This window comes from Alcaligenes sp. YSL9 (assembly GCF_030515105.1).
GTDB lineage: Bacteria > Pseudomonadota > Gammaproteobacteria > Burkholderiales > Burkholderiaceae_B > Alcaligenes > Alcaligenes phenolicus.
On record NZ_JALXJU010000001.1, the window covers coordinates 1,082,880 to 1,544,252 of the forward strand.

At 56.4% G+C, this 461,373-nt stretch carries 427 protein-coding genes, 5 tRNA genes, 1 other RNA gene and 2 riboswitches (2 of these 435 running past the window's edge); of the genes, 170 read left to right on the forward strand and 263 right to left on the reverse strand.

Annotation, left to right across the window (positions count from 1 at the left end; translation table 11 throughout):
* Window positions 1-8: the 3' portion of a hypothetical protein gene (locus M2Q46_RS05025; RefSeq protein WP_009461759.1), read on the forward strand. Its footprint begins 529 nt before the window's first position; only the last 8 of its 537 coding nucleotides appear in the window; its start codon lies beyond the left edge, outside the window; it ends in the stop codon at window positions 6-8.
* A gap of 14 nt (window positions 9-22) precedes the next feature.
* Here the strand turns inward: M2Q46_RS05025 and M2Q46_RS05030 are convergent, their stop codons facing one another.
* Together M2Q46_RS05030 and hemN are read right to left on the reverse strand one after the other, a co-directional pair.
* Window positions 23-1,171: a nitronate monooxygenase family protein gene (locus M2Q46_RS05030; RefSeq protein WP_021446508.1), complete on the reverse strand. Its 1,149-nt coding sequence runs from the start codon at window positions 1,169-1,171 to the stop codon at window positions 23-25.
* 122 nt (window positions 1,172-1,293) lie between these two features.
* Window positions 1,294-2,715, reverse strand: coding sequence for an oxygen-independent coproporphyrinogen III oxidase (gene hemN / locus M2Q46_RS05035; protein WP_021446507.1), 1,422 nt, complete (start codon window positions 2,713-2,715; stop codon window positions 1,294-1,296).
* 196 nt (window positions 2,716-2,911) lie between these two features.
* Between hemN and M2Q46_RS05040 the strand changes: the two genes are divergently transcribed.
* The 7 genes from M2Q46_RS05040 to M2Q46_RS05070 all read left to right on the forward strand — a co-directional run bounded on the left by M2Q46_RS05040 (window position 2,912) and on the right by M2Q46_RS05070 (window position 9,562).
* Complete coding sequence (locus M2Q46_RS05040; RefSeq protein ID WP_035272857.1) at window positions 2,912-5,839, forward strand: monovalent cation/H+ antiporter subunit A; 2,928 nt, start codon at window positions 2,912-2,914, stop codon at window positions 5,837-5,839.
* Complete coding sequence (locus M2Q46_RS05045; protein WP_035272858.1) at window positions 5,839-6,180, forward strand: Na+/H+ antiporter subunit C; 342 nt, start codon at window positions 5,839-5,841, stop codon at window positions 6,178-6,180. The genes M2Q46_RS05040 and M2Q46_RS05045 overlap by 1 nt, the downstream gene beginning before the upstream one ends.
* Window positions 6,181-6,224: 44 nt before the next feature.
* Window positions 6,225-7,805 carry a monovalent cation/H+ antiporter subunit D gene (locus tag M2Q46_RS05050; protein WP_235332520.1) on the forward strand — a complete coding sequence of 527 codons (1,581 nt, stop codon included), beginning with the start codon at window positions 6,225-6,227 and terminating at the stop codon, window positions 7,803-7,805.
* 5 nt (window positions 7,806-7,810) lie between these two features.
* Window positions 7,811-8,296, forward strand: a complete 486-nt coding sequence (locus M2Q46_RS05055) for a Na+/H+ antiporter subunit E (protein WP_052159474.1) — start codon at window positions 7,811-7,813, stop codon at window positions 8,294-8,296.
* Window positions 8,293-8,574 (forward strand): K+/H+ antiporter subunit F, encoded by a 282-nt coding sequence (locus tag M2Q46_RS05060; RefSeq protein ID WP_009461751.1) that lies wholly within the window; start codon window positions 8,293-8,295, stop codon window positions 8,572-8,574. Before M2Q46_RS05055 ends, M2Q46_RS05060 begins: the two co-directional genes overlap by 4 nt.
* The gene (mnhG, locus tag M2Q46_RS05065) at window positions 8,571-8,987 is read left to right on the forward strand and encodes a monovalent cation/H(+) antiporter subunit G (protein ID WP_088450232.1); all 417 of its coding nucleotides are present in this window, start codon (window positions 8,571-8,573) and stop codon (window positions 8,985-8,987) included. The genes M2Q46_RS05060 and mnhG overlap by 4 nt, the downstream gene beginning before the upstream one ends.
* A gap of 197 nt (window positions 8,988-9,184) precedes the next feature.
* Window positions 9,185-9,562 carry a hypothetical protein gene (locus tag M2Q46_RS05070; RefSeq protein WP_035272861.1) on the forward strand — a complete coding sequence of 126 codons (378 nt, stop codon included), beginning with the start codon at window positions 9,185-9,187 and terminating at the stop codon, window positions 9,560-9,562.
* Window positions 9,563-9,679: 117 nt separating this feature from the next.
* Here M2Q46_RS05070 and M2Q46_RS05075 read toward each other — a convergent pair whose 3' ends face one another.
* From M2Q46_RS05075 to M2Q46_RS05155, 17 genes are all read right to left on the reverse strand, one after another.
* Window positions 9,680-11,515 carry a potassium transporter Kup gene (locus tag M2Q46_RS05075; RefSeq protein WP_226348405.1) on the reverse strand — a complete coding sequence of 612 codons (1,836 nt, stop codon included), beginning with the start codon at window positions 11,513-11,515 and terminating at the stop codon, window positions 9,680-9,682.
* Between the two features lie 54 nt (window positions 11,516-11,569).
* Window positions 11,570-12,709: a HAMP domain-containing sensor histidine kinase gene (locus M2Q46_RS05080; RefSeq protein ID WP_035272863.1), complete on the reverse strand. Its 1,140-nt coding sequence runs from the start codon at window positions 12,707-12,709 to the stop codon at window positions 11,570-11,572.
* 39 nt (window positions 12,710-12,748) lie between these two features.
* Window positions 12,749-13,429 carry a response regulator transcription factor gene (locus tag M2Q46_RS05085; RefSeq protein WP_009461744.1) on the reverse strand — a complete coding sequence of 227 codons (681 nt, stop codon included), beginning with the start codon at window positions 13,427-13,429 and terminating at the stop codon, window positions 12,749-12,751.
* An 87-nt stretch (window positions 13,430-13,516) separates the two neighbouring features.
* Window positions 13,517-14,017, reverse strand: a complete 501-nt coding sequence (locus M2Q46_RS05090) for a biopolymer transporter ExbD (RefSeq protein ID WP_035272865.1) — start codon at window positions 14,015-14,017, stop codon at window positions 13,517-13,519.
* A gap of 2 nt (window positions 14,018-14,019) precedes the next feature.
* The gene (locus M2Q46_RS05095) at window positions 14,020-14,877 is read right to left on the reverse strand and encodes a MotA/TolQ/ExbB proton channel family protein (protein ID WP_009461741.1); all 858 of its coding nucleotides are present in this window, start codon (window positions 14,875-14,877) and stop codon (window positions 14,020-14,022) included.
* 9 nt (window positions 14,878-14,886) lie between these two features.
* Window positions 14,887-15,699 (reverse strand): energy transducer TonB, encoded by an 813-nt coding sequence (locus M2Q46_RS05100; RefSeq protein WP_021446500.1) that lies wholly within the window; start codon window positions 15,697-15,699, stop codon window positions 14,887-14,889.
* 212 nt (window positions 15,700-15,911) lie between these two features.
* Window positions 15,912-17,009: a sulfate/molybdate ABC transporter ATP-binding protein gene (locus M2Q46_RS05105; protein WP_026483423.1), complete on the reverse strand. Its 1,098-nt coding sequence runs from the start codon at window positions 17,007-17,009 to the stop codon at window positions 15,912-15,914.
* An 18-nt stretch (window positions 17,010-17,027) separates the two neighbouring features.
* Window positions 17,028-17,915 (reverse strand): sulfate ABC transporter permease subunit CysW, encoded by an 888-nt coding sequence (gene cysW, locus M2Q46_RS05110; RefSeq protein ID WP_254001942.1) that lies wholly within the window; start codon window positions 17,913-17,915, stop codon window positions 17,028-17,030.
* Window positions 17,912-18,826: a sulfate ABC transporter permease subunit CysT gene (cysT, locus tag M2Q46_RS05115; protein ID WP_302356865.1), complete on the reverse strand. Its 915-nt coding sequence runs from the start codon at window positions 18,824-18,826 to the stop codon at window positions 17,912-17,914. Before cysT ends, cysW begins: the two co-directional genes overlap by 4 nt.
* A gap of 25 nt (window positions 18,827-18,851) precedes the next feature.
* On the reverse strand, window positions 18,852-19,871 hold the full coding sequence (locus tag M2Q46_RS05120) for a sulfate ABC transporter substrate-binding protein (protein WP_060185199.1): 1,020 nt from the start codon (window positions 19,869-19,871) through the stop codon (window positions 18,852-18,854).
* Window positions 19,872-20,022: 151 nt separating this feature from the next.
* Window positions 20,023-20,610: a class I SAM-dependent methyltransferase gene (locus tag M2Q46_RS05125; protein WP_247966717.1), complete on the reverse strand. Its 588-nt coding sequence runs from the start codon at window positions 20,608-20,610 to the stop codon at window positions 20,023-20,025.
* A gap of 31 nt (window positions 20,611-20,641) precedes the next feature.
* Window positions 20,642-20,914 carry a hypothetical protein gene (locus tag M2Q46_RS05130; protein ID WP_083053408.1) on the reverse strand — a complete coding sequence of 91 codons (273 nt, stop codon included), beginning with the start codon at window positions 20,912-20,914 and terminating at the stop codon, window positions 20,642-20,644.
* Window positions 20,915-21,128: 214 nt separating this feature from the next.
* Window positions 21,129-21,743, reverse strand: coding sequence for an MBL fold metallo-hydrolase (locus tag M2Q46_RS05135; RefSeq protein ID WP_302356866.1), 615 nt, complete (start codon window positions 21,741-21,743; stop codon window positions 21,129-21,131).
* Window positions 21,744-21,770: 27 nt separating this feature from the next.
* Window positions 21,771-22,040, reverse strand: coding sequence for an MBL fold metallo-hydrolase (locus M2Q46_RS05140; RefSeq protein ID WP_203145755.1), 270 nt, complete (start codon window positions 22,038-22,040; stop codon window positions 21,771-21,773).
* Window positions 22,041-22,351: 311 nt separating this feature from the next.
* Window positions 22,352-22,561, reverse strand: a complete 210-nt coding sequence (locus M2Q46_RS05145; RefSeq protein WP_009461560.1) for a cold-shock protein — start codon at window positions 22,559-22,561, stop codon at window positions 22,352-22,354.
* Window positions 22,562-22,957: 396 nt separating this feature from the next.
* Window positions 22,958-23,033 (reverse strand) — tRNA-Val (locus tag M2Q46_RS05150).
* A 91-nt stretch (window positions 23,034-23,124) separates the two neighbouring features.
* Window positions 23,125-23,397 (reverse strand): HU family DNA-binding protein, encoded by a 273-nt coding sequence (locus M2Q46_RS05155; RefSeq protein ID WP_003799450.1) that lies wholly within the window; start codon window positions 23,395-23,397, stop codon window positions 23,125-23,127.
* A gap of 574 nt (window positions 23,398-23,971) precedes the next feature.
* Here M2Q46_RS05155 and cobA point away from each other — a divergent pair.
* From cobA to nirJ, 7 genes are read left to right on the forward strand one after another with little or no spacing between them, the layout of a single operon-like run.
* Window positions 23,972-24,754, forward strand: a complete 783-nt coding sequence (gene cobA / locus M2Q46_RS05160) for a uroporphyrinogen-III C-methyltransferase (protein ID WP_115633809.1) — start codon at window positions 23,972-23,974, stop codon at window positions 24,752-24,754.
* A 50-nt stretch (window positions 24,755-24,804) separates the two neighbouring features.
* Window positions 24,805-25,128 carry a c-type cytochrome gene (locus tag M2Q46_RS05165; protein WP_238441784.1) on the forward strand — a complete coding sequence of 108 codons (324 nt, stop codon included), beginning with the start codon at window positions 24,805-24,807 and terminating at the stop codon, window positions 25,126-25,128.
* On the forward strand, window positions 25,125-26,285 hold the full coding sequence (locus tag M2Q46_RS05170; protein WP_203145705.1) for a cytochrome D1 domain-containing protein: 1,161 nt from the start codon (window positions 25,125-25,127) through the stop codon (window positions 26,283-26,285). The genes M2Q46_RS05165 and M2Q46_RS05170 overlap by 4 nt, the downstream gene beginning before the upstream one ends.
* Window positions 26,286-26,337: 52 nt before the next feature.
* Window positions 26,338-27,261: an Lrp/AsnC family transcriptional regulator gene (locus tag M2Q46_RS05175; RefSeq protein WP_302356867.1), complete on the forward strand. Its 924-nt coding sequence runs from the start codon at window positions 26,338-26,340 to the stop codon at window positions 27,259-27,261.
* Complete coding sequence (locus M2Q46_RS05180) at window positions 27,254-27,739, forward strand: Lrp/AsnC family transcriptional regulator (protein WP_137430252.1); 486 nt, start codon at window positions 27,254-27,256, stop codon at window positions 27,737-27,739. The genes M2Q46_RS05175 and M2Q46_RS05180 overlap by 8 nt, the downstream gene beginning before the upstream one ends.
* A gap of 1 nt (window position 27,740) precedes the next feature.
* Window positions 27,741-28,238 (forward strand): Lrp/AsnC family transcriptional regulator, encoded by a 498-nt coding sequence (locus M2Q46_RS05185; protein WP_137430251.1) that lies wholly within the window; start codon window positions 27,741-27,743, stop codon window positions 28,236-28,238.
* 2 nt (window positions 28,239-28,240) lie between these two features.
* Entirely contained in the window at window positions 28,241-29,374 is a 1,134-nt protein-coding gene (gene nirJ / locus M2Q46_RS05190) for a heme d1 biosynthesis radical SAM protein NirJ (RefSeq protein WP_302356868.1), read from the forward strand.
* A gap of 351 nt (window positions 29,375-29,725) precedes the next feature.
* Here nirJ and M2Q46_RS05195 read toward each other — a convergent pair whose 3' ends face one another.
* From M2Q46_RS05195 to M2Q46_RS05205, 3 genes are read right to left on the reverse strand one after another with little or no spacing between them, the layout of a single operon-like run.
* Window positions 29,726-30,706 carry a bifunctional precorrin-2 dehydrogenase/sirohydrochlorin ferrochelatase gene (locus M2Q46_RS05195; RefSeq protein WP_060185209.1) on the reverse strand — a complete coding sequence of 327 codons (981 nt, stop codon included), beginning with the start codon at window positions 30,704-30,706 and terminating at the stop codon, window positions 29,726-29,728.
* Between the two features lie 48 nt (window positions 30,707-30,754).
* The gene (locus tag M2Q46_RS05200; RefSeq protein WP_026483439.1) at window positions 30,755-31,099 is read right to left on the reverse strand and encodes a cytochrome c; all 345 of its coding nucleotides are present in this window, start codon (window positions 31,097-31,099) and stop codon (window positions 30,755-30,757) included.
* A gap of 13 nt (window positions 31,100-31,112) precedes the next feature.
* Window positions 31,113-32,672: a nitrite reductase gene (locus M2Q46_RS05205; RefSeq protein WP_235332508.1), complete on the reverse strand. Its 1,560-nt coding sequence runs from the start codon at window positions 32,670-32,672 to the stop codon at window positions 31,113-31,115.
* A 319-nt stretch (window positions 32,673-32,991) separates the two neighbouring features.
* Here M2Q46_RS05205 and M2Q46_RS05210 point away from each other — a divergent pair, with 319 nt between their 5' ends.
* Entirely contained in the window at window positions 32,992-34,464 is a 1,473-nt protein-coding gene (locus M2Q46_RS05210; RefSeq protein WP_250755832.1) for a PLP-dependent aminotransferase family protein, read from the forward strand.
* A gap of 13 nt (window positions 34,465-34,477) precedes the next feature.
* Here the strand turns inward: M2Q46_RS05210 and M2Q46_RS05215 are convergent, their stop codons facing one another.
* The 3 genes from M2Q46_RS05215 to rnr form a co-directional block, all read right to left on the reverse strand.
* Window positions 34,478-35,713 (reverse strand): cystathionine gamma-synthase family protein, encoded by a 1,236-nt coding sequence (locus tag M2Q46_RS05215; RefSeq protein ID WP_115633817.1) that lies wholly within the window; start codon window positions 35,711-35,713, stop codon window positions 34,478-34,480.
* Window positions 35,714-35,871: 158 nt separating this feature from the next.
* Entirely contained in the window at window positions 35,872-36,618 is a 747-nt protein-coding gene (gene rlmB, locus M2Q46_RS05220; RefSeq protein WP_035272375.1) for a 23S rRNA (guanosine(2251)-2'-O)-methyltransferase RlmB, read from the reverse strand.
* 69 nt (window positions 36,619-36,687) lie between these two features.
* Window positions 36,688-39,165 carry a ribonuclease R gene (rnr, locus tag M2Q46_RS05225; protein ID WP_009458934.1) on the reverse strand — a complete coding sequence of 826 codons (2,478 nt, stop codon included), beginning with the start codon at window positions 39,163-39,165 and terminating at the stop codon, window positions 36,688-36,690.
* 108 nt (window positions 39,166-39,273) lie between these two features.
* Between rnr and M2Q46_RS05230 the strand changes: the two genes are divergently transcribed.
* A tRNA-Leu gene (locus tag M2Q46_RS05230) sits at window positions 39,274-39,358 on the forward strand.
* Between the two features lie 341 nt (window positions 39,359-39,699).
* Here the strand turns inward: M2Q46_RS05230 and M2Q46_RS05235 are convergent.
* The 3 genes from M2Q46_RS05235 to M2Q46_RS05245 form a co-directional block, all read right to left on the reverse strand.
* A complete protein-coding gene (locus tag M2Q46_RS05235; protein ID WP_226348354.1) occupies window positions 39,700-39,954 on the reverse strand; it encodes a heavy-metal-associated domain-containing protein in 255 nt (84 codons plus the stop codon).
* Between the two features lie 241 nt (window positions 39,955-40,195).
* The gene (locus M2Q46_RS05240) at window positions 40,196-41,473 is read right to left on the reverse strand and encodes an MFS transporter (protein WP_268380014.1); all 1,278 of its coding nucleotides are present in this window, start codon (window positions 41,471-41,473) and stop codon (window positions 40,196-40,198) included.
* 71 nt (window positions 41,474-41,544) lie between these two features.
* Complete coding sequence (locus tag M2Q46_RS05245; RefSeq protein ID WP_302356869.1) at window positions 41,545-42,927, reverse strand: M20 family metallopeptidase; 1,383 nt, start codon at window positions 42,925-42,927, stop codon at window positions 41,545-41,547.
* A gap of 141 nt (window positions 42,928-43,068) precedes the next feature.
* Here M2Q46_RS05245 and M2Q46_RS05250 point away from each other — a divergent pair, with 141 nt between their 5' ends.
* Entirely contained in the window at window positions 43,069-43,947 is an 879-nt protein-coding gene (locus M2Q46_RS05250) for a LysR family transcriptional regulator (protein WP_035272370.1), read from the forward strand.
* 2 nt (window positions 43,948-43,949) lie between these two features.
* On the opposite strand, the gene M2Q46_RS05255 is transcribed toward M2Q46_RS05250, so the two are convergent.
* Window positions 43,950-44,990 carry a LacI family DNA-binding transcriptional regulator gene (locus tag M2Q46_RS05255; protein ID WP_302356870.1) on the reverse strand — a complete coding sequence of 347 codons (1,041 nt, stop codon included), beginning with the start codon at window positions 44,988-44,990 and terminating at the stop codon, window positions 43,950-43,952.
* A 187-nt stretch (window positions 44,991-45,177) separates the two neighbouring features.
* On the opposite strand from M2Q46_RS05255, the gene M2Q46_RS05260 reads away from it, so the two are divergent.
* The 7 genes from M2Q46_RS05260 (at window position 45,178) to M2Q46_RS05290 (ending at window position 51,428) form a co-directional block, all read left to right on the forward strand.
* Window positions 45,178-45,861 carry an amino acid ABC transporter permease gene (locus M2Q46_RS05260; RefSeq protein WP_302356871.1) on the forward strand — a complete coding sequence of 228 codons (684 nt, stop codon included), beginning with the start codon at window positions 45,178-45,180 and terminating at the stop codon, window positions 45,859-45,861.
* 3 nt (window positions 45,862-45,864) lie between these two features.
* On the forward strand, window positions 45,865-46,533 hold the full coding sequence (locus M2Q46_RS05265) for an amino acid ABC transporter permease (protein ID WP_251196161.1): 669 nt from the start codon (window positions 45,865-45,867) through the stop codon (window positions 46,531-46,533).
* 23 nt (window positions 46,534-46,556) lie between these two features.
* Window positions 46,557-47,285, forward strand: a complete 729-nt coding sequence (locus tag M2Q46_RS05270; protein ID WP_035272361.1) for an amino acid ABC transporter ATP-binding protein — start codon at window positions 46,557-46,559, stop codon at window positions 47,283-47,285.
* Window positions 47,286-47,331: 46 nt separating this feature from the next.
* Window positions 47,332-48,132 (forward strand): transporter substrate-binding domain-containing protein, encoded by an 801-nt coding sequence (locus M2Q46_RS05275; protein WP_137430244.1) that lies wholly within the window; start codon window positions 47,332-47,334, stop codon window positions 48,130-48,132.
* A 124-nt stretch (window positions 48,133-48,256) separates the two neighbouring features.
* Window positions 48,257-48,796 (forward strand): VOC family protein, encoded by a 540-nt coding sequence (locus tag M2Q46_RS05280; RefSeq protein WP_268380020.1) that lies wholly within the window; start codon window positions 48,257-48,259, stop codon window positions 48,794-48,796.
* Between the two features lie 12 nt (window positions 48,797-48,808).
* Window positions 48,809-50,083 carry a RuBisCO large subunit C-terminal-like domain-containing protein gene (locus M2Q46_RS05285; RefSeq protein WP_268380022.1) on the forward strand — a complete coding sequence of 425 codons (1,275 nt, stop codon included), beginning with the start codon at window positions 48,809-48,811 and terminating at the stop codon, window positions 50,081-50,083.
* Window positions 50,084-50,096: 13 nt separating this feature from the next.
* Window positions 50,097-51,428 carry a four-carbon acid sugar kinase family protein gene (locus M2Q46_RS05290; protein WP_226348360.1) on the forward strand — a complete coding sequence of 444 codons (1,332 nt, stop codon included), beginning with the start codon at window positions 50,097-50,099 and terminating at the stop codon, window positions 51,426-51,428.
* Between the two features lie 145 nt (window positions 51,429-51,573).
* Here M2Q46_RS05290 and M2Q46_RS05295 read toward each other — a convergent pair.
* Window positions 51,574-51,658: transfer RNA gene (locus tag M2Q46_RS05295), tRNA-Leu, on the reverse strand.
* 153 nt (window positions 51,659-51,811) lie between these two features.
* A riboswitch (SAM-I-IV-variant riboswitch) is annotated at window positions 51,812-51,905 on the forward strand.
* A 117-nt stretch (window positions 51,906-52,022) separates the two neighbouring features.
* Here M2Q46_RS05295 and M2Q46_RS05300 point away from each other — a divergent pair.
* On the forward strand, window positions 52,023-52,367 hold the full coding sequence (locus M2Q46_RS05300) for a hypothetical protein (protein WP_035272353.1): 345 nt from the start codon (window positions 52,023-52,025) through the stop codon (window positions 52,365-52,367).
* Here the strand turns inward: M2Q46_RS05300 and M2Q46_RS05305 are convergent.
* Together M2Q46_RS05305 and M2Q46_RS05310 are read right to left on the reverse strand one after the other, a co-directional pair.
* The gene (locus M2Q46_RS05305; protein WP_060185223.1) at window positions 52,364-53,164 is read right to left on the reverse strand and encodes a siderophore-interacting protein; all 801 of its coding nucleotides are present in this window, start codon (window positions 53,162-53,164) and stop codon (window positions 52,364-52,366) included. The two genes, M2Q46_RS05300 and M2Q46_RS05305, sit on opposite strands and share 4 nt — an antisense overlap.
* Window positions 53,165-53,166: 2 nt before the next feature.
* On the reverse strand, window positions 53,167-53,739 hold the full coding sequence (locus tag M2Q46_RS05310) for a PadR family transcriptional regulator (protein ID WP_022983141.1): 573 nt from the start codon (window positions 53,737-53,739) through the stop codon (window positions 53,167-53,169).
* Between the two features lie 162 nt (window positions 53,740-53,901).
* Here M2Q46_RS05310 and M2Q46_RS05315 point away from each other — a divergent pair.
* Window positions 53,902-53,986, forward strand: a tRNA-Leu gene (locus tag M2Q46_RS05315).
* Window positions 53,987-54,317: 331 nt separating this feature from the next.
* Here the strand turns inward: M2Q46_RS05315 and M2Q46_RS05320 are convergent.
* Both M2Q46_RS05320 and M2Q46_RS05325 read right to left on the reverse strand, forming a co-directional pair.
* A complete protein-coding gene (locus M2Q46_RS05320) occupies window positions 54,318-55,391 on the reverse strand; it encodes an NAD(P)/FAD-dependent oxidoreductase (RefSeq protein WP_302356872.1) in 1,074 nt (357 codons plus the stop codon).
* 211 nt (window positions 55,392-55,602) lie between these two features.
* Window positions 55,603-56,283, reverse strand: a complete 681-nt coding sequence (locus tag M2Q46_RS05325) for an A24 family peptidase (RefSeq protein WP_321387000.1) — start codon at window positions 56,281-56,283, stop codon at window positions 55,603-55,605.
* Window positions 56,284-56,507: 224 nt separating this feature from the next.
* On the opposite strand from M2Q46_RS05325, the gene M2Q46_RS05330 reads away from it, so the two are divergent.
* Window positions 56,508-58,541, forward strand: a complete 2,034-nt coding sequence (locus M2Q46_RS05330; RefSeq protein ID WP_302356873.1) for a DUF4139 domain-containing protein — start codon at window positions 56,508-56,510, stop codon at window positions 58,539-58,541.
* An 8-nt stretch (window positions 58,542-58,549) separates the two neighbouring features.
* Here the strand turns inward: M2Q46_RS05330 and M2Q46_RS05335 are convergent, their stop codons facing one another.
* A complete protein-coding gene (locus M2Q46_RS05335; protein ID WP_083053390.1) occupies window positions 58,550-59,425 on the reverse strand; it encodes a LysR substrate-binding domain-containing protein in 876 nt (291 codons plus the stop codon).
* A gap of 140 nt (window positions 59,426-59,565) precedes the next feature.
* Here M2Q46_RS05335 and M2Q46_RS05340 point away from each other — a divergent pair, with 140 nt between their 5' ends.
* The 6 genes from M2Q46_RS05340 (at window position 59,566) to M2Q46_RS05365 (ending at window position 66,369) form a co-directional block, all read left to right on the forward strand.
* Window positions 59,566-60,642, forward strand: a complete 1,077-nt coding sequence (locus M2Q46_RS05340) for a putative 2-aminoethylphosphonate ABC transporter ATP-binding protein (RefSeq protein ID WP_035272334.1) — start codon at window positions 59,566-59,568, stop codon at window positions 60,640-60,642.
* On the forward strand, window positions 60,629-62,437 hold the full coding sequence (locus tag M2Q46_RS05345; protein ID WP_137430238.1) for a putative 2-aminoethylphosphonate ABC transporter permease subunit: 1,809 nt from the start codon (window positions 60,629-60,631) through the stop codon (window positions 62,435-62,437). Before M2Q46_RS05340 ends, M2Q46_RS05345 begins: the two co-directional genes overlap by 14 nt.
* 46 nt (window positions 62,438-62,483) lie before the next feature.
* On the forward strand, window positions 62,484-63,314 hold the full coding sequence (phnX, locus tag M2Q46_RS05350) for a phosphonoacetaldehyde hydrolase (protein WP_302356874.1): 831 nt from the start codon (window positions 62,484-62,486) through the stop codon (window positions 63,312-63,314).
* 37 nt (window positions 63,315-63,351) lie between these two features.
* The gene (locus M2Q46_RS05355; protein ID WP_035272329.1) at window positions 63,352-64,371 is read left to right on the forward strand and encodes a putative 2-aminoethylphosphonate ABC transporter substrate-binding protein; all 1,020 of its coding nucleotides are present in this window, start codon (window positions 63,352-63,354) and stop codon (window positions 64,369-64,371) included.
* On the forward strand, window positions 64,371-65,501 hold the full coding sequence (locus M2Q46_RS05360; protein ID WP_302356875.1) for a TIGR03364 family FAD-dependent oxidoreductase: 1,131 nt from the start codon (window positions 64,371-64,373) through the stop codon (window positions 65,499-65,501). Before M2Q46_RS05355 ends, M2Q46_RS05360 begins: the two co-directional genes overlap by 1 nt.
* 325 nt (window positions 65,502-65,826) lie before the next feature.
* On the forward strand, window positions 65,827-66,369 hold the full coding sequence (locus M2Q46_RS05365; protein WP_060185230.1) for a GNAT family N-acetyltransferase: 543 nt from the start codon (window positions 65,827-65,829) through the stop codon (window positions 66,367-66,369).
* Window positions 66,370-66,469: 100 nt separating this feature from the next.
* Here the strand turns inward: M2Q46_RS05365 and M2Q46_RS05370 are convergent, their stop codons facing one another.
* A complete protein-coding gene (locus M2Q46_RS05370) occupies window positions 66,470-66,712 on the reverse strand; it encodes a hypothetical protein (RefSeq protein ID WP_223254053.1) in 243 nt (80 codons plus the stop codon).
* A gap of 146 nt (window positions 66,713-66,858) precedes the next feature.
* Between M2Q46_RS05370 and M2Q46_RS05375 the strand changes: the two genes are divergently transcribed.
* The 4 genes from M2Q46_RS05375 (at window position 66,859) to M2Q46_RS05390 (ending at window position 69,367) form a co-directional block, all read left to right on the forward strand.
* Window positions 66,859-67,521, forward strand: coding sequence for a dienelactone hydrolase family protein (locus tag M2Q46_RS05375; protein WP_115633826.1), 663 nt, complete (start codon window positions 66,859-66,861; stop codon window positions 67,519-67,521).
* A gap of 6 nt (window positions 67,522-67,527) precedes the next feature.
* Window positions 67,528-67,752 carry a DUF3820 family protein gene (locus M2Q46_RS05380; RefSeq protein WP_003799391.1) on the forward strand — a complete coding sequence of 75 codons (225 nt, stop codon included), beginning with the start codon at window positions 67,528-67,530 and terminating at the stop codon, window positions 67,750-67,752.
* A 99-nt stretch (window positions 67,753-67,851) separates the two neighbouring features.
* Window positions 67,852-68,559, forward strand: a complete 708-nt coding sequence (locus M2Q46_RS05385; protein ID WP_009458889.1) for a glutathione binding-like protein — start codon at window positions 67,852-67,854, stop codon at window positions 68,557-68,559.
* A gap of 316 nt (window positions 68,560-68,875) precedes the next feature.
* Entirely contained in the window at window positions 68,876-69,367 is a 492-nt protein-coding gene (locus M2Q46_RS05390) for an OsmC family protein (RefSeq protein ID WP_115633827.1), read from the forward strand.
* Between the two features lie 6 nt (window positions 69,368-69,373).
* On the opposite strand, the gene M2Q46_RS05395 is transcribed toward M2Q46_RS05390, so the two are convergent.
* Window positions 69,374-70,240 carry a pirin family protein gene (locus tag M2Q46_RS05395; protein WP_115633828.1) on the reverse strand — a complete coding sequence of 289 codons (867 nt, stop codon included), beginning with the start codon at window positions 70,238-70,240 and terminating at the stop codon, window positions 69,374-69,376.
* Window positions 70,241-70,319: 79 nt separating this feature from the next.
* Here M2Q46_RS05395 and alkB point away from each other — a divergent pair, with 79 nt between their 5' ends.
* On the forward strand, window positions 70,320-70,967 hold the full coding sequence (gene alkB, locus M2Q46_RS05400) for a DNA oxidative demethylase AlkB (RefSeq protein WP_239054424.1): 648 nt from the start codon (window positions 70,320-70,322) through the stop codon (window positions 70,965-70,967).
* 11 nt (window positions 70,968-70,978) lie between these two features.
* On the opposite strand, the gene M2Q46_RS05405 is transcribed toward alkB, so the two are convergent.
* The gene (locus M2Q46_RS05405; protein ID WP_026483468.1) at window positions 70,979-71,767 is read right to left on the reverse strand and encodes a deaminated glutathione amidase; all 789 of its coding nucleotides are present in this window, start codon (window positions 71,765-71,767) and stop codon (window positions 70,979-70,981) included.
* Between the two features lie 1,188 nt (window positions 71,768-72,955).
* Between M2Q46_RS05405 and M2Q46_RS05410 the strand changes: the two genes are divergently transcribed.
* On the forward strand, window positions 72,956-74,128 hold the full coding sequence (locus M2Q46_RS05410) for an MFS transporter (RefSeq protein WP_009458878.1): 1,173 nt from the start codon (window positions 72,956-72,958) through the stop codon (window positions 74,126-74,128).
* 211 nt (window positions 74,129-74,339) lie between these two features.
* Here the strand turns inward: M2Q46_RS05410 and M2Q46_RS05415 are convergent, their stop codons facing one another.
* On the reverse strand, window positions 74,340-75,536 hold the full coding sequence (locus M2Q46_RS05415; protein ID WP_302356876.1) for an MFS transporter: 1,197 nt from the start codon (window positions 75,534-75,536) through the stop codon (window positions 74,340-74,342).
* A 96-nt stretch (window positions 75,537-75,632) separates the two neighbouring features.
* Here M2Q46_RS05415 and M2Q46_RS05420 point away from each other — a divergent pair, with 96 nt between their 5' ends.
* The 3 genes from M2Q46_RS05420 (at window position 75,633) to M2Q46_RS05430 (ending at window position 77,937) form a co-directional block, all read left to right on the forward strand.
* Window positions 75,633-76,397 carry a helix-turn-helix transcriptional regulator gene (locus M2Q46_RS05420; protein ID WP_009458871.1) on the forward strand — a complete coding sequence of 255 codons (765 nt, stop codon included), beginning with the start codon at window positions 75,633-75,635 and terminating at the stop codon, window positions 76,395-76,397.
* A gap of 28 nt (window positions 76,398-76,425) precedes the next feature.
* Window positions 76,426-77,628: a benzoate/H(+) symporter BenE family transporter gene (locus M2Q46_RS05425; protein ID WP_052159431.1), complete on the forward strand. Its 1,203-nt coding sequence runs from the start codon at window positions 76,426-76,428 to the stop codon at window positions 77,626-77,628.
* 120 nt (window positions 77,629-77,748) lie between these two features.
* Complete coding sequence (locus M2Q46_RS05430; protein ID WP_009458869.1) at window positions 77,749-77,937, forward strand: DUF3008 family protein; 189 nt, start codon at window positions 77,749-77,751, stop codon at window positions 77,935-77,937.
* Here the strand turns inward: M2Q46_RS05430 and M2Q46_RS05435 are convergent, their stop codons facing one another.
* Window positions 77,938-78,696, reverse strand: a complete 759-nt coding sequence (locus tag M2Q46_RS05435) for a LamB/YcsF family protein (protein ID WP_060185234.1) — start codon at window positions 78,694-78,696, stop codon at window positions 77,938-77,940. It lies immediately after the preceding gene.
* Window positions 78,693-79,634 carry a LysR family transcriptional regulator gene (locus M2Q46_RS05440; RefSeq protein ID WP_021446486.1) on the reverse strand — a complete coding sequence of 314 codons (942 nt, stop codon included), beginning with the start codon at window positions 79,632-79,634 and terminating at the stop codon, window positions 78,693-78,695. Before M2Q46_RS05440 ends, M2Q46_RS05435 begins: the two co-directional genes overlap by 4 nt.
* A gap of 143 nt (window positions 79,635-79,777) precedes the next feature.
* Here M2Q46_RS05440 and xdhA point away from each other — a divergent pair, with 143 nt between their 5' ends.
* The 7 genes from xdhA to M2Q46_RS05475 all read left to right on the forward strand — a co-directional run bounded on the left by xdhA (window position 79,778) and on the right by M2Q46_RS05475 (window position 89,449).
* Window positions 79,778-81,271 (forward strand): xanthine dehydrogenase small subunit, encoded by a 1,494-nt coding sequence (xdhA, locus tag M2Q46_RS05445; RefSeq protein WP_239054426.1) that lies wholly within the window; start codon window positions 79,778-79,780, stop codon window positions 81,269-81,271.
* The gene (gene xdhB / locus M2Q46_RS05450) at window positions 81,271-83,598 is read left to right on the forward strand and encodes a xanthine dehydrogenase molybdopterin binding subunit (protein WP_115633831.1); all 2,328 of its coding nucleotides are present in this window, start codon (window positions 81,271-81,273) and stop codon (window positions 83,596-83,598) included. Before xdhA ends, xdhB begins: the two co-directional genes overlap by 1 nt.
* Window positions 83,595-84,563, forward strand: a complete 969-nt coding sequence (gene xdhC / locus M2Q46_RS05455; protein ID WP_021446484.1) for a xanthine dehydrogenase accessory protein XdhC — start codon at window positions 83,595-83,597, stop codon at window positions 84,561-84,563. Before xdhB ends, xdhC begins: the two co-directional genes overlap by 4 nt.
* A 24-nt stretch (window positions 84,564-84,587) precedes the next feature.
* A complete protein-coding gene (gene guaD / locus M2Q46_RS05460; protein ID WP_009455850.1) occupies window positions 84,588-85,913 on the forward strand; it encodes a guanine deaminase in 1,326 nt (441 codons plus the stop codon).
* Window positions 85,914-86,105: 192 nt separating this feature from the next.
* Complete coding sequence (locus tag M2Q46_RS05465) at window positions 86,106-87,407, forward strand: isoprenylcysteine carboxylmethyltransferase family protein (RefSeq protein WP_115633832.1); 1,302 nt, start codon at window positions 86,106-86,108, stop codon at window positions 87,405-87,407.
* A gap of 59 nt (window positions 87,408-87,466) precedes the next feature.
* Window positions 87,467-88,141 carry a response regulator transcription factor gene (locus M2Q46_RS05470; protein ID WP_026483479.1) on the forward strand — a complete coding sequence of 225 codons (675 nt, stop codon included), beginning with the start codon at window positions 87,467-87,469 and terminating at the stop codon, window positions 88,139-88,141.
* A gap of 33 nt (window positions 88,142-88,174) precedes the next feature.
* Complete coding sequence (locus M2Q46_RS05475) at window positions 88,175-89,449, forward strand: HAMP domain-containing sensor histidine kinase (protein WP_196784027.1); 1,275 nt, start codon at window positions 88,175-88,177, stop codon at window positions 89,447-89,449.
* 214 nt (window positions 89,450-89,663) lie between these two features.
* Here M2Q46_RS05475 and rpoD read toward each other — a convergent pair whose 3' ends face one another.
* From rpoD to ndk, 19 genes are all read right to left on the reverse strand, one after another.
* Window positions 89,664-91,886, reverse strand: coding sequence for an RNA polymerase sigma factor RpoD (rpoD, locus tag M2Q46_RS05480; RefSeq protein WP_021446482.1), 2,223 nt, complete (start codon window positions 91,884-91,886; stop codon window positions 89,664-89,666).
* Window positions 91,887-92,145: 259 nt separating this feature from the next.
* Window positions 92,146-94,152 carry a DNA primase gene (gene dnaG, locus M2Q46_RS05485; RefSeq protein WP_035272287.1) on the reverse strand — a complete coding sequence of 669 codons (2,007 nt, stop codon included), beginning with the start codon at window positions 94,150-94,152 and terminating at the stop codon, window positions 92,146-92,148.
* Window positions 94,149-94,361 (reverse strand): 30S ribosomal protein S21, encoded by a 213-nt coding sequence (gene rpsU / locus M2Q46_RS05490; RefSeq protein ID WP_003799344.1) that lies wholly within the window; start codon window positions 94,359-94,361, stop codon window positions 94,149-94,151. Before rpsU ends, dnaG begins: the two co-directional genes overlap by 4 nt.
* Window positions 94,362-94,483: 122 nt before the next feature.
* Window positions 94,484-95,029, reverse strand: coding sequence for a phosphoribosyltransferase (locus M2Q46_RS05495; RefSeq protein ID WP_021446480.1), 546 nt, complete (start codon window positions 95,027-95,029; stop codon window positions 94,484-94,486).
* Window positions 95,030-95,183: 154 nt separating this feature from the next.
* On the reverse strand, window positions 95,184-96,479 hold the full coding sequence (locus M2Q46_RS05500; protein ID WP_009455867.1) for an adenylosuccinate synthase: 1,296 nt from the start codon (window positions 96,477-96,479) through the stop codon (window positions 95,184-95,186).
* A 74-nt stretch (window positions 96,480-96,553) separates the two neighbouring features.
* Window positions 96,554-97,711, reverse strand: a complete 1,158-nt coding sequence (locus M2Q46_RS05505) for an ATP phosphoribosyltransferase regulatory subunit (RefSeq protein WP_009455869.1) — start codon at window positions 97,709-97,711, stop codon at window positions 96,554-96,556.
* A gap of 170 nt (window positions 97,712-97,881) precedes the next feature.
* Entirely contained in the window at window positions 97,882-98,769 is an 888-nt protein-coding gene (gene hflC, locus M2Q46_RS05510) for a protease modulator HflC (protein WP_021446479.1), read from the reverse strand.
* Between the two features lie 9 nt (window positions 98,770-98,778).
* The gene (hflK, locus tag M2Q46_RS05515; protein ID WP_060185241.1) at window positions 98,779-100,095 is read right to left on the reverse strand and encodes an FtsH protease activity modulator HflK; all 1,317 of its coding nucleotides are present in this window, start codon (window positions 100,093-100,095) and stop codon (window positions 98,779-98,781) included.
* Entirely contained in the window at window positions 100,079-101,167 is a 1,089-nt protein-coding gene (gene hflX / locus M2Q46_RS05520) for a GTPase HflX (protein WP_009455872.1), read from the reverse strand. Before hflX ends, hflK begins: the two co-directional genes overlap by 17 nt.
* A gap of 78 nt (window positions 101,168-101,245) precedes the next feature.
* Complete coding sequence (hfq, locus tag M2Q46_RS05525) at window positions 101,246-101,482, reverse strand: RNA chaperone Hfq (RefSeq protein WP_003799329.1); 237 nt, start codon at window positions 101,480-101,482, stop codon at window positions 101,246-101,248.
* A gap of 116 nt (window positions 101,483-101,598) precedes the next feature.
* Window positions 101,599-102,681: a histidinol-phosphate transaminase gene (gene hisC / locus M2Q46_RS05530; protein WP_302356877.1), complete on the reverse strand. Its 1,083-nt coding sequence runs from the start codon at window positions 102,679-102,681 to the stop codon at window positions 101,599-101,601.
* Window positions 102,681-104,039, reverse strand: coding sequence for a ribosome biogenesis GTPase Der (gene der, locus M2Q46_RS05535; protein WP_009455876.1), 1,359 nt, complete (start codon window positions 104,037-104,039; stop codon window positions 102,681-102,683). Before der ends, hisC begins: the two co-directional genes overlap by 1 nt.
* Window positions 104,036-105,175, reverse strand: a complete 1,140-nt coding sequence (gene bamB, locus M2Q46_RS05540) for an outer membrane protein assembly factor BamB (RefSeq protein ID WP_266108050.1) — start codon at window positions 105,173-105,175, stop codon at window positions 104,036-104,038. Before bamB ends, der begins: the two co-directional genes overlap by 4 nt.
* A 42-nt stretch (window positions 105,176-105,217) precedes the next feature.
* Window positions 105,218-105,853, reverse strand: a complete 636-nt coding sequence (locus M2Q46_RS05545; protein ID WP_009455880.1) for a tetratricopeptide repeat protein — start codon at window positions 105,851-105,853, stop codon at window positions 105,218-105,220.
* A gap of 2 nt (window positions 105,854-105,855) precedes the next feature.
* On the reverse strand, window positions 105,856-107,139 hold the full coding sequence (hisS, locus tag M2Q46_RS05550; protein WP_302356878.1) for a histidine--tRNA ligase: 1,284 nt from the start codon (window positions 107,137-107,139) through the stop codon (window positions 105,856-105,858).
* Window positions 107,140-107,181: 42 nt separating this feature from the next.
* Complete coding sequence (gene ispG, locus M2Q46_RS05555) at window positions 107,182-108,468, reverse strand: flavodoxin-dependent (E)-4-hydroxy-3-methylbut-2-enyl-diphosphate synthase (protein WP_302356879.1); 1,287 nt, start codon at window positions 108,466-108,468, stop codon at window positions 107,182-107,184.
* Complete coding sequence (locus M2Q46_RS05560) at window positions 108,465-108,959, reverse strand: RodZ family helix-turn-helix domain-containing protein (RefSeq protein WP_302356880.1); 495 nt, start codon at window positions 108,957-108,959, stop codon at window positions 108,465-108,467. The genes ispG and M2Q46_RS05560 overlap by 4 nt, the downstream gene beginning before the upstream one ends.
* Complete coding sequence (rlmN, locus tag M2Q46_RS05565; protein WP_251196176.1) at window positions 108,956-110,104, reverse strand: 23S rRNA (adenine(2503)-C(2))-methyltransferase RlmN; 1,149 nt, start codon at window positions 110,102-110,104, stop codon at window positions 108,956-108,958. The genes M2Q46_RS05560 and rlmN overlap by 4 nt, the downstream gene beginning before the upstream one ends.
* Before the next feature lie 148 nt (window positions 110,105-110,252).
* A complete protein-coding gene (gene ndk / locus M2Q46_RS05570; RefSeq protein WP_009455885.1) occupies window positions 110,253-110,678 on the reverse strand; it encodes a nucleoside-diphosphate kinase in 426 nt (141 codons plus the stop codon).
* A 253-nt stretch (window positions 110,679-110,931) separates the two neighbouring features.
* Here ndk and M2Q46_RS05575 point away from each other — a divergent pair, with 253 nt between their 5' ends.
* Complete coding sequence (locus M2Q46_RS05575; RefSeq protein ID WP_302356881.1) at window positions 110,932-113,784, forward strand: valine--tRNA ligase; 2,853 nt, start codon at window positions 110,932-110,934, stop codon at window positions 113,782-113,784.
* Between the two features lie 227 nt (window positions 113,785-114,011).
* Here M2Q46_RS05575 and M2Q46_RS05580 read toward each other — a convergent pair whose 3' ends face one another.
* On the reverse strand, window positions 114,012-114,884 hold the full coding sequence (locus M2Q46_RS05580; RefSeq protein WP_203145686.1) for a LysR family transcriptional regulator: 873 nt from the start codon (window positions 114,882-114,884) through the stop codon (window positions 114,012-114,014).
* A gap of 76 nt (window positions 114,885-114,960) precedes the next feature.
* On the opposite strand from M2Q46_RS05580, the gene M2Q46_RS05585 reads away from it, so the two are divergent.
* Window positions 114,961-115,929, forward strand: a complete 969-nt coding sequence (locus M2Q46_RS05585) for a DMT family transporter (protein WP_266107899.1) — start codon at window positions 114,961-114,963, stop codon at window positions 115,927-115,929.
* Window positions 115,930-116,001: 72 nt separating this feature from the next.
* On the opposite strand, the gene trmD is transcribed toward M2Q46_RS05585, so the two are convergent.
* The 7 genes from trmD to M2Q46_RS05620 all read right to left on the reverse strand — a co-directional run bounded on the left by trmD (window position 116,002) and on the right by M2Q46_RS05620 (window position 122,666).
* On the reverse strand, window positions 116,002-116,760 hold the full coding sequence (gene trmD / locus M2Q46_RS05590) for a tRNA (guanosine(37)-N1)-methyltransferase TrmD (RefSeq protein WP_035272257.1): 759 nt from the start codon (window positions 116,758-116,760) through the stop codon (window positions 116,002-116,004).
* An 88-nt stretch (window positions 116,761-116,848) separates the two neighbouring features.
* Window positions 116,849-117,448 (reverse strand): ribosome maturation factor RimM, encoded by a 600-nt coding sequence (gene rimM, locus M2Q46_RS05595; protein ID WP_060185248.1) that lies wholly within the window; start codon window positions 117,446-117,448, stop codon window positions 116,849-116,851.
* Between the two features lie 33 nt (window positions 117,449-117,481).
* Window positions 117,482-117,742 (reverse strand): 30S ribosomal protein S16, encoded by a 261-nt coding sequence (gene rpsP, locus M2Q46_RS05600; RefSeq protein ID WP_009455906.1) that lies wholly within the window; start codon window positions 117,740-117,742, stop codon window positions 117,482-117,484.
* A 136-nt stretch (window positions 117,743-117,878) separates the two neighbouring features.
* Window positions 117,879-118,133: a sulfurtransferase TusA family protein gene (locus M2Q46_RS05605; RefSeq protein ID WP_009455909.1), complete on the reverse strand. Its 255-nt coding sequence runs from the start codon at window positions 118,131-118,133 to the stop codon at window positions 117,879-117,881.
* Window positions 118,133-120,760 (reverse strand): alanine--tRNA ligase, encoded by a 2,628-nt coding sequence (alaS, locus tag M2Q46_RS05610; protein WP_035272252.1) that lies wholly within the window; start codon window positions 120,758-120,760, stop codon window positions 118,133-118,135. Before alaS ends, M2Q46_RS05605 begins: the two co-directional genes overlap by 1 nt.
* 284 nt (window positions 120,761-121,044) lie before the next feature.
* Window positions 121,045-121,977, reverse strand: a complete 933-nt coding sequence (gene puuE / locus M2Q46_RS05615; RefSeq protein ID WP_302356884.1) for an allantoinase PuuE — start codon at window positions 121,975-121,977, stop codon at window positions 121,045-121,047.
* A gap of 11 nt (window positions 121,978-121,988) precedes the next feature.
* Window positions 121,989-122,666 (reverse strand): GntR family transcriptional regulator, encoded by a 678-nt coding sequence (locus tag M2Q46_RS05620; RefSeq protein WP_238441771.1) that lies wholly within the window; start codon window positions 122,664-122,666, stop codon window positions 121,989-121,991.
* Between the two features lie 283 nt (window positions 122,667-122,949).
* On the opposite strand from M2Q46_RS05620, the gene uraH reads away from it, so the two are divergent.
* Complete coding sequence (gene uraH / locus M2Q46_RS05625; RefSeq protein WP_115633837.1) at window positions 122,950-123,303, forward strand: hydroxyisourate hydrolase; 354 nt, start codon at window positions 122,950-122,952, stop codon at window positions 123,301-123,303.
* 58 nt (window positions 123,304-123,361) lie between these two features.
* The gene (locus M2Q46_RS05630) at window positions 123,362-124,594 is read left to right on the forward strand and encodes a urate hydroxylase PuuD (protein WP_009455921.1); all 1,233 of its coding nucleotides are present in this window, start codon (window positions 123,362-123,364) and stop codon (window positions 124,592-124,594) included.
* 219 nt (window positions 124,595-124,813) lie between these two features.
* Here the strand turns inward: M2Q46_RS05630 and M2Q46_RS05635 are convergent, their stop codons facing one another.
* Both M2Q46_RS05635 and M2Q46_RS05640 read right to left on the reverse strand, forming a co-directional pair.
* Window positions 124,814-125,353 (reverse strand): hypothetical protein, encoded by a 540-nt coding sequence (locus M2Q46_RS05635; RefSeq protein WP_302356885.1) that lies wholly within the window; start codon window positions 125,351-125,353, stop codon window positions 124,814-124,816.
* The gene (locus M2Q46_RS05640) at window positions 125,319-126,350 is read right to left on the reverse strand and encodes a hypothetical protein (protein WP_302356887.1); all 1,032 of its coding nucleotides are present in this window, start codon (window positions 126,348-126,350) and stop codon (window positions 125,319-125,321) included. Before M2Q46_RS05640 ends, M2Q46_RS05635 begins: the two co-directional genes overlap by 35 nt.
* A 182-nt stretch (window positions 126,351-126,532) precedes the next feature.
* Here M2Q46_RS05640 and M2Q46_RS05645 point away from each other — a divergent pair, with 182 nt between their 5' ends.
* Window positions 126,533-126,865: a hypothetical protein gene (locus M2Q46_RS05645; protein ID WP_302356889.1), complete on the forward strand. Its 333-nt coding sequence runs from the start codon at window positions 126,533-126,535 to the stop codon at window positions 126,863-126,865.
* Here the strand turns inward: M2Q46_RS05645 and M2Q46_RS05650 are convergent.
* The 7 genes from M2Q46_RS05650 to M2Q46_RS05680 form a co-directional block, all read right to left on the reverse strand.
* Window positions 126,842-127,435: a hypothetical protein gene (locus M2Q46_RS05650; RefSeq protein WP_302356890.1), complete on the reverse strand. Its 594-nt coding sequence runs from the start codon at window positions 127,433-127,435 to the stop codon at window positions 126,842-126,844. The genes M2Q46_RS05645 and M2Q46_RS05650 overlap by 24 nt on opposite strands.
* Complete coding sequence (locus M2Q46_RS05655) at window positions 127,432-128,421, reverse strand: TcpQ domain-containing protein (RefSeq protein WP_302356891.1); 990 nt, start codon at window positions 128,419-128,421, stop codon at window positions 127,432-127,434. The genes M2Q46_RS05650 and M2Q46_RS05655 overlap by 4 nt, the downstream gene beginning before the upstream one ends.
* 103 nt (window positions 128,422-128,524) lie before the next feature.
* Window positions 128,525-129,814 carry an extracellular solute-binding protein gene (locus M2Q46_RS05660; protein ID WP_230940551.1) on the reverse strand — a complete coding sequence of 430 codons (1,290 nt, stop codon included), beginning with the start codon at window positions 129,812-129,814 and terminating at the stop codon, window positions 128,525-128,527.
* A gap of 31 nt (window positions 129,815-129,845) precedes the next feature.
* Entirely contained in the window at window positions 129,846-131,099 is a 1,254-nt protein-coding gene (locus M2Q46_RS05665; RefSeq protein WP_226348393.1) for a D-amino acid dehydrogenase, read from the reverse strand.
* A 37-nt stretch (window positions 131,100-131,136) separates the two neighbouring features.
* Window positions 131,137-132,171 carry a CDP-6-deoxy-delta-3,4-glucoseen reductase gene (locus M2Q46_RS05670; RefSeq protein WP_009455928.1) on the reverse strand — a complete coding sequence of 345 codons (1,035 nt, stop codon included), beginning with the start codon at window positions 132,169-132,171 and terminating at the stop codon, window positions 131,137-131,139.
* A 61-nt stretch (window positions 132,172-132,232) separates the two neighbouring features.
* Entirely contained in the window at window positions 132,233-134,542 is a 2,310-nt protein-coding gene (parC, locus tag M2Q46_RS05675; RefSeq protein ID WP_137430220.1) for a DNA topoisomerase IV subunit A, read from the reverse strand.
* Window positions 134,543-134,562: 20 nt separating this feature from the next.
* Window positions 134,563-136,524: a DNA topoisomerase IV subunit B gene (locus tag M2Q46_RS05680; protein ID WP_031231877.1), complete on the reverse strand. Its 1,962-nt coding sequence runs from the start codon at window positions 136,522-136,524 to the stop codon at window positions 134,563-134,565.
* A 233-nt stretch (window positions 136,525-136,757) separates the two neighbouring features.
* Between M2Q46_RS05680 and trxA the strand changes: the two genes are divergently transcribed.
* From trxA to gdhA, 3 genes are all read left to right on the forward strand, one after another.
* Complete coding sequence (gene trxA / locus M2Q46_RS05685) at window positions 136,758-137,084, forward strand: thioredoxin TrxA (RefSeq protein ID WP_009455930.1); 327 nt, start codon at window positions 136,758-136,760, stop codon at window positions 137,082-137,084.
* 69 nt (window positions 137,085-137,153) lie between these two features.
* Window positions 137,154-138,410 (forward strand): transcription termination factor Rho, encoded by a 1,257-nt coding sequence (gene rho, locus M2Q46_RS05690; protein WP_009455931.1) that lies wholly within the window; start codon window positions 137,154-137,156, stop codon window positions 138,408-138,410.
* Between the two features lie 141 nt (window positions 138,411-138,551).
* The gene (gene gdhA / locus M2Q46_RS05695; protein ID WP_009455932.1) at window positions 138,552-139,892 is read left to right on the forward strand and encodes an NADP-specific glutamate dehydrogenase; all 1,341 of its coding nucleotides are present in this window, start codon (window positions 138,552-138,554) and stop codon (window positions 139,890-139,892) included.
* A 217-nt stretch (window positions 139,893-140,109) separates the two neighbouring features.
* Here the strand turns inward: gdhA and M2Q46_RS05700 are convergent, their stop codons facing one another.
* From M2Q46_RS05700 to M2Q46_RS05730, 7 genes are all read right to left on the reverse strand, one after another.
* Entirely contained in the window at window positions 140,110-140,730 is a 621-nt protein-coding gene (locus M2Q46_RS05700; RefSeq protein WP_302356892.1) for a flavin reductase family protein, read from the reverse strand.
* A gap of 7 nt (window positions 140,731-140,737) precedes the next feature.
* Entirely contained in the window at window positions 140,738-141,355 is a 618-nt protein-coding gene (locus tag M2Q46_RS05705; RefSeq protein ID WP_302356893.1) for an aromatic-ring-hydroxylating dioxygenase subunit beta, read from the reverse strand.
* Window positions 141,352-142,665, reverse strand: coding sequence for an aromatic ring-hydroxylating dioxygenase subunit alpha (locus M2Q46_RS05710; RefSeq protein ID WP_063690659.1), 1,314 nt, complete (start codon window positions 142,663-142,665; stop codon window positions 141,352-141,354). The genes M2Q46_RS05705 and M2Q46_RS05710 overlap by 4 nt, the downstream gene beginning before the upstream one ends.
* 32 nt (window positions 142,666-142,697) lie before the next feature.
* Window positions 142,698-144,584, reverse strand: coding sequence for an ABC transporter ATP-binding protein (locus M2Q46_RS05715; protein ID WP_302356895.1), 1,887 nt, complete (start codon window positions 144,582-144,584; stop codon window positions 142,698-142,700).
* Window positions 144,584-145,468, reverse strand: a complete 885-nt coding sequence (locus tag M2Q46_RS05720; protein WP_035272226.1) for an ABC transporter permease — start codon at window positions 145,466-145,468, stop codon at window positions 144,584-144,586. Before M2Q46_RS05720 ends, M2Q46_RS05715 begins: the two co-directional genes overlap by 1 nt.
* A complete protein-coding gene (locus M2Q46_RS05725; RefSeq protein WP_302356896.1) occupies window positions 145,465-146,478 on the reverse strand; it encodes an ABC transporter permease in 1,014 nt (337 codons plus the stop codon). Before M2Q46_RS05725 ends, M2Q46_RS05720 begins: the two co-directional genes overlap by 4 nt.
* An 82-nt stretch (window positions 146,479-146,560) precedes the next feature.
* Window positions 146,561-148,081, reverse strand: coding sequence for an ABC transporter substrate-binding protein (locus M2Q46_RS05730; RefSeq protein ID WP_226348409.1), 1,521 nt, complete (start codon window positions 148,079-148,081; stop codon window positions 146,561-146,563).
* Between the two features lie 163 nt (window positions 148,082-148,244).
* Between M2Q46_RS05730 and M2Q46_RS05735 the strand changes: the two genes are divergently transcribed.
* Entirely contained in the window at window positions 148,245-148,754 is a 510-nt protein-coding gene (locus tag M2Q46_RS05735; protein ID WP_060185262.1) for a V4R domain-containing protein, read from the forward strand.
* A complete protein-coding gene (locus M2Q46_RS05740; RefSeq protein WP_088450324.1) occupies window positions 148,747-149,427 on the forward strand; it encodes a GntR family transcriptional regulator in 681 nt (226 codons plus the stop codon). Before M2Q46_RS05735 ends, M2Q46_RS05740 begins: the two co-directional genes overlap by 8 nt.
* Before the next feature lie 32 nt (window positions 149,428-149,459).
* On the opposite strand, the gene bla is transcribed toward M2Q46_RS05740, so the two are convergent.
* Both bla and M2Q46_RS05750 read right to left on the reverse strand, forming a co-directional pair.
* The gene (gene bla, locus M2Q46_RS05745) at window positions 149,460-150,335 is read right to left on the reverse strand and encodes a class A beta-lactamase (protein ID WP_203145674.1); all 876 of its coding nucleotides are present in this window, start codon (window positions 150,333-150,335) and stop codon (window positions 149,460-149,462) included.
* Window positions 150,336-150,429: 94 nt separating this feature from the next.
* Window positions 150,430-154,017: a YhdP family protein gene (locus M2Q46_RS05750; protein ID WP_238441770.1), complete on the reverse strand. Its 3,588-nt coding sequence runs from the start codon at window positions 154,015-154,017 to the stop codon at window positions 150,430-150,432.
* Between the two features lie 117 nt (window positions 154,018-154,134).
* Here M2Q46_RS05750 and glnE point away from each other — a divergent pair, with 117 nt between their 5' ends.
* Together glnE and M2Q46_RS05760 are read left to right on the forward strand one after the other, a co-directional pair.
* Window positions 154,135-156,891 (forward strand): bifunctional [glutamate--ammonia ligase]-adenylyl-L-tyrosine phosphorylase/[glutamate--ammonia-ligase] adenylyltransferase, encoded by a 2,757-nt coding sequence (glnE, locus tag M2Q46_RS05755; RefSeq protein ID WP_203145672.1) that lies wholly within the window; start codon window positions 154,135-154,137, stop codon window positions 156,889-156,891.
* 102 nt (window positions 156,892-156,993) lie between these two features.
* Window positions 156,994-157,692: an epoxyqueuosine reductase QueH gene (locus M2Q46_RS05760; protein WP_026483517.1), complete on the forward strand. Its 699-nt coding sequence runs from the start codon at window positions 156,994-156,996 to the stop codon at window positions 157,690-157,692.
* Window positions 157,693-158,013: 321 nt separating this feature from the next.
* On the opposite strand, the gene clpB is transcribed toward M2Q46_RS05760, so the two are convergent.
* The gene (clpB, locus tag M2Q46_RS05765) at window positions 158,014-160,605 is read right to left on the reverse strand and encodes an ATP-dependent chaperone ClpB (protein ID WP_009455937.1); all 2,592 of its coding nucleotides are present in this window, start codon (window positions 160,603-160,605) and stop codon (window positions 158,014-158,016) included.
* A gap of 324 nt (window positions 160,606-160,929) precedes the next feature.
* Between clpB and M2Q46_RS05770 the strand changes: the two genes are divergently transcribed.
* A complete protein-coding gene (locus M2Q46_RS05770) occupies window positions 160,930-161,658 on the forward strand; it encodes a helix-turn-helix domain-containing protein (protein ID WP_009455938.1) in 729 nt (242 codons plus the stop codon).
* A gap of 161 nt (window positions 161,659-161,819) precedes the next feature.
* On the opposite strand, the gene M2Q46_RS05775 is transcribed toward M2Q46_RS05770, so the two are convergent.
* From M2Q46_RS05775 to aceA, 10 genes are all read right to left on the reverse strand, one after another.
* A complete protein-coding gene (locus tag M2Q46_RS05775; RefSeq protein ID WP_022983138.1) occupies window positions 161,820-162,074 on the reverse strand; it encodes a hypothetical protein in 255 nt (84 codons plus the stop codon).
* A gap of 66 nt (window positions 162,075-162,140) precedes the next feature.
* Window positions 162,141-162,344, reverse strand: a complete 204-nt coding sequence (locus M2Q46_RS05780) for a FixH family protein (RefSeq protein WP_009455940.1) — start codon at window positions 162,342-162,344, stop codon at window positions 162,141-162,143.
* A gap of 18 nt (window positions 162,345-162,362) precedes the next feature.
* Window positions 162,363-163,862, reverse strand: a complete 1,500-nt coding sequence (gene ccoG / locus M2Q46_RS05785) for a cytochrome c oxidase accessory protein CcoG (protein WP_026482942.1) — start codon at window positions 163,860-163,862, stop codon at window positions 162,363-162,365.
* Between the two features lie 37 nt (window positions 163,863-163,899).
* The gene (ccoP, locus tag M2Q46_RS05790) at window positions 163,900-164,817 is read right to left on the reverse strand and encodes a cytochrome-c oxidase, cbb3-type subunit III (protein ID WP_026482943.1); all 918 of its coding nucleotides are present in this window, start codon (window positions 164,815-164,817) and stop codon (window positions 163,900-163,902) included.
* Window positions 164,814-164,987, reverse strand: coding sequence for a CcoQ/FixQ family Cbb3-type cytochrome c oxidase assembly chaperone (locus M2Q46_RS05795; RefSeq protein ID WP_026482944.1), 174 nt, complete (start codon window positions 164,985-164,987; stop codon window positions 164,814-164,816). The genes ccoP and M2Q46_RS05795 overlap by 4 nt, the downstream gene beginning before the upstream one ends.
* Complete coding sequence (ccoO, locus tag M2Q46_RS05800) at window positions 164,988-165,647, reverse strand: cytochrome-c oxidase, cbb3-type subunit II (protein ID WP_009455946.1); 660 nt, start codon at window positions 165,645-165,647, stop codon at window positions 164,988-164,990. It abuts the gene before it with no gap.
* A 10-nt stretch (window positions 165,648-165,657) separates the two neighbouring features.
* Window positions 165,658-167,145, reverse strand: coding sequence for a cytochrome-c oxidase, cbb3-type subunit I (gene ccoN / locus M2Q46_RS05805; RefSeq protein ID WP_021446465.1), 1,488 nt, complete (start codon window positions 167,143-167,145; stop codon window positions 165,658-165,660).
* A gap of 186 nt (window positions 167,146-167,331) precedes the next feature.
* Entirely contained in the window at window positions 167,332-167,517 is a 186-nt protein-coding gene (gene ccoS, locus M2Q46_RS05810; protein ID WP_009455947.1) for a cbb3-type cytochrome oxidase assembly protein CcoS, read from the reverse strand.
* Window position 167,518: 1 nt separating this feature from the next.
* Window positions 167,519-168,487, reverse strand: a complete 969-nt coding sequence (locus tag M2Q46_RS05815; protein ID WP_051359093.1) for a hypothetical protein — start codon at window positions 168,485-168,487, stop codon at window positions 167,519-167,521.
* 584 nt (window positions 168,488-169,071) lie between these two features.
* Window positions 169,072-170,379: an isocitrate lyase gene (gene aceA / locus M2Q46_RS05820; RefSeq protein ID WP_009455950.1), complete on the reverse strand. Its 1,308-nt coding sequence runs from the start codon at window positions 170,377-170,379 to the stop codon at window positions 169,072-169,074.
* 308 nt (window positions 170,380-170,687) lie between these two features.
* Here aceA and queF point away from each other — a divergent pair, with 308 nt between their 5' ends.
* Window positions 170,688-171,515, forward strand: a complete 828-nt coding sequence (gene queF / locus M2Q46_RS05825) for an NADPH-dependent 7-cyano-7-deazaguanine reductase QueF (protein ID WP_115633853.1) — start codon at window positions 170,688-170,690, stop codon at window positions 171,513-171,515.
* Between the two features lie 175 nt (window positions 171,516-171,690).
* On the opposite strand, the gene M2Q46_RS05830 is transcribed toward queF, so the two are convergent.
* The 15 genes from M2Q46_RS05830 to orn all read right to left on the reverse strand — a co-directional run bounded on the left by M2Q46_RS05830 (window position 171,691) and on the right by orn (window position 185,959).
* Window positions 171,691-172,941: an MFS transporter gene (locus M2Q46_RS05830; RefSeq protein ID WP_052159458.1), complete on the reverse strand. Its 1,251-nt coding sequence runs from the start codon at window positions 172,939-172,941 to the stop codon at window positions 171,691-171,693.
* Window positions 172,942-172,946: 5 nt separating this feature from the next.
* On the reverse strand, window positions 172,947-173,519 hold the full coding sequence (pgsA, locus tag M2Q46_RS05835) for a CDP-diacylglycerol--glycerol-3-phosphate 3-phosphatidyltransferase (RefSeq protein WP_026482947.1): 573 nt from the start codon (window positions 173,517-173,519) through the stop codon (window positions 172,947-172,949).
* 39 nt (window positions 173,520-173,558) lie between these two features.
* Entirely contained in the window at window positions 173,559-175,382 is a 1,824-nt protein-coding gene (gene uvrC / locus M2Q46_RS05840) for an excinuclease ABC subunit UvrC (protein WP_035272716.1), read from the reverse strand.
* Window positions 175,345-176,400 (reverse strand): beta-N-acetylhexosaminidase, encoded by a 1,056-nt coding sequence (gene nagZ / locus M2Q46_RS05845; protein ID WP_009455966.1) that lies wholly within the window; start codon window positions 176,398-176,400, stop codon window positions 175,345-175,347. The genes uvrC and nagZ overlap by 38 nt, the downstream gene beginning before the upstream one ends.
* Entirely contained in the window at window positions 176,397-176,855 is a 459-nt protein-coding gene (gene acpS / locus M2Q46_RS05850) for a holo-ACP synthase (protein ID WP_060185274.1), read from the reverse strand. The genes nagZ and acpS overlap by 4 nt, the downstream gene beginning before the upstream one ends.
* 131 nt (window positions 176,856-176,986) lie before the next feature.
* Window positions 176,987-178,300: a phenylacetate--CoA ligase PaaK gene (gene paaK / locus M2Q46_RS05855; RefSeq protein ID WP_009455971.1), complete on the reverse strand. Its 1,314-nt coding sequence runs from the start codon at window positions 178,298-178,300 to the stop codon at window positions 176,987-176,989.
* Between the two features lie 74 nt (window positions 178,301-178,374).
* Window positions 178,375-178,836: a hydroxyphenylacetyl-CoA thioesterase PaaI gene (gene paaI / locus M2Q46_RS05860; protein ID WP_009455979.1), complete on the reverse strand. Its 462-nt coding sequence runs from the start codon at window positions 178,834-178,836 to the stop codon at window positions 178,375-178,377.
* A complete protein-coding gene (gene paaG / locus M2Q46_RS05865; RefSeq protein ID WP_009455980.1) occupies window positions 178,836-179,627 on the reverse strand; it encodes a 2-(1,2-epoxy-1,2-dihydrophenyl)acetyl-CoA isomerase PaaG in 792 nt (263 codons plus the stop codon). The genes paaI and paaG overlap by 1 nt, the downstream gene beginning before the upstream one ends.
* Before the next feature lie 14 nt (window positions 179,628-179,641).
* Window positions 179,642-181,306 (reverse strand): phenylacetic acid degradation protein PaaN, encoded by a 1,665-nt coding sequence (gene paaN / locus M2Q46_RS05870; protein WP_022983271.1) that lies wholly within the window; start codon window positions 181,304-181,306, stop codon window positions 179,642-179,644.
* An 83-nt stretch (window positions 181,307-181,389) separates the two neighbouring features.
* A complete protein-coding gene (gene paaE / locus M2Q46_RS05875) occupies window positions 181,390-182,472 on the reverse strand; it encodes a 1,2-phenylacetyl-CoA epoxidase subunit PaaE (protein WP_009455981.1) in 1,083 nt (360 codons plus the stop codon).
* Window positions 182,473-182,476: 4 nt separating this feature from the next.
* Window positions 182,477-182,977 (reverse strand): 1,2-phenylacetyl-CoA epoxidase subunit PaaD, encoded by a 501-nt coding sequence (gene paaD / locus M2Q46_RS05880; protein WP_009455982.1) that lies wholly within the window; start codon window positions 182,975-182,977, stop codon window positions 182,477-182,479.
* Between the two features lie 5 nt (window positions 182,978-182,982).
* On the reverse strand, window positions 182,983-183,747 hold the full coding sequence (gene paaC, locus M2Q46_RS05885) for a 1,2-phenylacetyl-CoA epoxidase subunit PaaC (protein ID WP_035272706.1): 765 nt from the start codon (window positions 183,745-183,747) through the stop codon (window positions 182,983-182,985).
* Between the two features lie 8 nt (window positions 183,748-183,755).
* Window positions 183,756-184,040, reverse strand: coding sequence for a 1,2-phenylacetyl-CoA epoxidase subunit PaaB (paaB, locus tag M2Q46_RS05890; protein ID WP_003799192.1), 285 nt, complete (start codon window positions 184,038-184,040; stop codon window positions 183,756-183,758).
* A 94-nt stretch (window positions 184,041-184,134) separates the two neighbouring features.
* On the reverse strand, window positions 184,135-185,127 hold the full coding sequence (paaA, locus tag M2Q46_RS05895; protein ID WP_009455984.1) for a 1,2-phenylacetyl-CoA epoxidase subunit PaaA: 993 nt from the start codon (window positions 185,125-185,127) through the stop codon (window positions 184,135-184,137).
* A gap of 286 nt (window positions 185,128-185,413) precedes the next feature.
* Complete coding sequence (gene orn / locus M2Q46_RS05900) at window positions 185,414-185,959, reverse strand: oligoribonuclease (protein ID WP_009455985.1); 546 nt, start codon at window positions 185,957-185,959, stop codon at window positions 185,414-185,416.
* Window positions 185,960-186,002: 43 nt separating this feature from the next.
* Here orn and M2Q46_RS05905 point away from each other — a divergent pair, with 43 nt between their 5' ends.
* Window positions 186,003-187,250, forward strand: coding sequence for a M48 family metallopeptidase (locus M2Q46_RS05905; protein WP_115633856.1), 1,248 nt, complete (start codon window positions 186,003-186,005; stop codon window positions 187,248-187,250).
* Entirely contained in the window at window positions 187,247-188,146 is a 900-nt protein-coding gene (rsgA, locus tag M2Q46_RS05910) for a ribosome small subunit-dependent GTPase A (RefSeq protein WP_115633857.1), read from the forward strand. The genes M2Q46_RS05905 and rsgA overlap by 4 nt, the downstream gene beginning before the upstream one ends.
* 78 nt (window positions 188,147-188,224) lie before the next feature.
* On the opposite strand, the gene M2Q46_RS05915 is transcribed toward rsgA, so the two are convergent.
* Window positions 188,225-188,896 carry a CoA pyrophosphatase gene (locus M2Q46_RS05915; protein ID WP_052159464.1) on the reverse strand — a complete coding sequence of 224 codons (672 nt, stop codon included), beginning with the start codon at window positions 188,894-188,896 and terminating at the stop codon, window positions 188,225-188,227.
* A 153-nt stretch (window positions 188,897-189,049) separates the two neighbouring features.
* Window positions 189,050-189,424 (reverse strand): 50S ribosomal protein L19, encoded by a 375-nt coding sequence (rplS, locus tag M2Q46_RS05920; protein ID WP_003799181.1) that lies wholly within the window; start codon window positions 189,422-189,424, stop codon window positions 189,050-189,052.
* 272 nt (window positions 189,425-189,696) lie between these two features.
* Here rplS and M2Q46_RS05925 point away from each other — a divergent pair, with 272 nt between their 5' ends.
* Complete coding sequence (locus M2Q46_RS05925; protein WP_035272700.1) at window positions 189,697-189,972, forward strand: lipoate protein ligase C-terminal domain-containing protein; 276 nt, start codon at window positions 189,697-189,699, stop codon at window positions 189,970-189,972.
* Window positions 189,969-190,739: a biotin/lipoate A/B protein ligase family protein gene (locus M2Q46_RS05930; protein ID WP_302356899.1), complete on the forward strand. Its 771-nt coding sequence runs from the start codon at window positions 189,969-189,971 to the stop codon at window positions 190,737-190,739. The genes M2Q46_RS05925 and M2Q46_RS05930 overlap by 4 nt, the downstream gene beginning before the upstream one ends.
* Before the next feature lie 31 nt (window positions 190,740-190,770).
* Here M2Q46_RS05930 and M2Q46_RS05935 read toward each other — a convergent pair whose 3' ends face one another.
* From M2Q46_RS05935 to M2Q46_RS05960, 6 genes are all read right to left on the reverse strand, one after another.
* On the reverse strand, window positions 190,771-190,965 hold the full coding sequence (locus M2Q46_RS05935) for a hypothetical protein (RefSeq protein WP_026482961.1): 195 nt from the start codon (window positions 190,963-190,965) through the stop codon (window positions 190,771-190,773).
* Between the two features lie 207 nt (window positions 190,966-191,172).
* Window positions 191,173-191,814, reverse strand: a complete 642-nt coding sequence (locus tag M2Q46_RS05940) for a peroxiredoxin (RefSeq protein ID WP_009455994.1) — start codon at window positions 191,812-191,814, stop codon at window positions 191,173-191,175.
* 186 nt (window positions 191,815-192,000) lie between these two features.
* Window positions 192,001-193,818 (reverse strand): acyl-CoA dehydrogenase, encoded by a 1,818-nt coding sequence (locus M2Q46_RS05945; RefSeq protein WP_239054442.1) that lies wholly within the window; start codon window positions 193,816-193,818, stop codon window positions 192,001-192,003.
* A gap of 108 nt (window positions 193,819-193,926) precedes the next feature.
* Window positions 193,927-194,856, reverse strand: coding sequence for an electron transfer flavoprotein subunit alpha/FixB family protein (locus M2Q46_RS05950; RefSeq protein ID WP_026482963.1), 930 nt, complete (start codon window positions 194,854-194,856; stop codon window positions 193,927-193,929).
* On the reverse strand, window positions 194,857-195,606 hold the full coding sequence (locus M2Q46_RS05955) for an electron transfer flavoprotein subunit beta/FixA family protein (RefSeq protein ID WP_009456000.1): 750 nt from the start codon (window positions 195,604-195,606) through the stop codon (window positions 194,857-194,859).
* A gap of 85 nt (window positions 195,607-195,691) precedes the next feature.
* A complete protein-coding gene (locus tag M2Q46_RS05960) occupies window positions 195,692-196,615 on the reverse strand; it encodes a histone deacetylase family protein (RefSeq protein ID WP_198317621.1) in 924 nt (307 codons plus the stop codon).
* Window positions 196,616-196,626: 11 nt separating this feature from the next.
* Between M2Q46_RS05960 and mltB the strand changes: the two genes are divergently transcribed.
* A complete protein-coding gene (gene mltB / locus M2Q46_RS05965) occupies window positions 196,627-197,820 on the forward strand; it encodes a lytic murein transglycosylase B (RefSeq protein WP_137430205.1) in 1,194 nt (397 codons plus the stop codon).
* On the opposite strand, the gene cysM is transcribed toward mltB, so the two are convergent.
* From cysM to gyrA, 14 genes are all read right to left on the reverse strand, one after another.
* Window positions 197,817-198,722: a cysteine synthase CysM gene (cysM, locus tag M2Q46_RS05970; RefSeq protein ID WP_009456005.1), complete on the reverse strand. Its 906-nt coding sequence runs from the start codon at window positions 198,720-198,722 to the stop codon at window positions 197,817-197,819. The genes mltB and cysM overlap by 4 nt on opposite strands.
* A gap of 99 nt (window positions 198,723-198,821) precedes the next feature.
* Window positions 198,822-199,208, reverse strand: a complete 387-nt coding sequence (locus tag M2Q46_RS05975) for a DUF655 domain-containing protein (RefSeq protein WP_302356900.1) — start codon at window positions 199,206-199,208, stop codon at window positions 198,822-198,824.
* A 116-nt stretch (window positions 199,209-199,324) separates the two neighbouring features.
* The gene (gene rfaD, locus M2Q46_RS05980) at window positions 199,325-200,323 is read right to left on the reverse strand and encodes an ADP-glyceromanno-heptose 6-epimerase (RefSeq protein ID WP_088450358.1); all 999 of its coding nucleotides are present in this window, start codon (window positions 200,321-200,323) and stop codon (window positions 199,325-199,327) included.
* The gene (gene rfaE1 / locus M2Q46_RS05985; RefSeq protein WP_052159456.1) at window positions 200,320-201,249 is read right to left on the reverse strand and encodes a D-glycero-beta-D-manno-heptose-7-phosphate kinase; all 930 of its coding nucleotides are present in this window, start codon (window positions 201,247-201,249) and stop codon (window positions 200,320-200,322) included. The genes rfaD and rfaE1 overlap by 4 nt, the downstream gene beginning before the upstream one ends.
* Window positions 201,246-202,493 carry a lipopolysaccharide assembly protein LapB gene (gene lapB, locus M2Q46_RS05990; RefSeq protein WP_009456011.1) on the reverse strand — a complete coding sequence of 416 codons (1,248 nt, stop codon included), beginning with the start codon at window positions 202,491-202,493 and terminating at the stop codon, window positions 201,246-201,248. Before lapB ends, rfaE1 begins: the two co-directional genes overlap by 4 nt.
* A 16-nt stretch (window positions 202,494-202,509) precedes the next feature.
* Window positions 202,510-202,842 (reverse strand): lipopolysaccharide assembly protein LapA domain-containing protein, encoded by a 333-nt coding sequence (locus M2Q46_RS05995; protein WP_009456012.1) that lies wholly within the window; start codon window positions 202,840-202,842, stop codon window positions 202,510-202,512.
* 114 nt (window positions 202,843-202,956) lie between these two features.
* Window positions 202,957-203,316 carry an integration host factor subunit beta gene (locus M2Q46_RS06000; protein WP_026482971.1) on the reverse strand — a complete coding sequence of 120 codons (360 nt, stop codon included), beginning with the start codon at window positions 203,314-203,316 and terminating at the stop codon, window positions 202,957-202,959.
* Between the two features lie 5 nt (window positions 203,317-203,321).
* On the reverse strand, window positions 203,322-205,040 hold the full coding sequence (rpsA, locus tag M2Q46_RS06005; protein WP_022983279.1) for a 30S ribosomal protein S1: 1,719 nt from the start codon (window positions 205,038-205,040) through the stop codon (window positions 203,322-203,324).
* Between the two features lie 84 nt (window positions 205,041-205,124).
* Window positions 205,125-205,802 (reverse strand): (d)CMP kinase, encoded by a 678-nt coding sequence (cmk, locus tag M2Q46_RS06010; RefSeq protein WP_226349388.1) that lies wholly within the window; start codon window positions 205,800-205,802, stop codon window positions 205,125-205,127.
* The gene (gene aroA, locus M2Q46_RS06015; protein WP_266107919.1) at window positions 205,799-207,121 is read right to left on the reverse strand and encodes a 3-phosphoshikimate 1-carboxyvinyltransferase; all 1,323 of its coding nucleotides are present in this window, start codon (window positions 207,119-207,121) and stop codon (window positions 205,799-205,801) included. Before aroA ends, cmk begins: the two co-directional genes overlap by 4 nt.
* Complete coding sequence (locus tag M2Q46_RS06020) at window positions 207,118-208,002, reverse strand: prephenate dehydrogenase/arogenate dehydrogenase family protein (protein WP_035272684.1); 885 nt, start codon at window positions 208,000-208,002, stop codon at window positions 207,118-207,120. The genes aroA and M2Q46_RS06020 overlap by 4 nt, the downstream gene beginning before the upstream one ends.
* 356 nt (window positions 208,003-208,358) lie before the next feature.
* Entirely contained in the window at window positions 208,359-209,450 is a 1,092-nt protein-coding gene (pheA, locus tag M2Q46_RS06025; protein WP_009463912.1) for a prephenate dehydratase, read from the reverse strand.
* On the reverse strand, window positions 209,443-210,552 hold the full coding sequence (gene serC, locus M2Q46_RS06030) for a 3-phosphoserine/phosphohydroxythreonine transaminase (protein WP_009463913.1): 1,110 nt from the start codon (window positions 210,550-210,552) through the stop codon (window positions 209,443-209,445). Before serC ends, pheA begins: the two co-directional genes overlap by 8 nt.
* A complete protein-coding gene (gene gyrA / locus M2Q46_RS06035; protein WP_035272681.1) occupies window positions 210,552-213,236 on the reverse strand; it encodes a DNA gyrase subunit A in 2,685 nt (894 codons plus the stop codon). Before gyrA ends, serC begins: the two co-directional genes overlap by 1 nt.
* Before the next feature lie 440 nt (window positions 213,237-213,676).
* Here gyrA and ompA point away from each other — a divergent pair, with 440 nt between their 5' ends.
* From ompA to gph, 3 genes are all read left to right on the forward strand, one after another.
* Window positions 213,677-214,273 carry an outer membrane protein OmpA gene (ompA, locus tag M2Q46_RS06040; RefSeq protein ID WP_009464175.1) on the forward strand — a complete coding sequence of 199 codons (597 nt, stop codon included), beginning with the start codon at window positions 213,677-213,679 and terminating at the stop codon, window positions 214,271-214,273.
* Between the two features lie 83 nt (window positions 214,274-214,356).
* Complete coding sequence (gene ubiG, locus M2Q46_RS06045) at window positions 214,357-215,079, forward strand: bifunctional 2-polyprenyl-6-hydroxyphenol methylase/3-demethylubiquinol 3-O-methyltransferase UbiG (protein ID WP_009464176.1); 723 nt, start codon at window positions 214,357-214,359, stop codon at window positions 215,077-215,079.
* Window positions 215,080-215,085: 6 nt separating this feature from the next.
* Window positions 215,086-215,781 (forward strand): phosphoglycolate phosphatase, encoded by a 696-nt coding sequence (gene gph / locus M2Q46_RS06050; protein WP_302356901.1) that lies wholly within the window; start codon window positions 215,086-215,088, stop codon window positions 215,779-215,781.
* A gap of 6 nt (window positions 215,782-215,787) precedes the next feature.
* Here the strand turns inward: gph and M2Q46_RS06055 are convergent, their stop codons facing one another.
* On the reverse strand, window positions 215,788-216,654 hold the full coding sequence (locus M2Q46_RS06055) for a LysR family transcriptional regulator (RefSeq protein WP_035272676.1): 867 nt from the start codon (window positions 216,652-216,654) through the stop codon (window positions 215,788-215,790).
* Window positions 216,655-216,738: 84 nt separating this feature from the next.
* On the opposite strand from M2Q46_RS06055, the gene M2Q46_RS06060 reads away from it, so the two are divergent.
* Window positions 216,739-218,274, forward strand: a complete 1,536-nt coding sequence (locus M2Q46_RS06060) for an MFS transporter (RefSeq protein WP_115633867.1) — start codon at window positions 216,739-216,741, stop codon at window positions 218,272-218,274.
* On the opposite strand, the gene fdxA (M2Q46_RS06065) is transcribed toward M2Q46_RS06060, so the two are convergent.
* Together fdxA (M2Q46_RS06065) and M2Q46_RS06070 are read right to left on the reverse strand one after the other, a co-directional pair.
* On the reverse strand, window positions 218,271-218,603 hold the full coding sequence (fdxA, locus tag M2Q46_RS06065; protein WP_009464181.1) for a ferredoxin FdxA: 333 nt from the start codon (window positions 218,601-218,603) through the stop codon (window positions 218,271-218,273). The genes M2Q46_RS06060 and fdxA (M2Q46_RS06065) overlap by 4 nt on opposite strands.
* 138 nt (window positions 218,604-218,741) lie before the next feature.
* Window positions 218,742-219,815, reverse strand: a complete 1,074-nt coding sequence (locus M2Q46_RS06070; RefSeq protein ID WP_137430199.1) for a linear amide C-N hydrolase — start codon at window positions 219,813-219,815, stop codon at window positions 218,742-218,744.
* A 235-nt stretch (window positions 219,816-220,050) separates the two neighbouring features.
* On the opposite strand from M2Q46_RS06070, the gene M2Q46_RS06075 reads away from it, so the two are divergent.
* Entirely contained in the window at window positions 220,051-222,066 is a 2,016-nt protein-coding gene (locus tag M2Q46_RS06075; protein ID WP_203145666.1) for a ligand-gated channel protein, read from the forward strand.
* 73 nt (window positions 222,067-222,139) lie between these two features.
* On the opposite strand, the gene M2Q46_RS06080 is transcribed toward M2Q46_RS06075, so the two are convergent.
* Complete coding sequence (locus M2Q46_RS06080; RefSeq protein WP_302356902.1) at window positions 222,140-222,469, reverse strand: hypothetical protein; 330 nt, start codon at window positions 222,467-222,469, stop codon at window positions 222,140-222,142.
* Window positions 222,470-222,575: 106 nt separating this feature from the next.
* Here M2Q46_RS06080 and M2Q46_RS06085 point away from each other — a divergent pair, with 106 nt between their 5' ends.
* A complete protein-coding gene (locus tag M2Q46_RS06085; RefSeq protein ID WP_226349396.1) occupies window positions 222,576-223,379 on the forward strand; it encodes a hypothetical protein in 804 nt (267 codons plus the stop codon).
* A 43-nt stretch (window positions 223,380-223,422) separates the two neighbouring features.
* Here the strand turns inward: M2Q46_RS06085 and M2Q46_RS06090 are convergent, their stop codons facing one another.
* Window positions 223,423-225,498: a catalase gene (locus M2Q46_RS06090; protein WP_115633869.1), complete on the reverse strand. Its 2,076-nt coding sequence runs from the start codon at window positions 225,496-225,498 to the stop codon at window positions 223,423-223,425.
* 248 nt (window positions 225,499-225,746) lie between these two features.
* On the opposite strand from M2Q46_RS06090, the gene M2Q46_RS06095 reads away from it, so the two are divergent.
* The gene (locus tag M2Q46_RS06095) at window positions 225,747-226,871 is read left to right on the forward strand and encodes a metallophosphoesterase (protein ID WP_302356903.1); all 1,125 of its coding nucleotides are present in this window, start codon (window positions 225,747-225,749) and stop codon (window positions 226,869-226,871) included.
* A gap of 22 nt (window positions 226,872-226,893) precedes the next feature.
* Here the strand turns inward: M2Q46_RS06095 and M2Q46_RS06100 are convergent, their stop codons facing one another.
* Both M2Q46_RS06100 and M2Q46_RS06105 read right to left on the reverse strand, forming a co-directional pair.
* Window positions 226,894-227,670, reverse strand: a complete 777-nt coding sequence (locus M2Q46_RS06100; protein ID WP_302356904.1) for a DNA alkylation repair protein — start codon at window positions 227,668-227,670, stop codon at window positions 226,894-226,896.
* Window positions 227,667-228,155, reverse strand: a complete 489-nt coding sequence (locus M2Q46_RS06105) for a MarR family winged helix-turn-helix transcriptional regulator (protein WP_022983289.1) — start codon at window positions 228,153-228,155, stop codon at window positions 227,667-227,669. The genes M2Q46_RS06100 and M2Q46_RS06105 overlap by 4 nt, the downstream gene beginning before the upstream one ends.
* 290 nt (window positions 228,156-228,445) lie before the next feature.
* Here M2Q46_RS06105 and M2Q46_RS06110 point away from each other — a divergent pair, with 290 nt between their 5' ends.
* Window positions 228,446-229,729: a pyridoxal phosphate-dependent aminotransferase gene (locus M2Q46_RS06110; RefSeq protein WP_009456304.1), complete on the forward strand. Its 1,284-nt coding sequence runs from the start codon at window positions 228,446-228,448 to the stop codon at window positions 229,727-229,729.
* A 58-nt stretch (window positions 229,730-229,787) separates the two neighbouring features.
* Here the strand turns inward: M2Q46_RS06110 and M2Q46_RS06115 are convergent, their stop codons facing one another.
* Window positions 229,788-230,690, reverse strand: coding sequence for a LysR family transcriptional regulator (locus M2Q46_RS06115; RefSeq protein ID WP_266107925.1), 903 nt, complete (start codon window positions 230,688-230,690; stop codon window positions 229,788-229,790).
* A 142-nt stretch (window positions 230,691-230,832) separates the two neighbouring features.
* On the opposite strand from M2Q46_RS06115, the gene M2Q46_RS06120 reads away from it, so the two are divergent.
* Entirely contained in the window at window positions 230,833-231,234 is a 402-nt protein-coding gene (locus tag M2Q46_RS06120) for a RidA family protein (protein ID WP_022983255.1), read from the forward strand.
* A 40-nt stretch (window positions 231,235-231,274) separates the two neighbouring features.
* Here the strand turns inward: M2Q46_RS06120 and M2Q46_RS06125 are convergent, their stop codons facing one another.
* Both M2Q46_RS06125 and M2Q46_RS06130 read right to left on the reverse strand, forming a co-directional pair.
* Window positions 231,275-231,862, reverse strand: coding sequence for a TetR/AcrR family transcriptional regulator (locus M2Q46_RS06125; RefSeq protein WP_022983256.1), 588 nt, complete (start codon window positions 231,860-231,862; stop codon window positions 231,275-231,277).
* A complete protein-coding gene (locus tag M2Q46_RS06130; protein ID WP_302356905.1) occupies window positions 231,863-232,318 on the reverse strand; it encodes a MaoC family dehydratase in 456 nt (151 codons plus the stop codon).
* A 730-nt stretch (window positions 232,319-233,048) separates the two neighbouring features.
* Between M2Q46_RS06130 and M2Q46_RS06135 the strand changes: the two genes are divergently transcribed.
* Window positions 233,049-234,791: an ABC-F family ATP-binding cassette domain-containing protein gene (locus M2Q46_RS06135; RefSeq protein ID WP_302356906.1), complete on the forward strand. Its 1,743-nt coding sequence runs from the start codon at window positions 233,049-233,051 to the stop codon at window positions 234,789-234,791.
* A gap of 99 nt (window positions 234,792-234,890) precedes the next feature.
* Here the strand turns inward: M2Q46_RS06135 and M2Q46_RS06140 are convergent, their stop codons facing one another.
* The 3 genes from M2Q46_RS06140 to M2Q46_RS06150 form a co-directional block, all read right to left on the reverse strand.
* On the reverse strand, window positions 234,891-235,394 hold the full coding sequence (locus M2Q46_RS06140; RefSeq protein ID WP_009456292.1) for an N-acetyltransferase: 504 nt from the start codon (window positions 235,392-235,394) through the stop codon (window positions 234,891-234,893).
* Between the two features lie 33 nt (window positions 235,395-235,427).
* Window positions 235,428-235,919 carry a RidA family protein gene (locus tag M2Q46_RS06145; RefSeq protein WP_009456291.1) on the reverse strand — a complete coding sequence of 164 codons (492 nt, stop codon included), beginning with the start codon at window positions 235,917-235,919 and terminating at the stop codon, window positions 235,428-235,430.
* 202 nt (window positions 235,920-236,121) lie between these two features.
* Complete coding sequence (locus tag M2Q46_RS06150) at window positions 236,122-236,739, reverse strand: LysE/ArgO family amino acid transporter (RefSeq protein WP_302356908.1); 618 nt, start codon at window positions 236,737-236,739, stop codon at window positions 236,122-236,124.
* A 110-nt stretch (window positions 236,740-236,849) separates the two neighbouring features.
* Here M2Q46_RS06150 and M2Q46_RS06155 point away from each other — a divergent pair, with 110 nt between their 5' ends.
* The gene (locus tag M2Q46_RS06155; protein ID WP_302356909.1) at window positions 236,850-237,749 is read left to right on the forward strand and encodes a LysR family transcriptional regulator ArgP; all 900 of its coding nucleotides are present in this window, start codon (window positions 236,850-236,852) and stop codon (window positions 237,747-237,749) included.
* A 112-nt stretch (window positions 237,750-237,861) separates the two neighbouring features.
* On the opposite strand, the gene M2Q46_RS06160 is transcribed toward M2Q46_RS06155, so the two are convergent.
* Window positions 237,862-239,370, reverse strand: coding sequence for a PLP-dependent aminotransferase family protein (locus M2Q46_RS06160; protein ID WP_302356910.1), 1,509 nt, complete (start codon window positions 239,368-239,370; stop codon window positions 237,862-237,864).
* A 105-nt stretch (window positions 239,371-239,475) separates the two neighbouring features.
* Here M2Q46_RS06160 and M2Q46_RS06165 point away from each other — a divergent pair, with 105 nt between their 5' ends.
* Together M2Q46_RS06165 and M2Q46_RS06170 are read left to right on the forward strand one after the other, a co-directional pair.
* A complete protein-coding gene (locus M2Q46_RS06165) occupies window positions 239,476-240,129 on the forward strand; it encodes an FMN-binding negative transcriptional regulator (protein WP_302356911.1) in 654 nt (217 codons plus the stop codon).
* A gap of 132 nt (window positions 240,130-240,261) precedes the next feature.
* Window positions 240,262-240,723, forward strand: coding sequence for an Rrf2 family transcriptional regulator (locus M2Q46_RS06170; RefSeq protein WP_060185299.1), 462 nt, complete (start codon window positions 240,262-240,264; stop codon window positions 240,721-240,723).
* A gap of 56 nt (window positions 240,724-240,779) precedes the next feature.
* On the opposite strand, the gene M2Q46_RS06175 is transcribed toward M2Q46_RS06170, so the two are convergent.
* From M2Q46_RS06175 to ssrA, 4 genes are all read right to left on the reverse strand, one after another.
* Window positions 240,780-241,475, reverse strand: a complete 696-nt coding sequence (locus M2Q46_RS06175; protein ID WP_060185300.1) for a class I SAM-dependent methyltransferase — start codon at window positions 241,473-241,475, stop codon at window positions 240,780-240,782.
* Window positions 241,476-241,568: 93 nt separating this feature from the next.
* Window positions 241,569-242,504: an NAD(P)/FAD-dependent oxidoreductase gene (locus M2Q46_RS06180; protein ID WP_302356912.1), complete on the reverse strand. Its 936-nt coding sequence runs from the start codon at window positions 242,502-242,504 to the stop codon at window positions 241,569-241,571.
* A gap of 155 nt (window positions 242,505-242,659) precedes the next feature.
* The gene (locus M2Q46_RS06185) at window positions 242,660-243,283 is read right to left on the reverse strand and encodes a glutathione S-transferase family protein (protein WP_035272643.1); all 624 of its coding nucleotides are present in this window, start codon (window positions 243,281-243,283) and stop codon (window positions 242,660-242,662) included.
* Between the two features lie 116 nt (window positions 243,284-243,399).
* Window positions 243,400-243,761, reverse strand: a transfer-messenger RNA (tmRNA) gene (ssrA, locus tag M2Q46_RS06190).
* Window positions 243,762-243,905: 144 nt separating this feature from the next.
* Between ssrA and sstT the strand changes: the two genes are divergently transcribed.
* The 7 genes from sstT to M2Q46_RS06225 all read left to right on the forward strand — a co-directional run bounded on the left by sstT (window position 243,906) and on the right by M2Q46_RS06225 (window position 250,855).
* On the forward strand, window positions 243,906-245,132 hold the full coding sequence (gene sstT / locus M2Q46_RS06195) for a serine/threonine transporter SstT (protein ID WP_060186886.1): 1,227 nt from the start codon (window positions 243,906-243,908) through the stop codon (window positions 245,130-245,132).
* 158 nt (window positions 245,133-245,290) lie between these two features.
* Complete coding sequence (locus tag M2Q46_RS06200) at window positions 245,291-245,923, forward strand: LysE family translocator (protein WP_302356913.1); 633 nt, start codon at window positions 245,291-245,293, stop codon at window positions 245,921-245,923.
* 333 nt (window positions 245,924-246,256) lie between these two features.
* On the forward strand, window positions 246,257-246,760 hold the full coding sequence (locus tag M2Q46_RS06205; protein ID WP_009456284.1) for a nucleoside 2-deoxyribosyltransferase: 504 nt from the start codon (window positions 246,257-246,259) through the stop codon (window positions 246,758-246,760).
* Window positions 246,761-246,954: 194 nt separating this feature from the next.
* Window positions 246,955-247,803 (forward strand): MurR/RpiR family transcriptional regulator, encoded by an 849-nt coding sequence (locus tag M2Q46_RS06210; RefSeq protein ID WP_052159451.1) that lies wholly within the window; start codon window positions 246,955-246,957, stop codon window positions 247,801-247,803.
* 286 nt (window positions 247,804-248,089) lie between these two features.
* Entirely contained in the window at window positions 248,090-248,401 is a 312-nt protein-coding gene (locus M2Q46_RS06215) for a DUF485 domain-containing protein (protein ID WP_009456280.1), read from the forward strand.
* Window positions 248,398-250,062 (forward strand): cation acetate symporter, encoded by a 1,665-nt coding sequence (locus M2Q46_RS06220; RefSeq protein ID WP_035272637.1) that lies wholly within the window; start codon window positions 248,398-248,400, stop codon window positions 250,060-250,062. Before M2Q46_RS06215 ends, M2Q46_RS06220 begins: the two co-directional genes overlap by 4 nt.
* A 130-nt stretch (window positions 250,063-250,192) precedes the next feature.
* Window positions 250,193-250,855, forward strand: a complete 663-nt coding sequence (locus M2Q46_RS06225) for a response regulator transcription factor (protein ID WP_035272636.1) — start codon at window positions 250,193-250,195, stop codon at window positions 250,853-250,855.
* Here M2Q46_RS06225 and M2Q46_RS06230 read toward each other — a convergent pair.
* Window positions 250,842-254,285 carry a PAS domain-containing hybrid sensor histidine kinase/response regulator gene (locus M2Q46_RS06230; RefSeq protein WP_302356914.1) on the reverse strand — a complete coding sequence of 1,148 codons (3,444 nt, stop codon included), beginning with the start codon at window positions 254,283-254,285 and terminating at the stop codon, window positions 250,842-250,844. The genes M2Q46_RS06225 and M2Q46_RS06230 overlap by 14 nt on opposite strands.
* A 164-nt stretch (window positions 254,286-254,449) precedes the next feature.
* Between M2Q46_RS06230 and M2Q46_RS06235 the strand changes: the two genes are divergently transcribed.
* A complete protein-coding gene (locus M2Q46_RS06235; RefSeq protein WP_302356915.1) occupies window positions 254,450-254,749 on the forward strand; it encodes a hypothetical protein in 300 nt (99 codons plus the stop codon).
* Window positions 254,746-256,455, forward strand: coding sequence for a sulfate adenylyltransferase (locus M2Q46_RS06240; RefSeq protein WP_083053316.1), 1,710 nt, complete (start codon window positions 254,746-254,748; stop codon window positions 256,453-256,455). Before M2Q46_RS06235 ends, M2Q46_RS06240 begins: the two co-directional genes overlap by 4 nt.
* Before the next feature lie 111 nt (window positions 256,456-256,566).
* Here M2Q46_RS06240 and speE read toward each other — a convergent pair whose 3' ends face one another.
* Both speE and M2Q46_RS06250 read right to left on the reverse strand, forming a co-directional pair.
* On the reverse strand, window positions 256,567-257,844 hold the full coding sequence (speE, locus tag M2Q46_RS06245; protein WP_302356917.1) for a polyamine aminopropyltransferase: 1,278 nt from the start codon (window positions 257,842-257,844) through the stop codon (window positions 256,567-256,569).
* A gap of 174 nt (window positions 257,845-258,018) precedes the next feature.
* Window positions 258,019-259,104 carry an ATP-binding protein gene (locus M2Q46_RS06250; protein WP_230940667.1) on the reverse strand — a complete coding sequence of 362 codons (1,086 nt, stop codon included), beginning with the start codon at window positions 259,102-259,104 and terminating at the stop codon, window positions 258,019-258,021.
* An 852-nt stretch (window positions 259,105-259,956) separates the two neighbouring features.
* Here M2Q46_RS06250 and M2Q46_RS06255 point away from each other — a divergent pair.
* Window positions 259,957-260,580, forward strand: a complete 624-nt coding sequence (locus tag M2Q46_RS06255) for a helix-turn-helix domain-containing protein (RefSeq protein WP_026483008.1) — start codon at window positions 259,957-259,959, stop codon at window positions 260,578-260,580.
* Between the two features lie 202 nt (window positions 260,581-260,782).
* The gene (locus M2Q46_RS06260) at window positions 260,783-262,489 is read left to right on the forward strand and encodes a methyl-accepting chemotaxis protein (RefSeq protein WP_226349410.1); all 1,707 of its coding nucleotides are present in this window, start codon (window positions 260,783-260,785) and stop codon (window positions 262,487-262,489) included.
* Window positions 262,490-262,494: 5 nt separating this feature from the next.
* On the opposite strand, the gene M2Q46_RS06265 is transcribed toward M2Q46_RS06260, so the two are convergent.
* Window positions 262,495-263,070 carry a TMEM165/GDT1 family protein gene (locus tag M2Q46_RS06265; protein WP_009456260.1) on the reverse strand — a complete coding sequence of 192 codons (576 nt, stop codon included), beginning with the start codon at window positions 263,068-263,070 and terminating at the stop codon, window positions 262,495-262,497.
* A gap of 1 nt (window position 263,071) precedes the next feature.
* A riboswitch (yybP-ykoY riboswitch) is annotated at window positions 263,072-263,248 on the reverse strand.
* A gap of 90 nt (window positions 263,249-263,338) precedes the next feature.
* On the opposite strand from M2Q46_RS06265, the gene M2Q46_RS06270 reads away from it, so the two are divergent.
* Window positions 263,339-264,901 carry a glycosyltransferase family 39 protein gene (locus M2Q46_RS06270; RefSeq protein WP_302356918.1) on the forward strand — a complete coding sequence of 521 codons (1,563 nt, stop codon included), beginning with the start codon at window positions 263,339-263,341 and terminating at the stop codon, window positions 264,899-264,901.
* A 5-nt stretch (window positions 264,902-264,906) separates the two neighbouring features.
* On the opposite strand, the gene M2Q46_RS06275 is transcribed toward M2Q46_RS06270, so the two are convergent.
* Window positions 264,907-265,815, reverse strand: coding sequence for a LysR substrate-binding domain-containing protein (locus M2Q46_RS06275; protein WP_009456252.1), 909 nt, complete (start codon window positions 265,813-265,815; stop codon window positions 264,907-264,909).
* A gap of 125 nt (window positions 265,816-265,940) precedes the next feature.
* Between M2Q46_RS06275 and M2Q46_RS06280 the strand changes: the two genes are divergently transcribed.
* Window positions 265,941-266,567: an FMN-dependent NADH-azoreductase gene (locus M2Q46_RS06280; RefSeq protein ID WP_026483011.1), complete on the forward strand. Its 627-nt coding sequence runs from the start codon at window positions 265,941-265,943 to the stop codon at window positions 266,565-266,567.
* Between the two features lie 295 nt (window positions 266,568-266,862).
* Here M2Q46_RS06280 and ribA read toward each other — a convergent pair whose 3' ends face one another.
* Window positions 266,863-267,534, reverse strand: coding sequence for a GTP cyclohydrolase II (ribA, locus tag M2Q46_RS06285; RefSeq protein ID WP_009456248.1), 672 nt, complete (start codon window positions 267,532-267,534; stop codon window positions 266,863-266,865).
* A gap of 310 nt (window positions 267,535-267,844) precedes the next feature.
* Between ribA and M2Q46_RS06290 the strand changes: the two genes are divergently transcribed.
* Window positions 267,845-268,357: a hypothetical protein gene (locus tag M2Q46_RS06290; RefSeq protein ID WP_083053310.1), complete on the forward strand. Its 513-nt coding sequence runs from the start codon at window positions 267,845-267,847 to the stop codon at window positions 268,355-268,357.
* 81 nt (window positions 268,358-268,438) lie between these two features.
* Entirely contained in the window at window positions 268,439-269,137 is a 699-nt protein-coding gene (locus M2Q46_RS06295) for a cytochrome b/b6 domain-containing protein (RefSeq protein ID WP_035272624.1), read from the forward strand.
* A 153-nt stretch (window positions 269,138-269,290) separates the two neighbouring features.
* Here the strand turns inward: M2Q46_RS06295 and M2Q46_RS06300 are convergent, their stop codons facing one another.
* Window positions 269,291-270,937: an AarF/ABC1/UbiB kinase family protein gene (locus M2Q46_RS06300; RefSeq protein ID WP_035272623.1), complete on the reverse strand. Its 1,647-nt coding sequence runs from the start codon at window positions 270,935-270,937 to the stop codon at window positions 269,291-269,293.
* Between the two features lie 265 nt (window positions 270,938-271,202).
* Here M2Q46_RS06300 and M2Q46_RS06305 point away from each other — a divergent pair, with 265 nt between their 5' ends.
* Together M2Q46_RS06305 and M2Q46_RS06310 are read left to right on the forward strand one after the other, a co-directional pair.
* Window positions 271,203-272,054 (forward strand): neutral zinc metallopeptidase, encoded by an 852-nt coding sequence (locus M2Q46_RS06305; protein WP_060186892.1) that lies wholly within the window; start codon window positions 271,203-271,205, stop codon window positions 272,052-272,054.
* 75 nt (window positions 272,055-272,129) lie between these two features.
* Window positions 272,130-272,205, forward strand: a tRNA-Lys gene (locus tag M2Q46_RS06310).
* A gap of 316 nt (window positions 272,206-272,521) precedes the next feature.
* On the opposite strand, the gene M2Q46_RS06315 is transcribed toward M2Q46_RS06310, so the two are convergent.
* The 3 genes from M2Q46_RS06315 to M2Q46_RS06325 all read right to left on the reverse strand — a co-directional run bounded on the left by M2Q46_RS06315 (window position 272,522) and on the right by M2Q46_RS06325 (window position 275,306).
* Entirely contained in the window at window positions 272,522-273,826 is a 1,305-nt protein-coding gene (locus tag M2Q46_RS06315) for an MFS transporter (RefSeq protein ID WP_302356919.1), read from the reverse strand.
* Between the two features lie 36 nt (window positions 273,827-273,862).
* Entirely contained in the window at window positions 273,863-274,741 is an 879-nt protein-coding gene (locus M2Q46_RS06320; protein WP_060186895.1) for a TauD/TfdA family dioxygenase, read from the reverse strand.
* A gap of 88 nt (window positions 274,742-274,829) precedes the next feature.
* Window positions 274,830-275,306, reverse strand: a complete 477-nt coding sequence (locus tag M2Q46_RS06325) for a MarR family winged helix-turn-helix transcriptional regulator (RefSeq protein WP_009456231.1) — start codon at window positions 275,304-275,306, stop codon at window positions 274,830-274,832.
* A 1,464-nt stretch (window positions 275,307-276,770) separates the two neighbouring features.
* On the opposite strand from M2Q46_RS06325, the gene glnK reads away from it, so the two are divergent.
* Both glnK and M2Q46_RS06335 read left to right on the forward strand, forming a co-directional pair.
* A complete protein-coding gene (gene glnK, locus M2Q46_RS06330; RefSeq protein WP_009456229.1) occupies window positions 276,771-277,109 on the forward strand; it encodes a P-II family nitrogen regulator in 339 nt (112 codons plus the stop codon).
* Window positions 277,110-277,123: 14 nt separating this feature from the next.
* On the forward strand, window positions 277,124-278,365 hold the full coding sequence (locus M2Q46_RS06335) for an ammonium transporter (RefSeq protein WP_083053308.1): 1,242 nt from the start codon (window positions 277,124-277,126) through the stop codon (window positions 278,363-278,365).
* Window positions 278,366-278,484: 119 nt separating this feature from the next.
* On the opposite strand, the gene M2Q46_RS06340 is transcribed toward M2Q46_RS06335, so the two are convergent.
* On the reverse strand, window positions 278,485-278,937 hold the full coding sequence (locus tag M2Q46_RS06340) for a cytochrome c (protein ID WP_083053307.1): 453 nt from the start codon (window positions 278,935-278,937) through the stop codon (window positions 278,485-278,487).
* Between the two features lie 98 nt (window positions 278,938-279,035).
* Window positions 279,036-280,412 carry an adenylosuccinate lyase gene (gene purB / locus M2Q46_RS06345; RefSeq protein ID WP_009456227.1) on the reverse strand — a complete coding sequence of 459 codons (1,377 nt, stop codon included), beginning with the start codon at window positions 280,410-280,412 and terminating at the stop codon, window positions 279,036-279,038.
* A 235-nt stretch (window positions 280,413-280,647) separates the two neighbouring features.
* On the opposite strand from purB, the gene M2Q46_RS06350 reads away from it, so the two are divergent.
* A complete protein-coding gene (locus M2Q46_RS06350) occupies window positions 280,648-281,259 on the forward strand; it encodes a glutathione S-transferase family protein (RefSeq protein ID WP_009456225.1) in 612 nt (203 codons plus the stop codon).
* Window positions 281,260-281,318: 59 nt separating this feature from the next.
* Here M2Q46_RS06350 and M2Q46_RS06355 read toward each other — a convergent pair whose 3' ends face one another.
* The gene (locus M2Q46_RS06355) at window positions 281,319-282,164 is read right to left on the reverse strand and encodes an AraC family transcriptional regulator (protein WP_239054467.1); all 846 of its coding nucleotides are present in this window, start codon (window positions 282,162-282,164) and stop codon (window positions 281,319-281,321) included.
* 83 nt (window positions 282,165-282,247) lie between these two features.
* On the opposite strand from M2Q46_RS06355, the gene M2Q46_RS06360 reads away from it, so the two are divergent.
* A complete protein-coding gene (locus M2Q46_RS06360; protein ID WP_239054468.1) occupies window positions 282,248-283,342 on the forward strand; it encodes an alpha/beta hydrolase in 1,095 nt (364 codons plus the stop codon).
* Here the strand turns inward: M2Q46_RS06360 and M2Q46_RS06365 are convergent.
* The 6 genes from M2Q46_RS06365 to M2Q46_RS06390 form a co-directional block, all read right to left on the reverse strand.
* Window positions 283,329-284,141 carry a sulfite exporter TauE/SafE family protein gene (locus M2Q46_RS06365; RefSeq protein WP_009456212.1) on the reverse strand — a complete coding sequence of 271 codons (813 nt, stop codon included), beginning with the start codon at window positions 284,139-284,141 and terminating at the stop codon, window positions 283,329-283,331. The genes M2Q46_RS06360 and M2Q46_RS06365 overlap by 14 nt on opposite strands.
* A gap of 9 nt (window positions 284,142-284,150) precedes the next feature.
* The gene (mnmA, locus tag M2Q46_RS06370; protein ID WP_302356920.1) at window positions 284,151-285,266 is read right to left on the reverse strand and encodes a tRNA 2-thiouridine(34) synthase MnmA; all 1,116 of its coding nucleotides are present in this window, start codon (window positions 285,264-285,266) and stop codon (window positions 284,151-284,153) included.
* Window positions 285,267-285,482: 216 nt separating this feature from the next.
* Window positions 285,483-286,904 carry an FAD-binding oxidoreductase gene (locus M2Q46_RS06375; protein WP_302356922.1) on the reverse strand — a complete coding sequence of 474 codons (1,422 nt, stop codon included), beginning with the start codon at window positions 286,902-286,904 and terminating at the stop codon, window positions 285,483-285,485.
* Window positions 286,905-286,930: 26 nt separating this feature from the next.
* Window positions 286,931-288,025 carry a 3-deoxy-7-phosphoheptulonate synthase AroG gene (aroG, locus tag M2Q46_RS06380; RefSeq protein ID WP_269465265.1) on the reverse strand — a complete coding sequence of 365 codons (1,095 nt, stop codon included), beginning with the start codon at window positions 288,023-288,025 and terminating at the stop codon, window positions 286,931-286,933.
* 485 nt (window positions 288,026-288,510) lie between these two features.
* Window positions 288,511-288,741 (reverse strand): YbdD/YjiX family protein, encoded by a 231-nt coding sequence (locus M2Q46_RS06385; RefSeq protein ID WP_009456207.1) that lies wholly within the window; start codon window positions 288,739-288,741, stop codon window positions 288,511-288,513.
* 1 nt (window position 288,742) lies between these two features.
* A complete protein-coding gene (locus M2Q46_RS06390) occupies window positions 288,743-290,830 on the reverse strand; it encodes a carbon starvation CstA family protein (protein WP_302356924.1) in 2,088 nt (695 codons plus the stop codon).
* Between the two features lie 520 nt (window positions 290,831-291,350).
* Between M2Q46_RS06390 and ehuB the strand changes: the two genes are divergently transcribed.
* The 4 genes from ehuB to ehuA all read left to right on the forward strand — a co-directional run bounded on the left by ehuB (window position 291,351) and on the right by ehuA (window position 294,468).
* Window positions 291,351-292,217, forward strand: coding sequence for an ectoine/hydroxyectoine ABC transporter substrate-binding protein EhuB (gene ehuB, locus M2Q46_RS06395; RefSeq protein ID WP_035272602.1), 867 nt, complete (start codon window positions 291,351-291,353; stop codon window positions 292,215-292,217).
* Between the two features lie 102 nt (window positions 292,218-292,319).
* Window positions 292,320-292,991: an ectoine/hydroxyectoine ABC transporter permease subunit EhuC gene (gene ehuC, locus M2Q46_RS06400; protein ID WP_009456199.1), complete on the forward strand. Its 672-nt coding sequence runs from the start codon at window positions 292,320-292,322 to the stop codon at window positions 292,989-292,991.
* A 2-nt stretch (window positions 292,992-292,993) separates the two neighbouring features.
* On the forward strand, window positions 292,994-293,686 hold the full coding sequence (gene ehuD / locus M2Q46_RS06405) for an ectoine/hydroxyectoine ABC transporter permease subunit EhuD (protein WP_083053302.1): 693 nt from the start codon (window positions 292,994-292,996) through the stop codon (window positions 293,684-293,686).
* Entirely contained in the window at window positions 293,683-294,468 is a 786-nt protein-coding gene (gene ehuA, locus M2Q46_RS06410) for an ectoine/hydroxyectoine ABC transporter ATP-binding protein EhuA (RefSeq protein WP_009456195.1), read from the forward strand. The genes ehuD and ehuA overlap by 4 nt, the downstream gene beginning before the upstream one ends.
* A gap of 48 nt (window positions 294,469-294,516) precedes the next feature.
* Here the strand turns inward: ehuA and M2Q46_RS06415 are convergent, their stop codons facing one another.
* The 7 genes from M2Q46_RS06415 to M2Q46_RS06445 all read right to left on the reverse strand — a co-directional run bounded on the left by M2Q46_RS06415 (window position 294,517) and on the right by M2Q46_RS06445 (window position 299,795).
* Complete coding sequence (locus tag M2Q46_RS06415) at window positions 294,517-294,972, reverse strand: hypothetical protein (protein WP_060186905.1); 456 nt, start codon at window positions 294,970-294,972, stop codon at window positions 294,517-294,519.
* 21 nt (window positions 294,973-294,993) lie between these two features.
* A complete protein-coding gene (locus tag M2Q46_RS06420; protein WP_302356926.1) occupies window positions 294,994-295,602 on the reverse strand; it encodes a DUF2239 family protein in 609 nt (202 codons plus the stop codon).
* 372 nt (window positions 295,603-295,974) lie between these two features.
* Window positions 295,975-296,898: an ectoine hydroxylase gene (gene thpD / locus M2Q46_RS06425; RefSeq protein WP_035272589.1), complete on the reverse strand. Its 924-nt coding sequence runs from the start codon at window positions 296,896-296,898 to the stop codon at window positions 295,975-295,977.
* An 18-nt stretch (window positions 296,899-296,916) separates the two neighbouring features.
* Window positions 296,917-297,309: an ectoine synthase gene (locus M2Q46_RS06430; RefSeq protein WP_009456191.1), complete on the reverse strand. Its 393-nt coding sequence runs from the start codon at window positions 297,307-297,309 to the stop codon at window positions 296,917-296,919.
* Window positions 297,309-298,616: a diaminobutyrate--2-oxoglutarate transaminase gene (gene ectB, locus M2Q46_RS06435; protein ID WP_009456189.1), complete on the reverse strand. Its 1,308-nt coding sequence runs from the start codon at window positions 298,614-298,616 to the stop codon at window positions 297,309-297,311. The genes M2Q46_RS06430 and ectB overlap by 1 nt, the downstream gene beginning before the upstream one ends.
* A gap of 97 nt (window positions 298,617-298,713) precedes the next feature.
* The gene (ectA, locus tag M2Q46_RS06440; RefSeq protein ID WP_302356927.1) at window positions 298,714-299,271 is read right to left on the reverse strand and encodes a diaminobutyrate acetyltransferase; all 558 of its coding nucleotides are present in this window, start codon (window positions 299,269-299,271) and stop codon (window positions 298,714-298,716) included.
* On the reverse strand, window positions 299,268-299,795 hold the full coding sequence (locus M2Q46_RS06445) for a MarR family winged helix-turn-helix transcriptional regulator (RefSeq protein WP_009456186.1): 528 nt from the start codon (window positions 299,793-299,795) through the stop codon (window positions 299,268-299,270). Before M2Q46_RS06445 ends, ectA begins: the two co-directional genes overlap by 4 nt.
* Before the next feature lie 426 nt (window positions 299,796-300,221).
* On the opposite strand from M2Q46_RS06445, the gene yddG reads away from it, so the two are divergent.
* Window positions 300,222-301,133, forward strand: a complete 912-nt coding sequence (gene yddG / locus M2Q46_RS06450) for an aromatic amino acid DMT transporter YddG (protein WP_302356928.1) — start codon at window positions 300,222-300,224, stop codon at window positions 301,131-301,133.
* 162 nt (window positions 301,134-301,295) lie between these two features.
* On the opposite strand, the gene tldD is transcribed toward yddG, so the two are convergent.
* Window positions 301,296-302,756 carry a metalloprotease TldD gene (gene tldD / locus M2Q46_RS06455; protein ID WP_009456184.1) on the reverse strand — a complete coding sequence of 487 codons (1,461 nt, stop codon included), beginning with the start codon at window positions 302,754-302,756 and terminating at the stop codon, window positions 301,296-301,298.
* Window positions 302,757-303,284: 528 nt separating this feature from the next.
* Here tldD and M2Q46_RS06460 point away from each other — a divergent pair.
* Complete coding sequence (locus M2Q46_RS06460) at window positions 303,285-303,632, forward strand: H-NS histone family protein (protein WP_302356929.1); 348 nt, start codon at window positions 303,285-303,287, stop codon at window positions 303,630-303,632.
* Window positions 303,633-303,727: 95 nt separating this feature from the next.
* On the opposite strand, the gene M2Q46_RS06465 is transcribed toward M2Q46_RS06460, so the two are convergent.
* Window positions 303,728-304,375: a DUF4136 domain-containing protein gene (locus M2Q46_RS06465; protein ID WP_026483038.1), complete on the reverse strand. Its 648-nt coding sequence runs from the start codon at window positions 304,373-304,375 to the stop codon at window positions 303,728-303,730.
* Between the two features lie 163 nt (window positions 304,376-304,538).
* Between M2Q46_RS06465 and pepN the strand changes: the two genes are divergently transcribed.
* Together pepN and M2Q46_RS06475 are read left to right on the forward strand one after the other, a co-directional pair.
* Window positions 304,539-307,217, forward strand: a complete 2,679-nt coding sequence (pepN, locus tag M2Q46_RS06470; RefSeq protein ID WP_035272584.1) for an aminopeptidase N — start codon at window positions 304,539-304,541, stop codon at window positions 307,215-307,217.
* Window positions 307,214-308,239 (forward strand): class 1 fructose-bisphosphatase, encoded by a 1,026-nt coding sequence (locus M2Q46_RS06475; protein ID WP_009456167.1) that lies wholly within the window; start codon window positions 307,214-307,216, stop codon window positions 308,237-308,239. Before pepN ends, M2Q46_RS06475 begins: the two co-directional genes overlap by 4 nt.
* 266 nt (window positions 308,240-308,505) lie before the next feature.
* Here M2Q46_RS06475 and M2Q46_RS06480 read toward each other — a convergent pair whose 3' ends face one another.
* Complete coding sequence (locus tag M2Q46_RS06480; protein ID WP_060186911.1) at window positions 308,506-309,492, reverse strand: quinone oxidoreductase; 987 nt, start codon at window positions 309,490-309,492, stop codon at window positions 308,506-308,508.
* 148 nt (window positions 309,493-309,640) lie between these two features.
* Between M2Q46_RS06480 and M2Q46_RS06485 the strand changes: the two genes are divergently transcribed.
* Window positions 309,641-310,501, forward strand: a complete 861-nt coding sequence (locus M2Q46_RS06485) for a DMT family transporter (protein ID WP_302356930.1) — start codon at window positions 309,641-309,643, stop codon at window positions 310,499-310,501.
* Between the two features lie 4 nt (window positions 310,502-310,505).
* On the opposite strand, the gene M2Q46_RS06490 is transcribed toward M2Q46_RS06485, so the two are convergent.
* The 3 genes from M2Q46_RS06490 to M2Q46_RS06500 form a co-directional block, all read right to left on the reverse strand.
* The gene (locus M2Q46_RS06490) at window positions 310,506-311,576 is read right to left on the reverse strand and encodes a tartrate dehydrogenase (protein WP_009456162.1); all 1,071 of its coding nucleotides are present in this window, start codon (window positions 311,574-311,576) and stop codon (window positions 310,506-310,508) included.
* 128 nt (window positions 311,577-311,704) lie between these two features.
* Complete coding sequence (locus M2Q46_RS06495; protein ID WP_083053296.1) at window positions 311,705-312,643, reverse strand: glyoxylate/hydroxypyruvate reductase A; 939 nt, start codon at window positions 312,641-312,643, stop codon at window positions 311,705-311,707.
* Window positions 312,643-314,145, reverse strand: coding sequence for a helicase HerA-like domain-containing protein (locus M2Q46_RS06500; protein WP_115633899.1), 1,503 nt, complete (start codon window positions 314,143-314,145; stop codon window positions 312,643-312,645). The genes M2Q46_RS06495 and M2Q46_RS06500 overlap by 1 nt, the downstream gene beginning before the upstream one ends.
* Window positions 314,146-314,284: 139 nt before the next feature.
* On the opposite strand from M2Q46_RS06500, the gene M2Q46_RS06505 reads away from it, so the two are divergent.
* From M2Q46_RS06505 to M2Q46_RS06550, 10 genes are all read left to right on the forward strand, one after another.
* Entirely contained in the window at window positions 314,285-315,016 is a 732-nt protein-coding gene (locus M2Q46_RS06505) for a YebC/PmpR family DNA-binding transcriptional regulator (RefSeq protein ID WP_026483044.1), read from the forward strand.
* 47 nt (window positions 315,017-315,063) lie between these two features.
* Window positions 315,064-316,353, forward strand: coding sequence for a phosphoribosylamine--glycine ligase (gene purD / locus M2Q46_RS06510; RefSeq protein ID WP_022983309.1), 1,290 nt, complete (start codon window positions 315,064-315,066; stop codon window positions 316,351-316,353).
* Window positions 316,354-316,374: 21 nt separating this feature from the next.
* On the forward strand, window positions 316,375-317,280 hold the full coding sequence (gene hemF / locus M2Q46_RS06515) for an oxygen-dependent coproporphyrinogen oxidase (protein ID WP_060186928.1): 906 nt from the start codon (window positions 316,375-316,377) through the stop codon (window positions 317,278-317,280).
* Window positions 317,271-317,888 (forward strand): nicotinate (nicotinamide) nucleotide adenylyltransferase, encoded by a 618-nt coding sequence (gene nadD / locus M2Q46_RS06520; protein ID WP_009456143.1) that lies wholly within the window; start codon window positions 317,271-317,273, stop codon window positions 317,886-317,888. The genes hemF and nadD overlap by 10 nt, the downstream gene beginning before the upstream one ends.
* Window positions 317,889-317,896: 8 nt before the next feature.
* Window positions 317,897-318,301, forward strand: coding sequence for a ribosome silencing factor (rsfS, locus tag M2Q46_RS06525; RefSeq protein ID WP_009456142.1), 405 nt, complete (start codon window positions 317,897-317,899; stop codon window positions 318,299-318,301).
* A gap of 73 nt (window positions 318,302-318,374) precedes the next feature.
* Window positions 318,375-318,845 carry a 23S rRNA (pseudouridine(1915)-N(3))-methyltransferase RlmH gene (gene rlmH, locus M2Q46_RS06530; protein WP_009456141.1) on the forward strand — a complete coding sequence of 157 codons (471 nt, stop codon included), beginning with the start codon at window positions 318,375-318,377 and terminating at the stop codon, window positions 318,843-318,845.
* 24 nt (window positions 318,846-318,869) lie between these two features.
* The gene (locus M2Q46_RS06535) at window positions 318,870-319,481 is read left to right on the forward strand and encodes a nucleoside triphosphate pyrophosphatase (RefSeq protein ID WP_026483047.1); all 612 of its coding nucleotides are present in this window, start codon (window positions 318,870-318,872) and stop codon (window positions 319,479-319,481) included.
* A gap of 150 nt (window positions 319,482-319,631) precedes the next feature.
* Window positions 319,632-320,405, forward strand: coding sequence for a thiol:disulfide interchange protein DsbG (dsbG, locus tag M2Q46_RS06540; protein WP_035272568.1), 774 nt, complete (start codon window positions 319,632-319,634; stop codon window positions 320,403-320,405).
* Window positions 320,406-320,426: 21 nt separating this feature from the next.
* Window positions 320,427-320,729 (forward strand): hypothetical protein, encoded by a 303-nt coding sequence (locus tag M2Q46_RS06545; protein ID WP_115633900.1) that lies wholly within the window; start codon window positions 320,427-320,429, stop codon window positions 320,727-320,729.
* A gap of 131 nt (window positions 320,730-320,860) precedes the next feature.
* Entirely contained in the window at window positions 320,861-321,631 is a 771-nt protein-coding gene (locus M2Q46_RS06550; protein WP_009456452.1) for a MipA/OmpV family protein, read from the forward strand.
* 7 nt (window positions 321,632-321,638) lie between these two features.
* On the opposite strand, the gene M2Q46_RS06555 is transcribed toward M2Q46_RS06550, so the two are convergent.
* The 6 genes from M2Q46_RS06555 to M2Q46_RS06580 form a co-directional block, all read right to left on the reverse strand.
* Entirely contained in the window at window positions 321,639-322,016 is a 378-nt protein-coding gene (locus M2Q46_RS06555; protein ID WP_009456454.1) for a hypothetical protein, read from the reverse strand.
* Window positions 322,017-322,158: 142 nt separating this feature from the next.
* A complete protein-coding gene (locus tag M2Q46_RS06560; protein WP_035272563.1) occupies window positions 322,159-323,613 on the reverse strand; it encodes a YdgA family protein in 1,455 nt (484 codons plus the stop codon).
* A gap of 78 nt (window positions 323,614-323,691) precedes the next feature.
* Window positions 323,692-324,567 (reverse strand): NAD(P)-dependent oxidoreductase, encoded by an 876-nt coding sequence (locus M2Q46_RS06565; protein WP_302356931.1) that lies wholly within the window; start codon window positions 324,565-324,567, stop codon window positions 323,692-323,694.
* 117 nt (window positions 324,568-324,684) lie between these two features.
* A complete protein-coding gene (gene maiA / locus M2Q46_RS06570) occupies window positions 324,685-325,332 on the reverse strand; it encodes a maleylacetoacetate isomerase (protein WP_035272560.1) in 648 nt (215 codons plus the stop codon).
* A 33-nt stretch (window positions 325,333-325,365) separates the two neighbouring features.
* Window positions 325,366-326,337 (reverse strand): 4-hydroxy-3-methylbut-2-enyl diphosphate reductase, encoded by a 972-nt coding sequence (ispH, locus tag M2Q46_RS06575; RefSeq protein ID WP_009456459.1) that lies wholly within the window; start codon window positions 326,335-326,337, stop codon window positions 325,366-325,368.
* Window positions 326,337-326,813 carry a peptidylprolyl isomerase gene (locus tag M2Q46_RS06580; protein WP_223254057.1) on the reverse strand — a complete coding sequence of 159 codons (477 nt, stop codon included), beginning with the start codon at window positions 326,811-326,813 and terminating at the stop codon, window positions 326,337-326,339. Before M2Q46_RS06580 ends, ispH begins: the two co-directional genes overlap by 1 nt.
* Window positions 326,814-326,862: 49 nt before the next feature.
* Here M2Q46_RS06580 and radC point away from each other — a divergent pair, with 49 nt between their 5' ends.
* The 8 genes from radC (at window position 326,863) to M2Q46_RS06620 (ending at window position 336,173) form a co-directional block, all read left to right on the forward strand.
* Complete coding sequence (gene radC, locus M2Q46_RS06585; RefSeq protein ID WP_302356932.1) at window positions 326,863-327,534, forward strand: DNA repair protein RadC; 672 nt, start codon at window positions 326,863-326,865, stop codon at window positions 327,532-327,534.
* Window positions 327,535-327,627: 93 nt separating this feature from the next.
* Complete coding sequence (locus tag M2Q46_RS06590; RefSeq protein WP_009456462.1) at window positions 327,628-328,470, forward strand: MurR/RpiR family transcriptional regulator; 843 nt, start codon at window positions 327,628-327,630, stop codon at window positions 328,468-328,470.
* A 271-nt stretch (window positions 328,471-328,741) separates the two neighbouring features.
* Window positions 328,742-330,160: an MFS transporter gene (locus M2Q46_RS06595; RefSeq protein ID WP_035272556.1), complete on the forward strand. Its 1,419-nt coding sequence runs from the start codon at window positions 328,742-328,744 to the stop codon at window positions 330,158-330,160.
* 38 nt (window positions 330,161-330,198) lie between these two features.
* The gene (locus tag M2Q46_RS06600) at window positions 330,199-330,876 is read left to right on the forward strand and encodes an aspartate/glutamate racemase family protein (protein ID WP_060186922.1); all 678 of its coding nucleotides are present in this window, start codon (window positions 330,199-330,201) and stop codon (window positions 330,874-330,876) included.
* A 28-nt stretch (window positions 330,877-330,904) separates the two neighbouring features.
* Complete coding sequence (locus tag M2Q46_RS06605; protein ID WP_302356933.1) at window positions 330,905-332,230, forward strand: MFS transporter; 1,326 nt, start codon at window positions 330,905-330,907, stop codon at window positions 332,228-332,230.
* A gap of 352 nt (window positions 332,231-332,582) precedes the next feature.
* Window positions 332,583-332,849 carry a type B 50S ribosomal protein L31 gene (locus M2Q46_RS06610; protein WP_009456467.1) on the forward strand — a complete coding sequence of 89 codons (267 nt, stop codon included), beginning with the start codon at window positions 332,583-332,585 and terminating at the stop codon, window positions 332,847-332,849.
* A 135-nt stretch (window positions 332,850-332,984) separates the two neighbouring features.
* Complete coding sequence (locus M2Q46_RS06615; RefSeq protein WP_257112115.1) at window positions 332,985-334,745, forward strand: glycosyltransferase family 39 protein; 1,761 nt, start codon at window positions 332,985-332,987, stop codon at window positions 334,743-334,745.
* Between the two features lie 9 nt (window positions 334,746-334,754).
* Window positions 334,755-336,173: an MATE family efflux transporter gene (locus M2Q46_RS06620; RefSeq protein ID WP_302356934.1), complete on the forward strand. Its 1,419-nt coding sequence runs from the start codon at window positions 334,755-334,757 to the stop codon at window positions 336,171-336,173.
* Window positions 336,174-336,412: 239 nt separating this feature from the next.
* Here the strand turns inward: M2Q46_RS06620 and M2Q46_RS06625 are convergent, their stop codons facing one another.
* The 4 genes from M2Q46_RS06625 to M2Q46_RS06640 all read right to left on the reverse strand — a co-directional run bounded on the left by M2Q46_RS06625 (window position 336,413) and on the right by M2Q46_RS06640 (window position 341,548).
* Window positions 336,413-337,690 carry a glycine betaine/L-proline ABC transporter ATP-binding protein gene (locus M2Q46_RS06625; RefSeq protein WP_009456471.1) on the reverse strand — a complete coding sequence of 426 codons (1,278 nt, stop codon included), beginning with the start codon at window positions 337,688-337,690 and terminating at the stop codon, window positions 336,413-336,415.
* Window positions 337,687-338,544, reverse strand: coding sequence for a proline/glycine betaine ABC transporter permease (locus tag M2Q46_RS06630; RefSeq protein WP_009456478.1), 858 nt, complete (start codon window positions 338,542-338,544; stop codon window positions 337,687-337,689). Before M2Q46_RS06630 ends, M2Q46_RS06625 begins: the two co-directional genes overlap by 4 nt.
* Window positions 338,545-338,708: 164 nt before the next feature.
* Complete coding sequence (locus M2Q46_RS06635) at window positions 338,709-339,752, reverse strand: ABC transporter substrate-binding protein (RefSeq protein ID WP_009456480.1); 1,044 nt, start codon at window positions 339,750-339,752, stop codon at window positions 338,709-338,711.
* Between the two features lie 539 nt (window positions 339,753-340,291).
* Window positions 340,292-341,548 (reverse strand): class I SAM-dependent methyltransferase, encoded by a 1,257-nt coding sequence (locus M2Q46_RS06640; protein WP_026483065.1) that lies wholly within the window; start codon window positions 341,546-341,548, stop codon window positions 340,292-340,294.
* Between the two features lie 332 nt (window positions 341,549-341,880).
* On the opposite strand from M2Q46_RS06640, the gene M2Q46_RS06645 reads away from it, so the two are divergent.
* From M2Q46_RS06645 to M2Q46_RS06700, 12 genes are all read left to right on the forward strand, one after another.
* Entirely contained in the window at window positions 341,881-343,029 is a 1,149-nt protein-coding gene (locus tag M2Q46_RS06645) for a Bcr/CflA family multidrug efflux MFS transporter (protein ID WP_035272768.1), read from the forward strand.
* A 140-nt stretch (window positions 343,030-343,169) separates the two neighbouring features.
* Window positions 343,170-343,406, forward strand: a complete 237-nt coding sequence (rpmB, locus tag M2Q46_RS06650) for a 50S ribosomal protein L28 (protein WP_003802782.1) — start codon at window positions 343,170-343,172, stop codon at window positions 343,404-343,406.
* Window positions 343,407-343,441: 35 nt separating this feature from the next.
* Window positions 343,442-343,609 (forward strand): 50S ribosomal protein L33, encoded by a 168-nt coding sequence (gene rpmG, locus M2Q46_RS06655; RefSeq protein WP_003802781.1) that lies wholly within the window; start codon window positions 343,442-343,444, stop codon window positions 343,607-343,609.
* Between the two features lie 212 nt (window positions 343,610-343,821).
* Window positions 343,822-346,482, forward strand: coding sequence for a leucine--tRNA ligase (gene leuS / locus M2Q46_RS06660; RefSeq protein ID WP_035272544.1), 2,661 nt, complete (start codon window positions 343,822-343,824; stop codon window positions 346,480-346,482).
* Window positions 346,483-346,484: 2 nt separating this feature from the next.
* A complete protein-coding gene (gene lptE / locus M2Q46_RS06665; RefSeq protein WP_026483068.1) occupies window positions 346,485-347,117 on the forward strand; it encodes an LPS assembly lipoprotein LptE in 633 nt (210 codons plus the stop codon).
* A gap of 2 nt (window positions 347,118-347,119) precedes the next feature.
* Window positions 347,120-348,181, forward strand: coding sequence for a DNA polymerase III subunit delta (gene holA, locus M2Q46_RS06670; RefSeq protein ID WP_060186927.1), 1,062 nt, complete (start codon window positions 347,120-347,122; stop codon window positions 348,179-348,181).
* 122 nt (window positions 348,182-348,303) lie between these two features.
* Entirely contained in the window at window positions 348,304-349,545 is a 1,242-nt protein-coding gene (locus M2Q46_RS06675; protein ID WP_302357048.1) for a glutamate-5-semialdehyde dehydrogenase, read from the forward strand.
* A 3-nt stretch (window positions 349,546-349,548) separates the two neighbouring features.
* Entirely contained in the window at window positions 349,549-349,965 is a 417-nt protein-coding gene (locus tag M2Q46_RS06680) for a CopD family protein (RefSeq protein ID WP_035272539.1), read from the forward strand.
* 10 nt (window positions 349,966-349,975) lie between these two features.
* On the forward strand, window positions 349,976-352,822 hold the full coding sequence (locus M2Q46_RS06685; protein WP_302356935.1) for a THUMP domain-containing protein: 2,847 nt from the start codon (window positions 349,976-349,978) through the stop codon (window positions 352,820-352,822).
* A 214-nt stretch (window positions 352,823-353,036) separates the two neighbouring features.
* Complete coding sequence (locus M2Q46_RS06690; RefSeq protein WP_026483072.1) at window positions 353,037-353,555, forward strand: RDD family protein; 519 nt, start codon at window positions 353,037-353,039, stop codon at window positions 353,553-353,555.
* A gap of 43 nt (window positions 353,556-353,598) precedes the next feature.
* Window positions 353,599-354,510: an Hsp33 family molecular chaperone HslO gene (gene hslO, locus M2Q46_RS06695; RefSeq protein WP_009456504.1), complete on the forward strand. Its 912-nt coding sequence runs from the start codon at window positions 353,599-353,601 to the stop codon at window positions 354,508-354,510.
* Window positions 354,511-354,589: 79 nt separating this feature from the next.
* A complete protein-coding gene (locus tag M2Q46_RS06700; RefSeq protein WP_239054487.1) occupies window positions 354,590-355,417 on the forward strand; it encodes a hypothetical protein in 828 nt (275 codons plus the stop codon).
* Window positions 355,418-355,662: 245 nt separating this feature from the next.
* Here M2Q46_RS06700 and ftsB read toward each other — a convergent pair whose 3' ends face one another.
* The 4 genes from ftsB to M2Q46_RS06720 all read right to left on the reverse strand — a co-directional run bounded on the left by ftsB (window position 355,663) and on the right by M2Q46_RS06720 (window position 359,678).
* Entirely contained in the window at window positions 355,663-355,968 is a 306-nt protein-coding gene (gene ftsB, locus M2Q46_RS06705) for a cell division protein FtsB (protein ID WP_203145623.1), read from the reverse strand.
* 45 nt (window positions 355,969-356,013) lie between these two features.
* Window positions 356,014-357,300 carry a phosphopyruvate hydratase gene (eno, locus tag M2Q46_RS06710; RefSeq protein WP_009456510.1) on the reverse strand — a complete coding sequence of 429 codons (1,287 nt, stop codon included), beginning with the start codon at window positions 357,298-357,300 and terminating at the stop codon, window positions 356,014-356,016.
* A gap of 354 nt (window positions 357,301-357,654) precedes the next feature.
* On the reverse strand, window positions 357,655-358,101 hold the full coding sequence (locus M2Q46_RS06715; RefSeq protein WP_052159446.1) for a MarR family winged helix-turn-helix transcriptional regulator: 447 nt from the start codon (window positions 358,099-358,101) through the stop codon (window positions 357,655-357,657).
* A gap of 2 nt (window positions 358,102-358,103) precedes the next feature.
* Window positions 358,104-359,678, reverse strand: a complete 1,575-nt coding sequence (locus tag M2Q46_RS06720; RefSeq protein WP_152602627.1) for an MFS transporter — start codon at window positions 359,676-359,678, stop codon at window positions 358,104-358,106.
* A gap of 157 nt (window positions 359,679-359,835) precedes the next feature.
* Here M2Q46_RS06720 and M2Q46_RS06725 point away from each other — a divergent pair, with 157 nt between their 5' ends.
* Window positions 359,836-360,561 (forward strand): SDR family oxidoreductase, encoded by a 726-nt coding sequence (locus M2Q46_RS06725; RefSeq protein ID WP_035272535.1) that lies wholly within the window; start codon window positions 359,836-359,838, stop codon window positions 360,559-360,561.
* Window positions 360,562-360,686: 125 nt separating this feature from the next.
* Here the strand turns inward: M2Q46_RS06725 and M2Q46_RS06730 are convergent, their stop codons facing one another.
* The 8 genes from M2Q46_RS06730 to M2Q46_RS06765 form a co-directional block, all read right to left on the reverse strand.
* Window positions 360,687-360,971 carry a DUF1330 domain-containing protein gene (locus tag M2Q46_RS06730; protein ID WP_009456520.1) on the reverse strand — a complete coding sequence of 95 codons (285 nt, stop codon included), beginning with the start codon at window positions 360,969-360,971 and terminating at the stop codon, window positions 360,687-360,689.
* Window positions 360,972-360,989: 18 nt separating this feature from the next.
* Entirely contained in the window at window positions 360,990-361,841 is an 852-nt protein-coding gene (gene kdsA, locus M2Q46_RS06735) for a 3-deoxy-8-phosphooctulonate synthase (protein WP_009456521.1), read from the reverse strand.
* Between the two features lie 76 nt (window positions 361,842-361,917).
* Window positions 361,918-362,298 (reverse strand): VOC family protein, encoded by a 381-nt coding sequence (locus M2Q46_RS06740; protein ID WP_009456523.1) that lies wholly within the window; start codon window positions 362,296-362,298, stop codon window positions 361,918-361,920.
* Window positions 362,299-362,386: 88 nt separating this feature from the next.
* Window positions 362,387-364,033: a CTP synthase gene (locus M2Q46_RS06745; RefSeq protein WP_009456525.1), complete on the reverse strand. Its 1,647-nt coding sequence runs from the start codon at window positions 364,031-364,033 to the stop codon at window positions 362,387-362,389.
* A gap of 148 nt (window positions 364,034-364,181) precedes the next feature.
* Complete coding sequence (locus tag M2Q46_RS06750) at window positions 364,182-365,960, reverse strand: aminopeptidase P family protein (protein ID WP_302356936.1); 1,779 nt, start codon at window positions 365,958-365,960, stop codon at window positions 364,182-364,184.
* 93 nt (window positions 365,961-366,053) lie between these two features.
* Window positions 366,054-366,707, reverse strand: coding sequence for a CoA transferase subunit B (locus M2Q46_RS06755; protein WP_203145621.1), 654 nt, complete (start codon window positions 366,705-366,707; stop codon window positions 366,054-366,056).
* A 19-nt stretch (window positions 366,708-366,726) separates the two neighbouring features.
* Entirely contained in the window at window positions 366,727-367,425 is a 699-nt protein-coding gene (locus M2Q46_RS06760) for a CoA transferase subunit A (protein WP_009456533.1), read from the reverse strand.
* 122 nt (window positions 367,426-367,547) lie between these two features.
* Window positions 367,548-367,970 carry a thioesterase family protein gene (locus tag M2Q46_RS06765; protein ID WP_009456536.1) on the reverse strand — a complete coding sequence of 141 codons (423 nt, stop codon included), beginning with the start codon at window positions 367,968-367,970 and terminating at the stop codon, window positions 367,548-367,550.
* A gap of 182 nt (window positions 367,971-368,152) precedes the next feature.
* Between M2Q46_RS06765 and M2Q46_RS06770 the strand changes: the two genes are divergently transcribed.
* Window positions 368,153-369,799: an electron transfer flavoprotein-ubiquinone oxidoreductase gene (locus M2Q46_RS06770; protein WP_035272529.1), complete on the forward strand. Its 1,647-nt coding sequence runs from the start codon at window positions 368,153-368,155 to the stop codon at window positions 369,797-369,799.
* Window positions 369,800-369,883: 84 nt separating this feature from the next.
* Here M2Q46_RS06770 and M2Q46_RS06775 read toward each other — a convergent pair whose 3' ends face one another.
* The 3 genes from M2Q46_RS06775 to M2Q46_RS06785 form a co-directional block, all read right to left on the reverse strand.
* Window positions 369,884-370,771 (reverse strand): DMT family transporter, encoded by an 888-nt coding sequence (locus M2Q46_RS06775; protein ID WP_031232600.1) that lies wholly within the window; start codon window positions 370,769-370,771, stop codon window positions 369,884-369,886.
* Window positions 370,772-370,935: 164 nt separating this feature from the next.
* Window positions 370,936-372,921, reverse strand: a complete 1,986-nt coding sequence (gene acs / locus M2Q46_RS06780; RefSeq protein WP_026483085.1) for an acetate--CoA ligase — start codon at window positions 372,919-372,921, stop codon at window positions 370,936-370,938.
* A gap of 97 nt (window positions 372,922-373,018) precedes the next feature.
* Window positions 373,019-374,323 carry an MFS transporter gene (locus M2Q46_RS06785; RefSeq protein WP_026483086.1) on the reverse strand — a complete coding sequence of 435 codons (1,305 nt, stop codon included), beginning with the start codon at window positions 374,321-374,323 and terminating at the stop codon, window positions 373,019-373,021.
* Between the two features lie 346 nt (window positions 374,324-374,669).
* On the opposite strand from M2Q46_RS06785, the gene M2Q46_RS06790 reads away from it, so the two are divergent.
* The gene (locus M2Q46_RS06790; RefSeq protein WP_026483087.1) at window positions 374,670-375,389 is read left to right on the forward strand and encodes a C40 family peptidase; all 720 of its coding nucleotides are present in this window, start codon (window positions 374,670-374,672) and stop codon (window positions 375,387-375,389) included.
* 112 nt (window positions 375,390-375,501) lie between these two features.
* Here M2Q46_RS06790 and M2Q46_RS06795 read toward each other — a convergent pair whose 3' ends face one another.
* The 3 genes from M2Q46_RS06795 to M2Q46_RS06805 all read right to left on the reverse strand — a co-directional run bounded on the left by M2Q46_RS06795 (window position 375,502) and on the right by M2Q46_RS06805 (window position 378,574).
* Window positions 375,502-375,837, reverse strand: a complete 336-nt coding sequence (locus M2Q46_RS06795; protein WP_009456553.1) for a DUF2325 domain-containing protein — start codon at window positions 375,835-375,837, stop codon at window positions 375,502-375,504.
* Window positions 375,838-376,043: 206 nt separating this feature from the next.
* Complete coding sequence (locus tag M2Q46_RS06800; protein ID WP_009456554.1) at window positions 376,044-376,994, reverse strand: CysB family HTH-type transcriptional regulator; 951 nt, start codon at window positions 376,992-376,994, stop codon at window positions 376,044-376,046.
* 86 nt (window positions 376,995-377,080) lie between these two features.
* Window positions 377,081-378,574 carry a CoA-acylating methylmalonate-semialdehyde dehydrogenase gene (locus M2Q46_RS06805; protein ID WP_009456555.1) on the reverse strand — a complete coding sequence of 498 codons (1,494 nt, stop codon included), beginning with the start codon at window positions 378,572-378,574 and terminating at the stop codon, window positions 377,081-377,083.
* 165 nt (window positions 378,575-378,739) lie between these two features.
* On the opposite strand from M2Q46_RS06805, the gene M2Q46_RS06810 reads away from it, so the two are divergent.
* On the forward strand, window positions 378,740-379,633 hold the full coding sequence (locus tag M2Q46_RS06810) for a LysR family transcriptional regulator (RefSeq protein ID WP_035272524.1): 894 nt from the start codon (window positions 378,740-378,742) through the stop codon (window positions 379,631-379,633).
* Window positions 379,634-379,694: 61 nt separating this feature from the next.
* On the opposite strand, the gene lptF is transcribed toward M2Q46_RS06810, so the two are convergent.
* Entirely contained in the window at window positions 379,695-380,804 is a 1,110-nt protein-coding gene (lptF, locus tag M2Q46_RS06815) for an LPS export ABC transporter permease LptF (RefSeq protein ID WP_239054491.1), read from the reverse strand.
* Between the two features lie 56 nt (window positions 380,805-380,860).
* Here lptF and M2Q46_RS06820 point away from each other — a divergent pair, with 56 nt between their 5' ends.
* The 4 genes from M2Q46_RS06820 to epsC all read left to right on the forward strand — a co-directional run bounded on the left by M2Q46_RS06820 (window position 380,861) and on the right by epsC (window position 384,767).
* Window positions 380,861-382,354 carry a leucyl aminopeptidase gene (locus tag M2Q46_RS06820; protein ID WP_239054492.1) on the forward strand — a complete coding sequence of 498 codons (1,494 nt, stop codon included), beginning with the start codon at window positions 380,861-380,863 and terminating at the stop codon, window positions 382,352-382,354.
* A gap of 2 nt (window positions 382,355-382,356) precedes the next feature.
* A complete protein-coding gene (locus tag M2Q46_RS06825; protein WP_226349221.1) occupies window positions 382,357-382,779 on the forward strand; it encodes a DNA polymerase III subunit chi in 423 nt (140 codons plus the stop codon).
* Window positions 382,780-382,860: 81 nt separating this feature from the next.
* Window positions 382,861-383,571: a Bax inhibitor-1/YccA family protein gene (locus M2Q46_RS06830; RefSeq protein WP_009456559.1), complete on the forward strand. Its 711-nt coding sequence runs from the start codon at window positions 382,861-382,863 to the stop codon at window positions 383,569-383,571.
* 266 nt (window positions 383,572-383,837) lie between these two features.
* Window positions 383,838-384,767: a serine O-acetyltransferase EpsC gene (epsC, locus tag M2Q46_RS06835; protein ID WP_035272518.1), complete on the forward strand. Its 930-nt coding sequence runs from the start codon at window positions 383,838-383,840 to the stop codon at window positions 384,765-384,767.
* A 245-nt stretch (window positions 384,768-385,012) separates the two neighbouring features.
* Here the strand turns inward: epsC and rarD are convergent, their stop codons facing one another.
* The 20 genes from rarD to M2Q46_RS06935 all read right to left on the reverse strand — a co-directional run bounded on the left by rarD (window position 385,013) and on the right by M2Q46_RS06935 (window position 402,294).
* The gene (gene rarD / locus M2Q46_RS06840) at window positions 385,013-385,918 is read right to left on the reverse strand and encodes an EamA family transporter RarD (protein WP_035272513.1); all 906 of its coding nucleotides are present in this window, start codon (window positions 385,916-385,918) and stop codon (window positions 385,013-385,015) included.
* Window positions 385,915-386,520 carry a PIN domain-containing protein gene (locus M2Q46_RS06845; protein WP_035272512.1) on the reverse strand — a complete coding sequence of 202 codons (606 nt, stop codon included), beginning with the start codon at window positions 386,518-386,520 and terminating at the stop codon, window positions 385,915-385,917. The genes rarD and M2Q46_RS06845 overlap by 4 nt, the downstream gene beginning before the upstream one ends.
* Before the next feature lies 1 nt (window position 386,521).
* Entirely contained in the window at window positions 386,522-387,112 is a 591-nt protein-coding gene (recO, locus tag M2Q46_RS06850) for a DNA repair protein RecO (RefSeq protein ID WP_026483095.1), read from the reverse strand.
* Window positions 387,105-387,995: a GTPase Era gene (gene era, locus M2Q46_RS06855; RefSeq protein ID WP_026483096.1), complete on the reverse strand. Its 891-nt coding sequence runs from the start codon at window positions 387,993-387,995 to the stop codon at window positions 387,105-387,107. Before era ends, recO begins: the two co-directional genes overlap by 8 nt.
* Window positions 387,992-388,750 carry a ribonuclease III gene (rnc, locus tag M2Q46_RS06860; protein WP_009456563.1) on the reverse strand — a complete coding sequence of 253 codons (759 nt, stop codon included), beginning with the start codon at window positions 388,748-388,750 and terminating at the stop codon, window positions 387,992-387,994. The genes era and rnc overlap by 4 nt, the downstream gene beginning before the upstream one ends.
* Window positions 388,750-389,634 (reverse strand): signal peptidase I, encoded by an 885-nt coding sequence (lepB, locus tag M2Q46_RS06865; protein WP_009456564.1) that lies wholly within the window; start codon window positions 389,632-389,634, stop codon window positions 388,750-388,752. Before lepB ends, rnc begins: the two co-directional genes overlap by 1 nt.
* A gap of 64 nt (window positions 389,635-389,698) precedes the next feature.
* Window positions 389,699-391,492, reverse strand: a complete 1,794-nt coding sequence (lepA, locus tag M2Q46_RS06870) for a translation elongation factor 4 (protein WP_026483097.1) — start codon at window positions 391,490-391,492, stop codon at window positions 389,699-389,701.
* 243 nt (window positions 391,493-391,735) lie between these two features.
* Window positions 391,736-393,244 (reverse strand): DegQ family serine endoprotease, encoded by a 1,509-nt coding sequence (locus tag M2Q46_RS06875; protein WP_035272508.1) that lies wholly within the window; start codon window positions 393,242-393,244, stop codon window positions 391,736-391,738.
* A 24-nt stretch (window positions 393,245-393,268) separates the two neighbouring features.
* Window positions 393,269-394,294, reverse strand: coding sequence for a MucB/RseB C-terminal domain-containing protein (locus tag M2Q46_RS06880; RefSeq protein WP_247966612.1), 1,026 nt, complete (start codon window positions 394,292-394,294; stop codon window positions 393,269-393,271).
* Window positions 394,291-394,788 (reverse strand): sigma-E factor negative regulatory protein, encoded by a 498-nt coding sequence (locus tag M2Q46_RS06885; RefSeq protein ID WP_009456577.1) that lies wholly within the window; start codon window positions 394,786-394,788, stop codon window positions 394,291-394,293. Before M2Q46_RS06885 ends, M2Q46_RS06880 begins: the two co-directional genes overlap by 4 nt.
* A 6-nt stretch (window positions 394,789-394,794) precedes the next feature.
* Window positions 394,795-395,397 (reverse strand): RNA polymerase sigma factor RpoE, encoded by a 603-nt coding sequence (rpoE, locus tag M2Q46_RS06890; protein WP_009456579.1) that lies wholly within the window; start codon window positions 395,395-395,397, stop codon window positions 394,795-394,797.
* A complete protein-coding gene (locus M2Q46_RS06895; protein ID WP_302356937.1) occupies window positions 395,397-395,744 on the reverse strand; it encodes a hypothetical protein in 348 nt (115 codons plus the stop codon). The genes rpoE and M2Q46_RS06895 overlap by 1 nt, the downstream gene beginning before the upstream one ends.
* A gap of 112 nt (window positions 395,745-395,856) precedes the next feature.
* Window positions 395,857-397,089, reverse strand: coding sequence for a beta-ketoacyl-ACP synthase II (gene fabF / locus M2Q46_RS06900; protein WP_021446869.1), 1,233 nt, complete (start codon window positions 397,087-397,089; stop codon window positions 395,857-395,859).
* Window positions 397,090-397,229: 140 nt separating this feature from the next.
* Window positions 397,230-397,469 carry an acyl carrier protein gene (acpP, locus tag M2Q46_RS06905; RefSeq protein WP_003800961.1) on the reverse strand — a complete coding sequence of 80 codons (240 nt, stop codon included), beginning with the start codon at window positions 397,467-397,469 and terminating at the stop codon, window positions 397,230-397,232.
* Between the two features lie 184 nt (window positions 397,470-397,653).
* The gene (gene fabG, locus M2Q46_RS06910) at window positions 397,654-398,397 is read right to left on the reverse strand and encodes a 3-oxoacyl-ACP reductase FabG (protein WP_021446870.1); all 744 of its coding nucleotides are present in this window, start codon (window positions 398,395-398,397) and stop codon (window positions 397,654-397,656) included.
* Window positions 398,398-399,336: an ACP S-malonyltransferase gene (fabD, locus tag M2Q46_RS06915; RefSeq protein ID WP_021446871.1), complete on the reverse strand. Its 939-nt coding sequence runs from the start codon at window positions 399,334-399,336 to the stop codon at window positions 398,398-398,400.
* 46 nt (window positions 399,337-399,382) lie between these two features.
* Entirely contained in the window at window positions 399,383-400,360 is a 978-nt protein-coding gene (locus tag M2Q46_RS06920; protein WP_009456588.1) for a beta-ketoacyl-ACP synthase III, read from the reverse strand.
* Window positions 400,361-400,385: 25 nt separating this feature from the next.
* Window positions 400,386-401,474: a phosphate acyltransferase PlsX gene (plsX, locus tag M2Q46_RS06925; protein WP_009456590.1), complete on the reverse strand. Its 1,089-nt coding sequence runs from the start codon at window positions 401,472-401,474 to the stop codon at window positions 400,386-400,388.
* A gap of 41 nt (window positions 401,475-401,515) precedes the next feature.
* Window positions 401,516-401,698 (reverse strand): 50S ribosomal protein L32, encoded by a 183-nt coding sequence (gene rpmF, locus M2Q46_RS06930; RefSeq protein WP_003800968.1) that lies wholly within the window; start codon window positions 401,696-401,698, stop codon window positions 401,516-401,518.
* 74 nt (window positions 401,699-401,772) lie between these two features.
* Window positions 401,773-402,294: a DUF177 domain-containing protein gene (locus M2Q46_RS06935; protein ID WP_009456592.1), complete on the reverse strand. Its 522-nt coding sequence runs from the start codon at window positions 402,292-402,294 to the stop codon at window positions 401,773-401,775.
* A 339-nt stretch (window positions 402,295-402,633) separates the two neighbouring features.
* On the opposite strand from M2Q46_RS06935, the gene M2Q46_RS06940 reads away from it, so the two are divergent.
* From M2Q46_RS06940 to M2Q46_RS06950, 3 genes are read left to right on the forward strand one after another with little or no spacing between them, the layout of a single operon-like run.
* A complete protein-coding gene (locus M2Q46_RS06940; protein WP_021446872.1) occupies window positions 402,634-403,188 on the forward strand; it encodes a Maf family protein in 555 nt (184 codons plus the stop codon).
* A 12-nt stretch (window positions 403,189-403,200) separates the two neighbouring features.
* Window positions 403,201-403,923 (forward strand): SAM-dependent methyltransferase, encoded by a 723-nt coding sequence (locus M2Q46_RS06945; protein ID WP_137431422.1) that lies wholly within the window; start codon window positions 403,201-403,203, stop codon window positions 403,921-403,923.
* A 1-nt stretch (window position 403,924) separates the two neighbouring features.
* Complete coding sequence (locus tag M2Q46_RS06950; protein WP_009456601.1) at window positions 403,925-404,734, forward strand: N-acetylmuramoyl-L-alanine amidase; 810 nt, start codon at window positions 403,925-403,927, stop codon at window positions 404,732-404,734.
* 42 nt (window positions 404,735-404,776) lie between these two features.
* Here M2Q46_RS06950 and M2Q46_RS06955 read toward each other — a convergent pair whose 3' ends face one another.
* From M2Q46_RS06955 to M2Q46_RS06970, 4 genes are read right to left on the reverse strand one after another with little or no spacing between them, the layout of a single operon-like run.
* Window positions 404,777-405,385, reverse strand: coding sequence for a sulfite oxidase heme-binding subunit YedZ (locus tag M2Q46_RS06955; RefSeq protein WP_257112133.1), 609 nt, complete (start codon window positions 405,383-405,385; stop codon window positions 404,777-404,779).
* Window positions 405,385-406,338, reverse strand: a complete 954-nt coding sequence (gene msrP / locus M2Q46_RS06960) for a protein-methionine-sulfoxide reductase catalytic subunit MsrP (RefSeq protein WP_026483107.1) — start codon at window positions 406,336-406,338, stop codon at window positions 405,385-405,387. Before msrP ends, M2Q46_RS06955 begins: the two co-directional genes overlap by 1 nt.
* 54 nt (window positions 406,339-406,392) lie before the next feature.
* Window positions 406,393-407,046, reverse strand: a complete 654-nt coding sequence (locus tag M2Q46_RS06965) for an HAD family hydrolase (RefSeq protein ID WP_009456607.1) — start codon at window positions 407,044-407,046, stop codon at window positions 406,393-406,395.
* 2 nt (window positions 407,047-407,048) lie between these two features.
* The gene (locus tag M2Q46_RS06970) at window positions 407,049-407,951 is read right to left on the reverse strand and encodes an RluA family pseudouridine synthase (RefSeq protein WP_026483109.1); all 903 of its coding nucleotides are present in this window, start codon (window positions 407,949-407,951) and stop codon (window positions 407,049-407,051) included.
* Between the two features lie 548 nt (window positions 407,952-408,499).
* Between M2Q46_RS06970 and M2Q46_RS06975 the strand changes: the two genes are divergently transcribed.
* Window positions 408,500-411,826, forward strand: a complete 3,327-nt coding sequence (locus M2Q46_RS06975) for an Rne/Rng family ribonuclease (RefSeq protein WP_302356938.1) — start codon at window positions 408,500-408,502, stop codon at window positions 411,824-411,826.
* A 488-nt stretch (window positions 411,827-412,314) separates the two neighbouring features.
* Here M2Q46_RS06975 and accD read toward each other — a convergent pair whose 3' ends face one another.
* From accD to M2Q46_RS06995, 4 genes are all read right to left on the reverse strand, one after another.
* Window positions 412,315-413,193, reverse strand: coding sequence for an acetyl-CoA carboxylase, carboxyltransferase subunit beta (gene accD / locus M2Q46_RS06980; RefSeq protein ID WP_035272491.1), 879 nt, complete (start codon window positions 413,191-413,193; stop codon window positions 412,315-412,317).
* A gap of 117 nt (window positions 413,194-413,310) precedes the next feature.
* Window positions 413,311-414,144 carry a tryptophan synthase subunit alpha gene (trpA, locus tag M2Q46_RS06985; RefSeq protein ID WP_060186487.1) on the reverse strand — a complete coding sequence of 278 codons (834 nt, stop codon included), beginning with the start codon at window positions 414,142-414,144 and terminating at the stop codon, window positions 413,311-413,313.
* A 16-nt stretch (window positions 414,145-414,160) separates the two neighbouring features.
* Entirely contained in the window at window positions 414,161-415,360 is a 1,200-nt protein-coding gene (gene trpB, locus M2Q46_RS06990; RefSeq protein ID WP_009456612.1) for a tryptophan synthase subunit beta, read from the reverse strand.
* A 75-nt stretch (window positions 415,361-415,435) separates the two neighbouring features.
* Complete coding sequence (locus M2Q46_RS06995; protein ID WP_302356939.1) at window positions 415,436-417,730, reverse strand: bifunctional (p)ppGpp synthetase/guanosine-3',5'-bis(diphosphate) 3'-pyrophosphohydrolase; 2,295 nt, start codon at window positions 417,728-417,730, stop codon at window positions 415,436-415,438.
* A gap of 83 nt (window positions 417,731-417,813) precedes the next feature.
* Here M2Q46_RS06995 and M2Q46_RS07000 point away from each other — a divergent pair, with 83 nt between their 5' ends.
* A complete protein-coding gene (locus M2Q46_RS07000; protein ID WP_021446876.1) occupies window positions 417,814-418,332 on the forward strand; it encodes a flavodoxin family protein in 519 nt (172 codons plus the stop codon).
* A 181-nt stretch (window positions 418,333-418,513) separates the two neighbouring features.
* Here the strand turns inward: M2Q46_RS07000 and pncB are convergent, their stop codons facing one another.
* A complete protein-coding gene (pncB, locus tag M2Q46_RS07005) occupies window positions 418,514-419,689 on the reverse strand; it encodes a nicotinate phosphoribosyltransferase (protein WP_035272486.1) in 1,176 nt (391 codons plus the stop codon).
* Between the two features lie 240 nt (window positions 419,690-419,929).
* Here pncB and fdxA (M2Q46_RS07010) point away from each other — a divergent pair, with 240 nt between their 5' ends.
* The 6 genes from fdxA (M2Q46_RS07010) (at window position 419,930) to M2Q46_RS07035 (ending at window position 424,946) form a co-directional block, all read left to right on the forward strand.
* Window positions 419,930-420,253 carry a ferredoxin FdxA gene (gene fdxA, locus M2Q46_RS07010; RefSeq protein WP_009456619.1) on the forward strand — a complete coding sequence of 108 codons (324 nt, stop codon included), beginning with the start codon at window positions 419,930-419,932 and terminating at the stop codon, window positions 420,251-420,253.
* Between the two features lie 212 nt (window positions 420,254-420,465).
* Window positions 420,466-421,689 carry a polyhydroxyalkanoate depolymerase gene (locus tag M2Q46_RS07015; RefSeq protein ID WP_009456621.1) on the forward strand — a complete coding sequence of 408 codons (1,224 nt, stop codon included), beginning with the start codon at window positions 420,466-420,468 and terminating at the stop codon, window positions 421,687-421,689.
* A gap of 52 nt (window positions 421,690-421,741) precedes the next feature.
* Complete coding sequence (locus tag M2Q46_RS07020; RefSeq protein ID WP_302356941.1) at window positions 421,742-422,383, forward strand: RnfABCDGE type electron transport complex subunit B; 642 nt, start codon at window positions 421,742-421,744, stop codon at window positions 422,381-422,383.
* Window positions 422,380-423,018: an endonuclease III gene (nth, locus tag M2Q46_RS07025; protein ID WP_026483118.1), complete on the forward strand. Its 639-nt coding sequence runs from the start codon at window positions 422,380-422,382 to the stop codon at window positions 423,016-423,018. Before M2Q46_RS07020 ends, nth begins: the two co-directional genes overlap by 4 nt.
* A 244-nt stretch (window positions 423,019-423,262) precedes the next feature.
* The gene (locus M2Q46_RS07030) at window positions 423,263-423,976 is read left to right on the forward strand and encodes an ATP-binding cassette domain-containing protein (protein WP_035272484.1); all 714 of its coding nucleotides are present in this window, start codon (window positions 423,263-423,265) and stop codon (window positions 423,974-423,976) included.
* 328 nt (window positions 423,977-424,304) lie between these two features.
* Complete coding sequence (locus M2Q46_RS07035) at window positions 424,305-424,946, forward strand: OmpW family protein (RefSeq protein ID WP_009456629.1); 642 nt, start codon at window positions 424,305-424,307, stop codon at window positions 424,944-424,946.
* On the opposite strand, the gene M2Q46_RS07040 is transcribed toward M2Q46_RS07035, so the two are convergent.
* The 4 genes from M2Q46_RS07040 to M2Q46_RS07055 all read right to left on the reverse strand — a co-directional run bounded on the left by M2Q46_RS07040 (window position 424,943) and on the right by M2Q46_RS07055 (window position 429,905).
* Window positions 424,943-425,725: an ABC transporter ATP-binding protein gene (locus tag M2Q46_RS07040; RefSeq protein ID WP_250755921.1), complete on the reverse strand. Its 783-nt coding sequence runs from the start codon at window positions 425,723-425,725 to the stop codon at window positions 424,943-424,945. The genes M2Q46_RS07035 and M2Q46_RS07040 overlap by 4 nt on opposite strands.
* Window positions 425,722-427,554 carry an ATP-binding cassette domain-containing protein gene (locus tag M2Q46_RS07045; protein WP_021446877.1) on the reverse strand — a complete coding sequence of 611 codons (1,833 nt, stop codon included), beginning with the start codon at window positions 427,552-427,554 and terminating at the stop codon, window positions 425,722-425,724. Before M2Q46_RS07045 ends, M2Q46_RS07040 begins: the two co-directional genes overlap by 4 nt.
* A gap of 5 nt (window positions 427,555-427,559) precedes the next feature.
* Window positions 427,560-428,597: a branched-chain amino acid ABC transporter permease gene (locus M2Q46_RS07050; protein WP_035272757.1), complete on the reverse strand. Its 1,038-nt coding sequence runs from the start codon at window positions 428,595-428,597 to the stop codon at window positions 427,560-427,562.
* Window positions 428,598-428,735: 138 nt separating this feature from the next.
* Complete coding sequence (locus tag M2Q46_RS07055) at window positions 428,736-429,905, reverse strand: ABC transporter substrate-binding protein (RefSeq protein ID WP_009456635.1); 1,170 nt, start codon at window positions 429,903-429,905, stop codon at window positions 428,736-428,738.
* A 339-nt stretch (window positions 429,906-430,244) separates the two neighbouring features.
* Here M2Q46_RS07055 and msrB point away from each other — a divergent pair, with 339 nt between their 5' ends.
* The 4 genes from msrB to M2Q46_RS07075 are packed head-to-tail and all read left to right on the forward strand — an operon-like array spanning window position 430,245 to window position 432,259.
* Window positions 430,245-430,640, forward strand: coding sequence for a peptide-methionine (R)-S-oxide reductase MsrB (gene msrB, locus M2Q46_RS07060; protein ID WP_009456637.1), 396 nt, complete (start codon window positions 430,245-430,247; stop codon window positions 430,638-430,640).
* Window positions 430,637-431,203 (forward strand): septation protein A, encoded by a 567-nt coding sequence (locus tag M2Q46_RS07065; protein WP_009456639.1) that lies wholly within the window; start codon window positions 430,637-430,639, stop codon window positions 431,201-431,203. The genes msrB and M2Q46_RS07065 overlap by 4 nt, the downstream gene beginning before the upstream one ends.
* 7 nt (window positions 431,204-431,210) lie before the next feature.
* The gene (locus M2Q46_RS07070) at window positions 431,211-431,474 is read left to right on the forward strand and encodes a BolA family transcriptional regulator (RefSeq protein ID WP_088450531.1); all 264 of its coding nucleotides are present in this window, start codon (window positions 431,211-431,213) and stop codon (window positions 431,472-431,474) included.
* Between the two features lie 8 nt (window positions 431,475-431,482).
* Window positions 431,483-432,259 carry a peptidylprolyl isomerase gene (locus M2Q46_RS07075; RefSeq protein ID WP_026483124.1) on the forward strand — a complete coding sequence of 259 codons (777 nt, stop codon included), beginning with the start codon at window positions 431,483-431,485 and terminating at the stop codon, window positions 432,257-432,259.
* A 301-nt stretch (window positions 432,260-432,560) separates the two neighbouring features.
* Here M2Q46_RS07075 and ligA read toward each other — a convergent pair whose 3' ends face one another.
* From ligA to smc, 3 genes are read right to left on the reverse strand one after another with little or no spacing between them, the layout of a single operon-like run.
* Window positions 432,561-434,648 carry an NAD-dependent DNA ligase LigA gene (gene ligA / locus M2Q46_RS07080; RefSeq protein WP_302356942.1) on the reverse strand — a complete coding sequence of 696 codons (2,088 nt, stop codon included), beginning with the start codon at window positions 434,646-434,648 and terminating at the stop codon, window positions 432,561-432,563.
* Window positions 434,645-435,667: a cell division protein ZipA C-terminal FtsZ-binding domain-containing protein gene (locus tag M2Q46_RS07085; protein ID WP_035272478.1), complete on the reverse strand. Its 1,023-nt coding sequence runs from the start codon at window positions 435,665-435,667 to the stop codon at window positions 434,645-434,647. The genes ligA and M2Q46_RS07085 overlap by 4 nt, the downstream gene beginning before the upstream one ends.
* Window positions 435,668-435,712: 45 nt before the next feature.
* Window positions 435,713-439,237, reverse strand: a complete 3,525-nt coding sequence (smc, locus tag M2Q46_RS07090; protein WP_302356943.1) for a chromosome segregation protein SMC — start codon at window positions 439,235-439,237, stop codon at window positions 435,713-435,715.
* 500 nt (window positions 439,238-439,737) lie between these two features.
* On the opposite strand from smc, the gene lplT reads away from it, so the two are divergent.
* Window positions 439,738-441,048 carry a lysophospholipid transporter LplT gene (lplT, locus tag M2Q46_RS07095; RefSeq protein ID WP_060186478.1) on the forward strand — a complete coding sequence of 437 codons (1,311 nt, stop codon included), beginning with the start codon at window positions 439,738-439,740 and terminating at the stop codon, window positions 441,046-441,048.
* 123 nt (window positions 441,049-441,171) lie between these two features.
* Here the strand turns inward: lplT and M2Q46_RS07100 are convergent, their stop codons facing one another.
* Window positions 441,172-442,095, reverse strand: coding sequence for a uracil-DNA glycosylase (locus tag M2Q46_RS07100; RefSeq protein WP_060186477.1), 924 nt, complete (start codon window positions 442,093-442,095; stop codon window positions 441,172-441,174).
* Window positions 442,092-443,324 (reverse strand): tRNA (adenosine(37)-N6)-threonylcarbamoyltransferase complex dimerization subunit type 1 TsaB, encoded by a 1,233-nt coding sequence (gene tsaB / locus M2Q46_RS07105; protein ID WP_302356944.1) that lies wholly within the window; start codon window positions 443,322-443,324, stop codon window positions 442,092-442,094. The genes M2Q46_RS07100 and tsaB overlap by 4 nt, the downstream gene beginning before the upstream one ends.
* A gap of 277 nt (window positions 443,325-443,601) precedes the next feature.
* On the opposite strand from tsaB, the gene ompR reads away from it, so the two are divergent.
* Together ompR and M2Q46_RS07115 are read left to right on the forward strand one after the other, a co-directional pair.
* Entirely contained in the window at window positions 443,602-444,336 is a 735-nt protein-coding gene (gene ompR / locus M2Q46_RS07110) for a two-component system response regulator OmpR (protein WP_003801024.1), read from the forward strand.
* Window positions 444,337-444,371: 35 nt separating this feature from the next.
* Window positions 444,372-445,781 carry an ATP-binding protein gene (locus M2Q46_RS07115; protein WP_302357050.1) on the forward strand — a complete coding sequence of 470 codons (1,410 nt, stop codon included), beginning with the start codon at window positions 444,372-444,374 and terminating at the stop codon, window positions 445,779-445,781.
* A gap of 64 nt (window positions 445,782-445,845) precedes the next feature.
* Here the strand turns inward: M2Q46_RS07115 and ispF are convergent, their stop codons facing one another.
* Together ispF and ispD are read right to left on the reverse strand one after the other, a co-directional pair.
* Window positions 445,846-446,331, reverse strand: a complete 486-nt coding sequence (gene ispF, locus M2Q46_RS07120) for a 2-C-methyl-D-erythritol 2,4-cyclodiphosphate synthase (RefSeq protein WP_021446886.1) — start codon at window positions 446,329-446,331, stop codon at window positions 445,846-445,848.
* Entirely contained in the window at window positions 446,328-447,029 is a 702-nt protein-coding gene (ispD, locus tag M2Q46_RS07125; protein ID WP_302356946.1) for a 2-C-methyl-D-erythritol 4-phosphate cytidylyltransferase, read from the reverse strand. The genes ispF and ispD overlap by 4 nt, the downstream gene beginning before the upstream one ends.
* 17 nt (window positions 447,030-447,046) lie before the next feature.
* Here ispD and mfd point away from each other — a divergent pair, with 17 nt between their 5' ends.
* Complete coding sequence (gene mfd / locus M2Q46_RS07130; protein WP_266107985.1) at window positions 447,047-450,538, forward strand: transcription-repair coupling factor; 3,492 nt, start codon at window positions 447,047-447,049, stop codon at window positions 450,536-450,538.
* Between the two features lie 199 nt (window positions 450,539-450,737).
* Here mfd and serB read toward each other — a convergent pair whose 3' ends face one another.
* The gene (serB, locus tag M2Q46_RS07135; protein ID WP_009456669.1) at window positions 450,738-451,589 is read right to left on the reverse strand and encodes a phosphoserine phosphatase SerB; all 852 of its coding nucleotides are present in this window, start codon (window positions 451,587-451,589) and stop codon (window positions 450,738-450,740) included.
* Window positions 451,590-451,760: 171 nt separating this feature from the next.
* Between serB and M2Q46_RS07140 the strand changes: the two genes are divergently transcribed.
* On the forward strand, window positions 451,761-452,876 hold the full coding sequence (locus M2Q46_RS07140) for a nitronate monooxygenase family protein (protein ID WP_254002112.1): 1,116 nt from the start codon (window positions 451,761-451,763) through the stop codon (window positions 452,874-452,876).
* A gap of 132 nt (window positions 452,877-453,008) precedes the next feature.
* On the opposite strand, the gene M2Q46_RS07145 is transcribed toward M2Q46_RS07140, so the two are convergent.
* The 9 genes in view from M2Q46_RS07145 to nuoG are tightly spaced (at most 18 nt apart) and all read right to left on the reverse strand, a layout consistent with a single transcriptional unit that may run on beyond the window.
* Window positions 453,009-453,542 carry a DUF2818 family protein gene (locus M2Q46_RS07145; protein ID WP_009456672.1) on the reverse strand — a complete coding sequence of 178 codons (534 nt, stop codon included), beginning with the start codon at window positions 453,540-453,542 and terminating at the stop codon, window positions 453,009-453,011.
* A gap of 12 nt (window positions 453,543-453,554) precedes the next feature.
* Window positions 453,555-455,033: an NADH-quinone oxidoreductase subunit NuoN gene (nuoN, locus tag M2Q46_RS07150; protein ID WP_083053262.1), complete on the reverse strand. Its 1,479-nt coding sequence runs from the start codon at window positions 455,031-455,033 to the stop codon at window positions 453,555-453,557.
* Window positions 455,034-455,044: 11 nt separating this feature from the next.
* Complete coding sequence (locus M2Q46_RS07155) at window positions 455,045-456,532, reverse strand: NADH-quinone oxidoreductase subunit M (protein ID WP_302356947.1); 1,488 nt, start codon at window positions 456,530-456,532, stop codon at window positions 455,045-455,047.
* 12 nt (window positions 456,533-456,544) lie between these two features.
* The gene (gene nuoL / locus M2Q46_RS07160; RefSeq protein ID WP_060186471.1) at window positions 456,545-458,548 is read right to left on the reverse strand and encodes an NADH-quinone oxidoreductase subunit L; all 2,004 of its coding nucleotides are present in this window, start codon (window positions 458,546-458,548) and stop codon (window positions 456,545-456,547) included.
* Between the two features lie 15 nt (window positions 458,549-458,563).
* Window positions 458,564-458,872: an NADH-quinone oxidoreductase subunit NuoK gene (gene nuoK, locus M2Q46_RS07165; protein ID WP_026483136.1), complete on the reverse strand. Its 309-nt coding sequence runs from the start codon at window positions 458,870-458,872 to the stop codon at window positions 458,564-458,566.
* Window positions 458,873-458,874: 2 nt separating this feature from the next.
* On the reverse strand, window positions 458,875-459,516 hold the full coding sequence (locus M2Q46_RS07170; protein WP_009456678.1) for an NADH-quinone oxidoreductase subunit J: 642 nt from the start codon (window positions 459,514-459,516) through the stop codon (window positions 458,875-458,877).
* 18 nt (window positions 459,517-459,534) lie between these two features.
* Entirely contained in the window at window positions 459,535-460,023 is a 489-nt protein-coding gene (gene nuoI / locus M2Q46_RS07175; protein ID WP_003801051.1) for an NADH-quinone oxidoreductase subunit NuoI, read from the reverse strand.
* A 17-nt stretch (window positions 460,024-460,040) separates the two neighbouring features.
* Complete coding sequence (nuoH, locus tag M2Q46_RS07180) at window positions 460,041-461,114, reverse strand: NADH-quinone oxidoreductase subunit NuoH (RefSeq protein WP_060186470.1); 1,074 nt, start codon at window positions 461,112-461,114, stop codon at window positions 460,041-460,043.
* Between the two features lies 1 nt (window position 461,115).
* A protein-coding gene (gene nuoG / locus M2Q46_RS07185; RefSeq protein WP_083053261.1) for an NADH-quinone oxidoreductase subunit NuoG crosses the window boundary here: on the reverse strand, window positions 461,116-461,373 show its final stretch. The gene runs 2,073 nt beyond the window's last position; the window shows 258 of its 2,331 coding nt (coding positions 2,074-2,331); the start codon falls outside the window, past its right edge; it ends in the stop codon at window positions 461,116-461,118.

A 461,373-nucleotide genomic window follows, 5' to 3' on the forward strand; every position in this document is an offset into this window, starting at 1 on the left:
AGGGCTAAGCCCTTGATCCCGTTTAGGCCGCAGGAACCACGCCCGGCGTTTTGCTGCGGCCATTCAACATATAGTCCATCAGCTCGCGCACCGATTTCATGGCTTTGCCAAAAGGCAAGGCTTCGGAACTACGGAAGAACAGACCGCGCTGTACATCACCTTTCAGGGCATAGGCCAGCTGACGGTCAATGCAAAACTGACCATGGCGTTGCACGCCATCGCGCAAGCCGCAATGCGCCAGGCAGTCAAAACCTTCCGTGCAAGCACGCTCGCGTGCCACCGATTGCAGCTTTTGCTCTTTATGCAGGTAAGCATCCAGCCAGGGCGTACGCACGGCACGGGCAGGCAGTCCGGCCACGCTCATAAAGGTCACGATGTCCTTGGGCTCGGCATCCAGCAACACGCGCTTGAAGTTCTCATGCGCATCACCTTCTTCAGTGACGGCAAAGGCAGTGCCCATTTGCACACCATCTGCACCCCAATCCATTAATTGACGCAGTTGTTCAGGACGGTGAATCCCGCCTGCAGCGATCAAGGGAATACGCTCGGCCTCCAGGCCCAACTCGCGAAACAAGGCACGGCAGCCTTCCAGAACGCGTTGGAAAGCATATTCAGGTTTGTTCAAGGATTGGTCGTCGGCGGCCCCCAGGTGGCCTGCGGCAAAACGGGGATTTTCCAGAACGACTGCATCCGGCAAACGCTTGCGGCGCAGCCATTTCTTCACCAGTAAAGTGACGCCGCGCACATCCGACAAGATTGGAATCAAGGCAACTTTCGGATGATCCTGAACCAGCTCAGGCAAATCCAGCGGCAGGCCAGCGCCCACCACCACGGCATCTGCCCCGCTTTCGCAAGATTGACGCACATACTCGGGATACTGCGAGACAGCCTTCATGATATTGACGGCGATGCCACCGTTGCCACCAGAACGCTCTCGGGCACGATTGATCTCGCGGTCCAGGGCCTGCAAATTGGCTGCATCGACCACGCCTTTTTCGACATCACCCTGGGTGCTGTCCATCAGGTCTTCGTGATGACGCCGTAAATCCACGCTGGAGATCGTCCCCAGCCCGCCCAATGCGGCCACAGTACCGGCCAGCCGGGACGCCGAAATACCGACTCCCATGCCGCCTTGAACAATAGGCAAAAGCAGTTTTCCCTTCAGGGACATGAGACGTAAATCCGTCTTTAGCACGATGTTGATACCTTAGGTTGATGCAAGAACCTGCCGGCCACGTCGGGACCAGAAACAGGGCAATAGAATCGTGGCCGTCTGCAAGGACGGCCACTGTGTTAAATCAGACGGGAATAGCGCGCACCGCTTTCCTGGCTCAAGTACTTGTCGAACACCATGCTGTAGGCGCGCACAAACAAACGACCTTTGGGCAGAACCTGGATGGATTGGGCATCGACTGTCAGCAAGCCAGCGTCGGCATAGCTGTTGAGCTCTTGCAGCTCGGCAGAGAAGTAGCTGGCAAAATCAATGCCGTAACGCGCTTCCAGACGCAAGATAGGCACTGGCATGCTGCACATCAAATGCATGATGACTTCCGCCCGCAGGCGATCATCCTGCTGCATCACAATACCCCGCTCGATAGGCAAACGCCCCCGGTCTATATCGGCGTAGTAATTGCGCAGGCTGCGGGCATTTTGCACATGCATGGTGCCCACCTGACCAATGGACGACACGCCAAAAGAGACCAGATCACAGGCTGCGCGGGTGGTGTAGCCCTGGAAGTTGCGGTGCAGACTGCCGTCCAGACGGGCCAGATTCAGCTCGTCGGTCGGCAAGGCAAAATGGTCCAGACCGATATAGACATAGCCTGCATCCAGCAGACGCTGCGAAGACATCAAGAACAGTTGCAGACGCTGATCGGCATCGGGCAGCTCTTCTTCATTGATTAAACGCTGAGCCTTGAAGCGTGTTGGCAAGTGCGCGTAGTTATACAGAGCGATGCGATCTGGTCGCAGTTGCACCAAGGAGTCAATGGTGATGGCAAAGCTTTCCAGGGTCTGCAAAGGCAGACCGTAGATCAGGTCCGTGTTAATGGACTGGAAACCGGCAGCCCGGCTTTCTTCAATGGCGCGTTTGACCATTTCGAAGGGCTGAATACGGTTGATCGCTTTTTGCACATTGGGGTCAAAATCCTGCACCCCGAAGCTGGTACGGTTAAAACCCAGAGCCGCCAAGTTCTGGAGCGTGCCTTCCGCCAAGGTACGCGGGTCGATCTCGATGCCCAGTTCGGCATCGTCCGTGAACGCGAACTGCTCCTTGAGCTTGGCCATCAAGCGGGCCAACTGTTCATTGTCCAGGAAAGTGGGCGAGCCGCCGCCCAAATGCAGTTGTTCGGTGCGCCGGTCTTCACCCATATATTGGGTGACCATATCAATTTCGCGCAGCAGGTAATCCAGGTACTGCTCGCTCTTGCTACGATCCTGAGTGATGATCTTGTTGCAGGCACAGAAGTAGCAAAGCGACTGACAAAACGGAATATGCAGGTAAACCGACAGAGGCGGATTACTGCTGCTCAAGGCGCGCCGCGATAATTCGTGAATATAAGGCTGAGCAGGAAAGTCCTGAAAAAAACGATCTGCAGTGGGATAGGAGGTATAGCGAGGCCCGGAACGATCAAAACGCCGGATCAGGGCTTCAGAGATTTCGATATCCGGCGCGGTGGGAGCGCTGGCATCCGATGCTTCCAGTGTTTGCGGCATAAAGGGTCCTCCTGCACGAGACCTGTTTCTTCTAGTCAAGCATTCATTGTGAGAGAAAACCTCAAGCATGCGCTTGACCTGCATCAAGGCCGCAATAACTAAAAAAACGCTTTTTTTATCGCTGTTGGGCTGAATTTAGCTTCATATATCGTATTATTAAGCGCTAGCCGCCTAAATTACCGCCTGTTGGAGTCAGATGTATTTGCTCGTGATCCTAGCTCTGCCGTTTATCGGTAGCTTGCTATCTTCCCTGATGCCCGCGAACTCTCGCAAACTCCAGGCATCTCTTGCAGGCGCTGTCGCCGTTACGTGCGCCTTACTCACTCTCTACGCCTATCCGGACATTGCTCGCGGAGAGGTGCTGGAGTCGTCACGCTCCTGGATACCCGCCCATGGCTTGACCTTCAAGCTGCGCATGGACGGCTATGCCTGGCTTTTCAGTATCATCATTACCGCCATGGGGGCCTTGATCGCCCTTTATGCGCACTATTACCTGTCCGCTCAGGATCCGGTCCGACGTTTTTTCTCCTTTCTGCAAGCCTTTATGGGCTCGATGCTGGGGGTGGTGCTGTCGGGCAATCTGATCCAGCTGGTCGTGTTCTGGGAGCTGACCAGTCTGTCCTCCTTCATGCTGATTGCCTACTGGTATCACCGCATGGATGCGCGACGGGGTGCGCGTATGTCGCTGATCATTACGGGAACCGGCGGTTTCTGCTTGCTGGCGGGTGTACTCATGCTGGGTCAGGCTGCCGGCAGTTACGACCTGAGTGTGGTACTGGAGTCGGGCGAGCAGATTCGCAATCACCCCTGGTATACCGGGATGCTGATCCTGATTGCCTTGGGTGCACTCACTAAAAGCGCGCAGTTTCCCTTCCATATCTGGCTGCCTCACGCCATGGCTGCCCCCACACCTGTGTCCGCCTATTTACACTCGGCCACCATGGTCAAGGCCGGGGTATTCCTGCTGGCGCGCCTGTGGCCTGCCCTGTCGGGCACCACGGAATGGGCTGTCATTATTGGCGGCGCTGGTCTGTGTTCCCTGACGCTGGGGGCTTATGTGGCCATGTTCCAGCGCGACATGAAGGGCGTACTGGCCTATTCCACCATCAGCCACCTGGGTCTGATTACCTTGCTGTTGGGCCTGAACAGCCCACTGGCTCTGGTCGCGGCGCTGTTTCACATGATGAATCACGCGACGTTCAAGGCCTCCCTGTTCATGGCTGCCGGTATCGTGGACCACGAGACCGGTACCCGTAACCTGAACCGGCTTTCCGGTTTGCGCCACGCCATGCCCTTGACTGCCACCTTGGCTACCGTTGCGGCGGCTGCCATGGCCGGTGTGCCCCTATTGAATGGCTTCATCTCCAAAGAAATGTTCTTTGCCGAGACCATTCTGGCCAGCAATGGCAACACCTGGGAATATGCTCTGCCCGTGGTGGCCGTAATTGCGGGCTCCTTCAGCGTGGCCTACTCCTTGCGCTTTATTGCACAGGTGTTTTTTGGCCCTGTCGCCAAGGACTTGCCCCGCGAGCCACACGAGCCGCCTCGCCGCATGTTGATCCCCAGCGCGATTCTGGTACTGACCTGTCTCTTGGTCGGCATTATTCCCAGCCTGACTTTTGGCCCCTTCTTGCATACTGCAGCTAGCGCCATCTTGGGTGCAGAAATGCCCCAGTACGACCTGGCCGTCTGGCATGGTTTCAACCTGCCCCTGATCATGAGTCTGGTCGCCACGGGCATGGGTGTGATCTTCGTTCTGATCATCAACCGCTTCTACAGGAACCGCCAAGGCCGTACGCCTTTGCTGACCCGTGCTGATGGCCGACGCTTCTTTGAGCTGGCCATGGAGTATCTGGAAGTCGCAGCCAACTGGGCCGTGGGCAAGCTTTACTCGCCACGCCTGCAGCGTCAGACCTTGCTGATTATTGTGGCCACAATCTGTGTTGCTGCCCTGCCTCTGGTTCGCGGCAACTGGTTCAAGTCCACTATTTCCACCCCCATCGACCCCTTCTTTGCCCTGATGTGGGCCGTCGGAATTGCCTGCGCGATTGGTGCGGCTCGTCAAGCCAAGTTCCACCGCCCGGCCTCCTTGCTGCTATCTGGTGGCGCTGGACTGGTTACCAGCCTGACCTTTGCCTGGCTTTCCGCCCCTGACCTGGCGCTGACCCAGTTGGCGGTGGAAGTGGTCACCGTTGTGCTGATTTTGCTGGGCCTGCGCTGGTTGCCGCAACGCGTCAGTGATATGCCTGGCGGCCAGGACAATAGTGGTCGCGCCCTTTTCCGCCGTAGCCGCGACTTGATTATTGCCATTCTGGCCGGTTGCGGTATTGCCGCTCTGGCCTACGCCATGATGACACGCCCTCACCCCAGCGGCATCTCGCCCTTCTTTGTCGAAAAGGCCCTGCCCCTGGGCGGTGGCGCGAACGTGGTGAACGTGATTCTGGTGGACTTCCGCGGCTTCGATACCTTTGGTGAAATCGTGGTGTTGGGCATTGTGGCCCTGACGGTCTTTGCGCTGCTGCGACGCTTCCGTCCACCCATCGAAGCCATCGCCCAGCCTCTGGCCCGTCGCCAGAACGTCAAGGACAGCCGCGAAGCCGTCTTTGTGGAGCCGGACCCCAAGACACCGTTGCCAGAAGGCATCATGCAAATTCCAGCTGTCTTGCTGCGGCTGTTGCTGCCTATCTCCACGCTGATCGCCCTGTACTTCTTGCTGCGTGGGCACAACCTGCCCGGTGGCGGTTTTGTGGGCGGCCTGATCATGGCAACCGGCATTATCCTGCAATACATGGTTAGCGGCGTGGTGTGGATGGAGTCCCGCCCTCTGATTCAGCCTCAAACCTGGATTGGCTTGGGTCTGCTGACAGCCGGAGTGGCTGCCATGCTGGTCTGGGCCTTCAACAAGCCCTTCCTGTCTGCCCAAAGCTGGGATCTGCACCTGCCCCTGGTGGGCGACGTGCATACTTCCAGCGCACTGATCTTTGACATTGGTGTATTCATGCTGGTGATTGGTTCCACCATCCTGATTCTGGTCGCGCTGGCCCACCAGTCCCTACGTTTTTATCGCAAACTGCCGTCGCTGCAATCCGCCTCGAACGCTGCATCCGGGATGGAGAATAAATAATGGAAATCGTGCTTTCAATTGCGATTGGTGTGCTGGCGGGCTCGGGCGTCTGGCTCCTGCTGCGCCCGCGTACCTTTCAGGTCATCATGGGACTGGCCCTGGTCTCCTATGCCGTGAACCTGTTCATCTTTAGTATGGGGCGACTCAAAATCAGTGCTGCACCCGTGATCAATAGCAGCGAGCTGGGCGCCAGCTACGCCGATCCTTTGCCACAAGCACTGGTACTGACCGCAATTGTGATTGGTTTTGCCACTACCGCCTTGTTTCTGGTCGTCATTCTGGCCAACCGCGGCCTGAGCGGCACCGACCACGTTGATGGCCGCGAGGAAGACGATCTGTGAGTCTACTCAACCAACACTTGCCCGTATTGCCCGTTGCCATCCCCATGATGGCCGCGGCCCTGATGGTGATGCTGCGCGACAAGCGCCGTCACTACAAGCTGCTGATCGCTTTCAGCTCCTTATTGGCTCAACTGTTCTGCGCGGTCTACCTGCTGTTGCTGGCCGATGGCACACTGGATCCGATCTGGCCGCAGTCCGTCGGTGTGTACCTGCTCGGTGACTGGCCCGCTCCCTTCGGGATTGTGCTGGTCGTGGACCGGCTGGCCGCCTTCTTGCTGGTGCTGACCAATGTGCTGGCCTTTTGCTGCTGGTTCTATTCGCTAGCACGCTGGGATCGCGTGGGGGTGCATTTCCACTCCTTGTTCCAGCTGCTCTTGATGGGCCTGAACGGCGCCTTCCTGACCGGTGACCTGTTCAACCTGTTTGTGTTCTTCGAGGTTCTGCTGGCCGCGTCCTATGGTCTGATGCTGCACGGTTCGGGCGCGGCCCGCGTCAGTGCCGGCCTGCATTACATTGCCGTCAACCTGATCTCTTCCTTCTTGCTGCTGATTGCCATCGCCTTGGTCTACGGTGTCACCGGCACCCTGAACATGGCTGATCTGGCTCTGCGTGCTGGCTCCATGCCGGATTCGGATCGTCTGGTATTTGAATCGGCCATGGCCATTCTGGGGATTGCCTTTCTGATCAAGGCCGCCGCCTGGCCCTTGAACTTGTGGCTACCCAATGCCTATGGCAATGCCAGTGCACCGGTCGCTGCCATGTTTGCGATCATGACCAAAGTGGGTATTTACGCACTGCTGCGTATCGGCTCCTTGCTACTGCCTACGGGGGCACCTGCCGCCTTTGGCGTGGCCTGGATGTTCCCCGCCGGGATCGCCACGCTGGCCTTCGGCGCTATTGGTGTCATGGCCGCACAGCAACCCGAACGACTGGCCAGTTATTGCATCATCGTGTCTTCCGGCACCTTGCTGGCCGCCTTGGGCATGCCCGGCGTCATCCTGACCGGCCCTGCCCTGTACTACATGCTCAGCAGCGTTCTGGCCTTGGGTGCTTTCTTCCTGCTGCTGGAACTGGTTAGCCGTACCAAACCTTTTGGTGCCGACCTGCTGGCCGTCAGTCAGGAGGTCTTTGATCTGGACGACCCGGAGTCCGAAGACAATAGCGATGACGTGGTAGGTGTGGCTATCCCTGGCGTGATGGTGTTCCTGGGCATGTCCTTTATTGCCTGCGCCTTGCTGATTGTGGGCCTGCCACCGCTGTCCGGTTTTGTGGCCAAGCTGTCCTTGCTGACAGCCGCGCTGAAAGCCTCGGGCCAATCGCCAGAACCTCTAAACGCCTGGATTCTGACCGCTGCCGTGCTGATTTCCGGCGTAGCCGGTTTGATCGCCATGGTACGTGTGGGCATTCGTCTGTTCTGGAGCAATAGCTCCCTGACGATTCCCCGCCTGAAGCTGATCGAAGCTGCTCCCATTGCCAGCATTATTGTGGCTTGCGGGATCTTGAGCTGGTATGCCGGCCCGATCACCACCTACCTGGAACAAACAGCCCAGCAACTGGACGAACCCCGTATTTATATTGGGTCCGTCCTGCGGCAGAACCCGCTACGTTCTGTTCAAGCGGAGTGATTCTGATGCGACGCTATACCAAACATCTTTTTCTGCCCTTGCTGCTGCTTGGCCTGTGGCTGCTGCTGAACGACTCGCTCTCGGCCGGTTACGTGGTGCTGGGCCTGTTCCTGGCTATCGCCCTGAGCTTGGCAGCCATTCCATTTCGTCCGGTTAAGGCCAGCATCCGCCACCCCTTTCTGGCCTTGAAACTGATTTGCCAAGTGGCCTGGGACATTGTGCTGTCCAATATTGCCGTTGGCCATCTGGTTCTGAAAGGCAGCAAAGCACCTCGTCCGGGCTTTCTGGCCATTCCGTTGCAACTGACTGACCCACATGGTCTGGCAGCCTTGGCGTGCATCATTACCTACACCCCAGGTACTGTCTGGTCCGGCTTCGATTACGAGACCCGCGTCCTGACTTTGCACATTCTGGATCTGCAAGACGAACAGGTCTGGTTAGACACTATTCAGAAGCGCTACCAAGGACCGCTACTGGAGATTTTCCAATGATAGACATTGTTTACTGGGCCTGTCAGTTTGCCCTGGGCTGCTTTGTCCTGGGCATGGGCTGCGCCGTCATCCGCCTGCTTAAAGGCCCCTCTGCCGCCGACCGCGTGCTGGCGCTGGACACCATGTACATCAACGGTATGCTGGCCTTGCTGGCCCTGGGCATCCGTTTTGACTCTACCCTGTACTTTGATATCGCCTTGCTGATTGCCCTGTTTGGTTTTGTAGGCTCGGCAGCCATGGCGAAATTCCTGCTGCGTGCCGAGGTGATCGAGCCATGAATACGCCTTTACTACCTTGGTGGCTGGCTGTCCCGGTTGCCCTTTTGCTTGTTCTTAGCGGCATCGTGGCCCTGGTGGGTTCGGCTGGCTTGCTGCGCTTCAAACACTTTTATTCACGCATCCATGCCCCCACCATGGGGAACACGCTGGGTACGTTTTTCATGGTGCTGGCCGTCGCCATCAGCGCCAGCCACTTGATGAGCCGTCCCATTCTGCATCCGCTCATCCTGAGTGTGCTCTTGATCATTACCTCGCCGGTCACCGCCATCTTTCTGATGCGCGCTGCCATCAAACGCGAGCATCGCCAACGTCTGGCCGAATATGGCCCAGACGAGCCAGGCTATCTGGACATGCCACATAAAGCGCCTCTGCCCAAAGATTTGGCTCAACCACCAGCCGGCGACAAGACCTAAGTCAAGCCGTGAGGGTTTAGACAAGTTTTATTACCCTCACTTGCAACTGCTCCACTTATACTAGTAAGTGTTTACTGCGTATCGGGAATTGCCCCATACGCAGTCGCTTTTGGGGCTTTGCGGCCTGCTACTCATACCTGCTCGTAACAGTGCTCGCCAAGCCGGTGATTCCCTTAGCAAGTAAAGGAGTGAGATCGATGAGTCTACTTACACGCCCATCCCGAATTCTGAGTGCCGGCCTGCTCAGCCTGGGTTTGCTGTCCTCTGCTGCCTGGGCTCAAACCCCGTCCCAAGACTACCGACACGACATCCAGCGCTGTGAGCAATTCAAAGGAGACCAGCGCACCACTTGCCGTCGCGAAGCCGGTGCCGCGCTGCAAGCCGAGCGCCATCACAAGCTGGACAAACGCGATCACAATCTGGATGCCAACCGGCAAGCGCGCTGCCATCGCTTACCCGCTGATCGCCAGCAAGACTGCCTGAAATCCATGACCGGCCAGGACACAACGGTACGCGGTAGCGTGGAAGGCGGCGGTATCCTTCGCGAAACCACGACTGTGGTGCCTGCTCAGTAAACGCAGAAAACACGGCTATTCCTAATAGGTAGCCAGATAAAAAGAATGGGCCTTGAAAAGGCCCATTCTTTGTTTCTACTGGCTGCAATAGCTAGCTGCAGCTGCAAATGTCTCCACCTACAGCTCCACCTGTATCCCCATCTCCACCACGCGATTAGGCGGGATCTTGAAAAAGCGCGTGCTACGGCTGGCATTACGCGCCATGAATGCAAACAAGCGGCGACGCCAGCCCAAGTACCAGGGCTGACGGGATTGAATCATCACCGTCTGGCGCGATAGGAAGTAGGATGTCTGCATAGGCTCCAGATTCAGCTCCGGGTGCTCCAGCGCGATCTGCTCCAGCAATTGCGGCACATTGGGCTCTTGCTTGAAGCCCCAGGAAGCCACCGCCTGCCAGCTGCCTCGGCTCAGACGTTGCAGGCTATAGCGCTCCCCAAAAGGAACGTAAGGCACACCGGCACTGGTTACGGTCAAGAACAGGACCTGTTCATGCAGGACTTTATTGTGTTTCAGGTTATGCAATAAGGCCGGAGGGACCGAGTCGGGAATGGTGCTCATGAACACCGCCGTCCCTGGTACACGGGTGGGAGCGTACTCTTCCAGGCTCAGCAAAAACTCTTTTAGCGGCTGCTTGTTTTCCAGCAGACGTTCGTGCAAAGCGGCTCGTCCCTGGCGCCAGGTCAGCATCAAGCCCAACAGCACAGCCCCCACCAGCAATGGCAGCCAGCCGCCTTCCAGAATCTTGAGCGCATTGGCCGAGAACAACAATATGTCCAGAATCAGGAAAACACCCAGGAGCCCCAGCCAGGCCCAGCGCTTGATTCCGCTAGCGCGGCGCGGCAGCAGTACCAGAGCCAGCAAACTGGTCATCAACATGGTACCCGTGACTGCAAAGCCATAAGCATGGGCCAGGCGATCCGAGGAGCCAAAGCTCAGGACCAGAATCATCACCGCCACGCATAGCAGCAAGTTCACACGCGGCAAGTAGATCTGTCCTTCTTCTTTAGCCGAAGTATGTTGGATCACCATACGCGGCCAGAAGCCAAGCTGCACCGCCTGGCGAGTTACAGAAAACGCCCCGGATATCACGGACTGGGAGGCAATCACCGTTGCAACCGTTGCCAACATCACCATGGGCACCAAGGCCCAGTTGGGAGCCAGGAAGAAGAACGGATTACGAATGGCGGCCGGATCGGAAATCAACAATGCCCCTTGGCCGAAATAACACAGGACCAGGCAGGGCATGACAATCATGAACCAGGCTTTGCGAATTAAAGGACGGCCAAAATGGCCCATATCGGCGTACAAGGCCTCGGCCCCCGTCAAGGCCAGGACCAAGGCCCCCAAAAGCAAAAAGGTTTGCCAGGGAGCGTCAGCAATAAAAGCCACGGCCCACCGTGGGTCCAGCGCCATCAAAACTTGGGGATGCTCAATAACACGCCATAGACCCAAGCCACCCAGCACCAGAAACCAGGTCAACATAATGGGGCCGAACAACTTACCCATGGTACCCGTGCCATGGGACTGGATCAGAAACAAGGCCAGCAAGACGCCCAGGGCCAAAGGTACGACCCAAGGGTCCAGCACGTGAGACACCATCCCTATGCCTTCCAACGCCGACATCACGGAGATGGCCGGGGTAATGATGCTGTCCCCATAAAACAAGGCAGCACCAATCAGCCCCAGCACCACAATAATCTGCCGACGTGGTCCCTGAATGCCGCGTGCCGCCAATTCCATCAGGGCCAGCGTGCCTCCCTCACCTTTATTGTCCAGACGCAACACCACTGTGACGTACTTGATGGAGACCACCAGAGTCAGCAGCCAGAACAGCAAGGACAGCACACCATAGACCTGTTCAGCACCAGGCTGTCCGTAGGCGCTCAAGGCCACTTTCATGGTGTAGAGCGGGCTGGTTCCAATATCGCCATACACCACGCCTAAAGCGCCCATTAGCAAGGCGGCCTGAGCCGCTTTTTTGGGGTTTTCTGTTGCTGTGTTCAAGGCTTAGTTTCCAATCAAAGTGTCGTGCCGGGTCAGACGCGCACCAATACGCGGACCGGGAAAAACAATGGTGATGCGAGTGCCTGGAAAATCAGGACGGCTCATCAAGCTCCACCAGGCGCCATGCGCACGGGCAATTTCCTGCACAATGGCCAAACCCAAGCCGGAGCCTCCTGCTTGTGTGCCGGGGGAGCGATAAAACGCTTCAAATACCCGCTGCTGCTCGCTGGATTCAATGCCCGGCCCGTGATCTTCCACCGATAAGGAGGGTGGATTACTGGCCACCCGCAAGACGATGCGATCTGTTCCTTGCCCGTAGCGCAAGGCGTTATCCATCAGATTGGACAATAACTCCCGTAGGAGCACGGGGGCAGCATCAATCCAGACCGGCTTTTCAGGTGCCAGCAAATGGATTTCCACACCATGCTGACGCGCCTGCAAGAACCAGTCACCGCCCTCCTCGCGCGCCCATTCACACAAGTCCAGACGCACAAAGCTGTCTTTAATATTGGTGTCCGCATCAGTACGTGCCAGCACCAACAACTGCTGGCCCAGACGAATCATGCGGTCCGAGACACTTTTGATGCGCTCGGCCCGTTGGCGGATATCTTCTGGCAAAGGCCTTGCCAGCATCAGCTCGGACTCCAACTGCAAGCCCGTCAAGGGTGTGCGCAACTGATGCGCAGCGTGACCAATAAAACGCTTTTGCGCCTGCAGCGTATCACGCTGACGTTCCAGCAATTCGTTAAAGTGCTCCACCAGCGGCACTATTTCAGCAGGCAAGGCGCTGGCATCCAGGCGCTCGAAGTCGTCATCGGAGCGGTTGCGGATTTGTTGTGACAAATCATCAATGGACGCCAGCTGCGAGCGAATCCCCGACAGCAGCACCCAGGCAATCAGACTGACCAGCAAGACCTGACTGAGCGCCATGGTCCAGAAAATATCGCGCAGCAGCCAGTCTTCCAGGCTCATGCGGCGCGTCAGTATCCAGGTAACGCTCAAGTCGAGCACCACCAGAATGGAAATCGGGGGAAACAGACGGCCCATCAGTTTGCGGGCCAAAGAACCGGGAGCAAGAAAGCGCTCCAGCCAGCCTCGCAACAAGGAGGTTTTTACCGCTGGAGAAAGATGCTGATCGGGCATGGTTGACCTAAGGTTTCAGGCAGCGGGCACGGGCTGCCGTTATGCTCCGGCCACGCTCTCCACATCGAGCAAATAGCCAAAGCCGCGCACAGTCTGTATGACAGCCCCGGTGCCTTCCAGGCGCTTGCGCAAACGATACACGTAGACTTCGACCGCATTGTCGCTGAAATCGGCATCCCAGGCAGACAAGGAGTTGATAATTTGCTGCTTGGTGACCACACGGCCCGCGCGCATCATCAGCATTTCCAGTACGGACAGCTCGCGCACCGACAAGGTCACACGTTGACCGGCACAGCGCAGCTCGCGGCCAATGGTATCAAAGCTCAAGGGGCCCACATCAATAATGGGCTGTACCTGACCACTGCGGCGGCGGCCAAAAACACGCACGCGGGCGGCCAGCTCGGACAGGTCAAAAGGTTTGATCAGGTAGTCGTCAGCACCGGCATCCAGGCCGCCGACGCGATCATCCACACCATCACGCGCAGTCAGAATCAGAACGGGAATGGCGTTGCCCTGCTGGCGCAATTGGCGCAGCACATCCAGGCCACTGATGCCGGGCAAGTTCAAGTCCAGGAGCAGAAGATCGTAGACCTGGGCGGCCAACTCCTTCAAGGCACTTTCGCCTTCCTGGAGCCAGTCAACAGCGTAGCCCTGATCGTTGAGAAATTCCTGCAGTGCGGCGCCCAGTATGGCGTCGTCTTCGATAACTAGTACACGCATTCGGGGGATTTTATTACGAAACTGGCCCCTCGCGTTGCAGATGCAAAGCGAGGGGCCAGAAAAAACAACACGAAGAAGAACCTGGAATTACAGAGCAGGTTTAGGCTCGACGGCCTTCTGGTCGGCGACGGCGCCTTCCTTGGCTTCGCCCTCGTCACCCGCTGCCTTGGTCGTTGGACCTGGGCGGGTGATGAACCCCAGACGGGTCAGGCCGGAAGCCTTGGAGCGGCTCATGACCTGGGCCAGGGTTTCGTAGCGAGTATCGGTATCGGCACGGATACGCAATTCAGGCTGAGGCTGATCCTTGGAATAAGGGGCCAGCGTGGCGGTCAGGTCTTCCAGCGCCACCGGCTGCTCGTTCACGAAGATCTGCCCTTCTGCGTCAATCGCCAGATCAATCGTCTTGGGATCTTGCTGGACTGGTTCAGACGTCGCCTGGGGCAGCTGAATCTTGATGGAGTGCGACAGCAGCGGAGCAGTGATCAGAAAGATCACCAGCAACACCAGCATGACGTCGATCAGCGGCACCATATTGATTTCGGACAGCGCGGAGCCCGAGTTGCGATTATCAAAGCTGCCAAAAGCCATGATTAGTGCTCCCGCTTGGCAGCCGCTGCCGAGCTCGATGCTGCACCACCGCCCGAGCTAGGGACACGACGCAGAACAGGTTGGTTATCTTGCACAGGCTGGCCTGTGGTCAGGAAAGTAAACAGGTCGTGAGCAAACGCGTCCAGCTGGGACAGGTAAACGCGGTTGGTGCGCACAAACGCGTTGTAAGCCAACACGGCAGGAATAGCCACGGCCAGACCCAGACCGGTCATCACCAGGGCTTCACCCACAGGACCGGCGATCTTGTTCAGGGTCACGCCATCGGACAGACCGATATTGATCAGGGCGTGGTACACACCCCAAACCGTACCGAACAGCCCCACAAACGGAGCGGTAGAACCCACCGAAGCCAGCAGCGTCAGGCCGTTTTCCAGCTTGGCCGTTTCTTCGTCCATGACTTTACGCATGATGCGCGAGACAAAGGCATCGGTAGAGCCTTTCTCTTCCAGACGCATGGCGCCGTATTTCACATGGTGTTTTTGAGCGTGGATAGCGTGGCTGGCCAAGTGACTGAAGGGATCGCGGGCACCGTGGGTGGCGATTTCGTTTTCAACTTGCTCCAGAGAACTGGCGGACCAGAATTCACGCATGAAACCTTGCGAGCGGCGCTTCAGGCGGAAGGACAGCACGCCCTTGACGATGATCAGGTACCAGCTGGCAACCGACATCAAGGCCAGAATGACGAACAAGGTCTTGCCGACCACATCACTTTGCTGGATAAAGTGCAGCACCCCGGTCGCTTCCTCAGCGGCAGCAACACTGGCGGCAGCCTGATCTGCAACAGGCCCTGCAACTTGTGCCAGGCTTACCCATACGCTTTGAAATAGTTCCTGCATCATTGATATATCCTAGTAAACAAAGTCGAAAGGAATATCGGCCATGGCACGATAGGCCACACCATTTTCCGTATACGGTTTAAAACGCGCTGTGCGTACTGCTTTCAGTGCCGACTCATCCAGACGTTCATAGCCTGAGGAGCTTTGCACTTTGGCTTCCAGCACGGTTCCTTGGGTTGAAATCACTACACGAACCACCACGCGGCCCTGCTCACGACGGCGCTCGGAAGCCCGGGGGTACACCGGCACAGGACGACGTCCCAAATAATCCACACGACCAATCAGCTTGGGCCGATCACCATCCGTAGAACGGGCGGCAGTTTGGGAGGACGTATTGTCCGTAGCTGGACCTGCTTGAGCGGCAGGAGCGGCTGGTTGAGCAGGCTGCGGTGTTTCTGCCGGTGGAACCTCGGGCTTGGGCTGTGGCTTGGGCTTAGGTTTCGGCTTGGGTTTTGGTTTGGGCTTGGGCGGCTCGGGAATCGGAGGTTTTTCCACGATAGGCTCTGGCTCGGGTTCCGGCTCAACAACCGGTTCTGGCTCGGGCTCGGGGTCCGGTTCCACCTCGGGTTCGGGCTCAGGTTCCGGCTCGGCCACCACCTCTTCAGGAGGGGCACTGACCTGCTCTTGCTGAACCGGGGACTCCGACACTTCCACCAAAGTCACCCCAACAACATCCATGGGGGCGGGTTCACCCACAATCTTGGGGGTTTCCGTCCACAAGATGGTAGCCACGACACCCACGTGCAATCCCAGTGCCAATGCCAAACCAGTTGCCTTCAAGGCCAGCATCGAGCGATTATTCTTTTGAGAAGCAATTCCGGTCATAATCCGTTCTACACATTCTGCAACCCGCATGGACCATGACGGGACCGGACAGGATGCCCAGTGAAGTATCGAATCTTAACAGAAACAGGAATGATTCTCAATACTAAATTCCTGTAATATTTCCTGCTCCAATCCGCCCTGCAAAAAACCTCCAGATACTAACGCAGACAGGCTGACCTAGGGTCAGCCTGTTGCGAATAATTTGCAAAAAATCAGGACAATCGCGCTTCGGTTTGAGACTCGATAGGGAAAGCGCTGAACTTGCGTGGCAAGGCCAAAGCCCGCTCACCCGGCCGCAAGCCCAGCTGCGACCAACGCTGATGATCGAACTCGGCTTCCCAGGCACGCTCGCCCTCGTTCAAGGCCAGTTCAACCCGTACTGTCGCCCCCAAAGGAATAATGCGCTGCACGGCCACGACGATGCCCTGGCCATCCAATTGGCGCTGTAAATCCAGGTCATGCGGGCGCACATAGCCTACTGCTTGCCCCTGACCCGCATCCTGAGCATTCAAGGCCTGATTGGACTCGAATTGTCCCAACTGAGGATCAGCCACAAAGCGTCCGTGCTGGAACTGACCCGGCAAGCGATTCGCCGCCCCCAGGAACTCATACACAAAAGGACTGGCAGGGTGGTTATAGACATCCTGCGGGGCGCCTTCCTGCTCAACCCGGCCTTTATTGAGCACCACAATACGATCAGCCACTTCAATGGCCTCTTCCTGGTCGTGCGTCACAAACAAGGTACTGATATGGAGGTCATCATGCAGACGACGCAGCCAGGAACGCAGTTCCTTGCGCACCTTGGCATCCAGCGCACCAAACGGCTCGTCCAACAGCAAGACACCCGGTTCCACCGCCAAGGCACGTGCCAGAGCAATACGCTGCCGCTGGCCACCCGACAAGGCCGCCGGGTAGCGATCGGCCAGCCAATCCAGCTGCACCAGCTCCAACAGCTCGTGCACACGCTGACGAATCTGGGCTTCGGGCAAGCGCTGCTTGCGTGGCTTGATGCGCAGACCAAAGGCGACGTTTTCAAACACCGTCATGTGGCGGAACAAGGCATAGTGCTGGAACACAAAACCCACCTGGCGATCACGCGTGCCCACAGCAGCCACATCCTTGCCGTTGATCAGCACCTGACCCGCATCCGCATGTTCCAGGCCAGCCACGATACGCAGCAAGGTCGTCTTGCCGCAGCCCGACGGCCCCAGCAAAGCCACCAGCTCGCCCGCTGGGAAATCCAATGTCACATCACCCAGTGCCGTAAACGCACCAAACTGTTTAGATAGATGACGAACTTCGATACTCATAATGAACTCCGAATGCGATCATCCACGATGACCGTCTTGAACCATTTTGCGCTCGGCCCACAATTTAAGCGCCAACGTCAGTAAAGCCAAGACCGCCAGCACCGAAGCCGCCGCAAAAGCGCCCACCGTGTGATAGTCGTTGTACTCAATCTCTACATGCAAGGGCAGCGTGTTGGTCTGGCCCCGTATATGGCCCGAGAGCACCGACACCGCCCCAAACTCGCCCATGGCACGGGCATTGCACAGAATCACGCCATACAGCAGGCCCCACTTGATCTTGGGCAGAGTCACCCGCCAGAACATCTGCCTGCCATTGGCCCCCAGCACTCGCGCAGCCTGCTCTTCCTCGCTGCCCTGCATTTGCATCAGCGGAATCAACTCACGCGCCACAAAGGGGAAAGTGACAAACAAAGTCGCCAAAACCAAACCGGGCAAGGCAAATACGATACGAATGTTATTAGCGTCCAGCCAATCCCAAAATGGGCCTTGGCGACCAAAAATCAGTAAAAACATCAAACCGGCAATGACAGGTGATACCGAGAACGGCAGGTCGATCAGCGTCGTCAGAATGCTTTTGCCACGGAACTCAAAACGCGCAATCGCCCAGGAGGCGGCCAGACCAAACGCGATATTCAAAGGCACGGCAATCACGGCAACCAGAACTGTCAGGCTGGCGGCATGCAAGGTATCGCTCTCGCTCAAGGCGGACAGATACGGCATGATGCCCCGGCTAAAAGCCGTCATGAAGACCAGGATCAAAGGCAGGAGCAAGAACAGCACAAAGAACAGCAAGGCAATGCCAATCAATAAGGCTTTGACGGCCGGACCTTCTTCCTGCGCCGCCCGCAAGCGCGCCGTATGTACCGGCACCGCCTGCACAGAGGAATCCATCGTCAGGCTGCTCATCGTGCGCCCTCCAAAGTCAAAGGCGCTGCCACCTTGGCTGCCTTGCCACTAGCCTGGCCCGAATGACGCGACTGCAAGTACCACTGCAAGCGATTGATCGCCAGCAAGATAATGAAGGACAGCACCATCATCAAAACGGCCAGCGCCGAGGCTCCGGCATAGTCAAACTGCTCCAGCTTGATCACGATCAGCAAGGGTGTAATTTCCGAAACCATAGGGACATTACCGGCAATGAAAATCACGGAACCGTACTCACCCACCGCACGGGCAAAAGCCAGCGCTACGCCCGTCAAGCAGGCGGGCAAGATAGCGGGGAGAATCACCTTGGTGACCGTCTGGAAGCGATCGGCCCCCAGGCAAGCACTGACCTCCTCCTGCTCCTGTTCCAGCTCTTCCAGAACCGGCTGCACGGTACGCACAACAAAGGGCAGTCCAATAAAAACCAGGGCGATCAGCACACCCCAAGGGGTAAAGGCAATCTGCCCAACATAAGGTTCAGCCCAGGAACCGATCCAGCCCGTGGGCGCATAAATCGCCGCCAAGGAAATGCCGGCCACCGACGTTGGCAAGGCAAAGGGCAGATCAATCAAGGCATCCACAATGCGACGACCGGGAAAGCGGTAACGCACCAAAACCCAGGCCAGAATCAAGCCAAATACACCATTGATCAACGCCGCCAAAGCGGCCATCCCAAAGGTCAGTTTCAAGGAAGCCAAGACGCGCACAGCACTGACGGTTTCCCAAAAGGCCGACCAACCCATGGAGGTGGTCTTGAGCAAAACAGCAGACAAGGGGATCAGAACAATCAGGCTCAAATAGCTGATGGACAAACCCATGGTCAAGCCAAAGCCTGGCAAAGCCCGCTGCTTGCGAGCAGCGGGCAGAAATCCCCAAAGACGAGCCTGTGACATCGAACGGTCCTCGGTGATAGTGGGGTTACTTGCTCAAGTAGATGCTGTCGAACACGCCACCATCCGCAAAGTGCTTGGCCTGAACCTGAGTCCAACCGCCCAGCTCATCGTCAACCTTGTACAGTTTCAACGCCGGGAACTGATCGCGGTACTTGGCGGCCACCGACTCCAGGCGAGGACGGTAAAAATGACGGGCGGCGATTTCCTGGCCTTCCGGGCTATACAGATATTCCAGATAGGCCTGAGCCACTTTTTCCGTGCCATGCTTGGCGGCATTGGCATCTACCAGCGCCACGGGCGGCTCGGCCAGAATGCTGCTGGAAGGCACCACAATATCGAAGCGATCGGGCCCCAGATCCTTGACGGACAAGAGCGCTTCGTTCTCCCAGGCAATCAATACATCGCCAATGCCCCGCTCCACAAAGGTTGTGGTCGATCCACGCGCACCGGAATCCAGCACGCTGACGTTGCGATACAGCTTGGCCACAAAGTCACGGGCCTGCGCTTCATCCCCATTGCCTTGCTTCAAGGCGTACAACCAGGCCGCCAGATAGTTCCAACGTGCCCCCGCCGAAGTTTTAGGATTGGGCGTAACCACCTTTACATCAGAGCGAATCAAGTCGTTCCAGTCGTGAATCCCCTTGGGATTACCCTTGCGCACCAGCAAGACAATCGTGGAGGTGTAAGGCGTACTGTTGTCCGGCAGGCGAGCCTGCCAGCCCTTGTCCAGCAAACCGGACTGAGCGATCTGATCAATATCGGAAGAAATACCCAGCGTCACCACATCAGCGGGCACGCCATCAATCACGGTACGGGCCTGCTTGCTGGAACCACCGTGGGAACTACGGATGACTACACTGTCACCCGTTTGCTCTTTGTAATGCGCCTGGAAAGCCTTGTTGAATTCAGCGTACAGTTCACGCGTTGGGTCATACGAAACATTCAGAATGCTGACCTCGGCTGCAACAGCCGTTGCCGCCGCCAGCACCAACGCCAGCAAAGCCCCTGCCCGAACGCCCTTCCACTTCTGTTGAATCCGCTTCATTTCCCATCCCCTAGAAACCATTTCCAAGCAATGAGAACGAGTCTAGCAAGGGTGTTACACCCGGCTAAATACCGATTCTTTGGTTAGATATAGCGGGGAGATGGAGGGGACCGAAACGGCTGCCAGATCCAGGATGCTCAGAGTACGGGAATCAGCCTGGCAACTGCCCTTTTTCCAACACCAGCTCCCACATCGCTTTTTGCTTTATATATTTGTGCGATGTCATGTGCTGGACAGAAATCCGGCGCCATTCGGCCCCAAATAACTGCTCTACGCTGGCCTGATCAAAGAAACGCTTGCAATTGCCTTGGTCGCGATAGAAGTTGGCTTCAATCAGCTCGCCCTGCCCGGCACCGAAATTCACATCCTCAGTGGAGTTCAGACGACATAAAAACAAAGCACCAGGCCGCAAGCTATTCCAGATTCTGCGCACAATGACCTGGGTTTCATCCCATGGAAAATAATGCAGGGACAAGCTGGCCAGGACCAGCTCAAGATTATTCGCCGCCTCCGGCCAGGGACCTCGCGTATCCCTGCACTCAATCAAAGCCTCGGGAGCGCGCTGCTGCGCGATTGCCACACATTCGGGTGAGAGGTCAAAAGCCATCACCTTCAATCCTGCCTGGGTCAAGGTCAACGTATCGTCACCAAAACCACAGCCTATCTCTAGTACCGGCGAAGAAATTTCACGTTGAGCGATCAAGGGTAACCAGCGATCAAGCCAAGGGTCCGAATACATAAACACGTTTCTCGTACAACAAGGGGAAAAATCAGGTCGCTGGGACGTCAAGGTCACGGACCAGTAAAGTCAGGACAATCGCCGCCAACAGGCACTCGCCTACATTGAACCAAAGGTGCCAAGGCTTGGACTTGTCACTATTGCCCAATGCGTAACGTATCCCTCTGTAATTGATCCAGCCCAGGCACACGACCAGCACAGGCCACAAGATCCATAGCGGCGGGAAAAACAAAAGAAACATAAAGGCCAGCCATGCCAGAATCAAGGTGGCAAGAGGAGACAGGCAAGAGAGTAGTTTGCTCATGAAGACCCGAGGACCGCATATCGACAAGGTGTAGTGTTACCTGAATAGCCGCTACGCTCAAGACCGGGCCGCTGTTGCTATTATCGCTGCCTTGCCTGTGCTTTGCCTTTGCCTGGCAGCAGTTCAAACGGGAGAGGCATGACAAATTGCAGGAATAAGCCTGTGTCGCCACTCCCCGTATTTCAGCTTCTCACGCGGAACGCTCGAATCAAGATCATCGGCGTGGCACCTGCATCAGTTCCTTGCCCGCCTCGTCATAGACAAGGACCGCCTTATCTTCAACCGTAAACTCCATCAAGTCACGACCAGCCACAACCGGACCTTGATAGGTAGTGCGTGTACGCTCCAGCAAGACTTGCTCGGGAATATTGGCGCCACCCTCAGGCGAATAAAACACGATGTGCGTATAGACTCCCAGCCTTGGCTTGCTCTCTGAAAAGACCTGCCCAACCTGCTCCGGCGTCGCAAAATGCTTGAGCGTTTCATTCAAGATGGGACGGACTTTCAAAAAGGCTGGATCAATCAAAGCCACGGAATGCACAAACACATCTGCATTGGCGGCAGCAGCAATCAAGCGCTTGTCATACATCGCATCCCCGGAGATCGCTACCTTCTTGTCGTCGTACTCCACAATAAAGCCGAAAGCGGGAATTAGCTCACCACCGTGATCAACCTCCACCGCCGTCACGGTCACCCCATTCTTGCTGTAGACCACCCCGCCCTTTTCAAACTCTTGGGTCACAAAGGTCACACCCTCCACCGGCAGACCCTGATCCTGCACACGGATACGAATATCCTCGTCATAGGCTTTGGGCAGGTAATCCGTCATGGTCTTGCTTCCCTTGGGGCCATAGATCTACAAAGGCAATGTCCGGCCTGGCCAGGGTCGGCCAAACCAGCCCGTCAGCCATAAGTCCGGCAAACCTACGGTGTGATCCGAGTGCAAGTGCGTGAAGAAATGTGCAGTAATGGAATTGGGCGCAACGCCTTTCTGAAACAGCCGCGTCGCCACCCCGCGACCCGTATCAAACAATAGGGTTTCTTCGCCCGCCTGCACCAACGTTGCCGGGCCTGCTCGATCTGCATAGGGCGCAGGTGTACCCGTTCCCAATAGAGTCACCTTCATACTGCCAGCCTGACTTACCGACGCGGCCCCCAGCAAAAGACCGACGCACAACGTCTTTATCAGCATTCTCATTTCCCCTCTCCTTATTATTGAAGCCTAAACTACTTAGGCATTCATATGTTATTACATGCAATTTCCTATGCAGCTAGGTATTTCCCTAGGGCACCTTCATACCATACATGCGAGCAGTGGACAGAAGCACAATATGTCCACCTGGAGGGGATACATAAATGAAAAAGCCGAACCCAATATTTCAAAGGGTTCGGCTTTATCGACCGACGCTACACTTGCCTAGACAGGCAAGCAGGGGGTCAAACGATTTGGATCTGGGTAGCGCAAGGGCCTTTTTGACCAACGCCAGCAACGAAGGAAACGCGTTGGTTCTCCTCCAGAGATTTAAACCCAGAACCCTGAATTTCACTGTGGTGCGCGAAGAGGTCTTTACCGCCACTCTCCGGCATGATGAAGCCGAAGCCTTTTTCGTTATTGAACCACTTCACAATACCAATTTCTGTTTTCAATGTATGTCCTAATTAATCAGGGGAAAAATGTCCCTGGACACACTATGGACGCTATCCGCATATATAGATAGCACCGTTACAAACTAAGCTGCTGCTCACTGACATTCATGCAGCAACCGCCTCTGCACCTTAAGGTCAACACGCCAAGTTCCACGCTGGTTCGCCTGCCTTATCTGATGAACGCTTGCAGCGCCTTACGAGCAGGGATTACGTGGCTACGCCGTTCCGACAAGCGACTTACCAATGTTTACATGGTTTCAGTATGCTTATATCGCAGCACAAGGGCCCGAACCTGATAGAGCAGCGTTAGTATGGATTGACCTGAAACACAAACCAAACAGACACAAAAAAAGCACTTAGTTTTACCTAAGTGCTTGATTCGACTAGCAAAAGAAATGGTGGGTGCTGAGGGGTTCGAACCCCCGACCTACGCCTTGTAAGGGCGCCGCTCTACCAGCTGAGCTAAGCACCCATTTCTGTGATGCCGTTCTTCTTGTGAAGAAAAAGAATTATAGGATCAAAGAATTCTTTTTGCAAGTCTTTTGCGTAAATTAATTTAAAAATTAATTCACAGCGTCTTTCAGAGCCTTACCGGGACGGAACTTGGGCACGTTTGCGCCTTCGATCTCGATGGTTTCACCGGTACGTGGGTTACGACCCGAACGGGCAGCGCGTTCCGACACAGCGAAGGTGCCAAAACCAACCAGAGTAACCGTATCTTTTTCTTTCAGCGTGGTGGTCACGGCATCGATAAACGCATCCAGTGCACGACCAGCGTCAGCTTTGGACAGATCGGCTTTGGTGGAAATGAATTCGATAAGCTCGGTTTTATTCATTGAGAAAATACCCCTGAAAATTATTTTACGGGCCCCCAGCGGGAACCAGTTTGTGGCGGTCAGACTTAATAGTGACAAACGACAGGGCAAGCAAGCACTACCGTCTGTCATCGCTACCGGGCGCACAAGTGCCCCGGTTGGCTACCGCGTATTAAGCCTTCGTTTAATACCCGTGTCAAGCAAAAAAACCCCTGTAACCCGCATCATTGCTCACTGTTGATACAAGTTGCAGGACTTTCCCTATTTTGCATCGAGAAACTTAACAGGCTGCCTCAAATATGTTATTTGGGCTTTGAAACCCCAAAAAATTAGCTGGCTGATACTGCGTTTTTGAACATTTTTTCAAGCACTTGCGCTCGTCCATCAGCAACTCTGCGGGCCGTCGCTCGCATAAATTTCCTTATATGCCTCGCACTTAGCCCCACCCTACCTTCTTGTCTGAGAGCCAGAAGCTTCCTTTCTGCACCCCTCTCCTGAACACCAACCATGCCCATATCGAAGCGGCCTGCCCTCCTACAATTTTCTGCATTGTTTGACTGTCTTTCGGTACTTGCTACCGTCAAGGAGCGCAGCGATGCACGGCAAGGTTTATTTGGTTGGGGCGGGACCTGGCGACCCTGAACTTCTCACACTACGGGCTTTATACCTGCTGCAACATGCAGATGCGGTGGTCTATGACCGCCTGGTCAGCCGCGCCATCATGAGCTGTATCAACCCGGAGGCCACCTTGCATGACGTCGGTAAAGTGGCCGCCTGCAAGCCCAGCATGCAGGACGATATCAACGACACGCTCTTGTCGCTGAGCCGAACCCATCAACACGTTGTCCGCTTGAAAGGCGGTGATCCCTTTATTTTTGGCCGTGGGGGCGAAGAGCAGCTGTATCTGCAACAACATGGAGTCCAGGTTGAAGTCGTGCCCGGGATTACAGCGGCTACAGGCTGTGCAGCTTCTCTAGGCATTCCCTTGACCCATCGCGGGCTGGCCAGCAGTGTGCGCTTTATCACCGGGCACCTGCGCGACAACCAAGGACTGGAATTGAACTGGGCCTCCTTGTCTGATCCCACCTGTACGCTGGTGTTCTACATGGCCATGGCCAATTGCAGCCATATTGCCCAGGCTTTGATTCAACATGGGCGCAGCCCGCATACGCCTATCGCCTTGGCACAAGATGCCACGCTTAAAAGCCAGCGCTGGGGCTTGGGTACTTTGCAAACACTTCCACAGCTTGCGCAAACCTTCAGTCCCCCAGCCTTGTTGATTATCGGCCAGGTGGTGCAGTTGCATCCGGACTACCCGCAACCCGCCTCAAACACGCAAAATGCCCTGGCCTGCGAACCCTCCTGGGCCGTGATGTGAAAGGTTTGCACTTCCCTTTGAAGCCCAGCGGCAGGCAGTTTCTGGCCAACATGTGGCTAGCCGTGCTGCTCTCCCTTCTTTGGCCACAACAAGCCGCTGCTGATGAAACCGCTTTGACACCGGAGCGGCAAGCCTCTTTACGAACGCTGCTTCATCAAGAATGCGGCTCATGTCATGGCTTGCTCCTGAAAGGAGGCCTGGGGCCTGCTTTAACAGCTAACGCCTTGCGAGACCAAAGCGCACAGCAGATCGCCCTGACGATCATGCAGGGGCGTCCCGGAACAGCCATGCCTGCCTGGAACCGCTTCTTGCAGCCAGCGGAAAGTCTCTGGCTGGCTCATTTTCTTCTCCATGAATCGGATGCAGCACCATGAAAGCACTGATAACTTTAGGCCTGCTTGTCGCTTTAAGCGGCTGTGCCAACCCACTACGCGGCACGAATGACCTGGGGCTGGTTGTAGAGCGTGCGACAGGCAGTGTGGCTGTCGTTGAAACCAGTCATCGTAGCCGCTTGGCGCGAATTGAAGGTTTGGGTGATCTGTCCCACGCCCATATCACCTACTCACGTGACGGGCGTTATGGCTATGTCTTTGGGCGGGACGGTGGCCTGAGCAAAGTGGACCTGCTTCAACAAGTTCTAGTCCATCGCATCATTCAGTCCGGCAATGCCATAGGTGGCGCCATCTCCCAGGATGGCAAGCTGATTGTGGTGCAAAACTACGAACCGGGTGGCATTAAGGTTTTTGATGCGGACACCCTGGCCCTGATAAGTGAAGTTCCGTCTTACTACGCCCCCAACAAACGCGCCAAAGTGGTTGGTCTGGCTGACTTACCCAATCAGCAATTCGCCTACTCCTTGTTCGAGGCAGGTGAAATCTGGCTGACCGATTTATCCGACCCCTCACGCCCCACAACACGGCGTTTTGCAGCGGGTCGTCAGCCCTACGATGCCATGGTCACCCCGGATGGGAGGTACTACATTGCCGGACTGTTTGGCGAGGATGCCCTGGCCATGCTGGATTTGTGGAATCCTGAAAATGGAGTCCAAAAAATCTTGCAAGGCTATGGCCGGGGAGAGACCGCCCTGCCCGTCTACAAAATGCCGCATCTACGGGGCTGGTCCTTGGCTGGCCAGGACTTGTTTTTACCGGCCATTGGACGCCATGAGGTTCTGGTCGCCAGCACCGTGAACTGGCAAGAGAAAACTCGCATTCCGGTTCATGGACAACCCGTTTTTGTCATGGCTCAGCCCGATGGCCGTCAGGTCTGGGTGAACTTCGCTTTTCCAGACAACGACAAGGTACAGGTAATTGATGTCGCCACCCTGGAAGTGGTTCAAACCTTGGACGTAGGCAAAGCCGTTCTCCACATGGAATTCACCCCTAGGGGTGAAGCTGTCTGGATTTCAGCGCGAGACGACAACAAGGTCAGTGTGTACGACACCCACAATTTCAAGCGTCTGGACAGCCTGGATATTCAGCACCCGAGTGGAGTGTTTTTTACGCATCGGAGTGGTCGCATTGGTTTCTGATCTTTCCCCTTCTGCCTTTCAACTATTGAACGCCTGGCAACATGGCTTCCCCTTGGAACCCCGACCGTTCCGCAAGCTGGGACTGCTTTTGGGGCTTAGCGAACAAGCCGTGATGGACTACCTGCAACGCTGGCAAGACCAAGGCATCATCAGCCGTATCGGGCCAGTACTGAACCCTGCCTGTATGAGCAGCACTTTGGTGGGCATGCATGTGCCCACCAAGGATCTGAACACGGTTGCAGACTGGATCAGTGCCCTGCCCGCCGCGAACCACAACTACGAGCGCGAACACACCATTAATCTCTGGTTTGTGCTGACCTGTGCGAATGAACAAGAACGGCAGGCGGCCTTGGAGCACATCGCTGAACATACTGGCTTGTTGCCCTTGTCCTTGCCCATGATCCGGGCCTATCACATTGACCTCGGGTTTAGCCTTGTCCCACATACCAAGAGCACCAGCCCCTTGTCGCCCAGCAAGGGGCTGCCCGCATTAGGCAGTACTGAACGCAAACTGCTGGAGTGTTCTTTGCAAGGTTTGAAGATTCAAGCCGACCCCTTCAAGCCTTGGGCAGAGCAAGTACAGATCAGCGAGAAACAAGTGCTGCAACAGCTACGCGGCTTTCTGGAACAAGGCATATTCCGGCGATTTGGCGTGGTCCTGCGCCATCGAAAACTGGGCTACCAAGCCAATGCCATGTGTGTCTGGACGGTAGACAAGCATCGCATTGATGCCCTAGGCGAGGAGCTGGCCAGGCAAGACGGCATCACGCTGTGCTATCAGCGGCAGCCCTGCCCGCCACATTGGAATCACAATCTGTTTTGCATGATTCATGGCAAAAACCGTCAGGACGTACTGACACACCATGCGGAGTTGAATAATCGTTTTGACTTGGGTCAGCTCCCGCAGGAAGTGTTGTTCTCCACTCGCTGCTTCAAACAACGAGGCGCACTACTTAGCCCGTCTCATCATGACTGATCATCACACCCCACCATTGCATGCGCCGGTTGAACTGGACAACACCGATCGCCACATTCTGAATCGCCTGCAAGATGGTTTCCCCATCTGCTCCCGCCCCTTTGCACAGTTGGCACCTGATTTTGCCTTGAGCGAGTCTGCCTTGATTGCTCGTGTCCAGCACTTGCGCCAATCCGGGATATTGACCCGCTTTGGGCCCCTCTTTCAGATCGAGGCTTTAGGCGGTGCTTATTGCCTGGTCGCTATGGCCGTACCGGAAAAACGCTGGGACAGTACCGTCATAGCCGTCAACCGCCATCCTGAAGTCGCTCACAACTACCGGCGCGCCCATGCCTTGAATATGTGGTTTGTACTGGCTACGGCGACACCGCAAGACATCGAATCCTGCCTGAAGACAATCGAAGCTGAAACCGGCCTACCCGTCTTTGCTTTTCCCAAAGAGCAGGAATACGCCCTAAGCCTGAAACTGGAGCTTTGATATGGTGCATTTGAATCCCGCCTATACCGCACTGATCCATGCCTCGCAGCGGGGTTTGGCGATAGAGCCACAGCCCTACCTAAAACTGGCGCAAGAGTTGGGCGTATCCGAAGCTTATGTCATGAAGCAGTTTCAAACCATGCTGGACCAAGGCTTGATACGGCGCATTGCAGCCATCCCCAATCACTATGCTCTGGGCTACGTAGCCAATGGCATGTGCGTCTGGAATATCACGGACGACAAGCTGGACCTAGTCGGTACATGGCTAGGCTCGCAAGCCGGAGTCAGCCACTGCTATCGTCGTCCGCGTTGTCTACCCCAGTGGCCGTACAACCTGTTCGCCATGCTGCATGGCAAGGACCATGACACGGTACGTGCCCAGGCACAGAGCATCAGCCTGCAAATATCGCAGCGCTTTCCTGGCGTCCTGCACGATCACGATATTTTGTTTTCCACGGCCATTCTTAAAAAGACCGGCCTGCGTCTACGGAGGCCTTGAGCATGTTCCGGATATCCCGTTTTGTTGCTGCCCTGCACTCTCCTGTTGCGCCGACACGCGTCAGCAAGGCCCCTGTGGTGATCTGGAATCTGATACGTCGTTGCAATCTGCATTGCAGCCACTGCTACTCTGCCTCTACCAACAAGGACTTCCCTGGCGAGCTGAGCTACGAACAAGTCTGCACTGTCATGGATGACCTGCATCAATTCGGTGTACGCGCCCTGATCCTGTCCGGCGGCGAACCCTTGCTGCGCCCAGATATTTACGACTTGGGCCGACGTGCGAAAACACTGGGCATGTACGTAGGACTATCGTCCAACGGCACCTTGATAACTGAGCAAAATATTGATCAGATTGTCGACTGCGGCTTTGACTACGTAGGCATCTCCCTGGACGGTTTGCAGGCCCGCCATGACCGAATTCGTGGAGAGGACGGAGCCTACGCGGCCTCCTTGCACGGCTTGAGACTATGCCGTGAAAAACAGTTGAAAGTAGGCCTGCGCTTTACCCTGACTCAAGAAAATGCAGTTGATCTAAATGGCCTGCTGGCTGTGATGGAGCAGGAACAAATCGACCGCTTTTATCTCTCTCATTTGAACTATGCAGGTCGGGGTTTGGGCAACCGCGCCCTGTCCAGTCACCACGCCGTCACCCGGCAGGCTATGGAGCAGCTTTTCACAACCTGCATGACCTATCAAAAAGCCGGCAAACCCAAAGAGTTCACCTCGGGCAACAACGATGCTGACGGTGTTTTCTTTCTGCACTGGGTGCGACGGCATTACCCCGAGCAAGCTCCCAAAATTCTGACTATGTTACGCCAATGGGGAGGCAATTCCTCCGGCCAAGGAATTGCGAACATCGATAACCGTGGCAATGTTCATCCCGACACCATGTGGTGGCATTACAGCCTTGGAAACGTGTTGCAACGGCCTTTCTCGGAGATTTGGTCCAACCATCAAGATCCCTTGCTGACAGGGCTGCGGCAACGACCCAGGCCTGTACAGGGACGCTGTGCTAGCTGTGCCTACCTGGATATCTGCAATGGCAATACGCGCACTCGGGCAGAAAAAAGCACAGGCAATGTGTGGGCAGAAGATCCGGGATGCTATCTCAACGATCAGGAAATCACTGTCTGAAGACTTTCCAAACGATTAGCTAGAGCTTTTTTACTCAGCCACAGTTCTGGAACTACGGCTCCCCCCCCCTGCCTTCTAAAGCCTCAACACAACACTCAGCGCCCCAATAGAATCAGGTGAACTGCTGTGGGGAAACACGTACAGAATCAAGACACCACAGGCGGCAAGCACCAGACTAAACAGACCTGAATCGAAAGGCCAAAAAAAGTGAGGCAAGCGATCTTGCCTCACTCAACAACAACAACAACAACAACAACAACAACAACAACAACAACAACAACAACAACAACAACAACAACACTTCACTTAGTTCTTCATCACACAGTTCACCTAAGCAAGCTGATAGCGCACCTAGGCCAGCTCACAGATCAAGCCTTGCTGCTGCAACAGCTCAACCAAAGGCTGTACATCCCACGATGACTTCCAGGCAATCACGATGCGCTCGCCTGGCACCCAGGACTGGCACAGGGGTGCCCAGAAATCACGATTCAACAAGGTGTCTTGCAAGACCACCCCCGCCTGATCCAAGGCCATCAAACGGGTATCACGACGTGCCTTATCCAAAATCGCAGGCAAAATCAGTGGCAGGTACAAGACCCAATCTGCCTGGTTCAATTTGCGCAAGGCGCGCAGCGTCAGCAAGTCCACTGCCTCCAAGTCGGCGATAGGCAAAATGGTGACCTGAATATGCTGCTGAGGGGTTTCTGTCCTCAAGGCAGCATCAAAGGCTGCCAGCGCTTCCGTAGCCTTGCCTTGCGCCAGGAGGTCGGGGATAGGACTATCTAGTACGTAATCAAAGAAATGACGACGGGTATGTACCTCTGGGAAAGCCTGTTTGATATCGGCTCGGCGGCGAGCCAGCAAACCGGCCAAGTCCCCTACTGACTCAGGCAGCTCGCTTTCTATCCACTCCCGAACACGCCGCGCCAGTACAGGAGCTGAACCTGCAGAGGAGACCGCAATCATCAAGGGCGAACGGTCGACCATGGCAGGGACTTGTACGGTAGACAAATGCCCATCGTCGACCACATTACAGGGCAGACGCAAGGCGTCGGCTGCCTGAGCCACGATGCGATTTATCTCGCGCCGTCCAGTTGCTGCAACAACCAGCCAGGCCTCGTGGATATGCTCGGCAACAAAGGAGGTAAACAAGCTGCTTAAAGCACCCGCCTGAGCACTGGCCCTCAACCAGGAGGTTTGCTCCGGTGCGACGACGGTGACTCGCGCGCCAGCACGCAGCAAGAGCCGAACTTTACGCTCCGCAACCGTCCCGCCACCTACGACGACAACCGCCTTACCGGTCAGATTGAAGAACAAGGGAAACACATTCATTGCACGACATCCTTAAGGCGCCAGCAGACACTGGCGCCCGGTTCACACTTACTTCAGGCTGGAAAAGTAGGCAGCCAGTTCATTCACCATTTCCGGGCTGAGAGGCTCGGCCATGGGGCTCATGATGGGATCGTTGCGCTCTCGCGATTTGAACTGCTGTAGCTGCTTGACCAGATACTCCACCTTCTGCCCTGCCAGGTTGGGATACATACCTTCCGTGCTGACACCTTCCAGCCCATGGCAGGACGCGCACAAAGGCAGCATGGACGATGCCTGGGCCGATAGTTGCGACTGCCCATGCGAGCCTTGTAAACCCACTGGTTTGTCCGCTGCCAAAGCGACACTGGAACCCAAGAGGCCCACAAGAGCCATACCCATAAAAAGCTTTTTCATGACGTTCCTTTGCTTAGAATTTTTGGGTTTCAGGCTGACCAATGGTGAGCCAACGAGTACGGGCACGCGAGAAAATGCCCGATGGGCTTTCCATCTTGTGTTCAGCTACCAGCTCCAGACTGCGGCTGTCGTAAATCTTCAAGCGATCCCCCCAGTAACCCGAACTGACGTAGAGGTAATCGCCCGTGCGGTTGTAGTTAGGGAAGAAGGCATGACCACCCACGTCCAAAGTCTTCACCACGGACAAGGTGTTTTTATCGATCAGCTGAATCCAGGAAGCGCGCTTGTCCTTGTCGATAATGTCCACCGCCACATACGGGGCATTAGGATGGGCGGCGGGGGATTCAGTGGCTCCGGCAACGGGAATCTGCTTCACCACAGAGAAATCTTTGACATCCCAGGCAGTAACCACGGAGCCTAACTTGCAGGTGCCCATATTGGTGCCGAAGGCCAGCATGCGGCCGTTCACTTCCGTGACAGCACCCGAGCCTGCGTGGGGCTGACAGCCAGCCGGAATGTCACGTACCACCTTGTCGTCCTTCAGGTCGATGGCCACGTACTTGTTGTCGTCGTAAGAAGCCACCATGGAATAGCGACCATCCGGCGTCAGGAAGGTGTCGTGCAACATGCGGCCGACCTTGGCCAGTTTGGTGACCGGCATATCCGGCTTGTCTGGATCAATAATCCAGATCTGCCCGGCTTGGCGCAGTGTCAATGCAAACTTGTTATTGATACGACTACCAATAATCGGCCCACCGGCGGATTTGATGAAATTGCCGTCCGGGTCCTCGCCCTCCAGAGCGATATATTTCACTGGTTCCAGGGTGTCGGCCTTCAGGATAACCATGCTGTTGGGTACGAAGGAACTCAGTGCCAGCCACTTGCCATCTTTGGATAAGGCAATACCCGTACCAGTCAGCCCCACCTTGGCCTGACGAACAATCTGCAAGGTGTACAAGTCGATTTTGTAGACGTGGCCATCATCACTTTTCAGGTATCCCCAGCGCTCGTGGCTGGGGCTGAATTCCATGATGTGTGGCGCGCCAACCGTGGCAATTTCACCCACCTTCTGGTTGTTCTTGCCATTGATGAAAACAGCACGAGCCTGATTGGAACCATCGCCCCGCCCATAACGCCCGCGGGCCATGATGACCATCAAGTCGTAGACGGAATCGATCTCGTAATTGGGTTTGCCGGGCAAGGTGGATTCGTCTACCAGCACTTTCACGCTGGCACGTATCTGATCCATATCCCAAGTGCGTTCCACCACGGGCTCGTTCTTGATCATCTTGGCCAACGCGCGAATGTCCTCGTCGGGCAAGCGTCCGACAAAAGGTGGCATCAAGGTATCCGGAATCCCGGTCATGATGGTGCCGCGCAAGGCAATCTCACTTTGAACCAGGCGATCACTGTGCAGGCCCGGAGCGATATACCCTCCCCGGTCGGCTGCGTGACACACCGCACAGTTTTGCTGAAACAAGTTGTCTACCCGAACTTGCTCTTCCGTCGGGGCCGCCAAAGCCGCGCTGACGGTGGTAGACAGGAAGGCCAGGGTCATCATTTTTCTATACATTCCATTACCTCCAACAATTGCCTTGCTAAAGGGCAAGACCAAACAAACTATAACGATTGTTATTTTTTACTGAGAAGGTATGGATACGGATTAAATAATGGGGATGGTTTTTTTATATCGTAATTACGAGATATTAAATACTCTTACCTAGATAAAAACATCCATGACAAGGAGCCAGTTGGCAGATCAAGAAGCCGGATAAATTTATCACGAACGAATATTCATTTTGACCTAACTCAAGTTAAAACTAGAGGCTGCTGCCTATAGTGGCCCGGCCTGGCTCGCCCTTGATGGTTTTGATTATTTTTCCGGTCCCGCCATGTTTTCTTTACCGATTACGCTTTCCCATACTCATAGCCCACCGTATAAACGACAGATTGCACGTCAAATCGAAACCCTGATCTGTTCGGGACGTTTGCAAGAAGGCAATCGCCTGCCTTCAATCAACCGAATGGCGTCTCTGCTGCAGGTTTCCAAAAATACGATCATGGGTGCCTATGATTTGCTGATCGACTCCAATCTGATTCATAGCGAACCTAGCCGGGGATTCTTTGTGGCTACACCTACCCGCAATGGTCGCAGTCGCCTGGCACCGGATTTTGTGCTGGAGACGGCCCACTGTTCACGCAGCCCACGTACCAGCACGGCACAGGCCAGCGGTGTGCATGTGCCTGCTGCCAGCGTGCCCGTTCGTTTTGATTTCAAGATTGGACGCCCCTCGGTCCATGCTTTTCCGCTGCGACAGTTCATTTATTTGTCCAACCAGTTGCTGCGTTACGCAGGCTCTGCCATGGCAGACTATCCACCGCCTGAAGGTCTATGGGGCTTGCGGCTGCAAATTGCGGATTATCTGGCGGCCAGCAAGGGCATATTGGCTGACCCGGAGCACATCATCATCACTGCAGGAACACAGGAGTCCTTGAGTCTGATCGCAGCTCATTTCCTGGACGAAAAAAGCTGTGCGGTGCATGAGTCGCCCGGCTACAACGGCTTCAGACATTTGCTGGCGCGACACCGTGCACAAAGTATTCCCGTGCCTGTGGACCAGCACGGCTTGCGCACAGACAAACTGCCCGACAAGGCTGTTCAGTTGGCTTTCGTCACGCCCTCCCATCAGTACCCTTTGGGGCACACCTTGACGGTAAGTCGCAGACAGGAGCTACTGGCTTGGGCCAGTACCAGTGGCGCTTTGATTATTGAGGACGATTACGACGGGGACTTCTGTTATGGCCCGGCCTTGCCCGCGCCACTCAAGGCCATGAGCCCCGGACAGGTGATTTACCTTGGTTCGTTTTCCAAAACCTTGGGCCCTGGTTTGCGCTTGGGCTATATGGTCTGTCCTCCCCACCTGAGCCAGGATTTTATTGCTCGCAAGGCCTTGCTCAACAACGGGTCACCCTGGCTAACACAAGCCGTGTTGGCACGTTTTTTTGATGAGTATGACTATCCACGGCACCTGCAATACTTGCGCCGCCGTTATCTGGAGCAACGCAATACGCTGCTGCAGGGACTGAAAAAAGTGTGGGGAAATACGGGCGTGGTCAGCGGACACAATGCTGGCATGCATCTGGCTTTTCGCCTGCCACAACAAAGCCCAAATGCCCACCACGTTGCCGCTGCGGCACTGCGCCATGGCATACGGCTCTACCCTTTGGCACAGGCCGCCAGCCAGGAAACAGACAGCACGAATCCACGCCATCTGCTGTTTGGCTATGCGAATCTGGAATGCAGGGAATTGCAGCAAGCAATGCAGCATCTAGCCCTGATACAGCCCAGGCTGAACCATGGCTAGATGTGCGAAGAGCTTAGGACTGGGCCAGCGCCTGATCAAAGTCCGAGGTCAGATCGATAATCTCTTCAATACCTACGGAGATACGCAACTGATTGTCGGCAATGCCCATCAGAGCGCGCTGCTCAGCGCCCATCTCGTAGTAGATGGTGTGGGCCACGGGCAGCACCAGACTGCGGTTGTCACCCAAGTGCGTAGCCAGTACAAAGACTTTCAGGCGATTCAGGAAGTCGAAGATTTCAATGCCCTCTTCCAGCACTACGCTCATCAGGCCACCGAAGCGATTGCCGAACAATTGAGCCGTACGCTCGTGCTGCGGGTGATCTTCCAGGCCGGGATACTGCACGTGCTTGACCTTGGGATGCGCCTTCAAATGGCGCGCCAAGGCCAGGGCGTTGGAACAGATACGCTCCATACGCAAAGGCAAGGTTTCCGAACCGACAGCCAGGCGGTGAGCCACGTCAGACGACAAGGTGCCGCCCATATCGCGCAAGCCCTTTTTCCGAATCTGTACCAAACCCCAATTCTGCGTATTGCCCGTGCGGTAGACCTCGGCAATATTGGGGTAGGTCGTCCAGTCAAACAGGCCGGTATCCGTCACCATGCCACCCAAGGCATTACCGTGACCACCAATGTGTTTGGACAGGGAATTGACCACCAGAGAGGCCTTGAACTCACGGCCGGGCGACAGGTAAGGCGAGGACAAGGTGGCATCGACCACATACAACAGCCCCTCGTCCTGACACCATTGCCCCACCCCTTGCAGATCAGCTACCTGTGTACCGGGATTGGCAATGGTCTCAACAAAGACCATGCGGGTATTGGGCTGCCGTGCGGCTTGCACTTGGGCCAGATCGGTTGCATCCACCAGCGTGGTTTGTACACCCAGGTCGCGCAAAGTCCCCAGCAAGCTATTGGTATTACCGAACAGGAATTTGCTGGCAATCAGATGATCGCCCTGGCGCAGCAAGGTAAACAAGGTTGCTGTCAGCGCCGCCATACCTGTGGCAAAACTGACGCTGCCTATGCCTTTTTCCATGCGTGTAATCTTGGCTTCCAACGCCGCCGTGGTGGGCGTGCCTTGACGGGAATAGGTAAAGCCGGACTTGCCCTGAAAGACCGCAGCCAGCTCACGCGCATCCTGAAAACCGAACTCGGTCGATGGGTGCAATGGCTGATGGATAGCGCCATGTTGCGTGCCCAAGCGACGGTCAGAGTGCAAGGTAGAGGTAATAAAGCCGTTTTCTTCCATGATCGTTTCCAAGCCCATAATGCGTGTACACACCGTCAGCGCCGATTGGGTTTTGCCCGGCTGACGGCCAATTACCTATTATCTGGTGAAGCGGCGGATGAAACCCGCCGTTTTTTATACAAATAAGTAATTAAGCAAGTAACAAGACTTAAAAGAAATTAAGACTGGCTACGTTGGCGCAAGGTTTCGTACAAGCAAACCGCACTGGCGACGCTAACATTCAGGCTTTCTACTGCGCCCATCATGGGGATGGAAACCAGCTCGTCGCAGGTTTCACGAGTCAGACGGCGCATGCCCTCGCCCTCGGCACCCATTACCCAGGCCATGGGGCGGCGGGCATCGACCTGGTGGAAGGTATGCGTGGCCTGGTCGCTGGTGCCAACCAACCAGACATCACGCTCGCGCAGCATACGCATGGTACGGGCCAGGTTCGTTACCGTAATGTAAGGCGTAGACTCTGCACCGCCGCAAGCCACGCGTGATACGGTGGCATTCAGACCCACAGCGCGGTCACGAGGCGCAATTACGGCGTGGGCACCTGCCGCATTGGCGCTACGCAAGCAGGCCCCCAGATTGTGGGGGTCTGTCACTCCATCCAGAATCAACAGAAAAGGAACCTGACCGGCCTCTTCCAGATCGTCCAGCAATTCATTGACATCGACAGCCAGTTCTTGCTCCAGAGCCAATGCCACCACGCCCTGATGGCGCGTGCCTTTGGCCAGACCATCCAGACGTTCGACCGGCACAGCCATGACTTTCAAGCCAGCCTGTTCTACCTGTTCGATAAAAGCCAGCATCCGTTTATCGCGCCGGGTCTGATCCACATAGACCTCGCGCACCGAAGCGGCGCTAAAACGAACTCGGGCAATAACGGCATGGAAACCGGCCAAAACCTGCTGAGGCATAACAATCCTTGGGGGAAATAAGAGCAAATAAAGAAAGCCGGGCAAAAAGCCCGGCTTGGCATTGTACGCCTATCGACGGCGTCCTCTAGGGCTACGCGTGGATTTCGCAGACTTGGCTGCCTTCTCCGCACTGCGCTTTTCATCCCGCTCAGCCTGTTTTTGCGAAGCACGTCGTTGGGATGCCGTGGTGCCCTTCAAGGCCAGCGGTTTGGTTGGAGCCGCTTTCTTGATGGGACGCTCGGATGGATCAACCCCTTCAGCCGCCGCCTTCACCGCCTTGTAGCCCACGCCTTTAACCAGACGGAACTCAATACGGCGCGCTTCCAGATCAACACGAGCAACCTGGACTTGCACCGCGTCGGTCAGGCGATAACGCAGACCGGTGCGCTCACCACGCAGCTCGTTCGAAGTTTCGTTGTACTGGAAGTAATCCGCACCCAGCTCGGAGACATGGACCAGACCTTCCACATACAAGGTATCCAGCGTCACAAACAGACCGAAGCTGGTCACGCCGCTGATCTTGCCGGAGTACTCCTCGCCCACGTGCTCTTTAACAAACCAGCACTTGAGCCAGGCTTCCACATCTTTGGAAGCCTCATCAGCACGACGCTCGCGCGCTGACAACAAGGCACCCAATTTTTCCCAACGTGCAAAGTCACGCTTGCTGGCTGGCAAGGCGGCATCGCCCGGATCCTCGTCGATAGCCGGAATGTAGCGCTCGCCCTTCAAAATACCCTTGATGACACGGTGCACCAGCAAATCCGGGTAACGTCTAATCGGCGAGGTGAAGTGCGCGTATTGCGAATAGGCCAGACCGAAGTGCCCCGTTTTTTCCGGGCTATAAATAGCCTGCTGCATGGACCGCAAACACATGGTCTGAATGACGGCAAAGTCAGAACGGCCACGAGCCGCAGCCACGACTTTGGCGTAATCCGCAGAAGTAGGCTCGTCGCCTCCTTCCAGCGTCAAACCTAAACTGCGCAAATACTCACGCAAGGCTTCCAGCTTGGGCGGCGTTGGGCCTTCGTGTACACGGTACAAACCGTTGCGACGGCTGCGGGCAATAAAGTCGGCAGCACAGGTATTGGCTGCCAACATGCACTCTTCAATCAGCTTGTGCGCGTCGTTACGGACCAAGGGCTCAATACGTTCGATACGACCCAAGGGGTTGCAGACAATCTTGGTTTCAACCGTATCGAAATCAATCGCACCACGGGCGGTACGGCGCTCGGCCAGCAGGCGGTACAGAGAGTACAGGTTCTGCACAGGCTCCAGCACATGCTGAATCTGGGTGGCCGCCGGGCCAGTGGGCTGCTGCAAGGCGCTCCAGATATCGGAATACGTCGTGCGCGCATGTGAATGAATGACCGCTTCATAAAACTGGTAGGCCGACACAGTGCCGGATTTGGCACCATCGGCCAACACGACCATATCGCACACCATGACCAGACGGTCTACCGACGGGTTCAGAGAACAAATCCCGTTGGACAGGCTTTCTGGCAGCATGGGGATCACGCGGCGCGGGAAATACACACTGGTGCCACGCTCCAGAGCGTCTTCATCCAGGGCATCGCCAGAGCGCACGTAATGGCTGACGTCGGCAATCGCAACCAGCAAACGCCATGCCCAGCGCGAGCGCTTGCCCGTGCCAATATCAACGCGTTCGCAGTACACCGCGTCATCAAAGTCTCGTGCGTCTTCACCGTCAATCGTGATGAAAGGCACATCGCGCAAATCTACGCGGCCTTTGTATTCCGATGGTTTGACCTTGGCGGGAATGCGCGCAGCCTGCTTGAGCGCCTTCTCGGAAAAATCGACCGGCACTTCAAACTTGCGCACGGCAATCTCGATTTCCATGCCGGGATCGTCAATTTCCCCCAGCACTTCAATCACACGCCCCAAAGGCTGACGATGGCGCTCGGGCTGCTGAGTAATCTCTACCGTCACAACCTGACCGGGCTCGGCCTCGCCCTGGTCTCCGTTGGGAATCAGGATGTCGTGCTTGATACGTTGATCTTCGGGCACCACGATGAACGTGCCACGTTCCCGCAGGAAACGGCCCACCAGCTTGCTGGTGTGGCGCGCAGTAACTTCGACGATCGAGGCATCTGGCTTGCCGCGGTATTCACCGACGATACGCACCATAACGTGGTCGCCGTGCAACACTTTGGCCATTTCTCGAGGCGACAAGAACAGATCGGGCTGCCCATCGTCGCGCTGCAAGAAACCAAAGCCGTCGCGATGGCCCAACACTTTGCCGGCGATAAAACCAGTTTGGTTATTTTTGCGAATTTTGCCTTCGGGGGAGATCAGCAGCTGACCATCGCGCTCCATTGCGCGCACACGCCGCTCGAAACCCACCGTAATTTCTTTGCCCAGGCCCAGCTTTTTCGCCAGAGCCTGCATGGTCAGGCCGTCTGCATCTTCGCGCAGCCCCGCCAGGATCACTTCCCGCGTCGGGGTATCCGGGTCGAAGTCAGGCGGCAACTCATAACGGCCCGTTGATTGAATACGGTCCTCAGTACTGTCTTGATGTTTTTTATTCAAAAGGACACTTCCATTATTAATAAAGTATGCCTATAATCCTTTTTCTTTGCTGCTCACGCAGTAAAGTCGTTAAAGGCTTTTGGCACAGCCATAAGCATACAACGATATGCCCAGGTGGCGGAATTGGTAGACGCGCATGGTTCAGGTCCATGTGCCTTCGGGTGTGGAGGTTCGAGTCCTCTTCTGGGCACCAAAATTCCGAAAGGCCGATCATTTCTCAATGGTCGGCCTTTTTTATTTTGTTGCTCCATAAATTTATTATCCTTCAGCATCAATCCGATAACGTCTGACTGTGGCAGAAAACGAGCAGCAATACGACCCCCTTCTTTTTTAAACACAGCCATTTCCACATAAAGAATCACTACCGCATGATCGGCTGCTTTCTTTACAGGCCTGTGAATACCCCTTGAAGCAAGCACCTGGGGAGCCAAGGCAACACACTCAAAGCAAAACACCGCCTGCCCTGCTTTGTACAACCATAAAAAAACCGACTGTGTTTCTACAGTCGGTTTTCAGTCTCAGGATGCAGTAGGTTTAACCGCCGCAGCCACCGCAACATGCACCATCTTCACCATGCGCAGGTTTGGCGATTTGATAGCCGGCCCGCTCGACCGCAGCATGCAGATCTTCCAGCGAGACCTGGTTTTCATCAAAACGAACCGACGCCTTTGCGTTTTCGAACGAGGCATCTGCCGCTTGTACGCCTTCAATAGCCGCCAAGGCAATAGCCACTTTATCGGCGCATTCAGGGTGTCGCAAACCCGCCAGTTTCAGCATTCCAACTTGCATTTTTTATCCCTTTAACATGAGGTGAGGCAGTTGATGAAATCGCCACCGCCCATAAAGATATATATTAAATACATCTTATAGATACGGCAAGGTGCCAGGACAAGAACGATGCGCCAGCCTGGAGGCAGACACAAAAAAACCGGCTTGCCCGCTGACCACAGGCAAACCGGTCTGAAAACTGTTTTCTGAACACGCTCCTTTGCTTGTTAGCAGTGCCCGCCCTCCCTTGAACGACCCTGACTTACCTCATACCCAGCTTGCGACTGGCTGCCAGCAAGGCCACGATACTCAACGCCGCGGCCAGAATCAGGTAGTAACTGGGCGCCACCGGAGAGCCGGTCAGTGAAATCAGACCCGTGGCAATCACAGGTGCAAAACCACCAAAGACAGTGACGCCGATGTTGTAGCTCAAGGACATGCCTGTAACACGGGTACGCACTGGAAAGACATCAGCCATCAATCCGGCCAAGGGGGCGAAGTACACGGCTTTGAGCAAAGCCATCAAACCTACAACCAGAATCAGCGCCGTTTGGGTCGCCTCGCGGTTCAACCACATGAAGGACGGGAAGATCGCAATCGCATACAGCACGGCAGCGGTGAGCATGATCTTGATCCGACCAACTTTACCCGCGACATAACCTACCAACGGCGTAGCAATAGTCAGAATCAAGCCTGCGGTGAGTGTTGCCAAAAATCCGGCCGATTGCGGAACACGCAGGGTCGTCGCTGCATACGATGGCATATAAGTAATCAGGTAGTTGGAGGCGGTAGACAAAATCAAGGTGCCCAAAGCAATCAACAGCAAAGCCTTTTGTGAACTCAGCACCTCTCGCACTGGCTGACCGCCCGGCTCACTTTCTTTGAAATCCGGAGACTCATCCACCGTTTTGCGGATCCAGTATCCTACCGGCCCCAGCAACAAGCCGAAGAAAAAGGGAACACGCCACCCCCAATCCAGCATCTGCTGTTCGCTTAAGGTAGAAGTCAACACATAACCGAACAAAGAAGCCAGCACGACACCAAAGCCCTGACTGGCAAACTGCAGACTGGCCACAAATGCGCGAGAGCGTTCTGGAGCATGCTCCATCATGAAAGCAGTAGAACTGCCAAATTCGCCCCCCGCCGAAAAGCCCTGAATAAAACGCGCAATCAAAATACCGATAGGCGCAATAAGCCCGAGCGTTTCATAACCAGGCATGACCGCAATCATGAACGTGCCCAATAACATCAAGAGGATGGACAGGGACAAGGCTTTCTTGCGTCCGTGTCTGTCCGCATAGGAGCCAATAACAGCGGCTCCAATGGGCCGAATCAGAAATGAAATCCCGAATGTGGCAAAAGCCAGAACCAAAGAGACGGTAGGGTCTGAGCTCGGAAAAAAAACACGACCAATGGTCAGTGCAAAGTAGGCATATACAGCAAGATCAAACCACTCCAAGGTATTCCCCACCACGGACGCGGCGACCGGCTTCCAAAACGAACGCGGTAAAGGCCCCACCGCTTTTTTGGTCTGCTCCATCTTTTATCTCCTCCTGCCCCCGGTGTTTCCGAAGGCAATGCGCCGTTACTTCTGAACGGCGTCTGTTTTTTTTAAGTGTTCTTGTTCAATTCGCCCAGTTCCCAGAAAACGCTGGTCATGATGTCCAGTCCCTCTTGGATAATGGGAGTCAGCATGTGCTCATTGGGAGCGTGCTGAGAGCAGCCGGGGTAGGAGTGTGGCACCCAGATCGTGGGCAGACCCAGTACATCGGCAAAAATATCGTTGGGTACAGTTCCTGCCAAATTCGGGATCACGGCAATTTTCTGATCCGTCACTTTGCTGCTCGCATCCTTGATCAAGGCGATCCACTTATTGCCCAGATCCAGCCTGGTGGCAGGCATGATCTGGCCCATATGAATACGCACCTGCTCGAAGCCATGCGCATCAAGGTGCTGGCGCAAGGTGCTTTCCAAGTCCTCTGTCTGCGTTCCCAGCACAAAACGCAAATTGCAAAAAGCCTGAGCACGAGGCGGGATAGCATTGATTGGTTTTTGCGGATTCCCGGCATCCAGTGCCAGCACTTCCAAAGTGTTCCAGCCGAACAGACGTTCGCCGTAGCTAAGGCCCGGTTCGCCCCAATGCTCATTTAAGGCCAGCCCCAAGGTATGCTGACCAATCTCCAAATCTGCAATGGCAGTCAGCACGTCCTCCGGTATGGGGCCTGGCGTCAGTTCGCGACACAGCAGTTGTCCTTGAGGCCCCACCAGACAGGCCAGAGCATTGGCCAGCACCACCGCGGGGTTTTCCATCACCCCGCCCCAATTGCCCGAGTGCAGCCCCCCTTCACGCGAAATCACCTCCAGCGAGAACAGCACAGTGCCACGCGAGCCCAAGAACAAGGTCGGCTGATTGGCGTTCAAGCGCGGGCCGTCCGAGGCCAGAAACAGATCAGCCGACAAGCTCTGTGCATGTTGCTCGCAAAACTCGCGCAAACCGATCGAGCCTCGCTCTTCACCCGTCTCAAAGATGGCTTTGAGGTTGAAACCCAAACGCCCATCGCGAGCTTGAATGACCTGTTCCAGCGCGGCCAGATTAATGCTGTGTTGGCCTTTATTGTCCGCCGTCCCCCGGCCGTACCAACGTTCCCCTTCGATCTTCAATTCCCAAGGCGCCAGGCCTTCACGCCATTGATGGTCATGTCCGGGCACCACGTCGCCATGCCCATAGGTCAGAATCGTGGGTAGTTCATCGGATTCATGTCGGTGAGCCAGAAGGATGGGGCCTGCCCCTTTGGGATTGGCCAGGATACGGACCTCAAACCCCAGTTTCACCAAGGAAGGGCCCAGCTCCTGATCCAGGTAGAGCTGCAATTGATCCGCTTTCTCCGCAGTCTGGCTGTCACTTTGAATCGCCACACGACGGCGCAAGTCCTGCTCGAAACCGCCCTCCTCAAAATAGGCGCGCACCCTGGACAAGGCTTTACTTTTTCCCATTTTTGTCTCGTTGTCTTATTGATAGGAAAGAGGACTATAGAATCCGTCTTACCTTCTGTATATTTCTATCTTTAGAATAGAATGAACTAATTTTTAGAACTCAAAACACAAAGCCCAGACCCGAGACAAACAAGCAAAGCCATGGATTACAAATACTTTCTGGCCGTGATGAAAACAGGCTCACTGGCGGCAGCCAGCGCAAGGCTGCATATTGCCCCTAGTGCAATCAGCCGCCAAATCAGCTTGCTGGAGGAATCCATTGGGGTGGCGTTGTTTGAGCGCAGGCGACGAGGAATGGTACTGACTGCAGCAGGTCAGGCCCTGGCCGAACACGCCTTGCGCGTGCGGCTGGAAGAAGAAGCCATCGTGCAAAGTCTGCGTCAAAACGACTATGCCCAGGCCCATTTAATTCGGGTGGCAGCCACCGAGGGGTTAGCCCGCTACTTTTTACCCATGGTCATGGCAGAGTTTTCCAACCGAACGCCATTGGCACGGTTTGTATTGAAAGTGAGCTCGCCCAATGATTGTGTGGATATGGTTCGAAACGGAGAGGTTGATATAGGGGCTATTTTCAGCACCGCCCCGGTACCCGATGTGGAAGTGAACTACTCCTGCCGCTCACCCATTTTTGCCGTCATGCAAGCACAACACCCTTTAGCCACGGCAAGCAAGCTGTCCTTGAACGAACTACAACCCTATCCCATCGTGATGCCCGGCGAGGAGCTTACCCAAAAGCAACTCTTTAACCACGTTTGCCAGATGGAAAAGCTGGTCTTTAACGAAGTCTTTACCTGCAATTACTCGGGGGTGTTACACGAGTTCGTCAGACGCACCAATGCCATTGCCTTGGGCGCATCGATCAGCCATCGCAGCAGCCTGGACCATGGGTTGAAAATTGTTCCCGTACTCGATTCCCGCCTGGATAGAGACCTGCAGATTTTAAGCATGGCCAAGCGGGTCTTGCCACAAAGCGTCAGTGACTTTTTAAAGGCCTTGATTCAGGATCTGAAGGCCGCTTGAAATCAAGGCAAATTCTCCCTGAACACCACAATGCTGTTCATGGGCTTGAGCTTCAAGCCCGACTCTCCCCCCTCCGCCATGTGCCGGGCTGCCCTCAACATGCGCACACAGTTCAGGATCGACTGCTGCGGGTCCTGCATGATGATGGCATCCAAGGTGCCATCGATCAGCAAGGCACGCACATCAGAGGTCAGCCCATGGCCGACAAAGATAATTTTCTTGTCTCGTCGTGCCTCTTTCAACGCCCGCGCCACTCCTTCAGGGGCGCCGCCAATATTGTAGATACCCAGCAAATCCGCATGCTGCTCGAGCAACAGCCGCGTCTGCCGGTAATTGCTTTCTGCATCGTCATGCCCTTCGCGCAAGCCAATCACCCGATCTGCCCAGCCTTTTTCCTGCATTAGCTGCAAGAAACCGGACTCACGATCACAGTGGGCGCGGTAGCACAGACTGCCTGCAATCAAGGCGAAGCTGCCCGACTGCCCGCCCCCAAGACGGCTAAGTAGATAGGCTGCCAGACGGCCGGTTGCCACATTGTCCAAGCCTACGTAGCCAAAGCGCGTCGAGGCCGACAAATCGGAAATCAAAGTCACTACCGGAATACCATCGTGAACCAAGGTATCGACCGCTTCGCGCACCACCGGATGCTCCAGCGCCATAAATACCACGCCATCGGTGCGGCCGCGCAAGCCCAGCAGCGCCTGGGCCAGGGACTCGTGATCAAAGCCGTTAAAGACTTCGGTATGGCAATCCACATTGAAAGGCTGCAACTGCGTCTGTGAGTAGTCGATGGCATCCCCAAACATATGGATCACGCGATTGCTGCCGGCAGGCAATAAAAACGTGATGCGCATGGGCTTGAGGCAACGGTCTGCGCTGAACTCGGCATCGCTGATGTAGTTCAGTTTGCGGGCCGCTTTAAGCACATGCTGGACCGTGCCGGGACGCACGCCGGGACGCCGGTTCAAGACCCGGTCCACCGTCGCGGTAGAGACGCCCGCCAAACGGGCAATATCGCTGATTTTAGGGATTTTATTAGTCAATCAAAAACCATCATTGGATTGGCTGGACAGGCTTTAAGTGGCTTCTATACCATACAAAAAGGCTAGTGCAACAGCACAGCAAAAAACATCATAAAAACATGTAAACCATAGGGAGACAAGGCCTGCACCATTCGGGAGTCAGCACGCTCTGATTCTGTTTGATGACGTAGGTTCCACCCGTCCAGCCATGACTTATACCTTTGACTTTTCCAGCGTGCTGCTTCAGTGGCCGCAACTGCTGCAAGGGGCCTGGATGACAATCAAATTGTCCGTTCCGGCTACCGTGCTCGGTTTTATCGCCGGCACTCTTCTGGCCATTGGTCGTCGCAGTTCATCCCGCCTGATTGCCCGCCTTTGCGGTTTCTACGTGGAGATCATTCGCAATACGCCGCTGCTGGTACAGATCTTCCTGGTCTTTTTCGGTTTGGCCACCCTGGGCTGGAAAGTCAGTGCCTTTGGCGCAGCTCTGGCCGCTTTGGTCATCAATGTGGCGGCATATACCTGCGAGATCATGCGCGCCGGCATGGACTCCATTCACAAAGGACAGCTGGAAGCCGCCGAATGCCTGGGTCTGACTCGTGCCCAAACCTATTGGCATGTCATTTTGCTGCCTGCGCTGGAGCGTGTGTACCCGTCCTTGTGCAGCCAGTATGTGTTGCTGATGCTGGCATCCTCGGTGACCTCGCAGATTTCAGTGGAGGAGCTGACGGCCATGGCCAACCATATTCAGGCCGAGACCTTCCGCCCTTTCGAGGCCTACATTCTGGTTGCCGTCCTGTACCTGGCCCTGTCCTTGCTGATGCGACTGGTCCTGTGGCTAAGCGGACAGCTGGTTTTTTCTCGTCAGCGTGCGCTGCGCGGCCGGAGTTAAGCCATGTTCACAAGCGGATTCAATGCCAATCACCTGAACTTCCTGTTGGAAGGCGCTTTGTGGACGGTCTTACTGTCGCTGATTTCCTTTATTGGAGGTGGGTTAGGCGGTGCCCTGGTAGCCCTGGCCCGTATCAGCACATGGCGCCCCCTGCGCTATCTGGCCATTGCTTACATTCAGATCATTCAAGGCACTCCCTTGCTGGTGATTCTGTTCCTGTCTTATTTCGGACTCAGCATCATGGGACTGACCCTGCCGCCACTGGTAGCAGCTGGGCTGTCCATGACGATTTACGTCAGTGCCTACCTGGGTGAAATCTGGCGCGGGAGCATCCAGTCCGTGGCCCGAACCCAATGGGAAGCCGCTGAATGTCTGGCCCTATCCCGCTGGCAACGACTGTATCTGGTGATTCTGCCCCAGGCTGTGCGCATTGCCACACCGCCCACCGTGGGGTTCATGGTGCAAATTATCAAGAACACCTCGCTGGCGTCCATTGTGGGATTTGTGGAACTGGTGCGAGCCGGCCAGTTGATCAATAACTCGATCTTCCAGCCCTTCCTGATCTACGTGCTGATTGCAGCCCTGTATTTCGCCCTGTGCTATCCCTTGTCGGCCTGGAGCCGCCGCCTGGAGATGCGCCTGCATTTTGCCCATCGTCCGGTGCAGAAATAAGTTCGGATCGCCAAGGAGTTTTTATGTCTATCGTTGTTGAACTCAAAGACGTCTACAAAAGTTTTGGCAGCAATGCCGTCCTGAATGGCGTGTCCTTTGCCATTCCCAAAGGTCAGGTAACCGCCATTATCGGACGCAGCGGGTCAGGCAAAAGTACCGCCCTGCGCTGCATAGACCGGCTGGAGATCATTGATCGCGGCCAGATCGAAGTGTGCGGCCATCAAGTCCACGACCCGGATGTCTGCCTGCGCTCGCTGCGGACCGATGTTGGCATCGTCTTCCAGAGCTACAACCTGTTCCCGCATTTAACAGTAGAACGCAACATCATGCTGGCTCCGCAAGTCGTTCGTGGCCGCAGCCGTGAAGAGGCTCGCGCCATTTGCCGACGCACCCTGGAGCAAGTGGGGCTGTCCGACAAGGCCCAGGCCTATCCGGAACAGTTATCAGGTGGTCAGCAACAGCGCGTTGCCATCGCCCGCTCCCTGGCCATGGAACCCAAAGTCATGCTGTTTGACGAGGTGACCTCTGCGCTGGACCCGCAACTGACCGGCGAAGTTTTGCGTGTCATTGAAAGCCTGGCGGCCGATGGCATGACCATGGTCCTGGTCACACACGAAATGGAGTTTGCTGCCCGCGTAGCCGATGTGGTGATTTTCATGCACCAGGGGCGTGTCTGGGAAACCGGCCCCGGCGACATGCTGCGCAATCCCCAAACCCCGGAGCTGCAAGCCTTTCTGGCTCACGGTCTGTAAAGATTCTTCCCTAGCACCATAACAATATCCTGACGGAGACTGCACCATGACACTCTCGACCCTCCTGCGTGCCACCATCCTGGCCCTGGGCCTGACTGGCTTGTCCGCCGCTGCCAGCGCCAATGCGCTGGACGACATCAAGGCCGCCAAAAAGATCCGCGTCGGTATCGACCTGGGCGCACCCTTTTATGGCTATATCGACGACAAAATGCAGGCTGTAGGCTCGGATGTGGAAGCCGCCCGCTTGCTGGCCCAGGATCTGGGCGTAGAACTGGAAATCGTGCAGACCACCAACTCCGCCCGCATTCCCAATCTGCTGTCCAACAAGGCCGATTTGATTATCTCTTCACTGTCGATTACGCCTGAACGTGCCAAGGCCGTGGACTTTTCCATTCCCTACGGTGCTATTCAAGCAGCCGTTGGCGCTCCCAAAGATGTGGACATCAAGGGCATGGAAGATCTGGTAGGCAAGCGTGTCGCCGTAACCCGTGGCGGCCCTCAGGACAAGCTCATCAGTGAGCGGGCACCACAAGCCAATCTGGTGCGCTTTGATGATGAGGCTGCCTCGATTACCGCCGCTGCCAGCGGTCAGACCGACATTGTGGCGATCACGCCACCCATTATCAAAGCCATTGCCGACCGCAATCCCTCGCGCCCCTTCGAGGTCAAGTTCGTGATCGAGTCCTACAAGCTGGGCATTGCCATGCGCCAGAACGAGCCTGAACTGAAAGGCTGGGTGGACGAATGGATCAAGACCAATCTGCAGAACGGTAAGCTCAATGAAATCCATCTGAAATATGCCGGTGTGCCTATCCCCGACGAAATCGTCCAGGGCGCTGGCCAGTAATTCTTAGCCGGGCCACAAGCCCGGCCTCTCTCCCTATTGATAACCCTCCGACGGCAGCGCTCCAAGTCTGCCGCGGGACTGGCTGCGCCTTCGCTCAGCTGATTTACCCCTTCAGGAATTATGTATGAGTACCTTATTTGGTGAAATCCGCCAGCTTGGCTATGTGGTGCGGGATATCGAAGCCGCCATGGACTACTGGAGTCGCCAACTGGGTGTAGGCCCCTGGTACTACAACCCCAAAGTCGGCATCAAGAATTACCAGTACCGAGGCGAATCCTACGAGCCGCATAACTCGGTCGCCCTGGCCAATTCCGGTTTTGTGCAAGTAGAACTGATTCAATGCCGCAACGATGTTCCTTCGATGTACCGGGACTTTCTGCAAGCCGGCCAGCTGGGTTTGCAACACGTCGCCTACTGGACAGAAAACTACGATGCGGACCTGCAACGCGCGCTGGACCATGGCTTGAACGTTGTCATGAGCGGCGAGGTTGGCGAGCGCGGCCGTTTTTGCTATTTCGATACCCAGTTTCATCCCGGTGCCGTCATTGAGCTATCCGAGGTGGCGGGCCCCAAAGGCAAGATGTTCTCCATGATCCGTGCCGCCTCCGAGCACTGGGACGGCCAGGACCCCGTACGTCCCTTCCCTGATCTGAGCACGCTATAGGTCGTACACAGCATGAGCACTGACACTTTTCTGGCCCGTTACCTGATCGAAACTCCCCTGCCGTCCGAGCAGGTTGCCGAGGTAATCGCTGGCGAACAGTCCTGCGGCACATTTACCCGTGTTGCAGGGGAAACCGAAGAGCTGCGCAAGCGTGCACGAGCGACAGTCGAACGCGTGCAACGGCTGGAGAGCGTCGCGCAGCCCAGCTTATCCAATGCCTTGCTGGAACGAAGGGGCATCTCTGGACCCTATCAGCGAGCCTTGGTCGATATACGGTTTCCTATCGCCAACATCGGCGCCAATCTACCCACACTGGCTGCATGCGTTACAGGCAACCTGTTTGATCTGGGCGAGGTAACGGGCCTGCGGTTGGAAGCGCTGGAGTTGCCCGCTTCCTATCGCCGCCAGTTCGAGATGCCTGCTGTTGGTATCGACGGCACCCGCTCCCGTACCGGCGTTGTCCGCAACGCCATGGTTGGCACCATCATCAAACCCAGCGTGGGCTTGCGTACTGACGACGTGGTACAGCTGGTGCGAACCTTGTGCAATGCCGGAGTAGATTTCATCAAGGACGATGAAGTCTGCGCTGACCCGACCCACTCGCCTTTGCATGAGCGCATTCCCGCTGTCATGGAAGTGATCCGCGCTCATGAAGAGCGCAGCGGCAAGCATGTAATGTTTGCTTTCAACATTACCGACGAAACCGATGCCATGAAACGCCACGCCGATCTGGTCGAGCGCGAAGGCGGCAGTTGCGTCATGGTCAGCCAGAACTGGGTAGGCTATTCCGCGCTGCAAACTCTGCGCCGTCATACCGGCCTGGCCTTGCATGCACATCGCAATGGCTACGGAGCCTTGTCGCGTCACCCTTTGCTGGGAATTTCTGTCAGTGCCTATCAAACCCTGTGGCGTCTGGCCGGAGCAGACCATATTCACGTACACGGACTGCAGGGGAAATTTGCACAAGCCGATCAGGAAGTGCGTGAAGCCATTGGGCAGTGTCTGCATCGTCTGGACGACCAGCACGATGATCGCGTCCTTCCCGTGGTGTCTTCCGGACAATGGGCGGGAACCGTGGAAGCAACTTGGCAGGCCGCAAACAGTACTGATGTGCTGTTCATGGCAGGTGGCGGCATTCTGGCTCACCCGGCCGGAGCGCATGCAGGAGTGCTGAGTCTGCAACAGGCCTGGCAAGCAGCAGATCAGGGAATCAGCGTGCAAGAACAGGCCAGAACCTGCAATGAGCTGGCCCAGGCGCTGGAGTTTTTTGGCCCGAAAATGGCCTGACCGGAAATACCTCATGACTGTATTACGCCCCGAATATGTCTGGTATGGCGACGACTTCACCGGAGCCAGCGATACCTTGGCGACCTTAAGCCAGAGCGGAGTACGTGCCATCCTGCTCTTGCAAGCCCCCAGCCCCCATCACCTGAAAAGGCTGCAAGGACTGGAAGCCATAGGGCTGGCGGGGGCGACCCGCTCGCTGGATTGCGAGCAAATCCGCAACAGCTTGAAGGGCGTCACCCCTTTTCTGGCCTCCATGCAGCCCAAGCTATTGCATTACAAGATTTGCTCAACCTTCGATAGCAGCCCTGAAATCGGCAATATTGCGATCGCTTTGGAGTGCTTGCGCCCGCTGGCTCAGGTCGCTGTCAGCCCTGTACTGGGGGGACAAATCAATCTGGGACGCTACTGCGTTTTTGCCACCCTGTTCGCGCAGGCTGGACAAGACGGACAGGTCTACCGGATTGATCGACACCCTACGATGGGATCACACCCTGTCACGCCCATGCACGAAGCAGATTTACTGCTTCATCTGCAAGCACAGGGGTTAAAAAACGTGTTCTCTCTGCCGTGGACCGAATATCAGAAGACGGACTACGAAGTGAACAAGCAAAGCAAACAATGGCAAGAGCAAGCTGCAGAACACGGGCATCAGCATCCTCTGCTGGACATTGCTTGTGAGGCCGATATTGCACAGGCTGGTGCGCTGCTTAAAGTGCTCAGCCAAAACGGAACCGTGTTAACTGCCGGCTCCAGCAGCGTGGCACAAGCTTATTTAAGCCAACGGCCTGATACTTTCGCCCAACCCGTTACGGGACTACACGCCAGTACACAGCCGGTGCTGATTCTGGTGGGAAGTCAGTCGCCCATCACTGCACAGCAGGTCGCCCGTTGCCAGCAAGCAGACATCTTTGAGCTTGACCCGTACGAACTGCATCACAGCCCAAGCTATGTCACCAAGCTGCACGCAACGGTCATTAACAATGTGCGCAAAGGACGTCATACCTTGCTGCAAACAAAGCCTGCAAACCAGGGCCCAAGCCGCCCCACCCTGCCTACACAACTCGTGGCAGAAGACAGCGCGCAGTTTTTACGTCATCTGGTCAAACAGTTGCGGTTAGAGCACCGTTTGTCACGCCTCTGTATCGCGGGCGGCGACACGTCCAGCTTGAGCACCCAGGCATTGGGTATTTGGGGCCTGAGTTATCTGGACTTAGTCAGCCCAGGCGTAGCCGCCTGCATCTGCCATGGGGACGATGAGATTGATGGGCTGGAGCTGGTGCTTAAAGGTGGGCAAATGGGGCCAGCGGATTTCTTCGATCGGGTGATTGAAGGCACATCGTACTGAGACGGATCGCAACAGCGTATACAGCCCCCGTCAGATCGGTATACCCGACCTTTCTCATCCTCAAAAAGGCGGCTCCCCCCAGTTTTTTGGACACACAAAACAAAAAGCCGATCATCTTGCGATGATCGGCTTTTTGAGGAATTTGTGGTGCCCAGGAGAGGACTCGAACCTCCACACCCGAAGGCACATGGACCTGAACCATGCGCGTCTACCAATTCCGCCACCTGGGCTCTGACTGCTGGATTTGTTTTTCAACTCGTCTCTGCAAGACAGAAGAGAACTATAACATGATTTTGAAAGAGTGCAAACTATTTCTGCTTTTTTTCATGCCTGACAGAAATAAGCGCAGCCCTTGCACTTCATAAGAATCGCTTTTATGCTTATTGCTATATCAAGAGTTGGGGCAACCCATGCCAACCTGTGTACCCGCACAAGGTGGATTCAAGATATGGCCATCTGGCAATCAATGGGATCATCAAGACACGAACCCGCTGCCAGCGGGTTTTTTTATGCTTGGTTGTTTCCAGGCAAAGGGTCCTTTAATCCAACTTGCTCACCCGGAAGTCCCTTCCAAGAGCTAAACAGGAGTGTTTCATGTCTGCACCGTTTTGCTATCACCTGACTTTAGAGCAGCACCACTACCGCATTGTCCTGCACCCCGGTTGTTCCCGGCTGGCCGTCGTGTGCGAAGTGCATGCTGACAAGGTCGGAGATTACGAGCCACGCTGGCTGGGTTCCAGTTGTCGCGGTGGCTATTGGGCCCGCTTCCAGCACGATATTGACAGCACCTTGTTGCTGAACATGGATGCCATTGCCCGCCTGATTGACGAACACCGTCTGGCTCATCCCAATACGGTGCTGGATACAGATTTACAGCCCGTGTTGAACGTGGGCGGACGCTTGCGCGCCCAGCCCTACCCTCAGCAAAAAGCCGCTTAGTCCAAGCGTGGGGCGTCGTCGCCCTGATCGCCTTGACGCCAGTAGCTGCTGGCCCGAATCGCGCCTTTATCCAGGCCGCGTTCTTGCACCCAGTACTCACGCAGGCTTTGAGCGATGGAATATTCTGCGGCGACCCACACATAGCCGGTGCCGCTCAACTCGGGTGCGGCACGCAATGCGTCCAGAATGCCATTCAAACCGGCCAGCGAAGGAATCCAGTTCACCGTGACATGGTCCGGTGCCTCCATCGCACCGACTGTCAGCAGATTACGTGCCAATACGTAAACCTGCACCTTCACATTGGAAGGCAGTTCTTTCACTCGTCGCGCCATGGCAGGCACAGCGGTTTCGTCGCCAATCAGAACTTGCCAATCCAGGTCCTTGCTGACCAGGAAGGAGCCACGCGGGCCGGCCACACCCAGCTTGTCGCCCTCTTTAGCTTGCATGGCCCATTGGCATGCAGGGCCTTCACCGTGGACCACAAAATCAATATCCATCTCCTTTTCCTGCTCGCGGAACTCGCGAGGAGTGTAGTCGCGGATAGGTGGCTTTTCCTGACCGGCGGCAAAGACCATGCCACGCTCGCCCATTTGAGGCAGTCGCAATTCTTTAGTGACAGGGTCCGGGAAAATCAGTTTGACGTGGTCATCAAAACCAGGGGTATAAAAACCTTCCAGATCCGAGCCTTCCAGGGTGATGCGCACCATATCAGGCCCCAGTTCGCGCCGCTTTTTTACGGTCAGCAAACGCAACTTCAAGGTATGAGCAACTTTCTGCGTTAATTGTTCAGACTGCATTCTTAAGACTCCTTGGGCAAGTTCCGTATGTCAGCAATGGCTTTTTCCAAAATGGCCACCACCTCTGCCTGTCGTTCCAGACTGGCTGTCGATTGTTCAAACATGGCCTGCTTCAGGCTGTGGCGTACCTGGACAAACTCCGGCAACCAACCTGTTTGTTCCTGCGCGGCCTTCAAATCCTCGTCGCTATTGTGTTCGGCCAGCATCTGCCGTATCCACACCAGCTTGCGCCCGCGATAGGTCAGGGACTGCATCAGGTAATCGCACTTTTCTTTTTGCTCTTCCAGATACGTGTGCCCTTCCTTGGTCAGGCTGTACATCTTGCGACGGCCTTCTTCTTCAATCAGCACCCAGCCTTGCGTGGCGCAATACGCCAGGGCGGGATAGACCGCACCAGCGCTGGGTACATAGCTGTTCTGGCTAAGCTGCGCGAAACGGCGTATCAACTGATAACCGTGAGTACTGCCCTCTTTGAGCAGGGCCATCAGCATGAGCTGCATGGCCCGAGCAGAGTATTTTCGGCCTTGGCCCATATCCAGCAGCATCCGCTCGACATCCATCGTGTTGAATTTCATGTCCATACTCTTATGCTATATCACATGACACACTATAATGATAATGAGAATGCCAATCAACTAGAAATTGAAATTAAATTTATTGAGTGAAAAATGCTTGCTTTCCCAAGGAAACTCACTCTATAATTGAATGCTTGAGACGGGCAGCAGCCTTGATCAAAAGCCCAGGTGGCGGAATTGGTAGACGCGCATGGTTCAGGTCCATGTGCCTTCGGGTGTGGAGGTTCGAGTCCTCTCCTGGGCACCACAAATTCCTCAAAAAGCCGATCATCACAAGATGATCGGCTTTTTGTTTTTTCCGTCTGAAAGCAAGCAGCTTGAACCCCTGTTTGAAGACGAGGAAGTCAGATACGTAGATCCAATCAGTGTTGATATGACCGGGGCTCTCTTCCAGCGGTACGACCTTCCGAAAAATCAAACTCCTTTTGGACTGAAGGCAGACGTATTCAAAACACCTCCCTGACTTACCGAAGAACAATCAGCCATAAAAAAAGCCGAAACAGCATGAGCACTGTTTCGGCTTTTTTGATTCTGGCGGTCTTACAGCAAGCTATTTCGTTGTCCCGCCCTCTTTACCATCACTCCAAGGCGCGATGACGACGCTGCCAGAAAGGCTGCGCCGCGTAGCGTTGCTCCATGCCATACAGAGCATGTTGCGAATTCAGGTGACGCACCAAACCCAACAAATAGTCCTTTTCGTAAGCACGCGCCGGCTCGGGATTGCCTTTTGTCAGAGCTACAGCAGCCTGTGCCGATTGTGATCCGCTCCACAAGGCCGTTGCCAGGCCATTGGCGGCCAGGGGGTCCATGGCCGCGCCTGCATCTCCAGCACGCAAGATACGACCTTCAAGGAAGTAAGACACCGTGCAGCTGGCAGCAGCGCTGACTTTAGGAGTGTGAGAAGCCATCTGACTATCCAAGCCCAGGCTTTCCATACGCACTCGTGCCGCATCGGCACAGCCCAGCAAACCGGCCCAGACCGAACCATCTCGACTCAAACCATCGGGCAAAAGATCCGAGTCCGAAAACAAGGCCACCATCAAGCGATGACCCGGCATGGGGGACAAGTACCACCACCCCAACTCGACGGCTTCTACCAGGGAAGCAGCCAAGGGTTCTGCCCCTTCAGGCAGGTCAAAGACGTGCCAGGCAGCGACCAGTCTATCCAGACGATGACGCTGGGCGGCCGCTCCGGCGGACAAGGCTGCACGACCAGTACAGTCGATTAAAGCAGCAGCTTCCAGGCTGGTACCGTCTGCCAGCCTGGCAACCACACCTTCAGGCTGGTGCTCCAGGCCCAGAACTCGTGTCTGGCGAATACTGACCTTCGCTTCTTTTTGCACGCGCTCAAACAACGCCTGCTCCAGACGGGCCTTGTCCAGCAGGTAGCCCTGCCCGTCTTCATCCTGCACGGTGCGCAATCCTGCGCTACCCCATACCGAAAAACGCCCTTGTGAACGCAAGGCCACCGTCTCATCCAGACAGCCTGCCCAGCCCAGGCTGGTCAAGACCACGGCCCCGCGTTCGGACAAGGTCTCACCAAACGAGGGCTGGGGCTCCTGAGGAGCCACCAGCGTTACTTCCTGACCTTGCATACTCAGGCGACGCGCCGCCGCTAAGCCCGCCACACCGGCGCCAACAACAATAATCATGCCTTCATCCTCAGGTTCCCGTCTGCTTTGTCAGCGGGACAATGTCCATGGAACCGCGTTGTACTTCCACATACAGCTCGGGCGGAACTCCCGCCAGCCCGACTGGCCCCGGACGTTTTACCACGACTCCCATACGAGTCCAAACTTTTGCTGTGGCAGCGCGGACAAGGCCTGCACAGCCTGTTTAATTGTGGAAAAAACGAATCATGTTTTACAAAATGCGCGGCAAGGAAAACAGCATGACCCAGCCTCCCAGGACCAGATACGGACCAAAGTGAATGGCCTGCCCGGCTTGCAAACGCCCACCAAGGCGCAAGACCAGAGCCGCCAGCAAGCCCAATACCGATGCCGCCAGAAGAATTCCCGGCAAGGCGGTGGCCCCCAGCCACGCTCCCAACGCGGCCAGCAATTTGAAGTCGCCATAGCCCATGCCTGCACGCCCGGTCAGCAACAAGAACACATGGTTTAACAGCCACAGCAAGCTGTAGCCCAATGCCGCGCCAATCACCGCCAAGGGCAAGCTGCTAAAGGTGTGATCCAGATTGACCAGCAAGCCCAGCCACAGCAAGGGCAAGGTGAGACGATCAGGTAGATAGCCGGTTTCCGCGTCAATCCAGGCCAAGAGAGCAGTACCGGCGATAAACACACAGGCCGCCACTGCTGCAGGCGTCAACTGCCAGCGCCAACCGGCCCATAACATCAGGACCAGGGCCAGACTCTGGCATACCCATCCCCATTGACGATGAGCACGCGGCGAACGCCCGTCCAACTCAGGCTCCAGCTCTACAGGCAGGCTCCAGGACAGGTGTCGGGCTGGCCAGAAAAAACAGACCGCCAAGATCAGAGCAACTCCCATCCCCGCCCAGGCATTGCCCCACGACGTCCACATCATATTGATCCTTCACCAGATTGATAAACGCGCGCTGGCACAAGCCACGCTGCCCAAATCCTAGCAGAGCCTTGCATGCTTTTGATGACGTAAGTATTTTTTGCTCCAGGTAGAGAAAGCCGGACGGTGGCATTTTTTTGTTACCCGAATGACAGACAGAGCCCCACAAGGCTAGGCATAATGCGCTTCAACCCTTTGTTTCGCTTACGGATGAATAAGGAAGCGCTATGAACCACTTTGTGCCCCACGCTGCGCGTACGCCTCGCCTGCGCTTTTTGACCGGCGCCTTGCTCCTGGTCTGGATGGGCTCGGCAGCCAGCACCGCCTGGGCCCAGCAGATCGAGTCCATTACCTTATCCAGTGCCGGTATGGCCGAGATCGAGCGACAAATCCCCGTCTCTGACACCGGTACCGCTCAGTTGCGTGTGCCCCTGACCCAGGTCGATGACATTCTGAAAACCCTGATGGCCGTCGATGGCAAGAACCGCATCGACTCCCTGACCTTGTCGGGTCTGGCCCCACTGAAAGAAAGCTTTGACAGCCTGCCCTTCTCGGCCAAAGACCTGCGCTCGCCCGCCACCCTGGCACAAGCGTTGCGCGGCCAGCAAGTCAGCGCCAGCTCGCAAGGCCGCCTGGTACGGGGTGCCGTCCTGGGGGTGCAAGCTACTGCGGCCACCAAGGAACATCCCGCCCAGGCCATCTTGAGCGTGCTGACAGAACAGGGCCAGATCCAGACCCTGGAATTGGGCCCGGACACCAGCCTGGAAGTACTGGACAAGACCTTGCAACAGCAATTGCAGCAGGCCACCGAAGTGCTGGCCGGTCAAAGCAATCAGCAGTCGCGTGATATTCAACTGGTCTTGAACAAGACCGACACCAAGACAGCCCGCCTGTCCTACCTGATTCCTGCACCGGTATGGAAAAGCTCCTATCGCCTGATGATGCAGGACGGCAAAGCCCGCCTGCAGGCCTGGGCCATTTTTGAGAACACCAGCGGTGAGGACTGGAAAGATGTGAAGGTCACGCTAAGCTCGGGCTCGCCTGTGATGCTGCGCCAGCGTCTGCTGGAGCGTTACTGGAACGAGCGCCCTGAACTGCCGGTGGCGGTAGGCAGCTCCATCGCGCCGCAAGCTGACACCCAGGCTACTGTCAGCGCAAATCACGCCCGCAAAGCAGCAGGTGAGGCCATGCGTGCTCGCATGGCTCCAGCCGCACCCGCTCCCATCATGATGGAAAGCGCCGCCTATGCGGCCGATGGCAACATGGCCAAACAGTGGGCTTCGGGCGGCGCTGGCGCCAGCACCCAGGCACAGGAAGGTCAGACTCAAGTGCGCTTTAGCCTGCCACAAACGCTAAGCGTACCCACCGGCCAGACGGTTTCGGTGCCCTTTATCGACACATCGCTGCAGGCCGAGTCCCTCTCGGTTTACCGCAGCGGCCAAGCTGGCGACTATCCCACAGCCGCCATTTGGGTGAAGAACGAACAGGCCAATAGCCTGCCGCCCGGCATTATTACCGTCTTTAATGAACAGGACGGTCACGTGGGTGATGCAGAGCTGGCCGGTCTGCCTGCTGGCGAGCAGCGTTTGATCTACTTTGCCCAAGACAGCAAAGTTCAAATCCGCGAAGAGCAAACGGATGAATACCGCCTGAGCAAAACCCGTGTGACTGATGGCGTTGCCCGTTCGGAATGGACGCGCTTGCAGAACTTCCGCTACGAGATCAAGGCTCCGGCCGATGAAGATCGCACGGTGCTGATCCAGTTGCCTCGTCAGGATGGCTGGTCCTTCAAGTCCGACGCCCATGACAGCGATACCGCCCAGGAGCACCGCCTGAAAGTGAAAGTTGCCAAGGGCAAGACGGTCACCGTCACGGCCCAGCTGAGCCTGCAAGACCATATGGAATTGCGCCTGGAAGAAATCGACGAGAACATGCTGCTGCAGTGGCGTGGAAACGGCCAGGACAGCGCGCAACAAGCCAGGATGGACAAGCTGATCGAGCTGCGTCGTCAGCTGAGTCAGGCCCAGCAAGCGCAGAATCAGGCCGTTGAGACCCTGAACGAAACCGTGGCTGAACAGGAGCGCATCCGCGCCAACCTGGCTGCCGTCAGTGCACAAAGCACCTTGGGTCAGCGTTTCAGCGAGCAACTGGCCCAGCAGGAAGACCTGATTGCCAGCCAGCGCAAAGCCGTTCAGGAACAGCGCGACGCTGTCCAGAAGGCCCGTCAGGCTTTTGAGAAAGGTCTGGCCGAACTGGCTTGATCCTGGCCTTATGCCGGTGCAGGCAGCTCGGCCTGCACCTGCTCCAGAAACGCGCGTATGGCATGGCCCTGCGCGCGTTCTTTCAAGCAATACACAAACTCGCTCAAATGAGCCGAGACATCACTGAGTGGCACACTGATAATGTCCGGATGCGCAGGCACTTCACGCAAGGGCAGCAAACTGGCCCCCATGCCGCACACCACTCCCCACCCTATCGCCTCCCGGCTCCCTATCTCCAGCAACTGCGTCGGCTCCTGCCCCGCCTGCCGGAACACTTGATAGCATAGCTCCCGTGTCATGGACCCGGGCTCACGCATCAGAATGGGATGGCGGCACAGGTCCACAATACGCACACGCTGCCGGTTAGCCAAAGGATGATCCACTCGCAGCACGGCCACCAAGGGATCAGAAGCCAGCAGCAGACGCACCAGACGCGGATCATCAACCAGCGCCGAGGACGCAATCACATCAAGTTGATAGTCATGCAAGGCACTCAAGACCCGTTGCGAATTATCAATGCTCAAACGCATCTTCACGCCGGGATAAGCCTGATGGAAATTCCGTAATACAGCCATGATGTAATACGGCCCGGTCGCGCCCACTCGCAACATGCCACTTTTCAGATCGCGCAGATCACGCAAACTGAAATCGATCTGGGCAGCTTGCTGCATCAGTTGCTCGACTTGGGGCAAGAGGCGTTCCCCTTGCTGGCTTAAGTACACCCCCTTGCCTTGCCTATAGAACAGCTCCACGCCATAGCGGGTTTCCAGCTGTCGCAGATGCGAGGTCACGGTGGGCTGGCTGATCCCCAATTGCTGGGCAGCCTTGGTAATGGAGCCACAATGAGCCGTGGCGTGAAAGGACTTCAGTTCCAGAGCCAGCATGCTGCCGCTCTCCTCGGGGAAGAATCAAAGCCCAAATTATCCGATGCTCGTATTACAGAAATTAGTTGTACTGTCATAGTGCCGCCATATCCGACTCCCATACTGACGTTCATGACATTCATGACAAGTCGGAACCCAGGATGAGCGCCAAGCCCGCATTTTTAACCATACAAGGACTGCACAAGCAGTTCGGCTCCTTTACCGCCCTGGACCAGGTCAGCCTGGATATACAAGCCGGTGAACTGGTGTGTTTGCTGGGCCCCTCGGGCTGTGGCAAAACCACCTTGCTGCGATGCATTGCCGGGCTGCAACAAGCCGATCAAGGCATCATAGTGATGGCGGGCCGTGACATTACTCACCTGCCCCCTCAACAGCGTGATTACGGCATCCTGTTTCAGTCCTACGCCCTGTTCCCCAACCTGACCGTGGCCCAGAATATTGCCTACGGCCTGTCGCCCCGCAAGAACCTGGCCACCCAAGTGCGTCAACGCGTCTCCGAGATGCTGGATCTGGTCGGCCTGTCCGGTTCGGAAAACAAGTACCCGGCACAACTGTCGGGCGGTCAGCAGCAGCGTGTGGCCCTGGCTCGTGCACTGGCCCCCTCACCCTCCTTGCTCTTGCTGGACGAACCCATGTCGGCGCTGGATGCCCAGGTGCGCGAGCGGCTGCGTATCGAGCTGCGTGCGCTGCAAAAGCAACTGTCCATCACCACCTTGATGGTGACGCACGATCAGGAAGAAGCCATGGTCATGGCGGACCGTATCGCCGTGATGGAAAAAGGCCGACTGGTGCAATTTGATCGCCCCCAGGCTTTGTACCGAGCCCCCTCTGATCCCTTTGTGGCGGGCTTTATCGGTGAAGCCAACTGGCTGCCCTTTACGCCCTTGCACGATTGCTCGGTGCTGGTCGAGCGCGTTCGTCTGGACTTGGGTCAGGAAGCGCCTACTGCAGCAGGACGTCTTTTCATCCGCCCTGAAAACATTCGGGTACTGGATAACAGCAGCCCGGCCACCACGACCAATACCTTTTTGGCCGACATCGTGGACGGCGTGTTTTTGGGCCGTCACTACAAGCTGATTCTGCGCCCCGAAGGCATGGACGGGCTCACTGTCCAGGCCATCGTCAACCCCGAACAAGGGGATCGCTTGCTTGACCCCTTGGCCGCACGTCGCTGCCGCATTCAGCTTCCCAGCGAGGCGCTGCATGCCCACCATTGATTCCACACCACAGCCTGGCGCGGCGTCCCTGCGCTCCACCAGCCTGTATGGCCTGCCCGTTGCTGAAACTAGCGTGAAGAACCATCCCCTGACCCGTCCCGTTTTGCCTGTCTGGATAGGCTCGGCGGCACGACGCGCCTTATTGATTGCCCTGTTTGCCCTGCTGGTCCTGTTCCTGGCCCTGCCCATGCTGTTCATCTTGCTGCGCGCCATTCAGGACGGCGACGGGCAACTGGTGGGTTTGGGTCAGTTCTGGTCGGTGATCAGCGCCCCGGGCTTCATGCCCATGGTGGGCCGCAGCATTCTGGTGGGCGTGACCACCTTGCTGATCGTGATCCCCGTTGCCTACGCGTTCGCCTTTGCCCTGCAACGCTGCTGCATACGCGGTGCCGGACTATTTCGTGCGCTGGGCCTTTTGCCCTTGCTGGCCCCATCGCTGATGCCAGGCCTGTCCCTGATCTACCTGTTTGGCAACCAAGGTTTGCTGCGTCACTGGTTGGGCGGTGAAACGATTTATGGTTTCTGGGGCATTGTGCTGGGCGAAGCCTTCTACACCTTCCCCCACGCCCTGATGATTCTCAGTACCGGTCTTGCCCTGGCCGATGCTCGTCTGTATGACGCTGCCCGCGCCATGGGTGCCAACTCCTGGCGTCGCTTCCTGACGGTAACCCTGCCCGCCAGCCGCTATGCCGTTTTTTCCGCCGCATGCCTGGTCTTTACTCTGACCGTCACCGACTTTGGTGTGCCCAAAGTGGTGGGCGGTTCCTACAACGTGCTGGCCATGGAAGCCTATAAAGCCGTTGTCGGTCAGTTGCAGTTTTCCAAAGGCGCGGCCATTGGCGTGCTGCTGCTGATTCCCGCTGTGCTGACCTTCTTTCTGGACCGTCATCTGCGTGCTCGTGCCAGCGGTCAGGCTCAAGGCTCGCTCAGTGCCTACTCGCCTCTGCCACACCGTCAGCGCGACCGTTACTTCACTCTCGTTCTGGTACTGGTATCCCTGGCCATTCTGAGCATTGTGGGCATGGCGGTCTGGGCGTCCCTGATCAAGTTCTGGCCTTACAACCTGAGCCTGTCCCTGAAGTCCTACGACTTCAACAATATGGACGGTGGCGGCTGGCTGGCCTGGCGCAACAGCCTGACCATGGCCTTGTTTACCGCCATTCTGGGTTCGGCCCTGATCTTTCTGGGCGCCTGGGTGCTGGAGAAACTGCCTGCCCGTGGTCAGTCCGAAAAAGGCTTGTACGGCGTGCTGCAAATGCTGGCGCTGGCCCCCATGGCCATTCCTGGTCTGGTGCTGGGTCTGGGCTACATCTTCTTTTTCAACCACCCCAACAATCCCTTGTCCGGCCTGTACGGCTCCATGAGCTTGCTGGTCCTGTGTACGGTAATTCACCTGTACACCAGTGCCCATCTGAACTTTGTGACGGCCCTGAAAGCCATTCCTGGCGAGCTGGAAGCCGCTGCCGCCTCCCTGAAGGCTCCGCGTCTGTCCACCTTGATGGGTGTCACCGTGCCGCTGTGCCTGCCTGCCTTGCTGTCGGTGGCGCGCTACCTGTTCGTCTCGGCCATGACCACCGTGTCTGCCGTCGTGTTTCTGTACAGCCCGCAAACCGTGCTGGCCTCGGTAGCGGTCATGAATATGGACGACGCCGGCTTTATCGGCCCGGCCGCCGCCATGTGCACGGTCATCATGCTCAGCTCCGGCTTTGTCTGCGTCCTGGTTCATGCTCTGAGCCGCGCTTCCTTGCGCCGCAGCCAGGCCTGGCGCTCCCCTTCTTCTCTTTCTCCAACCTGACAGGACCGCAATGTCATCCCCAACTTGCGCGAATACATCGCTTGATATGCCAAATCACCAGACTCCACGCCTTGAAGCCCTGATTTTTGACTGGGCCGGCACACTGGTGGATTTTGGATCCTTTGCTCCCACCCAGATTCTGGTTGAAGCCTTCAAGTGCTTTGATCTGAATCTGAACCTGGACCAGGCCCGCAGCGCGATGGGCATCGGTAAATGGGATCACATCAAGGCCATGCTGGAGTTGCCTGAAGTGCACGCCCAGTTTGTGGCCCTGCATGAGCGCGAACCCGATGACAGCGATGTAGACCGTATCTACAACACCTTCCTGCCCATGCAGAACGAACGCGTGGGCGAGTTCTCCGCCGCCATTCCCGGTGCCCGCGAAACCTTGTCCTGGGCGCGCCGCCAAGGCCTGAAAATCGGCTCCTGCTCCGGCTACCCGCGTCTGGTTCTGGACAACCTGCTGCAACACGCTCACCGCCAACAAGTACTGGTGGACTACCACGTCGCCTTTGACGAAGTCCCGCAAGCACGCCCCTGGCCTGCCATGGCCCTGGAAAACGTCATTCGTCTGGAAATCAGGAATGTCGGTGCCTGCGTGAAGATTGACGACACCCCGGTCGGCATTGAAGAAGGCCGCAATGCCGGTATGTGGACGGTAGGTTTGCTGCTGTCAGGCAATGCCGCCGGACTGACCGAACTGGAATTTCTGGCTCTGGACGAAGAAAGCCGCCAAACCCTGCGTGATCGCGCCGCAGCCACCTTCGCCGACGCCCAACCGCATTACCTGATCGACACCGTTGCCCAACTGCCTGCCGTGGTTGAACAAATCACCGAGCGGATGGCCCAGGGCGAATGCCCTGGCGACTCTCTCTAACCCCACCCCCCTTTTGCTGTCACAAGGACACTTCTCCATGAAAACCATTGTTCTGAGCTCCTTGGCTGCCGCTTTGATGGGCGCCGCTTCCCTGGCTCAAGCCGCTACGACCCTGACCGTCTACACCGCGCTGGAAGCCGATCAGCTCAAGGCTTACCAGGCTGCTTTCGAGAAAAAGAACCCCGATATCAAGATCCAGTGGGTACGTGACTCCACGGGCATCATTACCGCCAAACTGCTGGCTGAAAAGAACAACCCCAAGGCTGACGCTGTCTGGGGTCTGGCCGGCTCCTCGCTGGGCTTGATGGCCAGCCAGAACATGCTGCAGCCTTACGCCCCGCAGGGTCTGGACAAGATCGACGCCAAAATGCGCGATCAAAACAACCCACCCAGCTGGGTTGGCATGGACGGTTTTGCCGCCGCCCTGTGCGTGAACACCGTTGAGCTGGAAAAGAACAAGCTGCCCATGCCCACATCCTGGGAAGATCTGACCAAGCCCGAGTACGCTGGCAAGATCGTCATGCCGAATCCCGCTTCTTCGGGCACCGGCTTTCTGGACGTAAGCGCCTGGCTGCAACTGTTTGGTGAAGAAAAAGGCTGGACCTTCATGGACGGTCTGCACAAGAACATTGGTGCCTACACCCACTCCGGCTCCAAGCCTTGCAATATGGCTGCCGCTGGCGAATACACGATTGGCGTGTCCTTTGACTACCGTGGCGCTCGCCTGAAAGAAGAAGGCGCTCCGCTGGAACTGGTGTTCCCCAAAGAAGGCCTGGGCTGGGAAATTGAAGCCGCTGCCATCATGAAAGGCACCAAGAACCTGGAAGCCGCGCAGAAACTGGCTGACTTCTCCGCCAGCGAAGAAGCCAACCACTTGTACAAGACCAACTTTGCCGTGCTGGCCATCCCTTCTATCGCCACGGCCAACCCGCACCTGCCAGCAGACCTGAACCAGCGTCTGATTGACAACAACTTCGTCTGGGCCGCTGAAAACCGCGAGCGCATCATCGAAGAGTGGACCAAACGTTACGACGGTAAATCGGAAGCCAAGAAGTAATGAGCACACAACACTACGATGTCATCGTGGTGGGGGGCGGCATCCTGGGCATGGCACATGCCTGGGCGGCTGCCAGCCGCAAGCTTAGCGTGGCTGTGCTCGAGCGCAGCCACCAGGCCCAAGGCGCCACCATACGTAATTTTGGTCAGGTACTGGTGACCGGTCAGGCGCCGGGCATCATGATGGAACTGGCACGCCAAAGCCGAGGTCTGTGGCTGGATCTGGCGGCACAAGCGGGCTTTCATGTGCGCAGCAATGGCTCGCTGGTCCTGGCACGCAATCACCTGGAACTGGAACTGCTGGAAGACTTTGCCCAAGGCCGTGCCAAGGACGAAGGCGTGGCCTGCCAGATGCTCAGCGGCAAGGAACTGGCGACACTCTTTGAAGGCCGTCTGGGGCATCACCACGGCGCGCTGCAAGGTCTGGATGATTTGCAGATCTACTCGCGCGACGCCCTGCCCGCCATTACCAGCAGCCTGCAAGCCATGGGCGTGGATGTGTATACCCAAGCGCATGTGCACTATGCTCAAGAGGGGCAGGTACACAGCAGCGTGGGCAACTTCACCGCCAACAGCATTTTTGTGTGCCCTGGTCACGACTACAGCAGCCTGCATCGCGAACTGCTCGATACCGTCAAGCCGTCGGTGACACGTCTGCAAATGCTGAAAGTGCGTGCACAGGACGCAGGCTGGGCATTGGACCGACCTTTGCTGACAGGTTTGTCCTGCCTGCACTATGGTGCCTTTAGCGATCTGCCGTTGGCAGACACACTGCGCGAGCAAGTACAGCAACGTCATGGCGTCCTGCTGGATCAAGGCATTCATTTGCTGATTAGCCCCACCCCGGACGGGGATCTGATTATTGGTGACTCGCACGACTACGGCCAGCAAGCCAGCCCCTTCAACCAGGAAGAAACAGACCAGTACTTGCTGGCTCTGGCAGAAACCGTGCTGGGTTGCCCGGTGCAGGTGCTGCAACGCTGGCAAGGGGTATACGGTGCAAAGGGCCCGGCTCCATTTTCTGTCTTGCAGGCCGATGGCAGTACGCAAGTGACGGTTATGCACACGGGCTTGGGGATGACCACGGGTCTGGCCATTGGTGAACGCAATATCGCCGCTCGCTACGATTGATTGCTGGACATGGGTGCGTAGGCAAGCAGATCAGCCTTGACCTAGGCAGCAAGAGTGCAAAAAACGCGCAGCCTGGGCTGCGCGTTTTTCTTTTCCTGAGGCGTAGGTCTGGATGCCAGAATCCATGGCCTCAAACCAGGGGGAATCACGACATTTTCTTAATGGGAATTTCCCATGAGAAACCCAATAGAGTGGAATAAAATACGCCACACGATAGGCCAGAGCGAGCGCTCTTGAGCTGTAGCCATCCATACACCCGGACCGCCAAGTACCTCGTCGCGATTGGCGACGAAGCCCTGGTCTTCCCCCTGACAGGAAAGGATCAATGAAAGACAGCGAAAGCGGCTTGCGTTTTATAGACTGCAATGAAGAGCAGCATGCAGCCGCTATTTTGGCGATTCTGAACGACGCCATCGTGAACTCCACCGCGCTATACGACTATGTGCCACGCCCGCCCGAAGCCATGGTGAGCTGGTTTGCCACCAAACGCGCCAACGGCTTTCCCGTGGTCGGCGTCATTGACGATGCAGGAACGTTGATGGGCTTTGCCAGCTGGGGCACCTTCCGCGCCTTTCCCGCCTACAAATACACCATGGAACACAGTGTCTATGTGCACCCGGAGCACCGCGGCAAAGGGCTGGGCAAGATTCTGATGCAAGAGCTGATCACGCGTGCCCGTCTGGCCAATGTGCATACCCTGGTAGGCTGTATTGATGCCAGCAATGCGGGCAGTATCCATCTGCATCAAAGCCTGGGCTTCACCCATGCGGGCACCTTCAAGGAAGTGGGGTTCAAATTTGGCCGCTGGCTGGATGTCGCCTTCTACTTGCTGACGCTGGATACGCCTGCCGAGCCAGTCGACGGCTGAAGCCCCCCTCCACGCTACGCCTTGGGGCGGCCCGGCGACAAAAAAAACCATCGCAGGCAGCACGCCGCGATGGTTTTTCATCAAACCGTTTGCTCCTGACTCAGGCGCTGGCTTTCGGCTTTTCGTAGCACACGGCAAAGGCGATCAGGCCCAGCACGATGCTGAAAATGCCCACACCGACTGCCACCCCAGCCACCAGACCCAAACCTACTGCAATAAACACGCCGGGAAAGGCGTAGTTTCGCAACCAGGAAGGTTTCTTGGGAACAAGAAATAGCCCTAAAAACAAGAACCAGGGCATCACAATCGTCCAGAACAGACTGTCCATTAGCACGTCACGCATCATTATTCCATTGAAGTAGGAGGGGCTTGGGCGAGAGCCAGACACCCCTGCCGTTCTGGGTGGATTGTAAACGTCCTGAGGCTGGCCTCCCAGTATGGGCGACTGTTATAAGAGAGAATTATTGTTTTACAGCTAAAGGACACGCCATGAGTACGCTTAGCTTGACCAGCGCAGACCAGCACCGTTTCAAAGCCTATGTCGCAGGCGATGAACAGGCCGAACGCGGCTTGATCGTGTTGCAGGAAATTTTTGGTGTCAATCAACACATACGCAACACCTGCGAACGCTTTGCCGAGCAAGGCTACCGTGTCCTGTCTCCCGCCCTGTTCGACCGGCAAGAGAAAAATGTAGAGCTGGGCTATACCGCCGAGGACGTGCAAGCAGGTCTGGCACTGCGCAACGGCATTGCGCTTGATAAGACCCTGCTGGATATTCAGGCCTGCGTGGACGCCTTGGGTTCGCGCAAGATTGGTATTGTCGGCTATTGCTGGGGTGGCTCCTTGAGCTGGCTGGCCGCCTGCCGCTTGCAAGGCCTGAAAGCCGCCAGTTGCTGGTATGGTTCGCAAATTGCCCAGAACGCCCAGGAACAGCCCAGGATTCCAGTTCAAATGCATTTTGGTGCCCAGGATCACTCCATCCCTGCCAGCGCCATTCAGACCATTAAAGACGCGCAAAAGGATGTGGCCATTTACGTGTACGAACCTGCCGGGCATGGTTTTGGCTGCGATCATCGCCCCGATTTTCACGAAGCGTCCTACAAACTGGCTCAGGAACGTACACTAGCTTTCTTTGCCGACCATCTACGTTAAGCCCCCATGCTTGAATCCAGCGACGACCTGCTTGCCCTGTTAAATACCACCATGCCTTACGGCAAATACAAAGGTCGCTTGCTGGCCGACCTGCCGGGACATTATCTGAACTGGTTTGCCCGTGAAGGCTTTCCTTCCGGGCGGCTAGGGCAGCTACTGGCCCTGATGCACGAGCTGGATCACAATGGCCTGAAATCCTTGCTGGACCCCTTGCGCCCGCGCAGCCGCTAAGCGGAACAAATACCTTACTGGGGAGCGGGCTGCGACGGTATGTCACCGTACAGCTTGCTACTATCAAGACTTCCTCTACACCCCATTGTGAAGGACGTCATGACAATCGATCTCTCCGCATTCCCCATCACCGGCAAATGGCCGGCTCAGCACCCCGAACGCCTGCAACTGTATTCCTTGCCCACTCCAAATGGGGTCAAGGTATCCATCATGCTGGAAGAAATTGGCCTGCCTTACGAGCCGCATCTGGTCAGCTTTGAGCGCAACGATCAGCTCAGCCCGGAATTTATTTCGCTCAGCAGCAACAACAAGATCCCGGCAATTCTGGACCCCAATGGCCCCGGCAATAAACCGCTGGCCTTGTTCGAGTCCGGTGCCATCCTGATCTACCTGGCAGAAAAAACCGGCCAGTTGCTCTCTGCAGACCCGGCCCAACGCTATGAAACCCTGCAATGGCTGATGTTCCAGATGGGTGGCGTAGGCCCCATGTTTGGTCAGTTGGGTTTCTTCCACAAATTTGCTGGCAAGGACTTTGAAGACAAGCGCCCCCGCGACCGCTATGTCAACGAATCCAAGCGCTTGCTGGGTGTGATCGACAAGCATCTGGATGGCAAGGACTGGATGGTGGGCAACAGCTACTCCATCGCCGATATTGCCCTGTTCCCCTGGATTGCCAACCTGATCGGTTTTTACGGCGCAGGCGAGCTTGTGGAGTACGAGCAGTTCAAGAATGTGGCCCGTGTTCTGGCCCAGTTTCAGGCCCGCCCGGCAGTACAACGCGGCTTGAACATTCCTGCCCGTGATTGATGGATAAGCAGCGCCAATCAATGCTTATAAGCCAATTTGCAATAGCCCTGCTATCAAACTGGTCTTTTTTGTTTCGCTTGACGCCAGTCCGTACAATTGGCCTCCTAAACAAGCTGCGCAAGCGGTACTATTCCGTTTGCCCGGCTTGCTCGTCAATCAAAAAACCAGTCTGCTCATAGAGCGGATACAGGCAAATCCACCAGCCTGATGAGCAAGCCTTCAAAGCCCTGGATTCTTTCCAGGGCTTTTTTTTGTATGTACGATAGCCCCCCGCTGCTACTCTTTTTGCTCCTTGTCACTTTGCCTGAGCAGAGCTATGAAAACGCACCACTATGAACTGTTGATCAGTTGGACCGGCAACACCGGGAGCGGCACCCGCACCCTTCGCTCCTACTCACGTAACCACGACGTGATGGCAGTTGGCCTGGAGACCATTGCTGCCTCCTCAGACCCTGCCTTTCGAGGCGACCCAGCCCGCTGGAACCCAGAGCAGCTTTTCCTGGCATCGATTGCTCAGTGTCATATGCTTTGGTACCTGGGAATAGCGGCAGAAGCCGGCATTGTGGTCACGGCCTATGAAGACCACCCTACCGGCATCATGATTGAAGAGGCTAACGGGGCTGGGCAATTCAAGAGTGTTACATTGCGCCCCTTCGTCACGATCACACCGGACAGTGACCTTGCCTTGTCCAAATCGCTTCACGATCGCGTAGGTGAATACTGCTTTATTGCCCGCTCCATCAACACTCCGATTCACCATGAGGTCACGGTCCACGTACAAGGTCAAACACCTCCACCATCGACGTAAAGAGCATTACACCGCAGGTAAAGGGATGAACTGCTCATCGTCCAGTGGTGGCAGACTGATGCGACCATTGAGCCAATCGTCCTTGGCCTGCTCGATACGGTCCTTGCGCGAGGACACAAAGTTCCACCAGATATGGCGTGGTCCCAGGGGCTCGCCGCCCAGCAGCATCAAATGGCTGTTTTGCTCGGCCAGGATGCGAGGGCTGTCGCCTTTGGCAAAGACCAGCATCTGACCAGCTCGATAGCGTTGAGCGCCTACCTCCAGCGCGCCCGTACAGATATAAATGGCGCGCTCTTCATGGCCGGTTGGCAAGGGGACAGACTGGCCCGCTTGTACGCGTAGTTCCATATAGAACAAGGGTGAGGCCACACTGGCAGGGCTGCACAGACCCAGCGCCGATCCGGCTATCAGGCGACCTTCCAGGCCCGTGTCCTGAATCAAAGGCAGTTGTTCGGCCTCGTAATGCACAAAATCGGGGTTTTGCTCTTCTTTATGTTCCGGCAAAGCCACCCAGGCCTGAATGCCATCCATACGGCCACCTTGGGTACGCATGGGCTCAAAGCGCTCGGAATGGCTGATGCCTGAACCAGCGGTCATCCAGTTCAAGGCGCCGGGCGTAATCTCTTGTTCCACGCCCAGGCTGTCGCGGTGTGTCATGGCACCTTCAAATAAATAGGTGACGGTAGACAGGCCAATATGCGGGTGTGGCAGCACATCGTTTTCTGTCCCTACAGGTGCCGTCAGCTCTTGTGGCCCCATACGATCAAAGAAGATAAAAGGCCCCACCATACGCCGTTGGCGAAAGGGCAGAACGCGCCCCACTTCAAATGCACCAATGCTGTGTTGACGTTGTGGAATCAGCAGCTCGACCATAGACACCTCTACTGGGAAGTCGCAAAAATACAATCCCGATTACTATACTCTGGTCACTGCTTTATTCGCCCTATCGCGCATGTCCACGCTCTCCCTGTTTGATCCCGTTCCCGGCAACGTCCTGACTCTGGATACCGGCCTGATCGCCCTTCCGGGGCTGGCCCTGCCCTATGCCGCCAGCTTGGCACAGGCGGTTCAAGAACTGGTGCACAGTGCTCCTTGGCGGCATATGCAGGTTCCCTCAGGGCATCGTATGTCGGCCGCACAAAGCAGTTGTGGCGACCTGGGATGGATATCGGACGAACACGGCTACCGTTACAGCCCCACGGACCCGCAAAGCGGTTTGGCCTGGCCCGCCATGCCTGCCATATTCAAGGAACTATTAACGCGCATTGCCCAGGAGTCGGGCCAGGGCCCTTTTCAACCCGATACCTGTCTGATCAATTACTACGACGAGCAGGCGCATATGTCCTTGCATCAGGATAGAAACGAGCGCAACTTGCAGCACCCGATTGTCTCGGTCTCCCTGGGACGTGAGGCCTTGTTTTTATGGGGCGGCGCAAAACGCAGCGACCCGGTGCGTACCCTGCGACTGCGCGATGGTGATGTGCTGGTCTGGTGGGGGCCGTCCAGATTGAATTTCCATGGGGTACGCAGACTGGAGGGCCCGGCCCATCCGGTATGGGGCACAGGCCGGGTCAATCTGACATTCAGAAAAGCAGGCTGAACCCCGCTAGTTCAGCCCAGTTCGGGCGGAGCAAAGCGACGGTTTTCCAGTACGGGCAAAATGCGACGGGCATAAGCCAAACGCTCCCGATCCAGATCAACCAAAAGCAATGTGGGAGTTTCTGCCGCCTGGGCCACGATCACACCCAAGGGATCCACCACCAGACTTTGGCCAATATTGCGTTCACCACACTCACCGACGGCCACCATATAGGCCGTATTTTCCAAAGCGCGAGCCGTCGTCAGCACACGCCAGTGGTGTTCCTTCAAGGGACCTTTCAGCCAGGCCGACGGCGCCAGCAAGACTTGCGCCCCGTCCACGCACAAGCGTCGGGCCAGCTCAGGAAAGCGCAGGTCGTAGCAAGTCATCAAACCTACTTTGAAACCGGCCACATCAATCAAGGCGGGGATTTCTGTACCTGGCTGTACATAGCGTGATTCTTGTACCGAGAAGGCATCGTACAAATGAAGCTTGTTGTAATGCGCCAGAACCTGGCCATCGCGCAGCACCACCAAGGTGTTCCAAACCTTGCCTTCTCCGGCCGGGGTATGAATGCAGAACACCACGGTTAAATCAGTATCACGGGTGGCAGCGCTCAGTCGGCTGACAAACTCCCCATCCAGGGCTTGTGCGGATTTCAGGACCACTTCAGGGTCGGCCACATTTCTGGCCAGCACACCTTCAGGCAGAACCAGTAACTGCGCGCCGGAGCGCAAGGCTTGTTCGATCAAACCCAGGCAAGCGCTCAGGTTTTCCTGCGAATCTTTGGATACGGCCATCTGGCCCAATGCAACTTTCATGACCACCTCCTTTGCGGTGCTGCCTAAGTGATTCTAACGCAGCCGCCCGCCCAGACCAGCCAGCGAACAAGGGAGAAAAACTGAACACCAAATGGTCAAATGTCAAACCATCCCCGTCGTTCAGCCCCAACAGATCAGCGTCATATTTCTCCACTTCCCATCATGTAAAAATTCGGACACAAACTGCAATTAAAAATAAATTTTAATCGGGTCAATACCCTGAGCGCGTTTAACCACACTAAACATTCTAGTCATATCAAAGAATATTTCTACTCAGCTAGCAGGTCAATTAAGCGATCAGGCTCTGAAACAAAGTGCCGTGCGCATAGCGACAAACCCAAACAACAACACGATCAATTTGAACGCTCTATTTCGTCCGTACAGTTCAATTCCATTTATCTTCATAAGCGTGAAACTCTATTGAGCTCAGTTCTCAAGCTCGGCTTTAATCAGCAGATATATGATAATGAGATATAAAAAACTCTTATATTTGCGATACCATAAACATTATGCAAATCGGCAAAATTGATTCTTTTATTAAGCCGGACAAAATCTCATAGACGGCACAAAAAGACGTTCTTAACTCTGGCAAGCATCTCTGCACCCATCCAGAATTTTCGAGGGCAAATCTCCAACCCAAATATGACCGGACATAATTAGAATCGATAAAACGCGATTAAATAAAATGAATCAAATCCGGATAAAATCGAGCTAAAAATAATGGGCCAAGTGCAAACCAGCACTGGCCCATTCATGAATTATCCTTGCGACGCCACTTCGTCCGACATGCCCGCCTGTCAAGCTGACCAGCCGCTTTGGCATTGGACTTTCAATGCACTAATGATTGAAATCCAAAATAATCAGAATAAAAAAAACCCCCGATTTCTTGCAAAATCAGGGGAAAGCTACCACAGGAAAATGATTGGATACAAAACACCCAATACCGTGATTCTATATAAAAAACTAAAAAAAATCTGCATACGTTGTTTAGGGCTGACGCTATAGCTTGATAAATTAATTTGTGCTAGGACGTAATAAGAATTAAAAACTTAAAAAGATCTTCAATTCCCTACAGTTACATGACCCTATTCCGTCCTTAGAAATCTTGAGCCTTGCCCCATGACTGCGCGACAATAAGGCCTCTTACGGGTGGGACACACTACCCTTCTTGATTCTCAGGCGTTTATCTTGTCTTCTTCGCACTCTTCCTTATCCCCCCGCCAGGTTTTACTGGCCATTCTGGCCTTGGCTGTGGGTGGTTTTTCCATCGGCACCGGCGAATTTGTCATCATGGGTTTGCTACCCGATGTGGCCCAGGATCTGGGTATCGATATTCCCACCGCGGGCCACTTGATCAGCGCTTACGCTTTAGGCGTGGTGATCGGCGCTCCGGTACTGGCCGTACTGGGCGCACGCTGGCCCTGGCGCCGTCTGTTAATAGCCTTGATGGGCGCTTATGCCGTGGGCAATTTCCTGACCGTGATCGCCCCCAGCTATGAAACCGTGTTGATCACCCGCTTTCTGGCCGGCTTTCCGCATGGCACCTACTTTGGTGTTGCCGCCCTGGTAGCCGCTCGCCTGGTGCCGCCGCATCGCCGCGCACAGGCCGTGGCCTACGTCATGCTGGGTCTGACAGTCGCTACCTTATTGGGTGTGCCCATTGCCACCACCTTGGGACAATGGCTGAGCTGGCAGGCGGCCTTTACCTTCGTCAGCCTGATCGCCTTGCTGACCATGGGGCTGGTACTGCGCTTTGTGCCTTTCATTCCCGCCAACACCCTGGCCAGCCCTTTGCGCGAACTGGGGGCCCTGAAGCGCAAGCAAGTCTGGTTGACGCTGGGCATAGGCGCAATTGGTTTTGGTGGCATGTTCTCGGTGTTCAGCTACGTAAAATCCACCTTGATGGAACTGGCGGGCCTGTCGGTCAGCGCCATCCCTGTCGTGCTGGCCTTGTTTGGCGTTGGCATGGTGCTGGGCAATTTACTGGGCGCCCGCTATGCGGACCGCTACCTGGATCGCAGCATTCGCCTGGTTCTGATCTGGGCTACCGGCGTGCTCTTGCTGTTCATGATCACGGCCCACCATCCAATCCTTGGCCCCTTGAACATCATGCTGATTGGCACCCTGGTGGCCTTGGGCCCCGCTTTGCAGATTCGCCTGATGGACGTGGCAGGTGATGCCCAAACACTGGCGGCTGCGCTGAATCACTCGGCTTTCAATATGGCCAATGCGCTAGGTGCATGGTTGGGTGGTTTGACGATTGCCGCTGGCTGGGGCTGGACTTCGACCGCCTGGGTAGGTGCCTTGCTGGCCTTGGGTGGCCTGGCCTTGCACACCATTTCGCTGCGCATTAAAGAATAGTCAGACCTCAGAGCGGGTGACTCGGAGCAGGCAATTTTGTCGTAGGCGACAGAAGCTGAACACAGGAATAGCCTTTGCAAAACTGAACTCTGCCAGTAACCCAAAAACAAAACGGCCTGTAATTGGATGCCCCTAAGGGTATTTCAATTACAGGCCGCTTTTGTTTGGCCCTCTCTCGGGGGTCCGACTACCTGGCTTTCAGCAATTCAGCTCAGGCTTTGCTTGCAGCTGCGGGGCGAGCCGCCAACCAACCGGCGTAGCCCATTCCAAAGCTGACCAGAATGCACAAGCCCAAGGCCCAGCCCCAGCTATTGAACAGGTCATGCAAACCGCCCATGGCGGGAGGCCCAAACGCGGCCAGCAAATAACCCATGCACTGCGCCATACCCGACAGGGACGCCGCCTGCGAAGTAGACGTAGAACGTACCCCAATCAAGGCCAAGGCAATCAGGAATACGCTGCCACTACCAAAGCCAAACAGCACCGCCCACAGCAAGGACCAGGACGGCAAGACCAGAAAGCCCACAAAGGTCAGGGTCTGCAGCAAGGCACCCGCCAAGGCCACCCCACGCTGGTCGTGCACACGGCTCAACACGGGCATCAGCAGCAAGGCCGGTACGGCGGTAGCCAACTGCATCAAGCCATGAATCTGGCCCGCATGATCCGGCTCAAAGCCATAGTTCACCAGCATCACAGGCAACCAGCTGGCAATCATGTAGTAAGCCACCGAGTTCAAACCCATGTACAGGGTGATATGCCAGGCCAGGGGCAAACGCCACACCGAAGAACTGGTTGCCGCGCCAGCGGGCGTATTTTGTGCCGCACGTCGATCCGCGCCCAACTGGGTAGCCCAGACAACTACGCTAGCCAATGCCATCACACCGACCACCATCAGGGACGACCAGCGCCAGCTTTGGCCTGTCCACTCCGCCATAGGGACCGCCATCGCGGAGTTGAACGCCGCGACCAGACCCATGAACAAAACGTACAGCGACGTCACAAAACTGATGCGCATGGGGAAATGACGTTTCACCAGAGAAGGCAACAGCACATTACCCAAGGCAATCCCGATAGCCAGCAAACCGATACCGGCAAACAACTCTATCGTGCCGCCCAGGATACGTACCACCACACCTACCGCAATCAGTACGGAAGCAATAAACAAGGAACGGGACAAGCCCACCACCCGCGCCATGGAGGCGGCCAGCAAGGAGACCACCGCAAAGATGAACAAGGGCATGGCGGTCAGCAGACCGGCCTGCGTGGACGACAGGGAGAGGTCTGCCTGGATCAGCTCCAGCAAGGGGGCGATACCCGTGATCGGGGCTCGCAGATTGCCGGCAATCAGCAAGACGCCAATCAACACCAGCAAGGGGTGGGAGAGCCAGGAGAGTCGAGAGAGGGACATGAAATGTAGCCAGTAGGTGAAAACCCTACTCTATCCTGTTTCGATGCCGACGCAAACAGGATATTATGACAACTTATACCTCAAACCAGACAAAGCATGAGTTTTAGCTCCAATCCGCAAGGCGGGCCTATTTTCAGCATCAAGATGGCGATGGGCAGCAATACTGAAAATCCATTGCATACCCATCCCAATGGACAGCTGATCATGACGCAATATGGCTCCGTCACCCTGCAAACCGACCAGGGCTACTGGATGGTGCCGCCGCTGTGCGCCGTCTGGGTGCCGGTGGGTATCCGTCACCGTGCCCGCGCCGACGATCAGGCCCTGATTCATTTCCTGTACATACAGCCCGGTCTGGATGAACTGCCCGATCACTGCAGCACCCTGGACCTGAGCCCCATGGTGCGCGAGATGATCATTCATTTAAGTGATCTGAATCCCCATTACGAGCCGGGCAGCCAGACGCACCGTCTGGCACTGGTGCTGCTGGAAACCTTGAATCAAATGCCTACCCGGCAGCTGCATGTACCGGTGCCCGAGGACAAAGTTTTGCAGACGATTGCGCAACATATGCTGCAACAGCCCGACTCGCGCCCTACGATGGCCGACTGGGCAAAAGAACTGGCCATGAGTGAGCGCACCCTGGCCCGACATATGCTAAAACACACAGGGATGAGCTTCGGGCGCTGGCGGCAACAATTCATGATTATGCTGGCCCTGCAAAAACTGGGTTCGGGAATGTCCGTAAAGAGCACGGCCAGGGAATTGGGTTACACCTCTATCAGTGCCTTTATTACCGTTTTCAAATCTATTTTGGGCGAAACCCCCAGCCGTTACTTGAGCCAAACCCATTCTTCTTAAGTCCCTACTACCCTCACCACACGCATCCATGTCTTCCACACACCTGTCCCGCCCCGGATATCTGCAGCGCTTATTGAGTTGGTTCCAGATTTCTCACATGTCGGCGGGGCTGATTGCCGTGCTGGTGGGCTACACAAGTTCTGCTGCCATTGTTTTTCAGGCCGCTCAAGCGGCCGGTGCCAACACCGCCGAGCTGGGCTCCTGGATGTGGTCTTTGGGTATTGGTCTGGGCCTGCTGTCGGCAGGTCTGTCGCTGCGCTACAAGATTCCAATTCTGACTGCCTGGTCCACCCCCGGCGCTGCGCTGCTGGCCACGGGTCTGGTGGGCCTGCCCATGTCCCAGGCCGTGGGCATTTTCCTGTTTTCGTCCCTGCTGACCACCATTTGCGGTCTTAGCGGCAGCTTTCAGAAGTTGATGCAGTACATGCCGCGCAGCATTGCCGGCGCCATGCTGGGCGGCATCTTGCTGCGCTTTGGCCTGGATCTGTTCGGTGCCATGCAGACCCAATGGCTGCTGTGCCTGAGCATGTTCATTGTGTTTCTGGTGGTGCGCCAATGGTCGCCCCGCTACGCCGTGCCGCTGGCACTGGTGGCCGGTGTCACGATTGCTGCCATGCAAGGTTTGCTGAAAATGGAAATTCTGAGCTGGACACCCGCCACGCCGGTGCTGGTCTGGCCCGAGTTTTCCTGGACGGCGCTCATTGGTGTGGGCATTCCCTTTTTCATCGTCACCATGAGCTCGCAGAACATTCCGGGCGTGGCTGTATTGAAGGCGCATAACTACGATGCGCCCAACTCCACTGTCATTAGCTGGACCGGGATTGTGGGCCTGATCTTTGGCCCCTTCGGTGGCTACGCCTACAATCTGGCCGCCATTAGCGCCGCCCTGTGCATGACTCCCGAAGTGGATGCGGACCCGCGTCAGCGTTATCGCGCCAGTGTCTGGGCCGGGATTTTCTATTTTGCCGCCGGTATCTTTGGTGCCACCGTGGTCAGCCTGTTTGCCGCCTTCCCAACCGAACTGATTGCGGCCATTGCCGGTCTGGCCTTGCTGGGTACCATAGGCAATAGCATCCACATGGCGCTGGAAGCCCCAGACACCCGTGACGCCGCCCTGGTCACCTTTCTGACCACCGCGTCAGGCATGAGCCTGCTCAATATCGGCAGTGCCTTCTGGGGTCTGGTTTTTGGTATGGCTATGTACTTGATTCAGAAACGAAAAGTGTCCTGATCCGGCCATCCCCCCGGCGTCTGTTCAAGACGGCAAACAAGCCTCACATTTGCTTGCTTTGCCGTCTTTTTCATTTGGCACACTAAAGGCATGACCACTTTTCTTTAACGGAGGTGCTTCATGCCTGCTTTATCTCAAGCCCAACAAAAAGCTGCCGGTGCAGCCTTGTCCGCCAAACGCGGGGAAACTCCGGTAGCCAGTCTGAAAGGGGCATCGCTGGAAATGTACAACACCATGAGTACCAAGGAGCTGGAAGAACTGGCCAGCACCGATACCGCGCGCCGCAACCTGCCTGAACACAAGGAGTAATCAGACAGCCTGAACGCGCACGCCGCTTTGCTCGAAGGCTTGATGCAAACGCTGCGCAAATTCGGCCGCCCCCGCCTGATCCCCATGCAGACACAGGGTATCGGCTGACAAAGGCACCGTTTTACCTGACAGGCTGGTAACGGTGCCTTGCTCTATCATCTGCATCACTTGCTGCACGGACTGATCGGCGTCGGTAATCATGGCGCCGGCTTGCTGACGGGGTGTCAGACTGCCATCGTCCTGATAGCTACGGTCGGCAAACACCTCTTGTGCTACCGTCAGGCCCGCATCACGCCCGGCCTGCACCTGCACACTGCCTGCCAGCGCATACAGAATCAGGCTGCGATCAATATCGGCCACCGCTTGGGAAATGGCTTTTGCCAGTGCCGCATCGCGGGCGGCCATATTGTAAAGAGCGCCATGTGCCTTGACGTGATGCAGGGCGGCGCCCTGGGTGCGGGCAACGGCCGCCAAGGCCCCCACCTGAACCACTACCATGTCATAGACCTGCTCGGGGGTGACCGCCATCACCCGGCGGCCAAAGCCGGCCAGATCCGGCAGGCCGGGATGTGCGCCCAGCTTCACGCCATGCTTTAGGGCCAGGGCCACCGTCTGACGCATGGTGCCCGGATCTCCGGCATGAAAGCCACAGGCGATATTTACCGACGTCACCCACGGAATAACCTGCTCGTCATGGCCCATGACCCAGGGGCCAAAGCTCTCGCCCATGTCGCAATTCAAATCAATACTCAAGCTCATGGAGTTCCCTCTGATAATCCATCCAACCTGCCTGCGGCCTGGGCAATGCAACGCCTGAACCACAGCAGTTCTGCCGCATTATGCGTGCGCGGGTGCCACAGCTGATAAAAGCGCATCAGTGGAAAATGAACCGGACAAGGCAAAACCGTAATCGGCAGAATGCGGGCATAGTACTCGGCAAACTGGCGGTTCGTGGTGAACACCATGTCCGTGCGACTCAAAATCCCCGGAACCAGGCCGAAATACGGCACGACCATCTGTACGTGACGGCTGATGCCCTGCTCGGCCAGGCAACCGTCAATAAAGCCGCGCTTGTCCGTCACGTGGGCCGAAGGGGCCAGATGCGGCATGTCCAGATAGTGCTGCAAGGACAGGCCACGCTGCGCCAAGGGATGATGGCGGCCCAGCATACAGACCACCTCGTCATCAAACAGACGCGCCAGGTGCAGCTTTTCCGGAGGCTCCAGCCAGTTGCCGATCACCACGTCCAGTTCGCCCTCTTCCAGGGCCTGTACGTAATCCAGGTCCGGATTGATGGTATGGACCACCAGTCGGGCCTGCGGCGCCTGACGACGCACCCGCTCCGCAATATCCGGGATAAAAGCACCATCCAGATAGTCCGGTGCGCCCAGATTGAAAACGCGGGTAGACTGACTGGGATCCATGGGCTCTGCCGCGGCAGAAATTCGCTCGATAGCTTGCAAGGCTTCCGTGGCATGTGCCAGCAAAAAAGGACCGCGCTCGGTAGGCACCATTCCCTTTTTACCGCGCAGCAAAATCGGATCGCCCGTGATTTCGCGCAAGCGCCGCAAGGCATTGCTAACGGCTGGCTGGGACATGCCCAAGCGGATAGCCGTACGCGAGACGCTATGCTCCTTGAGCAGCGACTGCAATACCCGCAGCAAATGTAGATCTAGTTGTTCTCGTAATTTTGGCATGGTTTAAATAATACAAGCGCTGGCCCGCCTCGTTGATCGGTGTAGACACTCATACGCCTATATAGTGAACATCATTCCAAGCAAATGTTCGCATCCTAAGCAAATGCTATCTTCGATCCGTAAAAAACCAGTCGAGTGAGATCATGGAGACAAGACCAATTCGTTTTATTTATCGCGGCGAAGTACAGGAAGTGGCTCAGGCCCCAACCACGCGAACCGTTTTACAGTATATCCGTGAGGATCTGCACTGCACCGGCACCAAAGAAGGCTGTGCCGAGGGTGACTGCGGCGCCTGCACGGTCATGATTGGCGAACTGGACCAGAACAATCAACTGCAATTGCGTGCCGTAAACGCCTGTATCCAGCTGCTACCTACGCTGGACGGCAAGGTGCTCTACACCATTGAGGATCTGCGCCAGGACGATGGCACCCTGCACCCCGTGCAACAGGCCATGGTGGACTGGCACGGTGCCCAGTGCGGCTTTTGTACGCCCGGCTTCATCATGTCGCTGTGGGGCCTGTACATGACGCACTCGCCCGAAGACGGCCCGGTTTCCCGGGAACAGATCGACGATGTGCTCTCGGGCAATCTGTGCCGCTGTACCGGCTACCGCCCCATTATTGATGCGGCCAAGGCCATGCACAGCTATCCGGCTGTCAGCATGGATCGCCAATCCATTGAGGACAAGCTGCGTGCCATTCGTCAGGACGGCATGCTGGCCTATGAATACCAGGGCCAGACCTTCCACGCCCCCCGCACGCTGGACCAGTTGGCCCAGCTGCGTGAGCAATATCCGCAAGCCCGCATTCTGGCTGGCAGCACCGATATCGGCCTATGGGTGACCAAGCAATTCCGCGATTTGCCGCATCTGATCTATATCGGTCAGGTGGCCGAGCTGCGCGAACTGAAAACCACCGGGGACGATCTGTATATAGGTGCAGGCGTGCTGCTGAACGATGCTTTCGACGCCCTGATCAAAGACCACCCCGAACTGACAGAACTGCGCCAACGCTTTGCCTCCTTCCCTATCCGCAACGCCGGTACCCTGGGCGGCAACGTGGCCAACGGCTCGCCTATTGGCGACTCCATGCCCGCCCTGATTGCCATGCGTACCCGTGTGGTGCTGCGCAAAGGCGCAGTCGAGCGCGTGCTGCCTTTGGAAGATCTGTATCTGGCCTACCAGAAAACCGCCATGGAACCGGGCGAGTTCGTGCAAGGCCTGCTGGTCCCACGCAACAAGGGACAATGGCAATTCCGTACCTACAAGCTGTCCAAGCGTTTCGACCAGGACATTTCTGCCGTGTGCGCCGCCTTTGCGGTGGAACTGGACGGCAAGATCGTCAAACAGGCTCGCATCGCCTTTGGTGGTATGGCTGCCACCCCTAAACGCGCCAGCCACGCCGAGCAAGTGCTGCAAGGTCAGGAATGGAACGAGGAAAACGTACAAGCTGCCATGCAAGCGCTGCAACAGGACTACCAGGCCCTGAGCGATATGCGTGCTAGCAGCGAATACCGCAATCAAAGTGCGGCCAATCTGCTGTACCGCTTCTTCCTGGAAACCCACCCTGAACACGCTTTGAGTCCCGCCCAGCTGAATGTCTTTCACCGAGCTCAAGCCAGCCTGGAGACTTTGTGATGAAAATTGACAATATCGACCACCTGAACACCGCCACGGCTCAACGAGTCGGTGTGTCCTTTCTGCACGAGTCGGCAGACCTGCACGTGAGCGGCACGGCCACATATACCGATGATTTGCCTGAATTGCAGGGCACGGCCCATATTGCGCTGGGCCTGTCGGAAAAAGCCCATGCCCGTTTGCTGGACGTGGATCTGGAAGCTGTGCGTCAAGCGCCCGGTGTCATTGCCGTCCTGACGGTTGCCGACATTCCCGCCGCAAATAATTGTGGCCCTATTCTGCATGACGACCCCATTCTGGCCGATGGCGTGGTGCATTACTTTGGCCAGCCCATTTTTGCGGTTATTGCGAAATCCCACGACCAGGCACGCCGTGCAGCGCGTCTGGGCAAGATCACCTATGAAGAGCTGCCTGCCATCTTGACTCCGCAAGAAGCCAAGGCCGCGAATGCCGGTGTTCTGCCCCTGATGAGCCTGAAACAAGGCGACGCCAAAAAAGCACTGGAATCGGCTCCACACCGCCTGCAAGGCACCTTCCAGTGCAATGGTCAGGAACAGTTTTATCTGGAAGGCCAGATTTCCTACGCCGTGCCCAAGGAATACGGCGCCGTGCATATCTGGTGCTCCACCCAGCACCCTTCGGAGATGCAGCAGCTGGTTGCTCACTGTCTGGGCGTTGGTGCACACAAGGTACACGTGGAATGCCGTCGCATGGGCGGTGGTTTCGGAGGCAAGGAATCTCAATCGGCCCTGTACGCCTGCGTGGCCAGTGTGGCCGCCGTCAAGCTGCAACGCCCGATCAAACTGCGCCTGGACCGCGACGACGACTTCATGATTACCGGCAAGCGTCACGGTTTCTACTATGAATACGATATTGGCTACGACGACGAAGGCCGCCTGCTGGGTGCCCGTCTGGACATGACGGCCAACTCGGGGTTTTCCGCCGACTTGTCCGGCCCCGTGGCAACCCGCGCCATCTGTCACTTTGACAATGCCTACTACCTGTCCGATGTAGACATGAGCGCCTTGTGTGGTCGCACCAATACCCAATCCAATACGGCCTTTCGAGGCTTTGGTGGCCCGCAAGGGGCCTTGGTCATGGAAGTGGCGCTGGACACGATTGCTCGCCGTCTGGGCAAAGATCCGCTGGATGTGCGCCGCATCAACTTCTACGGCAAAGAAGACCGTAATGTGACGCCTTACGACCAGACCGTGGTCGATAACGTCATTCACGAGCTGGTGGCCGAGCTGGAGGAAACCAGCGAATACCGTCAGCGCCGTGAACACATCCGTGAATTCAATGCCAGCAGCCCGGTACTGAAAAAGGGTCTGGCACTGACCCCGGTGAAATTCGGTATTTCCTTTAACGTACCCGCCTTCAACCAGGCTGGGGCTCTGGTCCACGTCTACCGTGACGGCACAGTTTTGGTGAACCACGGTGGCACGGAAATGGGCCAGGGTTTGAACACCAAGGTCGCCCAGGTCGTTGCCCACGAGCTGGGCCTGAATCTGGAGCACATCCGGGTCACGGCCACCGATACCACCAAAGTGGCCAATACCTCGGCCACGGCGGCATCCACAGGTACGGACTTGAACGGTAAAGCCGCCCAGGATGCGGCCTACCAGATTCGCCAGCGTCTGACGACGGTAGCTGCCCAGCTCTTCTCGGAGGAAGAGTCCAGCGTGAAATTCGAGCGGGGTCAGGTCCAGATCGGCGGCCAGACCATGCCCTTCTTTCAACTGGTTGAGCACGCCTACCAGGCCCGCGTCCAGCTGTGGTCCGACGGCTTTTACGCCACCCCCGGCCTGCACTGGGACTCCAAAGTCATGAAGGGCAACCCCTTCTACTACTTCTCTTATGGGGCTGCCGTCGCTGAAGTGCTGATCGACACGCTGACCGGGGAATCTCGTCTTCTGCGTGCTGACGTGCTGCACGATGTGGGCAAATCCATCAATCCGGCCCTGGATATTGGCCAGGTTGAAGGCGCCTTTATTCAAGGTATGGGCTGGCTGACAACAGAAGAGCTGGTTTGGAACGCTCAAGGCAAGCTCACCACGCATGCACCGTCGACCTACAAGATCCCGGCCATCAGCGACTGCCCCATGGACTTCCGCGTCAATCTGTTCGATGGCCGCAACGCCATGGATTCGATTCACCGCTCCAAAGCCGTGGGCGAACCGCCTTTGCTGCTACCGTTCTGCGTCTTTAACGCGATCCGTGATGCGGTTGCCAGTGTAGGCAACTACCAGATTGAGCCCGTGCTGAACGCCCCTGCGACTGCGGAAGCCGTCATGCGGGCTGTTGCGGCTATTCGCAAAGCGAAATGAGTAGCTGGCCCTCTCTTGCCCTCGCCCGTGTGAAAGCGGGCGAGCGGCTGGTTTTGTGCTCGGTGGCGCTGGCCAAAGGCTCCACCCCGCGCACCACGGGCACGGCCATGCTGTTCAGCCAAACTGAGCAGTGGTTAACCATTGGTGGCGGGCACCTGGAATGGGTAGCGGCAGAACAGGCACGTGTCATGCTCAGTCAGTCCTCCGGACCCGGCTGGAGCATGAGCCGCCTGCCGCTGGGCCCCAGTCTGGGCCAATGTTGCGGCGGGGTCGTTACCTTGCTGTACGAAACCCTGGGTGCCGAGGATCTGGGCTGGCTGGAAGAGCTGGATAGCGCCGTGCGGGCCGGTCAGGCGACCAGCCGCCGTTCACAATTGCTCTCAGACGGCAATAAGCAGGTTGATATCCAAAGCCCTTCAATTGTGGACGAGTCCCGACTGGAGTACGACGGCTCGCAAGGCGTCTGGATGGAGGACCTGCCGCCCCCGCCCCTGACTATTTTGCTGTTTGGGGCCGGTCATGTGGGCGAGGCACTGGTGCAGATTCTGGGCACCCTGCCATGCCGGGTTCTGTGGATTGACGAACGCCCTGAACTGTTTCCCGCTCAGGTACCCAGCAATGTCAGCCTGGAAATTACCGACATCCCCGATGCGCTGATCGAACAAGCCCCGACCAATAGCTATTTTCTGGTGATGACGCATAATCACGGCCTCGATCTGGCTCTGTGCCAAAAGATCTTGCGCCGCCCCGATACGGCCTATGTGGGCCTGATCGGCTCCATGACCAAACGTCGTCAATTCGAGCGCCGCTTGCAACAACGCGGCATGCCCGAATCCCGTATTCAGGAACTGGTCTGCCCCATTGGCGTGCCAGGTATCAAGGGCAAGGCCCCCTCGATTATTGCCGTGGCTGTCGCCGCCGAATTGCTGACCCACGCCTATGAAATGGGCCAGCTCAGTCGCTGATGCGACCTCGACTTCAAGGACACTATGACTACCTCTTTACACTCCGCCTGCGCCTACCGTGCCCAACTGCTGTACTTTGTCGCGGACCCTGCCACATTGGAAGATCCTTCCGAAGCCGTGCGCTATCACAGTGACGGCCTGCTGCTGGTCAACGAACAGGGCCAGATTCAGGCCTGTGGCGACTGGGCCGAACTGTCGCGCAGCCTGCCTGCCGATACAAAGACCGTGGATTTGAGCGGGAAAATCATCATGCCAGGCATGATCGACACCCACCTGCACTTTCCGCAAACCGACATTATTGCCTCTCCCTCCAGCGGCCTGCTGCCCTGGCTGGAAACCTATACCTTCCCAACTGAAGGCCGTTTTGGCGATAGTGAACATGCCCGCGAAGTGGCTGGCGTGTTTCTGGACGAACTGCTGCGCAACGGCACGACCACCGCCCTGGTCTATGGCAGTGTGCACCGCCAATCCGTGGATGCCTTCTTTGAAGAAAGCCACGAGCGCAATCTGCGCATGATTGCAGGCAAGGTGATGATGGATCGCAACTGCCCGGACTATCTGCAAGATACCGCCGAGTCAGGCGCACGCGATTCGGAAGACCTCATCAAGCGCTGGCACGGCAAGGGCCGCCAACTGTACGCTCTGACACCCCGTTTTGCGCCCACCTCCACCCCGGAGCAATTGGCCGCCTGTGGTGAACTGGCCCGCGCCTACCCCGATGTGTTTCTGCAAACCCATGTGGCAGAAAACAAGGACGAAATCAAATGGGTAAGCGAGCTGTTCCCCAAGAACCGCAGCTATCTGGACGTGTACGACAGCTTTGGTCTGCTGCGCCCCCGCGCCATCTACGGCCACAGTATCTGGCTGGACGAGCAGGATCGCGCCCGCATGCACGATACCGGCAGTATTGCGGCGCACTGCCCCACCTCCAACCTGTTCCTGGCCTCTGGTTTGTTCGATTTCCAGTCCATTCGCCAAAGCAAGGTGCTGCACACCCTGGCCACCGATGTGGGCGGCGGGACGTCGTTCTCCATGCTGCGCACCATGAACGAAGCCCACAAAGTGGCCCGTCTGAACAACTACCATCTGACCGCCGCATCCATGTTCTACATGGCCACCGAAGGGGCCGCGCGGGCACTGGACATGCAGGGTCAAATCGGCACGCTGGCTCCTGGTGCCGAGGCGGACTTTATTGTGATGGACCCCAAGGCCACTCCCTTGATGGCCCGCCGCAGCACCATGCTGAACTCGCTGGAAGAGCAATTGTTCATGCTGGCCCTGCTGGGTGACGATCGCTGCATTCAAGCCAGCTACAGCGCAGGCCGCTGCGTGCATCAGCGCGATCACTAAACACAACTGAAGCCGGGTCCTGGCGGGCAACTCCAATCATTACAACCGCCGCCAGGGACTCTTTTCCGTCTACCCAAAAAATATCTGCACGCGTTTTTCGATTTAACGCGGATTTTACGGTGCCAACGATACATTGATCCCGTCAGTAGGGAGCCAGCCCCGGCTCCCCCCTCTTCTTGGCGAGATTTGATTATGTCCGGCACATCAACACTGGTGCAACGCAACTCCCTGTTCTACCTGCTGACGCAGGTTGTGGGAGTGACCTTTTTGTTTCTCTGGCTGGCCAGCCTGACCCAGGACTGGTCCCCGCTCAATCCCTTGCTGGCATCCAGCCAGCAACCTGGCCATATGGCCCATGAAATGAAAGAGGCTCAAGGTCTGCTGACCGGCCTGATTGCCGCCGCTGGTTTGTTCCTGGCTGCCTGGAAGCTGCGCCAGCTGCGCGGACAAGAGGCCTTGCCAGGCAAACGCATCCTGTTGCTGGGCACCAGCCTGTTCCTGGCCGTGCCTTTGCTGATGCTGCTTCTGCAATACTCCGCTGCCTCCCCAAGCCTGGAATCGCTGTATCACCAGATACCCGAGATCAAACCCTTGCTGGAAGTGGGTGCCATCGTCGCCGTGGGCGCTGGCTTGCTACACCTGTACTTTGCCGGTTGGGCCTTGAACCAGGCCCGACTGCGCTGGGGGGGCCTGCTGGCCGGTTTGATCTGCGCCTTTTTGTTGGGCTTGCTGGACGCGGATCAAGAGCGTATCAATTTGACTCAAGTGTTTGCCTCACTGGCGCTTGTCTGGCTGCTGGGCAGCATCGCCTTCTACCCCTTGATCGTGAATCCCGAACGCTGGTCAGCCTCCCATAGCGAACGCGCCACGGTTGCAGAGGCCTGGGAACATCTGGCCAGCATTCAGGTACAACGTCGCCGCAGCCTGGGGGTGTTTGGTGGCCTGATGGTCGTGATTCTGCCTTTCTTCGCCTCCACCTGGGCGGTCGACTCGCTGGTCTTTCAATTCACCCGCATGGCCGGTCTGGGGCTGGTCCTGATTGCCGTCCTGGGCCGCTGCTGGTGCATGTTGTACCTGGGCGGTCATAAAGGCTCCAGCCTGATCAGCCAAGGCCCCTACTCCATCAGCCGCAACCCGCTGTATCTGTTTTCCCTGTGTGCCGTCACCGGCATGGGTGCACTGTCCGGCAGCCTGCTGCTTGGCCCCATACTCGCCTTGTTTGTCTACGCCGTCTTCAACAATGTGATCGACGAAGAACAGGTTCTGCTGCACAAAGTCTTTGGTCAGGATTATCAGGACTACTGCCAGCGCGTGCCCCGCCTGATCCCACGCCTGAGCCTCTGGAACAGCCCGAACGAACTGCAAGTGTCCCTGACAGGATTGGCCCGCACCTTACGCGATGCCTTGCCTTACTTCCTGATCTGGCCCGTCTTTGCCTTGGCACAGTGGTTGCAAATCAATGGCTGGGTACCCGTACTTCTGCGTCTACCCTGATCGCCCCCAAGTGCAGTAAGCTGCACAAGAACTGTCCCAACCCTGTGGAACAAGCTGTCATGCGTGTCCTGATTGTTGAAAACGATACGACTATTGCCGAAAATCTTTATACCTATCTGGAACTGAAAGGCTTTGCTGTGGACGCCGCCTACGACGGCAATGGTGCACTGACACTGCTGCAAGAACAGGATTTCGATGCATTGGTACTGGATCTGGGCTTGCCCGGTCTGGATGGTTTTGGTGTACTCCAGGCCCTGCGCCAGTCCAGTCAAACCCCCATCCCGACCTTGGTACTGACAGCCCGCAGCCAGCTGGAAAGCAAGCTCACGGCCTTTGACCTGGGGGCGGACGACTATCTGATCAAACCTTTTGCCCTGGCTGAAGTCGAAGCCCGGCTACGCGCTCTGATGCGTCGTGGCCCACCACAAGTGCAGCACGGCTCACTGCATTGGGGCCGTCTGGAATACAACCTGGATACGGCACTGGTCAGCGTCAGCGGTCAGGAACTGCACCTGAGCTTCAAAGCCCGCCAGTTACTGGAAGCCCTGTTACGCGACCCGCAAGCCATTCTGACACGCCGCTCCCTGGAAAAAACCCTGTGGCCCCAAGGCGCTCCGTCGCCAGAAGCCTTACGCAGTCAAATCCATATCTTGCGCCGCGCCTTGTCCGAGGCTGGCGCAGGCACCATTGAAACCTTGCCCGGCATGGGCTGGCGTTTGCAACAAGAGAGCTAAGGGATGGCCAAAGCTCCGCGCCGCAGCCGCTTCATGAGCACCCTTACCCAGCGTGTATCCTGGGCCCTGACCCTGATTGCCGCCTTGCTGGTCATCATTATGGGGGGACTGGCCTATGTCGCCTTTGCGCGCATGGAAGACGAGATGGTCAACGCCATGCTGGTCTCTTACGCTCGCAACCCCACTCTTTTACCCGACAGCGCCTACGACCGCAGTGAAGCCCTGGGCGCAGAGCTGGACAGCTATTGGTTTTTGCCGGGCCAGACTCTGGACAACTTGCCCGAATTTGCCCGTGTTCCCGAACCGGGCATTTACGAATTTCATCTGGGTAGTGACACCTGGCACGTGCTGCGCCAGGACAAAGAGCAAGGCCAGCTGTATCTGGTGTATCGCGCCACCCCTCACGAAGACCGAGTACGCGAGTTTGGCCTGATTCTGCTCCTGATTGGTTCGGCCACGATTTTGCTGGTGTTTTTACTCGGGCGTCGAGTAGCCCGCCACGCTGTGGCTCCCATGCTGACCCTGTCCCGCCATCTGGAAAACTGGGCACCCGGCCGCTCCGGCCTGCCCGAACACCAGGATGATGAAGCTGGCCGGCTGATCCGAGCCTTTAATCGCATGCAGGAGCAAGTTGAGGAACTACTGACGCATGAACGCGAGTTCGCCGCCAATCTGGGCCACGAGCTGCGTACAGGGCTGACTGCCATACGCAGCGATTGCGAGCTTTTGCTGCTGCAACTGCCCGAAGGCCCGCAACAACAGCGCCTGCAACGCATGATGGTCCACGCCGATGCCGTCACCGCCAGCCTGGATGCCGCAGAAAGCCTGGCTTACACCGCAGAGCGCCATGTGCGCGAAGTCGAGGTCCACGAGCTGGCTCAACAGACCTGGCAGGCCGTCGCCCTGCTGGATGCGGATAGCCAGCAAGTACGTTGGAGCAATTTGGTGCCTGACCACTTGCTCTACACCTTGGACCCCTATGCCCTGTCCATGTTGCTGCGCATCCTGATGCGCAATGCCATCGACCACGCCGCTCCCTGCAAGCTGCAACTGAGCTGGATTGCCCCCTCAGTCCTGGCTTTGCAAGACGACGGCCCCGGCATTGCCAAGCAAGATCAAATCCTGATCTTTGAGCGCCACTTCAGCCAGGGCAAACAACTGACGACAGGACTGCGCGAAGAAGGCCACAGAGGCATAGGCCTGGCATTGGCACGCCAACTGGCGTTGGCGCAAGGCTGGAGTTTAAGTGTACAAAGCGGGCCGAATGGCAAAGGCTGTGTATTCAAGCTGGATCTGGATCCGTCCTGATATCCTGAAACGGCAAACTTATCTGCACGAACGGTGTCGCCAAGAGCACCAAAAACTCATTGCGACAGGCAAGACCAAAGACCTAGTAAGCTTTTCTCAACTGCAGCGCCTAACCCCTGAAAAGAGATTTTAAAAGGCTGGGCAATGAGCACAAAAAAACCCGGTCTTATTCAGACCGGGTTTTTTATCTTGCTCAAGCAGACTTGCTAAAGACTTACTGGCTTTCCAGGAAGCTCTTCAGTTTGTCGGCACGGCTAGGATGACGCAGCTTGCGCAAAGCTTTAGCTTCTATTTGACGAATACGCTCACGCGTAACGTCAAACTGCTTGCCCACTTCTTCCAGAGTCTGGTCAGTGCTCATCTCGATACCGAAACGCATGCGCAGCACTTTGGCTTCGCGTGGCGTCAAGGAATCCAGGACATCTTTCACCACATCGCGCATGGAGCCGTGCAAAGCGGAATCCGATGGCGAAACGGTGTTGTTGTCCTCGATGAAATCGCCCAGGTGGGAATCGTCATCGTCACCGATAGGCGTTTCCATGGAGATAGGCTCTTTGGCGATCTTCAAGATCTTGCGAACCTTGTCTTCGGGCATGTCCATCTTCTGGGCCAGGGTTGCGGGATCGGGCTCAACGCCGGTTTCCTGCAGGATCTGACGATTGATACGGTTCATCTTGTTGATCGTCTCGATCATGTGAACCGGAATACGAATCGTGCGGGCCTGGTCAGCGATCGAACGCGTAATGGCCTGACGAATCCACCACGTGGCGTACGTGGAGAATTTGTAGCCGCGACGGTATTCGAACTTGTCCACTGCCTTCATCAAACCGATATTGCCTTCCTGAATCAGATCCAGGAACTGCAAGCCACGGTTGGTGTACTTCTTGGCAATGGAGATCACCAGACGCAAGTTGGCTTCGGTCATTTCGCGCTTGGCTTTACGTGCCTTGGCTTCGCCCGTGGTCATGCGTTTGTTGACTTCTTTCAAGTCCTTCAAAGGCAGCACAACGCTGGTTTGCAGGTCGATCAGCTTTTGCTGAACTTCCTGAATGGCAGGGATGTGGCGCTCCAGAATGGAGCTGTAAGGATGGCCTGCCGCCACCTCCTGCACCACCCAATCCAGATTGGTTTCGTTGCCGGGGAAAGCCTTGATGAAGTGTGCACGTGGCATATCAGCACGATCCACACAGATGTTCAGGATTTCACGCTCGTGCTGACGCACGATGGCAACCTGCTCACGCATGGTATCAGCCAGCTTCTCCACCATCTTGGCGGTAAAGCGAATGCCCATGAATTCATTCAGGATGGTTTCCTGGGCTTGCACATAGCCTGCGCTCTTGTAACCTTCGGACTCAAAGGACACACGCATCTTGTCAAACCATTCACCAATGATGTCGAATTTCTTGAGCGACTTGTTGCGCAGGTATTCAATCTGCTTGCTGCTCATGCCGCCGGCTGGACCTTCGTCCTCGTCGTCAGCGGTGACACCGGAACCGGCGTATTCTTCGCCATCATCGTCCACCAGACCGTCAACCACTTCGTCAATCTGCATGACGCCTTCGCGTACACGCTGAACGTAGGCCAGGATCTCGTTAACCGTGGTTGGGCACGCGGCGATAGCCATCACCATGTGCTTCAAGCCATCTTCGATACGCTTGGCGATTTCAATTTCGCCTTCGCGGGTCAGCAGTTCCACCGAACCCATTTCACGCATGTACATACGTACAGGGTCAGTCGTGCGACCGAAGTCGGAATCCACGGTCGTCAAAGCAGCTTCAGCTTCGTCCTCGACGTCGTCGTCGCTGGATGCCATGGGCGCGTTATCGCTCATGAGCAAGGTGTCAGCATCGGGAGCCTGGTCGTAAACCGAAATACCCATGTCACTGAAGGTGCCGATAATGCCATCAATGGCTTCGACATCCACCAGATCATCAGGCAGGTGATCGTTGATTTCACTGTAGGTCAGGTAACCGCGGTCCTTACCCAGCTTGATCAGGGCTTTGAGACGATTGCGGCGGGCTTCCTGTTCTTCAGGGCTCAGTTGGCCACGGACACCGAATACATCTTTTTCGGCTTTGGCGCGCTTGGCACCCCGCTTGGCCACCGGCTTGAGATCAGGAATGACCTCTTCTTCGCCCATTTCGTCGTCATCGACAAAGTCGATACCGTCGTTATTGGCATTCTTTGCAGGACGTCCACGGCGACCGCCGGTAGCGGCTTTAGCCGCTGTTTTCTTGGCAGCCGCTTTTTTGGCTACCGTTTTTTTAGCAGCCGCCTTTTTAGCTGCCTTTTTGGCAGGCGCTGCGCCTGGCTCTCCACTTTCGTGAAGCTCATCGAGCTCTACCGAGCTTGATGCCCCTGATTTTGCTGTCGCGGCCAAGGTTTTCTTAGCAGACCGAGAGACCGTCGTCGAGGTTTTACCAGTCGTTTGAGTCATATTTTCTTCCATAGACGCCATTTACCCCTGTGGCACTAAATATGTAGCCACCGAGTCGTACAGGCAAAAGCCTGATAATGAGCGTGTTCACAACCGGCTTGCTCCTGGGCGTGTTGCGCGAGCGAACCCTAAGTCATTTAATCCCTGGCTCATGGGCTCAAGGCATAAGGTGGTTCACAATCCGCTAACCCGCCGCATTTGCTCGCGTACCAGTTTTAACCCCCTGGCCGGCCACAAACACAACACATAACCCAATATTTTACTTCACTTGCCGAGTATAAGCAGCATTCAACAAAGCAATACGGCGTGTCAATTCTTGATAACGCTGACGCTGTTCGGGCTCTTGCAAGCCCGTGGCCACCAATGCCGACTGCTCTGCCTTGATCGCATCCAGTTCGATGCGATGCAGCGCATCACGCCATTCACCCTGCGGATCGGGCAATTCTTCTTCGCCCAAGAGCTCCGTGGCCAGCGCTTCGAGCACGGGGGCCAGGTCGGACTCGGGGTCCACGGCCTCCAGCAACGCACCTGCATGACGCGCCGAGCTGATATTGCTTAAGGCAATCAGCTCTTGCACTAAACGTAAATGGGGACTTTGCGCCAAAATTTCAAGTTGTTGATCGCCCAACCCTCCCACCAGGGTTGGATGCCCAATGAGCAAGCGCAGCAATCGCTTGGCCATCGGAGTCACGGCGCGGCTGCCACCCAGGACAGCGCGCTCTTGCCGTTGACGATTATTCTTGCCACCCTTGCCGCGACCTGATGCTGGCCGCTCCTGATATTGCTCCTGAGGCTGCCAATCGGGCTCGTCCTGCCAGCCATCCATAGGCAGGCTGTCAGCAAAGGAACCGTCAAAACCGTCTTCAAACGGCTCCATGCCATCTGAAGATGGTGCTGGCTGTGCCGGAACCGGTGGTCTGGCTACCAGACCATCCTGAGCCGGCGGCGTATCCACGGCAGGCCGGCGAACCGGCTCTACGGTACTCAGGCGCTGCGCCAGCTCGTCTGGCGTCAGCAGCACCATGCGGGCAAATTCGTGCTGAATCTGCACCTTCAAGGTACTGTCAGCCAGTTCCAGCAACAAAGGCAAAGCCTCGTGCACGCAAGCCGCGCGGCCTTCGGCCTCGTCCATGCGATGGCGGGCTGCCAGCTCGTCCAGGAAGAAGCGCGACAAAGCTGCTGCTTCCTGGGCCTGCTCGCGAAACGCGGCAGCACCGTGCTCACGAACAAAAGAATCGGGGTCGTGGTTATCCGCCAGGAACATGAAGCGGATGGACACATCGTCACGTACCAGTGGCAAGCAGGTATTCAAAGCACGCCAGGCGGCCTTGCGCCCTGCCCCGTCACCATCAAAGCAAAACACCAGCCTGTCGCTGGCGCGCATCAATTTGGTGATGTGGTATTCGGTTGTCGCGGTGCCCAAGGTCGCTACGGCATTGTGCAAGCCATGTTGCGACAGCGCCACCACGTCCATATAACCTTCAACAATCAGGACAAAGCCTTCTTTGCGTATGCCCTGACGTCCTTCCCACAAGCCGTACAGCTCGTGTCCTTTGGAAAACAGCGTGGTTTCCGGCGAATTCAGGTACTTGGGTTCACCTTTTTCGATCAGACGGCCACCAAAGCCAATGATATGGCCCTTGGTACTGCGGATCGGAAACATGATGCGTGAACGGAAACGGTCGTAGCGACGACCATCTTCGGACTCGATCACCAGACCGGACTCAACCAGCTGCTTGTCTTCGTACTGCGGAAACACAGCCGATAAGCCGCGTCGCTCCGTACCTGTCCAGCCCAAACCGAAACGGGCAGCCGTCTCCCCATCCAGGCCACGACGTTTTAGGTAGTCGATAGCAATGGGTGACTGTTTTAGCTGACGTAGGTAGTGCCCCTGTGCCGTTTCAAGAATATGATGCTGACGCGACAACTCGTCTTTACGACGCGCATCGGCAGCACGTTGGCGTGGGGTGCGATCTGCTTCGGGCACAGTCATTCCGACGGAACCAGCTAAGCTGCGTACCGCCTCGGGGAATGAAGCCCCTGTGTGTTCCATCAGGAACGAGATAGCCGATCCGTGAGCGCCACAACCGAAGCAATGGTAAAACTGCTTGGTGGGACTGACTGTAAATGAAGGGGATTTTTCGTTGTGAAAAGGGCACAGGCCAAGCAAGTTGGCCCCGCCTTTACGCAACTGCACGTACCGCCCGACGACATCTACGACATCGACACGGGCGAGCAGTTCCTGAACAAAAGATTCAGGGATCAATACAAGCGTGGAGGCAGTTGCTGGCTGCGGATGCGTTTGTAGTGACGCTTCACGGCGGCAGCGTGCTTGCGCTTGCGCTCAGCCGTTGGCTTTTCGTAGAATTCGCGCGAACGCAGCTCGGTCAACAGACCGGTTTTTTCAATAGTGCGTTTGAAGCGGCGCAGAGCAACTTCAAAGGGTTCGTTTTCTTTCAGGCGAACAATGGACATGTAATCCCTGACCTTTGTAAAAAGAGTTAGCGTAACAGATAGCCCAATATGGTAGCACGATTGCTGGCATACACCAAGCAAGGCGCAATTAGGCTATCCACCAATTATCTGAATGCCAGCGATCAAGCCTGGCCGGTACCCTTACGGATCCAAGCGTCCAGCTGATGAGGGCGAATGCTATCGTAGTCCTCAAAAGGCTGATGAATCCAGGGATTTGTGGGCAACTTGGACACGTAGTAGTCTGGGTCGACCTGGGCGTGGCCTTTCCACCACAAAACGGCGGTTTTCAGCTCGGTGATCGCGGGAAACTGTGCACGCAGGTGATCACGTACACGCATAAAAGTCTTGCCCGTATCGACCATATCATCGACCAGCAGCACATTGCCATCCAGGGTGCCACGGGTAATGGTGATGTATTGCGCAATATCCAGATCACCCTGTTCGGTACCGGCGGCTTCGCGATAGCTGCTGGTGGCCAAAATACCCAAGGGTACATCATAGATGCGCGAAATAACGTCTCCCACTCTCATGCCGCCTCGGGCCAGGCAAACAATTTTGTCGAATTTCCAGCCTGATTCGTGAATGCTCAGGGCCAATTGTTCAATCAGGCGATTGTATTGTTCCCAGGAAACCCATTCATCAGTATCGCTATTTGGGGGCAGACTCATATGTATTCCAGATATAAATGCACTAGCTGCGCTTTGGTACCTGCAAAACAAGAGTCTGGTAGGCCAACGCAGCGTCCAGAACGACAAAGCGGCCCTTCAGGCCGCTCTGTACGCACCGCACAACGGTGCAAGGCATTATACCGCGATAAATCGCTTATTTGGTAAACGGATCGCGCAATACGATGGTTTCGTTGCGATCTGGCCCCGTGGAAACCATGTCGATAGGTACATCGCACAGTTCAGCAATACGCTCCAGATAACGACGAGCGTTGATAGGCAACTTGTCGTAGTCAGTCACGCCCACGGTGGACTCGGTCCAGCCGGGCATTTCTTCCAGAACGGGCTCGGCTTCGGCAACCGCGTGTGCGCCGTAGGGCAGGACGTCCAGGAATTCGCCCTTGTAGCGGTAACCCACACCAATCTTGATTTGCTCAACGCCGTCCAGCACGTCCAGCTTGGTAATGCACAGACCGGAAATACCGTTAATCATGACCGAACGCTTCATGGCCGCCGCATCAAACCAGCCGCAACGACGTGGACGACCGGTAACGGAACCGAATTCCTTGCCAACCGTAGCCAGACGCATGCCGGTGTCATCCAGCAACTCGGTCGGGAATGGACCCGAACCCACGCGAGTGGTGTAGGACTTGGCGATACCGAGCACGTAGCTCAATTCCTGAGGACCCACACCCGAACCTGCGGAAGCGGCACCGGACAAGCAGTTGCTGCTGGTCACGAAGGGGTATGTACCGTGGTCAATATCCAACAATGCACCCTGGGCACCTTCAAACAGGAGTTTCTGCCCTGCTTTCTTGGCCTGGTACAGGTTGTTGGATACGTCAGCAACCATAGGAGCCAGCTGTTCAGCGTGCTTCATGGCCAGGTCGCGAACCTGTTCAGCGGAAACAGCTTCAGCGCCCAGGTACTGGGTCAGCACGAAGTTGTGGTAATCCAGCGCTTCGGACAATTTTTCGTCAAAGATTTCGGGATCGTACAGGTCCTGAACACGCAGGGCACGGCGTGCCACCTTGTCTTCGTAGGCAGGGCCGATACCGCGACCGGTAGTACCGATCTTGCCGTCGCCTTTACGCTTTTCACGAGCCTGGTCCACGGCGATGTGGTAGGGCAAAATCAGCGGGCAAGCGGGCGAGATCTGCAGGCGCGAACGCACGTCCAGACCGGCAGCTTCCAGCTCGGCGATTTCAGTCAAGAGGGCCTCAGGCGACAGCACCACGCCATTGCCAATGTAGCAAGTGACGTGCTCGTGCATGATGCCCGACGGAATCAAGCGCAGAATGGTCTTCTTGCCATTAATCCACAATGTATGGCCAGCGTTATGCCCACCCTGGAAACGAACCACGCCATGCGCGGACTCGGCCAGCCAGTCGACGATCTTGCCTTTGCCTTCGTCACCCCACTGGGTGCCAATCACCACAAGGTTTTTGCTCATGTCTAGTATCAGAATAAAGGAGGCCGGCACGGTGCCGGACCAATAACAATCACCAACGCTACAAGCCGCCTGGCTTACAGCGCCCTAACTTGCCACTGACCGTCCAGCGAGACCAGCTCGCGATCGATCACGAATTCATCCAGATTCAGCTCCTGACCGGGCAGCATCTGAATCACAATTTCACCGTTTTGACGCAGCTGCTTGACCGCTGCAGTCAGGGCCGCATCACTCCCCCAGGGAGCGCGTACTGCACGGGCTGCCTGAGCCGGTGCCAAGCCAGCCGAGAGCTTGCGCAAATCCAGGCTGAAGCCGGTTGCAGGACGAGCACGACCATACATGCGGCCAATACCGTCAAAGCGTCCGCCCTTGACCAAGGCATCGTGCCAGCCTTCAGCGTAAACCGAAAAGATCAGGCCCGAATGGTAGGCATAACCGCTGCCGATGTCGGCCAGGTCCACCGTAATTTCGTGGCCAGGCAAAGCATCAATGAAGCTGCGCAGGCTACCCAGAGCTTCGCGCACTTCCGGTTCGTCCGGCAGAACACTGCGGGCACGCTCCAGTACGCTGCCATCGCCATACAGCGAGGTCAAAGCCAGCAGATAGCGGGTGGTTTCAGGCAGACAGCCCGACTCACGACCCAGGGCGCGCAGGCCCGACACATCTTTGGCGTTCAGAAGCTCACACACTTCTGCCACGCGGGTTTTCAAAATAGGATCGCGCTCGATCAGGAAGCGTCCCAGATCGGGGTAGTTCAAGTCCAGGCGAGGATGATGCACCCCTGCCCGACCCACGCTTTCCAGCGCCAGTTGCACCACTTCCAGATCGGACTCAATACCGGCATGGCCGAAAATTTCCGCGCCAATCTGCAGCAATTCACGATCCGACAACAAACCAGCCGGACGGGCATGCAAGACCGAACCACAGTAGCAAAGCCGAGTGACGCCTTCGCGGTTAAGCAAGTGAGCGTCGATACGTGCCACCTGGGGGGTCATGTCGGCGCGTACGCCCATGGTGCGACCCGAGATTTGATCGACGACTTTGCTGGTACGCAGATTCAGATCTGTGCCAGAAACCGCTTGCAGGGATTCCAGATACTCCACCAGAGGTGGAGCTACCAGTTCGAACCCGTAAGTACGATACAAGTCTAGCAAATCGCGGCGCAGTTCTTCGATGCGGCGCGCCTCTGCAGGCAAGATATCAGCCAGGCTCTCTGGCAACAACCAATTGGACATACTCGTGCCTCGGACTACTTATAAACGAAAGTTCCAGCCAAACAAAAAGCGACTTGGGGCCTGTAAGCCGCCCAAGTCGCATGCGAAGTGGTGTTAGTAACTTACACGCTAGTATAAACGATCAGGGCCGCGGGTGGAACACCCAGCGGCCCTAAGTTCTCTAGCGGGGATCAGTTCGCAGGTGCTGCGGGTGATCCTTGCTTGCCCCAATACTTGAAGAAATCAGAGTCAGGGCTGATGACCAGTGTGTCGGTCTGTTTGCTGAAAGCACTGCGGTAGGCTTCCAGGCTGCGGTAGAAACGATAGAACTCGGGGTTCTTGCCATAACTATCGGAGTAAATGGCAGCGGCTTCACCATCACCCTGACCACGGATGGCCTGAGCTTGGGCATACGCGTCGGCCAGCAACTCTTCACGCTGACGTTCGGCCTCGGCACGGATACGCTCACTTTCAGCCGCACCGGTTGCACGCAAACGGTTGGCTTCTTGTGTACGCTCGGCTTCCATACGACGGTATACCGATTCCGAAATCTCGGGAGCGAAGTCAATACGACGCAAACGCACGTCAATCACTTCCACACCCAAAGGACGGGCACGGGCCTCAACGGCCGTCAGCACTTCACGCATGATCGCATCACGCTCGGTGGAAACCACTTCTTTCACCGTGCGCACGTTCACCGAAGCGTTCAGGGCGTCACGAATCTGGGCTTGCAAACGCTCGACAGCACCACGATCCGTTGCGCCAAAGGTCACGTAAAACAGGCGTGGATCGGAAATGCGCCATTTGACGTAGGAGTCGATTAGCAGGTTCTTCTTTTCAGCCGTCTGAATACGCTCGGGGTCCTTGGTTTCAATCGTCTGCAGACGCTTGTCCAGGAACACCACGTTTTCAAATGGCGGTGGCAGCTTGAAATACAGACCGGGGGTCGTGATGGTACCGCGCACTTCACCCAGCGCAAAAACCAGAGCCGCATCGCGCTCACGCACGATGAAAACGGAAGACAGCAGCAGACCGACAATTACCGCCAGGGCCACCAGAGCAGGAAATAAACGTTGCATCAAGCTCTCCTAGCGTGCGTATGGGGAATAAGGACTGACCAAAGAGCCCAGCGAGGTATCCAGACCGGCTGGATTGGCTGGCGCAGGCGCTTTGGGTGCCGCAGCGGGAACTGGACGGCTGACCTGTCCTTGCGAAGCGGCCGAAGCGACAGGAGCGGACGGCTCCATATCTGTACGGCTACCCACCTGACGCACGATCTTGTCCAAAGGCAGATAGATCATGTTGTTATCACTACGGGTATCAACCAGTACCTTGCTGGTGCTCTCCAGGATTTCCTGAATTGTGGACAGGTACAGACGATCCCGCGTTACACCCGGAGCCTTCACGTACTCGGCCTCGACGCTACCAAAACGGGCGGTATCACCCTTGGCATCACCGATCACACGAGCCTTGTAACCCTCAGACTCCTGCATCATGCGAGCCACTTGACCAGCGGCTTCGGGCAACACCTTGTTGGCGTAGGCCTGACCTTCATTGATCTGACGCTCGCGGTCCTGACCGGCCTTGACGGCATCGTCAAAGGCGGCCTGAACCTGCTCGGGCGGCTGCACGTTCTGGATAGCTACGGTGCTGATCTGAATGCCGGTACGGTAGCGGTCCAGAATGGACTGGGCCAGCTGCTGCACGTCCGATGCAATCTGGGTACGGCCGGAGTACAGCACGGAGTCCATGGGCTGCTTGCCCACGACTTCACGCATGGCGGTTTCAGCCGCCTGACGTACCGACTCGTCCGGATTATTGGTGTTGAACAGGTAGTCCGGTGCGCCTGTAGGCAGCAAACGGTACTGAACCACATACTGCATGTCGACGATATTCTCGTCGGTTGTCAGCATCAACGATTCAGGCAGGACTTTATTGCGTGCACTGCCGCGGTAGCCCACTTCAAAGGTACGCAACTGCGAAATATTCACAGTCTGGTGATCTTCGATGGGAGCGGGCCAACGCCACTGCAAACCGGGATTCAGAGTTTTCGTGTACTCGCCAAAACGGGTAACCACGGCAACCTGACCTTCCTGCACGATGGTAAAGCCACTGGCCATCCACAGGCCGACCGCGACCACACCGCCGATGATCAGCAGCTTGGGCGAGCCTTTGGGGATGGATGGGCCATTACCGCTACCCGGAGGCATGCCACCGGGAGGGGAGCGACGTCCCTTTTTGCCGAATAAAGATCCCAAGCGACTGTTGAAGTCACGCCATACCTCGTCGAGGTCAGGCGGGCCATCTTGTTTCTCGGGGCGGCGAGGTGGCTCGGAACCGTTTTTGCCACTGTCTCGTCCCCAACCGGGATCATTGAGATTGAATATTTTATTGTTCAGACGCATTGTTTTCCGCGAAATGACCTGATTCGACGATTGCTGTACGCAAGCCATCCAATCCGATGCGCTCTAAAGCGCTAACAAAGACTCGGGCAATAGTACCATGTTCATCCCGCTCTACCCGTGGCTCATAGCCGGCTTGGTCAATTTTGTTATAGACCAGAATGCGAGGTATTTCATGGGCCCCGATGTCCTCCAGAACCTTATGAACTTCAGCGATTTGTTCATCGCGTTGAGGGTTGGCCGCATCGACCACATGCAGCAATACGTCTGCATGGACGGTCTCTTCCAAAGTGGCCCGGAAAGCGGCAATCAAGGTCGGTGGCAATTCACGAATGAAGCCCACCGTATCCGAAATTACGACCTGCCCTGCCCCTTCAATCCAGATACGACGCGTGGTGGTATCCAAGGTAGCAAATAACTGGTCAGCTGCGTAGGCGTCCGCACGGGTCAAGGCGTTAAATAGCGTGGATTTTCCCGTGTTGGTGTAGCCCACCAGAGACACCGACAAGGTGCCGCTACGAGAACGAGCACGGCGTTGGGTGCTGCGCTGGCGTTGCACCTTGGCCAGACGCTCACGCAAGGTACGGACTTTGTCGCCAATCATCCGGCGGTCCATTTCCAGCTGCGATTCACCTGGACCACGCATGCCGATACCACCCTTTTGGCGTTCCAAGTGCGTCCACATCCGGGTCAATCGGGAAGTCAGGTGCTGCAGCTGGGCCAGTTCCACCTGCAATTTACCTTCGTGACTTTGCGCACGCAGGGCAAAAATATCCAGAATCAGGGCAACCCGGTCAACCACACGCAGCTCCAGCTTGCGCTCCAGATTACGCTGCTGGGCCGGGCTCAAGGCATGATCAAACAGCACGACTTCGGCGCCAGTTGCCTTGGCCAGGGCGACGGCCTCTTCCAGCTTGCCCGTACCGATGTAGTAGGCAGAATCTGGACGGGACCGACGCACGACCATCAGTTCCATAATCTGGGCGCCCGCCCCTTCAGCCAGCATGACGAATTCTTCAGCATGGGCCTTGTAGTCCAGCTCGCCCATATCCACACTAATTACCAGTGCCTTCAACGCTTGCTCCAGAAACAAAGACCCGCCCGCGGGCACCGCGAGACGGGTCTTTCAGAGTACAAAGAACTGGGTGAGGATTTATTCAGCCTGCTCATCCGCAGCCAAAGTAACGGGGCGTGCAGGAACGACGGTAGAGATCGCGTGCTTATACACCATTTGAGTGACTGTATTGCGCAGCAGTACGACATACTGATCGAAGGACTCAATCTGACCTTGCAGCTTGATGCCGTTGACCAGGTAGATCGACACAGGGATATGCTCCTTGCGCAGCGCGTTCAAAAACGGGTCTTGTAGAATTTGCCCTTTATTGCTCATTGGTGAGGCTCCGGTTATGTTGTTTTTCCAGAAATGGAAGCGAATCCCACTACTTTACCGGGTTTTCCCTGAATTCGCACGTTCCAAACTGGAGATTTTTATCTAATAGGTGTATATCAGGCGCCTTGCCCTAAAATCTGCCGCAAACTGTTGCACAGTCGGGCACATTGCTCGGGCGATCCTACCGTAATACGTAAATACTGCTCAATGCGTGGCTGACGGAAATGGCGAACCAAAATCCCCTGTTCACGCAAGGCCTGCTGAATACCAGCTGCCGAATGCTTAGGGTGAGTTGCCATCAAAAAGTTCGCTTTCGAGGGCAAAATCTCGAAACCCAGCTGCTCCAGATCAGCGCGCAACTGCTCGCGTGCATCAATCACAGCCTGGCATTGGCGGGCAAAATACTCCGTATCCTTCAAGGAAGCCACGGCCCCCACCTGGGCGATCGTGTCCATGGGGTAGGAGTTGAAACTGTCTTTCACACGCTCCAGGGCCTGGATGATATCGGCGCTGGCCAGGGCATAACCCACACGCAGGCCTGCCAGGGCACGCGACTTGGACATGGTTTGGATGACAACCAGGTTGTCATGCTTTTCCAGCAGGCTGACCGAGGACGTGCCGCCGAAATCCACGTAAGCCTCGTCCACAACAACCGTGGTGTCCGGATTGGCAGCCAGAATGGTTTCGATATCTTTCAAAGACAGCGGAATACCGGTAGGCGCATTGGGGTTGGCAAAAATGATGCCGGCAGGTGGCAGACTGCGCTTGCGCACATAGTCCTGCACATTCAACGTGAAGTCCTCGCGCAGCGGCACGATATCAGCAGGCACACCGAAGTACGAACAGTAAGTGGTGTAGAAGCTGTACGTGATGTCAGGCAGCAGAACCGGACGCACACCACGCAGGAACAAGGCGCTGAACACATGGGCCAGCACTTCGTCCGAGCCATTGCCCAAAAAGACATTATTGGCTTTCACGCCGTGGTTGTGCGCCACAGCGTCACGCAGCTCCTGCGCGCTGTAGGAAGGGTAAAGACGCAAATCATCGGTCGCCGCCTGGCGGATCGCTTCCAGCGCTTTAGGCGACGGACCGAAAGGATGTTCGTTTGTGTTCAGCTTCAAGAGGTTATCCAGCTTGACCTGCTCACCCGGTACATAGGGTGAAAGCCCCGCTACATGATCACTCCACAAACGGCTCATTACGCGTCCTTCAGATAAGGGTTTTTAGATGATTTGAATTCGATGCGCAAAGGCGTGCCTTCCAGCTTGAAGGCCTCGCGAAAACGCGTCTCCAGATAACGGCGGTAACTGTCCGAAATGGCATCCAGGGCGTTGCCGTGAATCACCACGATCGGCGGGTTCATGCCACCTTGGTGAGCATACCGCAACTTGGGACGGAAAATGCCCTTGCGCGGTGGCTGTTGCTGTTCCACCGCTTCTTGCATGACGCGAGTGAGCTTGGGCGTGGACAGCTTGGAGAAGGCAGCCGCATGAGCGGCATTGACCGACTTGAGCAAGGGATTGATCCCCTGCCCTTTCAGCGCCGACAAGGTGTGCATCTTGGCAAAGTTCAGGAAGCGCAATTTGCGATCGAACTCGCGCTTGATCCACTCGCGCTGGTACTCGTCCAGGCCATCCCACTTGTTGATGCCCACCACCAGTGCACGACCGGTTTCCACCACGAAGCCCGCAATGCTGGCGTCCTGGTCGGAAATTTCGGTGTGAGCGTCAATCATCAACAAGACCACGTTACACGCTTCAATCGCCTGCAAGGTCTTGATAACGGAGAACTTTTCAACCGCTTCAAATACCTTGCCGCGCTTGCGCAAACCGGCCGTGTCGATCAGGGTGTATTCCACCCCGTTGCGCTCGAACTCGATCTCAATGGCATCACGCGTCGTACCGGGCTGGTCAAACGCAATCACGCGATCTTCACCCACCAGGGTATTGATCAAGGTGGATTTACCCACATTGGGGCGGCCCACAATCGCCAGCTTGATACGGTGCTGAAATTCATCGTCATCCTGGCCATCCTCTTCAGGCTCAGGATTGGGCACTTGCTCCAGTGCCAGGTTGATCAGCTCTTCCACGCCATCGCCGTGGGAAGCGGAGATCAGGTAAGGCTGACCCAGGCCCAGCTCGTGGAATTCCACGCCACCGGCCTCGTAACGCATGCCTTCGGCCTTGTTGACGGCCAGCAGCACTTTCTGACCCAGCTTGCGCAGCAACTGCGCAATTTCCAGATCCAGTGCATTGACGCCCTCGCGGGCATCGACCAGAAAGACGACCACGTCAGCTTCGGCAATCGCCTGCTGGGTCTGACGAGCCATCTCCAGCAACATGCCGGTTTTGGCCACAGGCTCGAAACCACCCGTATCGACCACGATATAGGGGCGGCTGCCAACCCGGCCTTCGCCGTAATGACGGTCGCGGGTCAGACCAGGGAAGTTCGCCACCAGCGCCGCGCGCGAGCGCGTCAGGCGGTTGAACAAAGTGGACTTGCCGACGTTGGCCCGACCGACCAAAGCCACTACGGGCTTAAAAGAAACGCTTTTCAATTGATTCCAACCAAGACCAAATTACCATTGCCGGTCTGAACCAGGACCCCACGCGGGGTTCCGATCAAAGGCGACACAATGGCACCACCGCCGACACTGACCCGACCCAACAAGGTGCCGTCCAGTCGCGATAGAAAGTGAACATAGCCTTCCATGTCACCGGCGGCGAGCGCCTGGGGCATGACGGCCAAAGGAGCCAGACCACGGTTACGCAAAGCATTCTGCGTCCAGATGGTTTGCCCGTCTGTCATGGCAAACGCTTCAATCTGGTCGCGGCTATTGGCGGCATACAACATATGGTTGTCCGCTGCGATACCGGTACCGGCCGAAAATTCCCTATCCCACACCAGTCGTCCACCTTGGGAGACGTCAAAGCAGGCAACACGACCTTGGTAGGTTGCACCGCACAGCAGGGGATCGACGACCTGGGGAGCACCCACGACGTCATTAATGCGCTCCAGGTCCGTCGCGCCACGGGAGACAGAAATACTGCCTTCCCACACCAGATGACCTTGAGCCGCGTCAATGGCCATCAAACGGCCGTTGGGCATTCCTGCCAACAACAAACCATCAATAATGCGCATTTGCATGCTGGTTTTCAGCGACAAGGCGGGGCCAGGACGCTGCAGGCTCCAGCGCAGATCGCCTGTGCTGGCATCAAATGCCTGCAAGCGGTAGTCGCTGGTACGCACCACAACCACACCGGCACCCACAGCAGGCGGCACATTCACAGCGCTGCTGCTACGACTGCGCCACAACTCCTTGCCCGAGTCGTCAAACGCAATGACGTTGCCGTCCACCGAAGCGACCGCGGTCACCACACCGTCCGAACCTGCACCGGCGGTCAACTTCTTGCCGGCATTGGCCGACCACTGCACGCGACCCGTATCCAGATCCACCTTGCTGACCTGACCCGAGACCGTCGCGGCGTAGACCGAGGAGCCACTGACTTGTGGTGCAAAACCGGAGTCTGCGCCGCTACCAATCGAGGTGCTCCAGCTGATCTTGGCGGCCACACCAGGGGTGTATTCCGTCAGGGGCGTAGGCTCGAAACGAGGATCCTTGCTGGAGAACATGGAGCAACCGGCCAAAGCGGTCAGGCTCAGGGCCAGAGCGCTCAAGCGCAGGACACGCATGGCAGAGGATGGCGATTTGCGAATAGTAGGAAGAGACATGAATTAAGCTCCTGCCAGGGCATCAAGTTTGATCTGTACCAACTGCGAAATAGGGTCTTGCTTGAGCAACTCCACGGCCTGCGTCCAGGCTTCGCGTGCTGCATCGTTCTGCCCTTGGGCGGCCAGAATATCGCCTTTGCGATCCGCAAACAGACCGGCAAAGCTGGCAGGAGGATTTGTCAGCTGAGCCAGGGCATCATCGTAATTCTTCTGTTCCAGCAAGATACCAGCCAGACGCAAACGCGCCAGCGGAGTCAGCGCCGGGTCGTGATTGGTTTTGACCATCCACTCCAGTTGCTCACGAGCAGGCGTCAGATTGCCGCGTTGCTGCAAAGCCTGGGCAGCCAGCAAGACACCGCGGGAGGTGTAGCCGGACTTGGGGAAATCGTTACGCAAGGTTGTGCTGGCAGCCAGCACGCGGGCATCGGCCTCTTCGCCGGTCTGGGCAGCCGCACTTTCCAGCGCCTCAAAGTAACCCATGGCCTGACCGGCCTGATGCCCCTGGTACCACTGCCAACCGCGCCAACCGGCCACCGCCGCCAAGGCAGCAAAAGCCAGCACGATGCACAAGGTGCCCCAGCGGTCCCACCATGCTCGCATGGCATCTAGTTTTTCCTGTTCTTCAAGATCGTAGGCCATGCTCAAATCCTTGCTGACAAAACACTGGCGAGTTCAGAAAATTCAACAGACTGTTGCTGCTCGGCGCCATCCGCAGCACGCAACCATTTCACACTGGCCTGTTCTTTTTGGAGTTCGTCGTCACCCAAAATAACGGCGGCCTGCGCACCACTGGCATCAGCCCGTTTGAACTGGGACTTGAAGCCGCTGGAGCCTGCATGGACTATCACCTGCAAACCGGCATCACGCAATTGCTCGGCCAACAGCGACGCCTTGCGCTGCGCTGCCTCACCCTGGTGAACCATATACACCTGACATTCGGGGATGGCTGGCTGCTCGCCATCTTGCGAGCACAGGTCCAGCAAGCGCTCCATACCAATAGCAAAACCCACGGCCGGCGAAGGCTTGCCACCCATCAATTCGATCAGGCCGTCGTAACGGCCACCGCCGCACACCGTCCCTTGAGCACCCAGGCGATCCGTTACCCACTCGAACACGGTCAGATTGTAATAATCCAGACCACGCACCAAGCGCGGGTTCAATGTGTAGACAATACCGGCATCATCCAGACGATCGCAGACGCCCTGGAAGTGAGCACGAGACTCTTCACCCAGAAAGTCGAACAAACGTGGGGCCGCATTGGCCATTTCCTGCATGGCCGGATTTTTGGTATCCAGCACGCGCAAGGGGTTGGTATACATGCGACGCTGGGCTTCTTCGTCCAGCACATCCTTGTGCGCTTCCAGGTGCTCGATCAAGGCCGCACGGTGGGCGGCACGCTCTTCAGCCTGACCCAGGGAGTTCAGTTCCAGACGGATGTCCGTCAGACCCAGCTTCTTCCACAAACGGGCCAGCATGACGATCAGCTCGGCATCAACGTCTGGCCCTGGCAGACCCAACGCTTCCACGTCGATCTGGTGGAACTGACGGTAGCGGCCACGCTGCGGGCGCTCATGGCGAAACACCGGTCCCATCGCATAAACCCGATGAGGGCGATCGTACAAGAGATTATGTTCGATAGTGGCGCGCACCATGCCCGCCGTAAATTCGGGACGCATGGTGAGCTTGTCGCCGTTGAGCGAATCGGTAAAGGAATACATTTCCTTTTCGACAATGTCGGTGACTTCGCCAATACCACGAGCAAACAGCTGGGTATGTTCCAGCACGGGGGTACGCATATTGCGATAGCCATAGCTGGCCAACCATTCCCGCACCAGAGCCTCCAGGGCTTCCCACTGTGCGCTTTCACCCGGTAAGGTGTCTTTCATGCCCGTCAGGGCGCGGAGCTTTTGAAACTGCTGCGTCATAATTCTAATGGTTTGCTCGCCATAGACTGACAAGCGTGTTGATCAAACCGTTGATGTTTTGCCGTAGCGGCGCTCAACGTAATTCTGGACAATGGTCTGAAATTCCTGAGCGATAGTATCACCCTTCAGGGTCACCACCCGCTCGCCATCCACATAGACGGGTGCCGAGGGAACTTCCCCGGTTCCCGGCAAGCTGATGCCAATATCGGCGTGGCGGCTTTCCCCCGGACCATTGACCACACAGCCCATCACCGCGACGTTCATGGTTTCCACGCCGGGATACAGATCCTTCCAGACGGGCATCTGGTCACGCAAATAGCTTTGAATATCGTTGGCCAGCTCCTGGAACACCGTACTGCTGGTGCGACCACAACCCGGACACGCCACCACCATAGGGGTGAAAGCACGCAAACCCATGGTCTGCAAGATTTCCTGAGCCACCACCACTTCACGAGCACGATCGCCACCGGGTTCAGGAGTCAGGGAAATACGAATGGTGTCACCAATGCCTTGCTGCAACAAGACAGCCAAGGCGGCGGTGGAAGCCACAACCCCCTTGCTGCCCATCCCCGCTTCGGTCAGACCCAGGTGCAAGGCGTAGTCACAACGTGCCGACAAATCCTGGTAGACGGTGATCAGGTCCTGCACGTGGCTGACCTTGCAGGACAGAACGATACGATTGCCCGACAGCCCCAGTTCCTCGGCACGCTGGGCGTTGCTGATGGCAGAGATAACCAGAGCATCGCGCATCACCGCCTGAGCCGTCCAGGGATGAGCACGCTCGTTATTTTCATCCATCATGCGAGCCATCAGCTCGTGATCCAGGCTGCCCCAGTTCACGCCAATTCGCACGGCCTTGTCGTAACGGCACGCGATTTCAATCATCTTGGCGAAATTATCGTCCCGGCGCTTGCCACCGCCCATATTGCCCGGATTGATCCGGTACTTGGACAGGGCCTGAGCACACTCGGGGTAATCTGCCAGCAATTTATGGCCGTTGTAATGGAAGTCCCCCACCAAAGGGACATTTACGCCCATGCGGTCCAGCTGCTCGCGAATGGCAGGCACTTCACGGGCCGCTTCGGGGGTATTGACCGTAATACGCACCATTTCAGAACCGGCACGCGCCAGTTCCTTGACCTGGATAGCCGTTGCAATAGCATCGACGGTATCCGTATTAGTCATGGACTGCACCACGACCGGGGCCGAGCCACCTAATTTCACAACATGATCGCCCCAGCGCACATCAACTGCGCGGGTTACCCGTTTGGGTTGGGCGCCCACCGGCAGAGGTTGGCGAGCAGAGGAAGTTTCGGGACCCTGCGTCATTTCTTCAAGTCCTTGAGCCAATCGAACACCAGCCACTCTTCGGGAACCCAGCCCCGATCAATGGCGTAAAAACCGGCTACCAGCAGCAAAACAATAATGATAAGAATCCAGATCCAGCCAAACCCGCCGCGCGAGTCCGAATAAAGGCTCAAGTCCGCACTGGACAAGCCCGCACCCGAATGATTGCGCGGCACGGGCTTGGGCGCAGCGGTATCGCTGACCTGAGCTTCCAGCATGACCAGCACGGCTGATACGTCAGCCTCCAGAAAGCGCGCGTAATTACGCACCATGCCCCGCAAAGGCTGCCCACCGGGCAACTGGTCCCACTCCTGAGCTTCCAGGGCCTCTAGCTGGCGAACCGAAAACTTCAGGCGGGTGGAGGCTTCGTTCAGCGTACAGGATCGCGCCAGGCGCAACTCACGCAATGTCGGGCCTACACCTGAGCCCGCTTCCGGAGCCGATTGGTTGGAGGGGACCAGAGTCTCGCTCATGCACGTTCCTGTTTGATTTGAATGACAGCACGATCAGGCAAACGTTGTTCGATACGGGTGCGATCACGAATATCGCCCGCCAACTGTCCACAAGCGGCAGCAATATCATCGCCGCGCGTCTTGCGCACTGTGGTTACCACCCCACCATCCATCAGCCGTTGGGCAAACTGTTTGACCCGTGCAGCTGAAGAGCGTTTCAGACCGGACTGCGGAAAAGGATTGAAAGGAATCAAATTAAATTTACAGCGCACAATGCGTGCGATGTCCAACAGTTCCTGCGCATGCTGGTCAGTATCGTTGATGCCGTCCAGCATGATGTATTCAAACGTGATGAAGTCACGCGGCGCGTGCTCCAGATAGCGATTACAGGCATCCAGAAGCTCGGCCAGCGGGTACTTCTTGTTCAGGGGCACCAGGCGATCACGCAACGCATCATTGGGCGCGTGCAGCGATACGGCCAGTGCGACCGGGCAATCTTTGGCCAGACGATCCATCATGGGCACCACCCCGGAGGTGGAGACCGTCACGCGGCGGCGCGACAGACCGTAGGCATTGTCATCGAGCATCAGGCGCAAGGCACCGAGCACCTGATCGTAATTGAGCAGGGGTTCGCCCATGCCCATCATGACCACATTGCTGATGACACGCGTGCTGGTTTGCTCGGCATCGCCAATACGGGCGGCTTCCGGCGCATTCAGCAAAGCACGGCGAGCAAACCACAGCTGACCAATGATTTCTGAGGTCGTCAGGTTGCGGTTGAAGCCTTGATAGCCCGTGGAACAGAATGGACAGGCCACCGTGCAGCCAGCCTGGCTGGAAATACACAGGGTGCCCCGGTCGTCCTCGGGAATGAAAACCGCTTCGACGGCGTTATTGCTGCCTACATCAAACAGCCATTTACGAGTGCCGTCGGTAGAAATATGTTCGTGCGACATGCTGGGCGCGGTGACAACGCAATTAGCGGTCAGCTGCTCGCGGAACTCACGCGCCAGATCCGTCATCTGCCCAAAATCGTCTTGTTGACGCTGGTGTATCCAGCGCTGCAATTGGCGCGCGCGGAAAGGCTTGCCACCCCATTGGGCGACCAGTTCAACAAGTTGCTCCGGGCCCAGGCCCAGAAGGTTAGTAGGTTCGAGCGATGACATAAAAAAATAATACCTTCACGCGGTCTGGCTATTACTTTCTTGCAGGAGGGCAAAAAAGCCTCTTTTTGCGGATTTGCCCGGCACACCCATTCCGGTGTGCCGGGCAAGTCTTGCTCAGAGTGCCGCCAGTACTGCGCGGTTTAACGAATTAACGGCTGTAAACGTTGCACTCTGGGAAGAAGAAAGCGATTTCGACAGCAGCGGTTTCAGGAGCGTCGGAACCGTGAACGGCGTTAGCGTCGATGCTTTCAGCGAAGTCAGCACGGATGGTGCCGGCGTCAGCTTTCTTGGGGTCGGTAGCGCCCATCAGTTCGCGGTTCTTGGCAATGGCGCCTTCGCCTTCCAGAACTTGAACGAACACAGGACCGGAAACCATGAAGTCGACCAGATCCTTGAAGAAAGGACGCTCGGCGTGCACGCCGTAGAAGCGCTCGGCTTCGCCACGGGACAGGTGAACCAGGCGACCAGCGATCACTTTCAGGCCAGCGCCTTCAAAGCGGGAAATAATCTGACCGATCACGTTTTTAGCAACAGCGTCGGGCTTGATAATGGACAGAGTGCGTTCAATAGCCATGTGAAAATCCAAATAAGAACAATATAGTGTAGTCTTTGCTGCGTAAAGCAAAATGCAGATCCGACGGTTCGCGCTAAATTTTTTAATGAAAACAAGCACTTTCATCAGATTTACGGCAACCCGGCATTTTACCACGCCAAAGACGCACGGCCACATCTTAAAATAGTGCATCTTAAATTCGTTTTTTACCCAGGATTAGTCCCGCCCTATCTGGCACTGAACGTGCAATAAGGGGCAGGCAGACCGCATCACCATGACCAACTCATCCGCTACGACCTCCGACGAGCAATTATCCAAGAGCTTTGAACCCCAGGAAATCGAAACGCGCTGGTACGCGCGCTGGGAGCAAGCCGACCTTTTCAAGGGTGGCCAACATGTCCAGCCCTTGGGTGATCATCAGTCCGAACCCTTTGTGATCCAGTCCCCACCACCAAACGTCACCGGGACTTTGCACATGGGCCACGCCTTTAACCAGACCATCATGGATGGCCTGACGCGCTACCACCGCATGAAAGGCGACGATACGGTCTACATTCCCGGTACCGACCACGCCGGGATTGCGACCCAAATCATCGTGGAACGCCAGCTTGATGCCCAGAACATCAGCCGCCACGACCTGGGCCGCGAGAAATTCCTGGAAAAAGTCTGGGAGTGGAAAGAGAAGTCGGGCAATACCATTACCGGCCAGTTCCGCCGCCTGGGCGCGTCCTGTGACTGGAGCCGCGAATACTTCACCATGGACGACAATCTGTCCCGTGGCGTGCTGGAAACCTTTGTCCGTCTGTACGAGCAAGGCCTGATTTACCGCGGCAAGCGCCTGGTGAACTGGGACCCCGTGCTGGGCACCGCCGTATCTGATCTGGAAGTGGTCAGCGAGGAAGAAGACGGCTACCTGTGGGAAATCAGCTACCCGCTGACTACCCCCCAAGGCGGCCTGACCCACCTGACGGTGGCCACCACCCGCCCCGAAACCATGCTGGGCGACGTCGCCCTGATGGTGCACCCTGAAGACGAGCGCTATATCGGCCTGATCGGTCAAACCGTTACCCTGCCCCTGGTTGGCCGTTCCATCCCGATCATTGCAGACGACTACGTAGACCCGGCCTTTGGTACCGGCGTGGTGAAGGTTACTCCTGCCCACGACTTCAATGACTACGCCGTTGGCCAGCGCCACGGCCTGGAAATGATCAGCATCCTGACGCTGGATGCCCATATTGCCGACACCGCCCCCGAAGCCTACCAAGGCCTGGAGCGCTTTGCTGCACGCAAGCAAATCGTGACCGACCTGGAAGCTCAGGGCCTGCTCAAGGCCGTCAAACCACACAAGCTGATGGTGCCACGCGGCGACCGTACCAATACGGTTATCGAACCCATGCTGACCGACCAGTGGTTTGTCGCCATGAGCAAGCCTGCGCCAGAAGACTCCCTGCACCCTGGCAAGAGCATCACCCAGGTTGCCCTGGATGTGGTGGCCGATGGCCGTGTGCGCTTCTACCCCGACAACTGGTCCAACACCTACAACCAGTGGCTGAACAATATTCAGGACTGGTGTATTTCCCGTCAGCTGTGGTGGGGTCACCAGATTCCCGCCTGGTACGCCGAAGACGGCAGCCTGTTTGTCGCCCGCTCCGAAGAAGACGCTCTGGAACAAGCCCGTGCCGCTGGCGTGACCGGCCCACTGCGCCGCGACGAGGACGTACTGGACACCTGGTTCTCCTCTGCCCTGGTGCCCTTCACCGATCTGGGCTGGCCTGAAGAAACCCCGGATCTGGCTCGTTACCTGCCCTCTAGCGTGCTGGTAACTGGCTTCGACATTATTTTCTTCTGGGTGGCCCGCATGGTCATGATGAGCATGCACCTGACCGGCCGCGTTCCGTTCAACACCGTCTATGTTCACGGACTGGTGTGCGATATGGAAGGCAAGAAGATGAGCAAATCCAAGGGCAACACGATTGACCCGGTGGATTTGATCGACGGCATCGACTTGGAAAGCCTGATACACAAGCGCACCTTTGGCTTGATGAATCCCAAGCAGGCTCAAAGCATTAGCAAGCGCACCAAGAAGGACTATCCCGATGGCATCCCCGCCTTCGGTACGGACGCGCTGCGCTTTACCATGGCCGCTTACGCCACCCTGGGTCGCAACATCAACTTCGACATGAAGCGCTGTGAAGGCTATCGCAACTTCTGCAACAAGCTGTGGAACGCCACCCGCTTTGTGCTGATGAACACCGAAGGCCATGAACTGCACACCGACGCTGCTGCCGAACTGAGCTTTGCAGACCGCTGGATCATCAGCCTGCTGCAAGGCCTGGAACAGGACGCCGAGCGCGGCTTTGCCGACTACCGTTTCGACAACGTCGCCAACGCCATCTACCACTTTGTCTGGGACGAGTACTGCGACTGGTACCTGGAACTGGCCAAGACCCAGATCCAGAACGGCACGCCCGAGCAGCAACTGGGCACCCGCCGCACCCTGATCCGTGTCCTGGAAGTGGTGTTGCGCGTGGCACACCCCATCATCCCGTTCATTACGGAAGAGCTGTGGCAAAAAGTCTCGGTGGTAGCTGGCAAACGTGCTGCCAATGAAACCACCAGTATTTCGGTCCAGCCCTACCCTATCGCCAATCCGGCCGCCATTGATGAACAGGCCATGGCACAGGTTGCAGAACTGAAAGCCCAAGTGGACGCGATTCGCGCCTTGCGCGGCGAGATGAACCTCTCGCCCGCTCAGCGCGTGCCACTGGTTGCCCAAGGTGACGCTGCAATCCTGAGTGCCAACAGCCCCTATCTGGCCAGCTTGTGCAAACTGGAAAGCGTAGACATCGTGGATCAACTGCCCTCCGACGCCGGCGCCCCAGTACAAGTGGTCGACACCACTCAGCTGATGCTGCACGTAGAGATTGACGTGGAAGCGGAGCGCATCCGCCTGTCCAAGGAAATCGAACGTCTGCAAGGCGAGATCAACAAGGCCGAAGCCAAACTGGGCAACGCCAGCTTTGTAGAACGTGCACCTGCCGCCGTAGTTGAACAGGAGCGCCTGCGCGTGGCTCAATTCGGTGAGACACTGGCCAAGGTGAAACAGCAGTTTGATCGTCTGGGCTAATCGCCTGAATCAGGTCTCGGTGACGAGAAAAGGCCCTGCACGAGTGCAGGGCCTTTTTGCATCTATGGTCCTTCAATCCAGCGGCACTATTCCGATTACTCGTAACACACCCTCCCTGTTCATACGAAACAGAAGAACACAGGAGCATCACACCAGCGCAGACCGGTCGCACACAAAAGCCATCCCGCACTGACACAACAAGAAAAAGCGAAGCCATCCTGAGCGCATCACCTCTTGTGATGTATTTTCCGGGCTATCCGCAAAAACGCCTGAGCAGCTGGAGAAAGCCGCTCGAAATTCAGAGCCGCCAAAGCAATTTCACGAGGCCTACACGGCTCCAGGCTGCGATAAATCACCCCTTCTGGTGGCTCCGGCAAGGCCAGCCTGCCCGCGATGGTCACAGCCACTCCTTGCGCGACAAAGCCCAACATGGAGGACAACTGCTCGAAACGGAACAAGGTCCTGGGGACCGCCCCTGCTGCCGCCAGAAACCGATCTACATGCGGGCCAGAGCCTGCCGCAGTCCGAATAAACGGCAAGTCATGGAAGTCACTGGCAGAAACACGGGCGCAAACGGCCAAATGATGCTCTGCCGGCAGCACGGCCACCAGCTCATCCTGGGCCAAGGGCAAGCAGTCAAAGCGGTCATCCGGCAAGATCACAAAGCCCAGCTCCACACGCCGCTCCAACAGCCATTGCGCCACTTCACTATCAATACCCTCATCAATCTGCACCTCCACTTCGGGATGCGTCTGCCTGTAGCACGCCAATAAATGCGGCAGCAAATGCAAGGACGAGGAAGCCCCAAAAGAAGCAATACGCAAGGTGCCACGGGCAATTCCCTGCTCGTAGCAGGCCTCCTGATGCAAGGCCTCCTTCTGCTGCAGGATATCGTTGGCACGTTGCAGCAACTTAGCCCCCACTTCTGTCAGCTCCACTGAGGTCGGGCCACGAGAAAACAGGCAGACACCCAAATCGGCCTCCAGCTGCTTGAGCGCATGACTGACCGCACTTTGCGTAATCCCCAAGGCGCTGGCTGCTCGAGAAAAGCTGCCTATCCTGGCCAGCACGGAAAAGATTTCTAGTTGAGTGAAGGTCATGAGCGTTTACTCATTCGACTATGAGGCAATAAAAGTAAATAGTACCCCTGCTGAAATCTTCTCCATAGTGGCTTTAATGAAATTTCCCAACTACTCCGTACACCTAAGTCTGATTGGCATGGCCGCTCTGTGGGGGGCCTCCTGGCCTTGGGGCCGAGTCGTGGCGCAAGCCATGCCGCCTTTGGCGGCAGCCAGTCTGCGCTTCCTGATTGCCAGTGTCGCACTGCTGCTTTGGATGAGCTGGAGCGGCCGACTGAAAGCCCTATGCACACTTGACTCCCGAGAATGGCTAGGTCTGCTTAACGCCTCGGCTTTTGGGGTATTTGGCTATTCAATTTTTTTTCTTCTGGCCCTGAAACTGGTGCCAGCAGGCAAGGCCAGCATGGTCGTTGCCCTGAACCCGGTCCTGATCCTGATACTGGCCTCTTTGTTGTTTCGCGAGCCAGTCAACAAAAAGATGAGCCTGGGAGTAATCCTGGCCGTATCAGGGGCTCTCTATGCCCTGAGTGCCGGCTCTATCAGCAGCCTCATGCCAGGCCAGAGCGGAATAGGCGAATGGCTATTACTGGGCTGTGCTCTGTGCTGGGTCAGCTACACCTTGATTGGCCGCACCGTACTGACCACCGTAGATTCTCTGACCGCTACCAGCATGACCACATTAATTGGCGCAGTGCTGCTGTCCATCAGCAGCTTGGGGGTGGAGGGTCTTTCGGCCTGGGGCAGCCTGATCCATGCGCCAAGCCAAGCCTGGTACAGCGTGTTGGCCTTGGGCCTGGGTTCAACGGCTCTGGCCTTCGCCTGGTATATGCACGGCGTGAAAAGCCTGGGTGCCACATCCGCAGGCGCCTATCTGGCCCTGGTACCGCTGTTTGGCGTTTTACTGTCCAGCCTGTGGCTTAAGGAGACCCTGAACCCATCCTTGATCGGCGGAGGTTTACTGGCGATTAGCGGGATGGCCCTGATGAGCTGGGGACGGCAGACACTGAATACCAAGGACAACACCCCTGCGGAAAATTCGCAACTGCAGCTTGGCCAGTACGACTAACAAAGTCACCCAGATACAAAACGGCCCGCATAAAAACGGGCCGTTAAGGCTTGGCGAACGCTTTAAACAAAGCTATTCGCTCAAGGAAGCCAAAGATGCCAAAAAGCGCTCGTCTGCCTTGCTAAGTTCGCCACGCTGACGGGCCTGCTCAATCAACTCGGGCCGCCGCAAGGCTGTCAAACGCAGGGATTGCTCACGCCGCCATGCCTGGATACGACCATGATGACCAGACATCAACACGTCGGGCACCGCCTGATCGCGGTATACCTCGGGACGCGTGTAATGCGGGCTATCCAGCAAGCCGCTATTGTCGGCATGGAAAGAGTCCTGACGAGCCGAGTCAGCGTCATTCAACACGCCGGGCAAAAGCCGAATCACGCTATCAATAATCGCCAGCGAGGCAATTTCGCCGCCAGACAGCACAAAGTCCCCCAAAGACAGTTCCTGGGTGACGCGCGCATCAATAAAGCGTTGATCGATACCTTCATAGCGACCGCAAACCAGAACCGCACCGGGGCCTTGAGCCAGTTCCTGAGCCACAGCCTGGTCAAAGCGTCGCCCTGTGGGACTTAGCAAAATCACTGCCGGGCTATCGCCACGATCAGCCAAAGCCTGATCCAGGGCATCATTCAAGGGGTCAGCCAGCATGACCATGCCTGGGCCACCGCCGTAAGGACGATCGTCTACGGTACGGTGCACGTCAGTGGTGTAGTCGCGCGGGTTCCAGGTCCGCATCTGCCAGATGCCCTGTTTGTGCGCACGGCCGGTAACCCCAGCCTCGCTGACCACATCAAACATGTCCGGGAACAGGGTCAGGGCATCAAATCGCATGAGGACTCGGCAAGAGAAAAAAGCGGATACGCTTTACAAGGCTCGACCAGTCAGGCCAGAGCCATGCAAGTGCGCAGGATTGAAACAATCAAATCGCCCAGTGGCTGTGCAGCTCGCGGGCGGACATATCCACCGTATGCACAATGGCTTGCACAAAGGGAACCAGCTCTTCAAGCGGCCTGCCCTGTTCGTCCTTTACAGGTGTAAAAACACCTTCGGCATCCCAGGAGCCGCGGTGCACGACCAAAATGGCATGCGCGCCGTTATCCAGCACTTCCACCACTTCGCCCAGGCTTTCAGCCTGGCCGTCCTGCTCGCCAAAGAAGCGGCAGCCGATCAGATCGACCCAATAAAATTCGTCTTCGTCCGCTTTGGGGAAAGCAGCACGGGATACCCAAACGGTATGCCCCTTGAGAGCTTGAGCCAGCTCTCGATTATCCAGACCCTCAAACTGCGCCACGATGGTTGCACCATGCTGCTTTGCGGTTTGTATCTGTCTGGGTGACACAGACGCAAAAACGCCCGCCTGAGATTCAGGCCGGGGCGTTTTTAACCACCATGTCTTTGCATTCAGCAGCGCCTTGGTTTGCATGGAATGCGGCTGGATCTTGACCCAACCACGCACACCATAAGCGGAAACAATACGACCGAGCTCAACAAGGTCAGCAGGAATCGCAGATTGCTTCACACTAAACGCTACTAAAAAAACAGGTGAATCAACTTAGGCAGCCGAAGCAACCTTAGCCGAGTATTCTTTCAACAGGCGAGCCACAGCAGGCGAAACCTGAGCACCGTTGTCGGTGAAGTGCTTAACGCGGTCCATTTGCAGACGCAGGTTTTCATGACCTTCGCCAGCAACGGGGTTGTAGAAACCCAGACGTTCGATGAAGCGACCATCACGGCGTTGGCTCGCCTCGGCGGCTACTACGTTGTAAAAAGGACGCTTTTTGGAGCCACCACGGGCCAAGCGAATTACCACCATTGATAATCCCTTTATTGTGTAAGGTAAACAAAAAATTCTAGCACTATTCTGGCAAGCATGCCAAAAGTAACACGCTAAGATAGCAGATTCAGTGCTAGATACGCAACAGACAAAGCAGTATTCTACCGCCGTCGGCTCAACGACGGCGTAAAAAATGCAGAGTTTTTTCGGCTTGCTGGTCTTGAGCCAACAGTTCGTTGCCAGTTTGGCGACAAAAAGCCTGAAAATCTTGAATGGCGTGCTGATCGGTCGTGATGACCTGCAACACTTGCCCGGATTCCAGCTGTGCCAAGGCTTTCTTGGCACGCAAGATAGGCAAGGGGCATTTCAGCCCACTTGCATCAACCTGCAGATCGCTGTTGGGCAATGCGCCGGTCTCGGACATCGTCATTACGCACCCAATTTACTTTGAACCCAGGCCTGCACCGAAGCATTGGCCTGCGGCAGAACGCTGGCATCGGTACCGCCGCCCATGGCCATGTCAGGACGACCACCGCCCTTCCCGCCCATTTGCGAGGCCACAAAGCCCACCAGATCACCCGCCTTGACCTTGGAGGTCAGATCAGGCGTCACACCAGCCACCAGGCTGACTTTGCCGTCTGCCACGATAGACAGCAGGATCACGGCAGACTGCAGCTTGTTCTTCAACTGATCCGCCATTTCGCGCAAGGCTTTGGCTTCCACGCCTTGCAACGTGGCAACCAGCAAGCGGCTGCTGTCATTCAACGGGACAGCCTGAGCCAGCAGATCCTGGCCTGCCGAAGCAGCCAGCTTGGATTGCATTTGTTCGCGCTCGCGCTCCAGATCCTTGATCTGACCTTGCAAGGCGCTGATACGGGCAACCAGACCCTCTGGCTGCGTACGCAGACTGGCAGAAGCGTCGTTCAACAAGCGTTCCTGCGCTTGTACCCAATGCAGGCTGTTGGTGCCGGTGATGGCCTCGACACGGCGCACGCCAGCGGCTACACCGCCTTCCGAGACAATCTTGAACAGGCCAATATCGCCCGTACGTTGAACGTGAGTACCGCCGCACAGCTCGCGCGAGAAGCCGATATCCAGTACGCGCACTTCATCACCGTACTTTTCGCCAAACAAAGCCATGGCACCACCGCTAACAGCGTCATCAAAGGACATCAGCTGGGCTTGCACAGCCTGGTTAGCCAGAACCTGCTCATTCACAATGGCTTCGACCTGAGCGATTTGCTCGGCCGTCATGGCGGCATCGTGAGCAAAGTCAAAACGGGTCTTTTCGGCGTCCACCAGGGAACCACGTTGCTGCACGTGACCGCCCAGCACCTGGCGCAAGGCCTTGTGCATCAAGTGCGTGGCCGAGTGATTACGGATCACGCGCTCACGACGCTCGGTATCCACCTGGGCTTGAACGGTCTGGCCCACTGTCAGCGTGCCTGCGTTCAGCACCCCTTGGTGGCCGAAAACCTGATTGGAAATCTTTTGAGTATCTTGCACTTCAAAGGACAGGCCCTTGGCATCGCTCAAGATACCGGCATCCCCCACCTGACCACCGGATTCGGCGTAGAAAGGGGTGGCATCCAGAACCACCACCGCTTGCTGGCCCTGGGCCACGGACTGCACAGAGGTGCCATCCACATACAAGGCGGTAACCGTGCCGCTGCCTTCCAGGGTGGTGTAACCATCAAAGCGGGTTTGCACGCCGGAGTAGCTCAGGCCTTCGGCTGTTTTGAACTTGCCCGAAGCGCGTGCCATCTGACGCTGGTTCTCCATGGCAACTTCAAAACCGTCCAGATCGACCTCAATGCCACGCTCGCGGCAGATGTCGGCGGTCAAGTCCACGGGGAAACCGTAGGTGTCATACAAGGTGAACAGCGTCTGGCCATCCAGCTTGGCATTCTCCGGCAGGTTGGCCAAAGCGCCTTCCAGAATGCGCATGCCATTTTCCAGCGTTTCGCTGAAACGCTCTTCTTCCTGGCGCAGCACTTGTTCGATACGCTCGCGCTGGCTAATCAGCTCGGGGTAGGCTTCGCCCATGGTCAGGCCCAGGTCCTGCACCAAACGGTAAAAGAACAAGCCCTTCTGACCCAGTTTGTGACCGTGACGCAAGGCACGGCGAATAATACGGCGTAGCACATAACCACGGCCTTCATTGCTGGGGATGACCCCGTCAATAATCAGAAAACTGCAAGCACGGATGTGGTCAGCAATCACCTTGAGCGAGTTATTGCTCAAGTCGCTGGTCTTGGTTTCGCGTGCGGCGGCCTGAATCAGAGACTGGAACAGGTCGATTTCGTAGTTGGAATGCACGTGCTGCAGCACAGCCGAAATACGCTCCAGGCCCATGCCAGTGTCCACACAAGGCTTGGGCAGCGGCGTCATGGTGCCGTCGGCGGAACGCTCGAACTGCATGAACACCAGATTCCATACTTCGATATAGCGGTCACCGTCTTCTTCAGGCGATCCGGGAGGGCCACCCCAAACGTCAGCGCCGTGATCGTAGAAGATTTCCGAACAAGGACCACAGGGGCCGGTATCGGCCATCTGCCAGAAGTTATCCGAGTTGTAGCGTACGCCACCCTTATCGCCGATGCGGATGATGCGCTCTTTGGGCACACCAATTTCCGAAGCCCAGATATCGTAGGCCTCATCGTCTTCTTGATAGACGGTGACCCAGAGTTTCTCTGCAGGCAGCTTGTAAACCGTCGTCAGCAGCTCCCAGGCATAGCGAATGGCGTCTTGCTTGAAGTAGTCGCCAAAGCTGAAGTTGCCCAGCATTTCAAAAAAGGTGTGGTGGCGGGCGGTGTAGCCCACATTTTCCAGGTCATTGTGCTTGCCACCGGCACGAACACAGCGCTGAGAGCTGGTTGCACGGTTGTAGGGTCGGGTTTCCTTGCCCGTGAACACATCTTTGAACTGCACCATCCCTGCGTTAGTGAACAGCAAGGTCGGGTCATTGCCTGGTACCAGCGAAGCCGAGGAGACGATGTGATGTCCCTTGGATTCAAAAAAAGAAAGAAACTTCTGACGAATTTCTGAGGTTTTCATTACATGCAACGCGATGGAAAATTTAACTGCCTATTATAAGACGATCAGCCTTGCAGCCCATGCGCGCGCTGCGCTGGCACAACACCTGCCGCCCCGGCAAAGCAGTGAGAAGCCAGGACGCCACACTCCCTGTACGAGCGGCTGCGTAAGCGTCAAATAGTACTGTTTTCAGCGGGCAGAAACAACAATTCCGACCCTGGCGAGTCGGAATGTGAAGGCACCCTGCTCATATTCAGGATGTCGTCCTGATGGGCCAGGAGGCATGAACCCTGGCCCTGCCTCGATCAGGCCTTGGGCTGATAGGGATGATGCTCGGCCCAATGACGGGCAATATCCACACGACGGCAAACCCAGACACGCTCGTGCGATTGCACGTAATCCAGGAAGCGCTGCAAGGCACGGAAGCGGCCAGGACGGCCAATCAGACGGCAATGCAAACCGATGGACAACATCTTGGGGGCTTCTTCACCTTCTTCGTAGAGCACGTCAAACGCGTCTTTCAGGTAGGAGAAGAAATGATCGCCGGTGTTAAAGCCCTGAGGAGCCGCAAAGCGCATGTCATTGCTATCCAGGGTGTAAGGCACGATCAATTGCGGCTTGACCGTATTGTCGCTGAGTTGAACCTCGGTCCAGAACGGCAGATCATCACCGTAGTAATCGGAGCTGTACAGGAACTGGCCTTCTTCTGCCACCAGACGCAAGGTGTTGGGGCTGTCACGGCCGGTGTACCAGCCTTCAGGGTGATGGCCCAGCAGGTCCGTCAGCACTTTCACGCACTGGCGCATATGCTCGCGCTCCACCTCTTCGGACACGTTCTGGTAGTGAATCCAGCGGTAGCCATGGCAAGCAATTTCGTGACCCAGGCGCACGAATTCCTGTGCCAGCTCGGGGTGACGCTCCAACGCCATACCCACACCGAAAATGGTCATGGGCAAGTCGCGTTTCTCAAACTCTTTCAGAATCCGCCAGACACCGGCACGCGCGCCGTATTCGTAAATGGATTCCATGGACAGGTGACGGTCCGGGTAAGCCGCGGCACCAATGATTTCGGACAGAAACTGTTCAGAGCCCGGATCACCGTGCAGAACGCAGTTCTCGCCGCCTTCTTCATAGTTCAAGACAAACTGCACCGCAATGCGCGCCCGATCAGGCCATTGTGCATGGGGCACGTTTTTACCGTAACCAACCAGGTCACGAGGGTACTTACTCAAGGACATACCGTCTCCGTTTAGCGTTTTACGCTGAGGGCCAGCCAAGGATCAGCAGCACTGCCATCACCCGCTTCGCTCATGCGATGTTCACAATCACTTAAGTGATGATGCATAGCCAGATGCGCACCATCGGCGTCGCCCTGACTAAGCTTGTCCAAAATCTCTTTGTGCTCGTAAAACGAGCAAGCCTGTTCGCCCGGTGTGTCGTGATAGGCAATGATGAGCGTGGTGCGGGCGCACAAGGTGTGCATCAACTCGGTCAGCTCATCATTGCCAGCGCAGCGCGCCAGCATCACGTGAAACGCGTTTGACAGGCGCAACCAGCTGATGCGGTCGCCGTGTTCAAAAGCGTGCTGTTCACGTTCCACCATTTCATACAGGCCAGCCAAACGCTCCGGCAGATCCGGGTAGCTGATCAGTTTTTTCAGAATCAGCGCTTCCAGGTCTCGTCGCAGTTCAAACACATCCCGTGTCTGCTTGGCCGTCGGCTTCCAGATAAAAGCGCCACGATTGGGCTCGATAACCACAATCTTGTCGTGTTCGAGGGCAGCCAGCGCCGCACGAACGGTCGCCCGCGAGCACTCGAAAATCGTGCACAGCGTGGCTTCCGTCAGTTTGGTTCCAGGCAAAAGACGACGGTCAACGACCGCATCAAAGATCTGGCTATAAACACGCCCGACCTCAGTATCTGCCATGCCTCCCTCTAGCAGCGAGGAGGCGCTGGGCGCTTGGGATTCACTGCTCATCCCCTCTTGCCGCCGTATCTGAAGCATAGAATTTCTCGTTATTGACTATTGACAATTATTCGGTATCCCGACAAAATCGTCAACATAAATTGTCGACAATCTGATTCCTCAAACAGAGCGACAGTTTCGGGGCCTCAACCCAGCGCACTGATCCTTGCACCGTTGGCCCCCGGCCGGTTCTCAAAACTGGGCTCGCTGGACCTTTTTTGATCACCATAAACCGGAGACATTTATGGGAAAGCTATCAACCCATGTCCTTGACACGACTCAAGGGCGCCCAGCCAGCGGCGTGCGCGTCGATCTTTATTCCATCGAAAACGATCAACGCACTCTGATCAAAACCACTCACACCAACAGCGACGGTCGCTGTGATGAGCCCCTGCTGCAAGGCCAGGCCATGCACACGGGCGTTTTTGAACTGGTGTTCCATGCAGGTGACTACTTTGCCGCCAGCGGTGTGGCTCTGCCCGAGCCACGCTTTGTGGATCAGGTCGGCATTCGCTTTGGTATCGCTGATGCCAATGCCAATTACCACGTACCTCTGGTCGTGACCCCCTGGTCCTGGTCTACCTATCGCGGCAGCTGATCGCGTATCCAAGTCGACTTTTCGCTTCTATACGAAACCACTCTGATACGAGATCTTTATGTACGCTTACCTACTTGAGTACGGCAACCTGCTGTTGCGCTGGTTGCACGTGATTGCGGCTGTCGCCTGGATCGGCGAGTCCATCTACTTTGTGATGCTGGACAATGGCCTGAAACCGCCTAAAGGCGAAGAAAGCAAGAAACGCGGTGTATTTGGCGAGATGTGGGCTGTCCACGGCGGCGGCTTCTATCACAACCAGAAATACCTGACTAATCCGGCCGAACTGCCTGATGACCTGCACTGGTCTTTCTGGAAGTCCTACACCACCTGGTTGTCCGGTTTCTTCCTGTTCGCCCTGCTCTACCTGACCAAGCCCGAGTTCTATCTGGTCAACCCCAACAGTCCCTGGGAATGGGCGGCTCAAATGACAGGCACGCAAGCCAACGTCATGGCCATTGCCTTCCTGGTACTGGGCTGGGTGGTCTATAACGGCCTGTGCCGTCTGATCAGCCCCAACATGAACCGCGACGGCCTGCTAAGCGTGGCGGTGGCGATCATGATGGTGGTCGTGGCTTACCTGAGCGCCCACATCTTCTCGGGTCGTGCTGCGTTCTTGCTGACGGGTGCTGTCATGGCCACCAGCATGTCGGCCAACGTGTTCTTCTGGATCATTCCCGGCCAGCGCCGCATGGTCAAGGCACTGAAAGCCGGTCAGGCGCCCAACCCTCTGGATGGCAAGCGCGGCAAACAGCGTTCGGTACACAATACCTACTTCACGCTGCCTGTCCTGCTGCTGATGCTGAGCAACCACTACTCGTTCACGTATAACAACCCCAATGCGTGGATCATCATGGTGCTGTTCATCTTTGCCGGCGCCCTGATCCGTCAATACTTCGTGCTGATGCACGCTGGCATCAAAAAGCCTGCCTACCCGGCTGCCGGTGTTGTGCTGCTGCTGATCGTGGGTTACCTGGCGGCTCCTGCCAGCTTGAAGGGTGAAGTTGCCAGTGCACCTGAAGCTGCCAACGGTGCGGAAACAATCAGTGTTGCCCGTGTCCAGGAAATCATGGACGCACGATGTGTTCAGTGTCACGCGGTCAAGCCCAATGCCGACTTCGGCTTTACGGCTGCCCCTGCCGGCATGTTGCTCGATACCATCGACAACACGGTACTGCACGCCGAACAGGTCAAGACCGTGGTGCACTCCAAGTACATGCCCTTGGGTAACATGACGCAAATGACCGACGAAGAGCGTGCCGCCATTGCCGCTTGGAGCGGTACCCGCGACTAATGCAGAACAAGGCTCAAGCCTGACGAGCGACAAGCTCCGTAGTAACTTCCAACCCCGATATGATGAAAATCATGTCGGGGTTTTTTCTTGCTTCGGGTCTATGACGCCGCCTGTCTGGTCTGCTGCGGCACGAACCCACGGCCTTGCTGATTCAAGAACAGTCAGGCGTGAAACCTGCAAAGCAGTAAGCCTGGGCTTCTGCGGATCGCAGAAGTCCTGTCACACTTGGCCCTGCCCGGAAGGCAAACATAGTTTGATGGATTGCAATTCCAGTTGCGGTTGCGGTTGCGGTTGCGGTTGCGGTTGCGGTTGCGGTTGCGGTTGCGGTTGCGGTTGCGGTTGCGGTTGCGGTTGCGGTTGCGCAGCTTGAGCCTGGGTTTGCCCTATTTCAAGCTCAATACAGCGACTACTCAAAGACAAGAGGCGCATGGACCTATCTCGCTCACGCCCTATCGGCCAAAGCTGTCCTTGCTGAAACAGGAGCAGACGCTGCTCATGCTGCACTTCGGCTAGCAACTGGGTGTCTTTTCCATAGATCGCTTTCAGCTTCAATGCAGGGGTGGGCTTACTGGATTTGATCTTGGCCACATCAGGCTGACTTGCCCCCTCTTGCTCCTGTGGTGTCCTCAAGCAGGACGACATGTTCTGCCGCGCCTGTTCGGCTTCCAGCAACAGCATCTCCCTTACTATCGTCGCCATGGTTTCCATCGCCCAAGCAGGTGCACTAAACATCAGCGTCAGACCAAACAGAATGCTCAAAAGGGGTCTGCATGTAATCGGCCAGATCCTGATCAGCCAGATCCCGCTGCGCAGATTCATAAACATAGCCTTCCAGCTCCACGATAAAAGCGCTGCCCAGCAGCGAGGGGTAAGACCGCGAGTTCAATGACAAGCTCATACGCTCCCAGTGCAGTTCAGGAAGCTGGGCCGCCAGTAAATACACCGAACGCAGGGGTGATTGACTGAGCCAGGAGCGGCGCCACACGCCTGCCCTTGTTTGCTCATTTTCGGCGGAGGATTCAACCCACTGAGCAGGGCTCAATGACAAGCGCATAAACGCAGGCTGCACGGCCGCCAGCTTGGCATGCAAACCTGGAGATGCCGCAGTTGGCATTCGCGTCTGATCTTTCGTTTCCAAGAACTGAGGAATCCATGTCTGATACCCGCGCCGGATACTCAAAGCCCCCTGCCCCAAGCCGGTGAACTCCAGCACATTCGGCTCACGAATCTGGCTATTCATGGCCGCACTAAAACTTTGCACATCCTCAAACCCGTAATGTGCCCTGCACTCCCACAGGCCGGCCTGACGACGACAATCCACCTGCTGCAATTGCCAGTCTGCCCCCTGAGCAGGAAGCTCCTCAATCAAGCTCAACACAGATTGAATACTCGTCAAACCATGCTCTTCCTGTGATGGACTTTGCTCCCAATCAGACGCCATGGCAGCCAAGCGAGCCCGAAGATCAAGGGAGAACACGCTTCCAAGCGTAGCCAACACCAGCAAAGAAAGAACCGCCAGACGAAGCGGGATCTTTTCACACCCACCAACACGCCTGACAGGCTGGCGCAGCATACGGCCCTGCGGTCTTCTGCCCTGTTCCAGACAGACCCATAAATCAGCAGGTTGCGGCAGTTCACGTATAGAGGGATAACGCACCTGCATGGCCCGCCGTAAGGTCTGCACTTGCCCGATCTGAGCCAGGAGGCAATCGCTACCTTCCATCACCTGACCATGTTCAAGCACCAGAAACCACAAACGGCCAGGAGCCACCGTCCATAAAAGAAAAACTGCGTCCTGAGGGTGGTGGGCAGCCATACAGGCAGCCGCAGAATAAGCCTGAACTCGCGTTAGTCTGGCTCTTGAAGGCCCATTCTGGGCCAAGCGCAAGACAGATTGGGTCCTCCGGCTGTTCAGCCAACAACTTGGAACCCAAGCCATTGCCTGCCCTGCTGTTCGTCCTGCTGTTTGCCCTGCTGTTTGCCCTGCTCTTTGTCCTGCTGTTTGCCCTGCTGTTTGCCCTGCTCTTTGTCCTGCTACATCCTCATCAGTCTTTTCCTGTGCTTGTTGTAGTTCTTCTATTTGCCTTTCCGTTTGCTTACGTGCCTGTTCTCTCAGCCCCCCTTTCACTCCCATCAAGCAAGTCCAATACGATCTCTTCATTCGACGATTTTGAGTCCGCCGCATACCGTCCCTGGCATCCACCCACTGCAACCCAAACCAGTACTCCCGCTCAGGCAAGACAGAACTCATTTCACACCTCGACCAATTAAGTCCCCTGTCCCTGACCCGTCTACTTGTCGCAATCCAGACTGCTGCCCCAAAGCCAGAGAACTCTCATCGCGATACAACTCAATACGGCCTGCCTGATAACGCCACTTCAGGCCATATACCGCTGCAATCTGATCCAACAAGGCTGACAAACGTAGTTGTTCAAAAATCAGACCTCCCTGCCGAGTCGATTCCGGCCCCTCCTGCCCAACGGTGCGTGACGGGAAGTGCGTTAAAGGCAAACGAGCCTGCGGGCTAATGAAAACGCTCAGATCAGACAATAAAGACAAACGACGCGCCAGCTCATCCAGATCGGGCAAAGGCGCTTCCAAAGAAAAACTGAAGGTTTGTCTGGAGCGCAATGCCGCTGGCAAGGCAGCCGGTTTTCGTAAAGGCACCGCCGCCCCCAGCAACCAGGGCTTGTCGACAGACTGAGCATGGGCCACGGAGGATGGACTGTTGCCATCCAACACCACGGCATCATCCAGCCATGCCTGATCAACATGCTGCCCTGCTGTTTGCAAGCTGCAAGCCGCTATCAGCGGCAAAAACAAGAGACAGAGATAATTCATGACTGTCCCTCGGGCGAAGCGCTGGGATCACAGGCTTGCGGCCAAGCTAGAATCCTGAGCACCTGATTTGAGTAAAAACAGGCCTGCAAAGGATGAGCATTCAGTTGGGCAGCCGTCAACAACTGAGCCACAGCAGTCTCAAAGCCCCCCTCAAAGCGAGCCGCCGCCTTGATAGGGAAATCGACCTCCAAAGTCCAATGCTCAGGTGCAAAAACCCATTGCGCTTGCTTAGCCCATCGGACTAATGCCTGCCTCAGGGTTCTATCCTTGATTCGCAGTTCAAAAACAGACTCTGCAATGGACTGTGCATCCACACCAGGAGCTGAGACTGGCAGCAACTCTGAACGGGCTTGAAAGGCTTGTATCTGCAACACATTCCCAGGGGCAGGCTCGCCCTCCTTCACTTGAGCCGCCATCCAATCTGGCGCGGGCTTTCCAGAAAACAGACTACTTTGCTCGGAAGAGCGGATATCGGAACGACTTAATGGGAAATGGCTTGGTAGAGAATCACCACGCTGGGAAAAACTAGCTTGGGTCAGTTGGTGATCCTTCTGTTGGCTGCGATCCTGTGACAAGGCATCCGATGCCTCTACGCCAAGTGTTGCAGCACCCTCAGCATGGGCACTCTTGCGCCCTAAACTAGCCTGCGCCTGTGCTCGTCCGGCCCGAAATATCAACTCCGTCCACAGGCCTTCAATCACTTGAAACTGCCCCAAGGGCTTCAAAGACAGCAGCGTTTCCTGTCCATTCCTGCGCCCCAACACCGCTGGCAGCATCTGCTCCGGTGCAAAATGCAGCCAGATACGCCTGCCGTTATCAAACACTTGCATAGGGCCGACTTGAGGGTCGCCAGACAAGCGCCAATCGAAGTTAAAGACGCGTGTTCCCGGATCAGCCAACAGGCCATCAGGCCCCTGACTGGTCTGACAGGCAGACAACCCCAGGCCACACATCAGCAAGACGCAGAAACGGACAAGAAAACGCATTGCGAGCACCCAAAGAAAAAACCCCATGTCCCGTCAAGGGCATGGGGTTTATCTTCAAGGATGCTCGCTCAAGCCGCTAGATCGGCTTGTACGCACAGATAAATCAGCGTCCTTTCTGAGCCACCAGTCGGTTGGCTTCCGTGGCGGCGGTACGCAAGGCCGTCATGGCAGGTTGCTGACCGTCCAGCGCGCTTTCCAGGCTCTGGTTGAACACGGCGCGAATCTGGCGGTAGTTACGGAAGTTGCCCTTGGCTGTACCCGATGTACCGCTGCTGTAGGCGCCCACCAGGTGCATCCAGTCACCCTTGTCCTTGTAGTAGTCGCTACCCGTGGCATTAAAGGCTTCGCGGCTGACGGGCAAAAAGCCTGTTTTCTGATACCAGCGAGCGGCGTTCTCTGGCTGAGCCAACCAGCTGATGAAGCGGGCCGAAGCCTGGTTCTGTTCAGCGTTATGGCCTTTCACCGCCCACAGAGCGGAGCCAGTCACAAAAGGCTTGCCGGGGGTTTGGGTGACTTCAGGGTAGTAAGGCAGACCAGTCACAGCGTACTTCAGGCCGCGCGTGTCGCTGTACTCACCGATATGGCCGGAGTTGGAGAACATGACTGCACATTCACCCTTGGCAAAACGCTGGGGCGACTCGGGCAAGGTGCCGGGTTTGACCATCAGCTCGGATTTCACCCAGCTGATCATCATGGACAAGTGACGGATATACATCACGTCAAAATCAAAGCCCACTTTGCCTTTAACCTTGGGTCCGGGTGCCAGACCGTAAATCTGGTTATTAACCGCTGCCAGGTTCTCCAGGTTGATGGAGACAGACTGGTCGGAGGTCAAAGGACAACGGCGCGAGCCTTTATTGGCCAGATCAACCAGTTGAGCTTGCAAGTCCAGCCAGACACGGCTGGGCACGGGAGGCTCGATCTTGGCTTTATCAAACGCTTCCAGGTTGTAGTACATGACCGGAATTTCGGCCATGTAGGGGAAGCCTTGCAATTGGCCACGGCCATTGCGCACAAAGGAATTCGAGGCCAGGAACCAGGACACATTGTCCATTTTTTCCCGAGCCAGCAAGGTGTGCATGGGCATGATGTAGGAGCGGTCGGCGACCTCGTCCAGGCCGGACATCTCGCCTAACTGCACCAGATTGGGCAAATCCTTGCCCGCTTGCATGACCTGCTCCAAAGAGGCTTCTGTGTCATGCGCCTTGACCGACACCTTGACGTCGCTCTGGCTACGATTGAAATCCCGAACCAAGCGTTCGAACTCGTCCTGATTGTGCGAGTTCAAAGCGGTCCAGACCTGAATATCAACGGCTGCCAGGGCGGTCGACCCGAACAGCAAAGCGGCTGAGCCACCCGCTGCCATCGCCAAAGCCATAACACCACGTTTCAACAGTAATCCGCGTAGATTTTTCATACATCCTTCAAGATAAAAAAGGAAATTCAGGTTCGGGTTTGTGCCCCATGACCAGGTCCGCCAAGGCTCGGCCAGAACCTATGCCCATGGTCCACCCCAAGGTGCCATGCCCGGTATTCAGGTACAGGTTGGGAATGGAGGATCGGCCTATCAGTGGGACATTTGATGCTGTGGCAGGACGCAGTCCTGACCAGAAATGAACATTATCAAAATCCAATGCGCTTGGGAACAGATCAGCCACATGCGTTAACAAAGCCTGACAGCGGGCGGGGTTCAAGCTACGCGTATAGCCCGACAATTCGGCCGTTCCAGCAACCCGCAGGCTATCGCCCAGGCGGGAAAAAACCAGTTTGTGATCTTTATCTGTCAGGCTGACAGTAGGCGCGCCCTCGGGGACCAGCACCGGGAAGGTGGCCGAATAGCCTTTGGCCGGATAAACGGGGCAGGAAATTCCCAGCGGCTGCAGGACGGTAGGGCTGAAACTACCCATGGCCACCACGAAGGCGTCTGCCTGTATGGAGTCGTACGCACCATCCGCGCCTATGACCTCGACCCCCACCACTCGGCCCTTGGCCGTCAGCAAACGGGTGATTTGGGTAGAAAAGCGAAATTCCACTCCGGCTCGCCTGGCCATGGCCGCCAAACCGCAGGTGAATTGATTGGCATCGCCCGACTCATCATCTTTGGTGTAGTCGCCACCCACGATCTGGCCGCGCGCCGATGCCAGGGCGGGTTCCAGCTGCACCAGTTCGTCCACGCTCATGATGCGGCGGTCCACTCCCATATCTCGCATGACGTCGGCCATTTGCTGGGAGTCGTCCAGGCTTTGGGCATCCCGGTAAAACGTAATGATGCCTTTTTCCTGATGGCGATAATCAAAATCCAGGCTGGGACGCAATTGCTTGAGCGTGCTGCGGCTGTATTCCGCCATGGCCACCAGCGCGCGCACATTGGGCGTAACCCGCCCCGGCAGGCACTCTCGCAAGAAAGACAGGCACCAGCGCCACTGGCGCAGGTCCAGACGCGGACGGAACAACAAGGGAGCATCGTCCTGCAACAACCATTTCAGCAGTTTGAGCGGCATTTTCGGGTTGGCCCAGGGCTCGGCATACGAGACCGAGATTTGCCCGCCATTGGCACGCGAGGTTTCCTGCGCGGGACCGGTTCCCCGATCCACGACCACCACCTCACAACCTTGCTGGCTGAGCCACCAGGCAGTTGATACCCCGATAATGCCGCTGCCCAGAACTGCTACTTTCATGTGTACTGTCCGCTTGTTGAGCTATTGATCAAGACGCTTACTTGACGTCTGCCAGCGACGTAAAGGCATCTGCAAAATAATTGTCCGGATTCAGTTGAGCTTGCTCCACAAAATCCTTGCGGGCCGCTTCAACCATGCCCGGCGCGCCACAGGCGTACACCTGCCAGGCCGACAGATCAGGCAAATCAGCCAATACGGCCTGATGCACAAAGCCGGTACGACCTGTCCAGCCATCTTCAGGCTGAGCGTCGGAAATCACCGGAATGAAACGCAAGTTAGGCAGTTCGCTGGCCCATTTCTCGGCCAGTTCGGACTGGTACAGATCCTTGGGTCGACGCCCGCCCCAATACAAAGCCACTTCGCGCTGGCTGCCGGTTTGAATCAGGCGCTCGATCAAGGCCTTGATCGGAGCAAAACCTGTGCCGCTAGCCAGGAAAACCATAGGAGCCGCGCTATCTTCACGCAGGAAGAAAGAACCCAAAGGTGCTTCCACGCGCAGAATCTCGCGCTCTTTCATGGCGGTAGCACCGGCACCAAAGACGTGGTCGGTAAACACGCCACCGGGCATGTGACGGATATGCAATTCCACCTGATTGTCTTCCCGTGGCGGTGTCGCCATGGAATAACTACGACGGCTGCCGTCTTTCAGGATGAATTCCAGGTACTGACCCGGGTAGTAACGGAATGGCTCGGACGATGGCATTTGCAAACGCACCACCATCACATCATCACGTACTTTTTCCAGACCCACCACGCGCGACGGCATTTTACGAATCTGGATATCAGTAGCCATGCGAATTTCGTGCGATTCGATCAGCATGTCGCTGCTGGGCTTGGCCTGACAGAACAGGGTGTAACCTGCAGCGCGATCCTCTTCGCTCAGCAATTGCTCGGGCGCACGGCCTGCATCGTATTCGCCTTCAATGACCTTGCCACGGCAAGACGAACAGGTGCCATTGCGGCAGCTGTAGGGCAAGACAATACCGGCATTGAGCGCGCCATCCAGCACAGACTGTCCGGGCTGTACGTCAAAACTGTGCCCGCTGGGCTGAACCGTGACTTTGAAACTCATATCCAACACTCAAAAAAGAAATCTATCAGGCGGAGGGCCAGCCTCCGGCGGCTATACAAATTCAGGACTCTTCAGGCCGATGCAGCACAGGGTCGTTCAATTTAAGCGACAGGGCCTTGCCCTTGCCTGCCCGCTTGCCCAGATAATTGGCCAGCATGTCCAGATCCATCACGATGGTGGACGGACGCTTGCGGTTCACTCCGCTGACGGCCAGACCCGCCTCACCAAAGGCAACCCATTGACTGAGCGTATCGCCCTCGTTCAGTTTGATCAGCACCGTGCCACGCCCCCCTTTGGACAGCACTTTCAGCTCCTTGATGTCCACCACCAGGAAACGTCCCTGCTCGCTGAGCAGACCCACGTACTGATCATCCGGGCGCAAGGCCAAGGGCTTGAGCAGCTTTTTGCCATCCTCGACGGTGACAAACTGCTTGCCCGCTTTCTGCCGTGTATTCATGTCGCCCTGAGAAGCCACAAAACCGTAACCGTCGCAGGCAGCCAGCAAGTAGTTCTGGTCCAAAGGCGCCCCCAGAATGTGCTCAATAGGCGCACTGGGGCTGACTTCAATCATGGAGGTAATGGGCTGTCCGTCGCCACGCGCTGAAGGCAAGCTGGAGACCGGAACAGTATAGACCCGGCCATCAGTGCCGATCGCCACCAGATCCGTGGTACTGCGACACTCCAGCGCATCGCGCAAGCCATCGCCGGTCTTGAAGCTGAATTGCGAGGCGTCATGGCCATGGCCCTGGCGTGAACGCAGCCAGCCTTTGCGCGACACAATCACGGTAACCGGCTCGTCAACCACCTTGGTTTCCAGCACAGCGCGCTCGGCCGCTTCAATCAGGGTACGACGGTCATCACCATAGGTTTTAACGTCTGCTTCAATCTCACGAATCATCAGACGCTTCAAGGCTTTGGGATCGTCCAGCAGCTTTTGCAAAGACTCCTGCTCGTCCAGACGCTCTTTCAGCTCTTTCTCGATCTTGAAGCCTTCCAGACGCGCCAACTGACGCAAGCGCATTTCCAGAATATCGTCGGCCTGACGCTCGCTCAGATCAAAGCGCTCCATCAGGGCGGCACGCGGCTCGTCGGATTCACGAATAGTCTGAATAACCTCGTCCACATTCAGGTACACCACCATGCGCCCTTGCAGCACATGGATACGGTCGGTGACCTTGTCCAGACGGTAGCGAGTACGACGCTCCATCGTATGGCGACGAAACTCCAGCCAATTTAGTAAAACCTGGCGCAAGGAACGCTGACCGGGACGGCCATCCGTATCAATACACACTAGATTGATGGAGACGTTGCGCTCCAGGCTGGTTTGCGCCAGCAAGGTGGTCACGAACTCGTCCCGATCAATAGCGCGAGACTTGGGTTCAAACACCAGACGCACCGCCGCCTGCTTGCCAGACTCATCACGCACGGCATCGAGCATGTTCAGCATCAAGGCCTTGGTTTGCTGTTGCTCGGTGCTCAGCGATTTCTTGCCAGCCTTGACCTTGGGGTTGGTACGCTCTTCAATCTCTTCCAGAATCTGCTGGGAGGAGCTGCCGGGCGGCAATTCTGTGACGACCAATTGCCATTGGCCACGGGCCATTTCCTCGAATACCCAACGGGCACGAGCCTTGATGGAACCACGGCCTTGGGCGTACACCGCCGCAATATCGTCTGCGGCGGAAATAATCTGACCACCACCCGCAAAATCCGGGCCGGGAACGATCTCGTGTATGTCCTGATCGCTCAAATTCGGGTTGCGCAACAGGCTGACGCAGGCTTGGGCAACTTCACGCAGGTTGTGGGAAGGAATCTCGGTCGCCATCCCGACGGCAATCCCCGAGGCGCCGTTAAGCAGCATGATGGGCAAGCGTGCAGGCAGGGCCACTGGCTCTTTCTGGCTGCCATCGTAGTTGGGGATGAAGTCCACCGTGCCTTCGTCCAGCTCGTCCAGCAGCAGACGCGAGAACGGTGTCAAACGTGCTTCCGTGTAACGCATGGCGGCGGCATTGTCGCCGTCGCGCGAGCCAAAGTTGCCCTGCCCGTCTACCAGCGGATAACGCAGCACAAAATCCTGCGCCATACGCACCATGGCATCATAGGCGGCCTGGTCACCGTGCGGGTGATATTTACCCAGCACATCCCCCACCACTCGGGCCGACTTCACGGGCTTGGCCGTCGGGCCCAGACCCATGGCATCCATCGCGTACAAAATGCGGCGCTGCACCGGTTTCTGGCCATCGGTCAGATCGGGCAAGGCACGTCCACGTACCACTGAAACGGCGTAATCCAGATAAGCCTGTTCCGCGTAAGTCGCCAGCGTGATGCTATCGTCCGATCCCGCCGGTTCAAAATCCAATTGATTGCTATCCATAAATAACTCTTAAGTCGGGCTCAGACGTCCAGATCGGCCAAATTGCCTTTTTCTTCCAACCAGGCTCGGCGGGCAGAAGCCTCACCCTTGCCCATCAGCATGGTGAACATGGCTTGTGTATCGCTCAGGCCATCCTCGCCCCAATGCACAGGCAGCAAACGGCGGGTGTCCGGATTCATGGTGGTATCCCACAACTGCTCCGCACTCATTTCACCCAGACCTTTAAAGCGGCTGATGCTCCAGGACTCGTTACGTATACCTTCGTTGCGCAGCTTTTCCAGTATCGCGTCCAGCTCGCCCTGATCCAGACAGTAGATCTTGCGGGCTGGGCGTTTGCCGGCGGCAGGCACGTCTACGCGGAACAAGGGGGGACGCGCCACATACACGTGGCCCGCCTCGATCAGTTTGGGGAAGTGACGGAAGAACAGCGTCAACAACAGCACCTGAATGTGCGAGCCGTCCACGTCCGCATCAGACAGGATACAGATACGGCCATAACGCAAACCGGACAGATCCGGCTCGGACTGGGCGTCGTGCGGGTCCACGCCGATCGCCACGGAAATATCGTGAATTTCCTGGTTAGCGAACAAGCGGTCCTTATCGACCTCCCAAGCATTCAGAACCTTGCCGCGCAGGGGCAAGATAGCCTGAAATTCCTTGTCACGGCCCATCTTGGCCGAACCGCCAGCCGAGTCACCCTCGACCAGAAACAGTTCCGAACTTTCCAGATCGTGCGACTCGCAATCCGTCAGCTTGCCGGGCAACACGGCCACGCCCGAGCTCTTGCGTTTCTCCACTTTCTGCGCCGAACGGGTACGGGCCTGAGCCTGACGCACCGCCACTTCAGCCAATTTGCGACCCTGATCCACATTGGCATGCAGATGCAGTTCCAGCGCATTGCGCACATAGCCACTGACCAGACGCACGGCGTCACGGCTATTGAGCTTTTCCTTGATCTGCCCTTGAAACTGCGGGTCCAGCACTTTGGCCGAGAGCACAAAGCTGGCACGGGCAAAGACGTCCTCGGCCTGCAGCTTGACGCCTTTGGGAATCAGGCTATGCAGTTCGGCAAAACTGCGCACGGCTTGATACAAGCCATCGCGCAAGCCCGATTCGTGTGTTCCCCCCGCTGGGGTTGGGATCAGATTGACATAGGACTCACGCACAATATTGGAGTCCAGCGCCCAGGCCACCACCCAATGCGCACCTTCGCCGGCGGAGAAATTATCGTCATCTTGCGGGGCGTACTGGCGGCCCTCAAACAGGGGAACCAGCAGCTCCACCCCTTCCATTTCCTCTTGCAGGTAGCCGCGCAAACCGTCCTCATAGCGCCACTGCTGGCGCTGACCGGTTTTTTGCTGCACCAGTTCCACCGTCACGCCTTCCAGCAGGACGGCCTTGCTATGCAGGATATGAGTCAGTTGGGCCAGGGGAATCTGGGCGGAGTCAAAATATTTGGCATCGGGCCAGACCCGCACACGGGTACCCGTCTTGCGCTTGGCCACCGTGCCCGTTTGGGTCAGGGGCTGCTCCAGCTCGCCGTCGGCAAACACAATCTCGTTGGCCTGGCCATCGCGCCAGACCAGCACTTCCAGACGGCGCGACAAGGCGTTGGTCACCGACACACCCACCCCGTGCAAACCACCAGAAAAGGCGTAGGCACCACCATTGAGCTTGTCAAACTTGCCCCCGGCATGCAGTCGCGTGAACACCAGTTCAACCACCGGCGCATTTTCTTCAGGGTGCAAGCCAACAGGAATACCGCGCCCGTCATCCTCAACCTGTATGCCGCCGTCCTCCAGCAAGGTGACAGTCAGTGTGCGGGCAAAACCAGCCAGGGCTTCGTCGGCCGCGTTATCGATGACCTCCTGCACAATATGCAGGGGATTATCCGTGCGGGTATACATGGCCGGGCGCTGACGGACCGGTTCCAGCCCTTTGAGCACCCGTATAGAAGATTCGTCGTAACGTGTAGTAGACAACTTGATTCCCGGTAGATCGTACAGAAAAACGCTATTTTACGAGTGGTTAGGCGCCAGTGGGGAAACGCTTTATTGGCGCGCGTTGCGCAGCGAATGCACATTATCAACCAGACGCAATGGTATCCTGTCAAAAATTGGCAACAAGACCGTCGCAATTGGCCGTAGAATACATTGTGCTCAGGTCACGCCACACGTATAGTTTTTCGTTATTCTCACTTTTTTTGTATCTAGCCATGAGCGACTCCATTAAACACATCACGGACGCCTCCTTTGAGTCTGACGTCCTTAACGCCGACCTCCCCGTTCTGGTCGATTACTGGGCTGCCTGGTGCGGTCCTTGTAAAATGATTGCCCCTTTGCTTGATGAGGCAGCCGAACTGTACCAAGGTCGTGTTATCATCGCTAAGCTCAACGTCGATGAAAATCCCGACACCCCAGCTCAATATGGTGTTCGCGGTATTCCAACGCTCATGCTGTTTAAAGACGGCAAAGTGGCCGAAACTAAAGTCGGTGCACTTTCCAAGTCCCAACTTAGCGCGTTTCTCGACAGCTCCCTGTAATCTCTGATTAACCGCACGCAGGCCCTTCGCTGGCCTGCGGTCTGCTGCTGAAAGCCCTTCCCCACTCCCATGCACCTGAACGAATTAAAAGCTCTGCACGTCTCGCAGCTGCTAGAAATGGCTGCCACTCTGGAAATCGACAACGCGAACCGCTTGCGCAAGCAAGAGCTGATGTTCGCCATCATGAAAAAGCACGCCAAAAAGGGCGAGCAGATTTTCGGCGACGGGGTGCTTGAAGTCCTGCCTGATGGTTTTGGCTTTCTGCGTTCGCCAGAAACCTCTTACCTGGCCAGCACAGACGATATCTACATCTCCCCTTCGCAGATACGTCGTTTCAATCTGCACACGGGTGACTCCATTGAAGGTGAAGTGCGCACCCCTAAAGACGGCGAGCGCTACTTTGCCCTGGTAAAAGTTGACAAGGTTAACGGCATGCAGCCTGAGGCCATCAAACATCGCATCATGTTTGAGAACCTGACGCCGCTGCACCCGGACCAGCCCATGCGCCTGGAGCGCGACATCAAAAGCGAAGAGAACATCACAGGCCGTATCCTGGATATCTTCTCGCCTATCGGTAAAGGCCAGCGCGCCCTGATCGTGGCCAGCCCCAAATCCGGTAAAACCGTGATGATGCAGCACATGGCTCACGCCATCACGACCAATTACCCCGAGGCCATCATGATCGTCCTGCTGGTGGACGAGCGCCCCGAGGAAGTAACCGAGATGCAGCGCACGGTGCGCGGCGAAGTAGTGGCCTCCACCTTTGACGAACCCGCCACACGTCACGTGCAAGTGGCCGAGATGGTCATTGAAAAGGCCAAACGCCTGGTTGAATTGAAAAAAGACGTGGTGATCCTGCTGGATTCCATTACCCGTCTGGCTCGCGCCTACAACACTGTGGTCCCTGCTTCGGGCAAGGTTTTGACCGGTGGTGTGGACGCCAACGCCCTGCAGCGCCCCAAACGCTTTTTTGGCGCTGCCCGTAATCTGGAAGAAGGTGGCTCCTTGACCATCATCGGTACTGCCCTGATCGAAACCGGCAGCCGCATGGACGAAGTCATCTATGAAGAATTTAAAGGTACCGGCAACTCCGAAATCCATCTGGAGCGCCGTCTGGCCGAGAAACGTATTTACCCAGCCATCAACCTGAACAAATCAGGCACACGTCGTGAAGAGTTGCTGATCAAGCCCGACCTTCTACAAAAGGTCTGGGTTCTGCGCAAGTTCATCCATGGGATGGATGAAATTGAAGCCATGGAGTTTATCCTGGACAAAATCCGGGCCACAAAGACCAACTCCGAATTCTTCGACATGATGAAGAAGTAAATCGAACATCCTGCGCAAGCCTCTCTATACGAGAGGCTTGCTTGCGATGGGCGTATGATCGGGTGCATTCCCGTGCATCCATTCTTTCAATCTGCTGAGTTCGACTCGAGTTCTCAGTATTGCAAACAGAGTTCGCTTGCAATGAAATCTATCTCTCTAGAACAGTTCCTAGCCAGAGTGCAGTCCCGCGACCCCAACCAGCCTGAATTCATGCAGGCCGTTCGGGAAGTCATGACCAGCTTGTGGCCCTTCATCGAGAAAAACCCCCAGTACGCCGATCATGGTCTGCTCGAGCGTCTGGTCGAACCCGAACGTGCTATCCAGTTTCGTATTTCCTGGGTAGATGATCGCGGCCAGGTTCAGGTCAATCGCGGCTTCCGTATTCAGCACAGCAATGCCATCGGTCCTTTCAAGGGCGGCATGCGCTTTCACCCCTCGGTGAATCTGTCCATTTTGAAGTTTCTGGCGTTTGAACAGACCTTCAAGAATGCCTTGACCACTCTGCCCATGGGCGGCGGCAAAGGCGGCTCGGACTTTGATCCCAAAGGCAAGTCGGATGGCGAAGTGATGCGCTTTTGCCAGGCCCTGATCGTTGAGCTGTACCGTCACCTGGGCCCAGATACCGACGTTCCTGCTGGTGATATCGGCGTGGGCGCGCGTGAAGTGGGCTTTATGGCCGGCATGATGAAAAAACTCTCCAACAGCGCAGCCAGTGTGTTCACCGGCAAGGATTTGTGCTTTGGCGGCAGTTTGATTCGTCCTGAGGCCACCGGTTATGGCACCGTATATTTCGTACAGGAAATGTTGGCACGTAAAGGGCTGTCCTTGGACGGCATGACAGTGTCCGTTTCCGGCTCGGGCAATGTGGCTCAGTACGCCATTGAAAAATGCCTGGATCTGGGTGCCAAAGTCGTTACCGTTTCCGACTCGCAAGGTTGCGTGGTGGACATGGATGGCTTTACGCGTGAAAAACTGGCTTCCCTGATGCACGTTAAAAATGTACAGCGTGGCAGTCTGGTCGATTACGCCCAGCAACATCACCTGCTGTACGAACAAGGCAAACGTCCTTGGCATATCCCCGTGGATGTCGCCCTGCCTTGCGCCACCCAGAACGAACTGGACGGCAAGGATGCTGAAATCCTGATCAAGAACGGTGTACGTTGCGTCGCCGAAGGTGCCAATATGCCCAGCACGCTGGATGCAGTCGATGCCTTTATCCACGCCAAGATCCTGTATGCCCCAGGCAAAGCCAGCAATGCGGGCGGTGTTGCCGTATCCGGTCTGGAAATGAGCCAAAACGCCCAGCGCTTGAGCTGGACACGCGAACAAGTTGACGCAAAGCTGCACTCCATCATGCGTGACATCCACGAAAATTGTGTGAACTATGGTCAAGAAAGCAACTTCATCAACTACGTTAACGGCGCCAATATTGCCGGCTTTGTCAAAGTCGCCAATGCCATGCGTCATCAAGGCGTTTATTAAGTTTTGCGCCTTGCTCAGTAGTCAAAAAAACCGCCCACAAGGCGGTTTTTTTTGTTTCTGGCCCAACCGAAAGTGTCTATTGCAGGCTTGATGTTATCTGCCCTTGAAAGCTGTCTATGTTTCAGTCATCTGTGTAGAGCAAAAAAGCAGGCCCTTAGCCAAAACTCACTGATCTACAAACACAGCCAGGACGAAAACCAATCAACAGGCAATGACATCAAGGAAGAAGAATATCTCCCCGCTGTGCATAATACGGTCCAGCCCACCGAGCCAAAGGCCGATACGCCTCCAGATCCACTCTCCCTTTTTCGTCCATCAAGGATGAATCCACATGGAAGGCCAGCACTTCCAGAATATGCAGCTGGTTAACTCCCCGTCCCAAATCCACCACCTGATCCAGCCTGCACTCCATCTGCACGGCAGCGCCATCCAGACGAGGTACACGCACATGCTGACTGGGCACGAGGTGCATGCCCAACTCCTGTACCTCACTCTGGCCGGGCGGCAAAGCAGCAGCACTGGCATGTACCGCAGCCAGATCAGACTGACGACATAACTGCACCACACACTCTTTATTGGCCTGCAAATTACGGGCCGTATCCTTCAAGCTGCCATCCTCATTGCGGTTGATATTGATCGCCAGCATCGGCGGGCTATGCGCCACATAGTTAAAGGAGCTGAACGGTGCCAGATTCACACTGCCCGACTCCTCCAAGGTACATACCCAGGCAATGGGGCGCGGTACGATCAGGGACGTCAGCAGGCGATAAGCCATGCTGTCGTCCATGCCTTCACACGGCAGGCTGCGATAGCCTGGTGATGGGTCATTCAAGTGCATATAGGGCCTAAATGAAGAGCTGAATAGTGGGCAAATAGCCATCCACGCTCAGCAAGTCCACCCGCTTTTCCACGATCTCCCAAGCCTGATCGACGGCGCGCAAACGGTAAGAGGCAGTAGCGGGCAGAACCTCGGTTTTTTGCTTCTGATACTCCGAATAAATCAGATTGATGCGCACGGTATAGCAGCCATCTTCATCAGGATGTTCGGACTGAACACGTGGATGTTGAATCACACGCAGACCACGTACACCGGGTTGCAAGGAAAAGGCACGATGGTGCGACAGGCGGTCGATACGCAAGCGCATCAACATACGGTTTTCCAAGGCAATACACATGCGCCCTTCCGGGCTTTCCTGGCCGGACTCACCAGGAATCCAGTACAGCCCATCCTGTGCGAACAGCTCGTACCATTCGTCAAAACGCCCCTCGTCCAGCAGGGCGTTCTCTTGCCATACAAAGTCTTGCAGGCTTTGTTTCAGACTCTCCATTTGGCCCAGACGCTGGTTTTGCTGCGGATTCAATGGCTGCTGCGCCTTATGTTGATATTGCTGTTGCTGACCATCTTGCCATGCATGCTCTCCTCGACCGCTACGCTGGCCCTGCTCTTGCCCCATCCCCATCATTCCTGCTCCTGCTGCTTCATGCCTTGCTTCCAGGCACGGTATTGGTTGCGTATGACCCATTCATTATTCGCGTCGTCAAAGCTGCCCTTGCCCTGCTCGCCTTCTTGCGCATCGTATTGACGCAGCAGATTCACCCACGGATTGCCTTGGGCTTTCAGGCTGGCTTGCTGGCTCTCGAACAAGTGCACATCATCATGGGCGACGACGCTCATGGGGGAATACACCAGACGGCTGTACGTCAGGCCGCGATCCAGCATTTCACGCGGCGCTCCTTTGGGCTGAAACACCCATACTTCCAGCAAAGTGCGATCAACCGCTAAAGGTCGCAATACACGAATAATCTGCGGCGAACCCTTGGCTGCCATGCTGGGGTAAAACACCACATTTTGTGGATTGAAACCCAGCACCCGAGCCGCTTTTTCCTCGCCCCAGGCTTCATTCATCATGGCTTCGTAGCCCGGAATCCCGGAGTAGTCGGTATGAATGCTGAACTTGGTGCCCAGAATGCTGTGCCCGTTCGGGTACGTTTCCACACCCATACGTGAATAGAAGTCGTAGCCCGAACCGAAGGGCAGCAATTGCTCCAGTGCGGTAGGGTCTTCTTCCTTGAACACTTCACCCACTTTGGCTGCCGAGCTGGAGGCCGACTCATGCGTGGAGATGGGATGCACGGTGTCGTTGATGTTCTCCATGTACATCTTCCAGTTGCAGTTGATGACGGTACGAATCGAACCGCCTGCCACCTGCAACTCCCCTTCCGGAGAGCGATCCGCCATATTGTCCAGGGCCTGCAGCACATCCCCGAAATACTCTTGCAGGCTGAAGCCTTCCTTGCTGAGGCGGGCAAACACAAAGCCCCGATAGCTTTCTACCGCCCCCGGTGTGGACAGGCCGCCCGCAGCCGGACATTGCGAAAATTCCGTGTTTTCATAGGCATTTTTCAGCGGCACCGCCAGCAGCGAGCCATCCAGCTTGTAGGTCCAGGCGTGGTACGGACAACGCAGCATCTTGCCCACATTGCCGCTGGGTTCGCTGACCAGTCTGGCCCCCTTGTGAGCGCAACGGTTCATCACCACCCGCACCGAGCCATCGCTATGGCGCAGCATGATGACGGGGCTTTGTGCCAAGGTCACCGAGACATAATCGCCCGTTTTGGGCACCTGACTTTCATGGCCCACATAGAGCCAGGCACGGCTGAACAGCCGTTCCATTTCCAGTTGAAAGACATCCTCGTCCAGATAGGCATCCCGATGGACCTGATGGTCCTGGGTCAGGCCCGACAAGGCGGCCTCGTTATTGGCATAACTCATAGTGCTTCCTGTAAATACGAGTAAAACGGGATTCAGACCGCCATAGCGGGTACTAAGGCGGGTGCAGCCTCACTCACGATTTGGGATGGACAGTCCAAAGGCGCAGGCCAGATCTGGCTGGAATCATCCGGCGGCACACTGCCCAGCAAAAGACGGGTATAGGGATGCTGCGGGTCGGCAAACACCTCGGCGGTATTTCCTTGCTCCACGACTTCACCGTTTTTCATCACCAGCACTCGTGTGCACAAATAGCGAATCACGGACAAGTCGTGCGAGATGAACACCACCGCAACCCCCAACTCCTTATTCAGTCGCAGCAAGAGATTCAAAATCAGCGCCTGCACCGACACATCCAGACCGGACACAATCTCGTCCGCCACCAGCAGACGCGGCTGCACACATAAGGCGCGGGCAATGTTCACGCGTTGCTTTTGCCCGCCGGACAGCTCCGAGGGAAAGCGCAAACCGGCATCCTGGGCAATGCCCACCTGCGCCATCAATTCATCGGCTTTCTGACGACGCTGCTCGGGCGTCATACCCGGCTGCAACTCCAGCACCTGCGTCACCAGCTGCTGCACGCTACGACGTGGGTTCAAGGCCGAGTCAGGGTCCTGAAACACCATCTGAATCGTTTGAGACAAGGACTCGCCTTGCCCTTTGGCAAACTGCTCGCGGGACTGACCTTGCACCAGCACTTGCCCACCACTAGGTTGCAACAAGCCCACCATCAAACGGGCGACAGTGCTTTTGCCACTACCGCTTTCCCCCACCACGCCAACCATCTCGCCGGGACGCACGCTCAAGGACAGGGGCCGCAAGGCATACATCAGGCTGCGGCGGCCGTTGCGTGTGACTCGGTAGCTGCGCTCCACATTCTGGAACTCCACCAGCGGCGCGGACTCGTCAGACGGCCCTTGCGGCAAGACATGCAGCTGGGTTTGAGCAGCCGTATCGCGCGTCATACAGGGACCGGCACAACTTACCCAATGACCGGGTTTCACCGCTTCCAACTCTGGCGCGCGCTGTTCACAGACCGCATTACGCGTAGGACAACGACGGGCAAAACGACAGCCCGGCAGATCCCGCATGCCTTTCAAGCCCGGCATGATGTCGGCCAGCGACGGCAAGGCATACAAAGGGCCATTCAGTGCTGGCGTCGCATTCTTCAAGGCCCAGGAGTAAGGATGCAAAGGTGTATCCAAAACATCTGCAGCGGGACCTTGTTCAACCACATCCCCGGCATACAGCACGGCCACCTCGTCACAGACATGGGCAGCCATGCGCAGATCGTGGGTGATCAGAATCACGGCGGTTTGATGCCGCTGCTGTACATCGCGCAGAATCCGGATGATTTGCGCTTGGGTAATCACGTCCAGCGCTGTGGTGGGCTCGTCGGCCACAATCAATTCCGGATCACCGGAAAAAGCCATGGCAATCAAAATGCGCTGACACTGCCCACCCGAAAGCTCATGGGCATAGCGCCCCAACATGGACGGCGGATCGGGCAGCCCCACCTCATGCAGACGCTCCAGGCAATATTGCTCGCGCGATGCGCGGGGAATGCCCAGTCGAGCCAAATGCTCGAACATCTGCTGGCGTATGGTCAGCACCGGATTTAGCGAGGACAAAGGCTCCTGCGGCACAAAAGCCACTTTGCGACCCAACAGGCGGCGCATTTGCGCACCCGTCACCACCGAACCCTGAAAGCAGACCTGCCCCGAGGACAGACGCAGATTACTGGGCAACATGCCCGAGATTACCCGCCCTATCATGCTCTTGCCCGCGCCAGACTCCCCGACCAGCCCCAAGGTACGACCTGCTTGCACTGCAAACGAGACCTTGCGCAGCAGCTCGACCGATTGCCCTTGTACCGGCACCGAGACACTGACTTGCTTGAATTCAATAACCGGCACGCTCATCAGTGCGCTCCTCGTTGCTTGAGCCGAGGATCCAGCGTGGTGCGCAAACCATCACTCAGCAAATTGAAACCCAGCACTGCAAACACAATGCCAATTACCGGCGCCATCAGGCCCCAGCCCGCCTGGTAAATCTGGTCACGGCCATCGGCCAGCATCACGCCCCAGGCCACCACATCCGACGGAACAGAAAGGCCCACGAAACTGAGGATGGCTTCAACCACAATGGCCACGCCCATTTGCAGGCTGAACAAGGTGACGATCAGTGGCGCCACGCTAGGCAATACTTCACGCAACATGATGCGCAGATGAGAAAAGCCCAACAAATGCGCGGCATACACATAATCACGCTGACGCGCCACCAACACTTCCGCCCGAACCACGCGATAAAAACGAGTCCAGTCCACCAGCACCACAGCCAGAATCACGTTGAACAGGCCCGTGCCCAAGCCCACCATCAACATCATGGAAAACACCACGGGCGGGAATGCCATCCACAACACCACCAGGGAGCTAACTCCACGGTCGAACCAGCCACCGATATAGCCCGCCAAGATCGCCAGCACCGTACCCAGCACCATGGTGCCGGCGGCAGCGGTCACCGCCACCTGAAAGGCCACACGGCTGCCATAAATCAGACGCGACAAAATACATCGCCCCAGGCCATCGGTTCCCAAGGGATACTGCGCCAGACCGCCGTCCTGCCAGGCGGGTGGCAAAAGTGTTGCCAGCAAATCCTGTGCATTGGGATCATTGGGCGCCAGCAAGGGAGCAAACAAGGCCACCAGGGCAAAGATCAAGACCAGAGTGCCGCCAAGCAGCACTTTGGGATGGGCCAGCACAGGCCGCAGCCGCGCTTGCCAGAAAGAATGTGGATGCGCGCTCATGCGGACCTCAAACGTGGATTCATAACGCTGTACAAGCCATCGACACAGAAGTTGACGGCCAGCACCATCAAACAGAACACCAGAGCCACGCCCTGAATCAGGGGAAGGTCGTGGTTCTTGATCGCTTGCACCATCAAATTGCCGATACCGGGAAAGGAGAAAATGACTTCAATCAGCAAGGTGCCACCAAACAAAAAGCCAAATTGCACGCCGATCAAGGTCAAGGTAGGCAAAGCGGCATTCTTGAGCATGTGCACCAAGAGCACTCGCCACTCAGGCACACCGCGCAGACGGGCGACGTTCACGTATTGGCTGGTCGCCGTTTCGATCAGGCTGGAACGCAGGACGCGAATCACGATGGGGCTGAATGCCAGCGCCAAGGCCAGAGCAGGCAGAAGCAGATGCGAGAAGGCATCCCACCAGGCTTGCCATTGGCCACGTACCAGCAGATCAAACAGCAAAAAGCCCGTGCCGCCATCCACAACGGGTGTCCCTTCCATCCGCCCCATAAAGGGCAAGACCGGAAACAGCACACCGAACACCACGATCAAAATAATGCCCCACAAAAAGGACGGCACCGACAGAAGCAGCACCAGCACAAAGTCGGCCACAAATTCGATCTTTTTCTTGTCCAGCAAGTACAGAACAAGGCCGCCGGGAATGGAGATCAGCAAAGCCATCAGCAAGCTGATACAGGCCAACTCCAGCGTGGGTGGCAAAGCTTGCGCCAGCAAACCTGTCACTGGCTGATGAAAGAAGATGGAGTTGCCCAGATTGCCGCGAAACACACCGCTCAACCAAACCTGGTACTGATGCAAGGCCGAACCATCCATGCCCAGCTCAACACGCAGTGCCTGTGCATCGGCTTCCGTGGCCGAAGGAGGCAGCATCATGCCCAGAGAGTCAGCGGGAATGACGCGCAGCATGAAGAACACGATCATGGACAGCAGGAACGCCGTCACCAGCACGAAGACGAGCTTGCGCGCCATCAGGAAGCAAACGTTTTTCATGAAGAGAACCGCAGGAGAAAATATGCCGGGTCAAACCCGGTAGATCACCCCGCAGCGCGAGGCTGCGGGGCACATGAAAGGCTTACTGCCAGGAATATTCCTGCGGCAGGATGTAGCCCGTCTGATAGGTGTTGAGCTTCAAGCCCTTTTTATAGGCAATGGTGGAGATGGACTGCAGCACCGGCAGGCTCCAGGCCTGTTCCGCCGCTTCACGATTCAGCGCCTGATAGCCAGCTACTCGCTTGTCCTCGTCCATCTGACGGTTCAGCTCATCCAGCGTGCCCGCCAGACGCTCTTCTTTCCAGGTGGAAAAACGCAGGCGCGGGTCCAGAATGCGGCCCGTGAAAATCTCCGGATCGCCAGTTGCATTAGCCCAGCTGTACAGCATCACACCCGTCAATTTGGACGAATGACTCAGCTCCAGATACTTGGCCACAGTAATTTCTTCAACCGTGGTCTGCACACCGATCTGGCTCCACATCTGCGCCACCGCACGGGCCACGTCATAGTCCGAAGGGAAGGTGTTATTGGTGGAGTACAAGGTAATGGTCAGCGGTTTTTCCGTGCTGTAACCCGCTTTGGCCAGTTCCTCTACCGCTGCTTTCTTGTCGAAGGGAATATTCAGATCCGGTACATCACCAGGCGAGCCTTTGGTGGCCAGAACCGACAAGGGCTGGGCGACATTTTTGTAGAAGGCACGGGACAAGCCTGCTTTGTCGATCGCCATATTCATGGCGCGACGCACATGCACATCCTTGAAGCTGTCTACATAGCTGGGCATTTGCAGAATGTAGATCTCGCTATAGGGGTAGACCTTGGCTTCCAGCTTGGGATTCTTTTCCAGGCGGGTAATTTCGCGCACCGGAATCTGTACCGAGACATCTGCCCGACCGGACTCAACCGCAGCAACACGCGCCGAGGAATCCGGCACGATTTCAAACACGACCTGCTTCAGGTCTGGCGCACCTTGCCAGTAGTCCTCAAAGGCTTCCAGGGTGATACGGGAACCACGCTGATAATCGCTCAGCTTGTAGGGGCCTGCGCCAATTGGACGCTTCAGGAACTCCTCTTCCCCCACCTTCTCGAAATAGGCTTTGGGCAGGATATAGGCCGACAAGAAGGCCAGGCCTTTGGGGGCCGTTGGCGTGGGCGAGCTGAAATGGATAATGGCTTCCAGCGGGCCGGTGACTTCCACCGACTTCAGGGTGGGCAGCATACCGTTCAGGGCCAGGGTTTTCTTGTTGATCGCACGATCAAAGGTGAACTTCAAGTCTTCAGCCGTCATGTCGCTGCCGTCATGGAATTTCACCTTGTCGCGCAGCTTCACCTTCAGGGCCTGACCTTGCTCGTCCGCCCATTCCCAGGACTCGATCAGACGCGGTGCCACCTTCAAATCGTCACCCACAAACAGGGGTGAATCAAACACGGCCTTGTAAATCGACTGGCCCGCCGGAAAGGTAACCGAGGTCGGATCCCAGGACGGGATATCGACCGGGAAAGCAATTTTCAACTCGCTCCCGGCTGCCTGGCTGACCGTCCCCCAGCCCATCATCAAGGCTGCCCCCAAGGCCAGCCCCATTACGCTTTTTCGCAACGCTTTCACCATTTGTCCCCTTTTGTTATGCACTTCATTCCAGCGTTAGTCCGCCTTGCGAAAAAGTATATAGTTTATTCTTAAATTAAATAGATAATGGTTTTCCCTATAATTTATTTGCTTTAATATCAATCTATTATCTAAAAACAAAATAATATACTTTTACTTTAAAATGACAGAATTCAGAGACAGATTAAGCTGGGATACGGCACAGGGCCAGATTTTGGACGACGATCGGCGCTACTTGATGATGCGTGTCGACGTGTTGATGGGGCTGTTTCGCCGGCTAGATGAACCCGCCCGAACACAGGCGCTAGATGCATTGGGGCAGGCCGTAATGGAACAAGGTGGTTTGTCAGCCAAGGCGTATTGGGAAGCCATCAATCACGACCCGCAGGCCTTGCTGCACAGCATTGCCGACATCTCGGCACAACTGGGCTGGGGGAGCTGGGATATTCAAACAGAGGCCACGGGATCCTTGCAGGTCCGCGTGAAAAACAGTCCCTTTGCATGGGGGTTTGGCCCCCATGATCGGCCCCTGTGCCGCCCTATCGTTGGTATGCTTACAGCCGTCGGCCAACTGATCTACGATCAGCACGTCCAGGTGCAGGAAACACACTGCTGCGCACAGGGATTTCATGCCGACTGCCTGTTCACCGTCTTGCCCAAAACCAATGAATAAAAACCAGCCTGCCGCCCCCAAACTGAACATACGCCAGCAGGTCTACAAACACCTGCGCAGCCGCATGCGCAGTGGCGACATCAGCTATGACGACCGTCTGGTCGACCATGAAATTGCTGCTGAACTGCAAGTCTCGCGCATGCCTGTGCGCGAAGCCTTGCTGCAACTGACCAACGAAGGATTGCTGGAGGGCACCTCGCGCGGCTTCATGCTGCGGCGCTTTACTCCGGCCGATATTGCGCAGATTTTTGAAATACGCATGTTGCTGGAACCCGAAGCAGCCGCCGCCGCCTGCTTGCAGGCCAATCTGGAAGGGTTGGCCTTGATGAACAAGGCTGCCAATGCCTCAGAAAAAGCCCATGCCGCCGCCGACCCCATGCAGTACATGATTGCCAACGATGCGTTTCGGGAAAGCTGGATTTCGCTATGCCCCAACCCGCACTTGAGCACCATGATTTTTCGTCTGAGTGACCACGTGGAAGCGGTGCGTCTGGCTACCTTGCGCGACACGCGCTATCGGGAGCTTTCCATGCAGGCCACCCGAGCCATCCTGCAATCTTTTCTGGACAAGGACCCAGAACAGGCACGCGAGCATGTACGCACGAATCTGCGCCATGCGTCCATGAGCTATTACGCGACACTGGATGAAATGCTGGAGCGTCAGACCGGCTAGGGATCGTGCCGCTGCCGGTGTCTGCCCGGTGATCAGGGCTGTGCTTTCTGATCCACAGCCGTTGCAATGGCCTTGCCAATCGTGGCGATGGCCGCATTGCGCTCTTCCATGGAAGCCTTGGTTTCCGTGATGTAGACGGCAACCACCAGCGGCGCACGTCCAGGGGGCCACATCACCGCCACGACACCGCGTGTGCCGTAAGCCGCTGCCCCGGTTCGGTCTGCCACCGTCCAGCTTTCCGGGACGCCAGCCCGCAGCAAAGGCCCACCCACTTCGTTATGGCGCAGCCAGTCAATCAAGCGATCACGATCTGGGGCTTTAAGCGCATCGCCCAAAACCAGACTCTGCAAGGTATGCACCATGGCTTGCGGGGTTGTTGTATCCCGTGGATCACCAGGCGTAGCTTCATTCAAGCTGGGCTCGTTGCGATCCAGACGCGTCACCGTGTCACCCACGCTGCGTAGAAAGGACGTGATCGCTTCAGGCCCGCCCAGCATCTCCAGAACCCCATTGGCCGCAGTATTGTCGCTGTTGCGCATCGTGATCGCACACAATTGCGACGCTGCCACATATTGTCCTATCAGGTTTTCTGTCGTCGGGGCGTAAGATTGAATAGCCTCTTCCTTGACCAGCCAGGCGGTCTTCATGGCACCCGGCCCTCGGGCCAACAACGCCGCGCAGATCAAGGCCTTGCTGGTACTGGCCATAGGGAAGCGTTCATCGGCACGGTATTGCCACAACTGCCCATCTGTCGTATCCAGTACAGCCAGTCCGACACGGGCCTGCAAGGATTGTTCGACCGCTTGTGCGGCCTGAGCCACAGGATGCGTTTGCGCTCCAAGCGCATGGAACGGCAGGCTCGCCACGAGCAAGGTCGCTGCCAGTTGTTTCAGTCTCTGTGCGCTCATCGGCCCATCCTTTGCATAAGGGGTAAAACACGGAAAAGCCTGGCTGCAACCCTGACGACAAGCGACGCGAATCGTTTGGGTGAGGCGCTTGCCATCAAGGCTCGATCCGACGCTGTTTCTCTTGTTTCGCGCTACCAACCGCAGGGACTTCCAACTCTTTGAGCTGGGGATCATCCATCTTGCCTGTTACCGCATACGTGACAGACAGGTGACTGCTCATCGGAATCTGCATCAGCCACTGTGTCAGCAAGGCCCCAACTCCCACCATCGGGTTGACAGTAAAGTACGCTGCAATCGCCGCACCGCTCATATCCAGATTCGGGTCTACCACCGCAATCAAATCCAGCGTCTCATCCCGGATATCAATCCAGCCTTTCAGGCTGATCGCCCCTGCCGGCCCCTTGATCTGATAATTATCCAGCTCCAGCTTGCCCTGCGACAGATTCATGCGCCCGGTCAGGCTATCGAACGCAAAGCCTTGTTTCACCGCCCCAAACAAATCCAGATCCAGACGGCTCAAGCGCGAGATGGACTGCAAGCTAAGCAGTTCCAGCAATTTGGCCGAACGCGACTTCAGGCTGATAAAGCGCCCTTTGCGCAAATCCACATTGAACTGGCCACGGATGTTGCGCTTGTCAAAAGACCAGGGGAAGTCGCTCCAGAACAAGGCCGCCTGTACCGTGCCGTCACCATCCTTGATGGACTCGGTCAGCAAGCCACTGACATCCACAAACTGTCCCAAATTGCTTACCTGGCTGTTTGCCACCAACTCCAGGCCACGCTGCGGCCCACTCAATGCCAAAGAGCCGTAACCATTCAGCTGCATACCCTGGGCATTCAGAGAAATGTTTTCCAACGTCCATTTTTGTCCCTTTCCAGCGGGCTTGCCCTTGGCTTCCAGCTTGCCAAAGCGAACACCCTGAATCTGCAAATCATCCACCTTGAACGAGATCGCGGGCAAACGCAGGTCGTCATTCATGGGCAAGTCGGCGTCGGGCCAAGCCCAATCAGGCCTGCCACTGTCAATGTACAGATGGGAGAAGTTGGCATTGAACATGCCGGTGTAGCGGCCACCTTGATGCTGCGCCTGCAAACGCCCTTCGGCCTGCTTGGCCTTCATGCTTAGAAACAGTCTGCCAGCGGCATCTTCCGTGCTTTCCATTTCCAGCTGATCCAGCAGTTGCCCTCGGAAAAACGCCTGATCCGCTTTCAGACGCACCCGCTCCAGCAAAGGCAGCAAGGGGCGGGCCGAAGGAGGTAAGGGACTGCCATCCAGATTCTGGCCAAACTCCCCCACCACCCTTTCCCAGGCATCCAGGTCCATACGGTCATAGCGACTATGTAATTCAAAACCGCGTTGGGGCCAATTCACCAATCCCGGTGTTCCCATGCTGCCACTTTGAAAGTAGCTGCCATCACGGGAACCTTGAGCATGCAGCAGGTTCAGCAAAAAGCTCTGTCTGTCCTCCAGGCTGATTTGCAGACGGCCCATCTTGGCGACGGAATCGCTACTCCAATCCGCCTTCAGTTTGGCCGCACGCTCGGCAGGCTTGTGGAAAGGTTCAGGCAAATTCAGTGCCAAACCTGTCAGGTTCGACTCGGCCCCAAAAGAAAAAGCGCCCTTGGCGTCCAGCTTCATCAACACGCTATAAGGTGTCTGCCCCTGCAAACGCTGCAAGCCCTTCAACTCCAGGTATTGCTCCAGGCCTTTGGCCGTCAGCACACCATTCAGGCGTAAACCGGGTTTGCCGGGCTCCAGCACACCACTGATCTGGGTATCACCCCCCAGCATCTTGCCCGTCAAGGTTTGGGCACTGACGCCTTTTTCACTAAAGGCCAGCTCGCCCTTCAACGCTGTAAACGAAGGGGCTTCAGGCATGTACTGAAACTCGCCATTGTTCATCTGGATTTGGCCCTGTACCTGGGCATCATCAGCATTATCCAAAGGAATCTGCAACTTGATCGGTACGGTCCAATCCCCTTTGACACGGCTGTCGGCCAGCAAGCCATCCAGCAAGGCATTCAAAGGGGATTGATGCACCAGGGCCAGATAACTGGTCGCCGGTGCCTGGGACAGACCTTCCAGCTTCAGAAAGCTGTTTTGCTCCAAGGAGGTAATGTGGGTCTGAATATCGCGCAGCACGATATCCTGCTGCTTGGCAATCGGCATGCGCGCCTGCTGAGCCACAATATCCAGATTGTCGTTATGCATGCGTATGCTGCCCTGCACGCCTTCCAGACGCGGCCAGGCCAACCGCTTGGGACGGGCGGGCTGATAATCCACAATTCCCTGATCCAAAGCCCCCGCCACTTCAAAGCTGCCATCCTCCGGACTCAAGCCATACGGGAAGGTATCCAGGCCGCCTTGCAGACGGATTGTCCCGTCTCGTACCGCCCCCTGCACCAGTCCGGCTTGCATCCATTCACGCGCCAGAGGATTGACCGTCAATGGCAGGTAATTCACCAAAGCCGCCAGATTCAGGTGTTTGAACTGCCCCTGCCAGTCAGCCACACCGGCCTCGAACGTGGCATCCTCGCGCCAGCTACCTGTCAACTGTGCATCCAGATCAGGATTACGCAAAGCCAGATTCATTTTGCTGACGCTCAGTCTGGCCTGCTCATCCCGGTGGACGGTGCCTTGAGCATTGAGCTGATCCACAGCCAAATACTGAGCAAACAAATCCGGCACACGCAGACCAAAACTGTTCATCGACAAGGCCCACTGCACATCGCCACTTTGCTTGCCTTGGGCCAGCGCCTGCATATCATTCAGCCCCCCCGCCAGTTCCAGATTGGCTTGCTGCAGTTGCAGGCGATCATCGCTATCGGTGAGCACCGCCACATCACGCAACTGGGCGGCCATCTGCATCTGTACGGTCTGGGCCGCTTTAGGCTGAGTGGCTTGAGCGCGCACATCGACCCAGCCCTTGTCCAGGGCCACAGGCACATCCAGCCACGGGCGCAGCGCAGGAGCATCCACCCCTTTAGCCTGAACCGTCAGTTCCCAGGGCAGGTCCATCACATCCACATTCTCGGGCAGACGACGCTTGCCCTGCACACGCAAGGCCAAAGCCAGGGACTCGCCCAAATTGGCGGGCAAGGCGGTAGCCAGACTGACCTCGTGCCAGCCCTGCCTGTAGCCGATCTGCAATTCAATCGAAGGCAGACTCAAGACAGGCGCGCCACGCAGATCATCCTGCCATTGCAAGGACGTACCTTGAATGCGAATGCCGCGCTGCTCCAGCAACCAGCGAACCGGTCCTTGCCAGGCTTCGGGTTCGGACGGGGCACTCTCATCATTCAGATCCAGCACCTGACCCATCACCAGAATCTGACCCTGGGGGTCGCGCCGCACCGGGATCGTCAAACCTTGCACATCCAGCTGGCGCAATTGCAGCGAGCCGCTGAACAAGGACTTCCAGCTGATATCGGCTTGCAGTTTGGGCAGCTGCAACATGGGCTCCTGCCCAGGTTCTGCCAGCGACAGGTTTGTCACGGAAAGATGGGGATTCCAGCCCTGCCAGTCGCCTTTTAATTCTTGGATCTGGACTTGCAGGCCGGTTTGCTCACTGATTTTCTGCACCAGATAGGGACGCAGATTGTCCAGTTGCGGCACGAGCAAGTAACGTAGCCCGACAAGGCCTAGCATCAGCGCAAAATAGAGCACTAGCGCCAGTCGCACAAGCCCTCGAACTACCATGCAATCAATTCCCGAGTATAGTTAGATGCGGTCATTTCCGGCCTAGTCAGACAAGTCATTTCACTTGTCGTTCCCCTTATCCGAAAAGCCTCTTATCGTATGAGCCAGTCCATTATATTGAAGCCCGTGATGCAATGGTCCGGCCCCTTGCGTCGAAAAGTAAACGCTCAGCCGCAATTTGGAGCGTGGCTGGAAGAGCAAGCCCAACACCCTGTCACCCCCGCATTGATTACGCAATGGTATAGGACTTTGCTGCCCGAGCCCGATAATGATCGTCTGGCACAAGTGCGCCAGGCCTTGCGCCAACTGCGCGAACGGGTCTTTCTGGTGCTGATGATCCGCGATATCAATGGCTTGGCGCCACTGGAAGAAGTCATGCAGGCCATGAGCAGCCTGGCTGATCTGGCCGTGGCGCAAGCCTATGAGACCGTGACCCGGCAACTGGCTGACGTACACGGTATTCCTAGAAACTCGGAAACCGGCCTGCCCCAAGAGATGATTATTTTGGGTATGGGCAAGCTGGGCGGGGGGGAATTAAACGTTTCCTCGGACATTGACCTGATCATGCTCTACGACGAGGACGGCGAAACCGAGGGTCGCCGCCCCCTGAGCTATCACGAGTTTTACGGCAAAGTGACCCAGCGCATGATGCCCGTGCTGTCTGATACTGACGCCTTCGGCCAGGTGTTTCGCACCGACTTGCGCCTGCGCCCGGACGGTGATTCGGGACCGCTGGCCTGGAGCATGCAGGCCCTGGAAAACTATCTGGTCAATCAAGGCCGGGAGTGGGAACGCTATGCCTGGATCAAGGCGCGCCCCATCAAGGCCCAGGCCTTTGAAGGCAGCCGTAGCGCCGGCGATATACATCACTTCGAAGCGCTGCGTACCCCTTTTGTGTATCGCAAGTATTTTGACTTTGATGCCCTGTCCGCCCTGCGCGGCCTGCGCGAGCGCATCCGTCAGGACTGGACACGCCGCGCCCTGAACCGCAATGGCGTGGAGACCTGGCACAACATCAAGCTGGGGGATGGCGGGATTCGAGAAATTGAGTTTGTGGTCCAGCTCAATCAACTGATACGCGGTGGACGGCAACCTTCCCTGCAAACCACCAGCCTGCACAAGGCTCTGCGCGGTCAATGCGCGGCCGGTCTGCTGGACCAGGAGGTCTGCGACAAGCTGCTGGCCGCCTATACTTTCTTGCGACGTGTCGAACACCGCTTGCAGTACCGCGAAGACGAACAAACCCATTTGCTGCCCCAGGACGAGGAACTGCGCACCGAGCTGGCCGCCACCTTGGGCCTGAGCCTGCCCGACTTCGATGAACAGTTAGGCCAGCACAGAAAGTTTGTGTCGCATACCTTCCGCAATGCCTTCCGTCTAGCGGGTATGGGGGAAGAAGCCAGTGCCGAGCCTCCTGTAGCGGCAGCCCCCACCCTCGAAGTCAACAGCGCCGAGCAAGATCAGGCTTTGCAGGAACGCATCGAACAATTACGTCAGGCCCTTTTGAACAGCCATCGCCTGCGCAGCCTGCCCAATGCCAGCCTGGATCGCGTACAACGCTTGATCCCCTTGGCTGAGGACTACGCCTACCGCTCCGAAAACCCGGAAATGACAGCGACACGGCTCTTCAACCTGATCGAGCTGATCGCCCAACGCAGTGCTTATCTGGCTTTGCTGGCTGAATACCCCGATACGTTGGCCCGCGTCGCCCGTATTGTCTCGGCCAGCCCTTGGGCCGCCCAGTATCTGGCTCAATACCCGCTCCTGCTGGACAGCCTGATCGAATGGCATTCGCTAATGGAAATTCCGGACTTTGCAGCCCTGTCCGAGCAAATGTGCCGCGATCTGGACGCCTGCCGCCTGCCCGATGGCCAGGCTGATGTCGAACAGCAAATGAACATGATGCGCGACTGGCAACACCAGATCACCTTCCAGTTGCTGGCTCAGGATCTGGAGGGCGTGCTGACGGTAGAGGCACTGGCCGACCAGCTCTCGGCCCTGGCCGATATGATGCTGGCCGAGACGCTGGAGCGTACCTGGCCTCTGACGCGCCCCCGCAGCCTGGGCCCTGAACACGACACCCCGCCCCGCTTTGCCGTCATCGCCTACGGCAAGCTGGGCGGCAAGGAAATTGGCTACGCCTCGGACCTGGATCTGGTGTTTCTCTATGACGACCCCAGCCAGGATAATGTGGAGCGCTACATCAAACTGGCTCGCCGCATGACCAGCTGGTTGTCGGCCATGACCTCCTCCGGTCGTCTCTACGATATTGACCTGCGTTTGCGCCCGGATGGCGATGCCGGTTTGCTGGCCGTCAGTGTGGATGCCTTCGAGCAGTATCAAACCCGTAGCGCCTGGTCCTGGGAGCATCAAGCCATTACCCGTGCCCGTTTTGTGACCGGGGATGCCCAGATCAAGGAACGCTTCGATGAAATCCGCCGCTCCATCTTGTTGATGGAACGTGACCGTCGCAAACTGCGCGCCGACATTCTGGACATGCGTGACAAGATCAGTGCCGGGCACCCCAACCGCAGCGAGCTGTTTGATTTGAAGCACGACCGTGGCGGCATGGTGGATGTGGAGTTCATCACCCAATATCTGGTGCTGTGCCATAGCCGCGAGCATCCCAAACTGCTGGAAAACCTGGGCAATATCGCCTTGCTGGGCATTGCCGCGCAAGCGGGCCTGATTGCGGTTGACCATGCTCAGGAAGTTGCCGATGCCTACCGTGCCCTGCGCCGTCGTCAGCACGCATTACGTCTGGAAGGGGCGGAAAAAGCCCGTGTGCCGCAGACCGAGTTGACTCAGGAACGGCAGGCCGTGACGCGACTATGGGACGAGGTCCTGGGGTACTAAGGCAACAGATTGATTTCACTAAACTTTGCCAAGAATCTACAATAGTCGCATTGATTTATTGTGCGACCGACTCGGGACGCCCTTTTTCTCGGATTCAGATTCATGTCCACTCAGCTCAATCGTCCAGTTTTAACCATGCCGGAAAAGCGCGAGAAATTGCTGCTGCACTCCTGCTGCGCCCCCTGTTCGGGCGAGGTGATGGAGGCCTTGCACGCCTCGGGGATTGAATACACCGTTTTCTTCTACAACCCCAATATCCATCCGGTGCGCGAATATGAACTGCGCAAGCAGGAAAACATCCGCTTTGCCGAACAGCACGGTATCGAATTTATTGATGCCGACTACGACGTGGATAACTGGTTTGAACGCGTACGCGGCCTGGAACACGCTCCCGAGCGTGGCGAGCGCTGCACGGTCTGCTTTGACATGCGCTTTGAGCGCACAGCCCTCTACGCCCATGAAAATGGCTATGACATCATCTCCAGCGTCCTGGGTATCTCGCGCTGGAAAGACATGAACCAGATCAACGACTGCGGCGAGCGCGCCGCAGCCCGTTATCCGGAGATGAAATACTGGACCTACAACTGGCGCAAAGGTGGCGGCTCGCAACGCATGCTGGAGATCAGCAAGCGCGAGAACTTCTATCAGCAGGAATATTGCGGCTGCGTGTACTCGCTGCGCGACACCAACCGCCACCGCCGCTCGCAAGGCCGCCCTCGTGTCGAGATCGGTGTGAAGTTCTACGGCAAGGATGAACTGGACCTGACTCCGCCCCCAGCACCGGCGCACGAGAACGCCTAAGCGAGGCCTGAACGGTCGTCCTTACGGTCTCAGTACACGTGACTAAGACAGTCTCTGCTTGAAAGCTACCCTTTATACAAACACTGCATGGCTGAGCCACACCAAGATTCTGAATAGCTTCGTCTTTGCTAAAACCCAAGTGGGTGGCACAGATCACAGGTAAAGCAACCCAAGCTTGAAACAATCCGTCGAGCCAAAGAAAAAGCGCCTTGGTTGCCCAAGGCGCTTTTTTTACTGCCGTTTCAACTAAGGCTTACTGCATGCGCTGGTCCGCTCTACTGCTCAACGCTCACCAGCACAGCAGTAATCAGAGCCTGCTCATTACTGGATACTGCGGGTGAACGTAAACTCGCCGTCCTTCCAGTCCACAGGCACCACATCCTTAGGACCAAAGCGGCCTTCCAGAATCAAGCGTGCCACCGGGTTCTCAATGTGCTGCTGAATGGCACGTTTCAAAGGACGTGCGCCAAACACAGGGTCAAACCCGGCCTTGGCCAACTGAGCCAAAGCAGCCTCGCTGACTTCCAGATGCATGTCACGTTGAGCCAGACGCTGATCCAGACGTTCAAGCTGGATACGAGCAATGGACTCGATGTGTTCTGCTTCCAGACCGTGGAATACCACCACTTCGTCGATACGGTTCAGGAACTCGGGGCGGAAATGCTGCTTCACTTCTTCCCACACCACTTCCTTGATCACATCGTAAGGTTCGCCCGACAAACGCTGGATATGCTGCGAACCCAGGTTGGAGGTCATGATGATCACCGTATTGCGGAAGTCCACCGTACGGCCCTGACCATCGGTCAAACGACCATCGTCCAGCACCTGCAAGAGCACGTTAAAGACGTCGGGGTGTGCTTTCTCGACCTCATCCAGCAAAATCACCGAATAAGGTTTGCGACGCACGGCCTCGGTCAGGTAACCGCCCTCTTCATAGCCCACGTAGCCGGGAGGCGCCCCGATCAAACGAGCCACCGAGTGTTTCTCCATGAATTCGCTCATGTCGATACGAATCATGTGATCCTCGGAATCAAAGAGGAAGTTGGCCAATGCCTTGGTCAGTTCGGTCTTACCCACACCGGTTGGCCCCAGGAACAGGAAGGAACCATAAGGGCGGGACGGATCAGACAGACCGGCGCGCGAGCGACGGATGGCATCCGACACCAAACGTACGGCTTCACCTTGGCCGACCACACGCTTGTGCAAGTAGTCTTCCATCTGCAAGAGCTTTTCACGCTCGCCCTGCATCATCTTGGACACAGGAATACCGGTTGCACGCGAAACCACTTCCGCGATTTCCTCGGCACCAACCTGTGTACGCAACAAGCGAGGCTTGTCCTGATCAGCCTTGTCCATATTGGCTTCAGCCGCTTTCAGGCGCTCTTCCAGCTCGGGCAGCTTGCCGTATTGCAGCTCGGCCAACTTGTCGAACTGGCCCTTGCGTTGCAGCTCGGCCATTTCGGCGCGAACCTTCTCGATTTCCTCTTTAACAACTTGCGAGCCCTGAACTGCCGCTTTTTCGGCTTTCCAGATCTCTTCATAGTCGTTGTACTCACGCTGCAGCTTCTCCATCTCGTCATTGATGGCCTGCAAACGGCGCTGAGAGGCTTCGTCCGTGTCCTTGATGACCGCTTCACGCTCGATCTTCAGCTGAATGATGCGGCGATCCAGCTTGTCCATGACCTCGGGCTTGGAGTCGATCTCCATACGGATACGGGCCGCGGCCTCGTCGATCAGGTCAATGGCCTTATCGGGCAGGAAACGGTCCGTAATGTAGCGCTGCGACAGCTCGGCCGCAGCCACAATGGCCGGGTCAGTAATCGCCACACCGTGGTGCAGCTCGTAGCGCTCCTGCAAACCACGCAGAATCGCAATGGTGGACTCCATGTCCGGTTCGTTAACCAGCACTTTCTGGAAACGACGCTCCAGAGCCGCGTCTTTCTCGATGTACTGGCGATACTCGTTCAGCGTGGTGGCACCGATACAGTGCAGCTCGCCGCGCGACAAGGCGGGTTTGAGCATATTGCCGGCATCCATGGCACCTTCGGCCTTACCGGCGCCCACCATGGTGTGCAACTCGTCAATAAAGACAATGGTTTTGCCATCGTCCTTGGACAGCTCTTTCAAGACGGCTTTCAGACGTTCTTCAAATTCGCCACGGTACTTGGCACCCGCCAGCAAGGCAGCCAGGTCCAGCACCAGAACACGCTTGCCCTTCAGGGTTTCGGGCACTTCGTTGTTCACGATACGCTGCGCCAAGCCTTCCACAATGGCGGTCTTACCCACACCAGGCTCACCAATCAACACGGGGTTGTTCTTGGTGCGACGCTGCAGAATCTGGATAGTGCGACGAATTTCGTCGTCACGGCCAATCACCGGGTCCAACTTGCCCAGACGGGCACGCTCGGTCAGGTCAGTGGTGTACTTGTCCAGCGCCTCACGGTTGCTATCACCTTCGGCATCATTCACATTGGCACCACCGCGTACGGCCTCAATGGCCGCTTCCAAGGCACGGCGCTGCAAGCCGGCATCGCGCAAGGCACGACCGGTTTCGCCTTTGTCGTCAGCCAGGGCCAGCAGGAACAACTCGCTGGCGATATAGGTATCACCGCGCTGGGCGGCTTCCTTGTCGGTTTTCGCCAAAGCGGCTTGCAGAGCCGAGCTGAGCTGCTGCTGACCTTCCGCCCCTTGTACCTTGGGCAGATTGGAGATCAGGCGGTTAAGCTCATTTTCCAGACGGGGAATGGCGACGCCCGCACGAGCCAGCAAGCTGCCAGTGCCGGAATCGGCATCGGCCAGCAAGGCGACCAGTACGTGGGCGGGTTCCAGATAGGGGTTGTCTTCGCGAACAGCCAGGCTCTGCGCATCGGCTAGAGCCTGTTGAAACTTCGTTGTCAATTTATCGATTCGCATAGAATTTTCACTTGAGAAAATATGCGATAAGCTAAAGCAAACAGTTACTAAATACTGCTCGCCCAGATCTCGCAACAAATAACAGGATGAATTGAAGATAAGGACAAAAACCAAGTATTCAAGTGTTTGGATCGCTTTTAAACAACAACCTGGCAAAAGCAGTCTGACCGCGCTGTACCCGGCATGGGCAGCCGCTTCCCGCATGGCGCGGCCCTTAAGAACTAAACATATTAAGGATTAGCGGGAATACCAACCAATAAAAAGCTACAATTACACTTGATTTGACTCAAAGATTTAGCGTTTCGCCATCTGACATTATTCCTTATGCAAAAACGTATCTCGGTTACCGCTGACTCCATACGCTGCTCCAGCTGTATGCTCAATGAGGTATGTCTACCTCTTGGGATGCCTAAGCATGAAATGGAGCGGTTGGACGAATTAGTCAAGGAGCGCATCCGCATCCCCAAGGGCGGCGTGCTGTTTCGACTGGCCGACTCAGTCGAGGGAATCTATGGTCTGCGCTCTGGTTCTATCAAGATGCAGCTGGAAGATTCCACCGGCCACATCCAGATTACGGGCTTTTTATTACCAGGAGAAATCCTTGGCATGGATAGCCTGGTTGAAAACCGCCATGTCTCCCATGCCATCGCCCTGGAAGACAGCGAGGTCTGTGTGATCCGCCTTGATGATCTAGACCGCCTGTCGGCCCAACTGCCTATCTTGCAACAACAATTCCGTCGCTTGATGAGCAAGGAAATCAACCGCGCCCATCAACTGATGATGACCTTGGCCGGACTGCGTTCCGAGCAGCGCCTGGCCGCCTTCTTGCTGAACCTGTCCCAGCGCCTGTCGCTGCTTGGCTACTCCCCTTACGAATTCATTCTGCGCATGAGCCGCGAAGAAATCGGCAACTTCCTGGGCCTGACACTGGAAACGGTCAGCCGCCTGTTCTCGCGTTTTGCGCGCGAAGGTCTGCTGAAAATCTCCCAGCGTGAAGTCCACTTGCTGGATCTGGCCGCCCTGCGCACTCTGGCAGGCACGGAGTGCGATTAAAGCCACTGGCTGGCTACTTGCTTTACCTGGTATTGCCTAGGGCTTACGCAAGGCTCTGAACGTCTCTAGGGCCTGCTGCATCACTCCCCAGCACCAAGCGCGCACAAAAAAAAGCACATGCAGTTTGCATGTGCTTTTTTGTCTTTTGGCGCTTGTCGAAATCAGTCCAGACTATCTGCCGGTTCAGCCAGTACCGCTGGCGAACCAGAGGACATATACAGGCTAAGCGTACAAGCCACCGCAGCGGCCACCCAGAACAGAAAAAACGCCACCGTATAAAAGGTCAGTCGATCTACTTGCATATGTCCAAGCACAACGATGTCCAACGGGTCTACCAAAGCAAACACGATTGCACTCAGTACCCCAGCGACCAGGAATGAAGGCCACAGTATCCACATCAACGATCGGATGGTCATTCGTACCCCCTTCTTGAACGGAAACATACTTCTCTCAACCCTAGCGTAACGGTGTATCAACTACTTTTAGCGCTGCTCGCGGGCAGGCTCGCCTTTGGTGACGACCAGACCTTGCTTGACGCCGCCGTCCGTCACTCCCTGATTACTGAAGTTCTGGAACGCCAGCACAATGGTAATGACGCAGCCCACGATAGCCAGAGCCGGGCCGGCCATCAACAACCAGGGCCACGGTTCACGCCACCAGGGTCCACTGTCCTTTGATTCGTCCATGTTTTGCTCTTTATAAAGTTACTGAGGAATATAGAAACTACTGCGTTCATTCACGTAGGTTTTGCGGCCCCCTTCATGCTCGCCGACTGCCTGGATGGAAATATCATACAGGCCTGGCTTGGCACTACTAATTGGGACTTGCACCACGACAGGCAACAATCTATTGCCTGCAGGGGCCACATGAATGTGATCCTGGCCGTTCTCGGTCAAGTGAATGCGTGCGCCTTCCAGACCTGTTACGGACAACTGCAACTCCATCGCCTCTTCCGAGGTATTGATGACTTGCAAACGGAACACGTTTTCGATCATGCCGCCGGGCACTTCACGGCCCAGAGCACCACGGTCACGAATCACGTCCACACGCATCGGGGTACGTGTTGCCAAGGTGTAGACGAAGGCACCGCAAATGACGGCCAGAATCAGGATATAAGACAGCACGCGCGGGCGCAGCATGCGACGTCGCACCTGCGATTGCGTCATGCGCTCTTTAATGGCACGCTCCGAGGTGTAACGGATCAGGCCCTTTTCATAGCCCATCTTGTCCATGACCTGGTCACAGACGTCCACACAGGCGCCACAGCCAATACACATGTACTGCAGGCCATCACGAATATCAATACCGGTCGGACAGACCTGAACACAGAGGCTGCAATCCACACAGTCGCCCATACCGGCTTCTTTATGGTCAATCTTGCGAGATCGACCACCGCGGGTTTCACCACGCACAAAGTCGTAGGTCACCACAAAGGTATCGCTGTCCACCATGGCACTTTGGAAACGTGCGTAGGGGCACATGTACTTACAGACGGCTTCGCGCATGAAACCTGCGTTACCCCAGGTGGCAAAGGCGTAGAACAAGAGCCAGAACCACTGCCAAGGGCCTAGGGACAGGGCGATCAGCTCGCCACCCAGTTCGCGGATAGGAGCGAAGTAGCCGATAAAGGTAAAGCCGGTCCACAAAGCAATCACGATCCACAGGAAGTGCTTGGTTGCTTTGAGACGTAATTTGCGGGCGTTCCAGGCTTGCTCATCCAAGCGGATACGCGCCAGACGGTCCCCTTCCACCTTGCGCTCGACCCACATGAAGATCTCGGTGTAGACCGTCTGCGGACAGGCATAGCCACAGAACAAGCGTCCGGCCATGGCGGTGAAAAGGAATAAGGAGAAGGCAGATATCAGGAGCAGCACCGTCAGGTAAATAACGTCCTGGGGCCACAAAATCATGCCAAAAATGTAGAACTTGCGTTCCAGCAGGTCGAACAGCACTGCCTGACGGCCATGCCATTCCAACCAGGGCAGACCATAGAAAATGATCTGCGTGAAATACACCATCCAGATCCGCCAGCGGGCGAATACGCCCTTGACGGATCGTGGATAGATTTTGCTGCGTACATCGACCAGCGCCTTCTCGACTTGCGGAGAGGTTCCACCCGCTCCCTTGGTGTTACGTGGAGGTTGCCACTTGGGCACAGTTCCCTGCGCGTTATCAGCGCTGGGTTGGGAAGAATCACTACTCATTGCAAGTCCTGAAGGCGTCAGATCAATTTAAAACACATTAGTTAGCCTGGGCAGGCTCGGCATTGTTCGACAAGCCCCAGACCCAACCCGCCAGCAAACGAATCTGCTCAGGAGTCAAAGTGGCTTTCTGAGCCGGCATCTGGTTGGTACGACCCTGCAGGACGGTCTGAACGATGGTGGCTTCGGAGCTGCCATACAACCAGTAATCGTCCGTCAGATCAGGAGCGCCCAACAGCGTGTTGCCCTTGGCATCCGCACCGTGACAGGCAAAACATGCGCTGTCATAGACACGTTTACCAGCCACCAGACGCAGAGGATCTGCAGCCAGACCGGACAAGGAACGCACATACTGAGCCACGTCGGAGGCTTGAGCGGGGGTGAATTGCGCTTGTGGCGGCATCATCCCGGTACGGCCTTCGGTAATGGTGTGCAGAATCTGCTCGGGCTCGCCGCCCCACAACCAGGCTTTGTTGGCCAGGTTAGGGAAGCTGGGAGCACCTTGTGCATCGGAGCCGTGACACTGGGCGCAGTTGTTCAGAAACAGGCGCTGACCAATTTCGCGAGCTTCCGGATCGCGAGCGATCTCTTCAATAGGCATTTCGCGGTAACGGGCGTACACAGGCTCCAGGCGAGCATTGATCTCGGCCTGTTGCTGCTTGACCTGCTGGCCGGAACTAAAACCCAATGTGCCCTTGAAACTGCCCAGGCCGGGATATAGCACCAGGTAACCCAGGGCAAACACACACAAACCGATGTACATCACGGTCCACCAGCGAGGTACAGGAGTGTTCAGCTCGGTCAGGTCACCATCCCAGACGTGGCCGGTTTCTTCCACATCGACTGTCTTGCCCAGAAATGCACGCTGGGTAAACAACAGCCACAAACAAAATATGATGCCTAGCAAGGCGATGCCGGAAATCCAGAGGCTCCAGCCATTATTAAAAAAGTCACTCATTCGGAACCCCCAGGGTTTTTATCGTTGCATCCCTCGTCGGGCAAGGCGAAAGGCAGAAGCGCTGCTTCTTCGTTGGCCTGGCGGCGTCCCCGAGAGAACGCCCACCAGCAAATGCCAATGAAGGTCGCCATCGCCAAAGCAGTCATAACACCGTTGATGATGGCTAGCATTTAGTGGCTCCCCTGCTCCACAGCCCTAGCAGCTGCGTCGCGACTGGCCACGCCCAGGCCCTGCAAGTAAGCAACCACCGCATCTTCTTCGGTCTTGCCTACCAGCTCCTGAGGAGCAGCATCAATTTGTTCCTGCGTGTAAGGCACACCCAGCGTACGCAATACCTTCATGCGATCCTGAATGTTTTCACCTTCGACCGAGTTTTTCTGCAGCCATGGGTAGGCGGGCATATTGGACTCTTTCACCACGTTACGTGGGTTGCGCAGGTGAATGCGGTGCCATTCGTCGCTGTAGCGCTGCCCAACACGGGCCAGGTCAGGACCAGTACGCTTGGAACCCCACAGGAAAGGGTAGTCATAAACAGACTCCCCAGCCAGCGAGTAAGGACCATAACGCTGCACTTCGGACTGCAACATACGAATCTGCTGCGAGTGACAGCCCACACAACCTTCACGGATGTAGATGTCACGCCCCATCAGTCGCAAGGGCTCGTACGGCTCGATGCCTTCAGTTGGCTGAGTCGTCGAGTGTTGAAAGAACAAGGGCACAATCTGAACCAGACCTGCGAAAGAGATCACCAAGATACTCAGGATGATCAACAACCCGGTGTTTTTCTCGATCGTGGCGTGTGAAAAGCGCTTTTTAGTGTCATTAGCCATGATTTACTCCTTAGGCCAGCACAGGGGTTGGACCCACCAGGGCTGGATCGCGGGCGTCTGGGTTCTTGAGGGGCACAACCGGGTTGATGCCTTTCTCGCCGGCACGGATGGTCAGGAACACGTTCCAGGACATCAGCAAGATACCGGCTACAAAGAAGGCGCCGCCCAGAGCACGGATTGCGTAGAAGGGGTAAGTAGCTTTCACGACTTCCACAAAGCTGTACGTCAAGGTGCCATCAACACCGGTAGCACGCCACATCAGACCTTGCATCACACCGGCAATCCACATCGCAGCGATATACAGCACCACGCCCAGGGTAGCCAGCCAGAAGTGCAGATCGATCAGACGAGGACGAGCCATTTCAGTACGGCCGTACAGACGTGGGATCAGGTAGTACAGGGAACCGAAGGTAATCATGGCAACCCAGCCCAGCGCACCGGAGTGCACGTGACCAATGGTCCAGTCGGTGTAGTGCGACAGCGCGTTCACCGTACGGATAGCCATCATGGAACCTTCAAAGGTAGACATACCGTAGAAGGACAGAGCCACAACCATGAACTTCAGGATCGCGTCAGTACGCAGCTTGTGCCAGGCACCCGACAAGGTCATGATGCCGTTGATCATGCCGCCCCAGGAGGGAGCCAGCAGAATCAGGGAGAAAGTCATGCCCAAGGACTGAGTCCAGTCTGGCAAGGAGGTGTACAGCAAGTGGTGAGGACCTGCCCACATGTACGTAAAGCCCAGAGCCCAGAAGTGAACGATGGACAAACGGTAGGAGTAGATGGGGCGGTTGGCCTGTTTGGGGATGAAGTAGTACATCATGCCCAGGAAGGACGTGGTCAGGAAAAAGCCCACGGCGTTATGGCCGTACCACCACTGCACCATGGCGTCCTGCACACCGGCGTAGGCCGAGTAGGACTTCATGAAGCTGACTGGCAGTTCCAGGTTATTGAAAATGTGCAGTACAGCGATGGTAACGATGTAGGAGCCAAAGAACCAGTTGGCCACATAAATGTGACGCACCCGGCGCTTGACGATCGTGCCAAAGAACACAATGGCGTAAGCCACCCAGACCAGCGTGATCAGGATGTCAATCGGCCATTCCAGTTCGGCGTACTCTTTGGAGCTGGTGTAACCCATAGGCAGGGTAATGACCGCGGCCACCAGCACGGCTTGCCAGCCCCAGAAGGTAAAGGCTGCCAGCTTGTCGCAGAACAAACGGGCCTGACAGGTACGCTGCACGACATAGTAGGATGTCGCGAACAAGCCGGTGCCACCAAAGGCAAAAATCACAGCGTTCGTATGCAGTGGACGCAGACGTCCAAAACTAAGCCACGGTGTGTCGAAATTGAGTTCTGGCCAAATCAACTGCAAGGCAATAAAAAGGCCTATTGCCATGCCGATGACGCCCCAAAATACGGTCATGATGGCGAACTGCCTCACAATCCCGTAATTGAAGACTTCGGCGTTATTTCCGACTGCATCGGAAGTGCCCATTTGCTTCCCCTAAACAAACATTGTTAATACAAGCGACAACAAGCTACATCATCCAGCAAGTCGGTAATCTGCTACTTGATGCTTATCAAAAAACTTCGGAAAGCACGCGCTCGCGCGTGTTTCCGCCCCGCAGACTGTGTGTCGCCGACCATTTGCAGGGCTAAAAAACAAAAAAATTGGAAGGTATCAGGAATCGGGTGGACGCTCTGCTCCCGACAAACCCGCTGTGGAGTCGTCGTCCAGCAAGATGGAATCAGCCGCATTGCCCGTATCTTCAAACTGGCCAGCAAAAATGGCCCACCAGAAAGAGACACCGATAACAATGACCAGAAAAATGGAGATGGGGATCAGGACCAGCAAAGAGCCAAACATATCAGCCCTGCCTTGCTGCTGGACCGGTCCACTGAGCCGGCACCTCGCGGGTGCGGCTGCGATAGATGCGCCAGGAGTTGGCCGCCACGGCCAAAGAGGACACCAACATGCTGACGGCGGCCAGCCAGGGAGCCACAATGCCCAAGGCCGCCAAAGGAGTCATGAGCAAGTGCCAGACAATCGAACCGTACAGGTTTTGACGGGCGATGCGGCCAGTTTGCTGGGTCAGTTGTACAACTTCAAATTCATTCCTGGCAGGTCGGGCCAGCAAGCCGGCATGCGCCGAAGCGACGGCGGAGGGAACCGACATGGACATGGCACAGGGACAGCTCATGACCAGCATGGCAACCACAACAGGAACGACATGCGAAGGGTCCATCCAGTACCAGACCAGACCAAAGGCGGCGGCCAATACCAGCTGAATGCTGACAAACCAGAATGCCAGAGTATTGGCATGACCTGTCACGGACTGACGAAAGCGTTCGATCAGGTCATGGGATGCGGACTGCGTCACCGACTGGCGGGCGCAAAGCTCCAGATAACGGGCAGTCAGCAAAAAGGCCACGAACATCGTGACCGAGTCGTAGTACACCTCGCCCTGCTGGATCCAGGTGTTGTACACACTAGGCAGGAAGGCACCCACAATACCCAAGGCCACCGGCACATCCATGCCTACACGACCTTCGGACAAGCTTTTGACAGCCCCTTTCAGGATGGGCCAGGCACAGTACAGCACGACAGGCATGGTCAAGCACAGGCCCGCCCAATTCATGAGCACAATGACTTGCGAGAGAGATTCAATGTCTTCAGCGCGAGTGCTGAAAGAGCGCATATAGCCGGGGAAAGCAAACATCATCACCTGCATGGCAGCCAGCCAGGACAGGCCCAAACGGGCTAATGTGTGTCGCCGACGTGACCGCTGCTCATCGGTGAGGGGCTTTGGAAGAGAAAAAATCGAATATGCGCGCATGGAAGGACTATAAGCCACTGATATTTCTTCATTCTTGATTTAAATCAATACGACTTTGCTTCGATCCTATATCGTTGTCCTTATGCATCTTGTTCAGGCCGTTACCCCCCCAACGCGGCGCTAACTGTTCAATGCTTTCAAGGCTGCTTATTGGCAGCCTTTTTTTTATTCCATCCGCAACACAGTGCAAGGATTTCACACTGCTTATGCGTCCCTTGCGCGGCCAAAGTCTACCACGCCTTTTCCCTATGAGAATGCCTTGATTATCAAGACTTTTCATGACGAAATAATGTAGCGCTGTGAATGCAAATCAATCCACGCAAACGTGCACCTTGAATTGAAGAACAGGCAGGTCTGACCACCCGCTTTGCAAGCCTTTTCGGGCTTGTTTCCGCTCCCTCTTTCCATACCTTCAAAGTCTGTTCAAAACAGCTGCCACCAAATATCAAGCCTTCAAATTTGATATTTGAAATATGTAGTTTTTAAGCAAAAAAGTGTGCCAATAAAAAAGCAGCCCACCGACTGGAGCGTACGGTGGGCTGCCTGCAACCAGAGAAGGGGCTATCTACCCTTCCCTGTCCTGCTTATGCCTCGGAGGGCGCAAACTGCTCGGCTTCTGTGGAGCCGGCCAGTGCGGTCGTCGAGGACTTACCGGCTTCAACTGTCTGAGTGACAGCATCAAAGTAGCCTGTACCCACTTCGCGCTGGTGTTTCACAGCGGTAAAGCCCAGGGGTGCAGCGGCGAACTCTTTTTCCTGCAGTTGAACGAAGGCGCTCATCTGGTTGCGGGCGTAGCCGTGGGCCAGCTCGAACATGCCGTAGTTCAGTGCGTGGAAACCAGCCAGAGTGATGAACTGGAACTTGTAGCCCATGGCACCCAGCTCGCGCTGGAACTTGGCAATCGTGGCGTCGTCCAGGTTCTTCTTCCAGTTGAACGATGGCGAGCAGTTGTAGGACAGCAGCTTGCCAGGGAACTGACGGTGGATGGCTTCCGCGAAGCGGCGGGCGTACTCCAGATCCGGTGTGGAGGTTTCGCACCAGACCAGGTCGGCGTAAGGAGCGTAGGCCAGACCACGGGCAATGGCTTGATCCAGACCGGCACGGGTGCGGTAGAAGCCTTCCACCGTACGCTCATCCAGAATGAAGGGGCGATCGTACTCGTCCACATCGCTGGTGATCAGGTCCGCTGCATCCGCATCCGTGCGGGCAACCAGAATGGTGGGAACGTCCAGAACGTCAGCAGCCAGACGAGCAGCCACCAGCTTGGAGATAGCCTCACGAGTTGGCACCAGCACTTTGCCACCCAAGTGACCACACTTCTTGGCCGAAGCCAGCTGGTCCTCGAAGTGAACGCCAGCAGCGCCAGCCACAATCATGGCCTTCATCAGTTCAAATGCGTTCAGCACACCACCGAAACCGGCTTCCGCGTCGGCCACGATAGGAGCGAAGTAATCCACGTAGCCTTCGTCACCCGGGTTCACCCCTTCCATCCACTGGATCTGATCACAGCGGGCCAGGGAGTTGTTGATGCGACGCACCACGGATGGCACCGAGTTGACGGGGTACAGCGACTGGTCAGGGTACATTTCGCCAGCGCTGTTAGCGTCGCCAGCCACTTGCCAACCCGACAGGTAAATCGCTTTCAAACCAGCCTTGACCTGTTGCATGGCCTGGTTACCCGTCAGGGCGCCCAGTGCGTTCACAAAGGGTTCCTGATTGATGGATTGCCACAGACGCTCAGCACCACGGCGAGCCAGGGTGTGCTCCTCAACCAGAGAACCACGCAAACGAATCACTTCCTCAGCGGTGTAACCACGCTTGATACCTTGCCAGCGTGGGTCTTCTGCCCAGCGTTTTTGCAAATTGCGGATCTCAGTTTCTCGAGCATTCATGGTGAACTCCTAAGATGGATTTAACAGTGAACAAGATGACTACAGTCTACCCAAATGCTGCACCGCATCTATGTTTTCTATCTTATATAAGAGTAAATATTTTTCTGTTAAAAATCATATAGATATATAATTAATTTCGAGATATGAAATGACTTACCTGTTTGTGAAATAAAAAACTGTGCGGCGCGCAAGCCGTTTTTTGCATACTGAGACAAGGATTTCACAATGTGGGATAATCGCCTTTATACCGCCCGGTGAGCGCCTGCTCGCTGCACCGGTTTCCCGTTTTATTTCTGCAGCACCCGTCAATGAGCAACAACTCCCCTCTTAAAGACTCGCCTCTTGGGCACGATGTGGTTTATCCCACACAGTACGACCCCAGTGTCCTGTTTGGTATTGAGCGCTCCCTGAACCGCCAGGCGCTTCAGCTTCCCGAGCAGTGGCATGGCGCCGATATCTGGAACGGTTACGAGATCTCCTGGCTCAATCCCAAAGGCAAGCCTGTCGTCGCACTGGCGCGCTTTGTTATTCCCTGGAATAGCCCACGCATCATCGAGTCCAAATCCTTCAAGCTTTATCTGAACTCGTTCAATGATGAAGTGGTGGAAGATATGGCCAGCCTTGTGCAGCGTATGGAGCAAGACTTGAGCGCGGTTGCCGGTGCCGCTGTCAATGTGACGCTGATTCCGCTCAAGGCCTTGAACGGCCAGCCTATCCGTCAGCTCGAAGGCCATTGCATTGATGAGCTGGACATCAGCATTCAGGACTACACGCCACAAAGCGGCTTGCTGCAATGCCTGCCAGATGCCCCCATCGTGACCGAATCCCTGGTTTCTGATTTGCTCAAGTCCAATTGCCCCGTTACCGGCCAGCCCGACTGGGGCAGTGTGCAAGTACGCTATACCGGCCCACAGATTGATCCGGCTTCCTTGTTGCGCTATATCGTCTCACTGCGTCGGCATACCGAGTTCCACGAACATTGTGTAGAACGCCTCTACAGCGATATCCAGCAAGGCTGCAAGCCCGAGCGTTTGCTGGTGTATGCGCGCTACACCCGCCGTGGTGGCCTGGATATCAACCCCTGGCGCAGCAGCCATGCTGATAGTGTGGAAGAACCACGTCTGGCGCGTCAGTAGTCTCTATATAGCTATATAGAAAAGCGTGAACCGGAAAAGCCAATATGCTTTTCCAGGTTCGCGACTACAAGAGACCAGCTTTAAGGCAAGGCAAGAAAAAACCCCAAAACCTTGATAGGTTTTTGGGGTTTTCTTTTATGGCCTTGCGAAGAGGCCTTGCATAGCAGCAAGCAGATCAGGACTTGGTCGCGCGGCTTACTGTAGAGGCCACATACACAGCCAAACCGGCCGCGGTCCAATACCCGATGGCGGCACCATACCAGGGAGCCTGGGTCAAACCCACGTCCAGCAGCAAACCAAAGCCCACTGGTGCCAGGGAAGAACCTACGTCCATGCCCGAGTACACCAGGCCATACACTGCGCCGGTAGACCCTTTGGGGGTAACACGGCGTATCAGCATGTCCCGCGATGGCGAGGCAATGCCCGAGCAGAAACCAGCCGCCCCCACCACAAACAAAGCCAGCGAAGGCATGACCCAACCTGCCCCCAGTACCAGCAACAAAGCGCCCGATACGCACAGGGACACAAACACAATCAATTCAGAACGTGGTGTCGTGGAAGCAATAAAACCACCCACAAACATGCCCGCTGCCGAAGCCAGCATGAAGCCGGACAAGGCCGTACCCGCCGTTACCTTATCAATGCCATAGGTGTTATGCAGCATAGGGATGGTGTAATTCTGCACCACGGCCATCGCTGCTGTAGCAAAGGCAAAGAACAGGAAGGCACCCCACAGGGAAGGACGCGACAGCAAGGTAGATAGCGTCGTCCAAACCGATTCCTTGCTCTGTGGACGTGCAGGCGCTGTTCCCGAGGCTGTACGTCCCGCCAAGGCATCCCGGTTCATCAGAACCAGCACCAGAATGGCCGCAATCAGGGCTGCCGCCGACAGTACAGCAACGCGCCAGTTGAAATAGATGGTCAGCGTGGTAATAAAGACCGGCGTCAAGGCCCAGCCCAGATTCCCCGTCAAACCATGTGCGCTAAAAGCGTGGCCCAAACGAGCCGGGCTGACACGATGATTCAGGATGGAGTAATCCACCGGGTGGAACACGGCATTGCCCACGCCACCGATCAAGGCAGCTGCCAACAGCATTCCATAGCCATTGGCCGTCCCGATCAGCAAGGCCGCCACCACAAAACAGGACAGACCCACTTTCAGGACCGGCAAGGCTCCGATACGGTCAACCAGAAAACCGGAAGAGGCCTGCCCAAAACAGGACACCAGATAAAAGGTGGTCACCAGACCACCCAAGGTCAGGAAGTCGTAACCGAACTCTTGGCCAAGGGAAATATACAGTGTGGGCAGAATCAGCTGAAAGAAGTGCGAACTGGCGTGTGCGATACCGATAACGCCAATAACCCGCCAGTCCTGTGAACCGTCAGGCCCCGCCCCATCCAGCGTCGTTGTTGATGAATTAGCCATTTATCTTAGAGCTGCTTTTTCTTGATTTCCGGCCAGGCCTTCTGCAAGTAATAGCACATGGACCAGACCGTGAGAACCGCGGCCACAATAATCAGGGCTTGCCCAATAATCCGTGTCGGCAGGCCCATGACAGGCGACCAGTACAACAAACAAGGAATGGCAACCATTTGCGCGGCGGTTTTGAATTTACCCAAGCGATGAACTGCCACACTACCACTGGCACCAATCTTGGCCATCCATTCCCGCAATGCCGAAATGGTGATTTCACGGCCAATAATAATCAGGGCGATAAAAGCATCCACACGGCCCAGATCCAGCAAGACCAGCAAAGCGGCACTGACCATGAGCTTGTCCGCAACCGGGTCCAGGAAGGCCCCGAATGAGGACGTCTGGTTCCAGCGGCGAGCCAGCCAGCCGTCAAACCAATCCGTTGCGGCGGCCACGATAAACACCGAAGCGGCCCACAGATCGCGGGTTTCCATGCTCAGCCAATCCGCTGGCAGATAAAACAGGGCGACGATCAAGGGGATCAGAACGATGCGAAGCCACGTCAGGGCTATGGGCAGATTAAAAGGCATAGCTTGGATACCAACCTAATTTAAAACAAAGGCTCTCGCCTATCGTAAAGCATGATAAATGCGTTCGGCCAGTTCAGTGGATATTCCATCAACCGCACTAAGCTCATCAATACTTGCGTCCGCAACGCCACTAAAACCACCAAAGCGAGCCAGCAGACGCTGACGCCGTTTGGCGCCAATCCCGTCAATATCTTCCAGGCGTGACACATTGCGCGTTTTGGCACGTTGGGCACGCATGCCCGTAATGGCAAAACGGTGCGCTTCGTCACGCACCTGAGCGACCAGCATCAGTGCCGCCGACTCCACACCCAAAGCCACAGGCGGGCGATCATCGGCAAATACCAGGGTTTCCAGACCTACTTTACGCTTTTCACCCTTGGCAACGCCGACCAGGACGTGAATATCCAGGCCCAGTTCCACAAAAACCTGGCGGGCAATTTCCACCTGACCCTTGCCACCGTCGATCAACACAATGTCGGGCAAAGGTGCCAAACCTTCGGCAACCCGCGAGAAACGTCGGTTCAGCACCTGGCGCATGGCCGCATAATCATCGCCGGGCGTGATGCCTGCAATGTTGTAGCGGCGATAAAGCGAGTTCTGCATCTCGTGGTGTTTATAAACCACACAGGAGGCTTGGGTGGCCTCCCCTGCTGTATGGCTGATATCGAAACATTCAATGTGCAGGGTATCAAGCTGGGCCTCATCCAAATCCAGTTGCAGGGCTTCGGCCAGGGCTCGGGTACGGTCAGCACGAGCGGTGGATTCGCTCAGCACACGGGCCAAGGCCAGGCCGGCATTCTTGGTGGCCTGCTCCAGCCAGATCTTGCGTACCCCTTGGGGGCGCACCACCACACGCGCCTTCACACCGGTTTGCTCAGCCAGCAATGGCATCAGGTCTGCATCAGGCAAAGCGTGCGAACAGACCAGAACCGGCGGCATGCGGCGCTCCAGATAGTGCTGGGCGATAAACGCGGCCAGCACATCACTAGGGGTGTCATCGTTGATTTGGGTGGGGAAGAAAGCACGGTCCCCCAGGTGACGGCCGCCACGCACCATGGCCAGGTTCACACAGAACTTACCACCGGCGTTCAGCACCACAATAATGTCTACGTCTTCCTTGCCCACCTGCTCCATGCTTTGCTGCTGCAGTACGGCGGACAGGGCTTTCATCTGGTCGCGCAAAATCGCTGCCTGCTCGAAATCCAGCGAGTCCGAAGCCTGCATCATGCGCTCTTGCAGCTCGCCCAGAATTTCAGAGGTATTCCCGTCCAGAAAGCTGATGGCGCGCTGCACATCCAGCTGATACTGCTCGGGCGCGATCAAGTTCACACAGGGGGCCGAACAGCGCCCGATCTGATGCAGCAAACAGGGACGGCTGCGGTTGGCGTAAACGCTGTCTTCACAGGTCCGCAAACGAAACACCCGTTGCAGAATCTGAATGGTTTCACGCACCGCCCAGGAGTTGGGATAAGGGCCGAAAAAATGCCCTTTCCCGCTGGTACTGCCCCGGTAATAGGCAATACGCGGCGCCTGGTGGGCGCTGATCATCAGGTAGGGGTAGGACTTGTCGTCCCGGAAAAGAATGTTGTAGCGCGGCCGCAGGCGCTTGATAAGGTTATTTTCCAGCAGCAAGGCCTCGGCCTCGCTGCGGGTAACGGTTACCTCGATGCGCGCGACGCGCGCCACCATATGGGCAATACGGGGGCTGCTCAGCGTTTTCTGGAAGTACGAGCTGACACGGCGCTTGAGATCACGCGCCTTGCCCACATACAGTACCTCGCCCTGTTCGTCGATATGCCGGTACACGCCCGGCAGATTCGGCAAATCAGACAGAAAGGATTTTAGATTGAAGTCCGCGGGCATATTGATAGTGTTCATCCGCTTGCAAAGCGTCCCAATCCAAGGCTGGCGTCGTCGGCATCAGACGACGGATGCGATTTTGTGATTCCTCGGAAATCGTGAAATCCAGGCGCGAGAGCAGATCGTCGGCCAGATCGGGACGATTGCATACCAGCACCATGTCACAACCGGCACCCAGGGCAGCCTGAGCACGTGCCAGGATATCGCCCACGACAGTGGCGCCTTCCATGGTCAGGTCGTCGGAAAAAATCACGCCGTCATAAGCCAGGGCCTTGCGCAGCACACGCTGAATCCAGTATGACGAAAAGCCGGCTGGCAGCGGGTCCACTTTGGAATAAATCACGTGTGCCGGCATCACCGAAGGTAGCTGCAAGGTGCCCAGCCAGCCATAAGGAGCGGCATCCTCGTCCAGAATCTCTTCCAGCGTACGGTCGTCAACGGGAATCTCGTGATGCGAATCTGCCTCTACGCCGCCATGGCCAGGAAAGTGCTTGCCGCAGGCAGCCATACCGGCCTTGTTCAGACCACGTATCAAGCCAGCCGCCAACATGGAGACGGCACGGGGATTACGGTGGAAAGAGCGATCACCAATCACCTTGCTGACACCCCAGTCCAGATCCAGTACCGGCGTAAAGCTCATATCCACGCCGCAAGCGCGCAGCTCGGCCGCCAGCACATAGCCCGTATCGGCGGCAACAGCAGCGGCCTTGACCGCATCGCGCGTCCACAGTTGCCCCAACTGGCTCATGGCGGGCAGCGTGGTAAAGCCATCCTCGCGGAAACGCTGTACCCGCCCCCCCTCGTGGTCCACGGCGATCAGCAAAGGCTCATCCCGCGCTTCGTGAATGGACTGGCACAGGGCGGTCAGCTGAGCACGATTTTCAAAGTTGCGGCTGAACAGGATTACGCCACCGACCAGAGGGTGACGCAGGCGCTCACGCTCCTGATCCGTCAGGACCATGCCCTGCACGTCCACCATGACCGGGCCCGGAGGCAGCACTGCTTGCGAGGAAGAACTCATTTAGTATCAGACTCAGCTAAGGATAAGGAAGGAATGGCAGGCGCTTTGGCTTCCAGCACCACAAAGGCCATGGCCATATCGGATTCATCTGTCAGGGAAATATGAACGGCCCCGAAGCGGGCGTCAAACCAGTCTTGCAAATCAGCAGACAGGCGCACTACCGGGCGGCCACCAGGCGCGTTCAAGGTTTGCATGCGTGACCAGGCCATAGGCATGCGCATGCCCAGCCCCACCGCTTTGGAAAAAGCCTCCTTGGCTGCGAAGCGGGTGGCCAGATAGCGCAGGCCGCGCACCGGGTCGCGTGCCTGACGGCGGGCATAGACCTCTCGCTCCTGCTCGCCCAGAATGCGCTTTACAAAGCGATCACCATGACGAGCCAAGGCGCGCTCGATCCGCTCGATACGGATCAGGTCGGTGCCGATGCCGGCAATCAAACCGGACGGTATTGGGGGCATGATGTCATCAGAAAAGATACTGCAAAAGCGGCCTGGGCCGCCTACCAGCTTGCAATGATACCGTGAGAGCGCAGAATACAAAAACGGCCCTGCCAGAGCAGAGCCGTTTTTTTGACGTCAACACGCCAGACTTAGAACGCGCGCTTGTCGATCACACGTTTGGCTTTGCCCGTCACGGTACGCTCGACCATGCCGGAAGACTGCACACGAATTCGTGCGCTGACACCGATAAAGGTCTTGATGGAGTGGCTCAGACGACGGGCCATTTGCTCACGCTCGGCGTCGTTCAGGTGATTGAACTCGGGACGCACTTCAACCAGAATTTCCAGTTCGTCCATATTGCCGTTACGGCTCAATACCAACTGATACTGGGCGGCCAGCTCGGGCATCTTCAGAACCAGTTCTTCGACCTGGGTCGGGAACAGGTTCACGCCACGCACAATGACCATATCGTCGCTGCGGCCCGTAATCTTGCCAATACGGCGCATGCTGCGCGAAGTGGGCGGCAACAGTTGTGTCAGGTCGCGAGTGCGGTAGCGAATGACGGGCATGGCTTCCTTGCTCAGCGAGGTAAAGACCAGTTCACCACTTTCACCCTCAGCCACAGGCTCGCCGGTTTCAGGGTTGATGATTTCGGGGTAGAAATGGTCTTCCCATACCACTGGGCCGTCCTTGCTTTCCACACACTCCATGGCAACGCCCGGGCCCATCACTTCGGACAGACCGTAGATGTCCACGGCGTCAATGCCAGCGCGCTGCTCAATATCCAGACGCATCTGGCCGGTCCAGGGCTCGGCACCAAAAATACCGATACGCAAGGAGGTATCGCGGGGGTCCATGCCCTGGCGCTCGATCTCTTCGACGATATTGCAGAAGTACGAGGGGGTAACCAGAATCACGTCGGGACGGAAATCCTGAATCAACTGAACTTGTTTTTCAGTCTGACCACCGGACATGGGAACCACAGTACAACCCAGGCGCTCGGCACCGTAGTGCGCACCCAGACCGCCAGTGAACAGGCCGTAGCCGTAAGCCACGTGGGCAATATCACCGGGGCGGGCACCGGCCGCCCACATGGAACGGGCAAACAGATCGGCCCAGGTGGAGATGTCATTGGCGGTATAGCCCACCACGGTTGGCTTGCCCGTGGTGCCACTGGAAGCATGCACGCGTGCTACCTGTTCACGGGGAACCGCAAACATCTTGAAGGGGTAGTTGTCACGCAGGTCCTGCTTGGTCGTGAAAGGGAACTTGGAAATGTCCGACAACTGCTTCAAGTCGTCGGGGTGCACGCCCGCTTCGTCAAATTTCTGCCGATAGTGCGGCACATTCTCGTAAGCATGCTTTAGCGTCCATTTCAGACGCTCCAGTTGCAAGTTGCGGATTTCGTCAACACTTGCATGCTCAATGGCATCGCGGCCAACCTGTTCTTTAATTGCTGTCATGGTGTACTCCTGCCCTGCCGCTGGTGTGGTACTTCCGACCCCCCCGGGTCTACAGGGTATGTATCGTCAAAAAATTATTTTTTTTCAATCCCGCCCAGTACCGTGCCATTCAGCCGGTACGAGCGCCCACGGAACAAGGCAACGCGCTTGTTGTTCTGGTTGACCACCTCGATGTCATACACCCCGGTGCGACCGGCCAGGGAGGCCTCGACCGCACGAGCGGTCAGGACGTCCCCTTCAAAGGCAGGAGCCAGGTAATCGATAGTGCAGCCGGACGCAACAGTCGGTGCATTGCGAGAATTGCAGGCAAACGCAAAGGTGCTGTCAGCCAACGCAAAAATGAAACCACCGTGACAGGTCTTGTGCCCGTTGAGCATGTCGGCGCGCACCGTCATGCTCATGTCGGCCTTGCCCGGTGCCACGCTATCCAGGCTCAGGCCCAACGCCTGAGATGCCTGGTCATTGCCATACATATGGTCACTGACCTGCTCGGCCAGTGCTTGTGGGTCTTCAACAGCCATTGCGTTGCTTTGCATTACTTTCCTTTAAATTGGGGGGCACGCTTGCCCAGGAATGCATTAACACCCTCGCGGTAATCCTCGGATGCACCCAGTTCACGCATCAAGTCGCGCTCCAGATCCAACTGTTGATCAAGCGAATGGGCATCACTGGCATAAATCGCTTTCTTGGCGTAAGCCAGACCTTTGGTCGGTGCCTGCGCAAAATGGGCAGCCAGTTCGTTCAGGCGAGCCTGGAAAGCGTCATCGTCCACGCATTCCCAGATCAGGCCCCACTGCGCTGCCTGCTCGGCCGAGAGCTTGTCACCCAGCAAAGACAGGCCCATCGCGCGTGCCGTGCCCACCAGACGAGGCAGGAAGAAGGTACCGCCAGTGTCAGGCAGCAAGCCCAGGCGGCAGAATGGCTGGATGAAGCTGGCCGAACGAGTGGCGATCACGATGTCGCCGGCCAGAGCCAGGTTCGCGCCAGCACCGGCGGCCACACCATTGACACCCACCACCACAGGGGCCGCCAGCGCACGCAGACGGCGCACCAGCGGTGCGTAGAATTTTTCAATGGTGGCACCCAGATCCACGGGGGCATCGCCCGCGCTCATCTGACGCTCGGACAGGTCCTGGCCGGCGCAAAAGCCACGGCCATTACCGGTCAGAATCAGCACACGCAGATCCGCGCACTGTTCCACTTTATCCAGAGCCTGAGCCAGCTCGCCGTGCATATCGGCCGTGAAGCTGTTGAGCTTGTCGGGACGATTCAAGGTAATGCGTGCTACGCCATTTTCCAGCTGAAATTGAATACTTTGGTCAGTCACCTGGCCACCCTCCTTTAGAAATGCCAGCGAGTCTGAACGACACGGAAGCGGTTAGCAACATAGGCCGAATCCGACAGGGATGCGTTGGCTGCCGGGTTGGCGCCAGTGCCGTGGAAGTCGCTATAGGCTGCGGTCTGGTTAATGAACACAGCGCCGGTCAGGTTCAGGGACAGGGATACGCCGGAACGCTCGGCCATGCGCTGAATCTTGGCGGTCACGGCATCATCGGTGCTGTAAGCCGACAAGGTCAGTGCGCCGTGCTCGATCACGTTGCGACCTGCTACTTCAATGCTTTGCTCGGTCGAATCGGTTTGCACCACAAAAACGATGGGGCCGAACCATTCTTGTTGAATCTCGGGCTGATCCACACGGGCCTGCAAGACCAGCGGTGTACGTACGCGGGCACCGGGGAATGCGGGGTGTTCCAGCGTCTGGCTATCAGCCAGGATAGGCATGCCCAATTGGCGAGCCTGATCAATACGCTGTGCGCAGGCTTCGTTTTGCACGGCACCCGTAATTTCAACGGCACGGGCCGGATCGGACACCAGCTTTTGCACTGCCTGGGCCAGACCTTGAGCCACTTCGTCAAAGCTCATCACGCCATCGGCAGTACGGATACCGTCACGAGGCACGTAAATGTTTTGAGGGGCGGTACACATCTGGCCGGAGTACAGCGCAAAGGAGAACGCCAGGTTGCGGGCAACCGCCTTGAAATCCTCAACCGAATCAATAATCACCTGATTCACACCAGCTTTTTCGGTGTAGACCAAGGCGTGGCGAGCATTTTCTTCCAACCAGTTGCCGTTCTGGCTGCTGCCGGTAAAGTCGATCAGCTTGACGGCCTTGTTCAGTGCCAATTGCTGGGCGGTGTCTTCCGATGGCTCGTGAGCGGCCAGCAAGACCACATTAGGATTGAAACCGGCTTCGGCCAGCACTTCGCGGGCGACAGCAACGGTAATGGCCAGAGGCAGAATCGCGCCAGGGTGCGGCTTCACAATTACGGTGTTACCGGTTGCCAGCGAGGCAAACAGACCGGGGTAACCGTTCCAGGTCGGGAAGGTGGAGCAACCAATCACCAGACCAATGCCACGGGGCACGACTTTGAACTGTTTCTTCATCTGGATGGGATCGTGCTTGCCCTGGGGCTTGATCCAGTCAACCAGACCGGGGATACGGGACATTTCCTGCCAGGCGTAGGCCACGGCTTCCAGCGCACGCTCCTGGGCGTGAGGGCCACCGGCCTGGAAGGCCATCATGAAGCCCTGACCCGTGGTGTGCTGCACAGCGTGAGCGATCTCGAAGCTGCGCTGATTCAAGCGATGCAGGATTTCCAGGCAAATGCCAACCCAGGCTTGCGGGCCAGCATCGCGCCAGCTGTCCAGCGCCAGTTGCGACTGAGCCAGCAATTGGTCCACCGGCACTTTGGGGTAGCTAATGCCCAGATCAAAACCAAAAGGCGATTGCTCGTTGCCGACTTCACCTTGTGCGCCTTCCAGCGTCAAGGGAAAGGCTTTGCCACGGTAGGCTTCAAAAGCAGCCTGACCATCCTGAGCCGCGGTTTCACCGTAGGCGCGCGGGCTGGGATTTTCAGGATAAGCGCTCCAGAAGTTGCGCTCCAGAATACTGCTCAAAGCCTGATCCAGCGTTGCCTGATGCGTCTTGAAAAAATCTGCTGCCATACAATGTGCTCCTGAAACTAGTAGGACGCCAAGCTGGGAAGCTGGCGTCCAGATTCTTGAAAAACCGCTATGTTGCTGCGGTCTTAGGTTTCCTGATCGAAGTCAATCACCACCCGGTCGGTAACCGGAAAGCTTTGGCAACTGAGCACGAAACCGCGGGCTACTTCGTAATCTTCCAATGCAAAGTTGGCGTCCATGTCCACTTCGCCCTCTACCACTTTGCAACGGCAGGTAGAACAAACCCCACCTTTACAGGAGTAAGGCAATTCCAGCCCTTGCTCCAGTGCCGCGTCCAGAATGCTGCTGTTGCTTTTGCTGATAGTCAGGTTGCGGGTAATGCCGTCCTGAATCACGGTCAGCTCGCACTCTTCCTTGCCCGGAGCCTTGCGCGACTCTTCGCCCGTACGCAGTGCACGTGGGCCTTTGGGAGCGCCGAACAGCTCGAACTTGATCTGGGATTTTTCCAGGCCGTTTTCCTGCAAGGCAGCAACCACCTGCTCGCTCATGTCCTGGGGACCACACACAAAGGCCACGTCCACACTGGCCGGGTCAAACCATTGCTGCATCAGCTGGCGCACTTTTTCGCCATCCAGACGGCCGTTGAACAGGTCGATATCCTGCGTTTCCCGGCTCATGATATACACGATGGAGAAACGTTCCATATAGGTGTTTTTCAGGTCCTCGATCTCTTCGCGGAACATGATGGCCGAGGAAGCACGGTTACCGAAAAACAGCGTGAAAGTGGACTTGGGCTCGGTATCCAGCGCGGTTTTTACCAGCGACAGAATCGGCGTAATGCCGCTACCGACCGCAAAGGCGGCGTAACGGTGAGCCTGGCTGGGATCAAAGTCCACGGTGAAGTTGCCATCAGGCGGCATCACTTCCAGGGTGGCGCCCGCTTCCAGATGACTATTGGCCCAGGTGGAGAAAGCGCCATCATTCACACGCTTGATCGCCACGCGCAGCAACCGATCGTGCGGAGCCGCACAGATCGAGTAGGAGCGGCGCAATTCCTGGCCATCCAGGTGAGTGCGCAAGGTCAGGTACTGACCGGGACGAAACTGAAACACATCCTGCAAATCCTCGGGCACGGTAAAGGCCACCACCACGGCGTCGCGGGTGCTGCGGGAGACCGAAGCCACAGGAAGAGAATAAAACTGACTCATAGGACTAATGCGCCTTAAAGTAATCGAATGGTTCACCGCAGCTGATGCAGCGATACAGCGCTTTACAGGGTGTGGAGCCAAACTGGCTGATCACCCGTGTATGCGTGGAGCCGCATTGAGGACAGGCCACCACGGGCGCCTCGGGCTGACGCAGCAAACCAGAAATATCAACCGCACTTTGGGCCGGAGGAGCGATACCGTAGTCGCGCAAGGCCAGCTTGCCCTGCTCGCTCATCCAATCGGTCGTCCAGGCCGGTGACAACTTGGTATCCACCCGAACCTGCTCGATACCGGCCTGTTGCAAGGCCTGTTCAATCGAGTGGCTCATTTCGTACATCGCCGGACAACCGGAGTAGGTCGGTGTGATGGTGACCACACACACGTCCTGTTCCCAACTCACGTCACGCACAATGCCCAGGTCCAGCAGGGAGATCACGGGGATCTCCGGATCTGGAACCGTGGCCAGCACTTGCATGACCTGCTCGGTGCTCCAGGTCTGTGTCATGGCGATCACCAAGTGGCGTCAGGATACATACGTGGCAGGTGCTGCATTTCTGCCAACAGAAACCCTAACGCTTCCGTGTGACGGCCTTGCGGACCACCACGGTAGGCCTTGTGCTGAGCATCCTGCTCGGCCGGGCAACGCAAGGTGGCGCGCTCCAGCGCATTCTGGATGTACTCCAGGCAAGGCTGCCACAGGCTGGCCATCAAAGGCACAGCCTGACGCTGAGCCAGTTCCTCAGTGACCTCGTCATCCAGGAACAGCTCACCCAGGTAGAACCAGGCATCATCAATGGCTTTTTGCATGCGCTTGTGGCTTTCAGGGGTGCCATCACCCAGGCGCACGATCAAGTCGGTCGAGCGGCGCAGGTGATACAGCACTTCTTTATGTGCCTTCTGGGCAATCTCGCGAATCTGCTCGTCGCTGGATTCGATCAACTGCTCCAGCAGGAAGCAATGCCAGGCATCAAACAGGAACTGACGTGCCAGCGTGTCGCCGTAGTGACCATTCTCACGCTCCACCAACAAGTAGTTGGTGTACTCGTGGACGTCTCGGTGATAGGCCAGACGATCTTCGTCCCGGCCCTGACCTTCGGTCTCACCTGCCAGTGTCAGCCACATACGGGCCTGACCCAGCAAGTCCAGTGCCGTATTGGCACAGGCCAGTTCTTCTTCCAGAGCCGGGCCGTGGCCAGTCCACTCACCCAGGCGCTGAGCCAGCACCAGGGTGGAATCACCCATGCGCAGGGCGTAGGAAAACAAAGCTTTGTCCATACCAGTTCCTACATATTGATGCCGTCAGGCATGGGGAAAAACGTAGGGTGACGGTAGACCTTGGTGTTGGATGGCTCGAACAGCGGGCCTTTGTCACCAGGGCTGGAAGCAGCGATATCAGCTGCACGTACGACCCAGATGCTCACGCCTTCGTTACGGCGGGTGTAAACATCACGGGCATTGTTGATGGCCATTTCGGCGTCCGGAGCATGCAGGCTGCCTACGTGCTTGTGGGCCAAGCCATGCTGGCTGCGAATGAAAACTTCCCACAGGGGCCAATCGTTCTTGCTCATAACTGAAAATTCCTTGCTGTGCAGCGGCGCTGTCAAAGCGCCTGCTGCGAATCGGATCGAATCAGAAACCGTGCTGGTTTCCTAGCCTTCTTGATCAGGCCACCTTGCGGACGGCTTCCTGCTTTTGGGCATGTGCATCCAGTGCATCACGGAACCAGGCGCCGTTCTCGTGGGCCTGGACTCGGGCTTCGAGTCGCTCACGATTACAGGGACCATTACCCTTGATCACCGCCCAGAATTCTTCCCAGTCGATCTCGCCAAAGTCATAGTGACCGCGCTCTTCGTTCCAGCGCAGATCAGGGTCAGGAATGGTCAGACCCAGGTACTCGGCCTGAGGCACGGTCTGGTCCACCATCTTCTGGCGCAGTTCGTCGTTGGAGAACAGCTTGATCTTCCACTGCATGGACTGGGCGCTGTTGGTGGAGTCCGCATCCGAAGGACCGAACATCATCAGGGCAGGCCACCACCAGCGGTTGATGGAATCCTGAACCATGGCCTTTTGCTCCGGCGTACCGTGCAGGCACATCTGAATCAGCAAGTCGTAACCCTGGCGCTGGTGGAAGGACTCTTCCTTGCACACGCGCACCATGGCACGGGCATAAGGACCGTAGGAGCAGCGGCACAGCGGAATCTGGTTGATGATGGCCGAGCCATCGACCAGCCAGCCGATCATGCCGATATCAGCCCAGTTCAATGTTGGGTAGTTAAAAATACTGGAGTACTTGGCTTTGCCCGACAGCAGATCGTCGACCAGCTTGTCACGGCTTACGCCCAGCGTTTCGGCCGCGCTGTACAGGTACAGACCGTGACCGGCCTCGTCCTGCACCTTGGCCATCAAGATGGCTTTGCGCTTGAGCGAAGGGGCGCGGGTAATCCAGTTACCTTCGGGCAGCATCCCGACAACCTCGGAGTGTGCGTGCTGAGAAATCTGGCGAACCAAGGTTTTGCGATAGGCTTCGGGCATCCAGTCCCTGGCTTCGATGCGGACACCCTCATCGATGCGCTCTTGGAACCGACGCTCTTCGTCGGACATCTGCTCGATATCCTGGACCTGCTTGACGCCTGTCTCTACAAGTTGTGCATACATGACCATCCCCGGTAAGAGTGCAGAAAGCGCCCAAACAAATTTGTTTCGACGCAAACCATATACACTTCATTATTTAATACGAAAAATGTGATGTCAATCGTAAAACCGTATCATATGGCCTTGAAGCAGATACTTTAAGGGTAAATACTTAGACGTAAAAAAACCGAGGTGCGACAAATCGCTATCCTCGGTTTTGATCCTGCCAATGTGTCCCCGCCTACAGCTGCAGCACGCTCACGAACCTTGCCGGGACCCGCATCCCTTCCGCCCTGCCTGCCCTTCCCGTTTACAGACGGATGAAGTGCTCGCGGTAGTGTTTCAGCTCGTCAATGGACTCGTAAATATCGGCCAAGGCCTCGTGGCGGCTTTGCTTGACGAAACTTTTAACCACTTCAGGCTTCCAACGCAAAGCCAGTTCTTTCAGAGTGCTGACATCCAGATTGCGATAGTGGAAGAAAGCCTCCAGACGAGGCATGTAGCGGTACATGAAACGACGGTCCTGGCTGATGGTGTTGCCACACAGGGGCGACTTGCCAGCCGGTACGTGCTCTTTCAGGAATTCCAGCAACTGATCCTCGGCTTGCGCTTCGGTCAGGGTAGAAGCTTTGACCTTGTCGATCAGGCCGCTACGGCCATGCGTACCCTTGTTCCAGGCGTCCATGCCATCGAGCAATGCATTGCTTTGGTGAACCACCAGAACCGGGCCTTCCGCCACCAGAGTCAAGTCTGCTTCTGTTACCACGACCGCAACTTCGATGATGCGCTCTTTATCCGGATCCAGTCCTGTCATCTCCATATCGAGCCAGACCAGACGCTGTGTATGAACCGCCATATAATCATTCCTCAAAACGCCCATTTTACATATAGCCGCCTACATGCTGACTTTGTTGTTCATTATCTTTCTGCTTGCAGACGTTTTGCTGCGCTTTTATTTAGGCCTGCGGCAGATCCGGCACGTTTATCGTCATCAGAACGAGGTGCCGGCCGAGTTTTCCGAACGCATTGGCCTGCATAGCCATCAACGTGCGGCACGCTACACCATCGCACGCACCCGGCTGGGTTTAAGCGAGCGTCTGGTAGAGGCCCTGGTCTTGCTGGGCTTTACGCTGCTGGGCGGTCTGCAATGGCTGGATGTCACGCTGGGCAACTGGATCAGTCATGAACTGCTGCGTCAGCTAACCCTGATTGGCGCTGTCCTGGCGATTATGGGTGTCGTGGGCCTGCCTTTTGCCTGGTATCGCAAGTTTGTACTGGAAGCGCGCTTTGGTTTTAACCGCATGAAGCCTGCCCTGTTCTTTGCCGATACCGCCAAAACTCTGATCATCGTCCTGATTCTGGGTACACCCTTGTGTGCCGCCCTGCTCAGCCTGATGGATTGGGCAGGCCCTTCATGGCCCTGGTACGGCTGGGGTCTGTGGCTGGTTTTCAATCTGCTGGTGCTGTGGCTGTACCCGCGCGTTATCGCCCCCATTTTCAATACCTTCAAACCACTGGAAGATGCCAGCCTGCGTGAACGCATCAATGCCCTGGCACAGCGTTGCGGCTTTCAGACCAACGGCTTGTATGTGATGGATGGCTCGCGCCGCTCTGCCCATGGCAATGCATACTTCACCGGTCTGGGTCGCCAAAAGCGCATCGTGTTTTTTGATACCTTGCTGAACAAGCTGCAGCCCGAAGAAGTGGAAGCCGTGCTGGCGCATGAGCTGGGCCACTTCAAGCATCGCCATATCCAGCGCCGTCTGCTGATCAGCGTATTCACATCCCTGATCTTTTTTCTGCTGGCCGGCTGGGCCTGGGGCAAGGTGGGTTTTTATACCGGGCTGGGCGTGATTCCCCAGTTAGGTCGCCCCAACGACGCCCTGGCCCTGATCCTGTTCTTTATGGTGGTGCCTACCTTCACCTTCTGGATGGGCCCCTTGAGCGCCCTGCTCTCGCGCCGGGACGAATATCAGGCCGACAGCTTTGCCGCCCTGCACAGCCAGGCCCAGGACTTGATCAGCGCCTTGCTCAAGCTCTATAACGACAATGCCGCAACCTTGACGCCCGACCCTATGCACTCTGCCTTTTACGATAGCCACCCCAACGCGATTGATCGCATTCGACACCTGAAAAGCCTGGCATGACATCTAAATACATTAGCGGTCTGGTGACCGCCGCCCACGGTCGTCACTACTTTGTCGAACTGCCTGATGGCGAAACGATCAAGTGCTTCCCTCGTGGAAAAAAAGCCGGGATTGCAGTGGGCGATCAAGTCGATGTGTTGATGCAAGCCAAAGGGGAAGGCTCTATTGAGGCGGTGCAGGAACGGCGCAATCTGCTGTATCGCTCTGACGACTTCCGCACCAAGCAGTTTGCCGCCAATATTGATCAGCTTCTGATTGTGGTGGCACCGGAACCCGTGTACTCCGAAGACCTGCTGGGGCGTGCCCTGGTCGCGGCCTGGAGTGTGGATATTGAGCCGGTGATTATTCTGAACAAGGCCGATCTAAGCACCCACCTGGAACGGGCACGCACCAAGCTGGCCCCTATCGCCGCCCTGGGCGTCCCTATTCTGGAAATGGTGGCGCTGGAGCCAGAACAGACACGGGAAGCCCTGGCTCCCTGGCTGGCGAACAAGCGCACATTGCTGCTGGGGCAAAGTGGCATGGGTAAATCCACCCTGCTCAATGCCCTGGTCCCCGATGCCGGCGCGCTGACCCAGGAATACTCGCAAGCCTTGGGGGCGGGCCGACACACAACCACCAGCACCCGCCTGTATCACCTGCCCAATAGCGGCGACCTGATCGACAGCCCCGGCTTTCAAGCCTTTGGCCTGTCGCATATGACACAGGAAGATATTGCGCACGGCTTCCCCGATTTCCGAAAAGCGGTGGAGTCCTGCCGCTTTTATAACTGCACCCACAGGCATGAACCGGGCTGTGGCGTGCTGGCGGCCATCGAAGCAGGCAGCATTCACCCTGAACGGCACGCGCTATACCAGCGTTTGCTGGCCGAGCACGAAAACAAGCCACGCTATTAAGGGAACAAGGGGCAAAGCAAAACGCCCCTTTTTTGTGAAGGTGGGATACGCTGCAAAGCGCCCGCCTGTCAGGCCTGATTACAGGCCTTTGGCGTGAGTATCCCCACCGGCAGACAACTGCACCCAGGCAGCCGACAAGTGGTGGTAAAGATTACGGATCAAGACCGCCGTAGCACCCCAGATAAAGTACGGCCCCCAAGGGATGGAGAAGTAGTAACGCCCTGCCCCGTCCGGCAAATCGGCGTGATGCAATTGATGACGCTGCGGGTCCAGCAGGACCGACAAGGGCACTTCAAAGACCTCGGCCACTTCAGAGCTATCGGGCAACACCTGAAAACCCTCTTGCAGCTCGCCAATAATGGGGCGCATCGCAAACTGGGTACTGGTTACAAAAATAGGATGCTGACCCAGATAACGCACAAAGCGCGGCTCGATGCCGATCTCTTCCTGGGTTTCACGCAAGGCGGCTTCGACCGGCCCCAGATCCGAGGCTTCAATACGACCACCGGGAAAACTGATCTGCCCCGCATGATTGTGCAGGTGCATGGCCCGACGCGTAAAAATGACGGTGGGCCCTTCGGGGCGCTGCATCACGCCAATACAGACGGCGGAGCGCACATTCATGGAACCGGGCAAAAACTCTGGATAAAAGGAGCTGCGAAACAAAGGCTCGACCTGCCACTGTATGGGCTGGGCAAAAGCGCTACGCAGAAAATCCAGTTGCTGGGCCTGAGCAGGCAATTCAGGCAAAGAATCTAATGCAACCAGAGGCTGGCTGCGAGGGTCGAATCCAGGAACGATAACGGGCCTGATACGAGGCTTATCCATAAGAACTGGTATGTGATCCCACATAAAAACAAAGGCACCCGCCTGGGTGCCTTTGCATCGCTGTTCGCTTGGGAATTAGTTACCCGAACGACGAACGAGTTTTTCTTTGATGCGAGCGGCTTTACCCGAGCGATCGCGCAGATAGTACAGTTTAGCACGACGCACAGCGCCACGACGCTTGACTTCGATGCTGGCGATCTGAGGGGAATACAGCTGGAATGTACGCTCAACAGCTTCGCCCGAAGAAATCTTGCGAACGATGAAAGAAGAGTTCAGACCACGATTGCGACGGCCGATAACCACGCCTTCGTAAGCCTGGACACGCTTACGCGTACCTTCAACCACGTTTACGTTCACAACAACAGTGTCACCAGGACCGAACTCGGGAGGCAGCTTGCCACCGGTCAGGCGCTGGATTTCTTCTTGCTCAAGAATAGCGATCAAATCCACGATTGACTCCAAAACCATCGTATCAGCCACACACATTATAAAAATCGCGCTGACAGAGGATGAAAAAATGATTAGCCCATGATTCTATCAGCAAAAAGCCTGAATTACCAATCTTTTTGACTGATCGCAGCGTCGTTTCCCGGCGTTTAACTACGCTAAAATACGACACTTTGGGCACGGTGCCCCCGTATTAAACGCAGCAAAGGCGGAAATTTACTCGCTTCGCCCTCCCCTTGGCAAAAAGGGGCCGACCTTATCAAAGGACACAGTCTATGCATGCTGAATACAAAGTCCCTGGCGGCAAGCTGGTCGTGATCGATCTGGATGTCAAAGACCATATGATCGAACAAGCACGATTGAGCGGCGACTTTTTTCTGGAACCCCCCGAAGCACTGAGCCTGATCAACCAGGCCCTGCAGGGTCTGTCCGTCAACAGCAGTGCCGAAGAAATTGCGGCTCACGTTAGCCGCGCCCTGCCCAAGGACATTGAAATGTTCGGTCTGGACCCGCAAGCCATTGGCGTGGTCGTGCGGAGGGCCTTGGCATGATGAGCTGGAACGAGTTGCCCTGGGAACTGGTCCATATGGAGCCGCAACCCGCTGCCCTGCATATGGCCCTGGATGAAATCATCACCCAGGAAGTCAGTGAAGGCACCCGCGCCCCCACCCTGCGCATCTGGGAGTGGCAGGAAGCGGCAGTGGTGATTGGGCGTTTCCAGTCCTTGCGCAATGAAATTGAAGCCGAGGCAGCTGCCCGTCACGGTATACGCGTCGTGCGCCGTATCAGTGGCGGTGGTGCCATGTTCATCGAGCCAGGCAACACCATAACGTATTCGCTTAGCATACCCAAGCAGTTTGTAGCCGGCATGACGTTTCAGGAGTCCTACGAGTTTCTGGATTCCTGGGTGATCGAAGCCCTGCGCGAAATTGGTATTGATGCCTGGTACCAACCGCTGAACGACATTACCAGTGCTGGTGGAAAAATTGGCGGCGCCGCACAAGCACGCCGTGGCAATGCTGTCTTGCACCATGTGACCATGGCCTACGATATTGATGCTGACAAGATGCTGGAAGTCCTGCGCATCGGTAAGGAAAAACTCTCGGACAAAGGCACCACCAGCGCCAAGAAACGCGTGGACCCTATCCGCAGTCAAACCGGCATGAGCCGCGAGGCTGTGATTGAAGCCATGCTGGACGTGTTCCGCAAAAAGACGGCACTTCAACCCCGCACACTGGAAACACCCACACTGGAGCAGGCCGAAAAACTGGCACGCGACCGTTTCCTGTCAAACGACTGGACACAACTGGTGCCCTGATCGCCCCTTGGAACAGCACAAGGGCGTGGCCTTAAAACCCGCCCATGCTGCCCAACCACAACAAGCCAGGAATACTGGCACCCCACACGGCAACCAAACACACATCCATGACCTTGGCCTTGAAAGACAGAGGCTTGGTGAACGGACTGGACGAGGCTGCGGAACGGACTGGTCCACGGAAACGTGGAGTGGCTTGAGGACGGTAATGACGGCTTGGACTGGACATGGCTAACTCCGTTTACTGTTTTCTTATACAGTACTGTACTTAAAACCAGCATCGAGTGCAATTAGTACCTGCGCTGATGTTGCGCCTTGTCCACTGATGCGCTGAGCCCAAGCGAGAGCCGTCTACCTGAAAAGGCTGTACCCACAAAAAAGCCCTCGTGCCATAAGCAGGAGGGCTTTTTGTCTGAGCCTAAAGGCCAAGTGGCGATTACTTGTTAGGCTGAGGCGTCACACGCAGGTAAGGACGGATCTCGGTGTAGCCTTTGGGGAATTTCTGCTTCAGAACTTCCGGATCTTTCAGGCTGGGAACGATGATCACGTCGTCGCCGTCTTCCCAGTTCACTGGCGTGGCCACGCTGTGGCTGTCGGTCAGTTGCAGGGAATCGATCACGCGCAGGATCTCGTTGAAGTTGCGGCCCGTGCTGGCTGGGTAAGTGATGATCAGACGCACTTTCTTGGCCGGGTCGATGATGAACACCGAACGCACTGTCACGGTGGTGCTGGCGTTGGGGTGGATCATATCGTACAGATCCGACACCTTGCGGTCAGCATCAGCCAGGATGGGGAAGTTAACGGTGGTTTTCTGAGTTTCGTTGATGTCATCAATCCACTTGCCGTGGGAATCAACGTCGTCAACGGAAACGGCAATCACTTTCACGCCGCGCTTGGCGAACTCATCCGCCAGCTTGGCGGTGTAACCCAGTTCGGTGGTGCACACAGGCGTAAAGTCGGCTGGGTGGGAGAACAGAACGCCCCAGCTATTACCCAAGAACTCGTGAAACTTGATGGTGCCAGCGGAGGATTTTTGTTCAAAATCAGGGGCCAGGTCACCCAGACGAAGTGTAGCCATTACGTTCCTCTTTTCGAAATGCAGCCGCGATCAGGAGATCACCGACTTAAATAATCAGGACTAGTCAGATGATTTTGTCAGTATAAAGAGTACGTTTCAAATAATTAAACGTTATATCAATATACCCAAAAAAGGCCCGGCAGCCAAAGAAGCTGCGCGGGCCTTCATGCCTTGGGGCTGATCGAGTTACAGCAGCTCAGTCGACAGGTAAGGAGTCAGCTCCAAACCATCCGCTACGGACTGTGCCAAGGCACCGGCACGTGGCAGCAAGTGGCTGGCAAAGAACACGCTGGTCGAGAGCTTGCGGCGCAGGAATGGATCCTGACTGCCTTCGCTCAATGCTTTCTCCGCAGCCAAAGCGGCACGGGCCATTTGCCAGCCAGTCAGCACATAGCCGGACAGCATCAAGAATGGCACGCTGCCCAGGAACACGGCAGGCAGGTCTTTCTGAGCGTTCATCAAGGTGAACATGGCAGCGCGTTCCACGCTCTTCACACCGGCTTCCAGACGATCGGCGATCAGGGTCAAGGCCGCTTTGTGATCACCGCCTTGAGCCGCACGTTCACGCAACTTGGCAACAGTTGCGCCCAACTCGGGAGCCAGACCCTGGATCACAGCACCGGCATCACGCAGAACCTTGCGACCGATGAAGTCATTGGCCTGAATCGCGGTTGTCCCTTCGTAGATAGGCAGAATGCGCGAGTCGCGGTAATGCTGGGCCGCACCAGTTTCCTCGATAAAGCCCATACCACCGTGCACCTGCACACCCAGGGAAGTCACTTCCAGGGACATTTCAGTGCTGAAACCCTTGACCACAGGCACCAGGAACTCGTACAGGGCCTGGTAGCGCTTGCGGGCATTTTCGTCGGCACTGTGACGCGCCTTGTCGTTCACACCGGCAGCAAAGTAAGCCAAGGCACGGGAGCCTTCCGTCAGAGCACGCATTTGCACCAGCATGCGCTGCACGTCGGGGTGATGGGCAATCGACACGGCCTTGCCGCCAGTCAGAGGCGCACCCTGTACACGCTCGTTGGCGTATTCAAGAGCCTGCTGGAATGCACGTTCGGCCACGGCGATACCTTGCACGCCCACCGCATAACGGGCCGCGTTCATCATGATGAACATGTACTTCAGGCCTTCGTTTTCCTTACCGACCAGGTAGCCGACGGCACCCTCGCCCACATCACCCTTGCCCGAGCCGTACAGCAGCACAGCGGTTGGGCTACCGTGGATGCCCAGTTTGTGCTCCAGCGAAGCACACCAGACGTCGTTACGGGCACCCAGGGAGCCATCGTCGTTCACCATGAACTTGGGCACGATGAAAAGCGAGATCCCTTTCACACCGGCAGGCGCATCAGGCGTACGAGCCAGCACCAGATGGACGATGTTCTCGGCCATATCGTGCTCACCGTAGGTGATGAAAATCTTTTGACCGCTGATGCGGTAGCTGCCGTCATCCTGAGGAACAGCACGGCTGGCAACCTGGGCCAGATCCGAACCGGCCTGAGGCTCGGTCAAGTTCATGGTGCCGGTCCAGCGGCCTTCCAGCAAAGGAGGCAAGAAACGTTGTTTCTGTTCTTCCGAGCCAACCATGGACACAGCTTCGATCACGCCGTCGGTCAGCAAAGGACACAGGGAAAAAGCCAGGTTGGCAGCATTGATGTTTTCACATGCCACGGCGCCGATCAGCTTGGGCAAGCCTTGGCCACCCAGTTCGGCTTCGTGCTGCAAACCCTGCCAGCCAGCTTTTGCAAATTCTTCAAAGGCTTTCTTGAAGCCGGGTGTGGTGGTGACCACACCATCATTCCACTTGGCGCCATTCTGATCACCGGCACGGTTCAAAGGTGCTACTTCCTGCTCAACGAAGCGGGCGTTCTCATCAATAATGGCATCGATCAACTCGGCCGAGAAATCCTCAAAGCCAGGCAATTCCAGCACACCAGGTAGATCAGCCAGCTCTGTAAGTGCAAAGCGGATGTCTTGGGTGGGTACACGATACGTCATGAACACTCCTACACAGAAACAAAAAGGACCGAAGCCACAATCAGGCCCCTAGGATATACGCACTGAAAAAAAGCCTGCTGGAGAAGTCCCCAGCAGGCCGATGGGCGCTTAGAGCGCTTTTTCTAACTCAGGCACAGCTTCAAACAGATCCGCGACCAAACCGTAGTCGGCCACGCCAAAAATAGGCGCTTCGGGATCTTTGTTGATCGCCACGATAACCTTGGAGTCTTTCATACCAGCCAAGTGCTGGATGGCACCGGAAATACCCACGGCCACGTACAGCTGAGGAGCCACGATCTTGCCTGTCTGACCCACCTGCCAGTCGTTCGGAGCATAGCCGGCGTCCACTGCAGCGCGCGAAGCACCCAGTGCGGCACCCAACTTGTCAGCCAGACCGTCCAGCAATTTGAAGTTTTCGGCGCTGCCCATACCGCGACCACCGGACACGACCACACCGGCACCCGCCAGCTCAGGACGGTCGCTCTTGGCCACTTCACGGCTGACGAACGTAGAACGGCCCGAATCAGCCACGGCGCTCAGCTCTTCAACAGCGGCGCTACCACCTTCAGCGGCCACAGCGTCAAAGGCGGTGGTACGCACGGTGATCACTTTAACGGCATCGCTGGACTGAACAGTCGCCACAGCATTACCGGCATAAATAGGACGGGTGAAGGTATCCGCCGACTCCACGGACAAAATGTCCGACACTTGGGCAACATCCAGCTTGGCCGCAACGCGAGGGGCAATGTTCTTGCCCGAAGCGGTTGCCGGGAACAGGATGTGGCTGTAATTGGAGGCGATGGCCAGCACTTGGGCAGCCACGTTCTCGGCCAGGCCTTCAGCCAATGCAGGGCCATCGGCCAACAGAACTTTGCTGACACCCTGAGCCTTGGCAGCCGCCTGGGCCACGCCAGCAGCCTGGTTACCTGCGACCAGAACATGCACATCACCGCCGATCTTCTGAGCGGCAGCCAGGGCGTTGAGTGTTGCAGCCTTCAGCTGCTGATTGTCGTGCTCGGCAATAACAAGGATAGCCATTTAAATCACCTTCGCTTCGTTCTTCAGTTTCTCGACCAGTGTGGCAACATCGGGCACCATAATGCCGGCAGCACGAGCTGGAGGCTCAGTCACTTTCAGAGTTTTGATACGAGGAGCCACATCAATGCCCAGCTCTTCGGGAGTCAGGGTTTCCAAAGGCTTTTTCTTGGCCTTCATGATGTTGGGCAGTGTCACGTAACGAGGCTCGTTCAGGCGCAGGTCGGTGGTGATCACAGCGGGCAAGCTCAGTTTCAGTGTTTCCAGACCGCCGTCCACTTCACGAGTGACCGACACACTGTCGCCCGAAACTTCAACTTTGCTGGCAAAAGTGGCTTGTGGCCAGTCCAGCAAGGCAGCCAGCATCTGACCAGTCTGGTTAGCGTCGTCGTCGATCGCCTGTTTACCCAGGATCACGAGCTGAGGCTGCTCTTTGTCCACCACGGCCTTGATCAGCTTGGCCACGGCCAAGGGCTGCAATTCAGCGTCGGTTTGCACCAGGGTGGCCCGATCCGCACCAATGGCCAAGGCCGTGCGCAGCGTTTCCTGGCTTTGTGCAACGCCGCAAGAAAGAGCGATCACTTCAGTGGCTGCACCGCTTTCTTTGAGGCGAGTGGCCTCTTCGACAGCGATTTCGTCAAAGGGGTTCATGGACATTTTCACATTGGCAATGTCCACCCCGGTTTGGTCAGATTTCACGCGCACCTTGACGTTATAGTCAACTACGCGTTTCACGGGTACTAACACCTTCATGTAATGTTCTCCAGTGCAGTCTTAAATAAAAATTATTCTGTTGAAATAAGGCTTTAGAAGAATTCCAAAGCCCGAAGCCACTCGCCTAAAGCCCGGCGAAGGCCTTGATGTGAGCCACCACGCTGCGCCCCAGGGACGAGGGATCGTACCCCCCTTCCAGCATACTGACCAGACGTTGTCCGGCACTAGGCGCACTGGCCTGGACCACCATAGCGGTCAATTCCGCATAATCGGCCTCAACCAAGCTGAGCTGTCCCATTTCATCTTCACGGTGGGCATCAAAGCCGGCCGAGAAAAAGACAATTTCAGGGGCAAACGCCTCTATGCGGGGCAAACAAACCTGTTTGAACAGATCGATAATCTGAGCAGACTTGGTGTAGGCCTCAACCGGTATATTTACCATGTTTTGCGCCGCCGGGTCCTGAAAGGAATCAGGAAAAAACGGAGACTGAAAGAAACTGCACATCAGAACCCGCTTGTCGCCGGCAAAAATCTGCTCGGTTCCATTGCCGTGGTGCACATCAAAATCCACGATCAGCACACGCTTGAGGCCATATTTTTCCATCGCATAGGCCACGGCCACAGCGATATTGTTAAAAAAACAAAACCCCATCGCCCGCGCCCGCTCGGCATGATGACCGGGAGGTCGTACCGCACAAAATGCGCCCGTCGCCCCTTCGTTCATGACGCCATCGACCGCATCCAGGCCCGCTCCGGCAGCGGCATAGGCTGCTTCCAGAGTGTGCGGATTCATCAAGGTGTCCGGATCGATATTGAAATACCCCTGCTGCGGCAATTGCTCTTTGAGCTTTTGCACATAAGCGGCATCGTGTACCCGCAAGATATCCTCATCCGTCGCCAGCCTTGCCTGTCGCTGAGCCAGATAGGATGCCAGACCGCTTGATAGCAGTTGATCGTTTATGGCATCCAGTCGCTGCGGACTTTCCGGATGCCATCGGCCCATCTCATGCAAATGGCATGATGGATGGATAAAATATAGTGTCTCCATGAGGATGGATTATGTTCAGACCCACTCGAATTTTGCAAGCAGTACTGATCGCGCTGAGCACTGCCGGCTGCGCCACAACCACTTCCCAAGCTCCGTCCACGGACACCAAACCCAGCAGCGGCGCGGCTTTCCAGACCTCGGCAAAAAAAACCGGCACCGTCGCAATCAAGGCTTTGGCCGAACCTGCGTCCATTCAGGCCGGTGAATCTCGCTCTGGTCGGACACAATTTTTTAAATTAAACGGTGAATTAAACGATGACATTGCGAGCTACGCCCAGGAAGTGGCGACAGTACGCAAGATCCCACTGGATGTCGTCACCGATATGTTGCAGCAAGCTCAATATAACGAGACCGCCGCCAAATTAATGCGCCCCACCAAAGGGCGCATCAAGCGCAGTTGGGTAACGTATAAAAAACGCAATGTAGACCCGGCCCGCATTCAAGGTGGCGTCCAGTTCTGGCAAAAACATCGCCTGGCCTTGGACCAGATTTCCAAAGACTATGGTGTACCGCCCTCTATTATTGTGGCCATCCTGGGCGTGGAAACCGTCTACGGCAAAATCATGGGCGACTTCAAAGTGCTGGATGCCTTGTTTACGCTGGGCTTTGCCTATCCGGATGACAGCCGTCCCGAGCGTGGTCAGTTGTTCCGTGATCAATTAGCGGACCTGATCGAATTGCATTATCAAGGCGAGCTGGACGCACGGATTGTTCAGGGCTCATTCGCAGGCGCTATGGGTATGTCCCAGTTCATGCCCGGCAGCTTGATACGCTATGCCGTCGATGGCGATGGAGATGGCCGTATTGATCTGCGCAATAACCCAGCCGATGCCATGGCGTCGATTGCCAACTTCTTGCGTGCACACGGCTGGGAACCCGGCCTGCCGGTTTTCGCTCCGGTCGAATTGAGTAACGCAAGTAAAGCGATGGTGGACGGCGGCATTTATCCCAAACTTAGTTGGGCACAATTGAATAATGCCGGTGCGACGGTGAAAGGTCAGAGCCAGAACGCAGGCCCCTGGCAGCAGGCTCAATTAGGTGTAGTGAACCTGGTGGACGAGCCACGCAATACCACCGAGTATCGCCTGGGCACGCCCAACTTCTTTGCCATTACCCATTACAACCGCAGTTACTTTTATGCCAGCTCGGTCGCCGATCTGGCTTCCGAACTGGCCAAACAAATGGGCTATGGCAACCCTAATTAATTAAAGATGCCGGTAGACAGGTAACGGTCGCCACGGTCGCACACAATGAACACGATCGTGGCGTTTTCTACGCGCTGAGCAACGCGCATGGCAGCCACCAAGGCACCGCCGGACGAAATACCGGCACAGATCCCCTCTTCAGCGGCCATACGGCGCGTCATGATCTCGGCCTCTTGCTGGCCAATTTCCTCGAACATATCCACTTTGGAGGGGTCGTAAATTTTGGGCAGATACTCTTCTGGCCATTTACGAATGCCGGCAATTTGCGCCCCTGGTGCAGGCTGAGCCCCCACCACCACTATGCCGCTGTTCTGGCTGCGCAAGTAATTACCCACACCCATGATGGTGCCCGTCGTGCCCATGGCGCTGACAAAGTGAGTGACCTGACCATCGGTTTGCTGCCAGATTTCCGGGCCGGTGCTATGCACGTGCGCCGCTGGATTATCCTTGTTGGCAAACTGATCCAGCACCTTGCCCTGCCCTTCAGCCTGCATCTTCAACGCCAGATCACGGGCATATTCCATACCGCCTTGATCCGCAGGCGTCAGAATCAACTTCGCGCCATAGGCTGTCATGGAAGCACGGCGTTCCAGCGACAGGTTATCGGGCATGATCAAAATCATTTTGTAGCCACGCACGGCCGCAATCATGGCTAAGGCAATACCAGTATTGCCACTGGTGGCCTCGATCAAGGTGTCTCCCGGCTTGATATCACCGCGGCGCTCGGCCTCTTGAATCATGGAACTGGCAGCACGGTCTTTCACCGAACCGGCAGGGTTATTGCCTTCCAGCTTGGCCAACACGACATTACCGCGTGCCTGCCCAAACTCGCCTGGAATACGCTGCAAGCGAACCAAGGGGGTTTGGCCAACGGTATCTTCAATGGTGGGATAGTTTTTCATCGATCAATCTCTTACCTTGAGCAAGAAGGCAGCCAGCTCGCACTGACTGCCCATGCAGACTAAACAAACTACTAGCTTAAAGCGAGTCTACGCCCAGGGCTACGGCTTTCTTCTTATATCCGCATCGACCGTATTGGAAACCGCCTTGCTGGCGGCTTTGGCAGGCTCCACTTTCAGGCCCGACTGCTCCATCGTAACGATCTTTTTCACGCCTATCCCTTTGACCCGGTCCGCCAAATCCTGCAAAGAGTCGAAAGGGCCACCCCGCTGACGCTCCTCCAAAATCAACTCGGCCGTGCGGGGGCCTATACCTTTAATTTGCTGCAATTGTTGAGCATCAGCCGTATTCAAATCCACCGCGGCAGCCAAGTTCCAGGGCCCCAATAAGCATAGGGCAAGCAGAAAGCGAAGAACGGACGCACGCCAACCTTGCATTGAGTGCAACCAGCGATGGGAAACGGGGGACAAAATCAGGGAGGTAGACATGATAAAGGCTCCTTGGAAAGAAGCCTTTATGGTGCTGCCTGGGTGAATGCAAAAGCGGGCCGGAGACCGCATTTAGCCATGCGTGGCAGCCCGCATGGACGTTAAAGCCCTACTGCTTAGCGCAGAGCCCCCGACTGCAGCAGACGGCGTACGTACTCAGCGACACCCGTCTGTACATCGTGGAAAGGCTTGTCGTAACCAGCCGCACGCAGCTGTGTCAGGTCTGCCTGGGTGTGGCTTTGATAACGGCCTTTCAGATCATCGGGAAACGGGATGTATTGCAGAAACTGCTGCGTCACCAACTCTTCCAATGTCAGGGCAGGCAAGCCATCATGCTCACGCAAGGTGTTGACGACGGTCTGGGCTACATCATTGAACGGCTGGGCACGTCCCGAACCGCAGTTGAACACGCCCGACTGCTTGTCCTGACCCAGGAAATGCAGATTCACCGACACGACATCATCAATAAAGACGAAGTCACGTTGCTGACCACCATCCACATAACCATCCCAGCCACCAAACAAGAGCACATGACCGTCGCGACGGTATTGCAGCATATTGTGATAAGCCACCGAGGCCATACGACCTTTGTGCTGCTCTTGTGGACCATAGACATTGAAGTAACGCAGGCCGACCACTGGTGCACGCAGACTATCCAGATGACGACGCAGCACTTGGTCGAACAGAAACTTGGAATAGCCGTAGACGTTCAACGGCGCTTCGTTGCTGAGGTCCTCAGCATACAAGGGACCCGCACCGTAAACAGCGGCGGACGAAGCATACAAGAGAGGAATACGCTTGGCCTGGCAGTACTCGAAGATTTCCAGCGTCACGCGGTAGTTGTTGTCCATCATGAACTGACCATTGCGCTCGGTCGTATCCGAACATGCGCCCTGGTGCAACACAGCTTCAATATTGGAGAACTCGTCGCGCGCCAACCGGGCACGGAAATCGTCCTTGTCCATATAGTCGGCAATTTGGCCATGCACCAGATTGACGAACTTGTCACCATCGCTCAGGTCGTCCACCACCAGAATGTCAGTCACACCCTGCTGGTTCAGGCCTTTCACCAAATTGCTGCCAATAAAGCCAGCGCCACCGGTCACTACGATCATGCCAATTCCTTTGCCGTCACAATGGACGTACCCAATTTTCCGACCACGATACCACCCGCGCGGTTCGCCCAGCGCATGGCCTGCAACCAGTCCAGACCCGCCGCTCGCATCACCGCCAGCGTTGCCAATACCGTGTCCCCGGCACCCGAGACATCGAACACCTCTTGTGCCTGCGCATCCACATGCTCACGCCCCTGCTCGGTGAACAAGGTCATCCCTTGTTCGGAACGGGTAATCAGCAAGCATTCCAAATTCAGCTTGCGACGCAAATCTTGAGCGCGTCGCATCAAATCATCTTCATCTTTCCAGGCGCCCACGGCTTCCTGCATTTCCGAGCGATTCGGCGTCAGGATGGTGGCACCTTGATAGCGCTCGTAGGTTTTGCCTTTGGGGTCGACCAGAACTGGAATGTTCTTCGAACGCGCCAACGCAATCAAACTTTCTACCTGAGCCAAAGCGCCTTTCGCATAGTCCGACAAGACCAGCACCTGATGCTGATCCAGCAAGTCGCTCATGCTTTGCTGCAACTGATCCAAAGCACTGCTGGCCGGGCTTTCTTCAAAATCCACGCGCAGCAATTGTTGCTGGCGACCCAGCACGCGCAGCTTCAATGACGTAGGCATGATCGGGTCTTGTACCCAGTGAGCCTGAACATGGTCCGCTTCAGCCAGCTCACGCACGGTCTTGCCCGCTTCGTCCTGCCCAATCACGCCCAAGAGGCTGGCCTGGGCACCCAAAGCGGCAATATTGCGTGCCACGTTGGCGGCACCACCCAGACGGTCCTCTACCCGCCCCATCTTGACCACAGGAACGGGTGCTTCGGGGGAGATACGATCCACATCGCCAAACCAGTAACGGTCCAGCATGACGTCACCCACGACCAGCACACGGCTGGCAGCAACAGCCTCACCAGGGAAGGTCATCATTTCAGCTCCTCAAGGCGGCGAGGTGCATAGGTTTCCCAGGAGTTGCAGCCGGGACATTGCCAATAGAAATGGCGAGCCTCAAAACCGCAAGAACTGCAGGAATAACGATCCAGACGCTGGGTGTGACGATGTATCAAGGAACGCAGCAGGCTTAAATCCGCACCTGCAATAATCTGATCGACACCGACAGCCTCCGCGCCTTCGGTACTTTCCTTGCCCTGCCCTTGATCCTGGAGTTCAACTTCCAGCATCTTGTCCAGACCCAATAAAGAAGGATGGGCACGCAAAGCATCACGCGCAAACGCCCAAGCCTGCAAATGGCCTTCCTGTTCGCGCAGAACACGGAACAGCACATTGAAAATATCCAGGCTGGGATGCTGCTGATAATGACTGCGCAACATGGCAACGCCCTCTTCGCCCCGACCCAGCTTGCGGTAACTGTCCAGCAGCTCGGTCGCGTACAGGCCCACATATTCAGGCGCACTGCTCAAAATGGAAACCAGGTAAGCCCGCTCCTGCTCGCTCTGGCCTTGCATACGCGCCACACGAGCACGCAAACCGGCAACCCGCGCCTGAGAAGCATACATGCCTTGGCCCGTGCCCAGCTTGCGAATGGCATTATCCGCCTCGTCCAAGGCTTTGGCGGCACGTTCAAAATCAGGCTGCTTGCCTTGCAAAGCCCCTTCAGCCTGCTCACACTGGTAATGCACCAGTTGCGGCACAGGCTCATCGACCAAGGCACGCAAACGACGCACCGCTTCAATGGCACGCGGCCAATCGTGCTCGGACTCATAAATACGGATCAAGGCGCGCATGGCCGGAATAGCAAAGCGCGTTTCACGCACCGCTTCAAAAGCGGCCTCGGCCCGGTCCAGCATGCCAGCTTTCAGGAAATCCTGGGCAATCTGAAACTGGGCATTTTCACGATCTGCGACCGGCAGATCAGCGCGCGACAGCAGACTTTGATGCACTCGGATGGCGCGCTCCATTTCACCACGACGGCGAAACAGGCTACCCAGTGCAAAGTGCAGCTCGGTGGTTTCGGGGTCCAGCTTGGCCACTTCCACAAAGGCGTCAATGGCACGATCCGGCTCTTCATTGAGCAGGAAGTTCAAACCCTTGAAATAGGAGTCCGGCAAGGTGCGAGTTTCGGACATCATCTGTCGAAAATCCACCCGCGCGGCGACCCAGCCCAAGGCAAATAGAATTGGTACAAAAACCAACCACCAGGTTTCAAAATCCACTGTTTACTCCAAGGACTTACAAAGGCGCCAGCGGGGCGACGGTCTCGGGCGCCACAGCAGCCGTATTCACGGGCGATTGCTGCGCTTGCTCCAGTCTGTCTTGCAGACGGTCCATTTCGCGGCGCAAGCGGTTGACCTCGCGACGGCGGCGCATCACCGCGCCCACCATCAAAAGCAGCCCCAACACCAAACCTAAAATAAACGCGGCCAGCATTACGACGATCAGCGGAACGTCTTGAATAATATGCTCGGCGAAAAAGCTGACTTGCACCGGTTCCGTGTTTTTCAGTGCGAACAGCAGCACGATCACAAAAACGAGCAGACGCAGTACCCAGACTAGATAGCGCATTTTTAGGGCTCCAACAGTGTTTTTATAATGTCTGATTGTACGTGCAAGCGGAATTTAGCGCACACGCAAAACAGGCCCTGAAAAGGGCCTGTGTAATCAGTATGCAAGTAGGTCTTAACCGTGACGGACTCTCGCATTGAGCTGCTCGAAGGCAGACGACTGGTCGTCTGCTTCGATTTGCTCTTGCTCGAGAAAGACAGAATCGACTCGCTCGCGCAATTCCTTGCCGGCCTTGAAGTGCGGCACCTGTTTACCAGGCACCATCACTTTTTCACCCGATTTGGGATTGCGCCCTACCCGCGGCGAGCGGGTAGAGAGCGAAAAGCTGCCAAACCCTCGGATTTCGATCCGTTGACCGCTGGCCAGGGCCTGGGTCATAGAATCCAAAACCGTTTTCACGGCGAAATCCATATCGCGCAGAGCCAGCTGCGGATAGCGGCTGGCCAACAACGCGATCAGCTCAGACTTTGTCACGCTGATTAACCGTCGTCACGTTGCTGCTGGTCCAGCTTGGCACGCAGCAGAGCACCCAGATTGGTCGTACCGGACGAAGCGCTGGCTTCGGTCAGGCGGGCCATGGATTGAGCGGTTTCGGCGGTATCACGAGCCTTGATGGACAACTGAATCGAACGGGTCTTGCGATCCACGCTCAAGATCATGGTTTCGATTTCCTGACCTTCTTTCAGAGCCGTCGTGGCATCTTCAACACGGCCCGAGGAAATCTCGGAGGCGCGCAGGTAGCCTTCAACGTCCAGCGACAGAGTTACAACAGCACCCTTGGCTTCCACGGACTTGACGACGCCGCTAACCACAGCACCCTTGTCGTAGGTTGCTACGAAGTTGTTGAACGGATCGCCTTCCAGCTGTTTGATACCCAGGGAAATGCGCTCTTTGTCGGTGTCGATGCCCAGAACCACGGCGTCAACTTCGTCGCCCTTCTTGAAGTTGCGAACGGCTTCTTCGCCAGTCTCGGACCAGGACAGGTCGGACAGGTGAACCAGACCGTCGATGCCGCCAGGCAGACCAACAAACACGCCGAAGTCGGTGATGGACTTGATGCCACCGCGAACCTTGTCGCCGCGCTTGAAGTTGATGGCGAAATCTTCCCATGGGTTGGCACGGCACTGCTTCATGCCCAAGGAGATACGACGACGATCTTCGTCGATTTCCAGAACCATGACTTCGACTTCCTCACCCAAGGTCACAACCTTGCGTGGGTCAACGTTCTTGTTGGTCCAATCCATTTCGGATACGTGAACCAGACCTTCGATACCGTCTTCCACTTCAACAAATGCACCGTAGTCGGTCAGGTTGGTAACCTTGCCGAACAGACGGGTGTTTTGTGGGTAGCGACGTGCCAGACCGATCCATGGATCTTCGCCCAGCTGCTTGACGCCCAGGGAGACGCGGCTCTTTTCCTGATCGAACTTGAGGACCTTGGCTTCGATTTCCTGACCCACCTGCAGAACTTCGGATGGGTGACGAACACGGCGCCATGCCATATCGGTGATGTGCAGCAGACCGTCGATGCCGCCCAGATCCACGAACGCACCGTAATCGGTGATGTTCTTGACGATACCTTTGACGATAGCGCCTTCGGACAGGGTTTCCAGCAGTTTCTGACGCTCTTCGCCCATGGAGGCTTCCAGCACAGCGCGACGCGACAACACGACGTTGTTACGCTTGCGATCGAGCTTGATGACCTTGAATTCCAGGGTCTTGCCTTCGTATGGCGTGGTGTCCTTGACAGGACGCAGATCAACCAGCGAACCGGGCAAGAAGGCGCGGATGCCGTTGGTCATGACGGTCAGACCGCCCTTGACCTTACCAGTGATGGTACCGTTGACCAGTTCGCCGGACTCAAGCGCTTGCTCGAGGGACAACCAGGCCGACAGACGCTTGGCGCGGTCGCGGGACAGAATGGTGTCACCGTAGCCGTTTTCGAAGGCGTCGATTGCCACGGAAACAAAGTCACCAGCTTGAACTTCCAGTTCGCCCTGATCGTTCAGGAACTCTTCCAGAGGGATCAGTGCTTCGGACTTCAGGCCAGCATTGACCAGAACGTAGTTGTGGTCAATACGCAGAACCTCGGCGGAGATAACTTCGCCGCTTTTCAGGTCTTGGTTTTTAATGCTTTCTGCAAACAAATCGGCAAAGCTTTCGCCGCCCGTTGCGTCTGTGTGAAGGTTAGTGGACATTAAATCAATCCGTTAGCCAAAATGGCCATAAAAAACACACCAGGCAGAACCCGGTGGAGTGAACAAAGCCCGATCAGCACGGGATTAGGCTGTCGGGACCGCAATGCCCGACCAAAGGTCGAGCACCTTATTTACAACTTCCTGGATGCTGAGCTGGGAAGAATCCACAATGTGGGCACCCGGCGCAGGCACAAGCGGAGCATGAGTTCGAGAACGATCACGTTCGTCGCGCGCACGCAAGTCCGCCAAAAGACTCGTAAGATTAGCAGAAATACCCTTTTCGCTCAACTGTTTACAGCGTCTTTGGGCCCGCACCTCCGCATCTGCCAGCAAAAATATCTTTAAAGGTGCGTCCGGGAACACAACTGTGCCCATATCGCGCCCATCGCCCACCAAACCGGGGGCAACGCGAAAATCCCGCTGCCGTTGCAAAAGTGCCTCACGCACCAGAGGCAAGGCCGCCACCTGAGAGGCCAGATTTCCTACCTCTTCCTGACGAATAGCGTCGCTGACGTCATCGCCATCCATGTAGATATGGGGGTAGTCAAACTGCACGTTCAGGCTCTGGGCCGCATGCTGGACCTGGGCCTCGTCCTGGACATCCACGCCGCGACGCAGGCAGGACAAGGCGGTCAGGCGATACAAGGCACCGCTGTCCAGCGTATGCCAGCCCAGCCGCTGCGCGACCAGGGAAGCAATCGTCCCTTTACCGGAAGCGGTAGGGCCATCAATGGTTATGACGGGAATGCTCAGCTCTGTCATGCCTGCACCAATTGTTCAAAAACAGAAAAATACTCGGGGAACGTCTTGCTGACACAGCCGGGATCCAGAATGGTGACCGGCACCGGGCCAAAGCTGGCCAGTGAAAAACACATGGCAATGCGGTGGTCATCATACGTTTCGATGCTGGCCGAACGCCATTGATCGGCGGCAATAGGATGCACAGTCAGCCAGTCCGGCCCGGATTCTACTGTTGCCCCCAGCTTGCGCAATTCGGCCTGCATGGCATCAATACGGTCTGTCTCCTTCACGCGCCAACTGGCGATATTGCGCAAGGTGCAAGGACCATCAGCAAACATGGCCATGGCAGCTGCCGTCATGGCGGCGTCAGGAATATGGTTGAAATCCAGATCAAAGGCCTTGAGCTTGTCGCCCTTGGCTACGCACTGACCAGAAACGATCAGCTCATTGGCATGACGCTCGATACGAGCACCCATGGCTTGGGCCACATCCGCAAACTGAATATCGCCTTGCAGACTTTCTGTACCCACGCCCTGAATACGTAGCGGGCCACCGCCAATAGCTCCCAAAGCAATGAAATACGAAGCGGACGAGGCATCGCCCTCCACCACGTACAAGCCGGGGCTGACATAAGCCGCATCGGCGGGGACAGTAAAGCTGCTCCAGCCGTCGCGCTCCACCTGCACACCGAAACGCGCCATCATGGCCAGCGTGATTTCAATATAAGGCTGAGAGATCAACTCCCCTTCCACCTCGATACGCAAAGGCTGGCCCGTACGAGCAGTCAACAAGGGAGCGGCCATTAACAAGGCTGTCAGGAACTGGCTGGATACCGAGCCTTTCACCGACACACGACGCTGATCAGCCTGTGCCAACTCACCAATCGCCAAGGGAGGATAGCCCTCTGCCCCCAGATATTGCACCTCAGCCCCTAGGCTGCGTAGCGCATCCACCAGATCCCCAATGGGGCGCTCGTGCATGCGAGCAATACCGCTAAGATTGAAGCGACCACCCATCAAGCCCAAAGCAGCGGTCAAGGAGCGGAAAGCCGTACCGGCATTACCCAAAAACAGATCGGCATCGCGATGCGCAAAAGGAGCCCCACCGTCGATCACTACCGTGCCCTGCCCCAGGTCCTGCACAGCCACGCCCATTTGCTGCAGAGCGGCCATCATGACGCGGGTATCGTCCGAATGCAGCAAGCCTTCCAGGCGTGTTTGCCCTTGAGCCAAGGCGGCCAACAACAGGGCTCGATTGGAAATGCTCTTGGACCCTGGCAATTGCAGTTGTCCGCTAGCGCGGCTGACGGGGTTCAAAACAAGACTGTCGCTTTGGCTCATTGCAAACCACTCCTACTTGCCCAAAAACGGCGCGCCAAGGCAGCACGCTCTAAAAATTCGTATAAAGCCTGACCATCCTGGTCCTGCAAAGCCTGTTCGGCCTGATCCAGGGCCTGACGTACTTCCTGCAATTGACCCAAGACAGCCTCGCGGTTGCTCAGGAAAATATCGCGCCACACTTCGGCTGATCCGGCTGCAATGCGGGTGAAGTCCCGAAAGCCAGTTCCTGCCAAGGCAAAGCGCTGATCCGAGTTGGCACTGGAGGCCACCTGCCACATAAAAACCGAGGATAAAAAGTGCGGCACATGACTGACCGATGCCAGCACTTCGTCATGCGTGGCCGGGTCCATCAACATGACCCGCGCCCCGCAAGCCTCCCACACGGCAATCAAACGCTCGCGTGCGCTGGCACTGTTTTCTTCCAGGGGGGTCAAGATGACGTTGCGACCGTCGTACAGATCAGCACGCGCCGCTTCGGGACCTACGGTCTCTGCACCGGCGATGGGGTGGCCGGGAACAAACTGGCTGATACGATCACCCAGCGCATCACGCGCCACACTGACCACATCGACCTTGGTGCTACCTGCGTCGCTGATCAAGGTGTCGTCACGCAGATGGGGACGCAAGGTTTTCAATACCGAGGCCATGGCCCCGATAGGCGTAGCCAGCACAATCAGGTCCGCTTGCTGCGCGGCTTGCTCAAGCGTGGCGACATCGTCAATCAGGCCCAGTTCTTGGGCACGTCGCAAGCTTTTCAGCTGCCGACCTACGCCCAGCACTTTTCCTACCGCCCCGGAGCGCTTGAGCGCCAGAGCCAAAGAGCCGCCAATCAAACCGACTCCAACGATCGCCAGCACCGGAACCAAGGGCGGCGGCGCCATAGTTTCTGATGACGCTATCATGATTAATTCCGTTCCCTCTCAGGCCGTCCATGCTGCGCGTATTGCGTGAAATAGCACGAGCAAAACCGGGATATTGATGCAGACTTTGCCAGACTGCTGTGTAAACCCCATCAAAGGATTCAAGCAACACGCAAAGCCTCTATTTTGTCTAGCCAGCTCTTGATGACACAGCGCACCAAGCAACTGCGCAAGACAGACCGAAACAAGCAGACCCTATGCGAGCCACTCGTTCTGACAAGGCTTGTCCTGAACAGGCACGTCCTGAACAGGCATGTCCCACACAGACAATAAGGCCTTGAGGGGGAAGCCCCCCAGGCCTTTCTTGTTGCTGATGCTTAAAAGTCGTTTACGGGGTAAGAACCCAGAATCTTGAAAAAGGCGACTTGTTTCTTCAGTTCTGCCAAAGCAGCAGCCATGGCTGGCTCGTCACGATGGCCGATCAGGTCTACGTAGAAATAATATTCCCACTGCCCTGTCCGTGCAGGACGCGACTCCAGGCGAGTCATGGACACGCCATGCACAGCCAAAGGAGACAGCATGTCATAAACAGCGCCAGCCCGGTTGGGCACCGCCAGAATGATGCTGGTCTTGTCATTGCCGCTAGGCAGGGACTCGATATTGCCAATGGCCAGGAAACGGGTGCGGTTGTGCGGATCGTCCTGAATACCGGCCTCGACCACACCCAGATTCCAGGCGGTAACAGCTGTATTGCCCGCAATCGCTGCAACCGTAGGATCGGACGACGCAATGCGTGCTGCTTCAGCGTTGCTGGAGGCGGCCTCACGCAAAAGCTGTGGGTAATGCTTTTGCAGCCAGTTCTGGCACTGCGCCAAAGCCTGAGGATGGGCCATCACACGGGTGACGCCTTCCATCGTGCCAGTTTGGGTCAGCAAATTGTGATGTACACGAATCGAGCGCTCGCCCAAGACACGCAAGGGCGAGTTCAGCAGCAAATCCAGCGTGCGGTTCACAGCACCTTCGGTCGAGTTCTCGACGGGCACCATGCCTACTTCAGCCTGACCCACTTCGACGCTGCGGAAAACCTCGTCGAAGGAGTCACATTGCAGGCCATCCAAAGCATGGCCGAAATGCTCGTAGGCGGCCTGCTCGGAAAAAGAGCCCTGCGGGCCCAGATAAGCCACGCGCAATACGCTTTCCAGACCGCGACAGGCAGAAATAATCTGCCCCCACACCGCTTCGACTGCTGCCGGTGTGAACGGGCCATCATTTTCAGACTGCAAGCGACGCACAATACGTGCCTCGCGTTCGGGCTTGAGGATGACTTCCTCTGTATTGAAGTCCTGCTTGATCTTGCCTACTTCCAAAGCCGCACGAGCACGCTCGTTGAGCAACTCCAGGATCTGGCGATCCAGCTCATCAATACGATTGCGCCAAGGGAGCAGGCGCTCAGTTAAGGTATTAGCCATTCCGTCGTTCAAATTCAGTCATGAAATCGATAAGTGCCTGCACACCCTCCAGCGGCATGGCGTTATAGATTGAAGCGCGCATACCGCCCACGCTCTTGTGTCCTTTCAGGGAAGTCAGGCCTGCAGCCGTAGCCTGTTCCAGGAACAGGGAATCCAGGGACTGATCACGCAACAGGAACGGAACGTTCATACGCGAGCGATACGCCGGATGCACGGTGTTGTTGTAGAACTCGGACGCATCCAGAAAGCCGTACAAGGCCTCGGACTTGGCCGCATTGCGTGCCTGCATGGCAGCCACACCACCCTGGCGCTCCAGCCACTTGAACATCAGCCCGGCCATGTAGATCGAGTACGTAGGCGGCGTGTTGAACATGGACTGCTGCTTTTCAATGTTGGCGTAGTTGAACGCCGACGGGCACAGATCCATGGCATGGCCCAGCAAGTCCTTGCGTATCATCATCAAGGCAATACCGGACATGCCGGCATTTTTCTGGGCACCGGCGTAAGCAACCGACACGCGCGAGAAATCGATCGGGCAGGACAGAATGTTGGACGACACGTCAGCAACGACGGGGACATCCAGCTTGGGAATATCATTGAACTCCACGCCACCAATGGTTTCATTGGTGCAAACGTGCAAGTAAGCCGCATCCGGGCGCACATCCCATTGGGAAGGCTCGGGGAACCAGGTCCAGGGCGCCCACTCCTTGCCCTGATCCTGCCATGCCTGACCACTGGTACCGGCAACGTGAATATCACCGTAACGCTGAGCCTCTTCGCAGGACTTGACCGACCAACTGCCCGAAAGCACGTAGTCGGCCTTGCCACTGCCATTGCGCTGAATCAGGTTCAAGGGCAAAAGGCCATTCTGGCCTTGTGCCCCACCCTGAACAAACAGCACCGCGAAATCATCGGGCACGGACAACAAGCTGCGCAAATCGGCTTCTGCCTCGTCACGCACACCCATATAGTCCTTGCTACGGTGGCTCATTTCCATGATGGACATGCCGGTGCCATGCCAATCTGTCATTTCAGCAGCGGCTTGCTCCAGCACTTCCAACGGCAGCATTGACGGGCCTGCCGAAAAATTCCATACACGCATTACTCGTTTTCCTCGCCGGAAGGGTCCGCCTGGTCTTGGGCGGAATCAAGTTGATTATCCTGCTCCTGACCTTCTGGCGCCTGACCCTCTTCGGCCAGCTCGGCGTCGACCTCGTCATCGGTCTCTACCACGCGGTACACACCAGACAGCTCGCTGTCATCGTCCACGCTGATCAAGGTCACACCTTGAGTCGCACGACCCATTTCGCGGATTTCAGCCACGCGAGTGCGTACCAGCACACCGGCGTTGGTGATCAGCATGATCTCGTCGGTTTCACGAACCAGCACCGCACCCACGACCTTGCCGTTACGGGCCGAGGTCTGGATGGCAATCATGCCCTTGGTGCCACGACCGTGACGCGTGTATTCGCCAATCGGGGTACGCTTGCCGAAACCGTTCTCGGTGGCGGTCAGCACGGATTGGGTTTCGTCTTCGGCCACCAGCAAGGCAATCACGGACTGACCTTCTTCCAGCGTCATGCCGCGCACACCACGGGCTGCACGGCCCATTGGGCGCACATCGCCCTCGTCAAAGCGCACAGCCTTGCCGGCATCCGAGAACAACATGACGTCGTGCACACCGTCGGTCAGCTGAGCACCGATCAGGTAGTCGCCCTCGTCCAGGCCCACAGCAATAATGCCGGCCTTACGGGGGTTGGAGAAGTCGGACAGCGGGGTCTTCTTGACCGTACCGCGCGAGGTCGCCATGAACACGAACTGATCTTCGCTGAATTCCTTGACGGACAGCACCACATTGATCTTCTCGCCATCTTCCAGAGGGAACATATTGACGATAGGACGGCCACGCGAGTTGCGTGAACCTTGTGGCACTTCCCAGACCTTGAGCCAGTACACACGGCCACGGTTGGAGAAGCACAGCAGGTAATCGTGGGTATTGGCGATGAACAACTTGTCGATCCAGTCGTCCTCTTTCATGGCGGTGGCTTGCTTGCCACGGCCACCACGACGCTGGGCCCGATATTCGGACAGCGGCTGGCTCTTGATGTAGCCGGTATGCGAGAGCGTCACCACCATATCCATAGGGGTGATCAGGTCCTCGGTATCCAGCTCGGTGGCGTTGTGCTCGATTTGCGAGCGACGAACGTCCTTGCCAGTGGCCGAGAACTCGTCGCGCACGGCGATCAGCTCGTCACCAATAATGGCGGACACACGGGCCGGGTTGGACAGGATGTCCAGCAAATCAGCAATCTTGTCCATGACCTCACGGTACTCCTGAACAATCTTGTCCTGCTCCAGGCCAGTCAGGCGCTGCAAGCGCATGTTCAGAATTTCCTGGGCCTGCACTTCGCTCAGACGGTACAGACCGTCTGTGTTCATGCCAAATTCAGCACCCAAATCATCCGGACGGTAAGCCTGACGGCCGCCCACAATGGCGCTGGTGTCGGCACGGGCCAGCATCTCGCGCACCAAACCGGAATCCCAGGACCGAGCCATCAGCTCGACACGGGCAACCGGTGGCGTTGGAGCCGCTTTGATGATTTCGATGAACTCATCAATATTGGCCAGGGCCACAGCCAGACCTTCCAGCACATGACCGCGCTCGCGCGCTTTGCGCAACTGGAATACGGTACGGCGAGTAACCACTTCGCGGCGGTGGCTCAGGAAGTAATCCACCAACTGTTTCAGGTTGAGCAGACGGGGCTGGCCATCGACCAGTGCCACCATGTTCATCCCGAAGGTTTCTTGCAACTGCGTATTCTTGTAGAGGTTGTTCAGCACAACTTCCGGCACTTCGCCGCGCTTCAGTTCAATGACCAAACGCATACCGTCCTTGTCGGACTCGTCGCGGATATCGGAGATACCCTCGATGCGTTTTTCGTTGACCAGCTCGGCAATGCGTTCCTGCAGCGACTTCTTGTTGACCTGGTAAGGAATGGCGTCGACCACGATGGCCTGACGGTTGCCCTTTTCCATGTCTTCAAAGTGTGTACTGGCACGCATGATGACGCGGCCACGGCCCGTGCGATAGCCTTCGCGCACACCGGACATGCCATAAATAATGGCGCCGGTCGGGAAGTCGGGGGCCGGGATGTATTCGATCAGCTCATCAACCGTGCACTCGGGGTGGCTCAGGCAGTACAGACAGCCGTTGACCACTTCAGCCAGGTTATGCGGCGGAATGTTGGTAGCCATACCCACGGCAATACCCGAGCTGCCGTTGACCAGCAGGTTGGGCAGACGCGAAGGCAACAGGGCCGGTTCTTTTTCGCTGCCATCATAGTTAGGCACGAAATCCACGGTTTCCTGGTCGATATCGGCCAGCAGTTCGTGGGCGATCTTGGCCAGACGGATTTCGGTGTAACGCATGGCCGCGGCGTTATCCCCGTCGATGGAACCAAAGTTACCTTGTCCGTCGACCAGGGTGTAGCGCATGGAAAAGTCCTGCGCCAGACGCACGATAGTGTCATAGACGGCAGAGTCACCATGAGGGTGGTACTTACCGATCACATCACCGACGATACGAGCCGACTTCTTATAGGCACGATTCCAGTCGTTATTGAGTTCATGCATGGCGAACAGAACACGGCGATGCACGGGCTTCAAACCATCTCGCACGTCGGGAAGAGCACGGCCCACAATCACGCTCATGGCGTAATCGAGGTAGCTGCGGCGCATCTCCTCTTCAAGCGAAACGGGAAGCGTCTCCTTGGCAAAGGAATCCATAGGTCAATTCTTTATAGATATGGGTTAAGCAGTAAGCCAGCCGTAAACGGACAAGAGGAAATTCTAGCACTTTCACATAGAGGGACGCAGCGTAGCGAGGCGAGAAGGCGGGCGATATGTGATTGAAACGGTCGATTCGTCAAAAATCCATCGTCCACTAATCGTATCGATGATGGATTGAAGAAGCGGCCCCACCCTTTCCCTGTTGCCTAAAACCAACAATAAAAGGAAAGAACAAGGCTAATTCCACGCATCTTCACGAATCGTTCCCCGTCCCCCTCACGCATGTGGCCGAAATGTCTTAAGATTCGACCTAACACGCATGAAACCCAGCGCAAGCAAGTCTTTGTTCCGTTCAAAGGATTGCTATACTGGTTCCGTTAATCAGCGGCAGGGGTTCGCTGCGGTCACTTAACAGCATCAGCTCAACGAGGAGAAATATGAACAAACCCTCCAAAATCGCACTTGTACTCGCCATTGCCGCCGCATCGGCCACTAGTGCAGTTTCCGCACAAGAGTCCGGCGAAGTTAACAACTGGCGCAATCCGTTCGGCGACGTTTGGAAAAACGGCACCAACGAACTGTGCTGGCGCAACAACTTCTGGACACCTGCTACAGGTATTCCAGGTTGTGACGGTGTGCCCGTTGCCCAAGCCCCCGAAGCTCCTGTCGTCGCTCCTACTGTCACCAAAGTGACTCTGAACGCTGACACGTTCTTCGACTTCGACAAATCCACCATCAAGCCAGAAGGCCGCCAGGTTCTGGATCAAGTGGCTGACACCGTTCAGTCCATCGATCTGGAAACTCTGATCGCTACCGGTCACACTGACTCGATCGGCGCTGAAGCTTACAACCAGAAGCTGTCCGAGCGTCGCGCCAATGCTGTTAAAGCATACTTGGTCAACAAGGGCGTACCTGCAGACCGTATCTACACCGAAGGCAAGGGCGAAGCTCAGCCAGTGGCGTCCAACAAGACCCGCGAAGGCCGTGCTCAAAACCGTCGCGTAGAAATCGAAATCGTGGGCAACCGCAAGTAATTCTTGCTGCATCACGTATTTCTGTAGCTAAGGCTACAATTAAGGCTCCGCTTTTGCGGGGCCTTAATTTTTTTGGATGAGCCATGACCGCTTCCACCGTCACTAACGTCAATGTCGATCCCGCAGAGATCGATAAATTCAGTGCACTGGCATCCCGCTGGTGGGACCCTGACAGCGAGTTCAAACCGCTGCACGCCATCAACCCTTTGCGTCTGGACTGGATTCTGTCCTACACCGGCTCCCTGGCGGGCAAGCAGGTATTAGACGTCGGTTGTGGTGGCGGAATCTTGTCGGAAAGCCTGGCTCAGTCCGGCGCCGACGTCACCGGCATTGATCTGGCCGAGCGCTCCTTGAAGATTGCCCGTTTGCACAGTCTGGAATCGGGCGTACCCGTCAAATACGAGATGATCAGCGCCGAAGATATGGCCGATCAGCACCCTGGTCGTTTTGACGTTGTCACCTGCATGGAAATGCTGGAACATGTCCCCGATCCGGGCTCCATCATTGCGGCCTGCGCCAAACTGGTCAAACCCGGTGGCTGGGTCTTTTTCTCGACCCTGAATCGCAATCCCAAATCTTTCTTATTTGCCATTGTGGGTGCCGAGTACCTCTTGCGCCTGATTCCCAAGGGCACGCACAGCTATGAGGGCTTCATCAAACCCAGCGAGCTGATTTCCTCGGCCCGCCGCAGTGGTCTGGATGCCCTGGCATTGAAAGGTCTGGAATACAACCCGATTACCGAGCACTATCGCCTGTCTGGCGACACCTCCGTCAACTACCTGCTGGCCAGCCGCCGCCAAAGCTAAGCCCTCATGAATAAACTGGTTCTATTCGATTTTGACGGCACCTTGGCCGACTCTGCTCCAGATCTGGCTGCTACGGCCAATCGCATGCGCAAGGAACATGGCCTGCCTGATTTGCCCTACGAAGCGCTGCGGCCCTATGCCTCGCACGGTGCACGCGGACTGCTCAAGGTAGCGCTGGATATCAATACCGATCACCCCAACTACGCACAATTGCGAGCGCAGTTCCTGCAGGACTACAACGATCACATGACGGAGCTGACCTATCTGTTTGAGGGCGTAGCCCCCATGCTGAAACAGCTAGAGAAGGCCGGCTACACCTGGGGCATCGTCACCAACAAGCTGGAATACCTGGCCCTGCCCCTGATCCGTCATTTAGGACTGGAAGCGGGTTGCGCAGTCACCGTCGGCGGCGATACCACCCAGCACACCAAGCCTCATCCCGCCCCCTTGCTATATGCCGCCGAGAAAACGGGCTTTGATCCCAAAGACTGCCTGTACGTAGGTGATGATCTGCGCGACATCCAGGCAGGTCAGGCGGCGGGCATGGCTACCATGATTGCCGCCTACGGCTACTGCGCGCAGGACGACAGCCTGAGCACTTGGCAAGCCGATATGACCGTGCATCACGCCTCTGATATCTGGGAAGGCGTACAACGCTGGGCCAACGGTCAGCTATCCCGCCCTTCCCCGCTGGCCTGCTAAACAGGCTTAAGGCAGCAGCTCCGACAGGCGCTGCTGCATCCACACTGCCGCAGGGGGCAAAGTTTGCCCCTGTCGCCACAGCATCCGCACTGGCAAGGGTGGCAAAACCATCTCCCGGCAATGCAACTGCGCCAACTTGTTGCGCAAGTTTTCATACTCCGCAATGTTCAGCGGCAAAATCGCCCAGCCCAGACTATCGGCCACCATATCGGCAATGACATAAAAGCTGTCTGAGCGCCACACACTGGGGCTGACAACCGTCTGCTCTGTCCCTTCGATATGAATCAGCAATTGTCGATGTGCCGTCAGCTCTTTACGGCTGACCTGATGCTGACTGGCAAGCTGGTGCGTACGCGCCACACAAATCGCTTGGGGCACAGCGCCAATATAGCTTTGCGCAAATGACGTGGCATCAGCTCCGCGATCAAACTGAAAAGCCATATCCGAGCGGCCTTCCTGCACATAGTCCATTACCTCGGAAGCGGTTCCGTTCCAGACCGTCAACTCCAGCGCAGGCCAGCGTTCAGCCAGCTCTTTGAGCAGCAGCCGCAAGGGCTCTTGAGGCAAGGCTTCATCCAGAGCAATTTCCAGTCTGGTCGGTTGTCCTTGCGAGAAATCCAGTGCCCGACGATTCAATACGTCTACCTGACGCAACAGAGCCTTGGCTTCCAGCAGCATGATTTCGCCCGGCACCGTCAGGCTTAACGTTCGTCGTGAACGATCAAACAGCTCCAGATTCAGATCCGCTTCCAGCAGGGAAATCGAGGTGCTGACGGCTGACTGCACCTTGCCCAACTCTTTCGCGGCCTGAGTCATGGAGCCAGTTTCTGCCACAGCGACAAAATGTCGAATACGTTCTAGTGTCCAATCCATTTATCTATTTTATAGATGCTAATCAACTTTGACTGTTGATAATATTGATAGATCATACTTGCTTTCCTACCCCTCTGGTCTTTTATGCTGCACAGCTCGATTACCCATCAAGCCCACACTGCTCCCCTCTCCCCAAGCCGTCGCTGGTTGATCCTGGCAATTGTGTCGGCAGCTCTTCTACTGATTGTGGTGGACATGACGGTGCTCTACACCGCCCTGCCACGCCTGACCCATGATCTGCAGGCCTCGGCCGCGGACAAGCTGTGGATCATCAACAGCTACGCTCTGGTCGTCTCCGGACTGCTGCTGGGCATGGGCACCCTGGGTGACCGCCTGGGTCACAAGCGCCTGTTCCTGTCGGGTCTGGCCATGTTTGGTCTGGCTTCAGTCGCAGCCGCCTACTCTCCGAACCCAACAGCCTTGATCGCCGCACGCGCCTTTTTAGGTGTGGCAGCGGCCATGATGATGCCCGCCACTTTATCGCTGATACGCATCACCTTTCATGATGAGCGCGAACGTGCGGTGGCCTTCGGTGTCTGGTCTTCTATCGCCTCCGGTGGTGCCGCCTTTGGTCCGGTTCTGGGCGGATTCCTGCTGGAACATTTCTGGTGGGGATCCGTCTTTCTGATCAACGTGCCCATCGTGCTGATCGCGCTGCCTATGGGCTGGATTCTGGTGCCCCGCTCCACGCCAGATGCATCGCGCCCCTGGGATATCAAAGGCTCCTTGCTGATCATGGTGGGCCTGGTAGCCAGCACCCTGGCTATCAAGGAAATGGGCAAGCTGCATACGGATTGGGGTTTGACCGCTGCCGCCCTGCTGATCGGCATCTTGTTTCTGAGCTGGTTTGTCCGTCAACAAAACCGCAGCCCTTTCCCTTTGCTGGACTTTGCCCTGTTCAAGGACGCCACGCTAAGCACCGCCGTACTCTCTGCCTTGACGGCCTCAGCGGCCTTGATCGGCATGGAACTGGTTTTCAGCCAACGCCTGCAATTGGTACTGGGTTTCTCACCATTGGAAGCGGGCCTGGCCATTATTCCTTTGCCACTGGCAGCCTTTATAGCCGGTCCCTTGGCCGGGCGCCTGCTGGTCGTCATCGGCAGCAAGCGACTGCTGATTGGTGCCCTGAGCCTGGCGGGAGCAGGCATGGCCGCTTATCTGCTGTGGCATAACAGTGCACAGCCTCTACAAGTGATCAGCCTGATCATGCTGGGCCTGGGTGTCGGTGCAGCCATGACGGCGGCTTCCAGCACTATCATGCAAAGCGTGCCACCTTCGCGCGCTGGCATGGTGGCCTCGGTCGAGGAAATGTCTTATGAACTGGGTGGTGCGCTGGGTGTGACCATTATGGGTAGCCTGCTGTCCTTCGTATACAGCGCCAGCCTGATCCTGCCACAGGAATTAAGTGACCGCGCCCTGGCCTACGACAGCCTGGATCAGGCCTTATTGATGACAGAAACCATGCCACAGAATCTGGCTCTGACCTTAAGTGAACTGGCCCGCGACTCTTTTGATAAAGGCTATGTCGCCGTACTGGCCAGTTGTACGGCTTTGCTGGTGATGGCGGCCTTGGCGGTCTGGTACTTCCAACGTAACAACAGCCATCAGAAAGCCCATTAATCTTTCTTCAACAGCGCCAACTTGTCGGTCTGAGTCGCCCAGTACTCATGATCCGGCAAGGGCGCTTTTTGTTGACTGATACGCTTCCAGGCCGGGTCCTCGCTCAAGGTCCGGTTCAGTTCCACATAGACCTGCTGCTCGGGCGTCACATCCTGATCACTGACAATCGCCCCCACCGGACACTCGGCCACGCAGATGGAGCAATCAATGCACTCGTCAGGATGAATGACCAGGAAATTCGGGCCTTCAAAAAAACAATCCATGGGGCACACCGTCACACAATCGGTGTACTTGCACTGGATACAGGCTTCCGTCACTACATAGGTCATGAAACAGCTACTTCAACAAATAAAGACGGGGCATAGCATAACAGCTGAACATGAACATCATGTGATCGCTGTCGGCTATGCCCCGGGTATTCAACCTGGGCTCAAGCTACCCTGAAGCGGCCTGAACCACCAGGCAACTTAGATGGCAGGTGCTTTCGCAGGCAAGAACTGGAAGGGCTTGGCAGGTTTGAAGTGCTCCAGCGCTTCACCCATATACACCGTGCTTTGCTCGGGACCCAGATCCAGCTTCATGACCTTGCCGGTCTCGGCCGAGAAATCGACCTTTCTCATATCGACCCAGAACGCACCGGGCGACAGTACCGAGTCAAAGTAATACAGGCTGCGCTGGTGATCGAACACTGTACGCCAGCGAGTCGAAGAGTTGTTGGGCTGGTCAGGTACGGTCATGCCGTAAGGTGTGGAGGCATTGCGCATCACGCTCAGTACGCTGGCTACGGCCTTGTCATCGCTAAGGTTGCGAGGCACGGCATCGATATAGAAAGAAGCACGGGCAAAACGATCAGCGGCACGGCTGGTGCCCGGCAACATGTTCATGCCTCCCACAGATTGCCAATAATCCCGGATTGCCAGTTGCTGATCGAAAGTCGGTGAGTTCGTCAGCACCTGATACTTGCGGCTATGGTGAATATGCTGCTTGCCGTCGATGTACTCAATAATGGCGCTGTCACCAGACGAGTCCGACATGGACAGGTGCAAGGTTGCCAAACGCTCTTCGTTGGGGACTTTGTCGCTGATGACCACGAAGGGATTCTTTTCCAAGGCAGCCACCGCTTCAGCCACCGTGGCGAAGTTATCCAGAACATACTGCCCCCACAAGGACATACTCAAGGTTTTGTCGCCCTTTTGAGGTGTGGGGTATTGCGACTCCACCAACCATAGCAAGTTGACGTTCAGTCCCTTTTCATTTGCACCGTCCGTGGAGGCCAGGTCATAACCCGACGCAATCACGCTGCCGTATTTCGAAGTCCACTCAATGGACGAGGGGCCAGCTTCGCCAGTGCGTTTTTCACCGCGAGGAAAAATCCAGAGGTTGGTGCCGACATCCAGCTTCCAGTCCATGGAGCGACCGGTAATCACCTGTCCGTTATCACCCAGAAAAACAGCTCGGGTACACGCCTGAGAGGCCGCAGGCACCAAAGCCAGCCCAACTGCACATGCCAGCAAAGTACGACGACATTTTTTTAGCAACATCTTTCTCTCCAGAGACGGCTAGCCGCCCAATCAATGAAACAAAAAAACCGACTGCTTTCACAGCCGATACATTGGACACGGGTGTAACAAAAACAGGATTAGGGCAGCGCGTCAAGCCAAGTGACAAGTTGTGGCAGAAGACCTACAGATACATGAAAAAGAGCTCTCTTGATTTGAGAAACACAGCGTTTAAATAATAATAACTGTTCTCATTATTGTTCCTTACCTGATTTTCATGTCCCCCTTGTTTCCTCTTTCCCCTGCTGCCCGCGCCGTAATCCTCCTGACCGGCTCCCTTGCCCCCCTCTCCTGTGCCTTGGCTCAACAAAGCGTTAACCAGCTCGACAATATCGTGGTTACGGCTTCCGGCTTTGAGCAAGCGGTTCAAGATGCCCCTGCGTCCATCAGCGTAGTGCCACGTGCCGAACTGGAAAAGAAGGCCTATCGCGATGTGACTGACGCACTGCGCGATGTGCCCGGCGTTGTCATCACCGGGGGAGCCAGCGGCAGCGATATCAGTATCCGCGGCATGGCATCGGCCTACACCCTGATTCTGGTTGACGGCAAACGACAAAACTCGCGTGAGACACGTCCCAATAGCGACGGTGCCGGTATCGAGCAAGGCTGGTTGCCACCCATGCAGGCAATCGAACGTATTGAAGTCATCCGCGGCCCCATGTCGTCCTTGTATGGCTCGGAAGCCATGGGTGGTGTGATAAATATCATTACCCGCAAAGTCCACCAGGAATGGACCGGCTCGCTGCGTACAGAAGGCACCGTCCAGGAGGACTCCAAGTCCGGCAATATTTATCAAGGCAATTTCTACCTGGCAGGCCCCATCAAGCAAGACATGTTGGGCCTGCAAATTTATGGTCAGGAATCCCGTCGCAACGAAGACGAAATTCTTAACGGTTTCAACAAGCAGAACACGTCCTCGGGTACCGTCAAGCTGACCTTGACCCCTTCGGCCAACCACGACTTTACTGCCGAGTTCTCCCGTACCTTGCAAGAGCGTACGTCTACGCCCGGCAAAAGCATGGCAGCTGAGACCTGCGGCAAGAACGGCAAATGCACGCCCAACGAGATCTCTACCAGCAAGTACTCTCGCAATGTGTTCTCCGTAGGCCATAACGGTCGCTGGGGACAAGCTGTCTCCAACACCTACGTGCAACGTGAAGAGATTGATAACCCCGGCCGCAGCATGTTCCTGAAAAATACCGAGTTCAATACGCAATGGAGCCTGCCTTTGGGCAACCATATGCTGACCTCGGGATTTCAATATCTACACGAGCAACTGCGTGACACGAACAATCAATACAAACCTGATGTCAGCCGCCTGAGCCGCGAGCAATGGTCCGTCTTTGCTGAAGATGAATGGAGCATGACCGACAACTTTGCTTTGACCGGCGGCGTGCGCATGACTCACGATGAGAACTACGGCAATCACTGGACCCCACGCCTGTACGGCGTATGGCATGCGACCGAGCAGTTGACCCTGAAAGGCGGAGTGTCCTCCGGCTTCAAGGCCCCTTCCCTACGCTCAGCCGTGGCGGACTGGGGGCAGATCACGGGTGGTGGCGGTGGCGTACCTGCCGTGATTGTTGGTAACCCGAACCTGAAGCCTGAAAAGAGCCTGAGCCAGGAACTGGGCGTTGTTTGGGATAACCAGAACGGTATGGTCAACAGCCTGACCTTCTTTAATACCAACTTCAAAGACAAGATCTCTGAGACACGCCGTTGCACAGATCCGGATGGCCTGCCTAACTGCCACGTTTTCCCAGGCGATCAAGGCTACAAATTCATCAGTGACCGTGTCAACGTAGACAAGGCCATCATGCGCGGTGTGGAAGCATCCACAACCTGGTCGATTACCGATGATCTGCGTCTGGCCGCCAACTATACCTACACTTACTCCAAGCAAAAGAGCGGAGACTTCTCCGGTCAGCCTTTGAACAAGATGCCCAAACATATGTTTAATGCCACGCTGGACTGGGATGCCAACGAGCGGCTGGGCTTGTGGACACGTGTGAACTACCGCGGCAAGACTTCGGACTATCTGAGTCGTACCAGCATGGCGCAAGGGACACCATCCTTCACCTTCCTGGATGCCGGCTTGAACTACAAGTTCAACAAAACTACTACGGTTGGCTTTGGTGTCTACAACATCTTTGACAAGCGCGTCACGGATGAAACCTTTGATGCTGTGTATGATGGCCGCCGCTACTGGGCTCAGCTCACTGTCGGTTTCTAAAAACACCGCTTCATGCTAAATCAAAAAACGGCCCTACATGGGCCGTTTTTACACATCAGTTCAACTCGGCCATTCAAAACTCCAGGCAATCAAAAAACTCCGGCAATCCTGCATAGCTATCCATAAGCTGGTCAATGACATAAGCACTGTCACGGGTTTCCAGAGCCAGCAGGTTTTCCCGGTAATCTTCTTCAGCCAAGCCAACGGCTATGCGGCCCGGTTCGACAAGGGCACCGGCCAGCAGCTCGGACAGCTTGGGGTCCTGCATCGCCTCCAGGGCAGCGCGCAAGGCCAGTTCTTCGTCCGTAAAACCAACTTGTCCGGTGCGATCAGCGTGTAACGCCGCTTGCACTAAGGGCAACAAATTATCAATATCTTGCTTGCTAAGGTAAAACACATGCATGACACGTTCTCCACGGGTTGGTGATCGGCTAGTCCAGCATACCGAAAGACACAAGACTGGCGCTAGTGCGCCGTCATTTACAGAATTAAAAAGGGGGGCCATGACAATGAAGCGTAAACTCACTCATTCCCGCTGGCTATTATTGGGAGTCTTGCCACTGGCCAGTCTGGCTCATGCCCAAGTGAGTGCTCAACGTCCAGACGCCATTTCCGACAGCACGACTTCGCCACACTATGCCGTGCAGATTACACCCTATGCCTGGATTACCGGCTTGTCGGGTGAGTCCTCCCCCTTCAAACGCGCGCCCTCCCTGGATATAGAAAAGTCCTTTTCAGATGTCCTGCACGATCTGCGTGCCGCGGCCTTTCTGAACGCCTGGGTGCGTCGCGACCGCTATGTGTTCAACAGTGACCTGCTCTACGTGAACACACGCGAAAGTGAAGTGGTAGGTGGTTTGCCTTTGGTCGGTGCTGCAGAAGGGACCGTGGACACACGTCTGTTCATGGCCACGTTGCAAGGTGGTTACCGCATCTACGACACTGAACAAGCCAGCCTGGACGCACTGGCCGGTTTTTCTTTTTGGGATATACGCACCCGTGCCCATCTGAGTACGGCTGGCCGAACCCGACATCATCAGGAGAGCTTCAATTGGGTAGACCCCATGATAGGACTGCGGGCGTTCTATCGTTTCACCCCGGAGTTTTCCACTCAAGCCCAGATCCACTTGGGTGGCTTTGGCGTGGGCTCGCGCCTGAGCTATCAAGCTACCTTGACCTTGAACTACGACCTGTCAGAAAACTTCTCCATCGCTGCCGGATACAAGATGCTGGATGTGGACTATCGTCGCTCCGGCCATGTCTTTGACACTCGCATGTCGGGCCCCGTGCTGGGGCTGAGCTGGCGCTACTGACGGCACGTGAAAGGGGGCGGCACCGCCCCCTTTTCACAAGACATCAGGCCATACCATCTACCTGATGGCGTCGCTCCCAGAACCGTGAAGACACTTTTTCAAGCAGATCATCACCGGTTTTGATGACGAACACCCCCTTGTCCACTGAAACGCCTGCCCGGTCCAGCAAGGGTTGGGCTGCGCCGTTATGACCAATTGCTTTCAAGTGTCCATAGGCGTCGGCTACAAAATCCACCGCCGCCTTGTTAGTGCACAGTTTTGAAGCTTCTTCCTGGGTAAGCAGCAAGGCCACTGCATCAAACAGAACCGAAGGCGCACCCGCAATCTTTTCGTCGGCAGCCAATTGTGTGCCGTCTGACAGCGTCACTCCCCCTACTTGCGGAGCGATAAGCTTGACGGCCACCCCGGCCTCCTGAGCCCCTGTCAGCAGCATTTCCAGCAAGCCCTTGTCAGCTCCGTCCGTTACCAGAATACCCAGCATCCGACCGGCAATCGGCGACTTCTGGGCCAGTATGGACAAGGCTTTGGAAGGTGCCATGTCGATCGGCTTGCGGGCGGGCTTGGCAGGAGGCGGCAAATCCAGCCCCAATCCCTGAGCCGCTCGTTTGGCCAGATCCTCATCAATGACACGCATGTGCGAGAGCACACGCACACGAACATGATTGAGCTGGACCTTGGACAGTTCAAATACCAGCCCGGCAATCAGATGTTCCTGCTCAACTTCAGTCTGAGAGCGATAAAACAATCGGGCCTGGCTGTAATGATCCGAGAACGACTCAGCCCGTACACGCAGTTTTGCGCCATCGTCTACGGTACTGGGGAAGGTGCGAAAGCCATGCGGCTGCGCGCGCGGTCCGCCCGATTCACCCGCCTCCTCCAGGCTATTGGGCTCGTAGGTCGCACGGCCCTTGGGAACCTGCGTCTGCATCATGCCGTCGCGCTGCATATTACTGAATGGACAGCGGGGTGCATTGATAGGAATCTGATGAAAGTTGACCGTTCCCAGTCGAGATTTTTGCGTATCCAGGTAGGAGAACAAGCGGCCTTGCAACAAGGGATCATCCGTAAAGTCGATCCCCGGAATGATGTTGGACGGCAAGAAAGCAACTTGCTCGGTCTCTGCAAAGAAGTTGTCGGGATAACGATCCAGTACCATACGACCCACGATTTTGACGGGCAGACTTTCCTCGGGAATGAGTTTGGTCGCATCCAGCACATCGTAGTCCTGCTTGTCCGCCCACTCCTGATCGAAGACCTGCACACCCAGTTCCCACTCCGGGAAGGCTTCGCTTTGAATCGCCTCGTACAAATCGCGTCGTAGATAATCCGAGTCCGCCCCGGAAATCTTGACCGCCTCATCCCACAGGGTGGACTGCAAGCCCTGCTTGGGCTTCCAATGAAACTTCACAAAGTGCGACTTGCCCTTGGCATTCACAAAACGGAATGTGTGCACACCAAAGCCCTGCATCATGCGAAAGGACCGTGGCAAGGCTCGATCAGACATCAGCCACATCACGGTATGCAAAGACTCGGGCATCAGGGAGACAAAATCCCAGAATGTGTCATGGGCTGACGCTGCCTGGGGAAAGCCCCGGTCCGCCTCGGGTTTGACGGCATGGATCAGATCCGGGAATTTGATGGCGTCCTGGATAAAAAAAACGGGCATATTATTGCCCACCAGATCCCAGTTGCCTTGCTCGGTATAGAACTTGACCGCGAAACCACGCACGTCGCGTGGTGTGTCTTTGGAGCCTTTAGAGCCGGCTACCGTTGAGAAACGACAGAACACCGGCACCCGATGTCCTTCCTTTTGAAATACACAGGCCTGGGTCAACTCCGGGATTGCTTGCGTGCATTCAAAATAACCATGTGCTCCTGTGCCGCGAGCATGAACAATGCGCTCCGGTATACGTTCATGGTCGAAATGGAATATTTTCTCGCGCAGGACAAAATCTTCCAACAAGGTCGGGCCACGCGCCCCGAAACGCAAGGAATTCTGATTGTCCGATATCGGTACGCCATGATTGGTCGTCAACTCAGCATGGCCAAACTGATGTAACTCCCCACCTTGCCCCACGGCATCCTGATTGGTTTTGGCTGCGGATTTTTTCGTCACCATATGTCCTCCAATCAAATCAAACGAAAACCCCGTTCCACTGGGGTGCCCTTGGGAAAAAGCCTAGAAGTTTTAATGACTTGATGTGCGAAGCAATCTCTCAAATCGTAAACAAGCATGTCCAGCTTTTTTCGTGACAGAGCCGTAACTGTCTGGTGAGCTCTGACATCATGCCCACTTCCTCGCTCTATACTGAGCACGCTTTATCGCCCGCTCAAGCACGAGCCCCCGTTTCTTTTTGGAATGATTTTGTGTTTCAAGTCGCTGCTCTCGTTTTCGCCCTGTATGTCGCCTGGCGACTGATCAAACCGCTGAAGATCAAACCCTGGATCAAATGGCTGCTCAGCATCTTGGCCGTCGCCGCCACCCTCCACCACTACACCGTAGCGCTGTTCTGGGGCTCACGGGCCTCACCGGAAATTCCCGCACAAGTCATCATGGTCCTGGGCTGGGCTTTTGGGGCAGTCCTGCTGGCCGCCTGCTTTACCTTGATCACCGACCTGGCAGGTTTACTGATGCGCGTTCTGTACAAGCCAGCCGGGCTGCTTCTGTTGCGCTCCTCTACCTTGCGGGGCATGCTGGGCATCGCAGCGGTCAGCCTGTCCGCACTGGGTGTCTGGCAGGCAGTGCAAGTCCCCGAGCTCAAGTCCATCGAAGTAAAGGTCAAGGGTCTGTCCCCCAAGCTGGATGGTTTCAAACTGGCGCAACTGACTGATCTGCACGCCAGTCGTCTGCTTCAAGGCCCCTGGATACAAGCCATTGTTGATAAAACACAGGCTTTGAAACCGGATCTGATCGTCATTACAGGTGATCTGGTCGATGGCACGGTGACAGCGCGCCGCGATGATGTCGCCCCCTTGCGAGCCCTGTCTGCCCCGCAAGGGGTGTGGGTAATTGCAGGCAACCACGAGTACTACACCCAGTACCAACCCTGGATCGAGCACTTCAACAGCCTTGGGCTACGTATGCTTCTGAACGAGCACAGCATTATTGAACAAGACGATGCTGCTTTTGCTTTGGCTGGCATTACCGACAAGTCGGCAGCCGTGCATGGGCAACCCATGCCCGATGTGGCTGCAGCAGTCGCCGGGATCCCTGCTGGCATGCCCATCATCATGTTGGCCCACCGCCCTGACACCGCCAAGGAAAGCGCTGCGGCCGGGGCGGCCTTGCAGTTGTCGGGCCATACCCATGGCGGCCATATTGTGGGCATGCACAAGATCGTGCAGATGGCCAATGATGGCTATGTGGGTGGACTGTATCAAGTGGGGGATATGCAGCTGTACGTCAGCTACGGTGCCGGACTGTGGGCGGGCTTCCCGCTGCGACTGGGGCGCGCCTCAGAAATCACCTTGATTACCTTGCGCGCCTCCTGATTCCAGGACTGGAACCGGAGCATCAAGACACGCTGCGCAGCGCCCGTCGACACAGGCGCTGCACAGCAGCATTATCTGGCGCTTGCATCTGCCATTGAGCACATAGATCACGCACCCACTGCGGCTGATCCTTGGCCGCATCATTCAAGAAATTGGCTACCGAGTCCTGCACATACACACTGCCATCCCGATACAAGAGCTCAAGAATCGGCAACATGCGTTCCGGTTCTTTTTTCAGGATGGCAATATGTGCGCACCACACTCCCCGAGGGCGCAAAGCCTCACACGCAAAACGACGCAGATATTCCGAGTCTGAGCGCGCCCACTGCTGCAAGCTCTGAATCGACGCATCCAGCTCGGCCACCAAATGAGGACGTACCGCCATCCAGGACCATTCACGCACACCAAAATGCGCATCATCAGCCAAAGGGCACAGTACCTCCAGGCGCTGAGGCACACTTAAGGATGCACGGGCTCCCACCATAAAGCAGGCCCAGCCCCGCACCACATCAGCCGGGTGATCCAAACAGCGCGTCCAGGCCATCTCGCCATACGTGTCCAGCAAGTATTCCCCAATGGCTTTCATGCGCTTGAGAATGCCCAATTGGGCCAGGGTGTCGATGTGCTCTGCGCCCTGCTCATCCAATTCCGGAAATACGGTCGCCACCAGCACGCGCTGATCGATGGCCAAGGACTCGGTCAGAGTAAGACCCTGGATTTCCCCCTTGGACAGAGCCAGCAAAATATCAGCCGGTATATCCGCAACCTTGGCATAAGCCTTGCGGTTCTCGATACTCATGACGCGTCTTCTCCGCCAGCGGCTTTGTTCAACAAGGCGCTAAGCTGGGTGCACTCCGCCTCGGACAAATGCCGGAACAATTCGCCTATCCACTGGGCGTGAGTTCCTACCAGCGTCCTGGCCAACTCCGCCCCCTGAGGGCTGAGTTTCACCATGACAGAACGCCGATCGGTCTGAGCCGCAAAGCGCTGCACCAAGCCCGCTTTCAGCAGCCCATCCACCAGAGTTGTGACAGTCGCCCGCGTCACGCCTGCCCGTTCAGCCAGGATGTGGGAAGGCATGCCGTCGGGTGCTTCTTCCAGCAGGAACAAAAGCACAAAACGGGCTTCACTCAAGCCATGGGGCGCCAACAAGGCGGCGCAGTCCCGATCAATACGGGCAGACAAGGACAGGAGCTGAAAACACAGGGACATGCCCTGAACGTTGACGCCCTTTTGCTGCTCTGCGTGCGAGAGCAAGGCCCGATATTTCGCTTCCAGTTTCATAGTTCGATATCAAATAATTTGATATCGAATCTTAATCTCAGAGCGCTTCAAAAACAAGAAGAATAAAGGAGGGCTGATTTCACATCATGCCAATCCAATCCATAAAGCGGAATATGTCCAGGTAGTAAGGAGCCTATCGACAAAAGAGTGTCGCCAAAATTCGACAATGCCACATTTTAAGCTTGATGCTTACAAGACAGGCTCACGCATGCGGTAAGGTATAAGGCTGGTCAGGCATCAGCCCTGCCACCGTTCATTAGCAGCACACATGGAATCCGATTACCAGCATCATGAATAGCATCAAGAAATCGAGCAAATTGGCGAATGTTTTGTACGATATTCGCGGCCCCATCATGGACCGGGCCAAACAAATGGAAGACGAGGGCCAGCAACTGATCAAGCTCAATATCGGCAACTTGGCGGTATTCGGTTTTGACGCCCCGGAAGAAATCCAGCTCGACATGATCCGCAACCTGCCCAACTCTTCGGGCTACTCGGATAGCAAAGGTATTTTTGCCGCGCGCAAAGCCGTCATGCACTACACCCAGGAACAAGGGATCAAGGGCGTGACGCTGGAAGATATTTACCTGGGCAATGGCGCCTCTGAGCTGATTGCCATGGCCACCAACGCCCTGCTGGACGACGGTGACGAACTGCTCCTGCCCATGCCCGACTATCCGCTGTGGACGGCTGTAACCAGCTTGTCCGGCGGTACACCCGTGCACTACTTGTGTGACGAATCCAAAGGCTGGATTCCGGACCTGGACGATATCCGCTCCAAGATCACCCCACGCACCAAGGGCCTGGTTGTCATCAACCCGAACAACCCCACCGGCGTGCTCTACCCCGACTCGGTGCTGCAAGCTCTGGTCGATATTGCTCGCGAATTCAATCTGGTGCTGCTGGCCGACGAGGTCTACGACAAGGTCCTGTTCGACGACATGAAGCACACCGCCATGGCCAGCCTGTCCAACGACGTACTGACCCTGACCTTCAACTCCCTGTCCAAGAGCTACCGCGCATGTGGTTACCGCGCAGGCTGGCTGGTGATTTCGGGCGACAAGAAAGCCGGTGCCGACTACATCGAAGGCCTGAGCATGCTGGCCAATATGAAGCTGTGCGCGAACGTGCCCGGCCAATGGGCCATTCAGACCGCCTTGGGTGGCTATCAAAGCATTAACGATCTGGTATGCGAAGGCGGACGCCTGCGCCGTCAGCGCGATCTGGCTTACGAGCTGATCACCGCCATTCCAGGGGTTAGCTGCGTCATGCCCCACGCTGCCCTGTACATGTTCCCGCGCCTGGATCCCGAGGTTTATCCCATCAAGGACGACCGCCAATTCTTCCTGCAACTGCTGGAAGCCACCCGCGTGATGCTGGTGCAAGGCACGGGCTTTAACTGGCCTCATCCGGATCACTTCCGCATGGTGTTTCTGCCCCACGAGCCGGACCTGCGCGAGGCCATCAACCGCATCGCCAAGTTCCTGAAAGACTACCGTATCAAGCACGGTACAGAACGGCCTGAGTTTGCCCAGGCGACCATTCCAGTCGTAGACAGCGCCGAAGCTGAATAAAAATCGGATTCAATGAAAAAAGCCAAGGATTCATTCTCCTTGGCTTTTTTTCTGGCACTCAAGATACTTGAGTCAATTGCTCCGCAACCCAATCAATAAAAACACGCAGCCGAACATTCGTATGTTTGCTGCGATGAAAAGCCACATACAAGGGCATAGGGTCCATCGTCCAATCCGGGAATAACGCGATCAGGCGCCCTGCTTGCACCGCTTCCTTGGCCAAATACGCCGGCAGGCAAACCAACCCCAAACCCGCTTCACCCGCTGCCAGATAGGCGTTGCCATCATTCACGGCCAAGCCATAACGGCCTGGCAAAGAAACCCGTTCTTTATCGCGACGCAAGGCATAAGGAAACGGTTTGTTCTGATGTTCCCACAGGTACCCCACCATTCGATGTGCAGACCCGTCCAGCTCTTCAGGATGCACAACGGTACCAAACCGCTCCAGATACAAGGGTGCAGCATAGATGGACAGATGCAGCGCCCCCACCCGCTTGGCGATCAAGGACTGGTCTTGAATCTGACCACCTCGAACCACACAGTCCATGCTTTCATCGAGCAGATCTACCGTCTTGTCGCCTACGCCCATATCCAGCTGAATATCCGGGTAGCGTGCGTAGAACGACGGCAAGGCAGGCACCAGCACACGGCTGGCTAAAGGGCTGGGCACATCTACCCGCAAGCGGCCACTGGGCGAAGCCAAGGCTTGGGCCAGATCCCGCTCACTGTCTTCCAGATCGGCCAGCAATTGCACCACACGCTCAAAATAAAGTGCCCCAGCGCTGGTCACACTGACCTTGCGCGTCGTGCGATGCAGCAAGCTCACCTGCAAGCGTGCCTCCAATTGCTGCACCAGATGCGTGGCCCGGGTTCGGCTCAGATGCAAAGCTTGGGCCGCCTTGGTAAAGCTGCCCGTTTCCACCACCTTGGCAAAGGTACGCATCGCTTCGAAACGGTCCACGTATTGTCTCCAATCTGTTGCAGTGATTGTTTGGATTATAGAAACAGTGTTGTCTGCCATCCAGCGTTTATCTGTCCACGCACAAGACCTACAGTGCATAGCTCAATGAACTTCACCTGCCCAGCAGGCACTGGAAAGCATGATGACTACCTTACGCCAAGCCGTCTTCCCCACCGAACGCCAAGCCTTGTATGAGCGCGGTCACTACTCACCGGCGATTCGTTCCAATGGCTTTTTGTTTATTTCTGGCCAGGTCGGCAGCCGCGAAGACGGCTCACCCGAGCCGGACCTGGAACAGCAAATACGCCTGGCCTTTGAGAACCTCAATACCGTGCTGGCCGCAGCAGGTTGCAGCTTTGCTCATGTGCTGGATGTGACGCTGTTTTTGGTGAACCCGGAAGCCAATCTGGAAACCCTGTGGAAGGTTCTGCCGGACTACTGGGGGGATGCGCCTTACCCGGCACTGACAGGCGTAGGGGTGCCTTGGCTGTCGGGTTTTCAGTTTGAAATCAAGGTGGTGGCACAACTGCCCGAACAAGCCTGATACGCAAGCGCTTGTCGCCTTTATCGATAGGCTAATCGTGCTAATCGGACTCACTGCCAGGCAATGCGGCCAATACCGCAGCCTGCATACTTTGCGTAAACGCGGTATCGCCCATGGCCCGACTGATCATCCCTGTCCCCAACATGGCGGCAAACAAGAGCATGACTTGCTCTTCGGTCTGCTCGGCACACGCTTGCAGGGCAACGCCACGAAACTGCTCAAACAAGCTCTCTACGCCTTCACTGTAAATTGCCGTGGTCTGCGCATCCGCAGGCAGGCCGCTGGCCAGGGAAGAAAAGGCCAGGATCGGGCAGCTTTGGGTTTGAGGACGGTGCTTGAAATATCGCCGCATCAAGGCTTGAAACCCTTGCACGGCGTCCTGTTCATAGCGCTGGTTAATACGCTCCCAGGATTCGGAAGACTGGGTAAAAGCAAATCGGGAGGCCTCGTCAATCAAAGCCTCCTTGGAGACAAACTGCTTGTAGAAAGCGCCTGCCGTCAAGCCCGCCTCTTTCATGATGTCCCCGATCGAGACCCCTTCCACTCCATGTTTGCGAAACAGTCGGCAAGCCGTCTCCAGCACACGCTCGCGGTTGCGTTCGGCCTGCTCACGCGAGACACGCCCCATTCAAACCTCCGGACGACGAAAGGCAATCAGCTTGGCAATCAGGCGCTGGCACACCTCATTGTTCTGATTCAGGGTGTGAGACTCCACCACCACCATGCCTCTGTCCGCTTTGGAGCGGGAGGGCTGAATGTCGATGATTTTACTGAGCACATGCAAGACATCGCCAGGGCGCGTAGGCCGTGGCCAATCGATTTGCCCGCCTGCACCAATAATCCCCTGATTGAATACCAGGCTGTCCACCAAAAGCTTCATGGTAATGGCGGCGGTATGCCATCCACTGGCGGCCAGCCCCTGAAAGAACGTGCCCTTGGCCGCCTCTGCATCCAGATGGAAAGGCTGCGGATCGAACTGGCGGGCAAAGCTGATAATTTGCGCTTCATCCAGAGCATGTTCTGCGCTGCGAAACTCCATTCCCAGGGCCAGATCCTCAAGATAGACAGGTGCTGTAAGGCTCATCCGAATACTCTCCAGAAAGTGTGTGAGTGCGCGTCGCTGCCCGCGTAAATAGATTATGGATGGCAGCTATCCTTGCACAGCTTTCCTGGGAAAGCAAGGATAGATTATGGTCATACTCTATTTTTAAAATGGTAATAATTCTGTTTTTTTTACTGCGGAACAAACCATCCAGAAGCTTGCAAGCAGGTGCCTGAACACCGAAAAACAGTCTAAAAACCAGTTCCTTGCGGCCAGATGAAGGCACAGTAGCCAGTGCCACACCCCTCAGGCCACACCCCTGCTACTACAGGGACAATGCATCTTGAATGCTACACACCCCTCCAAAAACCAACGCCTGAGTTTTCTATCGTTCTGCATCCTGATTACAATCACACTCTTGCGGTTTTGTCGGAACGAACGGTGTTTCATACCCGTCTTTCCTTCCCAGGCACAACCAGTCCTTACCCTGCCCTGAGGCCACAAGCTTGTTGATTCAACAAGTCTTTTATACCCGCTTCAAGCATGGCTAACCCATTGATTAAGAGGAGATCCTACACCTATGTGCACATTCATTTATGCACTCTTCTTTGGTATAGAGAACGGCTCAAGTTTTCGATTTCGCAGCGCGATAATCTAGACTTGAGCGAAGCATTAACTTACTGAAGGACTTCACTCAGGCCTCAAGAATTATCGTCAGCTTCTATTGACGAGGATGCGCTGTACCCGCGCACCCAAAAAACTTGAGCATGTCATGAGTACTTTACTGTCAGTCCACTCACTCTCTTACGAAACCCTTTCCGGTCCTTTATTCAAAGAAATTGCCTTCACTATCAAGGCCGGAGATCGAGTTGGACTTATAGGCCACAACGGTTGTGGCAAAAGCACCTTAATCAGCCTGCTTTGCGGCGAACTGACGCCCAGGCAAGGCAGTATTTCACTAGCAAACCACTGCATTCTGGCGCGTGTTGAGCAATACCTGCCAGCGGATCTGCACGCCTTGAGTTTGCTGAACGCCGTACTGGCTGCCCTGCCCGCAGAGCAGCACGATACGGATGCCTGGCGCGCAGAAAGCTTGCTTGGCGAGATGGGCTTTCAGGAACTGGACTGGCATACCCAGGTCAATGCCTTAAGTGGTGGGCAATACACTCGCCTGCTGCTGGCACGGGCCTTGATTACCCAGCCTGATCTGCTCTTGCTGGACGAACCCAGCAACCATCTGGACTTGCCTTCCCTGCTTTGGCTGGAAGGCTTTCTAAGCAGTTGGCGCGGCACATTTGTGCTGGTCTCTCACGACCAGCGCTTGCTGGATCGCGTGTGCAACAGCACCATTATTTTGCGCGATCGTACGCTGTCTTTTTTCTCTCTACCCTGCTCGGCTGCGCGTGAAGCGTTGCGCAATCGAGATGAGGCGGATTTGCGTCGTTATCAAGGCGAGCAAAAGGAAATTGATCGCATCGAACAAAGCGCAAAACGCTTGGCTATCTGGGGACAGGTCTACGACAACGAGACCTTTTCCCGCAAAGCCCAAAGCATGGAAAAGCGCCTGTCCAAACTGCGTGAAAACCAGACCGATCTGACGGATGGCACACCCTGGACCTTGCAGCTGCATGGCCTGGACATGAAGGCAGATCGCCTACTGGATATTGCAGATATGGTCGTCAGCCCGGCACAGAACCTGCCTGCTCTCTTTCAAGCCCATGGCCTGCAAGTGCGCAGCGGGGATCGCATCGGATTGGTCGGTCGCAATGGTTGCGGTAAATCCTCTTTATTGCGTCAGCTATGGCGATACAGGCAGGACGAGGCGGACATGGACGGGCTGAAGTTTCACCCGCAATGCCGCATTGGTTATTACGACCAGGACCAACAGCAACTGGATGGTTCCAAGACCTTGCTGCATGCCTTGCAGGACTTTTCGCCCTTGCCGGACGATGTCAAGAAAATGGCGCTGATCAGTGCCGGTTTTCCTTATCTGCGGCATGCACAGAAGGTGGATAGCTTGAGTGGTGGCGAGCGTGCTCGGCTGATGTTTATTGCCCTGTCGCTGGCCAACTATCATCTGCTCTTTCTGGACGAGCCAACCAACCACCTGGATCTGGAAGGCAAGGAAGAACTGGCAGAGGAACTGTGCGAATTCAAAGGCGGTTTTATCCTGGTCACCCATGACCGGGAACTGCTGGAGAAAAGCTGCAATCGCTTCTGGCTGGTGGGCGAAGGTTTCTTGACGGAAATGCAGGACTTGACGCAGTTGTATGCTGCTCTGGTCCAGACAGATCAGCCAGAGGAATCCTCATCAGTCTTCAGTCCGGGCACAGGGAGCACAACAAGGGCTCAATCAGCCCCCTCCAGCGACGACACATTGCTGGAGCAACTGATTGAACTGGAAAGCAAACTGGAGGCTGATCTGGCACGCAAGCCCAAGCATCAAAAGCCTGGCTTGCAAGAGGTCTGGCAAGCGGAAATCCACAAGCTGCGCCAAGCCTTGAACCTGGAGTAATCCAGACCTTATGCCTTGTCTGCTCAACAGATCCGGCAAGGCATAAAAACAGCCCCTTGTTGTCAGATTCAACAAGGGGCTGTCTGTATCAGCTGGGCTTCAGTCTGCTAAATCCAGCACCAAGGTCTGCGACATCAAGGACGAACCCTCACGCAAAGGCTCGGGCTCTCCGCTGGGCACAAAGCCGTAACTCTCATACAGCCGGACGGCTGCTTCATTCGTCAGGGTCACGCCTAAGCGAACACAGGCTGCTTGCCTGCTTTTTGCCCATTGCACTGCGGTATCCAGCAGAGCAAAACCCGCTCGCAAACCTCGCGCCGACGGCGCCACCCACATCTGATAAATATCGGCCAGAACGGGCTCTGAGGCAGACAACTTGCACCAGACCAGGCCGCAAGCCTGCCCCTCCTTTTCAGCGAACAAGACGCGGTCCGTCTCGGACGCACAAGCAGCTTGAATCCGCTCCTGCCAGAAATGCTCAGGATGTGTGGACTCCACGGCATAGGTACTCCCAAATGCATCGGGACAATCACGCAAGGCGCCAAGACGCAATGCTTGATACAGGCGCCATTCCTGCGCCTGAACCGGACGAATAGAGATCACAACACATCCTTTTCAAGAAAAATCTGGCGGCGATCAAGGCCGCACGGCCGTCACCTCCAGCTCGACCAGCCAGCCTGGGTTCACCAGAGCTTGGACCGCCATGGCTGATCGCACAGGCAGATTTGGCTGCTCCTTGGTTCCAAAGTACTTGGAATAGCCTGCCATGAAGCCGTCAAAATCCAACTTGCCACCCTCCGGAGCAACCAGGAAGGCCTGCATCTTGATAATGTCCCCTACCGACATGCCCATCCCTTCCAGTTGAGCCTTGATCTGCTCCATGATGGACTCGGTTTGCTGCTGCATATTGCCATAGGCTGCCGTGCTGGCTGCATCAGCCGACTTGTCACGCACAGCGGGAACGGTACCGCTCAAGTACACCGTGGTTTTACCGGCAGGCACTTCCACTGCCGTCAGAATCGGGAAATCCGAATTGGGAATAGGATGGCGCTTCACATCCTGCGCCAACGCCGGCGCAGCCAGGCTACTGATCAAGGCAGCAGAGGCAAGCATCTTCACGACATTCATAGTTTTCTCCTGATTGAAGGTTCAAAAACCAAGACTTCATTAGGTACGAGCTCTTCCCTAAAGCCTATTTAATTTCAGAAAGCCGCTCTAAAGTTCAGACAGTTATCTTTTGATTCAAAAAAACTGACTTTCTGTAGCCTGTGTAGCAGGCTGTTATCAAGCAGTAAGCTCATTCACAGAAAGCCTCTGATCGGTCCAAGGCTTAACTCAAAGGCCTCAACAGCAATAAAGCACACAAAGCCAGCATGAAAACAGCAATGCTGCCATCCAGTACACGCCAGGCCAACGGCTGACGAAACACAGGTTGCAGCAACCGCGCCCCATAGCCCAAGGCCAGAAACCAGCTGGCACTGGCCGCACAGGCCCCCAAAGCAAATGCCCACTGCAAATTACCGGGATAAGGCGTGGACAGACTGCCCAACAGCACCATCGTATCCAGATAGACGTGGGGGTTCAAAAAGGTGAACGCCAGACAGGTCAACAAGATACGACGACGATTGCGCTCGCTCCCCTGCCCGGCCATCAGGCTTCCTTTACCCGTCCAGGCCCGCTGCGCGGCCAGCAGCCCATACCAGGCCAGAAAAGCCGCACCACCAAAGCGCAGAACTTGCAGCAAACCAGGCCATTCCCGTACCAACGTACCAATGCCAGCCACGCCCCCCAGAATCAGGACAATGTCGGCCAGCGCGCAGATTGCCACCACCAGCCCCACATGACTACGCTCCAAGCCCTGTCGCAACACAAAGGCATTTTGAGTGCCGATAGCCATGATCAGGCCCGCCCCCGTCAGAAAGCCAGTTGCAACAACAGAGAAGAACATGCCAGCCATCCACAGAATTGAAAAACTGCGTTATGGTGCTGTCATTTACAGTTTAAGAAAAGCTAATTATTCTTCACTTAATTAAGAATAATTAATCAAACAAGCCAATTATGGATCTGCTGCACCCACAACTACGAGCATTTACGGCCGTCCTGGAAGAAGGCAGTTTTGAAGCAGCCGGGCGCAAGCTGTACATCACCACCTCAGCCATCTCGCAGCGTATCAAAGCGCTGGAGGACAGACTGGGGCAAGTGCTGGTCCTGCGCCAGCCGCCTTGTCGTCCAACACCGGCGGGAGAGTTGCTGCTGCGTCGTGTACGGCCCATGCAGGTTCTGGAAGCCGAGGCCGTCGCAGACTTCCTGCCAGAGCAAAATGGCCCACGACGGCCTATCGCCATTGCGGTCAATAGTGACTCGCTGGACACCTGGTTTCTGGAAGCCTTGTCCCGGCTAAGTCAGGAATATGGCTACCTGTTTGATGTGCGCGTGGATGATCAGGACCACACACTGGAATTGATACGCAATGGCTCCGTGCTGGGCGCGGTCACTGCCGAACCTGCTCCCCTTCAAGGCTGCGAGGTGCAGGCCTTGGGCATCATGCGCTATCAGGCCATTGCTTCTCCCGAGTTTGTGGCCCGCCATTTTGGATTGGGAATAGACGCAGCATCCCTGGCTCAAGCCCCCATGATCGTCTTTAACCGCAAGGACGAATTACAGTGGCGCTTTATACGCCAAATCACGAATGAATCCGTAGCCCCTCCCATCCACTACCTGCCCACCTCCACCGGCTTTGTGAAAGCAGCGGCTTTGGGCCTGGGGTGGTGTCTGGCCCCCGACTCCATGGTCAGCGATGCCTTGGCCGCCGAAGAGCTGGCTTTAGTCGCCCCCGGCCTGTGGCTGGATGTGCCTTTGTATTGGCAACATGCGGCTATCCGCTCCGACACCTTGCGCAATATGGGTAGAGCCCTTCAAGAAGCGACCAACACCACATTGCTGCCGGTGCCTTCTTGAACAGCTCTTTGAGGTCCGTACGGGAAAACAATGGGTGGAGTTTTCCACTTCAGGAAGATGGCAGAAGTCTGACTCATGCCGGCTCTTGCCACAGACTTGTCGAGAACAGCACTCAGGACTTTCGTCTGGTTCTGGAAGGTCGGGCAAGCTCAGAAATAATGCGCGCCAGCTTCTGCGCCGCTTCCTTCATTTGCTCGGGACTGAATGCGCTCAAACCCAGAATCAGTCCCGAAGGTCCCTGCCCAGCGTGATACATGGGTGAGACCGGACGCACTGCCACGCCTACCTTCATGGCCCGCTGCGCCACCGCCACATCATCAACCGGCGAGGCCAGCCACAAGACGGAATGCATGCCTTGATCGCTTGGCTGCAAGCTGGCCAAGTCACTGGGCAAAACCTCGCGCACAATCTCAAAAAGGTGGTTACGACATTGGGTGTAGATCCCGCGCATACGCCGAATATGGCGCTCCAGATGCCCCTCTGAAATAAAGCTGGCCAAGACATGCTGGTCTGCACTGGGCGGATGCCGATCCAGCAGAACGCGCGCTCCGCAAAAAGCCTGGACCAACTGCGGCGGCACAATCGCATAGCCCAGGCGCAGCGAGGGAAACAACACCTTGCTGAAGGTCCCCAGATAGACCACTCGCTCCGGGTCCAGGCCCTGCAAGGAAGGAAAGGGATGACCACTGTAGCGGAACTCGCTGTCGTAATCATCTTCGACAATCCAGGCGGACCTATCGCGTGCCCAGGCCAACAAGGTATTGCGCCGCGCCATGCTCATGGGCATGCCCAAAGGATATTGATGCGAGGGAGTGACAAAGGCAAGCCGCGCATCTGCTTGCAAACGTATGCCCGCAGCCACATCCAGCCCCTCTTCATCCACAGGTACACGAACCATACGTTCCGGCGAACCTATCGTATTCAAGATCGCGGTAATACCGGGATAGGCGGGGTTCTCTACCCAGGCAAAATCCTGCCTGCCCATCAACACCAAACAAGCCAGAAACAGGCCCTGCTGTGTACCCGTCGTCACAATGACCTGCTCCGCCTCGCAGCGCACCGAGCGTGACCGGCGCACGTACTCTGCAATAGCCTCTCGTAATGGCAAGGCGCCTTGAGGGTCCCCATAACCACCCGGCGCGCCCTGACCATGGGCCCGCAAGCGATTCCCCAAGCGTCGCCAGATGGGGCCTGGCGCGGCGGCACCCAAGGGGATCGACACGGCAAACGGGGCAGAGGGCAAAGGCTGAAATTGAGCCGCAACCGTATTGAATGGCTGGGCGGCAAGTGGTGCAGGCTGGGCAGGCAGCGATGCCGCCCTGCGCTTCTTCGGCCTTGTTTCGGGACTGGCCAGCGAGTGAGCGATGTAAGTACCTACGCCCGGCGAGGACTCCAGAAAACCTTCGGCAATCAGTTGCTCGAAAGCCTCTACGACCGTGCCACGGGCGACACCCAAAGACGCTGCCAAGGCTCGTGTGGAGGGCAAGGATTCACCCGGCTTGAGCGCACCGTTTTTTACTGCTTCGCGCAACTTCTGCGCCAACTGACGGCCCAGGCCCCCTGTACTTCGGTCCAGTTCGCCAAGAGAAGGAATCTTTGGATTATGAGCAGTACGAGACATGAATTGTGGTCCATAAAAATAGCGCCAAACTGGTACAGATCAATGATCCAGAATAGACCAATAATAGACACATTGATCCTGAATCCCAAGCCAAGAAAGACAACGATGTATATCCCCGCTCACTTCAATGAATCCCGGCCTGAACCACTGCACGAGCTGATCGCCCAGCATCCCCTGGGCATTCTGGTCGCCCATGGCAAAAGCGGATTAAGCGCGAATCACCTGCCCTTCATGCTGCATCCCCAGGAAGGTGCACAAGGAGTACTGCACTGCCACGTCGCCAGAAACAATCCCGTCTGGCAAGACCTGGAAAACGGCGACGAAGTGATGGTGATATTCCGTGCAGGAGACGCCTACATCTCCCCACAGTGGTTTCCAAGCAAACTGGAAACACACAAGCAAGTCCCGTCCTGGAACTACATCGTGGTACACGCCTATGGGCGAGTAAGAATACGCGATGAAGAACGCTATGTTCGCGGTGCCGTGGCACGTTTGACCCGCATCCACGAAGCCAGCCAGCCCGTGCCCTGGAAGATGACGGATGGCCCCAAGGACTATATCGACGCCATGCTGAAAGCCATTGTCGGGATTGAAATCGAGATCACTCGACTAATCGGCAAGACCAAGCTCAGTCAGAATAAAGAGGCTCGGGATGTGGAGGCCGCATCAGCAGCATTAATCAGCCAGGGAGATCATTTCATTGGCAGTGCGATGCAGGCGGTGGCAGCAGACAAACGGGCACAAGAGGCCACGAAATAAGCAAGGGGACGGCCAACTGCAAAGTACAAACCACCCCGCTCGGACTATCCGATTCGTGCTACTTATAATGTGACATCGTGCACCGGGACACCCTCCCCCCTTCCTTCCCCGGTGCATTACAAGGTCAAGAATATGAGAAGTGATAGTCGACTCTCCCGCATGCTGCATGTTTTGCTGCACATGGCCAGGCACGATCAGCCATTTACCTCCGAGCAAATCGCCACCATGCTCAGCACCAATCCCGTGGTCGTCCGACGCACCATGGCCGGCTTGCGCAAGGCGGGCTACGTGCGCTCCGAGAAAGGGCACGGGGGCGGCTGGACGCTAAGCTGTGATCTGCAAGAAGTCACGCTGCTGGACATACACAAGGCGGTTGGGGGACCGCGTATCTTCTTTATCGGCCACGAGAACGAGAACCCAAGCTGCGGTGTCGCCAAAGTGGTTAACGCCGCCTTGGGCGATGTGCTCAAGGAAGCGGAAGCCCTGGTCATGCAAAGGCTGGAAGCCATCCCCCTGGCAGAGCTATTGGCCGAGTTTGAGCAGCTCTATAAGGCAGAAATGGCAGAGCTGGACAGGAAAATAGCGGAGCAATAATCCGCAGGCTCTGCTTGGTTCAGGGCAGGATCAATACAAGAGCAAAGGTTGAGCAATTAGGCCTGATCATCCGCATAGGCTACCCAACCCCGGAACGAGAGCCCAGCATAGAACAAGGCTGGTGACGAGAACCCGGCCTCCCGCAACAAACCCTCTTCCTCCTGCGGGCTTAACAGCGTCAAATGCCGGGCCATATTTGATGCAGAACTTATCGCTTCCGCCGTAGTTTCCGCCCCTGTAGCAAAGGCGATGGATCGGGCTAGCCAGTCCTCAGTTGCCCCCTCCTCTGACCGACAATGATGAGCCACGATAAGCGCCGCCCCCGGCTTCAAGCGTGCGCGCAAGGACTTCAACAGCGACAAGCGCTCTGCTTTTGACAAGAAATGCAGAGTCAGCAGACAAGTAGCACCATCAAACAGCTTCAGCGGTGCATCGTCCACATAGCCTGGTATCAAATCCACTTGCGACCCCAAAGGCCCTAACACCTGGGCCGCCAGATCCAGCATGGCTTGCGAAGGATCGACTCCCACGAAAGACCAATCCGGGCGGGCTTGCACAAAGGACTTCAACTCCAGCCCACCACCTGCTGCCAGGACCAGAATCCTGGCATTGCTCGTTACCCGTTCGGAAAGCAGGATCAAGGCCATGCGATGAAGATCATGGAAGCCAGGAATGCGCTGTGGTGTTGTATCGGCATACCGGGCGACCAAGGCAGGATCGCTAAAGGGCTGGACGGAAGTGGGTGTTTTCATTGAAATCCTGAGCGGGTGGTAAGCAATGGCATGGGTACACCCTATGCCATTACTCGGTCTGCGTGGAGTTTGGCGCTGGACATTGCTCTGGCCTCATGCAGCCTTTTCCGAGCTGGCTCCAGCCTGGTCCGCCAAGCCATAAATCAGGGAATGATGTGCCCCACCCGCCGCCATTACCCCCGCGGCGGCTGCGAGGGTGGCATTAGCCATGGGACTGGCAGTATCACCCGCCGCAAACACACCCGGCACGGACGTGTGCTGCATGGGGTCCACAGCAATAAAAGACCCCGTAGGACCCGCTGTCAGCTTGCAACCCAGCTGTATGGCCAGGTCACTGGCCAGCTCTGTTTTGGGCGCTACAAACAGGCCGGAAATAGCCACGATTCTGCCATCCTGCAAACGCACTGCCTCCAGCCCAGGCTTGCTTCCCAACAGCTCTGCAATCGGTGTCTTTTCGATCTGCACGCCACGCGCTATCAGTTGGACTTCCTGCTCTGCACTCGGTGTAAATGCAGCTTGAGTAAACAAAGTGGTCGGCCCCCAATCTGGCACCAGCATGGCTTGATGTATAGCCAGCTCGCTGCTGGCCAACACACCCAACGGCTGCTGGTTCAGCTCAAAGCCATGGCAATAAGGACAATGCAGCACGCTGCTGCCCCAACGCTCCTGCACACCGGGAATATCAGGCAAGCTGTCCTTGACGCCAGTGGCCAGAATCAGGCGACTCGCACGGACTGTCTGGGCGTCCTCGGTCAATAGCTGAAACCCACCCTCAATGGCATGAACCTCCACAGCACGCCCGGCTCGCTGCTCGACCGTCTCGTACTTCGCAAGCTGAAGTTTTGTCGTCGCCATGATGGCCGCCGGAGCCTGCCCGTCTTGCCCCAGAAAACCATGAGAGGCCTGGGCAAAGCGATTCCGGGGCTGTCCCGCGTCCAATAAAAGTACGCGCCGCCGCGCCCGGCCCAATTGAATCGCCGCAGCCTGACCCGCAAAACTGCCACCGACGATGATGATGTCGAAGTCCATAAATTCACCTTCTCTTTAACGTATCTTTTCATGTTACGTATTAGAGAAAAACAGGTCAACTCATGAAACTATGTTTGTTACAATTTTGATTCGGGAATAGGAAGAAAGGCGTTACGCCATGCCGAACACAGCGCAACGCATATAAAGAATGCCGTTCAGGCAGCGGCCTCGGCTACCGCTTTGCGCACGGCTTCACGCGCACCTACCCGCTCCAGATAAGCACTTAGTTTGGGAAATTGGCTCATATCGACTGCATCCCCCTCCAGCCAACCACCTACTGTATACAGATAAGCATCAGCTACGCTGAACTGATCGCCCAACACCCAGGGACCCACAATCAAGGACTCCAGATAAGCCGCACAAACCGTCATGTTCTGCGGCACCTTGGCGCGCATGGCTTCTTCCGCCGCTGGATCATCTGCCCAACGAGAGCCACGGCGCTTATGTGCGTGGGCCACATGCACCGTGGACGCCAGATAGCTATGCAGCTCCTGCATACGGGCGAATCCAAAAGGATCATTCACAGGCGCCAGCTTGGCATCCGGAAAGCTCTGCGCCACAAAAGCCAGCAAAGCCGGAGTTTCCGTCAAAGCCCCCTGCTCTGTCACCAGTGCCGGCACACGCCCCTTGGGATTGACCCGCAGAAACTCCGGGCTTTGCTGTTGATTCGCACCAAAATCCAGCTTGACCACATCAAAGTCAGCCCCTGCTTCATGCAGTGCAATATGAGTTGCAAGCGCGCAGGTCCCTGGCGCGGAATAGAACACCCAACGAGACATGTCGATCTCCTTTTGTCCATAAAACGAAAGGATCATTATGACGCTGAAGCCTTGTTGGGCAAGCAGAAAACAAAAAACCCAACAGCCGTTAAGCTGTTGGGTTTCTTGGGATATCTTGGTGGAGTCGGGGGGAATTGAACCCCCGTCCGCAAGCCGTCCACAGACAGTTCTACATGTGTAGTCAATTAATTTTAAGTTTTAACCTTGGACTGTGCCAATTGACAGGCCTTTCCTTGGCGATCCACTAAGTTTTAGAACCGGACTTCGTGGCGCAGGCCGATTCGATTCTTTGTAAATAACACTGCTGTAGGTTGCCCTACCTAACCCAAAGACAAATTAGTGCAGTGGCCCAGCCTTAAGCGGCTAGAGCGAAACGCTCGTCGTTGGCGTTTGTAGTTTTCCAGTGGATTTACGAGCGTACTGGTGCTCGACACGCCCTGATCTGCTTCTTGACCCACGTCGAAGCCATGTCGACCCCATGTGGATTAACAACCATATCACATCGGCTACAAAATGTATAGCACCTGATGCTAGAATAACCCTCTTCCGCGCTCTGGCTGAGTCCTCGCCAGAGCGTTTTTCACGTACTTCACGCCTACCCATTTGTTTGGAGTCGCTTTTCATGGCCCATCCCGCCAATCAAGCCAGAGGCCCATTAGGCTTTATCCTGCACGGCAGTCTTGTTACTCAAATTGTGATCGGTTTGGTCGCCGGTATTTTGCTGGGACGCTTTGCTCCCGATGCCGCGCACTCGATCGCCCTGCTGGGCCAATTATTTGTCTCTGCCTTGAAGTCGGTTGCGCCGATTCTGGTGTTTGTTCTGGTGATGTCTTCCATTGCCAACCAAAAAGCCCAGTCCTCCACCCGCATGGGTCCTATTTTGCTCTTGTACGTGCTGGGCACCTTCCTGGCTGCACTGATTGCCGTAATCGCCAGCTTCGCCTTCCCCGTCAAGCTCAAGCTGGATCTGGCCGATGCCACCTTGAACCCTCCTGGCAATATCGTTGAGGTATTGCTGGATCTGCTGACCAGCATTGTGGTGAACCCGGTTGATGCCTTGCTCAACGCCAACTACATGGGCATTTTGGCCTGGGCTATTGCTCTGGGCCTGGCACTGAAACACGGCTCGCAAGGCTCTCGCGACCTGCTGACCGATATGGCCAATGCCGTGTCGTCCTTGGTGCGCCTGGTCATTCGCTTTGCACCGCTGGGTATTTTTGGTCTGGTAGCAGTCACTATTGCTGAATCGGGCTTTGATGCGCTGCGCCAATACGGTTTGCTGCTGCTCGTGCTGGTAGGCTGCATGTTGGTGGTGGCTCTGGTCATCAACCCCTTGATCGTGTTTGCCAAGCTTCGTCGCAACCCCTACCCGCTGGTATTCACCTGCCTGCGTGAAAGCGGTATCACAGCCTTTTTCACCCGCAGTTCTGCGGCCAACATCCCTGTGAACATGGCTTTGTGCGAACGCCTGGGCCTGCATAAAGATACCTACTCGGTGTCAATTCCACTGGGTGCCACCATCAATATGGCCGGTGCTGCCGTCACGATTACCGTCTTGACGCTGGCTGCGGTGCACACACTGGAAATCCCGGCTGACCTGCCTACCGCCCTGTTGCTGAGCCTGGTGGCTACCATTGCGGCTTGCGGTGCGTCTGGCGTGGCCGGTGGCTCTTTGCTGCTGATTCCACTAGCATGCAATATGTTCGGAATTTCCAACGATGTCGCCATGCAAGTCGTTGGTGTAGGTTTCGTGATTGGGGTGGTGCAAGACTCGGTAGAAACGGCCTTGAACTCCTCGACCGACGTGCTGTTTACCGCTGCGGCAACACTCGAACCAGGCCGTGCCTGATTTGATATCTTGACGCACAAGGGGCCAGCCATTCAGGCTGGCCTTTTTTGTAGGCCGATCAAGCAACGCCTGATTGCCTCAGCCCAAGCACCCGCCGCCATGCTTGAGTGCGCAGGCACTCAATGCTTCTGCAATCAGACTCTTACCAAGGAATCTTCGTGGATTTAGCCAGCCTTTCTCTGTATATCGTTGCAGTGTCGGCCGTCACTATCATGCCGGGTCCCACCATGCTGCTTGCCTTGAACAATGGTGCACATGGCGGCAAACGGATCGCAGCATGTGGTATTGCGGGTGCGGCGCTCTCGGACCTGATTCTGATTGCTGCTGTCGGCTGTGGACTGGGCGCGCTGCTGCTTGCCTCCGAGCAGCTTTTCACAGTGGTGAAGTGGATAGGTGCGGCGTATCTGCTCTATCTGGCCTATGGTCTCTGGCACGCTCCGGTCAGCTCTATCCAGACAGACACTCCCACGGAAAAAGTTCGGACGTGTCGCGCGGCTTTCCTGCGATCTTTGCTGGTTGCCCTGTCCAACCCTAAAGCGCTGCTGTTCTTCTCTGCATTTTTGCCGCAATTCATTCGTCCGGAAGAAGCAGTTGCCGTTCAGTACATCACACTGGCCTTGGTCACAGCCCTGATTGATATGGCTTTAATGACTGTCTACGCCGTGGGGGGCCATCACGCCATGCGGCTTCTTTCCGGCAAGGCTATGCGTTGGTTGAACCGGGCTTGTGCTGGCATGCTGGCAGGTCTGGGTATTGCGTTAAGTCTGTATCGACGCGGTAATGCCAACTGAAGATCGCAACCTCCAAGGAAAACAAGGGACCTGAATCGGTCCCTTTTTCTTATGTGCTGCAAGCCAGTCTTGCCTACCACAAGACTGCACCTCACCATCCGTGACGCTAGAGCAACAGGCCAAACGACAAACCGCAAACCCGTGCCAGGTCCTTTCACCCAGCGCCATGTTCAGGCTGATGGGATCGTATATCATCATTCAGATGGCCACCACGAATAGCCTGCTATGGGTTAAGAACAGCCATGTCTCACAAATTCCGGTTTGCCCCAGCGGCCAGCAGCCCAGCCTGAACCGGCACGATTTCCCTTCACCCCGAATCAACAAGGAGCCAAGATGAAGCGTATCTATTTAGCGGGTCCTGATGTGTTTTTCAGCGATGCCACCGAGCGTGCCAAGCTGCACAAGCAATTGGTACGAGACTTTGGCTTCAAGCCCTTGCATCCCGTTGATCAGGAAGAGATCGAGGCCTCGGCTATCTACCACCATAATATTCGTCTGCTGGACCAAGCCGATGCGGTTCTGGCCAACATCACGCCCTTTCGAGGCGCAGAGATTGATACCGGCACCGCTTTTGAAATCGGTTACGCCGTAGCCCAGGGCCTGCCTGTTTTTACCTACCGCTCTACCGCCGATACCGTTCTGGACACCGTACGCGAGCACTACAGCCCAGTTGTGCTGGACCCGGCCAGTCAGATCTGGCGTGATCGCAATGGTGCGCTGATCGAAGACTTTGGCCTGCCCTCGAACTTGATGGTGGCGATCAGCACGGAGTTTGTACACGGTTCCTTTACAGATGCCCTGATCGCCGCACAGGATTATTTCAAAGCTATTGGCTAATTCATTTTCGGAAAAAATACTGCTGATTAATCAATAACAAGCAGTCAAACAGAGTCAAAATTAAACGGTTTTCAGGAAAATTAAACGCATCTTGTACTCAGGTATGATGTGAACTTGAAATTCCCTGCCCGTACACAGGAACCACAATTGGTTCCCCGCCGCACCCGCTTTTCCTGAATCAAAAAAACAGGGCTATGCCCAGCACCATGCCAGACACCAGCAACATCTCTTTTCTTGATCGTGTACGCGCCATTCTTAGTGATCTCCCCGCCTCCGAGCGACGTCTGGCCCAATTCACACTGGATTTCTCGGGTGATTTATCCAGCTACAACGCCTCGGAACTCGCCAGTCTGGCCCAAGTTTCCAATGCCACTGTCACACGTCTGATCCGTCGTCTGGAATACGCCAACTACGAAGCGGCACGCAAGCAGATTCGCACGGAAAGAACGGATGACTCCTTCACCTCGGTCCACCAGCCGCTATCTCCGGGCGAGGCCGCCTTGCACTCACACTTGCAGGAAAGCTATAGCAAGCTGGGCAATACCTATCGGCATCTGTCCCATTCTGTTCTGCAGGAAGCCAGTCAGGCCATCAGCCGTGCGCGGCAGGTTTGGCTGGTGGGTTTGCAGGCAAACTACTTTCTGGCCGGGCATTTTTACTGGCATTTGTCCAAACTCATGCCGGGCGTACGGCTTATCCCCGGAGCGGGGCAAACCGTCTCAGACTACCTGGCCGACATTCAGCACCAGGATGTCGTGATTGTTTTTGATTTGCATCCACGCCCCAGCCACATGCCGGAGCTGATCGGACGCCTGGAAACACGCTGTACGGACATCGTGCTGATCACCGACCAGGATTACAAAGAGCGGCCCAAGACCCGCTGGTCCCTTCCCTGCCAGCCTGGGCCTGAAGCGCTGCCTGATAATTCGGTGGCCGTTGCCAGCCTGTCTCATCTGCTGCTGTCCGAAATACTGAAAGTACGTGGCGCTGATCGCCGTGATGAATCAGAACAAGAACTGGCCACCGCTGACGCGCTGTTTTGAACTAACAAAAAACTCCCTTTTCAAGCTCTGCAAGCTACTCAGAGCAGAAGAGACCAGCTCTTGTGCCTGTGCGTCTCCTGCATCATTTGCCCCGCCCAGCTAAACCAAGGCTCCAAAATCAGAGCCTTCTCCTCCCTCATCTACGACCAAAGTCGCCTGTTGGGAAAAGTTGATTCGTTCTATACATGCTGTACACAGAGCGCCCTCAAGCGCCAACTCTCTGTACACGCCGTGTTTAGAGAGCCTCGATGCCAAGAATCATCAAACCCCATAAGGAGACATAAGAATGAGCTCAGCCAATACTGTCGTGACGGCAGTAACTCAGCACCCTGCCTATCAAGAACTGCTTAGAAGACGCAACCGCATGAGCCTGATTTTTTTCGGCTTGACCGTGATTGTGTACGCCGGTTTTATCTTGACCCTGGCCTTTGACCCCGAACTTTTCAGCCGTTCTGTCGGTTCCATGACCATGACCATTGGCGTACTTAGCGCCGCCATTGTGCTCATTAGTGCCGTCGTCCTGGTGTCCACCTTCGTCTACATTTCCAACAAGGTGTATGACCCCTTGCTGGCTCAAATCATGAAGGACGTGACATGAAGAAACTACTTCTGAGCCTGGGCCTGTTTGGCATGGCCAGTGGCAATGCCATGGCAGCCTCTTCCGGCCAGGCCAATACCTCTGCCATTGTGATGTTCCTGATCTTTATTGCCGGGACCATGGTCATTACCTGGTGGGCGGCCCGCCGTACACGCACCACGTCCGACTTTTACACCGCCGGTGGCGGTTTGACCGGCTTTCAAAACGGCCTGGCAATTGCCGGGGACTATCTGTCCGCCGCTTCTTTCCTGGGGATTGCGGGCATGGTGTACGTCAGCGGTTTCGACGGCATGATTTACGCCATCGGCTTCATGTTCGGCTGGCCGGTTGTGATGTTCCTGATTGCAGAGCGCCTGCGCAATCTGGGCCGCTACAACTTTGCCGACGTCACCTCGTTTCGCCTGTCGCAAAACCCCATGCGGATTCTGGCGGCCAGTGCCTCCCTATTGATCATCGCCCTGTACCTGATCGCGCAAATGGTCGGCGCTGGCAAGCTGATCGTGCTGCTGTTTGGTCTGGACTACAACGTGGCCGTGGTGATTGTAGGTTCGCTGATGATGATTTACGTCACCTTTGGCGGCATGACGGCCACCACCTGGGTGCAAATCATCAAGGCCGTACTGATGTTGTTCGGTGCCACGCTGATGACAATTCTGGTTCTGGCAGCATTCTACTGGGATGTGGACAGCATGCTGGCCGCTGCCGTGGAAACGCACCCTACCGGACACGCCATTCTTGAGCCCGGCGCTGCCGTCAGCAGCAACCCGCTGAACGTGCTGTCCCTGGGTATTGCGCTGGCCTTCGGTACCGCAGGTCTGCCCCATATCCTGATGCGCTTCTTCACTGTAGCGGACGCCAAGGAAGCCCGTAAATCCGTGATCTATGCCAGCAGCTTTATTGGTTACTTCTACCTGCTGACCTTCATCATCGGTTTCGGTGCGATTGCCTTGCTGGTCAAGCATCCCGAGTACTTCCAGACGGGTCCGGACGGCTCCTTCAATATGCTGACCAACCTGATTGGCGGCACCAATATGGTGGCGGTGCACCTGGCCAATGCAGTAGGCGGCAACCTGTTGCTGGGCTTCCTGGCAGCAGTTACCTTCGCCACGATTGTGGCCGTGGTTGCAGGCTTGGCCTTGGCCGGTGCCGCCGCCATTTCGCATGACCTGTACGCCAACGTCATTGCCAAAGGCCGCGCCACCGAAAAAGACCAGATGCGCATTTCGCGTATCTCCACAGTGGTGTTGGGTGTGCTGGCGATTTTGCTGGGCATTATCTTTGAAAACCAGAACGTCGCCTTCATGGTGGGCCTTGCCTTTGCCATTGCAGCCAGTGCCAACTTCCCGGTCCTGGTGCTGTCGATTGCCTGGCGTGGCTGCACCACGCGTGGTGCCACCATTGGCGGTTTTCTGGGCCTGGTCACCGCCACGGTGTGGGTGGTCCTGAGCAGCACGGTGTGGGTGGATGTCTTCGGTTTTGCCGAGCCCATCACCCCCTTCCCTAACCCTGGCATCCTGTCCATTCCGTTGGCTTTCTTCTCGATCTGGCTGTTCTCGACCCTGGATAACAGCGCCCGCGCTACCCAGGAACGCGAAGCCTTCGAGGCTCTGACCGTACGCAGTCAAACCGGCATTGGTGCTGCCAGCGCCAGCGCTCACTAAACCTTTTCAACGCTGACTTAATCAGCACGCAGGGACAAAAAACAGGGCATTTCGGTGCCCTGTTTTTACTGATGTGCAGCTCATCCTGGCAGGCACCATTACAGATACTTGATCATGGCATAATCCCCACATGAATGAACTGCTCATTGCTGACGATCACCCACTATTTCGTGAGGCGTTACGAGGCGTCGTCGCCAACCTGTTTCCCGGCACGGCCATCTACGAAGCGGATCGTATCTCCAATTTGTATCCCCTGGTCGACGACCATCCTGACGCCGATTTGCTCTTGCTGGATCTGGATATTCCAGGGGCAATCGGTTTCAGCGCTCTAGTCCATTTACGCGCGACCTACCCCTGCCTGCCCATCATTCTGGTCACCGCCCATGAAGAGGCACGCTTTATGCGCCGCGCCATGGATCACGGAGCCATGGGCTTCATCCCAAAATCCATTGATGCACAGACGCTGGGCGTAGCCCTGCAGGTGGTTCTGGATGGCGGCACCTGGTTGCCGGAAATCGGCTCTTCCTCTCCGGGCATCAGTCTGGACGAACGGGAGGTCGCGGCGAAATTGCGCGAGCTGACACCGCAACAATTTCGCGTTCTGCAAATGCTCAGCACCGGGCAACTGAACAAGCAAATTGCCTACGAACTGAATGTCTCGGAAGCCACCATCAAGGCACACATGACGGCCATCCTGCGCAAGCTGGGTGCTTCCAATCGTACTCAGGCCGTCTTGATGGCCAGTCATCTTGGCCTGAACCAGGACGAATCCCAGGACGCTAATACGTTTTAATTTGCGCGGTCAGAAAAGCTCGCAGCGAAGCGGGCTTTACCGGCTTGGTCAGCACCAGATAGCCATATTGTCGAGCCGCCGCTTTCAGCTCGTCGCTACCATCCGCCGTCAACAAAGCGCCTTGCGCATGAGGCAGATGCAAACGCAATAGTTGCAGTGCCTGCAAGCCGTCCAGCCTATCATGCAAGTGATAATCCACCAGCAAGACATCGGGACTCAAGGCAATTTTCTCCAAAGCGCTATCTACCGTATTGGCGGTGATAATTTGTGCTCCCCAACGCCCCAGCAGCACTTCCATACCCGCAATAATATCCAGATCGTTATCCAGACACAGCACACGCAAGCCTGTTAAAGGCAAGCCATCGGCTGGCTTGCTGGACTCGTTATTTTGCTGACTGCTGGCCTGCGTAGCGTCACTCAAAGGAACGCGAATGGAGAACATGCTGCCACGCCCCACTTCGGATCGCACATCCAGCGTGTGCCCCAACAAGACCGCAATACGTTGGCAAATGGACAGGCCCAAGCCCAGGCCACGGCCATCCCAATCGAAGGCTTGTTCATAGCGATGAAACTCCGCATAAATCTGCTGAATATGATGTGGCGGGATACCTTGGCCTGAGTCCCAGACCTGAAACTCCAGCTCCTCGCCCCGGACCCGCACGCCAAACACCACTCCTCCTTCCTGGGTGTAGCGCAAGGCATTGGCCAGGAAATTCTGCAGCACGCGCCGCAGCAGACGATGGTCGCTATACACCTGCAAAGGTCGAGCATGAATCCGCAACTGGATACCACGTCGTGCAGCCATAGGAGCGTATTGGTCTGCCAAATGCTGCAGTAGATGCTGCACATTGATCACGCCCAGATCCGGCTTCAAGGCTCCGGCATCCAGACGGGAAATATCCAGCAGGCCTTCCAGCAATTCCTCCGCCGTACGCAAAGAGGTATCGACTCGTTCGGCCAGATTGGGCATCTCCGCCAGGTCATGCGTATCGCGCAAGGCCGACGCAAACAGACGTGCCGCGTTAATCGGTTGCAGCACATCGTGGCTGACGGCCGTCAGGAATCGAGTACGAGACTCCTGAGCTTTTTCCGCCTCCTGCGTACGCACCGCGACACGCTGCTCCAGACTGTCGTTCATCTCCCGCAGCTCGCGCTCCACGCGCTTGTAGTGCGTGATATCGCTATAGCTGGTGACATAACCGCCGCCCGGCAAAGGCCGCCCCCGCAGCTCGATCACCTGCTTGTCATTCAACATACGCTGAGTCACATAGGAAGAGCCTTCGCGCATGAACTGAATACGACGTTCTATGGCTTGTTCCACCCCTATGCTTTCCACGCCATCGACCTTGCCCCGCTCAGCATTAAAGCGAATCAGGTCCGCCACGGATCTTCCCACGTACAACATGCTGGGCGGGTAATCGAATAACTGCTGATAGCGCTGGTTCCAGGCGACCAGCCGCATGTCCGCATCCACCACACTGACACCCTGATCAATGTTCTCCAAGGTGGCCAGCAAAATATCCCGATTGAAACGCAGTTCCTGCCCCGCCTCATCCAGCACGGCCATGATGGCAGCCACCTCCATGCCCGAACCACGCAAGGCGCTGGTCAGCACCAGGCGCGCGGACGCGGCCCCCACCGCAGCTGCCAGCAATAGCTCCGTGAAATGCACCCAGGAACTATCCGCCCGCAAACCAGGCTCCAGCGATTGCTTGGCCTGTCTGGCCTGCGTTTCAAAAGCCCGCTTCGCCATTTTTTTACCAACGATACGCTCTGCCAAAAGCAGCAAATCCTGGACCGACAAATCCCCATAAGAATGACGGGCCGCCAAGGTCTGCCGCTCCGCATAAGGATTAAGAAACGGTTCGGCCCGCAAGCGCTCTCCCAAGCCCGGACGCCGGCGCCAGGACACCCACAAAAAGGCGCTGATATTGCACAGCAGGGACCAGAAAGTGCCATGTGTCAGCGGGTCCCAGCCCTCTACGCCAAAAAGTTGATAAGGGCGCAGCCAGGACAGGCCAAATGGCCCGTGATACAACCAATCATCCGCCAGCCAGCCCACCTCGGTCAGCGTCGGCAAGAGCAAGGTATAGACCCAGATGGCAAAGCCCAATAGCAGTCCGGCCTCTACGCCCTGTCGACTGGCACCGCGCCAATACAAACCACCAATCAAGCCCGGCCCAAACTGCGCAACCGCCACAAAAGCCATCAGCCCATACGCGGCCAGGGTCGTATCGCTGCCGCTGAGCATGTAATAGCCGTAAGCCACACCCGCCAGCGCCATGATGGCGACACGGCGTATCCATAGCACTGTGGAAGCCACCGTACTTTGCTGATACTGTGCCCAGCCACGACGCAGCAACAAAGGCATCACCAAGTCATTACTGACCATGGTTGAGAGCGCCACGCTGGTCACAATGACCATGCCAGTTGCGGCCGAAAAACCGCCTATGTAAACCATCAAGGCCAAGCCAACCTGGTTTTGCGACAGGGGCAAGGCCAGCACAAAACTGTCCGGCGCCACGCCCTCGCCCCCAACGCCAAACAGGCTGACACCTGCCGCAGCAATCGGCAAGACCATGACGCTGACCACCAGCAGATACGCCCCAAACAACCAGCGCGCCCGCCGTATATCCACCACGTCCCCACATTCCACAATGGCCACATGGAACTGACGGGGCAAACAAATAATCGCGGCAAAGGCCAGCAAGGTTTGACCGACAAAACCCACCGGCGGACTGTTCTCGAACAGTGTGCTGACGGCCCCCACCATATTCAGTTCAGTCTTGCCAAACCAGCGAAAGGCGAACAGGCCAACCGCCACCAAGGCCACCAGTTTCACCACGGACTCAAAGGCCACGGCCAGCATCAAACCCGGTCTATGCTCGGTCGCGTCCACCTGTCGTGTTCCAAACAGAATGGAAAACAAGGCCATCAAAATCGCGACATACAAGGCCGGATCGCCAAACAGCCCGGCGTGAAACTCCGTCCCGGCCAGAACACTCAAACTCAAGGCCACCGCCTTGTATTGCAGGGCCAGATACGGCACGGCCGCTACCACGGCAATCCCCGCCACCATGGCCGCCAAGCGCTGCGAGCGCCCATAACGACTGGCCATGAAGTCCGCAATGGAAACCGTGTTCTGGGATTGAGCCACCAGCGCCAGACGTTCGATAATCCGCCAGCCAAACAGCAGCATCAGCATGGGGCCAAGATAAATAGGCAGAAAACCAATGCCATAGCGCACGGCCGACCCGACCGCGCCGTAAAACGTCCACGACGAACAGTACACAGCCAGGGCCAGGCTGTAGACCGTAGGTCGCAACCAGGGGCGCTGAGTATACAAAGGATTCCTGTCCCCGAACCAGGCAATGGCGAACAAAATTGCGGCGTAAATCAACGAGGCCAACACCACCCAAGCTGGCGTCATCTGCACTGTCTCCTACTTTGGTATAACGCGATGATTTTTCTCGCGATTGTGAGTAATACTAAGACAGTTCCAGCAGGATCTGAGCTCGGAAAACTAGGGCTTATCACCTATACCCAATTTGATTTTCAGGACAGATCTCTTGGGCAGGCAGCACCCGCAGCATCATGAGCCACGACGAGGATCACCTCACGCACCGACAAACCCGGAACGATGCCTGCATTCCTGTCCTCATGTCGCATTTAACAAGCGCAGCAAAACAATGCGCAGGCGGTATTCAAGCCAGCGCTGCATCACCTGTTTGGACGAAGAGCTTTCGTCTGGCATCACAAGAAGAAATAGAGCGTTTGAAACCGGGGAGTCACTGCTCCAGTCCAGAACTCATCTATCACTCGCAAACGAAAAACGCCCCGACAAAAAAACTATCTTTCATCGTCATGCGGGGCAAATTAAAGGAGGCAATATGAACCACTCAACATTGAACTTTGATCGCTATCCACAGCAACCGCACGGTGGAACACTGGTCAACCAGGTTGTCCCGGAGGATCGCGTCAAGGACGAGATCGAACGTGCGCGCACCCTGCCCAGCATCCGCGTGGATCTGGAAGCCGTCATCACCATCGAGATGATTGCTACGGGCGTGCTCTCCCCCAACAAAGGCTTCATGAACGAGGCCGACTACAACTCCGTGCTCAAAGAGGGTCGTTTGAGTAATGGTGTGGTGTGGCCTGTGCCGCTGAGCTTCGCCCCGATTGGCGATCGCAACCGCGACATTATTAAAGGACTTTCGGTCGGCTCTGAAGTGGCGCTGACCAATAGCGACAACGAGCCGGTAGCCATCCTGAGCATCGAGGACATCTTCTCCTACGACAAGGAGCAGCGCGCTCAGCAACTGTTTGGCACCACGGACAGAAATCACCCCGGCGTGGACTCCATTTACCGCCGCATGGGCGATGTGTCTTTGGGTGGCACCTTGCACCTGCTGCAGCGTGTGGACTGGGGCCCGTTCGAGAAGCTACGCCGCGAACCCAAAGACACCTGGCGCCTGTTCTATGAAGAAAAGAAATTCAATTCCGTGGCAGGCTTTATCACCGGTGCGAATCCGCTGCACCGTGGCCACGAGTACATTCACCGCAATGCGCTGGAAGGGATTGATGGCCTGTTCCTGCAGCCACTGGTAGAGATGGCCAAGCGTGAATACGTGCGCCACGAGTTCCGCATGATGGCCTACCGAAACGTACTGGATACCTACTACCCCAAGGACCGTGCCATCCTCTCGCCGCTGCGGGTCACCTATATTTTTGCGGGTCCGCGCGAAACCATTTTGCATGCCCTGATCATGAAGAACTATGGGTGCACCCACGCCTTGATTGGTCGGGATCACGCCGGGATTGGCAGCTACTACGACAAGTACGCCAGCCACAGTATTTTCGATCAATTCAGCCCCAAGGAAATGGGCATTGATGTGCGCCTGTTCCACGAAGTGTTTTACTGCACGCGTTGTGCCTGCCATGCCACTTCCGAGACCTGCCCGCACGATGATCGCTTCAGGCTGACCATCTCCGGCACCGGCATTCGCGAGATGCTGCGTCACGGCATCATGCCGCCCAAGGAGATTTGCCGCCCTGAATCCATTCTGCCGGCCATGCAAGGCGTGCAGCCCAAAGGACTGTGCGAGGAAGGCGAAGCAATCCAGCCTGTCAGCAAGGTGATCCAGAGCATGTTCCCCTACTACACCCAGTACACCCGTCTGGGCGGGGCCAAGCGTAGTGAACCGCTGGATCCATCTCAGCTGACGGTGCGCGATCTGGAAATCGCCAGCCACGACGTGCGGCACCATGCGGGAGATATCTACAACGGGGTGTACACCGAGTACAGCGCCGTGGTGGATCACAACCGCAGCATGCAAGCCGCTTGGATTGAGGATGCGCGTGCTGCTCTACGCTTCCAGCAGGAACGTCTGATCAGCGATCTGGAAGAAAAGCAGCAGCAAGCACCGGAAGAAGCCTCGGACGAGTTCATGTATCAGGACAAGCAGGAAGTCGTGCGCGAGCTGCATTCGGCCCGCAGCTTGCTGGATGATATTCCGACCGTGATTTCTGCCAAGCAGTTGACCACACGCACCTGGAACGTCCTGCCTTACCAGCGCTATCGTGGGGCGGATAAGGAATAAGGCTCTATCCAGCTTCCCCCTGAACAGAAAAAGCCCCTGACCTTAACAAGATCAGGGGCTTTTTCATCATGAAATCTGCCCGAAGGCAGACTCAAACTGTCCAGAACCTGCTCAACAGACCTCTTCCAGATTGACCTCATTCACAGGCATCAGGCGGCGGTAGAAAGTAGGCAGAGCAAACAAGGCGCCATGAATATCAGCGTTGTAGAACTGCAGGGAATCCTGGTTCTCGTTGCTCATACGCTGCTCCAGTCGTTCCTGGATTTGCTCGGCGGAGAAAGCACGCGGGTTCAGCTCGTCGGAGGCAATTGCCAGCCCCCAGTAAGAGCCGTACAGCGGGATATGCAGACCGTAGCCATGCACTTGTGCAAACACACTGGCCAGGGATTCGCTCAGGTTCTTGACCTGCTGACTTTCGTGGAAAGGCGAACCCAGGTGCAATACCAAAGCACCACCACTTGCCAGCGCACGTTTGCAGGACTCAAAAAAGGCAGTCGTGTACAAGGGACCGGCCGGAGTTTCGGGGTCGGTCAGGTCCAGATAGATCAAGTCAAAGCGTTCCTGTGTATGGGCCAGGAACTTCGCGCCGTCTTCGATCTGAATTTGTACACGCGGGTTATCAAACGCCCCCTTGTGAATGGACTGCAAGTGCTCGCGGGCCACCTCGATCACTTCCCCATCCAGCTCAACCAGAGAGACTCGCTCCAGGCTGGGGTACTTCAGCAGTTCTTCCAGGGCTCCACCATCCCCGCCGCCCACAATCAGGGCACGGCGTGGATTCGGGTGAGACATCGCGGCCGGGTGAATCAGACCTTCGTGGTAGAAGAACTCTTCGGCCTCGGAAGTCATCATGCAACCGTCCAGGCGCAAGGTCTTACCCAAGGATTCGGAACGCAGCAACTCCAGACGCTGAAAAGCAGTCTGGCGCTCCAGCAAGCGCTCGGTGAAGCGAAAGCCGTACAGCGCATCCTGATTCAGGTTTTCCGTCAGCAGTTCACCAGCATGGGCCGGGCCATCAGCCTCGCCACGCCACAAGCGATTACGCTGGGCTTGGCCGGGCTTGAAAGCCTGCTCAATACCGTCAATCAGGCGGGTCGCCTTGCCCGAATTGTCCTGCATGAAATTGCAGACATAGACGTCCAGCGTCACGCCACCACGCTCTGGCCAGGTATGGATGGCCAAGTGAGACTCGGCCAATAACAGTACCCCGGTAACACCACCAGGCTGCCCTTCAAATTCGGGAAATGCCTGCCACTCTTCACCAACAATCGTCAGCCCTGCATCAATAGTCTGCTGACGGCAAAAATCAGCCAGTTTCTGGGCATCGATCAGCAGCTCCGGGCTGCATGCACATTGGTAAAGGTCTGCGGTCAAGTGCAAGCCTTGCATAATCGTGTGCTCCTTTAACAGATTTTGCGCTCCCTACCAACGAGACGACCGCAACGTAAAAACTTCAAAGCGAGGTGCACCTGGAATGGCGATCACCTCGCTTCATCGAAAAGAGCGCAAATTGTACCTTATATCAAACTTAAATATATGAAAATAACCCTATTTTAGGGAAGATTAAGGTATATACGACGCGGAAGGCAGCAGAACCAATTCCATGACCAAATGCGCCCCTGGACCCGGACGGTCCTTGAAATAGACTCTGCCCCCGTGGTGGTGAACAATCGAGCGCAAAATGGACAAGCCCAGACCGCTTCCTTGCACCTGTTGGCCGGGCAGGCGATAGAACTTGTCAAAGACCTTCTCTTTATAGAGCGGATCAATTCCCGGCCCTTGATCCAGGACCTCTATCCGAGCCCAACCGGTTTCGCCCGGCTGCAAGCGCAGGGTCACCATGGTGTCTGGCGCGGAGTACTTCAGGGCATTTTCCAGCGCATTGCGCAGAGCTACCAATAAAGGAACGATATCCACCTTGGCCCATAAGCCATACTCGGGCACATCCAGGTAAATGCGGTGGCGCTGTTCGTGAAAAGGGCGCAGACTCAGGCGCAGCACGGCACGCAAATCGGACTCGCGCCATTCCTGCATGCTCGTCCCCTCGTACTCCATGCGATTCAAGCGCGTCAAATCATCAAGCAGCACATCAACGCCACGAACCTTTTCATGTAATTGAGAGTAGATCTTGCTGGCCCAGGCTGACGGGGTTGTCTCCAGTTGCAGCAATTGGATATAGCCGCTGATGGCGGCCAGCGGGGAGCGTATTTCATGGGCAGCCATGGCAAAACAGTCGGCACGATCGCGCTCCTGTTGCATTTTTGTGCTGACATCGCGAATCATCAACAAAGTTGCGCTGTCTGAATCGGAGGCCGCATAGGCATGAAACTCCAGGGCACGGGCCTGTTCCCCTTCCCCATCCCGGTGCATGTAGTAAAAAGGATTTTTTTCGCGGTTAATAACCTGACTAATCCCAGGGAGCAAATACGCTAAATCTGCCCGTATTCCTTTTTCCAGATTCTGGAAAAAATCGATTAAATCATCGTTGTCATTGGCCAATTCCGGCGTATCCAGCAAACGCCGCATGGCCCGATTACAACCCTCAATTCGCCCACAGGAATCGAACATGACAATGGCATCGGGCAAGGCATCCAGCATTTGCTCAAAGCGATGTGCTTTTTCATAAGCCTGTCCCGGCCATTTAGGCACGCTCGCTCGGTCAAACAAACGTTGCCCGATCAAAAAACTGGTAAATAGTGTGAGCAACAAGCCAATCCCCTATTTTCGTCCCAAAACAAGCACCAGGCCTGCCTCAGTGTGGTTTCAATCTCCATGCGACAAAAAGCCAGTCCAGCGGATAAACCAAGCATTTTTCTAGATGGGATTACTGATCTGCCAATGCCTTTGCATCAGCCTGGGTGAAAAAACGGTTAATCGCCTAATAAATAAATCTCATAACAATCAGGCGGAACAATAAGAAAGGGATTAGTACTTTTTAAAAGTTTTACTCCAAAACCACCGCCCATACTGCTTAACGGCAGAAACAGCCGTATCATAAGGCGCATAAATTTTCTTTGAGGAAACAAGGGAACTTGTACAAAATGGATTCCTATTTATTTCATAAAGACTGACCAGGATCAAGACTAACGATAAAAACAAGTGCTAGGGTGCTAACACCCTTTTTCTTGGCCCGACAAGCCGAGCACCGCCCGGACCCGCCCGTAACATCAACACTTATAAGTGTGTTCAGCTCCCCACACTGGGCCCGTCCGGTAACACGACAGCGCAAGGGATACGCGTAAAATCAGCAAGGCGAGTCCAGGTTCACAGGCCCGCCCGATTGAAGTGAGTCCCTGATGAAGCATGAACATCTGAAAATCGGAGATATTAGAAGCATGTGTGTCCAATACTCTGCCTATCACTTGGCGTGAACAGGCCACTTCCCATTGCCATTAGTAGTATTTCTGTACTTACTAATACCGTCTCTACACTCTGCACTGCTACATCGGGGCCCATAGCCTTTCTTTCCCCGGTCTGGCCTGCTTTCATTTTGTTGACTCCATGAACGACGCCGTTTACTCCACTCGGCAGGCTGCTGATTTACTAGGTGTGTCTGTACGCACCGTACAACTTTGGGTAGAAGCCGGGACCCTGAAAGCCTGGAAAACCCAAGGCGGGCACCGACGCATCGACCGCGATTCCGTACAAGCCATCTTGCAAGAGCGCCGTGGGCAAACCAGCCCCCCGACGCCTGATGCTCCGATCACTCCCAGCCTACCTGTTTGCAGCGGTGAACCCTGCCTGCGCGTACTGGTCGTTGAAGACGACCTGGATTTGCTGGCGATTTACCGCATGGCCATGGAACATCTGCCCTTCCCGGTCGAATTGCGCTGCGAACAAGATGGCCTGAAAGGTCTGATTGCTGCCGGCAATTTCTACCCCGATGTGCTGATCGTGGACCTGAACCTGCCCAAACTGGATGGTTTTGCCATGCTCAAGGCGCTGGCCGATGCCCCTGAAACCGAACATACCCAGATTTATGTGATTTCTGCATTGAGCGCCGCCGATATTCACGCGCGTGGCGGTCTGCCCGGCAAAGCAACAGCCCTGGCCAAGCCCATTCCCATTGCCCTGCTCCTGCAGCTGCTCAGCGAAGCCTTCCACGCCCAATACCTGCCCTCCTGAGCACGTCCTCTTCCCTTTATCAGCCAGGATCAATTTTTTCAATTTCGATCTTTTTGTGACAAAAATTTTCATTTGATTATCATTTTTTTATTTTTAGACATAAAAAACGAATCAAATGATACTATTCACGAAAATTCACAACAAGAAATTGATCCGTTTATCTCGAGTCTTTTGCTGATACAAAAATACAAAGGGAAAGGCTATGCGCAAGAACCTACCAATTACCGGCATCGAAACCGAGCTGCTGGACGAGCAATATCTCATTTCCAAAACTGACCTGGCCGGCCGCATCATTTATGCGAACCCGGCCTTTGTCGAGGTGAGCGGGTTTAGTCGGGAAGAATTGATTGGCGAGCCGCACAATATCGTGCGTCACCCCGATATGCCATCCGAAGTTTTTGCAGATTTGTGGCATACCTTAAAACAGGGCCGTTCGTGGGTGGGGGTGGTAAAGAATCGCCGTAAAGACGGCGGTTTTTATTGGGTTCTGGCCCATGCCAGTCCCATTATTGAACAAGGGGAATTAACCGGCTTTGCGTCGGTTCGTGTGCGCGCAAAACCTCAGGATATTCAAGCAGCTGAACAGTTTTATCAGGAATTGCGCGAAGGTCGAAATCGTTCCCGAACGATACGCGCTGGCCAAATTACGGCTCGCAGCTGGCGTCGCCCTTTTGCCGGCCTTCGTTTCCTGGCTGGTCCCAGTTTGCTGGCCGCCTTTTTACGAAAAGGCCTGTTGAATCTGGGTATTACCGGCGGGATTATTGCCATGATCCTGAATACGGAAATGCCACAGCAAAGCATGATCCTCCTGGCCAGCTCTCTGGGGGTGGGGACACTGATGATTTTGGGCTATCAGGCCGTGCTGATGCGACGTGTTTTGGGATCGTTTAAAACGGCCACGCACATCGCCCAACAAATTGCCGCAGGCAACCTGACAGTCAACACACGCGGGCCCGCTGTGAAGAAGCTGGAAACGCTGGGCCAGAATCTGGATCTGATGCGTAAGAGCCTGATGAGCATTAGTACCGACGTGGACCATAGCTGCAGCAACAATCAAATGGTGTCACGCAAGCTCTCGGATAACAGCGCCCTGCTGGAAGCACGCACTCAAGAGCAAGCGGCTTCCATGCAGCAGACCACTGCCAGTATGAGCTCCTTTGGGCAAGCCGTTCTACAGACCGCAGAAAACGCCAAGGCCAGCCACGAACTGGCTAGCCGCAGCGCGGATATCGCGGGTCGCGGGAACGAGGCGGTTCAGAAAGTCAGCTCATCCATGCAGCAGATTCTGGAAAGCTCGCAGCATATCGGCAATATCGTGTCGATGATCAATAACATCGCCTTTCAGACCAATATCCTGTCGATCAACGCCTCAATTGAATCGGCCCGCGCCGGAGAGGCCGGTAAAGGCTTTGCGGTGGTTGCCTCTGCCGTGCGTTCGCTGGCTCAGCAAGCGGCTCAAGCGGCCGATGAAATCAAGCAACTGGTCACCGAAACCCAAACCCTCAGTGCTGAAGGCGCCACCCACGCCGCCCATGCGGGGCAGACCATGCAGGAAATCCTGACATCCGTGTCTGAGGTTGCGGGTTTGATGGGTGAGATTTCTGCTGCCACCAGCGAGCAAAGCATCGGTTTGGGCCAGTTGACCCAGGCCTTGAAACAGGTGGACCAAATCACCAGCGACAATGCCGCTCTGGTCCATGACTTGAGTGAAACAGCGCAGGAACTGAACCAGAATGGGGCCGAACTGCAAGAGGCTATCAGCGTCCTGAATCACGGAGAAAGTGCGCATACTCACCCACCTACTCGCTCTGCTGCCCCCTTGATCCTGGCCCCGGTTGTGAAAATGGACGCCGCTCGTCGCAAACCAGCCCACCCAGGCCGACTACGACAATTGGCATCCAGTACCTGAGTTCGCTAAAAGCCCAGGCTTTCAGCCCCTCCCAACAAGGCCAGCACGCCCAGCACAGCAAAGATACAGGCAGCAATCCGGTGTACCAACTGAGTCGGCAAACGGCGGGCAATGCGCTCGCCAAACAAAACGGCAGGTGCATTGGCCAACATCATGCCCAAGGTCGTGCCCAGCACCACCAAACCGAACTCTTGATATTTAGCAGCCAAAGCGACCGTCGCAATCTGTGTCTTGTCGCCCATCTCGGCCAGGAAGAATGTCACCAGCGTGGTGCCAAAAACACCAAAACGCGTACGGGTGGCTTCGGCATCATCGATCTTGTCAGGAATCAGAATCCAGATGGCCATGGCCAGAAAGGAAATACCCAGCACCCAACGCAGCACTTCAGGATCCAGCAAAGCGGGAACCCAAGCACCAATGGCGCCAGCCAGACCGTGATTAACTAAGGTTGCTATGAAAATAGCGAGAATGATGGGCCAAGGGCGTTTGTAGCGGGCTGCAAGAATAAAAGCCAACAATTGGGTTTTGTCCCCAATTTCTGCCAAGGCAACCACACCCGTGGAGATAAACAACGCTTCCATAACAACTCCTGGCCGGATAAGAGACAAATGACCACAAACCCTCCCGGCCAAACGCGAAGGTCCATGGTCAAAAGTCTTGCCAGGCTAAGTTGCTATCAGCGCCATGACCCTGTGTAGGTCAAGTATGTTGACGCTGATCTTCGGTAAACCGAAGCGGCTACTCCCTAATGACGAAGCGCATCGTAGCCCAGATTAAGACGCCTGTCCAATCGGGGCTTTTCAACGCACAAGAAGTACACTTGCTTATTTTCACGCTTTCACCAGACGCATGACTGCCCAAAACCCAGCATCGGCTCAGCCCAACACCTACCAGCGCTATGTGCTGCTGTATCTGTTATTCATGATTTTGCTGTGGACCGTTTTGATGGCAATTAGCCATAAAGCCCCCGATCTGGACGGCATGGAAGAACTGGTCTGGTCAGCCAGTTTCGAGCTGGGCTATTTGAAGCATCCGCCCTTCCCAGCGTGGGTGATGGCCGCCTTGACCAGCGTAGTCGGACGCCCGGCATGGCTGACCTTTGCCGCGGGCATGACAGCTTCGGTGCTGGGGCTATGGTTTATCTGGAAACTGGCCTGCGAATTTCTGAATCCCGAACGCGCCTTCATGGTCTTGCTGATCAGTTCTGTCAGTATTTACTTTTCCTTGCGCGGCACCATTTTTAATCACAACACGGCACAACTGTGGTCCGTAACCGCCGCGACCTGGTTTTTCTATCGCGCCAGCCGCGACCAGAAACCGGCAGACTGGTTATGGCTGGGCGCCGTCGCTGCGCTGTCTACGGTCACCAAATACAGTGCCGTGATTCTGTTCACCGCCTTCTTTTTGTATTTCCTGCGCAGCGGTATGTGGCGTCAGCGGCAGACCTGGATAGGGCTGGGCTTGGCCCTGCTTGCCTATGTGCTGGTCTTGTCGCCCCATCTGTACTGGCTGGTGAAGCACGACTTCGCCCCCTTCCGCTATATGGACGGCTCGCTGGAAACACATACCCGCTGGGAGGCCTACAAGGAACTGCTGGCGTTTAGCCTGGACCAGCTGGGGCGACTAAGCCCCATGGTTGTGGCCATGATTGCGCTGGGTATCTGGAATCGTCGTGACAGGAAAAAGCTGGCCCCATCTGACGCGGCCTTGCAAAACAAGCAGCGCTATGCCGATGATATTTCCCGCAGCGACAAGCAATTCCTGCTGTGGGTGGGCCTGACTCCGATCGTCAGCACCGTCTTGATTTCAGCCATGATGGGCACCCGTCTGGTCGCTTCCTGGGCCACCACCTTCTTTGTTTTGTATGGCTTTTTTGCTCTTTGGGTCATGCACGGCAAGGACAAGATCCAGCTGCGGCGCGTGGCTATTATTGTGATCGTGTTGCAGATATTGCTGGCATCGGGCTACGCCTTGGCTCGTGGCCCATTGGCCTGGCATAAAGGTCGGGACTCTCGCTCCACCTTCCCCGGCCCGGAAGTGTCTGCCCAAATGCAAGCCATCTGGAACGAACACATGCCCGGCATCCCACTTAAAGTCGTAGTAGCCGATACCTGGCTAGGCGGCAATATTGCCGTTCATGCCGGCCAGGATGTGATGGTCTTTATTGATGCTGACCCGGCTGCTTCACCTTGGCTGACACTCCCGCAGGATATGGAATGCGGCGCTCTGATTGTGTACAGCATTCAGACCCGTGGGAAACCTCCCGCATCCTTGCTCCAGCTGTACGAGCAAGCCCCTATCAAGGGGCAGGCCGAGCAGCGCTGGTCTTCCAAGCGCAGTCCCATGATTGATCTGAACTGGGCCATTCTGCCGGCACAAAGCAGCTGCCCCTTTGCAGCCACCGCCCGCTGAATCACTTAAATTTTGGGGTGATGCACCGGCAGTTGCTCACCCAGATAATCCAGAAAATGTCGTACCGCCGGGGCCATGCCTCGGCGGGAAGCAAACACAGCGTGAATAATCCCCGGCAAGGGTGCCCACTGTGGCAATACCTGCACCAGGCGTCCGGCTTTCAAGGCCTCGCAACACATATAGTCGGGCAAGATACCCACGCCTATGCCCTGCTCCACCCCTTCACGCAACGTCAGCAAATCCGAGGCCATATAGCGCGGCCTGTGCGTTACCGTCAGGCTGGCGCCCTCGGGACCATACAGCTCCCATTCGTTTTGACCTTGTCGGGCCGACATGGCCACCGTGGGCAATTTCACCAAATCAGCCGGGCCGCGCACCGGATCAAAACGCGCCAGCAGTTCAGGCTGAGCAACCAGAATCGCCCCTGTTTCACCCAGGCGCTTGACGATATAGCTCGCACTATCACTTAAGGTGCTGCGCACTCGCAAAGCCACATCAATCCCGTCCGCCACCGGATCAACCACCCGGTTGCTGACCTCCACCTCCAGCTCGACCTGAGGGTAGCGAATCAGAAACTGTGCAAACACGGTCGACAAGACCGTATGGGCCAAGGTGACCGGGCAACTGATACGCAAGAGACCACGCGGTTCTTGCTGCACTTGAGCCACCGCAGAATACGCAGCTTCGGCCTCGTCACGCATGGCCTGGCAATGGCGCAGGAACACCTCTCCAGCAGGGGTCAGAGACAGGCTGCGCGTGGTGCGTTGCAGCAGGCGCACACCGACTTCAGCCTCAAGACGGCTAAGACGTCGCGACACTCGCGATGGCGGCATGCCCAAGTGTCGGGCAGCAGCACTAAAGCCGCCACGCTGTACCACTTCGGTAAACAGCACCATGTCATTTAAGTCATACATACAGGGAAGTTTTCCAGGATTACAGACAAAAGTAGAATAATCTTTCTCAGAAAAACCGGCTTATCAAAGGTATGGGCATCAAACATAATGACACCATTCCTTCATCGCTTTGGACACCAAACATCATGAAACTGCTACACGTAGACTCCAGTATCACCGGCGCCAACTCCGTTTCCCGCGAACTTTCGCAATTTGTGGTTGATCAACTGCGCCAGCAAAATGAGCAAGTCCAAGTGGAGCATGTAGATCTGGCCCTGAACCCGCCACCTCACTTTTCGGCTGACTCCCTGGGCATGCGTCTGGGTCTGGACCCAGCCACCCTGAGCGAGCGCCAGCGTGCCGAGAACGCCATCACCGAACAATACCTGAGCCAGTTCCTGGCTTCCGATGTGGTGGTGATTGGCGCCCCCTTCTACAACTTCACCATTCCTAGCCAACTGAAAGCCTGGATGGACCGTCTGGCTCAAGCTGGCCGCACTTTCCGCTACACCAGCAATGGCCCGGAAGGTCTGGCTGGCGACAAAACGGTTTACCTGGTTCTGAGCCGTGGTGGCATCTACTCCGAATCGGAGCAAGGCCAGGCCATGGAACATCAGGAAAGCTACCTGCGTGTGATGTTCGGCTTCATGGGTGTAACGGACCTGCGTATTGTGTACGCCGAAGGTCTGGGCAAAACCCCAGAGCTGCGTGATCAGATTGTAGAGAACGCCAAGGCCAGTGTCAGCGCCTTGCTGGAAAAGAGCCCTGCCTAAGACCGGGAAGGCCTGGTTCGACCAGGCCTTGGCTGTTTAGTTCTGCACAAGCAGCCACCCGCCCCTTCAGCGCTCAAGCCTGAGCAAGCAAAGATAAAGCCGGATTCCAATCCCTGCGTGGACATCGGATCCGGCTTTCTCTTTTGCATTGCCTGCCAGCAGGTAGCACATCCTGATCGCGCTGAATCTCCACCAGAGAAAAACACAAAGGGCCAATTGATGGCCCTTTGTGTTGATACCGCGATAAGCAGGAACGAAATCGGAGCAGAATCAATTTCTGCCCGCGCGCCCTTTTTTATTCGTCTGTTTCCAGCCAGTGGCCCAAGCGCAGACGCTTCGTGTTCAGGTAAGCCTCGTTAAAGGGATTACCTTCAATTTGATGCGGCACACGCTCCACCACATCAATGCCAATTTCCTGCAGGGTTTTTACCTTGCGCGGATTATTGGTCATCAGACGCAGCTTCTGGATACCGACGTGCTCGAGCATATCCTTGCAAATATCATAGCGACGCATATCCGCAGGAAACCCCAGCTTCTCGTTGGCTTCCACCGTATCCGCACCCTGATCTTGCAGGTTGTAGGCACGGATCTTGTTCACCAGACCAATACCCCGCCCTTCCTGGCGCAAATACATCAAGGCACCACGGCCTGCCGTAGCAATACGTTCCAGCGCCAATTGCAGTTGAGGGCCGCAATCGCAGCGCAGGCTGAACAAGGCATCGCCCGTCAGACACTCGGAGTGGACACGGGCCAGGACAGGCTCGCCGTCGGCCACATCCCCCAGGGTCAACAAGACGTGTTCTTTTTGATTGCTGCGCTCTACAAATACATGGATTTGGAATACGGCCCAGGGGGTAGGCAAACGGCTGGAGCTGACGTAGTCCAATAAAGCGCCGGGTTTGGCCTGCTGGGCAGCCAGCGGGGAGTCCGATTCTGATGCCAGTGCGGCATCCGGGATGGATTGCATAATGAGTCTCTGCTGCAACGAAGAAATGCGGCTTGGCCCCATCCGGGGCAACCTAGCAATGATAGCCCAATTCACTCCATTTCTTTAAGCCTGAGGCAAGATGCTTTTCAGGACTAATTTCGCCAGTCCCCCTATGACACAGACATGAAACATTCACCTTATGTGCCTATCCTTATAGCGAAAAGTTCTGCGATCCGGTATTCTACGCAACAAGAAAATACATAAAATGTTATGAAACTTACAAATACAGATGATCTATGGCGCTTTGTGTTTTTCACTGAGCCTTGATCATCCTCTTACTTGATTGATCATGCCCGCCACTAAGGTCTTTATTCGTTATGTTGTGATTGGGCTCGGCTTGGCCCTGCAACCGTTTGTCGCCCATAGTGCGGCAAGCCAGACCTGGCCCCAGCCTCCTTCTCAATTAAGTCTGGACAGCCCCTACGGCACCTTGCAAGTGAGCCAAAGCGATTATGTCTATGAAGCACAACTGCAACTGGACTCGCAAATCATCGCGCCCGAACTCAAGGGCTTGATCAATATTCCCTACGCCTTCAGACAATCCAACAACCAGACAGCGTTGATTTCGGTGGACAACGGCCTGGGGGGTTGCTCGATTTATTATCACTGGGTCACAGTGTCATCCAAGGGCTATACCGTCTCGCCAGCGTTTGGGTCTTGCAGCGCACAAATTCGAGTACGCCACCAGGGCCAAACCCTGATCATGGAAACCCCCAGCCTGGATAATCCCACCCTGATCGACGAGTACCGTTACGACGGTCGCAAGATCAGTTTGCGCAAGCGCAAACACCGCGCTCAATAAGAGAAGGAACCCGCGGCGGAAAACGGACTCCAAGACAACACTGACTATAATCAGATGTCTTAGTCTCTCCGGATTTTCCCTATGCACGCCTCCTCGACTCGCCCTTTACTCATCTGGGATCTACCCACCCGCCTGTTCCACTGGCTGCTTGTGATCAGCATCGTGGGCTGTTTTGTGACGATCAAGGTTGGCGGTTTGTGGATGGACTGGCACGTACGCTTTGGCTTGCTGGCCCTGGGGCTGCTGGCATTTCGTCTGGTCTGGGGCCTGATTGGTGGTTACTACTCCCGCTTCAGCCACTTCCTGCCCAACCCTGTGCGCAGCCTGCGCTACTTGCGTGACAAGCCCGCGGTTTACCCCGGCCACAACCCCATCGGTGCCTGGTCCGTCTGGATCATGTTGATTGTGTTCGGTTTTCAGGCCGTCTCGGGCCTGTTTGCCAATGACGACATCTTCACGACTGGCCCTTTGGCCTATCTGAGCAGCGACTGGTCCAAAACCCTGACCGGCCTGCACAAAGCCAATGAATGGATCATGCTGGCCATTATTGCCTTGCATATCCTGGCTATTTTCCTGTATCGCGTGTTGCGTGGTCAGAAATTAACCAGCGTCATGGTCAGGGGCAGCATGCCGGTTCCCGCCGATGCCAGCCTGCCTGCCAGCAAAGACAGCTGGAAAACCCGTTTTCTCGCTCTGATCATTGTGGCGCTGATTGCCTGGGGTGTGTACTGGATGACAGGTCTGGCACCCGTAGGCGGTGGCATGGACGACTTTATGTAAGCCCGACTTATCCCCAGAAGCTGTGAATAAACCTGGGGATAATGCGGGGACTGTTTGGGCTGAGCCGCATTTTTACTAGCCGTCTTTTAAACTGGACGGTGACTAGCCGCTTGAGCACTTCCTGCGCAGAAAGCGACGGCCTCAAGATACTTCTTAGCGCCGTCGCCAAAATCCCCACAAAACCAGAACCAGGCCCAGCACAGCGGCTAATAAGCCCGCCCAGCTGAAAATAGTCAGGCCCAGCCATGCGGGACCGCGCGTGACCAGCACCGGACCCAAAATCAATACAAAAGCCGCCGTCACAATCGCAATGGCCAGACGGGTGGCCGCCTTTTCCAGCGACGAGGCCAGACGCGGCATCCCCTCGATTTGAATACGCGCGGAGATCTTTCCTTGCCGCACTCTATGCATTAACAGACGCAGCAATTGGGGCGCATCCATGGCCAACTGCCGCGACTCCAGCAAACTGCGTTGCAGGTCCGCATAAACACGACGTGGCGAGTACTGCTTGCGCATCAAGCCCATGATCACGGGCTGCGCGACTTCGACCACATCAAACTGCGGGTCCAGACGCTTCAGCACACCGTCCGCCGTGATAAAAGCCTTGAACAGCAAGGCCAGATCCGGCGGCAGAATTAAATGGTTCTCGCGCGCCAGAGCCATGAAGTCCAGCAAGGCAGCCGAGATGGACAACAGTCCACTGCTTTGTCGGGCTACATAACGCTGGGCACTTTCTTCCAGACGGCTCCAATCAAAGTCCTCTGCCCCGGACCAGTCCAGCAAGGTCGTTGCCACCCCATCTGCCTGTCCATCCACAATCGCCCGTAGCAACACCAGCAATTGCTGGCGGCGACGTTCCGTCAAATGGCCCACCAAGCCGAAATCAATAAAGGCAACCTTATTGCCTGGCAAGGCCATCATATTGCCGGGGTGCGGATCAGCATGAAACAGCCCGTCCTCCAGCACCATATGCAGGAACGCCAAGGCACCTCGGCGGGCCAATAAAGGACGATCCGCCTCAATGGCTTGCAACTGTGCCTCTTGAATGGGCGAGACCCCGGGGACAAACTCCTGCACCATGACCGTCGCGCTGGTCCACTCCATATAGACACGCGGAACCACAATGTCCTTGAAAGGCTGCATGTTCTCGCGCACCGCCAAGGTATTGGCCGCTTCGCGTGTGAAGTCCAGCTCATCGGCAATGGCTTCAGCCAGGGCACGCACGATATCGTAGGGGCGATACTCAGGCAGCAGGCCTTGTTGCTGGACCAGGCGGGCAATCTGTTTCAACAAACGCAAGTCAGCCTGAATCAGTGGCTCCAGACCAGGGCGCTGCACCTTCACCACGACTTCGGTGCCATCCCGCAAACAGGCGCGATACACCTGTGCCATGGAGGCCGAGGCCAGCACCTGGGTGTCAAAGCGCGCAAAGGCTTGCTCAACCGTTTGACCCAAAGCCTGCTCCAGCTCGGGTCTGATCGTTTCCCAAGGCACCGGCGCGGCATGACCTTGCAGCTTCTCCAGCTCCTGCGTCCACTCCAACGACAGCAAATCATTACGTGTAGCCAGAATCTGACCCAGCTTGATAAAGGTCGGACCCAGCTCTTCCAGCGCACGTCGCAAACGTTCAGGTGCCGAGCGCTCGGGCATCTCGGCCGCCACCGGGGTCTTGTTACCGGGCAGGAGGTCCGACAAGCCCAGGCGATGCATCACATCCCCAATCCCGTATCGAGCTATGACCGCTCCAATGGCACGGACTCGTGCATGGTCGCGCAAAGCTAACAAGGTTCCTCCCAACATACTCGCTCTCCAGTAGGGTACGCTCTGAGAAAAGTAGCATACCGCAGTGTCCCGGTGACTTACTTATCCACTTATCCACATTTTCAGTGGGCAAGCTCGGGGATAGCCTTTGGACAAGTCAAATTAAGCCAAGCAATTCAATGACTTGTCATGGTGGGGTAATTAACGCCCCCTACCCGTTTTCCGATGACAAGGATCGAAAATGCCCCTGCTCTATCCACGGAAATCAGAGTACATTGACGTTTTCCAATTCAAGGAGAGCGTGATGCGTCTGGATAAGTCTCGCTCCAGCCGTAATGTCGAGGACCGCCGTGCCAATGGGCCACGATTGAGCGGCGGCAAGATCGGCTTGGGGACAATCGTGCTGGCCCTGGTGGCCATGTACTTTGGGGTGGATCCCAGTGTGGTGCTGAACCTGGCCGACGGCCCTACCAGCGCCCCTCAGTCTCAACCCGTTGCAGCCTCGGATGCACAGGGCCAAACCATTGCCAAGATCCTGGGCGAAACCGAGGATGTCTGGCGTGATGTTTTTGCCAAGCAAACCAATGGCAGCTACCGCGATCCCGTGCTGGTGCTGTACCGGGGCGCTACCCCGACCGCCTGCGGGGCGGGTCAATCTGCCATGGGGCCGTTTTACTGCCCTGCCGATCAAAAGCTTTATATAGACTTGGGCTTTTTCACCGAGATGGAGCAAAAGATGGGCGTCAAGGGCGACTTTGCCCCTGCCTATGTGATTGCGCATGAAGTGGGCCACCACGTTCAGAACCAGTTAGGCATGATGCGTCGTGTCGATGAGGCCCGTCGCAGCGGCTCCGCCTCCCAGGCTCGTCAAGCCTCCGTACGCCTGGAGCTTCAGGCTGATTGCTATGCCGGTATTTGGGCAAACCACGCTGACGCGCAACGCCAGATTCTGGAACCAGGCGATATTCGCTCGGCCCTGGATGCCGCTCAAGCCGTAGGCGATGACACCTTGCAAAAGCAATCGCAAGGCTATGTGGTCCCCGATTCCTTTACCCACGGCAGCTCGCAACAACGCATGGCCTGGTTCATGGAAGGCTATAAAACCGGACAGCTGAAAATGTGCGACACCTTCACCCGTCCTGACCCAGTCTCCTGATAAACGTAAAATTATGTAACCACGTCTTGCGCTAGATAATTTCCGTTCTATAATCTTTTTCTTCGCAGGAAACGGGGGTCGTTAGCTCAGTTGGTAGAGCACTGGACTCTTAATCCATTGGTCGACAGTTCGAGTCTGTCACGACCCACCAAATGTCCTGCTGCTTACGGTACACCATGCCGTAACACCGTAAATCAGCCCGCTACTGTAGCGGGCTTTTTTGCGTCTGAACACTATCCCTGCGAAGTTCAAGGGCCCTGCCAATTTTTGAGTGGCAGGGCTTGGGTGACAATACTGCACACGGTCAATAGTCGTGGCACCCCTTCTGTAATTCGGTCATGAAGCGGCCCGCATGAAACCCGTCACACTTGCCATCATCTTTTCCTGAATCTCCATACTGTCCATCCAGGCAAGTGTATAGAAAAACACGGTAAGCAGTGCCACTCTGCGTTCTTCAACACCCTGCCTTAAACAGAAGCCGAACCACTCACAGGACTTCCTGCCTTTGCCTGAATCTGCGACAGTGTGCGGGAGGGATCCACCAAGACAAAACCCAGCACGGCTCCCAGCAGCAAAAGTACGGCCGTCAAGGCAAAAGCCTGGTGAAAACCGGCAAGACCTGGCTCGGCCTGAATCAATCTTCCCATCACAATCGGTGCAACCAGACCCGCTGTTGTGGACAAGGAATTGGTGATGGCCAATGTAGAACCTCGCTTTTCGATTGGGCTGATTTGCGCTGAGATTGCCGAACAAAGCACAAAACCGACCTGGGGGAAACTCAAGCCCAAGGCGATCAGCACAATCCCCGCTGTTGGACCCGGCTTCAAGTAAGCGGCCGCCAGCAGGCACAAGGCCCCTGCCAACAAGAAACCTACCGTGACCAGACTGCGTGCCACTCGGGACGAATACCCCTGACGCAAGAAGCGGTTGGACAGGTAAGAGCCGCCCGACACAATCGGGATTGCCACAAAAATACACAGGGAAAATAGCCATCCAGCCGTGTCCGACGAGAAGTTCAGACCGCGTTGCAAATAAGCGGGTAACCAGGTAAAGACCAGTGCAGCACACCAGTACGCTACCCAGTACATCAGCAGGTTGCCGATGAAACTACGATTCAAAAGCACATCACGGTACGAACAGCGAGACTGCAGCTTGCTCTTGCCAACGGCGGGCGCCGGATTCGCACTGATGGGACCATCCTTGCCCAGCAAGGCCCATACCACCAGCCACATCAGCCCCACTGCCGCTGTCACCCAAAACACCGAGCGCCAGCCGTGGCTGATGGTCAAATACCCCACCAGGGGGCCGGCCAACAGCATGCCCACTTGCCCACCCTGCATCACGATGGCCGTAGGCCAGGTACGCTCCTGATCCGGGAACCACTTGTAGCAAGCATGTAAGGCCAGGGGGTAGGCAGGGCCTTCCCCCACGCCCAGCAAAATGCGACAAGCCATCAAGGCAATAATCGTGCTGGCTCCCATAGCGATCGGAACCTGGGCTACAGACCAGATAATGACCAGCCCCACCAGCAGCAAACGCGAGGACACCGTATTGGACACAAAACCCACCACAATGCCCGAGATCGCAAACAGGAAGAAAAAGCTGCCTGCAATGGTGCCAAACTGCTGTGGCCCGATGGCCAGCTCCTCCATCAACGGCACGGCGACCAGACCAAATATCGCCTTATCGGCAAAGTTGATCACCATGAACAAAAACAACAAGAACACCACGACGTAGCGCTGTCCTGGGAAATACTTTTTCTGGTTTTCCATGTCTTCCCCCAACTTGTCAAAAGTGCAGCGATACGATCAATAAGGACGGTCACCAATAATGGTGGCTCGGGCCATTTTGCGGGGCAAAGGAAAATAGTCCTGAACGGCATAATGCTGGGTGGCCCGGTTGTCCCAAAACGCAATGGTGTGAGGCTGCCATTTCAAGCGCACCTGATACTCCGGGTGACGGGCCTGATCCACCAAATACTGCAGCAGGAAATGAGCGCCGCTTTGCAGCTCGGGCATGCCACGGAAAAAGCCGGTTTCGATGTAATTGGCCAGATGGGTAGTCCAGCTGCTGACATACAAAATCCGCTGGCCAGTTTCTGGATGAGTGCGCACCACAGGGTGAGTCTGCGCTGGAAAACGATCTCGCAACGCAGCTCTGTCCTCCTCGGGGATACGGTCTATGAAACCGGGCAATAAATCGTGTACGGCTTCCAGCTCGTGCAAAATATCTTTGATGTGAGGCGGCAAGTTCTCATAGGCCAGTGCCATATTGCACCAGATCGTATCGCCCCCGGCGGGTGGACATTCAATGCAACGCAGAATGGAACCCATGGAAGGTTCGGCCCGCCAGCTGACATCGCTATGGTAGATATTCTCACGCCCCGGCTGCGTGTTATTGCCCCCCAGCAGCACCAGCTCGGGATAGTCCGGATCGTGTGGAAAAACCGGATGCACTTCCAGCTCACCAAAGCAACGGGCAAATGCAACATGCTGTGCCGCATTCAAAGGCTGGTCGCGAAACACCAGCAATTGATGCTTCAACAACAAGGCGCGCAGCTCCTGTACCTGCATATCCTCCAGGGCCTGAGTCAAATCGACACCCGCTACCTCGACACCGATAGCGGGCGACATGATTGTGGTTTCCAAGCGGCTGGCTGCGATTGGGCTGTCTACGACCTGCGTCATGATCCTCTCCTGAATATTGTTTCGTTTCAAACGAAACAATATTAGCGTGAGAAATATCCAGCACAACTCGGTGATTACCCTTGAGACTTCAAATATGTGCGTCGCCGCTGAAATCGCTGCCAAAGCGCTGGACCATACGGTTCTCCAGGCGCGTCATCATCTCTTTAAAGGAGCTGAGCTCTTCCTGGCTAAGCACGGACGTCAGCTCCTGCTCCAGACCCAGAGCGATGGGCACAATGCGATCGTGCACTTGCTGACCCTGCTCGGTCAGACACAGCAGATTGCTGCGCATATCGTTTTCATTATCGCGACGAGCAATTAACTGAGCGGCTGTCAGGCGAGAAACGGCACGGCTGACCTTGGCCTTGTCCATGCTGGTGCGCTCGGTCAAACTGCCCGAGGTCAGGGTGCCATAGCGTCCCAGGGTCGCAATGATGCGCCACTCTGGAATGGACAAACCAAATTGCTGTGCATGCTGACGCGCAAAGGTCACCGCAATATGCGAGGCCAATATCGTGACTTGATAAGGGAGAAAATTCTCCAGGTCCAGGGTGGTTTTTTCCAACTCGCTTCCCAAGGCGCTAGTCCGCTTTCTGTAAGGAGTTTGATCATAGCATCGCCAGGCAATGGCTTCGCCGATTGGCTACCCAGCTTCTTTTCGATGCAACAAGAAAAAACAAGAGCGGCCTGCCCTGCAGTCATAGTTGTTTACTTTAGCTGCGCCCTAAATCCGATACGCTGGAAGATCACTTCAGTCAGGAGATGTTCATGCCAATTGCCATTGATCCCACCAAAGCGCCCGACACCACTCCTCCCGGCAAAACGCCCAACCCCGAGCCGGACCCTAAAAAGATTCCTGGCAATGAGCCGCCATCCAAAAAATAGTCAAAGGCCAGAGCTTTTGACGCTGGTATTTGCAGGAATTTGAACACTTGCTCGCCATATGCAGGTCGCATGTCATTACATTGAGATGCGGCCTGAAACGGCTGTCACATTTTCTGCAGTACAGTGAATCGTGGTGATATTTATTACAAACCATCACCCTACGCTAATTGGCAAGCCAGTTTGCAAACGCTATTACATCAACCACAAAATTATTTGAGGAGCATTGTATGGCCCAGCTAGACCGAGGCACCATGTGCATCATGTGCCAAACCCTTCCACTATCGCAACCCAACGCTCAACGACATCCTTACCTCAAACCCATCAGACGAGTAGATGACACTGACGAACCAAGCACCGAAAGTCTGTATCACTGCACTGTTTGTCACACCCATTGGCTATACCAACGCGACAAATGGGACGCCTGCCTGGGATTCAAATTATGGCAAGGAGGCCTACAGGCATTTAACCGGCGGCATGTACCGCTTACTTTCCCCACTCAGAGCACAGACAGCAAAAAAACCAGAAAGCACAAAGGTCCTGAGCTGCTCTCTTGATCCTTGCTAGTCGCAGAACGAGCTCTATCGATACACGGGCAGCGCTGACACGCGGGCTGCCCTGTCGATCCTCCTGGCGCCCTGCCATTCAGACACGGCAATTCCAGCACGAACAGGTCTGTTTTGCCTACTCTGCAGCCGGTCATTTTTCTGAACCGAATGTTGCAAAGTTAAGACTATTAAAAAAAAATGCGCACTTGTTGCGCCGCAACATATATTATTTTTCCATAGTCGTTGTTCCTGCGGTGGTGAGATGAGCGGAGACAGGCGTCACAGAGCGCTGCTGTTATCTCGCTGCCCACCGACTAGGCAAGACCGGGGTCACGTGCCTAGCTAGCTTACTCGCCTTGCCGGAATTGTGTTGCTCTTCAACCTACAACACAGGTCCGCTTGCCTACCACTTGCGTTCGCGCTGTCGCACACCCTGCTGACAGCCGGAGAGTCGCTCAAACCGGCGTTGCCCGGTTGCACTCAAGCCATCCACCAGGATTACCCATCCCGGTCGGCCCCCTCTCAACCGTCTCCTACCCCTCTCGGTGTTCCTTTGCATCCGCAAGGCCAGCTTGCCTGTGTTTACTTCAGGAACACCTATGAAATTGATTACCGCCATCGTCAAACCCTTCAAGGTTGACGAGATACGCGAGGCCCTTTCCGATCTGGGCATACAGGGGATGACGCTTACCGAGGTCAAGGGATTTGGTCGCCAGAAAGGCCACACCGAGCTTTACCGCGGTGCGGAATATGCAGTCGACTTCCTGCCCAAGATCCGCATTGAACTGGCTATTCCCGACGAGCAGTTGCAAAGCGTTCTGGAGGCCATTCAAAGCAGTGCCCGCACCGGACGTATTGGTGACGGCAAGATCTTTGTCCAGCCGCTGGACCATGTCATCCGCATCCGCACCGGCGAATGCGATGAGCAAGCCCTGTAATCGGAGACTCCATCATGAACAACGCTGATCTATCGTGGATGCTGGTCTCCACGCTTCTGGTACTGATGATGGCCGCGCCGGGCCTGGCCCTGTTTTACTCAGGGATGGTGCGTCAAAAAAATGCCTTGTCCATGTTATCCCAGACCTTGCTGGTGTTCAGTCTGGGGGTGGTGCTGTGGTTTATCTATGGCTACTCACTGGCCTTTACCGCTGGCAATCCCTTGATTGGCAGTTTCGACAAGGTCTTGTTCAACGGCATGTTCACCGCTGCTGACCAACAGTTCTCCATGTCGGGCACCTTGCCTGAACTGCTGTTTGCGTCTTTTCAGGCCACCTTTGCCGGTCTGACTTGCGCTCTGGTTGTCGGTAGTCTGGCAGAACGTACCCGCCTGTCCGCCATCCTGGTCTTTACCGTGATCTGGTTCACTTTGGCCTATCTGCCCATTTGCCATATGGTCTGGTTTGCCGATGAACAGAACGGCGGCTTGCTCAACTCCCGTGGCGCGCTGGACTTTGCCGGTGGCACGGTGGTGCATATCAACGCCGGTATTGCCGGTCTGGTCGGTGCCTGGATGATTGGCCCCAGACTGAACTACCGTCGTGAAGCCATGCCACCTCATAACCTGCCCCTGACCTTTATTGGTGCTGCTCTGCTGTGGGTAGGCTGGTTCGGTTTCAACGCAGGCTCGGCTTTGTCGGCCAATGAAAATGCCACGCTGGCCTTCTTCAACACCATGCTGGCAGCCGCCATCGGCGTTGTGGCCTGGACTTTGGGTGAATGGATCAGCAAAGGTCATCCTTCCTTGCTGGGTGCCTGCTCGGGTGCGATCGCAGGTTTGGTCGGCATTACCCCGGCAGCCGGTTTTGTGGCTCCTTCCGGCGCACTGGCCATTGGCCTGATTACCTCCCTGGCGTGCTTGTGGGGTGTGAATGTTCTGAAGCGCTGGTTACGCGCCGACGATACGCTGGACGTTTTTGGCATTCACGGTTTGGGCGGGATTGTGGGCGCTTTGCTCACAGGTCTGTTCAACGCACCTGTTCTGGGTGGTCCTGGTACTGCCGCTGGCAACAGTATCTGGATGCAGTTGTGGATTCAGCTCGAAGGCGTGCTGGTTACGCTGGTCTGGTCCGGTGTGGCTGCCTGGATTGCCTTCACCATTGCCAAGCTAGTCTGCGGCGGTTTACGTGTCGATGCTGACCACGAGCGCGAAGGTCTGGATATCCGTACCCACGGTGAAACGGGTTATCAACACTGAGATCCCATCATGATTCTTGCCAATCTTGCCTGCAGGCAAACTGCTCCCTTTAAACACAGGCACAGGCCTAAAAGAAAAAGCCCTCTTTCGAGGGCTTTTTTTATAAGCAAACCTGTTGCTTATTTTTCTTTACGGTAAGCGTCGTGACAAGTCTTACAGGACTTGCCCACATTACCGAAAGCCACGCGGAAGGCATCAAAATCGCCCGAATCGGAAGCCACTTTCAGCTTGTCGATGGCAGCGGTGAAATCATCGGTAGCTTGCTTGAAACCCTGAGCATCGCTCCAGGCCTCAGCTTTGGTCTCGCCGCCTTCGGTACCAGCGCCAAATGCGCCCCAAGGCAAAGCCGCCAAAACCGTCAGCACTTCTACGTTTTTAGCGATTGCAGCCGCATCATACGGTGCTTCTTTTTTGGCCACGGGAGCCATACGACCAAAGTGCGAGCCAATCAGCGACATGCTGGCTTGACGGTAGTTCACGGCCTGTTCTGGCTTGGCAAACTGGGCGGTAGCAGGCGTGACAAACGCAGCGCACAAGGCGGCAGCGGCAGTCAGAAACGCGAATTTTTTCATGTGAACTCCTGTGTGATGAAACATAAAACACTTCATAAAGCACTGGCTCAAGAAACCCGGCCGGCTGTGCCCTTGTGCAAGAACACAGCCGTTTGGATTTAGATCGCCTGGGCCAACTTTACTGCCACGCCCAGATAGCTGCGTGGAGTTAGCTCAAGCAAATAGGTTTTAGCGTCGGCGGGCAATTCCAGACCGCCAATAAACTCGCGCAACGCTTCCTGAGTAATACCACGACCACGTGTCAGGGCTTTGAGTTGCTCGTAAGGCTGGGGCAAACCGTAGCGGCGCATCACCGTTTGAACCGGCTCGGCCAGGATTTCCCAGCATGCGTCGATGTCCGCATCGACAGCAGCGGCGTTCAGTTCCAGTTTGCCCAGACCACGCAGGCAGGCGTCGTAAGCCACCACGCTGTAACCCAGAGCCACGCCCAGGTTACGCAGCACGGTCGAGTCGGTCAGGTCACGCTGCCAACGGGAGATAGGCAGCTTTTCGGACAGGTGGCGCAGCATGGCATTGGCCAGGCCCAGGTTGCCTTCCGAGTTTTCAAAGTCAATCGGGTTGACCTTGTGCGGCATGGTGGACGAACCGATCTCGCCTTCTTTGAGGCGCTGTTTGAAGTAACCCAGGGAGATGTAGCCCCAGACGTCACGGTTGAAGTCCAGCAAGATGGTGTTGGCGCGAGCGATGGCGTCAAACAGAGCGGCCATCCAGTCGTGGGGTTCGATCTGAATGGTGTAGACGTTTTGCGTCAGACCCAGACCAGCCAGCACTTTCTGGCTGAATGCAGGCCAATCAATTTCGGGGTAAGCCGAGAAGTGAGCGTTGTAGTTGCCGGTGGCACCATTCATTTTGGCCAGAGGCTGGACCGCAGCAATGGCCGCAATGGCGTTTTGCAGTCGAGCGGCCACGTTGGCAAATTCCTTGCCCATGGTGCTGGGGCTGGCTGGCTGACCGTGGGTGCGCGAGAGCAAAGGCTGCTCGGCGTGCAAGCGGGCCTGAGCCTTGATGGCATCACACACTTCTTGCAGTTGCGGCAGGATCACCTGCTCACGGGCACGCGTCAGCATCAGCGCATGCGAGGTGTTGTTGATGTCTTCAGAGGTGCAGGAAAAATGGATGAATTCAGCCGCAGCGGACAGCTCGGCGTGGTCGGCCACTTTTTCTTTCAACCAGTATTCCACGGCTTTCACGTCGTGGTTCGTAGTGCGCTCGATGGCTTTGATGCGGGCGGCATCGTCTTCCGAGAAGTTCTGCACCAGGCTCTTGAGTACCTCGCGAGCTTCGGCGGAGAAAGTAGGCAGTTCGGGCAGACCCGCGTCGGACAGGCCGATCAACCAGGCCACTTCGACCTCTACGCGATGCCACATAAATGCGGCTTCGGACAACAGGCCACGCAAGGGGGCGGTACGGCTGCCATAACGCCCGTCCAATGGCGACAAGGCATTCAGAGTGCTCAGGGTATCGGCTATGTGCATCGTTCTACAGAAAAGAAGGGGGAATAAAGTCAGCCCGCATTCTAACATTGCAGGCTGGCACCCGTATGCCACGCGTTCAGCATGGGGTCAGAATGCGACGGCTGTTCGAGGCTTTGACGAATAAACCACAGTTTTCCAACATTGTTTCCAGCGACAGGTTCAGGCCCGGCCTGCGGGACGTTCGCCCATAGGTTCCTGCTATACTTTTTGAGCCTGCAACTTTTGATAGCTTTTTATGAAACTTCTAGCTTCCCTCACCAGCCCATACGCGCGCAAAGTGCGTGTTGTCATGGCGGAAAAAAAGCTCGACTACGAGCTGATTCTGGAGGATGTGTGGGCCGATGACAGCGATATTCTGAAGCACAATCCACTGGGCAAAGTCCCCTGTCTGATTATGGATGATCAGGCAAATCTGTTTGACTCCCGCGTGATCGTCGAGTATCTGGATACCCTCTCGCCCGTCGGCCGCCTGATTCCCCAAGCCGGACGTGATCGCGCTGCAGTCAAATGCTGGGAAGCCATTGCCGATGGCTTGCTTGATGCCTGCGTTGCCATCGTGGTGGAAAAACGCCGTCCCCAAGAGCTGCGTCTACCCGCCTGGATTGACCGCCAAAACAGCAAGATTACCGCCGCCCTGCAATCCATGAACAACACCTTGGGTGACCAGTCCTTTTGCATGGGCACCAGCTTTAGCCTGGCCGACATTGCCGTAGGCTGCGCACTGGGTTATCTGGATCTGCGCTTTCCTGAACTGGACTGGCGCTCGCAGTACGGCAATCTGCAACGCCTGGATGAAAAACTCCAAGCGCGCCCCTCGTTTGCCAGCACCTTACCGCCTACGCAGTGAGCGTTGCGCCAGCAAGCCAGGGCCCATTCTTTTGAATGGGTTTTTTTATGTCTGCTGGTTCAGGCCTCGCCCAGCAATCGGTACATCCAGAAGGCCTCATCAGACTTCATGCGCTGAGCGAACTGAGCCGGTGAAAAGCCCGAAACCCGTTTGACCTCTCTGCCAAAATGAGACTGGTCGCTATACCCGGCTTGCAACGCCACATCAGACCAGACCGGATTTTCCTGCTGCTGCACCAAGGCAAAAGCACGCTCAGCACGCACATACAGCTGCAGCTCACGCTGGCTCTGCCCGGCCCAACGCTTGAATTGCCTTTGCATCTGACGCAAGCCCGTTCCCGTGCGTGTTGCTGCCATCCGCATCCCCAATGCCGTCAACCAATGATGCAAGGTGGCAGCACCTTCTGTCGCCAGACAGCCATGAGCACAACGATGAATTGCCGCCTCCAGTTGTTCGAATAAAGGGCCTTCTTCTGTGCCAGCTTGCCCAAGTGTCTGACAGCTGGCAGCGGGCAAGACCTGATCCATGGGCAGTACCTGATCCAGAAAGTCGCTGGCCTCGATACCAAACACACGTTTCAAGGCATCCGGGTACAGTCCAATCGAAATCGCATGGACAGGCCCCGGAGACCAGCTAATGGAAGGTGTGCGCGAAGGCCCGGCAAACAGCATGCCGGGCAGGGGCTCTGACAGTACCGGACTCCCTCCATCCACGGGCGTCTGCACCATGTGCAGCTGGCCATGGAAAACCCAGGACAACACCACCAGGGGCGAAGCCGGATAACAGTTCAGACGTTGCTGCGGCAGCAGATCCAGAGCACGGGTATCACGCTCCACGCCCAGATGGATAATGGACGCCGTTTTTCGGCTGGGGTGATGCAAACGGGCACAAGTCAAAGCAGACATGGGAGGTCGTTTCCGTTCTATCCGGCCCAGGCAAGCCGGGCCACACTGAAAGTCCTTTTATCCTACTTCAGCCCCGCCCTTTTATGCCCAAAACTATCTTGCAAGGATCCTGGTCTCATCGTTGCCGAAGCGCCCTCACCCTCTGGGCCACCACCATAGACGTACTGGCTCGACGTATCATCGCCAAGCCGCTAGTGCCCGGCTGGTCCGTGCCTTTTGAAATCGCCACCCTGTTCTATCGCAAGCAGTTCAACCACGCCTTCCGCTTGCCAACCATAGCTGAAGGCCGCGCCTATTTCGACAGCCTGTACACGATTGCCGAACCGGACTTGCCCGTCCAGATGCAGGCCAGCACGTCCCCAGAACCACGGGGTGACTGGTTCATTCCAGATCGCCCGAACAGCAGCAAAACCATCTTGTACTTTCATGGCGGCGGCTATGCTTTCTACCCAATCGTGTCGCGCCACTTCATTCGTCTGCTGGCCTACAAGCTGCAAATACCCATCTTCGCCGTGGACTACCGCCTGACCCCGGAGCACCCTCACCCGGCCCAACAGGAAGATGCGCTAGACGCCTACCGCTATCTGCTTGGACGTGGAATCCCCGCCCAGGATATTGTCCTGGCAGGCGACTCGGCAGGCGGACACCTGGTGCTGATGAGCTTGGTCGGCCTGCGTCAAGCGGGACTGCCCCAACCTTCTCTGGCCTTGGCACTAAGCCCCTGGACGGATATAGGACGACGCGGCGCCAGCCAGTTTGGTCATGATCGCTACGATATGGTGCAGGGCTATCAAACGCTGCAATACGGTCAATGGCTAAAGGGCAACGGCCCCTGGAGTGATGATCGGCTCTCGCCCATTGCACAGGATCTGCGCTATCTGGCCCCCATCTACATTCAGGCAGGCGGCAAGGAAATTCTGGTCGACATGATCCGGGATTTTGCCCGAGAGGCGCACAAGCAAGGGGCCAATATACGGCTGGATGTCTGGCCGGATATGACGCACGAATTTCATGCTTACGGCAGCACACTACCGCAAAGCGAGCAGGCAATGACTGCGCTACGGACAGCAATTCAATGGGCAGCTGGGGGAGTTTTTGAGCCGGCAGAAGAAACCGAACTGAATGGACTGGACTGTGCGTATGGCAAAGTCCAGCCAGAAAACATCAAGCCTGTGTGATGGCCTGCGTAATCATGTAGATCGCCAGCACAGTCAACATGCCAGCAAAGATGCGCTTGAGCGTCACCTGATCGATCTTGTGGGCCAGACTGGCCCCCAGGGGGGCGGTACAAATACTGGTGGCCGAAACAATCAACAAGGCCGGCCAGTAGATAAAACCAATCATGCCGGGGTGGCTGCCAAAGGTGGCCTGCCCGGACCAGATATAACCCACGCTATTGGCCAGAGCAATGAAAAAGCCCAAGGCGGCCGAGGTAGCGACGGCCTGCCGCACAGGCACATTGCCGCGCAGCATGAAGGGGACAGACAAGAAGGCCCCACCCGCCCCCAGCAGACCGGACACGAAACCGATCAAGGCTCCCATGGCAGCAATCCAGAATGGAGCAGGCAGGGAGCGGCCTTGCACCGGGGCCGACTTGCGTGCCATTTTGGAGGCCGAATACAGGACGAACACACCGAACACAATCGCCAGCGCCGTGCTGTTGATCATGGCAAAAATCGCGCCGCCCGACAGCAGCCCGCCCAGGATCAGGCCGGGCACCATGACCTTGACCACATCCCAGCGAATGGCACCATGTTTATGGTGCGCCCTCACACTGGACAAGGAGGTGAACAGAATCGTGGCCATGGCCGTGGCAATGGAAGCATGCACGGCCAGCTCTTGCGGCACACCAAACAGCGGTAGCAGGAAAGTCAGGAACGGCACCAGAATCATGCCTCCGCCAATCCCCAGCAGCCCGGCGGCCAAACCAATACCGGCACCCAGCACCAGCAAACTGATGACAAGAATGGGATCCATGCCCGCCTCTTATTGAATAATGCCGCCGCCCAGGCAGCGGTCACCGTCGTACAGGACCACGGATTGGCCCGGCGTTACGGCCCATTGGGGCTGATCAAAATGAAGAGACAGGCTGTCGCCTTCGGCAGCCAGGATCGTGCAGGCCGCATCGGCCTGGCGATAACGGGTCTTGGCATGGATCGGGCCCAGCGCTGGCGGATGGCCTGCTACCCAACTGGTCTGCTCGGCCTTCAATTCAGACTGCAACAGCCAGGGGTGATCGTGCCCTTGCACCACATACAGCGTGTTCGTGGCCAGATCCTTGCGGGCGGCATACCAGGCGTCGGCGGTACCGTCTTCGCGCTGCTTGCCCTTGACACCACCAATGCCCAAACCCTTGCGCTGACCATAGGTGTGGAAAGCCAGACCCACGTGCTGACCCAATACCTGGCCTTCCGGTGTTTTGATAGGACCGGGTTGAGTGGGCAGATAGCGATTCAGGAACTCGCGGAAAGGACGCTCACCAATAAAGCAAATGCCGGTCGAGTCTTTTTTAGCCGCATTGGGCAGCTTCAGTTCCTCGGCAATACGGCGTACTTCCTGCTTGTTGATCTCGCCCAAGGGGAACAAGGTGCGCGACAGCTGCGCCTGGTTCAGGCGGTGCAGAAAATAACTTTGATCCTTGGAAGCATCCAGACCTTTCAACAATTGATAGTCGGTGCCGCCCCCGGCGATGGGCACGCCACGCACACGGGCGTAATGGCCGGTGGCAATCCAGTCGGCGCCCAAGGTCATGGCGTGATCCAGAAAGGCCTTGAATTTGATTTCCGCATTGCACAGAACATCGGGATTCGGGGTGCGACCTGCCGAATATTCCCGCAAGAACTCCGCAAACACGCGGTCCTTATATTCCGCAGCGAAGTTGACCGCCTCGATCTCGACCCCGACCAGATCGGCCACGCTGGCCGCGTCCAGCCAATCCTGGCGCGAAGAGCAAAATTCGGAGTCATCGTCGTCTTCCCAGTTCTTCATGAACAGGCCCACGACTTCATAGCCTTGCTCTTTAAGCAGCCAGGCCGAGACAGAGGAGTCCACGCCGCCGGACATTCCGATAACGACGCGACCTTTTTTGGTGGAAATAGTCATTGCAGTGATGATGAGAGGTGCCGCAGCAAGCAGACCGATGGTCTGGCACGCACCTGACTAACTAAAAAAGGCATTGTACGCCTGCGCTGACGCATGTACAGGCAGACATCGCCAGTGCTTGGGGTTTCTGGAAAACTGTGCTGCCCAGGACACAAATAAAAAGCCCGAACACGCGGTCCGGGCTTTCAGGGCGGCTCAAGTGTGGCTCAAGCGCGATCAGTCCAGAGGACGCGGGGGCAACATCTTGCCGGGATTCATGATGTTGCGAGGATCCAGCGCCTGCTTGATGCTGCTCATTACATCCAGTGCATCCTGACCGTGCTCGGCCAGCATGAACTCCATCTTGTGCAAGCCCACACCGTGTTCGCCGGTGCAGGTGCCCTGCATGGCAATGGCACGCTCTACCAGACGATGGTTCAAGCGCTCGGACTCGTCCCACTCTTCCTGACTATCGGCGTCCAGCAGCATCAGGACGTGGAAGTTGCCATCGCCCACGTGACCCACGATGGTGTACGGGAACGGAGCCTGATCCATATCGGCCGCAGTTTCTGCCACACACTCTGCCAAAGCGGAAATGGGAACACAAACGTCCGTGGTGCTGGAGCGGCAGCCGGGACGCAGTTGCAAACCGGCAAAGTAGGCATTGTGTCGCGCCGTCCACAAGCGGGAACGATCCTCGGCCTTATCGGCCCACTCAAAATCCATGCCGCCGTTATCACGGGTGATTTCCTGAACCACCTGAGCCTGCTCCTGCACACCGCTGGGGCTGCCGTGGAATTCAAACAGCAGCAAGGGCGACTCTTTCAGCGTCAGCTTGCTGTAGGCATTGGTGGCACGTACGGCGGCCGTATCCATGAATTCGACACGCGCAATCGGGATACCCATTTGAATGACCTCGATCACGCTTTGCACGGCAGAGCGCAGATCGGGGAAATTACAGATAGCCGCCGAAATGGCTTCGGGCTGCGGGTACAGACGCACCGTCACTTCGGTAATGATGCCCAGCGTGCCTTCGCTACCGATGAACAAGCGGGTCAGGTCGTAACCGGCAGAGGATTTCTTGGCACGGTTAGCCGTATCAATAATGCGGCCATCTGCCGTCACAACCTTTAAAGTCAGGACGTTTTCGCGCATGGTGCCGTAACGCACGGCATTGGTACCCGACGCACGCGTTGCGGCCATCCCGCCCAGGCTGGCATCCGCACCGGGGTCGATGGGGAAAAACAAGCCCGTATCACGGATGTGCTCGTTCAAGGCCATGCGTGTCACGCCAGCTTGCACTGTGGCGGTGAAATCTTCGGCATTAATCGCCACGATCTCATCCATGCCGGACAAGTCCAGGCTGACGCCACCTTGAATCGCCAGAAAATGCCCTTCCAGCGAGGAACCAGCCCCGTAAGGAATCAGGGGCACATGGTGTTCATGACAATGACGTGCCACCCAGGCCACTTCTTCTGTGCTGCGAGCAAAAACAACCACATCAGGCAGCATGGGTGGATACGGCGATTCATCCCGTCCATGGTGTTCACGCACAGCGTGAGAAAGCGAGCAACGCTCTTGGAACTGAGCCTGCAAGTCTTCTACAAAACCTTCAGGTAAAGGGCGCCGCGCTAGGTCGGCATGACCGGGAGCATTCATGAGCATTCCAAAAAGGCAAAACCCTATTATGAGTGGCTAAGTGCCCCCTCTTCAAGAGCGACTCGTGCCTGACGACGCTGACGCACCGCTTCAGCCAGTTTTTCCAGAACCACCACCGTGTCATCCCAATCGATGCAACCGTCGGTAATGCTTTGGCCGTAGGTCAAAGGCTTGCCTTCCACCACGTCCTGACGGCCGCCTACCAGATGGCTTTCGATCATCACGCCGCAGATACGCATATCGCCGCCCGAGATCTGACCAGCAACATCGGCCAGCACTTCGGGCTGACGGCGGTAGTCTTTATTACTGTTGGCGTGGCTGGCATCGACCATCACACGCGGCACCATGCCGGCCTTGATCATGGCCTGGCTGGTTGCCTCAACGTTTTCAGCGTCGTAGTTCGGCGTCTTGCCACCGCGCAAAATCACGTGGCAATCGTTATTGCCCACGGTGGACACAATGGCGGAGTGACCGCCCTTGGTGACCGACAGGAAATGGTGAGGCTGGGAAGCGGCCTTGATCGCGTCCAGAGCAATACGGATATTGCCATCCGTGCCATTCTTGAAGCCGACGGGGCAGGACAATCCGGAGGACAGTTCACGGTGAACCTGGCTCTCTGTCGTGCGAGCACCAATGGCGCCCCAGGAAACCAGATCAGCAATGTACTGGGGAGTAATCATGTCCAGGAACTCGCAGCCAGCGGGCAAATCCAGCTGGTTGACGGCCAGCAGCAATTCACGCGCCGTACGCAAACCCTGATTGATGTTGAAGCTGCCATCCATGAAGGGGTCGTTGATCAGCCCTTTCCAGCCCACGGTGGTACGTGGCTTTTCGAAGTACACGCGCATCACAATTTCCAGCTCGGGGGCAAAACGCTTGCGCTCGACCGTCAGGCGACGCGCGTAGTCCATGGCGGCTTCGGTATCGTGGATGGAACAAGGACCCACCACGACCACCAGACGATCATCGCGTTCGTGAAGGATCTTGTGAATGCTGCGGCGGGCCTTGTGAACCGTCGTCGATACAGCAGAGGTACACGGGAACTCGCGCATCACATGGGATGGGGGAGACAGCTCCTTAATTTCACGAATCCGTAAATCATCAGTATTGTGCGACACGATTGAACTCCAGTTGGTTTGCCAGGTCCGGGGGCAAACGAAAAAAAAGCCGCCCGGTCTATGCTGGCGGCTTATTTCAGGATTTAGGTCTTACTTGTGTTTGGTGCAACCCGTCCTTTCCTCCACCAGCGGCATCGGAAAAGCATAAAAATAAAAGAAGAAAACGGGGGTTGCGAAAGTCATGGGAAAAATCCTAACACAGTTCCTGACGCGCCGCCAACAAAACCAGCAAGATTCATCCACAAAAACGCTGAACAACAAAATATTTATACCAACATGGCACTAAAAAACAGCATCAAACGAAATCATTGTTTCGTTTTGAGTTTTTTATTGGCCCTTTTGTTTCGTGTTATCGCGAAAAACCACGATAAATCGTTTAGATGCCTTGTTTGTCTTATTTTTACATCTACATACAAACCTGATGACACACTGCCAGGCACAAATGCAAAAGGGCCAGAACACTGGGTTCTGGCCCTTAGCCGCCTAATTTAGCAGCAGGCTATACGCCCTTTGCCACCGTACCGGGCTTGCTGTCTCTCCCGGAAAAACTCGGCGTACTCCATCGGTTTCTGATCCGGGTGGTTCACCCGCATATGATTCAGATAGGTTTCGTAATCAGGCACGCCCACCATCAGACGCAAGGTTGTGGCCAGATAACGCCCGGTGCCCCGCCCTGCCTGGGCACTGCGCGAAATGGCTCCTGTCAATAATCCTTTCATATCAAGCTCCTGCTGCCGCTTGAGCCGGCAATGGCTCGTACGGAGTCTCGGCAGAATGCGGCTCCGTGCTGCGACGTGCTTTCAGCACGCAACGGATGCCAAAGAACACCATGCTCAAGACCACAAAGATGAACAGACCGCACAAGGTGGAGTTCACGTAATCGTTGAAAATCACCTGTTGCATCTGCTCCAGAGATTTGGCCGGCGCCATGACAGTTTGTTCCGCCAGACCTTTTTGATAAACCTTGGCGTGGGCCAAAAAGCCAATCTTGGGGTCGGGGTGGAACATTTTCTGAAAGCCTGCCACCAGCGTGCAAATCAGCAGCCAGATAGTGGGAACCACGGTCACCCATGCGTAGCGGTCTTTCTTCATCTTGAAGAGCACCACCGTACCCAATACCAATGCCACCGCTGCCAGCATCTGGTTGGCAATACCGAACAAAGGCCACAAGGTGTTGATACCACCCAGTGGATCGACCACACCCTGATACAGGAAGTAGCCCCACGCCGCCACGCACAAGGATGTGGCAATCAAGTTGGCGACCAGCGACTCCGTACGCCGCAAGCCCGGCACAAAAGTACCCATCAAGTCTTGCAGCATGAAGCGGCCTGCACGAGTACCGGCATCTACCGCCGTCAGAATGAACAGGGCCTCAAACAGAATGGCGAAGTGATACCAGAAGCTCATCATCGCCGGCCCGCCGATGACGTTATGCAAGATGAAGGCCATGCCCACCGCCAGGGTAGGAGCCCCACCGGCACGGGAAATAATGCTGTTTTCACCCACGTCGCTGGCCATTTGGGTCAGATCAGCGGGAGTAATCAGGAAGCCCCAGCTGGACACCACTTGCGCGGCCTGCTCAGGCGTGGTGCCAATCAAGGCGGCTGGGCTGTTCATGGCGTAGTAAATGCCCGGCTCGATCACGCAAGCCGCAACCAGGGCCATGATGGCTACAAAGGACTCCATCAACATACCGCCATAGCCGATATAGCGCGCCTGGGTTTCGTTTTCGATCATCTTGGGCGTGGTGCCCGAGGAAATCAAAGCGTGGAAACCGGACACGGCACCGCAAGCAATGGTAATGAACAGGAAGGGGAACAAGCTGCCGGACCAGACCGGGCCTGTGCCATCAATAAACTTGGTAGTCGCTGGCATTTTCAGCTCGGGCGCCACAATCACAATCCCGATGGCCAGACCCACAATCGTGCCAATTTTCAGGAAGGTGGACAGATAGTCACGCGGAGCCAGCAGCAGCCACACGGGCAGCACAGCAGCAATAAAGCCGTAAATAATCAGCGCCCAGGTCAGCTCCTCGCCATTCAGGGTGAAGAAGGGCCCCCAGGTCGGGTGGGCCGCCACGTTCTGACCATAGACAATCGCAGCCAGCAGGAAGATCAGCCCGATCACCGAGACCTCGCCAATACGACCCGGCCTCAGGAAGCGCAGATAAATCCCCATGAAGATAGCCAGCGGAATCGTCGCTGCCACCGTGAAGGTGCCCCATGGCGAATTGATCAGGGCCTTGACCACTATCAGCGCCAGCACAGCCAGAATGATGACCATGATCATGAAGGCGCCAAACAAGGCAATCACACCGGGCACCGTGCCCAGTTCGGACTTGATCAGATCCCCCAGCGAGCGCCCGTCGCGGCGCATGGAGATGAACAGAACCGTGAAGTCCTGCACCGCCCCCGCAAACACCACACCGGCCAGAATCCAGAGCATGCCGGGCAGATAACCCATTTGCGCAGCCAGCACTGGCCCGACCAAAGGGCCAGCCCCTGCAATGGCGGCAAAATGGTGCCCAAAAAGCACGTGTTTATTAGTCGGTACGTAGTCCAGACCATCGTTATGACGCCACGCTGGCGTCATGCGGGTCGCGTCCAGCTCAAAAACCTTGCGAGCAATGAAACGGCTGTAATAACGATAGGCAATTAAATAGACGCAGACTGCGGCGACTACGATCCATAGAGCATTGATGCTCTCCCCCCGGCTTAGTGCCACCGTTCCCAGGGCAAAGGCCCCCAGCACCGCAACCAGCACCCAAATCAGATGCTGTTTTATAAAACCGTCCTCTTCTCTGCTCATAGAGCCTCCACGATTTTGCATTAAGTAAGCCTGTCACCAACTTTTTCTTCTGGCCGCGCTTCTGATCTGAAGAAGTCGCCAGCTGCCTGCACAAGAGACGCAATACCGAGTGTGGCAGGCGTTCTTGCGGGGTCAGCACAGTCGTTTGGTACCGTGCATTTCCCGAACCGGCAGGGTTTGAAAGCGCGCCAAAGCGCACTTTCCAAAAGGGTGTCGGCGCGCCCGAAGACGCGCCGAACTCATTCATGAATCAATCTGGGGTAGGCATAAGCCAGGCGCTTTTGAGAGGACAAGCGCTCTTTAATCCTTGGGAGCATAGTGAAAACACGTACTCAAGACACCACGCATTTTCCCTAAGACCTGCCACTTTCCTTATATAGAAAGGCTAAGCAGACCCTTTACTCGATAGTTTCTATACATTTAATTTGAGTACGAATGATTTTATAAGCTATGATTTCTCTGCAAATCTTTCGTAAAACAAATCATTTATAACGAAATGGTATAGGCGAGAAAAGGACTCATGATGAAACTACAATCCAAGCCCCTCTGCGCGTTGGCCTTTGCCCTGCTGGGCACCCTGGCTGCCGCCTCCAGCGCCCAGGCAGTCACGCTGGAACAAGTCAAAGAGCGCGGCGTGATTCGCGTCGCCGTTGCTAATGAAATTCCGTACGGATACATGGACATGTCCGGCAAAGCCCAAGGCGCTGGCCCCGAAGTGGCCCAGGCCATCATGGAGCGTCTGGGCGTCAAAGAAATCAAATGGGAAACCGCCAACTTCGGTTCCCTGATCCCCGGCCTGCAAGCCAAACGCTTTGATATGGTGGCCGCCGAAATGGCCATCCTGCCGCAACGTTGCAATACCGTGCTGTTCTCCGAGCCCAACAGCTCCTACGGTGAAGGCCTGCTGGTCGCCAAGGGCAACCCCAAGAACATTCACTCGTACGAAGACTTCGCCAAGACTGATCACAAGATCGCCATCATGGCCGGTGCCGATCAACTGGAAATGATGCAGGCCCTGGGCGTGCCCGATAACCGCATGATCACTATTTCCAACAACGCGGATGCGATCTCCACCGTGGCAACCGGCCGTGCCGATGCCTATGCCGCAACTGGCCAGACCGCCAGTGATCTGGCCTCCAAAGGGGGCGGCAAAGTCGAGCTGGCCGCCGAGTTCAAGGACCCCATCATTGATGGCAACCCGGTTCGTAGCTGGGGCGGCTTTGCCTTTGCCAAGGAATCCGAAGACCTGCGCGACGCCGTGAACAAGGAACTGGCCGAATTCAAGAAAACCGATGAATGGAAAGCCATCCTGAGCAAACACGGCTTTACCGAAGAAGACGCCAAGCACTCGTTTGAGAAATCCACGGAACAGCTGTGTAAAGCCTGATCCTTCACCTGCGGGTAAGGCGGCCGCACGGGCCTGCGCGGCCCCTTCCAAAGGCCGACAGCGCACTGAAGGTGTACCGCCTGCCCTTGTCTGGAACCTGATATGGATTGGTTAAGTTACAGCTCGGCCCTGATGGACGGAGCCTGGGTCACCATACAGCTCACCCTGTATTCAACCGTGGTGGGAGCCATCGCCTCCTTTGCCCTGGGCATAGGCAGGCTGTCCCACTCGGTCGCCTTGCGCTCGCTGTCCGTCACGATTATTGAAGTTTTTCGCGGCACCTCTTTATTGGTACAGCTGTTCTGGCTGTACTTTGCCCTGCCTATTCTGGGCGAGTCCATGGGGCTGGACTGGCGTCTGGACCCGGTCGTGGCCGGCACCCTGGCCCTGGGCCTGAACATTGGCGCTTACGGTGCCGAAGTGGTGCGCGGTGCCATCCAGGCCGTGCCACACTCCCAACTGGAAGCGGCCAAGGCCCTGGACTTTACAGAGCGCCAAACCCTGTGGCGCATCAGCCTGCCCCAGGCCATCCCAGAGATGATGCCCAGCTTCGGGAATCTGGCCGTACAAAATCTGAAAGACACCGCCCTGGTCTCCCTGATCAGCCTGGGCGACTTGAGCTTCAGAGCTGAACAAATACGCAACTTCACCCAGGACAGCACCACCATCTATACCCTGCTCTTGCTGATGTACTTCGGCATGGCACTGGTGCTGACCGTCCTGATGAAATTGCTGGAACGCGCAACCGGCCGCTGGCGTGCGCAAAGGAGCTGAACATGCTGTTTGGTATTGAATGGGACACCAGCAGCAACGGGGCATTTGCGCTGTCTATCCTGCCTATTTTGCTTAAAGGCTTATGGGTCACCATCCAGGCCGCCGTACTGGGCTTTGGTGTTGCGGCTGTCTTGGGACTGATTCTGGCAGGCCTGAAAAGTGTGCGTCTGCGCCTGATTTCCTGGCCCGCCTATGTGCTGACCGAATTCCTGCGCGACACGCCTTTGCTGGTGCAATTGTTTTTCCTGTACTACGTGCTACCGGACTACGGCATTGTGCTGCCCGCCTTTCTGACCGGCGCACTGGCGCTGGGGGTGCAGTACAGCGCCTATCTGTCCGAGGTCTACCGAGCCGGTCTGGAGTCCGTTACCCATGGCCAGACTGAAGCAGCCCGCGCACTGGACATTTCCCCGCTGCGTACCTTTATGGTCATCACTCTGCCCCAGGCCATCCCGCGCATCATTCCGGCCATGGGTAATTATCTGGTGTCCATCATGAAAGACGTGCCTGTACTCTCTGTTGTATCGGTACTGGAAGTTCTGAATGTGGCCAAGATTATCGGTGACCGTACCTTTAACTACATCATTCCCCTGTCCATGGTGGGCGGCCTGTATCTGCTGCTGACCCTCCTGGCATCCGCTGGGGTACGAGCGCTGGACCAGCGTTTGCCCAAGCAAGGAATCCCCCTGCGATGACTGACTCTACGAACCCCATCATTCAATTTGACAATGTCACCAAGAAATTTGGTGATGTCACCGTACTGGACGCCTTGAACTTCCAGGTGGAACCAGGTGAAAAAGTCACCATCATCGGCCCTTCCGGTTCCGGTAAATCCACCGTGCTGCGCATTCTGATGACGCTGGAGACCATCGACGAAGGTGTCATCACGGTAGCGGGCAAACCCCTCTGGCACGAGCGGGTCGATGACAAGCTGGTGCCCGCCAGCCAGAACCACTTGCGCGAGATGCGCAAGGAAATGGGCATGGTGTTCCAGCAGTTCAACCTGTTCCCGCATATGACGGTGATGCGCAATGTGACTGAAGCGCCCACCCATGTGCTGGGCCTGTCCAAAGAACAGGCGCGCGAACGGGCCACCAAATATCTGGATCTGGTGGGCCTGATCGACCATGCCGACAAATTCCCCAGCCAGCTCTCCGGCGGACAGCAACAGCGCGTGGGCATCGCCCGGGCCCTGGCGATGGAACCGAATATTCTGCTGTTTGACGAACCTACCTCGGCTCTGGACCCGGAACTGGTGGGCGAAGTGCTGGGCGTGATTCAAAAGCTGAGTCAGGAACAAGATCTGACCATTCTGCTGGTCACCCACGAAATGCAATTTGCCAAGGAAGTCTCAGACCGCGTCTGCTTCTTTGATAAAGGCGTGATCGTGGAATCCGGCCCGCCCGAACAAGTGTTCTGCCATCCGCAGGAAGCGCGGACGCAGGCGTTCTTGAGCAACTTTATTCAGGCGGCTTGAACACTTGCGCTCTACGTCACTTGAAGGTGGCTCTGCCCTGAGCCACCTTTAAGCAGCTTTGGCCGAAAAGGTAGCCATCTCCTGCAAAGGCAGCAGGCGGGAATCCTCAAGCGCTGCGCTACGATGAGCCAGCCCTTTCAAGTAGTCCGTATTATCAGCAAAAGCCAGAAAGGAATCCGCGCTTTGCTGCTGAACCAGCATGGCCAGATCCCAGCGCTCCGCTTCTGGCCCAATCAAGAATGACCCGCCAGAACCCAAAAATAAAAGCTGGCCACCACTTGCGTGCAGAAATGGCAGAGTGTGTTCGATATATCGCTCAAACGCCTCTGCTCCACTGATGGGTGTTTCAGGAGCCAGTTCTGGACAAGCGCAGTAATCCGCCACACGGCGAAAGCGCAGCAGATTTAACATGGTGACGCTGCCCTGCAAATGACGCATGACAAAAGCACGGCCTGACGCCTGTGTCGGCTCCAGATACACACGCGGCTCAGGATTGGCATTCATGATCTTTGTCCTCAAATCTTGTTAGGCCGAAAGTGTCACCGGAGTTTCAGCCAGCTTGATCGCATGCTCCCGCACATCTTCCGGCCAGTCAGCCAGCAGGGTTTTGAAGCGCTCCAGCTCATCAGCAAACAAGGCTCGCATCGCTTCCTCAAAGCCAGGCAAATCTCCACCGATTGCCGTCATGAAGTTATAGGCTCGTTCCTGCGCCTGGCGACGCTGATCTTTGGCGGCGCTGGCACGGCGAGCTTCTTCAACCAGTTTGCGTAGCGCAACCGATGCCCCTCCGGGTTGAGTCGCCAGCCAATCCCAATGTCGTGGCAACAAGGTCACTTCACGGGGGACGACGCCCAGCTTAGGGCGACCACGGCCGCGTGGAGCTTCTTCCTCTGTCTGCTCGACCTCTACTTCAGGAGCATCCACTGGCGCATAGCGTTGCGCCAGCTCTTCGTCCGTCCCTTGGGTGTTCACATCCACAAAACGGCCTGTCACATCGTCAAAGATCAGCACGGGATCGTTAACCCGGCTCTCCAGCACTTTCTTCACGGCCAACACATTGGTCAGCATGGGACCGGACGCGATACGGCGGTGGCCCATAAAGCTGGTGTAGGTATTGGGGTAAGTCGTTTTCATGTCAAAACCAGAGCTTCAAGTAAGAAGGCTCTATTTTTACCCGGGTAATATTAACACGTCAATATTACCCGGATATAAATAAGCGATTGTTGCTAATTGGGTGCATTAACACAGTTGATCCCGTCCAGCAGCCATCACAAGGACTCCAGGACATGCCGAGTCATATCTGATGAGCATCTCCGATAACTGCTTTTCCGAACACCGGCCAATCAGTACGGTGCAGACCCGTCATTTACCAACGCCGGCCCCCAGACGCTGGCCGCTCCCCTCTTCTTCACAATCCTGAGCCCACAAAAAAACGCCCCCTGAAATAAATCCAGGGAGCGTCTTATCCGGCCAGGTCTGCGCACAAGGCGCAGACCTTCTTTCTGCCTAGGACTCCAGCAGCGGTCCGTTCAACGGCGTCAGGACAGGGAACTGCCCGCGAGTGGCCACATGCGCAGGACGGGGTGTCAGCCCCTGCTTGGGATCACCCACGCAGTTTTCCACGCTGTTATAGACCGTAAACACATTGGCTCGTGGCCAAGGCGAGATATTGCTGGCCGAGCCGTGCAAGGTATTGCAGTCAAAAAAGATCACCGAACCGGCCTTGGCAGTAATGGCTTCAATGCCACCCTGATCCACCAGCAAACGCAGGCTGATCGGATCGGGTACGCCATACTCCTGCTTGCGCAAGGACTCCTTGTAATGGTTGTCCGGCGTTTGCCCCGTGCAGGAGATGAACTGACGGTGTGAGCCCGGCACCAGCATCAAGGGGCCATTGCACACATTATTGTCCGTCAGCAGCACCGAGCAACTTAAGGCGCGCATTTGCGGCATGCCATCTTCGATATGCCAGGTCTCGAAATCCGAATGCCAGTAAAACTCCTTGCCGGTAAAGCCCGGTTTCAGGTTGGCACGGGACTGATGCACATACACCTCCGAGCCCAGAATCTGGCGGGCCACATCCAGTACACGCGGGTCGCGCACCAGGCGGGCAATCAGCTCGCTTAACTCGTGCACTCGAAAGATCGAGCGCACGGCCTGACTGCCCTTTTCCACCACCGCTTCTTCACGCGACAAGATGCCGGGATCGGTGCTCATGGCTTCCACATTGCCCAGCAAGGCTTGCACTTCCTGCGCATTGAACAAATCAGGCAGCAGCAAAAAGCCATTGTCCTCGTACTCCCGCAACTGGGACTTGTTCAAAGGCTGGCTACCTACCGGATCCGGATACACCACCGGCTCCTGGCGGCTGACGATGGCCGCCGTTCGTTCTGTACGGGATGTGTACAGATCGCTCATGGTCACTGTCATCATGCTCTCCTTAGGTCTTCAGTCTTCCACGATGGCTGGGTAAACCCCTTTCTCATCGTGAACTTCCTGACCGGTCAGGGGCGGATTGAACACGCAGATCACTCGCAGCGGCTCTTTGCCACCGCGCAGATAGTGTTCATCGTGCTGGTCCAGGGCATAAACTACGCCTGGGCCCAAATCGTATTTCTTGCCGTCGGCAACGGTTTCGATTTCGCCATCGCCCTCGATGCACCACACCGCTTCCAGGTGATTCTGGTAGTGGATGTGAGTCTCGGTGCCAGGAAAAATAACGGTTTCATGAAAGGAAAAACCCATGCCGTCTTTCTTGAGCAAAACACGGCGGCTGACCCAGGTGTCTGTGCGCACCTCGTCACGGGTTCCAATCACATCCTGTACGTTCTTGACCAACATTAGCGTGCTCCTCCAATTTTCAGAATCTTGGCCTGGCTGCCGCGCTTGGACAGACACTGGGCCACGCTGCGTTCAATAATGTCCAGGCCTTGAGTCAGCTCTTCATTGCTGATCGTCAGGGCAGGCAGCAGCTTCAGAACTTCGTCGTGGGCGCCCGAGGTTTCAATCACCAGACCTTGCTTGAAAGCCTGTGCAGCAATTTCATTGGCCAGACCGGCACCGGGCGGCGTCACCAGGCCCTGGATCAGGCCGCGACCGCGTACGCTCAAACCACGATCTGGATAGCTGTGCACCAGGTTTTCCAGCCAGTCGCGCACTTGACGCTCCTTACCCTGGATCTCGGCTTCAAAGTCCTCGTTGGCCCAGTAGCTTTCCAGAGCTTGAGCCGCAGTCACGAAAGCCAGGTTATTGCCACGGAAGGTGCCGTTATGGGCGCTGGGTTTCCATACGTCCAGTTCAGGACGCAACAAAACCAGAGACATGGGCAAGCCAAAACCGGACAAGGATTTGGACAAGGTGATGATGTCAGGGCTGATACCGGCCTGCTCGAAGCTGAAGAAACGGCCCGTGCGACCACAACCGACCTGAATGTCATCGACAATCAGCAGCATGTCGTGCTCGCGGCACAGACGTTGCAGTTCACGCAGCCAGCGCTGTGTAGCAACGTTCACTCCCCCTTCACCTTGCACGGTTTCCACGATGACCGCGGCAGGATGGTCCAGACCACTGCTGGGGTCTTCCAGCAAGCGCTCCAGATAAGCCATCGTATTGACGTCCGGTCCCAAGTAGCCGTCATAGGGCATGAACGAGGTATTGCCCAGGGCCACACCCGCTGCACTACGAAACTTGGAGTTCGCCGTCACTGCCAGGGAACCCGTGCTGACGCCGTGGAAACCGTGCGTAAAGGAAATCACATTCTGGCGGCCCTTGACCTGGCGTGCCAGTTTTAACGCCGCCTCCACGGCATTGGTGCCGGTAGGCCCCGTAAACTGCAAGCGGTAGTCCCACCCGCGCGGTTTGAGCAGCACTTTGTCCACCGTTTCAAGAAAGTATTTCTTGGCGCTGGTGGCCATGTCCAAACCGTGTACCAAGCCGTCGGTGTTCAGGTATTCAATCAGCTTTTCTTTCAGGTGGGGATTGTTATGCCCATAGTTGAGCGTACCGGCTCCACTGAAAAAATCGATGTATTGCCTGCCTGACTCGTCCTCCAAAACCGAGCCTCGGGCTTTGTTGAAAATGACCGGGAAGGACCGGACGTAGCCCCTTACTTCAGACTCCATCCGGTCGAATATTTTTAAATCAGTCATATTTCCTCTCCTGGTTATAGAACGGCGTGTCTTGAGCCGACAAACAACAATCAGCGAACCAGACCGGCTCTACCGTTCATTTGCGTAAAGTCCCCTCTTATCCAGAGTCCAAGGGGCCGATTCGTAATAGAGGTTCTGCCTCGTGAGCCTGTGCGGCAAACAAGGCGGTATCAAAGAATTCCTGTTCCTGCATGGGGGCGCCCCAACGCCGGGCCATGGCCGCAAACAGGCCACGCGAGGCCCGGTTACCGGGGCTGACCGTCGTTTCCAGATAACGCAAGGAACGGCCACGCAGACGCTGTCGCAGATGCTCCAGCATGGCCTGCCCCAGACGACGCCCACGGGCGCGCTCATGCACGGCCACTTGCCACACAAAGAGCACATCAGGACGGTCGGGGAGAAAGTAGGCGGAGATGAAACCGTCTATTTGTTCCTCACGCTGCGCGACAACGCAGGTTTGGGAAAAGTGCTCGCTGAGCAGCAAATAGAGATATTCAGAATTCAGATCCAGTGGCGGGCTATCGGCAATCAGCTGATGGATTGCGGCCGCATCACGCAACAGGGGCGCACGCAGTATCAGCGCCGGGTCACTGGGGGCAGGGTCGGCGGCAGTCTTGCTGCCTGCCGAACTGCCCGGACTAGGTCGGTCCGTCAAACCACCAACCCGGATTCGGGGGGTACATCCCCTTCCGGGACCTCAAGAATAGGCGAGGCCGTATCGTCGGCCTCCAGCACAACATCCGGGTCAGCATCGAGCAAGCGCACAATGCGCTCCAGGGACAAGGTCATGGTGGCCTGTTCCAGCTCGGGCAACTCTTTCAAGGCGTCCGACAACTTCTTTTGCAAGGGGGACGGCGTATCGCGTGCCAGGGTCTCCCCTTCTGGTGTCGCACTGACAAACACAATGCGTCGATCTTCACGACCACGCTCGCGCAGCACCAGCTTCTTGTCTTCCAGGCGGTCCAGAATACCAACCACGGTGCTGGGGCTGACGTGCATTTCGCGGCTGATGGCCGTGGCCGTCAACGGGCCTTTTTCGATAATGGTGCGCAGGCAGATCAACTGGGGCGCGGTGATATTGCTGTACGCCGACAGCTGCCTGGAATGCAGGGCAATCGAGCGCGTGATCTGGCGCAAAGCCCGCAAAATTCGTAAATCGTAGTGTTGATCTGTGGTCATTTAATTAGCCAAACAAAATAATTCAGCACGATTAATTCGTGTTGAAATGATATGCCTAGAAAAGATTCAAGTCAAACCGATTTACACTCAAAATCATAGAGAGCATAAACAAGAGGTTCTGACTCAAAGTCCAAAAAATGTAAGTACCCTGGCTTACGGGGGCGGACCAGCAAGGCGCAGAAAATACCCTGCCTGCTCCCCTTTTCGCCATGAGTGGCTCGAGCCGACACGCCGCTTACAGTAAACTGCCACGAGCCCTCGCCGTGGGGGCCTGTCGGTTTTCACTCAAGACCGGGTGTGCCGCGTCACAGCCCTGCTTGCAAACCGGCACAGTCTGATACAAACCCGGTCCATTAACCCATAAGTCTCTTGGCCAAGTAAAGCCTGCTCCTGTTCTCGCCGTGCCTTGCAGACACTGAAACCCGCATGAAGCAATCTGATAAGGCAACCCTGATTGGTCTGACCGCCATTGTTCTTTGGAGCATGATTGTCGGCCTGATACGCAGCGTCAGCGACTACCTGGGTGCGACTGGCGGCGCCGCACTGATCTACACCCTGGCCTCTGTCTTTCTTCTTTTATCGCTTAGCTGGGTACGCTTGCGCGACTTTCCGCGCCGCTACCTTATCTGGGGCAGCGTTTTGTTCGTCTGCTATGAGCTGTGCCTGGCTCTGTCCATTGGCTACGCCCACAACAGCCAGCAAGCGATTGAAGTGGGAATGGTTAATTATCTGTGGCCCACCTTTACCATCGTGGCCGCTATTTTGTTCAACAAGCAAAGAGCCAACTGGCTGATCGCGCCAGGCCTGCTCTTGTCCATGATGGGTATCAGCTGGATTCTGGGCGGTGAGCAAGGTTTGAGTCTGCACGGCATCTGGCTGAATGTGCAGGACAACCCCTTGAGCTACGGCCTGGCCTTTAGTGGCGCACTGATCTGGGCGGGCTACAGCACCATGACTGCACGCATCGGCCAGGGCAAAAATGGCATTACCTTGTTTTTCATGCTGACAGCCACCGTCTTATGGATGAAATATCTGGGCCAAGGAGCACCTGCAATGACCTTTACCCTTCCAGCACTGATCTACTTGCTGCTGGCGGCCATGGCGATGGGCTTTGGCTATGCGGCCTGGAACGTGGGTATTTTGCACGGCAATGTCACCATACTGGCCGGCGCCTCCTACTTCATTCCAGTATTGTCAGCCGCCCTGTCTACTTTTTTGCTGCAGGCTCCCTTGACGCCCAGCTTCTGGCAAGGCTCGGCCATGGTGTGTTCGGGCGCCTTGTTGTGCTGGCTGGCCATCCGGGTCTGCAAACCCAGGCCAATGAAAAGTGCTACCTGAAAAACCATATTCATTAATCCGGGCACGGCTGTGCCTGATGAGCAAAAATCAAAATTAAATTCTATTTGCTGCACTGCAATAAAAGCAGCATAAAAAAACCGCCCAACCTTGAATTAAGGGGGGCGGTTCTTTTTATCTATTTTGATTAGCCAGCAAATTAAATCAGGCGGTTCCACCTACGGTCAGATTTTCCATCCGCACAGTAGGAATACCGACTCCAACCGGAACGCTTTGACCTTCTTTACCGCAAGTCCCCACTCCTGAATCCAACTGCATGTCATTACCGATCATGCTGATTTGGTTCATGGCATCGGGGCCGCTACCAATCAAAGTGGCACCTTTGACGGGATACATCAGTTTGCCGTTTTCAATCACCCAGGCTTCCGAGGCCGAGAAAACAAACTTACCGCTAGTAATATCGACCTGGCCGCCACCGAAGTCTACGGCATATAAACCCTTTTTAACCGAGGCAATAATTTCCTGGGGGTCTTTATCGCCACCCAACATAAAGGTGTTGGTCATGCGTGGCAAAGGAAGGCTGGCGTAGGACTCGCGTCGACCGTTGCCCGTAATGGCAGCCCCCATCAGACGCGCATTATGGGTGTCTTGCAAATAGCCTTTCAAAATACCGTCTTCAATCAAGACGGTACGTTGTGTGGCATTGCCCTCATCATCCATATTCAAGGAGCCACGGCGGTTTTCCAGGGTGCCATCGTCAATGACGGTCACGCCCTTGGACGCCACGCGCTGGCCAATACGACCCGAGAACAGGCTGCTGCCACGACGGTTAAAGTCCCCTTCCAAACCGTGGCCCACGGCTTCATGCAGCATGACACCTGGCCAACCTGGGCCCAGAACCACCGTCATCTGACCGGCAGGTGCGGGTTTGGCTTCCAGATTCGTCATGGCCGAACGCACGGCCTTATCCACGTAGCTGCGCAGCATATCGTCGGAGAAGTAGGACAGATCAACCCGTCCACCACCTGCCGCCGAGCCGCGTTCACGGCGGCCATTTTGTTCAACAATGACCGACAAGGACAAATGCACCAAGGGGCGTACATCGGCGGCCAGACGACCATCGCTACCGGCCACCAGCACGACATCGTATTCCGCACCCAGACTGGCCATGACCTGCACCACGCGCGGGTCCGCTGCACGAGCCAAGGCATCCAGTCGCCCCAACAGGGCTACTTTTTCAGGAGCAGGCAGGCTGGCAATAGGGTCTGTGCCCGTATACAAGGTGGGGCGCTGCGTGTCGGCTGGCACCAAAATGCCGCTTTTGCCTGAACCGCCCTGGCGGGCAATCGAGCGCACCACACGGGCCGAAGACAGCAAAGCCTCGGGGCTGAGGGAATCCGAATAGGCAAAGGCGGTTTTCTCGCCACTTAATGCGCGCACACCCACGCCCTGCTCAATGGAAAAGCTGCCGCTTTTGACGATTCCTTCGTCCAGCGCCCAGCCTTCGCTGCGGGTGTACTGAAAATACAGGTCGGCATAGTCAGCCTGATGGGTGAAGATCTCACCGAGCGCGCCGGACAAATGGCTTTCATTCAAGCCCCAGGGCTCAAGCAACAGTCCACGGGCGCATTCCAGGGCATTGATAGCCGGATCAACTAACTTCATCGTTTATTCCTACTGACAGATCCCCGGCAAACCCATGGCTGCAAGGGACGAAAATGGGTACCAAAAGACGTGCTGACATCAACTTGGCTTCCGTCCATCTGAGCATTAAAACAGAATGTGCCCCCGTATGCGATGCCGACGTACTGATCGGGCAGTTTCCTGGCTTTCAGAACCATGAATCAGCCTGCTGAACTAATAGGTTCAAAAATTCCAATTACGACATTTTCTGATACGGAATTAAAACTATTTTAAAATCTTCCTAATTAGAAACCCACCTATATGGTTTTGATATAAACCCATTCAAATTCATGATAACCCCTGATTAGATTAAATAATCAAGAGCCATTGAATTGTCTAATGACCTTAAATAATTACAAAAACCAAACACCTTTTTGATTAAGCGTTTATTTTTTATCCAAACCACTTATCTTTTCAAGAAAATCAAAGTACACTGTTTTCGCATGATAAACACGAGCTTGTACAGGCAGGGTTTATCAGATAACTACAATCATGAAACAGGAATCCCATATGTCAGTCGAAACTTACAGCTCCGCGAAGCAAAAGATAGAAAAAGAGATTCTGCGTCTGCAAAAGCAGATGAAATCCCTTCGAATCAAACAGCGTCGTCCTGTCATCGCGTCTATCGTCAAGTCCATGCAAGATAACGAGATCACGATTGAAGAAGTCGCTGAAGCGCTGGAAAATTCCGCCCGCCGCGGCGCTGGTGCTGGTTCCAACGGCCCTAAAACCAGCCTGCCTCCAAAATACCGCCACCCCGGCACCCAGGACACCTGGACGGGCCGTGGCCGCCCACCACGCTGGATTATCGATGCTGAAGCCAATGGTCGCAGCCGTGAAGAGTTCCTTATCAAATAAGTTTTGGGAACCAAACAAAAGAAAGGGACCGCTTGAAAAAGCGGTCCCTTTCTTATTGATATAAATCCCCTACATAATGCCGGGGTTCTGGCGACTCAATCCCGAGCTAATGGATATCGGATATCAATCACTTGTCCATTATTACCCGGGAAACCATCAAATATGGCCTGGGACAAAAACGGCATCTGCTGGTCCAGGTTGTCGGAATGGCTATAAGACACGGCGGTGGCGCGATACACTTCTGCGCCCGAGTTTTGATTATCTGTAATGATTACATTTAGATAATTTTTATACACAGTGACAGGAACATTCACTACATTCGGAGAATAAAAGAAACCTCCGCCCCAACCATCATTTGGCGCATAATAGCCGCGCCCGATTCCCCACGCCGATGGACCATAAAAACTATCTGCAAATTGAGGCACCCAGCTTTGTTCTTGTGGATTGCCATAATCCATTTGCACCACAAAACGCGCAGACTTCAGATCCGCTGCTTGCACCAGTCCGGTCACACCAATAGAAGCCCGTACAGAATCTGCAAAAGACTGGTATTGCAGACTACTGCTTTTGTCCGGCGAGGACTTGATGTAATAGGTATCGCCACTGGTCGCCGTGGGCCATTGCTGATAACGCGTCAATTTGGCGGACCAGCTAGGCGCAGCGCAAGCCGTGGTCAAAACCGCCAATACCAGGCTCATCAGGCGTAGGGCGCGCCAGGAAAACCCTTCAGAAAATAACGTCATAGTTTCACCCTTGCTTGTTTTTCGCTTGCACGTTCAAGCCCGATTAATGGCAGCGCCGTAGCGCCGACGAACAATTAGTTTACTGCCTGTTTCTGGCGTCCAGTGTGGGCGTTCAAACAACATTACAATAGACCATCTTTTTCGATTGTCGGACCAGGATCACATGCGCACAGACACCTTACCTACGATCTCCCGCCACGATTACCAGCCCTACCCTTATCAAATAGATAAGGTACGGCTGGAATTTGATTTGGCGGCCGAGCAAACCTTGGTTCGTCTGGCTTTTCGAGCCAGCAGCCGGGACGGCCAGATCCGCCCCCTGGTACTGGACGGCGAAGACATTGAACTGCTTGAAGTCAGCCTCAACGGGGTCGCCCTGACCGCCCAGGATTACCAGCTTGATGAACAGGGCCTGACGCTCGCGCCCCAGACCGCAGAATGTGATCTGGTGCTGGTGAGCCGTTGCCGCCCCCAAGACAACACCATGCTGATGGGCTTGTATGTCTCGGGCCAGAACCTGTTTACCCAATGTGAAGCCCAGGGCTTTCGTCGTATTACCTTCTTCCCGGACCGTCCTGATGTGATGTCCCGTTATGAAGTGGTCCTGCGCGGCGATGCCAAGCTCTACCCTTATCTGCTGTCCAACGGCAATTTGCTGGAAAGCACTACGCTGGACGATGGACGCAGCCAGGCCATTTGGGAAGACCCATTTCCAAAGCCTTCTTATTTATTTGCACTGGTTGCTGGCGACTTTGATGTGCGCGAACGCGAAATCAAAAAAGCCAATGGCCAGCCTGCCCTATTGCAGGTTTATTGCGATCGTGGTGACGGCGATAAAACAGAATGGGCCATGGAATGCCTGGAACATTCGGTACGCTGGGATGAGCAACGTTTTGGGCTGGAACTGGATCTGGACCGCTTCATGATTGTGGCCGCTCGCGACTTCAATATGGGCGCGATGGAAAACAAGGGCCTGAACATCTTTAATGCCGCCTACGTGCTGGCCGATGCACAAAGCACTACCGATGCGTCCTTTCACGCCGTGGAAGCAGTTATTGGCCATGAGTACTTCCATAACTGGACCGGCAACCGCGTCACTTGCCGCGACTGGTTCCAGCTTTCCCTGAAAGAAGGTCTGACGGTTTTCCGCGATCAGGAGTTTTCGGCCGACATGCTGGCTCAAGGGCTGGACGGCGCTCAAGCCGCCAGCGCCCGCGCCGTCAAACGCATTGATGATGTCAGCGTCCTGCGCGCGGCCCAGTTCCCTGAAGATGCCGGCCCAATGGCTCACCCCATCCGCCCCGAGAGCTATCAGGAAATCAGCAACTTTTACACCGCCACAATTTACGAGAAAGGTGCGGAAGTCATTCGCATGCAGCACACCTTGCTGGGTGAAGAAAACTTCCAGGCTGGTATTCGTGAGTACTTCAAGCGCCATGACGGCCAGGCAGTCACTTGCGACGATTTCGTGGACAGCATGGACAGCGTGTATCGCCAGGTCAAACCCGGCCAAAGCCTGGAACAGTTCCGCCGCTGGTATCAGCAAGCGGGAACGCCACGCGTTCAGGTCAGCCTGCAGCACGATCCTGCCACCCAAACCGCCACGCTGACCCTGCGTCAAAGCAATGCACCCGCCGGGATCGAAAACAAATCCACACCCAAGCCACCGTTGCACATCCCCTTTGCCCTGGGCATGCTGGATCAGCAAGGCGCACCACTGACCCTGCATCTGGATGGTCAGCAAGGCGATACGCTGGTACTGGATTTCACGCAAGCCGAACAAAGCTGGACCTTCACGCAGATTCCTGAGGCGCCCGTCCTATCCTTGTTGCGCAATTTCTCTGCGCCTGTGCGGGTGGACTACTACCGTCCGGATTCCGAGCTGGCCTTGCTGGCCCGTCACGACACGGATCCATTTGCACGTTGGGAGGCGGCTCAACTGCTAGCGACCCGTCTGATCTTGTCCTCGGCATCGGGACGCACACCGTCGGCCGCACAATTGGCGACCGTGGTGCAAACCTGGCATGCACTGGTCCAAGACCCGGCCTTGAGCCCTGCTTACAAGGCGCGCATCCTGTCCCTGCCCAGCGAGCGCGAATTGCTGGAACAAACCAAGCCCATGACCCCGCGCGCCGTGGTTCAGGCCCGTCGTCAGCTGCAACGTGAGCTGGGCCTGGCCCTGACTCCCTACTGGCAGGAACTGTATCAGTACCTGAGCCTGGAACAAGCCCCGTACAGCCCCGACGCCTTGCAGGCTGGCCAGCGCTCCTTGCGCAATCTGGCCCTGAATTACCTGCTGGTTGCCGGTGTGAATACCGGCCCGCAGTTGGCACGCAATCAATACGATCAGGCCACGAATATGACTGATCGCATGGGTGCCTTGAGCGCTCTGGTGAATTACGGTGACCAAGAGGATCGTCAAGACGGCCTGGATGACTTTTTCCAGCGCTGGCAGGACAATCCTCTGGTGCTGGACCGCTGGTTCAGCTTGCAGGCCACCGCCCCCAGCACGCAAGTTGCCCAGGTGCGCGCCCTGATGCTGCATCCCGCTTTCTCGATGCGCAATCCCAACCGCGCCCGCTCTCTGATTTTCCAGTTCTGCATGAATAATATGCAGGCTGTACACACGCCGGAAGGCTATGCCTTCTGGGCTGAGCAAGTCATTGCCCTGGACAAGCTCAACCCGGAAATCTCTGCCCGTCTGGCCCGTGTGTTTGATAACTGGGCCCGCTTTGAACCCGAAGCCCGCGACCTGCTCAAGGCAGCGCTGGAGCGTATTCAGGCCGAACCTGGCCTGTCGGGCAATGTGGCCGAAATCGTACATAAAGCATTAACTCTTTGACCTCGGAGTCTGTCTTGAAGAAAAACCTTACTCAGTATCTGGTGGAGCAACAGCGCCAGAAGAAAACGGTCACCGCCGACGTGCGCCTGCTGCTGGAAACAGTGGCTCGCGCATGCAAGGCCATTGGCCATGCCGTCAGCAAAGGAGCGCTGGGCGGCGTTCTGGGTTCTCTGGACTCCGAGAATGTCCAGGGCGAAGTTCAGAAAAAGCTGGATGTGCTATCCAACGAAATCCTGCTGGAAGCCAATGAATGGGGCGGTAACCTGGCGGCCATGGCCTCCGAGGAAATGGATACCCTGCACCGCATTCCCGACTACTACCCCAAGGGCGAAAACCTGCTCTTGTTCGATCCGCTGGATGGCTCGTCCAATATTGACGTGAACGTGTCCATCGGCACGATCTTCTCGGTCCTGAGCGTCCCACCTGAAGCACGTGATCGCGTCATCGAAGAGCAAGACTTCCTGCAACCCGGCGTGCGTCAGGTTGCCGCCGGCTATGCCATTTACGGCCCGCAAACCATGCTGGTCCTGACTGTCGGTGACGGCGTCGCCGCCTTCACTCTGGACAAGGAAATGGGCTCCTGGGTGCTGACCACCGAGCGCATCACCATCCCCGAGGACACCTCCGAGTTCGCCATCAATATGTCCAATATGCGTCACTGGGAAGCCCCGGTAAAACGCTATATCGACGACTGCCTGGCTGGCCCGGACGGCCCACTGGGCAAAAACTACAATATGCGCTGGATCGCCTCCATGGTGGCCGATGTACACCGCATCCTGACCCGTGGCGGTATCTTCATGTACCCTCGCGATGCCCGTGCCTCCGGTCGCAAGGGCAAGCTGCGTTTGATGTACGAAGCCAACCCCATGAGCTTCCTGGTCGAGCAGGCCGGTGGCATGTCGATTGACGGTACACAACGCATTCTGGACGTACAACCTACCGAACTGCACCAGCGCATTGGTGTGATTCTGGGTTCGCGCAATGAAGTCGAGCGCGTGCGTCAGTACCACGAGCAAGGCTGATTCCTGTCCGCTGAATCTCAGCGGCTGCCGCACTGCTAAATAAACTGCTAAATAAAAATGGCCTCCGCTAAGGAGGCCATTTTTTATAAGTAGAACTATTGGGGCTGCGTGCTTATCGGGCTTTCAAAATACCTGACATACAAATCGGGACATCAGGAAAAACAAGCAACGCCAGAAGAGTGGATGCCTGACTTACACCTGTTATATCAAGCGCAGCGCTGAGCAAGGGCTAGCTGTTCATCCCCCTTCTTACCCGATAATCCGCCTTAATCCAGCGTCAACACCGTCGAGCCCGTGGTACGACGCCCTGCCAATTCCTCATGGGCCTTGGCAACCTGATCCAGCGGGAAACGCTGACCGATCAGCGGCTTGATCTTGCCTTGCAGCACCAGCTCGAACATTTCGTCAGCGGCATCTTGCATGGTTTCCTGTGTAGGCACATAAGCCCCCAGCACAGGACGGGTCACATACAAGGAGCCCTTCGATGCCAGCGTCGCCAGACTCACACCGGTTACCGGGCCGGAGGCATTGCCAAAGCTGACCATCAGGCCACGCGGCTGCAAGCAATCCAGCGAGCGCTCCCAGGTATCCTTGCCCACGCCGTCATATACGACAGGTACTTTCTGGCCATTGGTCAGTTCCAGCACGCGCTGCACCACGTCTTCGTGGGAGTAATCAATCACTTCCCACGCACCGTTCTCTTTCGCCAAAGCGGCTTTCTCGGGACTGGACACCGTACCGATCAACTTCACGCCCAAAGCACGTGCCCATTGGCAGGCGTACAAGCCCACGCCACCCGCAGCGGCATGAAACAGAATCGTCTGGCCTTCATGCACGCGATAGGTCTGGCGCAGCAAATACCAGCACGTCAAACCTTTGAGCATCATGGCCGCCGCCTGCTCAAAAGTGACGCCATCAGGAATGCGTACCACACGATCAGCAGGCACATTACGAGCCTCGGCATACGCACCCAGCGGGCTTTGACCGTAGGCAACACGGTCACCCACTTTCAGATGCGTGACGCCCGAACCGACTGCTTCCACAATGCCGGACGCTTCAAAACCCAAACCATGCGGCAAGGGATTGCTGTAGAGGCCATTACGGAAATAAATGTCGATAAAGTTCAAGCCCACTGCTTTTTGGCGTATGGTGACTTCCTTCTCCTGCGGAGCGGGCAGCTCTACCGAAGCCCACTGCAATACCTCCGGACCACCATTACGCTCAATCCGTATCGCCTTAACCGTCTGCGTCATTGTTTTACTCCTTTGATGAGGGGCCCGTAGCAATGTCTTAGAATAATGCCTTGCTCTTATTGCCTGCCCGACCCACTAGCCCTATCACTGGCTGATATAAAACACCAGAATAGCCTAAATTGACTCCTTTTTTCTCGGATCGCTTTCCATGACGCATGGACGTGCTCTGGCTGCCATTCATGTGGCCGCCGTTCTGTTCGGACTGACCGGCATTTTTGGTGAACTCATTCAGGTCGGCGCCATGCTGATCACCGCGGGCCGAGCCAGCTTTGCAGTCCTGGCCTTGTTTATCAGCATTCGCTCTCAAGGGCGCGGTTTGGGTCAGGGCATGAAAACAGCGGACTTTCGCACCCTGCTAATGGCCTCCATCATGCTGGCCATTCACTGGGCCACTTTTTTTGTGGCCGTTAAAGTGGGCGGCGTGGCCATTGCCACCTTGGGCTTTGCCAGCTTCCCGGCCTTTATTACCTTGTGTGAATGGGCCGTACTGCGCGAGCGCGTTACCGTATCGGAGTGGATCATTCTGGCCTTGGTCACCGTGGGCTTGTTGCTGGTTACCCCCTCTTTTGATTTCCAGGATCAATCCACCATTGGCCTGGCCTGGGCCATTGCCTCCGGCTTTACTTTCGCCATGTTCACCCTCATCAACCGACGCGCAGCCAAGCACTTGTCGGCACAGCAAGTGGCCTGGTGGGAAAACCTGTTTGTCGCCCTGATGTGCTGGCCTTTTGCCATACCGCTGCTGGGCGACAGCACGCTGGTGGACTGGGTATGGATTGCACTGCTGGGGGTGTTTTGTACGGCCTTGTCGCACTACCTGCTGGTCTCTGCGCTAACCGTTCTGAATGCTCGCAGTGCCGGGATTGTGATCGCCCTGGAGCCTGTCTACGCGATTGCCTTTGCGGCTCTGCTGTTTGCTCAATACCCCAGTAGCCGAGCACTGCTGGGGGGAGCCATCATGATTGGTGCCATCACGTGGGCGGGTCTGCGCCCGCCCAAATCAAGCTAATGGCTTAGGCCATCGCTTCCAACACTTGGGCGATCGCTTCGCCTACCTGTGTTGTGCTGGCCTGACCACCCAAATCAGGGGTACGTGGACCATTGGCCAGAACCTGCTCAATGGCTTGCACTACTTCGGCGGCTGCCTGGGGGTAGCCCAGGAAATCCAGCATCAAGGCACCGCTCCAGATCTGACCGACCGGGTTGGCAATGCCCTTGCCATAAATATCCGGTGCCGAGCCGTGCACGGGCTCAAACAAGGAGGGGAATACGCGTTCGGGGTTCAGGTTGGCCGACGGTGCAATGCCGATGGTGCCGGTACATGCCGGGCCCAGATCGGACAAGATATCGCCAAACAGGTTGGAAGCTACAACAACATCAAACCAGTCCGGGTGCTGCACAAAGTGTGCACACAGAATATCGATGTGATACTTGTCCCATTTCACATCCGGGTATTGCTCGCCCATGGCGGCCACGCGGGAATCCCACCAGGGCATGGAAATCGAAATACCGTTGGACTTGGTCGCAGCAGTCACGTGTTTACCGCGTTTTTTAGCCAGTTCAAAAGCGAACTTCAAGACTCGGTCCGTACCCGTGCGGGTAAAGACACTTTCCTGAATCACCACTTCGCGCTGCGTGCCTTCAAACATGATGCCGCCGCTATTGGAGTATTCACCTTCGGTGTTCTCGCGCACGATAAAGAAATCGATATCACCGGGCTCACGACCTGCCAGTGGCGAACGCACACCAGGCATCAAACGCACAGGACGCAAGTTGATGTATTGATCAAATTCACGACGGAACTTGAACAGAGATTCCCACAGCGAAACGTGGTCGGGAACCAGATCAGGCCAGCCCATGGCGCCAAAGAAAATGGCCTCGGTATCCATTAATTGGGCTTTCCAGTCCGAAGGCATCATGGTGCCGTGCTTTTGGTAGTAGTCCGAGCTCCAGTCCAGCACTTTCCAATCAAAATTGATGGCGTGACGGCGAGCGGCCACTTCCAGAATACGCAGCCCTTCAGGCATGACTTCCTTGCCGATCCCATCTCCCGCGATCACGGCAATACGATGAACTTTACTCATTCCTCTTTCCTTGTGGTTTTACATGGCCTCCACGGCCTTATTCTGAAAAGACGCTGCTCTGTTCACAAAACAGCAATTAGCCTGCCAGCTTCCACGGTGCCGGCAGGCTAGTCCAAATCGGTTAAGGATTAATAGCCCTGACTGTGATTCACCCGACCAGTCGCAGGCTTGCCTTGCTGCAAAAGCTCGATGCGCGAGCCAATTTGCTCCAATGCCAATTCACGAACGGTGATACCCGAAATATGAGGCGTAACCATCACAGAAGGAATACCCCAATACGGATGATCGGCTGGCAACGGCTCCTGGGTAAAGGCATCCAGCAAAGCGCCTGACAGATGACCGCTCTTCAGGGCGTCCAGCACATCGGCATCGACCAAGTGGCCACCGCGAGCGACGTTGATCAAATAGCCACCAGGCTGCAAATTCGACAATACGTCGCGGTTGATCAAACCTTCTGTTTGCGGAGTCAGTGGCAAGGCGTTGACCAGGATACGGCTGGCAGAGACGCACTCTTTCAAGCCCTCTTCACCGGCATAGCAAGGGAAGTCCGCCTCGTGCAGGCGACGCGACCAGCCATGTACGGGATAGCCCAAACTGGCGATGACCTTGGCAATCTTGCTGCCAATTGCGCCCAGCCCCAGCACAGCGACTGGCCACTGGCGGCGGTCGATCGGGCGGTAGGCTTTCCACTTTCCTTCACGCGCCTGTTCCTCGTAAGGCTGAAAACGGCCTACCGCACGCAGCACGCCATACAAGGCATATTCGGCCATTTGCTCGGCCATGCCCGCATCTTCCAAGCGGTACAAAGGCATCTCGGCCGGGATGGTCCCTGCGACGGCATCCACGCCCGCCCCCAGATTGAAGGTGGCGCGCAAATGGGGTTCTTGCTTGAACAAGGCCGCATCCGGCTGCCAGACGATGGCGTAGGTCGCCCCGGTGCTGGGCTGACCCGCTACAAACTCATCAACTTTCCAATCGGGATAGGCTTTGCGGAATTCATCCGCCCAACGTGTTGTTTCTGATGGCCTTGTGGTGGCAACAATTAAATGAGGCAGTTGCGTGGGCATTAACGTTTCCCTCCAAATAAAGAACCCAATACCCCACGCAGCACTTTGGTGGCAGCCCGTTTGGTCTCGGTTTTGATCATGCTTTGCACCAGGCCGTCCTTCTTGCCACCACGCGGCCCGGTTGATCCAAACAGAAAGTCATTGACGACACCCATCAGGCCTTCGTCCTTGCCTGCCGCCGCTCCCGGCTGCGTGGCACCAGCGGCACCATTGGCAGCCGCATCAGCCGCTTTTTTGGCCAGCACCTCGTAGGCGGATTCACGGTCAATTGCCTGGTCGTACTTCAAGCCAAACAAGGACGCCTGTCGTACCGTTTGCCGCTCCGCATCGGTAGCGGGCCCAATTCGGCTGCCCGGGGCCACCAGCCAGGCACGCTCGGTAGGCGTGGGAATCCCCTTGGCATCCAGCATGGACACCAGGGCCTCGCCCACGCCCAACTCGGTAATGGCCGCTTCAATATCCAGACCGGGATTGGGGCGCATGGTTTGCGCTGCTGTCTTGACGGCTTTCTGATCACGCGGTGTAAAGGCGCGCAAGGCGTGCTGTACTCGATTACCCAGCTGACCCAGAACGGTATCGGGAATATCCAGCGGGTTTTGTGTCACGAAATAAATACCCACACCTTTGGAGCGGATCAGACGCACAACCTGCTCGACTTTTTCCAGCAAGGCCTTTGGTGCACCTGTAAACAATAAGTGGGCTTCGTCAAAGAAGAAAACCAGACGCGGTTTGTCCAGATCGCCCACTTCCGGCAGGCGCTCGTACAGATCGGCCAGCATCCACAGCAGGAAGACCGCATACAAGCGGGGGGACTGCATCAGCTTGTCGGCTGCCAGCACATTGATCATGCCGCGCCCGGCCGAGTCGGTACGAATCCAGTCCATCACATCCAGCGCTGGCTCACCAAAGAAGCGATCCGCCCCCTGCGTTTCCAGGCGCAGCAAGGCGCGTTGGATTGCCCCCACACTGGCTGCCGCGATATTGCCATACTGATTGCGCAGCTCGGCAGCACGGTCCGATACGTCCTGCAGCACGGCGCGCAAATCCTTCAGGTCCAGAATCAACTGGCCCTCGTCGTCTGCCAGACGAAAGACGATATTGAGAATCCCTTCCTGGGTATCGTTCAACTCCAGAATCTGGGACAGCAGCAAAGGCCCCATGTCGGAAATCGTGGCCCGGACCGGATGGCCCTGCTCGCCAAAAATATCCCAGAAGGTGACCGGGTTCGCCCCCCAGGCTGGCTCGGGCAGGCCCAGCTTTTGCAGACGCTCCTGCAACTTGGGATTGGGTTGGGCGGCCTGTGAAATCCCGCTCAAGTCGCCTTTGGCGTCGGCCAGAAAAACCGGCGTTCCCAGACGGGAAAAGGCTTCGGCCAGTACCTGCAAGGTGACGGTTTTCCCCGTCCCGGTGGCCCCCGTAATACAACCATGCCGATTGGCCAGTGCTGGCAACAGGTAAATGGGAGTATCGCTATTCTGAGCAAGCAAAATTGGATCAGCCATGATTGTTTGTTCTCTTCCGGATAGAATGCCAAGTGCCTAGATTCTAGCGACTTTCGCCCAAGCTCGGGCCTTGTCGCGCAGACAGGTTAAAATAGATCTGTTTTTCTTTGAACGTAGTCTACTGAATTGGTAATACTTTATGGCCGGACATAGTAAATGGGCGAATATTCAGCACCGTAAAGGTCGTCAAGACGCAAAACGGGGCAAACTTTGGACCAAGATCATTCGTGAGGTCACCGTGGCCGCACGTGCCGGCGGCCCTGACCCCGAGTCCAACCCACGTTTGCGCATGGCCTGGGACAAGGCAACCGCTGCCAATATGCCCAAAGACAACATTCTGCGCGCCATCCAGCGCGGCGCAGGCGGCGCGGACGATGCCAACTACGAAGAAATTCGCTACGAAGGCTACGGTATTAACGGCGCGGCCGTGATTGTGGACTGCATGACCGACAACCGTCAGCGCACGGTCTCGGATGTGCGTCACGCCTTTACAAAAAATGGCGGCAATCTGGGTCTGGACGGCTCGGTCGTGTTTCAATTCCGCCACTGCGGTCAGTTTCTGTTCGCTCCGGGCACTTCGGAAGACACGATTATGGAAATCGGCCTGGAAGCTGGTGCCGACGATATCGTGACCGACGAAGAAGGCCTGATCGAAGTGCTGTGCGCTCCTACGGACTACCCGGCTGTGCAAGCCGCGTTCCAGGCCGCTGGCCTGACGCCTGAAGTGGAAGGCGTGGTCATGAAAGCCCTGAACGAAACCGAACTGAGCGGCGACGATGCCGTCAAGATGCAAAAACTTCTGGACGCACTGGAAGGCCTGGACGATGTCCAAGAGGTCTACACCACCGCCGTCATGGACGAAGCCGAATAAGCTATTTCTGAAAACTCCTCTTTGCGGGCCCTGCCCGACTCATCACTATGAAGCTACTTGTTGTCGGCAGCGGCGGCCGTGAACACGCCTTGGCATGGCGCCTGGCCCAATCTGCACGCGTGCAGACTGTCTACGTTGCCCCAGGCAATGGCGGTACCGCGCGTGCCGAACGTATTGAAAACCTGGCCATCACCGATATCCAGGAACTGATTGCCTTTGTGAAGCAAGAAAAAATTGCCTTCACTGTCGTCGGCCCGGAAGCACCGCTGGCCGCCGGCATTGTGGACGCCTTCCGTGCGGCCGGTCTGAAAATCTTTGGTCCCACCCAGGCTGCCGCGCAGCTGGAAAGCTCCAAGGACTACGCCAAAGCCTTCATGGTGCGCCACAACATCCCGACGGCAGCCTACGCGACCTTTACCGATCCGGACGCCGCCAAGGATTACATCCGTCAGCAAGGCGCTCCCATTGTGGTCAAGGCCGATGGCCTGGCCGCTGGCAAGGGCGTGATTGTGGCCACCACGCTGGAAGAAGCATTGGGCGCCATTGACGACATTCTGGGCGATGGCCGCTTTGGTGCCGCAGGTGCCCGCGTGGTCGTGGAAGAATGCCTGACCGGCGAAGAAGCCAGCTTCATCGTGATGTGCGACGGCAAGAATGTGCTGCCCATGGCCACCAGCCAGGACCACAAACGCCTGAAAGACGGCGATCAGGGTCCGAACACGGGCGGCATGGGTGCTTACTCCCCCGCCCCTATCGTCAGCCCCACGCTGCATAACCGCATCATGCGCGAAGTCATTCACCCCACCATGCAAGGCATGGCCAAGGAAGGCTTGCCCTACTCCGGCTTTCTGTACGCGGGCGTGATGATTGACGATGGCCCGGACGCTACCCGCCCCATCAAGGTGCTGGAATTCAACTGCCGCATGGGCGACCCTGAAACCCAGCCCATCATGATGCGCATCAAGAGCGATCTGACCGAAACCTTCGAACTGGCTCTGGCTGGCAAGCTGGACGAGGCCACCATCGAATGGGATCGTCGTACCGCCATTGGTGTGGTACTGGCCGCGGCCAACTACCCCGAAGAGCCTCGTACTGGTGATGCCATCACGCAATTTGCGAAAGACACCGACGAGTGCATCACCTTCCATGCAGGCACGCAGATGAAAGACGGCACCGTGGTCACCACGGGTGGTCGGGTACTGTGTGTCACCGCCATGGCCGACTCCATCCGTCGCGCTCAGGAAGCCGCTTACGAGGCCATTTCCCAAACGCATTTCGACGGCAAGCAATTTCGCACCGATATCGGCTGGCGCGCTCTGCCCAGCAGTGAATCCTGATTGTCGCAGCAAGGTCTTTTCATGTCTTTACCCATTGATACCGTCCAGGCTTATTTCCGTCAGTTGCAAAGCCACATCGTGGACACTCTGGAGCAGCTGGATGGCACGCCTTTCGAGTCGGACCAGTGGGATCGTCCAGAAGGCGGTGGCGGTCTGTCCCGCCTGCTGGAGAACGGCCCCGTGTTCGAGCGGGCGGCCGTTCTGTTCAGCCATGTCAAAGGCCACACCCTGCCCCCATCGGCCAGCGCCCACCGCCCTGAACTGGCGGGACGCCCTTGGGAGGCCATGGGTGTTTCGCTGGTGATTCACCCGCGCAATCCCTTTGTGCCCACCACCCATATGAATGTGCGCATGTTTGTGGCCCAGGCCCAGACAGCGGATCAAGAGGATGTGTTCTGGTTTGGCGGCGGTCTGGACTTGACGCCCTACTACCTGCACGAAGACGATGCCCGCCATTTCCATCAGGTATGCCACGATGCTCTGGCCCCACACGGTGCGGATTACTACCCGCGCTACAAGCGCTGGTGCGACGAATATTTTTATCTGAAGCACCGCAACGAGACCCGTGGCATTGGCGGCATTTTCTACGACGACCTGAACGAACCCGGCTTTGAAGCCAGCTTTGCCCTGACCCGCTCCGTGGGCAATTCCTTTACCGATGCCTATGCACCTATCGTGCGTGCCCGCATGGATCAGGAATACACCCAGGCGCACCGTGACTTCCAGGCCATTCGTCGCGGCCGCTATGTCGAATTCAATCTGGTCTTTGACCGTGGCACCCTGTTTGGCCTGCAATCAGGTGGGCGTACGGAATCCATCCTGCTGTCCATGCCACCCCAAGCGAACTGGCGCTACAACTGGTCGCCTGAACCCGGTACGCCAGAAGCGGCCCTGGCGCAATACCTGGTGCCTCGCGAATGGATTTAAAGCGTGTCGGGCTCCTGGGTGGCAGTTTCGACCCCATCCATAAAGCTCATGTGGCGCTGGCGCTTGCCGCGTTCGACCAGCTGCAGCTGGACCAGGTTCAGTTGCTGCCCGCTGCCCAGCCCTGGCAACGCGACGCCTTGGGTGCCAGCACCCAGGATCGTTTGGTCATGGCCGAGCTGGCCGCCCAAAGCCATCCGGGCTTGCAGGTCAACCCCGTAGAGATCGAGCGCGGTGGCCCAACCTACACCATCGACACGGTGCGCAGCTTGCCCGCCGGGTCGCGCTACTACTGGATTTTAGGCAGCGACCAACTGCATAATTTTTGCAGCTGGAACGACTGGCAAGAAATTCTTGAATACGTCGAACTGGCTGTTGCCCAGCGCCCCGGCAGTCCTTTGGAGACGCCCGTCGCCTTGCAGCAGGAACTGAGTCGACTTCAGCGCCGTTTGCATCAGATTGACTTTCTGCCCATGGACATCTCGGCCACCCAGATTCGGGAGCGAGTGCAGCGCGGTGACAACATCACCGCCCTCGTCCCGGAAGAAGTCGCTCAATACATTGACAAAAAACGGCTCTATCTTTCCCACCCACAGGCGCGCCCTGTATAGTTCTTTTTATGAATATAGAAACACTTCAACGACTCGTCATCGATGCCCTCGAGGACGTCAAAGCTCAAGACATCAAGGTCTTTAGCACTACCCACATGACCGGCCTGTTCGATCGTGTGGTCATCGCCAGTGGTACTTCCAACCGGCAAACCCGCGCTCTGGCCCAGAGCGTGTTTGACAAGGCCCGCCAAAACAAGGTCGAAGTCCTGGCCCATGAAGGCGAGGACACCGGCGAATGGGTGTTGCTGGATTTGGGTGACATCGTGGTGCATTGCATGCAGCCGGCCATCCGCCAGTACTACAACCTGGAAGAACTTTGGGGCGAGCGCCCTGTCGAAGTGGAACTGCTGCCGCAATCGCGCCAGGTTCCACCGGCTGGCTTTTTTGCCAGCGCCGACGAAGACGAAGACTAAACCCTTCCTCTGTCCTGTCGGCAATACCCGGGCCGCAGCTTACGATGCGGCCTTTTTTCTTTTACGACATTTCATGAAACTCATTGTCATCGCGGTAGGTCAGCGCATGCCCGACTGGGTGGAACAAGGCTGGCAGGAATATGCTCGCCGCATGCCCCAGGACTGCGCCATCGAGCTGCGCGAAATCAAGGCCGAACCCCGTACCAGCGGCAAGACGCCTGCCCAGATGATGCAGGCCGAGGCCAAACGCATTGAAGCGGCCATTCCCGCCCAGGCGATGCGCATCGCCCTGGACGAACGCGGCAAGGACCTGACCACCGTCAAGCTGGCTCAGGAGCTGGAGCGTTGGCGCAGCAGCGGTCAGGATATTGCCATTCTGGTCGGTGGCCCGGACGGACTGGATGCGGCACTCAAGCAAAGCTGCCACGGCATGTTGCGTCTGTCCTCCCTGACCCTGCCCCACCCCTTGGTACGTATCTTTCTGGCCGAGCAACTGTATCGCGCCTGGTCCGTCATGACCGGGCATCCTTACCACCGCGCCTGAACCTTCTTTTAGTCCTGGTTTCTTATGCCTTTTCAGCCCATCTATCTGGCCTCAGCCAGTCCACGTCGCCACGATCTGCTCAACAGCATCCAGATCACTCATGAAGTCCTGCATGTGCCCAGCCCTCCGGGCGAGGATGAACCGCGTCTGGAACAGGAAGCGGTGCTGGATTATGTCCGTCGCACGGCCCGTGACAAGCTGCTGCGCGCCCTGGAATGGCGAGCACAGGACAGCAGTCTGGATCAGGAGCGCGCTATTTTGAGTGCCGACACCACGGTCTGCATGGACGAGACCATATTTGGCAAACCTGCTGATCTGGCCGATGCCGCACGTATCTTGCGCGAGCTCTCGGGCCGCCGTCACAAAGTGATGACCGCCTTGTCCCTGGGCGTAGGTGGTGTGGAGTTTGAAAGTATCAGCATCAGCGAAGTCAGCTTCAAAACGCTGAACGAACAAGAAATTGCGGAATACTGCGCCAGCGGCGAGCCTATGGGTAAAGCGGGAGCCTATGGCATTCAAGGTCTGGGCGGTGCTTTTATCAGCCACTTGAGTGGCAGCTATACCGGCGTAATGGGCTTGCCTGTTCACGAAACCTACCGCTTGCTGGAACTGGCCAATCTGAAGATCCGCGCCTAAAGACCGGCTAATACAGAGAAACAACCTGATCAGAACAGGAATGGGGAACTATCCTGGCAAGGTCTAGTCCCATTCTTTTATTCCATTTGGATCTTAGTATATATTTTCTGGATATATACATTCACCGACTGTTTTGCAGGATTAACCACCATGCCGCTTTCCTCTTTTTCGATCCGTCTTGCCTTGGCCGGTTTACTGTGCGCCAGCACCGTCGTCCAAGCCGCCGACCGCCCCGCTGCCTTGAAGGCCCTGGAAGAGCAAGGGCTATCCATTGTGGGCGAGTTTGATGCTCCCGGTGGCCTGAAAGCCTGGGGTGCGTATAGCGGGAATCGCGCATTGGCCATCTATAACCTGCCCGACGGGCAGCACATGATGGTGGGCACCATGATCGATGCCAAGGGTGAAGAGGTACGCCCGGCCGGTCTGGACGAACTGGTGCAACCCGCCATTGCCAAGGACATGCTGGGCAAGCTGGAAAAATCCCGCTGGATCAAGGATGGCGACGACAAGGCGCCACGCGTGGTCTACGTGTTTACCGACCCGAATTGCCCTTACTGCATGCAGTTCTGGCAAATGGCTCGCCCCTGGGTTGAGTCCGGCAAAGTACAGCTGCGCCACGTCATGGTGGGCATTCTGGCCCCCAGCAGCAGCCTGAAATCGGCTGCCATCCTGGCTGCCAAAGACCCCACCAAGGCCTTGAACGAGCACTCTTTGGCCATGTTGAAAGATCGCAGTGCCGGTGTGAAAGGCCTGGACAGTGTGCCCAGCGATATTGAAGCCGATCTGACCCGCAATGAAGATCTGATGATGGGCTGGGATTTACGTGCCACCCCCGCCATGGTCTGGCAGGATGAGCAAGGTCGCATTCAAATGCAGACCGGCGCTTCACCCGACATTACCGAACGCGTTTTTGGCCCACGCTAATTTCAAGCAGGACATTTATTCATGAGTACTCGTGTTCTCTTGCATGCCCCCACCACCCATGCCCTGGAGCGTGCCCGCAGCAATGCGCGCAACTTGCTCAAGGACATACCGGATGCCCAGATTCGCATCATCGCCAATGCGCAAGCCGTTAAAGCCTGCGTAGAAGGCGCGGAACACGATTGCGACGCCTACACCTACCTGTGCCCCAACACACTGCGCAATCAGTCCCTCAGTGCGCCAGAACGCTTCCCAACCTTGGAGCAAGGGGCCATCACCGCCCTGGTGAAACTACAGGCAGAAAACTGGATTTACATTCGGGCCTGATGGGGTGTAGGGCCAGAACAACAGACCATACTGGCCGGTCATGATTCTGCCTGCCCCCGTCCAAACCTTGATACGATAGCTAAGCTCGCGACAAGCGGGCCTGTTTTTACCCGTATCACAAGGAATCCGTCATGCCCACCCTCGTCCGTTCTGCTCTGCGTCCCTGCCTTTTACTGGCTTTATGTGCTTTAGGAACCAGCCAGGCACTTGCACAGCAAACTACCGTGGGTGTCGGTGTTGGCTTTGCCCCCAAGTACGAAGGGGCTGACAGCTACGACGGCCGTTTCTACCCTCTGCTCTCGCACCGTAACGGCCACTTTTTCCTGGCTCCCAAAGCAGGCATGCCTGCCATCGGTCTGCAAACCAATCTGACAGACAACTGGACTATCGGTACTTACGCCGCTCTGGCCCGTGCCCGTAAATCCGGTGATGCCGACCGCCTGTACGGAACTGATGATATTGATCGTCACGGCAATCTGGGTGTATTTACTGCTTACCAACTGGGCAATGCCAAGATTGAAGGCAGCTACTACCAGGCACTGAAAAGCGGTTATGGCGCCACGGCCGTTCTGGATTTGAGCTACCGCCTCTGGAACGATCAGGACAGCAGCTTCTCGCTGGGTGCCGAATTGAAATGGTCCAACGAAAAAGCCATGCGCACCTATTTTGGCGTGAAGTCGCATGAAGCTGCTGGCAGCAATGGACAACTGCGCACCTACCGCCCTGACGCTGGTTTGCGCTCTTATGCCTTGTACGGCCAGTACACCCACAAGATCAGCGAAAGCTGGTCCCTGCAAGGTCTGCTGGGCGTAAACACCTTGGGTGAAGAAGCCAAAGACAGCCCGCTGGTCGAGAAGAAAAGCAGCGTCTTTGGTGGCGTAGGCTTGGGCTACAGCTTCTAAATTCCTGTCAGGGTCTGCCGACCCGCTTGACCGTCAAGCCGTTGTGTTCCAGGCGAGCCTGCACAACGGCTCGATGATCGCCCTGAATCTCCAGCGTTCCCTCTTTCAGCGTCCCGCCCGCTCCACAGGCGTTCTTCAGTTCCTTGACCAGCGCCTTGAGCTGCTCCTCGGGCATCACCAGGCCCGTTACCACGGTCACTCCCTTCCCTTTTCGCCCTTTGGTTTCCAGACTCAAGCGCACCGGCCCCTGAGCCTGAGACAGGCTTTGCTCGCGCCGATTCTCCTCGCAACGACATTGCTTTTGTGGCTGCCCGCAATCAGGACACATACGCCCTTGTTCCGTGCTGTACACCAGCCGAGACAGCTGATCCGATAAGCTGGCCATAAAATCTGGCTCCCTTCGCTGATTAAATAAAAAAGGCCCCCACGCTGCGCCTTCGGCTTGCGCTCCACCCTGGGACGGCCCGGCAGTAAAAAAAAGCCCACCGAACTTCGGTGGGCTTTACGCTGGACCAGGCCCAGACGAATTACATCATGCCCATCAGGACCAGACCAAGCAATTGCTCGGAAGTGAAACGCTGGCCGTTGATGTCGAACACGCGATCCTTGCCGTCGTACTTGATGGCCGTGGAAATGCCGTTCTCGTCATTCTTGACCATATTGGATTCAGCGTAAGGAGCGACAGCCGCATCCAGAATCATGTCCAGCATGGCAGCATTGCCTTCTTCAGGCGACAGGCCTTCAGCCTTGTCCATATCGGCAGCCAGGCCACGCAGCATGGGCTTGGAAATCAGAACATCCAGCTGAGCAGCAGGAATGGCTTCAATCCACATTTCAGGGCTGGTTTGCAGCTCTTGCAAAGTCGCATTGGGCTTTTGGAAGTCCATACGCAGTGTGGCTTTGGACTCGCCAGCAGCCGTGTACCAACGCAGAGGCTCAACACGCAGCACAGGTTTGTGCTCCAGCGCCTGCAGCACCAGTTCCATCATCTTCTGAGCCGTTGGGCCATCTACCGAGTCCATATCGTTTTGCAGATTGGAATCGGAAATCAGCTTGGACAGGGCGGAGATTGCAGGTGCGTAAACGCGGTCAAAGTTCATCGACAGCTCAACCGAACCCAGCTTGACCTTGTCTTCAAACACCAGATCAGTCAGCGCGTAAACAACCTTGGTATCACTGACGGAGTCTTTGGTGACCGCATCGGAATTGATGGCGATCTGCTTGAAAGTAATACCATCGGTCTCGGCAGATTGCATCTTGACGTCATCGACGCTCAGCTTGCCGACCTGGGTGCCGCTGACATTGATGTCACCGTCTTGCTTGAAGTCCACCACGAAGTTGGAGGCTTCCAGCTTCAAGGGATCTGCGCTGATGTCATCAACAAACAGCTTGGGGAAGCTGCCGGTCACAACAATATCTTTGCTCTTGCCACCGGCTTTGGTGCGCAATTGACCGCCGCTGAAGTCTACTTTGACTTCGTCGCCTTGGTGCTTGATGGCTTCAAAATGCACATTGGAGTCCACGGCACCGTCAAAACCGACCAGGCTGTCCGCCCACAAAGGGGTCTTGTCGCCCGTCAGCTTGTACCAGCCTTCGGTGTCTTTGGTCTTGACCAGAGTGCTGTGCGACAAGGCGGCAACAGGGGTGAAGTTACCCAGAGCCATTGCCGACATAGGCAGCGGGCCATGGCTGATCTTGTCATCAAAAGTCAGCTCCAGAGGCTTCTCTTCAGCGTCGGAAGGCTTGATGGTGATGGTGTAACGAGCAGTAGAGGAAAATACGCCACGTTGGTAGTCCACCACGTTCATGACGACCGACTCGCTCATGCCCATTTGCTGCATCTGCTCGGCAGCCAGGGTATTGAACTGGGCCACTTTCTCACCCACCAGCGCTTCAGTTTTCTTACCGGTGTACCAGGTCGAACCGCCGTATGCGGCCGCTAACACGACAACCAGTGTGACCAGCCCTGTACTTTTCTTCATGACTTCCCTTTTGTAGACCTACAGTCCCAACTTCAAATAGCCGACATAATACCGAAACTAAGTTTGACTGATGGTAGTTTATTCCCCGTAATTGTAACTATTCACATGCGTAATGCGAGCGACATCGTCTGCGCCCAAGCCCAGACGATGGGCCGCACGATAGGTTTGCTGGGCTGCATGAGCCACTGGCATGCTGGTGTGACTGGCACTGGCCAGCTCCGCCACGGTATTCAAATCCTTCAACATGGTATCGACCGACGCTTTTACTTGATTGTCGGGCGTAGTCATGCGCGGCACGAACAATTGCAGCAAAACCGAATCGGCCCAACCGCCCCCCAGGGCCTCACTGATTTTGGAGGCGTCCACGCCATTGTCATTGGCCAGGCTCAAGGCCTCGGCGATAGCGGTCAAGGTGGTGGCCACAATGGTCTGATTGCATAACTTTGTTACTTGGCCGGCCCCTACCGCCCCCATCAAGGTGACGCGCTGCGAATACGCGGCCAGCACCGGACGAACACGATCCAGCTGCGCCGCCTGCCCGCCCGCCATGATGGCCAGCGTGCCTTGTTCTGCTCCGCCCACACCACCGGATACCGGAGCATCCAGCCAATGAGCCCCGCAACGTTGCTGCAATTGGGCAGCCATCTCGCGTGTGGCCTGTGGAGGAATCGAGGAATGGTCCACCACAATCCGCAAGGCTCCCTGCACCGACGCCAGGCCCTGCTCGCCCAGGACCGTGTCGTGCACCGCCTGTGCATCGAAGACGCACAGGAACACGGCTTCGCACTGCTCGGCCATTTGCGCCGGGGTATCGCACCAGTGGGCACCGGCTTCGATCAGGGCTTGCCCCTTGTCCTTGGAACGATTCCAGATACGAACCTGATGACCGGCCTTCAACAAGCGGCGCACCATAGGCTGACCCATACGGCCCAAACCACAAAAACCAATATTCATGTCTCGTCCTTTACGCCCCCAACATCATCCAGCCAATTGAAGCGGGGCAAGAAAAACCCGCCTGTCAGGCGGGTGAAGTCTGGTCGGCCCAACAAGGGACCGCCCTTATGCTGATACTCAAGCCGCGTCGGGCTGGCGGTCGGGGGCCGCTTCCTGAAAGGCGGACAGCTCCAGACATTTTTCCTCCACAGCCAAGAGGCGTGGAAATATGCTGAGATCAATGTCAAAACGACGGGCATTGAACATTTGAGGAATCAGGCAGATTTCGGCAAGACCAGGAGTATCACCAAAAATAAAGTCATGATCCTTTTTGCCATGGCGCTGCACCAAGGCTTCCAGGCCTTCCAGCCCTACGCTGACCCAATGGCGATACCATTGATTGCGAGCATCTTCCTGGGCGTGCAGTTCGTTTTTCAAATACTGCAACACGCGCAGATTATTCAGCGGATGAATATCGCAAGCCACGGTTTGGGCCATGGAACGTGCCCAGGCCCGCTCTGCCGACGCTTTGGGCAGCAAAGGCAGCTCAGGATAGCGTTCGTCCAGATATTCCAGGATGGCCAGGGATTGCGTGATGATCAGACCATCATCATCCAAAGCGGGCAGCAGTTGCACGGGATTGACCTGCACATAATCGGGCTGATGCTGCTGACCACCATCCTTGAGCAGGTGTACAGGCTTGATCTGGTAGTCCAGACCCTTGAGGTTCAGACCAATCCGCACCCGGTAAGCAGCGGAACTGCGAAAGTAGCTATACAGAATCATCTTGTCTCCTGTCCACCCTGCAAAAATCGTTTTTTATTTGTTCAGGCTTTCAATCTTGCGCGACAGCTCTCGGGGCAGCGGGAAGGCAATGTTTTCCTCCACACCATCCAAGGCCCGCACTTTGCCTACGCCCAGTTCCTGCAAGCGCTGAATCACCTGATTCACCAGAACTTCCGGTGCCGACGCGCCGGCCGTCACACCCACGCGCTTTTTACCGACCAGCCAGGCCGGATCAATCATTTCCGGCTTATCCAGCAGATAGGCTTCAGCCCCCTTGCGTTCGGCGACTTCGCGCAGACGATTGGAGTTGGAGCTATTGGTACTGCCTACCACCAGGACCAGATCACACTGTGGAGCCATGATCTTGACCGCATCCTGACGGTTCTGTGTGGCATAACAGATATCGCTTTTCTTGGGTTCCACAATATTGGGGAAGCGCTCGCGCAAGGCCTGGGCCACAACTGCCGCATCGTCCACGGACAAGGTGGTTTGCGTCACAAAGGCCAGCTTGTCGGGATCGGCCACTTTCAGGTTGGCGACGTCCTCGGGCGTTTCCACCAGGTACATGCCGCCATCAGCCTGCCCCAGCGTACCCTCGACTTCAGGGTGTCCGACGTGACCAATCATGATGATTTCCCGGCCTTCGGCGCGCATGCGAGAGACCTCGATATGCACTTTGGTCACCAGCGGACACGTGGCGTCAAAGACTTTCAGGCCACGCTTTTCGGCATCGTCACGCACCTGACGCGATACGCCGTGAGCCGAAAAAATAACGATTGCACCCGAGGGAGCCTCGTCCAGCTCTTTAATAAAGATCGCCCCTTTATTGCGCAGGTCTTCCACCACGTAACGGTTATGGACGATTTCATGACGCACGTAAATCGGTGCGCCGTGCAATTCCAAGGCGCGTTCGACAATATCAATCGCGCGGTCGACCCCAGCACAGAATCCACGGGGCTGGGCCAGAACAACCTCAGCGTTCTGAACGGGAGTAGCTTGACTCATTACAGAATCCCCAAAATATGTACATCCAGGCGCAAGGCCACGCCGGCCAAAGGATGGTTGAAATCGAACAAGGCCGTCTTGTCGTCGATTTCCTTGAGTACACCCGAATAGCGGCTGCCATTAGGGGCGGCAAACTCCACCATATCACCGGGTACGAACTCCACGCCTTCGGCGGCATTGCTGGCCAGCATTTCGCGAGTGATGCGCTGCAAGAGGTCCGGGTTACGGGCGCCGTAAGCATCTTCAGGGGTGATGTCGAGCTGAAAGCGCTCGTCTTCACGATGCCCCAGCAATTTCTCTTCCATGCCAGGAGCCCACTGACCATTGCCCAGTTGCAAGGTCGCCGGGCGGCCCGTAAAGGTATCCGCAAACACAGAGCCTGCCGCCGGGCCACTGGCCAGCTCTATACGATAGTGCAAAGTCAGGTAGGAATCCTGACGGACAATTCCAAGCTCGGAACTAGCAGAGTTACTCACGATCGCTCACTATAGAAAATCATTCAATTACCGCATTTTAGCGTTTCTTATGGCCACATCCACTTTACGCCGCCAAGGGCCCCGTGAGCGCATGTTGGCGCACGGTCCTGCCTGTCTGAGCACCCCGGAACTGCTGGGTATTGTCCTGCGCACCGGTACACGCGAGCGCAATGCTGTCGAGCTGGGCCAGATGTTGCTGGACCATTTTAACGGACTCAAAGGATTATTATCGGCCGATGCGTCTGCCCTGCGCCAACTGGACGGAATCGGCCCGGCCAAATGCGCGGAACTGTTGGTTATCCGGGAACTGCAACGCCGCTGTGCCCTGGAATCACTCACGGACTTGCCGGTGCTGAACCAGGCGGACAAGGTGCGCGAATATTGTCTGGCCCATATTGGACATTTACCTGTGGAGCATTGCCTGGCCCTGTTTCTGGACAATCAGCTACGACTGATCTGCGCCGAGGAGATCAGCCGGGGCACAGTCAACCAGGCTTCAGTCTACCCACGGGAGATTTTGCGCGCCGCCCTGCGTCACCACAGCTGTGCCATTATTCTGGCGCACAATCACCCTTCCGGTGCCGCCTATCCCAGCGCCTCTGATATCCGGCTGACCCGGCACATTCGTCAGGCACTGGCTTTGGTCGATATACGCTTGCTGGACCACATTATTGTCACGCCCAGCCAGACTGTCTCCATGGCCGAGCGCGGAGATCTATAGACGGTTCAGGGCGGTGAATGCCACCTTATTTTTGATACAGTTCCATGAGCTTCCCCGTAAAATCCAGAACACACTACAAGAGTACGGAGCGCCATGTCTGATCCCGCCGTCAAGTCCTTTGTTGGACGCGTACGTGACATTCTTCACGATCTATCCCCATCAGAGCGACGTCTGGCGGAATTTGCCCTGGACTTTCCGGGCGACCTGGCCGGCTACACCGCCTCGGAGCTGGCCTCCCTGGCCAATGTGTCCAATGCGACGGTCACCCGCTTTATTCGACGCCTGGGCTACAGCAATTACGAGGCCGCCCGCAAACAAGTGCGTTCCGAAAAGAAAGCAGGTTCACCCCTGTTGCTGGCAGCCACTGAAACAGAAGCCGAGCGCTCGCTGGCCACACACTTGCAGCAAAGTCAGAACAACCTGGCCGCTACCTATAGACGCATCCCCGACTCGTTACTGAAAGAAATCGCCCAGGCCATTCTGGGTGCGCGCAAAGTATGGGTTCTCGGGTTTCGATCCAGCCATGCCCTGGCCAATTACTTTCGCTGGCAGTTGCTGCAAATCGTCCCTGAGGCTCAACTGATTCCCGGCCCTGGCGAGACCATGGGGGAACATCTGGCAGGCATACACGCTGACGATGTCGTGGTGATTTTTGCCCTGCGTCGCCGGGTGCGCAATATGGATCAGCTGATTGGGCAGATGGCGCAGCTGAACCCGAATGTGTTGCACATCACTGACCAGCTCAGCCCGGAGAAAAGTGCTTGTCGCTGGACTCTGCGCTGTGATGTCCAATCGCCTGGTGTGCTGGATAACCACGTGGCGGTGATCGGGCTGTGCCATCTGATCCTGAGCCAGGTGATGGATCAGGCCGGTCCTGCCGGGCGTCGTCATCTAGGCTTGGTGGAGGCTTTCCACGACAGCTTTCTGGAGCTGTAGACCGCTACTCTCGTATTGCAGGCCCATATCAGGCACTCCGTAGACAAGCCAGCCCAGAAGTTTCATGGCTGGAATCAGATAAGGATCATACGCAAACGGCGATGATCCTTTTTTTTATTAAAAATCCTTGTATATCAACGCCCTGCTCCGACAATCTGCAGACACTGCAAAATCTTTCTCGTTTACCCTAGTTTTGAAAATATTTTTTCATACCAATAATGATTGAAAAAATAATGCTGGGCTCATACACGCCCTGAAACGAGGAGAAACCATGTCTAGCAAGCAGCAAACCTTGCCAGCCGACACCGGGCAGGCACAGGCCAGTTCTACGGCCAACAATCACACGGTTCAGCAGCAACTGGAAAACTCGCTGGAAACCATAGGAGTCACCAACTCGCACCGCAAAGTGCTGGCCCTGATTTTGCTGGGCGTCCTGTTTGACGTACTCGAGCAAAATGCCGTGGGCCTGGTCGGCCCGCTGCTGCAGGAACACTGGGGGCTGACGCCTCGTGATGTCGGGTTTCTGAACACCCTGACCTTCGCTGCCGCCGCCCTGGGACGTTTGCTGTCCGGCTATATCGCCGACCACTACGGTCGCCGTGTCATGCTGACCATCAATCTGGCCCTGTTCACGCTGGGCGCCCTGATCTGCGCCTTGGCCCCCAGCTACTGGGTACTGGGCCTGGGTCGCATGATTGTCGGCTTTGGTCTGGGTGGCGAAATCTCGATTGCCGTCACCATGCTGGCCGAGTTCTGTTCCTCGCGTTTTCGCGGCACGGCTGTCGGCACGATCAACGTCGCAGGTGGCGGTCTGGGCAATATGCTGGCCCCGGCCTTCGGCTTGCTGGTCTTCACCCTCTTTCCCGGCCCTGAAAGCTGGCGCTGGGTGTTTGGCCTGCTGGTCATGCCTGCCTTCATGGTGCTGTTTTACCGTCGCTACATTCCTGAAACGCCCCGTTTCCTGGTGTCGCAAGGGCGTATCGAGGAGGCCAATCAGGTTTTGAATATTCTGGCCTCGGGCAAGCTGGGCCGTCACGTTGCCAATCCCTATCCTTATTTGCACAGCGGCCCGCAGGCACAAAAAGCAGAGCGGGTGCGTTTGAACGAGATTTTTCAAGGCCCATTGGCCATGCGCACCCTGGTGACCGGCATTGCCGTGTGCATGACCTATGGCGCACAGCTGACGGTTCTGACCCTGATGCCTACCCTGCTGGTGGAGCAAGGCTATTCTTTGGTGAAAAGCTATACCTTCACAATCCTGATGCAGTCGGGCAGCCTGCTGGGTGCCTTGACCGCCTCTTACCTGGGCTCCCGCGTGCCTCGCAAGCGCGTCTTCACCTACGGAGCGTTACTGGCTTGCGCCAGCGGTCTGGCCTTTGGCTTCCTGAGTTTCAATATCTACCTGGTGCTGCTGTTCGGTGCTGCTTTCCAGTTCTGCGTGCTGCTGCTGAACACCACGATCTGGATTTTCTCCCCCGAACTGTATCCCACCCGCGTCCGCGCCTTTGGCACCGCCTTCATTCTGGCGCTGGGCACCCTGGCGGGCGCCTTTATCCCTACGCTTAGCGGCTGGGTGCTGGAAGGCTACGGTGTAGCCGGCATGTTCACCTTGATGGCGGGCATGTACATCACCTTTGCCGCTGTCCTGCAGTTGGCGCCCGAAACCTTTGGTCGCCCCCTGGATACCTGATTCACTTAAAAAGCCGCCTTGCTGCGGCCCTTGTATTTATGTCTCATACCGTACTGCTCATCAACCCCAATACTTCCCGTCCCACCACGGACATGATGGTGGCGCTTGCCCAGGCTTGTTTCCAGAGCCTGCAGCGCCGCGACATCCAGGTCCGGGGGCTGACCGCCCCTGAGGGACCAGGCATGTTGACCGAAATGGAAGAACTGGAGCAGGCCGCCGCCATATCCAGGCACCCGCAGGTGCTAGCCCAGGCGCAAGACGTTGATGGCGTCATCGTCGGCGCTTTTGGAGATCCCGGCCTGCAATCCCTGACTGAACGCCTCACGGTTCCGGTCATCGGCATCGGTCAGGCCTCCATGGTGCTGGCTGCCCGAGCAGGCACGCCTTTTGGCATTGCCACCACCACCCCCGGTCTGGAGCAATCCATTCTGGATCAGGTACAGCGCTATGGCTGGAGCGAACAATTCTCCGGCCTGCGCCTGACCCCTACCGCCCCGCTGGACCTGGCCCAGGCCCCTGATCGTCAGGATCAGGAACTGGCCGATAGCGTCGCGGCATGTATCGAACAGGACGGTGCCCGCGCCGTCATCATCGGCGGCGGCCCACTGGCCCAAAGCGCCCAGGCCCTGCAAAGCAGGCTGGCTGTGCCGGTGATCAATCCCATCATTGCTGCCTGCGAGCTTATGGCCGAGCGCCTGCCCCCAGATCAGCCATAACACGCTGTACCACACAAGGAGACACCCCATGACAAGCAGCACCCTTGCGCACGGAAGTCAGGCTTTATCCGCCAGCAAGCAAGAACTGGATCAGATTTACAAGAAAGTGATGTGGCGCATTTTGCCCTTCATCTTCTTGCTTTGGATGCTGGCCTGGATAGACAGGCTCAATATTGGTTTTGCCAAGCTGCAAATGCAGCCCGAACTGGGGTTTTCCGAAACGGTTTACGGCATAGGCGCTGGTATCTTCTTTCTGGGCTACTTCTTTTTTGAAGTGCCCAGCAACTGGTTGCTGCTGCGTATTGGTGCGCGCAAGACCCTGGCCCGTATCGCCTTTGGCTGGGGGCTGATCTGTGTGCTGATGATGTTTACCAAAACAGCCGCTTACTTTTATGTGATGCGCTTTTTGCTCGGGGCTTTTGAAGCGGGCTTCCAGCCCGGCGTGCTGCTGTTTCTGACCTTCTGGTTCCCGGCCCATCGACGCGCCAAAGCCTTTGCGGTCTTTATTTCTGCCTCGGCAGTGGCTTCGGTTGTGGGCGCGCCCCTGGCCGGTTTCATCATGACGCGCCTGGATGGTGTCAATGACTGGTCGGGCTGGCAATGGCTGTTTCTGCTGGAAGGCCTGCCCACAATTTTCGCGGGTATTCTGGCGGTGATGTTCATCGTGGACAGTCCGGAAAAAGCCAGTTGGTTAAGCCAGCGTGAAAAAGACCTGATCAAGCAGGAGCTGGTGCTGGACGCCAAGGCTGCAGGCCCACGCGAGCACAGTTTCAAGAAAGCCCTGGGCAATACCGATCTGTGGACCCTGACCCTGATGTTCTTTGGCATCGTGGCGGCCAACTCCACACTAGCCTTTTTTGCCCCCACCCTGGTGCGCTCGCTAGGGCCAACCGACCCGCTGCAAGTTGGTTTGCTGGTTGGCCTGGTCTATGTCTTTGGGGCGATTTTCCAGCTGGCGCTGGGTTTTAGTGCCGACCGTCGACGCGAAGCCCGTCTGCATACAGGAATTCCCGTCATCATTGGCGCAGTCGGTCTGGCAGGCGTGGGACTCTTCCTGGGCAACAACACGACCATGGCCTTCATCAGCCTGATTATTGCCGTGTCCGGCACCATGGGTTGCATTCCAGTGTACTGGCAACTGCCTAACGCCGTTCTGGCAGGCTCGGCAGCAGCTATTGGCGTGGCCTTCATCAACTCGGTCGCCAACCTGGCCGGCTTTGGCGCGCCCTTCATGTTGGGTGCCCTGAAAGACGCCAGCGGTAATTTCCAAAGCGGTTTGTGGATTATTGCGGCACTTGAGCTGGCGGTCGGCATCTGGATTCTGTCTTTCCGCAAGCGCAAACAGATCGACTGACGACCTTATCGACCATCAAGCAAGACGCCCCGAACCCTGACAATCTCCGGGTTTCGGGACCTGAGGCCTATCATTAGGCGGCTTCTTGTTGCACTTGTGCCGCGCTTTGATGGAGTTTTCTTTGAAAAGCGGCGGCTCAATGCTAAAATTTCAGGCTTCATCGGATACGTGGCAAAAAGTCTTTAGGCATTATTCAATCGGGCAGGATGTCAAAACCCAAACCCGGTTAAAAAAACAGCCCTCTAGCTTTTTAGTGCCGGTACTTACAAGATTGGAAATCTGCCCTGCGCAGCTTTATTTTTGTAAATACGTGCCTTGCTGGCGGTCCTTATTTGTTAAAACAGGAATCATCATGAAAGAAGGCATTCACCCAGAATACCGTGACGTGGTGTTTCTGGACCTGCAAACGGGCAACTCCTTTATCACCCGTTCCACTGTCCAGACTCGCGAAACCACCGAAAAAGACGGTCAGACTTACCCGCTGTTCAAGTGTGACGTGACGTCCGAGTCGCACCCCTTCTACACGGGCGCTCAAACCCGTATCGTGGAAACTGGCCGCGTTGAAAAATTCCGCGCCCGTTTTGCCCGTACGGCTGGTACCGTCAAGAAAGGCGAATAAGCTCTCTTTCTCGGCATACCGCGTTCAGCGCAAAAAAGGCAGCTTCGGCTGCCTTTTTTTTACCGCACATTTCCCGGCCAAGGCGCCCCCTTTGCATTAAGATAGGGCGAATCAACAGACTGTTTTACCCTAGACGTGTCATCCAGCCTCATACCCACCTCCACCCCTGCTCGCCTGACTGCTACCGCTGCCGTCAAACTTCCCCGATTGGTCCTGCTGGTCGTTGGGACTATTTACATTCTTGCGGGTCTGTTTTTCCGTGATCCCTGGAAGGCAGACGATGTCATCGGGCTGGCAACCATGCTTACCGCTTTGTCAGATCCCAGCGGTCAGGCCCTGTTGTTGCCGCAGGTGGGCGATCTGGCACATGCCCAGGACGGGCCGCTGACCACCTGGCTGGGTGCCCTGTTCATTACGCTGTTTGCACCGCTGCTCAAGCTCTTTACCTCCGAGCTGAACGCCAATATTGTGGCGTCCCGACTGCCTAACCTGCTGTGGTTCGGCATGTTGGCGGCTTCGGTCTGGCACAGCGCCTACTGGCTGGCTCGACGCCCTGAGGCCCAACCGCTGCGCCTGCCCTTTGGGGGCGAGCCCTCGCCCACGGCCTATGGACGCATGATTGCCGACGCCACCTTGCTGCTGACGGTAGCCACGGTCGGCATCCTCTGGCGTATGCACGAAACCTCGGAAGTGCCAGCCATCATTGCCTTCCAGGCTCTGGCTTTGTACAGCCTGGTGCGCATGTTTGACCGTCCCGCTTCCGGTGCGATCATGCTGGGCCTGTCTTTGGGCGCCTGCTTTCTGACCCGTGGCTGGCTGGGCGCTGGCCCCATCATGCTGGCCACCGTTCTGTGCTTCATTCCACGTGGTCCCTTGCGTCAGCACAGCCAATGGCTGGCCCTGAGTGCCGTCCTGACCCTGGCCATCATCATGGTCTGGTGGATTCCCGCCAAACGCGTCAGCGTGTACTGGACTGAACAGTGGCGTCTATGGCATCTGGCCGCCTGGGGCTGGGCGGGTTTCAAGGAACAACTGAATAATCTGCGTGACTTGTTGTGGTTCCTCTGGCCGACCTGGCCTTTGGCACTGCTGGCACTGTGGCAGTGGCGCAGCTGGTTCAAGGCCCCGCATATTTATGTGCCTGCCATCAGCCTGCTGGTCCCGCTGCTGAGCCTGCTGTTTATCCGCGATGCCTTCGAGCCCGAATACGCCCTGCTGGTCGTACCTTGCGCCGTCCTGGCCGCGTTCTCGCTGCCCACCTTGCGGCGTGGCGTGGTCAATACGCTGGATTGGTTTGCCATCATGTGCTTCTCGCTGACGGCAACCACGGTCTGGCTGGGCTGGATTGCGCAACAAACCGGCTGGCCACGTCAGATTTCGCACAATATCGCCCGCCAGACTCAAGGTTATGACACCTTTATCTCCTGGCCGGTCATGATTATTGCTGCGCTGGGTACGCTGGCCTGGATCGCCTTGGTACGCTGGCGCCTGTCTACCAACCCGCCAGGGCTGCTGCGCGGCACGGTCTTGTCTGCAGGTGGCCTGATTACGACCTGGCTCCTGCTGGTTACCCTGTGGATGCCCTCGCTGGACTACGTACGTAGTTACCGGGACGTCTCCGGTGAACTGTCCGCCGCCCTGCGCGAACACAGGCAGCCCGGCGAATGCCTGCGCTCCTGGGGCCTGGGTTCGGGACAACGAGCCTCCTTCCTGGTGTTTAACAACATCAAGATCAATTTCGACAACCGCTGCTCTTTGGTGCTGGAACAGTTCTCCCTGCGCGACCTGCAAGATGGCAAGGCCCCCATTCCTGACAATGCGGTCCAGCTCTGGCAAGGTAAACGCGGGCCAGATCGTCACGAGGCTTTCCGTCTGCTGCGAGTACAAGCTCAGTAAGTTTCAATCATGTCCTCCGTGTTTCATCACAACTGGAAAGGCCAGGCAGGCCAAATCCTGCGTCAGGCCTGGCCTGTGCTGGTCAGCTCCTGGGCGGGTATCGCCTTTGGGGTGCTGGATACCGTTATGGTCGGCCACAGCAGTCCGGTCGACTTGCAGGCCATGGGCCTGGGCGTATCCATTTACATCACCGTCTTTATTGGCTTGATGGGTGTCATCCACGCCCTGATTCCTATCATTGCGCAGCAATTTGGCGCGCGCCGCCTGACTGAAGTAGGCCGCTGGTGGGGGCAAGGCGTGTGGCTGGCCCTGTTGCTGACCTTGATCGGCACCCTGGCGCTGGCCTTTCCCAATATCTGGCTAAGCTGGTCGGGCGATTTGAGCCCTGAGGTTCATGACCGGGTGACCTGGTATTTGCGCAGCCTGATTCTGGCCCTGCCCGCCTCCCTGGTTTTCCGAACGATTTACTGCCTGGGCACGGCAACCTCTCGCCCCAAAGCCGTCATGCTGATCAATCTGTTCAGCGTGGCCTTCAAGGCCCTGTTCAACTGGATGTTGATTTTCGGGAAGTTTGGTTTGCCAGCCATGGGAGCCGTCGGTTCAGGCCTGGCGACTACCGTGGTTTCCTGGCTAATGCTGGCTGCTGGCCTGTGGCTGCTGCGCGCCGACCGCTTCTACAAGCCCTTTAGCTTGCGACTGGGCCTGCCTAGCTGGACGGCGCAGAAAGAACTGCTGCGCCTGGGCCTGCCCATGGGCGGCTCTTACCTGATCGAGATCTGTGCCTTCAGCTTCATGGCGTTGCTGGTAGCCCGCGAAGGGGTCTTTGCTTCGGGTGCTCACCAGATCATGGCCAATCTGGCCGCTGTCTGCTTTATGGTGCCCATGGCCGTGGGTGTTGCTGCGGCCTCGGTCAGCGCTCAAGCCATTGGAGCCGGGCAATATCATCGTGCCCGCCATGTGGGAATGTTAAGTCTGGGGATTGTGTTGGCCGGGGTCACCTTGACGATCAGCCTGCTGGTTCTGCTGCGCCCTACCTTGGCCCATGCCTATACCGACGATGCCGACGTGGCCCTGCGCGCCCTGCTCTTGCTGCAACTGCTGCCCTTCTTCCACTTTTGCGACGCGTTCCAGTGTCTGATTTCCTATCTGCTGCGCGCCTATAAAGTGGCTTTTGTCCCCATGCTGCTGCAATTTTTTGCCTTGAGCGTGCTGGGCCTGGGCGGTGGCTGGTGGCTGGGCTTCGGGCCTGCCGCCGGATCGCTGGAAGGAGTCATTCAGTGGCTGGCACCGGGAGCGCCTGTAGGGGCAGCCAGCTTGTGGACCATGTCCAGCCTGGGTCTGGGAGCCTCGGCCTTGCTGCTGCTGTTCTGGTACAGCCATATTCTGCGTATCTACAATCCGGCAAGACGCAAGGTGCGGGCGTCCTAACAAGCAAAGCATGAGCTGCCGGCATTCAGGTCCATGGCAGACTCAGACATCCAGCGGCGCTTTGCGCTTTGCTCTTTGCTCTTTGCTCTTTGCTCTTTGCTCTTTGCTCTTTGCTCTTTGCTCAGCAGTAGAAGCCTAAGGCCAAAATAAGCCAAGCCGTGAAAGCACAAACAAAAAAAACGGGGCCAGTTATTCAACGGGTCCCGTTTTCTTTACCGCTTTAGCAAGACAAGGCTAACTCAGGCAGCAGGTTTACTGCCTTCAATGGCTTCCACGATCTTGGCAGTATCGCTCGGAGTCGACTCGGCAGCCGCATCCGGCGACGCTTCAACCGCATCAATAAGCGGGCTGACCAGGTCCACAACCTTGCTGCGCGAGAGCAGGCCCAGGAACTCGTCGTTCTCGCCCGTGACGGCCAAAGGTTCGCTGCTACGCAACAATTGCCCCAGGATTTCATCCAGACCCATGGTGGCGGGAACGGAACTCATCTCGTCCACAAAACCGGAAATATCCCGTGCACCTTGTTGCACCGCCTCTTGAGCACTGGAACGCATCAAGACACCGGCCAAACGCTTGCCATCGAGCACAGGCGCATAACGCACGCCCCGTTCGCTCAAGCGCTCCAGCGCATGAACAGCGCGGGTACGCATGGTGAAGGTCAGCGTCTTGCTGGAATCGCGCACCGCATGAGCAGCGTTCAGCACTTTACTGCGGTTCACATCCTGCAAGAAGGCCTGCACATAATCGCTGGCGGGCGAGAGCAGAATATCCTCGGGCGAGCCTTCCTGGATCAGTTCACCATCTTTAAGAATGGCAATCCGGTTGCCCAGACGCAGCGCTTCGTCCAGATCATGCGTAATAAACACAATGGTCTTGTTCAGACGGGCCTGCAGTTCCAGCAACTGGTCCTGCATTTCACGTCGAATCAGCGGATCCAGCGCAGAGAAGGCTTCGTCCATCAGAAGAATGTCGGCATCGGTGGCCAAGGCACGCGCCAGACCCACACGTTGCTGCATACCGCCAGACAACTGATGCGGATACTGATTCTCGAAGCCTTGCAGCCCTACCTGCTCCAGCCAGTAAGTGGCTTTCTCTTCACGGGCGGCACGTCCTATGCCCTGCACTTGCAGACCATAAGCCGCGTTCTCCAGCACCGTGCGATGCGGGAACAGGCCAAAACGCTGGAAGACCATGCTGATCTTTTGCTGGCGGAACTGCATCAGCGCCTTGCCATCCAGGCTCATCACATCCACATCATCGACCAGAATCTGCCCGGCTGTCGGTTCGATCAGGCGGTTGAAATGGCGGATCAGGGTGGACTTGCCCGAACCGGACAAACCCATGATGACGTAAATGCTGCCATGTTCAATGGACAGGCTGATGTCACGTAGCCCCAAGGTGTGACCGCTTTTGGCCAGTAGCTCATCCTTGCGAACGCCGTTACGAGCTTCTTCCAGCCAGCGCTCGGGTTGGGAGCCAAAGATCTTGTAGATATTGCGAACTTCAATCTTGCTCATGAGGCCTCCCGTGTCTGAAAGCGGCGGCCAAATTCTTGTGTGATACGGTCAAACAGAATAGCCAGCAGCACAATACCCAAACCGGCCATCAGGCCACGGCCTACTTGCAGGCGGTTGATACCTTGCAGCACTTCGTAGCCCAAACCTCGCACACCAATCATGGAGGCGATCACTACCATGGCCAGCGCCATCATGGTTGTCTGGTTAATACCCGCCATGATGTTGGGCATGGCCAATGGCAATTGCACCCCGTAGAGCTGCTGCCAGCGGTTGGACCCGAAGGAGCGCGAGGCTTCCAGCACTTCGCTGTCGACCAGGCGTATACCCAGATCGGTCAGACGAATTACCGGCGCAATGGCGTAAATAATGGTGGCAATCAGGGCGGCGATCTTGCCCAGGTTGAACAGCATCACTACCGGAATCAGATACACAAAGCTGGGCATGGTTTGCATCACGTCCAGCACCGGCATCATGATGCGGCGCAGCCAGTTGAAGCTGGCCATCAACAGACCTAGCGGTATGCCTATCAGGACAGACAGGAAAACGGCCACGATCATCAGCGCCAGGGTCTGCATGGCAGCATCCCACAGGCCGATCAAACCAATGACGAACAGCATGGCACCCATGGCCACGGAAAACAGGACGCGACGGCTGGCAGCCCAGCCCAGCACGACCACCACCAGCACAACGGCCCACCAGGGACTGCTGCGCAAGATGGACTCCATAAAGACCAGCATGTCCAGCAAAGGCTGGGTCATGGCGCGCAAGGTACTGGAATAATTGGCAACCAGATCACCCACGAACTGATCGATGGGCAAACGTAAGGCGCGCGGATCAATCAACTCAGGAAACATAAAAAACACTCCGTAAAACTCGTGCATGCGGCGCGGGCATATCGCCCGGCCATGAGCCTGCCGGCCACAATGGGACCAGGCAGAAAAGCGAGGTACGGCTCAGTACCCGCACCCACATGGGGTGCAGTCACCGAGGCCGGCCTCGCCCTACAACGACACGAATACTAAAGAGCGGCTTTTACGCGCTGAGCCACTTCCATGGGCACCCACTTGGACCAGGTGTCCTCGTGCTCTTTCAGGAACCAGTGCGCCACATCCTCAGGCTCGCCTTCGGTTTTTTCCATGTGGGCCATGGTGTCGTTCATCAGCTCCAGGGGCATGCTGACATTGGCCAGGAAGGCCGTCAGTTCGGGAGCCTGCTTGGAGAACTCCGTATTCACAGCAGTGAACACCGGATTTTCGGGGTAATCGCTAGGCTCTGGATTGGCACAATCCGGGTCCGTCAGACACCCGTGCTTTTTCTCGTCATAAGCGGGCAGTTCCAGCTTGACCAGATCCATGGAGCCCACCAACGGTGTCGGATACCAGTAGTAGAACACCACGTTTTCCTTGCGCTGATAAGCAGAGGTCAAGGCCGCTTTCTGCGTGGCACCGGTACCGGGCGAGAACAAGGTGAAGGTATCACCCAGCTTCAGGGCATTGAACAGATTGCCGCTGACCACTTCACAACCCCAACCTGCCGGGCAGCCATAGAAGCGGCCTTTACCGGGTTCTTCAGGGTCCTTGAATTCATCCTTGAACTTGGGCAAGTCCGCAGCGGACTTCAGTTCAGGCAGGCGCTCGGCGGTGTAGCGTGGAATGAACCAGGCTTCGCCACCCATATAAATATCGCCAATACGTTTTACATTTCCCTTGGCTTCAGCCTGTTTCCAGGGATCAGCCACACTGTTGAGCCAGATTTCAGTGTTGACATCCAGGTCGCCTCGCTCCAATGCGGCCAAGGCCGGAAGCGTCTCGACCGAGATGACCTCAGTCTTGCAGCCATAACCCTTGTCAGCGATAAAACGCTCGACCTCAGTCAGGACCAGATTGGATTCCCAATTCATGCCGCCAAAGCGAACCGTGCGGTCCAGTTCGCAGGCAACCGGGGTAGCGGCTTGTGCGGCGGACGACAAACCCAGCAAAACGCTGGTCAGCACAGAGGCTTGAATCAGGGGAAAGCGGTGCAAGCGCGACTTGGCACCGGCGTGAGGGAAGTATGAAGACATGATGCTCCTCCTTGAGTTACTGTGGACGCGTCCTGCATGATCAGTCGGCGCCAAGGCTAAAGGGGTGTGCGGAAGACGATGCTCTTATCGCCAATACATACCTACGTATAGAGCGAGTGCCAGGCACTCACGAAAAACCCGGAACAATATTCAGGGCTGAGCCCTTTTTGTACTGTTCGCTGCCTTGACCGAAACAAAACGGCTGGGCCAGGGTTACACCGCGCGGGGCGATGATTTGGTGCGAATAGAACACGCAGTTTCAGGCGGTTCTAGATCGAATTGATGAATCTGGTAAGGAGGCCATTCTACGGGCCTTTGCAATCAAAAACAAATTCTTACCGCGCAAAACCATCAAAACCTTGGAATATGTCAATGGCAAAAACGCAACAAAACCCTTGTTTGGCGTGGTTTTAGCGATTTTCTAAACTTTTTTTTGTTACTTATTAATTCAGAATTGATGGAGTGGCGTAAAAGCAGCCCCAAAAAAGACAAATGACAAGGCCTAAAGCCTTGTCATCTGCCCCTCCAGACCGCGCCCTCTAACGCTGGTACATATAGTCCCGACGCCATGGATACACCAGGTCTGGCGCGTAATCCAGCTCCTGTGCCCGCCCAGCACTTTGCGCCTGAGCCAGAACCTGATGCAGGGCAATCCAGCCATGCTCAAAACCCATGGCGCAACCAGCCAGATAAACCCGGTAAGCACGCAAGGATTTTTGACCCTGTTCAGAATCCAGCGTGGCCTTGGCCTTGTCCAACTGACTTTCCAAGGCATCGCTCCAGGCCCACAACGTGCGCGCATAGTGCGGACGCAGATTCTCAATGTCCAGGCCTTCCAGACCACCTTCGGCCAGATGACGCAGCACATGGCTGATATGGGTCAGCTCTCCGCCGGGGAAAATGTATTTCTCGATAAAGTCGCCCATCCCGGCACCCAGCTGGCTATTGTCCACGCCACCGGCCGTAATGCCGTGATTCAGAATCAAACCACCGGGTTTGACCAAACGGCGCAACTTGTCGAAATAGGCGCTGAGCTGGGCGCGGCCCACGTGCTCGAACATCCCGACCGAGGCCAGCTTGTCATAAGGCTTGAGCTCATCCAGCTCGCGATAATCCAGCAACATCATGCGGGCCCGGCCCGACAGACCTTTCTGCTCGATCAGCCCGTTCACATAGGCATGCTGGTTACGGGACAAGGTGATGCCCGTCACGTCCACATCGTAGTTCTCAGCCGCCCACATCAGCAGCCCGCCCCACCCGGCCCCCACATCCAGAAAGCGCTCGCCCGACTGCAGACGCAGCTTGCGGCAGATGTGGTCCAGCTTGGCTTCCTGAGCCTGCGCCAGCGTCATGTCCGGTTCGCGGTAATAGGCGCAGGAGTAGACCCGACGCGGGTCCAGCCACAAGGCGTAGAAATCGTCCGATAAGTCGTAATGAAACTGGATCTGTTTGGCATCCCTTTCCTGGGAGTGACGCCAAACTGAGGTCAGGTGCTTGACGATGGAAGTCAGCCAGCCTGCCTGGGCAGCGTCAACCGGGGAGCCCGGCAAAATATCCGCTGCCAGCTGCATCAGATCCCGCATGGAGCCCTCAAAGTCCATACGCCCTTCCACGTAGGCTTCTCCCAACTGCCCGGATTGCCCTGCGGCCAGCTGCGCCAAGGTGGCATTATCTTTAATGATCAGATGAACCGCAGCATCAGCCGTGCCAACTTGCTCGCCGTTGGGCAAGGTCAGCCGAACCGGGATGCTGAGTTGATCTAATTTGGCCTGGACCATTGATGAAATTGAACTCAACTTCGCCTCCTTGTATGTAAACAAACAAAGATGACAATGTGTCGCCTCTTTCGACACACCGCCCGTAAGCTGTCAATCCTGTAGCCTAATACAATCAGCCCCTGAATCCGTTGCGTCAAAGTCACGAATCATGTGCTTCACACCTAAAGCACTTAGACCGGAATTGACCTTGCCCCATGCTAAACTGCCTGCCTTTGGCCCATTGCATCGGTTTGCATTGATGCTCGGCACAGGGTAGTGGGTTCAGGCTCTCGGCCAGGATCTGCCCCACCTTAATACTTGGCCCGATGACACGCAACCACTCCCCTGCATTTCCCCCTTGGCTCATCTTGATGGGGCTGCTCACTGCCCTGGGGCCACTGGCCATTGATATGTACCTGCCCGCCTTCCCGGCAATGGCCCAGAGTCTGAACACCTCGGCGGGCATGGTAGAGCGCACGCTGGCGGGTTTCTTGCTGGGTGTGGGCGTGGCTCAATTAGTGTACGGCCCCATGGCCGACCGCTTCGGGCGCAAGCTGCCCTTGCTGCTGGGCGTGCTGATTTTCACCACCGCTTCCTTTTTCTGTGCACGCGCCAGCGATATTGATGAATTGACCGTGTGGCGCATTGTGCAGGCCTTTGGTGGTGCCGCTGGCATGGCTATTCCCCGTGCCGTGATCCGGGATCGTTTCGAGACCCGTGAAGCCGCCCGCGCCCTGTCCATGCTGATGCTGATTATGGGCGTCATGCCTATTCTGGCCCCGCTGATCGGTGGTCAGATCCTGCTGTTTAGCGACTGGCGCGGTATTTTCTACTTCATGGCTGGCTGTGGCGTGCTCTTGTGGCTGCTGACTTTTTTCACCATGAAAGAGTCCCTGACCCCCGAACGAGTCCTGCCACTGCAACCCAAACTGATTGCCCATAATTACAGTGCCTTGTTACGCGACCGGCCTTTCATGTTTTATTCGCTGGCCGCCGGTTTCAGTTCTGCAGGCATGTTTGCCTATATCGCCGGATCGCCACGCGTCTTTATTGATTTATTTGCAGTCGAGCCGCGCCATTTCGGTTTTTATTTTGGCGCGAATGCCGCCTGTCTGATTGTTTTCTCTCAAGTCAGCGCCCGTTTGCTCAATACGTACAGCCCGCCCACTTTGCTGCGCGTGGCACAGGGACTGCAAGTGATCTTTACCCTGCTGGGTGCCGTTCTGACCCTGCTGGGCGTACTGGACCTGACCTGGCTGATGGTGACGCTGATGGGCTTTATGGCGTGCCAAGGCTTTGTGAACCCCAATTCCGCGGCCCTGGCCCTGTCTGAACAAGGCCATCGCCTGGGAACGGCCTCGGCCCTGATGGGCGCTTTGCAAATGCTTTGTGGTGCGCTGGCCGGTTTTGCGGTCAGCAGCTGGTCCTCTTCCAATGCTTTGCCATTGACCGCCGTATTGGCCAGTTGTGCCGTCTTATCGTGGCTGTTTGGCCGCAACGCAGCAAGGAAAGCACGGTAAAACTTGATCTAAGTGATTTTTCCATATTAGAATAATCTTCTTTGTACCCCAGCACTGGGGTTAACACGATCCTAATTTTACAATCGCCCGCGGCTTTTTTCGTTTAGCGGAGGCTGATTTAGATCTCAAGGGGTATGACCATGGCACGCGTATGCCAAGTGACCGGAAAAGGCCCAATGTCGGGCAACAATGTTTCGCACGCCAACAATAAAACCAAGCGTCGCTTCCTGCCAAACCTGCAGTCCCGTCGTTTCTGGGTTGAAAGTGAAAACCGCTGGGTTCGCCTGCGCGTTTCCGCTAACGCTATCCGCACCATCGACAAGAACGGTATCGACTCCGTTCTGGCCGAAATGCGCTCCCGCGGCGAAAAATACTAAGCTGCGCTTCTTAAACATTTAACCAGGAGCTCATCATGGCTAAAGGTATACGCGAAAAAATCAAACTCGAATCGTCCGCCGGCACCGGTCACTTCTACACCACCACCAAAAACAAGCGCAACATGCCTGAAAAGATGGTGATCAAGAAATTTGACCCCGTCGTTCGCAAGCACGTCGAGTACAAAGAAACCAAGTTGCGTTAATTCGCGCACCGCTCCTGCAGCGGATTGGTTTTCAAAAAAAGCCCCTGCCCTGCAGGGGTTTTTTTTGCCCTTCACAGGCTGCTGTGACAGGCCTGCCTCCTGTCTGCCATTACGCTCATGCACACTGCCCACCTTGCAGCCGTCCACAGCGAGATTTGCCCCGTATAATGGCGGATACTCCTTTACTTTTGTCTAAAACGGTATTGCCACTCATGCAGGAACGTTACAACCCCAGCGAGGTTGAACAACTCGCTCAGCAAAACTGGACCGATCGGGACGCCTATCGCGCCGTCGAAAACGCCACCGCTCCCGATGGCTCGCTCAAACCCAAGTTTTACGCATGCTCCATGCTGCCCTACCCCAGTGGCAAGCTACATATGGGCCACGTGCGCAACTACACCATCAACGACATGATGGCGCGCCAGCTACGCATGCGCGGTTTTAACGTTCTCATGCCCATGGGCTGGGATGCCTTTGGCATGCCCGCTGAAAACGCCGCCATCAAATCGCAGGTTCCGCCCGCCAAGTGGACTTACGACAACATCGCCTACATGAAAAAGCAGATGCAGGCGATGGGTCTGGCCATCGACTGGTCGCGTGAAATGTGTGCCTGCGATCCCGAATACTACAAATGGAACCAGTGGCTGTTCCTGAAGATGCTGGAAAAAGGCATTGCCTACCGCAAGACTCAGACTGTGAACTGGGATCCGGTGGATCAAACCGTTCTGGCCAACGAACAGGTTATTGAAGGCCGTGGCTGGCGCTCGGGCGCGCTGGTTGAAAAGCGTGAGATCCCCGGCTACTACCTGCGCATTACCGACTACGCTGAAGAGCTGCTGGACACCGTGAAAACCGGCCTGCCCGGCTGGCCCGAGCGTGTGCGCCTGATGCAGGAAAACTGGATCGGCAAGAGCCAGGGTGTGCGCTTTGCCTTCCCTCACGATATTCGTGACGAGCAAGGCCAACTGATTCAGGACGGTCGTCTGTACGTGTTCACCACCCGCGTGGACACCATCATGGGCGTTACCTTCTGTGCTGTTGCCCCTGAACACCCGCTGGCTGCCCTGGCTGCCCGCAACAATCCCGAGCTGACTGCCTTTATTGAAGAATGCAAGAAAGGCGGCACCACGGAAGCCGACATGGCCACCCGTGAAAAAGAAGGTCTGCCTACCGGCCTGAGCGTCAAGCACCCACTGACCGGTGCGGACGTTCCTGTCTGGGTCGGTAACTACGTCTTGATGAGCTACGGCGACGGTGCCGTCATGGGCGTGCCTGCTCACGACGAGCGCGACTTCGCCTTTGCCCTGAAATACCAATTGCCTATTCAACAAGTGATTGGCGTTGAAGGCAAAGAGTACGACGCCACTCAATGGCAAGACTGGTACGGCGACAAGCAGCAAGGCCAAACCATCAATTCCGGCAAGTACGACGGCCTGGCGCATGCCGCCGCCGTGGACGCAATTGCGGCAGACCTGAATGCTCAAGAGCTGGGCGAGAAACAAACCACCTACCGTCTGCGCGACTGGGGCATTTCCCGTCAGCGTTACTGGGGCACCCCGATCCCGATCATCCACTGCGAGGATTGCGGCCCGGTTCCTGTTCCAGAAAAAGACCTGCCCGTGGTTCTGCCCGAAGAGCTGATTCCCGATGGCAGCGGCAACCCGCTGAACAAGCACGAAGCCTTCCTGAAGTGCACCTGCCCTTCTTGCGGCAAGCCTGCACGTCGCGAAACGGACACCATGGACACCTTTGTGGACTCGTCCTGGTACTTCCTGCGCTACACCACACCCAAACTGAACGACTCCATGACCGATCCACGCACCGACTACTGGATGCCCATGGATCAGTACATCGGTGGTATCGAACACGCTGTGCTGCACTTGCTGTACGCCCGCTTCTGGACCAAAGTCATGCGCGACATGGGCCTGGTCAAGATTGACGAGCCCTTCACCCGCCTGCTGTGCCAGGGCATGGTGCTGAACCACAGCTACACCCGCCGCACACCTCAAGGTGGTATCGAGTACTTCTGGCCTGAAACCGTCGAAAACGTCTACGACGAAAAAGGCGCGATTATCGGTGCCCGTTTGAAGAGCGATGGTCAGCCCGTGCAGTACAACGGCATCGGCACCATGTCCAAGTCCAAGAATAACGGCGTGGACCCCCAATCCCTGATCGACACGCTGGGCGCGGATACCGCCCGCCTGTTCATCATGTTTGCCAGCCCGCCAGAGCAAACCCTGGAGTGGTCGGATTCGGGCGTGGATGGCGCCAACCGCTTCCTGCGTCGCCTGTGGGCCTTCTGCTATAACCACGCCGATGCTCTGCGCGCTGGCAACGCCCAACAAGCCACCGACTGGAGCGATCTGGATGCGGCCGCCAAGCGTACCCGTCTGGAAATTCACTCCTTGCTCAAGCAAGCCAATTACGACTACGAGCGTATTCAATACAACACCGTGGTTTCGGCTTGCATGAAGATGCTCAACACCCTGGAGCAGACTCAATGGGAAGACACTCCCGCCGCACAACGTGCACTGGCTGAAACCACGTCCATTCTGTTGCGCGTGCTGTACCCTGTCGTCCCTCACATCACCTGGCAGTTGTGGCGTGAACTGGGTTGGGCAGACAGCCTGGGCGATATGCTCGACGCCCAATGGCCTGCTGTGGATGAACAAGCCCTGATTGCTGACGAAGTGGAGCTGATGCTGCAAGTCAATGGCAAGCTGCGCGGTTCATTGGTCGTGCCTCAGGGAGCGGAAAAAGCCGCCATTGAACAAGCCGCAGCCGAACACGCTGCCGTGCTCAAGTATCTGGAAGGCCGCCCCGCCAAGCGCATCATTGTGGTGCCTGGCAAACTCGTTAACGTCGTAGGTTAATCATGCACCTAGCCCGCCTGCTTCCTTCCAGCTCCTTGTCTGTTCCTGCACCCAGGTTCTGGGGACTGGCGGGCTTGATGATCCTGCTCAGTGTTGTTCTGACAGCGTGTGGCTTTCACCTGAAAGGGGTAGCCCCGCTGCCGTTCGACACGATTTACACCAACATTACGGACAACAGTGCGTTTGGCGCGAATCTGCGTCGAACCTTGTCGGCCAGTTCACCGCAAACCCGCTTTGTGGAGCGCCCGCAAGACGCTGAAGCCATCTTGCAACAACTCTCCCACAGCCGTAATCAACGCGAAATCTCCATCAACGCCAAAGGCCAGGTGGAAGAGTACGAACTGCAACTGACCTTTGTGTTCGAGCTGCTGGACGCCAAAGGCCGCGTGATCCTGCCGCCCACAACACTGAACGTCATTCGTGAAGTACCGTACGATGCCGAGGCTGTACAAGCCAAAGATAGCGAAATCGAGATGATTTTCCGCGATATGGAACAGTCTTTGATCAATCGCATTGTGCGTCGCTTGAGTTCGCCCGACGTGACCAGCGCCTACCATTACATAAGCAGCCAACCAGAGGCCAGCTCCATGGAAGAGATGGAACTGCTGCCCACTCGACAACAGGCTCCGCTGTAAGAATGGGACGCAGGGCCGACCACGACACCTTGCTGCGCGAGCTGGCCACGCCATCCGCAGCCTTTCAACCGCTTTATGTGGTGTCCGGTGACGAGCCTCTGTTGCTGGTTGAAGCGGCGGATGCGGTGCGCGCCCGCGCCCGCCAGGACGGCTTTACCGAACGCAGCAGTTTTACCCTGGATGCACGGGCCGACTGGTCGCAGCTGTTTGCTGTAGCCCAGAACATTTCCCTGTTTGGCGATCAAAAACTGGTGGATGTCAATATTCCCAGCGGCAAACCTGGCAAGCCAGGCGGCGACGCCCTGCAAAAGCTGTGCGAGCTGATCAGCGGGGGGCAAATGGATGGCACCAGCTTTCTGATTCAACTTCCCCGGCTGGACAAAGCTACACGCAACAGCAAATGGTGTCAGGCTCTGGAACAAGTGGCCTGCTGGGTTGATATTCAGCCCATCAACCGCAACTCTCTGGCAGGCTGGATTGCCCAGCGCCTGAAAGCCCAGGACCAAAGCCTGGAGCGCAACAGCCTGGAATGGATGGCTGACAAGGTTGAAGGCAACCTGCTGGCCGCCCATCAGGAAATTCAAAAACTGGCCCTGATTTACCCACCAGGCCAGCTTAGTCAGGAAGAACTGGAAAACGCGGTTCTGAACGTAGCCCGCTACAGCGTGTTTGATCTGCGTGACTCCATGCTGGCAGGTCACAGTCAACGCGCCCTGACGGTGCTTGATGGCTTGCAGGCAGAAGGCGAAGCCCTACCCCTGGTCTTGTGGGCTGTAGGCGAAGAAGTGCGTACCTTGGCCCGCTTGTCACAAGCGCGTCAGCAAGGACAGGACCTGTCCAACCTGTTTCGCCAATACCGCATTTTTGGCCCGCGTGAAAAACTCGTTCGTCAGGCCCTGGACCGTATCCCGCCTCAAAGCTGGCCCGCTTCGGTTCTGCATGCACACGATATAGACCGTTTGATCAAAGGCCTGCACCCCAACGGACGTCAGCAAGACCCGTGGGAAGAAATGCGCCGCCTGACCATGCGTATCGCGGTCGCGACACAAGCGCCCCGCCGCTAAGCGTCCGATACCCCTTAACTTCTTAATTGTTGCGATAATGCTCTCTTGAACCGGAGAGTTACACGGCTATGAACGATATCACCCAGTCCTCTGCCGCCACCCAGGTCGGCGATCTGTCTTCCATGATGCAAGATTTGGGCAAGCGCGCCCAGCTTGCTGCCCGTCGTATGCGCGCCGCCACAGGCAAAGCCAAGGCCGACGCCCTGCGCTATATGGCTGATGCCCTGATTGAGCAAAAAGCCCAGTTGCAAGCAGCCAACGAGCTGGACTTGCAAGCGGCACGTGAACGTCAGATTTCCCCGGCCATGATCGAACGCCTGGTCCTGTCCGACCGCGCCCTGGAGATCATGACCACCGGCCTGCGTCAAATTGCCGATATGGATGATCCGGTTGGCCAGATCAGCGCCTCGCGTACCCGCCCGAATGGCATGCGCGTGGCTCAGATGCGTGTCCCTTTGGGTGTCATCGGCATCATTTACGAGTCGCGCCCCAATGTGACTATTGACGCCGCTGCCCTGTGCCTGAAATCGGGCAACGCCACGATTCTGCGCGGTGGTAGCGAAGCCTTTCATTCCAACCAGGCCCTGGCGCAGATCATCTCCAGCAGCCTGGAACGTGCTGGTTTGCCCAAAGAAGCCGTGCAAGTGGTTCCCACCACGGACCGCGATGCTGTTGGCCTGCTCGTAACCATGAACGACTACGTGGACGTCATTGTCCCGCGTGGTGGCAAGAGCCTGATCCAACGACTGAGCGCCGAAGCCACGGTTCCTCTGATCAAGCACCTGGACGGCAACTGCCACGTCTATGTGGACGAATTTGCCGATCTGGAAAAAGCGACCCGCATCGTATTCAACGCCAAGACCTACCGCTACGGTATTTGCGGCACCATGGAAACCTTGCTGGTTCACCGCAGCATTGCACCCGCTTTCCTGCCAGAAATGGCCCGCCAGTTGCAGGAAAAAGGGGTGGAACTGCGTGGCTGTGAGCAGACCCGTGCCCTGGTTGCCAATGTGGCCCCTGCTACCGAGGAAGACTGGGAAACCGAATTTGCCGCGGCCATTCTGGCAATCCGCATTGTGGACTCCATGGACCAGGCCATGGACCATATCGCACAGTACAGCTCAGAGCACACCGAATCCATCGTGACGGAAAACCTGAGCCTGGCCGAACGCTTCCAGCGCGAAGTAGACTCCAGCTCCGTCATGGTGAACCTGCCTACCTGTTTTGCCGACGGCTTCGAGTACGGCCTGGGCGCAGAAATCGGCATTTCCACCAACCGTCTTCATGCCCGCGGCCCTGTTGGCCTGGAAGGCCTGACGACCTACAAATGGGTCTTGCACGGCAATGGCCAAATGCGTGGTTAAATCATGCTTTGGCTAAAAACATTTCACATCTTGTTTGTGACCTCCTGGTTTGCAGGGCTGTTCTACTTGCCCCGCATCTATGTCAATCTGGCCCAGGAGCAAGATGCCAAGACCTATGAAACGCTTCTGGGCATGGCCCGGCGCCTGTATCGCTTTATGGCTCCTCTGGCCATTTTGACTTTGCTGACAGGCCTGGGATTGTTTTTGTATTACGGCATAGGCAAAGGACAGGGCTGGATGCACGCCAAACTGACCCTGGTCTTGATCCTGTTTGCCTTTCACGGTGTGTGCGGACGCTATCTGCGGCAGTTCCAGCAAGGGCAACAAAGCCGCTCACACGTATTCTTCCGCTGGTTCAATGAAATTCCGGTCATCGTTCTGCTGCTGGTCCTCATCCTGGTGGTTATAAAACCCTTCTAATACCTTATTCATGTCAGACCAATCTGAACGCAAGACACTAAGCCTGAACCCAGGCACTAAAAAGAAAGCCAGCAATGCGGAACCCCGCGTGCGCTCGGGTGCGCGCGCACGAGCAGCCAGCCTGCAGCAAGACCGCCAGGGCGGCCCCAAGCGCGAGACCCGCCCCTACGTAGAGAAACGTGACCAGGACCGCCGCGAGCGCCCTGCTTTCAACCGCGACCGCGCAGATCGTCCTCAATCGGGCGAGCGTCGCGAATTTTCAGGCGAACGCCGTGAGCGTCCCGCATTCAACCGTGATCGCGACAGCCGCCCACAATCAGGCGAGCGTCGTGAGTTCTCCGGTGAACGCCGGGAATTCTCGGGCGAACGCCGTGAACGCCCCGCATTCAACCGTGACCGTGACAGCCGTCCGCAATCGGGTGAGCGTCGTGAGTTCTCCGGTGAACGCCGGGAATTCTCGGGCGAACGTCGTGAACGACCCGCATTCAACCGTGACCGCGACAGCCGCCCACAATCGGGCGAGCGTCGTGAGTTCTCCGGTGAACGTCGGGAATTCTCGGGCGAACGTCGTGAACGACCCGCATTCAATCGTGACCGCGACAGCCGTCCACAATCGGGTGAGCGTCGTGAGTTCTCAGGTGAACGCCGGGAATTCTCGGGCGAACGCCGTGAACGTCCTGCATTCAACCGTGACCGCGACAGCCGCCCACAATCGGGTGAGCGTCGTGAATTCTCCGGTGAACGCCGTGAGCGTCCCGCATTCAACCGTGACCGCGACAGCCGTCCCCAATCGGGCGAGCGTCGTGAGTTCTCCGGCGAGCGCCGCGAGCGTCCTGCATTCAACCGCGATCGTGACAGCCGTCCGCAATCGGGCGAACGTCGTGAATTCTCCGGTGAGCGTCGTGAACGTCCTGCATTCAACCGCGATCGTGACAGCCGTCCGCAATCGGGTGAACGTCGTGAATTCTCCGGTGAACGCCGTGAGCGTCCCGCATTCAACCGTGACCGCGACGGCCGTCCGCAATCGGGCGAACGTCGTGAGTTCTCCGGCGAGCGTCGTGAACGCCCCGCATTCAACCGCGATCGTGACAGCCGTCCGCAATCGGGTGAACGTCGTGAATTCTCCGGTGAACGCCGTGAGCGTCCCGCATTCAACCATGACCGTGACAGCCGTCCGCAATCGGGCGAACGTCGTGAATTCTCCGGTGAGCGTCGTGAACGTCCTGCATTCAACCGTGACCGAGACAGCCGCCCTCAGTCTGGCGAGCGTCGTGAGTTCTCCGGTGAGCGTCGTGAACGCCCTGCATTCAATCGTGACCGCGACAGCCGCCCTCAAACAGGCGAGCGTCGTGAGTTCTCCGGTGAGCGTCGTGAACGCCCTGCATTCAATCGTGACCGCGACAGCCGCCCTCAAACAGGCGAGCGCCGCAATTTCTCGGGTGAACGCCGCGAGCGTCCAGCCTTCAAGGGCGACAAGGAATCTTCGGAGCGTACCCCTGCCGGCAAAATGCCCAGCAAGCTGTTTAGCCCGGCCGGTGACTCCGATGCCTTTCCTCAATATGTCTCGCCTATTCAGCGTGTAGACAGCCCCCAGGCCCCCAAGCCCGGTCAGCGCCTGCCCGATAGCAATATCGAGCAAAACGAGCGCGTCCAGGTCAAGGCTCTGCAAGGGGAACGCTACCGTCTGTTTGCTCCCTGCCCACAAGGGCTGGAAGAAGCGCTGTCGCTGGAACTGCAAGCACTAGGCTACGAGAACGTTCAAACCGGCCGTGCGGGCTGCCATTTTGATGCGGACTGGATCGGTGTCATGCGTGCCAACCTGTCCTCGCGACTGGCGACACGCATTTTGCTGGAAGTCTCGCACGCTCCTGTCACCAACGAAGAGGACATTCTGGCCCTGGCTCGGGTGACTCCCTGGGAACGCTGGTTTGGCCCCGAGCAGACACTGCGTGTCGACACCTCGGCCGTACGCAGCCCCATGCAAAGCTTGCAGTACTGCAATCTGCGCGCCAAAGACGGGATTTGTGACCGCCTGCGTGATCTGGAAGGCGCACGTCCTTCCATCGATACCGTACGCCCGGATGCCAAGGTGCATTTGTTCCTGGACGAGACCAGTGCCACCTTCTACCTGGATACCAGTGGCGAGTCCCTGTTCAAGCGCGGCTGGCGTCACGACAAGGGCGATGCGCCTTTGCGTGAAAACCTGGCAGCGGGCCTGCTGGCCCTGTCTGGCTGGGACCCCAGCAAGCCTTTGATCGACCCCTTCTGCGGTAGTGGCACGATTCTGATCGAAGCCGCCTGGATGGCTTTGGGAGCGCCTCCCGGCATCTGGCGCCCCTTCCACTTCGAGCGTCTGCGCTGCCACGACCAGCGCTTGTGGCGTGATATCAAAGACGAAGCGCGCTCCATGATCGCACCTCGTCTGGATACTCCATTGATTGGCTACGACATCAACTCCACCGTTCTGGATGCAGCCCGTTCCAACCTGGAACGCTCGCACCTGACGCTGGAGACGATTCGCTTCGAGCAAGGCGATGCCCTCAAGATTCGTCCAGAAACGGAAGCCGGCTGGATTGTCACCAATCCTCCTTACGGCGAGCGCCTGGAACATCAGGACGAGGACTTCTGGCCAAACTGGGCCAGCAACCTCAAGCAAAACTTCGCCAACTGGAGCGTGAACATGATCAGCAGCGACCTGGAGCTGCCACGTCATATGCGCCTCAAGCCCAAGCGTCGTTACCCGCTGTACAACGGTGCTCTGGATTGCCGTCTGTTCTGCTTTGACATGGTTCCGGCCAGTTATCGCAATAACGAGACAGCCTCGGACGCCAGCGAAGACTCAGCCAGCGCCGAATAAGCGTCAAGCCGTCTTGTACAAGGCAACAAGGGCCAAGTCCATGAAAATGGCTTGGCCCTTGTTTATTGAGACAAGCCCCCCATATCTTGATTACTTTTCTACCCTTCTGGGGCCCGCCCGACTCCATGCCTTCTGTTCCAGCCCCGAACCGGCAGCATTCCGTTAGGCAGCGATATACGCGATAATGGCAGTCTCCCCTGCCTCAAGACGCACCATGACACCCACTTTCACTACTCCTGGCCGCTGGCGACGCTTTGCCTGCATGATGTATGAATCCATCCTGCTATTTGGCGTTATTTTCACCACCGGCTATCTGTTTGACACCTTGACCCAAAGCCGTAGCGGCCTGGATCTGCGTCATGTGCGTCAGGTCGTTTTATTTATTGCGCTGGGGATTTATTTCGTGCTGTGCTGGCGCAAAGTGGGCCAGACCCTGCCCATGAAAACCTGGCATATGCGACTGGTAGACGAGCAAGGTCAGATTCCTGCCCTGCGTACCCTGCTGCTGCGTTATATTCTGCTATGGCCCCTGCCCTTGCTGGGAGCTTTGCTGGTTCAGCTTCTGTCTGGCTACACAGGCTATGCGTCCACGGACCTGCTTATCGTGTTTACGCCTTTTCTGAACTTCATCTGGACCTGGTTCGACAAAGACCAGCAGTTCCTGCACGACCGTCTTAGCAAGACTCGCCTGATCGATGCGCGCCCTACCCGTGTTACTTCGGCAGCCACCTGAGCAGGCAGGCTGCCTCTTCATTTTTTAGTAGTACAGCAAAGTCATGACTGACATTTTAAAAAAATACTTGTTCGCCGACCAAAGCACACGAGCCCAGATTGTTCATCTTGAGCAAGCCTGGCAAATGGGTCTGGAACACCAGCACTATCCTGCCTGCATCCGCGACTTGCTGGGCGAGCTGGTAGCCGCTTCGGTACTGCTGGCGGGCAACCTCAAGTTTGACGGCTCCCTGATTTTGCAAATCCAGGGCGACGGCCCGATCGCCTTGCTGGTGGTGGAATGCACATCGGACATGGACATACGCGCAACGGTGTCGCTGCGTGAGAACCATCCCGTGCCCCAAACTGGCACCTTGCAAACCCTGCTGAACCCGCAAGGCCAAGGTCGCTTCACCGTAGTACTGGCCCCGCGTCAAAGCAGCAAGGATTTCCGCCCCTACCAAGGCGTGGTGCCTCTGGAAGGCGAGACCGTTGCCGAGGTTCTGCAAACCTATATGCGCACCTCCGAGCAGTTGGATACCCACCTGTGGCTGGCCGCCGACGAAAACCGTTGTGCAGGGCTGTTGCTGCAACGTATCCCGCCCCAAGGCGGCCACAGCCTGGCGCAAAACCTGGACACCTGGGAACGCGCCCTGGCGCTGGGCTCCACCGTCCAGACACAAGAATTGCTGCAACTCGATAGCGACACCTTGATTCATCGCCTGTTCTGGGAAGAAGACCTGCAAGTCTTTGAACCTCAGTCCGTGCGCTGGCATTGCCCCTGTTCCCGTCAACGCGTCAGCAATATGCTGCGCATGCTGGGCCGGGCAGAAATCGAGCAAATGCTGGCAGAACAAGACACCATCAATGTGTCCTGCAACTTCTGCGGCAAGCCCTATCAGTACGATGCAATTGACTGCGCGTCCCTGTTTGTCGACAAGGGCGATACCCAGCCTGGTGACGATACCCTGCACTAAGCAGAAACCGCTACGAAGGACTACACCCGCACAAGTCCTTCTACCAAGCTAAAAGACACTCAGCCATGATGGCAACATCATGGCTGATTCTTTTTCCTCACCCCATCCTCAATCTGGTTTGGCTGGCGCTCACATCATGGGAGCCCTGCTTGCAATCATCCTGCTGAGCTGGCTGGTGCTGGACGTGCTGACGCTGTACTCCTTGCGCGTACGCCTGCAACACGGTCTCTTGCATGCCGCTCGCCAAGCCAGCGTGCAGCATGCCCGACCTGAAACCATTGCCTCGGCATTCAGCCAAACACTGGCCGCTGCCAAAGTGCCGCTACACGATCAGTGGCAGATCCAGATCCTGTCGCCCTCACCACAGGCTTTTATGCTGCATGGCAGGCCTTCCCGGCTTCATGAGGGGCGTACAAGCATTACCCAGGGCTGGCAGGCACAACAGGCGGATCAAGCCAGCCACGGCGGCCCCAGCATCTACCAGGCCAACACATTGCACTTGTACCTGCTCTATGCCCATAAGCCGGGCCCTCTTTCCTTACTTCGCCTGCTACCCAAGCTTGCCGCCAGCATGCCTGGCCCTTCAGGTTCGGCAGCGGTCTGGCTACGCCTGGAAATTAGACACCCTATGCAGTCCGATGCCGTGCAGTGGGATGACTTGGCTGACGGTCGGGTCGTCTATGCCCAGCAGACTGAAAACGAGCTTGCCTTGCCAGTTTCCCAAACAGGCTGGTCCACAGACCTGGAGCTAGCAGAACCGCCATCAACGGACGGGGATGGCCGTCTGCCATCATGGGATGGCCCTGCTCAAGGATCAGGTGATGCTTCCCCTTCTCCAGGGCCTGCCGCCCCCACACCAGACTCAGGAGGAGCTGACTACTCACCTCCAAACCCTGCTTGCTACTAATCGCCGAGCCAGCCAGAGCGGGTGGCGGGTGGCGGGTGGCGGGTGGCGGGTGGCGGGTGGCGGGTGGCGGGTGGCGGCAGCATAGGACGCGGTAAACGCATTCCTGACCCAAGCGGGAAACAGACGTACAGTCGCCGCAATCAGCAGTTGTGGCCGTAGTCGGGACAGCAATAAGGGAAAAAAGAAGAATTATCAGAAAGGAACCGGCTGAACAGCCGTTCCAGCAGCGCCTTGCGCGCTACTTCTTAACGTGGGCTGCTTGTTGTGGAAGCCGAACCACCGGGAGGCACAATCTGCACAAAGATCTCGCCTTCACGCATCATGCCAAACTCGCTACGGGCGCGCTCTTCGACTGCATGGGTACCCGAGCGTAAATCCTGAACCTCGGCCAGCAAGGCGTTATTACGCGCCGTCAGGGCTTCATTGGTTTCTTTTTGCGCAACCAGCTTGGTCTGCATTTGCCGTACATCCAGCCAACCGCCTTTGCCCCACCATAAAGCGTAATGGGTTACCAGGGTCAGGCACAGCAGAAGCAGGACGATAAGGCGCATGGCGATATAAGAACCGGGTCTTCCGACCCGGTTCATCAAACAGAATTAGCGCAGATTATAGAACGCTTCGCGACCTGGGAAGGTAGCAACTTCTGCCAATTCTTCTTCAATACGCAACAACTGGTTGTACTTGGACATGCGATCGGAACGGGACAGGGAGCCTGTTTTGATCTGCATGGCATTCGTAGCCACAGCGATATCCGCAATCGTGGAGTCTTCGGTTTCACCCGAGCGGTGCGAAATCACGGCGGTGTAACCAGCGCGCTTGGCCATTTCGATGGCAGCAAAGGTTTCGGTCAGGGTGCCGATCTGGTTGATCTTGATCAGGATGGAGTTACCGATACCCAGTTCAATGCCCTTCTTCAGGATCTTGGTGTTGGTTACAAACAAATCGTCACCAACCAACTGGATCTTGTCGCCCAGTTGCTGGCTCAGAATGCGCCAGCCGTCCCAATCGTCTTCGGCCATGCCGTCTTCGATGGAGATGATGGGGTACTTGTCGCACCAGTTGGCCAACAGATTGGCAAAGTCTTGCGAGCTCAGGGACACGCCGCCTTCGCCAGCCAGGTGGTATTTGCCGTCGCGGTAGAACTCGGAAGCGGCGCAGTCCAGGGCCAGAGCGATCTGGGTGCCAGGCTCGTAGCCAGCCTGTTCGATAGCGCGCAGGATCAGTTCGATAGCGGCTTCATGATTGGCCACGTTAGGAGCAAACCCCCCCTCGTCGCCCACAGCGGTGGACATGCCCTGATCGTGGATCAGGCCTTTCAGCGTGTGGAACACTTCTGCACCCATGCGCAGCGATTCGCGGAAGCTCTTCGCGCCCACGGGCATGATCATGAATTCTTGCAGATCCAAGGTGTTGTTGGCGTGTGCGCCACCGTTGATGACGTTCATCATCGGCACGGGCATGGCCATGGCACCACTGCCACCAAAGTAGCGGTACAGGGACAGACCCGAATCATCAGCAGCGGCACGGGCCACAGCCATACTGGCAGCCAGCATGGCGTTAGCGCCCAGGCGGCTCTTGTCTTCGGTGCCGTCCAGCTCGATCAGGGTACGATCGATAAAGGTTTGTTCTTGAGCATCCAAGCCCATCAAGGCTTCGGAGATTTCTGTGTTCAGGTTCTCGACAGCGCGCAAAACACCTTTGCCCAGGTAACGGCTCTTGTCACCATCACGCAGCTCCAACGCTTCGCGAGCGCCAGTGGATGCACCAGATGGAACGGAGGCACGCCCCATAGCGCCCGATTCGAGCAATACATCACACTCCACCGTTGGATTACCACGGGAGTCCAGAATCTCGCGGCCAATAATATCTACGATTGCACTCATGATTTTGACAGTCCTGCCTGAAGTAGCATTAAGCTAGATAAGTTAAACAATCCTGCTGCCGGGCATATCGCCGTAAGCCGATGTGAAAATCAGCTTGAAAAGGCGCCTAGCCTGGAAGTTGAAAAGATCAGCAAGCGCGACAGCTATAGTGCAATCAGCGCCCCCTGCCCTCCTGCTAAAACAGGATTGTACCTGCCCATGACACAGCCGTGCCATGTCTGGTCCCGAAAGCTGGAAAAAAGCCTGGATTCAAGACCCTGCCTTCATCCTGATCGAAACCGGCACGTGTTTATTATCACCAGAAATTCCGAGACTAGGCGGCGTCTCTGTAAATACAAAAAGTACCGATACGTCTCAAAGTAAATCTTTGTCGGCCGCTTTCAACAAGGCGCTTTCCCAGTTGCCCAGCAAGGTGATCAACTGATTCAGATCCTGATCAGAGAAGTCTTGCAGCATGGCTTCCACCAGACGACGACGCCGGGGCAAGGTGGCTTCCACCAGCTCGCGGCCAGCGGGGCTTAGACGCACATTGGTCAGCCGGTTGTCCTGCTCATCCGTGAAACGCTCGACCAGCCCCAGGGACTCGATGCTTTTAAGCTGCCGTGTCACCGCAGCCGGATCAATGCGCAGCAGACGCACCAACTGCTTTTGAGACAGACTACCCTCTTCCTGGTACAAGGAAATCAGGATACGCCAGCGTGGCAAGGGCATCCCCAACTGCTGATCAAATGCCGCCATCAGGCTGCGATACGTGCGCCCCAGCTGCTGAGCCGCTTGAAGTTGCGGAAATTCATTCATCATGTTCAAGACTGTTCTTGACGATTAAAACGTATCGGTGGCACTTTGCGTACCCAATAAAAACACCAGACTATCAGCAGCAAGGTCACGGCCATCCCCATATTGACGGCATGTGCCAGGGCGTCTCGGGCCAAGCCCAGATACACCTGCCCTTCCTGCCCGGCCTGCTCCAGAAACTGCGTCTGCTGACTCACACTCATCAGAACTTGCGGATCTTGCAGGGAGTTGACCAGGCTTGTGGGCAAAGCCGCCAATTGCGTGCGGATGGCCTCCCCATACTGATAATTGATCAGGGTTCCGACCACAGCAGTACCCAACATGCCACCCACCATGCGCATGGACTGTAGCATGGCCGTGGCAATGCCCAGCATGGAGCGTTCCACAATTTCCTGCGCAAATACCGTCAGATTGGGCATGATGCAACCGACCCCGGTGCCAGCAATAGTGGCATAGATCACAAAATGCCAGTGCGGGTCGGTCTTCTTGATGAACACCATACCCAGGCAGGCGATCGTCAACAGCACCAGACCCAGATACAGCATCAAGGTAGGACGACGCAGGCGTGTAATCGTACGGCCATTAATGATACTGCCCACCGTAATGAACACGACCAAGGGTGTGATCAACAAACCGGCGGTTTGTGGTCGCAGCCCATACCCCCCTTGCAACAACAAGGGCGCATAGAACAAGAGACCAAACAGAATAAAGCCCAAGCCCGCAGACAGAACCAGCAAAGAGAATTGGGCTGGGCTACTGAACAAGACCAGGGGCAGCAAAGGTTCTGCCACCCGTCGCTCCCAGGTCACCAGCAGAACAAAAGCGGCCACACTGCACAGGCCAAGCAAAACCATCAAATAGCTGCCCCCATATTGCGGCAGCAACTCTACCAGCAACTGGATACAGGCCAAACCGACCATCAACAAGAAAGCACCCAAGTAATCCATGCGGACCTGGGTTTGACGAAAATGACGGATCTGCGGCAAATAGCGATAGACAAAATACAGGCTTAACAAACCCACGGGCAGATTCACATAAAACACGGAGCGCCAGCCATAGTGCTCGGTCAGAATTCCGCCCAGAAAGGGCCCTATCCCGTTCGCAATCCCAAAGGAAGCGCTCAGCATGACTTGCCAGCGCAAACGCACACGGGGGTCAGGAAACAGATCAGGCACACAGGCAAATGCGGTCCCCACCAGCATGCCCCCCGCAATCCCTTGCAAGGCACGTGCCAGTACCAGCTGCAACATGCTTTGCGCCATGCCGCAGAGCACGGAAGCCAGGGTAAACAAAACGATGGACACCAGCACAAAGCGGCGGCGTCCATAAAAATCTCCCAGACGGCCAAAGATAGGCACGGTAATCACTGAAGTCAGCAAATACGCCGTTGCCACCCAGGCATACAGTTCAAAACCATGCAGCTCGGAGACAATGGTGGGCAAGGCTGTCCCAACCACGGTCTGATCAATTGCCACCAACATCACCACAAAGCACAGCCCCATCATCGCCAGTATGGACTCTGTGACTGACAAGACCCGCCCCGGCGTCTTTTGTGCTGTTTCCGATACGTTTACCATTTCCATTGACCATGCAATTATTGCCTAGTCAACAATTTTACGAGAGTGATAAAAACCTGACAAGCGCTGCCTGAATCAACCCTTATCCCGGCATCCCGGTACACAATAGCGACCATCCGGAAAGCACCGCTTTCCAAGCACATCCTCCCCACAGGAAAACAGTATGAATATCATGATTGTCGGTGCCAGCATGGGGCTGGGACGCGCCTTGATGGACGGCCTGGCCCAAGACGGCAACACGCTTTATGGCGTGGCTCGCCGGACACCTGCACCATCGGCCAGCCCGCTCAGTCCCGATCCCGGCATCAATCAACACTGGATCAGTGCCGACTTGTCCCAGCCTGACGCCGCCAGCCAATTAGCAGCCGCCTGCCCGCAATCACTGGACGTGCTGATTTATAACCTTGGGATTTGGGAAGACACTGCCTTCAGTGAGGACTACGATTTCCTGTCGCAAAACGATCAGGCCATCCGTCGTCTGGTCGATGTGAATCTGACTGGAGCCTTATTGGCCATACGTCATCTGCTGCCTCATTTACTGCGCAGCAAACAGCCCCGCCTGATTCTGACTGGTTCCACCTCGGGTCTGCGTCAAAGCGGTCGCCCAGAAGTTGCCTTCGGAGCGACAAAATTTGCCTTGAATGGTTTGGCAGATAGTCTGCGTGAAGGCTATAGAGATCAAGGCCTGGCCGTCACTTGCCTGCAACTGGGCTACCTGAATACGGAAGACGGCCTGGATGTGCCACTGCACGCCGCCGCAGAGCGTGACCAGGGCGAGACGATTCCAGTGCATGACGTGCTCACGATTGTGCGTAGCCTGCTGCAACTGTCTCCCGCCAGCTTCATACGTGAGCTGACCCTACCAGCCCTGCGTGATCCGCGTTTCTAAACAGCCACACAACTCCTTCCTGCCATCGTGCTCAAGAAGGTCGGGCTGTGTCCCTGCAAGCATCAAAAAAGGGAGTGTTTTCACACTCCCTTTTTCCTGCCTGACTACATGGCGTAGTCCGATTCTTACAGACCCTGCACCACGTACATCGTCATGTTGGCAGCACCCTCACGTGCTTGACGAGCACGGCGGTATTCCTCGGAATCGTGGAACGCCTGGGCCTGTTCCAGTGTGTCGAACTCCATAACCACGGTACGCAAAGGCGCATTGCCTTCCAGAGTGACCGTTTCACCGCCACGTACCAACACTTTCACGTTGTGGGTTTTCATGGCAATGCTGGAAAACTCCTGGTACTGCTTGTACTGCTCGGGGTTGGTTACTTCGACATTAGCAATCAAAAATGCGGACATAGTGTCTCCAAACTACTTTTAATAGCCGTGCTGCAAGGCACCGCTGTTTTTAACAATCGAATCGATCTGCTGCAATGTCCGCAGCAAGTCTGCCATCTGCGACAGAGGGACAGCATTCGGGCCGTCAGACAAGGCCTTGTCCGGGTTAGGGTGAGTTTCCATGAACACGCCCGACACACCCGCTGCGACAGCAGCACGCGCCAGGACGGGCACAAACTCACGCTGACCACCCGATGTCGTGCCCTGCCCGCCCGGCAACTGTACCGAGTGCGTGGCATCAAACACGACCGGGCAATCCGTGGCGCGCATGATCGCCAGGGACCGCATATCGGACACCAGGTTGTTGTAGCCAAAGGAAGCACCACGCTCACAGACCATGATGGTGGAGCCATCTCCGCCCATTTCCATCGCTGCCGCACGTGCTTTTGCCACCACCTGCACCATATCCTGAGGAGCCAGGAACTGGCCCTTCTTGATATTCACGGGTTTCAGGGTAGCAGCGCAGGCCTGAATAAAGTCGGTCTGACGGCACAGGAAAGCCGGGGTTTGCAGCACATCCACGACGGCCGCCACATCATCGACCTGGTCCTTGTCGTGCACATCGGTCAGGACCGGCACTTTGTAGTGCGAGCGCACATCCGCCAGAATCTGCAGACCTTCGGCCATGCCGGGGCCACGATAAGACTTGTCCGAACTCCGGTTGGCCTTGTCAAACGAGCTTTTGTAGATAAAGGGGATACCCAGAGCCGAGGTAATCTCGGCAAGCTGGCCCGCTGTATCAAACGCCATTTGACGCGATTCAATCACACAAGGGCCAGCGATCAGAAAAAAGGGCCGATCCAGGCCAACGTCGTAACCGCATAAATCCATAATAGACCTCGTTTCAGTATTTCTGCATTCTCCCACATTCCTGACGGCGCTGCTGCACCGCAGTGCAGCAAGCCTGTCAGCCCAATCGTTCGGAGATTTCGATCAGGTTCAAGTCCGGGTCGCGCACATAGACTGAGCGAATCGGGCCGGTAGCTCCTGTACGCTGCACCGGCCCTTCAATAATGGGCCAAGCTTGTGACTGCAGATGCGCGATCACCTGCTCCAGCGGAATGCTGGCAATAAAGCACAGGTCCAGCGCCCCCGGCACCGGTAAATGCGCCTTGGGCTCGAACTCCTGCCCACGCACATGCAAATTGATCTTTTGCGAGCCAAAGCTGAAGGCAATGCGTCCTTGCCCAAAGACTTCCTGCTTCATGCCCAACACTTGTGTATAGAAATGGGTCGTGGCTTGCGGGTCGGTACAGGTCAGCACCAAATGATCCAGCTGTTCGATCATGATTACTCCCAGGAAAGCGGGCAACACACTCTGTCGCCCCGAATGAAAAAGCCCGCGTAGCGCGGGCCTTTTCAGTCATACCAAATTATCAGGCTGATTTTTTCTGGTGGTCCAGAGCAGCTTTGATATAGCTGGTAAACAGCGGATGGCCATCACGCGGAGTGGAAGTGAATTCCGGATGGAATTGCACGCCCATGAACCAGGGATGATCAGGCAGTTCCATGATTTCTGGCAGGTTCTCGGTAGGAGTACGAGCGGAAATCACCATGCCCACTTCTTCCAGACGTGGCACATATAAGGTATTCACTTCGAAACGGTGGCGGTGACGTTCATTTACTTCCGGACCGTAAATGGCTTCAGCACGCGAACCTGGCTTCACTGGGCAACGCTGTGCGCCCTTGCGCATGGTGCCGCCCAAATCGGAGGAACCATCACGGTGCTCAATCTTGCCTTCGCGGTCTGCCCATTCGGTAATCAAGGCCACAACCGGGTGCACGGCCGATGGATCGAATTCGGTCGAGTTCGCGCCCACCAGATTGCCCACATTACGAGCAAATTCAACCACCGCCAATTGCATGCCCAGGCAGATACCCAGGAATGGCACGCCGTTTTCACGAGCGTATTGAATGGCGCGAATCTTGCCTTCGGTACCGCGTTTGCCAAAGCCGCCTGGCACCAGAATGGCGTCCAGACCTTTCAGGCAATCGGTGCCTTCGTTCTCGATGACTTCGGAATCCAGGTACTCGATATTGATACGGGTACGGGTGTGAATACCGGCGTGAACCAGTGCTTCGCTGAGCGACTTGTAGGATTCGGTCAGGTCTACGTACTTGCCGACCATACCGATACGCACTTCGTGCTCCGGATTTTCCAGGGCCTGTACCAGACGATCCCACATGGACAGATCAGCCGGTGGAGGCGACAGCGCCAATGCATCGCACACCAGGCTGTCCAGGCCTTGCTTGTGCAGCATGGCTGGAATCTTGTAGATGGAATCCGCATCCCACACCGAAATCACGGCGTCCATGGGCACGTTGGAGAACAGCGAAATCTTGGCCAGTTCGTCGTCAGGAATGACGCGATCCGCACGGCACAGCAAAGCGTGTGGGTGAATACCGATTTCACGCAGCTTTTGCACCGAGTGCTGGGTAGGTTTGGTTTTCAGCTCGCCTGCCGATGCAATGAAAGGCACCAGCGTCAGGTGAACAAAAGCGGTGTTGTTGCGGCCCAGACGCAGATTCATCTGGCGGGCAGCTTCCAGGAAAGGTTGGGATTCGATATCACCCACTGTGCCGCCGATCTCGACGATGGCAACATCGGCCTCACCATTGTAGGCAGCCTTGGCGCCACGAATGATGAAATCCTGGATTTCGTTGGTGATGTGCGGGATAACCTGCACGGTCTTGCCCAGATAGTCCCCGCGACGCTCTTTGCGCAGCACGGATTCGTAAATCTGGCCCGTGGTGAAGTTGTTGACCTTGCGCATGCGAGCGGAAATAAAGCGCTCGTAGTGGCCCAGGTCCAGGTCGGTTTCCGCACCATCCTCAGTAACAAACACTTCACCGTGCTGGAAGGGGCTCATGGTGCCCGGATCTACGTTGATGTAGGGATCCAGCTTGAGCATAGTCACGCGCAAACCGCGGGACTCCAGGATGGCAGCCAGGGATGCAGCCGCAATACCTTTGCCCAGGGAGGACACAACGCCTCCCGTTACGAATACATATTTGGTGGTCATTATAAAAGGCGCCTGAGGTCAAATCAGGCGATAGCGGGAAATTTGGATTATAACGGCAAGCGCCCATGCTTGGCGACCCGACTAGTGGCATTTCACAGCGGAAATACCACTAGCCCTTGCAGCTATTGACAAGAGCAGAGGGTGGCGATCAGATCGCCTGCGTCCTTTGCTCAAGCCACTTGCGTGCATCCCCCTGAACACGAGGCAAGAGACGTTCACGCACTTGCTGATGATATTCATTGAGCCAGTTACGCTCGGCAGCCGTCAGTAGTGCGGCATCTATACAACGCGTATCAATGGGGCACAGGGTCAGGGTTTCAAAACGCAGGAACTGCCCGTACTCGCTGCGCAGGGCCGGAACCGCCGCCACCAGATTCTCGATGCGAATGCCCCATTGGCCGGGACGGTACAAGCCAGGCTCGTTGGAAGTAATCATGCCGGCACGCATGGCGGAATGAGGCCCGATACGACCGCGCCAGGAAATGGACTGCGGGCCTTCATGCACATTCATGAAGTAACCCACGCCATGGCCAGTCCCATGACCGAAGTCCAGGCCCTGCTCCCACAAAGGCTGACGGGCCAGTACATCAATTTGCTGACCGGCAATGCCTTCCGGGAACACCAGCATGGACAAGGACACCATGCCTTTGAGCACCAGCGTGAAGTCACGAATCTGCTCGGCAGACACCTGACCTACCGGCACTACACGGGTAATGTCGGTCGTCCCACCCTGATACTGCCCACCTGAGTCGATCAGCAACAGGCCATTACCCTCAATACGGGCATGGGACTGCTGGGTAGCCTGATAGTGCGGCATGGCACCATTGGCGTTATAAGCGGCAATCGTACCAAAGCTGGGGCTGACAAAACCTTCCTGACGAGCTCGCGCCGCGCAGATATGTTCGTCCACATCCAGCTCATTGACATCGCTTTGCTGTTCAAACCAGGCAAAGAACTCGCACAAGGCAGCGCCGTCTTTTTCCATGGTTTCACGCACATGATCCAGCTCGGCATCGGTCTTGCAGGACTTGAGCAATTGAGCCGGGTTGATGTATTCGACCACATTCAAATGCGCAGCCAGTTGGGCGGCCCAGGCCGTGGTCCGAGCCATATCCAGCAAGATGGGCATGGATGCCGGCAAAGCGCGCATGAAGGAGGACAGTTCGGTATAGCCTTGAACTTGCACGCCATCCGCAGCCAACGCCTCCTGTATGCCTGCTGACAGCTTGTTGCTATCCACAAACAGAAACGCCTGATCCGGGCCTATCAGCAGGTACGACAGGAACACCGGGTTATAGGACACATCGCTGCCGCGTAAATTCAAGGTCCAGGCAATATCATCGAGCGCACTCAGCAAATGCCAATGTGCCCCCTGCTCCTGCATGGCCGCCCGCGTGCTGCTCAAGTTTTCCTGACGAGTGCGGCAGGCAAACGGGGGTAAATGCTCCACCACCTGACCAACAGGTGCAGCAGGTCGCTCCGTCCAGATCGGGCTGAGCAAGTCGGCCTCCAGCACCCACTCCAGCTCCGGCGTAGCCTTTTGCCAGGCCAGCAGACTTTGTGCCGACACCGACTGGCTATCCAGTGCCACCCGCGATTGAGCAGACAGATGCTCGGCCAGCCAGTTGGCAGGCTCGGGCACCCCGGCCTCGCCCGCACGTTGCAATTGAATGCCGCTACCCTCCAGCTCCTTGGCAGCCTGCTCCCAATAACGGCTATCGGTCCACAAACCGGCCCAATTTGCCGTCACCACCAGGAGCCCGGCCGACCCGACAAATCCGCTTAGCCACTGACGGCTTTTCCAGCGATCGGGCAGGTATTCAGACAGATGGGGGTCAGATGTAGGCCAGATACTTGCCTGCACGGACTGAAATTGCATTTGTTCGCGCAGCGCCTGCAAGCGTGCGGCAACGGGGGGATGGGCCATGCCAACTTCCTTTACATAAACAGCGTTCACGCACCGATCAAGCATAAAAAAAGCTCCGACTCGCGCCGAAGCTTTTTTAGCCAGAGAGACCGATCAGGCCAAAGCACTGACGTCCAGCGGGACGCCTGTCTTGGACTGAATGTACTCAAGGCTGACTTCTGGTGCCAACTCAAGCAACTTTAAACCATTTTCCGTCACTTCCATCACCCCCAGATCGGTAATGATGAGGTCAACCACACCCACGCCCGTCAGGGGCAAGGTGCAAGAAGGCAGAATTTTCAGGTCTTCCGTGCCGTCTTTCTTGGTGGCTACGTGTTCCATCAGAACCACGACACGGCCAACGCCAGCGACCAGGTCCATGGCACCGCCCATACCCTTGATCATCTTGCCGGGGATCATCCAGTTGGCCAGATCACCCTTTTCCGACACCTGCATGGCGCCCAGAATCGCGATATTGATCTTGCCGCCACGAATCATGGCAAACGAGTCTGCCGAGGAAAAGATGGACGAACCGGGCAAGGTGGTGATGGTTTGCTTGCCGGCGTTGATCAGGTCAGCGTCAATCTTGTCCTCAGTCGGAAAGGGGCCGATACCCAGCAAACCGTTTTCCGACTGCAGCCAGACCTCAATGCCGTCGGGCACGTGGTTGGCAACCAGCGTAGGCAAACCGATACCCAGGTTGACGTAAAAGCCGTCCTGAAGCTCCAGAGCGGCGCGTGCCGCCATTTGATCTCTATTCCAAGCCATTATTATCTTGCCTCGCTAATCAGGAAGAACGAACGGTACGCTGTTCAATGCGCTTTTCGGGCTGGGCATTGAGCACGATACGGTGCACGTAAATGCCGGGCAAATGCACATCATCCGGGTCCAGGCTGCCGGTCTCGACAATTTCCTCGACCTCGACAATGGTGATTTTTCCAGCCATGGCCACGTTCGGGTTGAAGTTGCGCGCGGTCTTGCGAAACACCAGGTTGCCGCTGCGGTCGGCCTTGTAAGCTTTAACCAGCGATACATCGGGCACCAGGGCCTCTTCCATCACGTATTGCTGACCATTGAACTCGCGGATTTCCTTACCGTCAGCCACGATAGTACCCACACCCGTTGCGGTAAAGAACGCAGGGATGCCTGCGCCACCGGCACGCAGCTTTTCAGCCAGTGTGCCCTGAGGAGTGAACTCCAGTTCCAGCTCGCCCGCCAGATACTGGCGCTCGAACTCCTTGTTTTCGCCCACATAGGAGGAAATCATCTTGCGGATCTGGCGTGTTTCCAGCAACTGACCCAGACCAAAGCCATCCACCCCGGCATTATTGCTAATGCAGGTCAGGTTTTTGACTCCGCTATCGCGCAGCGCAGCAATCAGCGCTTCGGGAATTCCGCACAGGCCGAATCCACCTACAGCGACTGTCTGTCCGTCGGCAACGACCCCCTGCAACGCCTCCTTGGCGCTTGGATAGACTTTATTCAATTGACTCTCCAATAACTCTTTAATTGGCCTAAACAGCAAACTTTGTCCAATAATGCCGCTATGCACCATACAGTGCTATCAGGCATTCTACGACTTGACTATGCTTTCCGTATACGTAAAGCTTAACCCTGAAAAACCGAGTGTATCTGTTTACGCTCATCTTCGGTCCAAGGTTGTGAGCCGCCTTGGGGGTTAATGGACACGAGCACACAGCGGCCACGTGCATAAATGACATCAGCTTGATTTGCGTCACACACAAAGACTTCCAACTCAATGCTGCTGCCACCGACTTTCAGCAATTTGTGCACAATCCGCACAGTGGCCGGATACAGGACCGAACGCAGGAAATCCAGGCTGGCGTGCGCCAGCACCCCGGTACGTGGAGAAGGTGGCACCATGCCCAGCTTCATCATTAACTGGACACGGGCTTCCTCGATGTAGCGAAAGTAGACCGTATTGTTAACATGATTCATGGCATCCAGATCGCCCCAGCGCACGGCAATATCAAAAGTGGCTCCTGCACCAGAATCTACTACTTGTGTCATTACATGCTCTCCTTACTGATATTTACTGATGAAGCCGGAAGCCAAGGGGCACTGCCTCTGGCCTCTGAACTCAAAACGGGATTGCTCAGACTACAATACAATCGACCGTACGCACAGTACACGAATTTCACCCGCCAACAATCAAGAACAAAGCGCTAAGCCGTAATAGGAGATCAGCAGCAATGTCTGAACGTGAATCGATGGAATATGACGTTATTATCGTCGGCGCTGGCCCTGCAGGCCTGGCCACCGCGATACGTCTTAAACAGCTCGCCCAAGAAAAAGAACAAGAAATCAGCGTCTGTGTCCTGGAAAAAGGCGCTGAAGTGGGTGCCCATATCCTGTCAGGCGCTGTCATGGACACGCGCGCCCTGGACGAGCTGCTGCCAGACTGGAAAGCGCAAGGCGCTCCTATTTCGGTAGAAGTGACTGAAGACAAATTCCTTTTCCTGACCGAAAAAGGCGCACGCAGCACCCCGATGTGGTTGCTGCCTGACTGTTTTAAAAACCATGGCAATTACATTGTTCGCCTGGGCAATGTCGTGCAATGGATGGGTGAACAGGCCGAGGCCCTGGGCGTGGATATTTTCCCCGGCTTTGCCGCTGCCCACATTCTGTATGACGACAACGGCGCGGTCCGTGGCGTCCTGACGGGCGATATGGGTGTGGCCCGTGACGGCACGCACACCGCCCACTATCAACCCGGCATGGAACTGCTGGCGTCCTACACCATTTTTGCCGAAGGTTCGCGTGGCCACCTGGGCCGTGAGCTGACCGAGCGTTTCAAGCTGGACGAGTCCCGCAATGCCCAAAGCTACGGCATTGGCATTAAAGAGTTGTGGGAAGTGGACCCCTCTCAATCGCAGCCCGGCCTGGTGATCCACACTGCTGGCTGGCCACTGGATTCGGACACCTACGGCGGCTCTTTCCTGTACCACCTGGATAACAATCTGGTCATGGTCGGGATGGTAGTCGGTCTGGATTACGCCAACCCCTGGCTGTCTCCCTTTGAAGAATTTCAGCGCTACAAAACCCACCCTGCCCTGCGCGCCACGTTTGAAGGTGGCAAGCGCATTGCTTACGGGGCTCGCTCCCTGACCGCCGGTGGTTTGCTGGCATTACCCAAGCTCAGCTTCCCCGGTGGTGCTTTGGTCGGTTGTGATGCCGGTTTCCTGAATGCTTCGCGCATCAAGGGTAGCCACGCTGCGATCAAATCCGGCTCCCTGGCCGCTGAAGCCGCTTTTGAAGCCTTGCAAGCCGGACGCAAGCAAGACGAGCTGTCACAATTTGCCGAAAAGTTCAAACAGTCCTGGCTGCATGAGGAGCTGAACAAGGCCCGCAACTTCAAGCAATGGTTCAAGAAAGGCCGCTCGATTGCGTCCGTCATGACCTTTGTGGAGCAAGGCCTGTTCAAAGGAAAAATGCCTTGGACACTGCGCAACAACAAGCCTGACCACGCCTGTTTGCAGCCTGCAGCCGAATGCGCGCGTATCGACTACCCCAAGCCAGATGGCAAGATCACCTTCGATCGTCTCAGCTCCGTGTTTATTTCAAACACCAACCACGAAGAAGACGAACCTGTCCACCTGACGCTGAAAGATCCGTCCGTTCCTGTGGCGGTGAACCTGGCTCGCTACGGTGGCCCCGAAGCCCGTTTCTGTCCGGCTGGCGTATACGAGTTCATCAAGACTGAAACCGGCGACGACAAGCTGCAGATCAATGCACAGAACTGCGTGCACTGCAAAACCTGTGACATCAAGGACCCCACCCAGAATATCGTCTGGGTTCCCCCGCAAGGCGGCGAAGGTCCGGTGTACAACGGCATGTAAAAACAAATCTGGCCTTGGTGTCACCACCAAGGCCAGAAGTGTTAATGTCGAAAAAGCCACCCCTCAGGGTGGCTTTTTTTTGCTCTATGACTTGCGAGACCGGCTGGGCCAGTTCACTACGAACAGCCCCAATAGAATCAGGCCTGTCCCCATTAACTCCAGTTGAGTTGGCCATTCGTCCAGCAACAGCCAGGCCAGCAAAACAGTCAGTGCAGGCACGCCCAGACTGGACATCCCCGCCAAGGTCGCACTGACACGACTGACTACCGCCATCCACAGCAGCCAACCTACCCCAGTTGCAATCACGCCCAGGTACAGAACGCCACTGAACATCTGCCATTCCATCACGATAGGACGCTGGGAAATCAGGAAGCTCAAGGGCAGAACAATCACAATCCCCAGAAGACACTGCCAGACTGTGGCATTGAGCAGCTCCACTCGATGACGCTCAAATAGCTGTTTGGAGAAAACCGCCCCCAAGGCCCAGCTCACGCCACTCAATGTCGCCAGAACCGAACCAAGTATGCCGCCCATTCCTTCCCAGGGCGCAATCAGAAGCATCAAGCCCAAAATCGCGGGCACCATACCCATTACGTGACGTTTCTGAGGTCGTTGCCCCAACATGGGCCAGGACAACAGCAGAATCCAGATTGGCATGGTGTAGGCCAGGGCCACCATCTTGCCTGCCCCACCGGCTTGCAAGGAAAACTGGCTAAGCAGTTGAAAGCCGGTAGTCTGGAAAATGGCAACACCCAGGCTCAGCTTCCATGGCGTAGGCCGTAAATGCCCGCCTTTAAGACGCAGCACCAGCCATAAAAAAACAAATGCCACCGCATAGCGTGCTGCAATCAGATCCACTGGCCCGATGTAGACAGTCATCGCCTTCATCACGACCCAGCTCATGCCCCAGGTCAGTACCACCAAGCCCATCAGCGCCAAAGCGCCCCTGTCTGCCTGCTGTTCCCCGCTCAAACCTTTCCCCTTTTCTTTGAATTCATGGACCGATGTTTTGGCCACGGACTCAATGCTAGGCTAATTCCACACTGCGCAGGTTTTCAGTAACAAAATAATCAGGAGAAATAAAAAAACCCTGGCTCTGCAAAGAAACCAGGGTCAAACAGGAACTACCAAAAAAATTAGTGTGCTTCGGACAACTGATCCAGAATGGCCGGATTCTCCAGCGTGGATACGTCTTGGGTGATCGGCTCGTTATTGGCAACAAAGCGCAGCAAACGACGCATGATCTTGCCCGAACGTGTCTTGGGCAGGTTTTCACCAAAGCGGATCTCACGAGGCTTGGCGATAGGACCGATTTCCTTGCCTACCCAATTGCGCAGCTCAGTGGCAACCTTGTCGGCCTCTTCGCCGGAAGGCAGATCGCCATTTAGCACCACAAAGGCCACAATGGCTTCACCTGTCGTTGGGTCAGGCTTGCCCACAACAGCGGCTTCAGCGACCAGCGGGTGTGCCACCAGAGCAGACTCCACTTCCATCGTGCCCAAGCGGTGGCCCGAAACGTTCAGCACGTCGTCGATACGGCCCATGACCCAGAAGTAACCGTCAGTATCACGCTGTGCGCCGTCACCGGCCAGGTAATAGCCTTTCAGCTCGGGTGGGAAGTAGCTTTTCACGAAACGGTCTGGATCGCCCCAGATGGTGCGGATCATATTGGGCCAAGGCTTGCGAATGACCAGGAAGCCGCCATTGCCGCGTTCCGCTTCTTCACCCACCTCGTCCACAATGGCAACGTCCATGCCGGGGAACGGCAGGCCGCAGGAACCGGGTTTCAGAGGAGTGGCACCAGGCAAGGGAGTAATGACGTGACCGCCGGTCTCCGTTTGCCACCAGGTATCCACAATGGGGCAACGCTCGCGGCCCACATTCTTGAAATACCACATCCAGGCTTCGGGGTTGATGGGTTCACCCACCGAACCGATGATGCGCAGGGTGTCCAGATTGTATTGCTTGGGGTGAATGGCCTCGTCCGCTTCGGCTGCCTTGGTCAAGGAGCGAATAGCGGTAGGTGCGGTGTAGAACACCGTCACGCCGTGGCGTTCAATCATGTTCCAGAAACGGCCGGCATCCGGATAGGTAGGCACGCCTTCAAACACAACCTGCGTCACGCCGGCAGCCAGAGGGCCGTAAGTAATGAAGGTGTGGCCTGTTACCCAACCGATATCGGCGGTACACCAGAACACATCGCTGTCCTTGGCATCGAAGGTCCACTGCACGCTCAGCATGGCACCCAGCAGATAACCTGCCGAGGAGTGCTGCACGCCTTTAGGTTTGCCCGTAGAGCCGGAGGTGTACAGAACAAACAGAGGGTGCTCTGCATTCACGGACACGGCTGGGCACTCGCTACCTTGACCTTTGACAGCATCTTCCCACCACAGATCGCGACCTTCATGCCAGGCAACGGGACCGCCCGTGCGCTTGTACACAATGACGTGACGCACGGCTTCGCAGTCACCGCCGCTCAGGGCTTCGTCAACTGCATTTTTCAGGGGGATGGCACGGCCACCACGACGCTGTTCGTCAGCGGTAATGACCAGGGAGGCACCCACGTCCACGGCACGTTCGTGCAGGCTCTTGGCCGAGAAACCACCAAACACGACGGAGTGAGTAATACCCAAACGGGCACATGCTTGCATGGCCACAATGGCCTGCACCGACATGGGCATGTAGATCAGGGCACGTTCGCCCGTCTTGTAACCCAGGGCTTTCAAACCATTGGCAAACTGGCAAACCTGTTCATACAGTTCGCGGAAGGTCACTTTGGTGACTTCACCACCGTCGGCTTCAAAGATCAGTGCAGTTTTGTTTTCAGTGGGGGTGCCAAGGTGCTTGTCCAGACAGTTGGCCGAGACGTTCAACTCGCCATCATGGAACCACTTGTAAAACGGGGGCTTGCTGTCGTCCAGAACCTGGGTAAAAGGCTTGGTCCAGACCAGACGATCGCGGGCCAACTCCGCCCAGAAACCGGGGTTGTCCTGCTCGGCTTTCTGGCAAAGCTCCTGGTAGGCCGCCATGCCAGCAATGCTTGCTTCGCGTTCCAGTTTGGGGAACACGGGAAAGACTCGGCTTTCCGACAGGACGGATTCAATAGACGTTGGACCGCTCATGGTGTTGGCTCCTTTATTTTCCAGATTTGGTGTTTTTTTTGGGCCACGCATGGGCAGCCCAGCTTAATTTTATATAAACGTAACGCGCCTTACTTACTCAATCCTGACAACTGAGATCGGCTTGATTCTTGGCCAAAATGCCGCGCTGAAAATTCAAACGCGACAGGATCAGCAGGCCCGCCAGAAAGAATAATCCCGTGCAGGCCAGAGCCAAGCGGTGGTTCCCGCCGCTTAGCCAAGTCACCAGACCGTAAGACAGCGGACCACATACTGCGGCCAGTTGAATGGCAAAGGTCCACAAGGCAAAAAACTCAGCCAGACGACTCTTGGGAGCCAGCAGTCCAACCATGGCTCGCCCTGCACTTTGGCTACTCCCTATGCATAGCCCGGCGACGGCTGCCGCCGCCCAGAACCCGGCCAAGGAACGCGTGCTGACAGCAATTCCCACCATGACCAGCCACGCGCACAGCGTCAGTGCCAGAGCACGTCTATGGCCGATGCGATCCTGCACATGTCCAAACAACAAAGCCCCCACAGCGGCCGCAATATTGACGGTAAAGATCAGCGTCATGGTTTGCGCCATGGTGAAACCCATGGCCTCGGTGGCGTACACCGCCGACAAAGTAATAATGACGGCAATCCCGGCTTGATAGGCAGCACCACATAACAACAAGGTGCGGAAATCGGGAAAATGCTGATGCACATCACGCGCCGATGCAATCAGGCGCGACAACATGCCCTGCTGCTCTGCCCCGCTGGGTGCACTGCGCTCGCGCAGAAACAGAAAAGAAGGCAAGGCTGACAAGGCAAACAAGGCAGCCGTAATCAGGGCGATACCGGGCACATACTCTTGAGCCGTCCATCCTTGCGATGTCGCCCAGGTCAGAAAAGCCAGGGAAAGGCCCAAGGCCAACATGCCACCAAAATAACCAAAACCCCAGCCCCAACCGGAGACACGCCCCAAGGCGTCAGGCCGGGCAATTTCCGGCAAGAAAGCGCCGATGATGGACTCACCTATGCAGTAGCAATAATTGGATAAAGCGATGAAAACCAGGGCCCAGACAATGTCATTGGGACCGGCCCAATACAGCATCACGGTTGCCGACACACAGCCTATGGTGCTGCTGAACAAAAGTCGCCTTTTGCCTTGACGTGCATCGGCTTTTGCACCGAGCCCCGGCATGGTCAACATGATGCTCAAATACGAAGCGGACAAGGCCAAGGTCCACGCCAAGGTAGCCCAGCTGCGGCCTTCGGCGACGACACCAACAAAATAGGCACTGTAAACACTGGTCAAAATGACGGTGGTGTAGCCAGAGTTTGCGAAATCATACATAGCCCAAGCCCACAACTCGCGCAGCCGTACTCCTTCGTTTAGGGCTTTCCCTAGGGCTTGTCCCATAAATCGCATCATTCAATCCCTATAAACAGTAAAAATTCGCTCTATTTCGGCTAACTTTCAACAAGTCAGCAAGAACAGCACTGGACCCATGCACAGGGCCTGAAAACCGCTGTCAGCCGCACTTTGCAACAGTATGATTCAATCGCAAAATACACTCCTACAATGCTTTACGGTGCAATTATCATCCGGTACACTGCCAAACATTCAACGCACAGCAACGTCCGGCAAAGTATGGTGCTTTTAGCCATACTTACAGCCCTGATACCCATCAATTGCTGCTAATTTCAGCAAAAATAGGCATCAAGGTTGTGCTGCTGCCCACCAAGTCCTTAAAAAAGCCCTGGTCATGCCGCCACATTACCTGAATCCACCCGCACTTTTGCACATTACCTATCGCAGCGCCAAGTATCTTTTGTTAGCCGGCGCGCTTGCTCTGACAGGGTGTGCCACCACTGGAACTCAACAGTCCAGCCAGAACAAAGATCGTGCAGAACTGGATCACGGCTATTACGCCGACTACGAATTCCAGACCGAGTCCGACCCTCTGGGTACATATCTAGCTAACCGCGCTCGCAATGACATCAATATTGCGTACAGCAGCGATCGTCGCCAAGGGCGCGCCGAAAGCCGCAGTAGCCAAGCTTCTTCCTCTACCCACGGCCTTGCCAACGCCGCCCTGAACTTCCTGGGCGTGAAGTACAGTTTTGGTGGCGATGCTCCCAGCACTGGCTTTGATTGCAGCGGTTTGGTGTCCTACGTGGCTGAAAAGTCCCTGGGTCTGAAACTGCCCCGCCAATCCAAGGACATTGCCAAAGAAGGCACTTCGGTTAACCGTAGCGAGCTGCGCAAAGGTGACCTGGTCTTCTTCAATACTCGTGGCGCTCGTTTCTCTCACGTAGGCATTTACCTGGGTGATGACAAATTTGTCCACGCCCCTCGCACTGGCGCTGTTGTCCGCGTCGAGAGCATGGAAGTGGGTTACTGGAAAAAACGCTATAACGGCGCACGCCGTCTGGCGGCTGCCGATACGCAGCAGTCCGAAGCTCGTTTGCGTAGCGTCAAATAAGACCACCCTGCTGCCAAACCGGCAGCACACAAAAAAGCCACTGTTTCATAACAGTGGCTTTTTTTTAATCTGTAAAGATTCCTTCTTTGCCCCAGTAAGTCATGCCGCCAATCTAGTGGCTCTTGGACTTACCGAGCGGACAAGATTCACAATAGCCGCATTGGGTTAAGGCTTGCTTCATGCTACAAACCGAGCGTCGGCAGGCAACTACTCGAATACCGGACTTCAAGGCAGCAGCCCGGAAGGTTTTCATGACGTTGTGACCCAGGAAGTCGGTCAGCAAAATCAGCAAATCGGTGCCGGAAGGCAACTGCAGGGTTTTTTTCTGGTGGGCTGGATCACGCCCGCTAATATGATGTTTGATCGAGATATTGTGGATCTTGAGCAAGTCGGGAATGTTCCCCAGACGGTCTGCTCCAACCACGACTGCACTGACGTATTGAGACACAGGAAGCTCCATTGGCTAAGAAAGTTGGATAATGATAATCATTCTTATTATCATAGTCAATTGAGTCGATAGCTTGTTTCAATTTTTACTTATAGCCTTTGACCATAAGCTCTCACCTGCCCTGCAAAACCACGCCGACCGCACAAACAATAAGGGCCACCGTGTAATCACGATGGCCCTTATTGCCAACTAAACAGTGGCTAGCTCTACAACGGGCCACCAGCTTGTTTCTCGTCCAGAGCGCTCAGCACCACATCCCGGGTCAATTCCGGTGCCAGCATCTCCAGCAGTTCAAAAATATAGTCACGCAGGAAAGCCCCAGCTTTCACCGCCACCTTGGTGTGGTGTGCGCCAAACAAATGCCCTGCTGGCAGGCCCACCAGACCCTTGTCACGACGCGGATCGAACGCGATGCCTGCGATGATACCGATACCCAGACCGACATCAACGTAGGTTTTGATCACGTCAGCATCAATAGCTTCCAGCACAATATCCGGAGTGATGCCATGCTTGGCAAAGGCCTCGTCGATCGAACCTCGGCCCGAGAAAGCATGGTCGTAAGTCACGATGGGGTATTGCGCCAGGGTTTCAATGGACAACTGCTTGTTGGCAGGCAAATCAGCCAGTGGATGGTCCGGCGTCACCACCACCGTATGCTCCCAGGTGTAAACCGGCAAGGCGACCAGGCCCGGCGTCAGTGCCAGGGTTTCGGTAGCGATGGCCACGTCAGCCTGCTCATGTATCACCATCTGGGCCAGCACAGGCGGGCTGCCTTCAGCCAAGGACATATGGACCTTGGGAAAGCGACGGCGAAATTCAGGGATCACCTTGGGCAGCAAATATCGTGCCTGGGCGTGGGTACAAGCGATCACCAAGGTGCCTTCATCACGGCGGGCGAAGTCGTCGCTGACACGCTTGAGGTTGTCGATCTCGCGCATGATGCGGTCGATCACCTCGGCGACAGCTTCGCCCGGTCGGGTCAAGCCCTTAATGCGTTTTCCATGACGTTCAAAAATCTTGATGCCCAGTTCATCTTCAAACTCGATGATCGCTTTGGACACCCCCGGCTGGGAGGTATAGAGCGAGCGAGCGGCTTCAGTCAGATTGAAGTTACGTCGGATGGTCTCTCGGACAAAGCGGAATTGTTGAATATTCATATGTTAATAGCCCCAGGTACAGGGCTATTATATGTAATAAGGAACAGCTCGCTTATTGCATTAAGTTATATATATAGATTCAACAATTACGTCATGCTGATTGTTGTATTCATCGTATTGGCATGAGCTTGCCAACGGGCCGTCACGGTTTTGGTCTGTGTCCAGAACTGAACGGCTTGTTTGCCGTTCGGACCCAGGTCACCCAACTTGGACGCACGCGAGCCAGTAAAGCTGAACCAGGCCACAGGCACAGGGATAGGAATATTGATACCGATCTGGCCTACGTCAATACGGTTCTGGAAGTAGCGCGCATGGCCGCCGTCCTGGGTGAAGATGGACACGCCATTACCGTTGGGGTTGCGGTTGATGAACTGCACCGCCTCTTCCAGCGTATTGACACGCACAATGCACAGCACGGGTCCGAAGATTTCTTCCTCGTAAATGCGCATATCGGCTTTCACATCATTGAAGATGGTTGGGCCGACAAAGTTACCGCTTTCATAGCCAGGCACTTTCACGCCACGACCATCCAGCAAGAGGCTGGCACCTTCCTGTACACCGGCTTCAATCAAGGATTCCACACGCTGGCGAGCACGCGGCGAGACCAAGGGGCCCAGATCGGCCTGACGGTCCGTACCTACGTTGACCTTCATGGTGGCAGCACGTTTGACCAGTTCATCAACCCACTCGCCAGTTTCGCCGACCATCACGGCTACCGAGATCGCCATGCAGCGCTGGCCGGCCGCGCCAAAAGCAGCGCCCAGCAATTGGTTGATCGCCACATCACGATCCGCATCAGGCATCACAATGCAGTGGTTCTTGGCGCCCATCATGGCTTGCGAGCGCTTGCCAGCTTCAGTGGCACGACGGTGAATTTCGGTGCCAACAGCTGTCGAACCAATAAAGGACACAGCCTTGACTTCAGGATGGGTCACCAGGGCATTGGCAATATCTGCACCTCCGTGGACCACGTTCAGCACGCCTGGAGGCAGGCCAGCTTCCAGAGCCAGTTCAGCCAGCATCAGACTGGCGCTAGGATCCTGCTCGGAAGGCTTGAGCACGAAGGTATTACCGCAAGCCACAGCCAGCGGGAACATGAAGCAGGGCAGCATCACCGGGAAGTTGAACGCGGTCACACCGGCACACACGCCCAAGGGCTGGATCAGGGTGTAGACATCAATACCGCCCGCAGCGTTTTCTGCGTATTCGCCCAATTGCATCGAAGCAATGGAACACGCGTATTCGATCACTTCCAGGCCGCGGCCTACTTCACCTTCAGCGTCAGGCATGGTCTTGCCGTGTTCACGCGAGATGGCTTCAGCCAGCTTGGCACTGTTTTCACGCACCAGACGCTGCAGATTCAGCATGACGCGCATGCGCGCGCCCTGGCTGGAATGGCGCCAGCTCTCATAAGCCTTGGCCGAGCTGGCAATAATGGTTTCCAGCTCTTCCATCGTGGCGTAAGGCACTTGGGCCACGACTTCCTGGGTGGCTGGATTGAGCACATCGTCCCAACGGGTGCTCTTGGATTGAACATGTTGTCCATCGATCAGCAAAGGTACACGAACCACTTCCGTCATAGCATGTCTCCAATGAATTGCTCAGGCGGCTAAGCCTTATTTGTTATCCCACTTGTATGAGGGTTCTCATCGAGTGTAGAAGCCTCAAGACCCGTTTACCATGTTGAAAAATGCACAGGAGCTGGGCATTTATGCACAAGTCTTTTTCAGGGCGGGCTCGTCACGATGGACTGGGATAATCTGCGTTACTTTCTGGAAGTGGCCCGTTGCCAACGTATCAGCGTTGCCGCCCAGCGGCTGGGGGTGCAGCACAGCACCGTAGCTCGCCGTATCCAGGCGCTGGAGCAGGAACTGGGCTTGCGTCTGTTTCATAAGTCCACGGTCAGCGGCTATAGCCTGACCAGTGAAGGACAGAATCTACAGCAACGCATGGAGCCGGTAGAAAGCCGCTTGCTGGCAGCTCGCGATGCGATTACGGGCAAGGCCAGACCCTTGACCGGCAAGCTGCGCCTGGGCTGCACCGAAGCCTTTGGCAGCTATGTGCTGACGCCCTTGCTCAGCATTTTCCAGGCCCAATATCCGGAGCTGACCTTGGAGCTGTTGCCTGTACCCCGCCCTATCAGTCTGTCACGCCGGGATGCCGACCTGGCGATTGCACTGGAGCGCCCCCAACGCGGTCCTTACTGGTGTACGCGGCTGGCTGATTACAGCTTGCGGCTCTATGCCCATCAGGATTATTTGAACAGCCATCCGCCCATAGAAAGCGTGCAGGATTTGTCCCAGCATCGCTTTATTGCCTATGTGGATGATCTGGTGTTCAGCGACAGCCTGCGCTATCTGGAAGAAATCGTCAGATCCGCCGCCGTACGCTTTCGCAGCACCAGCGTGATTGCGCAGTATCAGGCTACCTTGCAGGGACAAGGAATTGCCGTTCTGCCCTGCTTTCTGGCAAAAACCGATCCGCGCCTGCGTTGCGTTCTACCCGACCAGGTGGAATTGCGTCGACGCTTCTGGATGTTCTGTCATGAGGAGCAGCGTCAAAATCCCAGCCTGACCCGGCTCTGGCACTTTCTGAAGCAGTCTGTTCAGGAGCGACAAGATTTGCTGGATGGAGCTTGAATCGCTCAATCAAGCTAGAAGTAACAGGCACAAAAAAGGGACGTCACGCCCCTTTTCTACTTCAGCTTGTCGCTGGTGGTTTAGGTGCCTTGATGCGCAATTTACGCCACATCATGAAGACCATGATCAGCAGGAAGATCGCGTGGACCAGCCACAAACCGATTTCAAAACCCAATTGGCCATTACGAATCCAGCCGCGCGAGAGGTTGATCAGGTTCATATAGAGCAGACCTACCAGACCAGCCACCAGAATATTGCCTGAGCGTCCCATCCTGGGATTCACCGCTCCCAGAGGAATCGCCAGCAAGGCCAGATTCAGTGCCGCCAAGGGCAAAGCCAAGCGCCACATGATCTGTGAGCGCGCCTCGGCATCGTCATCACTAAGTAACAAGGTGGTTTGACGAGCCTTGATCTGCTGCTCGGCACGGGCGCGAATCGTTTCAGCGGTATTGCCTGCATCACGGCTCTCCAGACGCATGCCGTAACTTTCGAAGTCCACCATACGGAATTCGGCCTGACCGGGCTTCAAGTCGTAGCGATGGCCTTCGCTCAAGACCAGAAAGCGATCGCCATTGGGCTGCTCTTCCATGCGGGCACTTTGCGCAGTCACAATGCTGAGCCACTGCGGGTCGATCACGCGGGCGATCACATTACCCAACTCATCCCCTTCTTTTTCCGGGGAGTCCGCGTAAAACACACGGGCGCCATCGTCGGACTCAATAAACTGCCCGGCGGTAACTTTGCTCAGGTCCGAGCGCTGCTCAAAACGCTGGCGGTATTCAGCAATCTGGCGATAGGCCCAGGGAGAAGCCTGCAAGGTCAGCACGGCAATCAGGATGGCAGTCGGCACCGCACACTGCAACACAGGCGTTACCCAGTTTTTCAAGGACAGGCCACTGGCAAACCAGACCACCATTTCGGATTCCCGAAAGCTGCGCGTCACGGTGGTGAGCACGGCAATGAACAGGGAAACGGCCAGAATAATCGGCAAGGCGGTAATACTGGAAAAGGCGGCCAGACCCAGCACCACATCAGGGCCAATCGTGCCATTGGCCGCTTCGCCTAACAAACGCACCAGAAGTACACTAAGCCACACAATCAGCAAAGTGGACAGTACAACGCCACTGTGACTTAAGATTTCGGATACCGCAGAGCGTTTAAATAGAGACATATGAGAATTTGCGAGATAATCGCAGGTACGATTTGCGACACACTGAGGATAGTTGAATGGAATTTAGCACACAGACATCCGCTTCTTTGCACCAAATTAAGACGGCCGCACTAGGCGTAGGCGTCTTTGCCGAGGGCATTCTAAGCCCCGCAGCGGAACTTATCGACCGCGCCAGCAACGGAGCTGTGAGCGCTGCTGTCAAAGCCGAGTTTAAAGGCAAGCCCAATACCCACCTGGTGCTGCGCAATCTGCCCGGTGTTAAGGCCGAACGCGTTATTTTAGTCGGCTTAGGCGCTCAAGAGGAATACAAAGCAGCAACTCATACGCAAGCCCAGGCCTGCCTTGCTTCTTACTGCCTGAAAGCAGACCTGAAAGAAGCCGTTTCGGCCCTGGCCAGCATTGATTGCAAAGGCACCACCTTGCGCAGCCGCGCTCAGGACGCTGCCGTGGCCGTATGCCGCGCCAGCTACCGCTACACCGCCACGTTCAGCAAGCCCGAACCTGCTCCCAAACTGAGCCAGTTCCTGCTGTGGACGGCCCGCACCCAAGCCAGCGAAGCCAAGGCGGGTCTGGAGCAAGGTCAGGCCATTGGTAACGGCGTCAACCTGACTCGCTTGCTGGCTGACCTGCCCGGCAATATCTGCACTCCTACCTACCTGGGCAAAACCGCCAAGCAGTTGGCCAAGGAATTCAAGACGCTGAAGGCCGAAGTGCTGGAGCGCAAGCAGATTGAAGCCTTGAAGATGGGCTCGTTTCTGTCGGTGGCCAAGGGCTCGGATGAACCGCCTGCGTTCATCGTGCTGCGCCACACCCCCAACACCAAGACCAAACACGAGGACGGCCCTATCGTTCTGGTGGGTAAGGGCCTGACCTTCGACTCGGGCGGTATCTCCATCAAGCCAGCCGGCAATATGGACGAAATGAAGTACGACATGGGCGGTGCTGCCAGCGTTCTAGGCACCATGCGCGCCATTGCCGAACTGAACATCGACCGTGAAGTGATCGCTGTGGTGGCTTCTTGCGAAAACATGCCCAGCGGCCGCGCCAATAAACCGGGCGACGTCGTGACCAGCATGTCTGGCCAGACCATCGAGATCCTGAACACGGACGCCGAAGGCCGTCTGGTTCTGTGCGATGCCCTGACCTACGTCGAGCGCTTCAAACCCGCTGCCGTGATCGATATGGCCACCCTGACCGGCGCTTGCGTGGTCGCTCTGGGCCACGTCAACACCGGCCTGTTCTCGACCGACGACGACCTGGCTGATGAACTGATTCAAGCTGGCAAGCAAACGGGTGACACGGCATGGCGCATGCCCATGGACGACGCCTACCAGGAGCAACTGCGCTCGAACTTTGCTGATATGGCCAATATTGGTGGCCCACCAGCCGGTTCGGTAACCGCCGCCTGCTTCCTGTCCCGCTTCACCAAAGCGTACCGCTGGGCTCACCTGGACATCGCCGGTACTGCCTGGCGCAGCGGCAAGGACAAGGGCGCCACAGGCCGTCCCGTGCCTTTGCTGGTTCAGTACCTGCTTAATCAGTGTCGCTAAGCATGAGCCGCGTCGATTTCGCTTTCGGCGCGCCAGATCGCTTGCGTATGGCCTGCGAGGTCGTGCGCAAGCACTACGAGGCGGGCCGTCAGGTGGTGGTGTATCTTTCCGATGCCCGCCAACTGGCCCGTTTCGATCGCCTGCTCTGGGGTTTTGAATCCACGGCTTTTGTCCCGCACGTCGGTGTGGAAGACCCCTTGGCAGCCGCCACCCCTGTTTTGTTGACCAGTGCCGCCCCCGTGCCCGCAGGTGAGCAAAGCTGGCTGTTGAATCTGGATGCCCAATGCCCGCCCGGTTTTGAACAATTCCCGCGTATATTGGAAATTGTCTCCGAACGGGAAGCTGACCGTACCCAGGCTCGCGAACGCTGGCGTGTCTACCAGGCGCAAGGCTGCCAAGTGCATGCTCATAAACTGGGTGCTTGAATAATAAAGAAGATTCTTGATTATTCAGGTAGTTGTCAGTTATTCTTGACCACTGATCTCTCTGTATTCTAAGGACTCATCATGAGCGAATTTCGTCAATCAAGCTTGCCTGAGCATAACGGCACCCTGGGCGCCCAGTCGCTGATTGCTCGCAATCGCGTCCTGCGCAACACCTACTGGCTGCTGGCCCTGTCCATGATTCCCACCGTGCTGGGAGCCTTGCTGGGCCTGTCCTCCGGCATTAACCGGGTTATGGGCGCCAGCCCAGGCCTGAGCGCCATTGTTTTCCTGGTCGGTGCCTTTGGCCTGATGTTCCTGATCGAAAAGAACAAGAACAGCTCGCTGGGTGTCGCCCTGCTGATGGCCTTTACCTTCTTCATGGGTGTGATGCTGTCCCGTCTGCTGGGCTTTGTCCTGGGCATGGGTAATGGCGCACAACTGATCATGCTGGCCTTTGGCGGTACCGCTGCGGTCTTTGGCGCCATGGCAACTATTGCCAGTACCACCAAGCGTGATTTCTCCGGCATGCAGAAGTTCCTGTTTGTCGGTGCCGTTATCTTGCTGGTTGCGGCCTTGGCCAACATCTTCCTGCAACTGCCTGCGCTGATGCTGACCATCTCCGTGATGGCTATCGGTATCTTCTCGGCCTTCTTGCTGGTTGATCTGCAGCGCGTCATCAACGGTGGTGAAACCAACTACGTGTCGGCCACCCTGGCGATCTATCTGGACGTCTACAACATTTTCAGCAACCTGCTGGTGCTTTTAGGCGTGCTGGGCGGTAACCGCGAATAAGATCGCGGACCCCGCACTCCCCAAGCCCCCTTTTCGAAGGGGGCTTTTTTTATTATCCGCACGCTCAAGCACGCTGGCTTGAAAACCTGACCATGCCCCTCATCTGCTTGATCTTGCCCCAAGCTCATGGGGCCTTGAAGCGGCACGACCAGGCCTGAGCCATGGCAAAGGGAATCACCCTGACGCAGCGCCCTGTTTTTCGTGTCCTTGCTCAGACGCGCGGGTATAGTAAACCTTGTAGAAAATTTCCCCTTTGGAGAACACTGGTGGCAGTCTTTGAAACTCAACATATCGTCGACAATCTGCGCGGGGCCCGCGAAGAATGGCGACAGGCGCATCAACGCTTGAACGAGCTTGAAGGCCAGGAATTTCCGTCGGTACAAGCTTTGATTCAAGTGACCGAGCAGCTCAAAGGCATCCTGTTTCCCATGCGCCTGGGCAGCCCGGAGCTGCGTCGCGAGTACGAAGATCACTTTGTCGGCCACCACCTGGGCCAGGCGCTCAATACGCTGCTGCAACAGGCGCGTATCGAGCTGCAACGCGCTGCCCTGCTCCGTGGTGACAAATACGATCGCGAAACCATTGAAGAGCAGGCACACAAGGCCATACAGGCTTTTGCCAACAAGCTGCCAGACTTGCGCCGCACCCTGGATCTGGACGTGGTCGCCGCCTATCAAGGCGACCCGGCTGCCCGCAATGTGGACGAGGTACTGCTGTGCTATCCCGGTCTGCTGGCCATGATCCATCACCGCATCGCCCATGCTCTGACCAATCTGGGGCTGCCCCTGACGGCGCGCATTATTGCAGAACTGGCCCACAGCCAGACCGGTATTGATATTCACCCCGGCGCGCAAATTGACCATTCCTGTTTCATCGACCACGGCACCGGCGTTGTGATTGGCGAGACCGCCATCATCGGCAAGCGGGTTCGTATTTATCAGGCCGTCACCCTGGGTGCCAAGCGCTTTAGCAAGGACGAAAAAGGCTTGCTGCTCAAGGGCCAGGCCCGTCACCCCATCGTGGAAGACGATGTGGTCATCTACGCTGGCGCCACGATTCTGGGCCGCGTCACGCTGGGTGCCGGCTCCACGATTGGCGGGAATGTCTGGATTACGGAAGACGTACCAGCGGGTTGTTCGGTGACCCAGGCCAATTTGTTGCGCAATCAACCTGACTGCCCGGAGAAACTGCGCTAAGCAGCCTGCTTATATCGCGCAGGACCCAGTCTGGTACGGCCCGGACTATCTCCTCTAGAAGAGCCCCGTAGTAAAAAAAACGACTCCTGTCATGTCCTTCCCAAAAGCATGGATAGCTATCCAACTTTGGAGAGGGTCTTTCAGGAGTCGTTTTATATTGGGTTCTGCTTCACTCAGGAAGCCCCCAGAACGTCTGGGTAGACGCTAACAGCCCTTCGGCACTGGCTGGTACTAACAAGCAGAGTTTACGCCTTGGGAGGCGGCACAGGCGGTCCGGGTCGCCACATCTTGATGAAACCTTCCATAGCCATCAAGGAAATGGCAATCCAGATCGGAATATAGGTCCACCACTGATTCGCGCTCATGGGCTCGTCCAGCAGCAAATACGCCACCCAGAACAAGAGCACCGGCTCCACATAGCCCAGAATGCCAAACAAGGCCAAAGGCAACTGACGACTGGCAGACAGATAGCTGACCAACGCAACCGAGCTGATCAGGCCCAGAACCGGGACCTGCCAGATCAAGCGAGGCTGATCCGCGAACAGGCCCCACATCTGCGTGTCTTGAACAAAGAGCAGCCAGCAAGCTGGCAGGAACAAGAAGCTCAGATCAAACCAGAGTGAAGCCAGCGAGCCAAGACGCAGATAACGGCGCAGCATGAAATAAGGTGGATAACCCACAACCACCACCGCTGTCGCCCAGGAGACGCTCCCTACGCGGAACAGCTCGTGCAGCACACCCACGCCGGCCAATGCCACAGCAATCCACTGAATGGTGCTCAATCTGTCTTTGTAGATCACCCGCCCTACCAGCACCATCATCAGCGGCAAGAGGAAGTAGCCCAGGGACACGTCCAGCGCCATCTGGTGCAAAGGCGCCCAGACAAAAATCCAGAGCTGTACCCCGACCAGGGCTGCAGCCAGCAAGAGCAAGGCAAAATAGCGCCAATTCCCGGGCCAGTGACGCAATACCCAACGCACTTCCCGCCAGCGCCGTGCCCGAGTGATCACCAAAGCCAAAGCAGGCAGCCCCAGCACAATACGCCAGGCAAAAACCTGCTCGCCACTAAGTGGCTGCAAGACGGTGGCGTAGTAGTACAGGCAGGCAAATAAAGCGGAGGCCAGGACCGACAGCAAAACACCTTGCTTCATGAGTGCGCCTCGTCCATTTTCTGACGCCGCAAATAAGCCTGCCCCACACTGAACAAACGATCACGCTTTAACAAGGTATGCGTATCCAGTGCCTGCGCTTCGGGCGTCAGCATCAAAGCGGGCAAACCATCCAGCAAACGCTGCATCAAATCCGGGTGCGCGGCCATGTACAAACTCAAAAGCTGATCCGGCTCCCACAAGCTGATCCCCAGGCGACGCAGCTCGGAACGATTAAAGTCTTTCAGATTACGGGTCAAGATGCCGACCGGCTGATCGGGATAACGCTGCTGTGCCAAACGGGCAGTGGCGATCACATGCCAGTCCTTGGCATCGGAGTAGCGCAAGTCCTTCTTGAACTCGCTGCTATCGCCTAAATCGGCTTCGGGGTAACGCTGTTGCAGCGCTTCCCACTGCTCCTCGATAGAGGTGGGCATGACTTTCCACAACCTGCCCGCATTACGCCGCCATTCGTCCCCGATCACCGGACTCCAGACAGGCTTGAACAACTGCTCGTCAGCCAGGGCCAGGAGCAAGCGGCGCAGTACGTTGGAGATCAGTACGCAGGTATCCAGAACCAGCACGGAAGGAAGGGAGACGGCCATATCAATAGCGTTGCAGCTGCATGAGAACAGAGCGGGTATGCAAGGGGCGACCCAGCAAGCTGTTCAGGCGTTCGCGCAAGCGTATGCGCAACTCTGGCTCGCCGACAGGGTCGTCAAAGTCCGGCGTGGCTTCATCAAAGCCATAGCCGGTTTCGGTCAGCAGCACCCACTCAAAGCGCCGCAAGGCCCCCGCCACGGGTGGACGAGGAATCTGTGCCAAGTGCACCAGAGCCTCTTCGTAGGCATCGAACAAAACAGGATGTGGGTCTTCACGCGGCAACAAACGAATCAACAATTCGTTCATGTACCAGGCCGACATCAGAGCACGACCTTTCAAGGGGCGAATCCCGGCGCAGTCCGCCCGTGTCAGCGTTTTGACTTCATTTTTGCCCGACCAGGCCAATAACAAAGGCTGAAACACAGACAAAGCAGGCCGCAAAATGGAATGCGGCCTTTTGGCGCCTTTTGCAACCAGGGGCACCAGCCCGTGGTTACGTGTAAAGGCATGACAGATCAGGGACGTTTCACGCCAGGCACTGGTGTGCAGTATGTAGCCCGCTTCGTCCTGAAAGCGATGACGGGGATTACTCATACCCCAGGTCGCGCAGGACCGCTTCACGATCGGACCAGCCCTTGCGCACCTTGATATACACATCCAGGAACACGGGCTTGTCGATCAGCTTGGCAATATCTTGGCGAGCCTCGGTTGCAATGCGCTTCATGTGCATGCCACCCGCTCCCAACAGAATCGGACGGTGGCTTTCGCGTTCTACGACCACGCAGGCCGAAATACGCGCGCCCTGCTCGTTCTCGTCCCATTGTTCGATAACCACGGTACACCCGTACGGCAGCTCGTCACCCACCAGGCGGAAGATCTTCTCGCGCAGCAGCTCCGAGGTAATGAAGCGCACCGAGCGGTCGGTAATGGTGTCAGCGTCAAACATGGCCTCACCTTCAGGCAGGCGGGAGGCGATCTCGTTCAGCAAAGGGTCCAGTTGCAGGCGCTTGGCAGCACTGACCGGAATCACGGCGCCGTACTCGAACTCCTGCGACAGGCGGGCGATATAAGGCAGCAAGTCATTCTTGCTTTTCAAGGCATCAACCTTGTTGATGACCAGAATGGTCTTGCCGCCTTTAGGCAGCATGGGCAGCAATTCGGCGTCCGAAGCGGACCACTTGCCGGCTTCAACCACATGCACCACCACGTCCACATCGGCCAGAGCCTGGGTCACGACGCGGTTCATCATGCGGTTCATGGCCCCGCCGTGCTTGGTCTGAAAACCGGGGGTGTCCACAAACACCATTTGATCGTGATCACGCGTCAGCACACTGTTGATGCGGTGACGCGTGGTCTGCGCCTTGCGCGACACGATCGAAATCTTGCTGCCGATCAGGGCATTGGCCAGCGTGGACTTGCCGACATTCGGTCGTCCAACAATAGCCACGAAGCCGCAGCGAAAAGGGGTCTCTGTCATTCTGTTTCCTGCGACACTGCCACGGGCAATGTCAATTGTGAGGGGCGACGATGGCGACTGGCGCGCGTCGTCTTGGCTGGAAATTCAGCTTCTAAAATAGCAATGGCCTGCGTCGCGGCGGCTTGTTCAGCCGCACGACGGCTGCTGCCACTGGCACGAACATGGATGTTGAGCTTGGCGATCGTGCATTCGATATCGAAGAGCTGATCGTGGGCTGCGCCATGGGTGGCCACCACGGTATACACCGGCAAATCCAGCTTGCGACCTTGCAGCAGCTCCTGCAGCAAGGTCTTGGGATCTTTCCCCAAGGTTTTGGGGTCCACATCTACCAGCATGGGCTCATAGAGCTGGGTGATGACGGTTTGGGCTTGCGTAAAGCCCGCGTCCAGAAAGACAGCGCCAAAAATGGCTTCCAGCGCGTCTGCCAGAATGGAGGGACGACGGAAACCACCGCTTTTCAGCTCCCCTTCCCCCAGACGCAAATAATCCGACAAACCCAGACGGGTAGCGATTTCCGCCAGAGCGGCCTGTTTGACCAGATTCGCTCGCAGGCGGGACAGATCGCCTTCATCAATGCGTTGGAAACGGTCGAACAACAAGGCCGCAACCGTGAAGTTCAAGACCGAATCCCCCAGGAACTCCAGCCGCTCGTTATGGCGAGCGCTGTGGCTACGATGGGTCAAGGCCTGCTCAAGCAGGCCTGTGTCTTTGAAGGAGTAGCCGATAGCGGCTTCAAGCAAAGCAAGACGTTTCATTAATGGAAGCGACCTATACGGCTAAGTTCGCGGAAATTCATCCAGATAAAGAAGGCGCGTCCCACAATATTCTCATCGGGCACAAAGCCCCAATAACGACTGTCCAGACTATTGTCGCGATTGTCTCCCATGACAAAGTAATTACCTTCGGGCACCACACAAGAGATACCGTTGGAGAAGTACTCACAGGAGTCGCGGTTGGGGAACGCCACGATAGGCATCAAACCCTGAGGCTGAGTCTTGTTCAGCAAGATGTTGTGCTGCACTTTGCCCAGCTCTTCCAGATAGCGCCCAATGTAAGCGGAGCGATCCGGCTCGTAGTAATCGCCACTGCGCACTTGGGTAATGACTTGACCATTCACGGACAATACCTTGTCGCGGTACTCCACGCGGTCACCCGGCACACCAACCACACGCTTGATGTAATCCACAGTGGTATCAACGGGATAGCGGAACACAATCACATCGCCACGCTCGGGATGGCCCAAAGGCACAACCTTGGTACCACTGACAGGCAGGCGAATGCCGTACTCGTATTTGTTCACCAGAATCAAATCGCCATTTTTCAGCGTGGGCAACATGGAGCCCGACGGAATGCGAAAAGGCTCGATGATAAAAGAGCGCAATACAAACACGAACAGAATGACTGGGAAAAAACTGACGCCATACTCAATCCACCACGGCATGCGGTTGGCCTGGTCATAAGCGTCCTGGCGCAGTTGCTGCAAGTGCTCGGGGTCTTGAGCTGCCGTTTCCGGTACCGCCTGCATCGCGGCCTGCGCACGCGCCAGACGGCGCGAGCGCAGGGAGAAACGATCCAAAAACCAGATTGCGCCGGTCAGTATCAGCAGTACAAACAAAATCAGAGCGAAATCCCAGCTCATCGGTTTCCTTTAAAGAAATTAAAGCAGTCCTGGCTGTGGTCGGCTTGAGCTGCCGACCAGAGCATTACTTATCCTCGACCTGCAAAATTGCCAAAAAGGCTTCCTGCGGAATTTCCACGTTCCCAACTTGCTTCATCCGCTTCTTACCGGCTTTTTGCTTCTCAAGCAGCTTTTTCTTACGAGAAATATCGCCGCCATAACACTTGGCCAGCACGTTCTTGCGCAATGCCTTGACGTTTTCGCGAGAAATAACTTCGGCGCCAATGGCAGCCTGAATCGCAATATCAAACATCTGCCGCGGAATCAGAGAGCGCATCTTGGCGACCACTTCGCGTCCACGGTAACGGGCGTTGCTACGGTGCACAATCATGGACAGGGCATCAACCCGGTCGCCGTTGATCAGGATATCAACCTTGACCACATCGGCCGAACGGTATTCCTTGAACTCGTAGTCCATGGAAGCGTAGCCGCGCGATACCGATTTGAGTCGGTCAAAGAAGTCCAGCACGATCTCGGCCAGAGGCATCTCATAGACCAGGTTCACCTGACGGCCATGATAGGTCATATTTAACTGCAAACCGCGCTTGGCTGTACACAGGGTCATGACCGGGCCCACGTATTCCTGCGGCATTAGCAGCGAAACCACAACAATAGGCTCGCGTACGTCTTCGATATGGGACACTTCCGGCATGCGGGAAGGGCTTTCAATCATCAAGACTTCGCCGTCACGACGCTCGACCTCGTACACCACCGACGGCGCGGTGGTGATGATATCCATGTCGAATTCGCGCTCCAGACGCTCCTGGACGATTTCCATATGAAGCAGGCCCAGGAAACCGCAACGGAAACCGAAGCCCAGCGCCTGAGACACTTCGGGCTCAAACATCAGGGAGGAATCGTTCAGCTTGAGCTTTTCCAGGGAATCGCGCAGTTGATCGTACTCGCTGCTCTCCACCGGGTACAAACCGGCAAACACCTGAGGCTTCACTTCCTTGAAGCCCGGCAAGGCTTTTTCAGCCGGTTTGCCGGCCAGAGTGATGGTGTCACCAACCTTGGCGTGTTCCAGCTCTTTAATGCCGGCAATGATGAAACCCACCTCGCCTGCAGACAGATGAGGACGGTTTTCAGACTTGGGGGTAAAGACACCGATATGCTCGACCAGGTGCGTCGCACGGGTGGCCATCAGCAGAATTTTTTCCTTGGGCTTGAGCACACCGTTGACGATGCGCACCAGCATGACCACGCCCACGTAATTGTCAAACCAGGAGTCAATGATCAGGGCTTGCAAGGGAGCAGTCGGATCACCCACTGGCGGCGGAACACGCGCCACGATGGTTTCCAGAATCTCGTCGATACCCAGGCCGGTTTTCGCACTGGCGGCAATTGCGTCACTGGCATCAATGCCAATCACGTCTTCCACTTCCTGGCGAGCTGCATCCGGGTCAGCCGAAGGCAAGTCCATTTTGTTGAGCACTGGAATCACTTCCACGCCCTGATCCAAAGCGGTATAGCAGTTGGCTACAGTCTGCGCTTCCACACCTTGGGAAGCGTCCACGACCAGCAAGGCACCTTCACAGGCCGACAAGGAACGGCTGACTTCATAGGAGAAGTCAACGTGGCCGGGGGTGTCGATCAGGTTCAGGTTGTATACCTTGCCATCCTGAGCCTTGTAGTGCAAAGCGGCGGTCTGGGCCTTAATCGTGATGCCACGCTCTTTCTCGATGTCCATCGAATCCAGAACCTGGGTCGACATCTCGCGGTCGGCCAGGCCACCACAGCGTTGGATCAGGCGGTCAGCCAAGGTCGATTTGCCATGATCGATGTGGGCAATAATAGAGAAATTGCGGATGTGATCCATAAACCCGTTAATAAACAAAGAAAATGTTGAGGCGCAATGCCAGAGAGACGGCACAAGAAAGGGGCGCACATGACGCCCCTTTTCAGTCCACGCGCCGAAAACGCAAGACCCGTCCTGTCAGACGGGCGCACGTGGAGCCAGTATCCATTCGGGGCAAACTGCCCCCGCGAATAGCGGCGGAAAAACTCCGGCCCCTGGCCGGAGTTCATCAATGACTACCATTTTAGCCGTTTTACAGAATTTTTATTTCGATGGCGTAATCAAAACCCATTGCGACTGCCCTGCACGCAGGACCAGCAAGGCTGCTGCTTTGGATTTATCCAAGGAAGCCACCATTTTAGCGTATTGATCCGGCGTCCCTACGTCTTTATCGTTGACACGCAAAATCAGGTCACCAGGCTGCAGACCGGCTTCGCTGGCAGGGGCCGTGGCCTCTGTTACCTGAACCGCACTTTCAACGCCCAAACGCTTCAGATCAGCAGCAGGAACTGCCGTCACTTTCAAGCCAAAGGCATCGGCCGTGCTGGCAGCAGGACTGTCTTTCTCGTCCTTGGCGGCAGCAGTTGGGCTGCTGGAAGGCATTTCTTCGACATCAATCTTGATGGTCTGCAACTTGCCCTTGCGCCAGATTTCCAGTGTGGAGCTTTGACCTGGCTTGGTGCCTCCCACAATACGGGGCAGGTCTGTCATTTGATCAATGGTGCGACCGTTGAACTTCAGGATCACGTCGCCAGACTGGATACCGGCCTTGGCGGCAGGACCGCCCTCTTCCACGCTGCTGACCAAGGCACCCTTGCTGTCTTTCAGACCCAGCGCGGTAGCGACATCATCGGCTACCGGAGTGATCTGCACACCGATACGGCCGCGAGTCACCTTGCCGTCAGACTTGAGCTGCTCGACCACGTTCATGGCTTCGTCGATAGGAATGGCCAGGGAAATACCCATGAAGCCACCGCTACGCGAAATGATCTGGGAGTTCACACCCACTACTTCGCCATTCAGGTTGATCAGCGGCCCCCCGGAGTTACCGGGGTTCACAGCCACGTCAGTCTGAATGAAAGGCAGGTAATCGCCGGTTTCACGGTTGATGGCGCTGACAATCCCGGAAGTCACGGTGGATTCCAGACCGAAGGGCGAGCCAATAGCCAGAACCCACTGTCCTTTCTTGAGCTGCTTGGAATCACCGATCACCATGGGCTTCAGGTCTTTGGCTTCGATCTTGATCAGGGCCACGTCGGTGCGCTCGTCCGTCCCGATGATCTTGGCTGGATATTCCTTGCCGTTGCTCAGCGTGACGAAAATGCCATTGGAGTCGGCCACCACATGGTTATTGGTCAGGATGTAGCCGTCAGCAGAGATGATGAAACCCGAACCCACACCACGTGGCACTGTGCGCTCTTGAGGCTGCTGGCCTTCATTGCCACCGCCACGAGGACGCTGCGGCGCCATGCCGGGCGGCATGAAATCGGGCCCAAAGAACCAGCGGAACATATCGTAAGGATCCGAACCCGGACCCATGGCGGGGGAGCGCACCCGGACGGCCTCGGTGGTACGGATATTGACTACTCCATCCTCGGTCTTGGCAACAACGCCAGTAAAGTCAGGCAGCCCCAGCGTCGTGCTCTGGACTTGCTCGGTTGTCGTGACAGGCTGAGCCTGCGCGTGGGCCATAGGCGCACCCGCCGCCAGCATCACGGCCACCGTCAAGGCCGAGAGAACAGGAATACGCATTTTTTGACTCGATTTTTCCATTCAAATACTCCTGGTGGACGATAGTCAATGTGTCCGGGATAGAGGGGTGAACTGGGTACCTTCCAGCAAGGCGCGTAAGGTCTGTACAGGTACGGCACCCGTGCTGGTCAAAACATAATCATTAATGCGACTGCGGTACATATTCATGGAGCCACGGTGAAAGGCCCCCAGGCTGTTTTCTTCCGCTTCGGGGGTGCCTACCTTCTCCAGAAACACGGAGATGGCAGCCAGACCGTCAGACAGCATCAAATGGGTAACCTGACGCCCCGCACGCATGGGTCGGAGCATTTCGGACCGCAAGGTAAAACCGGCAGGCATGGCCAGATGCCAACCCAGCTCGTTCAAATCTATTTTTCGTACTTCGGGTTCGACCACTTCCCACTTGCTGGGGTTCCAACTGGTACGCAGTTCCTGCAAATCCACCTGCTCGCCAAAGGCAACAGAGGCAAAAGCGATCTGATCCACTACCGCTTGTTGTGGGTCCAGAGTCTGCATTTTCAATAGCAAATGATGATCGGTATCGGCACACACGCGGTAGCCGTAACGCTGATCATCCTTGGGAACCAGCTCGATCAGGTCGCAAGGGCGACCGGCCACGCGCTCGCGCGATGGCAAGCGGCGCATATCGTAAAAATTGGGTAATTGGCTGACATCACCGACCAGAAAACTGGGAAAGCGCTCGTTTTCACGACGCTCGATCACCACCATTTTCTTTTCGGGAATCAGGCATTGGGTGACTTCGTTCTGACGCAGAAACTCGCGCGGCTCGCCGTCCAGAATCTCCAGACGCTCGCGCTCGCCGGTGCCGTCAATAATGTGGACCAGTTTCATGGACTGGCTGGCCTGATCCTGGGTGTAAATAATGACCCCGGAGTAATCCAGGTCACGCGCCGCTTTATGGACTTTCTGCAACCAGGGCAGATCCAGGGGCTCCAGCCCGCTGGCATCCTGAGCCAGTACAGGTGTGCACAGCACCGCCAGAGAAAGGGCAAACAAGCCCTTATAGAGACGCGCCAAGCCCACCTGCGACGGCATACGTACAGACCTCATTGACCCAGGGCTCCACTTTCAAAGGAAACATGGCGTACCGGACCGGTACCAACAAAGTCGCGGTGCAAATCCGCGTAATCATTCCAGAGCTGATCATCCTGGGCGCTGGCCACCAGCGTGCCTGGCACGGAGTTCACCCCCATATACGGCAGGCCCACCCACAAGGCGGCGGCCACGGCAGCCACCACGGCCAGGCCGCTGACACCATAGCGCTGCACCAGGGGCCGTTTCATGGCATTCGGGGCGAGCACGGTAGGCTCTTCGTCGATTGCTTTGGACAGACGCGCGTAAAAGCGATCCGACGTACGGATCGCCAGCGCATCGGTACGCATGACGTCACCAATCAAATGGTAGGTATCCCAGACTTGACGCCCGTAGGGGGAGTCCAGTTCCTCGGGGCGTATTTCAGCCTCGCCATCCACCCAGGAAGACACGGCGGCCTCCCAGGCATTGAGTTGATCATCATCGGAATGGGATTTCAGGGCTTGCATCATCAATCCTTACCACCGTCGTTCACTATCTTCACCATCGAGTATGGGACGCAATTGCGCAGCAATGGCGTCACGGGCTCGAAAGATGCGTGAGCGTACAGTTCCTATAGGGCAGTCCATGGTCTGAGCAATATCTTCGTAGCTCATACCTTCTATTTCACGTAGCACGATAGCCGTCCGCAACTCTTCGGGCAGTGCCTGGATCGCTGTATTTACCGTTTCAGCAATCTGGCGACTGACCATCATGGATTCTGGCGTGCTTATATCGCTTAGGTTGTCGATTCGGTCAAAAGTTTCACCTTCTTCAGTTTCGACGTTCTGCAAAGTATTGGGACGTCGGGCGGCCGAGGCCTGCCAGTTACGGGCCGTGTTGATCGCAATGCGGTACAGCCAGGTGTAAAAAGCACTCTCGCCCCGGAACTGGGGAAGAGCTCGGTACGCTTTGATGAAGGTTTCCTGAGCCACGTCCTCGACTTCAGACGGGTCACGTACCATGCGGCTGAGCAGACGCATGATCTTGCGCTGGTACTTCAGTACCAGCAGGTCAAAGGCTCGCTTATCCCCACGCTGAACACGTGCAACTAGTTCGGCATCGGTATCGCGTTCACTCATTAAGAATCCTTATTCTGAGCACGGACCTGATGAGACAGTCGGTTGGCACATAGAGACAAGGCCCACCAGTCCTGCTGCGACTGGGCGCGGCGCCATACGGTCACGGTACGGCAAGCCTTGGTGCAATCACGGCGCAAATGCAAGGTCATGAACCAGGCACAACGCCAGATCTGCTCTATTTGCACGGACTCCTTTGCTGCACCCTTGCACTGCAAGGAGTATAGCCCTGCACGATGCGCTAGTGTAGCGCGCTCATCCCATGCCCCACGACTGCGAGCATACAAAAAATAAGCCCACAAAGCACCTGCCAATATTGCCAGGCCCCAGGGCCATTGCCAGCTAGACATTGTCCAGGCCAGGCCTGCTGCAAGCAAGGCACAGACAAAAGCGCCCAGTCGGCGCACCGGAGCCGGAGCTCCGATCGACCAGGACTGGGCGTTACGAGTGGGGCAGTCTAACTTAGCGAAGACGACGAACCACCATCGAACCGTTAGTGCCGCCAAACCCGAAAGAGTTGGACAGAGCGACATCAATCTTCATGTCACGCGCCTGGTTGGCGCAGTAATCCAGGTCGCAGGCAGGGTCCTGGTTGAAGATGTTGATGGTTGGAGGCGAGATCTGGTTATACACCGCCAAGGTGGTGAACACCGCTTCAATACCACCGGCCGCACCCAGCAGGTGACCCGTCATGGACTTGGTGGAGTTGACCACCAGCTTGTAAGCGTGATCGCCAAAAGCCAGTTTCAATGCTTCGGACTCGTTCACGTCGCCCAGTGGCGTAGAGGTACCGTGTGCGTTGACGTACTGAACTTCGTCAGCGTTGATGCCACCGTTACGCAAGGCATTCATCACGCCACGACGCGGACCGTCACGGTCAGGCGAAGTAATGTGGTGAGCGTCAGAGCTCATGCCGTAGCCGGAGAACTCGCCGTAAATGCGTGCGCCACGTTTCTTGGCATGTTCGTACTCTTCCAGCACCAGCACACCAGCGCCCTCACCCAGTACGAAGCCGTCACGGTCCATGTCCCATGGACGCGATGCTGTTTCAGGATCGTCGTTACGGGTGGACAGAGCACGCATGGCGGCAAAACCGCCAATGCCCAGAGGGGACACGGTGGATTCGGCACCGCCGGCAATCATCACATCAGCGTCGCCATACTCGATCAAGCGAGCAGCGTCACCAATGGAGTGCAGACCGGTTGTACATGCCGACACAACAGCGTAGCTAGGACCTTTCAGGCCCAGGCCGATAGACAATTGGCCAGACACCAGGTTGACCAGGGAGCCAGGCACAAAGAACGGGGAAATCCGACGTGGGCCCCGTTCCAGATAATCTTTTTGGGTTTCTTCAATGCGGGGCAAACCACCAATCCCCGAACCGACGATAACGCCCACACGCTCAGCATTGATACTGTTGATATCCAGACCGCAATCCTTCCAGGCCTGCATACCTGCGACCACGCCGTAATGGATAAAGGTATCCATCTGCTTGGCTTCTTTGGACGAAATGTATGGTGTTAAATCAAAATCCTTGACCTCACCCGCTATCTGGGCTGTTAGGGCCGAAGGATCGAAACGGGTAATACGCCCGATGCCCGAACGCCCATTGACGATGTTATCCCACGCGGTAGGAATATCGTTGCCGACCGGGGAAACAATACCCAGCCCGGTAATCACGACACGTCGTTTCACGGATGACTCCTAAACACAAAAAAAGCGGTTTAAAGGGAATAACTGCGTCTTGCAAGCTAAAGCCGCCGGGCACAGGCTACTCTCTGGAAACCGCTCTGGAGCGAGGGCGTGCACAATGCCGCCCACCCTCTTAATTGAACTTACTGCTTGCTGTGAGAATTGATGTAGTCCACAGCTTGCTGGACCGTCGTGATTTTCTCAGCTTCTTCGTCTGGTATTTCGGTTTCGAATTCGTCTTCGAGCGCCATCACGAGCTCGACCATGTCGAGCGAGTCGGCACCGAGGTCGTCGAGAAAAGAAGATTCGTTTTTGATCTCGGCTTCGTTAACGCCAAGTTGTTCAGCGACGATCTTCTTGACGCGCTGTTCGATGCTTTCCATGCAGATTCTCCAAGTTGGGAAAAATTCCCGCAAATTATAGCCAATCCATACTGCTAAGAGGGATAAGCTATGACAAAAAACGGCGTTCTTGTATGAGGCCCAACGTTATTCTTACAACGCCGGCTCAAGCAATAGGCCCCAAATAATCCCGCAATTTTACCTCAGCCGGGCGCGATGCCAAGCCTTACATGTGCATACCACCATTCACATGGATGGTGCTGCCCGTAATATATTGCGCTTGCGACCCGGCCAGGAAGGCTACCGCATTAGCGATATCTTCAGCCGCACCCAGTCGTCCCAGGGGGATTTGCGACAAAATTGCCGCCGACTGCTCAGGGGTCAGAGAGCGTGTCATGTCCGTATCAATAAAGCCCGGAGCGACACAATTAACTGTAATGTTACGGCTACCGAGCTCGCGCGCCAAGGCACGGCTCATGCCGGCGACACCGGCTTTGGCAGCTGCGTAGTTGGCTTGACCGGGGTTACCGCTTTCGCCCACCACCGAAGTGATGCTGATGATACGGCCCCAGCGGGCTTTCATCATGGGGCGGATAACGGCACGCGACAGGCGGAACACGGCACTTAGATTGGTCTGGATAACGGCATCCCAGTCTTCATCTTTCAAGCGCATGGCCAGGTTGTCACGCGTAATACCGGCATTATTAACCAGAATGTGCGGGCCACCGTCTTCTTTGCTCAAAGCCGAAATCAGCGCTTCGCAAGCAGCCGGGTCGTCCACGTTCAAAACATGGCCGTAGCTGCCATTCTGATCCAGCACAGCGGAAATCGCCTGTGCGCCGGACTCGGAAGTAGCGGTACCAACCACCTTGGCACCTCGTGCCATCAATTCTTTAGCAATCGCCTGACCGATACCGCGCGATGCGCCGGTTACCAGTGCAGTCTTGCCGCTTAGGTCCAATTCTTGCATTTATGCTCCCTCCAGGGCTTCCAAAGTGGCCTGCAAGGACGCAGGGTCGCTGATCGACAAGGCGACCAGATCACGGTCAATACGCTTGACCAGCCCCGTCAGCACTTTGCCTGGACCACACTCGACCACGTGGGTGACTCCTTGAGCCTTCATGGCCTGGATAGTCTCAACCCAGCGCACGGGATGCCAGGCCTGACGGACCAGCGCATCTTTAATCTGTTCGGGGTCGGTAGGCGCGGCTACGTCCACGTTATTGATCACGGAAATAGCAGGCGTTTGCACTTGAACCGAGGCCAGAGCCTGGGCCAGCACAGCAGCTGCCGGTTCCAACAGACTGGAGTGGAAAGGAGCCGATACAGGCAGCACCAAGGCACGCTTGGCACCGGCTTCTTTAGCCAGCGCACATGCACGATCTACCGCTTCCACATTCCCGGCTATCACAACCTGAGCAGGCGCATTGTAGTTAACAGCCTGAACAATCTGCTGTCCCTCAGAGGCACGAGCACACACATCGCGCACTTGATCGTCATCCAGACCCAGCACGGCAGCCATGGTACCGACACCCACAGGTACGGCAGCTTGCATGGCATCGGCACGGATGCGAACCAGCGGAACCGCTTGTTCCAGGCTCAGAGCACCGGCAGCAGTCAGGGCCGAGTATTCACCCAGGCTATGACCGGCCATCACGGCAGGAGCAGGACCACCAGCCTGAATCCAGGCCTGGTACATGGCCACGGCGCTAGCCAGCATGACAGGTTGAGTATTGGTAGTCAGGTTCAGAGCCTCGGCAGGCCCTTGTGCCATCAACTGAGCCAGGTCCTGGCCCAGCGACTGGCTGGCTTGTGCAATGGCTTGCTGTACGACAGCAGACTCGGCCCAGGCATCGAGCATGCCTACGGACTGCGAGCCTTGTCCTGGAAAGACAAACGCAATTTTCATGGTAGAAAAACCCAAAGAGATGAGGCGGTAATCCGGATCGCGCTACTTAGCAGCGGACCAGCACCGAACCCCAGGTAAAGCCGCCACCCACGCCTTGCAACAGCGCCAGATCACCGGCACGGATACGACCATCCCGGCGAGCGGCATTCAGGGCCAAAGGTACACTGGCTGCCGAGGTGTTGGCATGTTGATCAACCGTGATAACCACCTTCTCGGAGGGGATACCCAGCTTACGACCTAGAAAATTGATGATACGAACGTTGGCCTGGTGCGGCACCAGCCAATCGATATCGGCCAGAGAGACGCCAGCCTGTTCGCAGACTTGATTGGCCGAAGCGGCCAGAGAAGTGACAGCCAGCTTGAACACAGCCTGACCATCCATACGCAGGAAGGGATCGCCCACTACCTGACCGTGCGAGACATTGCCTGCCGCGCACAAAATACCCATTTGACTGCCATCCGCATTGAGCTGGGCAGCTAGGACACCGGGTTCATCGCTGGCTTGCAGAACCACAGCGCCCGCACCGTCGCCAAACAGGACGCAGGTAGAGCGGTCGTTCCAGTCCAGGATGCTGGAGAACACTTCGGCACCGATGACCAGCGCATTGCGCGCACGGCCGGCCTTGATCATGGCGTCGGCAGTCGTCAGTGCATAGACAAAGCCGCTGCACACCGCTTGTACGTCGTACGCGGCAGCGCCCTTGTTGCCCAATTCGGCCTGCACCAGACATGCAGTGCTGGGGAAAACGTAATCGGGAGTGGAAGTAGCCACCACAATCAGGTCCAGATCCTGGGCAGCAATGCCCGCATCTTCCAGCGCCTGACGCGCGGCCTGGGTTGCCAAGTGGCTGGTACGGACACCGGGATCGGCAAGATGACGCTGGTGAATACCGGTACGCTCGACAATCCACTGATCGGAGGTTTCGATACCCTTTTGAGCCAGCTCCACCGCTAGATCATCGTTAGACACAATCCGAGGAGGCAGGTAGCCGCCTGTACCGATAATCTTGGCAAATATCGTCATTTTATGTTCCCGATCAAGCCCGTTCTTATGAGGACGAGGGCTCTGAAGTATGGCGTGTATCTGGTTCGCCGCTTTGCTCTTCATGCAAGTTCACACTTTGCATGATGCGTTCGACTGCCTGGCTGGTACCGCTGAGCAGACCATTGAGCACCGCACCGCGGGCCCGTTGCAAAGCATAACCGAAAGCGTAGGCATCGGCAGAACCATGACTCTTGATAACAATACCGCGTAAACCCAAAAGGGCCGCACCGTTATGACGGCGATTATCCACCCTGTCGCGGAAACGATTCAAGACAGGACGAGCCAGCAAAGCGGACACTTTGCTCAATGGGTCACGGGTAAATTCGTCGCGCAGCATACTGCCGACCATCTTGGCCAGCCCTTCAATGGATTTAAGGACCACATTGCCCACGAAGCCGTCGCACACGACCACGTTGACGGTACCTTTGCAGATATCGTCACCTTCTACGTTGCCGTAAAAATTCAGTCCGCTGGAGCGCAACAGTTCAGCCGCCTTTTTGACGACCTCGTTGCCTTTGATGACCTCTTCCCCAATATTGAGCAGACCCACGGTGGGACGCTCATGGCGATCCACAATACTGGCCAGAGCAGATCCCATAATGGCGAACTGCAACAGGTGTTCTGCGGAGCAATCCACATTGGCACCCAGATCCAGCATGATCGTGGCCCCGCCCTTTTGGTTCGGGATGGACGTGGCAATGGCTGGGCGATCAATCCCATCCAGAGTTTTGAGTACGTAGCGCGAAATTGCCATCCATGCGCCGGTATTGCCCGCAGAAATGCAGGCATCAGCTATCCCATCCTTGACGGACTGGGCAGCCACTCGCATGGAGGAGTCTTTTTTGCGGCGCAGGGCCACCTCGACCGAATCGGCCATGGTGACAACTTCGGATGCGGGAAGAATGTCGTACCAGGAGGTATCGACATTACCTTGCGCACGCAATGTTTGCTCGATGGCCTGAGGCTCGCCAACCAATAAGCAGTGCACATCCGGATAGCGCTTGGCAAAAAGCAGCGCTGCAGGGACAGTGACGGATAAACCGATATCGCCGCCCATGCAATCGATGGCAATACGTATTTTTTTGTTAGACATCAAGCATGCAACCTATGTTGCTTGCAACGACAAAGAGACTATTACTCGTCGTTCTTTGTTTTCAGCACTTTACGGCCACGGTAGATGCCGTTAGGGCTGATGTGGTGACGCAGGTGCAGTTCGCCAGTCGTAGGCTCGATAGCCGTCGAAGGACCAGTAAGCGCGTCGTGCGAACGACGCATGTTACGCCGGGACGGGCTCTTTTTATTCTGCTGAACAGCCATGATGACTCCTGTAGATGGACAACCCCGAATAAATGGGTGCAGCCCGAAAAAATTAACGAATTAGTAACAAACAATCAAGACTTCTTGAGCGAGCCCAATACGGCAAACGGGGACGGCCGCTCAAAGGCGGACTCATCCAGGTCGTCAGACTTGGCTTCCATGGACAGCGACTGCGCGTCGGGACAAACCTCATGGCGCGGCACATAAGGCACGCTAAGAATCAGCTCGTCCTCGACCAGTCCCAGGACATCCAACTGGCCTTCACACAAGATGCGATCAGGACCTTCCGTATCGTCATCATCCAGCTCAAGTTCGTCCTCGGTTGCCACAATCTGTACTTCGTTGGAAATATCGATGGGCCACTCAAAAGGCTTCACACAGCGCTGGCATTCCAAAATGACACTACCTTTGGCCTGCACATGCACAAAACGACGCCGGGCAGAATCTTCCCGACCCGACACACTCCAGTCAATGCGCAAATCGCCTTGATCGGGCAAATCGGATACCAGACGAGACAAATCTTCCACCAGCACCTGACCCGACATTTCCTGAGGGGCACGGGCTAGATTCAAGGTGTCGATATACTGTGTCGTCATAAGTATGCTTAGGGCATCAAACCACGGTTTTACCAGGATCTGGAACCGCTTGTTTGTTCTGCTTTATTTGTCGCTTTCGCTTGTTTGCTGCTTGCTTGTTTCACTGCCTTGGTATCGCTTGGGGGCTCTACCACTTTTTCTTGTACTGCTTTTTTCCTGCCCCTCGGTATTGAAGCATGTAAAGCGCAGCTGGCAAACCGCCAAGCTAGCCCACAACCATTTCAATAACGAAGAAAACATTAGATAATACCGTGCTAAGCACAAGGCAGTCAAACCAAAGCACAGCTAAAACACACTATGCGTCTCATCCTTGCATCAAGCTCAGTCTATCGCCGCGCTATGTTAGCGCGTTTGGGCTTGCCTTTCACCTGTCAGTCTCCTGACATTGATGAAACCCCACTTCCCGCAGAGGCTCCCGCCCAGCTCAGCCTGCGTCTGGCGCGTGAAAAAGCGGCCCGTATCAGCCAGCTGAACCCAGGCGCCCTCGTGATCGGCTCCGATCAGGTCGCCACATCGGGCCAGGACGCTATTGGCAAGCCTGGCGACCATGCCGGTGCGCAGAAACAACTGCGTCGCCTGAGCGGTCAAGACATCGATTTCCATAGCGCTTTATGCGTGACGGATGGCCAGGAATTTCTGTGCAGCGATATTGTTACCAATTGTCGTTTTCGCGCATTGAGTGATGAAGAAATCGAGCACTATTTGCTGCAGGAAAAACCGTATGACACCGCTGGCAGCGCCAAGGCCGAAAGCCTGGGTATTGCCCTGATGGAGTCCATGCGCTCGGACGACCCAACCGCTATCATTGGCCTGCCGCTGATCGAGCTGTGCACCATGCTGCGTCACTTTGGCTTGAACCCCTTGCGCCCCACCCTTTTGCCCCCTTCCGTTTAGGACTGATACGCCATGCCCCAAGCCGCCCCTTTGCACCTGATCCCCGTAGGCTTAAGTGAGAGCCCGATCAGCGGCTGGCTACCCGCCGACGTCAAGGCTTTGACGCGCGAACTGACCGTCTTTATTGCCGAGAACGCCAAAACCGCCCGTGCTTTCCTGAAACTGGTTGAGCCCGTGGTACCTCTGCAAGAAATCACTATTCACACGCTGGACAAGCGCGGCAATAAACCCGGTGAAATGCGTGAGTGGTTGAAAACAGCCCTGCAAGGTCAAGCCATTGGTCTGGTATCGGAAGCTGGCTGCCCCGCCGTCGCCGACCCCGGTGCGCTGGTAGTTGCCATGGCCCACGAAATGAAGATCCCCGTGCGCCCTCACGTTGGCCCCTCTTCCATTTTGCTGAGCCTGATGGCCAGCGGCCTGGACGGTCAGCAGTTTGTATTCCACGGCTATGCGCCTGTAGATGGAGCCGCTCGCGCCAAGCAGCTCAAGCAATGGGAAAGCCAGTCCCAGGCTCTGAAACAAACCCAGATCCTGATCGAAACACCTTATCGCAACCAGGCCATGTACAGCACCTTGCTGCAGTCCCTCAAGCCCACAACACGCTTGTGCCTGGCTCGTGACCTGACAGGTACACGTGAATTGGTCCAGACTGCCACCATTGAACAATGGCGCGAGCGCCAGCCGCCTGCCCTGGACAAAACCCCCTGCATTTTCCTGTTTCTGGCTGGTCGTTAAGATGAAATCCCTGTCTTTTCTTACACCCGTCTTGAAGCGCAGCGTTCAGATTGGCGTACTTAGCCTGACGGCCTTATTGGCGGCCTGTGGCAGTAGCGGTCCCTTCAAACTTGATGACAGCTATAGCGCTCAGGGCCAGAACAGCCGAGTGCGTTATCTGGTCATGCACTACACCGCTGGCGACCACGCCACCTCCTTGAAGGTGCTGACGCAGCGTGATGTCAGCGCCCATTACCTGGTCAGCGACGAGCGCCGTCCCACTGTCTACCGTCTGGTTCCAGAGGAACGCCGCGCCTGGCATGCAGGTCTGGGCTCCTGGTACGGTTTCACAGACCTGAATACCGGCTCTATCGGCATCGAAATCGTTAATATGGGCCGCTTGGCAGATGGTCGCTGGGCTCCGTATACGTCCGGGCAGATTGAAGCAATCAAAGCACTGTTGAAAGACCTGGCTCAGCGCCATGGCGTGTCTGCCCGCAATATTATTGGCCACAGCGATGTTGCCCCACAACGCAAGCTGGACCCCGGCCCTCATTTCCCCTGGAAGGAACTGGCCCAAGCAGGCATAGGCCGCTGGTACAAGGAATCACAGGCCCGAGCACTGCAGGCGCAGTACGCCACGCGTCCCCTGCCCTCTGCCGCTCAAACCCAGGCCTTGCTGCGCAAAGCAGGCTACGAAACGCCTGACAGCGGCGTGTTCGACAAGGCCACACAAAACGTGATCGCCGCCTTCCAGATGCACTACCGCCCAGCCCGCTACGACGGCACTTTGGATGCCGAAACAGCCGCCATTCTGCAAAGTCTGGATTGATAAAAAAACAGGTAATGGGCTTATGCTCATTACCTGTTTTTCTTAGTGCGCTGTCTTATTCAATACGGGCCAGCGGCGCAAAACCAGCAAGCCCACCAGAACCAAACCATAGACATAAACTTCCACCACATCATTTTTACCAGTACGAATCAGGTAAAAGTGCAGGATGGAAAGGACCGCCGCCAAATACACGGTTTGATGCAAGCGGCTCCAGCCACGACCCAAACGTTTCTGCCAGCCATGCGTGGAGGTCAGGGTCAGGGCCAATAAAATCAGCATAGCCACCACCCCGATCGCAATCAAGGGCCGCTGCATCACGTCCTGCCACATGGACAGCCAGTCGCCCGAGCGATCCCACCAGGCCCAGGCCAAGGTATGCAAAGCTGCATAAAAAAAACTGAACAAGCCCAACATGCGGCGCCAACGCACCAAGGCGGGCTGAGCCAGCAAACGCCTTACAGGACTTAAAGCCAGGGTCAGCAGCAAGAGTACCAAGGCCCAGATCCCACTGGATCGGGTCAAAAATTCAGCTGGATTGGCACTTAGGCCATTGTTGAAACCCAACCATACCCAGCGCCCCAAGGGAAACAAGCCCAGCAAGAATACCAAGGGCTTGAGCCTATCCAACTGCGCAGCCTTCCAGGTACTCATCAGTAGTAACGCCTTAAGTCCATATCGGCATACAGACCTGCCACGTCTTCGGCATAGCCGTTAAAAGGCAAAGTCGGCTTTTTGGTGGCGAAGAATCCCGAACCGATGACACGTTCAGTGGCCTGGCTCCAGCGGGGATGCGGCACTTCCGGGTTCACATTGGCGTAAAAGCCATACTCATGCGGAGCCACCTTCATCCAGCTGGACTCGGGCATGGTGTCCGTCAAGGTGATGCGCACCAAAGACTTGGCCGATTTGAACCCATACTTCCACGGCACGATAAGCCGCACCGGCGCTCCATTCTGAACAGGCAGGCTTTTTCCGTACAGACCGGTAGCCAGCAGAGTCAAAGGATGCATGGCCTCGTCCAACCGTAGCGCCTCCACATAGGGCCAGGCCAAGATACGAGAGCGTAGACCCGGCATGGTTTCCGGGTCCGCCGCTGTTTCAAACCGAACAAAGCGGGCCGAGCCCTGGGGCGACGCCTGCTTTAGCAAGGCCGACAAGGAATAGCCCACCCAGGGCACCACCATGGACCAGGCTTCAACACAACGCAGACGATAAATACGCTCTTCCAAAGGGGCCAGCTTCAATATCTGGTCCATATCCAAGGTAAGCGGCTTGTTCACCAAACCGTCAATCTGCAAAGTCCAGGGTTCAGTCTTGAATTTCCCCGAATGGCGGGCAGGATCTTCCTTGCCCGTGCCAAATTCGTAGAAATTATTGTAGGAGGTGACATCGGACTCGCTGGTGGGCATATCGTCCAGTTTCCAGCGCTGGGAAGGCGTGAACGACAAGTCCTGCCCTACCGGGACCGCCTGAGCCCGACCCGGCAAGCTGGCCGCCAAGGCCAAGGCGCCGGGAGCCTGCAAAAGCAGGCGGCGGCGCGCCCGCCAGACCGACTCGTCGGTAATTTCAGAGGGACGTATGGGCTGCGAACGTGATTTGAACATCTCCATCTCCTGAACCTGTCTGGCAAGATGGTCGTCAAACCGGCTTGCCGCCTATTAAATCCGTGCCAATACCCAATCGCGCATTTGCGCCACATTATCAACCATGACCGTGGGCTCAGCCTTTGCCAGGGTTTGAGGATCATGCGCGCCGTAAGTGACAGCCACGCTATCCATGCCCGCATTGGCCGCCATATGAATATCGTGCACGGTGTCGCCCACCATCAAGACCTGCTCGGGCTCCAACATCAATTCGGCCAGCAATTGATGCAGCATTTCCGGGTCCGGCTTGCTGCGGGTTTCATCTGCACAACGGGTAGCATCAAAAAAAGTGCTGAGATTGACCTGCTGCAGCACTCTATCCAAACCTTGACGACTTTTACCCGTTGCCACTCCTAAGGCAATCTGGCGGCCACGAAGTTCACCCATGAAAGGCAAAATTCCGTCAAATAACTTGATATGCGGGTCACGCTGCATAAAGTGATGACGATAACGCTCCAGAAACAGCGGCATCTGCTCGGCAGTCAAATCCGGCACAGCGCGATACAAGGCGCTTTCCAGCGACAAACCAATAACCCAGCTGGCTTGCTGAATCGAGGGCACAGGCAATTGCAGATCCGCACTGGCCAACTGAATAGAACTGGCAATTGAGTACGTCGAATCCATAACTGTGCCGTCCCAATCAAACAGAACGGCGGCGTAACGCGTCATAACTACTTCTCCAAACGCTCAAGAACGGCCTGACAGGCAGCCGGCAAGGCGGCCTCCAGAACCAGAGGCTGTCCGGTGACAGGATGATTGAACTCCAGGCGCCCCGAATGCAGGAACATGCGCTTGAAGCCCTGGCGGGCGAATTGATCGCGAATGGCATCGTCGCCATACTTGTCGTCGCCCACAATCGGAAAGCCCGAATGGGCCAAATGAACCCGGATCTGGTGAGTGCGGCCGGTTTTCAGCTCCGCCTGTACCAAAGTAAAGCGACCAAAACGGCGCTGCATGGTGATGATGGTATGCGCAGGCTTGCCTGTGGGGTCAACCTTGACGCGCCGCTCCCCGCTTTCGGTCAGCCAGCGCAGCAAGGGGAAACGGATATGCTGGCGATCGTTCACCCAATCGCCCTGCACCAGCGCCCAATAAAATTTGCGAGCACGGATTTCGCGGAACATATCGTGCAAACCAACCAGGGCAGCACGACGCTTGGCGATAATCAGCAAACCGGAGGTATCCCGGTCCAGACGGTGGGCCAGCTCCAGAAAGGGCTCCTGAGGACGGGCAGCACGCAACTGCTCGATGACACCAAAAGACACACCACTGCCACCATGCACGGCAACACCAGCAGGCTTGTCGATGACCATCAGGTGCTCGTCCTCGAACACCACCGGGAAAACGGCAGCGGGAACATGACGCGGCTGCTCGGGCTCGGGCAGGCGCAGCGGCGGAATGCGCACCATATCGCCGTCCTGCAAACGATAGTCACTGCTGATACGGCCTTTATTCACGCGCACCTGACCGCCACGGATCGCTTTGTAAATGTGGCTTTTTGGCACCCCTTTACATTCACGTAACAAAAAATTATCTATACGCTGACCTGCCCGCGTTTCATCAATGCGTAATATTCGCACTTGAGGGGCTGATCTTTGTGATTCATGAGGTTTGCACATAACAAAAAGGGGCATATAATCGCTTCAGCCTATGGAAGCTGAGACTGGGTCCAGCGTAGAGATGCAAAGGGTGCGTCTCCGTTGGATGACCAAGGACTGATAATTGTATCCTTGAGTTCCAGCTTCCGGGTCATAAGGTCGCCGGGGTGAGTCCGAAATAGCGAAAGTCGTGTGGCAAGAAGGCCCGCTTTCCAAGAGATGTTTTCCTCCCGCGTGCGGCGCTGAATTCCTGCACAGATTGTCCCGCTCTTTTGCACCAGCCGCATGATTTGTGCGGCTGCCGTTCCCCCAGCAATTTTATATTCGTCAAACACACACCGTGACTCTGACCCCCCTGCTGATTGAACTTCGCGCTTTGGCGCGACTCGTGCCTCCCAGACTATAAGCCGGTAGGCCGATTTTGCCTGCCTGCACCAAACTGATGCAGCTATAGCGCTACACACCTGTGACCCGCGGTCGTGCGCCGATATTTCGGTGCTCCATGACAACGGAGATCCACACTCATGAAACGCATGTTGTTCAATGCGACGCATCAAGAAGAACTACGCGTCGCCATTGTCGACGGTCAAAAACTGATTGACCTCGACATCGAAACAGCCGGGCGCGAACAGCGCAAAGGCAATATCTACAAAGGGGTCATCACCCGCATCGAACCCGGCCTGGAAGCCTGCTTCGTCAGCTACGGTGAGGAGCGTCACGGCTTTCTGCCATTCAAGGAAGTAGCTCGCAGCTACTTCAAGGAAGGGGTTGATGTACGCAGCGCCCGCATCCAGGACGCCCTGGTTGAAGGCCAGGAACTGATCATCCAGGTTGAAAAAGAAGAGCGTGGCAACAAGGGCGCTGCCCTGACCACCTTCATTTCCCTGGCAGGCCGCTATCTGGTTCTGATGCCCAACAACCCCCGTGGGGGTGGCGTATCGCGCCGCGTTGAAGGCGAAGACCGCCAGGAACTGCGCGAAGCCATGGACCAGCTGGACATCCCGCAGGGCATGAGCATCATCGCCCGCACCGCAGGTATCGGCCGCAGCGTCGAAGAGCTGCAGTGGGACCTGAACTACCTGATGCAGTTGTGGACCGCCATTGACGGCGCAGCCCGCGACAATGCAGCCCCCATCCTGATTTATCTGGAATCCAGCCTGGTTATCCGGGCAATCCGTGATTACTTCTCGCCCGATATTGGCGAAATCCTGATCGACACGGACGAGATTCACGAGCAGGCCGCCGCTTTCATGAGCGTGGTCATGCCCGACAATCTGCATCGCGTAAAGATGTACCGCGATGACATCCCGCTGTTCTCGCGCTTTCAGATCGAACACCAGATCGAAACCGCCTACTCGCGTACCGTGCAATTGCCTTCGGGCGGTGCTGTTGTTATCGACCACACCGAAGCGCTGGTTGCCATTGACGTGAACTCGGCTCGCTCCACGCGTGGTGCCGACATTGAAGAAACCGCCCTGCGCACCAACCAGGAAGCCGCTGACGAAGTGGCCCGCCAGTTGCGTTTGCGTGACTTGGGTGGCCTGATTGTTATCGACTTTATCGATATGGAAGACAGCAAGAACCAGCGTGCTGTCGAACAACGCCTGCGTGATGCCCTGCACCTGGACCGTGCTCGCGTCCAGATGGGCAAGATCTCGCGCTTTGGTCTGATGGAACTGTCCCGTCAGCGCCTGCGCCCTGCCCTGAATGAAGGCTCCCACATCACTTGCCCACGATGCACCGGCACTGGCGTCATTCGCGATGCCGAATCCAGCGCTCTGCATGTACTGCGTCTGCTGCAAGAAGAAGCCATGAAAGAAGGCACGGCCGCCCTGCACGCTCAGGTGCCGGTGGATGTGGCTACCTTCCTGCTGAACGAAAAACGCGCTGACATCACCAAGATCGAATCGCGCCTGAACATTGCCCTGATCCTGATTCCGAACAAGAATCTGGAAACCCCGCACCACATCATCGAGCGCCTGCGCCACGACGACCCACGCCTGGATGAACTGCGCAGCAGCTACGAGCTGGTCCAGCAGCCTGAGCAGCAAGACAGCCTGGTGCCGCACCGCAGCCACGAAATCAAGCCTCGTCCAGAAGCCCTGGTCAAGAGCACCACACCGGCCCAGCCAGCTCCCATGAGCAAGCCTGCTGCTGCCGCAGCAGCCGCCAGCGCCGCTGCTAGCGACAACAAACCCGGCCTGCTCAAGCGCCTGCTGAACTGGTTGTCCGGCGCACCTGCCGAACCCGTGGCCGAGACCACCAAATCCGAAGGCAGCAAATCGTCCTCTGGCCGCCGCCAAGGTCGTCCCGGCCAATCCAATAGTGGCCGTGGCCAAGGTGGTCGTGGCCGTCGCCAGTCCAACCGCCCGGAAGCGGCTCAGGAAGAAAAAGCCAGCACGGAAAGCACCGGGGGTAATACCCGTGGTCGCCGCCGTAACGCCTCAGCAGGTAACGAATCTGCTCTGGAAACTCCACAAAGCGCCAACACGACGCCCGCCACTGCCGACGAAGGCAGCAGCAACAGCCGCAACCCACGCAACCGCCGTGGCCGTGGCCGTCAACGCCGTGAAGAAGGCAGCGCAGAAAACGTCGAGCTGAACAAAGACGTCGCCAGCACAGAAGCCCAGCCCGAACAGGCTGCTGCCGCAGCGGCCAGCGTGGCCGCCACCAAGCAAGAAGCGCAAAACCGCGCTGAACAGCTGGCCGAGGCCGACAGCGCTGATACCAGCGACAACTCGGATGCCGAAACCGACGAGAACAGCGAAAACGGCGCTCTGGACCCAGAGCGCAAACGTCGCCGTCGTCGTAGCCGTCGTGGTCGTCGCAATACCGACGCCAACGCCGTAGCCGAGAACGAAGAGAACAACGAAGAAGGCAATACCAGCGCCTACGTTGCTCACGAAACACCTAGCTTCAACCCCGCTGCCCTGGATGCCCAGGAACAAGCTGCCGCCCAAACCGCAGCAGCCGAGCCTGAACAGCCACAAGCAGCCGTAGAGGTACCTGCAGCCCAAGAAGCCGCTCCTGTCGCCGTAGAGGCCTCTGAAGAAGCCCCTGCCGCTGCTCAAGCCGCACAACAAGCTGAAGAAGTCGCTACGACCCCGGTAAACGCTGTTGAAACCGCTCCAGCCCAGGAAGAAGTAGCCACTCCAGCCGTTCAGGCCGAAGTTGCTCCAGAAGCTCCAGCCGCAGAAGAAACCGTTGCTCCTGTGCAAGCAGAAGCTGCCGCCGAACCTGCCAAAGCAGAAGTGACCGACGCTCAAGCTGAAGCTGTAGAAACAGCCGCAGCGCCCGCAGAAACGCAAGCCGCAGCAGAAACCCCAGCCGTTGAAGCCGCTCCAGTGGAAACTGCAGCCGTAGAAACCGCTACTGCCCAGGAAGAAGTTGCTGCTCCAGCCGCTCAGGCCGAGGTAGCGCCAGAAGCTCCTGCCGCTGAAGAAGCTGTTGCTCCTGCGCAAGCAGAAGTTGCTGCCGAACCAGCCAAAGCAGAAGCCACCGAAGCTCAAGCTGAAGCCGTGGAGACAACTGCTACTCCCGCAGAAGCACAACCTGCAGTTGAAGCCCCGGCCGTTGAAGCCACTCCAGTGGAAACCACAGCCGTAGAGACTCGCGTTGAGACTCAAACGACTGCAGCTGCAAAAGCCCCTGCTGCCGAACAAGCACAGAAGCCCACAGCCGCCCCTCTGGAAGCCGTACTGAACGCAGCGGGCATCGAACTGGTGGAAACCGTTCGCTCGGCAACACAGGACGACTACCAGCCCGCACCAGTGCGCCTGGGTCGCCCACGCAAGCAACGTGCTGCAGAAACCGAGAACAGCGAGCCGCTGCAACAGGTCGAAACGCAGTAAACAGCAAGACTAAAAACGCCGCCCTTTGGGGCGGCGTTTTTTTTTCCTCTCGTATCCATAAAGAGCAGCCATCCAGGCTCCTTCTCCCTCTTCTTGAGCCCTCTGCGATATTCCTTTTTTCTTGGTGTGGGGAGTACGACTCTGGGGCGAGTCAGGGACTTGGCCGCGGGCTATTGAACAATCCAGGGTGCAAGCCCAGTGCTGTTCGAGCCAGACGCTTGTACTTGGTCCGGGGGACCAAGTACCTGGCGAGTTCACTGGGCGCCTGGATTGTTCAATAGCCAAGGGTACCCGTGCGCAGCACGGGCCAAGGCCCCGCCCCAGAGCCGTACTCCCCACACCAAGAAAACCAAGCCAATCTCACCCTGAGGTCTCCACCCAGAAGCCTATGCTTCAATAACACAAACCTCTCTACCCAAAAAAACAGCAGCCCAAAAAAAACGCCACCTAAACCCAGGTGGCGTTCTTCTTTAGCAATTCCTTGGCAATCAAGAATGCCGCGACACAGCCTCAGCAGGCTGACGAGTCAGCAAAGCCAGCAACTCGGCCAGCTCACGCTGCAGCTCGCGACGATCAACCACCATATCGATAGCGCCCTTCTCCAGCAAGAACTCGGCACGCTGGAAGCCTTCGGGCAGTTTCTCGCGCACAGTCTGCTCAATCACGCGAGGACCGGCAAAACCGATCAAGGCATTAGGCTCGGCAATCACCACATCGCCCATAAAAGCAAAACTGGCCGACACACCACCCATGGTGGGATCAGTCAAAATGCTGATGAACGGCAAACCCGCATCCGACAATTCAGCCAAAATAGCCGTCGTCTTGGCCATCTGCATCAGAGAGAACAAGCTCTCCTGCATACGCGCACCACCCGAAGCGGCCACGCAAATAAAAGGACTGCGGTTGGCAATAGCCGCCTGCACACCACGTGTGAAACGCTCGCCTACCACGGAACCCATGGAACCGGCCATGTATTCAAACTCGAAGCAGGCCACCACGGCAGGCACAGACAGAATCGTGCCGCTCATGACCACCATGGCTTCAGTTTCGCCCGTCTGCTTGGCCGCCTCGGAAACGCGCTCGGTGTACTTACGCGAATCGCGGAACTTCAAAGGGTCCATAGGACGGGTGTTGGAACCAATCTCGGTCTGGCCTTCAGGGTCCAGCAAGGACTTGATCCGGGCACGAGCACCAATGCGCATGTGATGGCTGCATTTGGGGCAGACATTCAAGGTGGCCTGGAGATCTTCCTTGTAGAGCACAGACTCACACGACGGACATTTCACCCACAGCCCTTCGGGAACGCGACGGCTGCTTTCGGGGTTACGGTTAATTCGCGGCGGGAGTATTTTCTCGATCCAGCTCATTGTTAGATCCTGTTTTCGCCTGGCCGGCACCCGGCCCACCAAGCTCTTTATTCTGAAAAAAAGCGCCTGTTCCTAAAGAACAGGCAGATGATTCTATACGCGGAATAGGTATTTAGGCTAATTATCCAGTGCCTGACGTATCTGTGCGAGCCATTGGCTGGCTGCTGCAACCGCAGCCGCATCCATATCCTTTTGCTCTTTGCCAGCGTTCTCCTGCACAGCCTGTTCCATGGTCTGGATCAGCTTGGAGCCAATGACAACTGCATCCGCACTACGGGAAATAGCTTTGGCGCTTTGCGCGTCCCGAATCCCGAAACCCACTCCGACCGGAATTTTGACGTGCTGACGAATACGCTGCAAGTGGTGTTCCACATCAGCCACATCAATCTGGGCCGAACCGGTCACACCTTTCAGGGACACATAATACACATAGCCCTGCGCCAAAGCGGCTACCTTGGCAATACGCTCGTCCGTGGACGTAGGCGAGAGCAGGAAAATGGTATCCACGCCCTGCTCAGTCAGCAAACGGGTGAAATCCTCGGACTCCTCAGGTGGGTAGTCCACCGTCAGCACACCGTCCACACCCGCCTTGCCTGCCATGACAGCAAATTCAGCCTGACCGATACGCTCAATAGGATTGGCGTAACCCATCAGAACAACCGGCGTTTCCTCGTCGATCAAGCGAAACTGCTGCACAATCTCCAGCACTTTACGCAAGCCCACACCACGGCTGATGGCACGTTCAGCCGCTTGCTGAATCACCGGGCCATCGGCAGTGGGATCAGAAAACGGCACACCCAATTCAATGACATCTGCCCCGGCATGACGCAAGGCATGCATCAAGGCCACGGTAGCGGGCACCGAAGGGTCTCCGGCCGTAATATAAGGCACCAGGGCACAGCGCCCGTTCAAACCTTCAAACGTCTTTTTCAGACGCACATTACTCGACATATCCGTTCCCGATTGCTTACAGAGTCAAGCCGCCGTACTCGGCGACCGTGTGCATGTCCTTATCACCGCGACCAGACAAACTGACCAGGATGATTTTATCCTTGGGCAAAGTCGGGGCAATGCGAGCCGCATGCGCCAGCGCGTGCGAGGACTCCAGCGCGGGCATGATGCCTTCGATGCGGCAGCAATCGTGAAACGCTTTCAGGGCGTCTTCATCGGTGCAGGTGGCGTATTGCGCACGGCCACAATCTTTCAGCCAGGCGTGCTCGGGACCCACACCGGGGTAATCCAGGCCAGCCGACACCGAGTGCGTAGGCATGACGTTACCGTCATCGTCCTGCAGCACATAGGTACGGTTACCGTGCAGCACACCCACCATGCCCTTGTTCAGGGAAGCCGAGTGCTCCAGCGTATCCAGACCGCGGCCAGCCGCTTCCACACCGATCAGCTCTACATCCTTGTGCTCGATATAGGGGTAGAAAATGCCCATGGCATTGGAACCACCGCCCACCGACGCCAAAACGTAGTCAGGCTGACGACCGGCGTCCTGAGGCATTTGCTCCACGCACTCGTCACCGATCACGCATTGGAAGTCGCGCACCATCATCGGGTAAGGATGAGGGCCAGCCACCGTGCCAATGATGTAGAAGGTATTGCTGATATTGGTGACCCAGTCGCGCATGGCTTCGTTCAGCGCGTCTTTCAGGGTGCGCGAACCGGATTCCACAGGAACGACCGTCGCACCCAGCAACTTCATACGGTACACATTGGAAGCCTGACGGCGTACGTCTTCGCTACCCATGTAGACCACACACTCCAGACCATAGCGGGCGGCGACCGTAGCCGTTGCCACGCCGTGCTGGCCTGCACCGGTTTCAGCAATAATACGGGGCTTGCCCATGCGGCGAGCCAGCAGAATCTGACCGATACAGTTGTTGATCTTGTGTGCGCCAGTGTGATTGAGATCTTCGCGCTTGAACCAGATCTGAGCTCCACCTAGTTGCTCCGACCATCGACGGGCATGGTACACGGGGCTGGGACGACCGACAAAATGCTTGAGTTCGTAGTGAAACTCGCGCAGAAACTCAGGATCGTTCCGATACTGTTCGTAGGCTGCTTTCAACTCGTCCAGGGCGTGGACCAGCGTTTCAGCGACAAACGAACCACCAAACTGACCAAAATGTCCATCCGGGTCGGGCAAGGTATAGGTTTTCAAAGCTCGCTCTCTTGATTGACAAGAACAATCGCGGGCACAACGCCCGCGAGGTTTAGGTTTACCGATTTTAGCAGTTCAGGACGAGTAGCGGCGGGCGCTGACGCCCGATAACTCGTTCAAGGCCGCTAAAGCCTTTTGAATTTGCTCGCCATCACGCACTTCAATAGTAAATATCATGCGCGTCAACGAGCGGCGACTCAAGGTGTTGATACCCGTTACGTTCAAACGCAGGCGGGCAAACACTTCCGAGAGATCACGCAAGAGGCTGGGATGCTCCTGAGCCTCAATGGCCAGATCCACGGGATACTGAGTATCCCCCGTATCGCCCCAATCGACGCTAATAGCCCTTTCAGGTTGTCGATCAGCCAGTTCCTGGTAGGACTTGCAGTCGGCACGGTGTATGGACACTCCCCGGCCACGAGTCACAAAACCAGCAATCAGATCAGGGGGTGCGGGACGGCAGCAACGGGCCAGCTGCGTCATTAGCGAATCTACACCCACCACCAGCACGCCGCTTTTCCCGGTCTTGGAAACACTTTCCCGGGCCGCATCAAACACACGCTGTACGGGTTCTTCCTCCTGCACATCCTCACGGAACAAGGCATCCACCTGGCGCAGGCTGAACTCATCCTTGGCCACGGCAACATACAGGTCATCCGCCTTGGCAAAGCCCAGCTGTTGCGCCATCTGCTCCAGATTCACGGCCGTACGACCCAGCCGTTGCAACTCTTTTTCGACCATGCTCTGGCCTTGGGAGATGCGCTGCTGCAATTCAATCGCGTTGAACCAGGCGCGCACCTTGGAGCGCGAGCGTGGGCTGGCCAAAAAGCCCAACTGCACGTTCAGCCAGTCACGCGATGGACCGCCGGATTTGGCCGCCACAATCTCTACCGTCTGACCAGTCGACAAGCGCGTGGACAAAGGCACCATCTGCCCATCAACCCGCGCACCCCGGCAACGATGGCCCAGATCGGTATGCAGGTAGTAGGCAAAGTCCACCGGCGTCGCCCCCACAGGCAGCTCGATAACCCGAGCCTGCGGCGTCAGCACATAAATATGTTCGTCTTCCTGAGCCTTCAAAGGCCTGGCAACAGCCGGTTTCTTGCTGGCAACGGGCTCTACTACCTTTTCGGAAGCCGAATCTTTACTGCTGTCTGCTTGCAGGCCAGGCTCGGTAGCGTTCGAGGTGGACGCCTCCCTGTCCCAGGCCAGCAATTGACGCATCCAGGCTATCTTTCTATCGTCCTCACCATCGGCCACCTGCTGTCCGCCTTGGGCTCCAGCCTCCTTGTAGCGCCAATGGGCAGCCATCCCGTATTCCGCGAACTGGTGCATGTCGCGCGTGCGGATCTGAATTTCATAGCAGCGCCCCTGTGCATCCGCAATAACGGTATGCAGGGAACGGTAGCCATTGGGCTTGGGCCGGGAGATGTAATCGTCAAACTCCTCGGGCACCGGCGTCCACAGCGAATGCACTACCGCCAGGGTGTGGTAGCAGCTGCGCTCGTCATCAACAATGACACGCAAGGCGCGCAGATCAAACAACTGATCGAAATCCAGATGCTTGTTGCGCATCTTGTTCCAGATACTGAAGATATGCTTGGGCCGGCCTGAAACCTCAGCCACGATATGCTCGCGTTTCAAGGCTGCCAGCAGTTGGTCGCGCACCTGACTGATCAGGGTTTCGCGCTCTACGCGCTTGTCTTCCAGCTTACTGGCAATATTCTTGTAGACCTCGGGATTCAGAAAGCGAAAGGCCAGATCTTCCATTTCCCACTTGATCTGCCAAATCCCCAAACGATTCGCCAAGGGCGTATAAAGCTCCAGCGTTTCACGCGCAAAGTCGACCGGGCAGACGGTCTTGGACTGTCGATACCAGCGCAAGGACTGCAGGCGCGAAGCCAGACGCATCATCACAATGCGCAAGTCAGCGGCCATTGCCAGCAGCATCTTGCGCTTCATTTCCTTTTGATCGCCCCCGCCTGTCTGCTCCTTGGCCTGGCCTGTCAGCGAACCCAGACGGTACAAGGCGCGCGAGCCACGTACCAACGTCATGACTTCGGCACCAAAGGCTTTCTGAACCGGGTCCTGCTTGACCTCCGGCCCAGGAGCAGGAGTGACGGCCAGCAAGGCGCTGGCACGGGTTTGAGCGTCCACACCCAAGCCAGCCAAAATAAGCGCTACCTGAGCGCAATGGCTGTCCAAGGGTTCGCCGGTACTTCCGGCCAGATCCAGCAAAATAGGCCCCGCCCAGTCGGCAGCCGCCTGCAATAGCGTACGCCCTGCTTCATCCAGTCCGTGGCTGGCTTGCGCGAACCATTGAGGATTGAAGGCCGACTCGGCCATAGGGGGAGAAGCGGTGTGATTCATGTGGATTACGTCGATGTGGCCACTCAGCGCTGAAGTGGCTCTCTATACTGTAGACGCTAGTCTATCACCGCGAGTAAGAGCTTATGAGTCTGAACACATGCCGCCAGCTTCTGTTGATTTGGCACTCCCGTACCGGCGCCGCCCGTCAACTGGCCGAACAGGCTGAGGAAGGCGCGCTGCAGGTCCTCAAAGAACTGGGCGAGACAGAGCAGGTCTGTATCAAACGCTTGCATTGTGATCAGGTGCAAGCACAGGATTTGCGCGATTCCCACGCCTATTTGTTCTGCGCGCCCGAGAATCTGGGCAGTCTGAGCGGTGCCATGAAAGAATGTCTGGACCGGAACTATTACGAGGTGCTGGATCAACTCAACGGGCGTCCTTATTCCGCCCTGATCAGTGCGGGTAGCGATGGACAAGGTGCGCAACGGCAACTGGAGCGGATTTGTACGGGCTGGCGGCTGGAGCTGGCCGCCCCCATCCGTATCTTCAATTTTCACGCCCAGACGCCAGAAGCCATTCTGGCTCCCAAGACCTTGAGCGAAGAGCAAATTGCCCAGGCTCGGGAAGCCGGTGGGCATCTGGCGGCACTGCTGTGTCTATGAAAAAGCCCTTTGCGTGTGCAAAGGGCTTTGATTCAAACTTTTAGTGCTATAGCTTTATCGCTTTAAAACGATGCCGCCCGTCTGAAATCACGAGCATCACTGACTACGATGCTCTTAGCTCCCCTACCCAAGCAGCATTTGCCTCAAGCAGCAAGGACCTCAAGAAGGGAAGCCTCAAGCTCTAAGCCGGAGGCAGCTGAAAAACCTGCCGCAAGTAAGCCAGATACGCCGGATCATCACACATGGTCTTTTCAGGCGCATCCGAGACTTTCGCCACGGGCTGGCCATTGCAACGCACCATCTTCATGACAATCTGCAAGGGCTCATGGCCCAGGTCATTGGTCAGGTTGGTGCCTATCCCGAAAGACACCTTGCAGCGGCCGGCAAAACGCAGGGCCAGCTCAATGGCTTTGGGTATGGTCAAACCGTCAGAGAACACCAAGGTCTTGGTACGTGGATCGGTACGGTTGGCCTGATAGTGCGCCAGCAGGCGCTCGCCCCAAATGAATGGGTCACCCGAGTCATGGCGAGCACCGTCAAACAGCTTGCAGAAGTACATGTCAAAGTCGCGCAGGAAGGCATCCATGCCGTAGACATCCGACAAGGCAATACCCAAGTCACCGCGATACTCTTTGGCCCACACTTCCAGAGCAAAAATCTGCGAGTCACGCAAACGGGGGCCCAGAGCCTGACAAGCCTGCAAGTATTCGTGACCCATGGTGCCCAGCGGCGTCACCCCATACTTCATGGCCAACCAGACGTTGCTGGTGCCCGCAAAGTGCGGCTTCATCTGCTCGATCATGGTAGTGACCACTTCTTCGTGCCACTGCTTGGAAAAGCGGCGGCGCGTACCGTAGTCAGCCACACGAAAGTCGCTCAGGGCCGGATCATCCACCACCAGCCGCATCTTGGACTGCAGACGCTCGCGCCCTTCTGCCCATGGCGGCTGCGGACATTCGTTGCGAAAGTAAACCTCGTTCACAATGGCCAGCACCGGGATCTCGAACAGGATCGTGTGCAGCCAGGGCCCCTGAACCGAAATTTCGATCTCGCCGGGCACATCACCGGCCTGCACCTGAATGCAGCGCTCGGGCAGGTGGAACAAGCCCAGAAAATCGACGAAGTCGCTTTTGATAAAGCGCAGGCTACGCAAATAATCCAGCTCGGCGTCTGAAAAACGCAACTGGCACAGCGCGTGAATTTCCGCCCGAATCTCGTCCAGGTACTGGCTCAAATTAATATTGGGAGTACGGCACTTATAGCGATACTCCACGTGCGCAGCCGGGAAATGATGCAAAACAACCTGCATCATGGAAAACTTGTACAGGTCCGTATCAAGTAAAGAGGTAATGATCATCACAAACCTACCGATTTTGATTGCGCAACCATAGCACGGGCGCCAGTTCTTGCGTACAGCTATCTAGCAGGTGAGCTATTGCGCCATCTCAATAAGCAAGAAGCTGAATATTCGTTAAAATCGAAAGATTCGATTTAAATCCCATTTTTATCGTTCAGGCCCTGTGCGTTGTCGCGCACCCCATCCACGGCCCTTTGCCGTGACTGACCGCCTTAGCGATACCGCAGGAGTGTTACTGAAATGACCCACGTCGTCACCGAAAACTGTATCAAGTGCAAATTCACCGATTGTGTGGATGTGTGCCCCGTCGACTGTTTTCGTGAAGGCCCGAACTTTCTGGTGATTGACCCGGACGAGTGCATTGACTGCGCCGTCTGTATTCCCGAATGCCCGGCCAATGCCATTTTTGCTGAAGAAGATGTGCCGCAGGATCAAGTTCCCTTCATCGAACTGAACGCAGAACTGACGCCTATTTTTGCCAGCATCAACCGCTCCAAGAAACCGCTGGAAGATGCGGACGACTGGAACGGTGTGGAGAACAAACTACAGTATCTGGAGCGCTAAGCCCTTCGCTCGCTCTATAGAAGTCCGACCCGGTGGCTGCGTTCCTATCCAGCCACTCTTGCGCCCAATCTCGCCTTTTGATAAAAAAACTTGCCGCACTGCAGCAAGGGAAAATCCCAAGTACAGAGGAACGGTAAACGTCGTATTGTTTCCCACAGGAATAAGCATATACATTCCTCTGTATCAAATTAGGCAACACCAAGGCGCACACTATGCTTTACGATCTGCACGAACTTCAGCGGTCCTTTCTGGCCCCGCTGGCTGCCTTTACCGGCACCAGCTCCCAATGGTTCTCCAACCCATACAGTCCACTGGCCTACACGCCCCTGTCGCGCCAACTGGCGGCGGCCTCTGAACTGGTACACCGTATCGGCAAGGATTACGAAAAGCCAGCCTGGGGTCTGAACGAAACCCGGATCGACGGCCAGACCGTTGCCGTGCGCGAGGTCGAACACCTGAGCAAGCCCTTCTGCAAGTTGATCCACTTCGAGCGCGATCACCCCAAAGCCGCTCAGGACCCCACAATTTTGCTGGTAGCCCCTTTGTCCGGCCACCACGCCACCTTGCTGCGTGAAACCGTACGTGCGCTGTTGCCCGATCACTCCGTCTATGTCACCGACTGGATTGATGCCCGCATGGTGCCCCGTTCGGCCGGCCCCTTCCATCTGGACGATTACGTTCTGTATGTGCAGGAGTTCATCCAGGCGCTGGGCTCGAAGGTGCACGTCATGTCGGTTTGCCAGCCCACAGTGCCAGTACTGGCTGCCGTCTCGCTAATGGCGACCCGCCGCTCGGCCGTGATGCCGCGCAGCATGATCATGATGGGTGGTCCCATCGACACGCGTCAGTCGCCTACGGAGGTGAACCGTCTGGCCACGACCAAGTCCTATTCCTGGTTTGAAAACAATCTGATTCATCGCGTGCCCACCAAGTACCCCGGTGCTCACCGTCGCGTGTACCCCGGCTTTTTGCAGCATGCCGGCTTTGTGGCCATGAATCCGGATCGTCACGTCAGCTCGCACTACGACTTTTATCAGCATCTGATCAAGGGTGATGATGACGACGCACAAGCACACCGCCGTTTCTACGACGAATACAATGCCGTGCTGGATATGCCTGCCGAGTTCTATCTGGACACGATCCGCATTGTGTTCCAGGAGCACCGCCTGCCCAAGGGCCAATGGCACGTGCATGGCGAACAGGTGCGCCCACAAGATATTGATGGCGTAGCCTTGTTCACCATTGAGGGCGAACTGGACGATATTTCCGGCCAGGGCCAGACCCATTCGGCTCAAGCGCTGTGCGCAAAAATTGCCCCTGAACTCAAGCAACAATTCACCGCACCCAACTGTGGGCATTACGGGATTTTCTCCGGAAGTCGCTGGCGCACGCTGATCTGTCCTAAAATCAGGGACTTCATCCGTCAGCACAACTGATATTTGGCTCAGGCCGTTTCTGACGGGGCCAGTTGGCCCCGTTTTTGCATTCATGTCCGACACCTTAATACGGCGCATTGACGCCCTGCTCCCTCAAACCCAGTGCACCCGCTGTGGTTACGACGCCTGTCTGCCCTATGCCCAAGCCATCGCGCTTGAGGGCGAGGCCATCAACCGCTGCCCGCCAGGCGGGCAGGAAGGCGTACAAGCCCTGGCCGAGCTGCTGGGTCGTGAGGCCCTGCCCCTGGATCCGTCCTGTGGCGAATTCACCGGCCCCAGTCGGGCGGTGATTATCGAAGAACACTGTATTGGTTGCACCTTGTGCATCCAGGCCTGTCCGGTGGACGCCATTATTGGCGCCAACAAGCTGATGCATACCGTGCTGGCCGATCGCTGCACGGGCTGTGAGCTTTGTGTACCACCCTGTCCGGTGGACTGCATCAGCATGGTGCCCACCGACGACTGGAGCGCCGAACAGGCCGCTCAAGCACGCCTGGATACCGAACAGCGCCGGGAGCGCCTGCTGAATCGCCACAAGGAAAGCTCGGACCTGGCGGCCCGTACCCTGGCCAATAAACCCGTTCTGGCCAATGATGCCAATCAGGCTGATAAACGCGAGGCATCCATCGCCTCTGCCCTGGCTCGCGCCCGTGCCCGCCGTGCCAGCAAGACTGCAAGCGGAACCACACCATGAACGCTGCCAAGCGCTACGAGATTTTCAGTCGTTTTCAGGCTGCCAACCCCAAACCCACCACCGAACTGGAATACGCTGACACCTTTCAGCTGCTGATTGCCGTGATTTTGTCGGCCCAGGCCACTGATCGCTCCGTGAACCTGGCCACAGCCCGATTCTTTCCCGAGCATGGCACACCGGAAGGAATTCTGGCCATGGGTGAAGAAGGCTTGCGCGAGGCCATCAAGACCATCGGTCTGTACAAGACCAAGGCCGCCAATGTCATCAAGACCTGTCAGATGCTGCTGGACTTGCATCAAGGCAAGGTTCCCTGTGATCGCGCCGCTCTGGAAGCGCTTCCCGGTGTAGGTCGCAAAACCGCCAACGTGGTCTTGAACACCGCGTTTGGCCTGCCCACCATTGCGGTAGACACACATATTTTCCGTGTAGCGAACCGCACCGGCATTGCGCCCGGCAAGAACGTGGTCGAAGTGGAAAAGAAGCTGGAGAAAGTCATACCCAAGCCTTTTTTGCTGGACGCTCACCACTGGCTGATTTTGCATGGCCGCTACATTTGTGTAGCCCGCAAGCCCAAGTGCCCCCAATGCGGCATCTCGGATTTGTGCGACTTCAAACCGAAAACCGTTAACACTTAAGTAACACATACCCGGTTTAACAACATTTGTTTACCAAACAGTGCATTAAACCGGACCATCCTATGACAAACCCGCATAGTTTTGCTTCGTCGGCGCTTCCATACTGAAACGCATGAAGGACTCTGCCTATAGTTTGCTGGCGATGGAATCACCGCGGTAAGAGGCAAAGGACGCGTAACGGGTTCCTGCGCCGACCAGCCAACGTACAGGCCCATATTGACGACTCACGACAAGGAGCGTTCTCATGACACGGGCTGCCCTGGATATTGAGAATCTGTACGCCTGGCACCGAGAGTTCCCGCTCTTGCGCGGTTTGAATTTGCAGGTCGCTTCCGGCGAAATCTGCACTGTCTTGAGCCGCAACCGGGCCGGCCGCAGCGCCATGCTACGCGCCATCGTGGGTTTAACGGATAGCCGCCGCGGCTCCATCCGTATCCAAGGCACCGAAGCCATTCACCTGAACCAGCATCAGCTGGCAGATCTGGGCGTGGGCTACAGCCCCTACGAACAAAGCATTTTTACCGGTTTGAGCTGCGAGGAAAACCTCCTGCTGCCGCCTGCCATAGGAACAGCCCTGGGTGGTGGAATGTCGCTGGTACAAATCTATGAACTATTGCCCAGTCTAGAGCAGCGTCGCCACCATATGGCTACCCACCTGTCTACTGGGGAACAAAAGATACTGGCGATTGCGCGCTTGCTGCGCACGGGTGTGAATCTGCTGCTTCTGGACAAGGTATCCGAGGGCTTGGCCCCGGTGCAGGCCCAGACACTGAGCAAGTTGATCTGCACGCTGCGCAATGAGGGCTACACCATTGTGCTGGCCGAACAATGCCCGCAGTTCTCGGCAGAGTTCAGCGATCAGTTTCATGTGCTGGAACAAGGGCAAATTATCGAGCGATTCAGCCGCAACGAATTAAGCCATAAATACGAAGCCCTGCACGCACTCCTGAATGTATGAGCACTTGATTCGCCAAGCTCCAAACCTGCGTCTTCCCCCTACTTGTCCTTGCCTGGAAGGCAGGTACAGGATCCCAATAAACAGGCATCCCGAAAAGTGGAAAAACGCCCAGAAATAACCGGACGGGTTCCAAGGCTTTCTATTTCCGGGCTGTTACCAGGTGATGCTAAAAACAGACATAGCGGCCAAATTGGCCTCGCATGAATTCTGCTTACTTGATCTACAACAAGGTCAGGCGGCCAACTACCTCTGAAGCTTGCTTTGGATCAAATCCGCGGACCCAGCCCTCATGCACTCTGTAGGCTTTACACACACCTACGGAGCTCCTATGAAATCCCGCCACTTGATTCCAGGTCTGCACCTGTCCTTGCTTGCTGTTGGACTGGCCGCTGTTTTGTACGCGCCTCAAGGCCAAACACACGAAGCGGGTGATTTCTTGCTCAAAGGTGGCGTGACCTGGGTATCCCCAAAATCCAATAACGGCTCTGTGGCTGACGGCACCGTCAAGCTGGACGTAGGCAATAATGCTCGCCCCAGCTTCTCGCTGACCTACATGGCCACCCGCAATATTGGTATTGAGCTGCTGGGCGCTTTCCCCTTCCAGCACAATATCGACAGCAATCTGGGTCGTATCGGCAAGACCAAGCACTTGCCCCCAACCCTGAGTCTGCAATACCACTTCCTGCCTGACAGCGACTTCCAGCCCTACGTGGGCGTGGGCGTGAACTACACCATGTTCTTTGACACCGAGTCGCGCGGTGCTCTGGCGGGTTCCGACCTGAAGCTGAAAAACAGCTGGGGTTTTGCTGCCCAGGTCGGTGTGGATTACAAGCTGGACAAGAACTGGTTCCTGAATGCTGACGTACGTTACATCAGCATCCGCCCAGACGTGAAGCTGAACGGCCAGTCCATTGGCAAAGCCAAGCTGGACCCCGTGGTTGCCACCATCGGGGTCGGCTACCGCTTCTAAGCTGTCGCCTCTTCCTGCTCGCGTTTGCCCTGCCCCAAGCCCAGATAGCTTTCTATCACTCGGGGATTATGAGCCAGGTCAGACGCGGGCCCTTGCAGCACCACATCGCCCGTCTCCAGAACATAACCGTAGTCAGCCACTTGCAAAGCGGCACGCGCATTTTGCTCGACCAGCAAGATGGCCACGCCGGTACTGCGCAGTCGGGCAATGATCATGAAGATCTCCCGCACCACACGCGGCGCCAGGCCCAGACTGGGTTCATCCAGCATCAGCACTTTGGGTTGCGCCATCAAGGCACGGCCTACGGCCAGCATCTGCCGCTCCCCGCCTGACAAAGTCCCTGCCAGCTGTGTACGACGCTCTTTCAAGCGGGGAAACAAGGTGTAGACCTTGTCCATGGTGTCGCGCCAACCGGGATGGCGGGCACGATACAGGCGAAAACCGCCCAGCAGCAGATTGTCTTCTACTGTCATGCTGCCAAACAGCTCGCGGCGCTCTGGCACCAGGGAAATACCGGCCGCAACGCGACGCTCCACTTCCCAATGGCTGATCTCCTGCCCTTCGTACTGCACCGAGCCTGTGCTGCGGCCCACACTGGGCAAAGAACCCATCATGGCATTGAGCAAAGTGGACTTACCGGCGCCGTTGGCACCAATCACGGTCACAATGCTGCCGGCACGCACGTCCAGGCTGGCCCCCATCACGGCACTGACTTTGCCGTACTGAGCCGCCAGATTGTCTACCTTCAAAATAATGTCTTTCGATTGTGCCGAACTCATAGCGCTGCTCCTGCCGAGGCGGGCTCATTGACCTGATCCAGATCCAGGTCGTCATCAATACCACCCAGGTAGGCTTCCAGCACGGCTGGATTTTCCTGAATTTCCTTGGGCAAACCTTCGGCCAGCTTGGTGCCAAAGTCCATGACCACCAGCTTGTCCGTCAAATTCATGACAAAGTCCATGTCATGCTCCACCAGCAGAATGCTCATGCCTTCGCTACGCAGCTGATCCAGCACTTTGGCCAGTTCCTGCTTTTCCTTGTAGCGCAAGCCGGCAGCCGGTTCGTCCAGCAGCAAAAGCAGCGGATCAGAAGCCAGAGCACGGGCAATTTCCAGAATACGCTGTTGGCCCAGGGCCAGATTGCCCGCCTCTTCGTACAGATAGTCACCCAGACCCACACGCTGCAGCTGAACAGCCGCTTCGTGCAACAGCTCGGCTTCGCTGCGACGCTCGGTATGCAGGACAGCGGACACTACACCGACATTCCGACGCAAGTGAGCGCCCAGTGCCACGTTCTCCAACACAGTCATCGTTGGCAGCAACTGCACGTGCTGGAAGGTACGGCCCACGCCCAGACGAGAAATCTCGCGTGCAGGTTTGCCATCAATCCGCTGCCCCAGAAAGCTGACCTGACCACTGGTGGCCGACAGCACGCCGGTAATCAGATTAAAGGTCGTGCTCTTGCCCGCACCGTTAGGACCGATCAGGCCCATGATCTGACCTGCATTCAAGGTGAAGCTGATGTCATTCACAGCGACCAGGCCACCGAACTCCTTGCGGATCTTGTTCACTTCCAGAACCAGCGAACCGGCCTGCGGACGCTCACGCTGCGGCAAAGCCTCGGCTTGTGGAGGAGCAGCCTGATGACGCTTCTGTGCACCGAAAACCTGTTCCCAAGCCTTTTGCAGAATGGGCCACAAACCGTCGCGCGCGTACTGCAAGATCAGAACCATCAAGATGCCGAAAACGATCAGCTCGAAGTTGATGTCGGTATTGAGCAGTTTGGGCAACCAGTTCTGCAACTGGTCTTTCAGGCTCAGCACCAGGGCTGAACCCAGAACGGCACCCCAGACACTGCCAGCTCCGCCCAACACGGCCATGAACAGATATTCAATACCGTAGTTCAAACCGAAGGGGCTGGGCGAGACAGCGCGCTGGTAGTGCGCGTAGAGCCAACCGGACACACAAGCCAGCAAAGCGGCGTAAACGAACACGATGACCTTGTAATTGGCCATGTTCACACCAAAGGACTCGGCCATGCCGCTGCCATGCTTCAGAGCGCGAATAGCACGTCCGGGACGGGAGTTCAGCAAGTTACGCGTACCCCACATGGCCAGCAAGGCAAAGGCCCAGATCAGGTAGTAAATATCCCGACCGGAGGACAGGGAAATACCGAAGAACTCCAAAGGAGCAATACCGGAAATACCATCGTACTGACCCAGAAACTCCAGATTGCCGAACAGATAGTACAAGGCCAGGCCCCAGGCCAAGGTACACAGAGGCAGGAAGTGTCCGGACAAACGCAGTGTGATCGCGCCCAGAATGTAGGCCACCATCATGGTAATGGCCATGCCAATCAGCAGATTGAACCAGGGCGACCAGCCCAGGCGAGCCGTCAGGTACGCCGTAGTGTATGCACCCAGGCCCACAAATGCAGCCTGACCAAAAGAAGTCAGACCACCCACGCCAGTCAACAACACCAGACCCAGCACGACCAAGCTGGTCAAACCAATATAGTTAAGCTGGGTAATCCAGAACTCGGGCGTTGCGCCCAGCTGCGGCAAAACCAATAGAACCGCAATAAATAGTAGCGTCAGCCAGTGTCTCATGTGATTTACTCCTCATCATCCACGTGCTTGCTACCGAAGGAGCGCCACAACAACACCGGTATCACCATGGTAAATACAATAACTTCTTTGTAGGCACTGGCCCAGAAAGAGGAAAACGCTTCCAGTACACCCAGGAACAAAGCGCCCAGCAGGGTGACGGGATAGCTGATCAGGCCGCCAAAGATTGCAGCCACAAAGCCTTTAAGACCAATCAAAAAGCCCGTGTCGTAGTAGATGGTCGTTACAGGCGCAATCAGCATGCCTGACAAGGCACCGATGGCCGCAGCCAGAGTGAAGGTCAGGGATCCGGACATATTGGTACTGATACCCACCAGACGGGCACCACGACGGTTCACCGCCGTTGCACGCAGGGCGCGACCGTAAAGGGTCTTACCAAAAAAGCCCCACAAGGCCAGAATCAGGACCACGCAGGCGCCCATCACAAAGAAGGTTTGAGCGGACCAGCTCACTGCACCCAGGGACACTTCACCTTCCATGAAGGGAGGCGTGCGCCAGCCTTCCGGACCGAAGAACACCAGGCCCAGACCCGTCAGCGCGAAGTGCACGGCGACCGAGGTAATCAGCAGCACCAGCACACTGGCTTCGGCGATAGGCTGGTATACCAGGCGGTAGACCATAGGGCCCAGAGGAATCACTACCGCCAGCGAGAACAGCACGGCCACCCACAATGGCAGCTCCGAGCTGACAATGGCGGGAGCGGCAAAGTAAACCGCGACAGGGATCACGATATTGACCAGAAACTTGCGGGGCATGCCGGCCAGGCTGCGGCTGCGCAAGGCAGAGAGCAACTCCAGCAAGAACACCAGCGCACCAGCGATCAATAGCAAAATAACGGTTCCCGGCATGCGGCCATTGACCACAAAGGCCAGGGTCAAGGCACCAAAGGTGACGAACTCACCTTGCGGGATAAAGATGACGCGGGTAACCAGGAAAACCAGAACCAGGGCAAGCCCGAGCAAGGCATAGATGGCGCCATTCAATATGCCATCCTGCAACAAAATTAAAGCGATGGTGGTATCCATGTCGGACAACATCCTGTACAACAAAAAGGGCAAAGGGCTTACGGCAAACGCAGGCCTGTAGCGGGAACGGGTGCCAGGATCAGCCAGCACCCGCCTTGGAAAAAACCGGCTCTTGAGCCGGTTTTTGCCTGTCAGATATTACAGATCAGGCTGATACGTCCATTTACCGTCGACCACTTTCACAATCACGTGGGCACGCTTGTCCAGACCGGCGTGGTCTGTTGCAGACATATTGAACACACCTTGGGAAGCAGCCAGTTCCTTAGTTTGCTCCAGAGCATCACGCAGGGCTGCGCGGAACTCGGGGGTACCTGGCTTGGCGCCGGACTTCAGGGCTTCCGGAATGGCTTCGGTCACGAGCAGACCGGCATCCCACATGTGACCACCAAAGGTATTGATGGAGCCAGCGCCGTATTTGGCTTCGTATTTTTCCTTGTAGTCCATGGCGGTCTTTTTCACCGAGCTGCTGTCAGGCAGTTGTTCGGCAACCAGCAAAGGACCGGCTGGCAAGATCATGTCGTTACAGTCTTTGCCACACACACGCAACACGTCGCTGTTGGCGGCACCGTGTGTCTGGTAAATGATGCCGGCGTAGCCGCGACCTTTCAGCTCGCGCTGAGGCAAGGCAACGGGCGTACCGGAACCGGCGATCAGAACGGCATCAGGCTTGGTGCCCAGCAGCTTCAGAACCTGACCGGTCACGCTGGTGTCGTTACGGCCATAGCGCTCGGCGCCCAGCACTTTGATGCCTTTGGCTTGAGCGGCTTCGGTAATCACGTTCAGCCAGCCGTCACCGTAGGCGTCGTTGTAACCGATAAAGCCCAGGGTTTTGACGTTCTGCTTGACCATGGCATCGGCCAGAGCACCGGCCATCAACTGGTCATTCTGAGGAGTCTTGAACACCCAGGTACGGGCGCCTTCCACAGGATCAACAATCTTGGCGTTGGCGGCCACACTGATCATGGGAGTCTTGGTTTCGCCGGCAACGTCCACCATGGCCAGGGAACCGGGGGTCACGGAAGTACCGATCACCACGTCCACTTTGTCATCGGTGATCAGCTTGCGCATATTGCGTACGGCTACGGTGGTATCGGTTGCATCGTCCAGAACGATGTACTCGATTTTCTGGCCGGCCACTTCAGTAGGCAGCAGGCTGACTGTATTGCGCTCAGGAATGCCCAGCGAGGCCGCCGGTCCTGTCGCTGCCACCGTCACACCCACCTTGATCTGCGCGGACACGGCCACGGGCAGGCTCAAGGCCAGGGCTGCAGCCAATGTCGTCAGGCGACCAGTAGTAATGCAGTTCATCCTTTTCTCCCAAATTTTGTTCATTGTTGTGGACCGATTCAACGGTCAAAAAATCGTAATACAGATAATCACCAGCACATACCAGAAACGTATCAAGTCACGAGAATTTCAGATATTGGTGTTTACCTTAAATATTAAAAGTTTAAATAGTGCACTAACTAAAGTGATAGCTCACTAATTAAGTGCCCTGTGCCGCGATTTTCTTCACTGGAGAGCCCACTGGAGGTCAGGAAGATCTGCACTTTGGAACCCTCTGTTCCAAACGCACTCTAATTGTCGATTACTATGTAGGACTGCACCTCCTGTAGGCATTGAACTGTTTTTCATAAGGCAGCACACGTGGAAAAAGTACGTAAAACAGACGCTGAGTGGCGCGCCCAGCTCAGCCCCGAAGAATTCTATGTCACCCGTCAGAAAGGGACGGAGCGCCCCTTTACCGGCCGCTACTGGGACACCACCACGCCCGGCATCTACCGCTGCGTCGGTTGCGGCACGCCCCTGTTTGCCTCGGACACGAAGTTTGATGCCGGTTGCGGCTGGCCCAGCTACTTCACGCCCCTGAACCCGGATAATGTGCGCGAGGAGCTGGATACCAGTCACGGCATGCGCCGTACCGAAGTGCTTTGCAATGTCTGCGATGCCCATTTGGGGCACGTCTTTGAAGACGGTCCCCCACCCACTGGGCTACGATATTGCATTAACTCTCTATCCATGACTTTTGAACCCGAAGCATGAAGAAGCTCTTATTTGATCTATTCCCGCTCGTACTGTTCTTTCTGGCGTTTCGCTTCTCCGACATTTATGTCGCCACCGGCGTGGCCATGGCCGCCTCAGTCCTGCAGATACTGTGGCTGAAGCTCACCAGCAAGGCGATCGAGACCTCGCACTGGATCAATCTGGCCGTCATTGTGGTCTTTGGCGGTGCCACCCTGTTTTTCCACAATGATGTCTTCATCCGCTGGAAACCCACGGTGCTGTACTGGATCTTTGCTCTGGTGCTGCTGGGCGGACGTTACCTGATGCATCGCAATCTGATGCAAAAATTCATGGGCACCCATCTGGTCTTGCCCGGCCATGTCTGGGACAAATTAAACCTGGTCTGGGCGAGCTTTTTCGTCGCCATGGGCCTGGTCAATCTGTACGTTGCCTTCTCGGGCCACTTTACCGAATCCCAATGGGTCAACTTCAAGGCCTTCGGCCTGCTGGGTTTGATGCTGGTGTTTGTCGTTGCCCAATCCTTGTGGCTGGGCCGCTACCTGCAAGACTCTTCCGACAACTCCACTCCCCCAAAATCTTGATTTCGCCATGACAGACGCACTTGCTTCCCTGATTCACGAACGGCTCCAGACACTGGAACCGTCGGAGCTGGACATCATCAATGAGTCCCATCTGCACGCTGGCCACGCCGGTGCACAAGGTGGTGCAAGCCACTTTCGGGTGATCATCGCCTCGAAACAATTTGATGGAATTTCAACACTGGCACGACACAGACTTGTGTATGATCGCGTCCACGATCTAATGCCTTTCCCGATTCACGCATTGGCTATTCAAGCCAAAACCACCGCTTAAGGATGCTCATGAAACGTATTGCCGCATTTGCCCTGACCTGCGCTATGGCTGCTCCCGTCTATGCACAGACGATTGCCACCGTAAACGGCAAAAACCTCACGCAAAAAGACCTGGATCAGTTCGTCGCCGTTCTGGTCGAGCAAGGCGCCAAGGACTCGCCCGAGCTGCGTGAGCAAGTCAAACAGGAAATGGTCAACCGTCTGGCTGTGGTGCAAGCCGCTGAAAAAGCCGGTATCGACAAGACCAACCAGGTTCAGCAAGAGCTGGAACTGGCCCGCCAGAGCATTCTGGTCCGTGCCCTGATGGCTGACTACCTGAAAAAGAACCCCGTCACCGACGCCGACCTGACCAAGGAATACAACACCATCAAGGCGATGGAAGAAGGTCAGCAGGAATACAAGGTGCGCCACATTCTGGTCAAGGACGAAGCTGCCGCCAAAGATTTGCTGGCCAAGATCAAGTCCAAGAAAATCAGCTTTGCTGATGCCGCCAAGAAAGACTCCATCGACACCGGCAGCGGCCAGCAAGGCGGCGATCTGGGCTGGGCTCCTAGCTCCACCTACGTGCCCGAGTTCGCTCAGGCTGTAGAGAAGATGAAAAAAGGCGAGCTGAGCGCTGCACCTGTGCAGTCGCAGTTTGGCTGGCACATCATCCAGGTGGACGATGCTCGCCCTGTGACCTTCCCCGCCATGGCCGAAGTGAAGCCTCAGCTGGAAGAAATGATGCGTCAGCGCAAGCTGGCCGAGTACCAGCAAAAAATCCTGAAAGAAGCCAACATCAAGTAATGGCTTTGACAGCCGCTTTGTTTTCCCGATAAGGCGGCTAGCAGGAAAAACAAATATGGCGCCTCAAGGGCGCCATATTTGTTTGTTGTGCAGGTCGTTCATGCGGTAATTAAAAGCCCAGATCACTGCTGAACCACCACCAGGACTATTCAACGCGCATTAAAACAAAAGGCAGTGCGTGCTTAGCGCACTGCCTAAAAGTCGAAAAATAGCTACCAGAGCAAATATCCTGCTGACTCATAGACTCTTGGCAAAAAAGCTAAGCCTGCAAGGTGGCAGAACTTCACTTCTTCCCCCTGCGCTATTCACCCGCCAGTAAAGCCAGGAACTGGGCTTCGTCCAGAATAGTCACGCCCAACTCCTGCGCCTTGGTGAGCTTGGAACCCGCCTCTGCACCTGCCAGCACATAGGCCGTCTTTTTGGAGACCGAGCCACTGGCCTTGCCCCCTGCTTCCAATACACGGCGTGTAGCTTCGTCCCGGCTCATACTGGGCAGCGTACCCGTAATGACCACCGTTTTGCCCGCCAACGGCAGATTAGCGCTATTGGCGCGGGCTTGCGCCTGTTGAGGAGTCACCCCAGCCGCCAGCAGCGCATCCAGGGCCTCCCGATTATGCGGCTCCTGGAAAAAGTGCCGTACGGAAGCTGCTACAACCGGGCCCACCTCATTGACCTGCAGCAGCGCTTCTTCATCAGCCTGCTCCAATGCCTGCAAGGAGCCAAAATGCTGTGCCAGATCGCGCGCCGTGGTCTCACCCACATGGCGGATGCCCAAGGCGTAAATCAGACGATTCAAGGCCGGTTCGCGCACTTTATCAATCGCCTCGATCAGATTCTCGGCCGACTTGCGTCCCATACGCTCCAGTAGCACCAACTTTTCGACTTGCAGCTTGAAGATATCGGCCAAGGTATGCACCAGCCCGGTTTCCACCAACTGATCCACCAGCTTTTCACCCAAGCCTTCAATATCCAGCGCTTTACGGCTGGCGGCGTGAATCAGGGTTTGCTTGCGCTGGGCAGGACAAATCAGACCACCAGTACAACGCCAGGCAGACTCTCCTTCCAGACGCTCCAGTGCCGACTGACAAGCGGGACACTCCTTGACCATCTCGAAAGGCACGCTGCTCTCAGGACGCTGCTCCAACACCACAGCAACCACTTCAGGGATCACATCACCGGCACGGCGTACCACGACGGTATCGCCTGCTCGCACATCTTTGCGACGCACTTCGTCTTCGTTATGCAGCGTGGCATTAGTGACTGTGACACCGCCCACAAACACCGGCTTCAAACGCGCGACGGGTGTGACAACCCCGGTACGGCCCACTTGAAACTCGATACTCTCCACACGCGTCATTTCTTCTTGCGCGGGGAATTTATGAGCAACGGCAAAGCGCGGCGCACGGGCCACATAGCCCAGAACACGCTGCGCAGCCAAAGAGTTGACCTTGTAGACCACACCGTCAATTTCAAAGGGCAAACCGGGGCGACGTTGCTGGGTTTCACCATAGAAATCCAGCAGGCCCTGCACGCCCTTCACGACTTTACGGTCGCGGCTCAACGGCATACCCAGGCTTTCCAGCCAGTCCATCATGCCCGATTGGGTATCACGAGGCAGTGCCTCGCCAGCGGGTTCCGCAAACAAGGTACTTTGTGGCTGATTCGCGGCAGGCATGGGGCTGACTTCACCCCAACCATAGGCGAAAAAGCGCAAAGGCCGTTTAGCGGTTATTTTCGGGTCCAGCTGACGCAAGCTGCCTGCGGCCGCATTGCGCGGATTCACAAATACTTTCTCGCCACGCTTGGTCTGGTTCTCGTTCAGGCGCTCAAAGTCCGCCCGGTTCATCAGAACCTCGCCTCGCACCTCCAGCACGGCAGGCAATTGTGCCGCATCGCCACGCAAGCGCAGAGGAATGGACTTGATGGTGCGAATATTGCTGGTGACGTCCTCGCCCGTGGTGCCATCACCGCGAGTCGATGCCTGTACCAACAGGCCTTGCTCATAGCGCAAGCTGATCGCCAGACCGTCAAACTTGTATTCGGCCAGATAATCTACCCGACGATCCAGTCCCACCACACCTGCCTCGACCAGGGTATCGGCGACACGCTTGTCAAAGGCCTGAACTTCTTCAGCATCAAAGGCATTACCCAAGGACAGCATGGGGACAGCGTGCTGAACCGTATCAAAACCGTCCAGAGGCGCTGCACCCACACGCTGTGTGGGCGAGTCCGGAGTAATCCATTCCGGGTGCTCGGCTTCCAGCGCCAGCAGCTCGTTCATCAATGCGTCGTATTGCGCGTCCGAAATGCTGGGCGCATCCTGAACGTAATAGGCCCAGTTATGCTGGGCCAGTTCTTCATGTAACTGCTGTACTCGCTTCAAGCTCACGAAAAAATCCTGCCTGTACGTTCCTGGCCTGCTGTAAAGCCAGCCTGCTCCAGGCGTTCGTACAGATTACTTAGTTGTTCATCAATGTTTTGGTCGGTGCTCTCGGGCAAGGGGCGACCTTGATCATCCAGCACCACGCCGTCCAGACGGCTGGCCAAATCACGGGCCACCGTTGCCATGCGGCTGAAGGCATGATCGTCCGCAGGGCTGTTGGGCAAATCCAGCAGCAAGTCGATACGCTCAATGCTGGCCGACTGAATATCTTTGGGCTGGGCACCATCGAACATGGCGGTGAAACGGGGCTGTCCCGAATCTGCCAACCAGGCCAGTTGCTGGCCAAAGGGCAGAAAGCCGGCATCCTTGACCATTTGAATCACGGACGAGGCAGGCATGGGGCCAGGCAAGCGCACCGACACGCCCACCAGGGCATCCAGATCAGCGCAGGTATTATCCAGGGCAGCCGCACGACGCAGCACATCATCCTGTTCCGGACCTTCTACCGAACCATCAAACTGCTGTGCCAGCGCTTGCGCAGCCATCCAGACCTGCGACCACTCGATCGCCGACAAGGGGCCACTACGGTTGGCCAGCAAAACGGCAATCTGCATGCTGGCGTAGGACTCGCCCGAACGCAGGCGAGCACGATGACCGCCCCCTTCGCATTCCGCGAAATAACGCACAGGCTTGGCACCGGTACGCGATACCGATTGCAAGGCCTGAGCCAGATCCTGAGCATCCACGGGCTGGCTGAAACTGATATCGATAACGGCCTCGGTCGTGCAGTCGGCCTCGGCCGCATCGTGCTCACCGTCAGCAGACGCAGAATCGCCGCCACGCGTCATGCTGGGCTCGCGGCGTTCCAGCTCGGTGAGCTGGCTCATCAAGGGATCGGTATCCCCATCCGGGAATTGGCTTTGCATCTGCTGGCGCACTCGGCGGTCTTGCCACCAGTTAAAGACCACCACGAGCAAGATGAGCAAAATGCCCAATAAAATCAGTGCGATTTGCAAATCACTCATTGTCAGTTCCGTCGAATCAACACTAGCGGATTAAAAAAAACAGGCTTACACACTGCTCATTTGCATGGCAGCGTCTACGTCCACTGCCACAATTCGGGATACACCTTGCTCTTGCATGGTGACCCCGATCAGTTGTTTGGCCATCTGCATGGCAATTTTATTGTGAGAAATAAATAAAAACTGGGTTTGGTCACTCATGCTGGCCACCAGATTGGCATAGCGTTCGGTATTCGCATCATCCAGTGGCGCATCCACCTCGTCCAGCAAACAAAAGGGCGCGGGATTGAGTTTGAAGAAGGCAAAAACCAGCGCTGTCGCTGTCAATGCCTTTTCACCACCAGAGAGCAAATGAATCGTGCTATTGCGCTTGCCTGGTGGCTGAGCCATGACCTGCACCCCAGCTTCCAGCACTTCATCGCCCACCATCGTCAGTTTAGCCTCTCCACCACCAAATAGCCTTGGGAAAAGCTCGCCAAAGTGCTGATTAACGATGTTGAATGTTTCCATGAGCAACTGGCGCGTCTCGCGGTCAATCTTGCGAATCGCATCTTCCAGGGTCTCGATGGCATCACTCAAATCTTTATGCTGAGCATCCAGATAGGTCTTGCGTTCCTGGGCCGTAGTCAGCTCCTCAAGGGCCGCCAGGTTCACCGGACCCAGGCCTTCAATCTGGCGCGAGATGCGCTGCACTTCAGACTGCAACCAGCCCACACGCTGCCATTCCGGTGTCTTTTCCTGTAACAAGCTCCACAGTTCGGAACGGTTTACCTTTCTGCTGTCCAGCTGTTCAGCAAACTGTTCGACCGCCAGACGCGACGCTTGTTCCTGCAACTGCAATTCAGTGACTTGCTCGCGCAAGGGTGCCAGATTCTTTTCGTTCTCGGCACGGGCCTGTTCATGCTCACGCAATTGGGCAGCCAGCGTATCGAGTTGAATTTTTGCCAGACGAACGGCTTCTTCACGTTCGGCACGCAACTCCAGGGCATCTTGTAAACCGGCTTGTGCGGCGGACGCATCCAGATCCAGCAGTTCACCTTGCAAACCTTCCAGCTGACCGGCCGTGCGTTGTGCCTGCTCCTGCGCCAGGGCCAGATTGCGCTGCAGTTCGGCCATGCGCTGCACCAAAGCACGCTCGGCAAATTGGGCATCATGCACGGCGCGCTCACGCTCGTGTAGGGTACGGCGGGCCTGTTCTGCCTGTTCGGCGCCCTTCTCGCCTTCCATCTGCGCTTCGGCAAACACGCCCTGATGTTCGGCCAGCTCTTCATCCAGCGTTTCAAAGCGGGCCTCGAATTCCTCGCGGTTCGCCTGCAGCTCTTCGCGCTGTACTGCCAGTTCTTCCAGCTCTTCGTTGATGCGGCTACCACGCTCTTGCGACTGCTGCGCCTGTTGGGCCAACTTGGAGTGCTCCAGCTGCACATCGTGCATCCGAGCTGTCAGCTCGCCCACGCGGGCTCGGGCCGGAACCAGGCCGTTACGCACTTGCTGCAAGGCCATTTCGGCCTGGGTGCTGGTATGGCCCAGTTCATCGACAATCAGTTGAGCGCCGCGCAGCTCGCGCTCCAGATGAGCAATTTCCTGCTGACGTGCCAGCATCCCGGCTTGTTCGGAGTCGGGTGCATAAAAGCGAATGCTGTGCTTATCCACCAAATGGCCGTCACGCACCACGATTGCCATTTGATCTGTCAGTTGATCGCGCAAGCTCAGGGCCTGCTTCAAATCCTGACAGACATAAACCTGATGCAACCAATTATCCAGCAAGCTGCGCAAGCCACCCTCTTGCTGTCGCAACACCGAAGTCAACAAGGGTAAATCCAGGGCAGGCTTGGCCGGCGCTCCCGCCTCGGGCAACTGATAAAAACTTAAACGGGCCGGTGGTGCATCACTGGCGAAAGCTGCGGCCATATCCAGGCGGCGCAGCTCCAAGGCCGTCATGCGCTCGCGCAGCACAGCCTCCAGCGCGGTTTCCCAGCCTTTTTCCACGTCCAGGCTTTGCCATAGACGCTTCATGCTCTCCAGTCCATGCTTGGCCAGCCAGGGTTCCAGAGTTCCCTTGCGCGCCACATCCTCCTGCAAACGACTCAAGGCCAGATGACGTGCTTCCAGACGGGCCATATCCTGCCCGCCTTGCAAGGCTTGCTCCTGCGCCTTCTTGCGCTCCTCTTCCAGTCGAGGAAGCTGGGCCTCCAGATGCTGCATATGTTCCTGAGCTTGCTGCAACTGATTTTGCAGCATGTTCAGATCGCCTTGCAGGCGCTCCAGATTGTCCGGGTCCGGGGCATTGAGTTCGCGCAATTCCTGCTTCAAGCGCTCCTGACGCTGCTCCACACCTTGGATCTGACGGTCGGCATCACGCTGCGATTGCGCAGCCAGGGCCAAATTCTGTTCCAGACGCGCCAAAGCCATGCGCATTTCGTCCCGACGCTGGGCCTGTTCGCGTACACGCAGCTCCAGATCGGGCAAGGCGCCTTGCGCCTCCTCCAGCAGAATCTGTAATTCTTCCAGCTTTACCGCGGCTTCTTCGCGCTGCTGCTCACTGTTTTCCAGTTCTTGCTGGCAATGTTCTTGTTGTTCAATCCAGTCATGCTGCTGTTGTTCCAGTTGCTCACGGCGCTGCGCCATGCGGCTGCGCGAATCCAGCACGTGGCGAATTTCTGCTTCCAGGCTGGACACTTGAGAGCCCGCCTCATACAACTGGCTTTGCGCCAGATGCAAGGCATCGCCAGCCTGTAAATGAGCTTGTCGCTGCGACTCCAACGTGGATTCGGCATGCCGCAAACCGGCAATGGATTCCTCCAGCTTGGTCTGAGCCTGTTCAATCGCCAGGAAACGGGCTTTTTGATCGCTCTGTGCATTGGACTCTTTCAGCAGCCACAGCAGGTTTTGCTTGAGCTCACCGTCTTGCTGCAAGTCACGATACTGGCGCGCCACTTCAGCCTGCGCCTGCAATTTCTCCAGCTGCGCATCCAGTTCCCTTTGGATATCTTCCACACGCAGCAGGTTTTCGCGGGTATCGCGCAAGCGGCTTTCCGTTTCGCGGCGACGCTCCTTGTAGCGCGATACACCCGCAGCTTCTTCCAGAAACACGCGCAACTCTTCGGGCTTGGCTTCGATCAGGCGGTTGATCATGCCCTGCCCGATGATGGCGTAACCCCGCGCCCCCAAGCCCGTACCCAGGAAGATGTCGTGAATATCACGCCGACGAACAGCCTGATTGTTCAGAAAGTAGCTGCTGGTCCCGTCCCGGCTCAGGACACGCCGTACCGAGATCTCGGCATAGGTGCTCCACTGACCCGAGGCCCGCCCTTCAGAATTATCGAAAACCAGCTCAACCGATGCGCGGCCCGCCGGTTTGCGTTGCGAGGAGCCATTGAAAATCACGTCCTGCATGGACTCGCCACGCAGCTCGGAGGCTTTGCTCTCGCCCAGCACCCAGCGCACCGCATCGATGATGTTGGATTTTCCACAGCCGTTGGGCCCGACAACGCCAACCAACTGACTGGGAGTTGGGATGGAGGTCGGGTCCACAAAGGATTTGAAACCAGCTAGTTTGATCTGGGTTAGACGCACAGGGTAGAAGTCAGCTCAGAAAAGACCAATTTGAACAGGCGCACAGGCGCATCTTGATCTGCCCGGCACCGCGAGTCGTATGATACCGCAGCACCTGCCACCCACAGCAAAACACGCCAAAAAACAAATGAAAACCACGGCACGGCTGCTGGGATGATAAGGCAGTAAACTCCCCCTTGCCGTCAAGTCCTGTTTACCCTGCTTGGCAAGCAGGACAAGAGTGTCAGACAGGGCATTTACAATAGCGCTTTGCCAGCGCCCGCCCGGCCAGAAAATCCGCGCAGACAGATAGCCGCAATGAATTTCTGATACCACTGCCCCCGCAGTCCCTGTTATTCTTGCTCCCCATCTCTCTTCGTAAATTTCACACCGGCTCAGGCTTGGTCAGAAAAACCATGAGGAGCCGCCTTGAAAAAGCTCCCCAGGCCTGACACCTGGCTTTGATTCGTGCTCTGCAGTCCCGAGACTGCACCTGTGGGCACACGTATTCGGGATGTATTTTGAATAAAGGATTTTATCTGGTCATGGCCGCGCAGGCATTGTCGTCAGTTGCCGACAATGCCTTGCTGATTGCCGCCATCGCCCTGATCGCTGACCTGCACGGACCTATCTGGATGGTCCCCATGATGAAATGGTGGTTTGCGCTGTCCTACGTGCTATTGGCCGCTTTTGTAGGGGCCTTTGCCGACTCGTATCCCAAGGGCCGGGTGATGTTCGCCACCAATGCCATCAAGCTGATAGGCTGTATGTTGATGTTCTGCCACCAGTACTTTGGCATGAACGACTCCCAGCAGCTGGTTCTGGTCTTTGTCTCCTACACCCTGGTAGGTATCGGTGCTGCTGCCTACTCTCCCGCCAAATACGGCATCGTCACCGAAATGCTCAAGCCCGAACAGTTGGTCAAGGGCAATAGCTGGATTGAAGGGCTGACCGTTCTGTCCATCATCGGCGGCACCGTGCTGGGCGGCATTCTGATCAACCCGTCGATCGCCAGTTCGCTAGCCGAACACCCCCTGATTGCACCTTTGGCCCAGACGCGTGCCGAAGTCGCTATCTTGCTGATTTCCTTTATTTACCTGTCGGCAGCGCTGTGCAACCTGCTGATTCCCCGCACCAATATCGACTACCCGCCCCAACAAAAGAACCCTATTCTGCTGCTCAAGGAATTCCGTACCTATGTACATATTCTGTGGCGTGACAAGCTGGGCCAGATCTCGCTGGCGGTAACCACTTTATTCTGGGGGGCCGGTGCCACACTGCAATTCATTGTGATCGAATGGGGCGCTCAACATCTGGGCTACCGTCTGGACCAGGCCTCGGTGCTGATGGGCGTAGCCGCATTGGGCACGGTCTTTGGCGCCGTTTTTGCAGCCCGCGTTCCCCTGAAGAAATCACTGGCCGTTCTGCCAGTGGGAGTGGCAATGGGCTTTGTGGTTCTGCTCATGCCCTTGGTGCACGAGAAATGGGCGGTCTACACCCTGCTGATGGGCATTGGCGGCTTGTCCGGCTTTTTCGTCGTTCCCATGAATGCCCTGCTCCAACATCGCGGGCACGTCATGTTGTCGGCCGGTCACTCCATTGCCGTGCAGAACTTCAATGAACAGCTGAACATTCTGTTCATGCTGGCGCTGTACAGCCTGCTGTTGTGGCTGCGTTTGCCCATCAACTACATCATTGTGTTCTTTGGCCTGATGGTAGCGTCCTTGATGACGGTATTCATCATCTGGAAAAACGCCAATCTGCGCGCGCACCCCGAGCTGGAAGCCTGCATAGGCCAGGAAGGTCATGGGCAGGCCTTGACGGCCAAGTAAGGGACAGCCCCAAAAAGGCACTACACCCCAAAAGTTGGACATGAATCCAATCTTTGGGGTGTTTTTCCATAATGACGTCTGACGAGGCAACTCAGCGCTAAAAGTCACCTGCAAGAACTGAGATCAGGACTGGCCCTGCAACTCGCGCAGCAAGGACAAATCCCGCCAGGCATTGGCTTTGTGCTGCGGGCGCAGCAACAGCGAGGCAGGATGGTAAGTCACCACCAAAGGCAGGCTACGACCCTGGGCATCGGTATACGTCAGGGCCTGGCCCCGCAAAGCCTCCAGATCTTCATCACGACCACTTAATGCCACCGCCGCCAAATGGCCAACGGCCAGCAAGCGACGTGGCTGTACCAAGCGAATCTGCGCATCCAGAAAGGCCCGACACGCGGCCAGCTCTTCTTGGGTAGGTGGACGGTTGCCCAAGGGGCGGCATTTCACCAGATGCGTTTTATAGACCGAAGCATCAGGAATCGCGCTATTGAGCATGGCTTGCAAAAGCAGCCCGGCTTTGCCATCAAAAGGCTGGGCGCTGCGATCATCACTGGTGCCCGGCGCTTCACCAATAATCATCCAGTCCGGTTCAGACAAGAGTTCTGAACCAAATACCACTTGAGCGCGGCCCGTATGCAGACCGCACTCCTGACAAGCCTGTACCTGCTCCAGCAAGCTGGCCATATCCTGGGCTTTTTCGGGCTGAATCAGTACAGCAGGCCGCTGCACGACCTCCTCCACAGGAGCCGCTGCAACAGGTCGAGCGCCGGATTTACGCAAAACTGCTAGCGCCTGATCACGCGCCGACATGGCATCAGTAGCCGCTGCGGGAGCCGAAGCAGGCGCAGGGCTGCCTGCATCATCCAGATTTCGGCCTGCCAACTGAGCCGTCTGCGGGGCCGCTGCAGCCTCTTGCGCAGGGGCCGCTGCTATGGCTGCGGATTGCCCAAGCGGCTGTGCCTGCGGCAGACGCGCCAGAAAAGCACGCTCCAGCCCCAACTCCAAAAGCCAGGTGCGTTGCAGAGGGGAGATAGGCTGAAAATCGATCATGCCCCAGCCCTGCTGGCCAGGTTCAGACTCATCAAGACCGCGTCTTCACGCTGTCCATCGCCCAGCGGATAGTAGTTTTTACGCAGACCATCCGCCTTGAAACCGTACTTCTGATACAGACCAATAGCTGGCGCATTCGAGGCCCGCACTTCCAGAACCACGCGCTCCAGCTGATGCTGACGAGCCCACAGCAGGCCGTCATCCAGCAATTGCCGAGCCAGACCTCGCCGCTGCTGTTCAGGGGCCACCCCAATCAGCAAAAGCTCAATCATATCGGGGGCTTGCAGCCAGATGGCATAGCCTCGCACCTGGCCTTGTTTATGAATGATTCGGGAGCAGTACGCGCTATTGCCCAGGGCGTCCGTGAAGTTGCCTGCCGTCCAGGGATGGCTTTCCACACGACGCTCAATATCCAGCACGGCGGACACATGCCCGGCCTGCATGGCTTCAATTTGCAGAGGTTGATCCAGAGCCGCCGGGTTTCCGCCCAGGCCCTGCTCACGCTCCTGGATGGTGTAGGCGACTTTCTCGCGCACATACAGCGGCATGGCCAGATCCGGGGAGATCCCCCGTCCTTCATCCAGATCATGCAGAGCCAAATGCGCCACGCTGGCACCTGTTGCACGCCATGCCTGACCCACTTCCCAACCCTGTGCGAGCACAGCTGGGGCCAGATCAGGAAACTGCTCCAATGCGTCACCGACGACTTGAATAGGCTGCTGCTCTGCGATCAAACCCTCAGCCTGCAAACGGGCGATCCAGGTAGTGACCTGCGCGGCATCCAGCAAGACCGGGCTTTGCAGCACAGACCAGGACTTCTCAGCTGTCCAGCAGTACACAGCCGCGTAGACCTCTTGCATGCGCGCATCCTGTGCCACCACATAGGCGGTGCCCTCTACAGGCGTACCGCAAGCAGCAGCCGCCAATAAGGACGAGACCGGCAGCACCGGCAAGTCCAAGGCAAAAGCCATACCTTGAGCTACACCACAGGCCACGCGCAGGCCAGTAAAACCACCAGGGCCTTGGCCGAAAGCAATCGCCGTCAGAGCGTGCCTGTCCAGACCGGCCTGCTCCAGCAGTTGCTCGGCCATGGGCAAAAGGCGTTCGGCATGATCGCCAGTCCCCTCGTGGCTCAGCTCCACCAGCGAAATACCCGCTTGGGTGCGAGACAACAAGGTCAGTTCACAGAGATTGGAGGAAGTCTCCAGGGCAAGAATATGTGCATCCATCGCGCTATTTTAGTTTAAGCAGACTCAAAATAGGCAGCTCCCTGGGATCGGACAAGGACAAAGCAGTCCATCATGGAATTTCGGGTGTATTTGCCCTCTGGCCGCTCTTTTTTTGACCTGACTCAAGCCGGGTCGTCAAACTATTTGCCACCATATAATCTTCTGTGAAGCCAGTCCAAATCCGCTGCAAGGCGCATAAATAGTACAAAACGCTTAATGTGTAATATTTTTCTACACCCCCCTATACGCGGTTTCTGATGCCTGTTACATTTTCGCTATGAATACGCCGACCCCCCCCCTCACCCGCAAAATCCTTGTCGTTGACGACGATCCCCGGCTGCGCGATTTATTGCGCCGCTACTTGTCTGAACAAGGGTTCAACGTTTTCGTCGCCGAAGACGGTAAAGAAATGGCCAAACTCTGGCAACGCGAGCATTTCGATCTGCTGGTACTGGATCTGATGCTGCCAGGCGAGGATGGCCTGTCCATCTGTCGTCGGCTGCGCGGCGGACACGACAACACCCCCATCATCATGCTCACTGCCAAGGCCGAAGAAATCGACCGTATCGTGGGCCTGGAGATGGGTGCCGATGACTACCTCATCAAACCTTTCAACCCCCGCGAACTGCTAGCCCGTGTCAACGCTATCTTGCGACGCCGTGGTACCGAGGAACACCCCGGCGCACCTAGTCAGGAAAATGAATCGATCGAGTTCGGCCCCTATGTGCTGAACCTGTCCACACGAACACTGACACGCAACAACGAAGTCGTCCCCATCACAACGGGCGAGTTCTCCGTGCTGAAGGTGTTTGCCCGTCATCCCAAGATCCCCTTGTCGCGCGACAAACTGATGGAACTGGCGCGTGGCCGCGAATACGAAGCTTTTGACCGCAGCCTGGACGTGCAGATTTCGCGTCTGCGCAAGCTGATCGAACCCAATGCTTCCAAGCCCGTGTTCATTCAAACGGTCTGGGGTCTGGGCTACGTTTTTGTTCCAGACGGCGGTAACTGACCTTGTCTTCCGGTCAGCAAGAAGGGCGGCCCGCCGTGGCCGCCCAACGCCGAGCAACAAAAAACTCAAGTATCCGGCTGGGTTTATTCAGCCGGTCTTTTTTATTGCTCGCAGCGTTGATGCTCGTCAGCCTGGGTGCCTGGCTGCAAGTGTTCTTCAGTATGGAAGAAGGCCCACGCGCAGCCCAAATGGCGCAGCGCGTGGCGTCCATTGTCAGCATCACCCGCTCGGCCCTGGTGTACGCGCCCCCGGCGGTACGCCCTGCCCTGTTGCTGGATCTGGCCACCAAGGAAAGTCTGCGCGTGCAACCACGCGAGAACACGGACGAACTGGAACCCTTGCCACGCTCCAACTACTGGCAGCACGTCTCTACCGAAGTGCGTGGCGCACTGGGCAGCCAGACCTTGATCATGTGGTCGGTCAACAGCGTGCCCGGCATCTGGGTTTCCTTTGATATCAATGAAGATCAGTATTGGCTGGTCTTTGATCGCGAACAATTAAGTCTGACTGCCGGCGTGGAATGGCTGGGCTGGGGCGCTACCGCCTTGCTGCTGGCCTTGATTGGTGCCGCTGTCAGTGTGCGTTTCGTGAACCGGCCTTTGGCTCAGTTGGCCAAAGTGGCTCAGCAACTGGCCCGTGGCGAAACCCCCAGTACCCTGCCTGAAAAAGGCCCGGTTGAAATCCGCGACATGAATATTGCCTTTAACCGCATGGCGCGCGACATTCGCCAGACGGAGGCCGATAGGGAAATCATGCTGGCCGGCATTTCGCACGACTTGCGCACACCGCTGGCGCGCATGCGTCTGGAAATTGAATTAAGCCAGGTATCGGACGAAACCCGCGCCGCCATTGACGAGGACCTGGCACAGATTGACCACAGTATTGGTCAACTGATGGAATACGCCCGCCCCGCTGCTGCCGTTCCTGAACATGGCATTGATGTTTCCGCCGTGCTCAATGATGTCTACGAACGCGAACGCACGCATACCGAATCACTGGGTGGGATTTTGACAGCCTCCGTTGAACCCAATCTGTATGCCCGCATCAGCGCCCACGACTTGAAGCGTATCGTCTCCAACCTGATCGAAAATGCCCGTCGCTATGGACGCAGTCCTGAGGATGATCGGGCACGCATTGAGCTGTCGGCGCATCAGCATGGCAATATTCTGGTGATTGCCGTCAAGGATCAGGGAGCCGGTATTGAAAAGGGCGATATCCAGCGCCTGCTGCGCCCCTTCTCGCGCGGCGTCTCTGCACGCACAGGCGTCAGTGGCGCAGGCTTGGGACTAGCTATTGTGGAGCGTTTGCTGGGACAAGTCGGAGGTCACTTCGAGCTGGTCAGTGCGCCGTCCGAGGGCTTGACCGCGCGCATTCAATTGCCCCGCATCCGTGCCAGTCGTAATGCACCTGGAACGCAAGGCGATAAAGACACCAAAGCCATCTGAGTACCTTGAGCCTTAGGCAGGGGATAGCCCCCCTTGCCCAAGGCCGGGTTCAGTCCCAAGCCGATCAAGCACGGTACAACAGGGCGACTGAGGTCACCGCAATCCCTTCCTGGCGTCCCACAAAACCAATCGCCTCGTTTGTTTTACCCTTAATGTTCACACTGCCGGGTTCCAATTGCAGATCGGCCTCGATATTGGCCACCATCGCCGGAGCATGTGGTGCGATCTTGGGTTTTTGCGCATGAATCGTGGCATCCACATTGCCTACCAACCAGCCCGCCGCGCGTACCTGCTCATAAGCATGACGCAGCAGCACTCGACTATCGGCACCCTTGTATTTTGGGTCCGTGTCCGGAAAGTGACGCCCAATATCTCCCAGACCCGCCGCCCCCAAAATCGCATCGGTAATGGCGTGCAGCAAGGCATCGGCATCCGAATGACCCATCAGGCCATGCGTATGCGGAATGGTGACGCCGCCCAGAATCAAAGGCCGGCCTTCGCACAGCACATGCACATCAAAACCTTGTCCTACGCGAATCGGCATGCTCATAACCATTTCTCCATCAATTCAAAATCTTCAGGCCAGGTGACTTTAAAATTCCGCGCCGAACCCAATATCAATAAGGGTTGGCTACCCGTCAACTCCATGGCGCTGGCCTCATCCGTCACCGCAAAACCCTGTTCTTTAGCCGCTAGCAGAGCCTCACGCAAAGTATGGGCAGGAAACAGCTGGGGAGTCTGCGCTAACCACAGTCCATCTCTATCCACTGTTTCCTGCACCGCAGCTGGCTCGGCGGGCGTTGCGCGCTTGACGGTATCAGGCACGGGTAAAGCCAGCAAGCCACCGCGTTGCGCCTGCAAGCAGGCATCAATCAGGCGCGCCAAAGCCTTCCTGGGCAAACCGGGACGAGCAGCGTCGTGAACCAGAGCCCAGGCTTGTTCGTCCTTATCCAGGCTCTGCAAGGTATTGAGCACCGTTTCTGCTCGCGTTTCTCCACCACAAGGCAGACAAATCGTGCGCGGCAAGCCTTCCAGTGCGGCGGCGGCCCAGGTATCACCGGGGGCCACGGCCACCCGCACCTGGCTGATGCGCTCATCAGCCAGCAAAGCCTGTACCGAGCGGCGCAACATGGGCTGCCCACCCAGCAAACGGTATTGCTTGGGCAAGCCTTGCGCCTTCGTGGCAGAATCCAGGGCGCGCGAGCCAATACCGGCGGCTGGAACAATTGCAATCAAGGTAGTCTTCATAGGTGGGTGATTTTATAATGACAATCCTGATGGAAACCGAAAAACAGCACTCCCTGTCCCTGCCCAGCACGCAAGATGTGCTGGCTGCCTTACGCCCCGGTCAACGCTACTCGCAGCCCATGCCCCCCGGCTCGGGTGATGCCTGCCTGATTGCCGACCTGGCCCGCCAACATAAAGCGCCTATTCTGGTGCTCTGCGCCGATCCCTTGACGGCCCAAAGGCTGGCCGAGGAGATCCTGTTGTTTGGCCCCGCCCTGCGCGTGCGCCAACTGCCGGACTGGGAAACACTGCCATACGACAGCTTCTCTCCGCACCAGGATCTGATCTCCGAGCGTTTGCGCACCTTGCATGCCCTGACCATGCACGAGGTCGATGTACTGACGGTCCCCGTCACCACCGCCTTGTATCGTCTGGCTCCGCCCTCCTTTCTGGCCGCCTACACCTTCTCATTCCGCCAGGGCGACGAGCTGGATGAGGCGCAACTGCGCGCCCAGTTGATGTTGGCCAACTACACCCATATGACACAGGTCAGCGCTCCAGGCGAATTCAGCATTCGCGGTGGCCTGATTGACCTGTTCCCTATGGGTTCAGTGCTGCCTTACCGTCTGGACCTGTTCGACAACGAAATTGAAAGCATACGCAGCTTTGATATCGACACCCAGCGCAGCCTGTATCCGGTCAAGGAAATCCAGCTGCTACCCGGCCGTGAATTCCCCATGGACGAAGAGGCGCGCACGCAATTCCGGGCTCGTTTCCGCGAGTTCTTTGAAGGCGATCCTTCACGTGCCCTGCCCTATAAAGATGTAGGCAACGGTATTGCCTTTGCCGGTATTGAATACTATCTGCCGCTGTTCTTTGAAGAAACGGCCACCTTGATGGACTATGTGCCCCAAGGTAGCCTGGTCATTACTCACGGGGATGCACAAAACGCGATTGGCCGCTTCCAGAGCGATACTCATAGCCGTTTTTCCTTCCTGAAGAACGACCGTGAACGCCCGATTCTGCCGCCAGAAAGCCTGTTTTTGTCAGACGAGCAGTTTTTCAATGACATCAAGCCTTTCAGCCGCCTGAGCCTGAGCGCCCAGGCTGACAACCAGCCTATAGCTCATCCCGATTTCGAGCCTTTGCCTGTGGTTGCTGTAAACCGACGCGACAAGGATCCATTGGCTCAACTGCGGCAAGAAGTGCTGGACCCGAAAAACCGGACCGTGCTGTGTGCGGATTCGGCAGGTCGTCGGGAAACGCTGCTGCAGATGCTGCGTGAACATGATCTGTCACCCGCAACAGACTGCCAGAGTCTGGCCGATTTCCTGGAGTCAGACGCGGCTTTTGCCCTGGTCGTCGCGCCTTTGTCACGTGGCTTTGCCTTGGTGCATGACAGCCTGAGCCTGCTGACTGAAAACGACCTTTACCCCACCCAGACTCGCACCCAAAGCAGCCGTCGCCGCAACGAGCGCAGCAGCGATGTGGAAGCCATGGTGCGGGACCTGTCCGAACTGCGTGAAGGCGACCCCGTCGTTCACGCCGAGCACGGGATTGGACGCTACTGCGGCCTGAAAGAAATGGACCTGGGCGAAGGCCCGGTCGAGTTCCTGCACCTGGAATACGCCAAAGGCAGCACTTTGTATGTGCCCGTAGCCCAGTTGCACGTGATTGCCCGTTACAGCGGTGCTGATCCCGAGCATGCACCTTTACACCAGCTCGGCTCCGGCCAATGGGATAAGGCCCGCCGCCGTGCTGCGAAACAAGCACGTGACAGCGCTGCGGAATTGCTGGCCCTGTACGCTCAGCGCGCCGCTCGTGAAGGCTTCAAGTTCAAGCTGCCGCTCAATGACTATCAAGCCTTCTCCGAAGGGTTTGGCTTTGAGGAAACACCGGACCAGGCTGCTGCCATTGAAGCCGTCGTGAACGACATGACGTCCGGCCAGCCTATGGACCGTCTGGTCTGCGGGGATGTGGGCTTTGGTAAAACCGAAGTCGCCCTGCGTGCCGCCTTTCTGGCCGTGGCCAATGGCAAACAGGTTGCCCTGTTGTGCCCAACCACTCTGCTGGCCGAGCAACATGCGCAGACCTTCTCGGACCGTTTTGCCGACTGGCCTATCCGTGTTGCCGAACTGTCCCGCTTCCGCTCGACCAAGGAAACGCAGGCCGCGATTGCGGGCCTGCGCGACGGCAGCGTCGATATTGTGATTGGTACGCACAAAATCCTGTCCTCGGATGTGCGTTTCAAACAACTGGGCCTGGTCATCATCGACGAGGAACATCGCTTTGGTGTGCGCCAGAAAGAGGCCTTGAAGCAGCTGCGTGCCGAAGTCGATATCCTGACCCTGACCGCTACACCTATTCCACGCACCTTGGGCATGTCCCTGGAAGGCATACGGGACTTTTCCGTCATTGCCACGGCACCGCAAAAACGTCTGGCGATCAAGACCTTCGTGCGTCGTGAAGATGGCAGCACCATACGCGAAGCGCTGCTGCGCGAATTGAAACGCGGTGGTCAGGTCTACTTCCTGCATAACGAAGTCGAGACCATTCACAACCGCCGTGCCCGTCTGGAAGAACTAGTGCCAGAAGCCAGTATTGCAGTGGCTCACGGCCAAATGCCGGAGCGCGAACTGGAAGCCGTCATGAAGGGCTTCTACCAGAAGCGCTACAACGTGCTGCTGTGTACCACGATTATTGAAACCGGCATTGACGTGCCCACGGCCAATACCATCGTCATCCACCGTGCGGATCGCCTGGGTCTGGCTCAGCTGCACCAATTGCGTGGACGAGTAGGACGCTCTCACCACCAGGCTTATGCCTATCTGCTGACCCCTGGCGAGGATGCCATCACCAGCAATGCGAAAAAGCGGCTGGAAGCCATTCAAGCCATGGAAGAACTGGGTGCAGGCTTTTTCCTGGCCATGCACGATCTGGAAATTCGGGGTGCCGGTGAAGTGCTGGGCGAATCCCAATCCGGCGACATTCAGGAAGTGGGCTATTCCATGTATGCGGATATGCTCAACACGGCCGTCAAAGCCCTGAAGGCCGGTGAAGAACCTGATCTGGACTCGCCCTTTGCCTTGCAGTGCGAAGTGAATCTGCATACTTCTGCGCTGCTGCCAGCCAACTACTGTCCGGATGTGAATGCCCGTCTGGGCCACTACAAAGCCCTGTCACACGCCCGTACCGAAGACGACCTGATCCATATCCATGAGGAGCTGATCGACCGCTACGGCCTGCTGCCAGAAGCCGGCGAGAACCTGCTAGCCGTGCATCGCTTGCGCATCAAGGCCGAGCCTCTGGGTATTGTGAAAATCGATGCCAGCGAAGCTCAAGCGACGATTCAGTTTTCCTCCAAGCCCAATGTGGACGCGGTCAGCATTATTGAACTGGTGCAAAAGAACAAGCAGGTACGCTTGGCTGGGCCGGACAAGCTCAAGGTTGAAATTACCAAAGGCGAGGAAATCAAGAACCGTATTCAAGCCGTGCGTAATGTCTTGAACAGCTTGCGCAAAGAGAAGTAAGCCTTAACAACAAGGCTAGGATATAAAAAAGAGCGCTGCCCAAGGACAGCGCTCTTTTATTTTTGACAGCCAAACTCCTGCCTTGTGCGTTTACGCTGGTGAGCTGGAAGGCCTATATACAGACCAACTCTTGGTAAGCCTTGAGTTTGGGGCGCCCACCTTCATTCTTTCGCCAGACTACGCTGACGATCCGCCGACATCAAACGTCCAGGCGGAACCAGTTCAACACGGCATCCAACGGAGAGTGATTCAAGGCAAAGCTGGCTTGCTCCTGCACCACCGGCTTGGCACGATAAGCCACCGAGTACTTGGCCTTGGACATCATGGGCAAGTCATTGGCCCCATCTCCAATCGCAATACACTGCTCTGGACCTGCACCCAGCTCAGCCGCCAGTTCCTGCAGGAAACGGGCTTTAGCCTGACCATCTACAATTGCGCCCAACACTTTACCGGTCAGCTTGCCGTCCACCACTTCCAAGGTATTGGAGTGGGCGTAGCTCAGACTGAAACGGTCTTTCATGCGCTCGGTGAAGAAGGTGAAGCCCCCCGACACCAGCAAAGTTTTCACCCCGTGGGCATGGGCCGTCGCAATCAAGCGGTCTGCACCCAGGTTAGGCTGCAAGCGCTCTTCATAGACGCGAGTCAGATCGCTGACGGGCACACCCTCCAGAAATGCGACACGGCGATTCAGACTTTCGGTGAAGTCCTTGATTTCGCCGCGCATGGCCGCTTCAGTAATTGTGGCAACCTGCTCCTTGCGGCCAGCCATATCAGCGATCTCGTCAATACACTCGATATTGATCAGCGTGGAATCCATGTCCATTGCCAGCACACGCATTTCTTTCAGGCGATCAATCTGCTCCAGAAAAGCAAAATCCATCGCGCCGGTCTTGCACAAGGCCTGCACCTCAGCGCGCTGCGTAGCATCTGCACCCAGCAGGCGCACGGCGGTAGGACCCAGCTCCTGGACTCCATCGGCCTGCACCACTGCCGCAATTTTTTCGATGATGGCGCTATCCAGGCGCGGCCCTTGAAGAATGAGATGAGACATCAGATCGTCCACAAAACAAGAAAATACAGCACAGTCACTGTGCCAAAAGACGATTATTGTAGCCTGCTGCAGCCCGGGCACGGCCCTACCAACAGGCGACAATGTCAGTTTTCAGCCTGAACTCATCCTGCTACGATAAAAGCTATCGCGAAATGACCGAGGACGCCCTCCATGTACATCTGGCCCAACAATACCTTGCTGGATCTGCTCCACATCGAACACCCCATCGTTCAAGCCCCTATGGCCGGCGCCCAAGACAGCGAACTGGCTATTGCCGTTGCTCGTGCTGGGGGCCTGGGCTCTTTGGCCTGCGCCATGCTCAGTCCGGAGCAGATTCGGGAACAAGTAGGCTTGTTCCGGCAAGCCGTATCGGCCCCTATCAATCTGAACTTCTTTTGTCATGAAGACCTGCGCCTGGAGCCTGAGGCTCTGCAAGAGTGGCGTCTGCGCCTGATGCCTTACTACCAGGAATACGGCCAGGACCCCAATCAGGAATTGCCCAAAGCGGCACGCGCGCCCTTCTCCAGTCAGCATGCAGAATTGGTCGAAGACCTGAAACCCGAAGTCGTCAGCTTCCACTTTGGCCTGCCCTCCCCCGAGCTGATCCAGCGTGTGAAAAAAGCCGGTGCCCTGGTCATGTCCAGCGCTACCACGACGGCTGAGGCGGTCTGGCTGCAAGAGCACGGCGCCGACATCATCATCGCCCAGGGTCTGGAAGCCGGTGGCCACCGTGGCATATTCCTGGACGATAAAGTGCATACACAAGTGGGCACCATGTCTTTGGTTCCCCAGATTGCCGATGCCGTCACTATTCCTGTGATTGCGGCCGGTGGTATTGCCGATGGACGCGGTATTGCTGCCGCCCTGGCCTTGGGCGCCAGCGCAGCTCAAATTGGCACGGCCTACCTGTTCTGCCCTGAATCCAAGATCACTCCACTGCATCGCGAAGCCCTGTCCAATAGTCGCTCGGACGGCACAGCCTTGACCAATCTGTTCTCCGGTCGCCCTGCCCGCAGTATCCGCACTCGTCTGATGGATGAAATCGGTCCTTTAAGTGCCAGCGCTCCGGTATTTCCCCATGCGGGTTCGGCTCTCAGCCCGCTGCGTATCGAAGCCGAAAAACAAGGCCGTACCGAATTCAGTTCTCTGTGGAGCGGACAAAGCGCTGCCTTGGGTCGTGCCCTGCCTGCCGAACAACTGACGCTGGTTCTCGCTCAAGAAGCTCAGGGCGTCTGCAAGCGTCTGGGCGTGGCGGGCGCTACCCATGCCCCCCTGGACAAACCTTGATCGATTCTGTGGGCTGCACACGCGGTATGCAGCCCCTCACATGCATCAAAGCCAGCCGCTGACGGCATGACACAGACATTCAGGACAAAAAAAACCTCGCAAGATTGCGAGGTTTTTTTCATGCATTCAGCACTATTCAAACTTGCCCTTGGGGTGGCGCATCAAATAGCGATACACAAAGCCGGGGTACGCCATCACCAAGAATAAAGCAAAGGTAATGGTGTAGAACACCCAAGTCTGCTTGAACGGGTTACCGATGCTGGCTTCAAAAGCAAAGCCGAACGCACCCATAATCCCGTAAAACGCACAGACTTCCAGAAGGCGAGAAAAAAAGCCTTTGGAAACTTTCTGATGGCGAGAGCGCCAGGCCGGGAAATAAAACATGGCTCCCACCAAAGCCAGACCCAAAAACAACTTGCCCAACATGACTGGCAAGGAGCTCAGGCCAGAGCTGGAGGCAATCACCGTGTAGATTCCCAAACCCAAAGCAGCCAGCACGGCCAGGTACACAAGGCCAACAATCAGTTGCAGCCAGGGCGAGAGACCTGAGCGCTCGCCCGGCATGGACCAAGGCAAAACCAGCAAGGGCTTTTCCACGAGAAACGGCAGGTTTGCCGTAATCACGGAAAGAACTATCAAGACCCAGATGGAAAGGCTTTGGTCCATAGTGCTACCTACTTAAAACTGCAAGGAAGACTGAATCACGCGGATGCAGGTGTCCATCAAGCCACCAGGCAACACACCCAGGCCGATAATCAGAACGCCGTTTACCAGCATGACCAGCTTGGTCAGCAAGCCCGTTGCCACAGGATGCTCCTCACCTTCAGGCTCGTCGAAGTAAACAACCTTCACGACACGCAGGTAGTAGAAAGCACCGATCAAGGACATGATCACGGCAAACACAGCCAGCCAGACATAGCCTGCACCCACCACAGCTTGCAGAACACTAAGCTTGGCAGCAAAGCCGGACAGCGGAGGAATACCAGCCAGGGAGAACATGGACAGCAGCCAGATCAAAGCCAGACCAGGGTTACGGCGGTTCAGGCCTTTCAGGTCGCTGATGTTTTCGCATTCAAAACCACGACGGCTCAGGATCAGGATCAGACCGAAAGTGCTCAGGGTGGTCAGAACGTAGATCACCACATAGAACAGCGAAGCACCGTAGGCTTGAGAGTGAGTCTCGCCATTGAACACGCCAGCCAGCAAGCCCAGGAAAATGAAACCCATGTGCGAGATGGTCGAATACGCAAGCATACGCTTGAGATTCTTTTGCATGATCGCGGTCAGGTTACCCAGAGCCAGCGACAGCACAGCCATGATCAGCAACATGGGCTGCCAGTCCACGGCAATACCGTGCAGAGCCTCAACCAGGAAGCGCATGGTTACGGCAAAAGCAGCCAGTTTAGGAGCAGCACCGATGATCAGGGTAACGGTAGTAGGAGCGCCTTGATAGACGTCCGGTGTCCACATATGGAAAGGAGCAGCCGTCAATTTGAAGGCCAGACCTGCCACAACAAACACCACACCGAAGACCAGAGCCAGACGCTCGGCTTGACCGTTAGCGATGACTTCAGCGATACGTGGGAATTCCAGATGGCCGGTAGCGCCAAAAATCATGGACATACCGTACAGCAAGATACCCGATGCCAACGCACCCAGAACGAAGTACTTCAACGCCGCTTCAATGGACTGACGGTGTTCACGACGCAGGGCAACCAGTGCGTACAGCGCAAAGGACATCAGCTCCACACCCAGATAAGCGGTCAACATGCTGTTGGCCGAAATCATGATCATCTGGCCCAGCAGAGCCATCAGAGTCAGAGTGTAGAGTTCACCACCGCGTTCCATCATATCGCGCTGTTCGGCGTACTCACGACCGTAGATCAGGGTAGCAGCCACGGCCACACACGAGAGCAGCTTCAGAAAGTGCGCCAACTCGTCTGCGACGAACAGGCCACCAAACGAGACACCGCTCACGCCCTTGGACCACTGCCAGGCTACGCTGGCCGCAACCACGGCAAGCGTCAACAGGCTCAGAACAAACGTCGAGTGGCGCTGTTTGTGTTTGCTGAAAGCATCAAAAATCAGCACACACGAAGCCAGAACCAGGAGCAGGATCTCGGGCAAAGCCAGAGAAAAGTTAAAGGTAGTATCCATAGTGATTCGGCCTACAGTTTCGAGATGGAGACGTGTTGCAGCAACGCTTCAACCGAAACGTGCATGACCTCGGTAAATGGCTTGGGATACACACCCATGCCCAGCACCGCAATCGCCATTACGCCAAGAACGAAGAACTCACGGCCACTCAGGTCGCTCATGCCGGCAACATTGTCGTTACCCACGGGGCCAAAGGCCACGCGCTTGAGCATCCACAGCGAGTAAGACGCACCTGTAATCAGCGCTGTTGCTGTCAACAGACCAATCCAGAAGTTGTATTCAACCGCGCCCATGATGACGGTGAACTCACCGATAAAGCCGCTGGTACCTGGCAAACCGCTGTTAGCCATGGAAAACAGTACAAAGAAGGTGACAAAGCGAGGCATCACTTTGACCACACCACCGTAATCGGCAATTTGACGGCTATGCAGGCGGTCGTACAACACACCAATACACAGGAACATGGCACCGGACACGAAACCGTGCGAGATCATTTGCATGATCGCGCCTTCCATACCCGTGGTGTTGAACACGAAAAAGCCCAGCGTGACAAAACCCATGTGAGCCACAGAGGAGTAAGCCACCAGCTTTTTCATATCGTCCTGAACGATGGCGACCAGACCAATGTAGATCACCGCGACCAGAGACAGGGCAATGATGATTCCGGCCAGACCTTGCGAAGCATCAGGAGCGATGGGCAGGGAAAAGCGCAGGAAACCGTAAGCACCCAGTTTCAACATGATGGCAGCCAGCACCACGGAACCACCAGTAGGTGCTTCCACGTGGGCATCCGGCAACCAGGTGTGGACAGGCCACATAGGCACCTTCACAGCAAAAGCCATGAACAGAGCAGCAAAGATCAGCACCTGAGTGGTGTAATCCAGCGGCACTTTATGCCAGGTCAGGATATCGAAAGTACCGCCGGACACATTCCACAAGTAGATGAATGCGATCAGGGTCAACAGCGAGCCGAGCAAGGTGTACAAGAAGAACTTGACCGATGCATACACGCGGTTCGGACCACCCCAGATACCGATGATCAAGTACATCGGGATCAGCGTGGCTTCAAAGAACACGTAGAACAGCAAGCCATCCAGAGCGGCAAACACGCCAACCATCAGACCCGACAGGATCAGGAAGGCACCCATGTATTGCGCCACGCGGTTCTTGATTACCTGCCAGCCCGCCAGCACCACGATCACCGTGATGAAAGCGGTCAGCAGAACAAACCACATGGAAATACCGTCCACGCCAAGGTGGTAATTCACCTTGAAGGCATCAATCCAGGGGGCCAGCTCGACAAACTGCATGTCGGCCGTACCGGAATTGAAGCCCGTGTACAGAGGAATAGTGACAACAAGACCGGCAATCGAACCCAGCAGAGCCAGCCAGCGGGTGAAGGTGGGACGATCATCACGCCCCAGAGCCAGCACCAACAGGCCAGCGACGATAGGTACGAAAATCGCCAGCGTTAACCAAGGAAGAGTAGAAGACGCCATATCGCTAGCCATTTACCGAACCGTCAGTACAAAAAAGGATAAGAGCGCCAGGATCCCGAGGATCATGGCAAAGGCGTAGTGATAGACATAGCCGGACTGGATATGACGGCTGATTGCAGCCACCCAGCCCACTACGCGTGCACTACCGTTGACCACCAGGCCGTCAATCAGACCGCGGTCAGCACCTTTCCAGAGGCCCGTACCCAGGCAGCGAACGCCACGAGACAGCACTTGCTCGTTGAACCAGTCAACGTAGTACTTGTTCTCCAGGATACGGTAGATAAAAGAGCAGTTCTTTTTGATAGCGGCAGGCAAAGCAGGATTAACCAGGTACATGTACCAGGCCACCACAGCACCAGCCACAACCAGCCAGAATGGCAGTGTGCCAAAACCGTGTACGGCGTAAGCCATCCAGTCGGTCCAGTGCTCGGCCAGCGTTGCCATTGCAGGGTGGTCAGGCAGAACCGTCACAATGCCTTCAAAGTAGCCACCGAACAGCAATGGATCAACGAACCAGATACCGGCGAAGATCGACGGAATGGCCAGCAGAACCAGAGGCAGCGTAACCACCCAAGGCGACTCGTGAGGATCGCCACCGTGAGCGTGATGGTCGTCGTGACCATGCGACTCGTCGTGCTTGACGTCACGGAAGCGCTCTTTGCCGTGGAATACCAGGAAGTACAGACGGAAGGAGTACAGCGAGGTGACAAACACACCGATCAGTGTGGCGTAGTAAGCGTAGGTCGAACCCCAGATACCGGCTTCGCCTGCGGCTTCGATGATGTGCTCTTTCGAGTAGAAACCCGAGAAGAACGGCGTACCCACCAGAGCCAGCGTACCGATCAGGAAAGTCAGCCAGGTAATAGGCATGTACTTGCGCAGACCACCCATATTGCGGATGTCCTGATCGTGGTGCATACCGATAATCACCGAACCAGCGCCCAGGAACAGCAAGGCTTTGAAGAAAGCGTGTGTCATCAGGTGGAACACAGCAGCCGAGTAAGCCGAAGCACCCAGAGCTACCGTCATGTAACCCAGCTGGGACAAGGTGGAGTAAGCCACAACGCGTTTGACGTCGTTCTGGATAATACCCAGCAAGCCCAGGAACAAGGCACCCGTTGCACCGATCACGATGATGAAGGACAGCGCGGTTGTCGACTGTTCAAACACAGGCGAGAAACGAGCCACCATGAAGATACCGGCCGTCACCATGGTCGCGGCGTGAATCAGCGCCGAGATAGGAGTAGGACCTTCCATGGAGTCAGGCAGCCAGCTGTGCAAAGGAACCTGAGCCGATTTACCCATGGCACCCACAAACAGGGCCAGAGCAGCAACGGTCAGCAATTGCCAGTCAGTACCGGGGAATGTCATGGTGCTCAGTTCCTGAACCTTGGCGAACACGTCGCTGTAGTTCATGGAGCCGGTGTAGGCGTAGAGCAAGCCAATACCCAGAGCAAAACCGAAGTCACCCACACGGTTGACCAGGAAGGCCTTCATGTTGGCAAAAATGGCAGTCTTGCGCTCGTACCAGAAACCGATCAGCAGGTAAGACACCAGACCCACCGCTTCCCAACCGAAGAACAGTTGCAGCATGTTGTTGGACATGACCAGCATCAGCATCGAGAAGGTAAACAGCGAGATGTAAGAGAAAAAGCGCTGGTAGCCCGGATCATCTTTCATGTAGCCAATGGTGTAGATATGCACCATCAGCGACACGGACGTCACCACCACCATCATCAGGGCAGTCAGCTTGTCGATCAGGAAACCGATATCCCACTGAATGCTGCCAATGGTGATCCAGGTGTAGACCGGACCGTTGAAGGTCTGGCCTTCCAGAACCTGCAACATGACCATGACCGAGCCGATAAAGGAAATCAGCACGCCCGCGATCGTAATCAGGTGAGCGCCTGTCTTGCCGATAAATCGACCCAGAAAGCCGGTACCGAACAAACCGGCTAGCGCCGAACCCACCAGGGGAGCAAGCGCAATCGTTAAGTAAAGATTTATGGAGTTCATTAGTGTGCTATCCCATCAACCCTTGAGCTGGTCGAGATCCTGGACATTGATCGAATTAAGGTTACGGAACAACAGAACCAGAATTGCAAGACCAATGGCCGCCTCGGCCGCAGCGACCGTCAGGACGAAAAAGACAAACACCTGACCTGCCTCGTTGCCCATCCAGGTGGAGAAGGCCACAAAGTTCATGTTGGCCGACAAAAGAATCAGCTCAACAGACATGAGCAAAATAATCAGGTTGCGACGGTTCAGGAAAAAGCCGAACAGGCCGATCGTGAACAGCACAGCGCCCAGGACCAAATAGTGCGCAAGCGTCAGCGTCATCATCATTTGTCTCCTGGCACGACAGCGTCAGCCGAACTGGACGCCGACGGCTTTTCGGTTTGAGAAGGAATGGAAACCATGCGCAGACGGTCTTGCGAACGAACCTTGACTTGTTCGCTGGAGACGGTGCGTTTGACACCTTCACGTTTACGCAGAGTCAGTGCAATGGCCGAGATCATGCCAACCAGCAGCACAATGCCACCGAGCAACACCGCCAGCACGTACTGGGAGTACATCAACTCGCCAATAACACGGGTGTTGTTGTAGTCCGCAGCCACCGCGGCAGCAGGTGCCGTTGTAAACCACAGCTTGGTCAGCACAAAGCCCATTTCCAGAACCATGATGGCGCCGATCAACAGCCCCATAGGCACGTGAGCCTTGAATTTCTTGGCAGCGGATTCCTGACGAACGTCCAGCATCATGATGACGAACAGGAACATCACCATCACGGCGCCCACATAGACCACCACCAGCAAGAGGCCCAGGAACTCGGCGCCCATCGTGATCCACATCATGGCGGCCGTGAAGAACACCAGAATCAAATGCAATACGGCTGTAACCGGATTCTTGGCAGCGATCACGCGATACGCGGCCACCACCATCACCAGCGCCAGCACATAAAACAGAACAGTAGTAAATAACATGAGTGTAGAGCTCCGGCCTTAGCGATAAGGTGCATCTGCGGCACGACGACGAGCGATCTCGTCTTCGTAGCGGTCACCGATAGCCAGCAGCATGTCCTTGGTGTAGTACAAATCGCCGCGTTTTTCACCGTGGTACTCGTGAATGTGCGTTTCCACGATCGAATCGACCGGGCAACTTTCTTCACAGAAACCACAGAAAATACACTTGGCCAGATCGATGTCATAACGCGTAGTACGGCGGGTACCGTCCTCGCGCTCTGCCGATTCGATCGAGATGGCCATGGCGGGACATACGGCCTCGCACAGTTTGCACGCGATGCAACGCTCTTCGCCGTTTTCGTAGCGACGCAAAGCGTGCAGACCGCGAAAACGTGGCGAAGCGGGCGTGGTTTCAACGGGATAACGCAGGGTTACCTTGCGCTTGAAGAAATACTTCCCCGTCAGGCGCATGCCTTTGAGCATCTCGGACAGCATCAGGCTGCCAAAGAAATCTTTGATTGCTTCCATAATCTTGCCCCTTAGCCTTAATGCCAGATGTTCCAGGGCGTCTGCATCCAGATCGCCACAATAACCAGCCAAACACCGGTCAGCGGGATAAATACTTTCCAGCCCAAACGCATGATCTGGTCATAGCGGTAACGTGGGAACGTTGCACGGAACCAGATGAACATGGAGACCACGACAAAGGTCTTCAGACCCAGCCACAGCCACCCCGGAATCCAGGTAAATGGAGCGAACTCAACAATGGGAGTCCAGCCACCCAAGAACATGATGGACGCCAGAGCCGACAGGAAAATCATGTTGGCGTATTCGCCCAAGAAGAACAGAGCGAAACCGGTACCGGAGTACTCCACCATAGGACCGGCCACAATCTCCGATTCGCCTTCCACCACGTCAAACGGGTGACGGTTGGTTTCAGCAACAGCGGAAATTACGTAGATCACAAACAGTGGCAGCAGTGGCAGCCAGTTCCAGGACAGGAAGTTCAAGCCCTTGTCCGCAAAGTAACCCTGAGTCTGACCAAGCACGATGCCCGACAGATTCAGCGTGCCGGAAACCAGCAACACGGTAATCAGCACGAAACCGATGGCCAGTTCGTAGGACAGCACCTGAGCGGCTGCACGCAGACCACCCAGCAAGGCGTACTTGGAGTTGGAAGCCCAACCGGCCACGATCACACCGTACACACCCAGCGAAGTAATCGCCAGAATGTACAGCAGACCGGCGTTAACGTCGGACAGAACCACATCGGGGCTGAAAGGAATCACAGCCCAGGCAGCCAGAGCAGGCATCAGCGTCACAACCGGAGCCAACAGGTACAGGACCTTGTTGGACTTCGCTGGAACGATCAGCTCTTTGGTCAGCAGTTTGAAAACGTCAGCGAAAGGCTGCAGCAAGCCACGGTAACCAACACGGGTTGGTCCCAGACGAACGTGCATGAAGCCGATCATCTTGCGCTCCCAGTAAGTCAGGTAGGCAACACACAGAATGACGGGCACAGCGATGGCAACAACCTTCAGCAGCGTCCACACCACATACCATGCGGTCGGACCCAGCAGGTCCGTGCCGTAGCTATTGATGGCAGAGAGAAATTCCATGTTATGCACGCTCCACTGTCAATTGACCGAATGCGCTACCCAAAGCGGCTGTTTCAGAAAAAGCGGTGGCAACACGCACCGAGTTCAATGCCACGGTGTCATCCAGCTGAGCTGGCAGGCTGACTTCGCCTTGTGAAGAACGAACCTTTACCAGATCGCCGTCAGCCAGACCCAGTTGGGCCAGCGTGGCAGCGGCCATGCGAGCCGTAGGTGCTGCCGAAGCAGGTGTTTCCTGCAAGGGAGCCGAACGGCGCACCAG

Bases quoted from the DNA above. Each gene is read 5' to 3' on its own strand.
- M2Q46_RS06130 (WP_302356905.1), bottom strand. From the start codon at position 232,318: ATGAGCCTTACAGCACCTGTCTATCTTGAGGATCTGGCCCTGGGAATG.
- M2Q46_RS05670 (WP_009455928.1), bottom strand. From the start codon at position 132,171: ATGAGTTTCAAAGTCACGGTTCAGCCCAGCGGGCACAGTTTTGACGTA.
- pepN (WP_035272584.1), top strand. From the start codon at position 304,539: ATGCGCACAGACACCTTACCTACGATCTCCCGCCACGATTACCAGCCC.
- nadD (WP_009456143.1), top strand. From the start codon at position 317,271: ATGGATTTAAAGCGTGTCGGGCTCCTGGGTGGCAGTTTCGACCCCATC.
- serB (WP_009456669.1), bottom strand. From the start codon at position 451,589: ATGTCTCATCTCATTCTTCAAGGGCCGCGCCTGGATAGCGCCATCATC.
- M2Q46_RS05365 (WP_060185230.1), top strand. From the start codon at position 65,827: ATGAAAGACAGCGAAAGCGGCTTGCGTTTTATAGACTGCAATGAAGAG.
- M2Q46_RS06820 (WP_239054492.1), top strand. From the start codon at position 380,861: ATGGAATTTAGCACACAGACATCCGCTTCTTTGCACCAAATTAAGACG.
- queF (WP_115633853.1), top strand. From the start codon at position 170,688: ATGAGCAACAACTCCCCTCTTAAAGACTCGCCTCTTGGGCACGATGTG.
- M2Q46_RS06160 (WP_302356910.1), bottom strand. From the start codon at position 239,370: ATGTCTCGTACTGCTCATAATCCAAAGATTCCTTCTCTTGGCGAACTG.
- rpmB (WP_003802782.1), top strand. From the start codon at position 343,170: ATGGCACGCGTATGCCAAGTGACCGGAAAAGGCCCAATGTCGGGCAAC.
- M2Q46_RS05705 (WP_302356893.1), bottom strand. From the start codon at position 141,355: ATGATGGGGATGGGGCAAGAGCAGGGCCAGCGTAGCGGTCGAGGAGAG.
- M2Q46_RS07085 (WP_035272478.1), bottom strand. From the start codon at position 435,667: ATGAGTGATTTGCAAATCGCACTGATTTTATTGGGCATTTTGCTCATC.
- ispG (WP_302356879.1), bottom strand. From the start codon at position 108,468: ATGACGCAGGGTCCCGAAACTTCCTCTGCTCGCCAACCTCTGCCGGTG.
- nirJ (WP_302356868.1), top strand. From the start codon at position 28,241: ATGTTCCGGATATCCCGTTTTGTTGCTGCCCTGCACTCTCCTGTTGCG.
- M2Q46_RS05155 (WP_003799450.1), bottom strand. From the start codon at position 23,397: ATGAATAAAACCGAGCTTATCGAATTCATTTCCACCAAAGCCGATCTG.
- M2Q46_RS06430 (WP_009456191.1), bottom strand. From the start codon at position 297,309: ATGTTGGTCAAGAACGTACAGGATGTGATTGGAACCCGTGACGAGGTG.
- M2Q46_RS05935 (WP_026482961.1), bottom strand. From the start codon at position 190,965: ATGTCCAGTCCAAGCCGTCATTACCGTCCTCAAGCCACTCCACGTTTC.
- M2Q46_RS05630 (WP_009455921.1), top strand. From the start codon at position 123,362: ATGTACGCTTACCTACTTGAGTACGGCAACCTGCTGTTGCGCTGGTTG.
- M2Q46_RS06940 (WP_021446872.1), top strand. From the start codon at position 402,634: ATGTTAGCGCGTTTGGGCTTGCCTTTCACCTGTCAGTCTCCTGACATT.
- M2Q46_RS06500 (WP_115633899.1), bottom strand. From the start codon at position 314,145: ATGGCTGATCCAATTTTGCTTGCTCAGAATAGCGATACTCCCATTTAC.
- aroA (WP_266107919.1), bottom strand. From the start codon at position 207,121: ATGAGCCAAAGCGACAGTCTTGTTTTGAACCCCGTCAGCCGCGCTAGC.
- ccoG (WP_026482942.1), bottom strand. From the start codon at position 163,862: ATGAGTAGTGATTCTTCCCAACCCAGCGCTGATAACGCGCAGGGAACT.
- M2Q46_RS06770 (WP_035272529.1), top strand. From the start codon at position 368,153: ATGTCTGAACGTGAATCGATGGAATATGACGTTATTATCGTCGGCGCT.
- M2Q46_RS05180 (WP_137430252.1), top strand. From the start codon at position 27,254: ATGACTGATCATCACACCCCACCATTGCATGCGCCGGTTGAACTGGAC.
- M2Q46_RS06135 (WP_302356906.1), top strand. From the start codon at position 233,049: ATGAGTACTTTACTGTCAGTCCACTCACTCTCTTACGAAACCCTTTCC.
- M2Q46_RS06110 (WP_009456304.1), top strand. From the start codon at position 228,446: ATGAATAGCATCAAGAAATCGAGCAAATTGGCGAATGTTTTGTACGAT.
- ubiG (WP_009464176.1), top strand. From the start codon at position 214,357: ATGACCGCTTCCACCGTCACTAACGTCAATGTCGATCCCGCAGAGATC.
- lptE (WP_026483068.1), top strand. From the start codon at position 346,485: ATGCACCTAGCCCGCCTGCTTCCTTCCAGCTCCTTGTCTGTTCCTGCA.
- M2Q46_RS05700 (WP_302356892.1), bottom strand. From the start codon at position 140,730: ATGCACTTGAATGACCCATCACCAGGCTATCGCAGCCTGCCGTGTGAA.
- ccoN (WP_021446465.1), bottom strand. From the start codon at position 167,145: ATGGGCACTTCCGATGCAGTCGGAAATAACGCCGAAGTCTTCAATTAC.
- M2Q46_RS06535 (WP_026483047.1), top strand. From the start codon at position 318,870: ATGCCTTTTCAGCCCATCTATCTGGCCTCAGCCAGTCCACGTCGCCAC.
- M2Q46_RS05650 (WP_302356890.1), bottom strand. From the start codon at position 127,435: ATGAATTATCTCTGTCTCTTGTTTTTGCCGCTGATAGCGGCTTGCAGC.
- trxA (WP_009455930.1), top strand. From the start codon at position 136,758: ATGAGCGACTCCATTAAACACATCACGGACGCCTCCTTTGAGTCTGAC.
- tldD (WP_009456184.1), bottom strand. From the start codon at position 302,756: ATGAAGTTAGTTGATCCGGCTATCAATGCCCTGGAATGCGCCCGTGGA.
- nuoI (WP_003801051.1), bottom strand. From the start codon at position 460,023: ATGGAAGCAATCAAAGATTTCTTTGGCAGCCTGATGCTGTCCGAGATG.
- M2Q46_RS06255 (WP_026483008.1), top strand. From the start codon at position 259,957: ATGAACGACGCCGTTTACTCCACTCGGCAGGCTGCTGATTTACTAGGT.
- M2Q46_RS06365 (WP_009456212.1), bottom strand. From the start codon at position 284,141: ATGGATCCCATTCTTGTCATCAGTTTGCTGGTGCTGGGTGCCGGTATT.
- M2Q46_RS06075 (WP_203145666.1), top strand. From the start codon at position 220,051: ATGTCCCCCTTGTTTCCTCTTTCCCCTGCTGCCCGCGCCGTAATCCTC.
- M2Q46_RS06175 (WP_060185300.1), bottom strand. From the start codon at position 241,475: ATGAAAACACCCACTTCCGTCCAGCCCTTTAGCGATCCTGCCTTGGTC.
- M2Q46_RS06965 (WP_009456607.1), bottom strand. From the start codon at position 407,046: ATGACGCGTTACGCCGCCGTTCTGTTTGATTGGGACGGCACAGTTATG.
- bamB (WP_266108050.1), bottom strand. From the start codon at position 105,175: ATGCGTGTCCTGCGCTTGAGCGCTCTGGCCCTGAGCCTGACCGCTTTG.
- M2Q46_RS06165 (WP_302356911.1), top strand. From the start codon at position 239,476: ATGTATATCCCCGCTCACTTCAATGAATCCCGGCCTGAACCACTGCAC.
- M2Q46_RS07155 (WP_302356947.1), bottom strand. From the start codon at position 456,532: ATGGCGTCTTCTACTCTTCCTTGGTTAACGCTGGCGATTTTCGTACCT.
- clpB (WP_009455937.1), bottom strand. From the start codon at position 160,605: ATGCGAATCGATAAATTGACAACGAAGTTTCAACAGGCTCTAGCCGAT.
- ehuB (WP_035272602.1), top strand. From the start codon at position 291,351: ATGATGAAACTACAATCCAAGCCCCTCTGCGCGTTGGCCTTTGCCCTG.
- rpsU (WP_003799344.1), bottom strand. From the start codon at position 94,361: ATGTCCATTGTTCGCCTGAAAGAAAACGAACCCTTTGAAGTTGCTCTG.
- M2Q46_RS06290 (WP_083053310.1), top strand. From the start codon at position 267,845: ATGCCCGCCACTAAGGTCTTTATTCGTTATGTTGTGATTGGGCTCGGC.
- paaK (WP_009455971.1), bottom strand. From the start codon at position 178,300: ATGACAGCAATTAAAGAACAGGTTGGCCGCGATGCCATTGAGCATGCA.
- M2Q46_RS05330 (WP_302356873.1), top strand. From the start codon at position 56,508: ATGAACCACTTTGTGCCCCACGCTGCGCGTACGCCTCGCCTGCGCTTT.
- M2Q46_RS06490 (WP_009456162.1), bottom strand. From the start codon at position 311,576: ATGAGTAAAGTTCATCGTATTGCCGTGATCGCGGGAGATGGGATCGGC.
- era (WP_026483096.1), bottom strand. From the start codon at position 387,995: ATGACAGAGACCCCTTTTCGCTGCGGCTTCGTGGCTATTGTTGGACGA.
- M2Q46_RS05105 (WP_026483423.1), bottom strand. From the start codon at position 17,009: ATGAGTATCGAAGTTCGTCATCTATCTAAACAGTTTGGTGCGTTTACG.
- nuoH (WP_060186470.1), bottom strand. From the start codon at position 461,114: ATGGAATTTCTCTCTGCCATCAATAGCTACGGCACGGACCTGCTGGGT.
- rsfS (WP_009456142.1), top strand. From the start codon at position 317,897: ATGAATATAGAAACACTTCAACGACTCGTCATCGATGCCCTCGAGGAC.
- M2Q46_RS07140 (WP_254002112.1), top strand. From the start codon at position 451,761: ATGTACATCTGGCCCAACAATACCTTGCTGGATCTGCTCCACATCGAA.
- M2Q46_RS06350 (WP_009456225.1), top strand. From the start codon at position 280,648: ATGAAACTTCTAGCTTCCCTCACCAGCCCATACGCGCGCAAAGTGCGT.
- M2Q46_RS05050 (WP_235332520.1), top strand. From the start codon at position 6,225: ATGATGGCCGCGGCCCTGATGGTGATGCTGCGCGACAAGCGCCGTCAC.
- xdhC (WP_021446484.1), top strand. From the start codon at position 83,595: ATGAGTAGCTGGCCCTCTCTTGCCCTCGCCCGTGTGAAAGCGGGCGAG.
- M2Q46_RS07145 (WP_009456672.1), bottom strand. From the start codon at position 453,542: ATGGACCAAAGCCTTTCCATCTGGGTCTTGATAGTTCTTTCCGTGATT.
- M2Q46_RS05040 (WP_035272857.1), top strand. From the start codon at position 2,912: ATGTATTTGCTCGTGATCCTAGCTCTGCCGTTTATCGGTAGCTTGCTA.
- fabD (WP_021446871.1), bottom strand. From the start codon at position 399,336: ATGAAAATTGCGTTTGTCTTTCCAGGACAAGGCTCGCAGTCCGTAGGC.
- paaD (WP_009455982.1), bottom strand. From the start codon at position 182,977: ATGACACAGACCTGGAGCACCGAGCAGGTCATGCAAGTGCTGGCCACG.
- M2Q46_RS05340 (WP_035272334.1), top strand. From the start codon at position 59,566: ATGAGCGCCAAGCCCGCATTTTTAACCATACAAGGACTGCACAAGCAG.
- M2Q46_RS06935 (WP_009456592.1), bottom strand. From the start codon at position 402,294: ATGACGACACAGTATATCGACACCTTGAATCTAGCCCGTGCCCCTCAG.
- M2Q46_RS05975 (WP_302356900.1), bottom strand. From the start codon at position 199,208: ATGTCTACCTCCCTGATTTTGTCCCCCGTTTCCCATCGCTGGTTGCAC.
- M2Q46_RS05260 (WP_302356871.1), top strand. From the start codon at position 45,178: ATGACTTATACCTTTGACTTTTCCAGCGTGCTGCTTCAGTGGCCGCAA.
- M2Q46_RS05185 (WP_137430251.1), top strand. From the start codon at position 27,741: ATGGTGCATTTGAATCCCGCCTATACCGCACTGATCCATGCCTCGCAG.
- M2Q46_RS05195 (WP_060185209.1), bottom strand. From the start codon at position 30,706: ATGAATGTGTTTCCCTTGTTCTTCAATCTGACCGGTAAGGCGGTTGTC.
- M2Q46_RS05170 (WP_203145705.1), top strand. From the start codon at position 25,125: ATGAAAGCACTGATAACTTTAGGCCTGCTTGTCGCTTTAAGCGGCTGT.
- M2Q46_RS07050 (WP_035272757.1), bottom strand. From the start codon at position 428,597: ATGGATACCACCATCGCTTTAATTTTGTTGCAGGATGGCATATTGAAT.
- M2Q46_RS07030 (WP_035272484.1), top strand. From the start codon at position 423,263: ATGACACGGGCTGCCCTGGATATTGAGAATCTGTACGCCTGGCACCGA.
- plsX (WP_009456590.1), bottom strand. From the start codon at position 401,474: ATGTCTAACAAAAAAATACGTATTGCCATCGATTGCATGGGCGGCGAT.
- M2Q46_RS06305 (WP_060186892.1), top strand. From the start codon at position 271,203: ATGCGTCTGGATAAGTCTCGCTCCAGCCGTAATGTCGAGGACCGCCGT.
- M2Q46_RS06340 (WP_083053307.1), bottom strand. From the start codon at position 278,937: ATGAAAAAATTCGCGTTTCTGACTGCCGCTGCCGCCTTGTGCGCTGCG.
- acpP (WP_003800961.1), bottom strand. From the start codon at position 397,469: ATGGAAAGCATCGAACAGCGCGTCAAGAAGATCGTCGCTGAACAACTT.
- M2Q46_RS07000 (WP_021446876.1), top strand. From the start codon at position 417,814: ATGAGTCTGAACACATGCCGCCAGCTTCTGTTGATTTGGCACTCCCGT.
- M2Q46_RS06150 (WP_302356908.1), bottom strand. From the start codon at position 236,739: ATGTTCTTCTCTGTTGTTGCAACTGGCTTTCTGACGGGGGCGGGCCTG.
- M2Q46_RS06545 (WP_115633900.1), top strand. From the start codon at position 320,427: ATGAGTACTCGTGTTCTCTTGCATGCCCCCACCACCCATGCCCTGGAG.
- M2Q46_RS06620 (WP_302356934.1), top strand. From the start codon at position 334,755: ATGTCCTCCGTGTTTCATCACAACTGGAAAGGCCAGGCAGGCCAAATC.
- M2Q46_RS05300 (WP_035272353.1), top strand. From the start codon at position 52,023: ATGTCTGCACCGTTTTGCTATCACCTGACTTTAGAGCAGCACCACTAC.
- M2Q46_RS05425 (WP_052159431.1), top strand. From the start codon at position 76,426: ATGTCTTCCACACACCTGTCCCGCCCCGGATATCTGCAGCGCTTATTG.
- hisC (WP_302356877.1), bottom strand. From the start codon at position 102,681: ATGAGCCGTTTGTGGAGTGATCATGTAGCGGGGCTTTCACCCTATGTA.
- xdhA (WP_239054426.1), top strand. From the start codon at position 79,778: ATGGAGACAAGACCAATTCGTTTTATTTATCGCGGCGAAGTACAGGAA.
- M2Q46_RS06625 (WP_009456471.1), bottom strand. From the start codon at position 337,690: ATGAGCAAGATTGAAGTTCGCAATATCTACAAGATCTTTGGCTCCCAA.
- M2Q46_RS05165 (WP_238441784.1), top strand. From the start codon at position 24,805: ATGTGGCTAGCCGTGCTGCTCTCCCTTCTTTGGCCACAACAAGCCGCT.
- M2Q46_RS06645 (WP_035272768.1), top strand. From the start codon at position 341,881: ATGGGGCTGCTCACTGCCCTGGGGCCACTGGCCATTGATATGTACCTG.
- M2Q46_RS07035 (WP_009456629.1), top strand. From the start codon at position 424,305: ATGAAATCCCGCCACTTGATTCCAGGTCTGCACCTGTCCTTGCTTGCT.
- M2Q46_RS06105 (WP_022983289.1), bottom strand. From the start codon at position 228,155: ATGAAACTGGAAGCGAAATATCGGGCCTTGCTCTCGCACGCAGAGCAG.
- M2Q46_RS06945 (WP_137431422.1), top strand. From the start codon at position 403,201: ATGCCCCAAGCCGCCCCTTTGCACCTGATCCCCGTAGGCTTAAGTGAG.
- M2Q46_RS05370 (WP_223254053.1), bottom strand. From the start codon at position 66,712: ATGCGTGACGTGCTAATGGACAGTCTGTTCTGGACGATTGTGATGCCC.
- M2Q46_RS06375 (WP_302356922.1), bottom strand. From the start codon at position 286,904: ATGAATGCTCCCGGTCATGCCGACCTAGCGCGGCGCCCTTTACCTGAA.
- M2Q46_RS05470 (WP_026483479.1), top strand. From the start codon at position 87,467: ATGCGTGTCCTGATTGTTGAAAACGATACGACTATTGCCGAAAATCTT.
- lepB (WP_009456564.1), bottom strand. From the start codon at position 389,634: ATGAGCTGGGATTTCGCTCTGATTTTGTTTGTACTGCTGATACTGACC.
- radC (WP_302356932.1), top strand. From the start codon at position 326,863: ATGGCCACATCCACTTTACGCCGCCAAGGGCCCCGTGAGCGCATGTTG.
- M2Q46_RS06700 (WP_239054487.1), top strand. From the start codon at position 354,590: ATGGCTGATTCTTTTTCCTCACCCCATCCTCAATCTGGTTTGGCTGGC.
- M2Q46_RS06740 (WP_009456523.1), bottom strand. From the start codon at position 362,298: ATGATCGAACAGCTGGATCATTTGGTGCTGACCTGTACCGACCCGCAA.
- M2Q46_RS06825 (WP_226349221.1), top strand. From the start codon at position 382,357: ATGAGCCGCGTCGATTTCGCTTTCGGCGCGCCAGATCGCTTGCGTATG.
- recO (WP_026483095.1), bottom strand. From the start codon at position 387,112: ATGAGTAATCCCCGTCATCGCTTTCAGGACGAAGCGGGCTACATACTG.
- rpmF (WP_003800968.1), bottom strand. From the start codon at position 401,698: ATGGCTGTTCAGCAGAATAAAAAGAGCCCGTCCCGGCGTAACATGCGT.
- nth (WP_026483118.1), top strand. From the start codon at position 422,380: ATGAACGCTGCCAAGCGCTACGAGATTTTCAGTCGTTTTCAGGCTGCC.
- gyrA (WP_035272681.1), bottom strand. From the start codon at position 213,236: ATGGATTCCTTTGCCAAGGAGACGCTTCCCGTTTCGCTTGAAGAGGAG.
- ompA (WP_009464175.1), top strand. From the start codon at position 213,677: ATGAACAAACCCTCCAAAATCGCACTTGTACTCGCCATTGCCGCCGCA.
- ectB (WP_009456189.1), bottom strand. From the start codon at position 298,616: ATGACTGATTTAAAAATATTCGACCGGATGGAGTCTGAAGTAAGGGGC.
- M2Q46_RS06295 (WP_035272624.1), top strand. From the start codon at position 268,439: ATGCACGCCTCCTCGACTCGCCCTTTACTCATCTGGGATCTACCCACC.
- M2Q46_RS05245 (WP_302356869.1), bottom strand. From the start codon at position 42,927: ATGGGAAAAAGTAAAGCCTTGTCCAGGGTGCGCGCCTATTTTGAGGAG.
- M2Q46_RS05085 (WP_009461744.1), bottom strand. From the start codon at position 13,429: ATGCGTGTACTAGTTATCGAAGACGACGCCATACTGGGCGCCGCACTG.
- M2Q46_RS06090 (WP_115633869.1), bottom strand. From the start codon at position 225,498: ATGGTGACGAAAAAATCCGCAGCCAAAACCAATCAGGATGCCGTGGGG.
- M2Q46_RS05545 (WP_009455880.1), bottom strand. From the start codon at position 105,853: ATGGCCTACGATCTTGAAGAACAGGAAAAACTAGATGCCATGCGAGCA.
- hisS (WP_302356878.1), bottom strand. From the start codon at position 107,139: ATGACGCAGCAGTTTCAAAAGCTCCGCGCCCTGACGGGCATGAAAGAC.
- M2Q46_RS05605 (WP_009455909.1), bottom strand. From the start codon at position 118,133: ATGACGATGTCCGAGACCGGCGCATTGCCCAACAGCGATCTGCAGGTT.
- M2Q46_RS06555 (WP_009456454.1), bottom strand. From the start codon at position 322,016: ATGGCCAGCTTATCGGATCAGCTGTCTCGGCTGGTGTACAGCACGGAA.
- thpD (WP_035272589.1), bottom strand. From the start codon at position 296,898: ATGACAGTGACCATGAGCGATCTGTACACATCCCGTACAGAACGAACG.
- M2Q46_RS05500 (WP_009455867.1), bottom strand. From the start codon at position 96,479: ATGAGCAAAAACCTTGTGGTGATTGGCACCCAGTGGGGTGACGAAGGC.
- M2Q46_RS05205 (WP_235332508.1), bottom strand. From the start codon at position 32,672: ATGTATAGAAAAATGATGACCCTGGCCTTCCTGTCTACCACCGTCAGC.
- M2Q46_RS06680 (WP_035272539.1), top strand. From the start codon at position 349,549: ATGCTTTGGCTAAAAACATTTCACATCTTGTTTGTGACCTCCTGGTTT.
- yddG (WP_302356928.1), top strand. From the start codon at position 300,222: ATGAAGCAATCTGATAAGGCAACCCTGATTGGTCTGACCGCCATTGTT.
- M2Q46_RS06595 (WP_035272556.1), top strand. From the start codon at position 328,742: ATGTCTAGCAAGCAGCAAACCTTGCCAGCCGACACCGGGCAGGCACAG.
- M2Q46_RS06635 (WP_009456480.1), bottom strand. From the start codon at position 339,752: ATGTCTTCATACTTCCCTCACGCCGGTGCCAAGTCGCGCTTGCACCGC.
- M2Q46_RS06055 (WP_035272676.1), bottom strand. From the start codon at position 216,654: ATGGATTGGACACTAGAACGTATTCGACATTTTGTCGCTGTGGCAGAA.
- M2Q46_RS06315 (WP_302356919.1), bottom strand. From the start codon at position 273,826: ATGGAAAACCAGAAAAAGTATTTCCCAGGACAGCGCTACGTCGTGGTG.
- purD (WP_022983309.1), top strand. From the start codon at position 315,064: ATGAAGCTACTTGTTGTCGGCAGCGGCGGCCGTGAACACGCCTTGGCA.
- M2Q46_RS05335 (WP_083053390.1), bottom strand. From the start codon at position 59,425: ATGCTGGCTCTGGAACTGAAGTCCTTTCACGCCACGGCTCATTGTGGC.
- M2Q46_RS05585 (WP_266107899.1), top strand. From the start codon at position 114,961: ATGAAATTTCCCAACTACTCCGTACACCTAAGTCTGATTGGCATGGCC.
- M2Q46_RS05235 (WP_226348354.1), bottom strand. From the start codon at position 39,954: ATGCAAGTTGGAATGCTGAAACTGGCGGGTTTGCGACACCCTGAATGC.
- M2Q46_RS06995 (WP_302356939.1), bottom strand. From the start codon at position 417,730: ATGAATCACACCGCTTCTCCCCCTATGGCCGAGTCGGCCTTCAATCCT.
- M2Q46_RS06225 (WP_035272636.1), top strand. From the start codon at position 250,193: ATGAATGAACTGCTCATTGCTGACGATCACCCACTATTTCGTGAGGCG.
- M2Q46_RS05250 (WP_035272370.1), top strand. From the start codon at position 43,069: ATGGATTACAAATACTTTCTGGCCGTGATGAAAACAGGCTCACTGGCG.
- paaN (WP_022983271.1), bottom strand. From the start codon at position 181,306: ATGGCAGCAGATTTTTTCAAGACGCATCAGGCAACGCTGGATCAGGCT.
- M2Q46_RS05265 (WP_251196161.1), top strand. From the start codon at position 45,865: ATGTTCACAAGCGGATTCAATGCCAATCACCTGAACTTCCTGTTGGAA.
- paaI (WP_009455979.1), bottom strand. From the start codon at position 178,836: ATGCAAAGCAACGCAATGGCTGTTGAAGACCCACAAGCACTGGCCGAG.
- M2Q46_RS05290 (WP_226348360.1), top strand. From the start codon at position 50,097: ATGACTGTATTACGCCCCGAATATGTCTGGTATGGCGACGACTTCACC.
- M2Q46_RS06750 (WP_302356936.1), bottom strand. From the start codon at position 365,960: ATGGCCCATCCCCCCGTTGCCGCACGCTTGCAGGCGCTGCGCGAACAA.
- M2Q46_RS06210 (WP_052159451.1), top strand. From the start codon at position 246,955: ATGCCCAGCACCATGCCAGACACCAGCAACATCTCTTTTCTTGATCGT.
- M2Q46_RS05200 (WP_026483439.1), bottom strand. From the start codon at position 31,099: ATGAAAAAGCTTTTTATGGGTATGGCTCTTGTGGGCCTCTTGGGTTCC.
- rpmG (WP_003802781.1), top strand. From the start codon at position 343,442: ATGGCTAAAGGTATACGCGAAAAAATCAAACTCGAATCGTCCGCCGGC.
- rlmN (WP_251196176.1), bottom strand. From the start codon at position 110,104: ATGTCATCGCTCGAACCTACTAACCTTCTGGGCCTGGGCCCGGAGCAA.
- M2Q46_RS05720 (WP_035272226.1), bottom strand. From the start codon at position 145,468: ATGAGCGCGCATCCACATTCTTTCTGGCAAGCGCGGCTGCGGCCTGTG.
- M2Q46_RS05100 (WP_021446500.1), bottom strand. From the start codon at position 15,699: ATGACCGGAATTGCTTCTCAAAAGAATAATCGCTCGATGCTGGCCTTG.
- accD (WP_035272491.1), bottom strand. From the start codon at position 413,193: ATGAGCTGGATCGAGAAAATACTCCCGCCGCGAATTAACCGTAACCCC.
- ompR (WP_003801024.1), top strand. From the start codon at position 443,602: ATGAATACGCCGACCCCCCCCCTCACCCGCAAAATCCTTGTCGTTGAC.
- acs (WP_026483085.1), bottom strand. From the start codon at position 372,921: ATGAGCGGTCCAACGTCTATTGAATCCGTCCTGTCGGAAAGCCGAGTC.
- M2Q46_RS05775 (WP_022983138.1), bottom strand. From the start codon at position 162,074: ATGACCATCCGATCGTTGATGTGGATACTGTGGCCTTCATTCCTGGTC.
- M2Q46_RS06845 (WP_035272512.1), bottom strand. From the start codon at position 386,520: ATGGCCGTCTCCCTTCCTTCCGTGCTGGTTCTGGATACCTGCGTACTG.
- guaD (WP_009455850.1), top strand. From the start codon at position 84,588: ATGACTACCTCTTTACACTCCGCCTGCGCCTACCGTGCCCAACTGCTG.
- M2Q46_RS06745 (WP_009456525.1), bottom strand. From the start codon at position 364,033: ATGACCACCAAATATGTATTCGTAACGGGAGGCGTTGTGTCCTCCCTG.
- M2Q46_RS05215 (WP_115633817.1), bottom strand. From the start codon at position 35,713: ATGGAAGAAAACGGCTTTATTACCTCTACCTTGCACTCTGACCGTCGC.
- M2Q46_RS06280 (WP_026483011.1), top strand. From the start codon at position 265,941: ATGAAACTGCTACACGTAGACTCCAGTATCACCGGCGCCAACTCCGTT.
- M2Q46_RS06730 (WP_009456520.1), bottom strand. From the start codon at position 360,971: ATGTCCGCATTTTTGATTGCTAATGTCGAAGTAACCAACCCCGAGCAG.
- M2Q46_RS06270 (WP_302356918.1), top strand. From the start codon at position 263,339: ATGACTGCCCAAAACCCAGCATCGGCTCAGCCCAACACCTACCAGCGC.
- M2Q46_RS06080 (WP_302356902.1), bottom strand. From the start codon at position 222,469: ATGCATGTGTTTTACCTTAGCAAGCAAGATATTGATAATTTGTTGCCC.
- M2Q46_RS06260 (WP_226349410.1), top strand. From the start codon at position 260,783: ATGCGCAAGAACCTACCAATTACCGGCATCGAAACCGAGCTGCTGGAC.
- M2Q46_RS06880 (WP_247966612.1), bottom strand. From the start codon at position 394,294: ATGAGGTCTGTACGTATGCCGTCGCAGGTGGGCTTGGCGCGTCTCTAT.
- M2Q46_RS06235 (WP_302356915.1), top strand. From the start codon at position 254,450: ATGAGCCACGACGAGGATCACCTCACGCACCGACAAACCCGGAACGAT.
- hflC (WP_021446479.1), bottom strand. From the start codon at position 98,769: ATGCAACGTTTATTTCCTGCTCTGGTGGCCCTGGCGGTAATTGTCGGT.
- ehuC (WP_009456199.1), top strand. From the start codon at position 292,320: ATGGATTGGTTAAGTTACAGCTCGGCCCTGATGGACGGAGCCTGGGTC.
- M2Q46_RS05435 (WP_060185234.1), bottom strand. From the start codon at position 78,696: ATGAGCTTGAGTATTGATTTGAATTGCGACATGGGCGAGAGCTTTGGC.
- rnc (WP_009456563.1), bottom strand. From the start codon at position 388,750: ATGAAACGTCTTGCTTTGCTTGAAGCCGCTATCGGCTACTCCTTCAAA.
- cysT (WP_302356865.1), bottom strand. From the start codon at position 18,826: ATGTCACAGGCTCGTCTTTGGGGATTTCTGCCCGCTGCTCGCAAGCAG.
- M2Q46_RS05430 (WP_009458869.1), top strand. From the start codon at position 77,749: ATGCCTGCTTTATCTCAAGCCCAACAAAAAGCTGCCGGTGCAGCCTTG.
- M2Q46_RS07020 (WP_302356941.1), top strand. From the start codon at position 421,742: ATGTCCGACACCTTAATACGGCGCATTGACGCCCTGCTCCCTCAAACC.
- fdxA (WP_009456619.1), top strand. From the start codon at position 419,930: ATGACCCACGTCGTCACCGAAAACTGTATCAAGTGCAAATTCACCGAT.
- M2Q46_RS06485 (WP_302356930.1), top strand. From the start codon at position 309,641: ATGACGCATGGACGTGCTCTGGCTGCCATTCATGTGGCCGCCGTTCTG.
- alaS (WP_035272252.1), bottom strand. From the start codon at position 120,760: ATGAAAACCTCAGAAATTCGTCAGAAGTTTCTTTCTTTTTTTGAATCC.
- M2Q46_RS05055 (WP_052159474.1), top strand. From the start codon at position 7,811: ATGCGACGCTATACCAAACATCTTTTTCTGCCCTTGCTGCTGCTTGGC.
- ehuD (WP_083053302.1), top strand. From the start codon at position 292,994: ATGCTGTTTGGTATTGAATGGGACACCAGCAGCAACGGGGCATTTGCG.
- M2Q46_RS05780 (WP_009455940.1), bottom strand. From the start codon at position 162,344: ATGGACGAATCAAAGGACAGTGGACCCTGGTGGCGTGAACCGTGGCCC.
- M2Q46_RS05325 (WP_321387000.1), bottom strand. From the start codon at position 56,283: ATGATGTGGACGTCGTGGGGCAATGCCTGGGCGGGGATGGGAGTTGCT.
- orn (WP_009455985.1), bottom strand. From the start codon at position 185,959: ATGGCGGTTCATACACAGCGTCTGGTCTGGCTCGATATGGAGATGACA.
- M2Q46_RS05405 (WP_026483468.1), bottom strand. From the start codon at position 71,767: ATGAAAGTTGCATTGGGCCAGATGGCCGTATCCAAAGATTCGCAGGAA.
- ispF (WP_021446886.1), bottom strand. From the start codon at position 446,331: ATGAGCATGCCGATTCGCGTAGGACAAGGTTTTGATGTGCATGTGCTG.
- M2Q46_RS05120 (WP_060185199.1), bottom strand. From the start codon at position 19,871: ATGAAGCGGATTCAACAGAAGTGGAAGGGCGTTCGGGCAGGGGCTTTG.
- pheA (WP_009463912.1), bottom strand. From the start codon at position 209,450: ATGGCTAATACCTTAACTGAGCGCCTGCTCCCTTGGCGCAATCGTATT.
- M2Q46_RS06630 (WP_009456478.1), bottom strand. From the start codon at position 338,544: ATGTTTCCTGAGTTGATTGATCCGCGCGCCTTACGTTTGCCCATCGAT.
- M2Q46_RS07070 (WP_088450531.1), top strand. From the start codon at position 431,211: ATGACAGACGCACTTGCTTCCCTGATTCACGAACGGCTCCAGACACTG.
- ispH (WP_009456459.1), bottom strand. From the start codon at position 326,337: ATGAGTCAAGCTACTCCCGTTCAGAACGCTGAGGTTGTTCTGGCCCAG.
- eno (WP_009456510.1), bottom strand. From the start codon at position 357,300: ATGAGTGCAATCGTAGATATTATTGGCCGCGAGATTCTGGACTCCCGT.
- paaB (WP_003799192.1), bottom strand. From the start codon at position 184,040: ATGAGCAAGAACGATTGGCCCCTGTGGGAAGTTTTCATTCGCAGCCAG.
- M2Q46_RS06320 (WP_060186895.1), bottom strand. From the start codon at position 274,741: ATGACGCAGGTCGTAGACAGCCCAATCGCAGCCAGCCGCTTGGAAACC.
- M2Q46_RS06950 (WP_009456601.1), top strand. From the start codon at position 403,925: ATGAAATCCCTGTCTTTTCTTACACCCGTCTTGAAGCGCAGCGTTCAG.
- M2Q46_RS06610 (WP_009456467.1), top strand. From the start codon at position 332,583: ATGAAAGAAGGCATTCACCCAGAATACCGTGACGTGGTGTTTCTGGAC.
- uvrC (WP_035272716.1), bottom strand. From the start codon at position 175,382: ATGCCCGCGGACTTCAATCTAAAATCCTTTCTGTCTGATTTGCCGAAT.
- M2Q46_RS05740 (WP_088450324.1), top strand. From the start codon at position 148,747: ATGAATAAAAACCAGCCTGCCGCCCCCAAACTGAACATACGCCAGCAG.
- M2Q46_RS05420 (WP_009458871.1), top strand. From the start codon at position 75,633: ATGAGTTTTAGCTCCAATCCGCAAGGCGGGCCTATTTTCAGCATCAAG.
- gdhA (WP_009455932.1), top strand. From the start codon at position 138,552: ATGAAATCTATCTCTCTAGAACAGTTCCTAGCCAGAGTGCAGTCCCGC.
- M2Q46_RS05270 (WP_035272361.1), top strand. From the start codon at position 46,557: ATGTCTATCGTTGTTGAACTCAAAGACGTCTACAAAAGTTTTGGCAGC.
- M2Q46_RS05275 (WP_137430244.1), top strand. From the start codon at position 47,332: ATGACACTCTCGACCCTCCTGCGTGCCACCATCCTGGCCCTGGGCCTG.
- M2Q46_RS06185 (WP_035272643.1), bottom strand. From the start codon at position 243,283: ATGTCTCGTTGGGTGTTCTATTCCGCGCCAGGGACCTGCGCGCTTGCA.
- M2Q46_RS05440 (WP_021446486.1), bottom strand. From the start codon at position 79,634: ATGCCAAAATTACGAGAACAACTAGATCTACATTTGCTGCGGGTATTG.
- M2Q46_RS06495 (WP_083053296.1), bottom strand. From the start codon at position 312,643: ATGCCCACGCAACTGCCTCATTTAATTGTTGCCACCACAAGGCCATCA.
- nuoN (WP_083053262.1), bottom strand. From the start codon at position 455,033: ATGGATACTACCTTTAACTTTTCTCTGGCTTTGCCCGAGATCCTGCTC.
- M2Q46_RS07045 (WP_021446877.1), bottom strand. From the start codon at position 427,554: ATGAGACACTGGCTGACGCTACTATTTATTGCGGTTCTATTGGTTTTG.
- puuE (WP_302356884.1), bottom strand. From the start codon at position 121,977: ATGTCCTTGAGTAAGTACCCTCGTGACCTGGTTGGTTACGGTAAAAAC.
- M2Q46_RS05345 (WP_137430238.1), top strand. From the start codon at position 60,629: ATGCCCACCATTGATTCCACACCACAGCCTGGCGCGGCGTCCCTGCGC.
- M2Q46_RS06465 (WP_026483038.1), bottom strand. From the start codon at position 304,375: ATGACGTTATTTTCTGAAGGGTTTTCCTGGCGCGCCCTACGCCTGATG.
- M2Q46_RS06955 (WP_257112133.1), bottom strand. From the start codon at position 405,385: ATGAGTACCTGGAAGGCTGCGCAGTTGGATAGGCTCAAGCCCTTGGTA.
- M2Q46_RS06355 (WP_239054467.1), bottom strand. From the start codon at position 282,164: ATGTCTGCTTTGACTTGTGCCCGTTTGCATCACCCCAGCCGAAAAACG.
- M2Q46_RS06215 (WP_009456280.1), top strand. From the start codon at position 248,090: ATGAGCTCAGCCAATACTGTCGTGACGGCAGTAACTCAGCACCCTGCC.
- ccoO (WP_009455946.1), bottom strand. From the start codon at position 165,647: ATGGCTAATGACACTAAAAAGCGCTTTTCACACGCCACGATCGAGAAA.
- ccoS (WP_009455947.1), bottom strand. From the start codon at position 167,517: ATGTTTGGCTCTTTGCTGGTCCTGATCCCCATCTCCATTTTTCTGGTC.
- M2Q46_RS05955 (WP_009456000.1), bottom strand. From the start codon at position 195,606: ATGAAGGTGTTAGTACCCGTGAAACGCGTAGTTGACTATAACGTCAAG.
- ispD (WP_302356946.1), bottom strand. From the start codon at position 447,029: ATGAAGACTACCTTGATTGCAATTGTTCCAGCCGCCGGTATTGGCTCG.
- M2Q46_RS06675 (WP_302357048.1), top strand. From the start codon at position 348,304: ATGATGCAAGATTTGGGCAAGCGCGCCCAGCTTGCTGCCCGTCGTATG.
- M2Q46_RS06275 (WP_009456252.1), bottom strand. From the start codon at position 265,815: ATGTATGACTTAAATGACATGGTGCTGTTTACCGAAGTGGTACAGCGT.
- M2Q46_RS05060 (WP_009461751.1), top strand. From the start codon at position 8,293: ATGATAGACATTGTTTACTGGGCCTGTCAGTTTGCCCTGGGCTGCTTT.
- M2Q46_RS06060 (WP_115633867.1), top strand. From the start codon at position 216,739: ATGCTGCACAGCTCGATTACCCATCAAGCCCACACTGCTCCCCTCTCC.
- M2Q46_RS05795 (WP_026482944.1), bottom strand. From the start codon at position 164,987: ATGCTAGCCATCATCAACGGTGTTATGACTGCTTTGGCGATGGCGACC.
- M2Q46_RS05580 (WP_203145686.1), bottom strand. From the start codon at position 114,884: ATGACCTTCACTCAACTAGAAATCTTTTCCGTGCTGGCCAGGATAGGC.
- cysW (WP_254001942.1), bottom strand. From the start codon at position 17,915: ATGAGCAGCCTGACGATGGATTCCTCTGTGCAGGCGGTGCCGGTACAT.
- ehuA (WP_009456195.1), top strand. From the start codon at position 293,683: ATGACTGACTCTACGAACCCCATCATTCAATTTGACAATGTCACCAAG.
- gph (WP_302356901.1), top strand. From the start codon at position 215,086: ATGAATAAACTGGTTCTATTCGATTTTGACGGCACCTTGGCCGACTCT.
- M2Q46_RS07100 (WP_060186477.1), bottom strand. From the start codon at position 442,095: ATGATCGATTTTCAGCCTATCTCCCCTCTGCAACGCACCTGGCTTTTG.
- mfd (WP_266107985.1), top strand. From the start codon at position 447,047: ATGACAATCCTGATGGAAACCGAAAAACAGCACTCCCTGTCCCTGCCC.
- M2Q46_RS05240 (WP_268380014.1), bottom strand. From the start codon at position 41,473: ATGGAGCAGACCAAAAAAGCGGTGGGGCCTTTACCGCGTTCGTTTTGG.
- M2Q46_RS05715 (WP_302356895.1), bottom strand. From the start codon at position 144,584: ATGAGCGTGCCGGTTATTGAATTCAAGCAAGTCAGTGTCTCGGTGCCG.
- phnX (WP_302356874.1), top strand. From the start codon at position 62,484: ATGCCAAATCACCAGACTCCACGCCTTGAAGCCCTGATTTTTGACTGG.
- M2Q46_RS05415 (WP_302356876.1), bottom strand. From the start codon at position 75,536: ATGTCCCTCTCTCGACTCTCCTGGCTCTCCCACCCCTTGCTGGTGTTG.
- acpS (WP_060185274.1), bottom strand. From the start codon at position 176,855: ATGCCCCCAATACCGTCCGGTTTGATTGCCGGCATCGGCACCGACCTG.
- holA (WP_060186927.1), top strand. From the start codon at position 347,120: ATGGGACGCAGGGCCGACCACGACACCTTGCTGCGCGAGCTGGCCACG.
- M2Q46_RS06830 (WP_009456559.1), top strand. From the start codon at position 382,861: ATGAGCGAATTTCGTCAATCAAGCTTGCCTGAGCATAACGGCACCCTG.
- M2Q46_RS07040 (WP_250755921.1), bottom strand. From the start codon at position 425,725: ATGAGTTCGGCACAATCGAAAGACATTATTTTGAAGGTAGACAATCTG.
- M2Q46_RS06390 (WP_302356924.1), bottom strand. From the start codon at position 290,830: ATGAGCAGAGAAGAGGACGGTTTTATAAAACAGCATCTGATTTGGGTG.
- M2Q46_RS06785 (WP_026483086.1), bottom strand. From the start codon at position 374,323: ATGGGACAAGCCCTAGGGAAAGCCCTAAACGAAGGAGTACGGCTGCGC.
- M2Q46_RS05925 (WP_035272700.1), top strand. From the start codon at position 189,697: ATGCATGCTGAATACAAAGTCCCTGGCGGCAAGCTGGTCGTGATCGAT.
- pncB (WP_035272486.1), bottom strand. From the start codon at position 419,689: ATGATCATTACCTCTTTACTTGATACGGACCTGTACAAGTTTTCCATG.
- M2Q46_RS05140 (WP_203145755.1), bottom strand. From the start codon at position 22,040: ATGAAGGTGACTCTATTGGGAACGGGTACACCTGCGCCCTATGCAGAT.
- leuS (WP_035272544.1), top strand. From the start codon at position 343,822: ATGCAGGAACGTTACAACCCCAGCGAGGTTGAACAACTCGCTCAGCAA.
- M2Q46_RS06205 (WP_009456284.1), top strand. From the start codon at position 246,257: ATGAAGCGTATCTATTTAGCGGGTCCTGATGTGTTTTTCAGCGATGCC.
- M2Q46_RS05905 (WP_115633856.1), top strand. From the start codon at position 186,003: ATGCTGACTTTGTTGTTCATTATCTTTCTGCTTGCAGACGTTTTGCTG.
- M2Q46_RS06885 (WP_009456577.1), bottom strand. From the start codon at position 394,788: ATGATGCAAGCCCTGAAATCCCATTCCGATGATGATCAACTCAATGCC.
- M2Q46_RS05760 (WP_026483517.1), top strand. From the start codon at position 156,994: ATGTCCACTCAGCTCAATCGTCCAGTTTTAACCATGCCGGAAAAGCGC.
- rfaD (WP_088450358.1), bottom strand. From the start codon at position 200,323: ATGATCGTAGTGACCGGTGGCGCTGGCTTTATTGGCAGCAATTTGGTG.
- ccoP (WP_026482943.1), bottom strand. From the start codon at position 164,817: ATGAGTGACTTTTTTAATAATGGCTGGAGCCTCTGGATTTCCGGCATC.
- M2Q46_RS05665 (WP_226348393.1), bottom strand. From the start codon at position 131,099: ATGAAAGTAGCAGTTCTGGGCAGCGGCATTATCGGGGTATCAACTGCC.
- M2Q46_RS06505 (WP_026483044.1), top strand. From the start codon at position 314,285: ATGGCCGGACATAGTAAATGGGCGAATATTCAGCACCGTAAAGGTCGT.
- M2Q46_RS05095 (WP_009461741.1), bottom strand. From the start codon at position 14,877: ATGATGCAGGAACTATTTCAAAGCGTATGGGTAAGCCTGGCACAAGTT.
- M2Q46_RS05080 (WP_035272863.1), bottom strand. From the start codon at position 12,709: ATGCCCGATCAGCATCTTTCTCCAGCGGTAAAAACCTCCTTGTTGCGA.
- tsaB (WP_302356944.1), bottom strand. From the start codon at position 443,324: ATGGATGCACATATTCTTGCCCTGGAGACTTCCTCCAATCTCTGTGAA.
- M2Q46_RS06155 (WP_302356909.1), top strand. From the start codon at position 236,850: ATGGATCTGCTGCACCCACAACTACGAGCATTTACGGCCGTCCTGGAA.
- parC (WP_137430220.1), bottom strand. From the start codon at position 134,542: ATGGATAGCAATCAATTGGATTTTGAACCGGCGGGATCGGACGATAGC.
- pgsA (WP_026482947.1), bottom strand. From the start codon at position 173,519: ATGCCTTTTAATCTGCCCATAGCCCTGACGTGGCTTCGCATCGTTCTG.
- M2Q46_RS06790 (WP_026483087.1), top strand. From the start codon at position 374,670: ATGCCGCCACATTACCTGAATCCACCCGCACTTTTGCACATTACCTAT.
- msrP (WP_026483107.1), bottom strand. From the start codon at position 406,338: ATGTTCAAATCACGTTCGCAGCCCATACGTCCCTCTGAAATTACCGAC.
- M2Q46_RS05940 (WP_009455994.1), bottom strand. From the start codon at position 191,814: ATGGCTACACTTCGTCTGGGTGACCTGGCCCCTGATTTTGAACAAAAA.
- lptF (WP_239054491.1), bottom strand. From the start codon at position 380,804: ATGTCTCTATTTAAACGCTCTGCGGTATCCGAAATCTTAAGTCACAGT.
- M2Q46_RS06600 (WP_060186922.1), top strand. From the start codon at position 330,199: ATGTCTCATACCGTACTGCTCATCAACCCCAATACTTCCCGTCCCACC.
- ndk (WP_009455885.1), bottom strand. From the start codon at position 110,678: ATGGCTATTGAACGCACTCTGTCCATTATCAAGCCCGACGCTGTTGCT.
- M2Q46_RS06975 (WP_302356938.1), top strand. From the start codon at position 408,500: ATGAAACGCATGTTGTTCAATGCGACGCATCAAGAAGAACTACGCGTC.
- trpA (WP_060186487.1), bottom strand. From the start codon at position 414,144: ATGTCGAGTAATGTGCGTCTGAAAAAGACGTTTGAAGGTTTGAACGGG.
- M2Q46_RS06605 (WP_302356933.1), top strand. From the start codon at position 330,905: ATGACAAGCAGCACCCTTGCGCACGGAAGTCAGGCTTTATCCGCCAGC.
- M2Q46_RS05045 (WP_035272858.1), top strand. From the start codon at position 5,839: ATGGAAATCGTGCTTTCAATTGCGATTGGTGTGCTGGCGGGCTCGGGC.
- rfaE1 (WP_052159456.1), bottom strand. From the start codon at position 201,249: ATGATGACCTTCCCTGGTGAGGCTGTTGCTGCCAGCCGTGTGCTGGTC.
- M2Q46_RS06085 (WP_226349396.1), top strand. From the start codon at position 222,576: ATGAAGCGTAAACTCACTCATTCCCGCTGGCTATTATTGGGAGTCTTG.
- M2Q46_RS05725 (WP_302356896.1), bottom strand. From the start codon at position 146,478: ATGAAAAACGTTTGCTTCCTGATGGCGCGCAAGCTCGTCTTCGTGCTG.
- fdxA (WP_009464181.1), bottom strand. From the start codon at position 218,603: ATGACCTATGTAGTGACGGAAGCCTGTATCCAGTGCAAGTACACCGAT.
- M2Q46_RS05950 (WP_026482963.1), bottom strand. From the start codon at position 194,856: ATGGCTATCCTTGTTATTGCCGAGCACGACAATCAGCAGCTGAAGGCT.
- M2Q46_RS06300 (WP_035272623.1), bottom strand. From the start codon at position 270,937: ATGTTGGGAGGAACCTTGTTAGCTTTGCGCGACCATGCACGAGTCCGT.
- M2Q46_RS06810 (WP_035272524.1), top strand. From the start codon at position 378,740: ATGGACTGGGATAATCTGCGTTACTTTCTGGAAGTGGCCCGTTGCCAA.
- glnE (WP_203145672.1), top strand. From the start codon at position 154,135: ATGAGCCAGTCCATTATATTGAAGCCCGTGATGCAATGGTCCGGCCCC.
- M2Q46_RS06445 (WP_009456186.1), bottom strand. From the start codon at position 299,795: ATGACCACAGATCAACACTACGATTTACGAATTTTGCGGGCTTTGCGC.
- mnhG (WP_088450232.1), top strand. From the start codon at position 8,571: ATGAATACGCCTTTACTACCTTGGTGGCTGGCTGTCCCGGTTGCCCTT.
- M2Q46_RS06480 (WP_060186911.1), bottom strand. From the start codon at position 309,492: ATGACGCAGACGGTTAAGGCGATACGGATTGAGCGTAATGGTGGTCCG.
- M2Q46_RS06765 (WP_009456536.1), bottom strand. From the start codon at position 367,970: ATGACACAAGTAGTAGATTCTGGTGCAGGAGCCACTTTTGATATTGCC.
- serC (WP_009463913.1), bottom strand. From the start codon at position 210,552: ATGCGTGTATGGAATTTTTCGGCAGGCCCGTCAATGCTGCCGTTGGAA.
- M2Q46_RS05075 (WP_226348405.1), bottom strand. From the start codon at position 11,515: ATGGGCGCTTTAGGCGTGGTGTATGGCGATATTGGAACCAGCCCGCTC.
- M2Q46_RS05030 (WP_021446508.1), bottom strand. From the start codon at position 1,171: ATGTCCCTGAAGGGAAAACTGCTTTTGCCTATTGTTCAAGGCGGCATG.
- M2Q46_RS06145 (WP_009456291.1), bottom strand. From the start codon at position 235,919: ATGAATGTCGTGAAGATGCTTGCCTCTGCTGCCTTGATCAGTAGCCTG.
- M2Q46_RS05475 (WP_196784027.1), top strand. From the start codon at position 88,175: ATGAGCACCCTTACCCAGCGTGTATCCTGGGCCCTGACCCTGATTGCC.
- M2Q46_RS05210 (WP_250755832.1), top strand. From the start codon at position 32,992: ATGTTTTCTTTACCGATTACGCTTTCCCATACTCATAGCCCACCGTAT.
- rpsP (WP_009455906.1), bottom strand. From the start codon at position 117,742: ATGGTGGTAATTCGCTTGGCCCGTGGTGGCTCCAAAAAGCGTCCTTTT.
- M2Q46_RS06335 (WP_083053308.1), top strand. From the start codon at position 277,124: ATGAACAACGCTGATCTATCGTGGATGCTGGTCTCCACGCTTCTGGTA.
- M2Q46_RS06415 (WP_060186905.1), bottom strand. From the start codon at position 294,972: ATGAATGCCAATCCTGAGCCGCGTGTGTATCTGGAGCCGACACAGGCG.
- M2Q46_RS06715 (WP_052159446.1), bottom strand. From the start codon at position 358,101: ATGATGAATGAATTTCCGCAACTTCAAGCGGCTCAGCAGCTGGGGCGC.
- M2Q46_RS06070 (WP_137430199.1), bottom strand. From the start codon at position 219,815: ATGTTGCTAAAAAAATGTCGTCGTACTTTGCTGGCATGTGCAGTTGGG.
- nagZ (WP_009455966.1), bottom strand. From the start codon at position 176,400: ATGAGTTCTTCCTCGCAAGCAGTGCTGCCTCCGGGCCCGGTCATGGTG.
- nuoK (WP_026483136.1), bottom strand. From the start codon at position 458,872: ATGACGCTGACGCTTGCGCACTATTTGGTCCTGGGCGCTGTGCTGTTC.
- M2Q46_RS05495 (WP_021446480.1), bottom strand. From the start codon at position 95,029: ATGAGTCTGCCCCCAAATAGCGATACTGATGAATGGGTTTCCTGGGAA.
- M2Q46_RS05305 (WP_060185223.1), bottom strand. From the start codon at position 53,164: ATGCAGTCTGAACAATTAACGCAGAAAGTTGCTCATACCTTGAAGTTG.
- M2Q46_RS05385 (WP_009458889.1), top strand. From the start codon at position 67,852: ATGACAATCGATCTCTCCGCATTCCCCATCACCGGCAAATGGCCGGCT.
- M2Q46_RS06100 (WP_302356904.1), bottom strand. From the start codon at position 227,670: ATGAGTATCGAGAACCGCAAGGCTTATGCCAAGGTTGCGGATATACCG.
- paaC (WP_035272706.1), bottom strand. From the start codon at position 183,747: ATGGACAAAGCTTTGTTTTCCTACGCCCTGCGCATGGGTGATTCCACC.
- fabG (WP_021446870.1), bottom strand. From the start codon at position 398,397: ATGCAAGAATTGGACCTAAGCGGCAAGACTGCACTGGTAACCGGCGCA.
- M2Q46_RS06020 (WP_035272684.1), bottom strand. From the start codon at position 208,002: ATGGCGCCGCCGCCCTTGGTTCCGGTGCTGGCGATCGTTGGAGTCGGT.
- M2Q46_RS05310 (WP_022983141.1), bottom strand. From the start codon at position 53,739: ATGAAATTCAACACGATGGATGTCGAGCGGATGCTGCTGGATATGGGC.
- rpoD (WP_021446482.1), bottom strand. From the start codon at position 91,886: ATGACTCAAACGACTGGTAAAACCTCGACGACGGTCTCTCGGTCTGCT.
- ftsB (WP_203145623.1), bottom strand. From the start codon at position 355,968: ATGCGCCTTATCGTCCTGCTTCTGCTGTGCCTGACCCTGGTAACCCAT.
- hemF (WP_060186928.1), top strand. From the start codon at position 316,375: ATGTCTTTACCCATTGATACCGTCCAGGCTTATTTCCGTCAGTTGCAA.
- rpsA (WP_022983279.1), bottom strand. From the start codon at position 205,040: ATGTCCACTAACCTTCACACAGACGCAACGGGCGGCGAAAGCTTTGCC.
- bla (WP_203145674.1), bottom strand. From the start codon at position 150,335: ATGAGCGCACAGAGACTGAAACAACTGGCAGCGACCTTGCTCGTGGCG.
- cysM (WP_009456005.1), bottom strand. From the start codon at position 198,722: ATGAAAAACTATCCCACCATTGAAGATACCGTTGGCCAAACCCCCTTG.
- M2Q46_RS06895 (WP_302356937.1), bottom strand. From the start codon at position 395,744: ATGTCTAGCTGGCAATGGCCCTGGGGCCTGGCAATATTGGCAGGTGCT.
- rpoE (WP_009456579.1), bottom strand. From the start codon at position 395,397: ATGAGTGAACGCGATACCGATGCCGAACTAGTTGCACGTGTTCAGCGT.
- M2Q46_RS05830 (WP_052159458.1), bottom strand. From the start codon at position 172,941: ATGGCTAATTCATCAACAACGACGCTGGATGGGGCGGGGCCTGACGGT.
- M2Q46_RS06360 (WP_239054468.1), top strand. From the start codon at position 282,248: ATGCCCAAAACTATCTTGCAAGGATCCTGGTCTCATCGTTGCCGAAGC.
- M2Q46_RS06265 (WP_009456260.1), bottom strand. From the start codon at position 263,070: ATGGAAGCGTTGTTTATCTCCACGGGTGTGGTTGCCTTGGCAGAAATT.
- M2Q46_RS05135 (WP_302356866.1), bottom strand. From the start codon at position 21,743: ATGACGGATTACCTGCCCAAAGCCTATGACGAGGATATTCGTATCCGT.
- M2Q46_RS06420 (WP_302356926.1), bottom strand. From the start codon at position 295,602: ATGAAAACGACTTACCCCAATACCTACACCAGCTTTATGGGCCACCGC.
- rlmH (WP_009456141.1), top strand. From the start codon at position 318,375: ATGAAACTCATTGTCATCGCGGTAGGTCAGCGCATGCCCGACTGGGTG.
- M2Q46_RS05735 (WP_060185262.1), top strand. From the start codon at position 148,245: ATGACAGAATTCAGAGACAGATTAAGCTGGGATACGGCACAGGGCCAG.
- M2Q46_RS05815 (WP_051359093.1), bottom strand. From the start codon at position 168,487: ATGCGCGCATATTCGATTTTTTCTCTTCCAAAGCCCCTCACCGATGAG.
- M2Q46_RS05130 (WP_083053408.1), bottom strand. From the start codon at position 20,914: ATGAGCAAACTACTCTCTTGCCTGTCTCCTCTTGCCACCTTGATTCTG.
- M2Q46_RS06690 (WP_026483072.1), top strand. From the start codon at position 353,037: ATGACACCCACTTTCACTACTCCTGGCCGCTGGCGACGCTTTGCCTGC.
- alkB (WP_239054424.1), top strand. From the start codon at position 70,320: ATGTCCACGCTCTCCCTGTTTGATCCCGTTCCCGGCAACGTCCTGACT.
- M2Q46_RS05560 (WP_302356880.1), bottom strand. From the start codon at position 108,959: ATGAGCGAGACTCTGGTCCCCTCCAACCAATCGGCTCCGGAAGCGGGC.
- M2Q46_RS06560 (WP_035272563.1), bottom strand. From the start codon at position 323,613: ATGAAGAAAAGTACAGGGCTGGTCACACTGGTTGTCGTGTTAGCGGCC.
- M2Q46_RS06685 (WP_302356935.1), top strand. From the start codon at position 349,976: ATGTCAGACCAATCTGAACGCAAGACACTAAGCCTGAACCCAGGCACT.
- M2Q46_RS05575 (WP_302356881.1), top strand. From the start codon at position 110,932: ATGACCAACTCATCCGCTACGACCTCCGACGAGCAATTATCCAAGAGC.
- M2Q46_RS07055 (WP_009456635.1), bottom strand. From the start codon at position 429,905: ATGAACTGCATTACTACTGGTCGCCTGACGACATTGGCTGCAGCCCTG.
- rlmB (WP_035272375.1), bottom strand. From the start codon at position 36,618: ATGCCTCAGCAGGTTTTGGCCGGTTTCCATGCCGTTATTGCCCGAGTT.
- kdsA (WP_009456521.1), bottom strand. From the start codon at position 361,841: ATGGATTTATGCGGTTACGACGTTGGCCTGGATCGGCCCTTTTTTCTG.
- M2Q46_RS06550 (WP_009456452.1), top strand. From the start codon at position 320,861: ATGCCCACCCTCGTCCGTTCTGCTCTGCGTCCCTGCCTTTTACTGGCT.
- dsbG (WP_035272568.1), top strand. From the start codon at position 319,632: ATGCCGCTTTCCTCTTTTTCGATCCGTCTTGCCTTGGCCGGTTTACTG.
- M2Q46_RS07015 (WP_009456621.1), top strand. From the start codon at position 420,466: ATGCTTTACGATCTGCACGAACTTCAGCGGTCCTTTCTGGCCCCGCTG.
- maiA (WP_035272560.1), bottom strand. From the start codon at position 325,332: ATGATTCTGTATAGCTACTTTCGCAGTTCCGCTGCTTACCGGGTGCGG.
- M2Q46_RS05070 (WP_035272861.1), top strand. From the start codon at position 9,185: ATGAGTCTACTTACACGCCCATCCCGAATTCTGAGTGCCGGCCTGCTC.
- M2Q46_RS05960 (WP_198317621.1), bottom strand. From the start codon at position 196,615: ATGGAGACACTATATTTTATCCATCCATCATGCCATTTGCATGAGATG.
- M2Q46_RS06385 (WP_009456207.1), bottom strand. From the start codon at position 288,741: ATGAAAGGATTATTGACAGGAGCCATTTCGCGCAGTGCCCAGGCAGGG.
- M2Q46_RS07065 (WP_009456639.1), top strand. From the start codon at position 430,637: ATGAAGAAGCTCTTATTTGATCTATTCCCGCTCGTACTGTTCTTTCTG.
- trmD (WP_035272257.1), bottom strand. From the start codon at position 116,760: ATGCGATTTGATGCCCTGACCCTGTTCCCGGACATGTTTGATGTGGTC.
- M2Q46_RS05380 (WP_003799391.1), top strand. From the start codon at position 67,528: ATGCTTGAATCCAGCGACGACCTGCTTGCCCTGTTAAATACCACCATG.
- M2Q46_RS05710 (WP_063690659.1), bottom strand. From the start codon at position 142,665: ATGAGTTATGCCAATAACGAGGCCGCCTTGTCGGGCCTGACCCAGGAC.
- sstT (WP_060186886.1), top strand. From the start codon at position 243,906: ATGGCCCATCCCGCCAATCAAGCCAGAGGCCCATTAGGCTTTATCCTG.
- nuoL (WP_060186471.1), bottom strand. From the start codon at position 458,548: ATGAACTCCATAAATCTTTACTTAACGATTGCGCTTGCTCCCCTGGTG.
- hflK (WP_060185241.1), bottom strand. From the start codon at position 100,095: ATGCGTCTGAACAATAAAATATTCAATCTCAATGATCCCGGTTGGGGA.
- M2Q46_RS06240 (WP_083053316.1), top strand. From the start codon at position 254,746: ATGAACCACTCAACATTGAACTTTGATCGCTATCCACAGCAACCGCAC.
- M2Q46_RS06725 (WP_035272535.1), top strand. From the start codon at position 359,836: ATGAATATCATGATTGTCGGTGCCAGCATGGGGCTGGGACGCGCCTTG.
- M2Q46_RS06590 (WP_009456462.1), top strand. From the start codon at position 327,628: ATGTCTGATCCCGCCGTCAAGTCCTTTGTTGGACGCGTACGTGACATT.
- aceA (WP_009455950.1), bottom strand. From the start codon at position 170,379: ATGAATGCTCGAGAAACTGAGATCCGCAATTTGCAAAAACGCTGGGCA.
- rsgA (WP_115633857.1), top strand. From the start codon at position 187,247: ATGACATCTAAATACATTAGCGGTCTGGTGACCGCCGCCCACGGTCGT.
- paaA (WP_009455984.1), bottom strand. From the start codon at position 185,127: ATGTATGCACAACTTGTAGAGACAGGCGTCAAGCAGGTCCAGGATATC.
- lepA (WP_026483097.1), bottom strand. From the start codon at position 391,492: ATGGATCACATCCGCAATTTCTCTATTATTGCCCACATCGATCATGGC.
- M2Q46_RS06125 (WP_022983256.1), bottom strand. From the start codon at position 231,862: ATGGGGCGTGTCTCGCGTGAGCAGGCCGAACGCAACCGCGAGCGTGTG.
- M2Q46_RS05090 (WP_035272865.1), bottom strand. From the start codon at position 14,017: ATGGCTTTTGGCAGCTTTGATAATCGCAACTCGGGCTCCGCGCTGTCC.
- M2Q46_RS05320 (WP_302356872.1), bottom strand. From the start codon at position 55,391: ATGATTATTGTTGTTGGCGCCGGTGTGGCGGGCTTAGCGGCGGCGCGT.
- M2Q46_RS05390 (WP_115633827.1), top strand. From the start codon at position 68,876: ATGAAAACGCACCACTATGAACTGTTGATCAGTTGGACCGGCAACACC.
- M2Q46_RS05770 (WP_009455938.1), top strand. From the start codon at position 160,930: ATGCAAAAACGTATCTCGGTTACCGCTGACTCCATACGCTGCTCCAGC.
- M2Q46_RS06460 (WP_302356929.1), top strand. From the start codon at position 303,285: ATGTCAGTCGAAACTTACAGCTCCGCGAAGCAAAAGATAGAAAAAGAG.
- M2Q46_RS06800 (WP_009456554.1), bottom strand. From the start codon at position 376,994: ATGAATATTCAACAATTCCGCTTTGTCCGAGAGACCATCCGACGTAAC.
- M2Q46_RS06755 (WP_203145621.1), bottom strand. From the start codon at position 366,707: ATGGCTTGGAATAGAGATCAAATGGCGGCACGCGCCGCTCTGGAGCTT.
- M2Q46_RS05655 (WP_302356891.1), bottom strand. From the start codon at position 128,421: ATGCGTTTTCTTGTCCGTTTCTGCGTCTTGCTGATGTGTGGCCTGGGG.
- M2Q46_RS07170 (WP_009456678.1), bottom strand. From the start codon at position 459,516: ATGTTATTTACTACTGTTCTGTTTTATGTGCTGGCGCTGGTGATGGTG.
- purB (WP_009456227.1), bottom strand. From the start codon at position 280,412: ATGCACATAGCCGATACCCTGAGCACTCTGAATGCCTTGTCGCCATTG.
- ribA (WP_009456248.1), bottom strand. From the start codon at position 267,534: ATGCAATCCATCCCGGATGCCGCACTGGCATCAGAATCGGACTCCCCG.
- cobA (WP_115633809.1), top strand. From the start codon at position 23,972: ATGCACGGCAAGGTTTATTTGGTTGGGGCGGGACCTGGCGACCCTGAA.
- M2Q46_RS06220 (WP_035272637.1), top strand. From the start codon at position 248,398: ATGAAGAAACTACTTCTGAGCCTGGGCCTGTTTGGCATGGCCAGTGGC.
- M2Q46_RS06180 (WP_302356912.1), bottom strand. From the start codon at position 242,504: ATGGACTTCGACATCATCATCGTCGGTGGCAGTTTTGCGGGTCAGGCT.
- M2Q46_RS05930 (WP_302356899.1), top strand. From the start codon at position 189,969: ATGATGAGCTGGAACGAGTTGCCCTGGGAACTGGTCCATATGGAGCCG.
- hslO (WP_009456504.1), top strand. From the start codon at position 353,599: ATGACTGACATTTTAAAAAAATACTTGTTCGCCGACCAAAGCACACGA.
- M2Q46_RS05285 (WP_268380022.1), top strand. From the start codon at position 48,809: ATGAGCACTGACACTTTTCTGGCCCGTTACCTGATCGAAACTCCCCTG.
- rarD (WP_035272513.1), bottom strand. From the start codon at position 385,918: ATGAAGCAAGGTGTTTTGCTGTCGGTCCTGGCCTCCGCTTTATTTGCC.
- M2Q46_RS06170 (WP_060185299.1), top strand. From the start codon at position 240,262: ATGAGAAGTGATAGTCGACTCTCCCGCATGCTGCATGTTTTGCTGCAC.
- hemN (WP_021446507.1), bottom strand. From the start codon at position 2,715: ATGCCGCAAACACTGGAAGCATCGGATGCCAGCGCTCCCACCGCGCCG.
- M2Q46_RS06875 (WP_035272508.1), bottom strand. From the start codon at position 393,244: ATGGAAAAATCGAGTCAAAAAATGCGTATTCCTGTTCTCTCGGCCTTG.
- M2Q46_RS06720 (WP_152602627.1), bottom strand. From the start codon at position 359,678: ATGGAAATGGTAAACGTATCGGAAACAGCACAAAAGACGCCGGGGCGG.
- mnmA (WP_302356920.1), bottom strand. From the start codon at position 285,266: ATGACTATTTCCACCAAAAAAGGTCGCGTCGTTATCGGAATGTCCGGC.
- M2Q46_RS05375 (WP_115633826.1), top strand. From the start codon at position 66,859: ATGAGTACGCTTAGCTTGACCAGCGCAGACCAGCACCGTTTCAAAGCC.
- M2Q46_RS06565 (WP_302356931.1), bottom strand. From the start codon at position 324,567: ATGAATATTGGTTTTTGTGGTTTGGGCCGTATGGGTCAGCCTATGGTG.
- M2Q46_RS06120 (WP_022983255.1), top strand. From the start codon at position 230,833: ATGACTACCTTACGCCAAGCCGTCTTCCCCACCGAACGCCAAGCCTTG.
- M2Q46_RS06805 (WP_009456555.1), bottom strand. From the start codon at position 378,574: ATGACGGAAGTGGTTCGTGTACCTTTGCTGATCGATGGACAACATGTT.
- M2Q46_RS05945 (WP_239054442.1), bottom strand. From the start codon at position 193,818: ATGACGTATCGTGTACCCACCCAAGACATCCGCTTTGCACTTACAGAG.
- hfq (WP_003799329.1), bottom strand. From the start codon at position 101,482: ATGAGCAATAAAGGGCAAATTCTACAAGACCCGTTTTTGAACGCGCTG.
- uraH (WP_115633837.1), top strand. From the start codon at position 122,950: ATGGGAAAGCTATCAACCCATGTCCTTGACACGACTCAAGGGCGCCCA.
- M2Q46_RS05620 (WP_238441771.1), bottom strand. From the start codon at position 122,666: ATGGCAGATACTGAGGTCGGGCGTGTTTATAGCCAGATCTTTGATGCG.
- M2Q46_RS05395 (WP_115633828.1), bottom strand. From the start codon at position 70,240: ATGGTCGAGCTGCTGATTCCACAACGTCAACACAGCATTGGTGCATTT.
- M2Q46_RS06920 (WP_009456588.1), bottom strand. From the start codon at position 400,360: ATGACGATATTTGCCAAGATTATCGGTACAGGCGGCTACCTGCCTCCT.
- M2Q46_RS05360 (WP_302356875.1), top strand. From the start codon at position 64,371: ATGAGCACACAACACTACGATGTCATCGTGGTGGGGGGCGGCATCCTG.
- M2Q46_RS05505 (WP_009455869.1), bottom strand. From the start codon at position 97,711: ATGTCCAATTGGTTGTTGCCAGAGAGCCTGGCTGATATCTTGCCTGCA.
- xdhB (WP_115633831.1), top strand. From the start codon at position 81,271: ATGAAAATTGACAATATCGACCACCTGAACACCGCCACGGCTCAACGA.
- glnK (WP_009456229.1), top strand. From the start codon at position 276,771: ATGAAATTGATTACCGCCATCGTCAAACCCTTCAAGGTTGACGAGATA.
- M2Q46_RS05280 (WP_268380020.1), top strand. From the start codon at position 48,257: ATGAGTACCTTATTTGGTGAAATCCGCCAGCTTGGCTATGTGGTGCGG.
- cmk (WP_226349388.1), bottom strand. From the start codon at position 205,802: ATGACAGAGCTGAGCATTCCCGTCATAACCATTGATGGCCCTACCGCT.
- mltB (WP_137430205.1), top strand. From the start codon at position 196,627: ATGTTCAGACCCACTCGAATTTTGCAAGCAGTACTGATCGCGCTGAGC.
- M2Q46_RS05995 (WP_009456012.1), bottom strand. From the start codon at position 202,842: ATGCGCTATCTAGTCTGGGTACTGCGTCTGCTCGTTTTTGTGATCGTG.
- rho (WP_009455931.1), top strand. From the start codon at position 137,154: ATGCACCTGAACGAATTAAAAGCTCTGCACGTCTCGCAGCTGCTAGAA.
- M2Q46_RS05355 (WP_035272329.1), top strand. From the start codon at position 63,352: ATGAAAACCATTGTTCTGAGCTCCTTGGCTGCCGCTTTGATGGGCGCC.
- speE (WP_302356917.1), bottom strand. From the start codon at position 257,844: ATGCAAGGCTTGCACTTGACCGCAGACCTTTACCAATGTGCATGCAGC.
- M2Q46_RS06230 (WP_302356914.1), bottom strand. From the start codon at position 254,285: ATGACGCCAGCTTGGGTGGTGTTGGCCTCGTTGATTTACGCCGCAATT.
- M2Q46_RS07075 (WP_026483124.1), top strand. From the start codon at position 431,483: ATGAAACGTATTGCCGCATTTGCCCTGACCTGCGCTATGGCTGCTCCC.
- paaE (WP_009455981.1), bottom strand. From the start codon at position 182,472: ATGAGTCAGTTTTATTCTCTTCCTGTGGCTTCGGTCTCCCGCAGCACC.
- M2Q46_RS05465 (WP_115633832.1), top strand. From the start codon at position 86,106: ATGTCCGGCACATCAACACTGGTGCAACGCAACTCCCTGTTCTACCTG.
- M2Q46_RS05125 (WP_247966717.1), bottom strand. From the start codon at position 20,610: ATGTATTCGGACCCTTGGCTTGATCGCTGGTTACCCTTGATCGCTCAA.